Here is a 335458-nt window from a genome sequence, read left to right on the forward strand (position 1 = left end):
GATGCTGCACCAGCAGGTGCGTCGACGGTGAGCGGTCCTCGAGTACGCGCCCATGCAGCGCTTCCGCATCGGGCAAATAGCTGGCCAGCACCTCCCGCTCCACAAACAGGCTGATCACGCGGCCGCCCAGGCGGCGATGGCGGAATGGTTGATTGAGATCGATTGCAAGGATGCTGGCGCGCCCGCCGCCGCCGGCGCCGCGGGTGCGCAGCGCCAGCACTTCCCCCGGATCACTCTCCGGGAACAGCTGGAAGGTGAACGCGCGCAGGCTGTCAGTCGAGATGCGGGGCAGGTTGCGCTCCAGGTCGATGCGGCCGGTGCGGCAATCCGTCACCACAAAGCCGGCCACCACGGTCCGGCGAATCTCACCGGAGAAATCCTGCAGCGCGGCATCGCGTTCCAGCACCACGTCCACCACATGCCCCACCCGTTCGCGCCAGGCGAGCAGGGGCTGGGCCAAGCCCGCGACATCAAAGCGCTCCTGGCCAAGCAGTACGGCTGGCAATAGGGAATGGGGAGTGATCTGCATAAAAATTGGGCGAGAAGCTGGATTATGGCCGCAGAGGCACTTCGGCGCTGAGGTTTTTGTGCTTCAGGTAACAATAATTTCCACTTTGTTCACAAATTGAGACAGGCGGTCAAGTCAGCTTGCGACAGGACAAGACAATTTGGGGATTGAGGCAGCGCAGTCTGTCCCGTTTCCTAACATTCCTGATGGAGCACTTCATGAGTACCACTAGCACTTCGGCCAGCGCCACTTTCGTTGAACAACTTTACGCCCGCTTCCTGCACCGTTCGGCCGACGCCGCGGGCGTCCAATACTGGGCCGGCGAAATCGACAGCGGCGCGCGCAACGCCGCCGAAGTCGCCGCCGAATTCTTCCACAGCACCGAATTCCAGCACGTAGTGGACCCGGTGGTCCGCCTGTATTTCACGGCATTCGGCCGCATTCCGGACGCCGACGGCGTCGAATACTGGGCCAAGGCGGTACAACAGGGCATGAGCATCAGCCAGGTAGTCCAGCATTTCGGCAATGACGCCGAGTTCAAGTCCCTGTACGGCACGGTGAGCGACGCCGCCTTCCTGGACAACCTGTACCAGAACGCCTTCGGCCGCGCCGCCGATGCCACCGGCAAGCAGTTCTTCCTGGACCAGCTGGCGCACGGCGGCAGCCGCGCTGATGTGGTGCTGCAGTTCTCCAGCTCCGCCGAGATGTACCACGTGCGCGGCGGCGCCGTGAAAGCAGTGGAACAATTCATTGCCGTGAACGATGCGGCACCGACCGCTGCCCAGCTGCAAAGCGCACTGGCGACGGTAGATCCGGTTGCACTGCTGACCAAGCTGTATGGCGCGGCCGGCTACCACGGGGCCGAAGTGCCGGGCCTGAGCACCTCGGGCGTGGCAGTCGATGGCTACATCAAGGGCGCTACGGTCACCATGACCATCCACGAAACGGTCAACGGCGTGGAAACCACCCGCACCGTGACCCGCATTACCGACGACAAGGGCAATTTCGACTTCGGCGATGAAGCCGGCTTCGGCAACCTCACCATGACCGGCGGCACCGACATCGCCACCGGCGCGCCGGTCAACGGCACCTATACCGCCATGGCAGGCGCCACCGTCATCAATCCGCTGACCACGCTGGTGCAGGCCCTGGTGAACCAGGGCCAGGCTGCCGCGGCAGCCGAAACGCTGGTGAAGACCAAGCTGGGCCTGAATGCAGCGCTCGACCTGAACAACTTCGACGCGATTGCCGCCGCCACCGCAAGCGGCGCCAGCACTGACGCGCAAGCGGCCGCGCTGAAAGCGCAGGCCGTTCTGGCTCAGGTCAATACCCTGATGGGACAGGTTGGCGCGGCCTTGTCCGGCGTGGGCGTGGAAGGCGGCGCCAACGGCGGCGCGAATGCCGCCGTGGATGCGCTGGCCACCCTGCTGACCAAGGATGGCAATGTCGACCTGGGCGCAGCCGCGACCGCCACCGAACTGCTGAAAGACGCAGCAACGCAGGCGCAGGCCACTATGGCCCAAAGCGCCGCAATCGGCCTGATCGCCGACAACGCGGGCGCCGCGATCGCCAACCTGAACAAGGCCATTACAGATGCGGCCAACGCCAGCGGCACTGCGCTGGAAAACCTGATCAAGATCGTCACCGTGCAGGTGGCGGCCGAGAACATCGAGCAGCAGATGAGCAGCGGCGCGCAGGCGGGCAATGTCACCGGCGCGCTGAACAACACCACGGGCAGCGGCCTCAACAACTCACTCGACAATGCCGGCACCCAGATCGGTGACGTGGACGGCAACGGCGCAGGCGACTACACGCCGCCCGCCCCCGATCCGGAACCGCCAACTCCGCCAGCACCTGCATTCCGTGCCACCCTGAGCAACGGCGTGCTCAGCTTCAGCGGCACGGCCACCGGCGACATCACGATGCGCGCCCTGACGGACGGCAAAGTGGTGTTCGCACGCGGCGGCGTGGAAGACACCACCCATCCTGTGGCGCTGTATGGCAACCCGCTGAAACTGAACCTGGCCACCGGCCAGCAGCTGAAGCTGACCCACGAGCAGACCTATTCCCTGGACATGGCCCAGGTTGAGGCCACCGGCGCCGGCAAGATCGTGCTGGCGCTCGACTACTTCGGCGGCTCCTCCACTGCGCCTGTGCTCAGCCGCCTGCAGCCAAGCTCGATCCTGCTCGATGGCAGCGGTGAAGGCGGATCCCTCTATGGCGATTCGGGCATCCCGCTCAGCACGTCGATTGTGATGCAAAATGATGCATACCTGTACGGCAATGTGGAAGGCTTGTCCGGCCGGCGCATCAGCGGCGACGGCACCGTCGAACTGTCAGCGGAAGGGACTTTGCTGGGCGATTTCAGCGGCATCAGCACCAGCCTGGCCTTCACCGGCTACTACAGCGACGTGTCGCTGGCCGCCGGTTTCCATGCCGATAGCTACCAGTTCTATGCCCATAACACGCTGACGGCCGCCCAGGCGCATGGCAGCACCATGACGGCTGTGGAAGGCAGCTTCGAACTCAATATCCTGGGTTCGAGCGGCGCCCAGACCATCGATGCGAGCCACGCTGAGGCCAGCTATATCGAAGGCGGCGCGGGCGCTGACAAGATCAAGCTCGGCGCCGGCGACGACCGGATTGGGGTGGCTTTTGCCGGCACCGGCGAAGCCCTGACGCAGGAAATCACCTTCTCGGGAACTTACTCCGCAGGCGACGAGATCTATATCTCGGCCGGCGATCTCGAAATGACTTATACGGTCAAGGCAGCGGACCTGGCCGGCCCGGGCGCCCTGGCGACCAGTGTCAGCGCGGCGATCAACAGCAGTGTGGTCGGCCTCGCCGTGACCGCTAGCCGTGACGGCAGCGGGATCAAGCTTGTTGGCAACGAAACCAGCAAGGACATGTCGGCTTACGTGGATGTCAGCCCCGCCAACGACAAGCAGACCGATACCATCAAGCTGGGTGGACGGTATGAAGAAGGCGACAAGATCCACGTGGTGGACACCGCACTGGGCCTCGACTTCGTGTTCACGGTAGAAAGCTATGATGTGGGCTCATACGGATCGCTGTACGGTACCCAGGACGCCCTCAACCATATCTCGGAAAGCCTGGTCTACGCAATCAATGATGAACTGAACCAGAATGTCCGGAGGTCCGCAGATACCGCCACGTATGTCGACGGCAAGATCGTGATCGGGTATGACGGCGGCCCGCATACACTCACCCTCACTGCCGAGAATGGCACGACGGCAGCCGCCGTTGCGGGCGTATGGACCACGCAGCAGAGCGAAGTACACCTGGGTGATGCACTCCGGTTCGCTTATCAGCCGCAAAACGGACCTCAGCGCAGCATGGACTATGTGGTGACGGCCGAGGACATGACCGGTAATGCTGTCGGCAATGTGGCCGCCAAGATAGCCCAGCTGCTGGCCGGCGCAAGCAGCGACCTGGGCGCACCGTTGTTCAGCGCCAGCGCCGATGTGGACGGCCTGATCACGATCACGGCCTTGCATGGCGGCGCGACCAATAGCTTCTACTTCTCGCTCGAGAATTCCACCACCAGTACCTACAGTGGCGTCAACTATGTTGCCCACCCGGAAAACGCGACGGGCCAGGACAACACGCAAGCCATTGCAAGCCATACCGTAAGCAACGTTGTGGAGTCCAGCGGCACGCCGGGCATCGAGGTGGAGATCATCCAGCGGGCTACAGCGGGCGTGGAATCGAGCCTGGCGGCACGCGACATCATTGATGGCCTCGACTTCGCGCACGACGAGCTGGCCATTTACACTGCGGACTACCAGCTGCGATCGGTGAGCAGTTTCACGCGCGTTGCCGATATCGCCTCCAGCGATACGCTCGAAACCTCACTGCAGACGGCGTTCGCCGGTATTGCTGCACGTAGCGCCGGCGTGCTTGTCATCAGCACCGGCGATGCCGCCGGTACCTACCTGTACGTGAACGATGGAACGGCGGCCTTCAGCGCCACCGATGACATCTTCATTGAGCTCACCGGCGCGACGGGACTGGGCGCAGTGGGCGACCTCGGCACCGGCTTCTTCTACACGCTTCAGTAAGCTCCGGCCCGCCCCTCCGCAGGCTCCCCATTCTGCTGTTTTCACAGTAGAATGCGGGAGCCTGCGCCCGTTTGAGGCTGCTTCTGCCTGCCAAATCCATGTCCAATAGCCTGTTCAAGAAACCTGTAGAAATCAAGATTTCCACTGTGGTCGCCGTGTCGGCGATCCTGCGTACCGCCGACGGCGATGCCGTTGAAGCGGCCCTGAAGCAGATGACCGGCGGCGTCGAAGACTTTTTCGAGGGCGACCTGGCGGTGATCGACGTAGGCGACATGAACCGCGGCTGCGGCCAGATCGACTGGCTGGCCACCATCGCCCTGCTCAAGAAATTCAATCTCAACCCGGTGGCGGTGCGCAATGCCACGCCGGACATGATCGGCGAGATCCAGAAACACGGCCTGTCGCTGGACAGCGGCAAGCGGGATGATGCGCCTGCGGCAGCCGCCGCGGCGCCAGTCCCGGCACCCGCTCCGGCCCCGGCTCCCGCCGCCGCCCCTTCCGCACCGGCCTTCGCAGGCACCATGATCATCGACACCCCGGTGCGCGCCGGCCAGCGCATCTACGCGCGCGGCGCCGACCTGGTGGTGATGGCCATGGTAAACAACGGCGCCGAAATCATTGCCGACGGCAGCATCCACGTGTACGGCGCGCTGAACGGCCGCGCGCTGGCCGGCGCCTCCGGCGACGCGCGCTCGCGCATTTTTGCGCAGTCCATGTCGCCCGAACTGGTGTCGATTGCGGGGGTGTACCGCACCTTCGAAGACGGCTTCCCCGCTGAGCAAGCACGACAGCCCGCACAAATCAGGCTGCTTGGCGACCGCTTGGAGATACAATCTATCAATTCAGCAACCCGCGCCTGATCCCAGGACGCACAGCTCACACTGAAAAGGATCCTTCGTGGCAAGAATTATTGTTGTAACTTCCGGTAAGGGCGGAGTCGGCAAAACGACCTCCAGCGCCAGCTTCTCCAGCGGCCTTGCACTGCGCGGCCACAAGACCGTGGTGATCGACTTTGACGTCGGCCTGCGTAACCTGGACCTGATCATGGGTTGCGAACGCCGCGTGGTGTACGACCTGATCAATGTGATCAACAAGGAAGCCACGTTGAACCAGGCGCTGATCAAGGACAAGCACACGGACAACCTCTACATCCTGCCGGCGTCGCAGACGCGCGACAAGGATGCGCTGAGCGAAGATGGCGTGGAAGAAGTGCTGGCCGAGCTGATCAAGATGGGCTTCGACTTCATCGTCTGCGACTCGCCGGCCGGCATCGAACATGGCGCGCTGATGGCGCTGACCTTCGCCGACGAAGCGCTGATCGTGACCAATCCGGAAGTATCGTCGGTGCGCGATTCGGACCGCATCCTGGGCATCATCCAGGCCAAGTCGCGCCGTGCGCAGTCGGGCGGCGAACCGGTGAAGGAACACCTGCTGATCACCCGTTACTCGCCGAAGCGCGTGGAAGCGGGCGAGATGCTGTCGTATACGGACGTGCAGGAAATCCTGCGCATTCCGCTGATTGGCGTGATTCCGGAATCGGAACAGGTGCTGCATGCCTCGAACCAGGGCAATCCGGCGATTCACTTCAAGGGCACCGATGTGGCAGAAGCCTATGAGGACGTGATTGCGCGCTTCCTGGGTGATGCAGAGCGTCCGCTGCGCTTCATCGACTACGAGAAGCCCGGCCTGCTGAAGCGCATTTTTGGAGCAAAATAAATGGCACTGCTCGACTTTCTGTTCCAGAACAAGCCCAAGACGGCCACGGCCGCCAAGGAACGCCTGCAGGTGATCATCGCGCGCGAGCGCAATGGCCGCGCGGGCCCGGACTTCCTGCCGGCGCTGCACAAGGAGCTGATCGAAGTGATCTCCAAATACACGAAAGTGAATGCGGACGACATCAAGATCTCGCTCGACCGCCAGGGCAACCTCGAAGTCCTCGACGTCAACGTCGTCCTCCCCGACGCCTGATCGTCGTCCCCGCGAAGGCGGGGACCCAGGGCGCTGCGTTAGCTCCCCTGGGCTCCCGCCTTCGCGGGAGCGACGGCGGCAAGGAGTTCGCCGGCGACGCGGGCGCAGGCGTCTACGTGCTGGTAGCCGATCTGGCGGAAGGCGAAGAAGCCGATTGCCGCCGAGGCCGCCTGGCCCGCCAGCGGCACCACCTTCGTCGCCTGCTTCGCCAGCAGTTTCATGCCGCTGCGCTGCAGCAGCCGCAGCACCAGTTCCTTTGTCACCAGTTTGCCGACCAGCATGCCGCCGACGCCGATCGCCGCTTCATACGCGATCAGCCGGTATTTGGGGTGCAGGCGGTCGATCTGTTCCGGCGTCAGGCCGAATTCGCGGTTGACGTCATCGATCAGCTGGGTGAACAACCGTAGGTCCGATACCACATCCATGCCGGGAATCGGAATCGCCGCCATGCCCGCCGATACAGTCGCGCGCCGCCGCACCAGGCGCCGGCAGCGCTCTCTTGCCGCAGCTATTTCCTGCTGGCTGGCAGGCATCACCGTCCAGTCATCGGCCACGATTCGATCCCCTGTAAGAGTTGCCAAATGTAAATCCCCATTGAAAAGGGGGGTTAACCAGTGTACCGTGTAATCGCAAGACAGCTTCGCACTGCTACGAAGTGTAGTGCTTGACAGAAATAATTGGTTTATTTAGAAACTTTTCTTGTAAATCTCTGTTATATTCCTGTGACCATGCCTTAACTTCGCGTTACAGACCTTTTTATCTCATGAGAATCGTAGTCCTTGATCACGACCGTACCCAGACCGATCTGATCAGCCAGGTGCTGACGTCGGCCGGGCACGTCTGCCACGGTTTCCAGACCGCCAAGGATCTGCTCGCGCAACTGCGCAAGGACAACTACGACATGCTCATCATGGATTGGCAGGTCGACGGCATGTCGGCTGCCGAACTGATGCGCAAAGCGCGCGAACGCCTGACCGAAAAAGCCCCGGTGATGTTCATGACAACCAGCTCGGGCGAGGACGATATCGTGGCCGGCCTGGATGCCGGCGCCGACGACTACATGATCAAGCCGCTGCGCCGCAGCGAGATGGTGGCGCGCGTGCAGGCCCTGCTGCGCCGGGCCTTCCCCAGCCAGAACGGCGCCGAACAGCTGCAATTTGGCCAATACGTCTTCGAAACCCGCCCCGGCCGCCTGCTCATGGATGGCAATGTCCTGGACGTGACGCACAAGGAGTTCTACCTGGCGCTGCTGTTTTTCCGCAACATCGGCCGCCCCCTGTCGCGCGCTTATATCCATGAGGCCGTGTGGATACGCGAAACCGACGTGCCCTCGCGCACCATGGACACCCACGTGTCCCGCGTACGCAACAAACTCCAGCTCAAGCCGGAGAACGGCTTCCGCCTGGTGCCGGTCTACAGCTACGGCTACCGCCTGGAAAAGCTGGGCGCCTGAGACATTCTGTCCCAGGGGCCGCAAAGTCCGGCCCGCCGTAGCACGTTATAATGGGCGGCAACGACTTTATCGAACCCGGAAATGCAGCTTCTTGCCGTCGGCCTCAACCACACCACAGCTCCCGTCGCCCTGCGCGAACGGCTGGCGTTCGCGCCTGAGCAGCTGGGATTGGCCGTTGCCGAAGCGCGCAACTGGTTCCAGCGCCTGGATGGGCGCGGCGGCGACGAAGCGGCCATCCTCTCCACCTGCAACCGCACCGAGCTCTATGCGGCCAGCCATGCCGAGAATCCGCTGGACGCGGGCGCCCATTTCCTGGCCGATTTCCACAAGCTGAATTATGCCGAGCTGCGTCCGCACCTGTACATGCTGCCGCAGCACGACGCCGTGCGCCACACCTTCCGCGTGGCCTCCGGCCTGGACTCGATGGTGCTGGGCGAAACCCAGATCCTGGGCCAGATCAAGGACGCCATCCGCACCGCCGACGAAGCGGGCGGCCTGGGCACCTACCTGCACCAGCTGTTCCAGCGCAGTTTCTCGGTGGCCAAGGAAGTGCGCAGCACCACCGAAATCGGCGCGCACAGCGTATCGATGGCTGCAGCTGCCGTGCGCCTGTCGCAGCGCATCTTCGACAAGCTGGCCGACCAGAACGTGCTCTTTATCGGCGCGGGCGAGATGATCGAGCTGTGCGCCACGCACTTCGCGGCGCAGAACCCGAAATCGATCACCATCGCCAACCGCACCATGGAGCGCGGCGAAGTGCTGGCGCACCGCTTCAACGGCAAGGCCATCCGCCTGGCCGAACTGCAGAACCAGCTGCACCAGTACGACATCGTGATTTCCTGCACCGCCTCCTCGCTGCCGCTGATCGGCCTGGGCATGGTGGAGCGCGCAGTGAAAGCACGGCGCCACAAGCCTATGTTCATGGTGGACCTGGCCGTGCCGCGCGATATCGAGGCCGAAGTGGGCCGCCTGAACGACGTCTTCCTGTACACGGTGGACGACCTGGGCAAGGTGGTGCAGGCCGGTATGGAAAACCGCCAGGCCGCCGTGGCGCAGGCCGAAGCCATTATCGAAACCCGCGTGCAGTCCTTCATGCACTGGATCGACGACCGCGCCGTGGTGCCTGTGATCCAGCACCTGCAGGAGAACGGCGAAGCGATCCGCCTGCTGGAACTGGAGCGCGCGCGCAAGCTGCTGGCGAAGGGCGAGGATATCGAGACGGTGCTGGAAGCGCTGTCCAAAGGCCTCACGGCCAAATTCATGCACGGTCCGCAGCAGGCGCTGCACCGTGCGCAGGGCGACGAGCGCGCCCAGCTGGCCGAACTGCTGCCACAGCTTTACCGCGGCCGCCGTTAGCGGCGCCCTTTCCCGCTGCCGTCCTTTCGTGGCGGCCTTCCCGCATTTCCCGCGCCGCCCCGGCGCAACATCATCGAACCGAAGCCTATGAAACCATCAATGCTGGCCAAGCTGGACCAACTCGCCAACCGCCTCGTGGAGCTGGACGAACTGCTCATGTCCGAAGGCGCGACCTCGAATATGGACAGCTACCGCAAGATGACGCGCGAGCACGCCGAGCTGCAGCCTCTGGTCGCGCTGTACAAGGACTACCAGCAGGCGCTGGCCGATATCGCGGAAGCGCAGCAGATGCTGTCGGACCCGGACATGAAGGAATTCGCGCAGGAAGAAATCGACAGCGGCAAGGCGCGCCTGGAAGGCCTGGAACTCGACCTGCAGAAGATGCTGCTGCCGAAGGATGCTAACGACGAGCGCAACATCTTCCTCGAAATCCGCGCCGGCACGGGTGGCGACGAATCGGCGCTGTTCGCGGGCGACCTGCTGCGCATGTACACACGCTTTGCGGAGCGCAGCCGCTGGCAGGTGGAGATCGTGAGCGCCTCGGAGAGCGACCTGGGAGGCTACCGCGAGGTGATCGCCCGCATCATCGGCAACGGCGCGTATTCGAAACTGAAGTTCGAATCCGGCGGCCACCGCGTGCAGCGCGTGCCGGCCACCGAGACGCAGGGCCGCATCCATACCTCGGCCTGCACCGTGGCCGTGATGCCGGAAGCGGACGAAGTGGAAGACGTGCACATCAACCCGGCGGACCTGCGCATCGACACCTACCGCGCATCGGGCGCGGGCGGTCAGCACATCAACAAGACCGACTCCGCGGTGCGCATCACCCACCTGCCGACCGGCATCGTGGTGGAATGTCAGGATGACCGCTCGCAGCACAAGAACAAGGCCTCGGCGATGAAGGTGCTGGCGGCGCGCATCAAGGACGTGCAGCTGCGCGAGCAGCAGAGCAAGGAAGCGGCGACGCGCAAGAGCCTGATCGGCAGCGGCGACCGCAGCGAGCGCATCCGCACCTACAACTTCCCGCAAGGGCGCATGACCGACCACCGCATCAATCTCACGCTCTACAAGCTGGACATGATCATGGACGGCGACCTCACCGAGCTCACGAACGCCCTCGCCGCCGAACACCAGGCCGAACAGCTCGCCGCCCTCGGCGACTGACAGCCGAGTCCGCGACACCATGGGGCCAGCCCCTTCATGTCGCGGACTCAGCAGTCCACGGCTCACGGCTCATGGCTGAGTCCGCGACAGGAGGGGCCTGGCCCCATGGTGTCGCGAGCTGAACTGTTGGGTTTGTGCGAGAATGGCGCGGCCCCTTGTTAAGGTGATATTGATGATGAATTCCCGTTCTGTTTTGCTGGCCACCGCGGCCGTGAGTTTCGGCCTGATCGGCGTTGCGCTGTACCTGCAGCATGCGATGAATATGCTGCCTTGTCCGCTGTGCGTGATCCAGCGCTATCTGTTTATCGCGATCGGCATCGGCTGCCTGATCGGCGCGTTTTCCAGCAAGCTCAAGCTGGGGGCGGGCATCGCCCTGCTGGCAGCCCTCGGCGGCCTCGGCGTCGTCGGCAAGCACCTGTATGTGCTGGCGCATCCCGGCCTGTCCTGCGGTATCGATCCGATGGAGACCTTCCTGAACAAGATTCCGACCGCGACCGCCCTGCCCTTCCTGTTCCAGGCCGACGGCCTGTGCGAAAGCGCGACCGATACGCTGTTCGGCCTGTCCATTCCCCAATGGTCGGCCGTGTGGTTCGTCATCCTGACGTTCACGCTGTTCTGGGTGCTGCTGCGCCGCCGCGCATGACCGGGCTGGTCGCACCCGGCACCACCCTCGGCGCCCTGCAGCGCCAGCCCCTGCTCGATCCGGTAGACCAGCGCCTGCTGGTCTGCCATGCGCTCGGCCTGAGCCGCACTGCGCTGATAACGCAGTCCGAGCGCGTGCTTAACGAGGAAGAGTCGTTCCGTGTCTCCGAGCTGCTGCAGCGCCGCCTGGACGGCGAGCCGGTTGCCTATATTCTCGGCCAGCGCGAGTTCTATGGCCTGCCTTTCGAGGTGGGGCCTGCCGTGCTGATTCCGCGTCCCGAAACCGAGCTGCTGGTGGAACTGGCGCTGGAACGCCTGCCGCCCAAAGGCCGCGTGCTCGATATGGGCACGGGCAGCGGCGCCATCGCCGTGGCGCTGGCGCACACGCGGCCCGATGCCCAGGTCAGCGCCCTCGATGTCAGCAAGGACGCCCTTGCCACCGCCGCACGCAACGCGGCCAGCAATGGCGCCACCGTGCGCTTCCTCGAAAGCAGCTGGTATGCGGCCGTGGGCAGCGAGCAGTTCGACCTCATCGTCTCGAATCCTCCCTATATCGCCGCGGGTGACCGCCACCTGTCCGAAGGCGACCTGCGTTTCGAACCCGCCGGCGCGCTGACCGACCACGCCGACGGCCTTTCCGCCTTGCGCGCCATTATCGCCGGCGCAGCCCGGCACCTGCCGCCGCAGGGGTGGCTGCTGATGGAGCATGGCTACGACCAGCCGCAAGCCGTACGCGAACTGCTGGCACAGGCAGGCTTCAGCGAGGTGCAGAGCTGGGCCGACCTGGCCGGCATCGAACGCGTCAGCGGCGGCCGCGCACCTGCGTCCTGAGTGCGGCAGCGCCCAGACAGCGGTGCAACTACCTTTGTTAAAATGCTATTTTCTGGCCGGGTCACACGCGTGTTGCCAATATCGGTTAATCTCGCACCAGCATTTTGTTAGCTGCACAAGAAAGGAAGAGCAAATTGTCCAATCTATTGACCCGCCGCCTGGCCTTGCTGGCCGACGAACGGCACCGTGAGGTGCTGCGGGGCGGCTTACGCGGCATCGAACGCGAGACCCTGCGCGTTCAGCCGGACGGCCACCTGGCGCATACGCCGCATCCCAAAGGCCTCGGCTCCGCGCTGACCCACGAACAGATCACCACCGATTACGCCGAGACGCTGCTGGAGTTCATCACGCCGGCCGAAAGCGACATCGCCATCACCCTGGACAAGCTCAATTCCATCCACCGCTTCGCTTACACCAAACTAGGCGACGAGCTGCTGTGGAGCCAGTCGATGCCCAGCCAGCTGCCGGCTGAAGAGGACATCGAAATCGCGTGGTACGGCAAGTCCAACCTGGGCATGCTGAAGCACGTGTACCGCCGCGGCCTGGCGCTGCGCTATGGCAAAGCGATGCAATGCATTGCGGGCATCCACTACAACTATTCGCTGGACGAGCGCCTGTGGCGCCTGCTGGACGAGCACGAGACCACCGGCCGCCGCCTGTCGCCGATGGCCTACCAGTCGGAAGCCTACCTGGCCACCATCCGCAACTTCCGCCGCTACAGCTGGCTGCTGATGTACCTGTTCGGCGCATCGCCGGCCCTGAACAGCAGCTTCCTGCGCGGCCGCCCGCACAAGCTGGACACGCTGTCGGACGACACGCTCTACCTGCCTTACGCCACCAGCCTGCGCATGAGCGACCTCGGTTATCAGAACGATGCGCAATCGGGCCTGCGTCCGCACGAGAACAGCCTCGATAGCTATGTGGCCACGCTCACCCGCGCCGTGAACCAGCCCTACGAGCCTTACCAGAAGTTCGGCATCAAGGACGCCAACGGCGAATGGCAGCAGCTCTCGACCAATGTGATCCAGATCGAGAACGAGTACTACTCCACCATCCGCCCGAAACGTGTGATCCGCACCGGCGAGCGCCCGATCCAGGCGCTGTGCAACCGCGGCGTGCAGTACATCGAAGTGCGCTGCATGGACGTGGATCCATTCGAGCCGGTCGGCATCAATGTGCAGGCAGGCCGCTTCCTGGATACCTTCCTGCTGTTCTGCGCACTGGAAGAAAGCCCGTCCATCACTTCGCTGCAGGGCGAGCATTATGCGAACAACTTTGCGCGCACCGTCAAGGAAGGCCGCCGTCCGGGCTTGATGCTGGAAAAGGATGGCAAGCCTGTGCCGCTGAAGGACTGGGGCATGGAGCTGCTGGAGCGCATCCGCCCGGCCGCCGAACTGCTGGACTCCCTGCGCGGCGACAGCGCGCACGCCGATGCCATCAAGGCGCAGCTGGCCAAGCTGCAGGACCCGGACGCCACGCCGTCTGCCGCCGTGCTGCGTGCGCTGGAAGCCAATGGCCGTTCCTTCGCAAAGTTCGGCCTGGAGCAGAGCGAGAAGCACGCAGCGTACTTCCGCTCGCATCCGCCAAGCGCGCTGGAAGAATCGTATTTCGCGAAACTGGCCGAGGAATCGCTGGCCCAGCAGGCCGAGATGGAACGCGTGCAGACCGGCAGCTTCGACGATTACGTGAAGGCCTACCGCGCCAGCAACCTGTGCCCCAACCGCAGCTGAACGCCGCCGGGGCCTATCGTGCTCACCTTCTTCAACGAACAGCATAGCCAGCAACTCAGTGCCACCGATGGCATCGAACGCATCGATGCCGTGCTGGCCGAGCTGGGGCGGCGCGGCCTTGGCCGCATCGTCACGCCGCAGGGCGTGCCGCTGATGTCGCTGGAGCGGGTGCACAGCCCGCGCTACCTGCATTTCCTGCGCACGGCGTGGAATGAGTGGCTTTCGTTGTCGCCTGCGAATGCCAACGCCATGCCTGTGGCATCGGGCTTCGCGATCCGCGGCATGCGCGCGGATGCAGAGCCGCAGGACTTCAGCGCCCGCCTCGGCCTCTATTCGGCCGACGCCACCACCATGCTCGGCGCCGGCACCTGGATCGCTGCTAAAACCGGCGCCGACTGCGCAGTGAATGCCGCCCATGCGCTGCGCCTCGGCGAGCGCAGCACCTTCGTGCTCACCCGTCCGGCCGGCCATTTCGCCGGCGCCGATTATTTCACCGGCGGCTGCTTCCTGAATAACGCGGCACTGGCTGCACAGCACCTGCTGGACGACGGCCTGCAGCGCGTGGCGGTGCTGGACCTGGACTACCACCACGGCAGCGGCACCCAGTCCATCTTCTACGACCGCGCCGACGTGCTGTGCATCTCGCTGCACGCGGACCCGCGCGGCAGCTATCCTTTCTTCAGCGGCTATGCCGACGAAACCGGGGCAGGCCCGGGCCACGGCTACAACGCCAACCTCACGCTGGCGCCGCGCGCAGCAAGCGCCGACTGGTTTGCGGCGCTGGAAACAGCCTGCGTGCGGCTGTCGATGTACCGCCCGGATGCACTGGTGGTAGCATTGGGCGCGAACACCTTCTACGGTGAAGCGCATCACGGCTTCGGCCTGCAGACCGCCGACTACCTGCGCATCGGTGAACGCCTGGCCTGGCTCGGACTGCCCACCTGCTTCGTCTTTGAAGGCGGAAGCGCGCTGCGCGAGCTGGGCGTCAATACCGTGAACGTACTGGAAGGCTTCGAAACCGCACTGTAAAGGAGAACTGCTTGAACCGTCGCCAATGCATCGGCCTTGCCGGAGCGCTTGCGCTCAGCCCCTTTGTCCGCGCTGCCTCGCAAGACCGCTATGCGGCTGCGCTGGCCGGGTTCCCGGACTTCCATGGTGTAGTGGTGGCCGGCCTTGGCAGCAAAATCCTTTACGCGCAGGCCATAGGCCAGGCCGATCCGCAGGCCGGCACACCGCTTGCCACGTCCACGCGCTTCGAAAGCGGTTCGGTATCCAAATGGATCGCTTCCATCGTGGTGATGAAGATGGTGGACCTCGGCCTGGTGAAGCTCGATGAGCCGATCACACGCTACCTGCCCGCCTACCGCGCTGATACGGGCGCGCAGCTCACCCTGCGCCACCTCCTGAGCCATTCCAGCGGCGTGCCAAACGACGTGGTAGCGGCGCGCAAGGCCGACCGGCAGGTTGCCTATACGGAGCTGGAGCAGATGGAGGCCGTGAAGCGCTACGCCAGCGGCGACCTGGCCTTCAAGCCCGGCACGGACTGGGATTATTCGCATTCCAACTGGCTGATCGTGAAAGCGGTGGTCGAGCAGGCCAGCGGCAAGTCCTATGCGGACTGCCTGCAGCAATGGGTGCTTGCACCGCTCGGGCTCACGGAGAGTGGCCTGTTCAGCGGCGAGTCGAGCGCGGTGCCGGGAATGGCAGTCGCCTATTCCGCTCCGAATCCGCCTTTCGAGCGCAAGGTGAGTGCCATACCAGGCTATATGGCGATGGCCGGCGGCTTCTACGCCAGTGCGCCCGATATGCTGCGCCTGATGGATGGCGTGCTCGGTGGCCAGATCCTGTCGCCGGCGGCGCGGCAGGTGCTGATGCGCGTGCAGATGCCGAAGCAGCGTTATGCCCTCGGCGGGCGCACGCAGGTGGAACTCATCGCCGGCCAGATGCGCGAAGCGGCATGGGAAGACGGTTCCAACGGCGGCTTCCGCCTTGTGGCACGCCGGGTGCTGGCCGACGGCCAGTCGGTCATCGTGATGAACCACACCAGCTACCCGCACCAGAAAGTGGGCCACGTCGCAAGCGCGCTGATGGACGTGAGCTACGGTTTCGAATCCAGCACGTCCAGCAAGGCCTGATACACGCGCACCGGTTCTTCCGCGATGCGGTTCAGCACATAAAGGAAGTGCTCCGCGCCGAACACCGTGTATTCCCGCGTTGCGAACCCTTGGGCGTGCAGCTCATCGATCTGCTGCGTGCCCAGGCCGTCAAGCGATTCGAATTCATAGCGGCCCGGCGCAATGCCTTCGCTGCGGATCAGGGCCGTGAGGTCGCGCTGGATGCTGCGGTCATGCGTCGCAATCGAGCACAAATGGCCGGAACGCAGCAGCGTGGCTGCATGTTCGCGGTAGGCGCTCGCCAGCCCGGGGCTGGTGCGCGGCCAGGACACCGTTTCGTCCTCATGGAAAGCCCCTTTCACGAGGCGGATACGGCCCGGCAGCTGCAGCAGCATGGCCAGGTCCTGCACGCTGCGGTGGCGCCGCGCGGGAATCGTGATGCCCACGTTGTGCAGCCCTGCTTCCTCGTGCAGACGGCGGTACAGGCCGTAGATCAGGTCCGTGCGCTCGTGGTTCTCCATCGATATCATGATCTCGCGGCCTGCTTGCGCGGCTGCCGTGGCGATACGCCGCGCATTGCGGTAGCCCAGCTCCGGATCAACCACCGCGCCGATGTGCGAAAGATCGAAAGAAACCGAGCAGTCATGGCCGCCGGCAGCCAGCCCCTGCACCAGCTGCAGGAACACTTCCGTCTCGGCATTGGCAAAGGCTTCGTCATGGCAGCTCTCGCCCATGTATTCGGCCGAGGCCTTATGCCCCCGCGCCGTCATTTCCGCCACGCGGCGCAGCGCATCATCGACGGTGTGGCCGGCGACATAGCGGCGGGACACGCGATGCATGAAGGGCTGCAGCAGCGGGTCTTTGCAGAAGCGCTCCTTGGCGTCTTCGTTCAGGGCCAGGGCGCGCAGGGCGTCTGCGGCCTGCTGGATAAGCGGATTCTCGGTCACGTGGCTTCCTTTCACTGGGATGCCGCCATGATGCCAGCCCGCGGGCCGCGGCGCTTGTCAGAAATTGCGCAGTGCATTGTGCTACAGTAAATCGATGGAACGCGATACCCCTCCCCAGCCGGCACGGCCGGAAACAGTGTTCGGCGGCCTCTCGGCCACCGGCCTGGCGCCGCTGCGCCATCTGCAGCTGGGCGAAGGCATGGCGCTCACGCTGTGGCAGCGCACCACGCCGGGGCTGGAGATCGCCTACGCACAGCCCGGCCACCACACGCTGGCCTGCTACTTCGACAGCGGCGACGGCACGCAGCGTCTCAATGCGCGCGACGGCGTGCTGGCGGATGGCGACCTTTGCAGCCTGCCGGAAGACCATGCCTCGCGCTGGCTGGTGCGCGGCGAGCTGCGTTTCCTGCATCTCTATTTCACGCCGGAGAATATCGCGCGCCGTGCGGTGCTGGAGCTGGACTGCGACGCGCGCCTGGTGCAGCTGGACGACCGCCACTACCGCAGGCCGCCGGCGCTATCCGCCCTGTGCGGACAGCTCGCCGCCATCTCCTGGGATGGTGCCGACGGCTTATTGCGCGCGAATACACTGGCGCATGAAGCGCTCAGCGGCCTGCTGCGGCTGCAGGGCAGCAGCCCACGGCAGCAGGCGCTGCGCGGCGGCCTGCCGCTGCATACACGGCGCCGCGTCAGCGAATACATCGAAGCGCATTTGGCTGCACCACTCACGCTCGGCATGCTGGCGGAGATAGCCTGCCTCTCGGAGTACCACTTCCTGCGCATGTTCCGCACCTCGTTCGGCATGCCGCCGCATGCCTGGATCGCTGCACGCCGCATCGACCGTGCACGCCAGCTGCTGCGCCATTCGGCACAGCCCCTGCAGCGCATTGCGGATGATTGCGGCTATGCAGACCTCAGCCACTTCAGCCACCGCTTCCGCGCCGCAGCGGGCTGCTCGCCCAGCGCCTTCCGCCGGGCGATGCAGTCCTGAACCTCAGACCAGGTTCAGCTCCACGTCGATATTCCCGTGGGTCATCTTGGAGTAGGGGCAGGTCTGGTGCGCCAGTTCCACCAGCTTGCCTGCCGTTTCGCGCTCGATGCGCGGCAGGCTGATGTTCAGGCGCGCCTGCAGGAAGTAGCCGCCTTCGCCGGTGCCCAGGTCCACCTCGGCATCCACCGCCACATCCGCCGGCAGCGCCACCTTCAGCACCTGAGCGGCCTTGCCCAGGGCGCCGATGAAACAGGCCGACCAGCCGGCCGCGAACAGCTGCTCGGGGTTCGTGCCCTCGCCGGAGCTGCCGGGAGGGGACAGCTTGATGGCCAGGCGGCCATCGTCGCTGCGAGCGCTGCCATCACGGCCGCCGGTGGTGTGGGTTTTGCCGGTGTAAAGCACCTTGTCGATCTTGCTCATGTTGAATTTCCTTTAATTTATCCGTATGCGATTGCATCGGATGCGTCACATATTACGTCAAATTTTGCCGATGTCAAGCTTTTGCGATAAAATCGCGTCCGATATATAACCCTCGACCCGGAGCGACCATGTCCTCACCGCGCAAACTCGCCGATTTCCTGTGCTTTGCCGTGTATTCGGCCAACCTTGCTTTCGGCAAGGCCTACAAGCCTTTTCTCGACGAACTGGGCCTGACCTACACCCAATACATCACGGTCATCGCGCTGTGGGAAGAGGACAACCAGACCGTGAGCAGCCTTGGCGAAAAACTCTTCCTCGAATCGAATACGCTGACGCCGATCCTCAAGAAGCTGGAATCGAGCGGCTACCTGCGCCGCCAGCGCGATCCGGAGGACGAGCGCCAGGTGCGCGTGAGCCTGACCGACGCCGGCCGCGCGCTGCGCGAGAAGGCGTTCAACATCACGCTGTACGACGCCTGCGGCATGACGGATGGCGAATTCGCCACCACGCAGAAATCCGTGTCCAAACTGCGCGATAACCTGGTCAAGTCTACGAAGAACCGCGGCTGATCAGCGGGGCGCCTTCAGCAGCAGGCGCGCCTCCAGTCCGCCGCCATCCCTGGGATGCAAGGTGAGCGTGGCATCCATGGCCTGCGCCAGCTGGCGCGCGATGGCCAGGCCAAGACCTGTACCGCCGGTCTGGCGGTTGCGTGATTCTTCCAGGCGGCGGAACGGCTCGAATACGGCTTCCAGCATGTCCTCCGGAATACCGGGACCGCGGTCCATCACGCGGATCTCCAGCACACCGGCCTGCAGCCGGTCCACTTCGATCTCGGCATTGCCGCCGTATTTCAGCGCGTTGTCCACCAGGTTGCCGAGGATGCGGCGCAGGGCCTGCGGGCGCGTCATCAGCGCTGCACCCGCCTTGCCCCGCAGCTTTACGTCGCGGCCTTCGTCCAGGTAGTCGAACACCAGCGTATCGATCAGCGCATCAGGGTCGATCAGGCGCGGTTCCTCCGACGTGGCGTGCATGCTGCGGGCATAGGCAACGCCCTCCTTGACCAGATTTTCCATCTCCTGCAAATCCTGCTGCAGCTTGGGCTGCTGCGCCTCATCGTCCATCATGTCCACACGCAGGCGCATACGCGTAATCGGCGTTTGCAGGTCGTGCGAGATGGCGGCGAGAATCTGCACACGTTCGGCGATGTAGCCGGCAATGCGGTCCTGCATGGCATTGAAGGCACGCGCGGCGCGCGCCACTTCGGATGGCCCGTCTTCCGGCATGCGCACCGGCTGCAGATCCGGTCCCAATGCGTCTGCCGCTTCGGCCAGCTGGTGCAGGGGCCGCGCCGCAATGCGCACCGCGAACCAGAAGCACAGCGCCAGCACCAGCAATTGCACGCCAAGCAGCACCGGCAGCCAGTCCGACAGCGGCGCGCCGTGCATGGGGCGGATATCGATGGTCAACGGCGAACCGTCGCTGAGCTGGAGATGCACCTGCAGGCGCTCGCGCGAGCCCGGCACCGCGTTCGCCGTGAGCGGATAGCTCTTGCCGATGCCGTCCGCGATATAGCGGGCGATCATGCTGGAAAGCTGCTTGTCCGGCGGCGCGCCGGTGATGCCGGGACCGAGAATGAAGTCATAGCTGCGGCGGGCAAGGCGCGGCAGCCATTCCGCACGCTTTTCCGGAGGCAGGTTGTCCAGCAAGGCCACCGAGCTGACGACCTCGCGCTCGATGTAGCCCATCATGATGTCCGTCGTGGCCTTGTCGCGCTCCATGCGCGTGAGCCAGAAGGCCAGCGTTTGCGAGCAGGCCAGCGCCACCACCAGGATCAGCACCACCCGCGCAACAAGGCTCTGCGGCCAGCCTTTCACGCTGCACCGCCGCTCAGGATGACCGACGACGAGAACACATAGCCTTCGCTGCGCAGCGTCTTGATATAGCGCGGCTCGCGCGGTTCGTCGCGCAGGCGCTGGCGCAGGCGGCTCACCAGCAGGTCGATGGAGCGGTCGAACTGGTCGGCCTGCTTGCCCTGTGTAAGGTTGAGCAGCTGGTCGCGCGTGAGCACGCGCTGGGGATGGTCGAGGAATACGCGCAGAAGCCGGTATTCGGCGCCGCTCAGCGCCACTTCCACGCCATCGGCATCCAGCAGGTGGCGCCCCACGGTATCCAGCTTCCAGTCACCGAAGGAGATGATTTCCGACGGCTCGCTGACCTGCATATTCGGCGGCAGCATGCGCGCACGGCGCAGCACGGAACGGATGCGGGCCAGCAGCTCGCGCACGGCGAAGGGCTTGGTGAGGTAGTCGTCGGCGCCCATTTCCAGGCCCACGATACGGTCGGTTTCCTCGCTGCGCGCAGTGAGCATCAACACAGGAATATTACGGTGCTTGCCGGCGCGTAGCTCGCGGCACAGGGTGAGGCCATCTTCGCCCGGCAGCATCAGGTCCAGCACGATGAGGTCGGGCACAGCCTGTTCCATTTCGGCGCGCATCTGGCGGCCGTTGGCGGCCAGCGAAGTGCGCAGGCCGTTCTTCTCCAGATAAGCCGAAAGCAGTTCGCGGATGCCGCGGTCGTCATCGACAATCAGAATGTGGTCGGTAGTGTCCATATTATTTTTCAGGGCGTTTCAGTTTTCCGGCACTGGCCGGAATGGTCGTGCATTGCAGGGGATTGCGCATTTCGGTGGCGATGCCGCCTGCCAGAAACGCCAGTATCGCAAAAAATTTCCTCATTTCCGTCCTCCTTCTGGCTACTTTATAGCGGATGCCGGACGGGGTTTTGTATCCCAGTGTATCTACGGCGGGACTGTACACACAACATTGCAAAAAGGGGCCAACCCGGACACAAGCTGGATACGTGCAAGGAATCTAATGGACACATCGACAAAACGACGGAGTCCAACATGCACAACATCCTCGAAATACCACTGAGTTTCCTGGCGGGCCTGTTCACCATTGCCTCGCCATGCGTGCTGCCGGTGCTGCCGATCCTGCTGGGCAGCTCGATCCAGCAGCGCTCCTCGCGCCGTCCGCTCTACATCGTGGCGGGATTCATCCTCACCTTCGCTTCCTTCGCCATGCTGCTGGGCGCCGTGTCGAGCACTATCCACGTGGCACAGGAAGCATTGCGCAACACCGCCATCGCGCTGCTCGCCATCTCCGGCCTGCTGCGCATCTGGCCGCAGCCCTACGACTGGCTGACGCAGCGCCTGCAGGGCCTGGGCTTCAGCATGCCGCAGGTAGCGGCGAACGACAGCAATGGCGGCGGCTTTGTGCTCGGCATGTCGCTGGGCGCCGTATGGACGCCCTGTGCCGGTCCCGTATTGGCTTCCATCCTCGCGCTGGTGGTGAAGGCGCAGGATCCGGCCTGGTCGGCCTCCCTGATCACGCTGTATGCGCTGGGCGCCGCCATTCCGATGCTGGCCATCGTTTACGGCGGCCAGTTCGCCACCCAGCGTGTGCGCCTGCTGGCCCGCCATGCGGAAGGCCTGCAAAAAACTTTCGGCGTGCTGGTGCTTGCCACCGCGCTCGCCATCTACCTGCAGTACGACGTGCTGGCCTACGCCTGGGCCGCCAATCTCTTCCCTGACCTGAAAGGACTGTAATCATGTACTCGCCACTGAAAACCATCGCCACCGTCGCCATGCTCGCCACTACCGCCATCGCCTCCGCCGGCCAGCTGCGCACCAGCACCACCGCGCCCGAATTCACGGGCATCGACAAGTGGCTGAACAGCGAACCGCTGACCATGGCGCAGCTGCGCGGCAAAGTCGTGCTGGTCGATTTCTGGACCTATTCCTGCATCAACTGCGTCAATACGCTGGGCTACGTCAGCAGCTGGCACAAGAAGTACAAGGACCAGGGCCTGGTGGTCATCGGCGTGCACACGCCCGAATATGCCTTCGAGCGCAGCACGGACAATGTGAAGACCGCCATCAAGCGCTTCAACATCAGCTATCCGGTGGCGCAGGACAACCGCTACGCCACCTGGAATGCCTACAGCAACCAGTACTGGCCCGCCTTCTACCTGATCGACAAGAGCGGCAAGGTTGTCTATACCCACTTCGGCGAGGGCAAGTACGCGGAAACCGAAGCCACCATCCAGCGCCTGCTGGCACAAAACACGGGAGCGCAATAATGAGCACACCAAACCTGCAACGCCGCCGCCTGCTTGGCGCAGCCGCCCTCACCGCGGGCGCCATGGCCCTCGGCGGCTCCGCCTTCGCCGCCGGCAGCGCGCAGCCGCTGGCCCCGATCAAACAGGTACGCGCGGGTGTGCTGGACGTGGGCTATTACGAAACCGGCCCAGCCAACGGCCCCGCCGTGATCCTGCTGCACGGCTTCCCCTACGATATTCATTCCTTCGTGGATGTGGCGCCGATTCTGGCGGCAAAAGGCATGCGGGTGATCGTACCGCACCTGCGCGGCCACGGCACCACGCGCTTCCTCGACAGCGCGGCGCGCCGCACCAGCCAGCAAAGCGCAGTGGCGCAGGATATTCTCGACCTGATGGATGCGCTGGGTATCCAGCGTGCCGTGATAGCGGGCTACGATTGGGGCGCCCGCACGGCCAGCGTGATGGCCGTGCTGTGGCCGGAGCGCTGCGTGGGCATTGTCTCCGTCAACGGCTACCTGGTGCAGGACATTCCGAATGCCCACCTGCCTGCGCCGGCCAGCATCGAGGCCGGCCTGTGGTACCAGTACTACTTCTCCACCGAGCGTGGCCGCGCCGGGCTGGCTGCCAACCGCCGCGCCATCGCGCGCCATATCTGGTCCTACAACTCGCCGAAGTGGAAGTACGACGACGCGACTTTCGAGCGCAGCATGGTCTCGCTGGACAATCCGGATTATGTGGACATCATCGTCAACAACTACCGCTTCCGCCTTGGCCTGCTGGCCGAAGACCCGGTGTACGCGGCCCTGGAGCGCAGACTGGCAGCCCTGCCGCCTATTACCGTGCCCGCCGTAACGCTGGACGGCGGCTCGGACGGCGTGGTCCCGGCGAATGACGGCAAGGCGCAGGCCGCGAAGTTCAGGGGTCCGCGTACGCACCGCATTATCGCGGACGCAGGCCATAACCTGCCTCAGGAAGCGCCGCAAGCGTTCGTCGATGCGGTACTTAGCCTGATCTGAGCCTGTGGTTCTGGTATTCTGGCCTGATGGAGATATCTCAGCATCGCCTGGCCGATTTATTGCTGGACCTTGTCTTTCTGGTGGAGAAGGACGGCCGGATTGCATTCGTCAACAAGGCTAGTATCCAGACACTGGGATACGAGCCCGAGGAAATGATCGGGCGCAATATCCGTGACTTCGTCCACCCGGATGACCTGGCGAAGACAGGCGCCGAAATGTCTCATGTCGTGAGCAGCCGAGCCCGTTTCGGATTTGAAAACCGCTATCTGCGCAAGGATGGCAGGAGCGTTCACCTGCAATGGAGCGCGCATTGGTCGTCGGAAGAACAGTTGCGTATCGGCGTGGCGCGCGACATCAGCGAACGCAAACGCATTGAGCAGAGGCAGGCCACGCTGCTGGCCTTGTCGACCCTCGCGCAGAACGCGCATTCGCTGGACGAGCTTTTTGCTGCCTTCGATGCAGCACTGCGGCAGCTGATACCGTTCCAGGGGTTCGCGGTGCTGCTCGAACCCGGCCCGCAACTGGTCTACCACTCCGGGACGGACAGCGCGCCGGCCACGGACGACTGGTACGCAGTGCCGATGTCATCCGCCACGGCAGTGACCGGCCAGTTGCGGCTGCAGTTGACGGGCGCCGGTTCGCTGCTGATGGCCGAACGCGATGTGCTGCAGTTTGCCGCCGGCCAGGCTGCGGCGGTGATCCAGCGCTTCGCATTGCAGTCCGAACTGCTGCACTCGGCGCGCCACGACGAACTGACCGGGCTGCCCAACCGGCGCCTGTTCCAGGACCGCATGCAAACCGCCATCGCGCGCTGCAACCGCAACGCGGTGGGCGGCGCCATACTTTTCATCGACCTGGACCGCTTCAAGGACATTAACGATCATTTTGGCCATGGCACCGGCGACAAGGTGCTGCAGGCGGTTGCGGCGCGCATCGCCGGCAATGTGCGGGGAATGGACACGGTCGCGCGGCTGGGCGGGGACGAGTTTGTCGTGCTGCTGGAGGGCGTAGCGGCCAGGGATCAGGCGCAGGCGACCGCCGACAAGATCACCCATGCCATCGAAGCTCCCCTGGCGCTGGACGGCGTAAGCCTGGATATCTCCGCCAGTATCGGCATTGCCCTGTATCCGAATGACGGCGCTTCGATCGACCAGCTGATGCGCTGCGCCGACCAGGCCATGTATCTCAGCAAGGCCCAACGCAGGGCGCAGCTTCCTTAAAGATCGAGCTCCCAGGTTTCGTTGACCATGTCCTTGCCGAAGGCATGCACCGGTTCTTCCGCCACCAGCACATAGCCCTTGCTGCGGTAGATGTGGCGGGCTTCCCGCTGCTGGTCGGTGGTCCAGAGGCGCATCTTGCGGTAGCCGGCCGCGCGGGCGAAGCGGTGGCATTCCTCCACCAGGCGCGATCCGAGGCCATAGCCGCGCGCCTCTTCCTCCACCAGCAGCAGGCGCAGTTTCGCAACCCCTTGCTCACCGCTGCGCGCCACGGCGATCGAGCCTACCGGCTTCCCGCCCATCTCGGCGATCCAGCAGCGCTCCAGCGCGGGGTCGAAGTGACGTTCGAAATCGGTGCAGATCTCGCCCACCAGCGTTTCGAAGCTGCTGTCCCAGCCCTGCAGCTTCGTATACAGCTCGCCGTGACGGCGCGTGATCCATTCCATATCGCCAGCGCGGTGCGTGCGGAGCACGAAAGGCTGGGCGTATTTCAGCCCCGCTTCCTGGTCGAGCAGCTCGCGAATGGTCTGCATCGCATCCAGCAGGCGCTGCTGGCTGGCGTCGTCGAAACGCGACAGCATGTCGCCTACCTCTTCGCGCGAGGCGCGGTCAAAGGGCTCGTACACCGCCCGTCCCTGCTCGGTCATATGAAGCAGCTTGGCGCGGCCATCGGTGGCGGAAGGCACTTTGCTCACCAGCCCCGCGTTCTCGAATTTGGCGATGATGCGGCTCAGGTAGCCGCGGTCCAGCCCCAGATCGCGGCAAAGTGCGGTCTGCGGCTGGTCGCCGTGGTGCGCCAGTTCATACAGCACGCGCATCTCGGTCAGCGTGAACTGGCTATGCAACAGGCCTTCGCGCAGCACGCCGATATGGCGCGTAAAAAAGCGGTTGAAGGAACGTACCGCCGCAATGCGGTCACTGAAAGCTGGAACAGGCATGGTAACTCCACCATCGTGATGCCGCGATTGTGGAGCAGAATGTTGACTGAGTCAACATTTATACAAGGCTGTCAATAACGCCGCCGCCGATCAGATAGGGCAATGACATGTGCGGATTCAGAACACGGCCCAACGCCCGGAGGGGTCGCGGTTCAAGCGCTGACGGTAAGCGGTTTCGTGGACCACGAAGCTACAGACGTACAGCCTGCTGCCAGGACGACAATCCAAGGCTTCGATATCGTGGTGCCGCACCGATTTCAATAGCAATGGATCTGGATTCGATGCCGCTGGCGCTGCCAGGAGGGCGGCGTGGATATCGGCTGGCTGGGGCTCCTCCGGCGCATCGCAAGCTAGGGCAAGTACGGCAATGGGGACAAGCAGGCGTGCTGGTAAGGGCATAGGCTTCTTCATTTTCTACAAAGCGGTTCCAAGTGAGCACCGAAATCAATCACCACGGAACTCGCTTGATTGAACAAGGCATAGCGATAGACTTTCTACGGTGCTACCAAATGCGCAGCCGGTTCTCCGGATCAAGATAAAGCCGGTCTCCCGGCCTCACATCAAAGGCCTCGTACCACGCGTCGAGATTGCGCACGGCGGCGACGCGGTAGCGTTCTGGTGCATGATTGTCTTTGGTAAGCTGCGTGCGCAATGCCTCCTCCGTAGACTTGATGCGCCAGCTTCGGGCGTAGCCGATGAAGAACTGGCGGTCTTGCTGCCGTACATAGTCCACCTCGCGGCCCATGTCTTTCAGGCTGGCGCGATAGGCGTCGAAGGCGGCGGCGAGGCCGCCCAGGTCGGCGACGTTCTCGACCGTCGTTTTTTTGCCATCGACCGCTACCTCCGGGTATGGACGATAACTGGAGAACTGTCGTTCCAGTGCCTCGCTGGCCGTCGCATAGCCCGACATATCTTCCGGCGTCCACCAGCGGCGCAAGCGGCCGTCGGAGTCATACTCGGCGCCAAGGGTATCGACAAAGTGGCTCACTTCATGGCCAACAATGGCGCCGATCGCACCGTATGTCATAGCGTCGGACATTTGCGCGTCAAATTTCGGCGCCTGCAGCAGGGCCGCAGTGAAGTTGTAGGCGTTCTGCTGGAACATCAACAGCCCGCCTGCCTGCTGGGGCGCCGCAACCCATTGCTTGCTGTCGATCGGCTTGCCGAGCCGGTCCAGTGTCTGCCTGTAGTGGCGGTCGGCGAGATGCTGAAGGTTAGCGACCGGGTTCGTCGGGCTGATCACAAGTGCTTCGTGATCCTGCCATTTCTCCGGGTATGCCATGCCAAAATAAAGAACTTTTAACTTCGCCAGCGCAACCGTCTTACTGGCGGGTGAAAGCCACGGGGCGGCTTCAACCCGCCGGCCGAACGCGGCGACAACGTTGTCAACAATGGTATTCAGGCGTGCCTTTTGGGCCGCTGGGAAATAGCGCTCAACGTAAAGGCGGCCGATATACTCGCGCATCACGGATTGGGTTACTGCATTGGCGCGTTGCACCGCTTGCACAGGCATCTCGCCAGCCGCTGCGCCGCGCAGTGCGGGCGCAAGCGCCGCAAAGGACGCCGGCAGCACCTCGGCGTATGCGCAGATGGCACGCACACGCAGGTAGTCTTGCCAAACCTGGACCGGCTGCGTATCAACCAGCACGGCCAGGCCGGTCAGCGCGCTGGGCTGCCATGCGACGAAGCTGGCTTGCCTTGCTAAACCGGCGGCCTTGAAGAAACCCGGCCAGTCCATACCGGGTGCCTGACGGGCGAAATCGGCACGCGTCCACAAGTTATTGGCGTTGCGCTCGTTATCCGAGACCTCATCTGCCGCATGGCTTTGTGCCAGCGCCGTCTCCAGCGCTATGACCGCATCGGCACGCGCCGCGGCCGATGCCGCATGCGCCGGATCCAGCTGCGCCAGCACTGCGCTGACGGCTTTCCGATAGCGGGCCCGCAATGCCTGCATGCCGGCATCAGCGCTGAGATAATGTTCGCGTCCCGGCAGGCTGAGCCCCCCCTGCACCAGGATGGCTGTGTAGTTTTTCTCGCCGCGGATGCTCGATTCGGCCGCCAGTCCAAGTACGTGGGCCGAGTTGTATTGGCCACGATTGACCGGATCGGCATCGGCACGGAGTGTCTGGCCCAGCAAAGCTGTCAGCGCCGCCTTATCGCGTACCCGCGCTATGTGATTGAGCAGGGGCTTGAGCGGGCGCAGGCCCTGAGCCGCAATGGCACGGTCGTTGAGATAGGCGGCGCGGAAATCGGCAACCTTGCGCGCGACTGTGCCTTGCGGATTTGTCCAAACCTCATCGAGCAAGGCCTGCATTTGTTGGCTCACACGCTCATTGATCTCGTCGCGGGCGCTCCAGCTCTTTTTCCCTGGTGGGACAGGCGTCGCCTGCAACCAGCTACCATTGGCGTACCCGAAAAAGTCATCTCCAGGACGAACCTGCGCGTCCACGCCAGCTTCCAGCCCGGTTGAGCTTTGCCCCATGTCTTCGGCGGCTGCCGTGCCAAGGATCCCGCCGAGCGCCAAGGCCAGCAGTGATGGGCCAATGAATGCGCGTGAAGTGTATTCCAGCATGGTGAGGGTCTCGATAAAACTGATGTAGCGATGGTATTGATTGCATGCCCGGCTGTCGTCGCGCAAGGCGACAGGTTTGGATCATATTCGGACATGGGCGCTCAATCCGTTTGCAAGCCATTGCTGCATTGGTGTATGGTCATGCATCAACGCAGTGTCCGGAAATGATTGATCCCAAGCCCGCCATCGACGTCTTGTTCGTGATTTCCTCGCACTCGCTATTGCTCGACATTGCGGGGCCGGCAGAGGCGTTTCGCCTGGCGAATTTGCATCGGTTGGAAATTGGGCAGGAGCCACGCTTTACGCTGCGATTTGCCGGACCCGAACCCACCGTCCAGTCTTCGGTCGGCTTGGCTTTGGCGGCACTGGAGCCGCTGCCGGATGTCCTGACGCGACCGACCTGGGTAGTGCCAGTTGGCCAGCCGAGCGCGCGCATCGAGCACATTACACCGGCCATCACCGCGACCACGCGATGGCTCAACCGGACCCTGTACGCCACGCTCAACGCAGCCGACACGCCCCACCGGCTGCTGACCATCTGCTCAGGCGCCTTGCTGGCGGCGCGTGCCGGATTGCTCACTAACCGTCGCTGCACGACCCACCACGATATGCAGGATGCCCTATGTGAGCTGGTCCCTCGGGCTCAGGTATTGCGGAACCGCGTATTCGTTATCGACGGGCCGGTCGCTACAAGTGCCGGCATTACTGCGGGCATCGACCTGGCGCTGCACGTGATTGCCCTCGAATGCGGTGAGGCGCTGGCTTCCAGCGTTGCAGACGACATGGTGGTTTACTTGCGGCGTTCAATGCGCGATCCAGGGCAGTCGCCGTTCCGCGTGCATCGCAACCACCTGCATGCGGCCGTGCATCGTGTGCAGGACGCGATCCATAGCGAGCCCGGACGCGAGTGGACGATGGCTTCACTGGCACTGGTTGCTCATGTCACAGAACGGCACTTGTTGCGTCTTTTCCTCGATCATGCCGGGGTCTCCCCCCTGCGCTACCTGCAGTCGATCCGGCTCGAGCGGGCGCGCCAGTCGATTGAGCACGGCGCCAGCGTTACATCTGCAGCGGAGGCGGCGGGCTTTAGCTCTGCCCTACAACTGCGCCGCGCCTGGACGCGGCAATGGGGCGGTTCGCCGCGCGACGCCGCCCGTGCAGCAGCGCGCGAAAACTCAGAAACGCTATAGCTCCATCGGCCTCACTCAAGAAGAACCTCGACACCCTGGGCGTCGCCCACTCACTGAACGCATCTCGGCATAGGATGGCTCGGTAGTTTCCGGCCTTTGATATAGAGATAGATCGTCGGAGATGATTCAGTCAAAAATATTTTTAAAAATAGCTTGCAATTAAATCGCGCGCTATGTATATTGTGCACATGGACGCGGCAAACAGCGATCCAGGCAGTAAAAACATAGCACACTACTTAATAGCTAACTACTCACACAAAAGGAAACCATCATGTCGATCAAACAAGTTCTGTACCGCGCCAATGCAACTTCCACCGGTGGCCGTGAAGGCCGTTCCGTCAGCAGCGACGGCGTGCTGGACGTGAAGCTGACCACCCCGAAAGAACTGGGCGGCAATGGCGCCGTGGGCACCAACCCCGAGCAGCTGTTCGCTGCGGGCTACTCGGCCTGCTTCATCGGCGCCCTGAAATTCGTTGGCGGCCGCGACAAGATCGCCGTGCCGGCTGATACCTCGATCAACGCCACCGTCGGCATCGGCGCCATCGAAACCGGCTTCGGCATCGAAGTGGAACTGAAAATCTCGCTGCCAGGCCTGGACCGTGAAACCGCCGAGAAGCTGGTGGCCGCCGCCCACATCGTCTGCCCTTACTCGAATGCGACCCGCGGCAATATCGACGTAACCCTGACCATCGTTTAAGCAATACCGAATGCCGGTGCGGCGGATTGGCCGCCGCCCGGACTCGCTTCCCAATCAATGAAGGAGAACATCATGCAAGCATCCAAACTGTTCATCGCCGCCGCTGCCCTCGCCCTGTCCGCCAGCGCATTCGCCCAGGCCGCGCCGAATTCCGGCGAAGGCTACCAGGCCGACCTGAGCTTCCAGTCCAGCCGCAGCCGCGATGATGTGAAGGCAGAGCTGGCAGCCGCGCGCCGCAACGGCCAAGTCTTCAGCGGCGACAACTACCCCGCTGCGCCAATCGCTTCCGGCCCGGCCAAAACCCGCGCCCAGGTGCAGGCTGAATTCGTGCAGGCCAAGGCGCTGGGCCAGCTGCGCCACGAGGACTGAGCTGCCTTACAATGAGCGCTTCGACCATACACGGGGCACTTATGATTGACTGGCAGTTCCTGGATTTTGAAAGCATTCCACGCGCGGACCTGTATGAAGTGCTGCGGCAGCGGCAGCAGGTCTTCGTGCTGGAACAGAAATGCCTGTACCCCGATATCGATGGCTATGACCTCGCTGCGCACCACCTGATGGGATGGCGCACGGTTGATGGCCAGCGCCGGCTGATCGCCTACCTGCGGGTGATTGCGCCTGGCGTGAAATACACCGAAATGTCGCTGGGCCGCGTGCTCAGCACGGCCGCCGCGCGCGGCACCGGCGCGGGCCGCCAGCTGATTGCCGAAGGCATCCGCCGCGCTGAAGCGCTGCATCCCGGCCACGGTTTCCGCATCGGCGCGCAGCAATATCTCGAGCAGTTCTACGCCGGCTTCGGCTTCCGCACCGTTACCGCTCCCTACGACGAAGACGGCATCATGCACGTCGACATGGTGCGCTGAGCGGCCAATAAAAAAGGCGGCCCAGGGCCGCCTTCTTGTGAGCGCTACGCGCTTAGCGCTTCAGGGAAATCAGTTCCACTTCGAACAGCAGTGGCGAGTTGGCGGGGATCTTGTCCCTTGCCGTGGCACCGTAGGCCAGATTCGCCGGAATGATCAGCGTACGCTTGCCGCCTGCCTTCATGCCCAGAAGGCCCTGGTCCCAGCCGGCGATCACACTACCGCGGCCGATGGTGAAGGAGAAGGCCGCCTTGCCGACGCTGCTGTCGAACTCAGTGCCCTTGTTGCCGGTCTTGGTGCTGTCATAGAGCCAGCCGGTGTAGTGCACGGTGAGCAGGTCGCCGTTGGTGGCTTCCAGGCCGGTGCCGACCACCGTGTCGGTCTTGGTGAATGCAGGTTGCGCAGGGCCGGTATCCACTGGCTTGTCGTCGCCGCCGCCGCCGCAGGCGGTCAGGGTCAGGGCGCAGGCCAGGGCGGCGATAATTTGGAACATCGATTTCATGTGATCTCTTGCCTCAATTGATTGAATGGTCCCGGCGCCTGGCGCCGAACAGACAGGGAGTTTATCAGACTGCCACTCCCTGCTGCCAGCAAACATACTTCGTTACAAAGTTTTTCAGATTTCCACTTGCGTTCCGAGCTCGATCACCCGGTTGGTGGGGATCTGGTAGTAGTCGGCCGCGCCGCGCGCATTGCGCGACATGGCCACGAACAGGTGCTCGCGCCATGGCGCCATGCCGGAACCCGGCGCCGACACCACTGTCTGGCGCGCGATGAAGAAGGACGTTTCCATCATCTCGAACTGCAGGCCGCAATCGGCGCACAGTTCCAGCACACGCGGAATATCCGGTTCGTCCTTGAAGCCGTAGTGCACGTTCAGCTGGTAGCAGTTGTGGCCCAGCTCCGTTATGCGCACCTGTTCTTCCGGCGCAACATAGGGTTCTTCCACGATATGCACGGTGAAGAACACCACCCGCTCGTGCAGGATCTTGTTATGCGAGAGGTTGTGCAGCAGCGCATGCGGCACGCCGTCGCTTTCGCCGCGCAGGAAGATGGCGGTTCCCGGCACCCGCACCGGCGGCGCCATGAACAGGGAGTCCAGGAAGTCTTCCAGCGGAATGGCGTGTTTTTCCAGGTTCTGGAACACCAGCTCGCGGCCGGTGCGCCAGGTCAGCATAACGGTAAACAGCGCGGTGCCCAGCGCCAGCGGCATCCAGCCGCCATGGAACAGCTTCAGCGTGCTGGCCGAGAACAGCATGATGTCGATGGCGATGAAGAAGCCGGTCGCGGCGAAGCAGACCACCAGCGGCAGGTGCCAGCGGTAGCGGATCACGAAGAAGGTGAGGATGGTGGTGGCCAGCATGGTGGCCGTCACGGCGATGCCATAGGCCCCCGCCAGCGAATCGGAGGAGCCGAAGCCCACGACGGCAATCAGCACCACGATCAGCTGCAGCCAGTTCACGGCCGGAATATAGATCTGGCCGATCTGGCTTTCCGAGGTGTGCAGCACGCGCATGCGCGGCAGCAGGCCCAGCGCAATGGCCTGCTTGGTCATGGAGAAGGTGCCGGAAATGGTGGCCTGCGAGGCAATCACCGCCGCCATGGTGGACAGCACCACCAGCGGATACACGCTCCAGCTGCCCAGCTGGTGGAAGAAGGGGTTCTCGATCACTTCGGGACGCATGATCAGCAGCGCCCCCTGGCCGAAATAGTTCAGCGCCAGCGCGGGGAAGCAGATCATGAACCAGGCGAAGCGAATGGGCTTCTTGCCGAAGTGCCCCATGTCCGCATACAGCGCCTCCGCGCCGGTGAAGGCCAGCACCACGGCGCCCAGCGCCACGAAGGCCACAAAACCGTTGTCCAGCATGAAAGTGAAGGCGTGGATCGGGTTCAGCGCCGCCAGGATGGCCGGTTCCTTGACGATGTTGATCACGCCCATGACGGCCAGCGCAGCAAACCAGGTGAGCATGATGGGGCCGAAGAAGCGGCCGATGCCCGCCGTGCCATGGCGCTGCACGGCATACAGCGTTACCAGCACCACAATCGTGAGCGGCACCACATAGGCTTCCAGCTGCGGCGCGGCTACTTCCAGGCCTTCGATGGCGCCCAGCACGGAGATCGCCGGCGTGACCACGCTGTCGCCATAGAACATGGTGGCGCCGAACACGCCGAGCAGCAGCAGGGGGAAGTGCCAGCCGGAGCGGCGGCTGACCGAATTCAGGGCGAGCGCCATCAAGGCCATGATGCCGCCCTCGCCGCGGTTGTCCGCGCGCAGCACCAGGCTCACATATTTGAGCGAGACGATCATCGTCAAGCCCCAGAAGATCAGGGACACCACGCCAAGCAGGTTGGCCTGGTTCAGCGGCAGGCCGTGGTCGGCGTCGAAGATGGTTTTGAGGGTATAGAGGGGGCTGGTGCCGATATCGCCATAGACGATGCCAACGGCCGCCAGCGTCAGGGCGGCGATACTGCTTTTCTTATGTTCCGACGTCAAGATGACACCCAAAGTGGTTTTGGTGCGTTGCACAATAGTTCAAGTATTTGCAAATTGCAAGCGGATTGTACTCCTGCAGACTGTGGTATTTTTCGTCTTTAGCCCGAAAGAAACACCATGCAAATCAGTCAAGCAACGCCCGCCGATGTGCCCCGCCTGTTCGAGGTGTGGGAAGCATCGGTGCGCGCCACCCACCACTTTCTCGGCGAGGCCGGCATCCAGCAGTTGATTCCCCTCGTGCGCCAGATTCTGGGCGAATTCACCCCACTGTACTGCCTGCGGGATGAACAAGGCGCTGTCTACGCCTTCATGGGCGTGGCCCAGGGCAATATCGAAATGCTGTTCGTCGATCCGGCGCGGCGCGGCGGCGGTGCAGGCCGCACGCTGGTGGAGTTCGCGCTGGGCGAACTGGGCGCATACAAAGTGGACGTGAATGAGCAGAACGGCCAGGCCGTCGGCTTCTACGCGCGCATGGGCTTTGTACAGGTGGGCCGCTCGGAGCGCGATCCCTTCGGCAATCCCTACCCCCTGCTGCATCTCGAACTGGGAACGCAATGAATACCGGCGTGCTGTTCGCAGCCCTCTCCTTCTTCTGCTGGGGCCTGTTCCCGCTGTACTTCCACGCCATCGGCGAAGTGCCGCCGATGGAGATCCTGGCGCACCGCATGCTGTGGTCCCTGCTGTTCCTCGCCATCGTGCTGGCGGTGCGGCGGCAGTGGAAATGGCTGCCGGAAGTGCTGGCCAGGCCGAAAGTGGTTGGCGCCTTCATTGCCAGCGCCCTGCTCCTCAGCACCAACTGGCTGATTTATATCTGGTCTGTCAACAACGGCCACGTGCTCGATGCGAGCCTGGGCTATTTCATCAACCCGCTCGTAAACGTGCTGCTTGGCCTGCTGGTCCTGAAGGAAAAGCTGCGCCGCGGCCAGTGGCTGGCGGTGGGCATTGCCGCGGCCGGCGTGGCCTGGCTTACCTGGCAAGCCGGCCAGCTGCCGTGGATCGCGCTGCTGCTGGCGGCCAGCTTCGGCGCCTACGGACTGCTGCGCAAGACGGCAGCCCTCGCGGCACTGGAAGGCCTGTCCTTCGAAACCATGCTGCTGTTCCCGATCGCTGCGGGCTATGTGGGCTGGCTCACCATGAACGGCGCCAATACCTTCATCAACACGCCGAGCGACAGCACGCGCCTGCTGCTGATGGCGGCGGGGCCGATCACGGCAATTCCGCTGCTGCTGTTCGCGGCGGGCGCGCGGCGCATTCCGCTGTCGGTGCTGGGCATGCTGCAGTATCTGTCGCCAACCATGCAGATGCTGTTGGGACTGTGGGTCTTCCATGAAGCGTTTTCGGCAGCCCGCCTGATCGGCTTCATCGTGATCTGGAGCGCGCTGGCCATCTATGTGATCGAAGGCCTGTGGATATCGCGCGCTAGCGGCGCGGCAGCGTCTTCCAGTAAGTAAGCAGCGCGCGCAGCGCCTCCGGCTTGTTCAGCGGCGGCAGGCGCTGGGCCTGGTCGCGCGTGTTCACGCCATGGCAGGATGCGCAGGTGCGCATTTCGCCCGGCTGGAAAGTGACCCAGTTGCGCTCGCGCACCACGGCATTGCCTTGCGCGTCCGTGGTCTGCCAGGTCAGCGCGCGGCCGGCGGGCACGAAGGCCGCCGTGGAGCCATCCTTCGCAATGCGCACGCTGCCTGCCGGGCCTTGATTGTTGGCCGGATTGGGCTGCGGCGCCATGGGCTGCGCGATCACGCGGCGGCCCGGGCGGTCCGGATAGGCGCGCAGCTGCTCGCCCTGGAAAATCTGGAAGTGGCTGATCTCGTACACCTTCGCATCCGGCGCCGCCCGTGCGCGCGTTTCCACACCGCCCGGCACACGCAGGTTGAAGGGCTGCTGCAGTTCCGCGCGGTCACGGCTGGTCTGGTCGCGCGTGACTATCAGCGCCAGCTCGCGCTGTACCAGCCAGCGCCGCAGTTCCGCTTCGCTTACGCCCTCTTCCGCCAGCACGGCGCGCTCCGGCGCTTCCAGCATGGCGCCGGCCATGGCCGGCCGCGCGCGCGGGCGCAATTCCACCGCCTCGATCTCCCACAGTTCTTCGCCGGACGCGCTGCGCAGGCCGGGCGTGAGCGCGGGCCCGGCGCGATACAGGCCGCTGGACTGGTCCGGTTCCAGCCAGCGCAGGCGCAGGCCGTCGAGCGTGCCGCCAGGTTCCGGTGCCCGCACGCTCTTCGTGTGGCTGGCAACCAGCCGTCCATCGGACAGAGGCAAGGGATTGCGGTAGCGCCCTCCGCGCAGCGCATCGCCGGGATGCGATTCGGTCAGCTGCGCCACCGTCATGCGTTCCGGATTCATGCCGGCCGGGCCGGTCAGGCGCACGACCTGGTTGGTGGTGAAGGAATTCTGCTCGCGCGCCGCGATGGCAAGATAGCTGCCCGGCGCGTGCGGATCCTCGCGCAGGTGAAACAGGCCGCCTTCGCGCCGCACCAGCACGCGGTTGGCATGCAGCGTATCCAGCGTTTGCGCGGACAGTGCAGGATCGTCGCGGAAGCTCGGAATCATGGCGCCGAAGGACAGCTCATGCTGGCCCACGTGGTTCAGCGTTTCCTCGTTGCTGCCATCCTGGTTCATGGCCCAGGCGGTGAAGAAGTTGGTGGTGAAGGCGCTCACCTCGCCGTATTTGCCACGGCTGCCTGAACGCGACTCCGGAAACAGCTCCTGCCGCGTGGCGAGTTTGCGCGCGTCCGCTGCTTCGCTGCCGTAGTTGAAGGAATTGAAGGGCAGCGCTACACCATTGCGTTCCGCATCGCGGTCGCGTTCCGCCAGCTGGTCCTGCTGCAGGTGGTCCCAGCGCGTGAAGATGATGCGGCCATAGCTGTCCAGCGTGGGATTGAAGGCGCCGCTGACGGCGTGGTTCAGCAGGCGCAGCGCGCCGCTCGCGGGATCGAGCCGCCAGATGCCGGTATTGGTCGGCGTGGCTTCATATTCGTCCAGCTGTGGATAAAGATGCGCTTCGCCCGTGCGCGGACGGTCCGAAGTAAACAGGATGCGCTCGTCGCTCGCGTACAGGGGAGACAGGTTGTTGAAGTTTTCCGGCTGCCTTGCCACCCTGGCGACGCGCGCGGTTTCGCCCTTGCCCAGCCCCGTCACTTCATACAGCTGCCAGAAGCCGCCATCGGGGCCGGCCAGCATGCTGAAAATGGCTTTGCGGCCGTCCCAGTGCACTGCCGGTTCGCGCACCGCCACCGGCTCCGTGATGCCCGCCTCCAGCGTGAGGTTGCGCAGGCTGCCATCAGGATAGCGCAGCATCAGGGCGCCGCCGCGCGGCGCCTTGGCGGCGCCGGTCAGGTGATTCGCAAAGGTGGACAGGCGCGCCGCAAAATCGGTGTGCAACGGCGCCTGCGTGACGAACAGGATCGGGTACGGCGTGGCAACGGAGGACGCGATGCGCACCGGCGGCGCCTGGCCGGGCACCAGCGGACCGGTGCGTTCGCAGGCGGCCAGCAGGGCGATCAGGCCAAAACTGGCGATGCGCACGGACAGGTTCATCAAAAATGGACGATTCACTGGAAGATTCGGAGCCAAGTGTAGCGCAGTACAATCGGTTACTTGAAATTTTCTGCGGTTCAAGGCACGCTTCCCGAATCAGAAAACGACAGGAGACATCTTCATGCAGGATTCAGATTTCAGCGCCGGACGGCGTGCCGCGCTGGCCGGCATTTCCGCCGTGGGCCTGGGCGCCGTGATGGTGGCCTGCGGAGGCGGCAGCGGTGGCAGCGTGCCGACGCCGCCACCGCCACCGCCGCCGCCGCCCCCTCCTCCTCCGCCGTCACCGCCTCCCACGGGGCCTGGTCCTGTGGTGAATGGTCCGGCATGGCGCTCATTCGGGCGCGATGCGCAGCACTCCGCCGTCTCCGCTATCGCCACCCAGCCCCTGAGCAAAATCGTATGGCAAACGCCCGTGGACATGGCGCCGCAGTATTCCCCGCAAGGCTACCTGCTGGTGCACTATGGCTCGCCCGTCATCACCGGCAAGAATACGGTGGTGGTGCCGGTCAAGCGCTCCGCCAATGCCGCCTACAAAATCGAGGGCCGCAGCGGCAACAACGGCTTCCTGCTCTGGAGCATCGACAGCGACTACGTGATGCCGGCCCATAACTGGATGCCGAGCTATAACGTCACGCTCACCGCCGCCAACCGCATGGTAGCGCCCGGCGCAGGCGGCAAGATCATGTACCGCGACGACGCTGATGCCACTGACGCGGCCACCCAGACCGCCGTCTTCTACAGCGCCGCCACCTACGCCGCCAACAAGGCCGCGCTGGACGCGCAGATCATCATCAACACGCCGATCACCGCCGACGGCGCAGGCACGCTGTATTTCGGCTTCGAAGCAGCCGCCGGCAATCCCGCAGGCCTCAGCAGCGGCATCGCGCGCATGACGGCGACCAATGCGGGCAGCTGGAAGAGCATCGCGCAGCTGAGCAACGACCTTTCCCTGCAGAAGCTGGCAACCAACAGCGCCCCGGCGCTGTCCGCCGATGAAAAAACGCTGTACATCGTCGTCAAAGGCACCGGCAACTCCACCGCCGGCGCCATCCTGGCGCTGGACGCGGCCACGCTGAACCTGAAGAGCAAGGCCGCCCTGACCGATCCGCAGACCGGCGCTCCGGCCCGCGTTACCGACGACAGCACCGCCTCTCCCGCCATCGGGCCGGACGGCGACGTATACATCGGCGTACTGGAAACTGTCGCCGGCGCGCATAACCAGCGCGGCTGGCTGCTGCATTTCGACGCCACGCTTGCCACCATCAAAACGCCCGGCTCCTTCGGCTGGGACGATACGGCCTCCTTCGTGGCGAAAGACCTGGTGCCGAGCTACAAGGGCACTTCGGCCTACCTGGTCATGACGAAGTACAACAACTACGCGCGCGCAGGCAGCGGCGATTCCAAGAACCGCGTTGCGGTGCTGGACCCGAACGACACGCAGACCGACCCAATTTCCGGCAAGACCGTGATGCGTGAAGTGCTCACCATTCTCGGCACCACGCCGGACCCAAACTTCCCCGGCGGTGTGGTGGAGTGGTGCATCAACACTGCGGCGGTGGATCCTTTCACCAAGTCCGTGCTGGTAAACAGCGAGGACGGCTATCTGTACCGCTGGGACCTCAGCAACAACACCCTGAGCGAGAAAATCCGCCTGACCAGCGGCCTCGGCGAGTCCTATACGCCGACCGCCATCGGCGCGGACGGCAAGGTGTACGCCATCAACAACGCCATCATGTTTGCTTTAGGCCGCTAGGCAGGGGATACGCGCGCCGCCCCTGGCCTGCTTTTGCTGTAATTGGCGCTCTTTAACCTTTGCAGAGATCAATCATGCGCACAATTCTTGTTTTGATGGCAGGCCTGGCCGCTGCGCCGGCCTTTGCCGCCGACCTCAAAGTCCCGCTGACGATGGTGGATGCGTCCGGCACCGGCGCCGCCGTCGGCGACGTGAGCATCAGCGAGACGCCCTACGGCCTGCTGTTCACGCCCAACCTGAGCGGCCTGCCGGCCGGCGTGCACGGTTTCCATGTGCATGTGAATCCGTCCTGCGCGCCCGGCCAGCAGGACGGCAAGGCGGTGCCGGCCCTCGCTGCGGGAGGTCACTGGGATCCGGACAACAGCAAGCAGCACGCCGGTCCATACGGCAACGGCCACAAAGGCGACCTGCCGGCGCTGTTCGTCGGTGCAGACGGCAAGGCCAGCTATCCGGTGCTGGCGCCGCGCCTGAAAACGCTGGCCGAGGTACGCGGCCACGCGCTGATGTTCCACGCGGGCGGCGACAACCATGCCGACCACCCGGCCCCGCTGGGCGGCGGCGGCGCACGCATGGCTTGCGGGGTCATCGGGAGCTAGGCGCGCATTTACACATGGCCTGCGCGGCCGGTTTGGCGTAGACTTGTTGACCTTTGTTCTATTTCTGAGAATTTTCGATGGCAAATTACGTCTATACCATGAACCGCGTGGGCAAAATCGTGCCGCCCAAGCGCCAGATCCTCAAGGATATTTCGCTGTCCTTCTTCCCCGGCGCCAAGATCGGCGTGCTGGGCCTGAACGGCTCCGGCAAATCCACGCTGCTGAAGATCATGGCTGGTATCGATACGGACATCCAGGGCGAAGCGCGCCCGATGCCGGGCCTGAACATCGGCTACCTTCCGCAGGAACCGCAGCTGGACCCGGAAAAGACCGTGCGCCAGGAAGTGGAATCCGGCCTGGGTGAAGCCTTCGAAGCGCAAGCCAAGCTGGAAGCCGTGTATGCCGCCTATGCCGACGAAAACGCGGACTTCGACGCGCTGGCCAAGGAACAGGAGCGCCTGGAAGCCATCATCTCCGCCGCCGACGGCGGCAACCTGAACCTGCAGCTGGAGATGGCGGCCGACGCGCTGCGCCTGCCGCCGTGGGACCAGAAAATCAGCGTGCTGTCCGGCGGTGAAAAGCGCCGCGTGGCGCTGTGCAAGCTGCTGCTGTCCAAGCCGGACATGCTGCTGCTGGACGAGCCGACCAACCACCTGGATGCGGAATCGGTGGAATGGCTGGAGCAGTTCCTGGTGCGCTTCCCCGGCACCGTGGTGGGCATTACCCACGACCGCTACTTCCTCGACAACGCCGCCGAATGGATCCTGGAACTGGACCGCGGCCACGGCATCCCATGGAAGGGCAACTACAGCTCCTGGCTGGAACAGAAGGAAGCCCGCCTGAAGCAGGAAGAAGCCACCGAATCGGCACGCCAGAAAGCGCTGGCCAAGGAACTGGAATGGGCACGGCAGAATCCGAAGGCGCGCCAGGCCAAATCCAAGGCCCGCCTGGCCCGCTTCAATGAGCTGAGCGAATACGAATACCAGAAGCGTAATGAAACGCAGGAGATCTTCATTCCCGTGGCGGAACGTCTGGGCAATGAAGTCATCGAGTTCAAGAACGTGTCGAAGGCTTTCGGCGACCGCCTGCTGATCGACAATGTGAGCTTCACCATTCCGCCGGGCGCCATCGTCGGCATCATCGGCCCGAACGGCGCCGGTAAATCGACGCTGTTCAAGATGATTGCCGGTATCGAGCAGCCGGACAGCGGCGAAGTCGTCATCGGCAAGACGGCCAAGGTGTCGCTGGTGGACCAGAGCCGCGATGCGCTGGCCGACAGCAAGACCGTGTTCGAGGACGTTTCCGGCGGCGCCGACCTGCTGAGCGTGGGCCGCTTCGAAATGCCGTCGCGGGCCTACCTGGGCCGCTTCAACTTCAAGGGCGCGGACCAGCAGAAGATCGTGGGCAACCTGTCCGGCGGTGAGCGCGGCCGCCTGCATCTGGCGAAAACCCTGCTCAAGGGCGGCAACGTGCTGCTGCTGGACGAACCGTCCAACGACCTGGACGTGGAAACCCTGCGTGCGCTGGAAGATGCGCTGCTGGAATTCGCCGGCTCCGTGATGGTGATCTCCCACGACCGCTGGTTCCTGGACCGTATCGCCACCCACATCCTGGCCTTCGAAGGCAATTCGCAAGTGACCTTCTTCGACGGTAACTACCAGGAATACGAAGCGGACAAGAAGAAGCGCCTGGGTGAAGAAGGCGCCAAGCCGAAGCGTATCCGCTACAAGCCGCTTACCGCCTGAGCATCATGCGCCTGCTCGCCGCCTCCCTGCTGTTTGCCGCATCTGCCCAGGCAGGCGCGGCGTCCATCGAGCAACTGGGCTGGCTGGCCGGCTGCTGGGCGTCCGAGGGCGGCGAAGCCGGCTCGGGCGAGCAGTGGATGGCGCCGGCCGGCGGCAGCATGCTCGGCACCGCCCGCACCATCAAGGGCGGCAAAACGGTGGCGTGGGAGTTCGTGCGCATCGCTGCGCTGGAGGATGGGCGGCTGGCCTATATCGCGAAACCGCATAACCAGGCGGAGGCGGCGTTTCCGCTGTTAACGCTGAAGGATGGGGAAGCGGTGTTCGAAGCGCCTGAGCACGATTTTCCGCAAAGGATCATCTACCGCCGCGACGGCGACAGGCTGCAGGCCCGCATCGAAGGCATGTCGAAAGGGAAGCCGAAGGGCTTCGATTTCCCCTTGCGCCGCACCGACTGCGCAAGGGGAGGCTGAAACAGGGAGGCGGGTACAAGGACATTGGCATTCCCGCAGGGACTGCCGCAGTCGCACCCGGCCTCGAACGGCAGCGGGCCCGCAGGCCCGCCATGATCTTAGAACTTGTAGTTCGCGCCCAGGGTCACGGCACCCTTGCGGCGGCCTACGTCGATATCGTTCTTGCCGTAGTGCTCGTATTCGAGCGTTGCCGACACTTTTTCATTGAACGCATATTCCGCACCGATCGAGGCGTACAGGCTGTTGCGGCTGCTGTCGCCGTTATAGCCGGCGGCCAGGCCGGTGGCGGTCACGTCGTTCTTGTTGTGCGCGACGCCCAGCTTGCCGAACACGGAGAACTGCTGGTTGACGGGATAGCTGGCTTTACCGGCCAGATAGAAGGATTTGGCGTCACTTTCCACGCGGCCGGTGGCGGAGCCGACGGTGTAGCCGTAGTTGGACTTGCCGAAGTCGGTGTAGCCCGCTTCAACGGCCCAGTTCGGATTGATCTGGACGCCGCCGTAGATCTTGCCGCCCCACTCGGTGTTCTTGCGGTCGCCGCTGCTGGTGTCGTTCGACAGGTTGTAGCGGTGTTCGCTGGCGACGGCGCCAACGCCGATGTAAGGCTTGTAGTCATCGGCTGCGTGGGCAACGCCGGCAGCGCCAAGAGCGGTAACGGAAGTCAGCAGGGCAAGGATAGTGTTTTTCATCTTCTTGATCTTTCAGCAAAAGTTAAACGGACTTGCTTTTCAGATCGCTGTTCATTTATGAAGGAACGGCGATTGAGACCAAGATAGCATCGGGATAGCCTTACAAAAGGGCTGCTTTCGTAATAATTGTGAGAAGATGTAATCACTATTGAAGAACTTGCGGATGCGCCCAATATCGCGGCGCACCGCCGCTTTTTACTCGTCAGCAAGCTCCAGCTCGCTGATTTTGCCGTCTGGGCTGTAAGCCACGGTCCAGCGCACGCTCTGCGTCTCGCCATGGACGGCACGGTAAACCCGCTTCCCTTCCGTTTCTGACAGCAGCACCAGACGGCCGAGCGGCGGCATGGCGCCCAGCTGGTAGGGATACCATTCGTTCAACTCCTTCGCCATGGCCGGATTGCTGAATTGCGCGCTGTCCGCCTTGCCGCTTGCCAGCGCCAGCAGCAGGGTCTTGAGCGCCGCGGTGCGCGCTGGCTGGCTGTCAGCGATGCCGCTGTCTTTCAGGAAAGCGGGTGCGGGCAGGTAGAAATTGGCCACGCCATGGGCCAGCACCGGCGACATGCGGCGCTGGTTGGTGAGCACCGCGATGCCCAGTTTTTTGGCGGGATACCAGACCACATCGGCCAGCGCCGGGCCGCCGCTATGGCCCACCTGGCGCTCCCCACGGTAAGTACTCACTGTCCAGCCAAGCGCGAAGCTGGCTGGCTTGCCACTGTTCAGCTGGTAAGGCGCCCACATCTTTTCCTGCAGCGGCTGAGGCAGCAGGGTGTTGCTGGAAATGCCCAGCAGGAAGGCGCCCATATCCTGCGCGCTGGAGAACATGCCGCCGGCCGAGATGGTGTACCAGGGGTAAAGGAAGCGGTAGGACTGCTGCTCGCCCTGGACCAGCTGATAGGTCTGGACCCGGCCCGGCACGATACCGCTGCTCACCACTATGCGGTCCTTGCCGATCGATACCTTGTCGAAACGGGTGGCGGTCATGCCCAGCGGCCGGGTGATGCGCTCGGCGATCAGCTCGGGCAGGGTCTTTCCGGTGACTTTCTCCATGATATAGGTGAGGACCGAAAAGTCGTCGGAGCCGTAAGCCGCCACTTCGCCGGGTGCCTTGGCGAGAGGCTTGGCGAGCGCCGCCTTCACGGCTGCGGCGGCATCGGGCAGGTCCGCATCCGGAGGACCGGGCGGCATGCCGGACGCGTGCGCGGCCAGCTGCCGCACGGTGATGGCGCGCCAGCTCTCCGGTGCTTCGGGCACGTAGCGCGACACCGGCGCATCGAGGTCGACCTTGCCCTCCCCCGCCAGCTGCATCAGCAGGGTGGAAGAAAACAGCTTGGTGGACGAGGCGATCTGGAAGGCCGACTGCACGCTCACCGGCACATTGTTTTCCAGGTCGGCCATGCCGTAGGCGGCAAGTTTCACCAGCTTGCCGTCCTTCACCACGGCTACGGCTGCGCCGGGAATATGGTTGCGCGCCATTTCGCGCTGCAGGAAGTCGTCGATTTCATCGGCCCGGGCGGCGCTTGCCAACAGGAGGCAGGCCAGAATTGCAGCGCGCATGGAGTATCTCCAAAGTAAAGTAGAAAATTTATTCTACTTTGAAATTGGCGCGGAGTAAATGTGCCGGAACGTGAGGTTGACGCGCAGGCCGCGCGGCTTCGTTTCCTTGTTGATGCCGTGACGCCAGTTCGCCTGCAGGGCGCCGGCCATCAGCAGCAGGCTGCCGTCGGTAAGGTCCAGCTTCACGGTGCGCGGCAGGCGCTTGTGCTTGAGGATAAAGGTGCGCGCCTCGCCGAAAGTTACCGAAGCAATAGCGGGTTCCGGCCCCAGCTCCGGTTCGTCGTCGCTGTGGAAGCCCATGCTGTCGCGCTCGTTGCGGTAGCAGTTCAGCAGCACGCTGTTGAAGCGGTGGCCGGTAGCGCGCTCCGCCGCCTCCTTGATCTGCAGCTGCAGCGCTGTGAACGGCAAGGGCGCGAAGGTCTTGCCGGAATAGGTATAGCTGGCCTCGCCATACCAGGCGCTGAGGCGGGGCTGCAGGTGCTGCTTGCCCCAGACCGTGATCATCTCTTCGCGCCAGGCCGTTTCATCGAGCAGGCGCTGCAGCACTTCGGCGGTCGGCAGGGCGAGCGGAAGCTGGGGCATGAAGGCCAGTTCGCCATCCTCGACGGGTATTGGCGTGAGTTCGCCGGCGGAAGAAAAGAGGTCCATAGACCGGTATGATAGCGAACCATGGACAAACGACACTTCCTCGGTGCGCTCGCTGCGGCGGGCGCCCTGCCCGCGCTGCACGCGGCCCCTTCCGCCAGGCGCGGCCCTGCCCTGCTCACTGTTACTGGCGCCATTGCGAAAGCAAACCGCGGCCCCTTCAATCCGGTGGCGGACCAGATGATGCACAAGCAGAAGCTGGGTTTCGATAAAGCCTGGGTGTTCGACTTCGCGGCGATTTCGGCCCTGCCCGCCGTGACGATCCGGCCGACGCTGGAATACGACGGCAAGGTGCATACGCTGAGCGGCCCGCTGCTGGCGGACGTGCTGAAGGCGGCCGGCGCGCAAACGGGCGCCGCCAGCAAGATCGTGCTGCGCGCGGTGGACGGCTACGCCGCCGTAGTGCCGCTGGCGCAGGCGCGCGCGCAGCGCTTCATCGTCGCCACGCATCTGGATGGCGAGGCGATGGCGCTGGGGGGACTGGGACCGCTATGGGCGGTCTACGACGCAGACCGCATTCCGGAGATGGCGGCAAAGCCCGTGGCGGAGCGTTTCGGCTCCTGTCCCTGGGCCCTGTACCACATCGAAGTTCAGGCTTAGGCGTAAGCCTCGGCCAGCGACATCACGCGCGGCGTGACGGCGATGCCGACCTTGCTGAAGATCTCGTTGATCTGGGCCATATTGACCTCGGCTTCTTCCGGCTTCCAGCCCTTGAACAGGTCGGTGCCATCTTTCTGGAAGTGGATATCGAGGACTTTGCCGCGGTCCTTGTGGGTATAGCCGGAGCTATGCGTCTTGACGAAACCGGCATTGGCGAGAGCTTCGAGGACAGAGGCTGGTGGATTGTCCGGATCGGTGGCCATATACACACCGTAAGTCTTGCCAGGCGGCTTGGCGGCAATATCAACTTCGTAAATGCCCGGCGCCTTGGTGACGGATGTGGACTTCAGAAATAACATAACAATCCCCTGATCGGCGTTCTCCATCACGCCGAGATGAACAAATTTCGTGATACGAAAGCGAGAGACCTAGCTTATTGCTTCCAGCCAAATTTGTCGATCAATACCCACCCGTTTTTGCTGGCTCACAACGCTAGCTGTTTAAAATATTTATTTAGGAGTCCTTGACATTACCCGGAATGCCCCTATACTTCGCGGCATGGACATCAAACCTGAAACTCCCTGGGATAAGACGCCGGACGTATCGGCCAGGATTATCACCGCCATCGGCCGCATCGCCAGCGTGATGCGCTCGGGGATGTGGGAGTTTGCGACCAGCGAGCACCTGAATCCGGCGCAGGCGGAAATCCTGCAGCTGCTGCAGAACCGGACGCGCGGCGTGCGCCTGTCCTGGCTGGCGAAGCAGCTGTCGATTTCGGCCGCCAGCGCCAGCGACTCGGTGGCATCACTGGTGTCCAAAGGCCTGCTGCGCAAGGCGCGTGCAGAGGACGACGGCCGCGCCACCGCACTGCTGCTGACGGATGAAGGGCGCGCCATGGCGGCACGCATCGGCGGCGCCTTGAGTTTTGCGGACGAAGCTGCATCGGCCCTGCCGCTGGCCAGCCAGGTGCAAATGCTGACCGGGCTGCTCAAGCTGATTGCGGAACTGCAGAAGTCCGAACGGTTCCCGGAGCTGCGCGCCTGCCTGTCGTGCAAGCACTTCGAGCCGAACAAGTATCCGGGTGCGGAAGCGCCCCACCACTGCGGGCTGGTGAATGCGCCGCTGCCGATCTCCTTCCTGCGCATCGACTGTGCGGAACACGACCCGGCGGACGAAATGGCGCAGGCCCGCAACTGGAAAGTTTTTGCTTGACCTTTGTTTTGTGTTTTTTTTTTGCTGCATTATTTAGGACTCCTACTTTAACGTTGAAAGGAAATACCATGTCCCGCGTACCTCTCCTCACTGCCGACACCACCACCGGCGAGCGCCAGCAACTGCTGGGCCAGATCAACCAGGCCTTCGGCGTTACGCCGAACATGTTCAAGGCCGTCGCCAATTCGGGCGCCGCGCTGAAATCCATGTGGGGCTCCTTCGGCGCCCTGGGCGGCGGCGTGATTCCGGCCAAGCTGGGTGAACAGATTGCCGTGGCGATTGCCGACCGCAATGACTGCGAATACTGCCTGGCCGCGCACACTGCGCTGGGCCGCAAGGCCGGCGCCACTGCGGAAGAAATGAGTGCGGCCCAGGGCGGCCAGTCGGCCGACCCGAAAACTGCGGCAGCGCTGAAGTTCGCCGTGGCCGTGGTCAACAACCGCGCCCGGATTGCCGATAGCGATGTGGACGCGCTGCGCGCCGCAGGCTTCAGCGACGAAGAGGTGGTGGAAATCCTGGCGCACATAGCCCTGAACCTGTTCACCAACTACGTGAACGTGGCCTTCAAGGTGCCGGTCGACTTCCCTGGCGTGAAACTGCGCGCAAAATGAACGCCGCCATGCAGGCGCCGGAACTCCAGGTTTCGGCATGGCTCAGCACCATTGAGCCCCTGAGCCTTGCCGCCTTGCGCGGCAAGGTCGTAGCGGTCTACGCCTTCCAGATGCTGTGTCCCGGCTGTGTATCGCACGGGATACCGCAGGCGAAGCAGATCCGCGAGACTTTCAGCGCAGACGACGTGGCGGTGCTCGGCCTGCACACGGTATTCGAGCACCACGACGTGATGAACAAGGCGGCGCTGGAAGCCTTCCTGCACGAATACCGCGTGCAGTTCCCGGTGGCGATAGACCAGCCATCGAGAACGGGCCCTATCCCGCTGACGATGCAGGCCTACCAGCTACGCGGCACGCCCAGCCTGCTGCTGATCGACCGCGAAGGGCGGCTGCGCCAGAGCCACTTCGGCCGCGCCGGTGACATGGCCGTGGGCGCCGAAATCGGCCACCTCATCGCCGAGCCCGCCCCCAGCAGCGCCGCCTGCACCGACGACGCCTGCGCCATCCGCTAAACCCTGACACCATGGGGTCAGGCCCCCTGTGTCATGTGACAGCTTGGTGCCTGACCCCATGGTGTCAGGGTTTAGCTGTGGGGTTTGCGGGCGGCGAGGGATTGGGTGGGGGGGATGAGGGCGGCGTAGAGGGCGCCGGTGGCGCTGTCCCAGGCGCTGACGGCGGCTTGCTGGCGCTCGACGGTGGCAAGGTCGCCACGCGCGATGGGGCCGCTCAGGGCTGGCGCCGCACCAAGGCGGAAGACGTTGCGCATCGATTCTTCGGCCAGCGGCAGCGCCAGTTCGCGCGCAATTTCCTCGGGAATCCCGGCCGCCTGGTAGGCGCGCAAGGCGGCGTCCAGTATTGTTACCAGGTAGTTGCTCGCGAAGACGGCCGCGGCGTGATAGATCGTTTTCGCGGCGGCGTCGATCTTTACCGTGCGCGCGCCGATCGCGGCGAAGGCCGGTTCGAGCACCGCCAGCGCATGCTCGTCGCCTTCCGCGCCGCACCAGGTGCCGGTGAAGCCGGCAACGACGGCGTCCACGTCTGCAAAACTGCGGATCGGATGGATGCTCGCCACCGCAGCACCTGCCGCGCGGGCAGCCCGCAGGCGCTCTGAAGCCAGCGCGCCGCTGCAATGGAAAACAACGGCGCCAGCCAGCGCTACCGACGCCGCGAGCGATGCGCAGGCTTCCTCGATTTGATCGTCCGACACGGCAAGCAGGAATACGTCGGCCGGCTGCAACTGCGGGTAGCCGCTGGCGCGGCCCGCGCCGATCCAGGCCACGCCTGCGGCGGCCGATGACCCGGAGCGCGCCACGATATCGCGCAACTCGAAAACCTGCGCCTCGTGGAACAGCCGGCCCAGCACACGCCCCACATGGCCCGCACCGATAATTGAAATGGATGGCATCAGAAGCGCGAGCCGGGCTGCTTGAGGAATTCGGTTTCCTCAGGCGTCGACTGGCGGCCCAGTATCTCATTGCGATGCGGGAAGCGGCCGAAGCGGCGTATCACTTCGTAGTGCTTCTTCGCATAGTCCAGCATCGAGTCGAAGCCGGTGGCCGAGGCGTTCAGCATGTCGAACAGGTCCACCGCGCGCTGCTGCCAGGACAGGCTCTCCGCATGCTCGAACGGCATGTAGGAAAACGCCCGCTGCACCGGCGGCAAGGTCTGGTTGGCGCCGGAATCGTCCAGCATTCTGGCGGCTTCCAGCGCCAGCACGTCGCCGGCGAACGCTTTCGGCGTGTCGCGGTAGACGTTGCGCGTGAACTGGTCGAGCACGATGATGCGCGCCAGCGTGCCTTGCGTGCCTTCGTCGTCCCAGCGGCGCAGGCCGTTGCTCAGCGCTTCCTCGATCACGCCGGAAAACTGGCGGAAGATTTCGCGGTCGAACGCATCGTCCTTGCGGAACCATTCCGCGCGCTGCGCATTGTGGCCCTTCGCGCCAATCGGCAGGAACCAGAAATCCAGCACGTCCTGTGATGTAACGAGCACTTTGCCTCCTTAGTTGCGTGCGTGGCTCAGCTGGAAGCCTTCGATGCCTTCGAAACGGCGCAGCTCACCGGCAAGCTGCGACATCGGCGAACCGCTGTGCTTGCTCAGCGCCAGCGCCACGAAGCGCCATTCCAGCTTGCCCTTGTCCTGCGCAATCATCAGCGAGCCGCCGGCGATTTCGTAGCCCCGCTCCAGCGCCATGCGGCGCAAGGCATCCTCCTGCGGCTCGTAGCCTTCCCTGAAGCGCATGGTGATGGCAATCGCATGGCGCGAAGGCAGCCAGGCTTCGATGCGCGACAGGTAGATCATGACACCGGCCGACAGCAGCGCGAGCACGATTGCGGCCAGGTAGAAGCCCACCCCAACCAGCACGCCAATCGCCGACGAGGCCCAGATCGATGCCGCCGTCGTCAGCCCGCTGATGTTGAAACCTTCGCGCATGATGACGCCCGCGCCAAGGAAGCCGATGCCGGTAACAATGCCCTGGATAACGCGGGTGGGGTCGGCCGCAATCAGCATATGCGCGTGCCCGCCGAACCAGAAATTCGGATAGCCGCCAATCACCGTGAGCGCGGCCGATGCCATGCACACCAGGCCGTAGGTCCGCATGCCCGCCGCCCGCCCGTGATAGGAGCGTTCATAACCGACCAGCATGCCGAGCAGCAGCGCGCCCACCAGGTTCATCAGGATGACCGCATTCGTCACCACCTCAGCGGACGACCAGTACGCCCGCAGGATATCGCTCAATGGCATGTCTGCCCTTTCTTATGTCTTCTTCTTGGTGAGCTGCTTTTCAAACTCGACATCGAGCTTGCTGACGCGTTTTGGTTTCTGCGGTCCCTGCGCATTGATGAAGGCAACGAATTCGTCCAGCTCCATCGGCGGGCAAAGCGGCGGCTGGCCGGGGCCTTCGGTCAGGAAGAAGTGGCCGCTGCCGGTGCGCACCATCGAGTAGCCCTGGTTGCCGCTGCGTTCCTTCAGCCGCTCCAGCGCGTTCGATGCCCTTGTTGAACGGGAGCTCATAGCGGCTGCGTCCTTTCTTCCAGCCAGGCCAGCGCATCGCCGCTGACGTGCGGGCGCAGGCGCTCGCGCACCGTGGCGTGGTAATCGTTCAGCCACTTCACTTCATGCGGATAGAGCAGCGAAGGCTCGATGCAGCGCGTGTCGATGGGGCACAGGGTCAGCGTTTCAAAGCGCAGATATTCGCCGAATTCCGTGGTCTTCGCCGGCACGTTCAGCACCAGGTTCTCGATGCGGATACCCCATTTGCCCGGCCGGTAGATGCCCGGCTCGATCGACGTGATCATGCCCGGCTCCATGGCCGTATGCGGCTCCGGCATCATGGATGGCGAAATGACCTGCGGACCTTCGTGCACGTTCATGAAGTAGCCCACGCCGTGGCCGGTGCCGTGGCCGTAGTCGATACCGTCGGCCCAGATCGGCGCGCGCGCAATCGCGTCCAGCATCGGGGAGCGGGTGCCGCGCGGGAAGGTGGCCATGCTCAGGGCCATCATGCCTTTCAGGACCAGCGTGAAGTCGCGGCGGTGTTCCGGACCGATCTTGCCGACCGCCGTCACCCGCGTGATATCGGTGGTGCCGCCCACATACTGGCCGCCGGAGTCGATCAGCAGCAGGCCGTCGCCCTCGATCGTGGCGCAGGCTTCTTCCGTGGCGCGGTAGTGCATGATGGCGCCATTGGAACGGAAGCCCGCAATGGTGCCGAAGCTCGGGCTGATGAATCCGGGCCGGCGCGCACGCGCCGCCGTGATGTGATGGTCGATATCGACTTCCGTCAGCGGCGCGCGCTTCGCATCGGCCAGCGTTTTCTCCAGCCATGCAAAGAACTCGCACAGGGCGGCGCCGTCCTGCTCCATCGTGGCGCGCACATGCGCCGCTTCGTCATCATTCTTTTTCGATTTGGCGAAGGTGGTGGGGTTGATCGCTTCCACCACTTTCACGCCCGCAGGCACGGCCTGGCGCGTGCCGAAGGTGATACGGCGCGGGTCCAGCAGCAGCACGGCATCGGCCGGCAGCGCGGACAGGGCTGCATGCGCATCGGCATACGCCGCAAGGCGCACGCCGTCCTTCGCCAGCGCGGCTGCAACCTCCGCAGGCACCTTGCCTTCCAGGACGAACAGCGTGGCCGACTGCGCTTCCACCAGCGCATGCGCGAGGAAGATGGGGTTGTAGTTCACGTCCGCGCCGCGCAGGTTGAACAGGTAGGCCACATCGTCCAGCGTGGAGATCACATGGTGGGTAGCCCCCTGCTGCGCCATCACGGCGCGCAATTCAGCCAGTTTGGAGGCGCGGCTGCGCGTTGCGTGCGGCGGCTGGTGCTCGAACACCGGTGCATCCGGCAGGGATGGGCGGTCCGGCCACACCGCGTTAAGCAGGTCGCCCGAGGTGCGCAGCTTGACCTGCTTCGCATCCAGCGCGGACTGCAGCTGGCGCGCGATGGCAAGGCCCAGCACCGCGCCGTCCACCGCCACGGTCTGGCCGGGCTTCATGTTCTCCGCCAGCCAGTCGATGTACAGCAGGCTCGCGCCGGAAGGAATCTTCATCAGGTGCACCGAGGTGCCTGCCAGTTCCGTTTCAGCCTGCGTGAAATAGCGGCCATCGGTCCATACGCCGGCAAAGTCCTGAGTGGCGATGAAAGTGCCCACCGAGCCGGTAAAGCCGGACAGCCATTCGCGGCCCTTCCAGTGCGAGGGCAGGTACTCGGACAGATGCGGGTCTGCCGATGGCACAACGAGGGCATCGATGCCTTCGCGGCGCATGGCGGCGCGCAGGGTATCGATGCGGTTCAGGATCAGGGCGGTATGGGTGTCGGACATGGATAATTTCAGCGGTATCACTATTGGCGTAATGATACCGCGATTGCCCCCTTCCCCGCCCGCCTCAGTGCAGGGTGCGCGGCGGTTCCGGCTGCGCGGCGTGCGGGAAATCGAGGCCCGGCCGCCGCTCCACGATCTTGCGCACGGCGCCCACAATCTCGTCCTGCGCCGCATAGTGCACCATATGGCCCGCATCCGGCACCGTATGCAGCTCGCTCTGCAGCAGTTCGCGGTGCAGGCGCGCCGCATTGTGCATGGGATGGATAATCTTGTCGCCATCGCCGGTGAAGATGGCAACCGGCATGGTCAGCTCGGGATAGCGCCGGTGCAGCCCTGCCGCGGAAGGAATCATCAGCGCCGTTTCCGCCGCCTCGGCGCGCACCTGCACCGGCCGCAGCGACATCCACTTGGGCCAGCGCCGGAAGGCCGCGTCCACCGGCCGCGGACTGAATACCCGCTTCACGAAGCCTGGCCACAGCAGGCGGCCCAGCAGCGGCGATACCGTATGGCTCATGACATCGCCGAGCAGGGGAATCGCAGGCCCCGTCAGCAGGGCCGCGTCCATGCGCACGCTCGGATAGTAGTAGCCGGACAGCAGCACCAGCCCGCGCGCCAGGCCCGGATGGTCCAGCCCCATGGCGAGCGCCACCATGGCGCCCCAGGAATGGCCCAGCACCACGGCCTGCGGCACGCCGAGCTGGCGCAAGGCCTCGGCCAGCAGGCCCGCCTGCGCCTCCGGTGTCCAGATGGTGCTGCGCGGACGCTCGCTATAGCCGAAGCCCGGCCGGTCGAAGGCGATGACCCGGTGTTCATAGGCCAGCGCATCGATCAGCCCGCTCAGCCGGAAATCTTCCGAGGTCGCGCCGTTGCCGTGGAGTAGCACCACCACCGGTCCGCTGCCTTTCTCCAGGTAGTGCAGCCGCACGCCGTTCGCCGTCACGAAGCGCCCGGCCGGCGGATGGTCGCGCTCGGCCTGCCGGGTCTTGCTCCGCACCACGAAATACGCCGCCGCCAGCGCGCCTGCCGCCAGCAGCAGCTTCCTGTTTCTTCCGCTCAGCCTTTGCATTTGCTGCTCCTGAAGTCAGTCGAGTGCCAGACAGCATAAGGAGCTTGCGCGCCCGCCTCCGTTAAGGGACGAACACAGGAAGAAGTTTCTCAGGCCTCGAAGTGGCGCAGGCCTTCGAGGTCGAGGATGCGGATGCCGCCGTAGTCCACGCGCAGCAGGCCTTCTTTCTCGAGCAGCTGCAGCGCCTGGTTCGCACGCTGGCGCGAGGCGCCGGACAGCAGGCCTACTTCCTCCTGCGAAATCTGCACCAGCTTTTCGATGCCGGGATAGAGCTGGGAGTTGAACAGCGAGGCCAGGCAGCGCGCCACGCGGGTATCCGGGTCCAGCAGGCGGTCGTTTTCCACCAGGCCGATGAACTGGCCAAGCCGCTCATTGAGCTGCATCAGAAGAAAGCGCGTAAACGGCAGGCTGGTTTCCAGCAGCCAACGGAACGTCGAGATCGGCATATGCGCGATGCGCGAGTCGCGCAAGGCCATGCAGTCGTACTTGCGCAGTTCGTCTTTCAATAAAGTGCCTTCGCCGAACCAGCTGCCGGCCGGCACGCCGGTGAAGGTAACGCTCTTGCCGGTGGGCGAAAAATTATTGATCTTGACGATGCCGGAGATAACGCCAAGCCAGCTTTCAGCCGGCTCGCCCTTGCGTGAAACGAATCCGCCGCGCGGCACAAACTGCTCGTAGCACTCGGCCTCCACACGCGCCATTTGAACCGGCGTAAGCGTGTTGGCCCAGAGCGACGAGTGCAAGGATTCTGTAAGGGTTGGGAGCTTATCTTCCATTGTTGCGACGCACCATCGAAAGTCGGGCAATTGTCTTTGAAAAGACAACAATGCATGAACACACAGGCTACTATCATCCCACAAACGCAGCCTGAATCAGAAATCAATATAAGGCCCCACGAAGGGCAAAAGGAGACACTGGTGCAGACGAACGGACTCACTTTCCCGCGCCAGCTTTTGAAGCACGGCGAGGAAAGGCCGCACAAGCCCGCCTTCCGCGAGAAGTACCTGGGCATCTGGCAAAGCTGGACCTGGAGCCAGGTCAACGAAGAGGTGCGCGCGCTGGCCTGCGGCCTCGCATCGCTGGGCTTCCAGCGCGGCATGAACCTGGCCATTGTCGGCGACAACCGCCCCCGTCTTTACTGGTCGATGCTGGCCGCGCAGGCCCTGGGCGGCGTGCCGGTGCCGCTGTACCAGGACGCGCCAGCAGCGGACATGAGCTATGTGCTGGAGAACGCCGAGATCCACTTTGCCGTGGTGGAAGACCAGGAACAGGTGGACAAGATGCTGGAGCTGAAGGAGAGCTATCCCGGCATCGCGCACATTGCCTACGACGATGAGCGCGGCATGCGCCACTACACGCAGCCGGAACTGATTTCCTTTGCCCGCCTGCAGGAACTGGGCCGCGCTTACGACAAGGCGCATCCCGGCTTCTACGAAGATGCCGTCGCCGCCGGCCAGCCTTCGGACCACGCGATCATCCTGTATACCTCGGGCACCACCGGCAAACCGAAAGGCGTGTGCCAGACCCACGCGGCGCTGCTGTCCGCAGGCTTCGGCGGCACCGGCTTCGAGAAGCTGACGGACGCGGAAAACGTGCTGTCCTACCTGCCGATGGCATGGGTGGGCGATTGCCTGTTCTCGTTTGCACAGGCCATGTCCGCCGGCTTTACGGTGAACTGCCCCGAATCCGCCGATACGGTGATGACGGACCTGCGCGAGATCGGCCCCAGCTACTACTTTGCGCCGCCGCGCATCTTCGAGAACATGCTGACGCAGGTGATGATACGCATGGAGGACGCAGGCGCCGTTAAACGGCGCATGTTCCATCACTTCATGGACGTGGCGCGGCGCTGCGGCGCCGAAATCCTCGACGGCAAGCCGGTTGCGCTGGGCGACCGCATCGCTTATGCCATCGGCAAGGTGCTGGTGTACGGCCCCCTGAAGAATGTGCTCGGCCTGTCCCGCGTGCGGGTGGCCTATACCGCGGGCGCCGCCATCGGTCCGGACCTGTTCCGCTTCTACCGCTCCATCGGCGTCAACCTCAAGCAGTTCTACGGGTCCACCGAAACCTGCGCCTACATCTGCCTGCAGCCGGACGGCCAGATCAAGTTCGACAGCGTGGGCCTGCCCGCGCCGGGTGTGGACGTGCAGCTGGCGCCGAATGGCGAGGTGCTGGTGAAATCGCCGACGCTGATGCACTGCTACTACAAGCGTCCGGATGCCACCGCCGAGGCGATCGACGAGCAGGGTTTCTTCCACACCGGCGATGCCGGCGTGTTCGACCAGGATGGCCACCTGCGCATCATCGACCGCGCGGCGGATGTGGGCAAGCTGGCGGGCGGCGCCATGTTCGCGCCGAACTATATCGAGAACAAGCTGAAGTTCTTCCCCCATATCAAGGAGGCAGTGGCCTTTGGCCATGAGCGCGACAAGGTCTGCGCCTTCATCAATATCGATATGGAGGCTGTTGGCAACTGGGCGGAGCGGCGCGGCATCGCCTATTCCGGCTATACCGACCTGGCAGGACTGCCGCAGACGCGGGAACTGATCCGCGAATGCGTGGAGAAGGTCAATGCCGACCTGGCCAGCGAAGCGCTGATGGGTGAAACCCAGATCCATCGCTTCCTCGTGCTGCACAAGGAGCTGGACCCGGACGACGACGAGCTGACCCGCACGCGCAAGGTGCGCCGCAAGTTCATCGCGGAGAAATACGGCGTGCTGATCGACGCGCTTTACAGCGGCAAGTCATCGCAGTTCATTGAAACGCTGGTCAAGTTCGAGGACGGACGCACCGGCATGGTGTCTGCCGACCTGCAGATTGTGGATGCGAAGACCTTCCCTGTCGTGGCGCAGCGGGCCGCATGAGCGAGGACAACACCATGCAAATGAATGAACCGGGTGCGCATTTCGGCACGGGGCGCCAGATCGGGCCCGTGATACTGGACCTGCGCAATATCTCGCTGGCTTTCGGCGGCGTGAAGGCGCTGACGAATATTTCCTTCGATGTGAGGCAGCACGAGATCCGCGCCATTATTGGCCCGAACGGCGCGGGCAAGAGCTCGATGCTGAACGTGATCAATGGCGTGTACCGCCCGCAGCAGGGCGAGATCATCTACCGCGGGCAGCACCGCAAGGGCATGGACTGCTATGCGGCGGCCAAGTCGGGCATCGCACGCACCTTCCAGAACATTGCGCTGTTCAAGGGCATGACGGTGCTGGACAACATCATGACGGGCCGGAACCTGAAGATGAAGTCCAGCTTCCTGATGCAGGCGCTGTACTGGGGCCCGGCGCGGCGCGAAGAGATCGAGCACCGCAAGAAGGCCGAGGAAATTATCGACTTCCTTGAAATCCAGCATATCCGCAAAACGCCGGTGGGACGGCTGCCTTACGGGCTGCAGAAGCGCGTGGAGCTGGGCCGCGCGCTGGCCGCCGAGCCGGAGATTCTGCTGCTGGATGAACCGATGGCCGGCATGAACGTGGAAGAGAAGCAGGACATGTGCCGCTTCATCCTCGACGTGAACGACCAGTTCGGCACCACCATCGTGCTGATCGAGCACGATATGGGCGTGGTGATGGATATCTCGGACCGCGTGGTGGTGCTCGATTACGGCAAGAAGATCGGCGACGGCACGCCGGACGAAGTGCGCAGCAATCAGGATGTGATCAATGCCTATCTCGGAGTGGCGCATTAAATGGACATCAATTTCTTTTTCGAGGTGCTGATCGGCGGCCTGCTGTCCGGCGTGATGTATGCGCTGGTGGCGATCGGCTTCGTGCTGATCTACAAGGCATCCGGCGTATTCAACTTTGCGCAGGGCGCCATGGTGTTCTTCGCCGCGCTGACCTGCGTCGGACTGATGGATAAATTCGGCATGTCGCTCTGGCTCGCAATTCCGGCCACCATGCTGGCGATGGTCATCCTCGGTTTCGCCATCGAGCGCGTGGTGCTGCGGCCGCTGGTCAACCAGCCGGAAATCACACTGTTCATGGCCACCATCGGCCTCGCCTTCTTCCTGGAAGGCCTGGCGCAGCTGATGTGGGGCTCTCAGGTGCACAAGCTTGACCTGCCGATTGAAGATGTCCCCCTGCAGTACCTGATGGACAAGTTCAACATCATCGTGTCGCAGTTCGACGTGATGGCGGCAGCGATCTGCGGCGTGATGGTGATCGCCCTCGCGCTGATGTTCGCCTACACCAAGGTAGGCCGCGCCCTGCGCGCGGTGGCGGACGACCACCAGGCCGCGCTGGCCGTCGGCATTCCGCTGCAGCGCGTGTGGGCCGTGCTGTGGGCCGTCGCCGGCCTGGTAGCGATGGTGGCCGGCATGCTGTGGGGCGCGCGTAACGGCGTGCAGTTCGCGCTGACCTTCATTGCGCTGAAAGCCCTGCCGGTGCTGATCCTCGGCGGCTTCACCTCCGTGCCGGGCGCGATCGTGGGCGGCCTGATCATCGGCGCATCCGAAAAACTGGCCGAAGTCTATATCGGCCCCTTCGTCGGCGGCGGCATCGAGGGCTGGTTCCCTTATGTGCTTGCGCTGCTGTTCCTGCTGGTGCGCCCTGAAGGGCTGTTCGGCGAAAAAATCATCCGGAGGATCTGAAGATGTTTTACCGTGAAGCCGGACAATTCAAGACCAGCTACGAAGCCGATGGCCAGATCCTGCCCATCCGGCAGGACCGCATCGCGCTGATCGCCACCATTTCGCTGGCCCTGCTGGTGCTGCCGATGTTTGCCTCGCCCTACATGCTGTCGGCAATCCTGATTCCCTTCCTGATCTTCTCGCTGGCGGCGCTGGGCCTGAACATCCTCACCGGCTATGCCGGCCAGCTCTCGCTGGGCACTGCCGCTTTCATGGCGGTCGGCGCCTTCTCGGCATGGAATTTCGTGGCCCGCATTCCCGGCATTCCGATGCTGCTGGCCTTCGTGCTGGGCGGCCTGTGCGCGGCCATGGTCGGCATTGCATTCGGCCTGCCGTCGCTGCGCATCCGCGGCTTCTACCTTGCCGCCTCCACGCTGGCCACGCAGTTCTTCGTGGTGTGGTGCCTGACCAAGATCTCCTGGCTCACCGGCGGCAGCGCCTCCGGCGTGATCACGGCGCAGAAGATCGAGATTCTCGGCTACGCCTTCGATACGCCGGCGCGCAAATACGTGCTGGTGCTGGTGGTGGTCGCGCTGATGGCGCTGCTGGCCAAGAATATGGTGCGCTCCAACGTGGGCCGTTCCTGGATGGCCGTGCGCGACATGGACGTGGCGGCGGAGGTGATCGGCTTCCGCCTGATGCGCACCAAGCTGCTGGCTTTCGCCGTCAGTTCCTTCTACTGCGGCGTGGCAGGCGCGCTGTATGCCTTCGCCTACCTGGGCACGGTGGAACCGGAAGCCTATAACCTCGATCTATCCTTCCGCATCCTGTTCATGATCATCATCGGCGGCGTAGGTTCGATTCTCGGCTCCTTCCTCGGCGCGGCCTTCATTGTGGTGCTGCCGATCTTCCTCAATGTCGTGGCGCACGGCCTGGCGCTGCCGACCAGCGTTGCATCCAACCTCGAACTGATGGTGTTCGGGGCCCTGATTATTTTCTTCCTGATCGTGGAACCGCACGGTCTGGCGCGTTTGTGGCAAATCGGTAAAGAGAAGCTTCGCCTGTGGCCCTTCCCCCACTAAGGCATATAACAAATCACAAAAGGAGATAGCAATGAAGGCTCTTAAATCACTGGTCGTTGGCGCAGCACTGCTGGGTTCCGTAGCGGGAGCCTGGGCGCAGGCGCAGGAGCAGTTCGTGGCGCTGCCGTCCTACCGCATCGGCTCCTACGCGGCAGGCGGCTCCGGCTTCTATGGCGGCATCATCGACTACTTCAATCTCGTGAATGCCGCGGGCGGCGTGAACGGCGTGAAGATCGCGTGGGAAGAATGCGAAACCGAATACAACCCTTCGCGCGGCGTGGAATGCTATGAGCGCCTGAAGACCAGCCACGGTGGCGCCACGCTGGTGGAGCCGCTGTCCACCGGCATCGCCTACGGCATTCTCGACCGCATCCCGCAGGACAAGATTCCGATGACGATGCTGGGCTATGGCCGTTCCGACGCAGCCAACGGCAAGGTATTCCCCTATGTGTTCCCGCTGATCTCCAGCTACTGGAGCCAGGCGGCAGGCATGATCAAGTACCTCGGCGACAAGAGCGGCGGCATGGCCAAGCTGAAAGGCAAGAAGATCGTGCACCTGTACCACGATTCCGCCTTCGGCAAGGAACCGCTGCCGGTGCTGGAGGCGCTGGCTGCGCAGCACGGCTTTGAACTGATCAAGATTCCGGTGGCGCCGCCGGGCAGCGAGCAGCAGGCGCAATGGCTGCAGATCCGCCAGGCGCGGCCCGACCATGTGATCCTGTGGGGCTGGGGCGTGATGAACTCCGTCGCCATCAAGACCGCGCAGCGCAACGGCTTCCCGCGCGACAAGATCCTCGGCGTGTGGTGGGCCGGTTCGGAGGAGGACACCGTGCCTTCCGGCGATGCGGCAAAAGGCTATACCGCCATGTCCTTCAACACGCCTGGCAACTATCCGGTGCTGGATAGCATCCGCAAAACCGTGTACGGCGGCGGCAAGGGCAACCTGCAGGATCCGAAACGCATCGGCACCGTGTATCACATGCGCGGTGTTACCGCGGGCATCCTGTTCGTGGAAGCGATGCGCACCGCACAAGCCAAGTTCGGCAAGGGCAAAGCCGTCACCGGCGAGCAACTGCGCTGGGGCCTGGAGAACCTGAATATCGACGCCGCCCGCCAGAAGGAAATCGGCGCCGTCAATATGTTCCCGACCGTGAAAACCTCCTGCGAGGATCACGAAGGTTCCGGCGCCGTGAAGGTGCAGCAGTGGGATGGCAGCAAGTGGGTGCCGATCACGCCGAACTGGATCGTGGGCGACAAGGCGCTGGTGCGCAAGCTGGTTGAGGATTCTTCCAACAAGTATGCGGAAGAGAAGAAGATCACCCCGGCCTGCATGAAGTAAGCAATGACACCGGCGCGGCTGCGGCCGCGCCGGTGCAAGGACATCAAGATGACCACAATGCCTTATCTGTCGGTGAACAATATCGAGGTGATTTACGATCACGTCATCCTCGTGCTCAAGGGCGTGTCGCTGCAGGTCCCGCAAGGGAAGATCGTGGCGCTGCTGGGTGCGAACGGCGCCGGCAAATCGACCACGCTGAAAACCATTTCCACGCTGCTGCGTGGAGAGCGCGGCGACGTAACCAAGGGCGAAGTGCAGTTCAAGGGCGAGCGCATCGACCAGCTCACGCCCAATGAACTGGTGAAGCGCGGCTTGTCGCAGGTGATGGAAGGCCGCCACTGCTTCGGCCACCTCACCATCGAGGAGAACCTTCTGACGGGCGCCTACACTCGCAGCGCCTCCCGCGCCGAACTTCGCGAGTCGCTGGACAAGGTCTACCACTACTTCCCGCGCCTGAAGGAACGGCGAAGCAGCCAGGCGGGCTACACCTCCGGCGGCGAACAGCAGATGTGCGCCATCGGGCGTGCGCTGATGGCGAAACCTTCGATGATCCTGCTGGATGAGCCTTCGATGGGCATCGCGCCGCAGATCGTGGACGAAATCTTCGGCATCGTCAAAGACCTGAACACGAAGGAGAACGTGTCCTTCCTGCTGGCCGAGCAGAACACCAATGTGGCGCTGCGCTATGCGGACTTTGGCTACATCCTGGAAAACGGCCGCGTGGTGATGGAAGGCGAGGCCACGGAACTGGCCAATAACGAAGACGTGAAGGAGTTCTACCTCGGCGTGTCCGGTGCGGGCCGCAAGAGCTTCCGCGACATGAAATTCTACCGCCGCCGCAAACGCTGGCTGGCCTGATTGCACGATGAACCTGAACAAAGCAAAGCAAGCCTGCCGCAAGCTGCCCGGCGCCACGGAAGACATCAAATGGGGCGCGACGCTTGTGTTCTCGGTGGGCGGCAAGATGTTCGCCGCCATGGGCGCCGAGGACGGTGCGAGCCGCATCAGCCTCAAGGTCGATGATGACCGCTTCCTGGAGCTGACCGACAGGCCGGGCATCATCCCTGCGCCCTACCTGGCGCGCGCGAAGTGGGTGATGATCGAAGACCTGAAGGCTGTCAGCGATGCGGAAGCCGCGCAAATGCTGAAACGCGCGCATGAACTGGTGTTCGCCAAACTGACCAAGAAACTGCAACGTGAAATAGAAGGAGCGGCATGATGGCCGACACGCTCGACAGCCTCGAAACGCGCGATCCCGCGCAGCGTGAACGCGAGCTGATGCAGCGGCTGCCCGGACTGGTGGCGCTGGCCAAGCGCGCGCCCGGCTGGGCGCACATTCTGGACGGCATCGATCCCGCCAGCATCAACAGCCGCGAGGCGCTGGCACGCCTGCCTGTCACGCGCAAATCGGAACTGAAGGAGCTGCAGCAACGCGATAAGCCGTTCGGCGGGCTGACCAGCACCGCGCCGCGCTCGCTCTCGCGCATCTATATGTCGCCCGGGCCGATCTTCGATGCCGAAGGCCGCGCGCCGGACTGGTGGCGCTTTTCCCGCCCCATGTTCGCGGCCGGCGTGCGCGCCGGCGGCCTGCTGCAGAATTGCTTCTCCTACCACTTCACGCCGGCCGCCTTCATGGTGGAAGCCGGCGCCGCGCATCTGGGGTGCACGGTGATCCCGGCCGGCAGCGGCCAGACCGAGATGCAGGTGCAGGCAATGGCCGACCTCAAGCCGGACACCTATGTCGGCACGCCCTCCTTCCTGAAGATCATTATCGAGAAGGCGCGCGAGATGGGCGCCGATATCAGCAGCGTGCGGCGCGCCATGGTGAGCGCGGAGGCGCTGCCCGAATCGCTGCGGCGCTGGTTCGCCGAGCACGGCGTGCCGGATGTGGTGCAAGTCTACGCCTCTGCGGACCTGGGCAATATCGCCTACGAAACGCGCACCAGCGGCGTGCTCAATCCGGGCATGGTGCTGGACGAGGAAGTGATACTCGAAATCGTGCGTCCCGGCTCCGGCGAGCCTTTGCCGCCGGGCGAAGTAGGCGAAGTGGTGGTGACGGTGTTTAACCCTGACTACCCGCTGATCCGTTTCGCCACCGGCGACCTCTCCGCCATCATGACGGACATGCCGCCCTCCCCCTGCGGCCGCACCAATACGCGCATCCGGGGCTGGATGGGCCGTGCCGACCAGACCACCAAGGTACGCGCCATGTTCGTGCATCCCTCGCAGGTGAACGAGATCGTGCGGCGCCACCCGCTGATCGGCAAGGCGCGCCTCGTCATCTCCGGCAAGATCGCCGATGAGACCATGACGCTGCATTGCGAGGTGGACGATCCGTCCCGCGCCGACGATGCCGCCATCGTGTCCTGCATCCGCGACGTGACCAAGCTGCGTGGCGATGTGCAGTTCGTGGCACGGGGAAGCCTGCCAAATGACGGCAAGATCATCGACGATGCGCGTGATTACAGCTAGTTAGCCAAGCCAATTCGAATATCGGATAATTGAGGCATTGTTCACTTGCCGTTCAATCATCATGCAAGACTTTCACCATAACCGCGCCCGCGCGCTGCTGCAAAACGCCGAAGAGATTTTCAGCAAGGAGGCCGTGCAGGACGCGGTGCGCTCCGTCGCCGACACCCTGAACTCGCGCTTTGCAAACGAAGAAGAATTCCCGCTGGTGCTGGGCGTCATGGGCGGCGCCGTCGTGTTCACCGGCAGCCTGCTGCCGCAGCTGGCCTTCCCGCTCGAATTCGACTACATCCACGTAACGCGCTACGGCGATGAAGACCGCGGCGGCGAAGTGGTGTGGAAGGTGATCCCGCGCCAGAACGTTGCGGGCCGCACCATCATCGTGGTGGACGATATTCTCGACGAAGGCGAAACGCTGGCGCATGTGAAGCAGCGCCTGCTGGATATGGGCGCAAAGGACGTGATCATCACCGTCTTCGCGGACAAGGACATCGGCAAGCGCAAGCCGGTGAAGGCCGATATCGTCGGCCTCACCATTCCGAACAAGTTCGTGGTCGGTTTCGGCATGGATGTTTACGGCTACTGGCGCAACCTGCCGGGCCTGTGGGCGATCCGCACCGAGGATCTGAGCCCACAGTCGTAAGGGCCTAGCCCAGCGCCAGGCGGCTGCGTGCTGCCTGGTACTCCGCCTTCAGGCGCTCTACCATTTCGGCGACGCCCGGCACATCGTCCATCAGGCCGACGCCCTGGCCAGCGCCCCAGATATCGCGCCAGGCCTTGGCGCTGCCGGAGCCGAAGCTCATCTTGCTCTTGTCCGATTCCGGCAGCGCTGCCGGATCGAGGCCTGCCGCAACGATGGATTTCTTCAGGTAGTTGCCGTGCACGCCGGTGAACAGGTTGGTGTACACGATATCCGCCGCAGCCGATTCCACGATGGCGTCACGGTAGGCGTCGCTCACATTGGATTCCTTCGTGGCCAGCCAGCGCGAGCCGATATAGGCAAAGTCGGCGCCCATGGCCTGCGCCGCCAGGATCGCGTCACCGGTCGCGATGGAGCCGGACAGCGCGACCGGTCCCTTGAAGAACTTGCGCACCTCGCCGACCAGCGCGAATGGCGACAGCGTGCCCGCATGGCCGCCGGCGCCGGCCGCAACGAGGATCAGGCCATCGACGCCTGCTTCCAGCGCCTTCTCCGCATGGCGGATCGAGATCACGTCATGCATCACGATGCCGCCGTAGCTGTGGATAGCATCCATCATCTCTTTCGGCGGCGCGCGCAGCGAAGAAATAATGATCGGCACCTGGTGCTTCACGCAGACTTCCACATCATGCGCGAGGCGGTCGTTCGACTGGTGGACGATCTGGTTGACGGCGATCGGGCCTACCTTCTTGTCCGGATGCGCTGCCTGGTAATCGGCGAGTTCCTTCTGCAGGTCGGTCAGCCAGGTATCCAGCAGCTCGGCCGGGCGCGCGTTCAGCGCCGGGAAAGACCCCACAATCCCCGCCTTGCACTGCGCCGCCACCAGGGCCGGCCCGCTGGCAATGAACATCGGCGATGCGATGACGGGAAGAGACAGGTTTTGCAGCACCGTAGGCAGGGCCATGACAGACTCGCACAAAAGTTATCAATCCGCCGATTATAGACCGATAAAAGTACGATCGTGCGAATTCTAGACGCATCGCTCTAGCCCGCCTGTGACACCATGGGGTCAGACCCCATCTGTCACATGACACCGAGGGGTCTGACCCCAAGGTGTCAGCCGTCGTTGAGGAGGGTGTCGCCGTCGATGCGGGCGGCGCAGGCGCGGGTGAGCTGCTTGATGGCCCAGGCGCCGATTTCTTCGGGCGTCTTGTGCAGGTGGCGGCGGTTGGCTTCGGCCAGCACGGGCATGTTGCCGAGCAGGGAGGCTACGTCCGCCAGCTTGATCTGCTGGCGTTCGAGCAGCAGGAATTTCAGCATCACCTTTACCGCGTATTCGGCGTTGCGCACGGGGTCCGCCGACAGGAAGTCGAGGCGGCGGCGCGCGCGGTCGAGGGCCGGGCCGATGTCTTCGAACATGGCGCCATGGCCGGGCACCACGAGCTTGACGTCCAGCATGCCGATCAGGTCCAGCGTGGCGCGCGCTTCGGCGAAACCGCCGTCGCCTTCGAGCTCGGGGAAGATCACGCCGAAGCCGTTCTGCCACAAGGCGTCCGCCGACAGCAGCAGCTTGTGCTCCGGCGCGTAGTAGATCACCGAATGCGCATGGTGGCCGGGCGCGCCCAGCACCTGCCATTCCACGTCGCCCAGCTTCAGCACATCGCCCGGATTGACTACGCCATCCACCGTGAAGCGCGCGCATTGCTGGCCCGTCGCTTTGAAGGTGAGCTTGTCTTCATCCCAGTGCCGCACTTTTTCTTCTTCCGCAGCAGGGATGAAGGTGTCGCAGCCGAAATGGGCTTGCAGCGTGGCGTTGCCGCCGCAGTGGTCCGAGTGCAGGTGGGTGTTGTACAGGCGGTCCAGGCGGCGGCCGGCGAGCGCGTGACGCACCAGTTCCAGCGTCTGCGGCGCATGCGTGAGGTAGCCGCTGTCGAACAGCACGGTATCGTGGCGGCCAACTACCAGCACATTATTGGACGAGAGCCATCCACGCTCGAATACGTGGATGGAGGAAGGCAAAGTGCTCATCGTTTTTTCATCTGGAAGGCCAGCGATATCTTCGCGAACTCCACCAGCACTTCCTGCGAGCCGCCGTTGAAGGTGGCGAAGGCCGATCCGGTGCGCACCACAAGGCGCGGCGGGAACAGCCAGGATAGATAGGGGATGCCGATCATTTTCGCGCCGCGCACATCGCTCCAGTCCACGTGCTTGTCGTACAGCCAGGTCTGCCGGATGCCGCCTGCATCGATGGTGATGGTCGCGCGCAGGAACCAGTAATAGCTTACGCACAGCATCAGGCCTGCGCCGAGCAGCAGAAGTTTCACGCCGATGCCGAACTGCGGCAGCGGAAAGCGCCAGGCGATGCTCGCTGCATAAACGACGAGCGCCGTCGTCACCAGCGTGGCAAGGGCCTTGAAGCCCATACCGTAGGCCGGACCGGTCACAACACGTTCGGGACGGTAGAAACTCATGGTTTCACTCAAAATCGATCAGCTGTTCGCGGCGACGGATTTCCGCCCACACGCCACGCTTGAATTCATCGTCCGACTTCGACCAGGCAATGATCTCGTCAATCGTGCGCAGGCAGCCCTCGCAATATCCGGTATCGCGGTTCATCTTGCACAGGCTGATGCAGGGGGATGGCACCGGCGTCGCCAGTTCAGGCGCGCCAGGGGGCAGTGGAGTGCTCATTGTTGCTGGAAGTTGAAGTTCAAGCGGTATTTTATCGCGAATGCAAGCACAACGATGCAGCGCCGCAACGTTAGCGCAGCCGGGGCCGAATTTGGCTATACTGGGTTCAAACATGAGCGCAGAGGAGACGAATGAATTCCATCAGCCTCCAGAGGTGATTCCATGAGAATCCGTCATCCATTCATGTCGCAGCTGCGCCGTACGACGCAGGATATCTTCAACCGCACCATGCGGCTTTCCGACGCCGCCCTGCGTTTCGTGGGCGAACCTGCACAGCTCCCGGCATCGATGCCCCCCGGGGCGCGCTTTGTGGACGGGCGCTTCGGCAACCGCGCCGGCAGCAGGCGCTACAAGCTCTACATTCCCTCCACCTGGCGCGGCCAGCCCATGCCGCTGCTGGTGATGCTGCACGGCTGCACCCAGGATCCCGACGATTTCGCCGCCGGCACACAGATGAACACCGTCGCCGAAGAGCGCCAATGTTTTGTGGTGTATCCGGCACAGTCGCGCAATGCCAACAATTCGCGCTGCTGGAACTGGTTCAACGCGCTGGACCAGGAACGCGGGCAGGGCGAGCCGTCCATCATCGCCGGCATCACGCGCCAGGTGATGCGCCGTTTCCCGGTCCAGGCGGGGCAAGTGTTCATCGCCGGCCTTTCCGCCGGCGGCGCCATGGCCGTGGTGGTCGGCACGCTGTATCCGGATCTGTTTGCGGCCGTGGGCGTGCATTCCGGCCTGCCCTTCGCCTCAGCACGCGACCTGCCGTCCGCCCTGAGCGCGATGAAGCGCGGCGCGGCCAGCCAGGCCAACAGCGCCGGCCTGCCCGTCATCGTGTTCCACGGCGACCAGGATACGACGGTGCATCCGGCGAATGGCGAGGAGGTGATTGCGCAGGGGCTGCGCAGCCATCCGCTAGGCGGCAGCGTGCAGCCCTCCACCGTCGCTGGCCGGGTGCCGGACGGCTACGAGTACACGCGCGTGAAGCACTGGCTGGAGGACGGCTCGCCGCTGGGAGAACACTGGATCATCCACGGCGCAGGCCATGCCTGGTCCGGCGGCAGCGCAGCCGGCAGTTATACAGATGGCAAGGGGCCGGACGCGAGCCGCGAGATGATGCGCTTCTTCAGCACTGTTGGCGCTTAGCGATGTGGTCTTTCAGGCATGCAGGGCACCAGCAGGTGACGTCCTGGCCGGCGTCGGGCACCGGCACCGCGGGCGGCATCGCCGTGCACCAGCAGGGCTGGGTGTCGGCCTTGCCGTCCGGGCCGGGATCGCTCATCGCGCAATGGAATTCAAGGCCGCAGCGTTTGCAGATAGTCATACGGCCCAGCGTAGACACTCCGGCCGGAAATTACAAGCGCTTGGCCCTATAATGCGCTCTTGAAGCCCGCTGTTGGCTGTAAAATTGCAGAAATATCTTTACCGGAACCGCCATGACCCAACTGAGCAACGCTAGCCTCTCCGACAACGCCGACGACCTGAGCGCAGTCTCCCCTGCGATCAAGGCGCAGATCCTGGCGGAAGCTCTGCCGTACATCCGTAACTTCCACGGCAAGACCATCGTCATCAAATACGGCGGCAATGCCATGACCGAGGACCGCCTGAAGCACGGCTTCGCGCGCGATGTGATCCTGCTGAAACTGGTGGGCATGAATCCGGTGGTGGTGCACGGCGGCGGTCCGCAAATCGACAACGCGCTGAAGAAAATCGGCAAGCAGGGCACCTTCGTGCAGGGCATGCGCATCACCGACGAAGAAACCATGGAAGTGGTGGAATGGGTGCTGGGCGGCGAAGTGCAGCAGGATATCGTCATGCTGATTAACCACTACGGCGGCCAGGCCGTGGGCCTGACCGGCAAGGACGGTGGCCTGATCCGCGCCCGCAAGATGTCCATGCCGGACAAGGACAATCCGGGCCAGTTCCTGGACATCGGCTTCGTGGGCGAAATCGACGCCATCAATCCGGCGGTGGTGAAGGCGCTGCAGGACGACGCCTTCATTCCTATCATCTCGCCTATCGGTTTCGGCCAGGATGGCCAGGCTTACAACATCAATGCCGACGTGGTGGCGGGCAAGATCGCCGAGATCCTGAAGGCCGAAAAGCTGATCATGATGACCAATATCGCCGGCGTGCAGGACAAGAACGGCAACCTGGTGACGGACCTTTCCGCGCGCGAAATCGACGAGATGTTCGCCGACGGCACCATCTCCGGCGGCATGCTGCCTAAAATTTCATCGGCACTGGACGCCGCCAAGAGCGGCGTGAACACGGTGCACATCATCGACGGGCGGATTGAACACAGTTTGTTGCTGGAAGTATTGACCGAACAGGCTTTTGGCACTATGATCCGGTCTCACTAAAAATTTTGCGGCGCAACGAACACCACCGCGCCGCGAAACGTGAATGCCCTTGTAGCTCAGTGGTAGAGCACTCCCTTGGTAAGGGAGAGGCCACGTGTTCAATCCACGTCAAGGGCACCACTTCCCTTCAGTACACCCGCTCCACCGCAATACCCTTCTTCCGCAGCAGTTCCGGAACACTCCCGGTACCGACCAGATGCAGGACGCCGATCGCGGCGATGCTGCGCTTTTCGCGCGCCAGCAATTTGCCGATGCCATCCGCCAGCGCGGGGTTGCGCCCGTCCAGCAGCACCTGCTTCACGAACTGGCCCGAAAAGGTCTGGTCCGTTTCCGTTTTCAGGGCAATCGCGTCGAAGGCTGCGATATCGGCCTTGCGCCATGCCTCAGCGATGGCGCGCGCATCGTCGGCCTGCTCCTTGCTGTCGATGGCATCGATGCTCTCCTGCAGGAAGCGCAGCTGGTCGGCTATCGGCATGCGGCCGAACAGCGCCATCTGGCCTGCCGCCGATTCCAGCTCCACGACCTTTACCTTGCGGGCACGGGCTTCGCGCGACAGCCATGCATCCACCGCCAGTTCCGGCTTGTAGCCTTGCGCCGCGAACTCACTCACTGCGAGCAGGCTGGCAATCATCCACGGCTTCATCGGCATGACTGCGGCGCGTGCGATGTCGAAACGCTGCAGCTGGCGCTCAAGGCGCGGCTGGTAGGCCAGCGGCAGGTCGCTGATGGCCGGGCCGCGGCCGTTCTGGTACATGCCATGTTCGCGTATGGCCAGCATCAGCTGGTTCTGGTCGCCCAGAGGATCGACCTCCAGCGCCAGCACGCTCGCTTCGTCCAGCGCCTTCATCATGCGCGGCTCCAGCGGATAGAAGTCCGGCGAGCCCACATGAATGGTGCCGAACAGCCAGACCACATGGCCGCCCTGCTCCGCCTTGAACAGCGCGCCGCGGGTCTGCGCCCATGCCGGATTGCCCGTTAGCCAGAGCAGTCCGCAAAAGATCACTATAATCAGGCGTTGCATATCTTCCTTTGTGTCATTTGGACGTGAATATTAAACCTTCCGCGCCGGTCTGGCTGTTCGACCTCGATAACACCCTGCACAACGCTTCGCACGCGATCTTCCCGGCGATCATGGCGAATATGAATGCCTACATCGCGCGCGTGCTGGGAGATGGCGACACGCCCGCCGGCATCGAGCAGGTGAATGCGGCGCGCACCCTGTACTGGAAGCGCTACGGCGCCACGCTGCTGGGACTGATCAAGCACCACAACGTGAAGGCGGAGCACTTCCTGCGCGAGACACACCACATGGAAGACCTGCTGTCCATGATCCGGCATGAGAAAGGCCTGGGCCGCATGCTCAAACGCCTGCCCGGCAAGAAGATCGTGCTGACCAATGCGCCGCACCGCTATTCCACGGCGGTACTGCGCCACATGGGCATCCAGCGCCATTTCGAGAACCACATCTCCATCGAGTCGATGCGCGTACACCGCCAGCTGCGCCCCAAGCCCTCCAAGCTCCTGCTGCGCAAGGTGATGCGTCGCCATGGCGCCACAGCGTCGCGCTGCATCCTGGTGGAGGACACGCTGGCCAACCTGCGCACGGCGCACGCCCTGGGCCTGGGCACGGTATGGGTCACGCAATACCTGAAAGTGGGTGATCCGATCGGCACCGCGCACCCGCCGCAGCGGCTTCACCGCCCCGCATGGGTCGATGTCAAAGTAAAATCTGTCAAACGCCTGCCGGCACGCCTGGCACGTCTTCGCTGAATTATCTTTTCGATATTGAGAATCATGGCAACCACACCGCCCGGCCAACGCAAGCTGCAAATTCTCCAGGCACTGGCAGCAATGCTGGAGCACCCGAAGGGGGAGAAGATCACCACCGCAGCACTGGCGCGCAAGCTGGATGTGTCGGAGGCCGCGCTCTATCGCCACTTCGCCAGCAAGGCGCAGATGTTCGAGGGGCTGATTGAATTCATTGAGTCCAGCGTGTTCGGCCTGATCAACCAGATCGCCGAGCGCCAGCCGGACGGCCTGGCGCAGGCGCATGACATTCTCTCCATGCTGCTGCAATTCGCTTCCAATAATCCGGGCATGACGCGCGTGATGACGGGCGACGCCCTGGTCAACGAAGACGAGCGCCTGCAGCTGCGCATGAACCAGTTCTACGACCGTGTGGAGCTGGCCCTGAAACAGGCGCTGCGCCTCGCTTCGGCGGTGCGTGAGGAAGATGTGGCGGCGCGCGCCAACCTGCTCCTCAGCTTCGTGCTGGGCCGCTGGCACCGTTACGCCAAGAGCGGATTCAAAGCCAACCCTTCGCAGGACGCCGCACTGCAGATCGCGATCCTGCTCGGATGAAGTCCTTCTCTCCTGTGGCATTCGGCGCCCTGCTGGTGGGCGGCATGGCGATCGGCTTTGCCGGCATCCTGATGCGCCTTTCGGACGTGAACCCCATCGCCTCCGCCTTCTGGCGCATGGCGCTGGCCTCGCCCCTGCTCTGGGCCTGGGCTTTCGCCACCGCGCGCAGCGATGCGGCAGCGGGCCTGAGCACGGACCTGAGCCGCATCCTCGTGCTGTCCGGCGTGTTCTTTGCCGGCGACCTGGCGATCTGGCACCTGGCGCTGCACTACACCACGGTGGCGAACGCCACCCTGCTGTCGAACATGACGCCGCTGTTCATCGCGATCTGGCTGTTCTTCGTCTACAAAACACGCTTCTCCAACGGTTTCCTGATCGGCATGGCGGTAGCGCTGGGCGGCGCCGTGCTGCTGATCGGCCCCAGCGCCAGCACCAGCTCCACCCAGCTGATGGGCGATGGCCTGGGCTTCTTCTCCGCCGTGTTCTATGCGGGCTACCAGCTGGTGATCAAGGACTGCCGCGAGAGCTATTCCACCGCGCGCCTGATGGCCTGGAGCACCACCATCAGCGCAGTGATCCTGCTGCCGCTCGCGCTGCTGATGCCGGGCCCCTTCCTGCCCCCGAACGCGGAGGGCTGGATTCCGCTGCTGGCGCTGGCGCTGGTGGCGCAGATCGGCGGCCAGACCGTGATAGCCTATGCATTCGCACACCTGCCTGCGTCGCTGGCATCGGTGAGCCTGCTGATCCAGCCGCTGACGGCGGCCCTTGCGGCGCTGGCGATTTTCGGCGAACGCATCGGCCCATGGCAGATCGCTGGCGGCGCCCTGCTCCTGTGCGGCATCTATCTGTCGAAACGTAACTCAACATGAGCGTCGAATGCTTTGCATTGCTGGATGACGCCGGCAGCGGCCGCGTCTCCCGCCTGTTCACGGGCCATGCCGGCACCCTGGTATGCCGCGATATCGCGCAATGGCCGCAGCTGCTCGATGCGATGCAGGCGGCGCTGGCGCGCGGCCAGTTCGCGGTGGCGGTATGCAGTTATGAACTCGGCGGTGCGCTGGCCGGCGTGGTGCAGCAAGCTTCCCCGCTACCTTATGCGCAGTTCCTGCTGTTCGAACAATGCGAGCTGCTGACGCAGGAGCAGGTCGCCCAGTGGCTGGCCGTGCATGCGGCGGCGGACACGGGTCCGGCCGGCGTGGCGGGACTGCGCGCCAGCGTCACGCAGGCGGAATTCACCGATGCCATCCACCGCATCCGCGAATACATCGCCGCGGGCGATACCTACCAGGTCAACTACACCTACCGCCTGCGCTTCGACGCATTTGGCTCGCTGTTCGGGCTCTACCAGCGCCTGCGCGTGCGCCAGCCGGTGCCGTACGGCGCCCTGATCCAGCTGGAAGATGGCAGCGCCGTGGTCTCGCTGTCGCCAGAGCTGTTCGTGCGCCATGAGCAGGGCAAGCTCACCACGCGGCCGATGAAAGGCACGGCGCCCGCCGCGTCTCCCGCCGATTTCGAAGGCGAGGCGCTGGCCGCCGAGAACACGCGCCGCGCCGCCGCGCTGGCTGCGGACATGAAGAACCGCGCCGAGAACCTGATGATCGTGGACCTGCTGCGCAACGATGTGGGCCGCGTGGCAAAGACGGGCTCCGTCCGGGTGCCGTCGCTGTTCGAGGTCACGCGTTTCAGCAGCGTGCTGCAGATGACGTCCACCGTTGAGGCGCAGCTGCGCGACGGGGTCACGCTGGCGGAACTCTTCAGCGCCCTGTATCCCTGCGGTTCCATCACCGGCGCGCCCAAGCGGCGCACCATGGAGATCATCGCCGAACTGGAAAGCGCACCGCGCGGGATCTACACCGGCGCCATCGGCTGGTTCGAACCGGCGCAGCATGGCTTCGGCAATTTCTGCCTCAGCGTACCGATCCGCACCCTCTCGCTCCAGGCGCCGGAGGACGGCGTGCGCGCCGGCGAGATGGGCGTCGGCGCAGGCATCGTGCACGACAGCGTGCCGGAAGAGGAATTTGCCGAGTGCCAGCTGAAGGCCCGCTTCCTCACTGGCCTCTCCAACGATTTCGAGCTGTTCGAAACCATGTACGCCACGCGCGAACAGGGCCCGCGCCACATGGAGCGCCACCTGCAGCGCCTCGCTGCTTCCGCCCGCTACTTCGGTTTCCGCTGGGACGAAGCGGCGGCCCGTGCCTACATCACCATCGCCTGCAACGGGCTGCCGGCGAGTACGCCGCACCGCCTGCGCCTGGCGATGAATTCGGCCGGCGCCTTCGCCGTGCAGACCGGCGTGCTCAAGGAACTGCAGCAGCCGGTGCGCGTGTTCCTGGCCGAACAGCGCACCAGCGCCAGCGAGCTTTTCCTGCGCCACAAGACCACGCTGCGCGTACAGTATGACGCGGCGTGGAAGGAAGCAGAGGCCGAAGGCGGCTTCGACAAGCTGTTCTTCAACGAGCGCGATGAACTCACGGAGGGCGGCCGCAGCAGCGTCTTCGTCAAGGTGAACGGCAAATGGCTTACGCCGCCGCTGTCCGGCGGCCTGCTGCCAGGCGTCATGCGCGCCGTGGTTCTGGACGCCTGGGGCGCCAGTGAAGCCGTCATCACCCGCGCAATGCTGCTGCAGGCCGAAGAGATTGTGGTCTGCAACGCCCTGCGCGGCACCCTGCGCGCAAGCCTGGCCTGAGCTACAGGTCGACCGCCACTTCGAAGCCGCCGAAGAACATGCGCTTGCCGTCAAAAGGCAGCTGCGCGGGATCCATCATGTGCGCCAGGCGCGGGTCCGCCATTACCTTTGCATTGCAGGCATCGCGCACCTCGCGCGAGGGATAGGTAATGTAAGAGAAGAACACCACTTCGCCTTCCTGCAGCTGCACCGCCTGTGGAAAAGAAGTCACTTTACCCACAGGCACATCGTCACCCATGCATTCGCGGAACTCCAGCGCGCCATGTTCGCGCCACACCTCGCCCGCCTGTGCGGACAGGGCCTTGTATTCTTCGAGCTTGCTGCGTTGAACCGGGGTGACAAATCCGTCGACATAAGCCATGATGCCCTCCTCCTGTTGAATACCCCTGCGCACGCGGCAGGTATCCCGCCAGCTTAGTCCTGCGCCGTTGCGGTGACAAGGAAAGCGCGCCGGTAGGCGCCGGGTGTAGTGGAGGCAATGCGGCGGAAATGATGCCGCAGGGATTCTTCAGAACCGAAGCCGGCACGTTCGGCCACCTGCGCCAGCGGCAGCTCGGGAGATTCGAGCAAATCCTTGGCGATGGCCACGCGCTCGCGCGTCAGCCACTCGATGGGGCCCATGCCGGTTGCCTCCTGGAACTGGCGCTGCAGGGTGCGCGCGCTCATGGCCGCCCGCCCGGCCATCGATTTGATGCTGTGTTCGCCATGCGGATGGCTGCGCAGGTAATCCATCAGGCGCGACAGCCTGCCCTGTTCATCATGCGCCATGGGGCGCGGCAGGAACTGGGCCTGGCCGCCTTCGCGGTGCGGCGCCACCACCAGCCGCTGCGCGACCATATTGCCGACACGCGCGCCATAATCGCGCCGCACCAGGTGCAGCAGCATGTCCAGCCCGGCAGCGGAGCCGGCGGAGGTGATCAGCCGGCCCTCGTCCACATAGAGGTCGTCTTCCAGTACCTGCACTTTCGGGTAGCGCCGCGCCAACCGCTCGGCATAGCGCCAGTGCGTGGTGGCGCGCTTGCCGTCGAGCAGGCCCGCCGCCGCCAGCAGGAAAACGCCGGAACAGATGGAGCACAGGCGCGCGCCGCGCGCGTAGGCAGCGCGCAGCTGCACCAGCAGGGCCTCCGGCGGCGCCTCGTCCGCATCGCGCCAGCCGGGGATGATGATGGTATCGGCCTGCTCCAGCAGTTCCGGCGCATAAGGCGCCTGCACCGTGATGCCGCCTGCCGCACGGATCGGCCCGGGTTCGACGGCGCAGACGGCAAAGTCATACCACGCCACTTCCAGCTCCGGACGTTCGAGCGCAAACAGCTCGACGGTGCAGCCGAATTCGAAGGTGCAGAGCCTGTCATAGGCCAGTGCGACGACAAGGTGGCGTTGGTTCATGGCGCAATCTTAACGCATATTGGCATATGCGCCACTGCCCGGCCGGGGCCTGCGCACCGATAATGGCTTCACTTTCATCACCAAGGAGCAAAAGATGTCGATCGTTACCGCCGTCCCTGCCGCGCCCAGCGAAGCGGCGCTCGCGCATTTCGAAAGCGAGTTTGCCTTTGAGACCGATTGCTGGGACGTCCACAGCGTGATGGGCACGCCGGAGCAGGATTTTGTGCTGCTGGATGTGCGCGGCACGGATAAGTTTCGCGAAGGCCATGTGCCCGGCGCCGTGGACCTCGCGCATGGCAAGATCATCGGTTCGAAGCTGGCGAAATACCCGGCTGATACGCTGTTCGTTACCTATTGCGCCGGTCCGCACTGCAATGGCGCGGCGCGCGGCGCGATCCGGCTGGCGAAACTGGGCCGCCGCGTCAAGATCATGACGGGCGGCATCACGGGCTGGCTGGATGAGGGCTTTGCCCTTGCCAGGGGCGATTAACTTGCCAGCGCTTTCTCGATGGCGCTCACCAGCTGCTTGTCGGAAGGCGTGACCTTGGACGGGAAGTTCTCAATGACCTTCCCGTTGCGGTCGATCAGGTATTTATGGAAGTTCCAGGCCGGCGCCTTGCCGGTGGTTTTGATCAGGTTCACATACAGCGGGTTCGGCGTTGGGCCGGACACCACCGACTTGGCGAACATCGGGAACTTCACGCCATAGGTGTTGAAGCAGAAGTCCGCAATTTCCTTGCCGGTACCCGGCTCCTGCTTGCCGAAGTCATTCGACGGGAAGCCCAGCACCACCAGGCCCTTCGGCCCATATTTCGCGTACAGCGCCTCCAGGCCCTCATACTGGTTGGTATAGCCGCAGTAGCTGGCCGTGTTCACTACCAGCACCACCTTGCCCGCGTACTGGCACAGGTCTTGCGGCGCTTCGTCCTGCAGGCGGTTGAAAGTCTGCTTGAGGATGGCCGGGCAGCTGGCTGGGCGGGCCGCTGCCAGTGGCGCACCGGGGGCGGCAGGCGCCGGCGACTGGGCGAAAGCGCTCGCAGCCGACAGGCTCAGGACAGCGAGAACGAAAGGTTTGGCGATAGTCATGGTGGGGGCCTCGAAGGAATCGGGATCACCGCATTGTATGCCAAAGCAACGCACTCGGCTGGACACCGCATTTTAGTTCCGCTCAAACTTTTGATCGTTGTTAAGCGCCCGCTTTTGCGTTCGCTCAAAGTTGCGGTTTCCATTCCCGCCCACAGGAGCTGCCATGAAAGCCCTCACCCTTCACCTGTTGCGGCTGCTCGCCGTCATCGCCATTCTCGCCAGCGCAGCATCCGCGCCAATCAAGGCCCGGACCGGCAACCTGCCGCCGATGCGCGCCTCGCAGCTCTCGGTCTCCGGACTGTCATCAGGCGGCTATATGGCCGTGCAGTTCGAGGTGGCCTATTCCAGCAGCGTGGTCGGCGCCGGCATCATTGCGGGCGGCCCCTATTTCTGCGCGCGCGGCAACGTGGGCACGGCGACCTCGATCTGCAGCTGTACCAACGGCACGCCATGGTGCGGCGTAGCGCCGGGCGGCACCAGTGTGAGCCAGCTGGCCGACATCACGAAACGGAACGCGGCAAACGAACTGATCGACGCCACGGCGAACCTGGCAAACCACAGGGTGTGGCTGTTCTCCGGCCACGGCGATACCGTGGTTCCAACGCCGGTCATGAATGACCTGCGCGACTACTACCGCAACTTCGTTCCTGTGGATAACATCAGCTACCGCACGCACCCCAGCGCCCAGCATGCGGTTCCCACCGACTTCTTCGGCAACCACTGCAGCACACTGGGCGCGCCGTGGATCAACCATTGCGCCCTCGACGGGGCGGGCGAACTGCTGGGCTGGATCTACGGCACCCTGAACCCGCGGCAAGGCAGCACGCCGCAAGGCCGCTTCGTCGAGTTCAGCCAGGAAGAGTTCATCAGCGATGCGCGCAGCCACGGCATGGCGGCCACCGGCTATCTCTACGTGCCGCCGGGCTGTGAAGGCGAGGCGCAGGATTGCAGGCTGCATGTGGCTTTCCATGGCTGCAAGCAGACGGTGGCGCTGGTGGGCGATGCGCACATCCGCAACGCGGGCTACAACAACTGGGCGGACAGCAACCGCATACTCGTGCTCTATCCCCAGGCCGCGGCCACGTGGATGAACCCGAACGCGTGCTGGGATTGGTGGGGCTATGACGACCGGAGCTACGCCGAGCGTTCCGGCCGCCAGATGCGGGCGGTCAAGCGCATGACCGAGCGCCTGACCGGTTTGCCGTGATCAGAGGCCGAGGCAGATGTACTTGATGACGAGGTAATCGTCCATGCCGTACTTCGAGCCTTCGCGGCCCAGGCCGGACTGCTTCACGCCGCCGAAGGGAGCCACCTCGTTCGAGATCAGGCCGGTATTCACGCCCACCATGCCCGACTCCAGGCCTTCCGCCACGCGCCAGATACGGCCCACATCGCGCGAGTAGAAGTAGCTGGCCAGGCCGAATTCGGTGCTGTTGGCCAGCGCCACGGCTTCCTCATCGGTCTTGAAGCGGAACAGCGGCGCCAGCGGGCCGAAAGTCTCTTCGCTCGCCACCTTCATCTGGCTGCTGACATCGGCGATCACGGTCGGCTGGAAGAAGCTGTGGCCCAGCGCATGGCGCTGGCCGCCGGTCAGCAGGCGGCCGCCCTTGGACAGTGCATCGGCCACATGCTCTTCCACTTTCTTCACGGCCGCTTCGTTGATCAGCGGACCTTGCGTGACGCCCTGCTCCACGCCGTTGCCGACCTTGAGCTTTTCCACGGCAGCGGTAAACTTCTGCGCGAAGGCGTCATACACGCCATCCTGCACGTAGATGCGGTTGGCGCACACGCAGGTCTGGCCCGCGTTGCGGTATTTGGAGGCGATGGCGCCTTCCACGGCGGCATCCAGGTCCGCATCGTCGAACACGATGAAGGGAGCATTGCCGCCCAGCTCCAGCGACAGCTTCTTGATGGTCGGCGCGCACTGCTGCATCAGGATGCGGCCCACGCCGGTGGAACCCGTGAAGCTCAGCTTGCGCACGATAGGGTTCGAGCACATCTCGGCGCCAATCTCTTTCGGCGAACCGGTAACAACGCTGAACACGCCGGCCGGAATGCCGGCGCGCTCGGCCAGCACGGCCAGCGCCAGCGCCGAGAACGGCGTTGCCTCGGCGGGCTTGAGCACCATCGGGCAGCCTGCGGCGAGCGCCGGGCCCGCCTTGCGGGTGATCATTGCCAGTGGGAAGTTCCAGGGCGTAATCGCAGCGCAGACGCCGATCGGCTCCTTGGTGACGATCATGCGGCGGTCAGGCCAGGGGCTGGCCAGCGTATCGCCCGCCACGCGCTTGGCTTCTTCCGCGAACCATTCGATGAAGGAGGCGCCGAAGGCTACCTCGCCCTTGGCTTCGGCCAGCGGCTTGCCCTGCTCGGTGGTCATCAGCAGCGCCAGGTCATCGGCATTCTCGGTGATCAGGTCGAACCATTTGCGCAGGACGGCGGCACGGTCCTTGGCGGTCTTCTTGCGCCACGCGGTCCAGGCTGCATTTGCTGCCTCGATGGCGCGGCGCGTCTCGGCGGCGCCCATATTCGGCACCGTGCCCAGGTGTTCGCCGGTGGCCGGATTGGTGACGGCAAAGTTTTCGCCATTGTCCGCATCGGTCCAGGCGCCGTTCACATAGGCTTGCTGGCGGAACAGGCTGGGGTCTTTCAATTGCATGGTGGTCTCCGCATTGGTGGGAAAGTAAGACGCTTACTATGCCACAGAGCGCCATGCCGTGCAGGCCGCCTATTTGATGCGCACCCTCGCCAGTTCCGGGTTTGGCGCAGGCCATTTCAGCTTCATGCCCTGCAGCGTTTCGAGCAGGATGCTGGCGACGGCGATATTGCGGTGGGGCTTGGAATCCGCGGGCACGATGTACCAGGGCGCATGATCGGCATCGGTTTCGGTGATGGCCCGTTCGTAAGCGCGCTGGTAGTCGTCCCATTTCTCGCGCTGCTCCAGGTCGGCGGGGTCGAACTTCCACTGCTTTTCCGGATCGTCCAGCCGCTCCTGCAGGCGCTCCTTCTGCTCGGTCTTCGAAATGTGCAGGAAGATTTTGACGATCGTGGTGCCAGTCTGCGCCAACATTCGCTCAAAATCGCGGATCTGCGCGTAACGCCGCTTGCATTCGGCCGTGCCGATCCAGCCCTGCACGCGCGTGATCAGCACGTCTTCGTAGTGGCTGCGGTTGAAGACGGCAATCTCGCCTGCCTGCGGCACTTCCTTGTGCACGCGCCACAGGTAGTCATGGGATTTTTCGATCTCGGTCGGCGCCTTGAATGCCACCGGACGCAGCCCCATCGGGTTCACATAGTCGAACAGGGCCTTGACGGCGCCGTCCTTGCCGGACGTATCCGTGCCCTGCAGGATCAGCAGCAGCCTGCGCCGGCGTTCGGCGAACAGCATTGGCTGCAGCATGGCAATGCGCTGGCCGAGGTCGCGGGCGGCATCCTTGTCCAATTCCTTGATATCCGCCGCCGCCAGGTGCTTGTTGCCCGGACGTGCGGAAGCGCTCAGCGGCGTACGGCCCGCATCGGCGTCGCGCAGTTTCAGTTTGGGGCCGGCACGGAACAGTTCGCAGGCTTGCATGGCTTGCAGGGGAGTTATCGATGCTGTCAGCGTAGCAAAACTGCGCTGCGGCCGTCGCACAGCCTACCCCAGAGCCCGCAGTGCGGCCTGATAGCCCCACCACGACGCTTCCTCGAACACCGAATAGCTGCTCAGGTCGGCGTGCGCGAACAGGATCGGTCCACGCTGAGCGCGTAGCGCTGCCAGGCCTGGATTGCCGAGGAAGCCGGGCGCAGGCGCGGCCATCGCATGGGCGCGCAAGGTAATGTCCACACGCTCCACGGCGTAGCGGAAATTGCCGCCATAAGCCACCGCCAGATCCCTGCTTGCCAGTTCCAGCAATTCATCGCCGCCGGCCTGGTCCATCCAGCGGCGGGCCGCCGCGGCATCCTGCCCGGCCAGCGCCACGTAGGAGGTGAAAACGGTTTTCGCGGGCGGCATCTGGCGCAGGTCCTGGTGGGTGGAGACCACGTAGCCCAGGCCTTCCCCGCCATAGACCACGTTATCCCAGGACAGCGGCGCCTCGGCTTTCTCCTGCGGGAAGCGGTTGAGGAGGAAATTGCTGACCAGCCAGGGCCGGTATGGCGGCAGATGCTGCGCAGGATCGAAGCCCATGCTGCCGATGCCCTTCACCACGCGCGCCGCAACGAACAGCGGCATGGCGCAGATGGCCTCGCGTGTCTTGACCAGATACGTTTGCGGCTGGCCGTCGACGATGCGGAAGCACAGTGCTTCCACGCCTGCGCCCTTCGCTTCCAGCGATACGGCGGTGCCGCTTTCGCGGCGGATGCCCGACTTGGCGGCCAGCCCTTCCGCCAGCGGCGCCAGCCCGCCCGGCCAGGTCAGCCATGCACCCGCTTCGCTGTTCGATGCCAGCCCGCCCCGGCCGCAAAAATACTGCAGTCCGGCCCAGGCCGAAACCTCGCTTGCCAGCGCACCGTAATCGTCGCGGCAGCAATAATCGGCATACCAGCGCAGCGTGGGCGCGCGGTAGCCCTGCTGGTCCAGCCACTGCGCGAAGCTGATGCGGTCCAGCGCCAGCCATGCCGGATCGCGCGAGGCCAGCGCTGCCGGAAATACGAACACGCGCCGCCCGTCGGCGCCGCGCCGGGTGCGCAGCTGGTCCATCTGCGCGAGGAAACGCTGGTGTTCGGCCAGCTCGGCGTCCGCCACGCCTTCGTGCGGCAGCAGGCCTTCCTGCCAGCGCCCTTCATACAGCAGGCGCTCGGCAGGCGCATGCAGCAGGAAGCGCTCATCGTATTGCGGCTTCTCGGCAAGGTGGTCGCCCTGCAGCACGCCCAGGTCGGCGAGTATTTCGCGCACATGCACGCATTCCGTGGATGGAATAGGCAGGTAATGCGCGCCGGTTGGATAGGCCAGATCGCCATAAGCGCCGCCGGCTGCGTTGCCGTTGGCCTCCGGGCCATCGATCATGATGGCGTCACGAGCGCCTTCGCGCGCCAGCTTCCACGCCGCCGTCAGGCCTGCGATGCCGGAGCCGAAGATGGCGATGTCGGCCTCAATCACGCGCGACGGCGCAGGCAAGGCCTTGCGGTCGCGCAGGAAGTGGCCCTCAAGCCGTCCGGGCGCGTGCACGGCGGGATCGATCTCATGCCAGTGCCGGTAGGCGGCGATGCTGCCCCCGCCGACCAGCGCGCTGGCGCCGCCCCACAACAGGAAGGAACGCCGCTGCATCAGCGTATGGTCCTGCGCCAGTCCTGCTCGAACTCGTGGACCAGCGACTGCGTGTTGAGCCGGTTGGGCGGCATGTCCAGGCGCTTCATATCGGGCGGGAACTCGAACATCTGCTGCGTGGTCTGCGCATTCAGGTAGCGCATCGGCAGCCGGTATTGCTGCGGCGGCGTGTAGCCGGGCGCCGACGACGCCAGGATAAAGCCCCAGTCGCCGAAGGAAGGCACATAGGTGTGGTAAGGCGAAGTGTGGAAACCGACCTCGCGCAGCGTGGCGTCCACGGTCCAGTAGGCATGCGGGGCAAAGTACGGCGAGGTTGCCTGCACTACTGCCATGCCGCGCTCGGCCAGATGCTTGCGCAGCACCGAATAGAAGGGCACGGAATACAGCTTGCCCAGCGCGAAGCTGGACGGATCGGGGAAATCGACAATCACGGCATCGAACATCTCCTGCGTCTGCTGCAGCCACACCGCGGCATCTGCATTGATGACGCGCGCGCGCTTGTCGTTCAAGGCGCCCTTGTTCAGCTTCACCAGCTCCTCGCGGCTGGCAAAGGCTTTGGTCATCGCCGGATCGAGGTCCACCAGCGTGGCCTGTTCAATATTCGGGTAGCGCAGCACTTCGCGCAGCGCCAGGCCGTCGCCGCCGCCGAGGATCAGCACGCGGCGTGCCCACGGCAGGCGTTCCATCAGCGGATGCACGAGCGCCTCGTGATAACGGTGTTCGTCGCGCGACGAAAACTGCAGGTTGCCGTTGATGTAGAGACGCAAATCGTCCTTCCAGTGCGTGACCACCAGCCGCTGGTATGGCGTGCTGGTGGCATACACGATCTGGTCGCCGAACAGGCCCTGCTCGCCCCAGTGCGTAAGCCGGTCGGAACCTGCGAAGCCCAGCGCCAGCACCGCCAGCACGCCGAAGGCGCGCAGCAGGCGGCCCGTATGTGCCTGCAGTTCGGCGCGGAACACGCGAATGGTCCAGATCGCCACGCCCACGTTCAGCATGCCGAACAGGAAGCTGGAACGCACCAGTCCCAGGTGCGGCGCCAGCACCAGCGGGAACAGCAGCGACACCGCGAGCGCGCCCAAGTAGTCGAAGGTCAGCACCCGGCTGACCAGTTCGCTGAACTGGGTCTGCCGCGCATTCAGCGCGCGCATCACCAGCGGCACTTCCATGCCGACGAACATGCCGATCAGGAACACGATGGTGTACAGCATCACCCGGAAGGGCGCAGCCAGCCAGGAATAGGACAGGAACAGCAGGGCCGCCGACACGCCGCCCACCAGCCCCACGGCCAGCTCGATATCGACAAAGCGCGCCAGCACATCCTCGTCGCGCACATACTTCGAGAAATGGGCGCCAACGCCCATGGCGAACAGGTAGCAGCCGATCACCGTGGAAAACTGCAGCACGGAATCGCCCAGCAGGTAGCTCGACAGTGCTCCGGCTATCAATTCGTAAGCCAGTCCGCAGGACGCGACAACGAAAACGGACAGGATCAGAATTTTTTTGTTCATCAGGCGCTTTTGTTCTAATATGTTTTTGCTTATCAACTTACTACTATAGACCAAAGCCTTCGGGGAGTGATGTGACCGCCATCGTCAACTACGTAATTCACCTGTTCCTGGCAGCAGTTTTGCTGATCGTGTTCTTCAAGGCTTACACCTGGCTCACGCCTTTCGACGAGATGACGCTGATACGCCAGGGCAACCACGCCGCGGCGCTGACGCTCGGCGGCGCCATGCTGGGCTTCTCGCTGACGATCGCGTCCAGCCTGCTGCACACCTCGAATTACCAGGAGTTCTTCGCCTGGGCCGCCGGCGCCATGCTGGTGCAGTTTGCCGTCTATATCGTTGTCACCTACATGCTGCGCATGGCCAAGGACCAGATCGAGGGCGGCAACAGCGCCTTCGGTGCACTGCTGGGCGCCATTTCATTGTCCGTCGGCGGTATCAACGCCGCCTGCATCTCCTGAATCGAAGGAAACATCATGGGTATCGGAAGTTTTATCAAGAAGCAGTTTATCGACGTACTGCAATGGAACGAAGAGACCGAAGGCGTGCTGGCCTGGCGCTATCCGATGCAGGACTTCGAGATCCAGAACGGCGCGGTGCTGGTGGTGCGCGAATCGCAGGTGGCCGTCTTCGTTAACGAGGGCCAGATCGCCGACGTGTTCGGCCCCGGCACGCACAAGCTCACCACCCAGACCCTGCCGGTGCTCACCAACCTGAAGAACTGGGACAAGCTGTTCGATTCGCCGTTCAAATCCGATGTGTACTTCTTCAGCACCCGCGTGCAGACCGGCCGTAAATGGGGCACGCCGCAGCCGATCACCATCCGCGACAAGGATTTCGACATGATCCGCGTGCGCGCCTTCGGCATGTATTCCTACCGCCTGGCCGACGCCCGCAAGTTCTTTACCGAACTGAGCGGCACGCGCGAAGTCTACACGCGCGACCACGTGGAAGAGCAGCTGCGAGGCATCCTGCTGTCCACCATGGCCACCTCGCTGGGCAGCGCCGCCGTGCCTTTCCTCGACATGGCAGCCAACCAGGGCCTGATGGCGAACGAGGTCAAGGGCGACCTGGCCGACGCCTTCGCGCGTTACGGCATCGGCCTGGACGAGTTCAATGTGGCCAGCGTCAGCCTGCCGGAAGAACTGCAGGCCGCGCTGGATGCGCGCATTGCGGCCGGCATGAAGGGCAGCCTCGGCGCGGACAAGATGGCGGGCTATACGCGCTTCCAGGTGGCCGAGTCGGTGCCGCTGGCGGCGGGCAACGAAGGCGGACTGGCGGGCATGGGCGCAGGCCTCGGCGCGGGCGTGGCCGTGGGCCAGGCGATCGGCCAGGCTTTCGGCACCTCGATGCCCGGCGCCGCGCCTGCAGCAGCGCCTGCCGCCGAAGAACCGGTCGAGGCCCGCCTGGAAAAGCTCAAGTCCCTGCTCGACAAAGGCCTGATCTCTCCCGCCGACTACGACAGCGCCAAGGCCGAGCTGCTCAAGAAGCTGATCGGCTGACGGCGGCGCATGCAGATCGTTTCCTGCCCCGGCTGCGGCGCCGAGGTCCGTTTCCGCTCGCACGCGGCCGTCATGGCTGTGTGCGAGTACTGCAACACCCGCGTGCTGAAGGACGCCGATAGCGTTCGCGATCTCGGCAAGATTTCCGCAGTACTGGAAGACTATTCGCCGATCCAGATCGGCAGCAGCGGGCGCCTGGATGAACGCGGCTTCACGGTCGTCGGCCGCATCCAGCTGCGCTATACGGACGGCTTGTGGAACGAGTGGTACCTGCTGTTCGATGACGGCGCGGCCGGCTGGCTGGGCGATGCCTCCGGCCAGTATATGGTGACGCAACAAGCAGACGATACCGGCCCGCTGCCGCCCTTCAAGGCGCTGACGCCCAACGGACAGCAGCTGATCGGCGGCGTGTCCTATACCGTCAGCGATGTGCGCGAGGCGCAATGCGTGGCAGCCCAGGGCGAGCTGCCGTTCCCCGTGGAGACCGGCTGGACCACGCATGTAGCGGACCTGCGCCATACGGACAAATTCCTCACGCTGGACTACGGCGATGACGGCACACCCCAGCTGTACGCCGGCCGCGCCGGCAAGCTGGCGGATTTCCACTTCCAGCTGCTGCGCGACGAGGACGCAATATTGCGCAGCGCCGGCCGCTACCGCGGCAAGCTGGCTGCGCTCAACTGCCCCTCCTGCGGCACCGCCATCAGCTACCTGCCGGGCATGACGGCGACGCTGGTCTGCCAGAGCTGCCGCAGCCAGATTGACGCCGCGTCGCCGGAAGCCAAAGTGTTGGCCGCCGGCGTGCAGTGGGAAAGCGTAGGCCAAACCGTGCCGCTTGGCGCGGAAGGCCATCTGTCCGGTGACGCCTTGCGCATTATCGGTGTGATGCGGCGCAGTGACGGCGAAGACAATTGGACCGAATACCTGATGTACTCCGCGCGTGACGGCTTTAGCTGGCTGGTGGAAACCGGCGACGGCTGGTTCCGCGCGGCTGTGCTGGATAAATGGCCGGAGCAGGACGCCTCGGACCACAAAGTGATGCGCTTCGGGAACCTCAGCTTCAAGCACCAGTACACCTATTCCGCAGCCGTTATCTTTGCCGCTGGCGCCTTTAACTGGCGCGTGAAGGCGGGCGAGAGCACCACCGTCAGCGAATACAAGCATGGCAACGCTTCGCTGGCGATGGAGCGTACCGCGGAAGAGGTCACATGGTCGCTGTCCGTGCCGCTGTCGGACGACCAAGTGCGCATGGCCTTCAAGCTGCCCGGCGGCAAGCAGCGCAAGACCGGCACGCTGAACGTTTCCAATGGCTACCGCGATGCTGCTAAGAAGTGCCTGTGGATGCTGCTTGGCCTGAATGCCGTGCCCTTGATGTTCGCTTTTTCCAGCACCCTGGTGTACACCGCGCTGGCGGCGCTCGCCATCTACCTGCCGGCGATCTTCCTCGATTCGAACGACCCATCATGAAGAAGTACATCGTCTACATTCTCTGCGTGATGACGCTGAGCACCTGCAGCAGCTGGGCCTCCATGTTCTCGGATGGCGGCGGGCGCTCCTGGTACCGCGGCAGCGGCAGCAGCTGGTCCTCGAACAGCGGCGGCGGCAGCTGGGGCGGCGGCGGGGGCCACAAATGAGCCAGGTCTTTGCGGCAGCGGGCACCCATGTGCTGGCGGACCTGTCCGGCGTGGCCGGCGAGCTGCTGACGAACCCGGCCGCCTTCGACGCCCTGCTGCGCGAGGCGGCGCTGGCGGCGGGCGCCACCATCCTGCACAGCCACTTCCACTCCTTCGGCAGCGGCCAGGGCGTGACGGGCGTGGTGCTGCTGGCGGAATCGCATATTTCGATCCACACCTGGCCGGAAGCAGGCTTTGCGGCTGCGGACATCTTCATGTGCGGCGACTGCGACCCGCTGGCCGCGCTGGCCGTGCTGCGGGAGCGGCTGCGGCCCGGCGCCTGCGCGGTACGCACCGTGCAGCGGCGCGAGCAAAACAATTGACGCTTGCCTGTAACTGCGGCAACATAAGCATCCATTCAACTTTTTTCAGGAGACAAACTATGCAAGCCGTGGACATTGCCCTCCTGTCGGCAGCCTGATCGCTGCGCCTCAGCTTTCCTTCATACTTCCTGTTTGAGCTGGTGTTGAGCCGCGCCTGATCCGCGCGCCGACCTCCCCCTGTCTTTTCGCGTTGCCGCATTGCTGCGGCGGCTTGTGCCCGCACGTCGCGGGCAAAACCGAATTCGGGAATACCAACTCAAATGATCGAGATCGATTTTGAATCACTACGTAGTATCGGACTGAACAACTCCATCGCCTCGCAGCTGGCGACACTCCATGAGGGCACGCTGCTGATGCGCGTCACCGAGGTGCAGCGCGACTGGCTTACCGTGCACGACGGCGCGGGCGAATGGCCGGCGCGCGCCCTGCCCCGGCTGCTGGTGGAACTGACGGCGCAGGACGTCAGCCTGGCGGTCGGCGACTGGGTGGGCGTGGACTTGCGCGAGCAGGGCGAGCTGTGGATAACTCAGCAGCTGGAGCCTTTCAACCACCTCGCGCGCCGTGCCAATGACGGCCGGCGGCAATCGCTGGCGAGCAATATCGACACCGCACTGCTGGTGATGGGACTGGACCACGACTTCAATATCCGGCGCCTGGAACGCTATATCGCGCTGGTGCAGGCGGCCGGCGTGGCGCCGGTAGCCGTGCTGACCAAGGCGGATATCGGCCAGGATGTGGAAGCGCGCCAGGTCGAATTGCAGCAGCGCCTGCCCTCTTCCATTCCGCTTATTGCCGTGAATGGATTAAGCGCGGACGCGCTGGTGCAATTAAGTCCCTGGCTGGGAAATGGGCAGACGGTTTGTTTATTGGGCGCATCGGGCACCGGTAAATCGACATTAACCAATACCTTATCCCAGGCAAACCAGGAAACCGGCGGCACCAGAAAAGGAGACGGACGCGGCCGCCATACCACCACGGCGCGTTCTCTTCATTTATGTGCAAATGGCGGCTGCATTATCGATACGCCGGGATTAAGAACCTGGCGTCCGGATGCGGATGAAGAAACGCTGGCGGCGACATTTGACGATATCGAATCGCTGGCGGCCGAATGCCAGTTCCGCGACTGCCAGCACGAGCTGGAACCAGGCTGCGCGGTGCGGGATGCCATCGACCCGGACCGGCTCAGGAACTACCACAAGCTGCTGCGCGAAGTGCGGCGCAGCCAGCAGACGCCGCTGGAACGCATCGCCGAACGGTCGAAGTGGAAAGTCCTCGGCAAAGCAGCGGCGGAGCGTGGCCGGCAGAAGCGCAGCTAGGCTGTTTGCGCCAGCTTCTGGCGCGATTGCGCTGGAAGCTGGCATTGTCTGCGCTCAGTCGTCCCGTGCCGTAGCCTCGATATTGTTGCCGTCGAGGTCGATGATGAAGGCGCTGTAGTAACTGCCGTGTCCGGTGCGCGGACCGGGCGGACCGTTATCCTGCGCGCCGTGCTCGAGGGCGCCGGCGTAGAAACGGTCCACCTCCTCGCGATTGGAAGCGGAGAGCGCAAGATGCATGGGCGCCTGGCCGGCCTGATAAGTGGCCTTCCAGTAGCTCGGTATTTCCGAGCCGATCCAGATAAAAGGCATTCCGCTATCAGGCGCCCAAATAGCCCAATCCATATCGGTTTCTATTCGCCGGATTCCGAGCGGATTCAGGCAGGCGTCATATAAAGGCATGCTCCGCACAAAATCGGAGACCACAAAACCCAGGTGATGAATCATGGAAACCTCAATTCAGTTGGCGGGAACTATTGGTTAATGAGCCTACCACTTAGCGTATTCCGGCGACGCCCGATAAGGTAAACTATGGCCTCTGGAATCAATGTGAAATCCCCCATGCGCCGCTATATCCTGCTCGCTCTGCCATTCGTACTTTCCGCCTGCGGCGAAAGCTATACACCGGAGCCGCTGTATATGGCGGCGACACCCGAATGCAAGACGTGGCAGGAAGGCAACCAGTTCCTGCTACCGCGCGGCATCAAGATCTCGGCGACGGCGCCGGTTACCCAGGCGGACGGCAGCCTGGACCTGGGGATAACTTATATGCTGCCGCGCACGACGCAGCTGCAATTCACCACCCGCGCCTACAACGTGACGGAGCCGAACGGCCCGGTGATTCAGAAGGCAAAGGTCGTGAATTTCTACCAGCGCGCGACGAACACGCGCGCCGAGATGGTGGAGGTAGTGGATGGCGTGCCCGGCCTGCTGATCGCCGTGGCCAGCGCCGACGAAACCCAGTGGCGCGTCACCCTGCGGCTGAACGGCAAGCTGCCCCAGCGCTTCGACCTGGTTCCCCCATATGCCGTCATCGCCGGCACCAAGTACCCCGTGCGCACCTTCACCTACCGCTGGTTCGAAGAGCGCAAAGCCTACGGCCTCTGCAGCTAAAAGTTGCCTGTAAATTGGGGACAGACCCGGATTTCCAAAATCCGGGTCCGTCCCCAATTTCTTCGCTCATAGGAGAATTGATACGTGCCGCCCGGCCCGGCCAGCAGCCTCTGCGGCATGCGCCCTATAGGTAAAGGCATGGGGACGGACCCTGATTTCAAAAAATAGGGTCTGTCCCAATTTTTAAGCAATAAAAAAGGCAGCCGGGGCTGCCTTTTTGCTTGCTGCTGCGCGCTGATCAGTGCTTGGTCTGGCGCAGTTTGGCGATCGCTGCCAGCTGGCCGATGGCCGCTGCCAGTTCGGCTTGCGCTTTCGCGTAGTCGATGCCGGTCTTGTTGTTCAGCAGGTTCTCTTCCGCCAGTTTCTTGGCGGCCTGCGCTTTCGCTTCGTCCAGGTCGTGACCACGGATCGCGGTGTCGGCCAGCACCGTCACGGCGTTCGGCTGCACTTCCAGCAGGCCGCCGGCGACGAAGACGAACTCTTCTTCAGCCTGGCCTGGCACCTGGATGCGCACCGCGCCCGGACGGATGCGGGTGATCAGCGGCGTGTGCTTCGGGTAGATACCCAGCTCGCCCTGTTCGCCCGGCAACGCGACGAAGGTGGCTTCGCCGGAGAAGATCTGCTCTTCCGCGGAGACCACATCAACGTGAATCGTATTTGCCATTGTTTGTCCTATCGGGGTAACACGGCCCGGTCAGCAAGACCGGGCCGCCGCGCAACGATTAGTTGAGCTTCTTGGCTTTTTCGATGGCTTCTTCGATCGTGCCAACCATGTAGAACGCTTGTTCCGGCAGGTGATCGAGTTCGCCCGATGCGATCATCTTGAAGCCCTTGATCGTATCTTTCAGCGACACGTATTTACCTGGGGAACCGGTAAACACTTCAGCAACGTGGAACGGCTGCGACAGGAAACGCTGCATCTTACGTGCACGCGCCACCAGCAGCTTGTCTTCCGGCGCCAGTTCGTCCATGCCCAGAATCGCGATGATGTCGCGCAGTTCCTTGTAGCGCTGCAGGGTGCCCTGCACGGCGCGCGCGGTATCGTAGTGCTCCTGGCCCACGACCAGCGGGTCCAGCTGGCGCGAGGTCGAGTCCAGCGGGTCCACTGCAGGGTAGATACCCAGTGCAGCGATGTCACGCGACAGAACGACGGTCGAATCCAGGTGGCCGAAGGTGGTCGCAGGCGACGGGTCGGTCAAGTCATCCGCTGGCACGTACACGGCCTGGATCGAGGTGATCGAGCCGGTCTTGGTCGAGGTAATACGTTCCTGCAGGCGGCCCATTTCTTCGGCCAGGGTCGGCTGGTAGCCCACTGCGGAAGGCATACGGCCCAGCAGTGCGGACACTTCGGTACCGGCCAGCGTGAAGCGGTAGATGTTGTCCACGAAGAACAGCACGTCACGGCCTTCGTCACGGAAGGACTCGGCGATGGTCAGGCCGGTCAGCGCCACGCGCAGACGGTTGCCTGGCGGTTCGTTCATCTGGCCGTACACCATGGCCACTTTCGAGTTGGCCGGGTTTTCCAGGTCCACCACTTTGGCGTCGGCCATTTCGTGGTAGAAGTCGTTACCTTCACGGGTACGCTCACCAACACCGGCGAACACGGACAGGCCCGAGTGCGCTTTAGCGATGTTGTTGATCAGTTCCATCATGTTCACGGTCTTGCCCACACCTGCACCGCCGAACAGACCGACCTTGCCGCCCTTAGCGAACGGGCAGACCAGGTCAATAACCTTAATGCCGGTTTCCAGCAGGTCTTGCGACGGCGACAGTTCGTCGTACGCAGGGGCCACGCGGTGGATCGAGGCGATCTGGTCGTGCGCAACTGGACCGCACTCGTCGATCGGGTTGCCCAGCACGTCCATAATACGGCCCAGGGTTGCCTTACCAACCGGCACCATGATTGGTTTGCCGGTGTTCTGGATGCTCATGCCGCGACGCAGACCGTCGGAGGAGCCCAGTGCAATGGTACGGACCACGCCGTCACCCAACTGCTGTTGCACTTCCAGGGTCAGCTCGGAGCCTTCCATTTTCAGCGCGTCAAAAACCTTAGGCATCGCGTTGCGTGGGAACTCCACGTCCACCACAGCGCCGATACACTGAACGATTTTGCCATCAGCCATGTTCGTTCCTTCAAATATAGTTAAATTCGTTTAAACCGCTGCCGCACCGGCGACGATTTCGGACAGTTCTTTGGTAATTGCAGCCTGGCGGGTCTTGTTGTAGACCAGCTTCAGTTCACCGATCACGTTACCGGCGTTGTCGGATGCGGCTTTCATCGCAACCATACGCGCCGATTGCTCGGATGCCAGGTTCTCCGCTACCGCCTGGTACACCAGCGCTTCAACATAGCGCTCCAGCAGTTCATCGATCACGGTTGCAGCGTCCGGCTCGTAGATGTAATCCCACTGGTGGGCACCTTTGTCGGCCTGCTTTGCGTCCGCCGTCAGCGGCAGCAGCTGCTGAACCATCGGTTCCTGCTTCATCGTGTTGATGAACTTGGTGTAGCACAGGTAAACTGCGTCGAGTTTGCCTTCCTGGAATTTCTCCAGCATGACCTTCACCGGGCCGATCAGCTTGTCCAGGTGCGGCGTATCGCCGATCTGGGTTGCTTGCGCGATCACGGGAACGCCCACGCGGTTCAGGAAGCCCAAACCTTTATTACCAATTGCGACTGCTTCAATCTTGTTGCCAGCTGCTTCCAGCTCGCGGGTCTTCGACGTCACCATACGCAGAACGTTGGTGTTCAGGCCACCGCACAGACCCTTGTCGGTCGTAACGATGATGAAGCCCACTGCCTTGGCTTCCGTACCCTGGGCATCGGCCAGGAACGGGTGCGTGTATTCCGGATTGGCGGCCGCCAGATTAGAGGCGATATTACGAATCTTGTCACTGTAGGGACGGGCGGCGCGCATGCGATCCTGCGCCTTGCGCATTTTCGATGCGGCGACCATTTCCATCGCCTTGGTGATCTTCTTCGTATTCTCTACGCTCTTGATCTTGCCACGTATCTCTTTGCCTACTGCCATGAGTCCTTACTCCTTCTGCGCGTGAAGGCGGTCTCCGGGGAGACCGCCAGACCGCTTAAAATGCGCCGGATTTCTTGAAATCAGCGATGGCGGCCGACAGCGCAGCTTCGCCGTCTTTGTCCAGTTGCTTGGTTTCTTCGATCTTGGCCAGCAGGGCAGCTTGCTTGGTCTTCAGGTACGAGTGCAGGCCGGCTTCGAAGGACAGCACTTGCTTGACCGGCACGTCGTCCAGGAAGCCCTTGTTCACTGCGAACAGGGAAGCGCCCATCAGGGAGATCGACAGCGGCGAGTACTGAGCCTGCTTCAGCAGTTCGGTAACACGTGCGCCGCGGTCCAGCTGCTTGCGGGTCGATTCGTCCAGGTCGGAAGCGAACTGCGCGAACGCAGCCAGCTCACGGTACTGCGCCAGGTCGGTACGGATACCGCCGGACAGGCCCTTGATCACCTTGGTCTGCGCTGCACCACCCACGCGGGACACCGAGATACCTGCGTTAATCGCAGGACGGATACCGGAGTTGAACAGCGAGGTTTCCAGGAAGATCTGGCCGTCGGTAATCGAGATCACGTTGGTCGGCACGAAGGCGGACACGTCGCCTGCTTGCGTTTCGATGATCGGCAGTGCGGTCAGCGAACCGGTCTTGCCGGTCACGGCGCCGTTGGTGAAGGCGGACACGTAGTCGGCGTTCACGCGCGCTGCGCGCTCCAGCAGGCGGCTGTGCAGGTAGAACACGTCGCCAGGGTAAGCTTCACGGCCTGGTGGACGGCGCAGCAGCAGCGAGATCTGGCGGTAAGCCACAGCTTGCTTGGACAGGTCATCGTACACAATCAGGGCGTCTTCACCACGGTCGCGGAAGTATTCGCCCATGGTGCAGCCGGAGTAGGCCGAGATGTACTGCATTGCTGCCGATTCGGAAGCGGATGCGGCCACCACGATGGTGTATTCCAGCGCGCCGTGCTGTTCCAGGGAACGCACGATGTTCTTGATGGTCGACGCCTTCTGGCCGATGGCGACGTAGATACACGTCATGCCCTGGCCCTTCTGGTTGATGATGGCGTCCACTGCCACGGCCGATTTACCGGTCTGGCGGTCGCCGATGATCAGCTCACGCTGGCCACGGCCGATAGGCACCATCGCGTCGATCGACTTCAGGCCGGTCTGCATAGGCTGCGACACGGACTCACGGGCGATCACGCCCGGAGCGATCTTTTCGATCGGCGAGGTCAGCTTGGTGTCGATCGGGCCTTTGCCGTCGATCGGCTGGCCCAGCGCGTTGACCACGCGGCCACGCAGTTCTGGACCGACCGGCACTTCCAGGATGCGGCCCGTGCACTTCACGGTGTCGCCTTCGGAAATGTGCTCGTAAGCGCCCAGAATCACGGCGCCGACGGAATCACGTTCCAGGTTCATGGCCAGGCCAAAGGTATTGCCTGGGAATTCCAGCATCTCGCCTTGCATCACATCGGACAGACCGTGAATGCGGCAGATACCGTCGGCAACGGAAATCACCGTGCCCTGATTGCGCACTTCAGCGCCGCCATCAATGCCTTGGATCCGGCTCTTGATCAGCTCGCTGATTTCGGATGGGTTGAGTTGCATACTAACTCCTAAATGTTTTCTCTCAGCTTGCGCGAGGTCTCTATTGGGTCTGCCGCTGTTGGCTTACGCTACCAGTGCAACACGCATCTGCTGCAGCTTGGCGCGTACCGAAGTGTCCAGCACTTCGTCACCCACCACGACACGCACGCCACCGATCAGCGAGGAATCCACCGTCACGCTCGGATTGAGCTTGCGGCTGAATTTCTTTTCCAGCGTCTTGACCAGTTCGGCCGTTTGGGCCGCGTCCATGTCGAATGCGCTCGTGATCTCGGCATCCGCCGCACCTTCCTGGCCGTTTTTCAGGGCATGGAATTGGGCGCCGATTTCCGGCAGCAGTTCGATGCGGCCGTTGGCGATCAGCATCGAGAGGAAATTGTTCGCTTCCGCGTTCAGCGGCGATTTCAGCAGAGCCTGGATGGCGGCAGCAACGTCGCTGTCCGACACCTTGGGATTGCGGGCGTAATCCAGCACCTCGGCGTGGCTGCCGATCTGGGCCAGTTCATCGACCAGATCGGACCACTGCGCGAGATTGCCAGCCTGGGCTACGCGGAAGAGGGCTTCCGCGTAAGGACGAGCGATGGTTGCGAGTTCAGCCATGATTACAGCTCGGTCGCGAGGCGATTCAGCAGCTCGGCGTGGGCCGAGGCGTTGACTTCGCGCTTCAGGATTTGCTCGGCGCCCTTCACGGCCAGGTCAGCCACTTGCGCACGCAGTTGTTCGCGGGCCTGGGTGATTTGCTGGTCGGCTTCGGCCTTGGCTTGCGCAATGATGCGGTCGGCTTCGGCTTTGGCGTTGGCTTTGATTTCTTCAGCGATCAGCTGAGCGCGCTTTTCAGCATCGGCAACGCGCTGAGCAGCTTCGTCGCGCGCGGAGGTCAGGGCTTCGGCTGCGCGCTTTTCAGCTGCCGCCATCGAAGCCTGGCCCTGGTCGGCCGCAGCCAGACCGTCCGCAATACGCTTGGCACGCTCATCCAGCGCGCTATTCAGCGCCGGGAATACGAACTTCATCGAGAACCAGACGAGCACCGCGAAGGTGATCATCTGACCGATGAGAGACATATTGATGTTCATACCTTGCTCCTAAAAAGTTTCCCCAGTTGGAGCGTGAATTACTGTGCTACTGCGGTGGTCAGCGCGGTCAGGAATGGGTTGTTGAAGGTGAACAGCAGAGCAACACCAACGCCGATCATCGAGATCGCGTCCAGCAGACCAGCGATAACGAACAGCTTGGTTTGCAGTTGTGGCATCAGTTCAGGCTGGCGTGCGGAAGCTTCCAGGAACTTGCCGCCCAGGATAGCGAAGCCGAGTGCAGTACCGATGGCGCCCAGGCCGATGATGATTGCCACTGCCAGAACGGTCATGCTTTGTACTTGTGCGATCAGAGCTTGCATTTGAGATTTCTCCTAAGATTTAAAAAGAACTACAGATACCAAATTTAAAAAACGAGTATTACGAAAATCAGTGCTTCTCAACCGCGAGGCTAAGGTACACAACCGTCAGGGCCATGAATACGAAGGCCTGCAGCGTCACAATCAGGATGTGGAAGATTGCCCATGGACCACCCAGCAGCCACTGTGCCCACCATGGCAGCAGCGCGATCAGGATGAAAATCAGTTCGCCGGCGTACATATTGCCGAACAGTCGCAGCGACAGCGAAATTGGTTTTGCCAGCAGTTCCAGCATCTGGAAGATGAAGTTCACCGGGGCCAGCAGGATGATGGCAACCGGGCCGTGTGCGTGGAACGGCGCCGTGAACAGCTCCTTGCCCCAGCCGCCGATGCCCTTGGCCTTGATCGAGAAGCCGATAATGCACAGCAGGACGCCGATCGACATGCCGAAGGTGTGGTTCACGTCGGCGGTCGGCACCACGCGCAGGTTGTACACGCCGAAGAACTCCAGCACGCGCGGCAGCAGGTCCACCGGCAGGAAGTCCATCGCGTTCATCAGCCACACCCACACGAAGATGGTGATGGCCAGCGGCGCGATCACGGCGCTCTTGGCGTGGAAGGCGGAATTGACGGTGTCGTTCACCAGTTCCATGATCCACTCGACGAAGTTCTGCAGCTTGCCCGGCACGCCAGGGGTGGCGCGCTTGGCGGCCATGTAGAACATGCCGAGGAAAACAAAGCCCAGCACCAGCGAGATCCAGAAGGTGTCCAGGTTGAACGTGTGGTTCGCATCCTGCAGGTGCGTCAGGTGGTGCTGAATGTACTCCGTGGCGTTCGCCGGGGCTGCGTGGCCCGTTCCGTGTTCAGTGGTCATAGTGATGATTTAAGATTTGTTGCCCTGGCCCGCCAGCTGCAGCGGGTTCGAACCGGTGATTTTTAAACTGCGAGCAATGCCGACCAGTACGCCAGGGTCGTCACCGCGAATCCTACGATCAGCCACAACAATGCGGCCGACTGAAACAGCAGCAGCGCGAGAATGAACAGCACTACTGTGATAAATACTTTAACCATCTCGGCCCTGGCGTGCGACCTGAATGCCTGTTTGGCATCCGCACTGCCCTTTGCCACGATCATGGCGTACACCAGGCTGCCGGCCACCGCAATACCGCCGCCCAAAGCGGCAGACCAGCCTTTATCAACCCCGGCGAAAAGCGCGACGAGGGCCGAAAAGAGTACTGCGATGGTGAATTGCAGGGCGACGACTCGGTAAACTGGCCGGGCGATACTTTGCGTAGAATCACTCACTTGCCAACTTCCCAGAGATAGCCTATAGACCCAAAGACACGGGATTATAGGGTTGTTTTGGGAGCTCCGTCAAACATGGTGCACTGCAACAGAGCAATATCAGCAACATTGCCACACATTCCGTAACATTACGACAGCCCCCGCACCAAACTGGTGCGGGTATAACGTTTAACGCGGTTTTAACGTCAGCCGCGTAATTTCGCCAGCACGCCGTCCAGAATATCGAGGTCGGCAAAATCGATAATCATCTGGCCGCGGCCTTTGGCGCCCATCTTGAACACGACCGGGGTCGCCAGGGAATCCGACAGTTCTTCTTCCAGGCGCAGGATGTCGCCGGATTTCTCGCGGGGCGCTTTTTCGGTCTTGCCGCTGTTTTCTTCGAGTTGCTTGGCAACAAGCTTTTCCGTTTCGCGCACCGAGAGGCGTTTGGCGACGACCTGGTTGGCCAATGTGATCTGGGTGGCGGCGTCCACCGCCAGCAAGGCACGGGCGTGGCCCATGTCGATATCGCCCGCCATCAGCATGGTCTGCACCGGGCTTGCCAGGTTCATCAGGCGCAGCAGGTTGGACACGGCGCTGCGCGAACGGCCCACCGCGTTGGCGGCCTGCTCGTGCGTGAAGCTGAAGTCCGTGATCAGCCGGTGAATGCCTTGCGCCTCTTCCAGCGGATTCAAATCCTCGCGCTGGATGTTTTCGATCAGGGCCATGGCGGCGGCGGCGGTGTCGTCGACATCGCGCACCAGCACCGGCACCTGTTCCAGGCCGGCGATCTGCGCAGCGCGGAAGCGGCGTTCGCCGGCGATGATTTCGTACTTCGTGCTGCCGCTGGACTTGTCCACACCCACCGGACGCACGAGGATGGGCTGCATGATGCCCTGCGACTTGATGGATGCGGCCAGTTCGCTCAGGCTCACTTCATCCATATGCGTACGCGGCTGGTATTTACCGGCCTGCAGCAGGTTCACCGGCAGTTCGTTCGGAGCGCCCGGCACCGAAGTGGTTTCGTTCTTGTCGCCATCGCCGCCCAGCAGCGCTTCCAGCCCGCGACCCAGGCCTTTCATTTTTTTCGTAGCCATTGCTCTTACATTTTCTTGATGCGCTTGACCATCTCCGCGCCGAATTCGATATATGCCTGCGCGCCCTTGGAGCTCGGATCGAAGGTCACGCCCGGCATGCCATAGGAAGGAGCTTCCGCCAGCCGCACATTGCGCGGGATGATGGTCTTGAATACCTTGTCGCCAAAGTGCTCCTCCAGTTGCGCCGACACCTGCTGCGACAGCGTCATGCGCGGATCGAACATCACGCGCAGCAGGCCGATGATCTTCAGGTCCGGGTTCAGGTTCGCATGCACCTTCTTGATCGTGTTCACCAGGTCGGACAAGCCTTCCAGCGCATAGTACTCGCACTGCATCGGAATGATCACGCCATGCGCGGCGCACAGGCCGTTCAGCGTGAGCATGGACAGCGCAGGCGGGCAGTCGATCAGGATGAAGTCGTATTCGCTGTCGACTAGCGCCAGCGCATCCTTGAGGCGGCGCTCGCGGTTATCCAGCTCCACCATCTCCACCTCGGCGCCCGCCAGCTCACGGTTCGAAGGCAGCACATCGAAGCGCCCTGCTTCCGAACGCTGGCGCGCAGCCGCTACATCGGCCGTGCCGAGCAGCACTTCATAGGTGGAAGCTTTCAGGCCCGCCTTGTTGATGCCGGCGCCCATGGTGGCATTGCCCTGCGGGTCCAGGTCCACCAGCAGCACGCGCTGGTTCAGTTTGGCCAGGCCCGCGGAGAGATTCACGGTGGTGGTGGTCTTGCCTACCCCACCCTTCTGGTTTGCGACGCAAAAAATTTTCGCCATGTATTTTCTAGTTATGAACTATACCGTTTATACGGTATAAATAATTTATTCTGTTTATATGATATAAACGATTTATACCGTTTATACGATATATACGATTTATACTTTTCGGATGAAAACGAGGTGCCGCTCTGCATCCAGTCCTGGCACCTGAAGGGGCTGTAGATCGCTCACTTTCCAGGGCGCTGGCAACCGCTCTCTCTCGTCTGCCGGTGCTGTACCTTTGAGGGCAATGAATTGTCCGCCCTCGGCCAGCAGGTGTCCTGACCAGTTCACAAAATCGCTGAGGTCGGCGAATGCCCGGGATGTGATGACATCGAAAGGCTGCTTCGCTTCCAGCTCCTGCACCTTCTTCGTGTAGATCGTTGCGTTACTGAGGCCCAGCTCCGCTTTCACTTGCGTGAGGAAAGCGGTCTTCTTGTGGACGGTGTCGATCATCGACACTTGCATGTCCGGCCGTGCGATTGCGAGCACGATACCGGGCAAGCCGCCCCCTGCTCCTACATCCAGCACATTCTGTGCACCCGCGAACGCCGGCACGGCGGCCAGCGAATCGAGCAGGTGCAGCGTCATCATCTGCATCGGATCGCGCACGGAGGTCAGGTTGTAGACCTTGTTCCACTTGTTCAGCAGCGCCAGGTAATCCAGGAGCTGTTCGTGCTGCTTTTCCGATACCGCCAGTGTCAGATCATTCAGGCCGTTCGTCAATACCTGAGACAGCTTAGTGCGATCAAACAACTGCATCAGGCCGCCTCATCTTTCAGCGTGACGAAGCCGCCGTAGCCTGCTTTTTTCAAATGCACCAGCAGCAGCGAGATCGCCGCCGGCGTAATGCCGGAGATGCGCGAGGCCTGGCCCAGGGTTTCCGGGCGGTGCTTGGCCAGCTTCTGGCGCACCTCGACCGACAGGGCCGTGATGTCCAGGTAGTTGAAGCCTTCCGGCAGCTTCAGGTTTTCGTAGTGCTCGTGGCGCTCCACTTCCTTCAGCTGGCGGTCGATATAGCCCGAATATTTGAGCTGGATCTCGATCTGTTCGCGCACCGCTTCATCGGTCACACCGGGACCGGCCAGCGGCTGGCCTTCATTGCCGGTCAGCGTCATCAGCTTTTCGTATTCCACTCCCGGACGGCGCAGCAGGTCGGCCAGCGAATATTCGCGTTCGATCGCCTGGCCGATCACGCGCTCGGACTCCGCGGCGGCGAGCACGCGGGGATTCACCCACACCGATTTCAGGCGTTCCAGTTCCTGCGCCACAGCTTCGCGTTTGCGGTCGAAGGCTTCCCATTGCGCGTCGCCGACCACGCCCAGCTTGCGGCCGATTTCGGTCAGGCGCATATCGGCGTTGTCTTCGCGCAGCGACAGGCGGTACTCGGCGCGGCTGGTGAACATGCGGTAAGGCTCCTGCACACCCTGCGTCACGAGGTCATCCACCAGCACACCGAGGTAGGCTTCCGAACGCGCCGGCGTCCAGGCTTCCTTGCCTTGGGTCTGCAGCGCGGCGTTGATACCGGCCAGCATGCCCTGCGCCGCCGCTTCCTCGTAGCCGGTGGTCCCGTTGATCTGGCCGGCAAAGTACAGGCCGGAAATCGCCTTGGTTTCCAGCGAGGCCTTCAGGCCGCGGGGGTCGAAGTAATCGTATTCGATGGCGTAGCCGGGGCGCAGGATATGGGCGTTTTCCAGACCCTTCATCGAGCGCACCAGTGCGATCTGCACATCGAATGGCAGGCTGGTGGAGATGCCGTTCGGGTAGAACTCGTGCGTGGTCAGGCCTTCCGGCTCCAGGAAAATCTGGTGCGATTCCTTGGCCGAGAAGCGGTGGATCTTGTCTTCGATCGACGGGCAGTAGCGCGGGCCGACGCCTTCGATCACGCCGGTGTACATCGGGCTGCGGTCCAGGCCGCCACGGATGATGTCGTGGGTCTGCTGGTTCGTATGCGTGATCCAGCACGGCAACTGCTTCGGATGCATGGCGGTATTGCCCATGACGGAGAACACCGGTACCGGCTCCAGGTCGCCCGGCTGTTCCGTCATCTGCGAAAAGTCGATGCTGCGGCCATCGATACGCGGCGGCGTGCCGGTCTTCAGGCGGCCCTGCGGCAGCTTCAATTCCTTCAGGCGGGCCGACAGCGACAGCGCGGGCGGATCCCCTGCCCGGCCCGCCGAATAGTTCTGCAGGCCGACGTGGATTTTCCCGTCGAGGAAAGTACCGGCCGTCAGCACCACGGCGCGCGACAGGAACTTGAGGCCGATCTGGGTAACGGCGCCGACCACACGGTCGCCCTCCACCATCAGGTCGTCCACTGCCTGCTGGAACAGCCACAGGTTCGGCTGGTTTTCCAGGCGCGAACGGATAGCCTGCTTGTACAGGATGCGGTCGGCCTGCGCACGGGTAGCGCGCACGGCCGGGCCTTTGGACGAGTTCAGGATACGGAACTGGATGCCGGATTCGTCGGTGGCAATCGCCATCGCACCGCCCATCGCATCCACTTCCTTCACCAGATGGCCCTTCCCGATCCCGCCGATGGACGGGTTGCACGACATCTGGCCGAGGGTTTCGATGTTGTGCGTCAGCAGGAGCGTCTTCTGGCCCATACGGGCGGAAGCAAGGGCCGCTTCGGTGCCGGCATGACCGCCGCCGACAACGATGACGTCGAATTCAGTAGGAAATAGCATGATGGGAAAGCGTAAATCGAGGTATGGAACAGAATTATAGATTCTTTTTGGGGCTGCGACTTTTTTGAGCAGAAATATTCCTGTTTGTATTGTTTCACGTGGAACAAAAACGCCGGCTCAAGGCCGGCGTCAGGACACTGTTTCACGTGAAACATTCACCAGCGTAGCCAGGCGTCATAGCCCGACTTGATAATCAGAACCGACACCACGGCGAGGAATACCCGCCGCACGAAGCCACTGCCATGCTTCATCGCCAGCCTGGTGCCGATGAGGGAACCGGCCACCTGGCACGCCGCCATCATCAGGCCGAGCTGCCAGAGCAAGTGACCGCTGTAGCCGAACCACAGCAGGGCCGACAAATTGCAGGCCACATTCACCACCTTGGCTACGGCCGAGGCGCCGAGGAAATCGAAGCCAAAACAGCGCACGAAGAGGAAGACCAGGAAGCTGCCCGTGCCCGGACCGAAGAAGCCGTCATAGAAACCGATACAGGCGCCGACCAGCACGGCAATCAGGCGCTCGCGCATACCCGAGTGCAGCGGCTTGTGCACGCTGCCCAGATCCTTGCGCCAGAAAGTGTAGATGGCGACAGCCAGCAGCACGAAAGGCAAGAGCGTGCGCATGAAGTCGGCGGGCACATGGGTCAGGGTGAAAGCCCCGAAGAAGGCGAAGGTGAATGCGGCGATGGCGGCGGGCGCCGCCGTAGTCCAGGCAATCGACACCCGGCGGGCGTAGTTCACTGCCGCTGCCGCCGTACCGAAGATGCCTGCCAGTTTGCTGGTGCCGAGCAAGGTGGACGGGGCCGTCTGCCCAAAGACTGAGAACAGCACGGGAATCTGGATCAGCCCTCCCCCACCGACAACAGCATCCACCAGACCGGCCGCAAAAGCGGCAACACCCAACACAGCATAATCAAGCATCGACAGACCTCTTCCAGACAAGCTCATCATTGTACGGCGGAAAGACACCGCCGTCCGAGCTGGTGTAAGCTAGCAGCGAGACAACCCTCCCGAAAAAGCCATGAGCTCCTTCCCCGCCTTCAGCTTCAGCACCGTCGCCAATATCGTGTCGGAAACTGGCGCGGCGCATAGATTGGGCGAGCACATCAAAACGCGCTTTCCCGAGGCCCACCGCCCCCTGATCGTCACCGACCCCGGCTTCCTGCGCACCGGTCTGGTGGATGCTCCGGCAGCCAGCCTCGAACGGGCCGGCCTGCGCTGCGCAGTACATTCGGAAGTAGTGGCGGATCCGCCGGAGCAGATCGTGATGGACGGCGTGGCCGCCGCACGCGCCCAAAATGCAGACCTCATCATCGGCCTGGGCGGAGGCAGTTCCATGGACGTGGCGAAGCTGATCGCCGTACTGGCCAACAGCGACCAGCCGCTGAACCAGATCTACGGCATCGGCAATGTCAAGGGCAGCCGTTTGCCGCTGGTGCAGATTCCGACCACTGCGGGCACGGGCTCGGAAGTCACCAACATCGCCATCGTCACCACCGGGGAAACGACCAAGATGGGCGTGGTGGCGCCCCAGCTGTATGCCGACCTCGCCATCCTGGATGCCGAACTCACCCTCGGACTGCCGCCTGCGGTGACGGCTGCGACCGGCATCGACGCCATGGTCCACGCCATCGAAGCCTACACCAGCAAGCACAAGAAGAACCCCTTGTCGGACTCCCTGGCGCGGCAAGCGCTCAGTCTGCTATCCGGCAACCTGATCGCCGCCTGCGAGAATGGCAGCAACCTCGCCGCTCGCCAGGCCATGCTGCTGGGCGCCATGCTGGCGGGACAGGCGTTCTCGAACGCGCCGGTGGCAGCCGTACACGCCCTTGCCTATCCGATCGGCGGCATCTTCCATGTGCCGCATGGCCTGTCGAATTCCCTGGTGCTGCCGCATGTCCTGCGCTTCAACCTGCCGGAAGCTGCACCGCTTTACGCAGAACTCGCCCGCATCGTCGTGCCGCACGCGGAAGGCACGGAAGAAGCCCGCTCCGAAGCCCTTATTGTTGCGATGCAACAAATCGCCATCATTACCGGTATCGAACGCACGCTGCAGCAGGTTGGCATCCAGGAATCCGACCTCGACCGCCTGGCCGACGACGCCATGCTCCAGACCCGCCTCCTCGGCAACAACCCGCGCGAAGTCACCCGCGCCGACGCTTACGCCATCTACGCCGCAGCGCTGTAAGCCGCCCTGGGCGGCTTTCTGCACGGCACGGCCCCTCACCCCCGCACCGAGGCTGCCGCCCGTCCTGGCGGGCCCCTGCACGGCGCCAGAAGCCCAAACAAAAACGCCGGACAGTGTCCGGCGTGATGTTCTGTTCTAAGCTGGCCGCTTCCTGTCGAAGAAGGCCACAATTTCTCCCACGATTCCTCGTCTGAAAGCAAGAACGCAGGCAACGAAGATCAGGCCAGTCACCATGCTCACTGCCTCACCCAGGGTATTGAACCATTCGATGCCGGTGTGGCTGGCGATGAAGGTGCCGAAGTCGCCCAGCTTGTTCTCCAGCGCGATAATCAGCACCGCGCCCAGGATAGGCCCTGCCAGCGTGCCCATGCCGCCCACCAGCGTCATCAGGATCACCAGGCCGGACATGGTCCAGTGCACGTCGGTCAGCGTCTCAAAGCCCAGCACAACGGTTTTGGTGGCTCCTGCGAGGCCTGCCAGCGCAGCGGAGAGCACGAAGGCCATCAGCTTGTACTTGTCCACGTCGTAGCCCAGCGAAATCGCGCGCGGCTCGTTCTCCTTGATGGCTTTCAGCACCTGGCCGAACGGCGAATGCACGGTGCGCACAATCAGCATGAAGCCCAGTACGGCAATCGCCAGCACCACGAAGTACAGCGTGAGGTCATTGGACAGGTCGATGGCGCCGAACAGCTTGCCGCGCGGCACACCCTGCAGCCCGTCCTCGCCGCCCGTGAAATTGGTGAAGCGCAGGCCGCCGAAATAGACCATCTGCGCCAGCGCCAGTGTAATCATCGAGAAGTAGATGCCCTGGCGGCGGATCGCCAGCGCTCCCATCACCAGCCCGATCAGCGCGGCGCCCGCCACACCGGCCAGCAGCGCCAGCTCGAACGGCAGGCCCCAGTCGCGCAGTGCATTGCCGGCCACATAGCCCGCGCCGCCGAAGAAGGCCGCGTGGCCGAAGGACAGCAGGCCTGTGTAGCCGATCAGCAGGTTGAAGGCGCAGGCAAACAGCGCGAAGCACAGCAGCTTCATAAGGAAGACGGGATAGCCCACGAACGGCGCTGCCAGCGCAACGACCAGGGCAATAGCGTAGCCAATATTCTTGTTCATTCAGGTGCCTCTTATTTCTCTTTGCCAAACAGGCCGGCAGGACGCAGCAGCAGCACGATGACCATCACCAGGAACACCACGGTGGACGAGAATTCCGGATAGAACACGCGGGTCAGGCCTTCGATCACGCCAAGGCCGAGCCCGGTGAGAATCGAACCCATGATCGAGCCCATGCCGCCGATCACCACCACGGCGAACACGACGATAATCAGGTTCGACCCCATCAGCGGCGACACCTGGATGATCGGCGCCGCCAGCACACCGGCAAAGCCTGCCAGCGCAACGCCGAAGCCATACGTCAGCGTCACCATCAGCGGTACGTTGATGCCGAAGGCCTCCACCAGTTTCGGGTTCTCGGTGCCGGCGCGCAGATAGGCGCCCAGCTTGGTTTTCTCGATCACGAACCAGGTTGCGAAGCAGACGATCAGCGACGCCACCACCACCCAGGCGCGGTAGTTCGGCAGGATCATGAAGCCCAGGTCTGTCGCTCCCTGCAGCAGCTCCGGCGTATCGAAAGGCTGGCCGGACACGCCGTAGAAGGAGCGGAACAGGCCTTCCACCAGCAGCGTGATGCCGAAGGTCAGCAGCAGGCCGTAGAGGTGGTCCAGCTTGTACAGCCAGCGCAGCATGGTCTTCTCGATGATGATGCCTACCGCCCCCACCACAATCGGCGCCAGCACCAGCATGGTCCAATAGCTCAGGCCCAGGTAGCTCATGCCCATCCAGGCCAGGAAGGCGCCCATCATGTACATGGCGCCGTGCGAGAAGTTAATTACGTTCAGCAGGCCGAAGATGACCGCCAGGCCAAGCGACAGCATGGCATAGAAGGAGCCATTGACGAGGCCGAGCAGCAGCTGGCTCATCATTGCTGGCAGAGGAACGCCGAAAATTTCCATAGCTGCACAAATTCAAAAAGGTGAAAAAAGAAGGCGCAGCGGCATGCGCTGCGCCCTTGGCCGAGCTAGCGGCGCAGCATTACTTCCACAGCGCGCACTTGGTTTCAGCCTTGGTGGCGTAGGCCTGGTCGCCCGGGATGGTGGCTACCAGCTTGTAGTAGTCCCATGGGTACTTGGACTCGGATGGCTTCTTCACTTCCATCAGGTACATATCGTGCACCATGCGGCCGTCCGGACGGATCACGCCGTTCTTCGCGAACATGTCGTTGATCGGCGTTTTCTTCAGGTGGGCCATGACCTTGTCCGAATCGTCGCTGCCCACGGCCTTCACGGCCTTGAGGTAGTTGCTGGCAGCCGAGTAGTCGGCAGCGTGCAGCATCGAAGGCTCTTTCTTCATCTTGGCGAAGAAGCGCTTCGACCATGCGCGGGTTTCAGGATTCATATCCCAGTACCAGCCGTCGGTCAGGTACATGCCCTGGGTCACGTTCAGGCCCAGCGAGTGCACGTCGTTGATGAAGATCAGCAGGCCGGCCATCTTCATTTTCTTGGTGATGCCGAATTCGTTGGCCGCCTTGATCGAGTTGATCGCATCGCCGCCCGCATTCGCCAGGCCCAGGATCTGGGCATTGGACGATTGCGCCTGCAGCAGGAAGGACGAGAAGTCGGACGCCGACAGCGGATGCTTCACGCTGCCCAGCACCTTGCCGCCGCCCGCTTTCACCACGGCCGCGGTGTCGTTCTCCAGCGACTGGCCGAAGGCATAGTCGGCGGTCAGGAAGTACCAGTTCTTGCCGCCCTGCTTCAGGATGGCATTGCCGGTGCCGCGTGCCAGCGCGATGGTGTCGTAGGCGTAGTGCACGGTGTAAGGCGTGCATTCCTCATTGGTCAGGCGGGCCGAACCCGCGCCGATCGAAATGAAGACTTTCTTCTTTTCGGCAGCAACCTTGGCCATCGCCAGGTTCGCGCCGGAGTTGGTGCCGCCGATCAGCATGTCCACGCCCTGCTGGTCGAACCATTCGCGCGCCTTGGACGCCGCGATATCGGCCTTGTTCTGGTGGTCGGCCGAGATGAACTCGACCTTCTTGCCTGCGATAACCACGCCCGCATCGGCAATGGCCATCTTCACCGCCTCGGCGCCGCCGGCGCCGTCGATATCGGTGTACAGGCCGGACATGTCGGTGATCATGCCGATCTTGATGGTGTCGCCCGATACCTGGGCAAATGCAGAGGAGGAGAGGCCCAGTGCGCAGATGGCAGCGGCTGCAGTGGCGATAGCTTTGCGTTTCATTATGTCTCCGATCAAGGTTCCGGGTTGGTAGTTTTTTGTCCTTGCCCCACTCAAACGCCAAGCAGTTCGGTCAGAACAGGCATCTTGGCGTTCAATTCGGACGAAGCGAAGGTCTCAACGATCTGACCGTGCTCCATCACATAAAACCGATCCGCCAGTGGTGCGGCGAAGCGGAAATTCTGTTCCACCATCACGATGGTGTAGCCCTTGGATTTCAAGGTCGTGATCATGCGGGCGAGGCCCTGGACGATAACCGGCGCCAGGCCTTCGGAGATTTCATCCAGCAGCAGCAGGCGCGCGCCGGTACGCAGGATGCGCGCCACGGCCAGCATCTGCTGCTCGCCGCCGGAAAGGCGGGTGCCCTGGCTGTTGCGGCGTTCCTTCAGGTTCGGGAACATCTCGTAGATCTCTTCAACCGACATGCCCTTGCCATCAGTCTTCAGCGACGGCGGCAGCATCAGGTTTTCTTCGGTAGACAGCGACGAGAAAATGCCGCGTTCTTCCGGGCAGTAGCCAACGCCGAGGTGGGCCACTTTGTAAGTGGGCAGGCCGATCGCTTCCTGGCCGTTGATTTTGATCGATCCCTTGCGGGCTCCGGTCAGGCCCATGATGGCGCGCAGCGTCGTGGTGCGGCCCGCGCCGTTACGGCCCAGCAGCGTCACCACTTCGCCCTGCTTCACCGAGATATTCACGTCATGCAGGATGTGCGATTCACCATACCAGGCCTGCAGATTGCTGATTTCCAGGGCAGTCGTCATCAGTGCGCTCCCACCAGTTCGGTGGCTTCGGTGCCCATATAAGCTTCCATCACCTGCGGATTTTTCGAAACTTCGGCATAGCTGCCTTCGGCCAGCATGGCGCCGCGCTGCAACACCGAGATTTTGTCGCAAATGCCGGAGACAACGTTCATATTGTGTTCGACCATGAGGATGGTTCGTCCGTTCGAGACCTTCTTGATCAATTCCGTCACGCGGTGCACGTCCTCGTGGCCCATGCCCTGGGTGGGTTCATCCAGCAGCATCAGCTCCGGCTCCATCGCCAGCGTGGTGGCGATTTCCAGCGCGCGCTTGCGGCCATAGGGCATATCGGCGGTGATGGTGTCGGCAAAGCTGGTGAGGTCCACTTCGGCCAGCAGCTGCATCGCGCGGCCGTTCAGCTGGTCCAGCGAACGCTCGCTTTTCCAGAACTGGAAGGTCGTGCCCAACTGGCGCTGCAGGCCGATGCGCACGTTCTGCAGCACGGTGAGGTGAGGAAAGACAGCAGAAATCTGGAAGGAGCGGATCACGCCCATGCGCGCAATCTGCGCAGGCTTGGCGGAAGTGATGTCCTTACCGTTGAACAGGATCTGTCCGGAGGTGGGAACGAGGAATTTGGTGAGCAAGTTGAAGCAGGTGGTCTTGCCCGCGCCGTTAGGTCCGATCAGGGCATGGATATGGCCACGCTGAACTTTCAGGTTCACGTCATTGACGGCCGTGAACCCCTTGAACTCCTTGGTCAAATTCCTTGTTTCCAAGATGAAGTTCGACATCGTGTCTCCCGATTATTCTTTACATACTGCTAAATTTTTTTTGATCATACACAGGATGATTGAGGGTCACAATACAGTATAACTACCATAAATAATTTGGCGGTTCCCACCAAAGTAAGACCAAAAATTGGGCAGCATTAGCAGGAAATTGCGTCTATTTCCCGTTTTCGCGGATTAATTGCGCAGCTTTCTCGGCAATCATGATAGTTGGCGAGTTGGTATTACCGGACGTAATGGTCGGCATGACCGATGCATCCACCACGCGCAAACGTGACACATTTGCCACGCGAAGTTGGCTATCAACAACAGTTCCCGCCTCTCCGATCTTCCCCATGCGGCAAGTCCCTACCGGATGAAAGATGGTTGTGCCGATAGCGCCGGCAGCTTCGGCCAGGTCGTCTTCCGTCTTGTAGTGCACGCCCGGCTTGAATTCTTCCGGTGCATATTTTTTGAGCGCCGGTGCAGCAGCAATGGCGCGCGTCAGCCCAAGCGCCGCAGCCGCCACCTTGCGGTCTTCGGGCGTGCTCAGATACATCGGCGTGATCTTCGGCGGCGCATAGGAATCGGCGGAAGCAATGCGCACATGGCCGCGCGATGTAGGGCGCAGGTTGCACACGCTGGCCGTGAACGCCGGGAAGGTGTGCAGCGGTTCGCCGAACCTTTCCAGCGACAGGGGCTGAACGTGATACTGCAGGTTCGGCCTTGCCAGGTCCGGATGCGATTTCGCAAAAGCTCCCAGCTGCGAAGGCGCCATGGACATCGGGCCGCTCTGGAACAACGCATATTCCAGCCCGATGCGCATCTTGCCGAACCAGTTGCTGGCCATGGTATTCAGCGTTTTCGCGCCAGTGACCTTGAACACCATGCGCAGCTGCAGGTGGTCCTGCAGGTTCGCGCCAACGCCGGGCAAATCGGCCAGCGGCTTCACGCCCGCCTGCTGCAGCTGCTGCGCAGCGCCGATGCCGGACAGCTGCAGTATCTGCGGCGAACCGACAGCGCCCGCAGCCAGCAGCGTCTCGCGCACCGCCTCCGCACGCCACTGCGTGCCGCCGCCCGTGAAGATGACGCCTTTGCAGACCGCTCCGTTGTCGCCCTGCTCTATCATCAGCTTCTCCACATGGCAGCCCGTCATGATGGTGAGGTTCGGCCGGCGCGAAGCAGGGCGCAGAAAGGCCTTCGCCGTATTCCACCGGATGCCGCGTTTCTGGTTCACCTCGAAATACGATGAACCGAGATTGTCGCCGCGGTTGAAGTCTTCGACCTTGGGAATGCCGACTTGTTCCGCAGCGTCGCGAAAAGCGTCGAGGATCTGCCAGGACAGGCGCTGTTTTTCAACCCGCCATTCGCCGCCGGAGCCGTGAAAATCGCCGGCGCCCCGGTAATGGTCTTCGCTCTTTTTGAACAGGGGCAGCACTTCATCCCAGCGCCAGCCAGGGTCTCCGCACATCTCGGCCCACTGGTCGTAATCGCCGGCCTGGCCGCGCATGTAGATCATGCCGTTGATGGAGGAGGAGCCACCCAGCACTTTGCCGCGCGGGTAAATCAGGCTGCGGCCGCCCAGGCCCGCATCGGGTTCGGTGCGGTACAGCCAGTCGGTGCGCGGATTGTCGATGCAATGCAGGTAGCCCACCGGGATGTGGATCCAAACGTAATCGTCCCTGCCGCCGGCTTCCACCAGCAATACTTCAACGTCCTTGTCCTGAGTGAGACGGTTGGCCAGAACACAGCCGGCAGTGCCGGCGCCGATAATGATGTAGTCGAACTGTCCAGCCGATTCCAAATGCCGTCTCCTTGTTATGCCTGATGTAACTCCGCGATCAGTGTTTCCATCAGTTGTTTGCAGCTCATGCCGCGCGCCCGCGCCACGCCGGTGCCGCACCAGAGCGACATCAGGCTCGTGTCGCCGGTCTTTGCCGCTTCCGCACGGATAATCCCGGTCAAGGCATTCTGCACAGGATACGCCGGAAGTTGCGATTCGACAGCAGATAAACGTTGCATAAATGCATTTTCGAGACCGCGGGCATAGCGGCCGGAAAAAGCGCGCGTGAGCCGGGTCGGCGTTTCGCCACAATGCAGCAGCTTCTGCTTGTAGGAGGGATGGATACCGGATTCGTCCGTCACGAGGAAGGCTGTTCCCATCTGCACGGCGGATGCACCGCGCGCCAGCCGGTCGCGGATATCGGCGCCCGTCATGATATTGCCCGCCGAGATAACGGGAATGTTGACGGCCTTCACAACGCCATCGAGGAGATCGAGCGCACCCAGCGTGGCGGCGGTCTGGTCGACGAGGAAAGTGCCGCGATGGCCGCCTGCTTCCACGCCGGAGGCAATCACGGCATCGGCGCCGATGGCCTCCCAGGCCTGCGCCTCCTCCACCGTGGTAACAGTGCCGATGACGGCGATGCCGGCCGCATGCAGTTTTTCCACCTGGCCGCGCTGGAGAATATTGAAAGTGAAACTGGCAACGGCCGGTTTCAGCTCGATCAGTGTCTCGAACTGGGCCGCAAAGTCCTCGCACCACTTGGCCGGCAGCGGCAATTCCTTCCAGCCCAGCGGTTCCCAGACGGGCCGCATCAATTCCACGGCCTGCTGCACTTCCGCCTTGCTCGGCGAAGGAATGTCCTGCACGAAGAAATTCACCATGAATGGCTTGCCGGTGAGCTTGCGGATCTCCTCAACCTGCGCGCGCAGCGTATCCGGCGACAGCAGCGAACCCGCGAGAGAGCCCAAACCGCCTGCATTCGACACTGCGGCAACCAGCGCCGGTGTATTGGAACCGCCTGCCATCGGCCCCTGGATAATCGGCTGCGGGAAAAGGTTCAGCAAGTCCATATCGCCCCCTCAAGCACCTGTTGATAACTCATTGGATATCCACAGGTGTCATTTGTGTGTAAACCACTTTCTGTTGTGGAGCCCAATATTTGTCCCAAAACAGTTCTTCGTAGATACAGGGTTTACGCGCCCGGTTATGCAAACCGTAAACGATTGATTCTAATTCAGATAGGGTACTTATCCACAGAAAAGCCGAGTTGTTAACAACTACTACTATTTTGTATACATACCTTATCAATGTAAACCTACTGCCCTACCCACCAGCCGCAAAGCCCTCTCAAGCGCTTCAAAACCAATCGAGCCAAGCGCTACGCGCAAGGCCTGGGGCGATTGCCGACCAAGCGAAAACGGTTCTGCCGTCGTCACAATCACGCCTTCGCGCTGCAAATCCGCTGCCACCACGTCTGCCCGCAGATAGTCCGGAAGCTCCAGCCACAAAAAATACGATATTGGATGGCTTCGCAGCTTCGCTCCTGCCAGCACTTTTCGCGCAAGCTGCTGACGCGCAGCTGCATCTGCCCGCTTTCTGTCTTCCAGTTCATCGACGGCGCCGGATTCAATCCACTGGCAAGCCAGTGCCACCGTCAGCGACGGCGTATTCCAGCTTGAGATCCTGATTGCATGCTCGAGTTCCGGAATCAGCTTCTCGGGCGCCACCACAAAACCGAGGCGCAAGCCGGAAGCGACGCTTTTTGAAAGCCCGGATACATAAACGGTGCGCTCAGGAGCGTAAGTGAACACTGGCTTCGGCGCCGGTTCCGCAAGAAATGCATACGCGCCATCTTCGATAATCAAAAAACCGAAACGGTCCGACAGCGCTGCAAGCCGCATTCTGCCTCGCTCCGGCATCACCCAGCCCAGTGGATTGTGCATGGTCGGCATTGCGTAAACCGCACGAACCGGCCGTTCGCCGCAGATAGCTTCAAGCGCATCCAGGTTCATTCCCTCACCCGCTGCAGGCAATGAAAGCAGGTCCAGGCGGCTTGCCAGCGCCAGCGCTTTCATTCCGGGATAGGTCAGTGCATCGGCAACCAGCACGTCGCCGGGCTTGAGCAAAGCGCCGACTGTGATCGCCAATCCCTGCTGCGCCCCGTTCACGATCAATACCTGGCTTCCGGGAACCTGGATCGAACGGTTCCTCAGGTGACGGGCCACGGTTTCCCTCTCGTGCGGCCGGCCGCCCTGTGGAGCGGAATGCAACAGCGCATCGAGATCGCCGGAACTGGCCAGCGTACGCAAGCCATCGCGCAGCATCTCCGCCTGGCCGGGAAGTGCCGGATAGTTGAAACTCAAATCGGCCAGCCGTCCCAGCGGATGCTGTTCGAGACCGGAACCCCTGGGCAGTGAAGTATCCCGAACAAAAGTCCCCCGCCCGCCTTCGCCGACAACAAGGCCTGAACGTTCGAGCTCCGAATACACGCGAACGGCTGTGGCGAGGGCGATCCCCCGTTCCTTCATCAGCTTCCGCAAAGCGGGGAGCTGATCGCCAGGCCGCAGCTCACCGCGCTCAATCGCACCGCTGAAGTGATCGACAATATGCTTGTAGCGAGTTTTCGGCATAAGAAGCGTATCCAGAACAATTAATTCACTGTATCAGATACGCCCTGTAAGCTCGCCAGCATGGAAAATCTCATCATGTTCTGCGGCGCGGTATCCCTGCTGCTGCTTTCGCCGGGACCAAATATGGCTTTTGTTCTCGCCCATTCGTCTGCCTTCGGCCGAAGCGCCGGCATTGCAGCCGCATTTGGCATAGGCATGGCCGACATCATCCTTACCTTGCTGACCGTAAGCGGACTGACCGCGCTCGTCGCAGCCTGGCCGGCCGCCATGCATGCCATCCGCTACGCAGGCGCGCTTTACCTGCTCTACATGGCCTGGAAAGCGCTGCACGTGAGTGAAACGGCCCACGGCGCCGCTGGCGAACCGGGTCATTTGGCCATCTTCTGCCGCGCGGTCGTCAATAACCTTTTGAATCCAAAGGCCTTGCTGTTCTTCCTGGTCTTCATTCCGCAGTTCGTGGATCCGGAACAAGGTTCGGCGGCAAGCCAGTTGCTGTTACTGGGACTTCTGCTGACGGCTATCAGCACAATCTTCCATGCGGGCCTGGCTTTTGCGGGTGGAGTGTTCAGATTTGGGCGCCAACGCTACGTTCTGGCAGCTGTTCTGGCCTTTCTGGCCATCCGTCTGTTGATAAGTCGATGAATATCCACAGGAACGAATGTGCGTAAGCATCCGATTTACGCACATGACCATTTTTTGTACAGAATTGGTCCTTCATCCATACAACGCTTGTTCAAGCAGTTCTGAAAGATGTAAACACCTGATTTTGTGGATGTTAACAGCTTTATCCACAGACGCACCTTCGTTTACTATCTACTACCAGTATATATATCTATTCTTATATCTATAAACCAGCGGAGCGAAGATGCGGCTTGGCGTGATTTCAGCATTGGCAGAAGAACAGCACGGATTGATCGAAGCCATGAGAAGCCCTCAGAGGCATTTGCATGGCATGCGTGAGTACACAGCCGGAAAACTCTGGGAAATCGATTCTGTGTGTGTTTTATCGCGAATTGGGAAGGTTGCTGCGGCCATGACTGCCACCACGCTTGTGGAAAAATTCGGAGTTACCCACATCATCTTCACCGGCGTGGCCGGAAGTACCGATCCGGGGGTTCATGTTGGCGACATCGTGGTCGCTGAATCGCTGGTTCAGCATGATATGGACGCCCGTCCCCTGTTTCCGCAGTTCGAAGTGCCGCTCACAGGTCTTTCCAGGCTGCCGACAGACCGCCAGGTGAGTCAGAAGCTGGCCGGCGCCGCACGGCGCTTCCTGGAAACAGAGGAAAAAGGAAAGCTGCACCGCGGCCTGATCGGCAGCGGCGACCAGTTCATGAGCGATCCGGCACGTTTGAAGGCGCTGAAAGCTTTACTGCCTGACTTGCTTGCGGTGGAAATGGAAGGAGCGGCGGTCGCCCAGGTTTGCTTCGAGCTGGGCGTGCCGTTTGGCGTTATCCGAACCATTTCGGACAACGCCAACGAGGATGCTGCGGTGGACTTTATGCATTTCGTGAAGCACGTAGCCTCACGCTATGCATTCAATGTCATCAAAAACTACTGCCAGGCTTAGGCGCCCAGCGTCATCAGGCTTGCATTGCCGCCGGCTGCCGTCGTATTGACGCACAGCGCGCGTTCAGCGATCAGGCGCCACAGCGGAATTTCGCCGTCTTCGGTGGTGTCGATGACCGAAACAATGGCATCTTCACGTGCCGCCAGCGGTTCACGCACCTTGGCCGTCAATGCCGATTCCACCAGCGCGATCTGGAAATCGCCCTGAATGCCATCCAGGCTGCCCACTACGGTGATGCGGTCTTTCACGGCCGCCGGCAAATCCGCCGGCACGCAGGCATTGGAACCGGTGACAACCAGCGCCTGGTTGCCCGTTGCGAGCACCGCTGCCAGTTGATTCAGCAGCACCTGCTGGCTGTCGGCGATACAGACGACGGTCCCGCGCGGCATGAAGCTCAGGGTATTGCGCTCGCCGGTAGGACCGGGCAGCACAGTCATCTGGCCCAGCGGCGTGGTGCGGGCGTAGTGTTCGGCCAGTGCAGCCATGCGCTCCTTGCCATGCGTTTTGGCCCAGCCCATCAGCGCATCCATGCTCGGCACGGCCATGCGTGCATGCGGTTCGCCGCTGAACATGCCGCGCTGCAGGCGCTTCAGGTACAGCGGACCGCCCGCCTTCGGACCGGTGCCGGATTTGCCTTCGCCACCGAAGGGCTGCACGCCAACCACGGCGCCAACGATATTGCGGTTCACGTAGATATTGCCGACGTGGGCGCGCGAGGTGATGTAGTCGATGGTTTCATCGATGCGCGAATGCACGCCCAGCGTCAGGCCGAAACCGCTGCCGTTGATTTCATCGATCACTTTCGGCAGGTCCGCGCGCTTATAGCGGATAACGTGCATCACAGGGCCGAAAACTTCTTTCGTCAGTTCGCTCAGCGAACGGATCTCCAGCACGGTCGGCGGCACGAAAGTACCTTCCGATTCGGCAGGAACGCCCAGCGAGAAGTGCGCCACGGCCGACATCTTGGTGCGGTCGATATGCGAGAGCAGATTCTGCTGCGCTTCCGCGTCGATCACGGGGCCGATATCGGTGACAAGGCGGTCCGGGCTACCGATACGCAGCTCGCCCATCGCGCCTTTCAGCATCTTGATCGTCTTGTCTGCGATATCTTCCTGCAGGAAGAGCACGCGCAGCGCGGAGCAGCGCTGGCCGGCGCTGTCGAAAGCGGACGACATTGCATCCTGCACCACCTGCTCCGGCAGCGAAGAAGAATCGACGATCATTGCATTCTGGCCGCCCGTTTCCGCGATCAGCGGAATGTCGGTGCTTTCAGCGGCAGCGCGTTTTGCCAGCGTGCGGTTGATCAGCTGAGCTACTTCGGTGGAGCCGGTGAAGATCACGCCTTTCACGCGCACGTCATTGCACAGGCCCGCACCGACCACTTCGCCGCGGCCCGGCAGGAACTGCAGCGCAGCGCGCGGAATGCCCGCTTCATGCAGCAGTTCCACGGCACGTGCGGCGATCAGCGGGGTCTGTTCCGCAGGTTTCGCCAGCACCACGTTGCCCGCAGCGAGTGCTGCCGCAACCTGGCCGGTGAAAATCGCCAGCGGGAAGTTCCATGGGCTGATGCAGGTCACAGGGCCCAGCGCCAGGATATTGGTCGAGTGGCGGACCTGCTCCGCGTAGTAGCGCAGGAAGTCCACCGCCTCGCGCACTTCGGCAATCGCGTTCGGCAGCGATTTCCCTGCCTCGCGGATGGCGAGCGCCATCAGTTCCAGTTTGTGGGTTTCGAACAGGTCTGCTGCACGTACCAGCGCCGTTGCGCGGATCGAAGGTTCCGTGGTTTGCCAGTCCATCGCGAACTGCGTGGCGCTGGCCAGTGCATTATTCACATCCTGCGCATTGGCCTCGCTCACCGAGCCAACGATATCGGAATGGCGCGCGGGATTGCGCACAGGCTGCGCTTCACCTGCGCTGGTGCCGACTGCCAGTATAGGGGCGGCCTTCCAGCTGCGGCTTTCGGCCAGCGCAGCAGCCACTTCGCGCAACGTATCTTCGTTCGAGAGGTCGATACCCATCGAGTTCTTGCGCTCATTACCGAACATTGCCATCGGCAGCGGAATGCCCGGATGCGGCAGGCCGCCTTCAGCGCGCGCAACATCCAGCGGATTGCGGATCAGCGCATCCACCGGAACGCTTTCGTCCACGATCTGGTTCACGAAGGAGGAGTTGGCGCCGTTCTCCAGCAGGCGGCGCACCAGGTAGGCCAGCAGCGTTTCGTGCGAACCCACCGGTGCGTAGATGCGGCAAGGCTTATTCAGCTTGTCTTCGCCTACCACCTGGTCGTACAGGGTTTCGCCCATGCCATGCAGGCACTGGAACTCGTAGTTCTCGATGCCGTCGCGCTTCGCCCAGGTATAAATCGTGGACAGCGTCTGAGCGTTGTGGGTAGCGAACTGCGGATAAATCACATCCGATGCAGCCAGCAGGCGCTGCGCACAAACGAGGTAGGACACATCGGTGTACACCTTGCGCGTATAGACCGGATAACCCGGCATGCCTTCCACCTGCGCGCGCTTGATCTCCGCGTCCCAATAGGCGCCCTTCACCAGGCGCACCATGAACTTGCGGCCACTGCGGCGCGCCAGGTCCACCAGGTAGTCGATCGCGAACGGGCAGCGCTTCTGGTAAGCCTGCACCACGAAGCCGATGCCGTCGAAACCTTCCAGCTCAGGATCGAAAGCCATCGCCTCCATCAGGTCGAGCGAGAGCTCCAGGCGGTCCGCTTCTTCCGCATCGATATTCAGGCCAATGTTATAGCCCTTGGCCAGCAGCACCAGCTGGCGCAGTCGCGGCAGCAGCTCATTCATCACGCGGTCGCGCTGCGCGCGGCTGTAGCGTGGATGCAGTGCCGACAGCTTGACCGAAATGCCTGGACCATTGCGGATGCCGCGGCCGTTCGATGCCTTGCCGATGGCATGGATCGCGGTTTCATAGGCGGCGTAGTAGTTGGCGGCGTCGGCTTCCGTCAGCGCCGCTTCACCCAGCATATCGTAGGAGTAGCGGTAGCCGCGCGCTTCGTTGTCGCGGCCATTGCGGATGGCTTCATCGATGGTCTGGCCGGTCACGAACTGGTTGCCCAGCATGCGCATCGCCAGGTCGACGCCCTTGCGGATCAGCGGTTCGCCGCCTTTTGCAATCAGGCGCGTGATGGCCGAGCCCAGGCCTTCTTCGCTGGACGAACTTACCAGCTTGCCCGTCACCAGCAGGCCCCAGGTGGCGGCGTTCACGAACATCGATGGCGATTCGCCCAGGTGCTTGCGCCAGTCGCCCTTGCTGATCTTGTCGGCGATGAGGCGGTCGGCCGTTGCACTGTCTGGAATACGCAACAGGGCTTCGGCGAGGCACATCAGCGCCACGCCTTCTTCCGAGGACAGCGAGAACTCGTGCATCAGCGCATCCACGCCGGACGCACGCGTGCGTTTTTCGCGCACGGAAGTGACCAGGCGCTTGGCCAGGTTCTGTGCATGCTGGGTGGTTTCCGGACCGCCTTCGCGGATCTCGGAGAGCAGCCATTGCACGGCTGCTTGCTCATCGTTTCTATAGGCGGCGGTAATGGCAGCGCGCAGCGGCGATGGGTCGCGCAGGATCTCGGACTGCAGGGCGGCGAAGGGCGTATCAAGTGGCATGAAAGTTTCTTTTATCGAAATAGTAAGGATGTGTGCAGCGCGTAATAAAACACGCTCCGGGAAACTGGTTCGCGGAGCGTGCTGGCCGGCACTGCCGATGATTCGGATTGTATGCGGGATTCTTCTGGATTAATTCTGGTATTGCCGGGGGCTAGCAATACATTGTTTTTAATGGCAGAATTTAACCAAATAAAATTAATTAGGGGATTTCCATGCTGGACAAGATCAGTAAAAAGATCCTGATGGAACTGCAGAGCGACGGCCGTATCAGCAACGTCGAACTCGCCGGGCGCGTGAACCTGTCTCCGGCCGCTTGCCTTGAGCGGGTCCGGAAGTTGCACGAATCGGGATACATCATGGGCTACACCGCCCAGCTTAACCCGCAATTGCTTGATGTGTCACTCCTTGTTTTCATCGAGGTAGTGCTGGACCGAACCACGCCCGAAGTCTTCGATGCCTTCAAGCATAGCGTGCAAGTGATTCCGGAAGTGCTCGAATGCCATATGGTGGCGGGCGGCTTCGACTACCTGGTCAAGGCGCGCGTGAAGGATATGGCCGCCTACCGCGAGTTCCTGGGGAAAACATTGTTGCAAAAAGGTGTCCGCGAGACACATACTTACGCTGTAATGGAAGAAGTAAAAAACACCAGCAAACTTCCTATCAAATAAAGCAGCGGCGACAGAGCCGCGCACCTGACGGAGACGGTCATGAAGCTGCAAGGCAAGCCAGTGCGCACAGTTCTCACCATTTTCGCTTCAGCGGCGGTAGGGCTTTTGATCGCATGGCTAGCCTGGCTCATGATCGGCGCGGGATCGCCGCTCTGGTATGCGGCGCTGGCTGCCTTGCTCAGCGCCGTGGCGGTGCACTTCATTCCGGCCCAGGGCGGACAGGACGGCGCGCAGAACTTTGCGCAGCTGGTGGGCACCGAGATTGATGCCATCATGATCGGCGCCGCCGAAACGTCCTACTTCGTCGATTCCGTGAAAAAGAAGATCGAAACGGACGTCGCCACCGCGAGCGGCATCGTCTCCAGCTCCGCCCAGAACGCCAGCACCACCGAACAGATTGCAGCCAATGCCGAACGCGCTTCCCAGGTTGCGCACCGCGTGCGTGAAGAAACCGTCGCGGGACGCGCTGAAGTGGACGAAGGCCTGCAGCGCATCTCCACCGCCCGCAAGGATGCCCAGTTCGCCGCCGAAACCATGGCGAGCCTGCAGGAAAAGGCGAAACGCATCTACGGCTTCACCAACGCCATCAGCGAAATCTCCGCCCGCACCAACCTGCTGGCGCTGAATGCGGCCATTGAAGCGGCGCGCGCCGGTGAACAGGGCCGCGGCTTTGCCGTAGTGGCGGGCGAAGTGCGCCAGCTGGCGCAGCGCACCAAGGAAGCGACCGATGAAATCAGCCACATGGTCCGCGAGATCAATGAACAGGCCGAGAAAGCCAGCAAGGGCATGAGCTCACTGGCCACCGGCGTGAGCGAAGCGGCGCTCAACGTGGAAGCGGTGCACGGGCTGCTCGAAACGATTGCGGAATCGTCGGCCGTGTCGGAAAAAGAGATCGACGAAATCGCACGCGCCTCACGCGAGCATGTGGAAACCACGCAGGTGATTGCCGATGCGATCACGCAGATCCGAGACAGCATGCTTTCCACCGACAAGGAGCTGCCGCGTGTAACCGGTTCCGCCATGGCGCTGGCGGAGCGCGCCGAGATCATTGCCGGCGCGCTGGGCGAATCCGGCGTGGAGACGGAACACGACGAGATCCGCGATGCCGCGCAGCGTGCGGCGCGTGAAGTAGGCCGCATTTTTGAATCCGCCATCGCCAGCGGCAAGATCACCCGCGACGCCCTGTTCGACCGCCGCTACCGCGAGATCCCGAACACGAACCCGCCCAAGTTCAACACCATGTTCGACTCCTTCACCGACCGCGTGCTGCCGGATTTACAGGAAGCCCTGTTGCGCGACATGCCGAACCTGGCCTATGCGGGCGCTGTGGATAACAACGGCTATTTCCCTACCCATAACAAGAAGTTCTCCCAGCCGCTGACGGGCGATTACGACGTGGATATCGTCAACAACCGCACCAAGCGCATCTTCAGCGACCGCACCGGCAAGCGCTGCGGCTCGAACACCCGCCCCTTCCTGCTCCAGACCTACAAGCGCGATACGGGCGAAGTGATGCACGACCTCTCCGCGCCGATCTATGTGGACGGCAAACACTGGGGCGGTTTCCGCATCGGCTACCGCTCCAGCGCGCACTGATCAGGCGGTATCCGGCTTCGGGCTGGTGTTCGGCGCCGTACGCGCCGCGACGGTTTGCATGCCTTCAAGGTGGGCACGCAGCCACTTGTGGGCCGGGCTGCGCGCATCGCGCTCGTGCCACAGCATGTCGAGGTGGACGGCCGGCAGCTGGAAGGGCAAGTCCTTGAAGATCAGCGCTTCCGACATGCCGGTAGAGGCGATCAGGTGCTTGGGCAGCACCGTCACCAAGTCCGAGTTGGCCACCACGCGGCCGGCGGTAAAGAACTGGTTCACCGTCAGCAGGATGCGGCGTTCGCGTTGCAGCTGCGCCAGCGCTTCGTCCACCAGGCCGTGGGCGCGGCCGGAGAAGCTCACCAGCAGGTGGTTCGCGGCGCAGTAGTTATCCAGCGTGAGTTCCTGCTTCGCCAGCGGATGGCCGCGGCGCATCACCGCCACATAGGTGCCCGAATACAGGCGCTCGTGGCGGATGGGGGAAGCGATTTCGTACGAGAGCTGCGCCGCCACGCCGGGGAAAAAGCCGACCGCGAGGTCGATATCGCCGCGCAGCAGCATGGGGCGCGGCTCGCGCGTGGTCAGCGGCATCATGCGCACGTTCACGCCCGGCGCATCCTTTTCGATGGAGCGCATCAGCGAAGGCAGCCAGAAGGCCGCCGTGGCGTCGGCCATGGCGAGGCGGAAGGTGGCGTGGGCCTTGGACACGTCGAAAGTGCCGGGCGTAACGGCCGCTTCCAGCGAGGCCAGGGCGCTGCGCACTGACGGCCACAGGGCCTCGGCGCGCGGGGTCGGCTTTACGCCGTAGGCGGTGCGGATCAGCAGTTCGTCCCCCAGGCTTTCGCGCAGGCGCTTGATAGCGTTCGACACGGCCGGCTGCGTCATGGCGAGGTGGCCGGCCGCCCGCGTCAGGTTCTGCTCCGTCATCACGGCATCGAATACGCGCAGCAGGTTCAGGTCGAGAGTCAGGAAGCTCATGTTGTCGAAAGGATCAGTAATTCACGCTGATTATAATCGGTATCGAGAATTGGAATTGGATTTATATGTTGCGCCGCACTAACATATAGTCTGATTCTAATAGCTCACGAAATATCATGTCCAGCTACATTTCCGTCGCACAATATATCGCCCAGGATATGTCGGTCGCAGAGTCCCTGCTGATCCTGCTTGGCTGTGCCATGTCGGTGGGCATCGTCTTCCTGTTCAAGCCACTGCTGCGCGGCCTGGCGCTGGCAGCCCTGCTGATGGTAAGGCCCAAACTGAGCAAGGAAGAGCGCCTGCAGCGCCGCCAGATGCGTGACGCCATGCTGCTCAAGCGCCTGATGAACTCCGCCGAAGGCTCGCCGAGCGATGCCGCCGAGCTGCGCGCCCTCGCCGCCCGCGCCTGATTCACTGCGCGGCAGGTCCTCTGCCGCACCGCAACATCAGCTGGCCCCAAGCAGCTTGGGCTTCAGCGAACTGTCCGCCGGATTGTCCCCGATCCAGATGCGCAGGATGGCGTTGTAAAACGCCAGGTCAGGCACTGTCTCCCCGATTTTCTTCCCGTTCAGCTGGCATTGCGTGCCCACGCCCGGAACCCAGTCCACGATCAGCACATCGCCTTTCTTAAGGCCCGGAATCGCGCCGAACATTTCGCCGAAGGCCTTGGTCTGCGGCAGCAGGCGGGTGCGCTCGGCCTGGTCGGTGTTGGCATTCAGGCCCTTCATGAAGGCGTCGCCGAAATCCTCCGAGCTCAGGTCGCGCAGGCTCACAATCTGCACCCGGCGCGGCCCCTGGCTGGCCAGCACTTCGGCGGTGCCGGTTTTCTTCTCCGGCAGGTAGAGGCCAAGGGCGTACACCTTGAAGATCACCTTGGTGCGGATGCCGGCGCCGTTCAGTTTCAGGGTCTGGCCGGCAACGCTGGCGCTATCCTCGAACTTCACGCCGGCCACGTCGGTCGCGGCAAAGGCGTGCCGGCCGCCCGACGACGCCAGCAGGACGGCCGCGGCGGTCGCCTGCATCATTTTTCTGCGATTGGTCATCGTGTCTCCAGAGAGTGGAAAGTGCCGTTGCAATATACCACCGCCTCAGCAATCCCGGTCCTGATTCTCGATGGCGCCCAGCACTGCCTGCGGGTCTGCCGGCTTGTCGAGTTCTTCGGCCTCGGCGTCCGGCCGGTCCCTTACCTGCGGCATATCGCGGCGCAGATCCTCCAGCAGTTCGATGATCTTGCTGGTCTTCTTCTCCGTCAGCAGGCTGACCTGCAGGTCCAGGTGGGTGTGCTGGTCGGCCAGGTGCGCCATCCGGTTCTGGCGGATCAGCACGGTGGTGGTGGTAAGGAAGGCGTTCAGCGTGATGAGGCCTTGCAGCCAGAAGAAAGGCGGCTCATCGAACACATCCCAGCCGAAAAAGTCCGCGAACAGGTTCGCGCTTATCCACAGCACTGAAACAATGACGATGCCCAGCAGATAGGCGGGGCGCCCGAAGAAGCGGCTGAGTTTTTCGATCGCCGTTTGCGCCGGAGAAACCTCCTGCTTGTGGCGGGCGTAGAAGTCGCTGATGGTATCGAGGTTTTCGGCGACGGCGTCCGGCAACTTGCAATCGGACGCCGGCAAAGGCTGGTCTGTCTTCATGGCCTGAGGATAACAGGCCACTTATCAACAGGGCGCGCCGTATCAGGCGGCTTTGGCGTTCTGCAGGCGTTCGTATTTGACGAGCAGCTCTTCCCTGGACTCGCGCCAGGCGGGATTGAAGGGAATGCAGCTCACCGGGCAGACCTGCTGGCATTGCGGCTCATCGAAGTGGCCTACGCATTCCGTGCACTTGTTGGGGTCGATCTCGTAGATCTCGGGACCCATGTAGATGGCGTCGTTCGGGCACTCGGGCTCGCACACGTCGCAGTTGATGCAGTCGTCGGTAATCATTAAAGCCATGGCAATTCCTTACTCCACTTGGCCATCGGCAATTTTCTTGCGCAGCCAGCGTTCCACCGAGGGGAACACGAACTTCGACACATCGCCGCCCAGCTGGGCGATCTCGCGCACGATGGTGCCGGAAATGAACTGGTACTGGTCGGACGGCGTGAGGAACAGGGTTTCCACGTCCGGCAGCAGGTAGCGGTTCATACCTGCCATCTGGAATTCGTATTCAAAGTCGGACACGGCGCGCAGGCCGCGCACAATCACGCGGGCATCATGGGCGCGCACGAAATCCTTCAGCAGGCCGGAGAAGCCCTCAACCTTGACATTCGGATAATGACCGAGCACTTCGTTCGCAATCTCCAGGCGCTCTTCGAGCGAGAAGAAAGGACGCTTGTTCTTGCTGTCGGCAACGCCGACCACCAGCGTATCGAACAAACCGGAGGCGCGACGCACCAGATCCTCGTGACCACGGGTCAGCGGATCGAAAGTTCCCGGATAAACAGCTACAACCATTGCGGCTCCCTGCGCTTTGCGCCAAGTCAGAAGGCGAATTATGCCTTATTTTGGGGCGCCAGACCGAATGCGCCCATCGTCCGGCAGGCGGCTTTCGTCGGCGGGAAGCGGTATTCCGTCGCTTTTCCCTGCACGCATTCCCGCCGTGCCGTAGTCTCCACCGTGCCCCTCGCGGGCTTTGTTTATCTGGAGATAACATGAAAAATACCGGACGCATCGTTCTGTACCTGCTCATCCTCGTGGTCGTAGCGAGCTCGCTGCACAAATACGTTTTCACCCTGCAGGGGCTGCCTCCCAACTTCGAAGGCCGGCCGATCGGCCTTTACACCCACATCTTCGCGGCCATCGTTGCCCTGCTGCTGGGACCATTGCAGTTTTCCACAAAACTGCGCCAGCGCAAGCGCCAGCTGCACCGGTGGCTGGGCCGGGCCTATCTGGGCATCGGCATCCTGGCCGGCGGCCTGTCCGGCCTGTATATGGCGCTGACTTCCCACGGCGGGCCGCTGGTGAAGACCGGCTTCGCCTGCCTGGCGCTGCTCTGGCTGTACACCGGTTTCAAGGCCTACAGCGCCATCCGCGCCGGCGATATCGCGCAGCACCGGGCCTATATGGTGCGGAACTTCTCGCTGACGCTGGCCGCCGTCACATTGAGGATTTACCTGCCGCTGCTGATGATGTCCGGCGTGGACTTCGACACGACCTACACGCTGGTGGCGTGGGTCAGCTGGGTGCCCAACCTGATTCTGGCGGAAATTGTATGGAACCGGGCGCGGGCCCTGCCTGTCAGGGCGCCAATGGCTTGAGCAGGTGGAAGTAGACCATGCCCGCCTTGTCGGCGCGAACCACCTCCCATGCGGCCATCCACTCGGGCGCCTCTTCGCCGTCCAGCGGCGCCTCGGCCTCCGCGTAAACCAGGCCGTCTTCGCCCAGGAGCTTTGCGCACAGGGGCAGGGATTTGGCGATCAGATCCTGCTGGTAAGGCGGGTCCAGGAAAATGAGGTCGAATTTCTGGCCGCGCATGGCCATGGACTGGGCGGTGGCCAGGGCATCGCCGCGCTGGGCGGTGATATTGGTGGCCTTCAGCTTTTCGCGGATCAGGTCCAGCTGGCGCACGACGGCGGTATTGCTGTCCACCATGACCACGCGTTCGGCGCCCCGGCTGGCGGCTTCGAAGCCCAAGGCGCCGCTGCCCGCGAACAGGTCCAGCACCTGTGCGCCGGACCAGTTTGCGTCACGCAGGTGGTTGATCCAGTTGAACACCGTTTCGCGCACGCGGTCCGGCGTCGGCCGCAGGCCCAGCGCTTCCAGTACCGGCAGCGGCGTGCGCTTCCACTGGCCGCCGATAATGCGGACTTGCTTGCTGTGCTGAGGACCGTGAACAGGGACTTTGGCGGGCTTCTTCTTTTGCATGGGCGGCACTATAGCATGCAGGCTAGCCCGTCATTGCCGCGCAGGCGGCAATCCAGGAGTGCAGCGATACGCCCCCGGGTTGCCGGCTGCGCGGCAACGACGGCGGCTATTTTGCCTCGGCCGCCAAGGTGCTGAAGTCCTCGATCCAGCCCTGCATGCGCTTGTGCGCATGGGCTTTCTGCTGCGGCGTGGCGATGCGGATGACCGTGTGCACCAGGTTGATGGTGCTGGCAGTATAGGCATCATAGAAAGGCTTGCGTTCCGAACTGTCCATGCGCGCAAAGTTCTCGCGGATGGCGCTCTGGATCTGGGCAATGGCCTGCTCGCGGCTCGGCTTCTCCGTCATGATCTTGCGCGCCAGCGCCAGGATGGCGTTCTGGCGGCGCATGCGTTCGTCCAGCCAGATCTGGTTATCCAGCGGACGCGCATCGGAAGCCTTGCGGATGATGTCTTCCTGCTCGTTGCTGAAACTGCCGAACCACAGCTTGAACTGTTCCATCGATTTCTTGTAGCGGAATTTGTTCTGTTCTTCCCGGTCGCCGCGCATATTCTCCTTGCGGAACTTGGCGTTGTTCTTGGCGAACTTCTTCTCCATCTGATCCAGCTGGTCCGGCTTCAGCGTCAGCGCCAGATCAGCGATATCGGGCGCTGCCTTGATCAGCAGCGCCTGCGTGCGGGTGCGGATATCGTCATAGTCGGCCTTGAGCTGGGCCTGGGTTACTTCGCCCTTGAGCTGCGTCTGGGCGCGCTGCAGCAGCTGAATATAGTCTTGCAACTGGGTTTTGCGGTGCCAGCGGAACAGGTCATTGATATCCTGCTTGACCTCAGCGCGCTGTTCGCCGTCGAAATCCACATAGGCATCGAGCCACCAGTAGAGCAGCGTGTCGCCATTGTTATAGGCCAGCTTGAGGGAGCTGCAGGCCGCAATCAGCACCATGCAGGCAAGCACGATCCATTTGGCAACGCTGTTTGAGCAGGGGGGCTGCGTGCTAAACTTTTGCATATATTTAACTCACACAATTCGGGCTTATGAACGTTGTTATCCTCGCCGCAGGTATGGGCAAACGCATGCAGTCCGCGCTGCCGAAAGTACTGCATCCTCTGGCTGGCAAGCCTTTGTTGTCGCACGTTATCGATACCGCGCGCAGTCTTTCTCCGTCCAAATTATGCGTGATTTACGGTCATGGGGGCGCAGCGGTGCTGGAGCACCTGGAAAGCCAGAAGGCGAAAGGCGGCATGGAAATCTCGGCCGCCCTGCAGGAACCGCAGCTGGGAACCGGTCACGCCGTGATGCAGGGCCTGCCCGAGCTGGACGACAACGCGCCCACGCTGATCCTGTATGGCGACGTGCCGCTGACCACCGCAGCCTCGCTGCAGCGTCTGATCGACGCAGCGGGCCACGACAAGCTCGGCATCCTGACGGTCGTGCTGGATGATCCCTTCGGCCTCGGCCGGATCGTGCGCCACGGCGGCGCCATCGTGCGCATCGTGGAAGAAAAGGATGCGTCGCCGAACGAGCGCAAAATTCAGGAGATCAACTCCGGCATCATGGTGGCGCCGACCGCCAAACTGCGCCAATGGCTGGCCGCACTGGGCAACGACAATGCGCAAGGCGAGTACTACCTCACCGATATTGTGGCGCAGGCAGTGGATGAAGGCGTGGACGTGGTGTCTGCCCATCCCGGCGCACCGTGGGAAGTGCTGGGCGTAAACAGCAAGACCCAGCTCGCCCAGCTGGAGCGCATTCACCAGAACAATATCGCGCAAACGCTGCTGGAAAAAGGCGTGACGCTGGCCGACCCCGCGCGTATCGACGTGCGCGGCGAGCTGCTCTGCGGCCGCGATGTGACGATCGACGTCGGCTGCGTATTCGAAGGCAAGGTTGAGCTGGCCGATGGCGTGACGGTAGGCCCGAACTGCGTGCTGGTGAACGCACGCATCGAGGCGGGCGCCAATATCAAGCCCTTCTGCCATATCGAGGACGCCGTGGTAGGCCCGGCTTCGCAGATCGGCCCCTACGCGCGCCTGCGTCCCGGCACCGTGCTGGGCGAGGATGTGCATGTGGGTAACTTCGTCGAGATCAAGAACAGCCAGGTGGCGGCGCACAGCAAGGCCAACCACCTGGCCTATGTGGGCGATGCCACCGTGGGTTCGCGCGTGAACATCGGCGCCGGCACCATCACCTGCAATTACGACGGCGCCAACAAGTTCCGCACCGTGATCGAGGACGATGCCTTCATCGGCAGCGACAGCCAGCTGGTGGCGCCGGTAACGGTGGGCGCCGGCGCCACGCTGGGCGCCGGCACCACGCTGACCAAGGACGCGCCGGCCGGCAAGCTGACCATCTCGCGCCCCAAGCAGCTGACCATCGAGGGCTGGAAACGTCCCGTCAAAGTGAAGAAGTAAGCCGCTTCTCTTCCGAGTAGCGGATCAGGTCGGGGAAGAATTCCCCGAAGCCCTGCGCGAAGGCCTCGTAATGCTGGTGCATGTCGGCGATGCTTTCGCGCAGCAGATGGCCATTGCGGCTCAGGCGGCGCGATACGCCGTGCAGGGCCTGCTCCACCCCCTCCAGCTCAGCATAAGCACCCAGCCAGTCCTGCTGCACGATGCGCGGCGCAATGAGCCGCAGGCGCTCCGGCAGCTGGGCCTCATGCGCCATCAGCGCGCGGTAGAAGCGCTGGATGAGCTCCTGGCGCGGCACGTCCGCATAGCGCTCCCAGTGCTGGCTCAATACATGGTCGTAAAACACATCGAGCACGATGCCCGCATAGCGCCGCCGTCCTTCGCTGAACAGCTCTTTGGAGGACTGCACCACCGGGTGCTGGTCGGTATAGCTGTCGATGCTCCGGTGCAGCCGGATTTCCGTCGCGATTTCCGGGGCATAGCGTTCCGTATCGTTCGCCTTCACAAAATCGCCAAGCATGGCCCCGACCATCGCGGCATCGCTATGCCGCGCGAGATAGATGTGGGCGAGATAGTTCATCGACGCATTCTAGCCCTGTGGACAAATATGTGTGTAAGCACGCGGAAAAGCGCTGGACAGGCTTGGGATAAGGGCAAAGTGGTATGGCTGCCTTGTCCACAAAGCGTGGCCGCAGGCCGGTCTTGTGGAAAACCATGGGGACAAGGACTGGATAGTGATGGATAAGCTGAAAATGTGGAAAACCCTGTGTAAAACCGCCTGAATATCCTTTGGACGACGTGAGGATAGCGTGTGGATTCCTTTCCCACCCCTTGCTTCAGTTGTGGATAAAGCTGTGCATAGTATTGAATAAGCAGGGGATAAATGGCTCAGATATCGATTCTGGTCTCAAACTTGCTGCGGAAAGTCGAGAAGTAGGCTTTCACATTCCGCACATTGGCCTGGGCGGCAAACAGCCTGTGGGCAAGCGCGTGATAGGCCGGCATGTCCGCCACCTGAACCATCAGCACGAAATCCGGCCCGGGCGACACGCGATAGCACTGCAGCACGGCCGCCTCTTTCGCCACCAGTGCCTCGAACTCGCTCATGCGCTCCGCCGCCTGCACGTCCAGCGTGATTTCCACCACAGCCGTCAGGCGCGCCCCGACCTTCTCCGGCGACACAATGGCCACCTGGCGTTCAATCACCCCGCTTTCGATGAGATGTTTGACCCGCCGCAAGCAGGTAGGCGCCGACACATGGACGAGCTGGGCCAGCTCGTTATTATTCAAAGAGGCATCCGATTGCAGCGCGTTAAGGATGCGGCGATCAATTTCGTCAAATTCAGCTGGCATGTGAAATAAAATTTCGTTGTATGGTATGTGTGAAATATTGTTTCACATACTAGCAAAGTTCGACAGCATATTTCATTCCAGCTAGCCTAGGATTCAACGCATCATTAATTTCCAGCAAGCGAGGTCCTTATGTGCGGCATTGTCGGCGCGGTAGCGCAGCGAAACATCACCCCGGTTCTGGTCGAGGGCCTCAAGCGTCTGGAATACCGCGGCTACGACTCCTGTGGCGTGGCGCTGCATGTGGATGGCAAGCTGCAGCGTTCCCGCAGCACCTCGCGCGTGGCCGACCTCGAGCACCAGATCGGCGATTCCGGCCTGCAGGGCTTCACCGGCATCGCCCACACGCGTTGGGCCACCCACGGCGCCCCGGCCTCGCACAACGCGCACCCGCATTTCTCCCCGAATTCGGACGCGGCCCGCATCGCACTGGTCCACAACGGCATCATCGAGAACCACGACGAGCTGCGCGCCGAACTGACCGCGCTGGGCTATGTGTTCCAGAGCCAGACCGATACGGAAGTGATCGCCCACCTGGTCGACCACATGTACCAGGGCGATCTGTTCGAAACCGTGCAGCAGGCCGTCAAGCGTCTGCACGGCGCCTACGCGATTGCCGTGTTCTGCCGCGAAGAACCGCACCGCGTGGTGGCCGCACGCCAGGGCTCGCCGCTGATCGTCGGCCTCGGCCAGGGCGAAAACTTCGTGGCATCGGATGCGATGGCCCTGGCCGGCACCACCGACCAGATCATCTATCTGGAAGAAGGCGACGTGGTCGACCTGCAGCTGGGCAAAGTGTGGATAGTGGACGCCGAGGGCAAGCAGGTGCAGCGCGAAGTGAAAACCGTGCACGCCCACACCGGCGCCGCGGAACTCGGCCCCTACCGCCACTACATGCAGAAGGAAATCTTCGAACAGCCGCGTGTGGTGGGCGATACGCTGGAAGGCGTAACGGGCATCATGCCGGAACTGTTCGGCGACGGCGCTTATGGCGTCTTCAAACAGATCGACCGCGTTCTGGTACTGGCCTGCGGCACCAGCTACTACGCCGGCCTCACCGCCAAGTACTGGATCGAATCCATCGCCAAGCTGCCGGTGAACGTGGAGATCGCCAGCGAATACCGCTACCGCGATTCCGTGCCGCACCCGAACACGCTGGTCGTCACCATCTCCCAGTCCGGCGAAACGGCCGACACCATTGCCGCGCTGAAGCACGCGCGCTCACTGGGCATGGAGCACACGCTCACCATCTGCAATGTCTCCACCAGCGCCATGGTGCGCGAGTGCAAGCTGGCCTACATCACGCGCGCCGGGGTGGAAGTTGGCGTTGCATCGACCAAGGCCTTCACCACCCAGCTCGCGGCGCTCTTCCTGCTCACGCTGAGCCTCGCCCAGGTGAATGATCGCCTCAGCGACGAAGACGAGGCGGCGCACCTGAAAGCCATGCGCCACCTGCCATCCGCCATCGCCTCCGTGCTGGCGCTGGAACCCCAGATCATCGCCTGGGCCGAAGAATTCGCGCGCAAGGAAAACGCCCTCTTCCTCGGCCGTGGCATGCACTACCCGATTGCGCTGGAAGGCGCGCTCAAGCTCAAAGAAATTTCCTATATCCACGCCGAAGCCTATCCGGCTGGCGAGCTGAAGCACGGCCCGCTGGCGCTGGTAACTGAAGAAATGCCCGTCGTCACCATCGCACCGAACGATGCGCTGATCGAAAAGCTCAAATCGAATATGCAGGAAGTGCGCGCACGAGGTGGCCAGCTCTACGTCTTCGCCGACGTCGACTCGCGCATCACCTCGGGCGACGGCGTCCACGTCATCCGCCTGCCGGAGCACTACGGCTACCTGTCGCCGATCCTGCACGTGGTCTCGCTGCAGCTGCTGGCCTACCATGCCGCGCTCGCCCGAGGCACGGATGTGGACAAGCCGCGCAACCTGGCGAAGTCGGTGACTGTCGAGTAATCCTTCTGCGAAAAACGATCCGCCGGAGTTGTTGCAGGGAGGGGCTTTATTGCCATGGACAGGGTTTAGGTAAGGTAAGAATGTGATAACTTACGTGCCTAAAAGAAAATAATTTTCCATGTCCTTGACTTCCCTTTTTCGCGCCTTGCTGGCGTTTGCCCGCCCTATGCGCGGCGCACTGTGCGTTGTTGGCGTCATCCTCCTGGCGGAAATCGCCTTCAACGCCGCCCTCCCGTACTCGTTCAAGTTCATCGTCGATGACGGCATCCTCAGGCGCAACGGGCAGCTGCTGGTCAGCATTATTGCGGGGCTGGCGATCGCGGCGTTGCTGGTCTCGGCGCTGGGGCTATGGCGCGATTACCTCTATTCGCGGTTGACGAACAATATGGTGGCGGCGATCCGCTACCGCATGTTCAGCCACCTGCAATATCAATCGCTGGGCTTCTATTCGCGTTCGCAGGCGGGCGACCTGCTGGGCCGCTTCGCCGGCGATGTGAATGCGGTGGCGCACGCACTGGAATCGGCGCCGGCCTGGGCTGTGATCCCGCTGTTGGACGTGGTCACGCACACGGTGCTGCTGTTCGTGATCGACTGGCGACTGGCGCTGGTGGCACTCGCAGTCTGCCCCATCATCCTGCTGGGACCGAAATTCTTTTCGCCACGTGCTGCTGTAGCCAGCGCCGACTCGCGCAATCAGGAAGGCGGCGTGCTCTCTATCGTGCAGGAAAGCCTCGCGGCGCAGCCCACCGTCAAGGCACTCACTTTCCAGAAGCCGCTAATCGGCAAGTTTGACAGCCAGAACCAGGTGCTGGCGCTCAGCAAACGCCGCGTCGGCTTCCTGAGCGCGCTCGTGGAACGTTCGGCGGGAAGCGGCATCCTCCTGATGCAGGTGGTGATTACTGGTACCGGCGCGCTGATGGTGTATCACGACCAGATGTCGACCGGGGAATTCGTTGCCTTCCAGTCCTTGTTCGTCACGCTGTCGTACTCGCTGATGTACATCGCCCAGTATGTGCCGACCCTGATCGAGGCCACGGGTGGAATGGCGCGCGTGATGGAGATTCTTGATGAGCCGGCCGATATCCAGGATGCACCGGACGCTGCTGCGCTGCCGCCGTTCCAGCACGAGATCCGCCTTGAGGACCTCAGTTTCGGCTACAGCCCGGAGGTGCGTAACCTGAACCAGGTGAGCCTGCAGATCCGCAAGGGCGAGAACGTGGCCTTCGTTGGCCCCAGCGGCTCGGGCAAAAGCACGGTGGTCAGCCTGCTGATGCGATTCTTTGATCCGCAGTCGGGCGCGGTGCGCTATGACGGCCACGATATCCGCCAGGTAACGCAGCAGAGCCTGCGGGACAATATTGCCATCGTGTTTCAGGAAAACTTCCTGTTCAACATCTCGCTGCGTGAGAACATCCGTATGGGCAGGCTTGCTGCGAGCGACGCGGAAGTGGAGGACGCCGCGCGCGGCGCAGAGATTCACGACTTCATCCTGACCCTGCCGCAAGGGTATGACACACCGGCCGGCGAGCGTGGCAGCCGTCTGTCGGGCGGCCAGCGCCAGCGCATCGGCATTGCGCGCGCACTGCTGCGCAATCCCGCCATCCTGATTCTGGACGAAGCCACCTCCGCGCTCGATCCGGTCACCGAAACCGCCATCAACCAGACCCTGGCGCGCGTGGCGCACATGCGCACTGTCATCAGCGTGACGCACCGCCTTGGCAGCGTGGTGGATTGCGACCGCATTTTTGTGATGGAGCGCGGGGTGCTCAAGGAATCCGGCACGCACGCAGAACTGCTGGCGGCGCAGGGCCTGTATGCCAGCCTGGCCAGCAAGCAGCATGGCATATCGATCAGCGAAGACGGCGAGGAAGCCAGCGTCACCCCGGAGAAGTTGCGTTCGGTGCCCGTGCTGCAGGAGGTGCCGGAGGAGCTGCTGGTGGATCTGGCCTCGCAATTTGGCATGGCGGAATTCCCGGCTGGCCGCGTGGTGTTCGAGGAAGGGGATGCAGGCGACCGCTTCTACCTGATTGCGCACGGCTCAGTGGAAATCCTGAAGGCCCAGGGCGAAGGCGAAGCGCCGCACCGCGTGGCCGTGCTGCGCGATGGCGACTATTTCGGCGAGCTTGCGCTGCTGACCCACGCGCCGCGCAATGCCTCGGTGTCCACGCTGACCCATTGCTTGATGCTGACACTGCCGCGCGCGGCCTTCCGCAACCTGCTCAAGCGCGCCCCGGAACTCCAGGAGCGCCTCTTGCGCCGCTACCAGCCGGAGGCGCAGCCATGAAGCGCCCGGCCCTGCGTAGCTGGCTCTGCGCCGTGCTGGCATTCCCCGCCGCTGCCGCGTCTGCGCAGGAGGAAGCGCAGCCTGCCCTCAGTGCGACGGTAACGCTGGCGAGTGAATACACCTGGCGCAGCATCTCCTTTTCGCGCCGCGATCCCTCGCTGCAGACCAGCGTTGACTACATACGCCCTGCCGGCAAGGGACTGAACCTGGAAGCGGGCGCCTGGCTGTATTCCTCGAAGTACGAAGAGCGCCCGCAGATCAGCTTCGATACCGGCGGCTACGTCGGCCTGAACGGACCGCTGGCGGACGGCTGGCAGTGGGCGTTGCGCACCATGCAAAGCCGCTATCCGCAGGCGAAGGACTGGACATATGTAGAGCACAGCGTGCACCTGTCGCGTGAGGCGGACGAAGCGCGCGGCTCCCTTGGCGTTGAGCTTGCCTATGCCTACAGCCCGCACGCCTTTGGCAGCGGGAGCCGGGGGCGCTACCTGGAGGCGGGGCTCAGCATGCAGCTGCCGGCCGGGCTGACGCTGAGCCTGCACGCCGGGCGCAGCCTCTTCAGCCGTCCCGAGCAGACCTATCGCAACTTTAATGACTGGAAGCTGGCGCTGGCCGGCCAATGGCAGGGCTTCGATATCGAAGCGGGCTGGATCGTCGCCAGCCATGCCGCACAGTTTGGCAGGATGGGGCGGCCGCGCGCCGTGCTGGCGGTTGGCCGCACATTTTGAGAAAGCAGATTACAGGGTGAGGTTGAAGTGCATGTCGTCGGGCGTATCGCCGAATTTGGCATAATCCGACGTGATTTCTTCGCCCGGCTGGATATCGACGGCGGCAAAGGTGGCCTGTTCCGAGGGCGATTCCCAGGTGTTCGGGGTTTCGGAATGGTTGAAGAAGCGGCCGTTGTCCACACACAGGTAGTAGTCGCCGCGCTGCATGTAGCAATACATCGAGAGGAAGTCTTTTTCGAGCTGGGTGAAGGTGGCGAATTGCTCCGGTGTGATCAGGCGGTCGATCTGCGGATTGAACTCCCACAGCTTTGCGCCTTTGGGAATGAATTCGGCGGCGAAGCAACCCATGCCTGCGTTGGGGATGGCGCTTTCCTTGATATAGGTTTTAAACAAGAGCATGGGTGGACTGGTCCTATCTGTGTGCTGAAAAATATGAATACCAAATCGAACAATAGCATTCCCGGCCGTCCATGAAACAGCCCCCACAAGAAAATTTCAGCGGCCGCATCCTGATGCTGGGCTGCGGCCTGATCGGCCAGGCCATCCTGCCGCTGCTGCTGCGTCATCTCGCGGTCTCGGCTGCCCGCATCCAGGTGCTCACGGGCGATGAACGCGGCCGGGAAGTCGCGCGCAAATACGAAGTGGGCTTTACCGTCGCGCCGCTCACGCCCGCCAATTTCGGCGACATACTGACGCCCCTGCTCGAACCCGGCGATTTCCTCTTGAACCTGTCTTCCGACGTCGCCAGCTGCGAGCTGCTGGAGCTGTGCGGCGCCCTGGGCGTGCTTTACCTCGATACCTGCATCGACTCGTGGAAGAGCGAAGTCTATGACAGCCGGTTGTCCGTGTCCGAGCGCTCGCTGTACGCATTGCGCGACCGGGCTCTGGCCTACCGTGCCCGCTGCGCGCCCGGGCATCCCACCGCGGTGCTGGCTCACGGCGCAAACCCGGGCCTGGTATCGCACTTCGTCAAGCAGGCGCTGTGGAACCTGGCTCGGCTCGATGCTCCGGCCACGCCAAAACCGCAAACGCGCGAACAGTGGGCGGCGCTATCGCGTGCGCTGGGCATCAAGGCTATCCACATTGCGGAGCGCGATACCCAGATCTCGTCCGCGCGCAAAATGCCGGGTGAGTTCGTGAACACCTGGTCGATCGACGGCCTGGTGGGAGAAGCCATGCAGCCGGCCGAAATGGGCTGGGGCAGCCACGAGCGCCACTTCCCTGCCGACGGTGCGTGCCATGCATTCGGCGACCAGTCGGGCATCTATCTCAACCTGCCGGGGGCGGCCGTGAAGGTGCGCACCTGGCTGCCGCTGGCGGGGCCGCAAATCGGCTTCCTGATCACCCATAACGAATCGCTGTCGATTGCGAGCTACCTCACACTTGGCGAAGGTGCGCAGCCGGAATACCGTCCCACCGTACACTACGCCTACCACCCCTCGGATGATGCGCTCCTGTCGCTGTATGAATTCCAGGAACGGAACTGGGTGCTGCAGGAGAGGCTGCGGCCGGTCAACGACTGTCTCGTATCCGGCATCGATGAACTGGGCGTGCTCCTGATCGGCAATGCGCGCGGCGTCTACTGGTATGGCTCACGCCTGTCGGTCGAGCAGGCGCGCGAACTGGCGCCGCATAACAGCGCAACCTCGCTGCAGGTCGCGGCCGGCACGCTGGCCGGCATGGTCTGGGCCATGCGCCATCCCCGTGCCGGCATCGTTGAAGCGGAGCAGATGGACTTTGAAGAGGTGCTCGCGATCGCACTTCCCTACCTCGGAGAGATGGCGGGAGAATTCGGCAACTGGAATCCGCTGGCGGGCCGCAACGAACTCTTCCCCGAGGATATCGATACAAGCGACCCGTGGCAGTTCAAGAACCTGCGGGTATAAAGCTTGGAAGCGAAGAACCGACCCCGGCCAGGGGGATTTAGCGCTTCAGGTATCGCGCCACATCCTCGATTTGCCCGGCGGTGAGCCCTTCCGCATGCGGCCGCATCACTCCGGTGGTGAGCGCGTCAATGATGCGCTGCCGGCTGCGGGTGGCGAGCAGGCTGCGCGGCGGGATATTGCCAACCGCGTTGTCGTGGCAGACGGCGCAGCGCTGCTGGTAGATGGCGGCCCCGTCGAGGCCGGGCGCCGCGGCTTGCGCCGGTGCTGGCGGCGCAGCAGGCACGGGCGCTTCAGCACGGCCTTCGAACTTGCGGCCGCCGGGGCCGAAGGCCTGGATGCGGTCGGTGCCGACGAAGACCTGGCCGCCGCCGAATGCTGGCTCATTGTATTTGCCGCTGGTGAACAGCTCGCCCGGCGCACTGCGCCACAGGATATCCAGCGTGGCGGCGTCGAGCGCGTACAGCACGGGCTGGGGAGCGCCCGGGCCGCTCAGCATGGCCGAGCGGCTGGCGTTCTCGTCCAGAATCCATACCAGTGCATCGCGCGCGCCGTTGCTGGTGACAATCGGTGAGCCGGGGTTCCCCAGGATGAGACTTGTGTTGACCTTATCGATCTGCAGATACGGGCTGCCCTTGGCTGGCCGCACCACTTCAAGCCGCGCCACCGATGGCGGCACGCTGACGGCGGAGCCTTGTGCTTTCTTGCTGTTGCCGGTGACGAAGAGGAAGTCATTGCCGCGTGCATCACGGAAAGCGGCCGGCACCGAACGTGCGCGCGCCAGGTCGAGCGCGGCGTCTTCGTCGGAATAGGGGCCGAATACGTTCAGCGGGCCGCGCGTGCCGAACTGGGGTTGTGGCTGGGGCGCCAGCAGGGAGCCGTCCTGCGTGGCATCGTCACCGCAGGCTGGACGCTGGTCGAGGCCGCCCGGCAGGCGGTCGCGGTCCAGCAGGTACACATTGCCCTGCTTGCCGCCGACGGCCATCAGCCGTGGCGAGGTCTTGCCCGCATCCGGCAGCAGCATCGCGCCGCCTGCGCCGAGGTCGATGTCCATCTTCGCCGTGCGGCAGTAGTTAAAGGGCGTGTAGGTGCCTTCGAGTTTAAAGCCGCGTGCACCGGGCTGGGAAAGTTTGAGCAGCGACTGGGTCCAGTCATGCGGCGAGTTCTGGTAGCCGCCGAAGCCGCTGCCGGTAACGACGTACACATTGCCTTGCGCATCCACGGCCGGGCCGCCGGCGCCCCAGATGCCGCCGCTGCCCCGGTTCGGCATCGCCACGGCAGCGAAGGCGCTGCTTACCTTGGGCGAATTGGTGTCCACGGAGACCAGCCAGCCGGTTTCCGATTCGCCGAACACCACATAGAGCTGGGAGCCGTCCGGGCTCAGGTTCAGCGCGCCGCGCTGCACGCGGAAATCGAAGCGGCGCTTGGGCGGCACACGTTCCGGACCGGCGTTGGTGTTCAGTGTGTTGAAGGTTTCCTCGTCCAGCCGCACGGGCCAGCCGGGCAGCAGCTCGCCGCTGGCGATATCCAGCGCATAGGCTTGCCAGCGCTTGTCGGGATCGCAATGGGTAACGTAGAGGCGGCCGCGCTGCACGTCGATCACCGGCGTGCTGAGGATGCCGGTCGGCACGCCGTCCAGCGGCGCGGGCTGCAGCTTGCACGGTGCACCCAGGCGCGTGCGCCACAGGATGCGTCCCGGCGCCACATCGCCATTTCGCGCAGCGTTGATGGCGTACACATAGCCGTTGCTGCTGGCGGCGAACACCGTTGCGAATGCCACGCCGCGATGCTGGCCCTTTGACATCGCGACGCGCTCCACATACAGCGGCGATGCGTACAGGCGCGGCGGGTAGCCATCGACCGTGTCCAGCTGCGGCGATTCCCAGAGCGCGCCGAAATCGGCGCTGCGCACCTTCTCGGGTGTCAGCACCGTTTCATCCGCACGCCAGCCGCTGCGGCCCGCGTCGGCGTGGAATGTAACGCGCTTGCTTGCGGGCTTGCCCGCTGCGGCAGGCGGTGGGCTGGCGGGCAGCAGCGCAGATGCAGCGCCGGGCACGCCGGACCGCACGCCGCCTTCCGGCACCTCAAGGCCGGCCGTCCAGAAGATGGCGCCGAGCAGCATGCGCCGCGCCTCGGGCTGGTCCAGGGTCTGCAGGTAGTGCACGCCGCTGTAGCCGAAAGAGCGGCCGCCGTCATTGCGCTCGAAGGCCCAGGCGACATTGACGGTTTCGGCCACGTCTTCGATCACGGCCTTGCCGTCGCGGTATTGTGGATGCAGCACCGATTTCAGGATGGGCGTGAGCTTGCCTCCCTCCTGGGCATAACGGAAGGTCGGGTAGAACTCATCGCGATAGGCGAAGGACTGCAGGCCGCGGCTAGCCGGGTGCGCCGGGGTGGCCGGGCTGAGCTCGGCCCATTGTGTTGTGCGGTCGAACATGCCGGGCCGTACGGCGCCGAGCCAGCGCGGCAGGCCGAGGTCGTCACCTGCCGGTACCGTGGAAGCCTGGTGCAGCGCCACGAGACCGGCGCCACGCTGCATTGCCGCTTCGAAGGCTGCACGGCGTGCGGGGACGCGCAGGGGGTGTTTCGTCTGGCCATCGAAATACCACACCACGGCGGCAGCGCCGTCCAGCGCCCTGGCGTCGGCCGGCCAGCCGTCGGGGTAGGCCGCCACCTGCAGCTTCCCTTTCGCATCGGGCGATGATTCGAGGATGCGTTTCAGCGTGCGTACTCCGTTCGGATAATCATGCAGGCCCGTACCCTTCTCGCTTTTCACGCCGCCTATCAGCACCACTTTGCGCAATGGGTCTGCCTGCGATCCGGCGGCTGCGGCGAGCCCGCAAACGATTGCGGCAGTAGTTCCGAGCAACTTTTTCATGATGTCTCCCGAATTGTGAGGGCTTAGGCGGGCAAGCCTGCTTTACGCAGGCCGTCCACGAAGGTGGCGAGATGTTCCGGCCGCCGGATCGGCAGCCAGTCTGCAATGCCGGACAGGCGCAGGGCAGGATCGAGCAGGCGCATATGGCGCATTGCGCGCTGCGCTTCTTCCATGCGTCCGGCGTGGGCGTGGCTGGCCGCGATAATGGCGACCGCCAGCAGGAAGTCCGGGAAATCCCGGAAGGCTTTTTCTGCCCAGGAAGCGGCAATGTCGAAGCGGCCTTCGAACAGATGGCCGACCGACATCCCTGCCTGCATCCGGTACAGCTCGGGATCAAGCGGACTCAGGCGCATGGCGCGCGTGAAGTGTTCAATGGCGGTCCCCGTTTCGCCCTGCCACAGCCGCAGGAAGCCGCCCAGCAGCCGCGCGCCCGCCAGGTTCGGGTTGAGCATGAGCGCCTTGTCCAGCAAATCGATGCCGCCCTGGATATCGCCGGCGAGGTAGCCGATCGCATGGCCGGCGCGGGTGAGGGCGACCGCATCGGCCTTGTCCAGTTCCATCGCGCGGCGGGCCAGGCGCACGCCCTCGGCCATTTCCTGCGCGGTATCCGCCATCCAGCCGTTCGCCTTGCGCCAGGAGTGGCACCAGGCCGCCATCGCGTAGGCGGAGGCAAATTCCGGGTCGATGGCAATCGCCTTGTGCAGGAATTGCAGGGCCCGCTCGCTGGTTTCCTTGCTGGCCTGGTGCAGTTCGGCCACGCCGCGCAGATAGTAGTCGTAGGCATCCAGGCTGTCGGTCGGCTTGTGCCGCGCACGCTCGATTTCGGCGCGCTCCAGTTCCGGGGCAACGGCGCCGATCACGCTTTCGGTAATCTGGTCCTGCAGCTCGAAGATATCGTCCAGCACGCCTTCGAAACGGCCGGCCCAGTGGTGCGCGCCGGTGGTGGCGTCGATCAGCTGGCCGGTGATGCGCACCCTGTCCTTGGCGGTGCGCCAGCTGCCTTCCAGCACATAGCGCACGCCCAGTTCCTGGCCCACCTGCTTGATGTCCACCACCCGGCCCTTGTAGGTAAAGCTGGAATTGCGGGCCACGACGAACAGCCAGCGGTGCTGGGACAGGGCGGCGATGATGTCTTCCACGACGCCGTCGGCCAGATAGCTCTGGGCCTCGTCGCCGCTCAGGTTCACGAAGGGCAGCACGGCAATGGAAGGACGCGAAGGCAGGGCCGGCGCCGCATGGACCGGAGGCGCAGCGGCGGGTGCGGGCGCCGCCGCGCCATCGGCGGCGGCCAGGGCCCTGGCTTCGGCCGCGAAGCGGAAACCCTTGCGGGCGACCGTGCGGATCACGCGCTGTTCCTGCCCGCTGTCGCCCACCGCCTTGCGCACGGCGTTGATGTGGCTGGCCAGTGTGGATTCCGACACGATGCGCCCGGTCCAGATGGCCTCGATCAGTTCATCCTTGTTAACCACACGCTCGCGGTGCTGCGCCAGGTAGGCCAGCAGGTCGAACACCTGGGGCGCCGTGGGCACCACCTGCTCGGCGCGGAGCAGCTCGCGCCGGTCCAGGTCCAGCACGCAGTCGTCGAAGGCTAGCAGCATGGCCCGCATCCTTCTGGATGAATATCCAAGCCAAATGCAAGGGAAACCCAAGCCTTTGGCAAAGCCTTTTGTCCGGCCCGGAACCATACTGTGTCCATGGATCGCGGCGGCAAAGGCGATTGAAACTGGATAAAGGAGCGGATCATGAAAATTGTAGTTATCGGCGGCAGCGGCCTTATCGGTGCAAACATTGTAAACCGGCTGCGTGCCAATGGACATGAGGTTGTGGCCGCATCGCCTTCGGCCGGTGTGAACACGATCACCGGCGAAGGCCTGGCCGAAGCGCTGCAGGGAGCGCAGGTGGTGGTGGATGTGGCGAACTCGCCATCCTGGGAAGACCAGGCGGTCCTGGATTTCTTCGAGACCTCCGGCCGCAACCTGCTGGCAGCGGAAGCAGCGGCAGGCGTGGAGCACCATCTGGCGCTGTCCATCGTGGGCACCGACCGGCTGCCCGAGAACGGCTACTTCCGCGCCAAGGTTGCTCAGGAAAAGCTGATCAAGGCATCGAAGATCCCCTACACCATCCTGCGTGCCACGCAGTTCAATGAATTCGTCGAGGGCATTGTGAACTCGGGTGATGAAGGCGGCACGATCCGCCTGTCCCCGGCCCTGATCCAGCCTATCGCCGCGGACGACGTTTCCGCCGTGCTGGCCGACCTGGCCGTCGGCACCCCAGTGAACGGCACCGTCGAAGTCGGCGGCCCGGACCGCTTCCCGATCGATGAACTGGCGCGCAAATTCCTTGCCACCCGGGGCGACACACGCGAGGTCATCGCCGACGTGCATGCACGCTACTTCGGCAGCGAGCTGGATGACCGTTCCCTGGTCACGGGCGAAGGCGCGATCATTGCCCCGACCCGTTTCCAGAACTGGCTCAACCGCCCTTCGGCGCGATGAGCTCCCTGGCACGACGCGGCATGGGCCTGCTGTGCGCAGCCGCGCTGGCAGGCTGCGCGCTGGGCCCGGACTTCGCGAAACCCGATAGCGGCCTGCACGACGTGGTGCCGGCCTCCCGCCCGGACTATGCAGCCGCCGCCCCGGTATCGGGCGCCGCCGTGCCCGACAGCTGGTGGCTGCTGTTCAAGGATCCCCTGCTGGCCGAGCTGCAACAGCGCGCGCAGGCGGACAATCCCGACCTGCAGATGGCGGCTGAACGGATCGAGCAGAGCCGGGCCCAGCTGAATATCGCCCACGCCCAGCTGCTGCCCAGCGTCGGCGCGGGCGCCGGCTACACGCGGGAGCGGCTTAGCGAGCATGGCAAGTTCGCCGCGCTGGGCGCTCCCGCCGGTCCCAGCGATTTCTGGCAGCTCGGTTTCGATGCCAGCTGGGAGATCGACCTCTTGGGCCGGGCCCGGCGCGAACGCGAAGGCGCGGCAGCGCTGCTGAAGGCAACCGTGTACGAGCGTGAAGCGGTGCAGCTGTCGCTGTCCGCCGAGGTGGCGCGCGCCTACCTGCAGTTGCGCGGCACGCAGGCCCAGCTCGATATCGCCCTGCAGAACAAAGCGGTAGCGGAGCGCACCCTGGCCCTGGCTGAAAACCGCGTCCGCAACGGCGTGGCCACGCGCTTCGAGACTGCGTCGGCACGGGCGCAGCTGGCCACGGTCAAGGCCCTGGTGCCGGAGCTGACCCAGCGCCGCAACACCCTGCTGAATGCGCTGGCCCTGCTGCTGGGCGCCAAACCGCATGCACTGGATGCGCAGCTGCGCGGCGCCCTGCCCCTGCCTTCCTTGCCGGACAGCGTACCGGTCGGCCTCTCGTCCGAACTCGCACGGCGGCGGCCGGATATCCTGCGGGCGGAAGCGCAATTGCATGCGGCCACGGCGGCCATCGGCGTTGCCAGGGCCGACTTCTACCCCCGCGTCGGCCTGCGTGGGCGGCTCGGGGTGGAAGCCTTCGACAGCGGCGATCTGGCCAGCTGGGATTCACGCTTCTTCTCGGTTGGCCCCACGGTCTACCTGCCCATCTTCGATGGCGGCCGCCTCACGCAGCGCCTGGCGCTGACCGAATCGCGGCAGAAGACGGCGGCGATCGCCTACCGGCAAACGGTACTGCGCGCCCTGCACGAGGTGGACAACGCCCTCGATGCCTGGGCCGCCCAGCAGGACCAGCACGCCGAGCTGACCTTGTCCTACGAGCAGAACCGGCAGGCCCTGCATGCGGCCGAGCGCGGCTACCAGGAAGGCGCGGCGGACTATCTGAGCGTACTGACGGCGCAGCGCAATGTGCTGGCCAGCCAGACCAGCCTGAATGCCAGCGCCACCAGCGCCACGCTTACCCTGGTCAACCTGTACAAGGCCCTCGGTGGCGGCGCCCTGCAAACCGGGGTTGCGCGATGAGCGCGGACGCCCTGCCCCACGCAGCGGCGGCCCTGCCGGCGGCGGCGCCTGCGGCAAAGCCCTCGCGCCGTCCGATGGCGGGGCTGCTCGGCATCTTCATCGCCGCCATGATGGCGGGCCTGAACAACCGCGTGGGCGCGCTGGCGCTGGCCGACCTGCGCGGCGTGCTGGGCCTCGGCCTGGACGACGCCTCCTGGCTGACGACGGTGTATGGCGCGGGCGAACTGATCGCCATGCCCTTTGCCGCCTGGTTCGCCATCACGCTCTCGGTGCGCCGTTTCGAGCTGTGGATGATCGGCGCCTGCACGCTGCTGGCGCTGGCGCTGCCATTCGTGCACGACCTCACCCTGCTGCTGGTGCTGCGCTTCATCCAGGGCGTGGCCAGCGGCACCCTGATTCCCCTGCTGATGATGGCGGCGCTGAAGTTCCTGCCGCCGCACATCAAGCTGTATGGGCTCGCCCTGTATGCGATGACGGCCACCTTTGCGCCCAATCTGTCCATCTGGCTGGCGGGCCATTGGGCCGATGAGCTGGTGGACTGGCGCTGGATCTACTGGCAGATCGTCCCGCTTGCCATGCTGGCGGCCGGCCTGGTGGCATGGGGGCTGCCGCGCGAACCCATCCAGGCCGCACGCTTCAGCCAGGCCAACTGGACAGGCATGCTGTGCGGCGTTCCGGCGCTCGGCCTGGTTGCCGTGGTGCTGGACCAGGGCGTGCGGCTGAACTGGCTCAACTCGCCGCTGATCGTTGCCTCGCTGCTGGCCGGGATCGCCCTGCTGGCGGTCTACCTGCTGACCGAGTGGTACCACCCCGCACCCTTCATCAAACTGCAGATCCTGGGACGGCGCAACCTGGGGCTGGGCTTCTCGCTGCTCGTGCTGCTGCTGGTGGTGCTGATGTCCAGCTCCCTGCTGCCCGCCAGCTATCTGGCACGGGTGCAGGACTACCGGCCGCTGCAGATGGCGCCGATCGGGCTGCTGGTCGCCCTGCCGCAACTGGTGCTCGGGCCGCTGGTGGCGCTGCTGCTGTACCGCAAATGGGTCGATGCGCGCCTGGTGTTTTCGGCAGGCCTGCTGCTGGTGGCGCTCGCCTGTTTTGCGGGCGCCGGCCTGACTTCGGACTGGAACGGCGAGCAGTTCATCGCCGCGCAAACCCTGCAGGCCTTCGGCCAGCCGATGGCCGTGGTGTCCATGCTGTTCCTGGCCACCAGCGTGGTGCAGCCGCAGGAAGGGCCGTTTGTCTCCGGCACCGTGAATATGCTGCGCGCCTTCGGGTCGCTGGCGGGCGCCGCCGTGGTCGGCCAGCTCGTAACCGTGCGCGGCCGCTATCACGCCGACGTGCTGCTGGACCACGCGGGCCTGGTGGCGAATTCGCTTCCGGCAGCGCCCGAACCGTCCGAGCTGATGGCCATCGTCGGCCAGCAGGCGCTGGTGCTGTCGGTAGCCGACGCCTACCGCGTGCTGGGCGTACTCGCCGTCCTGCTGGTGCCGCTGGTGCTGCGACTGCACTACATCGCACCCCCTTTAACCCATTCACCATCTTCAAACGGATAAACATCATGGCACTACCCAAAAAAGCCAAGATCACCAGTGCGGTCCTGCTGCTTGCAGCGGGGGCCGGCCTGGCGTTCTACCTCAACCGCCCGGAGTCCGGCGCCCTCGTCCAGTCCACGGACTATGCCTATGTGCAGGCCGACTTCACCACCGTTTCGCCGCAGGTGTCGGGCACCATCGCCCGCGTGCTGGTGGAAGACAATCAAGTAGTCAAACAAGGCCAGCTGCTGGCCAGCATCGACGACCGCGACTTCGTCATCGCCGTGAGCGCCGCGCAGGCCCAGGTGGCGGGAGCCCGCGCCAGCGTCGCCAGCCTGGAGGCGCAACTGCTGCAGCAGCAAACCGCGATCCGCCAGGCGCAGGCCGCCCTGGCCGCGGACGACGCCGGGCTCAAGCTGGCCAGGGAGAATCAGGCGCGCTACCGCAACCTGGCCAGCGACGGCTCGGGTTCGGTGCAGGCGCTGCAGCAGGCGGAAGCGCAACTGAGCATCCAGTCCGCCAGCCGCGAGAAAAGCCAGGCCGGCCTGCAGGCGGCCCGGCTGCGGGTGGACATCCTGAAAGCCGACCTGGAAAAAGCACGGGCCGCGCTGGGCCAGTCGGAAGCGGCGCAGTCCGCGGCGGAACTGAAGCTCTCCTATACCCGCATTACCGCGCCGGTCAGCGGCACGGTGGGGCAGAAATCGCTGCGTGTGGGCGCCTACGTGAATGCCGGCAAGCCGCTGCTGGCCATCGTTCCGCTGGATGCGGTCTACATCACGGCCAATTTCCGCGAAACGCAGCTGGCCCGCGTCAAGGCAGGCCAGGCGGTCGATATCAGGGTGGATGCGCTGCCGGATGCGGCGCTGCGCGGCACGGTGGAAAGCCTGGGCCCGGCGAGCGGCGCCAGCTATGCGGCGGTAGCGCCGAGCAACGCCACCGGAAACTTCACGAAGATCGTGCAGCGCCTGCCGGTGCGTATCCGCATCAATCCGGGCCAGGACGCCGCAGCAAGCTTGCGCGTGGGGATGTCGGTAACGCCGGCCATCCGCACCGGCCAGTAATTCAGTGGAAGATGCCGACCGCCAGTTCCGCCCACACCAGCAGCAAGCCAAGGACGACGGCGCTGCCTGCCGCCAGGCGGAAGCGGCGGGTGCTGAGCTTGCTCATAGCGGCCTGGAACAGCAGCCCCGAGCCGATCAGGAGCACCGCCGCAACGAGGAAGTCGCCCGGCCCCCAGTTCACTTCGCGGGTGAACTGCATGGCGATGGCGGGAATCATCAGCAGCACGGCGGTACCGAGGAATACTCGGCTGGCCGGTTTCTTGGCGATGATGTTCATGGCGCGCTCCTGAGGGTTCGTGGTGACAGGCGTAAGCTTGCCACAATTTGAGGCAATTTAAGGACAAATATCCTGTTGTGACGCATATCTCCCCTACGTAGTATTGCACCACTGCAACTAATAAATGGGGATGTGAATGATTCATAAGAAAACTCTGCTGGCAGCCTGTCTCATGGCAACCCTCGGCGCGGCTGTGTCGGCCCAGGAACTCGGCAAGGGCGCCGGCCCGGTGCAGGGCGCGGCGAAAACCGAAGGCGGCGGCGGCAACACCAAACAGCTGGAACGCTGCGACCAGAAGCTGGGCACCATCGCAGTGGTGGAACCGCAGGACTTCATCATGAAGTCGCTTACCCAGTATTCTCTGCCAAGCCCGACCCAGATGATCCGCGTCGTGATCCAGCAGTCCGGCTGCTTCGCCGTGGTGGAGCGCGGCATCGGCATGCAGAACCTGATGCAGGAACGCAGCCTGGCAGACGGCGGACAGCTGCGCGGGAACCAGAACGTGGGCAAGGGCCAGATGGTGACGGCGGACTACGTGATGACGCCTGACGTGGTGTTCCAGAACAACAACGCCGGCGGCATCGGCGGCGCCATCGGCGGCCTGTTCGGCCCCATTGGTGCGGCCATCGGGGGCGCGCTGAAATTCAAGAATGCGCAAGTGACCCTGACCGTGGCGGACACGCGCAGCGGCCTGCAGGTGGGGGCGGCCACGGGCGCCTCGGAATCCACCGACTTCGGCCTGGGCGGCGTGCTGGGCGCGGCGGGCGGGCTGGGCCTGGGCGCCTATGAGAACACCGCGGAAGGCAAGGTGGTGGCCGGCGCGTTTGTGGACGCCTACAACCAGATGGTGCGCAGCGTGCGCAACAACCCGGACCTGGTGCGCGACAACGCCTCCCTGTCGGTCGGTAAGGCCGGCGCCAGCGTGAAGGCGAATGCGGCCGCTGCGGGCGACATCGCCACCGCCAAGATCGCCAATATTCCGGTGTACGCCAAGCAGGACAAGAAGAAGGTCGCCTTCAAGCTGGGCAAGGATGAACAGGTCGTCATCCTCGGCGAGGCCAACGGCATGCTGGAAGTGCAGGGCGGCGGCGGATCAGGCTGGGCCGACGGCCGCCTGTTCAACCGCTAAGCCTCCTCGTCCAGGCCGTAGCGTTTCAGGATACGCTGCGCGCTGCCATCGGCCTGCATCCTGGCCATGGCGCGCTGGTAGCGCGCAGCGTCCTTGTCTGAAAAATCGAGCGAGCCGGCCAGCCAAGCGGTCGTCGTGCGCACCGGCGCGCTCTGTCCGAAATCTTTCTCCTGACCGCGGCTCCGTAGAGAGGCGCGGATTATATTGCGTTCGCCGAATGCCGCATCCGCCATGCCGCCGAGCAGGAAGCGGTGCACTTCGTCGATGGACGCCGATTCCACCAGCTTGGTATAGCCCATTTCGCGCATGATGCTGGCCTGCCCTGCGCCGCGCAGCAGGGCGATGCGCTGGCCCAGCATTTCCTTCGGCCGTTTCAGGTCGAAGCTGCTGCCGTGGCGGGCCAGGAACACGTAGTGCTCTTCGTAGAGCGGCGCCAGCCAGCGGAACTGGTTCTCCCGTTGCGGATTGCGTGTCAGCGGGAAGATGGCCGTCGCAGGCATTTTGCTCGCGAGGAAAATCGCGCGCGGCCATGGCACGAAGTCGATATCCGGCATCAGGCGCAGGCGCTCGCACAGCAGCTGCACCAGCTCCATGAGCGCCCCCGGTTGCGCGCTGTTTTCGAGCACCAGCGGCGGCAGGTGGCTGGTAACGATTTTCAGTTCACGCGGCATTTGCGCTTGCGCGAGGGGGGCAATGCCGAGGGCCGCCGCCAGCCCGAGTACTTGTCGCCTGTTCGTCATGGCTGTCTTTTTAGCATAAAGCGTGCGGCGCTTCAGTACAGTTCATCCAGTTGCCACGAGGGCTTGCTCAGCGTCTGGATGAAGAAGCTGGAGAGCGCATCCACCTTGGCCGGCTTGCTGCGCGCCGAAGGCGTGACGAAGTAAAGCCCGCCCAGCGGAATCTGCCAGTCCTTCAGGATGCGCACCAGCTGGCCGCTGCGCAGGTAGTCGGCGGCAATGAATTCCGGCAGCTCGCAGATGGCCAGCCCTTCCAGCACAGTGGGAATCAGCGCGTCCGCATTGGTTACGCGCAGCGGCCCCTGCGGGTGAGCGCTCGCCTCCTCGCCGCTCGCATTGCGAAAGCGCCATACATCGCTGCGCGCCCGGTAGGCATAGCCCAGGCAGGCATGGGAAGCAAGTTCCGACGGGTGTTTCGGTTCCCCGTGCTTCTCCAGGTAAGCAGGCGAGGCTACGATCATGCGCGACACCGGGCATAGCTTGCGCGCCACCAGCGAAGAATCTTCCAGCACGCCGATGCGCAGCGCCGCGTCGAAGCCGTCCGCCACCAGGTCCACGGTGGCGTCGGACAGGTGCAGGTCCACCGATACTTCGGGATAGCGCCGGAAAAATTCCGGCAGCAGCGGCGCCACCCAGCGCAGGCCGAAGGACATGGGCACCGCCAGCCGCACCAGCCCGCGCGGCCGGGCGGACAGCTCGCGCGCCGCCCCTTCCGCCTCCTCCGCCGCGCGGTAAATGCGCGAGGCGCTCTCGGCGATGGTCTGGCCGAAGCCGGTCAGGGCCAGCTGGCGGGAGCTGCGGTTCAGCAGGCGGGCGCCGAGGCGCTCCTCCAGCCGGCTGACCCCACGCGATACGGTAGCCACGGACACGCCCAGGGCCCGCGCGGCGCCCGCAAAGGAGCGCTCTTCGGCCACCTTGGCGAACATGGCCAGTCCTTCGAAATCGGGGAGTTTTGACATCGACAATTTTACAACGATAGTTTGCGATTGATTCTATTTTAAAACATCCGGCGCGCGCCTACTATGTGTTCACCGGGCCACGCGGCCCATCACATACGAAAGGAAGCATCATGAAACTGCTGAACAAAATTGCACTCGTTACCGGCGGCACCAGCGGCATCGGCCTCGCCACGGCAAAACGCTTCGCCGCCGAAGGCGCGAAAGTCATCATCACCGGCCGCCGCGAGGCCGAGCTGAATGCGGCGGTGGACGCCATCGGCCATGGCGCGAAAGGCCTGCGCATCGACTCCAGCAAGCTGGGCGAACTGGATGCCCTGTTCGCCGAAATCCAGGCCAAATACGGCCAGCTCGACGTGGTGTTCGCCAATGCCGGCGGCGGCAGCATGGTGCCCATGGGCCAGATCACCGAAGAACACTTCGACGATACCTTCAACCGCAATGTGAAGGGTGTGCTGTTCACCGTGCAGAAATCGCTGCCGCTGCTGGCGAAAGGCGCTTCCGTCATCCTCACCGGCTCCACCGCCGCCAGCACGGGTACCGCCGCCTTCAGCGTCTATGCCGCCACCAAGGCCGCCGTGCGCTCCTTCGCCCGCAACTGGATCCTGGACCTGAAAGACCGCCAGATCCGCATCAACACGCTCACTCCCGGTCCGATCCGCACGCCGGGCCTGGTGGAACTGGCGGGGGATGACAGCGCGCAGCAGCAAGGCCTGCTCGATTACCTGGCATCGCAAGTGCCGATGGGCCGCGTCGGCGAGCCGGATGAAGTGGCCAAGGTGGCGGTCTTCCTCGCCTCCGACGATGCCAGCTTCGTCAACGGCGCCGAAGTCTTTGCCGACGGCGGCCTGGCGCAGGTATAAGGAGACCGCCATGCGCAACGCACCCCAGCTCTTGCAGGCGTATCTGGATGGTATCCAGGACCCGGCCTCGGTAGCCCGGCTGTTCGCCGATGACGGCGTGCTCGAACTGCCTTACCTGAAGTCGCTGGGCATCGATGCCCGCGCCCAGGGTCCGGCAGCGATCGAGAGCTTTATCGGCTCGCTGCTGAAGAATGTGCCCGATTTCCGCTTCAGGAATATCCGCATGCTGATCGAAACGCCGGAACAGGCGTTTGCGGAATACGAAGTGGAAGCGAAAGTGCTGTCCACCGGCCGCATCTACCAGCAAATGTACGCAGGCAGGCTGGTGGCCAGGGACGGGAAGATTGCACTGCTGCGCGAGTCGCTCGATACCATCGCAGCGGCCAACGCTTTCCGCCCCTGAGAAAACCCCGCTTGACAGGCGGATGGGCGCGAACTATATTACCAACAGGTTAAATAACCAATTGGTTTAATAATGGAAAACGACCATCTCAGCCTGACCTTTGCCGCCCTCGCCGACCCAACCCGCCGTGCCATCCTGGCCCGGCTGGCGGAGGGCGAGGCCTCGGTAAGCGAACTGTCGGAACCCTTCGACATCAGCCAGCCCGCCATCACCAAGCACCTCAAGGTGCTGGAGAAGGCGGGCCTGATCTCGCGCGGGCGGCAGGCGCAGTGGCGGCCCTGCCGCCTGGAAGCGGAGCCGCTGAAGCAGGCGACGGGATGGATGGAACAGTACCGGCAGTTCTGGGAAGAGCGGCTGGATCGTCTGGAAACCTATCTCATCGAACTACAGGCAAAGGAGAACAAGCATGGCAAACGCTAACGATGTGGCGCTGGAGATCCGCCGCGAATTCAAGGCCCCGCGCGAGCTGGTGTTCCGCACCATGATGGAGCCGCAGCACCTGAAACACTGGTGGGGCCCCAAGGAGTGCACGATTACGGTGGCGCGCCATGAGCCGCGTCCCGGCGGCGTTTTCCACTACTGCATGCATCCGCGCGAAGCTGCCGTCCCCGGCGCCGAGATGTGGGGCCGCTTCGACTATCACGAGATCGAGAAGCCGGGCCGCATCGTCTTCGTCAACGGCTTTGCCGATGCCGAGGGCAAGCGGATCCGCCTGCCAATGCTGCCGGTATGGCCGCTGGAGGTGCTGAACACGATCACGCTGGAAGAGAACGGCGGCGTCACCGAGATGGTGCTGCGCGCCGTGCCCGTGAATGCCAGCGAAGCCGAATGCGCGGCCTTCCTCGCCATGCATGCTTCCATGCAGCAGGGCTATGGCGGCATGTTCGACCTGTACGAAGGCTACCTGCGCGAGGCGGATACGTCGGACCGTGAAATCGTCCAGCAGCGCAAGCTGCGCGCGCCGCGCGAACTGGTGTTCGAAGCCTTCACCGATCCGAAGCATACCGACCAGTGGTGGGGCCCGAACGGCTGGACCACCACCACCCGCGACAAGGACGTGCGCGTCGGCGGCAAGTGGCGCTTCGACATGAATGGCCATGGCATGCACTTCCTGAACCTCATCGAGTACCTGGAAGTGGAGCCGCCCGAACGCCTGGTATACCGTCATGGCGACGAGAACAATGCATCGCATTTCTTCCACGTGACCGTCACGTTCGAAGACGCTGGCGAAGGCCACACGCTGCTGACCATGCGCTCAGTCTTCAAGGATGCGGCCGCGCTGGAAGAGGTCAAGAAGTATAACGCCGTCGAAGGCGGCCGCCAGACGCTGGATCGGCTGGAAGCCTGGCTGGCAGCGCGCTAGCAGAAGGCAAACAGCTGCGCGATCGCGGCCACGTTCTCGCCGCGCAGCATGGCCATGAAGGCCCACGCGGAGGCTGTGCATAACAGCGCAGTTATGCACAGCACCGCCAGGGCATGGCCGCGCTTCATGCCGGCTGCAGCCGGCTGACGGCGCGGTCGTCGATGGGCCAGTGCAGCGCTGCCGCGGCGAGGCCGAGCAATACCGACACTGTCCACACCATATCGTAGGAGTGCGTGGCGTCGAACACCAGGCCGCCCATCCACACGCCGAGGAAGCCGCCCAGCTGGTGGCCCACGAACACGAAGCCGAACAGGGTGGAGATGTACTTCACCCCGAACACCTGCGATACCAGGCCGTTCGTCAGCGGAACGGTGCCCAGCCAGGTCAGGCCCATCACGAAGGCGAAGACGTAGACGGTGGCTGCGCTGAGTGGCGCGACCACGAACAGCAGCATCGCCGCCGACCGTACTACATACAGCCAGGCCAGCACGTGCTTGCGGCGGAACTGCCCGCCGAGCTGCCCGCAGAGGTAGGTACCCGCCACGTTCGCCAGCGCCACAATGGCCAGCGCCGCAACGCCGGTGCCGGCGGAAAGGCCCTTGTCCAGCAAATAGGCCGGCAGATGGCCCGCGATGAAAGCCAGCTGGAAACCGCAGGCGAAGAAGCCCGCATTCAGCAGCCAGAAACCCTTGTGCGACAAGGCTTCGCCGATGGCCGCGCGCATCGACTGTTCGGCTGGCGCTGGCCGGCCCGCCGTCTTGCCGTCATCCAGGGTCCAGGCCAGCGGCGCCGCGAATGCGAGCAGGCAGGCCACTACCAGCAGCGCCGCCATCCATCCCATATTCCCGATCAGGCCCTGGGCAAACGGCACCATGGCGAACTGGCCCACGCCGCCGACGGCGCCAGCCATGCCGAGCGCCCAGCTGCGCCGCTCCGGCGTCACCACGCGGCTCAAGGCGCCATACACGGTGCCGAATGCAGTACCCGACAAGGCCATGCCTATCATCACGCCGCCCGTCAGTGCGAGCTGCATGCTGCCCGCCGCGTGCGCCATGAGGTACAGGCCCAGCGCATACAGCGCGCAGCCGCCGAACAGCACGCGGCGCGAACCGAAACGGTCGGCGATCATGCCGGTCAGCGGCTGCGCCAGCCCCCAGACCAGGTTTTGCAGCGCAATCGCGAGCGCGAATTCTTCGCGCGTCCAGCCGCGTGCGCTGGTCATCGGCAGCATGAACAGGCCCTGCACATGGCGCATGCCGAGCGCCAGGCCCATGATGATGCCGCCGCACAGCACGGCGGCGAGCGGCGTTTTCAGTGATCGCATGGCGCTCTCCTACAGGCCGCCCGCGACCGGTATCGTGGCAGCGGTAATGTAGCCCGCAGCGGGCGAAAGGAGCCAGAGCACCGGCTCCGCGATGTCTTCCGGGGTAGCGGGACGCTGCATGGGAATGCGCGCCGCAACACGGTGCGGCCGGTCCGGATCGCCCATGGCGGCATGGATATCGGTGAGCGTGGTGCCCGGCGCCACGCCGCACACGCGGATATTCTCCGCAGCGAGCTCGCGCCCCAGGCCCACGGTAAATGCTTCAACCGCCGCCTTGCTGGCCGCGTAATGCACATACTCGCCGGGGCTGCCGGTTTTCGCCGCAATCGAAGAGATATTGACGATGACCCCGCCCTGCCGGTGCCTGCGGAAAGCCGCCACGGCAGCCCGGCTGCAGTGCATGACGCCATGCACATTGATGCGGAAAATCTCTTCGATGGCAAAGGCATCGGCATTCAGGAAGGGACCGAGGCGGCCCGTAATGCCCGCATTGTTCACCAGCGCAGTCACCGGACCCAGCTCCTCCTCGGTGCGGGCAAACAGCTTGACGGCATCGGCCTCCTGGCCCACATCGCCGCGCACGGCAATCGCTTCGCCGCCCGCCGCCTGGATTTCTTCAAGCAGGCGCTGGGCGGAGCCGCCGTCGCTGCGGTAATTGATGGCCACCGCGTAGCCGTCGCGCGCCGCCGCGCGGGCGACTGCTGCGCCGATACCGCGACCTGCACCCGTTACGATCAAGACTTTTTTCATGCGTCCTCCGAATACGAATCCACAGCATAAATGGCATCGCGCTCCGGCGCGAACGGTTATTTGACATGCGATCCATGCGTGAAACGCATGAATAAGATGAGGAGATAGCGTTTGAGGCGCGGCGCCCCGAGGCAGACAATGCAGGCAGGAAGGAGCCTGCCATGCTGACCATGAACCTCACGCTGGCGCCGAGCGAATCGGCGACCTTTGCACCTGTCTGCGATATGCGCCTGCGCTGCACCGGCGGCATGCTGTGGCTCGTCGGCGATACGCTGCGTGAAGACCTGGTACTGGAAGCGGGCGACTGCGCCCAACTGCGGGCGTCGGAGAAACTTGTGTTGTCCAGCGTGGCGCGCAAGGAAGCAGTGTCGTTCGAACTCTCCATGCCGCTGGCGCCCCGCTCAGCGCACGCTTTCGGCCTGCGCCAGTTCCTGTGAGGTGCGCTCCACCTGCGTGCGCACCCAGTCGCGGAAGATGGCCACTTCGCGGCGCGGATGTTCGGAGGCCTGGATCAGCCAGTAGCCATAGTCCCCCGCGCGGCGGCGCTGCTGCATGTTCGCCGCCAGGCGCCCATCCCTGAGCATCGGCAGCACCAGCGCCAGGCGTCCCAGCGCGACCCCGTGGCCTTCGATGGCAGCCTGTATCACCTGGTCGTACTGGTTGAAGTGCAGGTAGCCCTTCGGCTTGCAGCGTGGACCGATCTCGCGCAGCCATTGCGACCAGTGCAGCCATGGCCGGCCGCGTTCATCCAGGTCGAGCAGCACATGGCGCAGAAGCGCCTCGCCGGATGCAAACGCGCTGGCGGCAATCGCCTTGCTGGCCACCGGCACAACCTCTTCATCGAACAGGTGCAGCGCCCCTTCGGGCGCCAGCGGCGCCGGACAGTAGCGTATGGCGAGGTCGACGCCGTCGCGTTTCAGGTCCGTGATGCGGTTGTTGGCGGCCACACGGATATCGATATGCGGATGCTCGGCCTGGAATGCGCCCAGGCGCGGCAATATCCACAGCGACGCAACGCCGATGCTGGCCGTGATGGTGACGGGCCGCAGCCTGGTGTCGTGTTTCAGGTTGTCGGAAAGCTCTGCGAGCCGATCCATCCACGGCGAAGCCAGCTCGAACAGCTGCTCGCCCGCATCGGTCAGCACGATGCTGCGGCGGGTACGCACGAACAGCGGCGTGCCGAGGCGTTCTTCCAGCAGCTGGATCTGGCGGCTGACGGCCGATTGCGTCAGGCACAGGTCCTCCGCGGCCGAGGTAATGCTCATGCGGCGTGCCGCAGCCACGAAGCCGCGCAGCGCATCAAGCGGCGGCAATGTGAGCAGCGGGTTTTGCATGCGGCCTCCTGTGGTGGAATGCCGATCATATCGCTAGAATGGCGCAGTGATCAATCCGGAGACAACGATGCCTGCCCAGCCTGCCCTGCCCGAGATGCTGTTCCCCGATGCCGCGGCATGGACGAAATGGCTGGAACGCGAGCACGGGAAATCGGCCGGCGTGTGGATGCGCATTGCCAAGAAGGGCGCGGCGGAAAGCTCGGTGCAGTATCCGGAAGCGCTGAACGTGGCGCTGTGCTTCGGCTGGATCGACGGCCAGAAAAAAGGCATCGACGAACACTACTGGGTGCAGAAATTCACGCCGCGCGCGGCGCGCAGCATCTGGTCGAAAATCAACCGTGAAAAAGTGGAAGCGCTGACCGCCGCCGGCCAGATGCGCGAAGCGGGCCAGCGCGAGATCGACCGCGCCAAAGCCGACGGCCGCTGGGACGCCGCCTACGATTCAGCCAGCAAGGCGGAGATTCCGCCCGACCTGCAGGCGGCGCTGGACGCCAGCCCCGCCGCCAGGGCTTTCTACGCAACGCTGAACGCCACCAACCGCTACGCCATCCTGTTCCGTACCCAGACCGCGAAAAAGGCCGAAACGCGGGCGAAGCGCATCGCGCAATTCGTGCAGATGCTGGAGCGCGGCGAAAAGATCCATCCCTAGGCCGGTTTCGCCACCATCAGGTAGAAGATGGCGAGGAAGGCGAAGAAGGCCGGAATCCCCAGCACCACCCAGGCCTTGAAGTAGCGCCAGAACAGCGGCGGCAACGCCGTATCCTGGTCGGCAGCCTGTGCCGACAGGTCGCGCAACTTCATCTGCAGCCACACCACGGGTAGCCAGCACAGGCCCGCAATCACGTAGAGCGCGATGGACCATACGATCCAGCGGCTGTTCATCGGGAAGCCCGCCAGGTGGATCAGGTAAAAGCCGGTCAGCGGCTGGGCGATCATCGTGGTGGCGGTAAAGGTCCAGTCGGCGATCACCACGATGCGGCTCACCACGGCGATGGCCCGCACATTGTTGCTGATCACGGCGAACAGCAGGTACCACGCCGAGCCGATGCCGGTGCCGAACAGGAAGGTCGATGAAATGATGTGCAGCCATTTGACGATCAGGTATTCCATTACTTTCTCTCCAGTTCGTACAGCATCCAGATGGCAGCGAGCATGGGCAGGTTCTTGCTGAGCGGCCCGTAGGGATGCCAGATGAACTCCGGCAGTTTGAGTGCGATGACCACGGTGTAGAAGCCGATCAGCGCAATCTGCGCCAGCCATAGCCAGCGCCGGTGGCGGCGCGGCAGTGCAAGTGAACCGATGCCCATGGCGAGGTCGAAGGCGCTGGCGCCATACAGCATGAGCGGCGCCAGTACCAGCGGAACGCCGGTGCGCGCCAGCAGTTCGTAACTGTCCTGCACCGGATAGACAAAGGCGGAAACCCAGGCCGTCCACAGCCACACCATCGCGATGCTGAGGCGCAGCAGCGGCAGCAGCCAGCCCAGTTGCGCCAGTTGCCGTTCGGCGTGCGGCCGCTCGATGAAGCTGGCCACATCGCGAGGCAGGCGGCCCAGCAGGCGCGTGGTTGCCGCCGCATCGGCGGTATTGCCCCGCGTGAGCATGTCCAGCGTGTCAGGCGTGAGCGGACTTCCCGGAAGCATTCCGGCGATGTGCGCGGCAACGCGCGCAAGCGCCGCCGGCAACACCAGCGCCGGCTGGCGGCCCAGTCCCATTTGCCGCCGCAAATCGGCGAGGTAGTCCGCGAAAGGGAGCACGCGCGGCCCCACCAGCGCAATGCGCTCGCTGCGTACGGGCTGGTCTTCGCGCAGCAGTGCAGCGATGGCCGCGCACACATCGTCGATATGGATGGGCTGCACCGGCTGCGGCGCGCTGCCGAAGCGCACCGTGAACGGCATGGTGGCCAGCGTGCGGAACATGCGTGCGCTGGCGCCATCCGGTCCATAGATCAGCGACGGCTGCACGATGCGCGAAGCAAGTGGCAGCGCAGCGAGGTAGTCGTCGGCGGCGCGCTTGCTCAGGTGGTATGGCGACACGGCTTGCTCATCCGCACCCAGCGCCGACACCTGGATCACCAGCTTCACGCCCGCATGCGCACAGGCCGCAAACAGCACCTTCGGCGTTGCCGTATGCAAGGCGGCAAAGCGTTGTTCTCCGTTTTCGCGGATGATGCCGACCGCGTTGATCACCACATCCACATTCCTCAGGCGCGCCATCCAGACCGATTCTTCGCTATCGTGGGCGAAGTCCGCTTCAATGAAAGCGATGCGCTCATCGGCAGGCGGATGCCGTCCCGCGCTGAGCACGCGGTGGCCTTGCGCCAGCAGCAGCGGGGCGAGGTGGGATCCGATAAAACCGGTGGCGCCGGTCAGCAAAATCTGCATGGTTGGCTCTCAGGAATGTGAGAGCACGATATACGAAAACAGGAAGGGGAATATGGACAATTGGAAGACCATGATCGGCCGCGGCATGTTGCCTGGCGCAGCCGCCAGCCTCACCTCGACAGTCGCCCTGGCCCTGTGCGGCAAGAGCGATAGCGGCAGCCATTACGGCGCCACCAATGCCGTCAGTCACTGGATCTACGGCGACAAGGCGTTCCGGCACAGCGAACCGTCGATGAAATACACGCTGGTAGGCTATGCCATCCACCATGCGAGCGCCTTGTTCTGGGCCACTATTTTTGAACAGCTGGCCGGAAAGGTGCTGGACAAAAAGGATGTGAAAAGCACCGCCGTTGCGGCAGCGGCGGCCAGTGCGATGGCCTGCTTTGTCGATTACAAGATGACGCCGAAGCGGCTGCAGCCAGGCTACGAACGCCGCCTCACTACCGGGTCGATGGCGCTGGTGTACGCGGCGTTTGGCGTCGGCCTTGCGGCCGGCGCCCTGCTGAACCGTCGCCGCTGATCACTGCAGCTTGTAGCGCGCCGCCGGCTTGGTGCGCGACAGGTTCGGGCCCAGCGCCAGGCGGGCAGCGTTGAAGCGCTCCCAGTCGGCGATATCCGGCAGCGATGGAATGGTGATGACTTCGCCGATATCCAGTCCTGCCAGCGCGGCGTCCACCAGGTCTTCCGCCTTCATTACCCATTCCTGCGGCAGGTGCTGCACCGGCGTGCCCGCCACATCCCAGAACGGGGTGGCGGTGGCGCCCGGCAGCACGGCCTGCACGCGCACGCCCTTGCTGCCCAGTTCATGCTGCAGCGCCTGGGTGAAGGCCAGCACATAGGCTTTCGAACCGCCGTAAGCGGCATTCAGCAGTTCCGGCGCCACCGCCACGATGGAGGCGATATTGATGATCGTGCCTGCGCCTTTGGCCGCCAGGCGCGGTGCGATGGCGTGGGTGAGGTGGGTCAGCGCGGTCACGTTCACGTCCACCATGCTGTCCAGCTGTTCCAGCGCGGACTCCACCAGCGAAGCCGTCGCGCCCAGGCCGGCGTTGTTCACCAGCGTGTCGATGCTGTCGTCAGCCGCCAGGCGCTCCGCCACCTTGCGCAGCTGCGCCCTGTCTGCCAGGTCGGCCTGGATGGTTTCGAACTTAACGCCGGTGCCGGCCAGGCGGTCAGCCAGCGCGTTCAGGCGGTCCAGCTGGCGTGCCACCAGCACGAGGTTGTAGCCGCGGCGGGCCAGGCGCTCCGCGTAAATCGCGCCGATGCCGGTGGATGCGCCAGTGATGAGTGCTGTTTTCATGATGCTGCCTTTCATAATTTGATTTGACAGGCACAGTGTAGAAGCCTAAAGTTTGGCCCGGAGGACGTATAAACCTCAATTTGGGCCATCATGAGCAAACATATCGCAATCGCCGTTTTTCCGGGCTTCCAGGTGCTGGATCTTGTTGTCGTCACCGTTTTTGAGGTGGCCAATGCCAGCGCGGGCGAGGAACGGTATAAGGTTTCGCTGGTGTCCGAGCATGGCGGCCCGGTGCGCAGCTCAAGCGGTGTGCCGGTAACGACGGAACCGTTCGGCGACCCCGCCGCTTACGACACGGTGCTGGTTGGCGGCGCCATGGAAATGCTGGAATACTCGCCCGGCCTGCTCGGCTTCCTGCGCCAGGCATCCGTTTCCGCGCGCCGCACCGGCAGCATCTGCAGCGGCGCCTTCGTGCTCGGCCGGGCCGGGCTGCTGGACGGGAAACGGGCGACCACGCACTGGGCGCATGCGCGCGAGCTGCAAAAACTGCATCCCAAAGCGCGGGTGGAAGAAGACTGCATCTTTATCGAGGACGGCAATCTGTGGACCTCGGCGGGCATGACGGCCTGCATCGACCTCGCGCTGGCGCTGGTGGAAAAGGACTTCGGCGTGGAACTGGCGCGCCAGGTCGCGCGCAAGATGGTGGTCTACCACCGCCGCAGCGGCGGCCAGTCGCAGTTCTCCGCCCTGCTGGAACTGGAACCGAAATCGGACCGTATCCAGCGCGCGCTGAACTACGCCAAGAGCAACCTGAAGAAAGAGCTGTCCGTGGATGAACTGGCCGATGCGGCTCACCTGAGCCGCCGCCAGTTCAGCCGCAGCTTCCGCCTTGAAACGGGTCAGTCGCCCGCGCGGGCAGTGGAAACGCTGAGGGTGGAAGCGGCGCGCGACATGATCGAATCCGGCCGGCTGCCGATTGACTTGGTGGCGCGCGAAAGCGGCTTTGCCGATCCCGAGCGCATGCGGCGCGCTTTCGTGCGTGCCTACGGCCAGCCGCCGCAGGCCATCCGGCGCGCGGCGCGGCAAAGCGCCTAGATCGACTGGGGGTCTTCCCGGTCCAGCCACTCGCGGCCGGCCGCCAGGACCATCTGCAGCTCCTGCCGAACCAGCGCAAACAGGCGCGGCGCATCGTCCATCGGACCTTCGGTGAGCGCCGTCTCCGCGTCCAGCGTCGCATTGATCAGGCGTTTGGCGCCGAGGGCGCCCACCGCGCCGCGCAGGCTGTGCAGCACGCGCGCCGCATCGTGGTAGCGGCTTTCCCGCAGCGCCTGGTCGGCTTCATCCATCGGCTGCAGGCCGTTGTCGATGGCGCCGCGCACCATCCTGAACATCACGGCACGTCCTTTCGGGTCGGCGCCCATCACCTTCATCAGGCTGTCCATGCTGAACACCTGGCCGGCAATGGCGGCTGGCGCCGCAGCGCCTCCCGTGCCTTCGCCCTGCGCGGCGCGCAGCTGCTGCGGCAGGTGACGTTGTATAACGCTCATCATTTCCTCCACTATCACCGGCTTGGCGATGAAATCGCTGATTCCCGCCTCCACGCAGCGGTCCCGTTCCGATGCCAGCACGCCGGCCGTCATCGCAATGATGGGCAGCGTCAGCTGCAGCTCGCGCCGCAGCATGGCGGTGGCGGTAAAACCGTCCATCACCGGCATCTGCATGTCCATCAGGACGATATCGTAACGCGCCGGCTGCGCGCGCAGCAAATCCACGGCCTGCTGGCCGTCGCCGACGATATCGAGGGTGGCGCCGGCCTGCTCCAGGATGCCGCGCGCCACGGCCTGGTTCAGCAGATTGTCCTCCACCAGCAGGAAATGCGCGCCACGCAGGCGGCCGCGGATGCCCTCGCCTGCCATCATGCGCTCATTGCGGCCTGGCTTGCGTGCGACCAGCGCCTGGTGCAGCGCCTCGAACAGGCTGGAACTGGTGATCGGCTTCACCAGCACCACGTCCGCTTCCGGCCGCGTGGCGATTTCCTCCAATTGGTCGCGCGCGAAAGCGTTCACCATCACGACGATAGGCTGCGTATGCCCGTCCGATGCGCGCCGGATGGCCTGCGCGATGGCGGTGCCGTCCTTACCCTGCATATGCCAGTCTGCCAGCACCACGTCATAGGCCTGATCCTTCGCCATGCGCTGTTCGAACAAGGCCAGTGCACCGGCGCCGGTATCGGCCAGGTCGGCATCCCAGCCCCAGGCCTGGATGACGCGGCCGATCATGTCGCGGCTGGTACGGTTGTCTTCCGCGACCAGGATGCACAGGGGGCCGATGCCCGGCTGCCGCTTCGCCTGGCCGCGCTCCGGCAGCACGTCGAAGGACAGCTCGAACCAGAAGCAGCTGCCCTTGCCTTCTTCGCTGCGCACCTGGATCTTCCCGCCCATCATCTCGATCAGCCGGTGCGTGATGGCCAGCCCCAGCCCCGTTCCGCCGAAGCGGCGTGTGATGCTCTCATCGGCCTGCGAGAAAGCGCGGAACAATTGCGCCTGCTGCGCGGGGTTCATGCCGATGCCGGTATCCTCAACCTCGAAGCGCAGCCGCACGCGGTCCGTGCCCATCTCGCGCGCGCTCACGCGCACCACCACTTCACCCTGCTCCGTGAACTTGATGGCATTCCCCGCCAGGTTGACGAGAATCTGCTGCAGCCGCAGCGCATCGCCGCGCAGCAGCTTCGGAACGTCGGGGTCAACCACGATCGCGAGCTCCAGCTCCTTCTCGCTGGCGTTCATCGTCATGGTGGTGGCGAGCGAGCTCATGGTCTCATCGAGGTCGAATTCCACAGGCGACAGCTGCATGCGGTGCGCTTCGATCTTCGAGAAGTCCAGCACGTCGTTGATGATGGCCATCAGCGTATCGCCCGCGCTGCGTATCATGTTCAGGTATTTGCGCTGCTGCGCCGTCAGCGAGGTATTGGACAGCAGGTAGATCATGCCCAGCACGCCATTCATCGGCGTCCGGATCTCGTGGCTCATATTGGCCACGAAGTCGCTCTTGGCGCGGTTGGCGGCATCGGCCTTGTCGCGTTCGCGCTCCAGTTCACCGGCGCGCTGCTCCAGCTCCGCCATCAGCGCATGCGCATGGTCGTCGGCCGTCTGCCGCGCGTGCATCAGCTCATTGAAGGCGATGGTCAGCTCCCCGATCTCGTCGCGCTTTTGCACCGGGATCGGCACGAAGCCGCCTTCGCGTTCGCGCAGCTGGCGGATCGCATCGCGCAGCTTCATCAGCGGCGACATCAGGCGCACCGTCAGCCAGCCGATGAAGGCCGCCGTCAGCAGGGAGGCAACGCCGCTCCAGAGCGCCATGCGCAGCTGCAGGCCCTTGAAGGGTTCGAACGCTTCGTCCACCGGCAGCGAAGCGGCCAGCACCCAGTCCACGGATTTCAGCGCGCGGTAGCTGTTCAGGGCACGGTGCCCGTGTTCATCGGTGCCGATCACCGTTCCTTGCCGCGGCATCTCCCTGGCGGCGGAAGAAGGCGCGGGCTTGAGCAGCAGCGCTGCATCGGGATGGAGCACAAATACCGGCTGCTGCTCGCGCGTAAGGGCGAAATAGTGGCCGGTGCGGCCCACCTTGGCCGTGCGCAGGTTGCCCAGCACATTGTCCTTGTAGAGCCGCATCACGCCGAGCAGCACACACAGCACTTCGCCCCGGTCGTCCAGCACGGGCGCCGCCATCTGCACAATCGGCTGCTTATGCGCACGCCCAAGAACAGGCTCGGTGATCAGGGGCTTTTTCGTCTGCATCACACGCATGAAGTAGGCGCGGTCCGATGCATTCACCCCCTGGCGGCCCGGCGTCTCCGGCAGGTCGGCAATCACCACGCCTTTTGCATTGAGCACCAGCACATCGTCGAACAGGGCGAGCACGGCACGGTCGCGGTAATAGGCGCGCAGCGCGGCGGGATCATCGGCGATCTCGCGCGGCTGCTGCCTGGCGGAGAATGAAATGATGCCAAGCAACATGGACAGCTTGTCGTCCAGTTCCTCGGCCGTGCGCTTGACCAGGGCGCCCTGCTGCGCAAACAGAACCTTGGTGAAATCCTCCTGCATGCGCTGCGCCAGCAGTGCAGTGACAAGCGCGATCATCACTATCGATGTCAGGCTGGTCGCAAGGGCGACTTTCACTTTGATCCCAGGCGGCTTCATGGTTTCCTTTGATGGGAGTGCCGGGAAATTCTCCTATCAATGGCCGGGATTGGCAATTGAATACCGCATGGAAAAACGGCAGGGCCATAGCCCCGCCGTTCCGTATCAGCGCTGTGCCGCGGCGATGATCACATCAGCCACCTGGCGCGGCTGGGAGAGCATAGGCACATGGCTCGCTTGCAGCGTGGTGGTGGTGGCTTTCAGCTTTGCTGCGAAATCGCGCTGCAGGCCGGGGTCGATCATGCGGTCCTTGGCGGCCACGATGTAATAGTTCGGTTTCGACTTCCACGATGCAATGGACACCGGCTCGCCGAAGGCTTTCGAATGGATCGGGCCCTGGGTGGCATAGATCAGGCGGGCCTGGGCCGGGCTGACGTCCTGTGCGAAGTTTTCCGCGACCGATTTCTCAGGCAGGGTCAGGAAACCGGCGGCGTCGGCCTGCAGGGTCGGTACGCCGGGTGGCGTCGGGTAGTTCTTGCCGAGATCGGCGGCAGTCTGGCCTTCGGACGGCGCAAAAGCGGCCACATAGACCAGGGCCTTGACCTTGTCGCTGGTGCCGGCCTGCGTAATCACGCTGCCGCCCCAGGAGTGGCCCACCAGCACTACCTTGCCGGTCTGCGCATCGATCACGCGCTGGGCGGCGGCCACGTCGTCGGCCAGGGAAGTGAGGGGATTCTGTACGGCGACGACTTTCAGGCCCTTGGCATGCAGCAGGGGAATCACTTTCTCCCAGCTGGAACCGTCGGCAAAGGCGCCGTGGACGAGGACAACGGTGGTGTCGTTGGCGGCAGCCTGAGCAGGCAGGGCGGCGCCGGCGAACAGGGTCGAGGCGATGAGGGCGGAAGAGGCGAATTTCAGCATGATGAACTCCTTGTGTAGTGTGGGTCGTGGTGTCGTTTGAATTAGTTAGCGCGCTAAGTGTTATAAATATAGCGCGCAAATAATTAGTGCGCAAGTTAATTTTGAAAAAATTTTTGCGAAGGGTTGTCAGCGCGCGTCGAGATTCGCGCTGAGCTTGCCGAGGCCGGCCATCATGCCGTCCACGTCGGCATTGGTAATGCTGCAACTTTCGGCGATGGCGGCGGCGATCTTCACGCCTTCCGCGCGCAGCTCCTGGCCTGCTTTGGTGAGGGTCAGCACGCGGTTGCGTTCGTCGCGCGGGTCACGGTTGCGCACCAGGTAGCCTTCCGCCTCCAGGCGTTTCACCAGGGGCGTGATGGAACCCGAATCCTGCTGCAGGCGTTCGGCAATGTCCTTGATGCCCAGCCCTTCCTGTTCCCACAGCACCACCATCACCAGGTATTGCGGATAGGTGAGGTTCAGCGCGCTGAGCAGCGGCTTGTACAGCTGCGTCATCTTCAGCGATGTGGAATACAGTTTGAAGCAGAGATGCTGGTCGAGCGAAGGCGGTTGTGGTTTCGGCATGGCGATAGCCTAACAAATTTCGCGACAGGCAGCCAAATCGGCTTGCTTAGCCGTAGGCGGCGTCGGGAATCGTCGACAGGGCGCGGAAAGCCGGTTTGCCGAACAGGTAGCCCTGCATCAGGCTGATGCCTGCGGCGCGCAGGAAATCGCGCTCGGCAGCAGTTTCGATGCCTTCCGCCAGCACGCGGATGCCCAGCTCGCGGCTGATGGCCATCACGCCGTGCACGATGGCCTGCTTCGGCTTATTGCTGTCGATATCGCGCACCAGGGCCATGTCCAGCTTCAGCACATCGGGCTGGTATTCGGCCAGCAGGTTGAGCCCCGCGTAGCCTGCGCCGAAATCATCGATCGCGGTGCGGAAGCCGAAGCGGTGGTATTCGCGGAAAATATTCACGAGGTGGGCGCGGTCGGCCACCTCCTCGCCTTCCGTCACCTCGAAAATGATGTTCTCCAGCGGGAATCCGAACTCGCGCGCGGCCTCGAACGTGCCCTGGATGCAGGCGGCCGGCTGGTAGACCGCGTTCGGCAGGAAATTGATCGACAGGCTTTCCCGCATCCCCAGTTCGGCCGCGCCCTTGATCGCTTCGCGCCGGCAAGCCTGGTCGAACTGATAGCGGTTGCGGTCATCCACCTGCGACAGCACCGACCATGCCGATTCGCCATCGCGGCCGCGCACCAGCGCTTCATAGGCGTAGATGGAACGCGTGTCGCAATCCACGATAGGCTGATAGGCAAATGCAAACTTGAACGGCAGCGGTTCAGCCGTGCGGCATTTGCCGCAGCTGCGATGCTCGGCGGGCACCTCGGGCTGAATCGGGATCATTTTGTGTCTTTTTGGAAAATGAAGTCACAGTGTAACGTTTTGCAATGTTGCGCGCGCGGTTTGTTCAATCGTGCGCTTTGCCGGTACACTGGAGCCATGAACGAGCTCCCATCCCTTACCCTGCCCGGCGCCACCATCGAGATTCTGAAGGCGCGCTGCTCCACCTGCAGCATGCACCAGCTTTGTCTGCCGATGGGGCTGGACATGGGCGATATCGATAAGCTGGACCGCATCATCGGCCGCCGCCGCAAGATCGAAAAAGGCAGCTCCTTGTTCCGTGTGGGAGATCCTTTCGGCAGCCTGTACGCGATCCGTCTCGGCCATTTCAAGACCTACCAGATCAATGCCAACGGCGAGGAACAGGTGACCGGCTTCCAGATGGGAGGCGAGCTGCTGGGCATGGACGCGATCAGCACCGACCGCCACTATTGCAGTGCCGAGGCGCTGGAAGACAGCGAAGTGTGCGAGATTCCCTTCTCCAGCCTGGAGCAGCTGCTGGTCGATATGCCCACCCTGCTGCGCCACTTCCACCGCATGATGAGCCAGGAGATCACGCGCGAGCAGAGCGTAATGCTGCTGCTGGGGAATATGCAGGCCACGCAGCGTTTCGCGGCCTTCCTGGTCAACCTCGCCTCGCGCTATGAAGCGCGCGGCTATTCCAGCACGGCCTTCCAGCTGCGCATGTCGCGCGAGGACATCGGCAATTACCTCGGCCTGACCATCGAGAGCATCAGCCGGCTGCTGAACAAGTTCAAGAAGCTGGGCCTGATCGCGGTGAACAACCGCGAACTTCAGGTGCTGGACCTGCCGCGCCTCAAGGCCATTACCGCCGGCACCGAAGTCTGCGCTTAACGCGCGTCCGCTGCCAGCACCAGCTCGCGCTGCGCGGGCCAGTGCCAGTTGCCCTCCAGCCGCCAGCTGCGCTGGCCGCCTTCCGCCAGCACCACCCAGCGGCTGCGTTCCAGCAGCGGCAGCGGTGCGATGAAGTTTCCTTCCGCATCCGGCCGCACGGTGAGCCGCACGTCGCGCGCGGGCTGGGTGGCGTGCGCCAGGTGCAGTTCCACGTCCCCGGGCGGCAGCGCCGTACGGGTTCTGATACGGCCCGCCAGCGCGCCTTGCGCCGCGTTATAGCGCAGTTCCAGCGACAGGCCGAGGGCCGAAGCCACGCGGTCGCGGCGCAAGTCCTGGTTGATGGCCTTGCCGCGCTTGTAATAGTCGCCGACCACCAGCGCATCCTGCTGCGCGAAAGCGATATAGCTGGTGTAGGCGCAGGCCGCGAGCACGATGGCCGGCCCGGCCATCAGCAGCCAGGGCCAGCGATGGGTATACCAGGGGGCGGACGGCTTGTTCATCTCTTCTCCTTAGCGCGGCACAATGAAGACCGCCTCTTCGCGTACGGAAATCGACGGGTCGTCGAGCGCCTGCAGCGACACTTCAATCTTGTTCGAGCCTTTCTTCGCCGCGCCGTAGGCGGTGCGCAGGCGCACGGGCACGGCGCGCGTCTCGGTCGGGCCAACCGTCACTTCCAGGTCCGACACCACCACCAGCGTCGGCAGCCCGCTTACGCTGATGCGGTAGCTGTGCTGCCGTTCAGTGGTGTTCATGATCTGCAGCCGGTAAACATTCTCGATATCGCCATCCTCCACTTCACGGCCCATGGAGCCGCGGTCGCGGATCACGTCCATCTTGAGTGGCGTGCGCAGCCACAGCGAGGCCAGGAAGGCCAGCGCCACGGCGCACAGCAGGCCGCTATATGCCAGCACGCGCGGACGCATGGCGCGGCGCCGGATCTGCTCAACGCTCAGGCCCTCGGCCATGGCGCGGTCGGTGCTGTAGCGGATCAGGCCGCGCGGCTGCGCAATCTTGTCCATCACGCTGTTGCAGGCATCCACGCAGGCGGCGCAGCCTATGCATTCATACTGCAGTCCCTTGCGGATATCGATGCCGGTCGGGCAGACCTGCACGCACATCGAGCAGTCGATGCAGCCGCCTGCCGAACGCGGGCTGCGCGGCTCGCCGCGTTTCGCATCGTAGGTGATGATCAGCGAATCGCGGTCGAACATCGAACTCTGGAAGCGCGCATACGGGCACATGTACTTGCACACCTGTTCGCGCAGCCAGCCCGCGTTGCCGTAGGTGGCGAAGCTGTAGAACAGCACCCAGAACCATTCCCAGGGGCCGAAGGTCAGCGTGCGCACCTCGTTCGCCAGCACATCGATGGGCGTGAAGTAGCCGACGAAGGTGAAGCCGGTCCACAGCGCCACGGCGCCCCACGCCAGGTGCTTGCCGCCCTTGCGTGCGAACTTCTTCAACGATGGCGGCTGCCTGTCCAGCGCGATGCGTGCACTGCGGCGGCCTTCGAACTGGCGTTCTATCCACAGGAAGATTTCGGTGTACACGGTCTGCGGACAGGTAAAGCCGCACCACACCCTTCCCGCGATTGCCGTGACGAGGAACAGCAGCCAGGCGCACATCACCAGCAGCACCGCGAGATAGATGAAGTCCTGCGGCCACAGCACCAGGCCGAAGATATAGAACTTGCGCGCCGCAAGGTCGAACAGCAAGGCCTGCCGTCCGTTCCAGTTCAGCCAGGGCAGGCCGTAGAAGGCCAGCTGCGTGAGCCAGACGAACACCCAGCGCAGGCTGGCATAGCGCCCCTTGATCTCGCGCGGATAGATCTCCTCGCGTGCTGCATACATCTTGATGACTTGCGGCGAATTCATGATGCTTATTTCTTTGCTACTTCCACAGGATTGGACAGGCCCCACACATAGGCGGCCAGCACGTGCACCTTGTCTTCACCGAGGAAGTCGGCGAAGGCGGGCATGGTGCCGTTGCGGCCCTTGCGGATGGTCTCCATCACCGTTTCGGCGCTGCCGCCGTACAGCCAGATCTTGTCCGCCAGGTTCGGTGCGCCCAGCGCCTGGTTGCCGGTGCCGGCAGCGGTATGGCAGGCCATGCAGGCGGAGAACTTGGCCTTGCCGAACACGGTCTTGATCGGGTCCGAGGTGCTGCCGGACAGGCTCAGGACGTAGTGCGCCACGTTCTCGATGTCCTTGTCCGAACCTAGCGCCGCGCCCATCGGCGGCATCACGCCGCTGCGGCCGTGCATGATGGTGGTCTTGATCACGTCCGGTGCGCCGCCGTACAGCCAGTCCTTGTCGGTCAGGTTGGGGAAGCCCTTGTTGCCGCGTGCGTCCGAGCCATGGCATTGCGCGCAATAGGTGAGGAACAGGCGTTCGCCGATGGCATGGGCCTGCGGATCGGCGGCCACCGCCTTCAGATCCTGCGAGCGGTATTTCGCGAACAGGGGGCCGTAGTCGGTATCGGCTTTCGCCAGTTCTTCCTTGTACTGGCCGGTGGAAGCCCAGCCCAGCTTGCCGGCATAGGTGCCGAGGCCGGGGTAGAGCACCAGGTAGGCCAGGCCGAACACGATGGTGATGTAGAACAGCCACATCCACCAGCGCGGCATGGGTGTATTCAGCTCGGTCAGGTCTTCGTCCCAGATATGGCCGGTGGTGCCGACCGGCCCTTTGTGGTCGGCCGACACCTTGTGCACGGACTGGGTATACAGCAGCACGCCGCAGCCGATCACGCCCAGCAGCGTGAGCACGATGATGAAGCCGTTCCAGAATTCATTGGTGAAGTCAGACATGGCGTTCCTCCTCGTCGGCGAACGGCAGGTTCGCGGCCTGCGCAAAGCCCTCCTGGTTCGGTTTCGCCCATGCCCATGCCCAGATGCCAACGAAGGTGATGAACGAGATCACCGTCATTACGCTGCTGGCGCTGTCAAACACATTCTCGATTGCCATGTCAGTTCCTCGTTTTGATCAAAGTGCCCAGGCCTTGCAGGTAGGCCACGAGCGCGTCTTCTTCCGTCTTGTCCGCCAGCTCCCTGGGCGCGTTGGCGACTTCTTCTTCGCTGTACGGCGTGCCGAGGCGCTGCAGTGCGCGCATCTTCGGCACGATCTCGGCGGGCGCCAGCTTGGTTTTCGCCAGCCATGGATAGTTCGGCATATTCGATTCCGGCACCACGTCGCGCGGGTTCTGCAGGTGTACGCGGTGCCACTCGTCGCTGTAGCGGCCGCCTACGCGCGCCAGGTCGGGACCGGTGCGCTTGGAGCCCCACTGGAAGGGCCGGTCGTACACGAATTCACCCGCCACCGAGTAGTGGCCGTAACGCTCGGTCTCGGCGCGGAAGGGGCGGATCATCTGCGAGTGGCAGTTGTAGCAGCCCTCGCGCACATAGATATCGCGCCCTGCGAGGCGCAGCGGGGTGTAGGGCTTGAGGCCCGCCACCGGTTCCGTGGTGGACTTCTGGAAGAACAGCGGAATGATCTCCACCGCACCGCCCACCGACACCACCAGCGTTACCAGCGCAATCAGCAGCCAGGGGTTCTTCTCGATCCATTCATGTGAAAATTTCATTTGCCTTGCTCCTTCATGCCGCTTTCAGTTCAGGGATGCGGGCGGTCACGGTTTCGCGGCCGCGCAGCGTCATCCAGGTGTTGTAGCCCATCACGCACATGCCGGCGAGGTAGAGCGCGCCGCCCGCGAGGCGGACCACGTAGTAGGGATAGGTGGCCTTCACGCTTTCAACGAAGGTGTAGGTGAGCGTGCCGTCCGGGTTCACTGCGCGCCACATCAGGCCCTGCATCACGCCGGCGATCCACATCGCGGCGATATACAGCACCACGCCGATGGTCGCTACCCAGAAGTGCAGATCCACCAGCTTCGTGCTGTACATCTGGGTGCGGCCTGCGAGGCGCGGCAGCAGGTAGTAGATGGAACCCATGGTGATGAAGCCCACCCAGCCCAGTGCGCCGCCGTGAACGTGGGCGATGCCCCAGTCGGTGTAGTGCGACAGCGCGTTGACGGTCTTGATCGACATCATCGGGCCTTCGAAGGTGGCCATGCCGTAGAAGGACAGGGACACGATCATGAACTTCAGGATAGGATCGGTGCGCAGCTTGTGCCATGCGCCGGACAGGGTCATGATGCCGTTGATCATGCCGCCCCACGACGGCGCCAGCAGGATCAGGGAGAACACCATGCCCAGCGACTGCGTCCAGTCAGGCAGCGCCGTGTAGTGCAGGTGGTGCGGGCCGGCCCACATATAGGTGAAGATCAGCGCCCAGAAGTGGACGATGGACAGGCGGTAGGAATACACCGGGCGTTCGGCCTGTTTCGGGATGAAGTAGTACACCATGCCCAGGTAGCCCGCGGTGAGGATGAAGCCCACGGCGTTATGACCGTACCACCACTGGATCATGGCGTCCTGCACGCCGCTGTACATCGAATAGGACTTGGTCAGCGAAGCCGGCATGCTCATGCCGTTCACCACGTGCAGCAGCGTCACGGCGAGGATATAGCCGCCGAAGAACCAGTTGGCCACGTAGATATGCTTGACCTTGCGCTTGATGATGGTGCCGAAGAAGACGATGGCGTAAGCAATCCACACCACGGCGATCAGGATCGTGATCGGCCATTCCAGCTCCGCGTATTCCTTGCCGCGCGTGAGGCCCATGGGCAGCGTGATCACGGCGGACAGGATCACCGCCTGCCAGCCCCAGAAGGTGAAGGCGGCCAGCTTGTCCGAGAACAGCCGCACCTGGCAGGTGCGCTGCACCACATAGTAGGAAGTGGCGAAAAGGCCGCTGATGCCGAAGGCGAAGATCACCGCATTGGTATGCAGCGGGCGCAGGCGGCCGTAGGTAAGCCACGGTATGTCCAGGTTGAGCGAAGGCCAGGTAAGCTGCGCGGCGATGATCACGCCCACCAGCATGCCGATAATGCCCCACACTACCGTAGCGATCGCAAACTGCTTCACGATCTTGTAGTTGTAGTTCGATTCCACTTGAAGTTCTCCCGAGAACACTTTGATGATGTATGTCAAAGGTTACCGAGGCCCACTTCAAAAAACTTTGACCTGGATCAAAATTCCCCGGATCGGTCGTCGTCCTGCAGCACGCGTAGCGCGGGACCAACGAGATCGTCGAACTGGCCGCCGTCGGAAGCGTTGAAAAATATCCATATCGCGCCGAATACCAGCAGCACGCTGAGGGGTATCAATAAATACAAGGCTTCCATGATGCTACTTTCTGCGCAGGCGCAGCGCGTTGAGAACGACGAAGGCGGAACTGGCTGCCATGCCAACGCCCGATAGCCAGGGATTGAGCCAGCCCATTGCCGCCGCCGGAATGGCAAGCGCGTTATAGGCCATGGCCCAGCCCAGGTTCTGGCGGATGATGCGCATGGTGCGTGCGGCGGCGCGCGATGTTTCGGCGACGGCGCCGAGTTGTCCATTCAGCAGCACGGTGTCGGCGCTGACCTGGGCGAGCGCGGAGCCGCTGCCCATGGCAAAGGAGACATCGGCGGCGCTCAGCACCGCGGCATCGTTGATGCCATCGCCGACCATGGCCACCACCGCGCCCTGCTTCTGCAGCTCCTGCACCAGTTCCAGCTTTTCCGACGGCAGGCAGCCGCCTTCGGCCCGCCCGATCTTCAGCTCACGCGCCACGCGCTGCACCAGCTCCTGCCTGTCGCCGCTGAGGAGGATGGTGTGCTTGCCCAGGCTTGCAAAATAATCCAGCGTGGCGGCGGCATCCTCGCGCACCGTGTCGCTCAGCATGAAGCAGGCCAGCCAGCGCCCCTGCGTGCCGAGATAGACGGTGGACATGCCGGCGTCCGGCGCGCTGCGACAGGGCGGCATGCAGCCCGCGATGCCGGCCACGTGGGATGCGTTGCCAATGCGGTAGCGCCAGCCTTCAATTTCCGCCTCCAGCCCCTGGCCGGGTGTTTCGCGCAATTCGCGCACGGCAGCCGAGGGGCCGCTGATGCGCGCCGCATAGCTGCCGATGGCTTGCGCGATCGGATGCGCACTACCCGATTCCAGCGCGGCAGCTACGCGCAGGCATTGCTCACGCCGCGCATCGCCGAAGAACTCCACCTGCTGCACGGACAGCTGGCCGGTAGTCAGCGTGCCGGTCTTGTCGAAAACGATATGGGTGGCGCGGTGCAGCGTTTCCAGCACATGCGGCTTGACGATCAATACACCTTTGCCGAGCAGGCGGTCGGTGGTGGCGGCGAGCGCGGAGGGCGTAGCCAGCGACAGCGCGCAGGGGCAGGACACCACCAGCACCGCAATGGCCACCGGCCACGCGCGCGCCGGGTCGTGCCAGCTCCAGCAGGCGAAACTGGCCAGCGCGAAGAGCAGCAATGCGGCCACGAACCATGAGGCCGTGCGGTCCGCCCACTGCGCAATGGCAGGTTTGCTGCCGCCCGCGCGCTCCACCAGCCTTAACAGCCCCGAAAGCGTGCTTTCGCTGGCGTTCTTCGTTACGCGCACGCGCAGCACACTGCTTGCGTTGACCGCGCCGCCGGGCACCGCATCGCCGATCGACTTCGCCTGCGGCAGGCTCTCGCCGGTGAGCAGGGAAAGGTCCAGCGAGGAATGGCCTTCCACAATGATGCCATCCGCCGCCAGCGTTTCGCCGGGTTTCACCATGATGATGTCACCCACTTTCAGCGCCGCTGCAGGAACGGTTTGCGGTTCGCCCGCTTCGGGCCAGCCGGTGAGCAGGGTAGCCGATGCGGGCAATGCGTGCTGCAGGCGGTCCAGCGCGGTCGCCGCCTTGCGCCGTGCCACCAGTTCGAGATAACGGCTGGCCAGCAGCAGGAAGATGAACATGGTGACGGAGTCGAACCAGACTTCGCCGCTGCCGCGCCAGGTCGCCACGGCACTGCCCAGGAACGCTGCCAGTATGCCGATGGCGACCGGAACATCCATGCCCAGCGCGCGGGCGCGCAGGCTGTTCCAGGCGCCGCGCAGGAAGGGCTGCGCCGAATACAGGATGGCAGGCAGCGTAAGCAACAGGCTGGCCCAGCGCATCAGGGCGGTCATGCCCGCATCCAGCGTGCCGTCTTCGGCCAGGTACTCGGGGGCGACATACATCATCACCTGCATCATCGACAGGCCCGCCACGAAAAGCTGCCGGCCCAGCGTGCGGCTGGCCTTGCGCAGCTGTTCCGTGTGGCGTGCCGCGTCGTAGGGATAAGCCGCATAGCCGATCTGGCGCAGCGCGTGCAGGATGGCGGATAGCTGCAGCTGGTCCTTGTGCCAGCGTACCAGCAGCCGTTCGGTGGCCACGTTCATTGAAGCGCTGGCAACGCCGCCGAGTTTCAGCAGGCGGCGTTCGATGAGCCAGACGCAGGCCGCGCAGCGTATGCCTTCGATCAGGAGCGTCGCTTCGGCGGTCGCGCTGCCGCTGCCGGCGTAGCGCGGATCGCTGTCATAGAGCAGCAGCTCCGCCGGGACCAGGCCGCGTGCCGTGTCGTCCCCGCGCAGCGCAAACTCGCTGCGGTCCGTGTAGTAGGCTTCCTGCCCGAGACTGACAATGGTCTGCGCCACCGCTTCGCAGCCGGGGCAGCACATCGCGCGCGTGGCGCCGCCGATGCTGACCTGCCAGTTCGACCCGGCGGGCACCGGCTCGCCGCAATGGAAGCAGCCTGCCGAAGCGGCAGGCGCCAGCTGTTCCGCGCTGCTGAAGGCGTTCATGTCTGCACCGCCAGGCAAAGTGCATCGAGCCAGCCGTGCTGGATGCCTCCGGCCGCGCGCGCGAGGCCGAGCAGGCCGAAGCCCAGCACCAGCGCGCCCGCCGCGATACGCACACCGCGCCGCTGCATCGCCGCGCGCACGCGGGCGCCGGCCACGCCGAGCGCCAGCAGCATGGGCAGCGTGCCCAGTCCGAAAGCCATCATCACCAGCGCGCCATTGATGGCGGAGCCGCTCAGCATGGCCGTGAGCAGCACGCTGTAAACCATCCCGCAGGGAATCCATCCCCACAGCGCGCCAAGCACGAAGGCCTTGGGCAAGGTATCCATGGGCATGAAGCCGCGGAGCAGCGGCTGCACCTGGCGCCACACCAGCGCGCCGCCGGCTTCCACGCGTGCCAGCCCGCGCCACGCATCCATCAGGTAGAGGCCGAGCAGCAGCAGCATGCCGTTGGCGAGCCAATAGGCAGCCGTCTGCACGGCGCTCACGCGTACCAGCAGCGCCGCGCCTTGCGCCAATCCGCCCGCCATGGCGCCGGCCAGCATATAGCTTCCGATGCGGCCGCCGTTATAGGCCAGAATTCGCAATGGCGCGATGGCTTGGGCGCCGCGGCTGATCTGGATACGCCCACCCCCGGCCGTACTCAAAGCACCCACGACGCCCCCGCACATGCCCACGCAATGCACACTGCCCGCCAGCCCGGCGACAAACAGCGGCAAAAGATTCAGGCCGTTCATGCTGTCCTCAGATTGTTTTCGAGTAGCGCAGCGGCTGCGCTGCACCGCTGGCTGCCGCCGCTTCGCGCGTGCGGTTCAGGTGGCGGTCGAACACCATGCAGATATTGCGGATCAGCAGGCGGCCCTTGGGCCAGACCGTGATCCATTCATCATCGATAGTCAGCAGGCCGTCCTCCTCCAGCGCGCGCAGGCGCTCCAGTTCGGCCGCAAAGTAGCTGGCGAAGCGGATCGGATAAGCCATCTCGATGGAGGCGATCGACAGTTCGAAATTACACATCAGCATCTGGATGATGATCCGGCGCAGCAGGTCGTCCGTATCCAGCTTGTAGCCGCGCGAAATCGGCAGCTTGCCCTGGTCCAGCAGTTCGTAGTATTCGTCCAGCGTTTTCACGTTCTGGCTGTAGGTGGCATTCACCGCGCTGATGGCGGACACGCCCACGGCCACCAGGTCCATTTCCGCGTGCGTCGAATAGCCCTGGAAGTTGCGGTGCAGGCGGCCCTGGCGCTGCGCTACGGCGAGGTCGTCCTCCGGCTTCGCGAAATGGTCCATGCCGATATAAACATAGCCGGCAGCGGTGAGGCGGCTGATGCACAGCGCCAGCATTTCCAGCTTCAGCGCCGGCGGCGGCAGGTCTTCATCCAGGATGCGGCGCTGCGGCTTGAACAGGTGCGGCATATGCGCGTAGTTGTACAGCGCGATGCGGTCCGGGTTCGACATGATGACCTTGGACAGCGTCTGCTCCATCGTCTGCAGGTTCTGCTTCGGCAGGCCGTAAATCAGGTCGATGCTGATGGAGCGGAAGCCGGCCTTGCGCGCCTCGTTCATGATGGCGATGGTTTCCTCCGCCGGCTGGATGCGGTTCACGGCCTTCTGCACATCCGGGTCGAAATCCTGCACGCCCAGGCTCAGGCGGTTGAAGCCCTGGGCGCGCAGCGATTGCACCCGCTGCGCGTCCACCGTGCGCGGGTCGATCTCGATCGAGTACTCGCCTTCCGCATCCGGAACGAAGTCGAAATTGCGGCGCAGGTGCTCCATCAGTTCACCCATCTGCGCATCGCTGAAATAGGTTGGCGTGCCGCCGCCGAAATGCAGCTGCTCCACGCGGTTCATGCCGGAGAACAGCTTGCCCTGCATGGCGATTTCCTGCTTCAGGTAGCTCAGGTAGGTCGCCGCCTTGCTGCGGTCCTTGGTCACGATCTTGTTGCAGGCGCAGTAGTAGCACACCGTGTCGCAGAAGGGCACGTGCACATACAGCGACAGCGGGCGGCGCTTGCCGCGCAGCTTGAGCCCCGCCAGCGCTTCCAGGAAGTTCCCGTAGCCGAAATCCGGCGTAAACCGGTCGGCGGTCGGGTAAGAGGTATAGCGCGGTCCGGACATGCTCAGTTTGTTGATCAGGTCCGCGTCGAACTGCACTGACGGCGCTACGGGGCTGGCGAGGGCATTCATGATTCTTTGCTTTCAGATGTTTCAGGCAGCGAGGCGCTTCTGGCCCGCATTGGCACTGCGCACGGGAGCAGGACGGCGTCCGGCGGGCTGCCTGCCGAACTTGAACAGGCTGACGGCCTGCCGCACGCCGGCCGCTTCTTCGGCCAGGCTGTTGGCCGCTGCCGCCGCTTCTTCCACCAGCGCCGCGTTCTGTTGCGTCACTTCGTCCATGTGGGAGATGGCCTTGTTCACTTCATCCACACCCTGGCTCTGTTCACGCGAGGCCACCGAGATTTCCTGCATGATGCTCGTGACCTGCTTCACGGAGTGCACCACCTGCTCCATGGTGGAGCCGGCGCGCTGGGCGCGTTCCATGCCCACGCTCACCTTGTTCACCGACACGTCGATCAGGTGCTTGATGTCCTTGGCAGCGACCGAGGAGCGCTGCGCCAGGTTGCGCACTTCGCCTGCCACTACCGCGAAGCCGCGGCCCTGTTCACCGGCGCGTGCCGCTTCCACCGCGGCGTTCAGCGCCAGGATATTGGTCTGGAAGGCGATGCCTTCGATCAGGCCGATGATGTCCACGATCTTCTTCGACGAGCTGTTGATTTCATCCATCGTCGCAATCACTTCCGAAACAATCGCGCCACCCTGTTCCGCCACGTCCGACGCCGCCACCGCGAGGTCATTGGCCTGGATCGAGTTCTCGGCATTGGCCTTCACGGTGGACGAAAATTCATCGATGCTGGAAGCGGTGCGCTCCAGGCTCGCGGCCTGGGATTCGGTGCGGCCTGCCAGGTCGGTATTGCCGGCGGCGATCTGGCGCGTGGCAACGGCCATCGTTTCCACGTTCACGCGCACATCACGGATGGTTGCGATCAGGTTGTGGTTCATCTGCTGCAGGGCGCGCAGCAGCTGGCCCACTTCGTCGGTGCTGTGCGTGTCGAAGGAGCCGGACAGGTCGCCCGCCGCAATCTGGCGCGCGCCTTGCAGCGCGCGGCCGAGCGGCTGCAGCACGCCGCTGCGCAGGGTGTACCAGAGGAAGACGTTGATCAGCAGGCCGATCAGTGTGGCGCCGAAGATGCTGTAGCGTACGGCGTCGCTGCCATGGTTGCCGAACAGGCTGGCGATGCACACGCCCAGCAGCAGGGTATTCACCACGCTGGTGGCCAGCCAGATGCGCATGGACAGCGACACATGGCTCAGCCGCGCCAGCAGGTTGCGCCAGCCGCGGTGGATGATCTGGCCATTACGGATTTCCAGCTGTTTCGCGCCGCCTTCACGCAGGCTGCGGTAAGCCTCCATCGCCTGCGCCACCTGGGCGCGGTCGGCGCGGGTGCGCACGGACATATAGCCGACGGTGCGGCCGGCATCGCGGATCGGCGTGATATTCGCCTTCACCCAGTAATAGCTGCCATCCTTGCAGCGGTTTTTCACGATGCCGGTCCATGGAATGCCGTTCCGGATGGTTGTCCACAGGTCGGCGAACGCTTCCACCGGCATGTCCGGATGGCGCACGATGTTCTGCGGCGCACCGATCAGCTCCTGTTCAGAAAAACCGCTGATCTGTACGAAATAGGGGTTTACATAGGTGATGTTGCCATCCAGATCAGTTTTCGACACAATAGCCTGATCCTCATCGATCTCGACTTCGTGGTTTGTTACCGGCAAATTCTTGCGCATGCGTTGCTCCTTCAGCCTTGAAACGTTTTTTATTGCCTTGTAGTAATAATTGGCAGTTTCAAGTTTACGGAGGGGGGCATGCAAAATCATTGATGTAGATCAAAATTCCCGAAATCAGAAGATATAGGCGACCGATGGCATCCCAGCAGAGCACAATGGATTTCATTCTTGACCAGATGCGCGGCGCAGGCGGGGTGAGTGCCCGCAAGATGTTCGGCGAATACGGGGTTTACCTGGATGGCAAGATGTTTGCCGTGGTGTGCGACGACCAGCTGTTTATGAAGCCGACCGCGGCGGGCAAGGCCTATATAGGCGAGCCGGAGATGGTGCAGCCCTTCCCGCAGGCCAAACCCTACTTCCTGATTACGGGGGACCGCTGCGAGGACAGCGAATGGCTCGGGGAGCTGTGCCGCATCACGGCCAACGAGCTCCCCGTGCCCAAACCGAAGAAGAAAAAATAATCAGCCGGCGGCCGGTTCGGCAGCCAGGCTATCCCGGACATTCTTCTGCACCGCCACGGCCGCAAACAGGCTCAGCAGGAAAGACATGGCATAAAAGCCCTTCTCGCTCGGCGCCAGCGTGGCATTCCACAGCCCCACCGTCAGCAGCAGGATGGCGCCCAGCGTCGAGACCCAGCACAGGCCGAAATAGATGCCGCTGACGCGCAGCCCTTCCATGCGGTCGCGCACGGACTTCTGCAGCGAGATGGCGGCGAACAGGCCATACAGCAGCACCGTGAGGTAATACCCTTTTTCGTTCAGCTGCATGCCGGCGTTCCACAGGCCGATCAGGTAGGCCAGCGCGCCGGTGAACAGGGCGAACCAGGAGGCGCCGCTGAAGGCGGGGGACGGGCGATTGGAGGTAGGAGTCATGAGGGTTCCTTGGAGGCACGGGCAAGCCGCCCGTGCCGCTCATGACACCAGAAAAATCAGGGCTGCTTCTTGAAGCTGCGCAGGATACGGCCGGCAACTGTCACCACGGCCAGCACGATGGCGCCCGCGATCACGCCCGCAATCGCGTCGAGCAAGGTAGGCGTAACAGCGGCCAGCACGCCGCCGACGGCGGGAACGCCGTGCACGGCCTCCGCCGCGTGATGGATGATGTCATGCGCGCCGGGGATGCCGTGCGTGAGGATGCCGCCGCCCACCATGAACATGGCCAGCGTGCCTGCCACCGACAGGAACTTCATCAGCTTGGGCGCGGCGGACAGCAGGAAACGGCCGAAGGCGCGCAGCCCGGCCTTGCCCTCGCCCGCGCGCTGGCTCAGCCACAGGCCGGCGTCGTCCATCTTCACAATGCCCGCCACAATGCCGTACACGCCCACCGTCATCAGCAGGGCAATTGCGACCAGCACGGCAACCTGCTGGCTGAACGGCGCCTGCGCCACGGTACCGAGTGCAATCACGATAATCTCGGCAGACAAAATGAAGTCGGTGCGCACGGCGCCCTTGATCTTGTCCTTCTCCATCGCCACCAGGTCTACTTCCGGATTGGCCACGGCCGCCGCCAGTTCGGCGTGGTGCGCGTCGTCCTCTTCCTTGCTGTGCAGGTATTTGTGCGCCAGCTTCTCGAACCCCTCGAAGCACAGGAAGGCGCCGCCTATCATCAGCAGCGGCGTAATGGCCCATGGCGCAAAGGCGCTGATGGCCAGCGCGGCGGGCACCAGGATGGCCTTGTTCTTCATCGAACCCTTGGCCACCGCCCACACCACGGGCAGTTCGCGGTCCGCGTTCACGCCCGCCACCTGCTGTGCGTTCAGCGCCAGGTCGTCGCCCAGCACGCCTGCCGTCTTCTTCGCGGCCACTTTGCTCATGGCAGCCACATCGTCCAGGATGGACGCAATATCGTCGATCAGTGCAAGCAGGCTGGTACCGGCCATCGGCAAACTCCGAGGTAAAAGTAATAGATAGACAATCTTACCTTACCCGTCCTGCGGCAGGCGCAATCGGCGGCTACAATGATTTCTTTTTAGCTGGACATCCGATGAGCTTCGCCACCTGGTTCGCCTTTCTCGTGTCTTCCATCATCATTGCGCTGTCGCCGGGATCGGGCGCGGTGCTGTCGATGTCGCATGGCCTGTCCTATGGCTTGCGCAAGGCGAGCGTCATCATCATGGGCTTGCAGGCGGGCCTGCTGCTGATCCTGTTCATTGCGGGCGCGGGCGTGGGCTCCCTGCTGCTGGCATCGGAACTGGCCTTTACCGTCGTAAAGTCGGTGGGCGCGCTGTACCTGATCTACCTTGGCCTGAGCCAATGGCGCGCCAAAGTGCAGGACGGCCTCGGCATTGCCGCCCAGGGCGGCCTGCCGTCGGTGCGCAAGCGTTTCTTCACCGGTTTCCTGACCAATGCCACCAATCCGAAAGGCATCATCTTCATGGTTGCCGTGCTGCCGCAGTTTATTACCCAGGGCCAGCCGCTGCTGCCGCAACTGGCCATCCTGGCGGCGACCATGCTGGTGGTGGATATTACCGTCATGCACGGCTATGCCTTCCTGGCCTCCACCATGCAGGGCTATTTCAGGGACGCGGGCGCCGTCCGCAAGCAGAACCGGGTGTTCGGCGGCCTGCTGATGGCGGTGGGCGCGGCCCTGTTTTTCGTGAAGCGGGGCGCGCACGCATAAGTTTTCGCATTCTACGATGTGAAAAAGTTTGTAACGGGCGTCGGCCCGGTGCGATCATCGGGCGTTAAATGGCTACTTAGCTGATGGAGCCTCCCGATGTCCCGTAAAGCCCTGCATTTCGTCCTGCTCGTGGTCCTGGTGGCCGCCTCTTCTGTCGCCCTGGCCGACCCGCCGGCCCGCGTCGGCCGGGTTTCCTCGGTCGAGGGCCAGGTCACGCTGCGCACGGATGGGGATGAAGATACCGGCCCCCTCCTCAACTGGCCCGTCACCACCAGTAATCACCTGACAACTTCCCGTGGCGGACGCGCCGAATTCCGCGTCGGCTCGGCCGCCGTGCGCCTCGATGGCGATTCCGACCTGGAAGTGGTGGAGCTGGACGACGACAGCCTGCGCTTGCGCCTGAACTACGGCAGCGCCAGCATCCGCGTGCGCGCGCCGGAAATGGTGGGCGACTTCGAACTGACCACGCCCCAGGCCCGCGTCGTGCTGACCGAGCCAGGCGTGCTGCGCGTGGATGCCGAGCGTGCGCCGGATACCACCACGGTGTCGGTGTTCGCCGGTGTGGCGCGGGTGGATGGCGCCGGCACCCTGCTGACGGTGCGGTCCGGCAAACGCGCCGAGGTGCGCGGCGACGACGTGTCGACCGGCCTGGCCCGGGCCGACCAGTTCGACGAATGGACCCAGTCGCGCGACAGGCGCGATGACGCGGCCGTGGCCACACGCTATATCCCGAGTGAAGTAACCGGCTACGAGGAGCTGGACCAGTACGGTTCCTGGACCGAAAACGCCGAGTATGGCCCGCTGTGGACGCCGCGCGTACTGGCTGCCGATTGGGCGCCCTATCGCGATGGCCGCTGGACCTGGATCGAGCCTTGGGGCTGGACCTGGGTGGACAATGCGCCCTGGGGCTATGCGCCTTCGCACTACGGCCGCTGGGTGGTCGTCAACCGCCGCTGGTACTGGGCGCCGGGGCGTTTTGCCGGCCGTCCGGTGTGGGCGCCGGCGCTGGTGGGCTGGGTGGGCGGCGCCAACTGGTCCATTACGTTCGGCAGCCGCCACAGCGGGCCGGGCATCGGCTGGTATCCGCTGACGCCGCGCGACCGCTTCGTACCGTCCTACCGCATCTCGCATGACCATGAACGCCGCCTCGGCTGGACCTACCGCGGCAACGAGCGCTGGAAGGACCGCGATCATGACGGCCGCCGCGACGGCGTTACCGTCCTGCCGCGCGACCGTTTCGACCGCCGCGACACGGTGCGGGTGGACCGCAACCAGCGCGTCGCCATTGCGCCGAATGCCGTGCGCAACGTGCCGCTGTCGACGGCGCCGGTACCGTCCGGCCAGCCGCAGCGCCCAAACAGCCTCGACCGCAATCGCGACGGCATCCCGGACCGCGCCCAGCGCGACCGTAACGGTGATGGCGTGCCCGACCGCCAGTTTACGCCCCGCGACCGCAATGGCGACGGCCAGCCCGACCGCCGTCCCATCACCACCGCCGACCGCAACGGCGATGGCGTGCCGGACCGCCAGTTCACGCCCCGCGACCGGAATGGCGATGGCCAGCCCGACCGCCGTCCCCTCACCACCGCCGACCGCAACGGCGATGGCGTGCCGGACCGCCAGTTCACCCCCCGCGACCGCAATGGCGACGGCCAGCCGGACCGTCCGCTGGCCACGCCGGCCCCGCTGCCGGGCGGCCAGCCGGGCCGGGTGATGGCCGTGCCCCCGTCGCGCGACCTGAACAACGACGGCATGCCCGACCGCCGCCCCCGCCCGAATCCGCGCGACATCAACGGCGATGGCATCCCCGACCGTTCCGCCTTCGACCGCAACGGCGACGGTATCCGCGACGGCAACGAACGCCACCAACGGCCGCCGCTGCAAAACGGCCAGCTATCCACCCTGCCAGCCCCGCAGCCGGCCTCCCAGGCGCAGCAGCAATTCCAGGCGCAGCAGCAACTCCAGGCGCAGCAGCAACTCCAGGCGCAGCAGCAACTCCAGGCCCAGCAAGCCCGCCAGGCCGATGAGCGACGCCAGCAGATGATCGAGGAGCGGCGCCAGCGCATGGAGGAACGTAACCGGGGCGCGGAAAACCGCGCCACCGAGCGCCCGCCCCAAGCTTTCCAGCCGCCGCCGCAAGCGGTCCAACGGTCCCAGCCGCAGCCTGCGCCCCAGCAAGCCGCGCCGGCAGCTCCGCCGCAGCGTCCGCAGGTGCAGAACGCCGGCGAGCGGCGCAGCCGCAAGCTGGACGATCAGAATTAACCGTCCAGGTGCGATTTTTGGTCGTTCAGGCCGCAAAACACGCACTTTGTCACAAAGCGGTAGCTGGCGCTGTCTACACTGTCTACAGTGTAACCATGCAAAAACGGGAACTCGGGAAAGACAGGACGAGCACATTGTCCGCAGCCCAGGGAGTTTTCGAGACACTACCGTTGTCCCGACTATTTTCGTCTGAACATGTGAAAATAGTTTTTTATGGCCAGCCCCGACCGGGCTGGCCTTTTTTTTAATGAAAAGGAGAGCATCGGATGAAGAAATTGCTTGTTCTGCTAGGTTTCCTGGGGCTGGCGCTGGGCGGCCAGGCGCATGCACAGACGCCTGACGCCGAGGTGCGCGCCCCGATCGTGCAATACTTCAAGGGCCACGCCACCGGCGACCCGGTGGAAATGCGCAAGGCCTTCCTGCCCACTGCCCATATCGAAGGCAACCGCAACGGCGCTTTCTCGACCTGGACCGTAGACGAATACGTCGCCGGATTCAAGGGGCCGGCGGCAGACGAGAGCAGCCGCAAGCGCACCATCGATGCCGTTGACGTGACCGGCACGGCGGCCATGGCCAAGGCTACCCTGGTGCATGGCAACATCACCTTCACCGATTACTTTGTGCTGCTGAAAGTGAACGGCGAATGGAAAATCGCCAACAAGGTCTACAACGTCCTCCGGGCCGAGGGCAAGTAAGCCGGTCGGGGGTACAATATCGGCCTGCGGGCGTACTGCCCGCAGTCTCTTTTGTTACCGATTGGAAAAAACATGCAAGCGATCCCTCCGTCCGAGTCCCTCATCGAATACCCGAGCGACTTCCCGATCAAGGTGATGGGCCCGACGCATGAGGCTTTCGCCGCCACCATCCTGGAAGTGGTCGTCAAGCACGACCCCACCTTCCATGAAGGCAAAATGGAAGCCCGCCCGTCCGCCAAGGGCAATTACACCGGCCTCACCGTCATCGTGCGCGCCATCAGCCGCGAACAGCTGGATGCGCTGTACACCGAGCTGTCCGGCCACCCCATGGTGAAGATCGTTATGTAAGGCCCTGCGCGCCGAAGGCCGCGAGCTCGGCGTTGAGCCAGTCGCGGAAGGCGCGCACCTGCGGTTTGGACGCCGCCCCGGGCGGGGTAACGAAGTAATAGTTATCCACGCTCGGCACCGCAATATCGAACAGCCGCACCAGGTGGCCAGCTGCAATTTCCTGCCGCACCACCACATCCCGCACCAGCGCCACCCCGTCGCCGTCAATGGCGGAGCGGATCAGCATCGACAGATCCTCGAACATCAGGCCGCCGGCCGGCTCGGGCAGGTCCAGTTTCGCCGCCTTCAGCCACGGCGTCCAGGGCTCGTTCGAACGCAGCAACGCCGCGTTGTGCAAATCTTCAGGTGCCTGGGGCAGGGCGCCATGGCGATAGCGAGGACTCACTACCGGGTAGTAGACATCGCCCATCAGGCGCTCCGCATTCAGGCCGGGATAGCGCCCGCGTCCCCAGCGGATGCCGACATCGATGCCCTCGCGTGCGAGATCCTGCACCTGGCTGCTGGCCTGCAGGATGACCTCGATTTCCGGATGCTGTTCAATGAAGCGGCCCAGCCGGGGCGCCAGCCAGCGCGCGGCAAACGACGGTATCGCCGACACCGTCAGCCGCAGGTTCTGCCCCTGCTGCCGCAGCGCGTCGGCTGCGCTGGCGATCTCGCCCAGCGCCCGGCCCAGCGTAGCGGCAAAACGCGCGCCGTCCTCGGTGATGCGCACCTGCCGTCCCTTGCGTTCGAACAGCGCCAGTCCCAGCTCCTGTTCCAGCCCCCGCACCTGGTGGCTGATGGCGCCATGCGTGAGGTGCAGTTCCTCGGCCGCGCGGGAGAAGTTCTGGTGCCGCGCCGCGGCCTCGAAAGCGCGCAGGGCGGACAGGTTCGGCATGCGCCGCAGGTCAGCCATCTTGTGAGAAAAATTAGCAAGGATGGCCAAAATATATCGCTTTGGAGGCCACCGGGCAAGGCTTACCATTGTGAGCCAGTTTCCCGTTCCGGAGTCATCATGCACCTCACGCTTTACGCGGACAGCCAGTTCACCAGCCCTTATGTCCTCGCCTCCTACGTCGCCTTGCTGGAGAAGGAATTGCGCTTCGAACTGCGCACCGTGAACCTTGAAGAGCGCGAGCAGCTGCGTGCGCCCTACCGCGAGCTTGCGCTGACGGCGCGCGTGCCCTGCCTCAAGCACGCCGACTTCTACCTCACCGAATCGAGCGCCATCATCGAATATATCGAAGAGATGTTCCCGGCGCCGCAATACCGTGGCCTGTTCCCGGCCGACGTGCAGCAGCGCGGCCGTGCGCGCCAGGTCCAGGCCTGGCTGCGCAGCGATCTTGGCGTGCTGCGCGAAGAACGCAGCACGCATACGGTGTTTTATGAGCCAACCGACAAGCCGCTTTCTCCCGCCGCGCAAGCAGCAGCGGACAAGCTGATTGCCGCCGCCGAACGCCTGGTCCATGGCGACCACCTGTTCGGCAGCTGGTGCATTGCCGATACCGAGCTGGCCGTAATGCTCTCCCGCCTCGTGAAGAATGGCGATCCGGTGCCCGAAAAGCTGAAAGACTACGTGGAGTTCCAGTGGCAGCGGCCTTCGCTGCAAGCTTGGCTAAAGAACATCAAATAGGTCCCGCCGGGCAAGGAGCATCCCGCCTGACTTATAATGGCGGGGCATTGAACAACGCTTCCTGCCCATGTCCACCCCCGCGCTGATCCGCCATCTCGGCCAAGCAGACTACGAACCGACCTTCGCCGCGATGCGCGCTTTCACCGATGCGCGCACGCCCGATACGCCCGACGAACTGTGGATCGTCGAGCACCCGCCCGTGTTCACGCTGGGCCTGGGCGCGGACCGTGGGCACCTGCTGGCCGGCGCCAATGCGATTCCCGTGGTGCAGACCGACCGCGGCGGCGAAGTAACCTTCCATGGTCCCGGTCAGGTGGTGATCTACCTGCTGATGGACCTGCGCCGCAACAAGCCGGGCGGCAAACTGTATGCACGCCACTTCGTGCACAAGATCGAACAGGCGATCATCAATGTGCTGCAGGCGTATAATCTCGCGGGCGAACGCATTGAAGGCGCCCCGGGCATCTACATTGCCAATGGACCGAAGAAGGGCGCCAAGATCGCCGCGCTGGGCTTGAAGGTGCGCGGCAATGGCTGCACCTACCATGGCGTGTCGCTGAATGTGGCGATGGACCTGTCGCCTTTTACCTGGATTAATCCCTGCGGCTACGCCGGCCTGGAAACCATCGACATGCGCAGCATGGGCGCCGATGTTCCGCTGGCCGAAGTGCAGGACGCATTGGCCGAAGAGCTGGTGCGCCTGCTGGACGTAGCCCAACCCGAATTCACTTGAACAGCCTGTGAGGGCAAGCAGCTTATGACTACCTACGACCCGACCGAAAAGCAGAAAGGCGCCAGCAAAACCTCGCGCATCCCGATCAAGATCGTGCCGATCGAGCAGGTGGAGCGCCTGAAGAAGCCGGAATGGATCCGCGTCAAAGCCGCCTCCGCATCGAGCCGCTTCTACGAGATCAAGGACATCCTGCGCGAGAACAAGCTGGTGACTGTGTGCGAGGAAGCGAGCTGCCCGAACATCGGCGAGTGCTTCGGCAAGGGCACGGCGACCTTCATGATCATGGGCGACAAATGCACCCGCCGCTGCCCGTTCTGCGACGTGGGCCACGGCCGTCCGGACCCGCTGGACGTGAACGAGCCGTCCAACCTGGCGAACACCATCGCCAAGCTGCGCCTGAGCTATGTGGTGATTACCTCGGTTGACCGCGACGACCTGCGTGACGGCGGCGCCGGCCACTTCGTCGAGTGCATCCAGAAGACCAAGGAACTGTCGCCGAAAACCCAGATCGAAGTGCTGGTGCCGGACTTCCGCGGCCGCCTTGAAAAGGCGCTGAACATCTTCGCCGACGGCCTGCCGGACGTGATGAACCACAACCTGGAAACCGTGCCGCGCCTGTACAAGGAAGCGCGTCCCGGCGCCGACTACATGCACTCCCTGAAGCTGCTCAAAGACTTCAAGGCCATGTATCCGAACGTGAAAACCAAGTCGGGCCTCATGGTCGGCCTGGGCGAGACCGACGAAGAGATCCTGCAGGTGATGCGCGACATGCGCGAGCATGATATCGACATGCTGACCATCGGCCAGTATCTGGCGCCATCGAACAGCCACCTGCCGGTGCGCCGCTATGTGCATCCGGACGTGTTCAAGATGTTCGAGGAAGAAGCTTACAAGATGGGCTTCGGCCACGCCGCCGTGGGCGCCATGGTGCGCAGCTCCTATCACGCCGACGTGCAGGCCCATAACCTGCTCGAATCGGCGTAATGGGCGCCGACAGCGTCCGTATCGAGCCCGCCTGGAAGGCGCGGCTCGAAGCTGAATTCAACAAACCCTATTGGGACGAGCTGTCCGCCTTCGTCAAAGGCGAATACGCAGCGGGCGAATGCTTCCCGCCCGGGAAGCACATCTTCCGCGCCTTCGACCTCACGCCTTTCGACAAGGTAAAGGTCGTCATCCTCGGCCAGGACCCCTACCACACGCCCGGCGCCGCGATGGGCTTCTGCTTCTCCGTCCCGGAGGGCAACCGTCCGCAACCGAGCCTGCAGAACATCTTCAAGGAGATCGAGAGCGACACCGGCGTGCGCCGCACCCGCACCGATCTTTCCGACTGGGCCGAGCAGGGCGTGTTCCTGCTGAACGCCGTGCTGACGGTGCGCGCACGCGAAGCCGGCTCGCACGCTGGCCGCGGCTGGGAGAGCTTTACCGACAGCGCAATCCGCACCCTGTCGGAAGAACGCGAGCACCTTGTCTTCATCCTGTGGGGCAGCTACGCGATCGCCAAGAAAGCGCTGATCGACACCAGCAAGCACCTCGTCATCACCTCGCCCCATCCCTCACCCTTCTCAGCCTACAAGGGCTTCTTCGGCAGCAAGCCCTTTACGCGCGCTAACGAGTACCTGGCAAAACACGGTCAGGAGCAGATTCGCTGGGCTTAGATGATAATGCTCATGGAAAAAAGGAGACATCATCCATGGACAAGACAAAATTCACGCTCGACTATTTCAACGGCTTCGCCAGGGGCAGACTACCAGACCACCTCGGCATACGCATCACCGCTGTCGGCGATGGTGAACTGAGCGCGGAGATTGAAATCGCGCACCACCACCTCGCGCCGAACGGCTACCTGCACGCCGGCACAATCGTCACGCTGGCCGATACGGCCTGTGGTTACGGGTGTTTTGCGCACCTGCCGGAAGGCGCCGAGAACTTCACCACCGTCGAACTCAAATCGAACCACCTCGGCACCGCGCGCGAAGGCGTAATTGCCGTGACGGCGAAAGCGGTCCACCTTGGCAAGACCACTCAGGTCTGGGACGCCACCGTCAGCAACAAGGCGAACGGCAAAACCCTCGCGCTCTTCCGCTGCACCCAGATGGTTCTCTATCCCAAACAGTGATAGAGTCGGTTCGCGGAGAGTGAACCATGAAAAAACTGAGTAAATTGATCGGCGCCGGCCTGCTGCTGGCGTCTTCGCTGGCGCTGGCCCAAACCCCCTACAAGGACGATACCGTCTACCGCGGACTGGGCGGCAAGGACGGCATCAAGCGCATCGTCGATACCTTCCTGCCCATCGTGCTGGCGGACCCGCGCATCAAGGACAGCTTTGCCGACTTCGACATCCCGCAGGTCAATGCGCGCCTGCAGGAACAGTTCTGCGAATTCGCGGGAGGCCCTTGCCAGTACACGGGCCGTCATCGCGACAAGACGATGGATGGCGTTGGCACCGTGCGCGACATGAAGACCGTGCACCAGGACCTGCAGATCACGGACGCGCAATTCAATGCGCTGACCGAAGACCTGCAGATCGCGATGGAGCGCAACGATGTGCCCAATCATATTGCGAACAAGCTGGTCGCCAAACTGGCGCCCATGCGCCGCGATATCGTCACCAAATGAGCGCCATGAACAGGAAACTCTGGAAGGTATTTGCCGCGTGCGCGCTCGCGATGAGCGGCAGCGCCATGGCGCAGGATTCCGCCAAGCTGCTGGCAACGGGCGGCGTCAGCCAGCTGGAAGGCGCGGGCGGCGGCGGCATCACGCCATGGGCGCTGATTACCGGCTACGGCACGCGCGACAGCTGGGGCGCCAACGCGCACTACACGCATGTGAAAACGCAGGACTACTCGCTGGGCACCTACGGCGTGGCCGTCGGTATCGCCGACCGCGTGGAATTCTCGCTGGCGCGGCAGGACTTCAAGGGCGACCTCGCGCCGCTGGACCAGCTGCAGATCAAGCAGGACATCCTTGGCGTAAAGCTGCGTGTGGCCGGCGACGCGGTCTATGAGCAGGACAGTCTGCTGCCGCAAATCGCTGTCGGCGTGCTGTACAAGAAAAACAAGGGCATCGGCGGCCTTGGTGCGCTGGGCGTCACGAACGTTACCCAGCTGGGCGCAAAAGACGACAGCGGCTACGATGTCTATGTATCCGCCACGAAGATCGTTCTGGAATACAGCCTGCTGCTGAACGGCACACTGCGCTCCACGCGCGCGAACCAGATGGGTATCCTCGGCTTCGGCGGCGACCAGCACAGCGGCCGCAAGCTGATGCCTGAGGTGTCGCTTGCTTACCTGCTGAACCGCAAGCTGGCGCTGGGCACGGAATACCGCCGCAAGCCGCACAACCTCGGCGTCGACCACGAAAAGGCCTATTCCGACGTGTTCATCGCCTGGTTCCCTACCAAGAACTTCTCGCTGACGGCCGCCTATGCGCAGCTCGGCGACATCACCATCTTCAACCCGAAGAAGCAGAAGGGCCTGTACCTCTCTGCACAAGCCGGGTTCTGAGCCACAGCATGGCCTTATGAGCCAGGTTTGCGCGATAGCGCTTCGGGCGGAGCGCGGCGCGCCATGGCAGCGGCAGCGCATGGCGCAGGCCGTGGCTGGCGTGGGCTTGGCCGGCGATCTGCATGCCGACCCGCTGTCGCCGCGGCAGGTGCTGCTGGCTGGCGCGGGCGCCTATTCCCGGCACGCCCTGCAGCCCGGCGCCCTCGGCGAAAACCTGCTCATCGATCTCGATACCTCGGCAATCGCCTCAGGTACGCTGCTGGCGATAGGGCCGCAGGCAGTGCTGTCCGTCAGCTTCCAGTGCGAGGCCTGCGGCTACCTCGACGCGCAGTCGCCCGGACTGGCGAAGCGCATCGGCACGCAGCGCGGCGTGCTGGCGCGTGTGCTGCGGGGCGGGACCATCACGGAAAGGGATGCTGTGCGCCTGCTGCCCGGCTCCGGCCAGCAATGGCACGAGGATTGGCGCGAGCGCGTGCGGGTGGTGCTGCGGCGCATGCCGCCAGACATGGTGCTCGAATATGCCCAGCTGGCGCGGCTGGCTGGCGTGCAGGCGAGCTACTGCCGCGTGATGCCGCGCATCGTGCGCGAAGCGGGGCTGGAAGGCAAGGCGATAGCGAAAGGCGCACAGCCGGAAGCGCTGCGCTGGGACGGCGGCGGATTGTTTGAAGATCAGCCCTGAAGGGCTTTTTCGAGCAGCTTGTGCAGCGCTGCGAACTCGGGTTTGCCGACGTAGCGCTTGATGATCTTGCCATCCTTGTCGATGACGAAGGTGGTCGGCGTCATTGCCACGTCGCCGTAGGCCTTGGCCGCTTCGCCCGTCACGTCCAGCGCGACCTTGAAGGGCAGCTGGCGCGTTTCGGCGAAATTCACCACATAGTTCGGCGCATCGTACTTCATCGCCACGGCCACGAACTCCAGGCCCTGCGATTTGTATTTGTTATAGGTGTTCACCATTTCCGGCATCTCGGCCACGCAGGTGGTGCACGAGGTGGCCCAGAAATTCACCATCACCACCTTGCCCTTCAGGTCTGCGGGCGCGATGCGCTCGCCCTTGATGCCGACAAAGGTGACTTCCGGTGCGCTGCTATGGTTATTCAACGAGAAATAGGCGGCCACGCCAACACCCGCCAGTGCAATCGCTGCGATGGCGGGCTTGATCCAGGCTTTGGAGGATGGCGTAGTCATGGGCCTATTATAGTGCGATGCCGATTACTGCGCAGGCTTCGGCTGATACTGCTTCCATTCGTCTTCCGAAATGTATTCGAAGACCTTGACCACCTTGTTCACGCCATTCACGCCGCGTGCGATTTCGGCGGCCTGGGTGGCTTCACGCTGGGTAACGCGGCCCATCAGGTAGACGGTGCCGCGCTCGGTCACCACCTTGAAGGAATTGGCCGAGATATCCTTGGCGTCAACCAGGCTGGCTTTCACCTTGGTGGTGATCAGCGCGTCGTTGGAACGTGAGGTGTAGCTCGACGGGCCGGCGATTTCCAGCTCGTTCACCACCATCACCACGCCTTCGATGGCCTTCACTTCGCGCTCAACGGCAGCCTTCATGGCGGCGTCGCGCACTTCGCCCGTGATCAGCACGCGGCGGTTGAAGCTGTTCACGTTCACATGGCCTGCATCGCCGACGATATTCGGCATCTTCAGGTCGGCCTTGACCGAAATCGCCTTGTCTTCGGTCTGGGCGCCGAAGGTGCGGCGGTCAGACGCTGCCACGGTGCCGGCGACTGCACCCCCCACCACCAGCGGAACGCAGGCAGACAGGGTGGATGCCACGGTGCCCGCGATCAGGGCCATTGCGAGAACACGTTTACTCATTCATCACCTCCGAACAGGGCGACGTCGATGCCGTCGCAAATGCAGTGGATACAGGTCAGGTGTACTTCCTGGATGCGGGCGGTGCGGTCGGCCGGCACGCAGATATGCACGTCGGCGTCGGTCAGCATCTTGCCGATGGCGCCGCCGCCTTTGCCGGTGAGCGCCACCACGCGCATCTCGCGCTCCAGTGCCGCTTCAATCGCCGCCATCACGTTGGCCGAATTGCCGGACGTGGAAATCGCCAGCAGCACGTCGCCGGCCTGGCCGAAAGCCTGCACCTGCTTCGAGAAGATCTCGCGGTAGCTGTAGTCATTCGCAACTGCCGTGAGGATGGAGGTATCGGTGGTCAGGGCAATGCCGGGCAGCGGGAAGCGTTCACGCTCGAAACGGCCTACCAGCTCGGCGGCAAAATGCTGCGCGTCGGCGGCCGAACCGCCATTGCCGCAAGCGAGGATCTTGTTGCCGTTCGAGAGTGCGGAGAACATCAGTTCGATTGCCTGCGCAACAGGCTGCGCGAGGACGGTGGCGGACTGGATTTTGGTTTCGGCACTTTCGTGGAAGTGCGCAAGAATGCGGTCAGTAGTCATAGTGCGTAATTATAGTGCAGTCGCCACCAGGGCCGGACAAGCGCTGTTAAGAATGCTTACATTTCCAGCACATTGCGCAGCCAGGTCAGCTGGTCGCCGTCAATGGCAACCACGTCGAAGCGGCAGGGAGGAAGCTGGCGAAAGCGTAGCAGATAAAACTGGGCGGCGCGCAAAAGCCGCTTTTGCTTGGCCGGCGTGATGCTGGCCGCGGCGCCGCCGAACTCCCTGCTGCGGCGCTGGCGCACTTCCACGAAGACCAGGTGGGCGCCGTCGCGCATGATGAGATCCAGCTCGCCCACCTTGCAGCGGAAATTGCGCTCGACCAGCTGCAGCCCGTGCAGGCGCAGATGGTCGAGCGCAGCATCCTCGCTGCGCTGGCCTTCGGCCTGCTGGCTGGTCCGGGGCATGGCGCCCCCGCTTACTGCCCTGCCGGAAGCGGCACGCCGTTCTTGTAGACGGCAGGCGTTTCGATGCGCTGGAAGCGCGAAGGGCCGTTGCCGAAATCGACCGAGAGCTGGCCCGTTACGCCGTCCAGCTTGAAGGGCTGGCCGGGCTTCAGCGTGATCTCGCGCGCGATGCGGAAGGCATCGATGCCGAGCGCGTACAGGCGCTCCATGTCCGCGCTCAGGCGGGCCTCGTCGCGCGGCTCCGGCTGCGGATACACCATCACGGCCGGGTGGTCGCGCTGCACCTGCCAGGGCAGGTCGAGCAGGCGCACGCCGTCGAGCTCAGGGCCGGGCACCAGCAGCGCGCGGCCGGGATTCAGCGACGAGGTGCCGTAGACCGGAACCAGGTCCAGCGGCGGCGCATTCAGCGCCACGCGCAGCTGGCGGGTCTGGTCCACGTCCAGTGCCGCAAACAGCAGCTCGACCGGCTCGCTGGCGAGGCGGCTGCGCAGCGCCACCAGTTCCGGATCGCTGAGATAGCCGTTCAGGGTGCTCAGCTCCAGGGTTTTTGCCTTCAGGCCGCGCTGCTGCCACTGGGCAGCGAAGGCGCCCGCCAGGCGCTTTTGCCAGGCATTGCCGCCGCTGACGATAATCGCCTCGCCACCAGGGAAGTCGCGGGCCGCCATATCGGCCACCTGGCGCGCCTCGTCCTCGATGGAGAGCCCGATGGCCAGCATTTTCTGCGGCAGCGGCGTGGCGTCGCGGTCTTCCGGATGATTCAGCGCGATGGTCGGCTTGCTCACGGCCTGGCTGGCTGCCAGCGAGGTAACGGCGGAGCGGGCCAGCGGGCCGACCACGATATCGTTCGTTTTCAAGGCCTCGTTATAGATGGACAGCACGTCCTGCGGCGCATCGCCGGTTTCAATCACATTGACCTCGAAGCCTGCGCGGTCGCGTTCCCAGGCGGCGAGGAAGCCGGCGCGCACGGCATCGGCTGCGCGGCCCAGCGCTTCGGAACGCAGCGGCAGCATCAGGCCGATGCGCGTGACGGCTGCTGGAGCCGTGCCGCCCGGCTGTTCGGGCGCGGTGCCTGGCATGGGGACGGCAAAGGTCTCGGGTTCCTCGGCGGGTGGCGGCGGTGGCGGTTCGGGCGCGCGCACCGGCGCCGCGGCAGGCGCCGGGCTTGTCACCGATGAAATTGGCGCGCACAATGCCCCCGGCGAGCCGCAGGGCGTGCTGCAGGCGCTGGCCAGCGTGGCAATGGCGAGGCACAGCAATGTATTTCTTATCTTTTTAGCCAGCATCCTACCCCCAATGACAGTTCAAGAATCCAGCCCGCTCGCGGCCCTGCCCGTACTCGGCGAGACCGCGCTGCAGACCTATCCTACGGCAACATTGTATGTAGTGGCTACACCGATAGGCAATGTTACCGACATTAGCCTGCGCGCGTTGCACGTTCTGAGCCTGGTCGATGCCGTGGCCTGCGAGGACACCCGCAATACGGCGCAGCTGATGCAGCGCTTCGGCCTGAGCAAGCCGCTGGTGGCCGCCCACATGCACAACGAGCGCGAAGCGGCGGAAATGCTGGTTGCACGGCTGCAGGCGGGCGAGCGCATTGCGCTGGTGTCCGATGCCGGCACGCCTGCGGTTTCCGACCCCGGCGCGCGCATCGTGGACGCAGTGCGCAAGGCAGGCCTGCGCGTGGTGCCGCTGCCCGGCGCCTCGGCCGGCATTGCCGCCCTCTCGGCCAGTGGACTGGTGAACGACCAGTTCCACTTTGTTGGCTTCCTGCCATCGAAAGCGAAGCAGCGCGAAACGGTGCTGCAGTCGCTGCTTGCCGTCACGGCATCCATGGTGTTCTACGAAGCGCCGCACCGCATTATCGAATGCGCGGAAGCGCTGGCTGCCGTATTCGGCCCCGGACGGCAGGTGGTGTTCGCGCGCGAGCTGACCAAGCTGTTCGAGGAAATCCACCGCTGCCCGCTGGGCGAGGCCGTAGCGTGGCTGAAGGCGGACGCGCACCGTGAAAAAGGCGAATACGTAGTGCTGCTGGAAGGCGCGCCGCAGGCCGATGAAGCGGGTGATGCGGAAGCGGAGCGGGTGCTGAAAATCCTGCTGGCCGAACTCCCGCTTAAACAGGCAGCCAGCCTGGCGGCGCAAATCACGGGCCGCAAAAAAAATGCGCTATACGACCGCGCGCTTGAACTGAAAGGCTGAAACACCCACTCTTTTGGAGAAGAGGGGCTTGACGAAGAGGCTGGTGGGGAGTATTATCTTGCTTCTTCGGAGTGTAGCGCAGCCCGGTAGCGCATCTGGTTTGGGACCAGAGGGTCCAAGGTTCGAATCCTTGTACTCCGACCAAAATTTAAAAAAACGCCTCAGGAACTCGTGTTCTGGGGCGTTTTTCGTTTTACCTGATGCGCATCAGAATATCAATTCCATAGGACAAGAATAATTTCCTCTCGTACACTACTTGGGAGGCGATATGCGCATCACTTTTTCCTTATTGGTACTGGCGCTAGCCGGTCCGGCGCAGGCTGCGGACAATCTTGTGGTGAATCCAGGCTTCATGGCCGGCTCTTATGGCTGGCAGACCAGCCGTTCGGGCCTGTTGGTCAGCGGCTTGCCGGGGCACGAGGATGCCGGCCTGGCCTACATCGGCTGCGTGGAGCTTTGTCCGCTGTCGCCAGGGCAAGGCACTTTTATCGGGCAGACGGTCGCGACCACGCCAGGCCGCTCTTACGATTTGCGCTTCTGGAGCGATGCCAGCGCCAGTCGGCTGGCAGTGTTCTGGCAGGGGCAGCTTGTGACACCGGAACTCGTGCAGAGCAATGGCGCCGGCTGGAATGAGTTCCGCTTTACCGGTCTCCTGGCAAGGGCGCCAGCGACCAGCTTCGAGGTGCATGCGTTTCGCATCGGCGGACCTCTGCGCAAGCTGGATAACTTCTCGATCACTAGTGCTATTCCTGAGCCGAATGGGGCGGCCATGCTGGCCATCGGCCTCGGGCTGCTGGTTCTGGTTAGGCGGTGCGTTTCGCCAGGATGGCGTTACCAGCGCGGCTGGCGCCCTTTCGGCCGAGGAACTGAGAAATGAAATGGCCGGCATCGACCACCACATCCAGGTCGATGCCGGTTTCGATGCCCAGGCCATTCATCATGTACAGCACATCCTCCGTGGCCACATTGCCCGTGGCGCCTTTCGCATAAGGGCAGCCGCCAAGGCCGGATACCGAAGAGTGGAAGATGGCGATGCCCACTTCCATGCTGGCGTAAATGTTCGCCAATGCCTGGCCGTAGGTGTCGTGGAAGTGGCCGGACAGGCCATCGATGCGGAATTCGCGGATGGCGCGCTCCATCACCGCCTGCGTCTTGCGCGGAGTGGAGACGCCGATGGTGTCGGCGATATCGATCTCGTCGCAGCCCAGGTCGCGCATGCGCGCAACCACGTCGCCCACTGCATCCAGCGGCACTTCGCCCTGGTACGGACAGCCAAAGGCCGTGCTCACGCTGGCGCGCAGGCGCACGCCGCGCTGCTTCGCCGCCTCCGCCACCGGGCGGAAACGTTCGATGGATTCGGCGATCGAGCAGTTGATATTCCGCTGAGAAAAGGCTTCCGAAGCGGCGCCGAAAATCACCACCTCATCGGCGCCCGCCTCCATCGCCGCCTCGAAGCCCTGCATATTCGGCGTCAGCGCGGAATAGATCACGCCCGGCTTGCGTGTGATGCCCGCCATGACTTCCTTGCTGGTCGCCATCTGCGGCACCCACTTCGGCGACACGAAGGAGGCCGATTCGATGTTCGAAAAACCGGCTGCGGTGAGGCGGTTCACCAGCTCGATCTTCACCTGTGCAGGAACATCTTCCTTCTCGTTCTGCAGGCCGTCGCGCGGGCCGACTTCGACAATTTTTACTTTATGCGGCAGCTTCATCTCAGTACCCCAGTTCGCGGTTGATAACATCGGCGATAGCCTCGCCCTTTTCCAGCTGGCGGATCTTGTTCGCGATCTGCTGCACGCTCTCGGTGCGCTGCGTGAGCGCGGAGATGTGCGGCGTGATCGTAATGCGCGGCTCCTGCCAGAACGGATGCTGCACCGGAAGCGGTTCGTTACGGAACACGTCCAGCGTGGCGCCTGCGATATGGCCGGCCTTGACCATGGCCAGCAGGTCCGGTTCCGAAACCTGCGCGCCGCGCGCCACATTGACCAGGTATGCGCCCTGCGGCAGCTTTGCAAGGTTGGTGCGGTTCAGCAGGTTGGCCGTCTCCGCCGTCAGCGGCAGCATGCAGACCACGACGCGGCTGGCGCGCAGGATGGTGTCCAGTCCTGCTTCGCCGGCGTGCGCCTGCACACCCTCGATCTTCTTTACGCTGCGGCTCCATGCATGCAGCGGAAAACCGAAAGGCTTCAGCGCTTCCAGCACATGCATGCCCAGCACACCTGCGCCCAGCACGCCGACCGAAAACTCTTCGCGGCGGTATTGCGGCAGCGGCTTCCATTCGCCGGCCCGCGCCAGCGCCTCATACTCGTCGAAGCGGCGGTAGTAGCGCAGCACGGCATGCAGCACATACTCGGCCATCTGGATGCCCATGCCGGCGTCGCCAAGGCGCACGATGGGAACATGGCGTGGAATCGCGTCTTCGTGCTTCAGGATGGCGTCGGCGCCCGCGCCGCCAAGAAAGATCGCTTTCACCTCGGCCAGCTCGCGCAGCGCCGGCTCGGGCGCGCCCCAGGTGACGGCGTAGTCGCAGGGAGCGCGCGACGCGCCCTCCTGCCAGGCTACCGTTTCAGCTTCCGGCAGGTGGCGCGCGAACTCTTCGGCCCACGGCGCCGTATCGCCGTCGCCCCGGTACAGCAGGATACGCATGGCGGCCTCTTATGCCGCAGCCTGGAAGGCCAGCAGCGGCGCACCGTCGCTCACTTGGTCGCCCACGGCGTACAGGATGTCTTCCACCACGCCGTCATGCGGCGCAGCGATGGTGTGCTCCATCTTCATCGCCTCCATGATCACCAGCGGCGCGCCCTTCTTCACCTCCTGCCCTCTGGACGCCAGCACGGCCACCACCTTGCCCGGCATCGGCGCCGTCAGGCGGCCGCCTTCCGCTTCGGACTCGCCGGCATGCGCCATCGGATCCTTGTAATGCAGCGGATAGTGCCGCCCGCCCGTGAACACATGCAGCAGCTCGCCGTCGCGGCGTACGGCGCCATGTACCGATGTTTCCCCCAGCTTGATGCTCAGTTCAGCGCCGTTCTGCGACAGCAGCGACACATCGGTATCCATGCCGTTCACATCGATCTGCCAGCCGTGCGGCAGGTAGGTGATGCGCGGTGCGTAATCCTTGCCGTGTTCGTCGCTGAAGGCCAGTGCGCGGGCAAAGCGCGTATTCATGCGCCAGCCGAGGGCGTTGCCCCATGGATCCGACGCATTCGCCGACTGCGCTGCCGACGAGGCCTTTTCGCCTTCGATCAGCGACACGGCGGCCAGGGCCAGCGCTGCAACGGGCACCGCACGCGGGGGCGGGAACAGCGCTTCCTGGTTGCGTTCGATCAGGCCCGTATCCAGGTCTGCATTGGCGAAGGCATCGCCTTCCACCAGGCGCTTGAGGAAAGCGATGTTCGACGCCAGGCCAACGATCTGGTACTGGGACAGGGCCTGCGCCATGCGCGCCAGCGCCTGTTTGCGGTCCGCACCCCACACGATCAGCTTCGCGATCATCGGGTCGTAATACGGCGAAATGGCGTCGCCTTCGCGCACGCCGGAATCCACCCGCACACCGGCTGGATGGCCCGGCACGCCGCCGAGTTCGAAGCTCACGGCTTCGGGCGTCGCCAGATGGCGCAGCGTGCCGATCGACGGCAGGAAGCCCTTCTCGGGGTTTTCGGCATACACGCGCGCTTCGATGGCATGGCCGTGGATGCGCAGCTCGTCCTGGCGTTGCGGCAGCGTCTCGCCGGCAGCAATGCGCAGCTGCCACTCAACGAGGTCGGTGCCGGTGATCATTTCGGTAACGGGGTGCTCCACCTGCAGGCGGGTATTCATCTCCATGAAGTAGAAGCTGCCGTCCTGGTTGGCGATGAATTCCACCGTACCCGCCCCAACGTAGCCCACGGCGCGTGCTGCCGCAACGGCCGCGTCGCCCATCGCCGCGCGGCGCTCGCCGCTCATGCCCGGCGCCGGCGCTTCTTCCAGCACTTTCTGGTGGCGGCGCTGCACCGAGCAGTCGCGTTCAAACAGATAGATGCAGTTGCCGTGCGTGTCGGCGAATACCTGGATCTCGATATGGCGCGGGCGCTGCAGGTACTTCTCGGCCAGCACCTTGTCGTCGCCGAAGGAGCTGATCGCCTCGCGCTTGCAGGAGGCCAGCGCATCCTTGAAGGCTGCGCTGTTCTCCACCACGCGCATGCCCTTGCCGCCGCCGCCGGCCGAGGCCTTGAGCAGTACGGGATAGCCGATGCGGTCCGCTTCTTTCTGCAGGAAATCGGCATCCTGCTGGTCTCCGTGGTAGCCCGGCACCAGCGGCACATTGGCCTTCTCCATCAGCGACTTGGCCGCCGACTTGGAGCCCATGGCGCGCATGGCCGATGCCGGCGGGCCGATAAAGACCAGTCCAGCCGCCTCGCACGCGTCCGCGAACTCCGCGTTCTCGGACAGGAAGCCATAGCCCGGATGGATCGCTTCGGCGCCGGTGGCGAGGGCGATCGCAATGATCTTGTCGCCGCACAGATAGCTTTCCTTCGCTGGCGCTGGTCCGAGCAGCACGGCCTCGTCGCACACGGCAACGTGCTTCGCATTGGCATCGGCCTCCGAATACACGGCAACGGTCTTGATGCCCATGCGGCGCGCAGTAGCGGCAACGCGGCAGGCGATTTCACCACGGTTGGCGATCAGGATTTTCTTGAACATGGTCTCTCTCTATTCAGCTCAGCGGCTGTTTTTTATAGATGGCGGCTTAGCAGCCGCAGGCTTCCTTCTGCACGGATTCCAGCACGGTGCCGCGGGTCTTCAGGCCCAGCTTTTCCAGCAGCGCGCGGTCATCGTTGGCTTCCGGGTTATCGGTGGTCAGCAGCTTGTCGCCGTAGAAGATCGAGTTGGCGCCGGCCATGAAGCACATCGCCTGTACCGCTTCGCCCAGCTCGCGGCGCCCTGCGGACAGGCGCACGCGCGCCTTCGGCATCGTGATGCGGGCAACGGCGATGGTGCGCACGAACTCCAGCGGATCGAGGCGGTCCATGCCATACAGCGGCGTGCCTTCCACCTGCACCAGGTGGTTGATCGGCACCGATTCCGGGTACGGGTTCAGGTTCGCCAGCTGGGCGATCAGGCCGGCGCGCTGGTCGCGCGATTCGCCCATGCCCACGATGCCGCCGCAGCAGACTTTCAGGCCCGCGTTGCGCACGTGGCCCAGCGTGTCGAGGCGGTCCTGGTATTCGCGGGTGGAGATCACGTTGTCGTAGAACTCGGGCGCGGTGTCCAGGTTGTGGTTGTAGTAGTCCAGGCCAGCGGCTTTCAGGCGTTCCGCCTGCTGTTCTTCCAGCATGCCGAGCGTGGCGCAGGTTTCGAGGCCGAGAGCCTTCACTTCGCGCACCATCTCCTCAACCTTGTCCATGTCGCGGTCTTTCGGGCTGCGCCATGCGGCGCCCATGCAGAAGCGGGTGGCGCCGTTGTCCTTGGCCTGGCGCGCTGCTTCCAGCACGGTGTCGAGGCCGAGGATCTTCTTCGCTTCCACGCCGGTGTCGTAGCGCGCGGCCTGAGGGCAGTAGCCGCAGTCCTCTTCGCAGCCGCCGGTCTTGATCGACAGCAGGGTTGCCAGCTCCACGTCGCCGTCAGGGAAATTGGCGCGGTGGGTTTGCTGGGCGCGGAACATCAGTTCATTGAACGGCAACTCGAACAGCGCCAGCACTTCCTCGCGCGGCCAGGTGGCTGCCTCGGGCAGCTTGATCGGTGCGCCGGGGCGGTGCAGGGCAACGGTTTTTGGTTCTTGCAGGGCTTGCGGCATAATTTTCCTTACTCGTTCAAAGTGTGTTGCGGCGCGCCGGCCAGTTCGGCAGGTGCGTAAAGTCCAGGTGCTCGGCAGCGGCTGCCGGCGTGGCGTGCGCCAGGCGCGGCACGCGGCCGAGCAGCGGTGCGGGAATGCGCGCGGCCAGCGCCGCGATATTCTCGTCCGCGAAATTCATTTCCAGTTCCAGCGCATTGGCCACCCAGCCAACCAGCTTGAGCCCGCGCGACTGGATCGCTTCCACCGTCAGCAGCGCATGGTTGATGCAGCCGAGGCGCAGGCCCACCACCAGCACTACCGGCAGGTCCAGCTGCTGCGCGAGGTCGGCCGTGTCGTACTGGTCGTTCAGCGGCACGCGGAAACCGCCCACGCCTTCCACCACCGTCGCGTCGGAAGCGGCGGCGATCTCAAGGTAGGCAGCCAGGATAGGCACCGGGTCAATGGTGATGCCTTCCATTGCCGCGGCGATGTGGGGCGCGGCAGGCTCCTTCAGCATGAAGGGCGTGGTCAGCGAAGGCAGCATGGTTACGTTGCCTGCTTCCGCCAGCTGGTCGGCATCGTCGTTATGCAGGCGGCCGTCGCGTATGACGGCGCCGGCGGCCACGGGCTTCATGCCGCAGGCGCGCACGCCCTGGCAGGTCAGCGCGTGCAGCATGGCCGACGAAATCATGGTTTTGCCGATTTCGGTGTCGGTGCCGGTAACGAAACAGGCGAAGTGCGGCGGCATGCCTGCCGCCACAGCCTGTGTTTGCGTTTCAAGCACGGGAGTAACCGGATCTTCAAGCGCCATGGCAGCTCCTTTCCAGTTCGTTCAATGCGTTGATCAGTTGCGCCACGTCCTGCGCCGTATGGCTGGCGGACAGCGTGGCGCGCAGCCGCGCGGTGCCGGCAGGGACGGTTGGCGGGCGGATGCCGCCCACCCAGATGCCCTGTTCGTACAGCGCCGCTGCCATTTTCATTGTTTCCTCGTTCTCGCCGATCACCACCGGCTGGATCGCAGTGGACGAAGGCAGGCGCTGCCAGCGTTTCAGGCGCAGGCCATCCTGCCATTGTGCCACCAAAGCGTTGAGATGCGCCCGGCGCTCATGGCCTTCATCGCCGCTGATGATATCGAGGCTGGTCAGCAGGGCGTGCGCCAGTGCGGGCGGGGCTGCGGTGGTGAAGATGTAAGGGCGTGCGCGCTGGATCAGCGTTTCAATGACGGTACTGTGCGCCGCAACGAAGGCGCCGCCCACGCCCGCCGCCTTGCCCAGCGTGCCAACGTAGACGAGGTAAGGCGATTTCAGCGCAAAGTGCTCCAGTGCGCCGCGGCCGTTCCGGCCCAGCGTGCCGAAACCATGCGCGTCATCGACCACCAGCCAGGCGCCGTGGCGCTCGCACAGCGCCAGCAGGGCAGGCAGCGGCGCGAGGTCGCCGTCCATGCTGAAAACGCTGTCGGTGACGACGATCTTGTTGGTGGCGGTGCTGGCCTCCAGCATGGCGTCCAGCGCGGCGGCATCGGCATGCGGATAAACCTTGAGCGTGGTACGCGCCAGGCGGCCGCCGTCGATCAGGGAGGCGTGGTTCAGGGCCTCGCTGAAGATTTCGGTGTTCTTGTCCGCTACCGCTAGGCCGGTGAGCACGGCGAGGTTCGCCATATAGCCGGTGCAGAAGTACAGTGCGCGCGGATCGATGAGATTCGGGCCGACGAATTCGGCAAGCCGTTCTTCGAGCTGCGCGTGGGCGCGGCTATGGCCGCTGATCAGGTGCGATGCGCCGCTGCCGGTGCCGTACAGCTCCACGCCTTCGTGCATGGCGGCGGCGATGCGCGGATGGGCCGCCAGGCCGAGATAGTCATTGCTGCAGAAGGCCAGCAGCTCGCGGCCGTTCACTTTCACGCGTGGCGCGCACGGCGTTTCCACGTTGCGGCGGCGGCGGATCAGGCTTTTCTCGCGCAGGCCGTCCAGCTGTTGTTCCAGTCGGTTCAGCAGCTCCATCATGCCCCCTTGATTGTCTGCTCGAACACGGCGAGGGTACGGGCCGCGAGGCCTGCAATCTCTTCGTCGTCGAGGATATAGGGCGGCATCAGGTACAGTGTGTTGCCGATGGGGCGCAGCAGCAGTTCGTTCTGCGTGGCGTTCGCGAAGAAGCGGCGCGAGAAGGTGCTGTCCACATCCACTGCGTCGAAAGCCCAGATCATGCCGCGCTGGCGGGCGTTCGTGATGCGTGCGTGTTCCGCCAGCGGCTGCAGCGCGGCCGTCAGCTTCGCGGCGCGTTCGCGGTTCGCTGCAAGCACATTGTCCTGCGCGAAAATATCGAGCGTGGCCAGCGCTGCGCGGCAGGCCAGCGGGTTGCCGGTGTACGAATGCGAATGCAGGAAGCCGCGCCGCACGTCCGTGCTATAGAAAGCCTGGTAGATCTCCTCGCGCGTCAGCACCAGCGACAGAGGCAGATAGCCGCCGCTGATGCCCTTGGAGAGGCAGACGAAGTCGGGCCAGATGCCGGCCTGCTCACTGGCGAAGAAAGTGCCGGTGCGCCCGCAGCCGACCGCAATCTCGTCCAGGATCATATGTACAGAGTGTCGGTCGCACAGCTCGCGTACCAGCTTCAGGTAGAGCGGGTCGTGCATCGCCATGCCGGTGGCACACTGTACCAGCGGCTCGATAATGATGGCGGCAATCTGGCCGGCGCGGTCCTCGAACAGGCGCTGCACATCGGCCGCCGCACGGCGCGCCACGTCTTCCGCACTTTCGCCCGGGGCGGCCTGGCGCGCATCCGGCGACATCACGATGCGCGAGGTGCGCAGCAGCGGGCCGTAGGCGTCCTTGAACAGCGCCACATCGGTCACGGCCAGCGCGCCGATTGTCTCGCCGTGGTAGCTGCCCTGCAGGCAGACGAATTCCTGCTTCTCGCTGCGGCCACTGTTGCGCCATGCATGGAAGCTCATCTTGAGCGCGATTTCAACGGCAGAAGCGCCGTCCGAAGCATAGAAGGCGTGGCCCAGCTGGTGCTGCGTCAGCGCCGACAGGCGTTCGGACAACTCGATCACCGGCGTATGCGTAAAGCCCGCCAGCATCGCGTGTTCCAGTGTATCCAGCTGGTCCTTCAGGGCAGCGTTGATGCGCGGATTCGCATGGCCGAACAGGTTCACCCACCACGAGCTGATGGCGTCGAGATAGCGCTTGCCATCGTGGTCGTACAGCCAGGCGCCGCGGCCATGGCTGACAGGGATCAGCGGCACCGTTTCGTGGTGCTGCATCTGGGTGCACGGGTGCCACACGCTGCGCAGGCTGCGTGCGACCCAGTCGGTATTGTGATTCGAATCCTGCAAAACTACTCCGTCAGTTCAGCCAGTTCGGCTTGCGCTTCTCAAGGAAGGACTGTACGCCTTCGCGTCCTTGCTCCGAAGCGCGGATATTGGCAATGCGCTGTGCCGTATCGGCCAGCAGTTCATCGATGACCGGGCGGTCCACCACATCGCGCACCAGCGCCTTCGCTTCTTTCACCGCATTGGGGCTGTTCCCCAGCAGTGATTTCACGATCTCGGCGACTTTCGCATCGAGGGCATCGGCAGCCGCCACTTCATGCACGAAGCCGACGCGGTGCGCTTCGGCTGCGCTGAATCGTTCGGCAGTGAGGAAATAGCGACGCGCCGCATTCTCGCCCATGGCCTTGATCACATACGGCGAAATGGTGGCCGGGATCAGGCCCAGCTTCACCTCGCTCAGGCAAAAATTCGCTTCCTGCACCGCCACCGCGATATCGCAGGCCGCCACCAGGCCCATGCCGCCTGCGTAGCAGTCGCCCTGCACCTTCGCCACCACGGGTTTCGGGCACAGGTAAATGGTGCGCAGCATCTGCGCCAGCTGCATGGCGTCGGCCTGGTTCTCGCTGTACGAGTAGCCCGCCATTTTTTTCATCCAGTTCAGGTCCGCGCCCGCGCAGAACGCGGGGCCGTTCGCGGCCAGCACAATCGCGCGCACCAGCTCATTGCGGCCCAGTTCATCGAAAGCGCTGGCGATTTCGTTGATGGTCTGCTCATTGAAGGAATTGCGCACATCGGGGCGGTTCAGCGTGACGGTAGCCAGCTTGTCCGCGATGGAAATGGTCAGGGTCTGGTAATCCATGGCCGCTCCTTACATGCGGAAGACGCCGAACTTCGTGTCCGGAATCTCTGCGTTGAAGGCGGCGGAAAGGCCCAGGCCCAGCACCATGCGCGTATCTGCCGGATCGATGATGCCGTCGTCCCACAAACGCGCACTCGCGTAATACGGGTGGCCCTGTTCTTCGTACTGCTCCTTGATCGGCTGCTTGAACGCGGCTTCTTCCTCCGCGCTCCACTGGCCGCCCTTGCCTTCAATGCCGTCGCGCTTCACGGTCGCCAGCACGGACGCGGCCTGTTCGCCACCCATCACGGAGATGCGCGCGTTTGGCCACATCCACAGGAAGCGCGGCGAATAGGCGCGGCCGCACATGCCGTAGTTGCCGGCGCCGAAGGAACCGCCGATGATGACGGTGAACTTGGGCACGGAAGCGGTAGCAACCGCCGTTACCATCTTCGCGCCATTGCGCGCAATGCCTTCGTTTTCGTACTTGCGGCCCACCATGAAGCCGGTAATGTTCTGCAGGAAGACCAGCGGGATCTTGCGCTGGCAGCACAACTCAATGAAGTGGGTGCCCTTCAGCGCGGACTCCGAGAACAGGATGCCGTTGTTGGCGATGATGCCCACTTTCATGCCGTAGATATGGGCGAAGCCGCACACCAGCGTGGTGCCGTAGCGTGCCTTGAATTCATCGAACTCGCTGCCGTCCACGATGCGCGCAATGACTTCGCGGATATCGAAAGGCTTGCGGGTATCGACCGGAATCACGCCATACAGCTCTTCCGGCGCGTATTTCGGCTCCACCGCTTCGCGCACAGGCGCCTGCTGGGGCTTGCGGCGGTTCAGGTTGGACACGATGGTGCGCGCCATCGACAGCGCATGCGTATCGTTCTGCGCCAGGTGGTCCGCCACGCCGGACAGGCGCGTATGCACATCGCCGCCGCCCAGGTCTTCGGCCGACACCACCTCGCCGGTGGCCGCCTTCACCAGCGGCGGGCCGCCGAGGAAGATCGTGCCCTGCTCCTTCACGATGATGGATTCATCGCTCATGGCCGGCACATAAGCGCCGCCGGCCGTGCAGGAGCCCATCACGACGGCGATCTGCGGAATGCCGCGCGCCGACATATTGGCCTGGTTATAGAAGATGCGGCCGAAGTGGTCCCGGTCCGGGAACACGTCGTCCTGGTTCGGCAGGTTGGCGCCGCCCGAGTCCACGAGATAAATGCAGGGGAGATTGTTCTGCTCGGCGATTTCCTGCGCGCGCAGGTGCTTCTTCACCGTCATCGGATAATAAGTGCCGCCCTTCACGGTGGCGTCGTTACAGACGATCACGCATTCCTGGCCGGCCACGCGGCCAATGCCGGTGATAACGCCGGCAGATGGCGCAGCGTCGTTGCCGTTCGCTTCCTTGTACATGCCGTAAGCGGCCAGCTGGGACAGTTCGAGGAAAGGCGTGCCCGGATCAAGCAGCATCTGCACCCGGTCGCGCGGCAGCAGCTTGCCGCGTGCCACATGCTTGGCGCTGGCCGCTTCGCCGCCGCCCTCGGCCACCTTGGCGACCTTGGCGCGCAGGTCATCGACGATGGCTTGCATGGCGGCCGCATTGGCCTTGAAATCATCACTGCGGGGATTGAGCTTGCTATCGATCTGCGGCATGGGCGTGTCTCTCTGGTTTTATTCTGGGAACTGTCCGTCCACGTAGAACCAGCGCTGGACGCCGAGATCATCGGCCTCGCGCAGGAAACGGCTTACCTCGTGCAGGCGCTGCCCCTTGCCGCCAATGCGGAAGCGGGCCACGAACTCCACGAAATCCTCGCCTTCGGTTACTTTACGTTGACGTAAACGTAAAGCAGATTTTACCTCAAGTCCAAGCCACTGCAAGGCCTCATTGCGGTCCACGATTTTGTCCGTGGGACGGGTGCTGCGGTGCCAGGTGGCGAGCAGGTAGGGCTCATTGCCCTGCACATAGGCGGTGTAGCGTGAGCGCATCAGCTGTTCGGCCGTCTCGGGCACCCTTTCGCCGCTGATAAATGGACCGCAGCAGGTCTCGAGCGCCGGGCCGCCGCAAGGGCAGCCCTGCTGATTTTTTGACTTGGACATGGCAAGGCGACATCAGGAAAGCCGCCATTATCCGTCATTCCGAGAATTAAGTTGGGGACGGACGGGGACGCCGAGTCCCTAATTATACGAATCGTATAATCCGGGACTCGGCGTCCCCGTCCGTCCCCAATTTAATGGCGGTAGGCCAGGCAGTCGAGGGCGAAGGGGGCGCCTTTGCCGGTCATGAGGTCGGCCAGGATGCTTGCCGTGCCGCAGGCGAAGGTGAAGCCGAGCGGGCCGTGGCCGACGTTCAGCCACAGGTTGGGATACTGGGTGGCGCCGATGATCGGCGCGCTGTTCGGCGTCGCGGGACGCAAACCGGCCCACGGTTCGGCCTGGCCGTAGTCGGCCGCCGTCGGCATGGTTTCCTGTGCCAGGCGGGTCAGGCCGGCAATGCGGCGCGGGTCGATCGAGGTGTCCTCCCCCACCATGTCCACCATGGCCGCCACGCGCAGTTTGTCGCCGATGCGGGCATACAGGGTCTTGCGTTCGAAGTCGGTCACGCTGATTTCCGGCGCCGTGTGTTCGGCGCGGATCGGCGCGGTCAGGCTGTAGCCTTTCAGCGGATACAGCGGCAGCGTGATGTCGCAGGTTTCGGCCAGGGTGCGGCTCTGGATGCCCGCCGCCAGCACGAACTGGTCGCCGCCCACCCAGCCGGTGTCGGTGTGTACGGCGGTGATGCGGCCTTTCTCGGCGAAGATCACCTGGGCATCGGCATGCACGAAGCCCTGGAAGCGGGGATGGGCGCGCAGGCGCTGCTCCAGCGCCAGGCAGAAAGCGTGGCAGTCGGCCACCGCTTCACCGCTGTTGAAGATGCCGCCGGCGAGAGAAGGCGCCAGCGCGGCCAGCGCCGGTTCCATGGCCGCCGTTTCGGCGCCGTTCAGCACCTGGCGCTTGCTGGAGGATTCGGGACGGGCCACGGCCGCGTCGAACAGCTTCTTCGTGCGGTAGACCACCAGCTTGCCGGCGTCGCGCCAGGCGAATTCTTCCAGCGGCAGCTTGATTTCCAGCTGGGCCATGGACTTGCGGCTCAGCTCGCCGAGTTCCAGCAGCTTGGCCGTGGTGCGGCGGTTGTCTTCCGCATTGCAGTTGGCGAGGAATTGCATCAGCCAGCGCCACTGGCGCGGGTCGGCTTCCGGTTTGAAGCGCAGCGGGCCGTCTTCCTGGAACATCCATTGCAGCGCCTTGAGCGGCACGCCGCTGTCGGCCAGCGGCGCCACATAGCGGTAGCTGAGCTGGCCGCCATTGCGGAAACTGGCGGCGCTGCCGACCGTTTTCGCACGCTCCAGCACGGTAACGCGATAGCCGGCTTCCAGCAGCCACCAGGCCGAAGTCAGTCCCACTACGCCGCCACCAATCACTACTACTTGCTGTGCTTCTTGCTGCATTACGCCTCGCTTGGGTCCCACCGGAACCGGTTTCACTCGATAGAACAGCTTAAGAGAGAGCTTGTCATGGACGCCAATGAATCGTCGTCTACGGCATATAACCTTTGGTCATGTCTCTAATCGGTCTTGCCGAGAATGGCTCTCTTATAGAGGGCGCTCAGAATGAGCTCCTCGGCCCGGGTGTGGGCGGAATACTGGCCGGGATTGCTGTCCGGATCGGTGCCGAAGCCGCCGATCAGGCTCACCATGCCGTTGCGCCGGTCGAGATCGACCACGAAGGTGGAAATCAGGCCATAGGCTTCGCCCAGGTGGCCCACCGCGCTGAAGCCGCCGCCCGGCACCAGCCGGTTGCCCACGCCCGGCGCGTCCGGGAAGCGCTGGGTACCCAGGCCCCAGCTGTGGTACAGGCCGTTCAGGGTGTTGCCATTTTTGCCATCGTAGCGCCAGTATTCGCGGAACATGGCGTTCAGCGTGGCCGGCTTCAGGATCTGGCGGCCTTCGTGCTGGCCGCCATTGATCAGCATTAGCATGATCTTGCCCATGTCCGGCGCCGAGATGCGCAGGCCGCCCGTGGGGCTGAACAGGGTGGCGTTGCTGCCGATCACATAATTGGCCAGTCCCGCAGGCGGTACCGGCGCTTTGGCGCCGAAATCATCCACCTGCGGGATCCATGGGCCTTTGGTATCCCAGATTTCCGTGTCCTGGGTGCGGCGGCGGTACAGCGTGGCGGTATCCGCCACCTCGTCCGCACTGAAGCCGGAGGTGTTGTAGCCGCCGCGCAGGCCCAGCGGGGCCAGCAGCAGGCGCTTCATCAGCAGGTCGAAGCGTTCGCCGCTGACTTTCTCCATCACCGTGCCGATCACGCCCCAGGCCAGGTTGCAATAGGTGAAGTAGTCGCCCGCGCCGGCGTTCGACGCCCACATCTCGCCCTTGCCGTAACGCTTGCCGCCCGGCACCAGCACATCCTGCAGCGTGGTGTCGGCGCCCCAGGAGTAGCCGCCATCGTCGCGCAGCGAAGAGGTATGGGTCAGCAGGTGGCGCAGCGTGATCACGCGCTCCGGGAAGTGGGGATTGCGTACCGGGAAGCCCAGGTACTGGCCGATGTCGGCGTCCAGGTCCGCCTTGCCTTCTTCCACCAGGCGCATCAGGCCGAAGGTGGTCATCATTTTGGAGATCGAGGCGATGCGGAACATGGTGGCGGCCGTCACCGGCTCCGGTTTCGCCATTCGGCGCAGCCCGAACTGCTGCTGGTAGCTCACCTTGCCGTCCCGGATCGCCAGCACCGACAGTCCGCTCAGCGGGTGCTGCGGATCGTTCACCACCGCCGCCAGTTCGCGGTCCAGCAGGGCATCGGCCGGGCCGCCCCCCATGGCCATCACGTGGCTCGCGCCGCCCAGCAGCACGGCGCTTACCAGCGCCCGCAGTCGCATTCCCATGCTCTCTCCTGTTTTTATCTTGTGAACCAAGGATAAGGGGGCGTCCTGTCCCCTATCCAATGAAAACTGATTATTCAGGCATAACTTATACCTATGCAATGGTGACAATTCCCAGACATATTGCAGACCAATTGCCTCAAAACAAGACAAATGCTTTTCCTATAATTTCACTCATCCAATCACTTCCATAAAGAGACCGCCATGAACGCAGCCCAGCAACAGCAACAGGAAAACGCCGTCCTCGCCACCTTCCAGCCACGCGAAGGCTGGGAAATGATCGACGCCGTCCAGCATCCTTCCGGTGATACCACCGTGGTGCTGTGCGATGGCTGCGTGATGCGCCTGCTGCGCCTGGACAGCAGCGGCGCCGTTCTCAAGAAATCCGATTTCCGCGATCCGCGCGATACCACGGCCATCTCCTCCCGCGTGCTGCGCGGCGCCGTGCGCCTGCGCGCCATCGGTGAAGCCGTCACCATGGTGCTGCGTGCCAACAGCACCGCCGTCATGGTCTACCGCCTGACCTTCTGCCTCGCCAAGGGCTACAAGAAACTGTGGGGCAGCGTGGTCAAGCCAGGCATGTACCGCGACGCGCTGCGCGCCTGACCGCAAGCACGCTGCAGCAGAACGGGCTGGACCGGGCGGTTCCAGCCCGTTCTGTTTTCTGAACTATTGGTCACTACAATTTCCCTACAAGTGCTTACCAAATGCCGACGGAAGCCTGAAAGATATTTCTTAGAATCAACTCATAGATGATTCATAACGGAGTTGCCATGCACGCCACCAAGCCTTCCCTGTTTTCCCGCCTCAGCGCCGCGCCGTCCGCGCCGCCGTTTACCCCACCGGAAGGCTGGTCCCTGATCGATACCGCCGTCCACCCATCGGGCGAAACGACGGTAGTGCTGGGCAATGGCGAAGTGGTGCGCCTGTTGCGCCTGAACAGCAAGGGCAAGGTGCTGCGCCAGGCCGAGTTCAGCCAGGAAACCGGCCATACCGACCTCACCGGTGAAATCGACGCCGCCGATGCGGTCGATCCAAAACCGCGCCGTTTCCGCGATGCCGTGCGCCTGCGCGCCATCGGCGAGGCCGTCACCATGGTGCTGCGCACCGGCCGCAACGGCGTGCTGGTCTACCGCCTGACGTATTGCGTGGTGCACGGCTACAAGCAGCTGTGGCGCACCCTCGTCAATATGAGCCGCCGCACGGGTTCCTCGCGGTAATCGCATAGCCCTACGTTATGCCTTCCTAGCAACTTTTCATGCAGGCCGGGCGCAGCGCACATTCCGCATCCCTATTACACTAGGCAGCATGGGAGAACAGGAATGAGCCAGAACAGCGTGGAGCCCGGCAGCGAAATTAGCGACAATTCGCCGCTGTACATGCAGATTGCAAGGAAATTGATCGATGACGTCCGCACCGGGCGCTATCAGGTCGATCAGGCCCTGCCGTCCGAACGCACCCTGTCCGAACAGCTCAATGTGTCCCGTGTCACGGCGCGCAAGGCCATCGACCAGCTGGTCGAGCAAGGCCTGGTGGTGCGCCGTCGCGGTTCCGGCAACTATATTGCGCCGCGCATCGAGCAGCCCCTGTCCAACCTGTCCAGTTTCTCGGAACAGCTGCAGCAGCGCGGCTACCAGCCCAGCTCGCGCTGGCTGACGCGCGCGATTGTCACCGCCGGTACCGAAGAACAGCTGAGCCTGGGCCTGTCGCCGAACAGCAAGGTAGCCCGCCTGGAGCGCCTGCGCCTGGCGGACGATATCGTCATGGCCTATGAAGTCAGCGTGCTGCCCTACAACGTGGTGCCGGACCCGGATGCGGTGGGCGATTCCCTTTACCGCTTCCTGGAAGCGAACGGCAAGGCGCCGGCCCGAGCCCTGCAGCATATCCGCGCCATGAACGCCTCCGCCGAGCTGGCCCGCCAGCTGGACGTGGCCGAAGGCCAGGCGGTGCTCTTCATTACCCGTATCGCTTACCTGGACAGCGGCGAAGCGGTCGAACTCACCCATTCCTACTGCCGCAGCGACCATTACGATTTCGTGGCCGAAATGCGCCGCGGCGCCTGAGCGGCATAACTTTACGGAATGCCTGCGGGCTTACCTTTCATGGGCGGCCTGTGAAATTTGGTATTACACTGGTTTGGTCGTGTCCAGATTATCAAGATTGGCGATGCTAAAAACCGAAACCCCCAGCACGCAGCATGCCCTGCTGGACCAATACCCCGTCACCGAGCTCGTTACCGCCTTCGTTGACGACCAGTTCAATGCCGTGCAGGCCGTGCGTGACGCCACGCCGCGCATTGCCGCCGCTATTACCGCAGCAGTACCGCGCATCGAGGCGGGCGGGCGCCTGATCTATGTGGGCGCCGGCACCTCCGGCCGCCTCGGCGTGCTGGACAGCGTGGAGCTCTATCCCACCTTCTCCTGGCCGCATGAGCGCGCGCTGGCCCTGCTGGCCGGCGGCGAAAAAGCCATGTTCGTGGCCGTGGAAGGCGCCGAGGACGACCGCGAGCAGGGCGCCAGAGACCTGCTCAGCCTGAACCCCACCGCAAACGATGTCGTGCTGCTGCTGGCTGCTTCCGGCGGCACCCCCTATGTGCTGGGGGCGCTGCACGCGGCACGCGAACTGGGCGCCCTCACCATCGGCATCGCCAACAATACGGACGCCCCGGTGGCCAACGAGGCTGAAGTGGGCATCACCCTCGATACCGGCAGCGAAGTGATTTCCGGCAGCACCCGCCTGAAAGCGGGCACCTCGCAGAAGATCGTGCTGAACACCATCTCCAGCGCCATCATGGTGCGGCTGAACAAGGTGTACGGCAACCTGATGGTGGACCTGAAGCCGACCAACGCCAAGCTGTTCGCGCGCACCGTGCGCTTGACCATGCACGCCACCGGCGCTGACGAGGCCGCTGCGCGCAGCACGCTGGAGCAGTGCGGTTATCATGTGAAGGTGGCAGTCGTCGCACTGCTGAGAAAGACCACGGTGCAGCAGGCGGAGACCCTGCTGGCCAGCGCCAGGGGCAGTGTGCGCGGCGCGCTGACGGCCTGAGCGCCCGCGCCGTGCGCATCCTGGCCTCAACCACAACAAAAAGGATGTGATGGAACGAGCGCCGCAACGCAATCCCTGGGTCTGGATTCCGACCCTGTATTTTGGCCAGGGTATTCCCTACTTCGCCGTCATGGCGCTGTCGGTGGTGATGTACAAGAACATCGGCATCTCCAACGCGGAGATGGCCTTCTATACCTCCTGGCTCTACCTGCCCTGGGTCATCAAGCCGCTGTGGTCGCCGGTAGTTGAAATGTTCGGCACCAAGCGCGGCTGGACGGTGGCCCTGCAGTTCGTGGTCGGCGTGGCGCTGGCGCTGGTGGCCTTCACCACCCATCTTCCCTCCTTCTTCCAGATGAGCCTGGCCGTGCTGTGGCTGATGGCCTTCGCCTCGGCCACCCACGATATCGCGGCCGACGGCTACTATATGCTGGGCCTGAGCCAGAAGGAGCAGGCCGCCTTCGTCGGCGTGCGCAGCACCTTCTACCGTCTCGCCAATATCGCCGGACAGGGCGGCGCGGTGGCGCTGGCCGGCATCCTGATCGCCCGCACCGGCGACCCGCACCTGGCCTGGGCCGTGGTGTTCGGCGTGCTGGGCGCGGTCTTCGTGCTGCTGTGCGCCTGGCACTTCTTCGTGCTGCCGCGTCCCGCCGAGGACGTGAAAGCGCATGTCGAAGGCAATCCGCTGAAAGAATTCTTCGGCACCTTTGCCTCCTTCTTCAAGCGCGACGGCATCCTCGTCATCATGGGCTTCCTGCTGCTGTTCCGCCTCGGCGAATCGCAGCTGCTGAAAATGGCGGTACCCTTCCTGCTCGATCCGGCCGAAAAAGGCGGCCTGGGTCTCGACAATACCGAGCTGGGCGTGGTCTACGGCACGGTCGGCGTCATCGCGCTGACCCTGGGCGGCCTGCTGGGCGGCGTGCTGATCGCGCGCTTCGGCCTGAAGCGCTGCCTGTGGCCGCTGGCTTTTGCCTGCCACGTGCCGGGCCTCGTATTCGTCTACCTGTCCACCGTGCTGCCGCAGAATATCGTGCTGATCTCGGCCATGGTGGCGGTGGAACAGTTCGGCTACGGCCTGGGCTTCACCTCCTACCTGATGTTCATGATCATGGTGGCGGACGGGCCGCACAAAACCGCGCACTACGCGATCTGCACCGGCTTCATGGCGCTGGGCATGATGGTGCCGCAGATGGCCAGCGGCCAGATCCAGCAGTGGCTCGGCTACCAGCACTTCTTCATCTGGGCCTGCCTGGCTACGATCCCTGCCTTTGCCATGACGGCACTGGTGAAGATCGATCCGGCATTCGGGCGCAAGTAAGCGGACACAGCGATTACAATGCGGCGCTTCTAACGACAACGGGGACAAATTGGCTTTCAACGCGAAAAAACGGCTCACTCTGAGCGCTGGCGCAGCCGCCGTCATGGCTGCATTGCTGAGTTCCTGCTCCACCACGCCTACCGCCCCGGCGGTGGCGCCGGCCCCGGAGCAGCCGCATTACACCGGTGAGCAGCCGCCTGCCGCGCCGCGTGAATTCCGCGCCGCCTGGGTCTCCACTGTCGCCAATATCGACTGGCCGACCAAGCCCGGCCTGAGCACGGCCAAACAGCAGGCCGAAGCGATTGCCATCCTGGACCGCGCGAAGGCGATGAACCTGAACGCCATCATCCTGCAGGTGCGTCCCAGCGCCGATGCCATCTATCCCTCGACGCTGGAACCGTGGACCGAATACCTGACCGGCCAGCAGGGCAAGGCGCCCTCGCCGGACTGGGATCCGCTGCAGTTCTGGGTGTCGCAGGCCCATGCGCGCGGCCTGGAGCTGCACGCCTGGTTCAATCCTTACCGCGCACGCCATGCGACGGCCAAGTCCGCTTCTTCGCGCGACCATATCTCGGTGGCCAAGCCGCACTTGGTGCGCCAGTACGGCGCTTTCCAGTGGATGGACCCGGCCGAGGAAGAAGCCTCGCAGCAGACCCTGAACGTGATCCTCGACGTGGTGCGCCGCTATGACGTGGACGGCGTGCATATCGACGACTACTTCTATCCCTATCCGATCGAAGCGCCGACCGCCAAGGCAGGCGGCGAAGGCGCGGCCCTGGATGGTGGCGGCGCAAAAGCCGAGCTGGATTTCCCGGACCAGCCCGCCTGGCAGCGTTACCAGCAGGCCGGCGGCAAGCTGGACCGCGCTTCCTGGCGCCGCGAGAATGTGGACAAGCTGATCGAGGCGATCTACACCAATGTGCACCGCGAGAAATCCTGGGTGCGTTTCGGCATCAGCCCCTTCGGCATCGGCCGTCCGGACCGCCGCCCGCCCGGCGTGACCGGCTTCAGCCAGTACGACAAGCTGTATGCGGACGCCGAACTGTGGCTGGAAAAAGGCTGGCTCGACTATTTCGTGCCCCAGCTGTACTGGCCCATCGCCATGAAGACCCAGTCCTTCCCGGTGCTGATGGATTACTGGCTCACGCAGAACCCGAAAGGCCGCCATATCTGGCCGGGCCTCTTCACCAGCCGCACCAACGACGGCTCGCCGAAAGCCTTCGGCCCGGACGAGGTGATGCAGCAGGTCGACCTGATGCGCCAGCGTCCCGCCGTCACCGGCCATGTGCACTTCAGCATGATCTCGCTGATGCAGGACCGTAACGGCTTCGGCAAGCGCCTGGCCGCCACCCGCTATCCGAGCGCTGCCCTGGTCCCGGCCACGCCGTGGCTGGGCAGCGAAGCGCCGGCGGCGCCCGCGGTGACGCTGAAGCGCGGCGGCAGCGGCCTGGCGGTTACGCTCGCGCCCGTGAAAAACGCGGTACAGTATGCCGTGTGGGCGCGCTACGGCGATGAGTGGCATTTCACCGTGGCTTCCGGCGCCAGCAAGGAAATCATCCTGGCGGACGTGGACGGCAAGCCGGCCCACGCCGTCGTGATCTCGGCGGTGGACCGTCTCGGCAACGAAAGCGCGCGCACCGCCGCCAAACTGTAATCGCATCATGCCGCACACCGACACCGACACCGCCAACCACCTGGGCCTCGGCATCGACGCCGGCGGCACGCAGACCCGCTGGGCCCTGGCCCGGCCAGACGGCTCGGTGCTGGCGGAAGGCAGCGTGGCCGGCTCCTCGGCGCTGCAGCTGGCGAATCCGGCCGGGCGCGAACGCCTGCGCGCCACTTTCGCGGAGCTGGCGCAGGCTGTGCTGGCCCATGGCCAGCCGCAGCGCATCTGCGCCGGGCTCACCGGTTTCGGCGGCGACAGCCAGCTGCTGGTGGGCTGGCTGTCCGAATTGCTGGCGGTTCCGCCCCAAGCCATCTCGATCTGCAACGATATCGAAATCGCCTATCTGGACAGCTTCGAGCCGGGCGAAGGCTACCTGGTGTATGCCGGCACCGGCTCGATTGCGGCCTACATCGACGGCAATGGTGAATTCCACCGTGCCGGCGGGCGCGGCGTGGTGCTGGACGATGCCGGCGGCGGCTTCTGGATCGCGCGCGAAGCGCTGCGCCGCATCTGGCGCCGCGAGGACGAGGCGCCCGGCGCCTGGCGCGATTCGCCGATGGCGCATGCGGTATTCGAGCATGTGGGCGGCGACGACTGGTCTTTCTCGCGCGCTTTCATCTACACGCGCGAACGCGGTGAAATCGGCCAGCTGGCGCTGGCGGTTGCGCGCACGGCGGAAGCGGATGCGGCGGCGCGCACCATCCTGCAGCAGGCGGGCCGCGAACTGGCGCGGCTGGCCATGGCGCTGGTGTCGCGCTTCGGCCCGCGCCCGGTAGTGCTGGCGGGCCGCGCGGCCGAGCTGCACCCCATGATTGCCGCGACCATGCGCGCCGAGCTCGCTGAAGGCATTACGATGCAGCAGAAGACTGCACGGCCCCATGCCGCCGCTGCCCGCATGGCGGCGCGGCTGACGAACTGATTCCAACACTGATTGAGACGTCCATGAAAAAGATCCTGCTCGCTTCCCTCGCCGCCATCCTGACCGGCTGCGCCACCGTGCCCAGCGGCCCGGTGATCGACCATTCGCTGGTATCCAAGGGCCAGAACAGCCGTGTGCGCTTTATCGTGATCCACTACACGGTGTCCGACCTGCCGCGCTCCATCATGCTGCTGACGGAGAAGGAAGTCAGCGCCCACTACCTGCTGACGGACGAGCAGAAGCCGAAGATGTACGGCCTGGTGGATGAGAAAAACTCGGCCTGGCATGCGGGCGTGAGCAGCTGGAAGTCGTACAGCAACCTGAACAACAGCTCCATCGGCATCGAGATCGTCAATCCGGGCTTCACCGAAACGCCGGACGGCAAGCGCACTTACTTCCCCTTCCCGCAGGCGCAGATGGACCAGCTGATCCCGCTGCTGAAGGACCTGGTGGCGCGCCACAAGGTGGCGCCGGAAAATATTCTCGGCCACTCCGACATCGCGCCGCAGCGCAAGCAGGATCCGGGGCCGCTGTTCCCCTGGAAGCAGCTGGCGGATGCCGGCCTGATCCAGTGGCCTGCGGCCGATGCCGTGGCTGCCGCCCGCGCGCAGTTCGAGAACAATGTGCCGGATGCCGCCTGGTTCCAGAAAAAGCTGGCCCAGCATGGCTATGCCGTGCCGCAGACCGGCGTGATGGACAAGGCCACCTACAACGTGCTGGTGGCCTTCCAGACCAAGTACCGCCAGTCGAACTACGACGGTGTGCCGGATGCGGAATCGGCCGCCATCCTGGAGGTGCTGACCGCGCCGCAGCCTAAACCGGTAGCGGCAGTGGCGGGAACGGTTCCACCGAAATCCTGAGCCGGGGAAGCGGGCCGCGCCATTGCATCGCGCCCCGCTTTCCCCTATTCTGGCTGGTGCCGCAGGCTCGCTGCGGCGTTCTGGATGAGGAATTGAAGCCATGCGGCTGCGTCATATCGAAGTCTTTCACGCCATCATGCAGGTCGGCACCATCAGCGGCGCCGCCCAGGTCTTGCACATCTCGCAACCGGCTGTGACCAAGGTGCTGCAGCACTGCGAGCTGCAGCTTGGCATGCCGCTGTTCGAGCGGGTGCGCGGCAAGCTGTATCCGAAGCCGGAGGCGCACCGCCTGTTTGCCGAAACCGAGAAGCTGAACCGCGACCTGCAGGGCATCCGCCGCCTCGCGGCCAGCCTGAAAGGGCGCGCCGTCGAAACCATACGCCTCGTATCCACGCCGACCATTGCCATCAGCGTGCTGCCGCAGGCCATGACGCAATGGCGCAAGGAATTTCCCACCACGCGCTGCGAGCTGGCCACCCACCACACCAGCGAAATCGTCAACACGCTGCGCCTGGGCGAAGCGGATCTGGCCCTGTCGCTGCAGGATCCGCGCCATCCCGGCATCGTGGCCGAGCCGCTGGCGCAGGGCGTGATGACAGTGCTGGCGCCGACCGGCACCTGGCGCGCCGATGAAGAAGGCAAGCCGCTGTCGGCCGAGGGCCTGACGGGCGAACTGATCGGCCACACGGACAACGATCCGCTGGGCGAGCTGGTGGTGGCGGCCTGCGAGGCGCAAGGCCTGCATCCCGTGTTCCGCACGGTGGTGCAGACCTACCAGATCGCCCGTTCGCTGGTGGAGGCGGGCGGCGGCATGGCGGTGGTGGATCCCTTCACCGCCGCATCCGCGCTGTCCAGCCGCGTGCAGCGCCGGCCGCTGGAACCGGCGATCCCGATCCAGCTCTACCTGCTGACGGCCGGCCACTCGCCGCTGTCGCATGGCGCGCGCCAGCTGGCCGACAGCATCGCTTCGGCCGCGCGCGCCTGTCTCGAAAAAGGAATTGCATGACCCGTACCATCAGCAGCGAACAGGTTCCATCGAGCCCGGAGTATCGCCACCTGAGCACCATCTCCGGCATCGGCGTGGACCTGCGCTATGCCACGCCGGATAATTTTGTCGGCCGCGACCTGTATTCGCCGCTGGACTGCGCCTGGCTGCATGTGGACGCGGCGGCGGCGCTGGAGCGCGCCGTGGCCTGGCTGGCGCAGCGCAAGCCGGGCTATTCCTTCCTCGTGCTGGATGCGCTGCGTCCGCACCGCGTGCAGGAGCAGCTGTGGGATGCGCTGGAAGGCACCGAGCTGCGCATGTACCTTGCCGATCCAGCCAAAGGGTCGATCCATTCCTTCGGCATGGCGCTCGACATCACCATCCTCGACCCTTCCGGCGCCGAGCTGGATATGGGCACCGGCTTCGACGACCTCACCGAACGCTCGCATCCCGCGCTGGAGCGCGAGCTGCTGGCGCGCGGCGAGCTCACCGAAGCGCAGGTCGCCAACCGCCAGCTGCTGCGCGACGCCATGGCCGGCGCAGGCTTCGTCGGCATCAACAGCGAATGGTGGCACTTCGACTGCGGCGACCGCGTCCAGGTGCGCGCCACCTACACCCGCGTGCTCTGACCCGGCGCAGCGCCGGGCCTGGATAAAGCTACTGGATGGTGGCGCTGGAGTGCGCCACCCAGTCGATCAGGGCGTCCACGATGCCGCGGCCGATGCCGTTGCCGGCACGGTCGTGATTGACCATGGCCACCACGATGCACTGGTTGCCGTCGGCGTCCGGCACATAGCCCGCCACTGCCACCACGTCGCGCAGCGTGCCGGTCTTGATGCGGGCGCGCGAGGCGGCCACACTGTCTTTCAGGCGGCGGCGCATGGTGCCGTCCACACCGACAATCGGCAGGCTGGACTGGAACTCCGGCGCCCACAGCGATTTCTGCGCGGCCTTCAGCACGCCCGCCATCTGCACCGGGCTGATGCGCTCGATGCGCGCCAGGCCGGAGCCGTTTTCCAGCACGAGGCCGGTATCGTCAATGCCATGGCGGCGCATCCAGTTACGCACCACTTGCTCAGCGCGCGCCGCCGTGGACGCGGGCACAGGCTGCAACGCGGCGGGCGCCACGGCCCCGCCGGCTACCGTCGCCTCGGTTGCTGCCGGCTGGAACGGTCCCGCAGCCGCGTTCGCGTCGGCGCCGGAGGCCGGCCCGGCGGCCATGGCTCCGGCGGCCCCGGCCGCAGCCGGCAACGCGCCACCAGATCCGTGTGCGGCGGCAGACAGCAACGCCAGCTGCGTACTGGCCGGCAGCGGACGGCTGCCCAGCACCGGGTCAGGCTGCAGGCTGCCCAAGCTCAGGAAGATGGTGCGGGCCAGCGCATTGTCCGAAGGCTTGTTCGTGTCGCGCACAATCTCGGGCAGCGCGCGCGATACATGCTCGGCCAGCAGGCGCGTGCCGTCCGGCGCCAGGCCCGCTCCCACTGTTACTGCAGGCAGCGGCGCCGATGGGTCGGCGTCCGCAGTCGCCTTCGGCGCAGCGCCGGCGGCGTGCGAGGCGGCCGCGCGTTCGATCCATGCCGTGTGTTCGGCCAGACCCACATCGCGCACCTTGCCGCCGAAGCTGCCGCCCAACCGGGTCCAGATGCTGCGGAACAGGCGGGCCGCGTATTCCTGGCGGTCCAGCACATTGATGCTCGTGACCTTCTTGCAGTTGCGCGGGAAGGTGCCGTGCAGTTCAACGATGATGCGGTCGCCCTTGCGCGAGTAGTTCGGAATCTTCCACCCGTCTTCCCACTTCGCGCAGTCGGCATCGACCAGCGTCATGTCCGACTGCACGGAAACCCGCTCCAGCGCGGGCAGGTGGTTGAAACGCAGCGCCTTGTCATCGGAGCTGAGTTCGATGCGCAGCATATTCATGTTCAGCAGCAGTGCATCGGGAATCACATTGTAGTAGGCCTCGGGCGCTTCATCGAAAGGCGCCACGCCCAGGTCCAGGCGGGAAGGCTGCCATAGCTGGCGGTCCAGCACCAGGTCGCCCGCGATGCGCTTGATGCCCTGCATGCGCAGCTTCTCCAGCATGTGCACGAAAGCATCCTCATTGAAGTCCGGGTCGGCGCCGCCGCGCAGGATCAGGTCGCCTTTCAGCACGCCGTTCACAATGTCGCCGCTGCTGCGCAACTCAGTGCGCCCACGAAACACCGGCCCCAGTTCTTCCAGGCCGACCATGGTGGTGACGAGCTTCATGGTGGACGCCGGCGTGCGCGGCTGTTCCGGCAGGTTCGCTACCAGCACATTGTCGCCGCGCAGGACCAGCACGCCGATCGCGTCTTCCGGGATGCCGCCGGCCGCCGCCAGCCTTGCCACCGGCTCCGGCAGCGAGGCCTGGGCCAGGCCGCAGGCAGCAAACAGGGTAGCGAGAACAAGACGGCGCAACTTCATACCAGCTCCTTAACCGAAGAACACGTAAGCGACACCGATCGCCGTCAGCACGCCGGCGAGGTCCGCGATCAGGCCACAGGATATCGCATAGCGCGTTTTGCGGATGCCGACCGAGCCAAAATACAGGGCCACGATGTAGAAAGTGGTGTCGGCCGAACCATTAAAGATACACGCCAGGCGGCCCACGAAGGAATCCGGGCCGTAGGTGGCCATGGTGTCGATCATCATGGCCTTGGCGCCGCTGCCGCTCAATGGCTTCATCAGCGCGGTCGGCAGGGCCGACACAAAATCGGTATTCAGGCCCAGGCCGCGGAAAATCCAGGTAAACCCGTCGATCACGAAACCGAATACGCCAGCATTGCGGATCACGCTGATCGCCACCAGCATGCCCACCAGGTAGGGAATCACGGTGAGCGAGGTCTGGATGCCTCCTTTCGCGCCTTCGATGAAGGCGTCGTACACGTTCACCCGCTTGCGCAGGGCGCCGATGATGAAGGTGGCAATCACGCCGATCAGGATGGCATTGCTGACCACCTTGGACACCACTTCGATTTCGGCGCGGCTCAGCACCTGTGTGAAATACCAGATCACGCCGCCGATGGCCGCCGTCATGCCGCCGATCCAGCCCAGCAGCACGCGGTCGAACAGGTTGATGCGCTGGCGGATCGACACGGCGATGATGCCGGTAATGGTAGCCGCATAGGTTGCAATCATGCAGGGAATGAAGATATCCGAGGGATCGGCCGCGCCCATGATGGAGCGCTGCGCCATGATGGCCAGCGGAATCAGCGTCAGGCCGGAAGTGTGCAGCACCAGGAACATGATCTGGGCGTCGGTCGGCTCATCCTTGTTCGGATTCAGCGTCTGCAGGCTTTCCATGGCCTTCAGGCCGAAGGGCGTGGCCGCATTGTCCAGGCCCAGCAGGTTGGCCGAGAAATTCATCACCATATGGCCGGTGGCCGGGTGGTCTTTCGGCACGCCGGGGAAAATGCGCGAGAAGAAGGGCGCGATCACCTTGGCCAGCCAGCCGATGGCGCCCGCCTTCTCGCCGATATTCATAATGCCCAGCCACAGCGTCATCACGCCGGCCAGGGGCAGCGCGATGTCCATCACGCCCATGCGCGCGGTCTCGAAGGTGCCGTCGATGATCTTCTTGAAGATCTCGGTATCGCCCAGGAACAGCCATTGCGCAATCGCGGCCGCGAAGCCCACCAGGAAGAAACCTGACCAGATATATGAAAGAGACATGCGCGAATTCCCGGAAACGAGTGTGGAAGAGCAATTTTGCAGCGAAAGTATACGTCGCTGAATGAAAGAATGCGGGTAGGGCATGTGAAAAAGTTATAAGCTGGCCGCCGGAATTCATCGGCGGGCTCTGGCGCGGCCCGCGGCCCTGCTTTATGCTCGTCGCCATGAAGAGCTTCTGGAAACTTGCCGCCGCCGCGGCCGCCCTGGCTTCCGCCCTGGCCCTCCCGTCCCTGTCCGCTGCCCGGGCGCCCGAGCCGAAGATGCTGCAGGCCCTGCTGTCCACCGGCGAAACCGGCCTCGATCCCGCCGTGGCCTCGGACCTCGCCAGCCTGAGCCTGCTGGAAAATATTTTCGATCCCCTGTTGCGCTACGACTACCTGGCGCGACCGGTCAAGCTGCAGGCCAATGCCGTGCGCGCCATGCCGACGGTGGACGCCGCAGGCACCACCTGGACCTTCCAGCTCAAGCCCGGCATGCTGTTCGCGCCGGACCCGGCCTTCAAGGACGCCAAACGCGAGGTAACGGCGGCCGACTACGTCTACAGCCTGAAGCGCCTGTACGACCCCGCCCTGAAATCGCCCTGGCTGTTCATGTTCGAAGGCAAACTGCTGGGTGATGAGGTCTACAAGAAGAGTTTCAGCTATGCGACCGAGATTCCCGGCCTGCAGGCGGTGGACAGGTACACGCTGCGCATCCGCCTGAACAAGCCCGACCCCAGCCTGCTCTTCTATATGGCCCTGCCGGCGACCGGCGCCGTAGCGCGCGAAGTGGCCGAGGCCTACGGCAGCCAGGTCGGCAACCATCCCGTCGGCAGCGGCCCGTTCCGGGTAGCCGAATGGAAGCGCAGCGACAGGATCACGCTCGCTGCCAACCGCGACTACCACTTCGTATTCCATGCGGGGGCCGATGTGGCGCCGGCCAACAAGGCGCTGGCGGCCGCCCTCGAAGGCAAACGCCTGCCGCTGGTGGACGGCGTGCAGGTGAAGATCATGGAGGAATACCAGTCGCGCGTGCTGGGCTTCCTGAACGGCGAGTTCGACTACATCGAGCAGGTGCCGGAATCGATGCGCGAAATGGTGCTCGACCCGGCCTCCAGCCAGCCTGTGCTGCGCCGCGAGCTGGCCCGGCGCGGCATGGTGCTGTCGCCTTTCCCCGTGCTGCAGACCTATTACATGTGGATGAACATGGAAGATCCGCTGGTCGGCGGTTACGGCAAGGAGAAGGTCGCGCTGCGCCGGGCTATAGCTTTAGGCTATAACAGCCCGGAAGATGTGGCCCTGCTGAAGAAGGGCCTGGCGCTCCCGGCCCAGAGCCCGCTGCCGCCCAATGTCCTGGGTTACGACCCTGCCTACCGCAGCCCGATTGCCTATAACCCGGCCCTGGCGCGCGCCCTGCTGGACCGCTTCGGCTACCGCCTGGGCAAGGACGGCTTCCGCACCCGGCCGGACGGCAGCCCGCTGCTGCTGGTGATGCACAGCGAGAGTTCGACCGTCGGCCGCCTGCGCGACGAGCTGTGGCGCAAGAACCTGAACGCCATCGGCCTGAATGTGATTTTCCGTAGCGATAAAAAGACCGAGATCATCAAGGCTTCCCGGCTCGGCAAGGTGATGATGTTCGAGAGTAACTGGGTCGCCGACTTCCCGGATGGCGACAATTTTTACCAACTGTTGTACGGCGGCAACGCCGGACGCGCAAATTATTCGCGTTTCAACCTGCCGGAATTTAACCAGCGCTACGAAAAAGCACAGCAGCTGAGCGATGGTCCCGAGCGCCAGAAGCTCTACCACGAAATGGCACAATTGCTGCATGCCTATAACCCCTGGGTGCCGCTGACCCACCCAATCTCGGCAGATATCCGCCAACCGTGGCTAAAAAACTACATGCGCCACCCCGTAGAGTTCACCAATTGGCGCTATCTCGATCTGGACCTTGAGGCGCGCCAAGGGGCCGCTAAAATAGCGCGCTGACGAAAATAGCCGCTGCATTCCTAAAAGTTATGGGCCGCGCTGCTATTTTCATTGGATAGCGAGAATTGCATCGCGCTAACCTGAAACGGACAAATAAAGCAATGCCATGACATTGTGGCTGGTAGAGAAGTCCGGATATCAATTTAAGGGAGAGCCCCGTGAAGGTTAAGAAACTGGCGCAACTGATTGCGCTCATCGGCGTCGTTGGTCCTGCTGTGGCCCAGGAAGCCGCCATCCAGCGCGTTGAAATTACCGGTTCGAGCATCAAGCGTGTGGCCAAGGAAGGCGCCCTGCCGGTCCAGGTCCTGACGTTCGACACCATTGAAAAGTCCGGCGTGACCGACACCGAATCGCTGCTGCGGCTGATCGCGGCGAACGGCACCGGCGCCGACAACATGACCTCCGGCAATAACGTGTTCGGCGCCGACGCCGACCGCGTCTCCGGCGGCGCCTCCTTCGCCTCGCTGCGCGGCCTGGGCCCGAACGCTACCCTGGTGCTGCTGAACGGCCGCCGCCTGGGCAACCACGGCGCCTCCGGCAAGGCAGTCGACCTGAACTCGATTCCGCTGGGCGCCATCCAGCGCGTGGAAATCCTGAAGGACGGCGCTTCCGCGATCTACGGTACCGACGCGATCGGCGGCGTGGTCAACTTCATCCTGAAGACCGACTACAAGGGCCTGGAAGCGCAGACCATCCTGAACGGCACCGAAGCGGGCGGCGGCATGCAGCGCCGGGTTTCCCTGCTGGGCGGCCTGGGCAATGTGGAGACCGACGGCTGGAACATCATGGGCTCCATCACCCATGACAACAACGACAAGCTGTCGTCCTCGCAGCGCGACTTCGCCAACGGCTACCAGCCGCTGCGCGGCCTGTCGCCGGACACCACCGGCACCCCGTACGCGAATATCCTGACCGGCGCCAATACCGCGCTGGGCACCGGCTTCAAAATGCCGGGCGACAACACCACCTACCTGCAGGCCGGCCTGCTGAGCCTGCAAGGCAAGTGCGACAGCATTCCCGGCATGTCCCAATACGCCACCGACCTGTGGAAAGACGTTACGGCGCCGGCGCGTACCAAGTATTCCTGCGCCTACGATTACGGTGCGGACTACGTGATGAGCTATCCGGTCGAGCGCACCAATGCCGTGGCGCGCGGTACCCTGAAGATCAACGACAACCACCGTGCCACCGTCGAACTGCTGGGTTCCCGTACCGACGCTACCGCTTCGCTGACGCCGGTGCAGATCTCCACCTCCCTGTCCAACGGCAGCGCCTACCCGGTCAATGGCCCTTACTACCAGGACCTGTCGGCGTACATCCCGAGCTACGACAAGACCAAGCCCATCATCTACAAATGGCGTACCACGCCATGGGGCGACCGTACCCAGGGCAATGTGACCGAAAGCTGGCGCGGGCTGATTGCCTTCGACGGCACCGTGTTCGACAAGTATGACTACAAACTGGGCCTGTCCAAATCGACCAGCACCACCCAGACGCAGCTGCTGGACGGCTATGGCTGGAGCAGCAAGATCTACCAGGTGCTGGGCAGTGGCATCGTGAATCCATGGCTGGCGCCGGGCCAGAGCCAGACCCAGGCCGCGATGGACGCGATCGAAAGCACCAAGTACCGCGGTGATTTCCAGCACGGCCGTACCACCATGACCCAGCTCGATGGCTCGATCTCCGGTGAAGTCTTCAGGCTGCCGGCCGGCGCCGTGTCGATGGCAGCGGGCTTCGACCTGCGCAAGGAAACCTATTCCTTCGGCCAGGACGTGGATGCCACCCAGATCCTGCTGTCGCCGGGCAATGCTCCCTTCCCTGAGCAGTCGCGCTATGTGCGCGCCGTGTACGCCGAAGCGCTGGTGCCTATCCTCAAGGACCTGGAAGTGCAGCTGGCCATCCGCCGCGACAACTACAGCCTGATCGGCGCCACCACCAATCCGAAAGTAGCCTTCCGCTGGCAGCCGAACGACAAGCTGCTGTTCCGCGGCTCCGCCAACGAAGGCTTCCTGGCGCCAAGCTTCTACCAGGCTTATGCCGGCCGCCTGTCGCAGGAACTGCCGAACGGCGTTACCGACTTCCAGCTGCAGCAGCAGCAGCCGAACCGTCCTGACCTGTGGTCGATTCCGCGCCTGAACTACCGCACCGGCGGCAATCCGGGCCTGCGTCCGGAAACGTCGAAGCAGGGCACCCTGGGCGTGGTGTTCGAGCCGCTGCCAGGCTTCTCGGCCTCGCTGGACTGGTGGGCGATCAACATCAAGGACCGTATCCTGAACCGTACGCCGCAGAACGTGCTGAACAACTGGCAGTTCCTGAACCAGTACATCATCCGCAAGGCTGACGGCACCATCGACTACGTGGAAGCGGGCTGGATCAATGCGGCCGGCCTGAAAACCCGCGGCGTGGACGTGGGCCTGCGCTACGACACCAAGTTCAGCGGCTACAAGTTCTCCGCCGTGCTGGACGGCACCTATATGGACAGCTTCAAGTTCGCCGAATTCGAAGGCCAGCCATACAAGGAGCAGGTGGGCATCTTCAACACCCGCGACGTCTACCTGCGCTGGAAGCATAACCTGACGCTGACCACCTCCAAGGGCAACTGGAGCGGCCTGCTGACCCAGCGTTATGCCTCGGGCTACAACGACCAGGTGCCGAACAACGGCAAGGGTACGCCGCCGGCCGGTTTCGATCCGCATGTGAAGCACTACATGAAGTACGACACCTCGGTGACCTACACCGGCTTCAAGAACACCACGATCACCGTGGGCATCCAGAACCTGCTGGACACCGATCCGCCATTCACCGCGCACAACGTGGATGAAGTAGTGGGCGCCGGCTGGGATCCACGCGTCGCCGATCCGCGCGGCCGTTCCCTGTCCTTCAATCTGAAGTACAAGTTCTTCTGATCAGCCGACGCAGTTTTGGCCGCCTGATGGCGGCCTCCCTGGCCGCTGCCGCCCTTCCGGCGGCAGCGGCGCCTCAACGCAAGAAATCCATGCACGCTTCCCCGGCACTGATCAAACCGCCCCGCCTCCAGGCAGGCGATACAGTGGGCCTGATCGCGCCCGCAGGCCATACCGACGCCCCCTCCATCGAGAAGGCGGTGCGCAATATCGAAGCCCAGGGCTTCAAGGTCAAGCTGGGCGCCAACCTGGGCGCCGTGTTCGGCAACTATGCCGGCTTATGGCAGCAGCGCCTGGAAGATTTTCACGGCATGTTTGCCGATCCCGAAGTGAAGGCCATCTGGGCCATCCGCGGCGGCTCCGGCGCGATGCAGCTGCTGCCGCACCTGGATTACAAGCTGATCCGCAACAACCCGAAGATCCTGGTCGGCTACTCCGACATCACGGCCCTGCACCTGGCGATCAACCGCTTTGCCGGGCTGGTCACTTTCCACGGCCCGGTGGCCGTGTCCTCGCAGTCCGAGTACTCGATGACGCACCTGATGAACGTGCTGATGCGGCCGGAAGAGAATTACGTGATTCCAATGGCGCTGGAGAACAGCCGCAAGGCCGAGGAAGAACCGGAGTACGCGCTGCGCACCGTGGTGCCCGGCACCGCAACCGGCCGCCTCACGGGCGGCAATCTCTGCCTGGTGGCGGCGCTGGCCGGCACCAAGTACGCAGCCGATTACAAGGACGCCATCCTGTTCCTCGAAGAGGTGAACGAGGCGCCCTACCGCGTGGACCGCATGATGATGCAGCTGGACATGAACCAGCCCTTCAGCCAGGCGGCCGGCGTGATGCTGGGCATCTTCGAACACTGCGAAGCGGAACCGGACGAGATTTCGCTGACCTTGAACGAAACCACCGACCAGCACCTCGCGCCGCTGAAGATTCCCGCCGTCACCGGCTATTCTTTCGGCCACATCCGCAACCAGTTCACCTTGCCGATGGGCATCCGCGCCACGCTGGACACGGAACGCCAGACCCTGACCCTGCTGGAAACGGCCGTCAGCTGACGATCCTGCCGGGCGTCATGCCCGGCGCGCCATCGCTAGAATGGCGCCATGCCCATACTCAACCGCAAGGCGGTCAGCCTGGTGCTGAGCCATCCGCTGGATTTCACGCTGCGCTGCCTGAAGGGTTTCCGCGCCAACCAGGGCCTGCTGCTGGCCGGGGCCGTCGCCTATTATTCGCTGCTGTCCATCGTGCCGCTGCTGATGCTGGTGGTGGTGGCGCTGTCGCACATTATCGATCCTGCCGAGCTGCTGGACACCATCGGCCACTACCTGGAATGGCTGGTGCCCGGCCAGTCGAAGGCGATCGTCAACGAAGTCGCGCATTTCCTGGAGCACCGCGACCTGGTGGGCTGGCTGCTGGTGCTGACCATGCTGTTCTTCAGTTCGCTCGCCTTCAGCGTGCTGGAAAGCGCCATGTGCGTGATCTTCATTCACCGCATCGAGGTACGGCGGCGGCACTACCTGATTTCGGCCATCTTGCCATACTGCTACATCCTGTCGCTGGGCATCGGCGCCCTGGTGGTCACGCTGGTGGCGGGCAGCCTGCAGGTGATCGGGGCGGAGAGCGTGCGCCTGTTCGGCATTGCGTGGTCGCTGCAGGGGCTGTCGGGCGCCTTGCTGTACATGCTGGGGATTGCGGGCGAGATCCTGTTGCTAAGCTCGATCTACATGGTGATGCCGGTGGGGCGCCTGTCCTGGCAGCACGCGCTGATCGGCGGCGTAACGGCCACGCTGCTGTGGGAGATCGCGCGCCACGTGCTGGTCTGGTACTTCTCCACGCTGTCGCAGGTGAACGTGGTGTACGGCTCGATGACGACGGCCATCGTCGTCATGTTCAGCCTGGAAATCGGCGCCACCCTGCTGCTGTTCGGCGCCCAGGTGATTTCGGAATACGAGCGCATCGTCCACGAAGGCCCGGCGGCGGAGGCTGCGGCGCAGGGCCATTGAGGCCCCGCGCCGCCGGCTCTACTGCGGCAAGCCGTTGTAGTCCTGCGCCAGCTTGCGCAGCGTCTGGAACACCCGCTCGGCCGGCAGGGCCACGCCCGGCTTCCAGTCCACCCGGTTGTCCTCGAACACCGGCGTCAGCATCAGCCCGCCCTCGCCGCGCCGCCCGATGAACCAGGCCTGCAGGGCCGGCACGTGCACGATCATGTCCGTTTCATCGCTGCGGTAGCGCGTCACCGCGCGCGCCACCGCCGGGTTGCCCATATCGGTGGCGCGCCAGCCATCGGCCGCCTGCCCGACGAACACGGCACAGGCCACCCGCTCGCCCACCTGCACCGGGTACAGGCTGCGCCGCGCTTCATTGAGCAGGGCATCGGGCTTGCCGTCGACCGCCATCTCGCGCAGCGAATCGAGCCGGACATGATAGATGGCGAGCGGCGCCCCCAGCGTGGCCTGGCGCACCTCGTCGCGCGAGTTGAAGCCCAGCCGCGCGTAGTTGCTGTCATTGACCAGCTGGCCCAGCGTGCTGAGCCCGGCCTGGGCTGCTTCGGCCTGGGTAGTGGACGGCCGTGGCTGGCTGCTGCCGCTGTCCGGGCTGGGGTCGAAAGGCATGCTGTGGCAGCCGCTCAGCAGGCAGGCCGCCGCAAGCATGCAGGCGAAAGGTAGCGTGCGCATATCAGCGTCCTCCATAAGTGATGTTGTAGTAGTCGTTCCAGTGCGTATGCCCGGTATCGCTCACATAGCGCGCATAGGTCATGATGGTTTCGGTGCCGCCGGACAGCGTTTGCAGATTGGTGTGCGGCAGCGGGTCGTTCACATCCACGTACTGCACGTTATTGAGCGTGATATAGCCCTTCAGCACCATCATGTGGCCGCCGCCGCCGTTCCAGTGCCAGCTGAAGGCCACCGGCTTCTTCCAGCAATGGATCTGCGAGCGCACTTGGGCCCAGGTCAGCGCCGTGTCGGCGGTCTGGGTGGCGGTGAAGCCGTATTTTTCGTACTCCGGCCAGCCGCCGTTATTGCAGCTGCCGCCGTTGTTGTTGCAGCAGCCGCTGAGGCCGAAGCGGTTATTGGCCTGGGTACATTGCGCGATGTTCTGGCCGAAATAGCGCATGGTCATCTGGCCGCTGGCAGCCCAGCACCAGTTGGAGGCTTGCTGAGGCAGGGCCGGCACATCGACGGTCGCCACCAGCGGCGGATTGCAGCAGGCGGACAGCAGCCCCAGCAAAGGCAGTCCGCACAGGACATGGATGATTTTCATACCGATCCTCCTCAGGTGTGTGAATGAAAGCGCCTGGGAAGAGTGTGTGCCGCGCGCTGCGCTATCGCCAGCGCAAGCAAGCGCACGCTTGAGTTCGCTCAAGCGGGGCGATGACGGTAAGCAATTAGCTCAGGCGGCGGGCAGTGTAATCAGGAAACGCGCACCGCCGAGGGGTGACGTTTCGATCTTGAGCGTGCCGCCATGCAGCGAGACGGCTTTGCTCGCAATCGATAAACCGAGGCCGAAGCCGCCGGTATTGCGGTCGCGGCTGCGGTCCAGCCGGTAGAAGGGTTCGAACACCTTTTCGCGTTCGCTTTCCGGGATGCCGGGACCGTCGTCATCGACGATGATGGTCACGCCGCCCAGCTTGCGCCAGGCCGACAGCGCCACGCGGGCATTGGCGTATTTCTGCGCGTTGCGCAGCAGGTTGCCGGTGGCGCGCTGCAGCAGGCGCGCGTCGCCGTAATAGCTGCCCATGCCGTCGGGCACCGCCACATCCAGCGAGACGGCGGAGGGCGGCAAGGTGTTGGCGCAGGCGCGCAGCGTTTCCGTCACATCGAAGGTTTCGTAGCGCAGCGGCTGGTCGCTGTCCATGCGCGCCATGCCCAGCAGTTCGTTGACCAGGCTCTTCAGCTCGGTGAGGTCGCCCTGCATGCTGCCGATGCGCTTCTCCAGCACATTGTCCTGCACCGTGTCGTGCAGCAGCTCGAAAGCGAATTCGAGGCGGGCAATGGGGGTGCGGATTTCGTGCGACACCGAGTGCAGCAGGCTGCGCTGCGATTCCAGCAGGGTCTCGATGCGGTCCGCCATATGGTTGATGCGTTCCGCCAGCGGATAAATGCTGTCGCCCGGCTGCATCTGGGCGCGCGCCTTGAGCTGGCCGGCGCCGAACTTGTCGGCCACCCGCATCAATACCTGCAGGCCTTTCCAGTGCGAACGCGACCAGAAACCGATGGGGATCAGCAGGGCCAGCGCCACGATCAGGTAGCGCACCGCCTCCACCTTCAGCGCCACGCCGATATCGATCGGCAAATCCTGGGCGTGGATCGCTTCCTCGTTGCTGCCGATGTACTTGTCGCCGGTCAGGTCCACGCGGCGGAACATGGCCTTGTTGGGGATGTCGATCACCACCTCGCCGCGTTCAAACGCTTCGCGTTCCTGCTCGGGCAGGCTCTTGCGGGCAATCGCGATCGGCACCAGGTCGATGCGCGATTCGGACACCTCGCGCACCTTGTTCAGGCGGTCCAGCCACTCGTCGGCCGGGGCCTGGTCGACATATTGTTCCAGAAGAAAGATCTGGGCCGCGGCCTGGCGCCGCGCAATCGATTCCAGGGGGTCGCCGAAGAGGCGGTTAATGGTGAAATAAACAATGAACGCAGCCACGCTGATCGACAGCATCACGAGGATGAAGAATCGGAAAAACAGGCGGTTCATGTTGCCATTGTATAAGAAGCAGGCAGGCCAAAACCTGCCTAGACAAATTTATGACAAAAAGGGTACATCTCGCGGTGGATTGGTGCGGGGGCGCTGACTAAGATGAATAGTCTCATCACAGGAGTGTTCTATGAGCAAGATTGAACCGGTTATTAACGCTTTGCCATTGCTCGGCGCGCTGCTCCTGGCGGCCTGCGGTGGCGGAGGCGCCGCCCCTACGCCTCCGCTGGCGTCCGGTGGACCAGGCATTGCAGTGGGCGAGCCGCACCCCGGTGCGCCGGCCCGCGATGAATTCATCAGTCTGGCACGCGAGGCGCAGTGCGCCGACCAGCGTAACCGGCTGTATGTGATCGACGGCAAACAGGTCCTGTGGGACCGCGCCGGCAGCTGTGCCGACAATGGCCGGGGGCTCTCCCTGTTCGGCCTTCTTCCAGGCAACCTGCTGTGCGCCAGTAGCGATACGATCGCCGGGCCGCGTACCAGCTGCACCGACGAAAGTTACCGAAGCATGTTCGACACGATTTCCAAACACCTCGACGATGCCGACCTCGGCCTCGGCGCTGCCCACAAGGTTGAAGTGCTGAGCTTCGCACCGAAGCCCGGCCCGGTCGCTTTCGAACCCATCCTGCAGGACGACTACTCGGGCGTGACGATCAAGCAGAACGTGGTGATCCGCGATGCGGCCAGCTTCGAGCGCCTGTGGACGGCCCATTTCCTCGGCCGCAGCCCGGCCCAGCCGCTGCCGAAGATCGATTTCGCCCGCAAGATGGTAGTCGGCGTCTTCACCGGCGCCCAGCCGGTCGGCTGCCGCTCGGTGTCCATCGCCAAGGTGGTGCAGGAAGGCCGCCAGATGACCATCGAATACGAGATCAGCACCCTGATGACGGTGGCCATCTGCACCCAGGCCAATGTGGCGCCGATGAGCATGGCCGTGGTGGACCGGGTGGACGGCGCGGTGGACTTCGTCAGCATCACGCCCGAGCACCTCGCGTTCAGCAGCCTGGACCTGGACAACAATTCCGGCGTGACGGCGCCGCAGACCGTGGTGGTGAAGGACGCGGCCAGCTGGTCCGCGCTGTGGGCCCAGCACAAGCGCAATGTGATGCCCGCGCTGCCGGAGCCGGTGGTGGACTTCAACAAGTTCATGGTGGTGGCCGTGTTCGCGGGCAGCAAGCCGAACGGCTGCTACTCGACCACGCTGAGCAACCTGTACCGCAGTGGCCGCGTGATCAATGTCACCCGCATCGACCGCCTGCCGGCACCCGGGACAGTCTGCCCACAAGCGCTGAGCTCGCCTGCCCACCTCATCATGATCGAGCGCAGCGACGATCCGGTGGAAGTGGCGGTGCGCACGGTTTCGTGAGCGCAACTGACGCGCCGGCCGTAAGCCGGATAGAATGGCAGACATTCGATATTTCAAGATGTCAATATGTCAAGAGTGTGTGTGCTGGCGCTGGCCGGACTGAGCAAGCTGGCGCTGGCCCAGACACCGGCCGCCAATCCGATGCCTGACGGAAGCCGGGACATGTATCTGGGACTTGGCGTCCAGTCCGCTCCCCGCTACGAGGGCGCGGACAGCCGCCGCACGACTGCCCTGCCGGTGCTCCAGTTCCAATGGAGCAACGGCATTTTTGTGTCCGGGCTCAGCGCTGGCATGCACCTGTCGTCCCGCCCGGGCATCGAATACGGGCCCCTGCTGGCGCTGGCGCCCGGCCGCGACGAGTCCGGTACCCGCCTGCTGCGGCTGGGCACGGTGAATGATGGATCGGGCGGCAGCAGCGGCCCCGGCGCTACCTTGCCGGTACCGGACTGGATGCCGCCTCCCGCGCGCCTGGCGGAGGATGGCTATGAGGCGGAGCCGGAACCGGCCGGCAACCGGCTGGCCGGCATGGAGCCGCTGCGCCGCCGCGTGCTGGCCGGCGGCTTCCTGAACCTGTACCTGAACCCGCAGTGGCGGCTCACGGGCAACCTGCTGTATGGCTCGGGCAACGCGCGCAATGGCCTGCGCGCGCACCTGGCCGTGCAGCGCCTGGCGCTGCAGCTGGCGCCGCAGCACACGCTGTCGCTGTCGGCGGGCGTCAGCGTGGTGAACCGCGCCCATAGCCAGGCCTACTTCGGGGTGAGCGAAGACGAAGCGAACCGCAGCATCAACCTGATGTACGCATCGGGCGGCGGTTTGCAGGACGTGCGCGCAGGCGCACGCTGGAACTGGACATTCACGCCGGCCTGGATGCTGACAAGCGGCATCCAGGCCACGCGTTTGCTGGGAGATGCGAAACACAGCCCGCTCGCAGAGCGGCCGACCAATCTGACTGTATCCACTGCGCTGGCTTACCGCTTCTGACATGCCGACGATCCGACAACTCTCCGTGCTGCTGGGCTTTGGCCTGTCCGTGCACGCCTGCGCCGTCCAGGCCCAGGAAGCGGGTTGGGTCAGCTATCGCGATGCCTACCGCAGCATGGTGCTGTTCGCCAAGTACGGCAAGGCCAAGAACTTCCTGCAGAACCACTACCAGGTCACGCCGCGCGACGGCGGCGCCTCGCTGGACGGCTTGCGCCTGACGCTGAGCGGCAAGACCACGCAGCTCAGCCTTCCGCTCGACGCCACCGGCCGCACCACCTTCCCGCTGCTGAAAGCGGCCTACGACGAAAACGCCATGCTGGTGCTGAACCGCAAGATCAGCCAGTTCAGTTTCCAGCCGCGCCTGTCCATCATTCCGCGCCTGGACGGCGTCTATGAAGCGGCCGACCTGCGCGCCGCCTGCGACCAGGCGCTGCAGTACATGCGCTACACGGATGCCGGCTACAACCTCAAGCGCTGCGCCGGCATCCGCTTCGCGTTCAGCAAGCGCAGCGATGCGGTGGTGCGCGTGCGCGATCCGGACCGCGAATCGAGCCTGGCGCCGAACGAAGGCGCGGCCTTCGATGGCGAAACGAACAAGGACTTCCGGGTAATGGTGTACCGCTTTGCGGACTGGCCTGAGAAGGTTCAGGTCATCAGCCAGCAATCGCCGGTCGCGATTGCGCCGGTGATCGAATAAGGGCTCAGCCCCAGGCCGACGGCGAGAACAGGTAGCCCTCGCCCCACACCGTCTTGATTTTCTCCGACTCGGCGTCGTCGAACTTGCGGCGCAGCTTGGAAATGCTGTTATCGATCGAACGGTCCAGGCCGTCGAATTCGATGCCGCGCATCTTCTTCAGCAAGGCGTCGCGCGACAGCACGGTGCCGGCCGACTCCGCCAGCACCAGCAGCAGCTTGTATTCCGTATTGCTCAGCACGCAGGGCTCGCCGCGCCAGGTCACGGTGCGGTCGCTGGTGGCGATGGCCAGGTTGCCGAACACCAGCATATCGCTGGGCTGCTTGTTCTGCGCACGGCGCAGCAGCGCGCGCAGGCGGGCCAGCAGCACGCGCGGCTGCACCGGCTTGTTGATGAAATCGTCCGCGCCCTGTTCCAGCAGCGAGACTTCGTCATACGAATCCTCGCGCGCCGTCATGATGAGGATAGGCACTTCGCTGATATCGCGCAGCTGGCGGCACACCACCATGCCGTCGAGGCCCGGCAGCATCAGGTCCAGCACCACGATATCAGGCGGCGTCGCCTTGAAGCGGGCGACGGCCTCGTCACCGCGGCTGACGACCTCCACCTTGAACTCATATCCTGCGAGATACTCCGTGACCAGGTCGGCCAGGCGGGCATCATCTTCCACCAGCATCACTTGATACATTGCGCGTTCTCCTTCGGTGTCTATTGTATAAGAGCAAGGACGAAAAAAGCACAAAGCCCGCATAATGCGGACAAATAGATACAACTTCGGGACAAATTGCAGGACAACATTAAAGCGCCCTCGCGATCAGCAGCTTCTGGATATCGCTGGTGCCTTCGTAGATCTGGCAAACCCGGACATCGCGGTAGATGCGCTCCACCGGGAAGTCCGACACATAGCCGTAGCCGCCGTGCACCTGGATCGCATCCGAGCACACCCGTTCCGCCATTTCGGAAGCGAACAGCTTCGCCATTGCCGCCTCCTTCAGGCAAGGCAGGCCTGCATCCTTCATCGCCGCCGCGTGCCAGATCAGCTGGCGCGCCGCCTCGATCTGCGTCGCCATCTCCGACAGGCGGAACTGCACGGCCTGGTGATTGAAGATAGGCTGGCCGAAGCTCTCGCGCTCCTGCGCATACTTCAGCGCCGCCTCGAAGGCCGCGCGCGCCATGCCCACCGCCTGCGAAGCGATGCCGATGCGGCCGCCTTCCAGTCCGGACAGCGCGATCTTGTAGCCCATGCCCTCTTCGCCGATCAGGTTCGCGGCCGGAATGCGGCAGTTCTCGAACAGGATCTGCGCGGTATCGGAGGAATGCTGGCCCATCTTCTGCTCCAGGCCCGCCACGATATAGCCCGGCGTGGAAGTCGGCACCCAGAAGGCGCTGATGCCCTTCTTGCCGGCGGCCTTGTCAGTCACCGCCATCACGATGGCGACGTCGGCATATTTGCCGGAGGTGATGAACTGCTTCACGCCGTTGATCACATAGTGGTCGCCATCGCGGGTCGCGGTGGTGCGCAGCGCGGCGGCATCGCTGCCGGTATGCGGCTCGGTCAGGCAGAAAGCGCCCAGCATCTCACCCTGCGCGAGCGGGCGCAGCCACTGCTCCTTCTGCTGTGCATTCGCATACATCATGGCGATGCTGCACACCGGGCAGTTATTGACGGAGATGATGGTCGAAGTGCCGCCATCGCCGGCCGCGATCTCCTCCAGCACGAGTGCCAGCGACACATAATCGAGGCCCGCGCCGCCGAACTCCTCCGGCACCGCGACGCCGAAAGCGCCGAGGGCCGCGAGTTCCTTCAGCTCCGCCTGTGGAAAATAGTGCTCCTTATCCCAGCGCGCCGCGTTCGGCGCAATCCGCTCCTGCGCATAGCTGCGCAGCGCGTCGCGGATCATCTGATGTTCTTCACTTAAAATCATTGTCTCTCTCTATTCTCAAACCCTGACACCCTGGGGTCAGGCACCGTGTGTCAGGTTGCAGACTCATCTGTTGCTATACCTCAGTTCCTGACAAAGGGGGCCTGACCCCATGGTGTCAGGTGCTGTTTGTTACCAGGCGATGGGGGTGCCGTCGTAGTTGCGGAACTGGGCTTTTTCGGTGGCGGGCAGCTCGGCCAGCGTCTTGCGGATGCCGGCGGCGCTTTCTTCCACCGACAGGTCGGCGCCCGCGCCGCCCATCGCCGTGCGCACCCAGCCCGGATGCAGGGCCACGCAGGTCGCGCCCTTGCTGCCGAAGGTCAGCGCCGCATCGATCAGCACAGAGTTCAGCGCGGCCTTGCTGGCGCGGTACAGCGAACCGCTTGGATTGCCGCGCTCGCTCAGCGAGCCCATGCGCGAAGACAGCACCGCCAGCTTGCCGCGTGCCGCGCAGACCAGCGGGCCCAGCATCGGCAGCAGGCGCATCGCCGCCAGCACATTGGTGTGCATGACCTGGTCGAAGTCCGTCTGCATCGGGAAGCCGTCCTGGCGCGGGCCGTACACGCCCGCGTTCAGGATGGCCACATCCAGCCGCTCGCCATCCAGCTTCCAGCCCAGCGCGGCCACCGCTTCCACATTGGTCACGTCCAGCGTGTGCGCTTCCGCGCCGATGTCGAGCAGGGCGTCGCAGTCCGCCACCTTGCGGGCGGTGGCGATCACGCGCCAGCCCGACTGCAGGTACTGCTGCACCAGCTCATGCCCTATGCCGCGCGAAGCGCCGATGACGAGTGCGGTCGGCATGCTTACACCAGCTCGATGCCGACTGCGGTGGCTTCGCCGCCGCCGATGCACAGGGCCGCCACGCCGCGCTTGGCGCCGCGTTTTTTCAGCGCGCCGATCAGGGTCACGATGATGCGCGCGCCGGAGGCGCCGATCGGGTGGCCCAGCGCGCAGGCGCCGCCGTGCACATTGACCTTGCTGTGCGGGATATCCAGCTCATGCATCGCCGCCATCGGCACGGCAGCGAAGGCTTCGTTGATTTCGAACAGGTCCACGTCGGCCGCCTTCCAGCCGTTCTTCGCGAACAACTTCTGGATGGCGCCCACCGGCGCGGTGGTGAACTGCGCCGGCGCCAGCGCATTGGTGGCGTGGCCGACCACGCGTGCAATCACGGGAGCGCCCAGCTTCTTCGCAGTCGATTCGCGCATCATCACCAGCGCCGCTGCGCCGTCGTTGATGGAGGAAGAGGAGGCGGCGGTAATCGTGCCGTCCTTCTTGAAGGCCGGCTTCAGCGAAGGGATCTTTTCCAGCTTGGCCTTGCCCGGGCCTTCGTCCTTGCCGATCACCACATCGCCGGCGCGGCCGGAAACGGTAACGGGCGCGATTTCCCAGTCAAAGCTGCCATCGGCCGCGGCGGCCTGCGCGCGCTTCACGGATTCGATGGCGAAGGCATCCTGCGCCTCGCGCGTGAACTTGAACTGGCTTGCGCATTCCTCCGCGAAGGTGCCCATGGAACGGCCGCCGCCGGTTTTCTCGTCGCGCGAGTAGGCATCTTCCAGGCCGTCCAGCATCATGTGGTCGAACATCATGGCGTGGCCGATGCGGTAGCCGCCGCGCGCTTTCGGAATCAGGTAAGGCGCGTTGGTCATGGACTCCATGCCGCCCGCCACCACCACCTCGGCGCTGCCCGCAGCCAGCGCATCGTGCGCAAAGATGGCCGCCTGCATCGCCGAACCGCACATCTTCGACAAGGTCACGGCGCCGGTGGAAGTCGGCAGGCCGGCCTTCAGCAGCGCCTGGCGTGCCGGAGCCTGGCCCTGGCCGGCCATCAGGCAGTTGCCGAAGTAGACGTGTTCCACGGCATCCGCCGCGATGCCCGCGCGTTCAACCGCGGCCTTGATCGCCACGGCGCCAAGGTCGTTGGCGCTGAGGCTGGAAAAATCGCCCTGGAAGGCGCCCATCGGGGTGCGTGCTGCGCCGACGATAACGATAGGATCGTTCATTTGATAGTCTCCGGTAAGGATGGCGCCATAGGCGCCGGGGATGCTGCATATTGGCAGGAAAACCGTATCCGCTGGGGATACGGGAAAACGTCTTCGATCACGCCGCGCTGGATGCTTTCCTTGCGCGCCTGCCACCATTGCTGCGTCAGCAGCTCGGCGTGATGTTTCATGAAATACTTCCTGATCTTGTCGTTCCCCAGCAGGAATCTGCCGAACTGCTCGGGGAAGACATCGTGCTTGCCGATCGGGTACCACGGTTCGGCGGACATCTCGTCCTCCTCATTGCGCGGCGCCGGGATCGCGCGGAACTGGCAGTCGCTGAGATATTCGATCTCATCGTAATCGTAAAAAACGACACGGCCGTGACGCGTCACGCCGAAGTTCTTGTACAGCATATCGCCAGGGAAGATATTGGCGGCCACCAGCTCCCTGATCGCATTGCCGTATTCAAAGATGCCGGTTTCAATACCTGCATCGTCGGCCTGCGACAGCCAGATATTCAGCGGCGTCATGCGCCGTTCGATATACAGGTGGCGGATCACGAGCTGGTCGCCGTCCTCTTCCAGCATGGAGGGGGCGAACTGCTTCAGCTCCGCCACCAGCTCCTCGGAGAAACGCGCACGGGGGAAGGCCACGTTCGAATATTCCAGCGTATCGGCCATGCGGCCCACGCGGTCGTGGTGCTTCACCAGCAGGTACTTCTCCTTGATCTGCGCGCGCGTGGTTTCCTTCGGCGGCGGATACCAGTCCTTGATCACCTTGAACACATAAGGGAAGGACGGCAGCGCAAACACCAGCATCACCATGCCGCGGATGCCGGGCGCAATCTCGAACAGGTCCGAGGAATGCTTCAGGTGCTGCAGGTAATCGCGGTAGAACAGCGTCTTGCCCTGTTTCTGCAGGCCCAGGATCGTATAGATCTCGCTGCGCGGCTTGCGCGGCAGCAGGGTGCGCAGGAACTGCACATAGGCCGAGGGCACTTCCATATCGACGAGGAAGTAGGCGCGCGTGAAGGAGAACAGGATCTCGACCTGCCGCGTTTCCAGCAGCACCGTATCGAGCACCAGTTCGTGATGCCGGTTATGCAGGATGGGAATCACGAAAGGCAGTTCCTGGTCGCCGGACACCGCCTTCCCCACGATATACGCGCCCTTGTTGCGGAAGAAGAGGCTGGACAGCACCTGGAACTGCGCATTCGGCGCCAGCTCCTCGCCGAAGAAGGCGTTGACGCGCTGCTCCACCTGTTCGATATCGCGCGTGAGGTTGGCGAAGCGCGCATTCAGCTGGAAATTGGTGACGATGCGCTTCAGCGTGAAGTGCATGCCATCGGCTGCGGGATAGTAGACGCGGTAAGTCGGCGCCAGTTCCTCGGTTTCGATGTACTCGGTGGACACCACTGGCCGCACAAAAATGAATTCGTTGTGAAAGTAGCTGCGGTGCAGGATATTGCAACATACCGAATTGAAGAAAGTCTCGGCCAGCTCCGGCTGCTTATGGCCGGACAGCATGCCGATATAGTGCAGCTTGCACTCGCGCCAGACCTCGTCGCTCAGCTCTGAGGGCTCGTACTCATCCTCCAGCAGCTGCACGCATTCCTGCACGCGGCGGTCATAGAAATCGATGCGTTCGCGCGCCTGCTGCTGCGCCATGACCCAGTCGCCGAGCTCGAACAGCTGCTTCGCCTGCTGGCTGACCAGCCGGAACAGGCGGTAGTGCTTGTCGAAACCCTCGCGCACCGTCCGCGCGATATCGAACGCGATCTGTGACGACAGCAGTTTCGGAAACGCAGCCTGGATCATGGCACCCTACTTATTTGTCATTCCCGCGAAGGCGGCGGTCCGCCGATGCGGAACCCAGGAGTGTGCCGCACGCCCCTGGGCTCCCGCCTGCGCGGGAGCGACGCTTATTTAGTTTCGGCGAACAGTTCGCGGCCGATCAGCATGCGGCGGATCTCGCTGGTGCCCGCGCCAATCTCGTACAGCTTGGCGTCGCGCCACAGGCGGCCCACCGGGTATTCGTTGATATAGCCATTGCCGCCCAGCGTCTGGATCGCTTCGCCCGCCATCCACGTCGCCTTCTCCGCACTATACAGAATAGCGCCGGCCGCATCCTTGCGCAGCGCCCGCACCTGTTCCGGCGTCGTGGCGCGGTCGCAGGCCTGGCCCACGGCGTAGACATAAGCCTTGCAGGCCATCATGGTGGAATACATATCCGCGATCTTGCCTTGCATCAGCTGGAACTCGCCGATCGGCTGGCCGAACTGCTTGCGGTCGTGGATATACGGCACCACCACGTCCATGCAAGCCTGCATGATGCCCAGCGGACCGCCCGACAGCACGGTGCGCTCGAAGTCCAGGCCGGACATCAGCACGTTCACGCCCTTGCCTTCGCCGCCCAGCACATTCTCCACCGGCACTTCGCAGTTTTCGAACACCAGCTCGCCCGTATGGGAGCCGCGCATGCCCAGCTTGTCCAGCTTCTGCGCAATGGAGAAGCCCTTGAAGCCCTTCTCGATCAGGAAGGCCGTCATGCCGCGCGGACCGGCTTCCAGGTCGGTCTTCGCATAGACCACCAGGGTATCGGCATCCGGACCGTTGGTGATCCACATCTTGGTGCCGTTCAGCACGAAGCGGTCGCCCTTGAAGTCGGCGCGCAGCTTCATGCTCACCACGTCGGAACCGGCGTTCGGCTCGGACATGGCCAGCGCGCCCACGTGTTCGCCGGAAATCAGCTTTGGCAGGTATTTGCGCTTCTGCTCTTCGGAGCCGTTGCGCTTGATCTGGTTCACGCACAGGTTGGAGTGCGCGCCGTAGGACAGGCCCACCGAAGCGGAAGCACGCGAAATCTCTTCCATCGCCACGATATGCGCCAGGTAGCCCATATTCGCGCCGCCATACTCCTCGCCCACGGTAATGCCGAGCACGCCCAGCTCGCCCATCTTGCGCCACAGGTCCATCGGGAACTGGTCGCTGCGGTCGATCTCGGCAGCGCGCGGCGCAATTTCCGCGGCGGCGAACTGCTGCACGGCTTCGCGCAGCGCGGCGATGTCTTCGCCGTGGTCAAAAGTCAGGCCTGGGAGATGGAGCATGTCGTCCTCATTCTTCTGGTTGGGGTAGTGAAGCGGTTATGATACGCCGATGTGACGTTAACGTAAACGTAAAGCAGGGGCCGCTGCGGCGCACGCCCGCAGCCAGCCTTATTTCGCCGCCGCAGCCTCGCCGGTGGCCGCCAGCAGGCGCCGGCATTCCTCCTCGTGCGAGGCGATTTCCGACAATGACATTTCGATATCTTCCCGCTGCTGTTCCAGCGTTTCGCGGTGCTGGGCCAGCACGCCCAGGAAGCGGTGCATCTGGGCCGCCGTGTCCTTCGGCGACTCGTACATGTCCACCAGGCTCTTGATTTCCGAGAGCGACAGGCCCAGGCGCTTGCCGCGCAGGGTCAGTTTCAGGCGCGTGCGGTCGCGCGGCGTGTAGACGCGGTTGCGTCCGCCGGCACCTTCGCGCGAAGGGCTGAGGATGCCCTGGTCCTCATAAAAACGGATGGCGCGGGCGGTAATGTCGAACTCGCGCGCCAGTTCGGTGATGGTATAGGTCGGCATGGCTTACAATGTGTTTTCCGTTTACGTAACGTTAACTGCATTGTAGCCATGAACGCCCTCGAATCACAGCTCCAGTACCCATTCGGCGACACCGTGCCCGCCAGCGGCGAGCGCCTGGACCTGCTGCCGGGCATTTTCTGGCTGCGCATGCCGCTGCCCTTCGCCCTCGACCATATCAACCTGTGGTTGTTGCGCGATGGCAACGGATGGACTGTCGTCGATACCGGCGCCTCCACGTCTGATACGCAGGCGGCCTGGGAGCAGGTTGCCGCCACCCGCCTGGACGGCCTGCCGCTGCGCCGCGTGCTGGCCACCCACTGCCATCCGGACCATATCGGCATGGCCGACGCCCTGTGCAAGCGCTGGGACGCGTCCTTCCAGATCACGGCCGGCGAATACGGCTTCGCGCGCATGATGTCGGCCGCGCTGCCCGGCGTGGATGGCACGTCGGCCCTGCCGCATTTCCAGCGCCATGGCCTGAACGACCCGGACATGCTGGAAAAAATGCAGAGCCGTAAAAGCTACTACCCCAGCCTTGTACCGGCGGTACCAGCGTCCTACCTGCGCATGCAGGACGGGCAGCTGGTGGCGGTCGGCGAGCACCGCTGGCAAGTGATCGCAGGCTACGGCCACTCGCCGGAGCACGCTTCCCTGTATTGCGCGGCGCTGAATGTGCTGATTTCGGGCGACATGGTGCTGCCGCGCATTTCCACCAATGTCTCCGTGTTCGCCGTCGAACCGGAAGGCGATCCATTGGGCCAGTACCTGGCTTCGCTGGAGCGCTTTGCCCATCTGCCGGCCGATGTGCTGGTGCTACCCTCCCACGGCAGGCCCTTCCGCGGCTTGCACACCCGCATCGCGCAGCTGCGCGACCATCACGATGCCCGCCTGGCCGAAGTGGTGGCCGCCTGCAGCGAGCCGCGCACGGCAGCCGATATCGTGCCGCTGATGTTCCGCCGTCCGCTGGACGCCCACCAGCTCAGCTTCGCTCTCGGCGAAGCGCTGGCCCACCTGCACCGGCTGTGGTATGCCGGTATCGTGCGCCGTAACATACATACAAACGGCATCATTCAGTTCCAGGCGGTTTAACAGACAGGCAGTATCCATTCCTTTGCGCAACGGCGACCTTGTCACCGGGCGATTCCTGCTGCCTTTAAAATTGCATAAATATCAATTGTTGTGTTTCTGAATACAACAAAAATGCTCGCTATCTATGCCTTTGGCGTTTAACATAATTGACCGCTGGATAATACGTAATAGCCGCGCTCGCCTTGAGCGTGCCGACACGGTAGAATGTTAATTTGAAACTGTCGATTGTCACAATTGGTCTGAGCATGGCAGAGACTGACATTCATGTTGTGACGTGAAATTATGCAATTATGAATTCTTCAAATGAACGTGAAAGCTTTAGCCAGCGGCTACAGCAAGCCTTGAAAAACGCCCATTATTCGCCTGACAGCCCGACCCGGCTGGCCAGGGAATTTAACATCCGCTTCGAGGGCCGCCCGATTACCGTGCACGCCGCACGAAAATGGCTGGTAGGCGAGGCGATTCCTACGCAAGAGAAACTGCGCATGATCGCGCAATGGCTGGGTGTGCCTGCCGAATGGTTACGTTTCGGTGGCCCGGAAACGGTTGCGTCGGGCGGCGAGCAGGGCGGCAGCCTGTCCCGCTTCGAATCCGCCGATGTGAAATTAATTGCCGACCTGCAACGTTTGGACGAGCATCATCGCCAGATTGCCCGCGAATTTATTCGCATGCTGGTCCGCGTGAATTACCAGAAGTAACAGAAATGGTCCCATAGCGGGGCCGGAAAAGCGACCGCCGGGTGCTGCTTCAGGCGCCCAGACCCGCCCACCGCGCCGCATCCAGCGGCGGCAAGCCCAGCAAATCGAGCACGCGGTCGACCGTGTGGCCTACCATCTCGTCGATGGTGGCCGGTTTGCTGTAAAAACCGGGGAGTGGCGGGAAAATAATACCGCCCATTTCCGTCACGGCCGTCATATTGCGCAGGTGCGCCAGGTTGAACGGCGTCTCCCGCACCATCAGGATCAGCTTGCGGCGCTCCTTGAGCACCACGTCCGCCGCCCGGGCAATCAGGTTGTCCGACAGGCCATGCGCCACCGATGCCAGGGTTTTCATGGAGCAGGGCGCAATCACCATTCCATCCGTCTGGAAAGAGCCGCTGGCGATGCTGGCGCCGATATTGTTCGCCTTGTGGACCACGTCGGCCAGCGCTTCCACATCGCGCCGGGCCAGCCCGGTTTCCTCGTGCAGGGTGAGGACCGCGGCATCGGACACCACCAGGTGGCGCTCGAGGCCGGGAAATTGTTGCAGGCGCTGCAGCAGACGCACGCCATACACGGCGCCGGTAGCGCCGGTGATGGCAATGACAATCCGCTGCGGGCGGTCAGCCATTGCTCAGCAGGGTTTTCAGCTCACCGGATTCGTACATTTCGCTCATGATGTCCGAGCCGCCGATGAATTCGCCGCGCACGTACAGCTGGGGAATGGTCGGCCAGTTCGAGTATTCCTTGATGCCCTGGCGGACTTCAGGATCGTCCAGCACATTGACGGTGGCGATGTTCTCAACGCCGCAGGCTTTCAGGATCTGGATGGCGCGGCCGGAGAAGCCGCATTGCGGAAACTGCGCGGTGCCTTTCATGAACAGCACGACAGGGGTGCTGTTCACGGTTTCTTTGATCCAGGTTTGTACGTCGCTCATAGCTGCCTCAAATGGGGGAAAGTGTCAGATCCCGCCATTTTATAAGAAATCGACGGCACTCGTACCGTCGCCCCGCGAAGGCGGGGCGGTCCGCCTCCGCGGGAATGACGGAACTCAGCCGCGCAGTTTGGCGAAGGCGGCGGCCATGCTGCCGGCCATCACGGGTTCGCGCGACTGCTGTTTCTGCTGCTGGCCCATGGCGCGGCGGTCGTTCCGGTCGCCGCGCTGTTCGGGGCGCGAACCGGCGGCCGGCGCGCTGTCGTTCAGGCGCATCGTCAGCGCAATGCGCTTGCGCTTCGGATCCACCTCCAGCACCTTCACCTTCACCACCTGCCCGGCTTTCACCACCGTATGCGGGTCCTTGACGAAGGTATTCGACAGCGCCGAGATATGCACCAGCCCATCCTGGTGCACGCCGATATCGACGAAGGCGCCGAAGGCCGCCACGTTGGTAACGACGCCTTCCAGGATCATGTCCGGGCGCAGGTCGCTGATTTCCTCCACGCCTTCCTTGAAGGTGGCCGTGGTGAATTCAGGACGCGGGTCGCGCCCCGGCTTCTCCAGCTCCTTGATGATGTCGGTAACAGTCGGCACGCCGAAACGCTCGTCCGCATACTTCGACGGATTCAGCGTCTTCAGCACCGAGGTCGCGCCGATCACGGCCTTGATGTCCTTCTGGATATCGCCCAGGATCTTCTCCACCAGCGGATAGGATTCCGGGTGCACCGCCGACGCATCCAGCGGGTTCTCGCCGTTCATCACGCGCAGGAAGCCGGCCGCCTGTTCGAAGGTCTTGTCGCCCAGGCGCGGCACCGATTTCAGCGCCGCACGCGAAGTAAAGGCGCCCTTCATGTCGCGGTAGCTCACGATGCTCTGCGCCACGCTGGCCGACAGGCCGGACACGCGCGCCAGCAGCGGCGCCGATGCGGTGTTCACATCCACGCCGACGGCGTTCACGCAATCCTCCACCACCGCGTCCAGGGTACGCGCCAGCTGGGTCTGCGACACATCGTGCTGGTACTGGCCCACGCCGATGGATTTCGGGTCGATCTTCACCAGCTCCGCCAGCGGATCCTGCAGGCGGCGCGCAATCGACACGGCGCCGCGCAGCGACACATCCAGCTCCGGCAGTTCGCGCGATGCAAACTCGGACGCGGAATACACCGAAGCGCCGGCCTCGGACACCACGATCTTGGTCAGCTTCAGCTCAGGATGGCGCTTGATCAGGTCCTGCGCCAGTTTGTCCGTTTCGCGCGAAGCGGTGCCGTTGCCGATCGAGACCAGCGACACATTATGTTTCGCGGCCAGCTGGCCCAGCGTATGTAGCGTGCCTTCCCAGTCGTTGCGCGGCTGGTGCGGATACACGGTGGCGGTATCGACCACCTTGCCGGTGGCATCCACCACGGCCACTTTCACCCCGGTGCGCAGGCCCGGGTCGAGGCCCATGGTCGCGCGCGGACCGGCCGGCGCCGCCAGCAGCAGCGCCTTCAGGTTGGTGGCGAACACATTGATGGCATCCAGTTCCGCCTTCTCGCGCAGGGCGCCCATCAGCTCCGTTTCCAGGTGCATGAAGCTTTTCACGCGCCAGGTCCAGCGCACGGTATCGGTGAGCCACTTGTCGGCCGGACGGCCTGCGGACTTGATGCCGAAGCGCGCCGCGATGCGGCTCTCGCAAGGATTATGCGGCGCATCCCATTTCGGTTTCTCTTCTTCGGAATCGAGGCGCAGCGTCACGTCCAGCATGCCTTCACGGCGGCCGCGCATCAGCGCCAGTGCGCGGTGCGAAGGAATGTCGGCCAGCGGCTCGGAGTAATCGAAGTAGTCGGCGAACTTCTCGCCTTCTTCCTGCTTGCCTTCCACCACCTTGGAATCGACCACGCCATGGTCCTGCACATATTCACGCAGCGACTGGAGCAGCGTCGCGTCCTCGGCGAAGCGCTCCATCAGGATCTGGCGCGCGCCGTCCAGCGCCGCCTTGGCATCGGCCACGCCCGGGTTATTGCCGTCCGGCGTGGTGAAGGCTTCGCGCAGGTATTTGGCGGCTTCTTCTTCCGGATTCAGCGACGGATCGGCCAGCAGGCCCTCGGCCAGTGGCGCCAGTCCGGCTTCGATGGCGATCTGCGCCTTGGTGCGGCGCTTCTGTTTGTATGGAAGATACAGGTCTTCAAGCCTGGTTTTGTCCTCGGCATGCATGACCGCGTCCAGCAATTCGGGGGTCATCTTGCCCTGCTCGGTGATCGAGGCGACGATGGCGGCGCGGCGGTCTTCCAGTTCGCGCAGGTAGCGCAGGCGTTCTTCCAGCAGGCGCAGCTGGATATCGTCCAGGCCGCCGGTCGCCTCTTTACGGTAGCGGGCGATGAACGGGACGGTGGCGCCTTCGTCCAGCAGGGCGATGGCGGCAGCCACCTGGACCGGTTTTGCCGCCAGTTCGACGGCCAGACGTTGTTCGATTGGAGGCAGCATAGCTTTTTTTCCACATATAGAAGCCCGGAATCATACTAAATCCTGTGGTTTTATCCAGTCTTTGTGCAAAATTTCCACGCGCTAAGTTAGAACTTTCACAAACACAGGAAGCCGGTTGACGGATAATATTGCGTGTTGCCGTTTGTGAATCGTTCAGGACATTAATGCGCCCAATGGATTTGACCCGCGACGAAACCCGCGAAGCTCCTGCTGCCCCTGCTCCCGCACCGGCTACCCAGCCGCCGGGCCAGCTCCCCTACGCCGTGGCCACCTGGCTGCAGCGGGTGGACGCCGCCGCGCATCCGAAAGCCAAGCTGACCCCCGTCGATCCCGACCCCAAGCAAACCAATTACCGGCTGATCTATGTGCTGGCCCCTACCAGCGGCGGCCGGCATGTGGCGCTGTGCCTGTACAAGGCAAGGCTGCGGCCGAACGGCGACGTGGCGGCGGCCAGCCCGGTCAACGAAGTGTTCTCCCTGCTGTCCACGCCGCCCGCCTTCCTGGAACCGGGCGACGAAGACCTGGTGCGCTTCTTCGTGGCCATGCGCACGGGCCCGAACTCGCAGACCGGCAGCGCCACCGAACCGCGCGGCAAGATCGGCGCCGCCCTGCTGCAGATGCTGTCGCAGCAGGACAAGCTGCTGTGGGCGAACTCCTGGGCCGACGTGGGCAACGGCCTGGTCTATCCGATGAAGTCCGGCCAGGAGCGCACGGCCAGCCTGGCCTGGCGCGAAGAAGGCAAGGGCCTGCGCCTGGGCTGGAAGGTCGACGCGCCCGAAGGCGCCAAGCACCACGGCGCCGACCAGATCGACTACATGCTGCCGACCGACCCGCCGTGGTACATCGACAACCTGTCGTGCGGCGTGCTGAACCTGAACCAGGGCGGCGCCGATATTCCGCTGGCCGACCTGCAGGCGCTGGTGGCGCAGGCGCCGCTGCTGATGCCCAACGATAAGCTGCGTGTGTCGCAGCTGCTGCTGGCGCACGGCCTGCAGGCCCTGATGCCGCTGCCGCAGGCGCTGCCGCAGCGCGTGCGCACCGACGTCAAGCCGCGCCCCATCCTCGTGCTCGATTCCGCCCAGCTGGCGGACGGCACCATGCAGCGCTGGAACGACTACGCCGTGCTGTCCTACGACTACGATGGCGAGCGCGTGTCCTTCGATCCCTCGCAGCGCGTGGTGCGCCAGCGCGGCGACGTCACCGAAATCATCCAGCGCGACGAAGCGGCCGAAGCCGCTGCGCTGGAACTGCTGACGAACCTCGGCTTCCGCAAGCCGACGGCGCTGCCCCTGTCCAGCGTGCGCGGCGGCCTGCTGCTGGCCGGGCAGGCGGACTGGATCCGCTTCGCCAACACCGGCATCGAGCAGTTGCGCGAGGCCGGCTGGCAGGTCGAGAAAACCTCGAAATACCGCTACGACATGGTGGCGCTGGAAGACTGGTACGCCGAGATCGAGGAAGAAGGTCCGGAAACCGGCAATGCCTGGTTCGAGCTGGAGCTGGGCATCACCGTGGCTGGCGAGCGCGTGCCGCTGCTGCCGGTGCTGGTACAGATGATCCGCAATATGCCGAACGATTTCGGCCCGAAAGCGCTGGCTGCCCACGCCGAAGAAGACCAGATGCTGGCCACGCTGCCGGACGGCACCCGTGTTGCCCTGCCCTGGAACCGCGTGAAGCCCATCCTTGCCACGCTGGGCGAGTTGTATTTCAACGACAAGATCCGCCATGCGGTGCGCATGGCCACGCTGGACGCCGCCCGCCTGAACGAGCTGGAAAAATCCGGCGAGTTCATCTGGAGCGGCGGTGAGGAACTGCGCGAGATGGGCCGGCGCCTGAACCAGTTCTCGTCCGTGAAGCGAGTGCCCACTCCGGCTGGACTGCGCGCCACGCTGCGCGACTACCAGACGGAAGGCCTGTCCTGGATGCAGTTCCTGCGCGAGTACAACCTGGCCGGCATCCTGGCCGACGACATGGGCCTGGGCAAGACGGTGCAGACCCTGGCCCACATCCTGGTGGAAAAAGAGTCCGGCCGCATGACGCACCCGACCCTCGTCATCGCGCCGACCAGCCTGATGGGCAACTGGAGCGAGGAAGCCGCGCGCTTCGCGCCGGACCTCAAGGTGCTGCTGCTGCAGGGCAAGGACCGCGCCGAGCTGTTCGACAAGATTCCGGAAGCGGACCTGGTGCTGACCACCTATGCCCTGCTGCCGCGCGACGAGGAAAAGCTGCGCGAGCACGACTTCCACCTGGTGATCCTGGACGAATCGCACTACATCAAGAACACCCGCTCCAAGGCGGCGCAAAGCGCGGGCCTGCTGCGCGCCAAGCACCGCCTCTGCCTGTCCGGCACGCCGCTGGAAAACCACCTCGGCGAGCTGTGGTCGCAGTTCCACTTCCTGCTGCCCGGCCTGCTGGGCGACGAGAAGACCTTCAATTCCCAGTTCCGCCACCCGATCGAACGGCAGGACGACCCGACGCGCCGCTCGCTGCTGAACCGCCGCATCAAGCCCTTCCTGCTGCGCCGGACCAAGGACAACGTGGCGAAAGAGCTGCCGCTCAAGACGGAAATGGTGCGCAAGGTCGAACTCACCGGCCCGCAGCGCGACCTGTACGAAACCGTGCGCCTCGCCATGGACCAGAAAGTGCGCGAGGAAATCGACCGCAAGGGCGTGGCGCGCAGCCAGATCGTGATCCTGGAAGCGCTGCTCAAGCTGCGCCAGGTGTGCTGCGATCCGCGCCTGGTCAAATCGCTGTCCACCCGCAAGCAGCAGGCGGCAGGCTCGGCCAAGCTGGCCGACCTGATGCAGATGCTGGAAGACCTGCTGGAAGAAAACCGCAAGATCCTCGTGTTCTCGCAGTTCACCTCCATGCTGGAACTGATCGAGGAAGAGCTGGAAGAACGCAATATTCCTTACGCCATCCTCACCGGCGAAACCCGCGACCGGGGCGCGCAGGTGGCGGCGTTCCAGCAGGGCGCCGTGCCCGTATTCCTGATCAGCCTGAAGGCCGGCGGCGTCGGCCTGAACCTGACGGCGGCCGATACGGTGATCCACTACGACCCATGGTGGAACCCGGCGGCCGAGAACCAGGCCACCGACCGTGCGTGGCGTATCGGCCAGGACAAGCCGGTTTTTGTCTACAAGCTCATCGCAAAAGGTACACTGGAGGAAAAGATTCAGTTACTGCAACAGAAAAAGTCCGACCTGGCGCAATCCGTGCTGGCCGAGGGCGAGTCGCAGAAACTGGCTCTCACCCAGGAAGATCTGCAGCAGATCTTTGCGCCGCTTGTGGACTGAACCATGTTTCCGACGCCGACCAACGAAGACTTTCGCCTCATACTCGACTACAGCAGCGACCTCCACTGGATGATCGACTGCGCCAGCGCGCGGGTGCTGTACACCAGCCCCGCGGCCGGCCGCAAGTTCGGCTACGGTCCGGAAAAATCGCAGGCGGTGGCCGACATGCTGATGCACGACTTGCCGGCGCGCATCGCCCGCTTTGAAGCCGGCGATGAAACACGGCGCACCCTGCGCCGCGAAACGGAGCTGGAAGGCCGCAGTGGCGGCACCATTCCGGTCGAAATCGAATCCACGCTGGTGTATGCCGACGACGGCAGCCTGCGCCTGGTGGGCGTCGTACGCGACATCAGCGAACGCCGCGAGCAGGAAGCGCAGCAGAAGCGTTTCGTCTCGATGATTTCCCATGAATTCCGCACGCCGCTGTCCACGATCGACGGCGCCATCCAGCGCCTGGAGATGACGGGCGACGAAGCCGACGAGCCGACCCAGAAGCGCTACCGCAAGATCGCCACCGCCGTGGAACGGCTGCTGGGCATGATCGAGGAATACCTGACGCCGGAGCGCCTGGCCGCCATCGGCCGCAAGCGCCAGCCGAACGAAATCTCGCCGGAAGCCCTGCTGGAGACCGTTGCCGAGCAGGCGCGGTTGCGCCGCGGCGCCGTCATGCTGCAAATCGATAACCTGCCGCAATGGCTGCGCTGCGACCCGCAGGGCCTGCGCCTCTGCCTGGACATCCTTGTCGACAACGCTATCAAGTACTCGCCGGACGGCACGCCGATCACCCTCTGCGGCCGCCGCGCGGCCGATGGCGGCGTGGAGCTCAGCGTGACCGACTTCGGTCCGCAGATTCCGGCGGACGAGCTACCAAAGGTTTTCGACAAAGGTTTCCGCGGCGCGGCTGTGGCAAACGTCCCGGGATCGGGCCTGGGCCTGTACATGGCGCGCTCGGTAGTGGAGGTACACGGCGGGACGATAAGTGTGGAAAATATTCCGGAAAGCGGCAAGAAGTTTCGGATTTGGCTGCCGTTACCGGTATAAGCCTTGCGTATGGTTGAATGACACCTGATAATTGTTAGTCACAAGCTATGGCTGCCTAACAAAACTGTAAGAATGGCGCATCGATGACGCAAATACTGATCGTGGAAGACAACCTGGAGTACGCCGAGGAGATGGCGGACTTCCTGTCTGAGCTGGGACACGAAACCCATACCACCAACAATGCTGGTGAAATGTGGTCGGCCCTGAGCCAGGGCAAGGTTGGCGTTGTCGTGCTCGACCTGGGCCTGCCGGATGAAGACGGCATCAACGTCATTCCGCGCATGCGCCAGCTGTATCCACAGATCGGCCTGTTGGTGCTGACCGGCCGCGTCAACTTCGACAGCCGCATCATGGGCCTGCGCCTGGGCGCCGACCACTATCTGACCAAGCCGATCAAATTCCCCGAGCTGGCTGCCCACATCGAAGCGCTGGACCGCCGCGTCGGTCCGCAGGAACCGCAGCCGCTGCCGAACAAGTGGACGCTGCGCCTGTCGGCCCGCCAGCTGGAGCTGGAAGGCCAGGCCATCACACTGACGGAAAAAGAGTGCAACTTCCTGCACCTGCTCACCATCAACACTCGTCCCGTCCCCCGGCAAGTGATCGTCGCCGGCATCGGCGGCGACGACCCTGACGCCGGCCGCCGGGTCGACATGCTGGTCTACCGCCTGCGCAAGAAAGCCCGCAGCGGCCTCGGCCAGGACCTCCCCCTGCGCAGCGCCTACGGCGAAGGCTACAGCCTCTCCGCCAGCTTCAACCTCTCCTGACACCTTGGGGTCAGGCCCCCTGTGTCAGTGACAGCGAGTGCCTGACCCCATGGTGTCACAGGCAAGCTCAGCCGTAAAAGGGGACAGAGTCGATGGCGGTTTGGCCATCGGGAAAATAATTAGGGACGGAGTCGACGAAAGGCGCTAGTATCGCGGTATTCGAACTACTGTCTGCACTTCTTATGGCCCGCCTGCCCCGCCTCGTCGTCCCTTTCCAGCCCCATTACGTGATCCAGCGCGGCCTGAACGGCCTGGCCCTTTTCCAGGACAGCGCTGACTACGAGGCCTTCCTCGGATGGCTACGCTCCTCCGCGAAGCAATACAAGGTGGCGGTGCATGCCTATGCGCTGCTGCCGGGCGAGCTGCACCTGCTGGTGACGCCCGCCGATGAGGACGGCCTTGCCACCATGATGCAGCTCCTGGGCCGCTATTACGTTCCCTACTACAACCAGAAATACGGCCGCGCGGGCACGCTCTGGCATGGGCGCTACAAGACCTCCGTCATCGATGCCTCCAATTACCTGCTGCTGTGCAGCCGCTATATCGAGCTGGCGCCGGTACGCGCCGGGCTGGCCGGACGGCCGGACGACTACGCATGGTCCAGCTTTGCCCACCATGTGGGGCAGAAGTCCGATGGCGCGGTGACGGACCACGCCCTGTATTGGGCGCTGGGTAATACACCTTTCCAGCGCGAGGCAGCCTATACAGAGCTTTCGTCCTATGGCCTGGGCAGTTCCGACATCAAAACCATCGAGGCGGCTGTGCTCAAAGGCTGGCCGCTAGGCAGCGACAAGTTCAAAAGCGACCTCGAGCACAAGGCGAAGCGTCAGGTATTGCCCGCCAAACGCGGCCGGCCCTTCAAAAAGGCGGTCGAGGCTTGACTGTGTCCCTAATTAATTTTTAGCGCGACAAAGAGGAAAATAATGCGACTCCGACCCTAATTATTTCTGTTGAGTTTTCTTGTGCGTTGCACTACTCTGGATTTTCGTCACTGAAAAGCACCGGAGAATTTGCATGAACGCGCAAGGTTTGTACGACCCAGCCAACGAACACGACGCCTGCGGCGTGGGTTTCGTCGCCCACATCAAGGGCAATAAAAGCCATTCCATCATCGAGCAGGGCCTGCTGATCCTGAAGAACCTGGATCACCGGGGCGCCGTGGGCGCGGACAAGCTGATGGGCGACGGCGCCGGCATCCTGATCCAGATTCCGGACCAGTTCTACCGCGACGAAATGGCCAAGCAGGGCGTGGAGCTGCCTCCGCCCGGCGAATACGGCGTGGGCATGGTCTTCCTGCCGAAGGAAAACGCCTCGCGCATCGCCTGCGAACAGGAAATCGAGCGCGCCGTGCGCATCGAAGGCCAGGTGGTGCTGGGCTGGCGCAATGTGCCGGTCGATACCGAAATGCCAATGTCGCCCCTGGTGCGCGACAAGGAACCGGTGATCCGCCAGATCTTCATCGGCCGCGGCCCGGACATCATGGTGACGGATGCGCTGGAACGCAAACTCTACGTGATCCGCAAATCCTCCGGCCACGCCATCCAGGCGCTGAAACTCCTGCACGGCAAGGAATTCTTCGTGCCCTCCATGTCGGCCCGTACCGTGGTGTACAAGGGCCTGCTGCTGGCCGACCAGGTGGGCGTGTACTACCGCGACCTGCAGGACCCGCGCTGCGTCTCCGCGCTGGCGCTGGTGCACCAGCGTTTCTCGACCAACACCTTCCCTGAATGGCCGCTGGCCCACCCATACCGCCTGATCGCGCACAACGGCGAGATCAACACCGTGAAGGGCAACTTCAACTGGATGCGCGCCCGCGAAGGCGTGATGAAGTCCGCCGTGCTGGGCGAAGACCTGCAGAAGCTGTTCCCGCTGATCTACGAAGGCCAGTCGGACACCGCCTGCTTCGACAACGCGCTGGAACTGCTGCTGATGGCAGGCTACCCGCTGGCCCAGGCCATGATGATGATGATCCCCGAGGCGTGGGAAAACCACACCCTGATGGACGAGAACCGCAAGGCCTTTTACGAATACCACGCCGCGATGATGGAGCCATGGGACGGCCCCGCCGCCATGGCCTTCACCGACGGCCGCTACATCGGCGGCACGCTGGACCGCAATGGCCTGCGTCCGGCCCGCTACATCGTCACCGACGACGACCTGGTGGTGATGGCGTCGGAATCCGGCGTGCTGCCGATTCCCGAATCGAAGATCATCCAGAAATGGCGCCTGCAGCCGGGCAAGATGTTCCTGATCGACCTGGAAGCCGGCCGCATCATCGACGACAAGGAACTGAAGGACACCTACGCCAACGCCAAGCCCTACAAAGCCTGGATCAACGCCGTGCGCATCAAGCTGGGCGGCCTCAAGCTGTCCGAATCGCAGAAGGCGCACAACGTCGTGAAATACGGCCCGGCCACCGGCGAGAAACAGCAGGCCTCCCTGCTGGACCGCCAGCAGGCCTTCGGCTACACCCAGGAAGACCTGCGCTTCCTGCTGGCGCCAATGGCCACGGCGGGCGAAGAAGCCACCGGCTCCATGGGCAATGACTCGCCGCTGGCCGTCATGTCCAACAAGCTCAAGCCGCTGTACCACTACTTCAAGCAGCTGTTCGCCCAGGTCACGAACCCGCCGATCGACCCGATCCGCGAAGCGATGGTGATGTCGCTGGTGTCCTTCATCGGCCCGAAGCCGAACCTGCTGGACACCAATAACGTCAACCCGCCGATGCGCCTCGAAGTGTCGCAGCCCGTGCTGTCCTTCGAAGACATGGAGCGCCTGCGCAATATCGGCCTGCACACCGGCGGCAAGTTCAAGTCCTATGAGCTGAACATCTGCTATCCGCTGGCCTGGGGCAAGGAAGGCGTGGAAGCCTCGCTGGCCTCGCTGTGCGCGGAAGCCGTGGACGCGATCAAGTCCGGCCACAACATCCTCATCGTGTCCGACCGCCAGATCGGCCCGGACCGCGTGGCGATTCCTGCGCTGCTGGCAACTTCCGCCATCCACCAGCACCTGGTGAGCAAGGGCCTGCGCGCCTCCACCGGCCTGGTCGTGGAAACCGGCTCGGCCCGCGAAACCCACCACTTCGCCCTGCTGGCAGGCTATGGCGCGGAAGCCGTGCACCCCTACCTGGCCATGGAAACGCTGATGGACCTGGCGCACTCCATGCCGGGCAACCTCACCGGCGAAGAAGCCATCTACAACTTCACCAAGGGCGTGGGCAAGGGCCTGATGAAGGTGATGTCCAAGATGGGCATCTCCACCTACATGTCCTACTGCGGCGCGCAGATCTTCGAGGCCGTAGGCCTGAACAAGTCGCTGGTGGACAAGTATTTCAAGGGCACTGCCTCGAACGTGGAAGGCATCGGCCTGTTCGAAGTGGCCGAGGAAGGCCTGCGCCTGCATAACCTCGCCTTCGGCAACGATCCCGTGCTGGCCGACCAGCTGGATGCCGGCGGCGAATACGCCTACCGCGTGCGCGGCGAAGACCACCTGTGGACGCCGGATGCGATTGCCAAGCTGCAGCACTCCACCCGCTCCAACAACTACTCGACCTATAAAGAGTACGCGCAGATCATCAATGACCAGAGCAAGCGCCACCTGACTTTCCGCGGCCTGTTCGAGTTCAAGATCGATCCGGCGAAAGCCATTCCGCTGGACGAAGTGGAACCGGCGAAAGAAATCGTCAAGCGCTTCGCCACCGGCGCCATGTCGCTCGGCTCGATCTCGACCGAAGCGCACGCCACGCTGGCCATTGCCATGAACCGTATCGGTGGCAAGTCGAACACCGGCGAAGGCGGCGAGGACCCATCGCGCTATGTGAACGAGCTGAAAGGCATCCCTATCCGCAAGGGCGAGACCATGGGCTCCATCCTCGGCAAGGAGCAGGTGGTTGTCGATATTCCGCTGGAAGACGGCGACTCGCTGCGTTCGCGAATCAAGCAGGTGGCATCCGGCCGCTTTGGCGTGACCGCGGCCTACCTGAGCTCCGCCGACCAGATCCAGATCAAGATGGCGCAGGGCGCCAAGCCTGGCGAAGGCGGCCAACTGCCGGGCCACAAGGTGTCCGAGTACATCGCCACGCTGCGCTTCTCGGTGCCGGGCGTGGGCCTGATTTCGCCGCCGCCGCACCACGACATCTACTCGATCGAAGACCTGGCGCAGCTGATCCACGACCTGAAAAATGTGAATCCGCGCGCATCGATCTCGGTCAAGCTGGTGTCCGAAGTGGGTATCGGCACCGTGGCTGCGGGCGTATCGAAAGCGAAAGCCGACCACGTGGTGGTGGCAGGCCACGACGGCGGCACCGGTGCTTCGCCGCTGTCCTCCGTCAAGCACGCCGGCACGCCGTGGGAACTGGGCCTGGCCGAAACCCAGCAGACGCTGGTGCTGAACGGCCTGCGCAACCGTATCCGCGTGCAGGCCGACGGCCAGATGCGTACCGGCCGCGACGTGGTCATCGCCGCCATGCTGGGCGCCGACGAAATCGGCTTCGCCACCGCGCCGCTGGTGGTGGAAGGCTGCATCATGATGCGCAAATGCCACCTGAACACCTGCCCGGTGGGCGTCGCCACCCAGGACCCTGTGCTGCGCGCCAAGTTCCAGGGCAAGCCGGAGCATGTGGTGAACTACTTCTTCTTCGTTGCCGAAGAAGCGCGCCAGATCATGGCCCAGCTGGGCATCCGCACGTACGACGAACTGATCGGCCGTTCCGACCTGCTGGACAAGTCGAAAGCCATCACGCACTGGAAGGCGCAGGGCCTGGACTTCAGCCGCATCTTCTACCAGGCCGTCACCGACAAGCCGCTGGCCATCTACCACAACGAAGAGCAGGAACACGGCCTGGAGCGCGCGCTGGACCACAAGCTGATCACGCAAGCCAAGGCTGCGCTGGAAAAAGGCGAGCGCGTGTCCTTCATCTCGCCGGTGCGCAACCTGAACCGCACGGTCGGCGCCATGCTGTCCGGCGAAGTGGCGCTGCGTTACGGTAACGAAGGCTTGCCGGATGACACCATCCATATCCAGCTGCAGGGCACGGCGGGCCAGTCCGCCGGCGCCTTCCTGGCGCACGGCATCACCATCGACCTGGTGGGCGAAGGCAATGACTATGTGGGCAAGGGCCTGTCCGGCGGCCGCATCATCGTGCGCCCGAACACCGAGTTCCGCGGCTGGGCCGTGAACAACATCATCGTCGGCAATACCGTCATGTATGGCGCCACCGCAGGTGAAGCCTTCATCAACGGCGTGGCGGGCGAACGCTTCGCCGTGCGTAACTCCGGCGCCACCGCCATCGTCGAAGGCCTGGGCGACCACGGCTGCGAATACATGACCGGCGGCACCGTGGTGGTGCTGGGCGCCACCGGCCGCAACTTCGCGGCCGGCATGAGCGGCGGCATCGCCTACGTCTACGACCCGGACGGCGAGTTCGCGAAAAAATGCAATATGGCCATGGTCAGCCTGGAAAGCGTGCTGCCGGCGTCGGAACAGCATGTGAACAAGGCAAGCTGGCACGCCCAGCACCGCAACGGCACGCCGGAAGCGGACGAAACCATCCTGAAGCGCCTGATCGAACGCCACTTCAAGCACACGGGCAGCACCCGCGCCCGCCTGTTGCTGGACAACTGGGCCGAAGCGCGCGCCAAGTTCGTGAAAGTGTTCCCGAACGAATACAAGCGCGCCCTGATCGAAATGGCCGACAACGCCGCCATCGAAGCGGAAACCCAGGCAATCGCCGCCTGATCGCCTGGACTGAAAGGATATTAAAGTGGGAAAAATCACCGGTTTCATGGAATTCCAGCGCCAGGAAGAGGGCTACCTCGCTCCTGAAGCGCGCCTGAAGAACTACAAGGAATTCGTCATCCACCTGACGGACGAGCAGGCCAAGGTGCAGGGCGCACGCTGCATGGATTGCGGCATCCCCTTCTGCAACACGGGCTGCCCGGTCAACAACATCATCCCGGACTGGAACGACCTGGTCTACCGCAACCACTACCGCGCCGCGCTGGATGTGCTGCACTCGACCAATAACTTCCCGGAATTCACCGGCCGCATCTGCCCGGCGCCTTGCGAAAGCGCCTGTACGCTCGGCATCGGCAGCGACCCGGTGGGCATCAAGTCCATCGAACACAAGATCATCGACACCGGCTGGGAAAACGGCTGGGTGGTGCCGCAGCCTGCGGCCAGCAAGACCGGCAAGAAGGTCGCCATCGTCGGCTCCGGTCCTGCCGGCCTGGCGGCGGCCCAGCAGCTGGCGCGCGCCGGCCACGACGTGACCGTGTTCGAGAAGTCGGACCGCGCCGGCGGCCTGCTGCGCTACGGCATCCCCGACTTCAAGATGGAAAAGTCGCATATCGACCGCCGTATCGAGCAGATGGAAGCGGAAGGCGTGAAATTCCGCCTGTCCACCCTGATCGGCAAGGACTTCCCGGCCAATGTGAACAACTGGGCCAAGGAAACCATCTTCCCTGAAGACCTGGAAAAGGATTTCGACGCCGTGGTGATCGCGGGCGGCGCCGAGCAGCCGCGCGACCTGCCGGTGCCCGGCCGCGAGCTGAAGGGCGTGCATTTTGCCATGGACTTCCTGCCGCAGCAGAACAAGGTGAATGCAGGCGACAAGGTCAAGGACCAGATCAAGGCCACCGGCAAGCACGTGATCGTGATCGGCGGCGGCGACACCGGCTCCGACTGCGTGGGCACCTCGAACCGCCACGGCGCCGCCAGCGTCACCCAGTTCGAACTGATGCCCATGCCGCCCGAGCAGGAAAACAAGCCCCTGGTCTGGCCTTACTGGCCCACCAAGCTGCGCACCTCGTCCTCGCACGAGGAAGGCTGCGAGCGCGACTGGGCGGTGGCCACCAAACGCATCGAGGGCAAGGGCGGCAAGGTCGAAAAACTGATCGCCTGCCGCGTGGAATGGAAGGACGGCAAGATGACCGAAGTGCCGAACTCCGAATTCGAGATGAAGGCCGACCTGGTGCTGCTGGCCATGGGCTTCGTGTCGCCGGTGCAGCAGGTGCTGGACGCCTTCGGCGTGGACAAGGACGCCCGCGGCAACGCGCGCGCCACCACCGATGGCGACGGCTGCTACAAGACGAACAAACCCGGCGTCTTCGCCGCAGGCGATATGCGCCGCGGCCAGTCGCTGGTGGTGTGGGCCATCCGTGAAGGCCGCCAGTGCGCCCGCGCGGTCGATGAGTACCTGATGGGCAGCTCCGTGCTCCCGCGTTAAAAGCTTTGTCCCAGCAGTATCTTTGTCCCACTGGGGTGATCCCTCACGTGGGGCATTTTTTTTGCTGTCATGCAGCAAATTAATAAGTATTTCTAGATGTAAATTGCTGACTTGAAGGTTAGTAATGTTGTATGATTGACCTCTTGATCTCCGTTTGGGCTCCCCCTTGCGAGGGGCGGTCAGCAGAGGGAGACGTTTCTGTTTTACAATATGACATTAAAAACCAAGAGCGTAGCCCGTGCCGAACCTCGTCGAAATTCGTGACTTGCACTTTTCCTATGGAAAGCGCCCCATCCTGGCGGGCCTCCATATGGATTTCCCGAAAGGGAAGGTCATTGCCGTCATGGGCGGCTCCGGCTCCGGCAAAACCACCGTCCTGCGCCTGATCGGCGGCCAGGTCCGTCCGAAAAGCGGGCATGTGACGGTCGATGGCCAGGTCGTGGACCAGCTGAAGACGTCCGACCTGTATCTGCTGCGCCGCAAAATGGGCATGCTGTTCCAGCACGGCGCCCTGTTCACCGACCTGACCGTGTTCGAAAACGTGGCCTTCCCGCTGCGTGAGCATACCGACCTGCCGGAAGAGCTGATCCGCGACCTGGTGCTGATGAAGCTGCACGCCGTGGGCCTGCGCAATGCCGCCAAGCTGAAGCCGGGCGAAATCTCGGGCGGCATGGCGCGCCGCGTGGCGCTGGCGCGCTCCATCGCCCTCGACCCGCAGCTGATCATGTACGACGAGCCCTTTGCGGGCCTCGACCCGATTTCGATGGGCGTGACCGCCAACCTGATCCGCAACCTGAACGATGCGCTCGGTTCCACCTCCATCCTGGTGTCGCACGACGTGAAAGAGTCTTTCCAGATCGCCGACTACGTGTATTTCCTGTCGCAGGGAAAAATCGTGGCCCACGGCACCCCGGCCGACATGCTGGTGTCCACCGACCCGTACGTAAAGCAGTTCGTGCATGCCGAGGCCGACGGTCCGGTGCCCTTCCACTATCCCGGCAAATCGCTGGCCGATGACCTGGGACTGGGAGGCCGCGCATGATGCTGATCCGTCCTATCGAACGCCTGGGCCTGGCTGCCCGCACCACGGTGCGCGAATACATCGAGAGCGTGGGCCTGTCGACGCGCATGTTCTTCGCCATGCTGGGCCTGTCGCCCGGCCTGCTGCGCCGTCCGCGCCTGCTGATCGAGCAGCTGCACTTCATCGGCAACTACTCGCTGCTGATCATTACCCTGTCCGGCCTGTTCGTCGGCATGGTGCTGGGCCTGCAGGGCTATTACACGCTGAACAAATACGGCGCCGAGGAATCCGTCGGCCTGCTGGTGGCGCTGGGCCTGACCCGCGAACTGGGGCCGGTCATTACAGCCCTGCTGTTCGCCGGCCGCGCCGGTACGTCGCTGACTGCTGAAATCGGCCTGATGAAGGCCGGCGAGCAGCTGTCCGCCATGGAAATGATGGCCGTGAACCCGATCCAGCGCGTGCTGGCGCCCCGTTTCTGGGCCGGCGTGATCTCGGTGCCCCTGCTGGCATCGATCTTCAGCGCGGTTGGCGTGTTCGGCGGCTACCTGGTCGGCGTCAAGCTGATCGGTGTGGACGAAGGCGCCTTCTGGTCGCAGATGCAGAACGGCGTCGACGTGTGGAAAGACGTATTCAACGGTTTCGCCAAGAGCGTGGTGTTCGGCATTGCTATTACCTTCATCGCCCTCTATCAGGGCTATGAGGCCCAGCCGACGCCGGAAGATGTGGCCGGCGCCACCACCCGTACCGTGGTTGTGTCTTCGCTGATGATCTGGTGGCTGGACTTCATGCTCACCGCCCTGATGTTCAGTAAGTAATAGAAGTAGCTGAGAAAAATACCTGAGCCCAAGCGCCCTGCGCGCTTTGGCAAAAACCTATAGGATTAGTTTTATGCAACGCAAATCGGTGGATTTCTGGGTTGGCCTCTTCGTCGTGGCGGGTGTCGCCGCGCTGATGTTCCTCGCCCTGCGGGCGGGCAACATGAGCACGCTGAGCTTCTCGAAGACGTACGAAATCACGGCGCAGTTCGACAATATCGGCAGCCTCAAACCCCAGGCGGCGGTAAAAGCCTCCGGCGTGGTGGTGGGCCGCGTGTCGCGCATCGTGTTCGACGACAAGAGCTACAAGGCGGCCGTGACCATGGACATGGAAGAAGGCTACAAGTTCCCGAAAGACAGCTCGGCCAAGATCCTGACCTCGGGCCTGCTGGGCGAGCAGTACATCGGCATTGAAGCGGGCGGCGATGAAGCCAACCTGAAGGGCGGCGACAAGATCGCGCGCACCCAGTCCGCCGCCGTGCTGGAAGACCTGATTAACCAATTTATCTATAGCAAGGCTGCTGACGGAAAGGACGCCAATTGATGAACCAGTCGACGCTGCGCCGTACCCTGCTGGCGCTGGCCGCCACGGCCGCCCTGAGCGGATGCGCCACGAGCAATAACCCGGCCGACCCGCTGGAAGGCTACAACCGGGCCATGTTCAAGTTCAACGACGCCGTGGACAATGCTGTGCTCAAGCCCGTTGCCACCGGCTACAAGAAAGTCACTCCGGACTTCGTGCAGACCGGCGTCGGCAACTTCTTCGGCAACCTGTCCGACGTCTGGACCGCCGCCAATAACCTGATGCAGGGCAAAGGCCAGGAAGGCATGTCGGACGTGATGCGCGTGGCCATCAACTCGACTTTCGGCCTGCTGGGCCTGCTGGATATCGCTTCCGAAGCGGGTTTCCAGAAGCATAACGAAGACCTGGGCCAGACCCTGGGCTCCTACGGCGTCACGCCCGGCCCTTACATCGTGCTGCCGATCCTCGGTCCTTCGACCCTGCGCGACACCGTGGGCCTGCCGGTCGATATGGCCGCGGATCCATGGACCTACAAGGATCCTGCCAATGTGCGCAATATCGGCACGGCGATCCGCGTTGTGGACAAGCGCGCCCAGCTGCTGGACGCGACCTCGCTGCTGGAAGATGCGGCGCTGGACCGCTACCAGTTCGTGCGCGACGGCTGGCTGCAGCGCCGCCGCAGCCAGGTGTATGACGGCGACCCGCCGCCGGAGCCGCAGAAGCCCGAGGCCGTCGAGGCAAACTGAGCAGGGCGCTGCCCAATTTCGGGGGCACGATATAATGCCCCCGACGGCTGCGCATGGGCGCCAGCCGCGACTTTATAGGTTAGACAAGATGAAATTGATCAAGCAACTTCTCGCTTTCGCTACTGTATCCTTCGTGCTGGCCGCGCCGGTGCAGGCGCAGAATGCCAATGAAGCGCCGGACGCGCTGGTGAAGCGCATCAGCACCGAAGTGCTGGAAACGGCGAAAAACGACAAGCAGATCCAGGCTGGCGACTCCAAGCGCGTGATGGATCTGGTGGAAACCAAGATCCTGCCCTATGTGGACTTCGAACGCATGACCCAGCTGGCCGCCGGCCGCTATTGGCGTGAAGCCACGCCGGAACAGAAGCGCGCCCTGTCCGCCGAGTTCCGCACCCTGCTGATCTTCACCTACTCGGGCGCCCTGTCCCAGGTGAAGAACCAGACCGTGGAGTTCAAGCCGCTGCGCGCTGCCGCCGGCGACACTGAAGTGGAAGTGCGTTCCGTGGTGAACCAGCCGCGCGGCGAGCCTGTGCCGCTGAACTACCGCGTCGCCAAAACGGGTTCCGGCTGGAAAATCTACGATATCAACGTGCTGGGTGCCTGGCTGGTGGAAACCTACAAGAGCACCTTCAGCAGCGAAATCAGCAAGGGCGGCATCGACGGCCTGATCAAGACCCTGGCCGCCCGCAACAAGCAGCTGGCCAGCAAGCCGCTGAACACCCAGCCTGTAAAATAAAGCCATGAGCGACAACACCATGCAATCCCTGAGCGCACTCACCGTGGATAACGCCACGGCAGCGCTGGAACACGGCCTGGCCGCCATCCGCGCCGGCCAAACCGTGTTCGACCTGGGCAACGTGGTGTCGGTCGACTCGGCCGCCGTCTCCGTGATGCTGGCCTGGCAGCGCGCTGCCGCCGAGGCCGGCATCCGCCTTGAGCTGAAGAACCTGCCGCCCGCCCTCCGCAGCCTCACCAAGCTGTACGGTGTTTGCTCGCTGGTATCGCCCGCCCTGGCCGATTCCCCAGCAGACCTGCACCATCATTGACCCCCGCCCCACCCCGCCGCCCCCGCAGTACCGTTTTTCCCCGGTCCGGCATAGCCGAACCAAAATTCCAATATAATTGACCGTTGCCGCTGCCTGTAGAGCCGCGGCGCTCGCATCCCCGGCCGCAAGGCCGCCAGCGCAACGGTCAGCGTTGCTCAGAAAACTAACAGCCAAGCATGACAGCAATCGAAATCAGCAATGTCGAGAAGCGCTACAAGTCGCTCCAGGCACTGGGCGGCGTGTCGCTCAAGATCGAAGAAGGCGAGTTTTTCGGCCTGCTCGGTCCCAACGGCGCCGGTAAAACCACTCTCATCTCCATCATTGCGGGCCTGATCCGCGCCGATGCGGGCAGCGTGAAGATCCACGGCCACGATGTGGTCAGCGATTTCCGCGAGGCGCGCAAGAAGCTCGGCGTGGTGCCGCAGGAACTGGTGTTCGATCCCTTCTTCACGGTGCGCGAAACGCTGCGCCTGCAATCGGGTTATTTCGGCCTGAGCAACAACGACAAGTGGATCGACGAGGTCATGGAAAACCTCGACCTCACCAAAAAGGCCGATACCAATATGCGCGCCCTGTCCGGCGGCATGAAGCGCCGCGTGCTGGTGGCGCAGGCGCTGGTGCACAAGCCGCCCGTGATCGTGCTCGACGAGCCGACCGCCGGCGTGGACGTGGAGCTGCGCCAGACGCTGTGGAAGTTCATCTCGCGCCTGAACCGCGAAGGGCACACCGTGGTGCTCACCACCCACTACCTGGAAGAAGCGCAGGCCATGTGCAAGCGCGTGGCCATGCTCAAGCTGGGCAAGGTGGAAGCGCTGGACACCATGTCCAACCTGATCCGCCGCATCAGCGGTTCGCAGCTGATCGTGCACATGAAGCAGGGCACGCTGCCGGATGATTTGCGTCCTCTTATCACGCATCCGGAAGACGCCGCTAGCGGCCACAAATACAGCCTGCGCATCAACGAATACTCGGAAGTGGAAAAGATCCTCGCCCGCCTGCGCGAAAGCGGCACCGTCATCGACGAGATGCAGCTGCAGCAGGCCGACCTGGAAGACATCTTCCTGCAAATTATGGAAGGGAACACCGTCGCATGATTTCCACCGGTTTCCGCACCCTCGTCTATAAAGAAACGCTGCGCTTCTACAAAGTCGCGACGCAAACCATCGCCGCGCCCATCCTGACGGCCATGCTCTACCTGCTCATCTTCGGCCACGTGCTGGAAGGCCGCGTGCAGGTGTATGAGGGCGTGACATACACCGCCTTCCTGATTCCGGGCCTGGTGATGATGAGCGTGCTGCAGAATGCCTTCGCCAACTCCTCGTCCTCGCTGATCCAGTCCAAGATCACGGGCAACCTCGTGTTCGTGCTGCTAACGCCGCTGTCGCACTGGGAACTGTTCTCGGCCTATGTGATTGCCGCCATGGTGCGCGGCATCGCCGTCGGCCTGGGCGTGTTCCTCGTTACCGCATGGTTCGCGCACATGAGCTTCGCGTGGCCGCTGTGGATTCTGGTGTTCGCGCTGCTGGGCGCCGCCATCCTCGGCACCATGGGCCTGATCGCGGGCATCTGGGCCGAGAAGTTCGACCAGCTGGCCGCTTTCCAGAACTTCCTGATCATGCCGCTGACCTTCCTGTCCGGCGTGTTCTACTCGATTCATTCGCTGCCGCCGTTCTGGCTCACCGTATCGCACCTGAACCCGTTCTTCTACATGATCGACGGCTTCCGCTACGGCTTCTTCGGCCAGTCGGACATCAATCCATGGACCAGCCTCGGCATCGTCGCCGCCTTCCTGGTGGTGTTGTCGCTGGCAGCCATTCGTCTTCTGCGCAGCGGCTACCGCCTGCGCCACTAAAAGGAAATACCGTGACCACCACCCCTGAAGCCATCCACGGCTACATCGCCGCCGGACTCGAATGCACCCACCTGGAAGTGGACGGCGACGGCCAGCACTTCCAGGCCGTGATCGTGTCGCCTGCCTTTGCCGGCAAGCGCCTGATCCAGCGCCACCAGCTGGTGTATGCAGCGCTGGGCGACCGCATGCGTGAAGAGATCCACGCGCTGTCGATGAAAACCCTGACCCCTGAAGAATTCCAAGGATAAGCAGACATGGACAAACTCCTCATCACCGGCGGCAAGCGCCTCATGGGCGACATCCAGATTTCCGGCGCCAAAAATGCGGCGCTGCCTATCCTCTGCGCTGGCCTGCTCACGGCCGGCGACCTGGAACTGTCCAACGTGCCGAACCTGCACGACGTGGCCACCATGCTCAAGCTGCTGCGCCAGACCGGCCTGCAGATCGAGCAGAACGGCGACAAGGTCACGATGAACGGGTCGAAGATCGACAAGTACGAAGCGCCGTATGAGCTGGTGAAGACCATGCGCGCCTCCATCCTCGTGCTTGGCCCGCTGCTGGCGCGTTTCGGCCAGGCCAAGGTTTCGCTGCCGGGCGGCTGCGCCATCGGCTCGCGTCCGGTGGACCAGCACATCAAGGGCCTGCAGGCGCTGGGCGCCGAGATCTCGATCGACGCCGGCTACATCTACGCGAAAGCGAAGAAGCTGAAGGGCACGCGCGTCGTCACCGACATGATCACCGTGACCGGTACCGAGAATCTGCTGATGGCGGCAACCCTGGCCGAAGGCGAAACCGTGCTGGAAAACGCGGCGCGTGAACCGGAAGTGACCGACCTCGCCAACCTGCTGGTGGCAATGGGCGCGAAGATCGACGGCATCGGCACCGACCGCCTGGTGATCCAGGGCGTGCCTGCGCTGAACGGCGCGAAGCATGCCGTGATCTCGGACCGCATCGAAGCGGCGACCTTCCTGTGCGCGGTGGCGGCGGCAGGCGGCGACATCACTATCCGCAACACCCGCACCGACATCATGGACGCCGCGCTGGACAAGCTGCGCGACATCGGCGTGAAGCTGACCGTGGGCGACAACTGGATCCGTGCCCAGATGGATGGCCGCCCGAAGCCGGTTAACTTCCGCACCACCGAATACCCGGGCTTCCCGACCGATATGCAGGCCCAGTTCATGGCCGTGAACATCATCGCCGATGGCCAGAGCCGCGTGCAGGAAACCATCTTTGAAAACCGCTTCATGCACGTGCAGGAAATGAACCGTCTCGGCGCAAAGATCGAGACCGACGGCAATACCGCCCATATCACCGGCGTATCGCAGCTGATCGGGGCGCCCGTGATGGCGACCGACCTGCGCGCATCCGCATCGCTGGTGATTGCGGGCCTTGCCGCCAAAGGCGAAACGCTGGTGGACCGCATCTACCATCTGGACCGCGGCTACGACCGCATGGAACTGAAACTGTCCGCCGTAGGCGCCAATATCACCCGTATCAAGTAAATCATGTCCTCACAGCTTATCCTTGCCCTGTCGAAGGGCCGCATTTTCGAAGACACCCTGCCGCTGCTGGCGGCAGCAGGCATTACGGTGACTGAAAATCCGGAGACTTCGCGCAAGCTGATCCTGCCGACCAACGATCCGGATGTGCGCGTGCTGATCGTGCGCGCCACCGACGTGCCGACCTATGTGCAGCATGGGGCGGCGGACTTCGGCGTGGCGGGCAAGGATGTGCTGCTGGAGCATGGCGGCGAAGGCCTGTACCAGCCGGTGGACCTGGACATCGCGCAGTGCCGCATGTCGGTGGCCGTGAAAGCGGGCTTCGACTACGAAAGCGCGGTGCGCCAGGGCGCACGCCTGCGCGTGGCCACCAAATTCACGCAGACCGCGCGCGGACACTTCGCGTCGAAGGGCGTGCACGTTGACCTGATCAAGCTGTATGGCTCGATGGAGCTTGCGCCGCTGGTCGGCCTGTCAGACGCCATCGTCGACCTGGTCAGCACCGGCAGCACGCTGCGCGCCAACAACCTGGTGGAAGTCGAAGAGATCATGCAGATCTCCTCGCGCCTGGTCGTCAACCAGGCCGCGCTGAAACTGAAGCGCGCCCGCCTGCAACCGATTATCGAAGCGTTCGAACGCGCTTCCAAAGCCAAAGCGAAATAATCATGATCCGCAAGCTCGACTCCACTCAGATCGATTTCCAGGAAAAGCTCGACGCGCTGCTGGCCTTCGAAGCCGAAACAGACTACGCCATCGAAACGGCGGTAGCGGACATCATCAAGCAAGTGCGCGCACGTGGCGATGAGGCGGTGGTGGAGTACACCAACAAGTTCGACCGCATTCCGAACGGCGGCGCGGCCGACATCCACGCCTTTGACATCGGCCAGCAGGAGCTGGACGCGGCACTGGCCGCACTGCCGGAAAAGCAGCGCCTGGCGCTGCAGACGGCGGCCGAACGCATCCGCCTGTTCCACGAGCGCCAGAAGCAGGAACTGCAAGGCTTCAGCTACACCGAGGCTGACGGCACCGTGCTGGGCCAGCGCATCACGCCGCTGGACCGCGTGGGCATCTACGTCCCGGGCGGCAAAGCCGCCTACCCAAGCTCGGTACTGATGAATGCCGTGCCCGCGAAAGTCGCAGGCGTGGGCGAAATCATCATGGTGGTGCCCACGCCGGATGGCGTGAAGAACCAGATGGTGCTGGCCGCCGCCGCGATTGCGGGCGTAACCCGCGTCATCGGCATCGGCGGCGCACAGGCGGTGGCAGCACTGGCCTACGGTACCGAATCCATCAAGGCCGTGGACAAGATCGTCGGCCCCGGCAACGCCTACGTGGCAGCGGCAAAGCGCCGCGTATTCGGCGCAGTCGGCATCGACATGATTGCAGGCCCATCGGAAATCCTCGTGATCTGCGACGGCAGCACCGATCCCGACTGGGTCGCCATGGACCTGTTCTCGCAAGCCGAGCACGACGAACTGGCGCAAGCCATCCTGCTGTGCCCTGACGCCGGTTACATCGCCAAAGTGGAAGCCAGCATCGCCAAACTGCTGCCCGACATGCCGCGCGCGGAAGTGATCCGCACCTCGCTGAAGGACCGCGGCGCGCTGATCAAAGTGAAGGATATGGCGGAGGCCTGCGCCATTGCCAACAGCATCGCTGCCGAGCACCTGGAAATCTCCGCCGAAAACCCGCAGCAATGGGCCGACCAGATCCGCCACGCAGGCGCCATGTTCCTCGGCCGCTTCTCGTCCGAATCGCTGGGCGACTACTGCTGCGGCCCGAACCACGTGCTGCCGACTTCGCGCACGGCGCGTTTCTCCTCGCCGCTGGGCGTCTACGACTTCCAGAAACGTTCTTCGGTCATCCACGTGAGCGAAGCCGGGGCGCAGACGCTGGGCAAGGTAGCGGCCGAACTGGCCTACGGAGAAGGACTGCAGGCGCACGCCCGCAGCGCAGAACTGCGCCTGAAGACCGGCGCATGAAGAAGTGGCTGAACCAGGTCTTCTGCGAAGATGCGCTGGAAGGGGTGAAGCGTATTCCCGATGGCTCGGTTGACCTGATCCTGACGGACCCGCCGTATAACCTGGGCAAGGACTACGGCAATACCTCGGACCAGCAGACGGTGGACGACTACCTGCGCTGGACCGAGCAATGGGTGGATGCCGCGCTGCCGAAGCTGAAAGCGAACGGCAGCCTGTACATCTTCCTCACCTGGCGCTTTTCGCCAGAGATCTTCGTGATGCTGAAAAAGCGCATGACGATGATGAACGAGATTATCTGGGACCGCCGCGTGCCCTCGATGGGCGGCAGCACCCGCAGTTTCACCTCGGTGCACGATACGGTAGGCTTCTTCGTGCGCCGCAAGGATTATTACTTCGACCTCGACGCCGTACGCATTCCCTACGACGCCGAGACGAAGAAAGCCCGTTCGCGTTCGATTTTCGTCGGCGCGAAATGGCTGGAAGTGGGCTATAACCCGAAAGATTTGTGGAGCGTATCCAGGCTTCACCGCGAGCATTCCGAGCGGGTCGATCACCCGACGCAGAAGCCGCTGGAGATTATCGAGCGCATGGTCAAGGCTTCCTGCCCGCCGGATGGCGTGGTGCTGGACCTGTTCATGGGCAGCGGCACGACGGCTGTTGCAGCGAAGCGCTGCGGCCGGAACTTTGTCGGCTTCGAACTGAATGCCGAGTACTGCAAGATCATCGCCGAACGGCTGGCGCTGGAAGACAATCCGGCGCCGCAGAAGAAAACATCGACCCGGAGTAAAACGAAATGTCCCTCGATCGCCTGATCGCCAACACCATCCGTTCCGACGTGCGCGCCATCGGCGTGTATCACGTGCCGGACGCGAGCGGCTACATCAAGCTCGACGCGATGGAAAACCCCTACGAGCTGCCGCAGGCGCTCCAGCAGGAACTGGGCACGCGCCTGGCCGGCGTGGCGATGAACCGCTACCCGGTGGCTTCCTACAGCACCATCAAGCAGCGCATCGTCGCCAAATTGGGCGTCCCTGCCGGCTACGACGTCATGCTGGGCAACGGTTCCGATGAGCTGATCGCCATCATGGCCGCCGCCTGCGCGCACCAGGATCGCCGCGCCGTGATGCTGGCGCCGGTGCCCGCCTTCGTCATGTTCCAGCGCTCGGCCCAGATGGCCGGCATGGACTTCGTCGGCGTGCCGCTGAAAGCAGATTTCTCGCTCGACCTGCCGGCCATGCTGGCCGCCATTGCCGAGCATAAACCCGCGCTGGTCTTCCTCGCCTACCCGAACAACCCTACCGGCAACCTGTTCGACGAAAACGCCATGCTGGAGATCATCCGCGCGCAAGGCGACGAAGGCCTGGTGGTGGTGGACGAAGCCTACGAGCCCTTCGCCCAGCAGAGCTTCATGCGCCGCCTGCCGGAGTTCGACAACCTGATCGTGATGCGCACGCTGTCCAAACTGGGCCTGGCGGGCATCCGCCTCGGCTATATGTCCGCCGCCCCGGCGCTGCTGGAGCAGTTCGACAAGGTGCGGCCGCCGTACAACGTCAACGTGATGACCCAGGCGGCCGCCGAATTCGCCCTCGACCACCTCGATGTGCTGAACGAACAGGCGGCAATCCTGCGCGAACAGCGCGGAAAACTGAGCGCCGCCATGGCTGCGCTGCCGGGTGTGACCGTGTTCCCCTCGGCCGCCAATTTCATCCTGATCCGGGTGCCGGATGCGGACGCGGTGCAGGCGCAACTGCTGTCCCGCAAAGTCCTCATCAAAAATATGAGTAAAATGCACAGTGTGCTGGCAAATTGCCTCCGTGTTACGGTCAGCACGCCGGAAGAGAATGCCGCCCTCCTCGATGCACTTACTGCCTCGCTGGCGGCCTGATTCCCAACTAGAGCTTCCCATGAACCGTACCGCTGAAATTACGCGCAATACCAACGAGACGCAGATCCGTGTCGCCCTCAACCTGGACGGCACCGGCGTCCAGAAGCTGAACACGGGCGTTCCCTTCCTCGACCATATGCTGGACCAGATCGCGCGCCACGGCCTGATCGACCTGGACGTGCAGGCCACGGGCGACACCCATATCGACAACCACCACACGGTGGAAGACGTGGGCATCACGCTCGGCATGGCCATCGCCAAGGCCATCGGCGACAAGAAGGGCATCCGCCGCTACGGCCACGCCTACGTGCCGCTGGACGAGGCGCTGTCGCGCGTCGTCATCGACTTCTCCGGCCGTCCCGGCATCGAATACCACATTCCGTTCACCCGTGCGATGATCGGCGGCTTCGACGTGGACCTGACGCTGGAATTCTTCCGCGGCTTCGTCAATCACGCGCAAGTGACGCTGCATATCGATAACCTGCGCGGCACCAACGCCCACCACCAGTGCGAGACGGTATTCAAGGCTTTCGGCCGCGCCCTGCGCATGGCGGTGGAGCTGGACGAACGCGCCGCCGGCACCATCCCATCCACCAAAGGAAGCCTGTAAGCCCTTACTTCAGGCTCTGGACATGAAAAAGATCGTTGTAGTTGACTACGGCATGGGGAATCTGCGCTCCGTCGCGCAGGCCCTGCGTGCCGTCGCGCCGGAAGCGGACGTCCGCATTTCCGGCGAAGTGGCCGATATCGAAAGCGCCGAGCGCATCGTGCTGCCCGGCCAGGGCGCCATGCCGGACTGTATGCGCAGCCTGCGCGAATCCGGCGTGCAGGAAGCGCTGCTGCGCGCAGCCGAAAGCAAGCCGCTGCTGGGCGTGTGCATCGGCGAACAGATGCTGTTCGACGGCAGCGAGGAAGGCAATGCCTCCGGCCTTGGCCTGATGCCGGGCAAAGTGGTGCGTTTCCGTCTCGACGGCCGCCTGCAGGACGACGGCTCGCGCTTCAAGGTACCGCAGATGGGCTGGAACAAGGTAAAGCAGACCCGCCCTCACGCGCTTTGGGAAGGCATTCCGGACGACGCCTACTTCTACTTCGTGCACAGCTATTTCGCCCAGCCGCAGAACAGCGCGCACATCGCGGGCGAAACCGTGTACGGTGACGCTTTCTGCTGCGCCGTCGCGCGCGACAATATCTTTGCTACGCAATTCCACCCTGAGAAAAGCGCAGGCACCGGCCTGCAGTTGTATAAAAACTTCGTTCACTGGAACCCTTAAACCATGCTGCTCATTCCTGCCATCGACCTCAAGGACGGTCACTGCGTTCGCCTCAAGCAAGGCGATATGGAACTTGCCACCGTCTTCTCCGAAGACCCTGCCGAAATGGCACGCCATTGGCTGAAGCAGGGCGCACGCCGCCTGCACCTGGTTGACCTGAACGGCGCCTTTGCCGGCAAGCCGAAAAACGAAGGCGCGGTGAAATCGATCCTGGCCGCGGTGCGCGACTTCGCGGACGAAAACGGCATCGAGGAAATCCCAGTGCAGCTGGGCGGCGGCATCCGCGACCTCGATACCATCGAGCGCTACCTGGATGACGGCATCAGCTACATCATCATCGGCACCGCCGCCGTGAAGAATCCCGGCTTCCTGCATGACGCCTGCGGCGCCTTCCCCGGCAATATCATCGTGGGCCTGGACGCCAAGGACGGCAAGGTGGCTACCGACGGCTGGAGCAAGATGTCCGGCCACGAAGTGATCGACCTGGCGAAGAAATTCGAAGGCTACGGCGTGGAATCCATCGTCTACACCGACATCGGCCGCGACGGCATGATGGGCGGCGTGAACATTGAAGCCACCGTGAAGCTGGCGCAGGCCGTGCGCATTCCGATCATCGCATCGGGCGGCGTGCACACCATCGCCGACGTGGAAGCCCTGTGCGCCGTGCAGGACGAAGGCATCGAAGGCGTGATCTGCGGCCGTTCGATTTACGAAGGCACGCTGGATCTCAGCTCGGCGCAGGAACGCGCCGACGAACTGTCGGGCGACACCGAATAAGAAACCTATCATGCTTGCGAAACGCATCATCCCCTGCCTGGACGTGACCAATGGCCGCGTCGTCAAAGGCGTCAACTTCACCGAGCTGCGCGACGCGGGCGATCCGGTGGAAATCGCGCGCCGCTACGACGAGCAGGGCGCGGACGAACTGACCTTCCTCGACATCACCGCATCGAGCGATAACCGGGGCCTGATCCTGGACATCATCGAGGCCGTGGCGTCCCAGGTCTTCATCCCGCTCACCGTGGGCGGCGGCGTGCGCCAGGTGGAAGATGTGCGCCGCCTGCTGAACGCGGGCGCGGACAAGGTGAGCCTCAACACCTCCGCGGTCAGCAATCCGCAGCTGGTGTTCGATGCATCGCAGAAGCACGGTTCGCAGTGCATCGTGGTCGCCATCGACGCCAAGCAGGTTGCGCCGGGCAAGTGGGAAGTGTTCACCCACGGCGGCCGCAATGCCACCGGCCTCGATGCCGTGGAGTGGGCGAAGAAAATGGAATCGCTGGGCGCCGGCGAGCTGCTGCTGACCAGCATGGACCGCGACGGCACCAAGTCCGGCTTCGACCTGGGCCTGACGCGTGCGGTATCGGACGCGGTGAGCGTGCCGGTGATCGCCAGCGGCGGCGTAGGCGGCCTGCAGGACCTGGCCGACGGCATCAAGGAAGGCCGTGCCGACGCTGTGCTGGCGGCCAGCATTTTCCACTACGGCCAGCATACCGTGCAGGAAGCCAAGCGCTTCATGGCCGGTCAAGGCATCCCGATGCGCCTGGTGTAACCATGACGACGCCACCTGTAGCAAACGCCAAATGGCTGAACCGCGTGAAATGGGACGAGCATGGCCTCGTGCCCGTGATCGCGCAGGAAGCGGGCAGCGGGGACGTGCTGATGTTCGCTTGGATGAACCGCGACGCGCTGTACAAGACCGTGGAGCTGGGCGAAGCCGTGTACTGGAGCCGCTCGCGCAAGAAGCTCTGGCACAAGGGCGAAGAATCGGGCCATGTGCAGAAGGTGCTGGAGATCCGCCTCGACTGCGACCAGGACGTGGTGCTGCTGAAGGTGGAGCAGGCCGGCGGCATCGCCTGCCACACCGGCCGCCATGCCTGCTTCTTCAACAAGTTCGAGGGCGACCCGAAGGACGGCGACTGGCAGGAAGTTGAGCCGGTGCTGAAGGACCCGGAAACGATTTATACGGAATCCAAAAAATGAGCACGGTACTGGACCGCCTCGCGCTGCTGATCGAAGGCCGCAAGCCTGCCAACGGCGGCGACCCTGCCACCTCCTATGTGGCCAAGCTGTTTGCCAAGGGTGACGACGCCATCCTCAAGAAGGTCGGCGAGGAAGCCACCGAGACCGTGATGGCCGCCAAGGATGCGCGCGTCTCCGGCGACAGCAGCAAGGTGTTGTATGAGTGCGCCGACCTGTGGTTCCATTCCATCGTGATGCTGGCCCAGTTCGGATTGACGCCGCAGCAGGTGCTGGACGAGCTGGCGCGCCGCGAAGGCATGTCCGGCATCGAAGAAAAAGCATCGCGCCAACCAGATTAAGGAAGACAACGTGGAAAACTGCCTGTTCTGCAAAATCGCCGCCAAGAAGATTCCTTCGTCCATCGTGTACGAGGACGACGAGCTGCTGGCCTTCAAGGACATCAACCCTGCCGCGCCGGTGCATCTGCTGGTGATTCCGAAAGAGCACGTGGCCACGCTGTCCGACACCAATGCCAGCCACGCACCCCTGCTGGGCAAGATGCTGGCGCTGGCGCCGAAACTGGCGGAAGAACACGGCATTTCTGTTACCTACGACGCGGACGGCACCCCGAGCCGCGGCTACAAGACGCTGATCAACAGCGGTCCGGACGGCGGCCAGGAGGTCTACCACCTGCACCTGCATATGTACGGCGGCCCGCGCCCCTGGAAAGGCCAGCGCTGAACGAGTTTCTTCTCGTCAAAATGACAGACACATGACAGGGTCCGCATCGCGTATACTGTTTGTTCCAACCGAATTCGGGCGTTGCTGCCCTGCAAGGAGAAAATGATGGGTTCTATGAGCATCTGGCACTGGCTGATCGTCCTGGTGGTGGTCATGCTGGTGTTTGGCACCAAGAAGCTGGGCAATATCGGTTCCGACCTGGGCAAGGCCGTCAAAGGCTTCAAGGATGGCGTAAAGAACGGCGATGAGGAGAACCAGGCCAATGCGCAGCCGGCCCCGCCGCCTTCGCAAGTGACCGACAAGGGCACCATCGAAGTGGAAGCCAAGGAAAAGCACAAGGTTTAAGCAGGTGATCGATCTCGGTCTTTCCAAACTGGCCATTATCGGGGTCGTCGCGCTGGTCGTGATCGGTCCCGAGCGGCTGCCCAAGGTGGCGCGCATGGCCGGCACCCTGTACGGGCGCGCCCAGCGCTACCTGCACGACGTGAAAAACGAAGTGAGCCGGGAGATCGAGCTGGAGGAGCTGCGCAACCTGCAGAAGAATGTGCAGGAGACCGCGCAGTCCTTCAAGGAAGACGTCGAGGGTTCCCTCGCCAAGAATATGTCGGAGGTGGAGGACGCCTTCCGCATCGACAATCCGCTGCACGACGAGCATCACCACGACAGCTACGCATCGATCACCAACGACGATCTGGTGCGCAAGGCCAAGGAATTCCGCCGCAAGCGCCTGGTGCGCACCTCGGCCGTGCCGCTGTGGTACAAGCAGCGCAACGGCGGCCGCATGCATGTGGTCTCCGGCGCGGCGCGCGTGGCGCGTTTCCGTCCGCGCAGCGGCAAACCTCCTGCATCGTTCTATTAAATGAGCACTGAAAACCCGGCCGAAGAAACCTTCATCAGCCATCTCGTCGAGCTGCGCGACCGCCTTGTGAAGGCATCGATCGGCATTGTGCTCGTGACCGTGGCGCTGATGATCTGGCCCGGCCCTTCCCATATCTACGACATCATCGCGCAGCCGATGATTGCCGCGCTGCCTGCGGGCTCCAAGATGATCGCAACGGGCGTGATCGCGCCCTTCCTGGTACCGATGAAGGTCACGCTGGCGCTGGGCTTCATCCTGGCGCTGCCATGGGTGCTGTACCAGCTGTGGGCCTTCATTGCGCCCGGCCTGTATGCGCACGAGAAGCGCCTGGTGGCGCCGCTGGTGATTTCCTCGTCGCTGCTGTTTGTGGCGGGCGTGGCCTTCTGCTACTTCTTCGTGTTCGGCCGCGTGTTCCACTTCATCGCGGAATTCTCGCCGACCTCGATTGCCGTCACGCCCGATATCGAGAACTATCTCGATTTCGTGATGTCGATGTGCCTCGCCTTCGGCGCAACCTTCGAAGTGCCGGTGGTGGTGGTGATCCTGGTGCGGATGGGATTGGTGTCGCTGGCCAAGCTGAAGGAATGGCGGCCTTATGTGATCGTGGGCGCTTTCGTCATCGCCGCTATTGTTACCCCGCCGGATGTGGTCAGCCAGTTCTCGCTGGCGATTCCGATGTGGCTGCTGTTCGAGCTGGGCCTGCTGGTCTCCCCGATCTTCGTCAAGGTCACCCAGGCGCCGGAAGAAAAAGCCTAAAGCAGCTTTATCATGAGCACGGTGGTGATGCCGAGATGTAGTATCTCGACCGTAGCCAGGACAATAATTGCCGCCTGCATAATGTCCAGGCGCCGATTGATCCTATCCAGTTGTGCCTGGATGCGCTGTTCCAGTGCATCCAGCATTTCCTGAACGCGAGCCAGCATATCAGCCTTCAGCAGCGCTAAATCGGCATCGAGAGCGACCGGAGTTTCGTTGAGTACTTCCGCAAGGGCCGAAGCGTGCGCTTCGGCTTGCTCTTGGGGAACGCCAGCGGCGCTCAGCCTGCTGGTATAACGGGTAGTGTCGAAAGGAATCGGCATGGACATGATCGCTCCCTGAATTCAGATTAGCACACGGCGCATCAACGCGCCGTGTTTTCATGCCAGCCTACCTGCTTACTGCATCAGTTCCTTGATGACGCGCACAGGTGCGCTGCCGTAGCTGAGGAAGTCCTCGTGGAAGTCCTTGAGCGAGAACTTGCCGCCCAAAACCTGCTTGCGCTGCTCGCGCAATTCCATGATCTCGCTGTAGCCACTGAAGTAGCTGGTGAGCTGCACCGAGCTAAGTTGCACACGGCGCCATTTCTCTTCGGCTTCGCGCTGCGTCTGGAAAGCCTGGCGCACCAGCAGGTCGATGGCCTGCTCGCGCTGCATGCCCAGCACGTGCACGCTGTAATCGAGGATGGTGTTGGTCACGCTGCGCAGGTTCCACTTCGACCACATCAGCCACATCTCCGGCGCGTTGTCGCCGTAGCCGGATTCCAGCATCATGCGCTCGCCATACACCGCCCAGCCTTCCACCATCGCGCCGTTGCCGAAGATGGCCTTCACCAGCGACGGCGACTTGTTCGCATACACCAGCTGCGCATAGTGGCCCGGAATCGCCTCGTGGATGTTCAGGATCTGCAGCATCCAGTGGTTGTACTCGCGGAGCGTGCTTTCGGCCTGCTCCGGCGCGGCGTCATCCAGCGGGGTCACGTTGTAATAGGTCCGGTCGCCTGGACGGTAAGGGCCCGGCGCTTCGATACTGGCGCCGGCCACGCCGCGCTGATATACCGGTGTTTCGCGCACCACCAGCGGCTTGTCCTCATCCAGCGTGAGCAGGTTACGCTGCACCACGTACTGCTTCAGCAGCGGAATCTGGCGCTGGATCTCTGGGAAGAACTGCTCGCGCGGCACATGGTTCTCGGACAGCTTGGAAATCATCTTGCCGATCTTCTCTGTGCGGTCCGCGGGCTTCGGTGTGTTGGGCAGATATTTCGGCCACAGCTCCTCGGTATAGCGGTCCATGTCCGCCAGCAGCTGTTCGCGCGCCGCGAGGGCCTTCTGGTAAGTCTGCTCCGCAGTGCTGGCCGACTGGATATCGAACGCGAACTTCTGTTCATAGAGGTCGCGGCCGATGCGGAAAGAGCGCGCACTGGTGGTGGCCATCGTCTTGTCCAGCTCACCAAGCCAGGCTGCGTATGCCTCCACGGCGGTTTTCGCGGCGGCGATGCGCTGCGCAAACAGGCCCTTCTCGTTGGCGGCCAGCGGCGAGGCTTCCGCCTCCTTCGCCAGTTCATCGAGCAGGCTGATGACGCCAGGCGCCTGCTGCACGGCCAGCTGCGTGTGCTCCCGCGTAGGATTCACAATGTTCTTGCGTGCGGCCTCGTAATAGGCCGGCACGTTGGCGATGCGGCGCAGCAGGGTGCGCAGGCGCTGCGGCTTCGAGGCGTACTCGGTGTGCAGGATATAGTCGATCGGGCTGGCGATGTTGTACAGCGCCGGATTCCATTCATATTCGCGGAAGGTATTCAGGTACCACAGGTCGGACTGCAGCTTGTTCACCAGCAGCGCATGATCGGTGCGCTGCCGCGGCGACAGCTCGCGCGCATTGATCTTGCCGAGGCGTTCCATCCATTCTTCGATGAAGGCCTGCTGCCGCTGGCGGGTGGCGGGATCGAGCACGGTCAGCGTCGCTGCGGTATCGTACTTGCCCATCACGATGGCCGTTTCGGGATCGATACGCCACAGCGCGGTCAGGAACTGGCCGCTGGCGGTGTCGAAAGTGCGGTCCTGGCGGCGCTCGGCCGGCAGCGGCGGCAGGGATGCCGCCTTCTTCGTGTTCTTGCTGGCCTTGCTGCCCTTGGCGGATGACTTGGCGCCCGCCTTTTTGCTGCCCTTGCCGGATTTACCGGATTTGCCCGAGCTGCTTTTCTTGCTGCTGCTTTTCTTCGAAACGCTGGATGTTTTGGCCTTGCCGGATTTGGCCGGCTGTTTGGCTGCTTCGGCCGGCGCAAACGCCAGGCTCATCAGCATTGCGGCCAGCGCAATCTTGGTCTTGATCATTCGATAACCTCGTTAAGTCGTGCGTGGGAGATTACCACTTCTGGCGTCCGATTTGACGAGGCTGTTACATGACGCTACAAGCTCAGGCCAGCTGCCCGTCGCGGATCAGGGCCTGGTGGCGGGCATTGACCAGCGCCACGGCATCCTTGCCGCGCGCCATATGGCTCAGCACGATCTCGCTGTCCTTGGTGAAGCGGTGGCCGACACGGATGGTATAGCTGCGCAGCAGCCAGCTCCAGAAGGACTGCACGAAGGTCGCTTCGTCCATATCGCGCCACTTCACGCCCTGCACGCCCTTGGCCCACGGCAGCACGCCGGAATACAGCCACACGCCCACGTCATCGTAATAAAGCTGCACGCTACGGATAACCATCACGCGATAAATGATGATCAGCGCCGAAACAATGAGCACGGCTGCTGCAGCCAATTCTGAATACACGAACGCCAGCCTCAGCATGAAGATCATCACCACGGCGAACAGGGTGATGCCCACGTAAGCAGTCCACGCCTTGCGGCACAGCAGCGTTCCATGCGCCGCAATATCAGTAGCGTTATCCTCTTCCATCCACTAATAATTGCACAACAGCCGAGCCCGTGTCCACCCTGGGGTCTGACCCCAGGGTGGACACGGGTTCAGCCTTGGCGGCTGTCGGTGCGCTCGGGATGGTCCTGCAGGGCGAAGTGGTCGAGGATGGCGGCGATCTGGGCGCCCTGGGCGTCGCTGGCGAGGTCCACGTGCATCAGGCAGGTGTTGCGCTGCACGGGCGTGCGCAGTTCGGATTGTGCGGATTGGCGGTTGGGACTGCCGCGCGCGGGCGTGCGCGCGTTTTCGATATCGACCACGAAGTTGCCTTGCACCGGGCCGCCATCGTCTTCCAGCGTGCGCAAATGGATCGCGGAGGCGTCGATGCCCGCCGCCAGCAGGGCGTCGCGGGCCTGGTGGGCAATGCTGAAACTGTCGAATACGCGCAGCAGGGAATCGGCCATGATGTGCTCCTCGTGTGAGAACACATCATAGCGCCGCCCCTTGCGGCGCAGCGCGCGCTTAGCGCCGCAGGCCTTCCTGCAGCATGGCCAGCATGTCGTCCGCGCTCATGCGTGCGGAGAGGTCGCTGCCGTCAAGCAGGCTGTCTGCCAGCTCCCGCTTGTGGCTGTGCAGGTCGACAATGCCTTCCTCGATCGTGTGCCGCGCTACCAGGCGGTAGATCGTCACCGGGCGCTGCTGGCCCATGCGGTGCGCACGGTCCGAGGCCTGGTCTTCCACGGCTGGATTCCACCATGGATCCATATGAATCACATAGTCGGCTGCCGTCAGGTTGATGCCCACGCCGCCCGCTTTCAGGCTGATGAGGAAGACGTCGCCTTCGCCGGCCTGGAACGCATCGACGCGGCGCTTGCGTTCGGCCATCGGCGTGGCGCCGTCCAGGTACTGGTAGCTCACGCCATGCGCGTCCAGGTGCACGCGGATCAGCGACAGGTGATCCACGAACTGGCTGAACACCAGTACCTTGTGCTTGTTCTCCAGCAGGCCGCCCAGCAGCTCCGAGAACGCATCCAGCTTGCTGCTGCGCAGCCGCAGCGCGGGCGCTACCAGGTTCGGGTTGCAGCAGGCGCGGCGCAGCTTCATGATCTCGGCCAGGATCTGCATGGACTTGCGGTCCGCCGGGCCTTCGATGGCGGCCAGCTTCTCCATCGCATCACGGCGCAGCGATTCGTACAGCGCCGCTTCGTCGGCGGAGAGGTCCACTTCCAGCGTAATTTCTGTGCGTGCCGGCAGCTCGGTCAGCACCTGCGCTTTCGTGCGGCGCAGGATGAATGGGCTGATCAGGCGGCGCAGGCGGTTGCGCGCGCCGACTTCGGCCTTCGCGTCCTGCTGGCGTTCGATCGGTCCCGCAAAGCGCAGGTTGAACTGCTCCAGCGATCCAAGCAGTCCCGGATTGATGAAGCGGAACAGGTTCCACAATTCGCCGAGGTGGTTTTCCAGCGGCGTGCCGGTGACGGCCATGCGGAAACCGCCGCGCAGCGCCATCACGGCCTGCGAGCGCTTGGTGGCTGCGTTCTTGATGGCCTGCGCTTCGTCCAGCACGATGGTGTGCCACTGCTGCTTCACGAAGCGTTCCGATTCCAGCTGCAGCAGGCCGTAGCTGACGATCACCAGGTCGAACGGCCCGGCGCTCTCCAGCATTTCGGCACGGTCGCCGGCGCCGAACATTTTCACGTTCAGCGTCGGCGCAAAGCGCGCCGCTTCCGATGCCCAGTTCAGGCACACGGAGGTCGGCGCCACCACCAGGGCCGGCCCCTGCGGCACGCGCGTCAGCAGCAGTGCAAGCGTCTGCAGCGTTTTGCCCAGGCCCATATCGTCGGCGAGGCAGGCGCCCACCCCCCAATGGGCAAGGCGGGCCAGCCATTCGAAGCCTGCCTGCTGGTAGTCGCGCAGCTCGGCCTGCAGCGTGGATGGCAGCACGGGGCGGTACTCGGCCAGCGCGTCGATGCGCGCCAGGTGTTCGCGCCACATAGTGTCCGCTTCCACGCCGCTGACTTCGGAGGCCAGTTCTTCCAGCACGAAGGCCGCGAGCCGGTGCACCTTCATGCCCGCATCGTCTTCGCTGCCTAAGTCCTGCAGGTCGGTGAGGCGGCGGTGCAGTTCTTCGGACAGGGCCAGGAACTGCTTGTCGCCCAGCTGCACGAAGCGGCTCTTGCTTTGCTCGATCAGCTCCAGCAGGGTGCGCAGGTCCATCACCTTGCCTTCGTCCAGCTCCAGCTGGCCGTCGACGGCGAACCAGTCCTTCTTGCTCTTTATGTTCAGCTTGAGCTGCTTGGTGTACACCGGTTTCGTGAGGCGGAACGCTTCGCCGTCCGGCCACGCGAGCACGATATCGTCCATCGCCTGCAGCTCGGCCAGCAGTTCCAGCGCGAGGGCGGGCTGGCCGAGCAGCCATTCGCCGTGATCTTCGGTGGCTTGCTCCAGCACCGGGCATTTCAGCACCAGCTTGCGCAGGCTGTCGCGCTCCGCCACCAGGTCGCGCCGCGCCTGCACGGGTTTGCCGCCGATATCGGCAATCACGCTTTCGGTGCCGTCGCCCGGCGCGTAATATGGGCCGGCATCGGGCAACGGCCGCACCTGCACCTGCATGCGCAGGCCTTGCTGGTAAGGCAGCAGGTGCACGTGCATGCGGGTGTCGGCGTCCACCTGCTCGGCATTCGCGGCGCCGCCGCCGATGTCCGACTGCACGGTGACGACCGAGGACACGGCGCCAATCGCTTCCAGCACCTGGTCTTTCGCATAGTCCGGCACCAGCAGGCCGTCGCCGACGATGGCGGCGATGCGGCGGTGTTCTTCCTGCACGCTCACCACGCGCAGGCGCGTCGGCGTTTCCTTCACCACCACCACGCTGCTGTTCGGGTCGAGGATGGCGGGTTGCAGCGAGAGCCGCAACTGGCTGCCTTCGCTGCGGATCACCAGCTCGGGCTGGCCTGCCTGCAGCTCCACGCGCGTTTCCGGCGCATCCATCCAGAACACATAGGGGTGGCCCACCAGCGACAGCGCGGCCTGTTCGGTGTCGATGTCATAACGCAGGCCGGAGGAATAAGCCTGGCGCGACGGCGCGATGGTGCTGCTGATGCGGATATCCTGCGGCGTCAGGTAGTCCAGCTGCGCCGCTTCTTCGCGCAGGCGCTTGAGCGCTACCGGGCGGCCCTTGCCCCACTGGCCGCGCGCATCGCGCTTCTGCTCGCGCGGTTCGATCTCCACGATGCCGTGCGCCGGTGAATAGCTGACCACCCACATCAGGCGCGCTTCGCCGCCGCCATCCGCTGCGGGCGACTGCAGGTTGATCAGGGCGGAGAGCTGGCGCTGCCAGGCTTCTTGCCGCTCGAACCAGGTGCTCATGTCGCTGAAGCCGAGCTGCTCGCGCAGCGCCGCAGCGTGTGTCGCAGCGCTGGCCTCGCCCAGATGGCCCAGCAGAGCAGAGGCCTGGCCCGCAATCAACTGGAAGCCTGCCGCTTCCGCGTGCTGCACCAGGTCCTGCAGCTCGGCCTTGCGCTGCTTCAGCTGCGGCAGCGAGAGCCAGTAGTAGAGCAGGGCCTGGAACATCTGCGGCTGCATCGCGCTCTCCCAGGCACGCGACAGCACCACATCGGTTTGCATGGTGCCGGCCTTGATCTGGCGCAGCATGCTGAGCATGCCGTGCACCGGCAGGTCCGGATTGGCCTGCGCATGGACGGCCAGCTCCAGGTAGCTTTCGGCCGTCTTCAGGTGCTTCGCCTCGCCATTGCGCAGCAGCGACAGAACGTAGAGATGCCCGCCCAGGCCCTGGAACAGGTGCTTGCGCTTGCCGGACTCGCGCCGTATCGATTTCAGCGCCCCCTCGAAGCCCGCAATGGCTGCGTTGGTATCCCCGCGCAGCGCCTTAACCGTGCTGGAGAAATACTGCGCCAGTGCGCCCTCCATGCCTTCAAGGTAGCGCGCGGCCTCCTTCAGCCGGCCACACAGGATGGCGTGCTCCGCGAGCGCCAGGCGCAGGGCTTCGCTGACGGCTTCTCCGGCGGCTTCGCGCCGCTGGTAGTGGCGTTCGGCGAAGCCGCGGATCTGCGGCGCCATTCCCGGTTCGCGCTGCGTGTGCAGGAGCAGCAGCATCAGCACATCGTCCAGCAGCAGCGGATGCACCAGCATCAGCATGCCCGGTTCGAATGGCCGCGTGAAGATATCCACAATCGGATGCAGTTGCGCCGCTTCGTAGCACACCATGCAGGCTTGCAGCAGCGGCGCCACCTGCTGCGGATTCTGGCTGCGCAGCAGCGCCATGCGCAGGCGCGCCACGCCGTGGCGGTAGCTGCGCGGTTCGTAAGCGCCATTCCAGCTCTGGCGCATCGGCGTCAGGGTTTCATACGCCTTGCAAAGATCGTTCAGGATATGGCCGCCAATGGCGGCGCGGATCGCCGGCCAGCGCAGGCGGCCATTGCACATATAGCCGCGCCCGGCCACGCTGCTGATGAAGGCCACGCGCTCCAGCTTCAATACGGCGTCGTCCAGTGTCAGTACCGTGAAGGACTTTCCGTTTGCGTCGGTGACACCGGCCTTCACCATGTGGTCGAGTACGGCCGTGCGGCCCATCGGTTCGCCGACCAGGGCGAGCAGGGCAAGTACGGCTTTCTCCGAGGCGTGCAGCGCCTCGAATTCGGTAAGAAGCTGGTCGCTCATTTACGCCGGAAGATTGTGGATCTCCACTTGCACGGCATCGCCGGTGGGCAGGCCGAACATGCGCTGGTAGAAGTACAGCTCCGCCTCCAGCGTGCGCACAATGTTCTCTGCCTTGCGGAAGCCATGGCCTTCGCCTTCCAGCGGCACATAGGCGACGGGCACGCCGCGCGCCTTCAGCGCTTCCACCATTTTCTCGGACTGCTGCGGCGGCACCACCTTGTCATCCAGGCCCTGGAAGAAGATCATGGGGCGCGACAGCTTGTCCGTGTGGTTGATGGGCGAGCGCTGCTGGTAGAGTGCAGCGGCTGCCGGTTGCGGCGCAATCAGGTATTCGTTGTAGTGCGATTCGAACTTGTGCGAATCGTCGTCGAGCCCCTTGAGGTCGGATACGCCGTAGTAGCTGGCCCCGAGCTTGAACGTGTCGTGGAAGGTCAGCGCGCATAGCGTCGTAAGTCCGCCGGCGCTGCCGCCGCGGATGATCAGGCGCTCCGGATCGGCCATGCCGCGCTCCGCGAGATAGCGCGCGCCCGCAATGCAGTCCTCCACATCCACAACGCCCCACTGGCCTTTCAGCGCGTCGCGGTAGGCGCGGCCGAAGCCCGTGCTGCCGCCGTAGTTCACATCCAGCACGCCGAAGCCGCGGCTGGTCCAGAACTGAGTCGCCAGTTTCAGCGTGCTGGCCGCCATGCCGGTCGGGCCGCCGTGGCTGATGACGATGACCGGCGGCTTCGTGCCTTCCGGCGCGCGCACATCCTGGTTGGCGGGCGGGTAGTAGAAGGCGTAGGCAGTGCGGCCGTTCACGCTCGGATAGCTGATGCTTTCCGGGACCGACAGGTAGCCGGTATGCGGCAGGTCCGGAATCGACTGCGCCAGCACTTCGAATTCGATATTGGCCAGGTCAACGCGCACGATCTCGGCCGGAATGGTGGGCCCGCCGCCCAGCAGCGCCACGAAGCCCGGCGCCACGCGCAGCTCGCGGATCTCCTGGTAGGGATTGCCGATCGGCTCCAGCTTGCCGCTGCCGATGCGCAGGTGCGCCAGCTTGCTCACGCCCTGCTCGATATAGGTGCAGATAATGTCGTTCGCGCTCAGGAAGCCATACATGCTGTTGCCGAAGGTCCAGTGCGGGCCCGCGAATTCGGCTTCGATGGGGCACAGGGCTTCCACCTTCCCCGAGTGCAGGCGGTACAGGTTCCACCAGCCGCTGCGGTCGGAAACGAAGTGCAGCTGGCCGTCCGGCGACCACTCCGGCTGGCAGATGGATTCTTCGGCGCCGCCCGCCACGCAGACGGCCTTGCCCAGCGAGCCGTCATGCAGCACCTCGGCCAGCCACAGTTCCGTGCCCTGCCAGGGCATGCGCGGATGGTCCCAGGTCAGCCAGGCCAGCGACTGCCCGTCCGGCGACAGGCGCGGCGAGGAATAGAAGTCATGGCCCTGCGCCAGCACCGTTTCGCTGCCGTCATAGCCTACCGCGCACAGGGTGTTCACCGGCTGCGCGTGCGATGCCGGGTCTTCTGCATGCTCCTCGCGCACCGCGATCAGGCGCTGGCGGCGGCTGTCCGGCACGAAGTCGGCAAAGCGCTGGCGCCCGGCATTGGTGAAAGGATGGGCATCGCCGTCGCCGCGCTGCATATACAGGCGGTTGTCGGCGAAATTGGAGAAGAAGATGGTGTCGCCGGATACCGTATAGGCGCCGCCGCCGTATTCATGCACCCGGGTGCGCACATTGAAGGGCGCCGGCGTCAGCTCGTCGATCTGCTCGCCGTGCAGGCGCTGCAGGGCATTGCGGCCCGCCTCGGCGGCGCGGCCTTCCAGCCAGTACAGGTCCATGCCGTCATCCCCGCCCAGCATCAGCGAAGACAGGGGCACCGAACCCGCCGCCACGGTTGCCGCTTCGATAGGCGATGGCCAGGTACCGAAAGGGGCAGTCAGCGGGGCGGGCGAGAATGTCATGGGGACTCCGAATCACGAAAAAGTAGCAGCAGGAATGCGATAATAACTCTTTCGTCCCGCTTTTGATTGCCTCTCATGCCACAATTTGCCCCTCTCAAGAACGATACTTTCCTGCGCGCCCTGCTGCGCCAGCCAACCGAGTACACCCCGGTGTGGCTGATGCGCCAGGCGGGCCGCTACCTGCCGGAATACCGCGCCACGCGCGAGAAGGCGGGTTCGTTCATGGGGCTGGCCACCAACCCGGACCTGGCCACCGAAGTCACGCTGCAGCCGATCGACCGCTATCCGCTGGACGCCGCCATCCTGTTCTCCGACATCCTGACGGTGCCGGACGCCATGGGCCTGGGCCTGTATTTCGTGGAAGGCGAAGGTCCGAAATTCGAGCGTCCGCTGAAAACGGAAGCCGATGTGCAGGCGCTGCGCCTGCCGGAACCGGGCTCGCTGGACTATGTGTTCAAGGCCGTGACCCAGATCCGCACCGAGCTGAATGGCCGCGTGCCGCTGATCGGCTTCTCCGGCAGCCCATGGACATTGGCCTGCTATATGGTGGAAGGCCAGGGCTCGCGCGAGTTCCACACCATCAAGAAGATGCTGTATGGCCGCCCGGACCTGATGCACCACATCCTGAACCTGAATGCCCGCGCGGTGGCGGAATACCTGAACGCCCAGATCGATGCCGGCGCCCAGGCGGTGATGATCTTCGATTCCTGGGGCGGCGCGCTGGCCGACGGCGCCTACCAGCAGTTCTCGCTGCAGTACATGCAGAAGGTTGTCTCATTGCTGCAACGCGAGAAAGACGGCGTCAAAATCCCAGCCATCGTGTTCACCAAGGGCGGCGGCCACTGGGCCGGGGAGATCGCCGGTATTGGCGCCGATGCCATGGGCCTGGACTGGACGGCCAACCTGGGCAAGGTGCGCGAACAGGTGGGCCACAAGGTCGCGCTGCAGGGCAATCTCGATCCGGCCATCCTGTTTGCCAATCCGGACCAGATCCGGGCGGAGGTCGTGCGCGTGCTGGAGTCTTATGGCAGGCACAATACCGGCCACGTCTTTAACCTGGGTCATGGCATCAGCCAGTTCACACCGCCAGAATCGGTGGCTGTGATGGTGGAAACGGTTCACGCGCATAGCAAGGCGATGCGCGGCTGAGCTGCACCCCCCAGTTATACACATTTTTTTCTGCTGGGGAAGGAAAAGCGGCGATTTCTTCCTCAGAGGGAAGCCTCTTGCTAAGTCACTGTATTTGTTGAGGTTTTCCTTTGGTGATTTGAGCAATATTTTGCTATAAGTAAACCTTATTCGTAGAGGCAGCAGATGTTGCAGTGGTATTCTCCACAAAGTTATCCACAAAAACTGTGGAGAAATTTGAAAACTGCTTAGTAAACCGGCACTTAGTAAAAATATTAAAGTTGCACATCAGGTTTCTGTTGCATCGCCGCATACGCGGTGCGGCCCCAAGTACAAAAAAAGACTTGATTTTGGGCGCGTTCTGGGGTTGGCGGTCCCGACTTATGCACAGAAGGCATGAAGAAATGACGGTTTTGGCTCCTCTGGGAAGGCATTTGCAAGTGGCTGATTTTAAAGAAGAAAAAAACTGTGTTTTCAGGCCAATAGCGTGTAATCCTACAAATCCCATGTTACTTTCTTCCCTTCGCTCTGCCCTTGTTCACAAAGTTATCCCCAGAATCTGTGGATAGTTCCTGCATTCTCCGCATTGCCCTCGACACGCCGCTGAACGCGGTGTTCGATTACCGCTGGGCTGGCGATGTGCCGCAGCCGGGCCAGCTTGCCGTGGTGCCCTTCGGGCGGCGCGAGGTGGTGGGCCTGATTGTCGAGATCCTGCAGGAAACGGATGTGCCTGCGGAGAAGCTGAAAGATGCGATGGCCGTGCGCAGCCAGCTGGCGCCGCTGTCGCCGCAATGGCTGGCGCTGGCGGGCTTTGCCGCCGAGTACTATCAACGCCCGCTGGGCGAGGTCGCCTTGCCGGGCTTGCCGAAGAACCTGCGTGTGCTCACCACGGTGGCGCTGGACCGCGCCATCAAGAAGCTTGCAAAGCAGGAGGCCGTGCATGACGCGCAGCCGGTCGGCATGCCCGCGCTGAATGCCGCCCAGCAGGCGGCGGCGGATGCCATCGGCGGCGCCCAGGGCTTTCAGCCCGCGCTGCTGTACGGCGTGACGGGCAGCGGCAAAACCGAAGTCTATCTGCAGGCCTGCGCCCAGGTGCTGGCGCGCGAGCCGGATGGGCAGATCCTGATCCTGGTCCCCGAAATCAATCTAACGCCGCAGCTGGAAGCCAATATCCGCGCGCGCTTCCCCGGCGTCATGCTGTCCACGCTGCACAGCAGCCTGTCCGAAGGCGAGCGCATGTTGCACTGGCTGGCCGCGCATGAGGGGCGCGCGCGCATCGTGCTGGGCACGCGGCTGGCGGTGCTGGCATCGATGCCGCATCTCAAGCTGATCGTCATCGACGAGGAGCACGACCCTTCATACAAGCAGCAGGAAGGCCTGCGCTATTCGGCGCGCGACCTCGCCGTGTGGCGCGCATGGCAGCTGCAGATTCCCATCGTGCTCGGTTCCGCCACGCCCTCGCTGGAAACCTGGCATCACGCCCTGTCGAAGCGCTACCGCAAGCTGGAGCTGCGCGAGCGCGCCGTCAAACAGGCTGTGCTGCCGGCAGTGCGCCTGCTCGATATGGAGCGCGACAAGCCGAAGGACGGACTGACTTCGCAACTGGTGTCGGCGCTGCGCCTGCGCATGGAGCGCGGCGAACAGTCGCTGCTGTTCCTGAACCGGCGCGGCTATTCGCCGGTGATCTGCTGCGAGTCCTGCGGCTGGATCAGCGACTGCAAGCGCTGCACAGCCTTCATGGTGCTGCACAAGCCGGAGCACCGCCTGCGCTGCCACCACTGCAGCCTGGAGATGCGCATTCCGCGCCACTGCCCGACTTGCGGCAATGTGGACCTGCAGCCGATCGGGCGCGGCACGCAGCGCGTGGAGGAAGGTTTGCAGGCGCTGTTTCCGGAAGCGCGCATCCTGCGCATCGACGCCGACTCCACCCGCCGCAAGGGCAGCGCGCAGGAGGCTTTCGATACCGTGCACCGCGGCGATGTCGATATCCTGATCGGCACGCAGATGGTCGCGAAGGGACATGACTTCAAGAAGCTCACGCTGGTCGGCATCCTGAATCCCGATACGGCGCTGTTCTCGCAGGACTACCGCGCCAGCGAGCGCCTGTTCGCGCAGCTGATGCAGGTGGCGGGCCGCGCGGGCCGCGCCGCGCAGAAGGAAGGCGGCAGCGCCAGCGAAGTGCTGATCCAGACCCGCTACACCCAGCACCCGCTGTATGCGGCCGTCGTCAACCACGACTACGACCATTTCGCGACCGCGCTGCTGGATGAACGCAAGCAGGCGGGCCTGCCGCCCTACCTGTTCCAGGCCATGCTGCGGGCGGAGGCGCCGGAGCTGGCCACGGCCATCGACTTCCTGCAGGCGGCGCGCGACGGCGTCGAGCATCAGGGCATCACCATCAACGATCCCATCCCCATGAGCATGACGCGCGTGCACAATGTGGACCGCGCCCAGCTGCTGGTGGAGTCGGCATCACGGCCCGCTCTGCAGGCTTTCCTCAAAGTGTGGATGACGGAACTGCGCGCCATGAAAACGCGCGTGAAGTGGTCGCTGGAAGTGGACCCGCTGGATATCTAAGGCTGCACCAGGTAGCGCCTTGCCGTGGTGAGCACCTGTTCGGTGAGCGCGCGCGTGAAGGGGGTGTCCAGTTCCCATGCATGCCAGTACAGGGGCACGTCGATGTAGTTGCCCGGCGAGAGGTCAACCAAGGTGCCCTGCGACAGCGCATGCGCCGCCTGCAGGTAAGGCAGCAGGCCGTAGGCCAGGCTGTTGAACAGCGTGTCGTTGAGCGCCGTGGACAGCGGCAGCGTATGGTGCGGGAACTGGCCCTCGAACGCCAGGTGCTCCTTCAGGAAGCGCGACATCAGCTCGCGGTCGTGTACGACGGCCGGCGCCAGCGGCACCGCCTCGCGCATGAAGCCGTCGCCGAACCAGTGGCCTGCGAAAGCAGGCGTGGCCACGCACACATAGCGCATGGCGCCCAGCGGCGTGGCCGATGGGCCTTTCAGTTCCGCCGCCGCACCTTCCGCCACGCAGCCGAACACGCCACCTTCGCGCAGCAGGTGCATGGCCGCGCCATGTTCGAGTGCGCGCACATCGAGCTGGCAGCGGGGCGGCGACAGCAGCGGCGGCAGCACCAGCGGGAACCAGGTGGCCAGGCTGGCCGCGTCCACCGCCACCGAAATCTCCGGCATGCTGACGCGGTGGCCCAGGTCGATGTCCAGCGCGGCCTCCATCAGCTTCACGCTGCGGTAATGGGAAATCAGGCGCTGGCCCAGGCCGGTGGCTTCGGCCGGCGAGCCGCGCACGATCAGCAGGCGGCCGGCGGCGTCTTCCAGCGCCTTGATGCGCTGGGAGACGGCGGGCTGGCTGATGCCGAGCGCTGCCGCCGCCTTGTCGAAGCTGCCGTGGCTGGCGACCGCATCGAGCACGGCAAGGGCGCGGTAATCGAGATTTTCCATAAGTGAAGCTTATAGAAAGCAAAAAAGATAAGCAAGGCTAATACAACTGTGCGAGGCCGCCCCGGCGCAGATCAATACTTGCGTGTAGTATCGCCACATGAACGAACTACACACTGATGTCGCCATCATCGGCGCCGGCACTGCCGGACTGACGGCCTACCGCGCTGCCCGCGCCGCAGGCAAACGTGCGGTGCTGATCGAGGGCGGGCCCTACGGCACCACCTGCGCCCGCGTGGGCTGCATGCCCAGCAAGCTGCTGATCGCGGCGGCCGAAGCGGCCCACACGGCCGAAAAAGCGGAGGCTTTCGGCGTCCATGCCGGCCCGGTGCGCATCGATGGCGAAGCGGTGATGGCGCGCGTGCGCAGCGAGCGCGACCGCTTTGTCGGCTTCGTGCTGGAAGGCGTGGACGAGATTCCGGCCGAGGACAAGCTGCGTGGCTACGCGCGCTTTACGGCGCCGGACCGGCTGCTGGTCGGCGACCACACCGCAGTGCAGGCCGAACGCATTGTGATTGCCACCGGCTCCTCGCCCATCGTGCCGGAAGAATGGCGCAAGGCCGGCCCCGGCGTCATCAGCAGCGACGCCGTGTTCGAATGGACTACCCTGCCGGAATCGGTGGCCGTCATCGGCACCGGCGTGATCGGCCTGGAGCTGGGCCAGGCCCTGCACCGGCTCGGCGTACGGGTCGCCATCGTTGCGCGCGGCAGCAGCGTGGCCCAGCTGGGCGATCCGGAAGTACTGAAAACGGCCGGCGCCGTGCTGGCCGAGGAACTCGACCTGCGCTTCCAGACCCAGGTGGTGAGCGTGGAGGCCGATGGTGGCCAGCTGGCCTTGACCACGCGGGGCGCGGATGGCGAAGAGCGGCGCGAGCGCTTCCAGTTTGTGCTGGCCGCCATCGGCCGCGAGCCGAACGTGCACGCCCTGGGCCTGGAATACGCGGGCATCGAGCGCGACCGGCGCGGCATTCCGCTGTACGACCGCCACACCATGCAATGCGGCGCCAGCCCCATCTTCATCGCGGGCGACGCCAACGACGAACTGCCCCTGCTGGGGGAGGCCGCCGACCAGGGCCGCATCGCGGGCCACAACGCCGCGCTTTACCCGCAGGTGGAGCCCGGCCTGCGCCGCACGCCGCTCACCATCGCCTTCACCGAACCGAATATCGTCACCCTCGGCGCGGACTACCGCGACCTGTGCGCCAGCCATCATGGCCGCTTCGCTGTGGGACATGTGTCCTTCGCCAACCAGGGGCGCAGCCGCGTGATGCTGCAAAACCGGGGACTGCTGCGCGTCTACGGCGAATACGGCAGCGGCCGTTTCCTGGGCGCCGAAATGATCGGCCCGCGCACCGAGCATATCGGCCACCTGCTGGCCTGGTCGGTGCAGGCGGGCCTGACGGTGAAAGCCATGCTGGACATGCCCTTCTACCATCCGGTAGTCGAGGAAGGCCTGCGCACCGCCCTGCGCGACCTGGCCCAGCAGCTGGCCCGGCCGCCCGGCAGCGAGCCGGATTGTCCCGACTGCACCCCCGGCCCGTGAGGCAAAAACAACAGCTGCATCGCGCGCTATTGAAATTTAGCCATAAAGCTTGAAAATTTGCTATAGACTCTTGATTCTTGGCAATATTCGTCCGCAGAAGACGAGCTACACTATAAGAATCAAGAGGGGCGGCATGGGCATCCGGCGACTGACATATGGCGATATCCGCGAGGGGGAAACCGTCGCGTGGGACGTCTATGGCGAAAATGGTTCGCTGCTGGTGCGCAAGGGCCACCGCATTGCCAACGAAGCCCAGGTCGAAAGCCTGGTGGCGCGCGGCTTCATCGAAGACCTCAGCATGCCTTCCGAACTTGCGCCCAAGGCCGCCGAACCGGTGTCGGCGCTGCGCCTGCTGACCCAGGCAACCGGCCATCTGGCCCCCGTATTGCAGGGCATCGTCAGCGGCGCCAGCAATGTGCGTCCCCTGCTGGAAGATATTGCCAGCCTTATCATCAAAGCCGTCGAAGTCAGCGACGAAGTGGCCGCCGCCAGCGTGCTGCATAACCAGCGCAGCGGACCCTACCGCGTGCGCCATTGCGTCGACACGGCCGTGGTGGCGCTGATTGCGGCGCGCGCCATCAAGCGCAGCGAAGAGGAAACCCGCAGCATGGTGCTGGCCGCGCTCACCATGAACGTGGGCATGCACAATGTGCCCGAACAGGGCGAGCTGTCGGAAGCCGACCAGGCCGTGGTGCGCGCGCATCCGAACACCGGTTCGGCGCTGCTGCGCCAGGCCGGCATCGACGATGAACTATGGCTGCTGTGCGTACAGGCCCATCATGAGAATGAAGACGGCAGCGGCTATCCGGCCGGGCTCAAGGGTGAGGAGATTCCCGCGCCCGCCAAGCTGCTGGCGCTGGCCGACCGCTACTGCGCCCGCGTGGCCGACCGCGCCAGGCGGCGCGCCATGCTGCCCAACCTGGCGCTGCGCGACATCCTGCTGGAAGCGCGCCAGGGCCTGGACGCGCAGCTGAGCGCAGTGCTGATCCGTGAGCTGGGGGTGTACCCGATCGGCACCTTCGTGCGCCTGCAGAACGGGGAAATCGGTGTGGTATGGCGGCGCGGCAGCAATTCCACCACGCCGCGCGTACTGTCCATGATAGGCCCGCGCGGCGCGCCGCTGGAGCCCTTCCTGCAGCGCGATACCCGCGTGGAGATGAACAGCATCCGCGATGTGCTCAGCGCGGAACAGGCGCAGATAGAGCTGCGCATGGAAACGGCCTGGGGCCGCGCCGCCGCGCCCTAATTCAGCAGGGCATCCAGCCGGCCTTCTTCGGCGAGGGCGCGCAGCACGCGGATGGTGTCGATATCCGATTCCTGGTAGGCCGAGCGGCGGAACTCGTCATACATGGCGTTGGCTTCGTCGGTCGCGGCATCATGGTTGTCGTCGTACTCGAAGCGTACATACAGGCGGTCCGGCTGCGGTTCCTCGATGGTCATGGTCAGGCTGGACTTGCTGATCTCGCCCTGCGCCGCCACTTCCACCCGCACCCGGTGCGGGTATTCCAGCAGCACGCGGTCATTGATGACCAGGTCGCCGTAGCGCTGCACCCGGCTGAAACTGGTTTCGCTGCGGTCGGCAATCGTGCATTCGTCCAGGTGCGGCACGAACAGTTTCGGCGACTCCGCGCGCAGCACCAGGCCGCGCCACAGCTGCTCGTGGCTGATGGTATCGATCAGCGGGTTCAGCGGATCGTTGATTTCAATGAGGTGCTCAAATTTCATAGTGCTGGCTCTTAAAAGAGGAGGCTTGATGCCACTATATTCTGCCGCAGGCCCAAATATCAATGCTTGTCGCGTTACAATGACCGGCTGAGTTGTTCCTTCCTGCCTGAAATCATGTCCAATGCACCACAATTTGGCCTTAACGGGCCGCAAAGCGAAGCCGTGCTGTATCTCGACGGTCCCGCCCTTGTGCTGGCGGGCGCGGGGTCCGGCAAGACGCGCGTCATCACGCAGAAGATCACGCACCTGATCGAAGACCGCGGCTACGATCCGCGCACCATCGCCGCGCTGACCTTCACCAACAAGGCCGCGCTGGAAATGCAGGAGCGTGTGGGCAAGATGCTCAAGCAGCCGCGCCAGGCCAAGCTGCTGACCGTGTCCACCTTCCACTCGCTGGGCGTGAAGATACTGCGGCAGGAAGCCAACCACCTGGGCCTGAAGGACCGCTTCTCCATCATGGACAGCGACGACTGCTATTCGCTGGTGCAGGATCTTGCCATCACCACGGACAAGCAGCTGATCCGCCGCATCCAGAACGATATCTCGCTGTGGAAGAACGGCCTGGTCACGCCAGAGCTGGCGCTGCGCAACGCGCAGACCGAAGACGAAGCGCAGTCGGCGCGCATCTACGCCAGCTACGTCGCCACCCTGTCGGCCTACCAGGCGGTGGACTTCGATGACCTGATCCGCCTGCCGGTGGAACTGTTCCGCAACGTGGACACGGTGCGCGACAAATGGCAGCGTCGCCTGCGCTACCTGCTGGTGGACGAATACCAGGACACCAACACCTGCCAGTACGAACTGGTGAAGCTGATGGTCACGGGCCTCGGCAAGAAGCCCATGTTCACGGCGGTGGGCGACGACGACCAGGCCATTTACGCGTGGCGCGGCGCCACCATTGAAAACCTGAGTAACCTCAAGGTCGACTTCCCCGACCTCAAGTTGATCAAGCTGGAACAGAACTACCGCTCCACCACGCGCATCCTGCAGGCGGCGAACGCCGTCATCTCGAACAATCCCAAGCTGTTCGAGAAGGCGCTGTGGTCCGAGCACGGCCTCGGCGAACCGATCAAGGTGCACGCGATGGCGAACGACGAGCAGGAGGCCGAGCAGGTTGCCATCATGATCTCGGCCGACCATTTCGAGCGCAAGAACAAGTGGTCCGACTACGCGATCCTCTATCGCGGCAATCACCAGGCGCGCGTGATCGAGCAGGCGCTGCGCAACCAGCGCATTCCCTACACCATCTCCGGCGGCCAGAGCTTCTTCGACAAGGCGGAAATCAAGGACATCATCGCCTACCTGCGCCTGCTGGCCAACCAGGACGATGACCCGGCCTTCATCCGCGCCGTGACCACGCCGCGCCGCGGCATCGGCCAGTCCACGCTGGAAGTGCTGGGCGCCTTCTCGGGCCAGTGGCAATGCTCGCTGTTCGAAGCCGTGTTCAAGGGCGGCATCGAAGCGAAGCTGAACGACCGCCAGTTGAAGCCCTTGCGCGATTTCTGCAACTTCATCAACAACCTGGAATCGCGCGCCAGCCGTCCCGGTCCTTCCGGCAGCGGCGACAATGCGGCGCAGGTGCTGGACGACCTGATGGAAGCCATCAATTACGAGCACTACCTGTACGACTCCTTCGAAGAGCGCGCGGCGCAGAGCAAGTTCCAGAACGTGCTCGATTTCGTGAACTGGCTGAAGGACCGCGGCCGCGGCGGCAAGGACCGCGAGGGCGAAGAACGCAATGTGCTGGAGCTCACGCAGATGGTGGCGCTGATGTCCATGCTGGAGGGGAAGGACGAAGACCCCGATGCGATCCGCATGTCCACCCTGCACGCCTCGAAAGGGCTGGAGTACCCGCACGTGTTCCTGGTCGGTGTGGAGGAAGGCATCCTGCCGCATAAGGGCGATCCGGATGCGCCGGTGGAAACGCTGGCCCAGCGCATCGAGGAAGAACGGCGCCTGATGTATGTGGGTATCACGCGCGCGCAGCGCACCCTCCAGCTCACGTGGTGCAAAAAACGCAAGCGTGCCGGTGAACAGGTGCATTGCGACGTCTCGCGCTTCATCGCGGAGATGCAGCTGGATGTTGGCGATGCGCCGCCGAAGGAATCTGAGGTGTTAACGCCACGCGAACGGCTCGCGCGCATGAAAGAGTTACTTTCTGCTCCCAGAAGTTAATGTTCCGGTGCTAGGATGGGTTACGCCATCCGGCGCTACATAACTATATGGGAGACTTGAAATGATTGACTTTTCTGCACGTAAGCTGCTGCTCGCCGGCGTGATCGCCGCCGTTTCCGTCACCGCCGGCGCGGCGGAGATGGCCACCAAACCGGAAGCCGAAGCCATGGTGCGCAAGGCCGTGGCCTACCTGAAAGCGAACGGCCGCGACAAGACCTTCGCCGAGGCAAGCAAAAAAGACGGCCAGTTCGTGGACCGCGACCTGTACATCACCATCTACACCACCGACGGCACGGTGCAGGCGCACGGCGCCAACGCCCGCATGATCGGCAAGAACACACTGGAAATGAAGGACGTCGACGGCAAGGCCTTCATCAAGGAGCGTATGGCCATCGCCGCGAAGAAGGCGCCGTTCTGGCAGGAATACAAGTTCACCAATCCGGTCAGCGGCAAGATCGAACCGAAAGCCATGTACTGCATTCCCGAAGCAGACCTCGTGCTGTGCGGCGGTGTCTATCTGAAGTAATCTGAAGTAAGATGCGGGGCCGCGCCGATACGGCGCGGCCCAATCGCGGAGAACAAGCAGTGAGCAGTGAAGACCGTTTCATCGATATCGAAATCAAGCTGGCGCACCAGGAAGACCTGGTGGAGTCCCTGAACCAGCGCGTCTACGAGCAGCAAAAACAGATCGACAAGCTGGAAGCCATGCTGCAGGCCCTGGCCGAGCATATGCGCAACCGCGACGCGAACCAGCAGCCGCTGAACGAGCGTCCGCCGCATTACTGATCGTTCGTCGGCGCCGGATGCAGTTCATCCACGCGGTACGGACATTCGTCGGAAAAGCACTGGCGCCAGCGCCTGCAGCGGCTATGCTGCGCGCATGAAAACATTCATCCTCCTTCTTTCCCTTGCATCGGCCAGCGCTGTCGCCGCGCCATGCAGCGAACGCCTGATCCCCTACACCACGCCCATCGAAAAGCCGGAATACCAGCTGTCGCTGGCCTCCGGGGCAGGACAGCTGTCCTACTTCGGCGCCCGGCATTCCTCCGATCCTGCGGACAAGCAGTTCGCGGAAATCGAGCGCCAGTGGAATGCCCAGCGTCCGCAAGTCGCCTTCTACGAAGGGCCGAACCGTCCGCTGCCCGCCGGCCGTGAAGATGCCATCCGCCAGGCCGGCGAATCGGGTTTCCTGCGCTGGCTGGCGGCACGCGACGGCGCGGAACTGCGCCGTCTTGAACCGGATCCGAAGGACGAAACCGCCCACCTGCTCAAGCACTTCAGCGCCGACCAGGTGGGCCTGTTCTTCACCCTGCGCGAGGCTGCACGCCTGCGCGAGCGGCGCAATATGGGCGAGGCGGAGATCACGAAGGCCATAGACCAGCTGCTGGAACGCGCCGCGGGCCTGGGCCTGAATGCCATTCCTTTCCGTACTTCCGCCGATGTGGCCCAGGCTTACCGCCGCTATTGGCAGGAGCCTGCGCAATGGTGGCAGGCTCCGTCGCGCTGGTTCGATCCGGCGGCGAAATCGGCCGATACTGGCGGCGTGTTCACCAACGAGGTCAATGCGCAGTCCAGCGCCTTCCGCAATATCACGATGGTGGAACGCCTCGCTGCTGCCGTCCGTGAAGGAAAGAAGGTGTTTGCCGTGGTGGGGCGCGACCACGTGTCGCACCAGGCGGATGCGCTGCGCTGCACAATCGCCACGCCGTAATCTCCCTGCTATGATCGTGAGTTCACACGCCGCCGGAACTGGCGGCGTCCGATTGGCGTTCTACGGACCACGATATGACCAGACCAGCAATGATCGTTCTCGCCGCCAGCATGGGGCTCGCATTCGCAAACATCGCCTGCGCCGCCCCGGCCGCCGCCGCTGCAAACCCCTTCTTCAAGGCCAGCACCCTGCCGCTGCAGTATCCTGCCTTCGACAAGATCCGCAACGAGCACTTCGCGCCCGCCTTCAAGGCCGGCATGGAGCAGGAGCTGAAGGAAGTGGCGGCCATCGCCAATAATCCGAAACCGGCCACCTTCGAGAACACCGTTGTGGCGCTGGAGCGCGGAGGCCAGTTGCTGCGCCGCGTGCGCACCGCATTCAGCAACCTGCAGGGCGCGAATACCAATGACGCGCTGGACGCGATCGACCAGGAAATGTCGCCCAAGCTGGCTGCACACGCCGACGCCATCTACCTGAACGCCAAACTGTTCCAGCGCATCCAGTCGCTGTACGACAAGCGCGACAAGCTGAGCCTCGATGCCGAATCGGCCTACCTGCTCGAACGCTACCACCTGGACTTCGTGCGCGCCGGCGCCAAGCTGAATGCGGCCGACAAGGAAAAGCTGAAAGCCCTGAACGGCCAGATCGCCACGCTGCAAACCACCTTCACCCAGAACGTGCTGAAGGAAACCAATGCCTCCGCCCTGGTGGTCGACACGCGCGAAGAACTGGCCGGCATGTCCGAAGCCGCCATCAACGCCGCCGCCGCTGCAGCCAAGGAGCGCGGCCTGGCGGGCAAATATGTGATCGCGCTGATGAACACCACCGGCCAGCCGCCGCTGGCGGAGCTGACCAACGAAAGCGTGCGCGCCCGCCTGATGGCGGCGTCGCAGGCGCGCGGCAGCCATGGCGGAGAATTCGACAACCGCGAAGTGGTGCGCAAGCTGGCCACGCTGCGCGCCGATCAGGCGGTCCTGCTGGGCTACGAAAACTTCGCAGCGTACTCGCTGGAAGACCAGACCGCGAAAACCCCGGCCAATGTGAACAAGCTGCTGGCCGAACTGGCCAAACCTGCGGTGAACAATGCCCGCCGCGAAGGCGCCGACCTGGAAGCCCTTGCAGGCAAGCCGGTGACGGCCGCCGACTGGGCCTTCTACACCGACAAGGTGCGCGCCCAGCGCTACGCCTTCGACGAGAAGCAGCTCAAGCCCTACTTCGAACTGGACAGCGTGCTGCAGAACGGCGTGTTCTTCGCCGCCACCCGCCTGTACGGCATCACTTTCAAGGAGCGCAAGGATCTGCCGGTCTATAACCCGGATGTGCGCGTGTTCGACGTCTACGATGCCGACGGCAAGCAGCTCGCCATCTTCATCGCCGACATGTACGCCCGCAGCAACAAGCAGGGCGGCGCATGGATGAACGAATACGTGTCGCAATCGAAGCTGATGGGCACCAGGCCTGTCGTCGCAAACCACCTGAACATCCCCAAGCCGCCTGCGGGCGAACCTACGCTGCTGACCTTCGATGAAGTGCGCACCGCTTTCCACGAATTCGGCCACGCGCTGCATGGCATGTTCTCGGACGTGAAATACCCGCGCTTCGCCGGCCCGAGCGTGCCGCGCGATTTCGTCGAGTACCCGTCGCAGGTCAACGAGATGTGGGCCGTATGGCCGGAAGTGCTGGCCAACTACGCCAAGCATTACAAGACCGGCGAAGCGATGCCGAAGGAATTGCTGGACAAGGTCATGGCCTCGCGCAAGTTCAACCAGGGCTTCACCACCACCGAATACCTGGCCGCGTCGCTGCTGGACCAGCGCTGGCACCAGCTCAAGCCTGCGCAAGTGCCTTCCGACGTGCTGGCCTTTGAAGCTGCGGCGCTGAAGGATGCCGGCGTGGACTACGCGCTGGTGCCGCCGCGCTACCGCACCACCTACTTCTCTCACGCCTTCTCCGGCGGCTACTCGGCGGGCTACTACGCCTACCTGTGGTCGGAAAAGCTGGATGCGGACAGCGTGGAATGGTTCAAGGAAAACGGCGGCCTGCTGCGCAAGAACGGCGACTGGTTCCGCAAAACCCTGCTGTCGCGCGGCGGCACCGCCGACGCCATGGAACTGTTCCATAACTTCCGCGGCCGCGATGCCGTGATCGAACCGCTGCTGGAACGCCGCGGCCTGAACGCCAAATAAGAAGGATCTGCTGAATGTATCGTCCAAAAATGCTGTTGATCGCCGCCAGTCTTGCCGTGGCAGGCGTGGTGCATGCCGCACCGGCCGCGCCGGCGCTGGCCGCCTCCAATCCCTTCGCCAAGGCGAGCACGCTGCCGCTGCAGTATCCGCCCTTCGATAAAATCCATGACGAAGACTACGGACCTGCTTTCGATGCCGGCATCGCCCAGCAGACGGCCGAAGTGGAGGCCATCGCCAACAACAAGGCCGCGCCGACCTTCGAGAACACCATCGTTGCCATGGAGCGCAGCGGCGCCACGCTGACCCGCGTGTCGAACGTGTTCTTCAACCTGTCCGGCGCCAATACCAACGAAAACATGCAGAAGCTCGACCGCGTGCTGGCGCCCAAGCTGGCCGCGCACAGCGATGCGATCCGCCTGAACGGCAAGCTGTATGCCCGCGTGAAGGCGCTGTACGACAAGCGCGACAGCCTGAAGCTCGATCCGGAATCGAAGTACCTGCTGGAGCGCTACCACACCGACTTCGTGCGCGCCGGCGCCAAACTGTCCGACGCCGACAAGCAGAAGCTGAAGGCCTACAACGCGGAGCTGGCCGGCCTGTCCACGGCTTTCGCGCAGAACGTGCTGAAGGAAACCAATGCATCGGCCCTGGTGGTCGATACGCGCGAAGAACTGGCAGGCATGACGGACAAGGCCATTGAAGCCGCAGCCGCCAACGCCAAAGCACGCGGGCTGGAAGGCAAGTTCGCCATTCCGCTGGTGAACACCACCGGCCAGGCTTCGCTGGAAGTGCTGACCGACCGCACAACGCGCCAGCGCCTGCTGGAAGCGTCGATGGCGCGCGGCAGCCGTGGCGGCGAGTTCGATAACCGTGAGCTCGTGCTGAAGCTGGCGAAGCTGCGCGCCGAACGCGCTGCGCTGCTCGGCTATCCAAACCATGCGGCCTACACGCTGGAAGACCAGACCGCGCGCACCACCGGCGCCGTGAACCAGCTGCTGTCCGAGTTCGCGCGCCCCGCGGTGGCCAATGCGCGCCGCGAAGGCGCCGATATCCAGAAGGTCATCGATGCCGAAAAGGGCGGCTTCCAGCTGCAGGCTTCGGACTGGGCCTTCTACACCGAGAAGGTGCGCAAGGAGCGCTACGCTTTCGACGCCAACGAGATCAAGCCCTACTTCGAGCTGAACCGCGTGCTGGTCGACGGCGTGTTCTTCGCCGCGAACAAGGTGTACGGCCTGACCTTCAAGGAGCGCAAGGATCTGCCGGTGTATAACCCGGACGTGCGCGTGTTCGACGTGTTCGACGCCGACGGCAAGCAGCTCGCCATCTTCCTGGCCGATATGTACGCCCGCAGCAACAAGCGTGGCGGCGCCTGGATGAATGCCTATGTGTCGCAGTCCGGGCTGACCGGCGCCAAACCGGTGGTGGCGAACCACCTGAACATTCCGAAACCGGCTGACGGCGAACCGACCCTGCTGACCTACGACGAAGTGCGCACCGCCTTCCACGAATTCGGCCACGCGCTGCACGGCATGTTCTCGAACGTGAAGTATCCGCGCTTCTCCGGCACGCGCGTGCCGCGCGACTACGTGGAATTCCCTTCGCAGGTCAACGAGATGTGGGCTGTGTGGCCCGAAGTGCTGAACAACTACGCGAAGCACTACCAGACCGGCGCGCCGATGCCGAAAGAGCTGCTGGACAAGGTGCTCGCTTCCGGCAAGTTCAACGAAGGCCACCGCACCACCGAGTACCTGGCCGCCTCGATCATCGACCAGCGCTGGCACCAGCTGGCGCCGGACCAGATCCCGGCCGACGTAGTGGCCTTCGAAGCGGCCGCGCTGAAGGATGCGGGCGTGGACTACGCCGCCGTGCCGCCGCGCTACCGCAGCACCTACTTCTCGCACGTGTTCGCCGGCGGCTATTCGGCCGGCTACTACGGCTACCTGTGGGCCGAGAAGCTGGATGCCGATGCGGTGGAATGGTTCAAGGAAAACGGCGGCATGTCGCGCAAGAACGGCGACCATTTCCGCAAAATGCTGCTGTCGCGCGGCGGCACTGTGGATGCGATGCAGATGTACCGCGATTTCCGCGGCCGCGATGCGGTCATCCAGCCCCTGCTGGAGCGCCGCGGCCTGACTGGCCAATAAAGGGGGGCAAATGATTGCTTGACCTGTCTATCGTAGACAGGTTTATGCTGGGCGCATGGACGATGATGACTTCCTGCGCAGCCTCGAAGACTGCACGCTGCCCCCGCAGCACTTCAACCATGCCGGCCATATCAGGCTGGCATGGCTCCAGCTCCGCCGCCTGCCTTTCGAGCAGGCGGTGGAGCGTACCTGCACCCTGATCCGGGCGTACGCCGCGCATCTGGGCGCCGCAGGAAAATTCCACTACACCATTACCGCCGCGCTGATGCACCTGATGCGCGAGGCGGGCGCCTGCGAGGCGCAACTTGGCCATGAGGCCTTCCTGGTCCGCGCCGCGCCTCTGCTGGCCGATGCGCGCGGCGGGCTGGCGCTGCACTACTCGGACGAACTGCTGGCCGGCAGCGCCGCACGTGAAGCGTTTGCCGCGCCTGACCGGATGCCGCTGCCATGAGCGCCGTCCTCAGCGTCGGCCAGCTGGCCCGCCTGTGCGGCGTATCGCGCGCGGCCTTGCTCTACTACGAAAGCCTGGGCCTGCTGTCGCCGCAGCGCAGCGCCTCCGGCTACCGGCGCTATGGCGAGCAGGACGTGCGGCGCGCGCAGCAGATCCGCGACTACCGGGCTACCGGCCTCGGCATGGAAGCCATCGGCGCGCTGCTGGACGAAGCGCCGGGCCCGGCCCTGCTGCAGGACCGCCTGCGCGAGATCCACGCCGAAATCCGCCGCCTGCGCGAACAGCAGGCCCTGCTGGAGCAGCTGCTGGGGCAGGCGGGCGACGGCCCGATGACGGTGGCGCGCTGGACCGCGCTGCAGCATGCGGCCGGCGTCGATGACGCGGCCATGCAACGCTGGCATGCGCTGTTCGAGCAACAGTCGCCGCAGGCACACGAAGATTTCCTGCGCTCACTGGGTGTGGATGAGGCGGGAATTGCGCGCATTCGTGGCTGGTCGCGCGGAATCAGTGTATAAGTTCGTCTGTAGCCACTTTAATAAGGGGACAGCGCGATGGACAACAATCTGAAAGAGTCGCTCCGCAACCTGCACGGCAGCCTGGCCAATGCCGGCCCGGTCGATGAAGAGCTGCAGGACCTGCTGCGCCAGCTGGACGTGGATATCCGCCTGCTGCTGGAACAGCGCGCGGCGGAAGGCGAGGACGTCACCACCACCTACGGCCTGGCCGAACGCACGCAGGAAATCTCGGCGAAATTCGCTGCGAAGCATCCGGCCCTGGAGCCCACGCTGCGCGAGCTGGGCCGTATCCTCGGCAATATGGGGATCTGAGGCCTCAGGGGAAGGCCAGCATCGGCGGTTCTTCCCCGGCAAAGCTGAAGTCGGGATGCCGCGCGGCGATCATGTCCTCGATCTCGCGCACCCGGCGCAGCGGCACATCCACCATCATCAGCACCTCGCCGGCCGCGATGCGCTCGGCGTATTTCTCCAGCTTCTTGTTCGGCACGGCGGCCGCATTCATGCCCGAAGCCCAGGCCCCGAACAGGGCGCCGCCCAGCGCCATCAGCAGGATGGCGGCGGTGCGCATGGTCAGCCCGTCCGGCGGCATCAGCACCAGCAGCACCCCCGCCACAAAGCCCGCGATACCGCCGATGATGATGCCCAGCTGGGCGCCGTGAATCAGGTCGGTTTTCACCATGAAGCCGCATTCGGGCATGTCCTTCGGCAAGGCGCCTTCGCGCGCCATGAAGCGGATGTGGCGTTCCTCGATGCGCGCCAGCAAGAGCTCGTCGAGCATGGCGCGGGCCGCCGGAACGGAGGGTAGAACGTAATAGAGTCTGCGTCGCATGATGGTCTCCCCAAAAGCTATTCTTCGTTATAGCAAATGTGGCCGGCATTACAATGTGCTAACACCCAAGTTATTGAATAATAAAAGCTTTTATGCGACGCGGCGGCAGGCAAATGCAGCGGCGGCACGCCAATTCCGGTACAATACCGGGATGAATTCCCCAGCAAACCTTTTTGCGGCCGTCCCCAAGCGGTCTGCCCGCGCTGCCGCTGCGCCTTTCCTCCCTATGTCCCGCGAAGAGATGGACACCCTGGGCTGGGAGGAGTGCGACGTCATCCTTGTCACCGGCGACGCCTATATCGACCATCCGAGTTTCGGCATGGCTCTGGTCGGCCGCCTGCTGGAAGCACAAGGCTACCGAGTGGGCATTATTTCGCAGCCGGACTGGCAGTCGGCGGACGATTTCCGCAAGCTGGGCAAGCCGCGCCTGTATTACGGCGTTACGGCCGGCAATATGGATTCCATGGTCAACCGCTACACGGCCGACCGCAAGCCGCGTTCCGACGACGCCTACACGCCGAACGGCGAGCCGAACAAGCGTCCGGACCGCGCCGTGTCGGTGTATGCCCAGCGCTGCCGCGAAGCCTTCCCGGGCACGCCGGTGGTGATCGGCTCGATTGAAGCCTCGCTGCGCCGCATCGCCCACTACGATTACTGGTCGGACAAGGTGCGCCGTTCCGTGCTGTTCGAGTCCAAGGCCGACATGCTCATCTTCGGCAACGCCGAGCGCGCGCTGGTGGACCTCACGCGCCGCATGGCCGATGGCGAAAACATCAAGACCATCCGCGACCTGCGCGGCACCGCCTTCCTGGTGCCCAGCGGCTGGATGCCGGGCGAGGACTGGGGCGTGCACAACAGCACCCGCGTCGATATTCCCGGCAAGATCGATGCCCATCCCGATCCTTACCTGATGGTGCAGCCGAACACGCCGGGCTGCGCGACCGATAACAAACCGGCCGAAGAAAGCAATCCCGCCATGGTCGAGCCCAAGGCCGAGGTGGTGAAGCCGATCCGCATCATGAGCCGCGAAGAGCGCCTCGCGATGCAGAAGGAAAAACACAACAAGACCGTGGTGCGCCTGCCGTCCTTCGAAACGGTGAGCACCGATCCGGTGATGTATGCGCACGCCTCGCGCGTGTTCCACCTGGAATCGAATCCCGGCAATGCGCGCGCGCTGGTGCAGGCGCACGGCGACCGCGATGTGTGGATGAACCCGCCGCCGCTGCCGCTGCAGATGGACGAGATGGACAATGTCTACGACCTGGAATACGCGCGCGGTCCGCACCCGAGCTATGGCAATGCCAATATCCCGGCCTGGGAAATGATACGCTTCTCGGTCAACATCATGCGCGGCTGCTTCGGCGGCTGCACCTTCTGCTCGATCACCGAGCACGAAGGCCGCATCATCCAGAGCCGTTCCGAGCCATCGATCCTGCGCGAGATCGAGCATATCCGCGACAAGACCAAGGGCTTCACCGGCATCATCTCCGACCTTGGCGGGCCCACCGCGAACATGTACCGCCTGTCCTGCAAGGACAAGGAGATCGAATCGACCTGCCGCCGCCTGTCCTGCGTGTATCCGTCGATCTGCGTCAACCTGGGCACCAACCACAATCCGCTGATCAAGCTGTACCGCAAGGCGCGCGCCATCCCCGGCGTGAAGAAGGTGCTGATCCAGTCCGGCCTGCGCTACGACCTGGCCGTGCGTTCGCCCGAGTATGTGAAGGAACTGGTGACGCACCACGTGGGCGGCCTGCTGAAGATCGCGCCCGAGCACACCGAATCGAACGTGCTGAGCAAGATGATGAAGCCCGGCATCGGCGCCTATGACGAGTTCAAGGCCCTGTTCGAGAAGTATTCGATCGAAGCCGGCAAGAAGCAGTACCTGATCCCTTACTTCATCGCCGCCCACCCGGGCGCGACGGACGAGGACATGCTGAACCTGGCGCTGTGGCTGAAGAAGAACAACTTCCGCCTCGACCAGGTGCAGACCTTCATGCCCACGCCGATGGCCATGGCCAGTGCCATGTACCACTCGCGCAAGAACCCGCTGCACAAGGTCACGGACGATTCGGAAACCGTGGAGACCCCGCGCACGCTGAAGCAGCGCCAGGCGCACAAGGCCTTCCTGCGCTATTACGACCCGAAGAACTGGCCCATCCTGCGCGATACGCTGCGCCGCATGGGGCGTGGCGACCTGATCGGCACCGGCGAGCGCCACCTGATTCCGCCGTATGTGGTGGGCGAGGAAAACTTCAAGCCGTCGGCGGGCAAGCGCGCCATGCCGATGCTGGCGCCGGGCGCGGAGAAGCGCGGCAAGCTGCCGCCTGCGGCGGGCGGCGGGCGCGGCAAGGCCAACGCCCTGACCGGCTCCCTGACGGCGCGCGCCGCCGTCGAGACCAAGGCCCGTCCTTCCATCCTCGACACTATCAAAGTGAAAGCCAAAGCGCCGCCGAAACCGGCGCGCGGCAGCCGCAAATAAGCGAGATCGCCGGCCTCATCCGCCGGCGATGTTGTTTTTGGGAATCTGTTTCATTTCGGGGCATAATGGTGATTGATGTTTCACCTTGCTCATGAAATGGAAATGAAGATGAACCTGAAGGCCTTGCTGCTCACGCCCCTGCTGGCGCTGCTGGTCGCCTGCGGCGGTGGCGACGATGACAAAACCGACACGCCGACCACGCCAACCCCGGCCACGCCGACCCTGGTGTCGATCGCGCTGACGCCGGCCAACCCCACCATCGCCGTCGGCGGCACCCAGCAGCTGACCGCCACCGGCACCTATTCGGACGGCAAGAGCGCAGCCATCAAGGACACCATCACCTGGGCTGCCAAGGGCAATATGGTGTCGGTCTTCACCAGCGGTTTGGTGACCGGTAAAGCGGTCGGCACCGATACCGTCACCGCGACCGTAGGCTCGGTGGTCGGCAGCACCACCATTACCGTGACTGGCCCTTGGGCGGACGCGGCAGCGGGTGGCCACCAGACGGTGGCCCTGCGCAAGGACGGCACGCTATACGCATGGGGCTGGAACCGCTGGGGCCAGCTGGGCGATGGCAGCACCGCTGACCAGAAGAAACCGGTAGCGGTGAGCGGCAGCGTGAATACCTGGAAGCAGGTAGCCACCGGCGAATTCCATACGCTGGCCGTGCGTGCCGACGGCACGCTGTGGGCCTGGGGCTTCAACCAGAACGGCCAACTCGGCCTGGGTAACAATCTGGATAAAGCCGTGCCAACCCAGGTTGGTACGGCCAAGACCTGGGTCGCGGTCGCTGCGGGCAAGTCGCATTCGCTGGCGATCGACAAGGCCGGGGTGCTGTGGACCTGGGGCCGCAACTTCAACGGCCAGCTCGGCGACGATACGACGGTGGACAAACTGGTGCCCACCAAGCTTGCCAGCCCGGTCGCTGGCGGTCTCTGGAAATTGGTGACCGCGGGTGCGGCGCATTCCATGGGCGTGCTGGCTGATGGCTCGCTGTATGCCTGGGGCGCGAACGAGAGCGGCCAGGCAGGCACTGGCGGCCTGGCCGGCGTGACCAAGCCCACCCGCGTTGGCACCGGCACTTGGGTGCTGGCGGCAGCGGGCGGCAACCATTCGCTGGCGGTGCGCGCCGACGGCGCCCTGTTCGCCTGGGGCGCCAACGATGCCGGCCAGCTGGGCAACGATTCCTTTGCCAACGTCACCACGCCGGTGCGCATCGGCACGGACAGCAACTGGGCCTACCTCGCGGCCGGCACCAGCCATTCGCTGGGCGTGAAAGCCGACGGTACCCTGTGGTCATGGGGCTCGAACAGTGATGGCCAACTGGGCAGCGGCACGCTGAGCGACCGCCGCGTTCCAGTACAGGTTGGCACCGGCACCATCTGGAAGTCGGTGTCGGCCGGTTTGCAGCACTCGCTAGGCGTGCAGACTGACGGCAGCATCTGGAGCTGGGGCCGCAATGCCGAAGGCCAGCAGGGCAATGGCGGCACTGCCGCCGTCACCACCCCGGCCACCCTGCCATAACGTTCTCCGTCCCGGCGGGCCGCCCGGCCCGCCCCAGGGGTGCGGCATGAAAGCCACACTTCTGTCTTGGACGCCCGGGAAACCGATACAATCTGTTAACTGGTCTTGGTGCCCCGTTAACCTGTTTCGGAACCATAGTGCGTCCATTCTCATCGTTCCTTCTCCTGTTATCGCTCTTCCTTGCGTCGGCGCATGCACAGGACAAGGTCGTACTGCAGCTCAAGCACAGCCACCAGTTCCAGTTCGCCGGCTATTACGCCGCCATCGAAAAGGGCTACTACCGTGAAGCCGGGCTCGACGTACAACTGGTGGAAAGCACCGACGGCAATGAGCCGGAGCGTGCCGTATTGTCCGGCCGCGCCCAGTACGGCGTAGGCAGCAGCAGCCTGCTGCTGGCCCGCCTGTCGGGCAAGCCGCTGGTGGTGCTGGGCGTGATCTTCCAGCACTCGCCCTATGTGCTGGCGATGCGCCAGCAGGGCCCCACTCCCGATATCCGCAACATCATCGGCAAGCACGCGATGATCGGCTCGCTGAATGACGAGCTGAGCCAGGCGGACGAGCTGCTGGCCTACCTGAAAAAGGAAGGCATCACGCCGGACCGCATCATCCGCCGCGAACACAGCTACAACCCGGAAGACCTGGTCTCCGGCAAGGTGGACGCGATGGCCATCTACATGACCAATGAGCCGGACTACCTGGACCGTGTCGGCTTCCCCTACGACATCTACAATCCGCGTTCCTCGGGCATCGATTTCTATGGCGACAACCTGTTCACCAGCGAACAGGAGCTTGCCGCCCATCCGGAGCGCGTGAAAGCCTTCCGGGCCGCCAGCCTCCGGGGCTGGCAGTATGCGATGAGCCACCAGGAAGAGATTGTGGACCTCATCCTGAACAAATATTCGCGCCGCAACGACCGCCTGCACCTGCTGTATGAGGCGCGCCAGATGGTGGCCCTGGTGCAGCCTGTGCTGGTGGAAATCGGCTATATGAATCCGGACCGCTGGCAGCACATCGCCGATATCTATACCGACCTCGGCCTGCTGCCGAAAGGTGTGTCCTTCTCCGGCTTCCTGTACAACGCGGACAACGGGCCGGAACTGGCCTGGCTGTACCGCGTGCTGGGGGTGGCGGGCGCACTGCTGCTGCTGGGCGCGGCGGTGCACTTCAGCCTGCTGGCGCGCGAGCGCAGCCGCTCGCAGGAGGCGATCCGCATCGGCGAGCAGCGCTTCCGCACCATGTTCGAGGCGGCGCCGATGGGCATTGCGCTGGTGGACTCGGTCACGGGGCGCTTCGGCGACGTCAACCCGCGCTATGCCGAGATCGCCGGTCGCAGCGTGGAGCAGATGAAGCAGGGCACCTGGATGGACGTGGTCGATCCGGAAGACGTGGCCGTCATCATTCCGCAGATGGAGGAATTCACCAAGCGCGACCTGGCCGAACTGAAAACCACGGCGCGCATGGTGCGGCCGGACGGCACGCGGATCTGGGTGGAAGCCTCGATCACGCCGGTGCTGGCCAGCGCGGCCGGTCCCGCCATGCATCTGTGCATGATCGAAGACGTGACGGACCAGAAGCAGACCGAGGCGCTGATCTGGCAGCAGGCCAATTTCGATACGCTGACCCAGCTGCCGAACCGCCGCATGTTCCTCGACCGCCTGCAGCACGACATCCTGAAAAGCCGGCGCGACGGCACCCGCATTGCCATCCTGTTCATCGACCTCGACCACTTCAAGGAAGTGAACGACACGCTGGGCCACCACCAGGGCGACGTGCTGCTGATCGACGCGGCGCGCCGCATCAGCGCCTGCGTGCGCGAATCCGATACCGTGGCGCGCCTCGGCGGCGACGAATTCACCGTCATCCTGCCCTCGCTGGAAGAGGTGGACCGCGTGGAAACCATCGCCCAGAACATCATCGACAGCCTGCTGATGCCGTTTGCGCTGGGCCAGGAACAGGCCTTCGTGTCGGCCTCGATCGGCATCACGCTGTATCCGGACGATGCGGGCAGCATGGAAGACCTGCTGAAGCACGCCGACCAGGCCATGTATGCGGCCAAGGGCGCGGGCCGCAACCGCTTCAGCTACTTCACGCCGGCGCTGCAGGTGGCGGCGCTGAACCGCATGCGCCTGACCAACGATCTGCGCGGCGCGCTGAAAGGCGGCCAGCTGCGCCTGTACTTCCAGCCCATCGTGCACCTGAAAACCGGCCGCATCCACAAGGCGGAAGCGCTGCTGCGCTGGGAGCATCCGCAGCGCGGCATGGTCAGTCCGCTGGAATTCATTCCGCTGGCCGAAGCGAGCGGCCTGATCGTCGATATCGGGCAGTGGGTATTCCACGAAGCCGTGCGCTGGGTGCAGCGCTGGCGGGCCGAAGTGCATCCGGCCTTCCAGGTCAGCGTCAACCAGTCGCCGCTGGAATTCCAGCGCGAAGGCGGGGGCTATGACGGCTGGCTGCGCCACCTGCAGCAGCAGTCGCTGCCGGGGCAGGCGCTGGTGGTGGAGATTACCGAAGGCCTGCTGCTGGACGCCAGCAATGCCGTCACCGACAAGCTGCTGCAGCTGCGCGACGCCGGCATCCAGGTGGCGCTGGACGACTTCGGCACCGGCTATTCCTCGCTGTCCTACCTGAAGAAATTCGACATCGACTACCTGAAGATCGACCGCAGCTTCACTCGCAACCTGGCGCCGGAATCGAGCGATATGGCGCTGTCGGAAGCCATCATCGTCATGGCCCACAAGCTGGAGCTGGAAGTGATTGCGGAAGGGGTGGAAACGCCGGAGCAGCGCGAGCTGCTGGCCGCCGCCGGCTGCGACTACGGCCAGGGCTACCTGTTCGCCCGCCCCATGCCGGCCGCCGATTTCGACCTGATGCTCAAGGCCCAGCTGGCGGCTTGAGCCCCTATAAGGCAATCCTGCCGCTTTGACCACAAAAGCGGATAATATCGCTCTCGCTCGCCCGTTTCGATAGCTAAAGCCAATTGAAACTATTGGAACAATCAATTTTCCAAATAGACGAGAAACCCTTAAACTGGCATCTCATTGATTCACAACCCTCACGAGGAAAACACAAATGTCTCTGATCAACACCCAAGTAAAACCGTTCAAGGCAACCGCTTACCACAACGGCAAGTTCATCGACCTGAGCGAAGAGTCCCTGAAGGGCAAGTGGTCGGTCTTCGTGTTCTACCCGGCTGACTTCACGTTCGTGTGCCCGACCGAACTGGAAGACCTGGCAGACAACTACGCTGAATTCCAGAAACTGGGCGTGGAAGTGTACGGCATCTCGACCGACACCCACTTCGCGCACAAAGCATGGCACGACACCTCGGACGCGATCAAGAAAGTGCAATACCCGCTGGTCGGCGACCCAACCGGCCTGCTGTCCCGCAACTTCCAGGTCATGATCGAAGAAGAAGGCCTGGCGCTGCGCGGCACCTTCGTGATCAATCCGGACGGCTTCATCAAAGTGCTGGAAGTGCACGACAACGGCATCGGCCGCGACGCAGGCGAGCTGCTGCGTAAAGTGAAAGCCGCTCAGTACGTGGCTTCCCATCCAGGCGAAGTGTGCCCGGCCAAGTGGACCGAAGGCGCAGCAACCCTGACCCCATCGCTGGATCTGGTAGGCAAGATCTAAGCTTAGCAGTACCCCCGATACCTGGCTGGCGGGGGAATTCCCCCGGCCAGGTAGTTCAAGCAAAGGAAAAAAGTCATGTTGGATGCCAATCTCAAAACCCAGTTGAAAGCCTATTTGGAAAAGGTGGTGCAGCCGATTGAGATCGTCGCATCGCTGGATGACTCCGCCAAAGCGCGGGAAATGCAGGACCTGCTCCGCGACATCGCCGCGTTGAGCGACAAGATTACCGTGGTCGAGGACAATGCCGCCGACGTGCGCAAGCCATCGTTCTCGATCAACCGTGCGGGCAGCGATATCGGCGTGCGTTTCGCCGGCATCCCGATGGGCCACGAGTTCACCTCGCTGGTGCTGGCCCTGCTGCAGGTGGGCGGCCACACCATCAAGTTCGATGAGGCCGTGATCGAACAGATCCGCAACCTGGACGGCGACTACCACTTCGAGACCTTCATCTCGCTGAGCTGCCATAACTGCCCGGAAGTGGTGCAGGCGCTGAATGCGATGTCGGTGATCAACCCGCGCATCAAGGTGACCACCATCGACGGCGGCGTATTCCAGAAGGAAGTGGAAGAACGCCAGATCATGGCGGTGCCGATGATGTTCATGAACGGCCAGCACTTCGGCCAGGGCCGCACCAATGTCGAGGAAATCCTCGCCAAGCTGGATTCGAACGCCAGCGTGCGCGCCGCGGCGGAGCTGAGCAAGAAAGACGTGTTCGACGTGCTGATCGTCGGCGGCGGTCCTGCCGGTGCGGCATCCGCGATCTACGCGGCCCGCAAGGGCATCAAGACCGGCGTGCTGGCGGAACGCTTCGGCGGACAGGTGCTGGACACGCTGGCGATCGAGAACTTCGTCTCCGTCACCGAAACCGACGGCCCGAAATTCGCGGTGGCGCTGGAGCAGCACGTGAAGACCTATGAAGTGGACATCATGAACACCCAGCGCGCCGTGAAACTGGTGCCGGGCAAAGTGACGGAAGTGCACACCGAGAGCGGTGCGGTACTGAAGGGCAAGACCGTGATCCTGTCGACGGGTGCCCGCTGGCGCGAAATCAATGTGCCGGGCGAGAAGGAATACCGTAACCACGGCGTGGCCTACTGCCCGCACTGCGACGGCCCGCTGTTCAAGGGCAAGCGCGTGTCGGTGATCGGCGGCGGCAACTCCGGCGTGGAAGCGGCGATCGACCTGGCGGGCATTGTGGAACACGTGACCCTGATCGAGTTCGGCGCCGAGCTGCGTGCGGATGCGGTGCTGCAGCGCAAGCTGCGTTCGCTGAAAAACGTCAACGTGATCGTCTCGGCGCAGACCACCGAGATCCATGGCGACGGCAAGAAAGTGAATGGCATCAGCTACACCGACCGCAACACGGGCGAATCGCACCGCATCGAGCTGGAAGGCGTATTCGTGCAGATCGGCCTGGTGCCCAACACCGAATGGCTGAAAGGCACGGTAGCCCTGTCGCGCCACGGCGAAATCGAAGTGGACGCACGCGGCCAGACCTCGGTGCCGGGCGTGTTCGCTGCCGGCGACGTGACGACGGTGCCGTACAAGCAGATCGTGATCGCCGTCGGCGAAGGCGCGAAAGCCGCCCTCTCCGCCTTCGACCACCTGATCCGCTCGGGCGACGACGAAACCGCGGCCCCGGCCGCCAAGGAAGCCGTCGCAGCGTAACAGTCGTCAGCGCAAGCAAAAAGGGCAGAGTTTTCCTCTGCCCTTTTTTTCTTCTTAATTGGGGACAGACCCTATTTTCAGAAATTAGGGTCCGTCCCCAATTAGAAAGTCCGGGGCGGCGTACAGAATGCCGGATTTTGCCAATGCCGATTTCGCATGGATAAGCGACCGCTCAAGGGGCGTCGCTGAAATTGGGGACGGACCCTGATTTCTAAAAATAGGGTCTGTCCCCGATTTAGGGGAGGAGGTCGGCGCTGGCCTGGCGCTGGCGCAGGGCTTTGGCGTGGCGGTGGCGGGCGCGCAGGCGCGGGTTCGTGATCAGCCGGCCCAGGGTTTCGCCGATCACCATCACGACACCCAGCAGCGGCAGCACCAGCATCAAGCCTGCCACCCCGGCCACCGAGCCGCCGATGAAGATCATCAGCACCGTGACCAGCGGATGGATGCGCAGGCTGCGGCCCAGGGTCAGCGGCATGAAGACGAAGTCGTCCAGCAGCCGCGCGGCGATGAAGACCCCGATCGCGCTGTAGGCGATCATCGTGTCGCCCGGCGCATCGGCCGCCGCCACCAGCACTACCATGATGCAGCCGAGGATCGAGCCGACGAAGGGAATCCATGCCAGCACCGCGGCAATGAAGCCCAGCAGCAGCGGCGGCGATACGCCGATCAGCCACAGGCCGAACGCCAATACCATCGTGTCCAGCACCGTCAGCTTCAGCATGCCCTGGAAGTAGCGCCGCGCCGTCTGGTCCACTTCGTGCAGCAGGAACAGCGTCTTCTCGAAGAAGGCGTTCGGCACCGCGCGCGCCAGGAAGCGCTTGAAACGGCCGCCGTCGCGCAGGAAGAAGAAGGTGAGGAAGGGCGCCAGCAGCAGCGAGGGAATCCAGGCGGCGGCCCCGACCAGCAGGCCGGGCAGGTGGTCGGTGAAGAAGTCGTGCGTGTAGGCGCTGAAGCGGGCGTTGATGTTGTCGCTCATGCCGGCCTGGTGCAGCACGGGGAATTTGTCCTCCAGCGACAGCAGGGTGTTGCGCACGAAAGCCGTGCCGCCTTCGATATAGCGTTCCGGCAGCCCTTGCCACGAGGAGCTGGGGCTGGACGAAAGCCAGGCCATCAGCAGCAGGCCCGCCACGATCACGCAGGCAAAGAAGCCGCTGCCCACCAGCAGCGCGGCCGTGTTGTGGCTGAAGCCCATGCGCAGCAGCCTGTGCATCGGCGGCAGCAGCACGTAATACAGGATGATGCCGAGCAGGAAGGGCACCGTCAGCCACAGCATGTGCTGCAGCACATAGAGCAGCAGGCAGGTGGCGAGCACGATGGCGCACCACACGACGGGTCCGGGACGGCGGCCTGACATTTACAGGGTCTCGATCTGGGGGCTGCCGCACATCCATTCGCGCAGGCGGGCGCCGATATGCCGCGCCAGGGCGAGCGATATCTTGTAGCCGATCACGGCGTCGGTTTCCATCAGCCCCATGAAGTCGGCGCGGAAGAAGACGGCCAGCTGGCAGTTGTCCAGCGCACGCGCCTGGGCGCTGCGCGGCGAGTTGTCCAGCAGGGCCAGGTCGCCGAAGAAGGAGCCGGCCGGCAGCTCGGCCACCACTTCCTTGCCGCCCGCTACCGCGCGGTTGATCTGCACCTTGCCCGAAATGACGAGGTAGAGCGCCTGCCCTTCTTCGCCTTCGTCGAAGATGATTTCGTCGGTGAGGAAGCGGCGCTCATGCATCAGGCCGTCCACGATCTTCAGTTCCAGCGGCGTCAGCGATGAGAACAGCGCCGACTCGCGCAGCCGGGTCAGGCGTGGCGACAGCGCGGGCGATTTCAGGAAACCAAAGATCACGTGCAACTCCGTTGGACAGGGCTGTTGTTACAACACTATTGTCGCCGGTTTTTCAGGCAGGCCGCGGTTTACCGGCAAGACTGTTGCAAGAGGGATACAAAATGAAAAGAGCCCGATCGAAATCGGGCTCTCTGGGATTCTGGCGGAGTGGACGGGGCTCGAACCCGCGACCCCCGGCGTGACAGGCCGGTATTCTAACCAACTGAACTACCACTCCTAATTCTTCGCAGTCCTGGTGGGCGCTGAGAGGGTCGAACTCCCGACCTAATCCTTGTAAGGGATCCGCTCTACCAACTGAGCTAAGCGCCCGTCCAATTGCTCCGGAACTGCTGAACGTTTGTCACAACGTTCAGAAGAGGCCGTATTCTACAGCGGCGTTTCCGCGTTCCGCAAGGGGTTTTCGCAGTTTTTCTGAAAATCTTGCGGAAATTGCCAGCAGCAATGTTACGCTGCGATTCCCAGCCACCCCAAGGAGCCCCGCCCATGCGCCCTGCCAGCGACGATGCGCTGTATGCCCGCGTCACGCGCCGCCTCGTGCCCTTCCTGTTCCTGTGCTATGTGGCGGCCTACCTGGACCGGGTCAATGTGGGCTTCGCCAAGCTGCAGATGCAGGCCGACCTTGCGCTGTCCGATACGGTGTACGGCATCGGCGCCGGCATTTTCTTCCTTGGCTATTTCCTGTTCGAAGTGCCTTCCAACCTGCTGATGGCGCGCGTGGGCGCGCGGCGCTGGATTGCGCGCATCATGATCAGCTGGGGCCTGGTGTCGGCCGCCACCATGTTCGCCAGCAGTCCGGCCACCTTTTACCTGCTGCGCTTCCTGCTGGGCGTGGCGGAAGCCGGCTTCTTCCCCGGCGTGGTGCTGTACCTGACCTACTGGTATCCGGCCCGCCGCCGCGCGCGCATCGTGGCGCTGTTCATGAGCGGGGTGGCGGTGGCCGGCGTGCTGGGCGGACCTTTGTCCGGCTGGATCATGCGCGCTTTTGCCGGTCTGGGCGGCCTGCATGGCTGGCAGTGGCTGTTCCTGCTGGAAGGCCTGCCGTCGGTTGCGCTCGGTATCTGGACCCTGTTCTATCTGGACGACGGCATCCGCAGCGCGCGCTGGCTGGACGGGGACGAAAAGGCGCGGCTGGAAGCGGCGCTGGCGGAAGACGGCGCGGCGCAGGGACACTGGCCGCTGCGCCATGTGTTCGGCAGCGGGCGCGTGTGGCTGCTGGCCGCCATCTACTTCCTGTTCGTGATGGGCTTGTACGGCGTGAGCTTCTGGCTGCCGCAGCTGATCCGCAACAGCGGCGTGCAGGACGTGTTCCATATCGGCCTGCTCACCGCCATTCCCTACGGTATCGCAGCCGTGGTGATGGTGCTGGCCGCGCGCCATTCGGACCGCAGCGGCGAGCGGCGCTGGCACACGGCGCTCGCCGGGTTGGCGGGCGCGGCCGGCCTGATGCTGTCCATCGCCTTTGCGGACAATACCGTCGCGGCGATGGCGGCACTGAGCCTGGCCACGGCGGGCATCCTGAGCACCTTCCCCATTTTCTGGAGTCTGCCTACCGCCATGCTGGGCGGTATGGCGGCAGCGGCGGGTATTGCGCTGATTAACTCGGTCGGCAACCTGGCGGGCTTTGCCAGCCCTTACCTGGTGGGCGCCATCCGCGATGCCACCGCCAGTACGGCGCAGGGCATGAGCGTGCTGGCCGCCAGCCTGCTGATGGGCGCTTTGCTGACGCTGTTCTGCGTCAGGCGCGGCGGCGAAGTGCTGTAGTCAGAACTCTTCCCAGTCGTCGCCGTGCGCGGCGGCTTGCTTCGCGCGCATGGCGGGCTTCGCTTTCGGCAAGGCTGGCGCCGGCTTGCGCTGCGGCGCCAGCGGAGCCGGCGCCGCCTTCGGCGCACGGCGCGGCGCTTCCTGCACCTGAGCCAGGCGGAACACCGCCACGGTTTCCGCCAGCTGCGCAGCCTGCCGCTGCATGCTGGTGGCGGCGGCCGAGGCTTCTTCCACCAGCGCCGCGTTCTGCTGCGTCACGGTATCCATTTCCACCACCGCCAGGTTGATCTGGTCGATACCGGCGCTCTGCTCCTGGCTGGCGGAGGTGATCTCGTTCATGATGTCGGCCACCTGCTGCACCGAAGCGACGATCTTGTCCATCGTTGCGCCGGCCTGGTCCACCAGCCTGCCGCCCGCGTCCACTTTCGACACCGAGTCGTCGATCAGCGCCTTGATCTCCTTGGCCGCCGCCGCGGAGCGCTGGGCCAGCGTGCGGACTTCGCCCGCCACCACGGCAAAGCCGCGGCCCTGCTCGCCGGCGCGCGCCGCTTCAACGGCCGCGTTCAGCGCCAGGATATTGGTCTGGAAGGCGATGCCATCGATGGTGCCGATGATGTCCACGATCTTGCCCGAGCTGCCTTTGATGGCGTCCATGGTTTCCACCACCTGGCTTACCACCTGGCCGCCCTGGCTGGCATAGTCGGCCGCCGACACCACCAGCTGGTTGGCCTGGCGCGCATTGTCGGCATTCTGGCGCACGGTCGAGGTCAGTTCTTCCATCGAGGAGGCCGTCTCTTCCAGGCTGGCGGCCTGCTGCTCCGTGCGGCGCGACAGGTCCAGGTTGCCGGCGGCGATTTCGGCCGAGGAGGTGGCAATCGCGTCCGTACCCTGGCGTACCGTGCCCACGGTGCGGGTCAGCGCCTGCACCATGTTCTGCAGGGCCGTGAGCAAGCGGCCCGTCTCGTCCCGCCGTGCAGTGCTGATGCTGACCGTCAGGTCGCCCTGGGCCACGGTTTCGGCCAGCGCCACCGCTTCGCCGATGGGCGCGGTCACCGAACGGGTAATCAGCCAGCCGGTCAGCACCGACAGGCCGGTCGCCAGCACCAGCAGCGAAACCATGAGCACTGTGGCCGATTGGGAGGCTTGGGCTGCGGCGTCGCCATCGCTGCGTGTCAGCTTGTTCTGCGTTGCCAGCATGGCATCCAGCGTGCCGAAGTAGGCGGTTTGGGCGGGAACGGCGTCGCGGAACAGGGCTTGCACGGCGCCTTCCTTGTCACCCCCCTGCAGCAGGCGCACAAGCTGGTCCCGCTTCGACTGGTAAGCCGCCAGGGCCGCCTGCTGCTGATCGAACTGGCGGATGGTGTCAGGCCTGTTGAGGATGGCTCTCAGCTTTGCTGCGGATTCGGCGCCGAGCCGGTCGGCATCACCCTGCTGGCGGAGGAAGTCGGCCATCATGGCCGCGTCGGGCGCCAGCGCCGCATTGCGCAATGCCTGCGCGGCGCGGTTGGAGTAGCTGCGCATTTCATTGGTCAACTGCACTTTCACCGCGCGGTCGTGCACAAGCTGGTCGGTGAGGCCGGCAGTGAACTGGATGCGGCTGATGCCGAGCAGCGTCATCGCCAGCATGACGGCGATAGTCAGTGCAAAGCCGAGGCCAAGCCTGGCGCCAATTTTCAGGTTCGAGAGTTTCAAGGTATTCCTCAATTAATCAATACAGGTGGCGGATGCCCAGTCCCAGGCTGTTGGCCCGCGCCTTGCCGCTGAGGCGGTCCGCCATGGCCACGGTATAAAGATCGGTGCGCTTCGACATGCGGTAGTCGTAGCCCAGCGAGACTGTGCGGCGTTGAAGGATGCCGCCGACCAGGCTGCCGCTCCGGCGGCTGTCGGCGGCGCCCAGCATGATGCTGCCGAGGCCGGCGCGCAGGTTGACGCCCACGCTGGCGGTGCGGCCCCGCATGCGCAGCGTGCCCGCGGTGTCCTCTTCGGTGCGGTGGAAGGTGCCGTAGAACCTGGCCGCCCCCAGTTCATAACTGAGGCCGGCAAAGCCGGCGCGCTGCGCCGTCACCGCCGAGAAGTCCAGCGGCGCGCGGGTCGGGTCCATGATGGGCAGGCCCTGATTCGGATTGCTCACCCGCACGTGCTGGGCCACGGCGGTCAGCGCCAGCGGGCCGCGCGTATAGAGTGCCGTAAGCGCCGCGTTGTTGGCGCCCGCCTTGCCGCCCTGCTCGCCGGGCTGGAAATGCACGCTGGTGCGCAGGCCTTTCCAGGTCGGGGAGACGTACACGATCTGGTTGCTCCAGCCGCTGTCGCCCGCAATCCCGGCCGCCCAGTTGCGCGCGCCAAGCGGTCCCGATGGGATGAAGGAGTGCGACAGCAGCGGCGAGAAGACGAAGGAATTGCCGAAGGGATTGAACTGGATCATGGCGAGGAAGGCGGGTGAGGCCGCACGGCCCAGCTGCAGGCGGCCGTAGGGACCGTTCACCGCCACATTGGCATCGCGCGAGAACAGGTTGTCGCCGGCGAAGCGGCCGGACATGCCGCTATCCACCTGCAGCAGGCCGATCACGCGGAACTCCACGCGCGTGCCGCCGCCCAGGTCCTCTTCACCGCGGATGCCGAAGAAGGAGGTCGTCATGCCGCCGCTGCCCACGATATTGCGCCGTGCGGGCTCGCCGCTGGCTTTCATCGTGCCCAGGTAGGTATCCAGGCCCCCGGTGACGGTGACGTTCGATTGGGCGAAAGCGGCGCCGGAGCAGGCCAGCAGAACAGGGCAGAGGAGGTATTTGAGCATGGGCGGCGGGAATCGGAAAAGTGAAATTTTACGCGCGTTTCCCCACGGCACAATTCACAATCGTGCCGCTGTTGCGTAAATACGATAGACGAAATGGACAGCAAGTATCTGATATTTAAGACGTTTTTCTTTGCATATCAAAATCGGGACACATCGCTTACCGGAACGGTATTACTGGATATAATTACAGTATCCCAACTGTTTTATCCCGCATGAGCCAGCGCCGCATAGCCCATCTCGATATGGACGCCTTCTACGCATCGGTGGAGCTGCTGCGGTATCCGGAGCTGCGCGGAGTGCCGGTGGTGGTGGGCGGCGGTTCGCGCCACCAGCCCCGGCTGAAAGAGGATGGCACACACGAGTTCTCCCGTCTGCGGGATTATGTGGGCCGTGGCGTTCTCACCACAGCCAATTATGCGGCGCGCGCGCTCGGCGTCGGCTCCGCCATGGGCACCATGAAGGCGGCCAAACTGGCGCCGGACGCTATCCTTTTGCCAGTCAATTTCGACAGCTACCGCCATTACTCGCGCCTGTTCAAGGCGGCCGTGGCCGGCATCGCGCCAGCCATCGAGGACCGCGGCATCGACGAAATCTACATCGACCTGACCGACGTGCCGGGCGAAACGCGCGAGCTGGCGCTGCGCATCAAGCAGGCCGTGTTCGATGCCACCGGCCTCACCTGTTCGATCGGCATTACGCCGAACAAGCTGCTGTCCAAGATCTGTTCCGACCTGGAAAAGCCGAACGGCCTCACCATCCTTGGCTACGAGGATGTGCCCGCGCGCATCTGGCCCCTGCCGGCGCGCAAGATCAACGGCATCGGCCCCAAGGCGGCGCAACGGCTGGCCGAGCTGGGCATCGAGACGGTGGGGCAGGTGGCGCAGGCCGATCCCCGGCTGCTGCAGGAACACTTCGGGCTCAACTTCGCGGAGTGGCTGCGGCGGGTGGCGCACGGCCGCGACGAGCGGGAAGTGTCCACGCGCTCCGATCCGAAGGGCATGAGCCGCGAAACCACCTTCGACCGCGACCTGCATCCGAAGCAGGACCGCAGCGAGCTGTCGGCCATCTTCACCCGCCTGTGCGAGAAAGTGGCGGCGGACATGGAGCGCAAGCGCTATGTCGGCTGCACGGTCGGCATCAAGCTGCGCTATGCCGACTTCCGCACCGTGACGCGCGACGTGACCCTGCCGCAGCCCACGGCGGACGCCGCCGCCATCCGGCGCGCGGCCGGCGAATGCCTGCGCCGGGTGCCGCTGGACCAGCGCCTGCGCCTGCTGGGCGTGCGCGTCAGCGCGCTGACGCCGGTCGACGACCTGCCGCCCGGCGCGCTGGCGCGGCAGGGCGAGTTGTTCGCAGATCAATAAGCCGCCATAATGGTCTGGCGCTGCACGGATTGCAGCCCACCCAGGGAGTCTCACATCGACGAAGCACGTTTGCGTCCGCGCCATGCGTGGCTGGCGGCATTGCTGTTTTTGCACCTGCTGGTTTTGCTGGCGTGGCGTCCCGTGCTGCGCCAGGCGCCCCTTGCCGTACCGCGCGGCGAGCTGGCCTTCATCCTGCCGCCGAAACCGGCGCCTGCCACGCCGCTCCCGCCGCGCAGTCCGGCTGCGGCGCGCGCCACGCAGGAACCGCAGCGCCGCAGTGCGCCTGCCGCGATCACCGTGCCTCCCTTACCCGCCGCGTCACCCGCGCCGGCTGCCGTTCCCGATGCGTTCGCCACACCCGAAAAATCCCTCGGCGAGGTGGCGCGCGCTTCCGTGGGCGATGCGATGCAGGCCCTGCGCAAGGAGACGCCGCACGCTTTCCTGCGCAGCCAGCACTCCGGCTCCGCCATCGCGCGTGCGCTGGCCAGGGCCGGCGGCAGCGCCGGCGCGGCCGGGCTGGAAGAAATGGTTCTGCCGGATGGGCGGCGCATGACGCGCGTGCGCACAGGCGGCTCCAGCTATTGCGTGGTGATGGATGCGCCGGGCGGCTCCGGCGGGCGTGATGTTTTTCGCGACGGTGCGAAAGCCCGGACGGTGACTTGCCCCAACTGAGGCGTGTAAAATACCGTTCCCCTTTACAAGCTGAAACAAGGCAAGTACACCATATGTGGTTCAAGAATCTACAGATTTACCGTCTGCCCGCCCCTTGGGCGTTTACCCCGGAACAACTTGAAGAAGCCCTGCGCCCGCATTCGTTTACGCCTGCCAGCAGCAATGAAATGATGCGCCAGGGATGGGATTCGCCGCGCGGCAACGGCTCGCTGGTGCACGTCGTCAACAAGCAGATGCTGATCCTGCTCGGCACCGAGAAGAAACTGCTGCCCAACACCGTGGTCAACCAGGTTGCCAAGGCCCGCGCGGCCGAGCTGGAAGAACAGCAAGGTTTCGCGCCCGGCAAGAAGGCGATGAAGGAACTGAAGGAGCGCGTGCACGACGAACTGCTGCCGCGCGCCTTCACCATCCGCAGCAATGTGTGGACCTGGATCGACCCGGTCAACGGCTGGCTGGTGGTGGATGCCGCCAGCCCGGCCAAGGCCGACGAAGTGATCAAGCTGCTGCTGAAGGCGGTGGACCGCCTGCCGCTGGAAAGCCTGCGCGTGCAGCGCTCGCCGGTCGGCGTGATGACCGCCTGGCTGCAGGACGACGAGGCGCCGGCCGGCTTCACCGTCGACATGGACACGGAACTGCGCGCCACCGGCGAAAGCAAGGCGGCGGTGCGCTATGTGCGCCACACGCTGGAGCCGGAAGAAGTGCGCCGCCACATCGCGGCCGGCAAGCAGTGCACCCGCCTGGCCATGACCTGGGACAGCAAGATCTCCTTCGTGCTGACCGAGGCGCTTGCCATCAAGAGCGTGAAGCCGCTGGACGTGATGAAGGAAAACGAAGCCACCACCCGCAACGACGAAGAGCGTTTCGATGGCGACTTCATGCTGATGACCGGCGAACTGAGCAAGCTGCTCAAGGATGTGGTCGAAGCACTGGGCGGCGAAGCTACCGCCTGATGAAAAAGCGGCGTATGCCGCTTTTTTTTTATAGCGGCTGGAACACGCCGGCTGCCTTGTTCTTCTGAACGTTGTCCCACGCGAAAATCTGGCCGTTCATGGCGACAAAGACGCCGGGCGGCAAGGTTTGCGCCGCGGCACAGGCGAAGCCGAGGTTGAACAGGGCGTCGGAGTTCGCGATTTCATAGGGGATCATCGCGCCGGTCAGCACCACGGTCTTGCCCAGCGCGACGGGGCCGAGCACGGCGGCCGTTTCCTTCATCGTATCGGTGCCGTGCACGATCACGATGGCCTTCTCGGCGGAGGCCTGGCAGCTGGCCAGCACGCGGGCGCGGTCGGCGTCCACCATATCGAGGGAATCGAGCAGCGGAAGTTGCTCCAGCGCTACGCCTGCCGTGATGCGGGCGCGCGCGATCGCTTCCGGAAGGTGGCTGTCGGCAAAGCCCAGCGTGCCGTTCAGTTCGTTGTAATGCTTGTCGAAAGTGCCGCCGGTGGCGATGATGCGCAAAGTCATGGTCAGGTCATCAAGGAATTGCAGAATGGCGCATGATAGCGTGAAGCTGCCCGCTTGAAAAATCTTTGTGCGCGCTCATCTGGCAAGCATGCCGAACCTTGAGTACACTGGTTTCTTTGCCCGTCCGATATGAAAGCCCTCGCCCCCGGAACCGTTATTTTTCATCGCCACCGCGGCTATGGCGTGATTACGGCCGTCAATTTGCTGACGGGCTGGATTGCGGCGCGCTTCGGTTCCGAGCAGCGCACGCTGGACCTGAATCTGTCCACGGACGAAGTGCAGTTTGCGGACGGCGAGGCCATCCTGTTCCGCCGTGCGCCGCCGGACCGCATGCCGCACGCGCGGCTGATGGCGATGGTGCGCGCGCTGCACCAGGCCGGCTACCAGAAACTGTACCTGTACTCCTGGCCCAAGCCCTCGGGCCTGCACTGGCGCTGGCACCTGTTCACCGGGCCGCGCGACTGGATGCAGCGTGCGTGGCGCGAAGGCTGGTACGGCTCCGGCGCCGACTATAACGTGAACCCGGTGATGGGCTGGGGCGACAATCCCGGCGCCACCACCGACGAGCTGATCCACGCGCTGGCGAAATTCGACCCGCAAGGCTTGGCGCAGGCGCTGGGCAAGGACGAGGACCACACGGCCTGGTTCGCGGCCGCCTGCGAGGCCCTGCTGCCCGGTTATATGTACAGCCTGGACATGCCGCGCACGCCGGGCGCCCCGCTGGCGGCGATGCCGCCGGTGCCCGTCATCCCGGTACGCGCCACCCTTCCCGCCTACGACGGCCCGGACCTCCCCTGGCCCCCCGGCTGGGCCGGCCTCTGGACGCAATCCCACGTCCTCCCGCTGCCGCGCCCCAACCTGACCGGCATCCCCGAAACCTGACACAGCCCAGTCCGCAACATGACACCGTGGGGTCAGGCACCCTTGTCAAATGACAGGCGGTGCCTGACCCCACGGTGTCATGTTGCGGGCTCAGCGGGTGTGCTGGACGTAGGCGGGGTTGAGGATGGTGGTGCAGGCGCCGTTGCTGAAGTCGACCAGGTTCTGCAGGGCGTACTGGAAGTAGAGCTCGTAGCTGTCTTTTTCCACGTAGCCGAGGTGGGGCGTGGCCAGTACCTGGGGCATGCGCAGCAGGGGGGAGTTTTCTGCCAGCGGTTCGCTGGGGAAGACGTCCAGCGCTGCGGCGCCCGGCCGGCCGGCTGCCAGCGCCGCTTCCAGCGCGCCCTCGGCCACCAGCTCGGCGCGGCTGGTGTTGACGAACAGCGCGCCCGGCTTCATGCGCGCCAGGTCGTCCGCCGTCACGATGCCGCGCGTGCTGTCGGCCAGGCGCAGGTGCAGGGTCAGCACGTCGGCCTCCTCAAACAGGGCGGCGCGCGAGGCCGCGGCCGTGTGGCCGTCGGCCACCGCGGCGGCGCGGCTGTTCTCGCTGCCCCAGACCAGTACCTTCATGCCGAAGGCTGTCGCATAGCCCGCAATCAGCTTGCCGATCTTGCCGTAGCCCCAGATCGCCAGCGTGCGTCCGCTGAGCACCGTGCCCAGGGTGTTGAACTGCGCTTCGGTCGATACCGTCTGCCACAGGCCGCGCTTCAGGTTGCCGGCGTACGGCACCAGCTTGCGCTGCGCCGCCATGATCAGGGCCCAAGTCAGCTCCGCCGGCGCCGTCGGCGAACCGATCCCTTCGGCGATTGCAATACCGAGCTCGGTTGCCGCCGCCACGTCGATATGCCCGCTGACCTTGCCCGTCTGCGAGATCAGCTTCAGGTTCGGCAGTTTCGACAGCAGGGCGCGGTTGAAGGCGGTGCGCTCCCGGATCAGCACCAGGGCATCGAAAGGCTGCAGCCGGGCCGCCAGCTGCCCCATGCCGCGAATGGTGTTCGTGAATACTTTGACCTCATGGCCGTCCAATCGTGCGAAGCAGTCGAGCTGGCGCACCGCGTCCTGGTAGTCGTCGAGAATGGCAATTTTCATGGGAGTTAGCAGAAGTTTTGATCGGATTGGTAGGGAAATAACAGGATCGGAAATATCTCGAATAGCCTACTACATTGCTCAACCATTTTTCCTACATTTTTGTCTGAATCGGGGGTGTCGGGGTGTACAATCGGCCACATTCAGGGGCGTAAAACCGTTGAGTTTGCGGCCCGCAGACGTTCCATCTCCCGCCTATGGTGCCGCAGGGAGCGCGCCGTCGAGTAATCCGGCGCATCGACAGAACCGCCGTATCCGCCGAAGCATTTTGAATGCCTTTCCGAGCGCAAGCCAAAAGCTGACGACGATCCTGCCGTGCCGGGACAAGACAAGAATTCTTTATTGGCATTGGAGGTACTATGAATCAGCCCGTTATGGGAGGCGTTGCAACAATGAACGCGCCAGCTTACATCAAACAGCAAAAGCTGATCAATTGGGTGGCCGAGGTGGCCGCCCTCACCAAACCGGACCGCATCTACTGGTGCGACGGCTCGCAGGAAGAATACGACCGCCTGTGCGCTGAAATGGTTGCCGCCGGCACCATGAAAAAACTGAACGAGGAGAAGCGCCCGAATTCCTACCTGGCCTGCTCCGATCCTTCCGACGTGGCCCGTGTCGAAGACCGCACCTTCATCTGCTCGGCCACCAAGGAGCAGGCCGGCCCCACCAACAACTGGACCGACCCCGCCGAAATGCGCGGCACCCTGAACGGCCTGTTCGATGGCTGCATGGTGGGCCGCACCATGTATGTGGTGCCGTTCTCGATGGGCCCGCTGGGTTCGCCGATCGCCCATATCGGGGTGGAACTGTCGGACTCGCCGTATGTGGCCGTCAATATGCGCATCATGACCCGCATGGGCAAGGCCGTGTACGAGGTGCTGGGCACGGACGGCGACTTCGTCCCTTGCGTGCATTCCGTCGGCGCGCCGCTGAAGGCGGGCCAGAAGGACGTGGCCTGGCCATGCAACCCCACCAAGTACATCGTGCATTTCCCGGAAACGCGCGAGATCTGGTCCTACGGTTCCGGCTACGGCGGCAATGCGCTGCTGGGCAAGAAATGCTTCGCGCTGCGCATCGCCTCGAATATGGGCCACCAGGATGCAAAGGACGGCAATCCGGGCTGGCTGGCCGAGCACATGCTGATCCTCGGCGTGGAATCGCCGGAAGGCCAGAAGCACTATGTGGCGGCCGCCTTCCCTTCGGCCTGCGGCAAGACCAACTTCGCCATGCTGATTCCGCCAGCCTCCTTCAAGGGCTGGAAAATCACCACCATCGGCGACGATATCGCCTGGATCAAGCCGGGCAAGGACGGCCGCCTGTACGCCATCAATCCGGAAGCTGGCTACTTCGGCGTGGCGCCGGGCACCAACGACAAGACCAATTCCAACTGCATGGCCTCGCTGCGCGCGAACACCATCTTCACCAACGTGGCCCTGACCGACGACGGCGATGTGTGGTGGGAAGGCATGAGCAAGGAAGCGCCGGCGCACCTGATCGACTGGCAGGGCAAGGACTGGACGCCGGCCTCCGGCACCAAGGCGGCGCACCCGAACGCCCGTTTCACCGTGGCCGCCACCCAGAACCCGGTGATCGACCCGGCCTGGGACGATCCGGCCGGCGTTCCGATCTCGGCCTTTATCTTCGGCGGCCGCCGTTCCACCACCGTGCCGCTGGTGACTGAAGCGCGCGACTGGATCGAAGGCGTGTACATGGCGGCAACCATGGGTTCGGAAACCACCGCCGCCGCCGCCGGCCAGATGGGCGTGGTGCGCCGCGATCCGTTCGCGATGCTGCCTTTCATCGGCTACAACATGAGCGACTACTTCCAGCACTGGCTCAACCTGGGCAAGTCGCTGGGTGCGCAGGCGCCGAAGATCTTCTGCGTCAACTGGTTCCGCACCGACGAGCACGGCCACTTCGTGTGGCCCGGCTTCGGCGACAATATGCGCGTGCTGAAGTGGATGCTGGAACGTATCGAAGGACAGGCCGGCGGCATCGAAACCATGTTCGGCACCACGCCCCGCTATGGCGACCTGCACTGGGACGGCATTCCGTTCTCGCCGGAGGAGTTTGAAACCATCACCTCCATCGACAAGGATGCCTGGCGCGAGGAACTGAAGCTGCACGCCGAGCTCTTCGACAAGCTGGCCTATCACCTGCCGAAAGAACTAGTCGATAACAAGGCGAAGCTGGAAAAACGCCTGTCGGCCTGACCTTCGCCCGCGCCCCCAAAAGCCCAGCTGTGCTGGGCTTTTTTTACGCCTGGCCTCCCGGCAAGGGAAGCGTGTCGGCCAAAAATTCCTTAGAATCGATTCTAAAAATTGGATTAATTAATTAAATCGTGAAAATCGCGTAAATTTGTGATTATTTGAGATATCATTTCCACCAGGAACTAAGTAATGAATAACCACATCGGGGGAAGGTATATGTTTAGCCAGTTCAAGGTCGGCACGCGGCTGATCGCGGCATTTCTTATCGTGTCCTTGCTGGGCGCCATGGTCGGCGTCATCGGCATCCGCAATATGGGCATCATCAACGACAAGGCCACCATTCTGTACAAACGCGAGCTGATGGCATTTCCTACATCAAGCAAGCCAACATCAACCTGGTGTATATCGGCCGCGCCATGAGCTACCTGCTGCTGGCGTCCGCGCCGGAAGAGCGCGCCCGCTTCAATGAACGGGTGACGAAGGCGATGCAAGAGATGCACCGCAACGCGGACCTGGCCCGCCCCCTCTTCATCTCCGAGCAGGGCAAGGCCCTGTTTGCCAAATTCGACGCCGAGCTGAAGGCCTATGACGCTCTGGTGCCTGACATGCTCAAGCGCATTGAAGCCGAGGCCCTGCAGGATGAGAGCGCGACGGTGAAATACTTCTTCACTACCTTCCGCCAGCAAGCCAATAGCGTGGACAACATGATCACCGAGCTGAGCCGTTTGAAGGAACAGAACGCCAAGGCGGCGGACGATGAAACCAACGAGCTCTATGCGCGCAGCCGCAACTTCATGGTCCTGCTGGTGCTGGGCGCGCTGGGCCTCGGCGTCGGCCTGGGCCTGGCGGCGGCGCGCTCGATCACGCGTCCGCTGGAACAGGCGGTGGCGCTGGCCAGCAAGGTGGCGGAAGGGGACCTCAGCAGCGACATCAGCGTGCAGTCGAAAGACGAGATCGGCCAGCTGCTGCAGGCCCTGGCGCACATGAATACCAGCCTGTCGCGCATCGTGAGCGATGTGCGTGCGGGAACCCAAACCATTGCCACCGCATCCAGCCAGATCGCCTCGGGCAGCCAGGACCTGTCATCGCGCACCGAAGAGCAGGCGAGCTCGCTGGAAGAGACCGCGTCGTCGATGGAAGAACTGACGTCGACCGTCAAGCAGAACGCCGACAATGCGCGCCAGGCCCGCCAGTTGGCGGAGTCCGCATCGGAAGTGGCGCAGAAGGGCGGCAGCGTGGTGGCCGAGGTGGTCAGTACGATGGAAGCCATCAGCGGCTCTTCGGCCAAGATCGTGGACATCATCGGCGTCATCGACGGCATTGCCTTCCAGACCAATATTCTTGCGCTGAACGCCGCGGTGGAAGCGGCCCGTGCCGGTGAACAGGGCCGCGGCTTTGCCGTCGTGGCCAGCGAAGTGCGCAACCTGGCGCAGCGTTCGGCAGCGGCGGCCAAGGAAATCAAGGTGCTGATCGACGGTTCTGTCCACGAAGTGGAAACGGGCAGCCGCCTGGTGGGCACGGCCGGCACCACCATGGGTGAAATCGTGGCGAGCATCCAGCGCGTCACCGATATCATGGCCGAGATCAGTTCCGCCAGCCAGGAGCAGACCGTGGGCATCGAGCAGATCAATGAAGCGGTGGTGCAGATGGACCAGGTAACCCAGCAGAATGCCGCCCTGGTGGAACCGGCCTCGGCCGCCTCGGAGTCGATGCAGGAAGAAGCGGCCAAGCTGGAAGGCCTGGTGGCCGCCTTCCGCCTGGCGGCGGATCCGCAGTCCGCGGCCGGCAGCCGCGGGACGGGCCGCCTGCAGCACGCCGCGCCGCGGCGTATGCGCCTGGCCTGACGCAGCCAGCCGCCGGCGTGTCGGCGGTTTTTTCTGGCATTTTTCGCACACCTGTGCTAAAGTGTCCTGCATGGATACTCTGACCGCTAAAAGCGAAGCCACCTTTGCCGCCATCCTCAGCGCCGCCAGCGATATGGCGGCGGAAGAGGGCATCGGCAAGCTGTCGCTGGGCGAGCTGGCCAAGCGCACCGGCATCAGCAAGAGCGGCGTGTTCTCGCGCGTGGGCTCGCTGGAACAGCTGCAAGGGGCCGTGCTGGACGAATACGACCGGCGTTTTGCCGAAGAGATCTTCCTGCCCACGCTGAACCTGCCCAAAGGCCTGCCCAGGCTGCAAGCCCAGGTCAGCAACTGGATCCGGCGCGTCAGCGACGAGGCGCCGCGCGGCGCCTGCCTGTATACGGCGGGCGCCTTCGAGTTCGACGACCTGCAGCAAGGGCCGCTGCGCGACCGCCTGCAGCAGGGCGTACTGGCCTGGCGCGCTTCCCTGCGGCGCACCGTGCTGCAGGCCATGGAAGCAGGCCACCTGCGGCCCGATACCGATCCCGAACAGCTGGTGTTCGAGGTCTACAGCCTGGTGGTGGGCGTCATGCACGACACCCGCTTCCTGCGCGACGGCGATGCGCCGCGCCGCATGCAGCGTGCCTTCAACCGCCTGATTTCCACCTACAAGAGCTTCAACGTCGAGTGAGGCCCTTTTTTTAAATCAAATTCGCACACATGTGCGAAATGGAGGAAGAAATGAGCAATCTCCTGTGGCTGATACCTGTGGGTTTTGTCGCGGTGCACTGGACCGGGCTGTTCGACGTGCTGCGTTCCATTCCTGACAAGAACGAGGACTTCGGCGAAGACTATTGAGTCTCTGATGCAACGCCAGGCTCTTGCGGCCGTCCGCTGAATTGCCCCATGGTGCTTTAGTTGTTATGATGGGCTGATCGTTTTATAGGGAAACACCATGCAGACCATCAGCGGACTCAGCGCTTACGCCAATCTCTTCAATGGCGTCCGTAACCGGACTTTCCGCATGCCTGCCAAGGGTGAAAACGGCTACCAGGACGGGGTGCTGCTGCCCAAGCTGTGGCCGCGCTTCAAGCTGGCGCCGGGCGAGAAGATCTTCACCATCGGCTCCTGCTTCGCGCGCGAAATCGAAAAGCGCCTGGTGTCGCGTGGTTTCGACCTGCCGGTGTGCCGCTATCCCGTGCCGGATATGCTGAATGAATACAATGCGGGCACCATCCTGCAGCGCATCGAAAGCGTGTTCGGCGGCTTTTCCTACGAAGGCGAAATGGGCATCGAGCAGACCGACAAGGGGTATCTCGATCTCTTCCTGCATATCCACCAGACGCCGGTCGAGCTGCCCATGCTGCACTACCGCCGCCAGGTGATTGCCGAGATTTACAACGAGCTGAAGACCGCCGACACCGTCGTCATCACGCTGGGCCTGACCGAGACCTGGTTCGACACCATCCACCAGTGCTATGTGAACAAGGCGCCGAGCCGCGCAGCCGTGGCGCGTGAACCCGACCGTTTCCAGTTCCACCGCATGGACGTGGCCGACGTCATCGACCGCGTATCGAATTCCATCGCACTGATCAATGCCCACGGGCAGAAGAAAATCCTGCTGACGGTGAGTCCGATCCCTATCGAGGCCACCTTCTCCGGCACCACGGCGATTGTGGCCAATTCCTATTCGAAGGCCGTGCTGCGCGTGGTGGTCGAACAGATGACACGCCAATACGAAAATGTCGACTACTTCCCGAGCTTCGAAATCGCCACCTCCGGCGGCATGGCGCATTACATCGACGACAATGTGCACATCACGGAGGAACTGGTGGAAGTCATCATCAGCCACATGATGGCCAACTACCTGGAGGGCGCCGAAGTGGCGGCGAAGGAGGAAGTCATCAAGCCGAACTATATCGATGCGGAAGCGTACAACCGTTTCACCGCCGGCTGACAGCATGCAAGAAAAGAAAGTAGCGGTCCTGTTCACGGGACTCATCCGCGATGCCGCGCTGTTCGAGCGCAGCGTTGCGGAGTTTGCGGCCCAGCCCTGCGTTACCCAGATCATCTTCTCCACCTGGCACAAGGATGCGCTGGACAACGGCGAGTTCCTGCAGGGCCTGATGCAGCGCTATCCGCTGACGGTGGTGACAGCCACCGACCCGAAACTGGTGTACGACCAGTACAACGGCTTCCGCCAGTCAGTGACCTTGCGCCGCGGCCTGGAAGCGGTGGGCGAGGCCAGCCATGTGCTGCGCACCCGTACCGATACCCATATCGACCCCGCCGTGGTGCAGCACCTGGCAGCCAAGGACAGCCGCATCACCGATCCGATGGCCCCGGCGCTGCGCCTGTTCCGCGAAAAGATCTCGACCACCTGCTGCTCGATGCTGGCGCCTTTCTACATCGACGACATCCTGTTCTTCGGGCACAAGGAAGACCTGCTGAAGCTGTGCAGCATGGACTACAGCGAGTTCCGTCATCCGAGCTCGGCCAAGTACGCGCACTACATCCGCTACTACCCGCCGTTCCGCCAGCACTTCCCGCAGTTCATGCATTTCGTGCACAACGAGATTTTCGCCACCGTCGTCAGCGCCGAGCTGCGCCAGCTGGTGCTGCCGAAGCTGATGGAAAGCCGTGAATACGCGCTGATGCTGGTGATCTACTACCGCCTGGTGAGCGCCTTCTTCTGCCTGGACTGGGGCGGCTACCGTTCCACCTTCAAGGGCGTGGCCGCCGAATATACCGATGGCGGCGCCGATTTCCGCATGGATGCGGACCAGATGAATGACAGCAATGCCTTCTTTGCGCGCGGCAGCGTCGGCGATTTCGACCATCCCGAACTGCGCCGCCTGCTGGGGCCGGCGGCCGAGTCGCTGCGCACGGTCAGCGACCTGCGCGATGCCGCCAGCGGCATCGACTATGCAGCCTTCTTCAGCGAAGTGCGCAACTATGCGAAGCAGGCCTTCCGCTTCGATCAGCGGCTGGCGGAAGCCAAGGCCATGATGCGCGCCGGGGAGACGGTAAGCCAGGCCTTCCAGACCCTGTGCTGGCTGCAGCCGGCCGACCCTGCAAACACCGAGCTGATGTATCTGCTGGCGCTGTGCTACAACTCGGTGGGCGATATCGCCCGCGCGCAGCCCCTGCTGGAGCGCTGCCTGGAGACGGGCGCCCCCTTCTACTCGCCGGCCGGCCAGCTGCTGGCGGAGATCATGCAGCAGAAGTCCGCCTGAGCGGCGGACGCTGCAGGCCTCACTTCTTCTTCAGCAGCGGCAGCAGGTACTTGCCGGTCACGCTGTCCGGATTGGCCGCCACCTCTTCCGGCGAGCCGGCCGCGATGATGCGGCCGCCGCCGGCGCCGCCTTCGGGACCCAGGTCCACGATCCAGTCCGCCGTCTTGATGACGTCCAGGTTGTGCTCGATGATCACGAGCGTATTGCCCTGGTCGCGCAGGCGGTGGATCACCTTCAGCAGCAGGTCGATATCGTGGAAGTGCAGGCCGGTGGTCGGCTCGTCCAGGATATACAGGGTGCGGCCCGTATCGCGCTTGGACAGTTCCAGCGACAGCTTCACGCGCTGCGCCTCGCCGCCTGACAGTGTGGTGGCGCTCTGGCCCAGCTTGATATAGCCCAGGCCCACGTCGAGCAGGGTCTGCAGCTTGCGCGCGATGACCGGCACCGCCTTGAAGAAGGCGTGCGCGTCTTCCACCGTCATTTCCAGCACCTCGGTGATGCTCTTGCCCTTGTAGTGCACTTCCAGGGTTTCGCGGTTGTAGCGCTTGCCGTGGCAGACGTCGCAAGGCACATACACGTCCGGCAGGAAGTGCATTTCCACCTTCAGCACGCCATCGCCCTGGCAGGCCTCGCAGCGGCCGCCCTTCACATTGAAGGAGAAGCGGCCCGCGCTGTAGCCGCGCTCCTTGGCGCTCGGCACCTCGGAGAACAGTTCGCGGATCGGCGTGAACACGCCGGTATAGGTGGCCGGATTGGAGCGCGGCGTGCGGCCGATCGGCGCCTGGTCCACGGCAATCACCTTGTCGAAATGCTCCAGGCCGCTGATCGTGTCGTGCGGCGCCGGTTCGGTCTGCGAGCCGTAGAGGTGGCGCGACAGGGCCGGATACAGGGTGTCGTTGACCAGCGTCGATTTGCCGGAGCCGGACACGCCCGTCACGCAGGTCAGCAGGCCGACCGGAATGTTCAGGTTCACCTTCTTCAGGTTGTTGCCGGTGGCGCCGGTGATTGCCAGCTGCCTGTTGGGGTCGGACTGGTGGCGCTTCTTCGGCACCTCGATCTTCAGCGTGCCGTTCAGGTACTTGGCCGTCAGCGACTCCTTGTTCTTCAGGATGTCCTTCAGCGGGCCGGCCGCGATCACGTCGCCGCCGTGCACGCCGGCGCCCTTGCCCATGTCCACGATATAGTCGGCGGTGCGGATCGCGTCTTCATCGTGCTCCACCACCAGCACGCTGTTGCCGATATCGCGCAGGTGCTTCAGCGTATCGATCAGGCGATCGTTGTCGCGCTGGTGCAGGCCGATGGAAGGCTCGTCCAGCACATACATCACGCCCGTCAGGCCGGAACCGATCTGGGACGCGAGGCGGATGCGCTGCGCCTCGCCGCCGGACAGGGTGTCGGCCGAGCGGTCCAGCGACAGGTAGTCCAGGCCCACATTGTTCAGGAAGGTCAGGCGCGAGGTGATTTCCTTGATCACGCGGTCGGCGATGTCCTTCTTGGCGCCCTTCAGCTTGAGCTGCTCGAAGAAGCTCAGCGAATCGCGCAGCGGCTTTTCCGAAATCTCGTAAATGGCTTTTTCCTGCTTGCCGCTGCCGATTTTCACATGGCGCGCTTCCACGCGCAGGCGGGCGCCCTCGCAGGTCGGGCACTTCTTCTCGTTGATGAATTTGGCCAGCTCTTCCTTCACCGCCATCGAATCCGTTTCGCGGTAGCGGCGCGCGAGGTTGTTCACCACGCCCTCGAAAGTGTGCTCTTTGACCACGGTGCGGCCGCGCTCGTTCACATAGGCGAAAGGAATCGACGTCTTGCCGGAGCCGTGCAGCACCACCTGCTGCGCATTGGCCGGCAGCTGTTCGAAAGGCACGTCCAGCTCGAAGCCATAGTGGGCGGCCAGGCTGCTCAGCATCGAGTAATAGAACTGGTTGCGGCGGTCCCAGCCTTTCACGGCGCCGGAGGCCAGCGACAGGTTGGGGAAGGCCACGATGCGCTTCGGATCGAAGAACTCGATATGACCGAGTCCGTCGCATTCGGGGCAGGCGCCCATCGGGTTATTGAAGGAGAACAGGCGCGGTTCCAGCTCCTGCAGCGAATAGCCGCAGGTGGTGCAGGCGAACTTGTTGGAATACACATGCTCGACGCCGGTGTCCATCTCGTAGGCCACGGCGCGGCCGTCGGCCAGGCGCAGCGCGGTCTCGAAGCTTTCGGCCAGGCGCTGCTTGATTTCCGCATTCACCTTCACGCGGTCGATCACCACGTCGATGGTGTGCTTTTCCGTTTTCTTCAGCTTGGGCAGGTCGTCCACTTCATAGATCTTCGCGTCGTGGGTGCCGCTCTGCACGCGGAAGCGCACGAAGCCCTGGGCCTGCATCTGCTCGAACAGGTCCACGTGCTCGCCCTTGCGGTTGGCCACCACCGGCGCCATGATCATCAGCTTGGTGCCCTCCGGCATGGCCAGCACCGCATCCACCATCTGCGACACCGACTGCGCCGACAGCGCGTGGTCCGGGTGGTTGATGCAGTAGGGCGTGCCCACGCGCGCGTACAGCAGGCGCAGGTAGTCGTGGATCTCGGTCACGGTGCCCACGGTCGAGCGCGGATTGTGCGAGGTGGCCTTCTGCTCGATCGAGATGGCCGGCGACAGGCCTTCGATCATGTCCACATCCGGCTTCTCCATCAGCTGCAGGAACTGACGCGCATAGGCCGACAGCGATTCCACATAGCGGCGCTGGCCTTCGGCATACAGGGTGTCGAAAGCCAGCGAAGACTTGCCGGAACCGGACAGGCCGGTAATCACGATCAGCTTGTCGCGCGGCAGGTCGAGGTTGATGTTCTTGAGGTTGTGCGTACGGGCGCCGCGGATGCGGATATATTCCATTGAGCTTTAGCCTTGGGGGGAGGTGGGACAGCTTGACGCGGCTCAGACTACTGAGCTATATACTGTATATAATACCAGTATTCAAGATTTGCCGCAAAACCGCTGAAAATTCCTTCCAGCGCTGTTGCTGCCCCCATATAATCACTGTTTAGTCCAAATTCAAGCAGGAGTACTACATGGCATCTGTGAACAAAGTCATCATCGTCGGCAACCTGGGCCGTGATCCGGAAATCCGCTACATGCCGAGCGGCGATGCCATCGCCAATATTGCCGTGGCAACCTCCTTCCGCAGCAAGGACAAGAACACCGGCGAGCAGAAAGAGATCACCGAGTGGCACCGCATCTCCTTCTTCGGCCGCTTGGCCGAAATCGTGGGCCAGTACCTGAAGAAAGGTTCCTCGGTCTATGTCGAGGGCCGCCTGCAGACCCGCAAGTACACCGACAAGGACGGCGTGGAGAAATACGCGACCGACATCATTGCCCAGGAAATGCAGATGCTGGGCGGCCGCCAGGGCATGGGCGGCGGCGATGCCATGGGCGGCGGCGACGACATGGGCGGCTACGATGCGCCGCCGGCCCGCCCGGCCCCGCGTCCGCAGGCTGCGGCACCGGCGCCGCGCCCGGCACCACGCCCGGCGCCGAACTTCTCGGACATGGATGACGACATTCCGTTCTGAGCGGAAGTTCAGGCATAAAAAAGGGAGCCCAGGTGGCTCCCTTTCTTTTTATCACTTGTGTTGTGTAAACCCATCGCGGGCCGTATTTAAAACTTTCAATAAGAATCAGTAAACCCGTCAATTCTTGCGGCCAAGCAAGCCCCCAGCTCCTCCAAATTGTCATCAAATTGTCATAAGCCGCTGTTCCATAACAGATTTTTACTCGGCTGTGTAAACCTTATTTGAATGCCACGAGGAACTTTTACGACAAAAAATTGTGCTGCGAGGAAACGTTCTCCGCTATACTCGTGGTAACGCCTGAAAAGGCTGGAGTTTTTGCGTCCCCGCAAGGTGAACTTAATAAAAGTTGTTCTGGGGTCGCCTTAGATCTCTACGGGAAAGCATTCAGCAGCACCGAATTCGTTGTTTTGATGTAAGCAAAATTAAGCTTTTGGCAATAAAAAATTTGCGTTGGCGCGGCCCGGGAACGTTAAGTTTCAGGGTTTTTTGACGCTAACTGCTAGCAGGTGCAGTCTGGGCGGTGCGGTTTTGTTGCGGAATTAAAAAATCGACAGCCAAAAACTAGGGTAGCAAAAAAGATAGCCGGCACAGGGCACGGCAACCACAAACGTTCCGCAGCACAAGTTGTTCTTAGGAGAATATAATGGGTTTCATCTCGACGTATAACACTTCCGAACTGATTCGGTCGTTGCCATCCGGCACTATCGCGACTTTAGGCACCGACGCTATCGCGGAGCTGACCTCGGCCCAGTTCTCCTGGTTCTCAACTGCCCAGCTAGGTCACTTTACGACCACAGACCTTGCAAGTCTGACCACCACCACCCAATTTGCCGGCCTGACTACAGCTCAGGCCGCTGTGCTGTCTGGCTCCCAGCTCGCATCGCTGGCTAGTATCATCATCCAGGCCTTCGAAACGGCTGACCTGCGTGCGCTGACGACGACGTCCCTGAATGCCCTGTCCACGGACCGCTTCGCTACCCTGAGCTCGAGCCAGTTCGGTGCCCTGACCACCGGCCAGCTGTCGGCGCTGTCGACCTCGCTGCTCACCTCCGGCATCAATTCGACCCAGATCGCCGGCCTGACCTCGGCCCAGGCGAGCCGCCTGGGTTCGGCCCAGCTGAATGCCCTGAGCAGCACCGTGCTGGCGGAAATCGAGAGCGGCATCATTGCTTCGCTGTCCAGCACCGCCCTGTCGGCCATGACCTCGGCCAAGCTGGATGCCCTGACCTCCACGCAGTTCGTGGCCCTGACCTCGGCTCAGGCGGGTTCCCTCACCACGGCTCAGGTTGGCGCACTGTCGAGCGATATCCTGGCGGCCATGGAAAGCGCCGATATCCGCGCGCTGAAGACCGGCGTGATCAGCGCCCTGAGCACCAGCCAGCTGAGCGGCCTGTCGAGCACGGCATTCTCCGGCCTGACCTCGGGCCAGGTTGCAGCGATCGCTTCCGGCGCCTTCGCCGGCGCCCTGCAGACCGACCGCATCGTTGCCCTGACCAGCTCGCAAGCTGCGGCCCTGACCAACGCCCAGCTGTCGGCCATCGCGTCCGACACCCTGCGCGCAATTGAAAGCGCTGACCTGCGCGCCATCACCACGGCAGCCATCGCCGGCCTGACCTCGGTCCAGTTTGCCCAGCTGACTTCGGTCCAGGTGAACGCGCTGACCAGCGCCCAGATCGGCGCCCTGGGCACCGATTTCGCCCTGACGTCCGACCAGATCGCAGGCCTGACCACCGCGCAAGCGGCGGGCCTGACCTCCGTACAGCTGAACGCCATTGCCTCGGCAGCGCTGTCGTCGATGAATACCGCTGCGGTTGCAGCGCTGCGTACCGCCGCCGTCGCCGGCCTGACCTCGACCCAGGTGGATGCGCTGATCTCGTCGCAGATGATCGCGCTGACCACCGCGCAAGCCGCGGCACTGAACACCAACCAAGTGGCAGCACTGACCAGCGACATCATCAGCACGATGGATACGGCTGATATCCGTGCCCTGGGTACCTCGCTGGTCAGCGCGCTGAATACCAGCCAGCTGAGCGGCCTGACGTCCGCAGCTTTCGCCGGCCTGACCACCAGCCAGATCGCTGCCATCACCTCGTCGGCCTTCGCCAACGGCCTGCAGAGCGACCGCATCATCGCCCTGAGCAGCGCGCAAGCGGCTGCCCTCGGCACCGCCCAGCTGTCGGCCATGTCCTCGGTTTCCCTGCGCGCCCTGGAAAGCGCCGACCTGCGTGCGATCCGCACCGCATCAATCGCTGCCCTGACCAGCGTGCAGTTCGCTTACCTGACTTCGGACCAGGTGAACTCGCTGACCAGCGCGCAGATCGCTGCCCTGGGCACCGACTACTCGCTGACCTCCGACCAGATCGCAGGCCTGACC

Annotated in this window: 322 protein-coding genes, 4 tRNA genes and 3 pseudogenes (1 of these 329 only partly in view); 179 read left to right on the forward strand and 150 right to left on the reverse strand. The window is 63.7% G+C overall.

Annotated elements, in window-relative coordinates:
- Window positions 1–460: the beginning of a helix-turn-helix domain-containing protein gene (locus tag ACJRPG_RS11320; protein WP_408000185.1), read on the reverse strand. Its footprint begins 470 nt before the window's first position; only the first 460 of its 930 coding nucleotides appear in the window; the start codon lies at window positions 458–460; its stop codon lies off the left edge, out of view.
- Between the two features lie 266 nt (window positions 461–726).
- Between ACJRPG_RS11320 and ACJRPG_RS11325 the strand changes: the two genes are divergently transcribed.
- The 4 genes from ACJRPG_RS11325 (at window position 727) to minE (ending at window position 6558) form a co-directional block, all read left to right on the forward strand.
- On the forward strand, window positions 727–4590 hold the full coding sequence (locus ACJRPG_RS11325) for a DUF4214 domain-containing protein (protein ID WP_408000186.1): 3864 nt from the start codon (window positions 727–729) through the stop codon (window positions 4588–4590).
- Between the two features lie 98 nt (window positions 4591–4688).
- Complete coding sequence (gene minC, locus ACJRPG_RS11330) at window positions 4689–5450, forward strand: septum site-determining protein MinC (protein ID WP_408000187.1); 762 nt, start codon at window positions 4689–4691, stop codon at window positions 5448–5450.
- Window positions 5451–5487: 37 nt separating this feature from the next.
- On the forward strand, window positions 5488–6306 hold the full coding sequence (gene minD, locus ACJRPG_RS11335) for a septum site-determining protein MinD (RefSeq protein WP_408000188.1): 819 nt from the start codon (window positions 5488–5490) through the stop codon (window positions 6304–6306).
- Window positions 6307–6558 (forward strand): cell division topological specificity factor MinE, encoded by a 252-nt coding sequence (minE, locus tag ACJRPG_RS11340; protein WP_408000189.1) that lies wholly within the window; start codon window positions 6307–6309, stop codon window positions 6556–6558.
- 38 nt (window positions 6559–6596) lie between these two features.
- On the opposite strand, the gene ACJRPG_RS11345 is transcribed toward minE, so the two are convergent.
- Entirely contained in the window at window positions 6597–7091 is a 495-nt protein-coding gene (locus ACJRPG_RS11345) for a hypothetical protein (protein ID WP_408000499.1), read from the reverse strand.
- A gap of 230 nt (window positions 7092–7321) precedes the next feature.
- Between ACJRPG_RS11345 and ACJRPG_RS11350 the strand changes: the two genes are divergently transcribed.
- From ACJRPG_RS11350 to ACJRPG_RS11385, 8 genes are all read left to right on the forward strand, one after another.
- Window positions 7322–8011: a response regulator transcription factor gene (locus tag ACJRPG_RS11350; RefSeq protein ID WP_408000190.1), complete on the forward strand. Its 690-nt coding sequence runs from the start codon at window positions 7322–7324 to the stop codon at window positions 8009–8011.
- 81 nt (window positions 8012–8092) lie between these two features.
- Entirely contained in the window at window positions 8093–9367 is a 1275-nt protein-coding gene (hemA, locus tag ACJRPG_RS11355; RefSeq protein WP_408000191.1) for a glutamyl-tRNA reductase, read from the forward strand.
- An 87-nt stretch (window positions 9368–9454) separates the two neighbouring features.
- On the forward strand, window positions 9455–10531 hold the full coding sequence (gene prfA, locus ACJRPG_RS11360) for a peptide chain release factor 1 (RefSeq protein WP_408000192.1): 1077 nt from the start codon (window positions 9455–9457) through the stop codon (window positions 10529–10531).
- 172 nt (window positions 10532–10703) lie between these two features.
- Window positions 10704–11174: a disulfide bond formation protein B gene (locus tag ACJRPG_RS11365; RefSeq protein ID WP_408000193.1), complete on the forward strand. Its 471-nt coding sequence runs from the start codon at window positions 10704–10706 to the stop codon at window positions 11172–11174.
- The gene (prmC, locus tag ACJRPG_RS11370; RefSeq protein WP_408000194.1) at window positions 11171–12004 is read left to right on the forward strand and encodes a peptide chain release factor N(5)-glutamine methyltransferase; all 834 of its coding nucleotides are present in this window, start codon (window positions 11171–11173) and stop codon (window positions 12002–12004) included. Before ACJRPG_RS11365 ends, prmC begins: the two co-directional genes overlap by 4 nt.
- Before the next feature lie 134 nt (window positions 12005–12138).
- Window positions 12139–13734, forward strand: a complete 1596-nt coding sequence (gshA, locus tag ACJRPG_RS11375) for a glutamate--cysteine ligase (RefSeq protein ID WP_408000195.1) — start codon at window positions 12139–12141, stop codon at window positions 13732–13734.
- Between the two features lie 18 nt (window positions 13735–13752).
- The gene (locus tag ACJRPG_RS11380) at window positions 13753–14763 is read left to right on the forward strand and encodes a histone deacetylase family protein (protein ID WP_408000196.1); all 1011 of its coding nucleotides are present in this window, start codon (window positions 13753–13755) and stop codon (window positions 14761–14763) included.
- 11 nt (window positions 14764–14774) lie between these two features.
- Window positions 14775–15869 carry a serine hydrolase domain-containing protein gene (locus tag ACJRPG_RS11385; protein ID WP_408000197.1) on the forward strand — a complete coding sequence of 365 codons (1095 nt, stop codon included), beginning with the start codon at window positions 14775–14777 and terminating at the stop codon, window positions 15867–15869.
- On the opposite strand, the gene ACJRPG_RS11390 is transcribed toward ACJRPG_RS11385, so the two are convergent.
- A complete protein-coding gene (locus ACJRPG_RS11390) occupies window positions 15833–16795 on the reverse strand; it encodes a proline dehydrogenase family protein (protein WP_408000198.1) in 963 nt (320 codons plus the stop codon). The two genes, ACJRPG_RS11385 and ACJRPG_RS11390, sit on opposite strands and share 37 nt — an antisense overlap.
- A gap of 94 nt (window positions 16796–16889) precedes the next feature.
- Between ACJRPG_RS11390 and ACJRPG_RS11395 the strand changes: the two genes are divergently transcribed.
- Window positions 16890–17786, forward strand: a complete 897-nt coding sequence (locus ACJRPG_RS11395) for a helix-turn-helix domain-containing protein (protein WP_408000199.1) — start codon at window positions 16890–16892, stop codon at window positions 17784–17786.
- 3 nt (window positions 17787–17789) lie between these two features.
- On the opposite strand, the gene ACJRPG_RS11400 is transcribed toward ACJRPG_RS11395, so the two are convergent.
- Window positions 17790–18206: an organic hydroperoxide resistance protein gene (locus tag ACJRPG_RS11400; RefSeq protein WP_408000200.1), complete on the reverse strand. Its 417-nt coding sequence runs from the start codon at window positions 18204–18206 to the stop codon at window positions 17790–17792.
- A 128-nt stretch (window positions 18207–18334) separates the two neighbouring features.
- Between ACJRPG_RS11400 and ACJRPG_RS11405 the strand changes: the two genes are divergently transcribed.
- Window positions 18335–18775 carry a MarR family winged helix-turn-helix transcriptional regulator gene (locus ACJRPG_RS11405; RefSeq protein ID WP_408000201.1) on the forward strand — a complete coding sequence of 147 codons (441 nt, stop codon included), beginning with the start codon at window positions 18335–18337 and terminating at the stop codon, window positions 18773–18775.
- Here the strand turns inward: ACJRPG_RS11405 and ACJRPG_RS11410 are convergent, their stop codons facing one another.
- From ACJRPG_RS11410 to ACJRPG_RS11420, 3 genes are read right to left on the reverse strand one after another with little or no spacing between them, the layout of a single operon-like run.
- A complete protein-coding gene (locus ACJRPG_RS11410; protein ID WP_408000202.1) occupies window positions 18776–20080 on the reverse strand; it encodes an ATP-binding protein in 1305 nt (434 codons plus the stop codon).
- Entirely contained in the window at window positions 20077–20817 is a 741-nt protein-coding gene (locus ACJRPG_RS11415; RefSeq protein WP_408000203.1) for a response regulator, read from the reverse strand. Before ACJRPG_RS11415 ends, ACJRPG_RS11410 begins: the two co-directional genes overlap by 4 nt.
- Window position 20818: 1 nt before the next feature.
- Window positions 20819–20941 carry a hypothetical protein gene (locus tag ACJRPG_RS11420; RefSeq protein WP_408000204.1) on the reverse strand — a complete coding sequence of 41 codons (123 nt, stop codon included), beginning with the start codon at window positions 20939–20941 and terminating at the stop codon, window positions 20819–20821.
- 170 nt (window positions 20942–21111) lie between these two features.
- Between ACJRPG_RS11420 and ACJRPG_RS11425 the strand changes: the two genes are divergently transcribed.
- The 4 genes from ACJRPG_RS11425 to ACJRPG_RS11440 are packed head-to-tail and all read left to right on the forward strand — an operon-like array spanning window position 21112 to window position 24561.
- Window positions 21112–21813 (forward strand): cytochrome c biogenesis CcdA family protein, encoded by a 702-nt coding sequence (locus ACJRPG_RS11425; protein WP_408000205.1) that lies wholly within the window; start codon window positions 21112–21114, stop codon window positions 21811–21813.
- Between the two features lie 38 nt (window positions 21814–21851).
- Window positions 21852–22346, forward strand: a complete 495-nt coding sequence (locus ACJRPG_RS11430) for a thioredoxin family protein (RefSeq protein WP_408000500.1) — start codon at window positions 21852–21854, stop codon at window positions 22344–22346.
- Window positions 22346–23341 carry an alpha/beta fold hydrolase gene (locus tag ACJRPG_RS11435; protein ID WP_408000206.1) on the forward strand — a complete coding sequence of 332 codons (996 nt, stop codon included), beginning with the start codon at window positions 22346–22348 and terminating at the stop codon, window positions 23339–23341. Before ACJRPG_RS11430 ends, ACJRPG_RS11435 begins: the two co-directional genes overlap by 1 nt.
- A gap of 26 nt (window positions 23342–23367) precedes the next feature.
- On the forward strand, window positions 23368–24561 hold the full coding sequence (locus ACJRPG_RS11440) for a diguanylate cyclase domain-containing protein (RefSeq protein WP_408000207.1): 1194 nt from the start codon (window positions 23368–23370) through the stop codon (window positions 24559–24561).
- On the opposite strand, the gene ACJRPG_RS11445 is transcribed toward ACJRPG_RS11440, so the two are convergent.
- Both ACJRPG_RS11445 and ACJRPG_RS11450 read right to left on the reverse strand, forming a co-directional pair.
- Window positions 24558–25496: a bifunctional helix-turn-helix transcriptional regulator/GNAT family N-acetyltransferase gene (locus tag ACJRPG_RS11445; protein WP_408000208.1), complete on the reverse strand. Its 939-nt coding sequence runs from the start codon at window positions 25494–25496 to the stop codon at window positions 24558–24560. The genes ACJRPG_RS11440 and ACJRPG_RS11445 overlap by 4 nt on opposite strands.
- Before the next feature lie 502 nt (window positions 25497–25998).
- Entirely contained in the window at window positions 25999–28134 is a 2136-nt protein-coding gene (locus ACJRPG_RS11450) for a M13-type metalloendopeptidase (RefSeq protein ID WP_408000209.1), read from the reverse strand.
- A gap of 98 nt (window positions 28135–28232) precedes the next feature.
- Here ACJRPG_RS11450 and ACJRPG_RS11455 point away from each other — a divergent pair, with 98 nt between their 5' ends.
- The 4 genes from ACJRPG_RS11455 to ACJRPG_RS11470 all read left to right on the forward strand — a co-directional run bounded on the left by ACJRPG_RS11455 (window position 28233) and on the right by ACJRPG_RS11470 (window position 30818).
- Complete coding sequence (locus ACJRPG_RS11455) at window positions 28233–29258, forward strand: GlxA family transcriptional regulator (protein ID WP_408000210.1); 1026 nt, start codon at window positions 28233–28235, stop codon at window positions 29256–29258.
- 271 nt (window positions 29259–29529) lie between these two features.
- Complete coding sequence (locus ACJRPG_RS11460; RefSeq protein ID WP_408000211.1) at window positions 29530–29955, forward strand: organic hydroperoxide resistance protein; 426 nt, start codon at window positions 29530–29532, stop codon at window positions 29953–29955.
- 72 nt (window positions 29956–30027) lie between these two features.
- Window positions 30028–30324, forward strand: coding sequence for a DUF4148 domain-containing protein (locus ACJRPG_RS11465; RefSeq protein ID WP_408000212.1), 297 nt, complete (start codon window positions 30028–30030; stop codon window positions 30322–30324).
- Window positions 30325–30365: 41 nt separating this feature from the next.
- Window positions 30366–30818: a GNAT family N-acetyltransferase gene (locus ACJRPG_RS11470; RefSeq protein WP_408000213.1), complete on the forward strand. Its 453-nt coding sequence runs from the start codon at window positions 30366–30368 to the stop codon at window positions 30816–30818.
- A 52-nt stretch (window positions 30819–30870) separates the two neighbouring features.
- Here ACJRPG_RS11470 and ACJRPG_RS11475 read toward each other — a convergent pair whose 3' ends face one another.
- Together ACJRPG_RS11475 and ACJRPG_RS11480 are read right to left on the reverse strand one after the other, a co-directional pair.
- The gene (locus ACJRPG_RS11475) at window positions 30871–31317 is read right to left on the reverse strand and encodes an FKBP-type peptidyl-prolyl cis-trans isomerase (protein WP_408000214.1); all 447 of its coding nucleotides are present in this window, start codon (window positions 31315–31317) and stop codon (window positions 30871–30873) included.
- A gap of 114 nt (window positions 31318–31431) precedes the next feature.
- On the reverse strand, window positions 31432–33309 hold the full coding sequence (locus ACJRPG_RS11480) for a potassium transporter Kup (protein ID WP_408000215.1): 1878 nt from the start codon (window positions 33307–33309) through the stop codon (window positions 31432–31434).
- Window positions 33310–33426: 117 nt separating this feature from the next.
- Here ACJRPG_RS11480 and ACJRPG_RS11485 point away from each other — a divergent pair, with 117 nt between their 5' ends.
- Window positions 33427–33867 carry a GNAT family N-acetyltransferase gene (locus ACJRPG_RS11485; RefSeq protein ID WP_408000216.1) on the forward strand — a complete coding sequence of 147 codons (441 nt, stop codon included), beginning with the start codon at window positions 33427–33429 and terminating at the stop codon, window positions 33865–33867.
- Complete coding sequence (gene rarD, locus ACJRPG_RS11490; RefSeq protein ID WP_408000217.1) at window positions 33864–34760, forward strand: EamA family transporter RarD; 897 nt, start codon at window positions 33864–33866, stop codon at window positions 34758–34760. Before ACJRPG_RS11485 ends, rarD begins: the two co-directional genes overlap by 4 nt.
- On the opposite strand, the gene ACJRPG_RS11495 is transcribed toward rarD, so the two are convergent.
- Window positions 34729–36861, reverse strand: coding sequence for an HzsA-related protein (locus ACJRPG_RS11495; protein WP_408000218.1), 2133 nt, complete (start codon window positions 36859–36861; stop codon window positions 34729–34731). The genes rarD and ACJRPG_RS11495 overlap by 32 nt on opposite strands.
- Before the next feature lie 103 nt (window positions 36862–36964).
- Between ACJRPG_RS11495 and ACJRPG_RS11500 the strand changes: the two genes are divergently transcribed.
- The 4 genes from ACJRPG_RS11500 (at window position 36965) to ACJRPG_RS11515 (ending at window position 41407) form a co-directional block, all read left to right on the forward strand.
- Window positions 36965–38596 (forward strand): hypothetical protein, encoded by a 1632-nt coding sequence (locus ACJRPG_RS11500; RefSeq protein WP_408000219.1) that lies wholly within the window; start codon window positions 36965–36967, stop codon window positions 38594–38596.
- A 74-nt stretch (window positions 38597–38670) separates the two neighbouring features.
- Window positions 38671–39192, forward strand: a complete 522-nt coding sequence (gene sodC / locus ACJRPG_RS11505) for a superoxide dismutase [Cu-Zn] SodC (protein ID WP_408000220.1) — start codon at window positions 38671–38673, stop codon at window positions 39190–39192.
- Window positions 39193–39269: 77 nt separating this feature from the next.
- Window positions 39270–40937 (forward strand): energy-dependent translational throttle protein EttA, encoded by a 1668-nt coding sequence (gene ettA / locus ACJRPG_RS11510; protein WP_408000221.1) that lies wholly within the window; start codon window positions 39270–39272, stop codon window positions 40935–40937.
- A 5-nt stretch (window positions 40938–40942) separates the two neighbouring features.
- Window positions 40943–41407: a DUF6265 family protein gene (locus ACJRPG_RS11515; protein WP_408000222.1), complete on the forward strand. Its 465-nt coding sequence runs from the start codon at window positions 40943–40945 to the stop codon at window positions 41405–41407.
- A 98-nt stretch (window positions 41408–41505) separates the two neighbouring features.
- On the opposite strand, the gene ACJRPG_RS11520 is transcribed toward ACJRPG_RS11515, so the two are convergent.
- The 3 genes from ACJRPG_RS11520 to ACJRPG_RS11530 all read right to left on the reverse strand — a co-directional run bounded on the left by ACJRPG_RS11520 (window position 41506) and on the right by ACJRPG_RS11530 (window position 44298).
- A complete protein-coding gene (locus ACJRPG_RS11520; RefSeq protein WP_408000223.1) occupies window positions 41506–42096 on the reverse strand; it encodes an outer membrane beta-barrel protein in 591 nt (196 codons plus the stop codon).
- Between the two features lie 195 nt (window positions 42097–42291).
- Window positions 42292–43650: a serine hydrolase domain-containing protein gene (locus ACJRPG_RS11525; RefSeq protein WP_408000224.1), complete on the reverse strand. Its 1359-nt coding sequence runs from the start codon at window positions 43648–43650 to the stop codon at window positions 42292–42294.
- A 33-nt stretch (window positions 43651–43683) separates the two neighbouring features.
- Window positions 43684–44298, reverse strand: a complete 615-nt coding sequence (locus tag ACJRPG_RS11530; RefSeq protein ID WP_408000225.1) for an alpha-ketoglutarate-dependent dioxygenase AlkB family protein — start codon at window positions 44296–44298, stop codon at window positions 43684–43686.
- Between the two features lie 21 nt (window positions 44299–44319).
- Here ACJRPG_RS11530 and ACJRPG_RS11535 point away from each other — a divergent pair, with 21 nt between their 5' ends.
- A complete protein-coding gene (locus ACJRPG_RS11535; RefSeq protein ID WP_408000226.1) occupies window positions 44320–44895 on the forward strand; it encodes a putative pterin-binding protein in 576 nt (191 codons plus the stop codon).
- On the opposite strand, the gene ACJRPG_RS11540 is transcribed toward ACJRPG_RS11535, so the two are convergent.
- On the reverse strand, window positions 44892–45254 hold the full coding sequence (locus ACJRPG_RS11540) for a hypothetical protein (protein WP_408000227.1): 363 nt from the start codon (window positions 45252–45254) through the stop codon (window positions 44892–44894). The genes ACJRPG_RS11535 and ACJRPG_RS11540 overlap by 4 nt on opposite strands.
- Before the next feature lie 199 nt (window positions 45255–45453).
- On the opposite strand from ACJRPG_RS11540, the gene ACJRPG_RS11545 reads away from it, so the two are divergent.
- From ACJRPG_RS11545 to ACJRPG_RS11555, 3 genes are all read left to right on the forward strand, one after another.
- On the forward strand, window positions 45454–46107 hold the full coding sequence (locus ACJRPG_RS11545; protein ID WP_408000228.1) for a MarR family winged helix-turn-helix transcriptional regulator: 654 nt from the start codon (window positions 45454–45456) through the stop codon (window positions 46105–46107).
- 68 nt (window positions 46108–46175) lie between these two features.
- Entirely contained in the window at window positions 46176–46718 is a 543-nt protein-coding gene (locus ACJRPG_RS11550) for a carboxymuconolactone decarboxylase family protein (protein ID WP_408000229.1), read from the forward strand.
- Window positions 46715–47230, forward strand: a complete 516-nt coding sequence (locus tag ACJRPG_RS11555) for a redoxin domain-containing protein (protein ID WP_408000230.1) — start codon at window positions 46715–46717, stop codon at window positions 47228–47230. The genes ACJRPG_RS11550 and ACJRPG_RS11555 overlap by 4 nt, the downstream gene beginning before the upstream one ends.
- 71 nt (window positions 47231–47301) lie before the next feature.
- Here the strand turns inward: ACJRPG_RS11555 and ACJRPG_RS11560 are convergent, their stop codons facing one another.
- From ACJRPG_RS11560 to ACJRPG_RS11590, 7 genes are all read right to left on the reverse strand, one after another.
- Window positions 47302–48123, reverse strand: coding sequence for a Rossmann-like and DUF2520 domain-containing protein (locus tag ACJRPG_RS11560; protein ID WP_408000231.1), 822 nt, complete (start codon window positions 48121–48123; stop codon window positions 47302–47304).
- Window positions 48123–48707 (reverse strand): DUF924 family protein, encoded by a 585-nt coding sequence (locus ACJRPG_RS11565; RefSeq protein ID WP_408000232.1) that lies wholly within the window; start codon window positions 48705–48707, stop codon window positions 48123–48125. The genes ACJRPG_RS11560 and ACJRPG_RS11565 overlap by 1 nt, the downstream gene beginning before the upstream one ends.
- A gap of 9 nt (window positions 48708–48716) precedes the next feature.
- The gene (locus ACJRPG_RS11570; protein WP_408000233.1) at window positions 48717–49460 is read right to left on the reverse strand and encodes an MgtC/SapB family protein; all 744 of its coding nucleotides are present in this window, start codon (window positions 49458–49460) and stop codon (window positions 48717–48719) included.
- A 12-nt stretch (window positions 49461–49472) separates the two neighbouring features.
- Entirely contained in the window at window positions 49473–49730 is a 258-nt protein-coding gene (locus ACJRPG_RS11575) for a hypothetical protein (protein WP_408000234.1), read from the reverse strand.
- Window positions 49727–51541, reverse strand: a complete 1815-nt coding sequence (locus ACJRPG_RS11580; RefSeq protein ID WP_408000235.1) for an aminopeptidase P family protein — start codon at window positions 51539–51541, stop codon at window positions 49727–49729. The genes ACJRPG_RS11575 and ACJRPG_RS11580 overlap by 4 nt, the downstream gene beginning before the upstream one ends.
- A gap of 64 nt (window positions 51542–51605) precedes the next feature.
- Window positions 51606–52607 (reverse strand): alpha/beta fold hydrolase, encoded by a 1002-nt coding sequence (locus ACJRPG_RS11585; protein WP_408000236.1) that lies wholly within the window; start codon window positions 52605–52607, stop codon window positions 51606–51608.
- An 89-nt stretch (window positions 52608–52696) separates the two neighbouring features.
- Window positions 52697–53308 (reverse strand): Crp/Fnr family transcriptional regulator, encoded by a 612-nt coding sequence (locus tag ACJRPG_RS11590; RefSeq protein WP_408000237.1) that lies wholly within the window; start codon window positions 53306–53308, stop codon window positions 52697–52699.
- Window positions 53309–53521: 213 nt separating this feature from the next.
- On the opposite strand from ACJRPG_RS11590, the gene ACJRPG_RS11595 reads away from it, so the two are divergent.
- From ACJRPG_RS11595 to ACJRPG_RS11635, 9 genes are all read left to right on the forward strand, one after another.
- On the forward strand, window positions 53522–55471 hold the full coding sequence (locus ACJRPG_RS11595) for an AMP-binding protein (protein WP_408000501.1): 1950 nt from the start codon (window positions 53522–53524) through the stop codon (window positions 55469–55471).
- A gap of 14 nt (window positions 55472–55485) precedes the next feature.
- A complete protein-coding gene (locus tag ACJRPG_RS11600) occupies window positions 55486–56301 on the forward strand; it encodes an ABC transporter ATP-binding protein (protein ID WP_408000238.1) in 816 nt (271 codons plus the stop codon).
- A gap of 6 nt (window positions 56302–56307) precedes the next feature.
- Complete coding sequence (locus ACJRPG_RS11605) at window positions 56308–57204, forward strand: branched-chain amino acid ABC transporter permease (RefSeq protein ID WP_408000502.1); 897 nt, start codon at window positions 56308–56310, stop codon at window positions 57202–57204.
- A gap of 2 nt (window positions 57205–57206) precedes the next feature.
- Window positions 57207–58265 (forward strand): branched-chain amino acid ABC transporter permease, encoded by a 1059-nt coding sequence (locus tag ACJRPG_RS11610; protein ID WP_408000239.1) that lies wholly within the window; start codon window positions 57207–57209, stop codon window positions 58263–58265.
- Window positions 58266–58296: 31 nt separating this feature from the next.
- Entirely contained in the window at window positions 58297–59604 is a 1308-nt protein-coding gene (locus ACJRPG_RS11615; RefSeq protein WP_408000240.1) for an ABC transporter substrate-binding protein, read from the forward strand.
- 48 nt (window positions 59605–59652) lie between these two features.
- The gene (locus tag ACJRPG_RS11620; RefSeq protein ID WP_408000241.1) at window positions 59653–60462 is read left to right on the forward strand and encodes an ABC transporter ATP-binding protein; all 810 of its coding nucleotides are present in this window, start codon (window positions 59653–59655) and stop codon (window positions 60460–60462) included.
- Between the two features lie 7 nt (window positions 60463–60469).
- Window positions 60470–60823, forward strand: coding sequence for an MmcQ/YjbR family DNA-binding protein (locus ACJRPG_RS11625; protein ID WP_408000242.1), 354 nt, complete (start codon window positions 60470–60472; stop codon window positions 60821–60823).
- Window positions 60823–62076, forward strand: coding sequence for a phenylacetate--CoA ligase family protein (locus ACJRPG_RS11630; RefSeq protein ID WP_408000503.1), 1254 nt, complete (start codon window positions 60823–60825; stop codon window positions 62074–62076). The genes ACJRPG_RS11625 and ACJRPG_RS11630 overlap by 1 nt, the downstream gene beginning before the upstream one ends.
- A gap of 61 nt (window positions 62077–62137) precedes the next feature.
- Window positions 62138–62716 (forward strand): hypoxanthine-guanine phosphoribosyltransferase, encoded by a 579-nt coding sequence (locus ACJRPG_RS11635; protein WP_408000243.1) that lies wholly within the window; start codon window positions 62138–62140, stop codon window positions 62714–62716.
- 4 nt (window positions 62717–62720) lie between these two features.
- Here ACJRPG_RS11635 and ACJRPG_RS11640 read toward each other — a convergent pair whose 3' ends face one another.
- The 4 genes from ACJRPG_RS11640 to ACJRPG_RS11655 form a co-directional block, all read right to left on the reverse strand.
- Window positions 62721–63677: an NAD(P)H-dependent flavin oxidoreductase gene (locus ACJRPG_RS11640; protein WP_408000244.1), complete on the reverse strand. Its 957-nt coding sequence runs from the start codon at window positions 63675–63677 to the stop codon at window positions 62721–62723.
- Between the two features lie 152 nt (window positions 63678–63829).
- On the reverse strand, window positions 63830–64741 hold the full coding sequence (locus ACJRPG_RS11645) for an MBL fold metallo-hydrolase (protein WP_408000245.1): 912 nt from the start codon (window positions 64739–64741) through the stop codon (window positions 63830–63832).
- Complete coding sequence (locus ACJRPG_RS11650; RefSeq protein WP_408000246.1) at window positions 64738–65184, reverse strand: hypothetical protein; 447 nt, start codon at window positions 65182–65184, stop codon at window positions 64738–64740. The genes ACJRPG_RS11645 and ACJRPG_RS11650 overlap by 4 nt, the downstream gene beginning before the upstream one ends.
- 4 nt (window positions 65185–65188) lie before the next feature.
- Entirely contained in the window at window positions 65189–65404 is a 216-nt protein-coding gene (locus ACJRPG_RS11655) for a DUF1289 domain-containing protein (RefSeq protein WP_408000247.1), read from the reverse strand.
- Window positions 65405–65566: 162 nt separating this feature from the next.
- On the opposite strand from ACJRPG_RS11655, the gene ACJRPG_RS11660 reads away from it, so the two are divergent.
- Window positions 65567–66547: an extracellular catalytic domain type 1 short-chain-length polyhydroxyalkanoate depolymerase gene (locus tag ACJRPG_RS11660; RefSeq protein ID WP_408000248.1), complete on the forward strand. Its 981-nt coding sequence runs from the start codon at window positions 65567–65569 to the stop codon at window positions 66545–66547.
- Here ACJRPG_RS11660 and ACJRPG_RS11665 read toward each other — a convergent pair.
- The gene (locus tag ACJRPG_RS11665) at window positions 66528–66725 is read right to left on the reverse strand and encodes a cysteine-rich CWC family protein (RefSeq protein WP_408000249.1); all 198 of its coding nucleotides are present in this window, start codon (window positions 66723–66725) and stop codon (window positions 66528–66530) included. The two genes, ACJRPG_RS11660 and ACJRPG_RS11665, sit on opposite strands and share 20 nt — an antisense overlap.
- A gap of 112 nt (window positions 66726–66837) precedes the next feature.
- Between ACJRPG_RS11665 and argB the strand changes: the two genes are divergently transcribed.
- Both argB and ACJRPG_RS11675 read left to right on the forward strand, forming a co-directional pair.
- A complete protein-coding gene (gene argB / locus ACJRPG_RS11670) occupies window positions 66838–67764 on the forward strand; it encodes an acetylglutamate kinase (RefSeq protein WP_408000250.1) in 927 nt (308 codons plus the stop codon).
- A 45-nt stretch (window positions 67765–67809) separates the two neighbouring features.
- Window positions 67810–67884: transfer RNA gene (locus tag ACJRPG_RS11675), tRNA-Thr, on the forward strand.
- Between the two features lie 7 nt (window positions 67885–67891).
- Here ACJRPG_RS11675 and ACJRPG_RS11680 read toward each other — a convergent pair.
- Complete coding sequence (locus ACJRPG_RS11680; RefSeq protein ID WP_408000251.1) at window positions 67892–68785, reverse strand: TraB/GumN family protein; 894 nt, start codon at window positions 68783–68785, stop codon at window positions 67892–67894.
- Between the two features lie 29 nt (window positions 68786–68814).
- Here ACJRPG_RS11680 and ACJRPG_RS11685 point away from each other — a divergent pair, with 29 nt between their 5' ends.
- The 4 genes from ACJRPG_RS11685 to pabB are packed head-to-tail and all read left to right on the forward strand — an operon-like array spanning window position 68815 to window position 72811.
- On the forward strand, window positions 68815–69534 hold the full coding sequence (locus tag ACJRPG_RS11685; protein WP_408000504.1) for a pyrimidine 5'-nucleotidase: 720 nt from the start codon (window positions 68815–68817) through the stop codon (window positions 69532–69534).
- A 24-nt stretch (window positions 69535–69558) separates the two neighbouring features.
- On the forward strand, window positions 69559–70125 hold the full coding sequence (gene slmA / locus ACJRPG_RS11690; protein WP_408000252.1) for a nucleoid occlusion factor SlmA: 567 nt from the start codon (window positions 69559–69561) through the stop codon (window positions 70123–70125).
- Window positions 70122–70994 (forward strand): DMT family transporter, encoded by an 873-nt coding sequence (locus ACJRPG_RS11695; protein ID WP_408000253.1) that lies wholly within the window; start codon window positions 70122–70124, stop codon window positions 70992–70994. Before slmA ends, ACJRPG_RS11695 begins: the two co-directional genes overlap by 4 nt.
- Window positions 70991–72811 (forward strand): aminodeoxychorismate synthase component I, encoded by a 1821-nt coding sequence (gene pabB / locus ACJRPG_RS11700; RefSeq protein WP_408000254.1) that lies wholly within the window; start codon window positions 70991–70993, stop codon window positions 72809–72811. The genes ACJRPG_RS11695 and pabB overlap by 4 nt, the downstream gene beginning before the upstream one ends.
- A 1-nt stretch (window position 72812) precedes the next feature.
- Here the strand turns inward: pabB and ACJRPG_RS11705 are convergent, their stop codons facing one another.
- Together ACJRPG_RS11705 and ftrA are read right to left on the reverse strand one after the other, a co-directional pair.
- A complete protein-coding gene (locus ACJRPG_RS11705; RefSeq protein WP_408000255.1) occupies window positions 72813–73172 on the reverse strand; it encodes a DUF1428 domain-containing protein in 360 nt (119 codons plus the stop codon).
- A 53-nt stretch (window positions 73173–73225) separates the two neighbouring features.
- Window positions 73226–74197 (reverse strand): transcriptional regulator FtrA, encoded by a 972-nt coding sequence (gene ftrA, locus ACJRPG_RS11710; RefSeq protein WP_408000256.1) that lies wholly within the window; start codon window positions 74195–74197, stop codon window positions 73226–73228.
- Between the two features lie 94 nt (window positions 74198–74291).
- On the opposite strand from ftrA, the gene ACJRPG_RS11715 reads away from it, so the two are divergent.
- Window positions 74292–74687, forward strand: a complete 396-nt coding sequence (locus ACJRPG_RS11715; protein ID WP_408000257.1) for a rhodanese-like domain-containing protein — start codon at window positions 74292–74294, stop codon at window positions 74685–74687.
- Here the strand turns inward: ACJRPG_RS11715 and ACJRPG_RS11720 are convergent.
- Window positions 74684–75283 carry a glutathione peroxidase gene (locus ACJRPG_RS11720; RefSeq protein WP_408000258.1) on the reverse strand — a complete coding sequence of 200 codons (600 nt, stop codon included), beginning with the start codon at window positions 75281–75283 and terminating at the stop codon, window positions 74684–74686. The two genes, ACJRPG_RS11715 and ACJRPG_RS11720, sit on opposite strands and share 4 nt — an antisense overlap.
- 163 nt (window positions 75284–75446) lie before the next feature.
- Between ACJRPG_RS11720 and ACJRPG_RS11725 the strand changes: the two genes are divergently transcribed.
- Window positions 75447–76490: an extracellular catalytic domain type 2 short-chain-length polyhydroxyalkanoate depolymerase gene (locus ACJRPG_RS11725; RefSeq protein ID WP_408000259.1), complete on the forward strand. Its 1044-nt coding sequence runs from the start codon at window positions 75447–75449 to the stop codon at window positions 76488–76490.
- Here the strand turns inward: ACJRPG_RS11725 and gabD are convergent, their stop codons facing one another.
- The 4 genes from gabD to ACJRPG_RS11745 all read right to left on the reverse strand — a co-directional run bounded on the left by gabD (window position 76491) and on the right by ACJRPG_RS11745 (window position 82039).
- Complete coding sequence (gene gabD / locus ACJRPG_RS11730) at window positions 76491–77939, reverse strand: NADP-dependent succinate-semialdehyde dehydrogenase (RefSeq protein ID WP_408000260.1); 1449 nt, start codon at window positions 77937–77939, stop codon at window positions 76491–76493.
- Between the two features lie 69 nt (window positions 77940–78008).
- On the reverse strand, window positions 78009–78851 hold the full coding sequence (locus ACJRPG_RS11735; RefSeq protein ID WP_408000261.1) for a PPK2 family polyphosphate kinase: 843 nt from the start codon (window positions 78849–78851) through the stop codon (window positions 78009–78011).
- Window positions 78852–78914: 63 nt separating this feature from the next.
- Window positions 78915–80525, reverse strand: a complete 1611-nt coding sequence (locus tag ACJRPG_RS11740) for an NAD(P)-binding protein (protein WP_408000262.1) — start codon at window positions 80523–80525, stop codon at window positions 78915–78917.
- On the reverse strand, window positions 80525–82039 hold the full coding sequence (locus tag ACJRPG_RS11745; RefSeq protein ID WP_408000505.1) for a polyamine aminopropyltransferase: 1515 nt from the start codon (window positions 82037–82039) through the stop codon (window positions 80525–80527). Before ACJRPG_RS11745 ends, ACJRPG_RS11740 begins: the two co-directional genes overlap by 1 nt.
- A gap of 68 nt (window positions 82040–82107) precedes the next feature.
- Between ACJRPG_RS11745 and ACJRPG_RS11750 the strand changes: the two genes are divergently transcribed.
- The 6 genes from ACJRPG_RS11750 (at window position 82108) to rsgA (ending at window position 86847) form a co-directional block, all read left to right on the forward strand.
- Window positions 82108–82494: a DUF350 domain-containing protein gene (locus tag ACJRPG_RS11750; RefSeq protein WP_408000263.1), complete on the forward strand. Its 387-nt coding sequence runs from the start codon at window positions 82108–82110 to the stop codon at window positions 82492–82494.
- A 15-nt stretch (window positions 82495–82509) separates the two neighbouring features.
- Entirely contained in the window at window positions 82510–83535 is a 1026-nt protein-coding gene (locus ACJRPG_RS11755; RefSeq protein ID WP_408000264.1) for an SPFH domain-containing protein, read from the forward strand.
- Window positions 83536–83544: 9 nt separating this feature from the next.
- Window positions 83545–85002 (forward strand): DUF4178 domain-containing protein, encoded by a 1458-nt coding sequence (locus tag ACJRPG_RS11760; protein WP_408000265.1) that lies wholly within the window; start codon window positions 83545–83547, stop codon window positions 85000–85002.
- Window positions 84999–85169: a hypothetical protein gene (locus tag ACJRPG_RS11765; protein ID WP_408000266.1), complete on the forward strand. Its 171-nt coding sequence runs from the start codon at window positions 84999–85001 to the stop codon at window positions 85167–85169. Before ACJRPG_RS11760 ends, ACJRPG_RS11765 begins: the two co-directional genes overlap by 4 nt.
- Window positions 85166–85531 (forward strand): adenosylmethionine decarboxylase, encoded by a 366-nt coding sequence (gene speD, locus ACJRPG_RS11770; RefSeq protein WP_408000267.1) that lies wholly within the window; start codon window positions 85166–85168, stop codon window positions 85529–85531. Before ACJRPG_RS11765 ends, speD begins: the two co-directional genes overlap by 4 nt.
- 260 nt (window positions 85532–85791) lie before the next feature.
- On the forward strand, window positions 85792–86847 hold the full coding sequence (rsgA, locus tag ACJRPG_RS11775) for a ribosome small subunit-dependent GTPase A (RefSeq protein WP_408000268.1): 1056 nt from the start codon (window positions 85792–85794) through the stop codon (window positions 86845–86847).
- 54 nt (window positions 86848–86901) lie between these two features.
- Here the strand turns inward: rsgA and ACJRPG_RS11780 are convergent, their stop codons facing one another.
- Complete coding sequence (locus ACJRPG_RS11780) at window positions 86902–87291, reverse strand: VOC family protein (protein WP_408000269.1); 390 nt, start codon at window positions 87289–87291, stop codon at window positions 86902–86904.
- A gap of 102 nt (window positions 87292–87393) precedes the next feature.
- On the opposite strand from ACJRPG_RS11780, the gene ACJRPG_RS11785 reads away from it, so the two are divergent.
- Entirely contained in the window at window positions 87394–87957 is a 564-nt protein-coding gene (locus ACJRPG_RS11785) for a hypothetical protein (protein ID WP_408000270.1), read from the forward strand.
- A gap of 238 nt (window positions 87958–88195) precedes the next feature.
- On the opposite strand, the gene ACJRPG_RS11790 is transcribed toward ACJRPG_RS11785, so the two are convergent.
- From ACJRPG_RS11790 to ACJRPG_RS11855, 14 genes are all read right to left on the reverse strand, one after another.
- Entirely contained in the window at window positions 88196–88621 is a 426-nt protein-coding gene (locus ACJRPG_RS11790; protein ID WP_408000271.1) for a F0F1 ATP synthase subunit epsilon, read from the reverse strand.
- A 58-nt stretch (window positions 88622–88679) separates the two neighbouring features.
- Complete coding sequence (gene atpD, locus ACJRPG_RS11795) at window positions 88680–90080, reverse strand: F0F1 ATP synthase subunit beta (protein ID WP_408000272.1); 1401 nt, start codon at window positions 90078–90080, stop codon at window positions 88680–88682.
- Window positions 90081–90110: 30 nt separating this feature from the next.
- Complete coding sequence (gene atpG, locus ACJRPG_RS11800) at window positions 90111–90986, reverse strand: F0F1 ATP synthase subunit gamma (RefSeq protein ID WP_408000273.1); 876 nt, start codon at window positions 90984–90986, stop codon at window positions 90111–90113.
- A gap of 55 nt (window positions 90987–91041) precedes the next feature.
- Window positions 91042–92583 carry a F0F1 ATP synthase subunit alpha gene (gene atpA, locus ACJRPG_RS11805; protein ID WP_408000274.1) on the reverse strand — a complete coding sequence of 514 codons (1542 nt, stop codon included), beginning with the start codon at window positions 92581–92583 and terminating at the stop codon, window positions 91042–91044.
- 63 nt (window positions 92584–92646) lie between these two features.
- The gene (locus tag ACJRPG_RS11810; RefSeq protein ID WP_408000275.1) at window positions 92647–93180 is read right to left on the reverse strand and encodes a F0F1 ATP synthase subunit delta; all 534 of its coding nucleotides are present in this window, start codon (window positions 93178–93180) and stop codon (window positions 92647–92649) included.
- A gap of 2 nt (window positions 93181–93182) precedes the next feature.
- Entirely contained in the window at window positions 93183–93653 is a 471-nt protein-coding gene (locus tag ACJRPG_RS11815) for a F0F1 ATP synthase subunit B (protein WP_408000276.1), read from the reverse strand.
- 38 nt (window positions 93654–93691) lie between these two features.
- Window positions 93692–93973, reverse strand: coding sequence for a F0F1 ATP synthase subunit C (atpE, locus tag ACJRPG_RS11820; RefSeq protein WP_155468685.1), 282 nt, complete (start codon window positions 93971–93973; stop codon window positions 93692–93694).
- A 67-nt stretch (window positions 93974–94040) separates the two neighbouring features.
- Window positions 94041–94844, reverse strand: coding sequence for a F0F1 ATP synthase subunit A (gene atpB, locus ACJRPG_RS11825; RefSeq protein WP_408000277.1), 804 nt, complete (start codon window positions 94842–94844; stop codon window positions 94041–94043).
- 62 nt (window positions 94845–94906) lie between these two features.
- Entirely contained in the window at window positions 94907–95275 is a 369-nt protein-coding gene (locus ACJRPG_RS11830; RefSeq protein ID WP_408000278.1) for an ATP synthase subunit I, read from the reverse strand.
- A 185-nt stretch (window positions 95276–95460) separates the two neighbouring features.
- Complete coding sequence (locus ACJRPG_RS11835) at window positions 95461–96351, reverse strand: ParB/RepB/Spo0J family partition protein (RefSeq protein ID WP_408000279.1); 891 nt, start codon at window positions 96349–96351, stop codon at window positions 95461–95463.
- 5 nt (window positions 96352–96356) lie between these two features.
- Window positions 96357–97127: a ParA family protein gene (locus tag ACJRPG_RS11840; RefSeq protein ID WP_408000280.1), complete on the reverse strand. Its 771-nt coding sequence runs from the start codon at window positions 97125–97127 to the stop codon at window positions 96357–96359.
- Window positions 97128–97226: 99 nt separating this feature from the next.
- A complete protein-coding gene (gene rsmG, locus ACJRPG_RS11845) occupies window positions 97227–97871 on the reverse strand; it encodes a 16S rRNA (guanine(527)-N(7))-methyltransferase RsmG (RefSeq protein ID WP_408000281.1) in 645 nt (214 codons plus the stop codon).
- Window positions 97871–99799 carry a tRNA uridine-5-carboxymethylaminomethyl(34) synthesis enzyme MnmG gene (gene mnmG, locus ACJRPG_RS11850; RefSeq protein ID WP_408000282.1) on the reverse strand — a complete coding sequence of 643 codons (1929 nt, stop codon included), beginning with the start codon at window positions 99797–99799 and terminating at the stop codon, window positions 97871–97873. The genes rsmG and mnmG overlap by 1 nt, the downstream gene beginning before the upstream one ends.
- Before the next feature lie 155 nt (window positions 99800–99954).
- Window positions 99955–100719, reverse strand: a complete 765-nt coding sequence (locus ACJRPG_RS11855) for a sulfite exporter TauE/SafE family protein (RefSeq protein ID WP_408000283.1) — start codon at window positions 100717–100719, stop codon at window positions 99955–99957.
- Between the two features lie 100 nt (window positions 100720–100819).
- Between ACJRPG_RS11855 and ACJRPG_RS11860 the strand changes: the two genes are divergently transcribed.
- Window positions 100820–101986 carry an iron-containing alcohol dehydrogenase gene (locus ACJRPG_RS11860; RefSeq protein WP_408000284.1) on the forward strand — a complete coding sequence of 389 codons (1167 nt, stop codon included), beginning with the start codon at window positions 100820–100822 and terminating at the stop codon, window positions 101984–101986.
- Between the two features lie 135 nt (window positions 101987–102121).
- Here the strand turns inward: ACJRPG_RS11860 and ACJRPG_RS11865 are convergent, their stop codons facing one another.
- The 8 genes from ACJRPG_RS11865 to ACJRPG_RS11900 form a co-directional block, all read right to left on the reverse strand.
- Complete coding sequence (locus tag ACJRPG_RS11865; RefSeq protein ID WP_408000285.1) at window positions 102122–103096, reverse strand: branched-chain amino acid ABC transporter permease; 975 nt, start codon at window positions 103094–103096, stop codon at window positions 102122–102124.
- Window positions 103097–103107: 11 nt separating this feature from the next.
- On the reverse strand, window positions 103108–103992 hold the full coding sequence (locus ACJRPG_RS11870; RefSeq protein WP_408000286.1) for a branched-chain amino acid ABC transporter permease: 885 nt from the start codon (window positions 103990–103992) through the stop codon (window positions 103108–103110).
- Window positions 103993–104071: 79 nt separating this feature from the next.
- The gene (locus ACJRPG_RS11875; RefSeq protein ID WP_408000287.1) at window positions 104072–105280 is read right to left on the reverse strand and encodes an ABC transporter substrate-binding protein; all 1209 of its coding nucleotides are present in this window, start codon (window positions 105278–105280) and stop codon (window positions 104072–104074) included.
- A 50-nt stretch (window positions 105281–105330) separates the two neighbouring features.
- Window positions 105331–106038, reverse strand: coding sequence for an ABC transporter ATP-binding protein (locus tag ACJRPG_RS11880; protein ID WP_408000288.1), 708 nt, complete (start codon window positions 106036–106038; stop codon window positions 105331–105333).
- Entirely contained in the window at window positions 106038–106808 is a 771-nt protein-coding gene (locus tag ACJRPG_RS11885) for an ABC transporter ATP-binding protein (RefSeq protein ID WP_408000289.1), read from the reverse strand. The genes ACJRPG_RS11880 and ACJRPG_RS11885 overlap by 1 nt, the downstream gene beginning before the upstream one ends.
- 154 nt (window positions 106809–106962) lie before the next feature.
- Window positions 106963–108588: a GMC family oxidoreductase gene (locus ACJRPG_RS11890; RefSeq protein WP_408000290.1), complete on the reverse strand. Its 1626-nt coding sequence runs from the start codon at window positions 108586–108588 to the stop codon at window positions 106963–106965.
- Window positions 108589–108602: 14 nt separating this feature from the next.
- The gene (locus ACJRPG_RS11895) at window positions 108603–109640 is read right to left on the reverse strand and encodes an NAD(P)H-dependent flavin oxidoreductase (RefSeq protein ID WP_408000291.1); all 1038 of its coding nucleotides are present in this window, start codon (window positions 109638–109640) and stop codon (window positions 108603–108605) included.
- 234 nt (window positions 109641–109874) lie between these two features.
- A complete protein-coding gene (locus ACJRPG_RS11900; RefSeq protein WP_408000292.1) occupies window positions 109875–111200 on the reverse strand; it encodes an aminotransferase-like domain-containing protein in 1326 nt (441 codons plus the stop codon).
- A 60-nt stretch (window positions 111201–111260) separates the two neighbouring features.
- Here ACJRPG_RS11900 and ACJRPG_RS11905 point away from each other — a divergent pair, with 60 nt between their 5' ends.
- Window positions 111261–111842 carry a LysE family translocator gene (locus ACJRPG_RS11905; RefSeq protein WP_408000293.1) on the forward strand — a complete coding sequence of 194 codons (582 nt, stop codon included), beginning with the start codon at window positions 111261–111263 and terminating at the stop codon, window positions 111840–111842.
- Window positions 111843–112065: 223 nt separating this feature from the next.
- Complete coding sequence (locus ACJRPG_RS11910; RefSeq protein WP_408000294.1) at window positions 112066–112770, forward strand: 5'-methylthioadenosine/adenosylhomocysteine nucleosidase; 705 nt, start codon at window positions 112066–112068, stop codon at window positions 112768–112770.
- Here the strand turns inward: ACJRPG_RS11910 and putA are convergent.
- Entirely contained in the window at window positions 112767–116399 is a 3633-nt protein-coding gene (gene putA / locus ACJRPG_RS11915) for a trifunctional transcriptional regulator/proline dehydrogenase/L-glutamate gamma-semialdehyde dehydrogenase (RefSeq protein ID WP_408000295.1), read from the reverse strand. The two genes, ACJRPG_RS11910 and putA, sit on opposite strands and share 4 nt — an antisense overlap.
- A 212-nt stretch (window positions 116400–116611) precedes the next feature.
- Here putA and ACJRPG_RS11920 point away from each other — a divergent pair, with 212 nt between their 5' ends.
- Together ACJRPG_RS11920 and ACJRPG_RS11925 are read left to right on the forward strand one after the other, a co-directional pair.
- Window positions 116612–117067 (forward strand): Lrp/AsnC ligand binding domain-containing protein, encoded by a 456-nt coding sequence (locus ACJRPG_RS11920; RefSeq protein ID WP_408000296.1) that lies wholly within the window; start codon window positions 116612–116614, stop codon window positions 117065–117067.
- A 39-nt stretch (window positions 117068–117106) separates the two neighbouring features.
- A complete protein-coding gene (locus tag ACJRPG_RS11925) occupies window positions 117107–118663 on the forward strand; it encodes a methyl-accepting chemotaxis protein (RefSeq protein WP_408000297.1) in 1557 nt (518 codons plus the stop codon).
- Here ACJRPG_RS11925 and ACJRPG_RS11930 read toward each other — a convergent pair whose 3' ends face one another.
- A complete protein-coding gene (locus ACJRPG_RS11930) occupies window positions 118664–119632 on the reverse strand; it encodes a LysR family transcriptional regulator (protein ID WP_408000298.1) in 969 nt (322 codons plus the stop codon).
- Window positions 119633–119748: 116 nt separating this feature from the next.
- Here ACJRPG_RS11930 and ACJRPG_RS11935 point away from each other — a divergent pair, with 116 nt between their 5' ends.
- Window positions 119749–120042, forward strand: coding sequence for a hypothetical protein (locus ACJRPG_RS11935; RefSeq protein WP_408000299.1), 294 nt, complete (start codon window positions 119749–119751; stop codon window positions 120040–120042).
- 36 nt (window positions 120043–120078) lie between these two features.
- Here the strand turns inward: ACJRPG_RS11935 and ACJRPG_RS11940 are convergent, their stop codons facing one another.
- The 4 genes from ACJRPG_RS11940 to coaD are packed head-to-tail and all read right to left on the reverse strand — an operon-like array spanning window position 120079 to window position 122067.
- Entirely contained in the window at window positions 120079–120675 is a 597-nt protein-coding gene (locus ACJRPG_RS11940) for a chalcone isomerase family protein (protein ID WP_408000300.1), read from the reverse strand.
- Between the two features lie 45 nt (window positions 120676–120720).
- Complete coding sequence (locus ACJRPG_RS11945) at window positions 120721–121266, reverse strand: DUF1003 domain-containing protein (protein ID WP_408000301.1); 546 nt, start codon at window positions 121264–121266, stop codon at window positions 120721–120723.
- A gap of 42 nt (window positions 121267–121308) precedes the next feature.
- Window positions 121309–121566, reverse strand: a complete 258-nt coding sequence (locus tag ACJRPG_RS11950; protein WP_408000302.1) for a YfhL family 4Fe-4S dicluster ferredoxin — start codon at window positions 121564–121566, stop codon at window positions 121309–121311.
- 9 nt (window positions 121567–121575) lie between these two features.
- Window positions 121576–122067 carry a pantetheine-phosphate adenylyltransferase gene (gene coaD / locus ACJRPG_RS11955; RefSeq protein ID WP_408000303.1) on the reverse strand — a complete coding sequence of 164 codons (492 nt, stop codon included), beginning with the start codon at window positions 122065–122067 and terminating at the stop codon, window positions 121576–121578.
- A 197-nt stretch (window positions 122068–122264) separates the two neighbouring features.
- Between coaD and ACJRPG_RS11960 the strand changes: the two genes are divergently transcribed.
- Window positions 122265–122870 (forward strand): DUF2306 domain-containing protein, encoded by a 606-nt coding sequence (locus ACJRPG_RS11960; RefSeq protein ID WP_408000304.1) that lies wholly within the window; start codon window positions 122265–122267, stop codon window positions 122868–122870.
- On the opposite strand, the gene rsmD is transcribed toward ACJRPG_RS11960, so the two are convergent.
- Window positions 122851–123477 carry a 16S rRNA (guanine(966)-N(2))-methyltransferase RsmD gene (gene rsmD / locus ACJRPG_RS11965; RefSeq protein WP_408000305.1) on the reverse strand — a complete coding sequence of 209 codons (627 nt, stop codon included), beginning with the start codon at window positions 123475–123477 and terminating at the stop codon, window positions 122851–122853. The genes ACJRPG_RS11960 and rsmD overlap by 20 nt on opposite strands.
- 106 nt (window positions 123478–123583) lie before the next feature.
- Window positions 123584–124480, reverse strand: a complete 897-nt coding sequence (locus ACJRPG_RS11970; RefSeq protein ID WP_408000306.1) for a DUF6279 family lipoprotein — start codon at window positions 124478–124480, stop codon at window positions 123584–123586.
- Between the two features lie 26 nt (window positions 124481–124506).
- On the opposite strand from ACJRPG_RS11970, the gene glmU reads away from it, so the two are divergent.
- Entirely contained in the window at window positions 124507–125883 is a 1377-nt protein-coding gene (gene glmU / locus ACJRPG_RS11975) for a bifunctional UDP-N-acetylglucosamine diphosphorylase/glucosamine-1-phosphate N-acetyltransferase GlmU (protein ID WP_408000307.1), read from the forward strand.
- Here glmU and ACJRPG_RS11980 read toward each other — a convergent pair.
- Entirely contained in the window at window positions 125867–126460 is a 594-nt protein-coding gene (locus ACJRPG_RS11980) for an acyl carrier protein phosphodiesterase (protein WP_408000308.1), read from the reverse strand. The genes glmU and ACJRPG_RS11980 overlap by 17 nt on opposite strands.
- Before the next feature lie 308 nt (window positions 126461–126768).
- Complete coding sequence (locus tag ACJRPG_RS11985; protein ID WP_408000309.1) at window positions 126769–127233, reverse strand: Lrp/AsnC family transcriptional regulator; 465 nt, start codon at window positions 127231–127233, stop codon at window positions 126769–126771.
- 129 nt (window positions 127234–127362) lie between these two features.
- Between ACJRPG_RS11985 and glmS the strand changes: the two genes are divergently transcribed.
- The 3 genes from glmS (at window position 127363) to ACJRPG_RS12000 (ending at window position 132204) form a co-directional block, all read left to right on the forward strand.
- Entirely contained in the window at window positions 127363–129192 is a 1830-nt protein-coding gene (gene glmS, locus ACJRPG_RS11990) for a glutamine--fructose-6-phosphate transaminase (isomerizing) (protein ID WP_408000310.1), read from the forward strand.
- Window positions 129193–129310: 118 nt separating this feature from the next.
- Entirely contained in the window at window positions 129311–131476 is a 2166-nt protein-coding gene (locus tag ACJRPG_RS11995) for an ABC transporter transmembrane domain-containing protein (RefSeq protein WP_408000311.1), read from the forward strand.
- The gene (locus tag ACJRPG_RS12000) at window positions 131473–132204 is read left to right on the forward strand and encodes a TorF family putative porin (protein WP_408000312.1); all 732 of its coding nucleotides are present in this window, start codon (window positions 131473–131475) and stop codon (window positions 132202–132204) included. Before ACJRPG_RS11995 ends, ACJRPG_RS12000 begins: the two co-directional genes overlap by 4 nt.
- A gap of 9 nt (window positions 132205–132213) precedes the next feature.
- Here ACJRPG_RS12000 and ACJRPG_RS12005 read toward each other — a convergent pair whose 3' ends face one another.
- Window positions 132214–132603: an SET domain-containing protein gene (locus ACJRPG_RS12005; RefSeq protein ID WP_408000313.1), complete on the reverse strand. Its 390-nt coding sequence runs from the start codon at window positions 132601–132603 to the stop codon at window positions 132214–132216.
- A 71-nt stretch (window positions 132604–132674) separates the two neighbouring features.
- On the opposite strand from ACJRPG_RS12005, the gene ACJRPG_RS12010 reads away from it, so the two are divergent.
- Window positions 132675–134090 carry a homospermidine synthase gene (locus ACJRPG_RS12010; RefSeq protein ID WP_408000314.1) on the forward strand — a complete coding sequence of 472 codons (1416 nt, stop codon included), beginning with the start codon at window positions 132675–132677 and terminating at the stop codon, window positions 134088–134090.
- A gap of 37 nt (window positions 134091–134127) precedes the next feature.
- On the opposite strand, the gene ACJRPG_RS12015 is transcribed toward ACJRPG_RS12010, so the two are convergent.
- Window positions 134128–136965 carry a ThuA domain-containing protein gene (locus tag ACJRPG_RS12015; protein WP_408000315.1) on the reverse strand — a complete coding sequence of 946 codons (2838 nt, stop codon included), beginning with the start codon at window positions 136963–136965 and terminating at the stop codon, window positions 134128–134130.
- Window positions 136966–136988: 23 nt separating this feature from the next.
- On the reverse strand, window positions 136989–138563 hold the full coding sequence (locus ACJRPG_RS12020; RefSeq protein ID WP_408000316.1) for a winged helix-turn-helix domain-containing tetratricopeptide repeat protein: 1575 nt from the start codon (window positions 138561–138563) through the stop codon (window positions 136989–136991).
- Window positions 138564–138707: 144 nt separating this feature from the next.
- On the opposite strand from ACJRPG_RS12020, the gene ACJRPG_RS12025 reads away from it, so the two are divergent.
- The 4 genes from ACJRPG_RS12025 to ACJRPG_RS12040 are packed head-to-tail and all read left to right on the forward strand — an operon-like array spanning window position 138708 to window position 143492.
- Entirely contained in the window at window positions 138708–139460 is a 753-nt protein-coding gene (locus ACJRPG_RS12025; RefSeq protein ID WP_408000317.1) for an SDR family oxidoreductase, read from the forward strand.
- Window positions 139457–140899 carry an efflux transporter outer membrane subunit gene (locus ACJRPG_RS12030; protein ID WP_408000318.1) on the forward strand — a complete coding sequence of 481 codons (1443 nt, stop codon included), beginning with the start codon at window positions 139457–139459 and terminating at the stop codon, window positions 140897–140899. Before ACJRPG_RS12025 ends, ACJRPG_RS12030 begins: the two co-directional genes overlap by 4 nt.
- Window positions 140896–142452 carry an MFS transporter gene (locus tag ACJRPG_RS12035; protein ID WP_408000319.1) on the forward strand — a complete coding sequence of 519 codons (1557 nt, stop codon included), beginning with the start codon at window positions 140896–140898 and terminating at the stop codon, window positions 142450–142452. The genes ACJRPG_RS12030 and ACJRPG_RS12035 overlap by 4 nt, the downstream gene beginning before the upstream one ends.
- A gap of 5 nt (window positions 142453–142457) precedes the next feature.
- A complete protein-coding gene (locus ACJRPG_RS12040) occupies window positions 142458–143492 on the forward strand; it encodes an HlyD family secretion protein (protein WP_408000320.1) in 1035 nt (344 codons plus the stop codon).
- A 1-nt stretch (window position 143493) separates the two neighbouring features.
- Here the strand turns inward: ACJRPG_RS12040 and ACJRPG_RS12045 are convergent, their stop codons facing one another.
- Window positions 143494–143769, reverse strand: coding sequence for a hypothetical protein (locus ACJRPG_RS12045; RefSeq protein ID WP_408000321.1), 276 nt, complete (start codon window positions 143767–143769; stop codon window positions 143494–143496).
- A 136-nt stretch (window positions 143770–143905) separates the two neighbouring features.
- Between ACJRPG_RS12045 and ACJRPG_RS12050 the strand changes: the two genes are divergently transcribed.
- Complete coding sequence (locus ACJRPG_RS12050) at window positions 143906–144898, forward strand: CsgG/HfaB family protein (protein ID WP_408000322.1); 993 nt, start codon at window positions 143906–143908, stop codon at window positions 144896–144898.
- On the opposite strand, the gene ACJRPG_RS12055 is transcribed toward ACJRPG_RS12050, so the two are convergent.
- Window positions 144895–145638 carry a substrate-binding periplasmic protein gene (locus ACJRPG_RS12055; RefSeq protein WP_408000323.1) on the reverse strand — a complete coding sequence of 248 codons (744 nt, stop codon included), beginning with the start codon at window positions 145636–145638 and terminating at the stop codon, window positions 144895–144897. The genes ACJRPG_RS12050 and ACJRPG_RS12055 overlap by 4 nt on opposite strands.
- Before the next feature lie 32 nt (window positions 145639–145670).
- Window positions 145671–146594, reverse strand: a complete 924-nt coding sequence (locus tag ACJRPG_RS12060) for a LysR family transcriptional regulator (RefSeq protein WP_408000324.1) — start codon at window positions 146592–146594, stop codon at window positions 145671–145673.
- A 110-nt stretch (window positions 146595–146704) separates the two neighbouring features.
- Between ACJRPG_RS12060 and ACJRPG_RS12065 the strand changes: the two genes are divergently transcribed.
- From ACJRPG_RS12065 to ACJRPG_RS12080, 4 genes are all read left to right on the forward strand, one after another.
- Window positions 146705–147454, forward strand: a complete 750-nt coding sequence (locus ACJRPG_RS12065; RefSeq protein ID WP_408000325.1) for an SDR family oxidoreductase — start codon at window positions 146705–146707, stop codon at window positions 147452–147454.
- A 10-nt stretch (window positions 147455–147464) separates the two neighbouring features.
- Window positions 147465–147857 carry a nuclear transport factor 2 family protein gene (locus ACJRPG_RS12070; RefSeq protein WP_408000326.1) on the forward strand — a complete coding sequence of 131 codons (393 nt, stop codon included), beginning with the start codon at window positions 147465–147467 and terminating at the stop codon, window positions 147855–147857.
- Window positions 147858–147929: 72 nt separating this feature from the next.
- The gene (locus ACJRPG_RS12075; RefSeq protein ID WP_408000327.1) at window positions 147930–148277 is read left to right on the forward strand and encodes an ArsR/SmtB family transcription factor; all 348 of its coding nucleotides are present in this window, start codon (window positions 147930–147932) and stop codon (window positions 148275–148277) included.
- Window positions 148264–149220, forward strand: a complete 957-nt coding sequence (locus ACJRPG_RS12080) for an SRPBCC domain-containing protein (RefSeq protein WP_408000328.1) — start codon at window positions 148264–148266, stop codon at window positions 149218–149220. The genes ACJRPG_RS12075 and ACJRPG_RS12080 overlap by 14 nt, the downstream gene beginning before the upstream one ends.
- Here the strand turns inward: ACJRPG_RS12080 and ACJRPG_RS12085 are convergent.
- The 3 genes from ACJRPG_RS12085 to ACJRPG_RS12095 are packed head-to-tail and all read right to left on the reverse strand — an operon-like array spanning window position 149217 to window position 151294.
- Entirely contained in the window at window positions 149217–149348 is a 132-nt protein-coding gene (locus ACJRPG_RS12085; protein WP_408000329.1) for a hypothetical protein, read from the reverse strand. The two genes, ACJRPG_RS12080 and ACJRPG_RS12085, sit on opposite strands and share 4 nt — an antisense overlap.
- Window positions 149345–150544: an MFS transporter gene (locus ACJRPG_RS12090; protein ID WP_408000330.1), complete on the reverse strand. Its 1200-nt coding sequence runs from the start codon at window positions 150542–150544 to the stop codon at window positions 149345–149347. The genes ACJRPG_RS12085 and ACJRPG_RS12090 overlap by 4 nt, the downstream gene beginning before the upstream one ends.
- A gap of 9 nt (window positions 150545–150553) precedes the next feature.
- Window positions 150554–151294, reverse strand: a complete 741-nt coding sequence (locus tag ACJRPG_RS12095) for an SDR family oxidoreductase (protein ID WP_408000331.1) — start codon at window positions 151292–151294, stop codon at window positions 150554–150556.
- Window positions 151295–151455: 161 nt separating this feature from the next.
- Between ACJRPG_RS12095 and ACJRPG_RS12100 the strand changes: the two genes are divergently transcribed.
- On the forward strand, window positions 151456–151731 hold the full coding sequence (locus tag ACJRPG_RS12100; RefSeq protein ID WP_408000332.1) for a DUF2917 domain-containing protein: 276 nt from the start codon (window positions 151456–151458) through the stop codon (window positions 151729–151731).
- Here the strand turns inward: ACJRPG_RS12100 and ACJRPG_RS12105 are convergent.
- Window positions 151696–152628: a LysR substrate-binding domain-containing protein gene (locus ACJRPG_RS12105; protein ID WP_408000333.1), complete on the reverse strand. Its 933-nt coding sequence runs from the start codon at window positions 152626–152628 to the stop codon at window positions 151696–151698. The two genes, ACJRPG_RS12100 and ACJRPG_RS12105, sit on opposite strands and share 36 nt — an antisense overlap.
- Before the next feature lie 67 nt (window positions 152629–152695).
- Between ACJRPG_RS12105 and ACJRPG_RS12110 the strand changes: the two genes are divergently transcribed.
- Complete coding sequence (locus tag ACJRPG_RS12110; RefSeq protein WP_408000334.1) at window positions 152696–153277, forward strand: YdeI/OmpD-associated family protein; 582 nt, start codon at window positions 152696–152698, stop codon at window positions 153275–153277.
- Here the strand turns inward: ACJRPG_RS12110 and ACJRPG_RS12115 are convergent.
- Both ACJRPG_RS12115 and ACJRPG_RS12120 read right to left on the reverse strand, forming a co-directional pair.
- Window positions 153274–153738 (reverse strand): DUF2269 family protein, encoded by a 465-nt coding sequence (locus tag ACJRPG_RS12115; RefSeq protein WP_408000335.1) that lies wholly within the window; start codon window positions 153736–153738, stop codon window positions 153274–153276. The two genes, ACJRPG_RS12110 and ACJRPG_RS12115, sit on opposite strands and share 4 nt — an antisense overlap.
- Complete coding sequence (locus ACJRPG_RS12120) at window positions 153738–155009, reverse strand: SDR family oxidoreductase (RefSeq protein ID WP_408000336.1); 1272 nt, start codon at window positions 155007–155009, stop codon at window positions 153738–153740. The genes ACJRPG_RS12115 and ACJRPG_RS12120 overlap by 1 nt, the downstream gene beginning before the upstream one ends.
- 52 nt (window positions 155010–155061) lie before the next feature.
- Between ACJRPG_RS12120 and ACJRPG_RS12125 the strand changes: the two genes are divergently transcribed.
- Window positions 155062–155529, forward strand: coding sequence for a hypothetical protein (locus ACJRPG_RS12125; protein ID WP_408000337.1), 468 nt, complete (start codon window positions 155062–155064; stop codon window positions 155527–155529).
- On the opposite strand, the gene ACJRPG_RS12130 is transcribed toward ACJRPG_RS12125, so the two are convergent.
- Entirely contained in the window at window positions 155530–156309 is a 780-nt protein-coding gene (locus ACJRPG_RS12130; RefSeq protein ID WP_408000338.1) for an SDR family NAD(P)-dependent oxidoreductase, read from the reverse strand.
- Between the two features lie 90 nt (window positions 156310–156399).
- Here ACJRPG_RS12130 and ACJRPG_RS12135 point away from each other — a divergent pair, with 90 nt between their 5' ends.
- On the forward strand, window positions 156400–157344 hold the full coding sequence (locus tag ACJRPG_RS12135) for a GlxA family transcriptional regulator (RefSeq protein WP_408000339.1): 945 nt from the start codon (window positions 156400–156402) through the stop codon (window positions 157342–157344).
- On the opposite strand, the gene ACJRPG_RS12140 is transcribed toward ACJRPG_RS12135, so the two are convergent.
- The 4 genes from ACJRPG_RS12140 to ACJRPG_RS12155 all read right to left on the reverse strand — a co-directional run bounded on the left by ACJRPG_RS12140 (window position 157341) and on the right by ACJRPG_RS12155 (window position 162696).
- Complete coding sequence (locus ACJRPG_RS12140) at window positions 157341–160448, reverse strand: response regulator (RefSeq protein ID WP_408000340.1); 3108 nt, start codon at window positions 160446–160448, stop codon at window positions 157341–157343. The genes ACJRPG_RS12135 and ACJRPG_RS12140 overlap by 4 nt on opposite strands.
- Window positions 160449–160553: 105 nt before the next feature.
- A complete protein-coding gene (locus tag ACJRPG_RS12145) occupies window positions 160554–161309 on the reverse strand; it encodes an alpha/beta fold hydrolase (protein WP_408000341.1) in 756 nt (251 codons plus the stop codon).
- A gap of 126 nt (window positions 161310–161435) precedes the next feature.
- Window positions 161436–161873: a MarR family winged helix-turn-helix transcriptional regulator gene (locus tag ACJRPG_RS12150; RefSeq protein WP_408000342.1), complete on the reverse strand. Its 438-nt coding sequence runs from the start codon at window positions 161871–161873 to the stop codon at window positions 161436–161438.
- A 46-nt stretch (window positions 161874–161919) separates the two neighbouring features.
- A complete protein-coding gene (locus ACJRPG_RS12155) occupies window positions 161920–162696 on the reverse strand; it encodes an EAL domain-containing protein (RefSeq protein ID WP_408000343.1) in 777 nt (258 codons plus the stop codon).
- A gap of 96 nt (window positions 162697–162792) precedes the next feature.
- Here ACJRPG_RS12155 and fnr point away from each other — a divergent pair, with 96 nt between their 5' ends.
- Window positions 162793–163548 (forward strand): fumarate/nitrate reduction transcriptional regulator Fnr, encoded by a 756-nt coding sequence (fnr, locus tag ACJRPG_RS12160; protein ID WP_408000344.1) that lies wholly within the window; start codon window positions 162793–162795, stop codon window positions 163546–163548.
- Here the strand turns inward: fnr and ACJRPG_RS12165 are convergent.
- The 11 genes from ACJRPG_RS12165 to ACJRPG_RS12215 all read right to left on the reverse strand — a co-directional run bounded on the left by ACJRPG_RS12165 (window position 163545) and on the right by ACJRPG_RS12215 (window position 175096).
- Window positions 163545–164048 (reverse strand): FixH family protein, encoded by a 504-nt coding sequence (locus ACJRPG_RS12165; protein WP_408000345.1) that lies wholly within the window; start codon window positions 164046–164048, stop codon window positions 163545–163547. The two genes, fnr and ACJRPG_RS12165, sit on opposite strands and share 4 nt — an antisense overlap.
- A gap of 9 nt (window positions 164049–164057) precedes the next feature.
- A complete protein-coding gene (gene ccoG, locus ACJRPG_RS12170; RefSeq protein WP_408000346.1) occupies window positions 164058–165419 on the reverse strand; it encodes a cytochrome c oxidase accessory protein CcoG in 1362 nt (453 codons plus the stop codon).
- Window positions 165420–165424: 5 nt separating this feature from the next.
- The gene (gene ccoP / locus ACJRPG_RS12175) at window positions 165425–166351 is read right to left on the reverse strand and encodes a cytochrome-c oxidase, cbb3-type subunit III (protein ID WP_408000347.1); all 927 of its coding nucleotides are present in this window, start codon (window positions 166349–166351) and stop codon (window positions 165425–165427) included.
- Window positions 166344–166508 (reverse strand): cbb3-type cytochrome oxidase subunit 3, encoded by a 165-nt coding sequence (locus ACJRPG_RS12180; protein WP_408000348.1) that lies wholly within the window; start codon window positions 166506–166508, stop codon window positions 166344–166346. The genes ccoP and ACJRPG_RS12180 overlap by 8 nt, the downstream gene beginning before the upstream one ends.
- Window position 166509: 1 nt before the next feature.
- The gene (ccoO, locus tag ACJRPG_RS12185; protein WP_408000349.1) at window positions 166510–167124 is read right to left on the reverse strand and encodes a cytochrome-c oxidase, cbb3-type subunit II; all 615 of its coding nucleotides are present in this window, start codon (window positions 167122–167124) and stop codon (window positions 166510–166512) included.
- A gap of 13 nt (window positions 167125–167137) precedes the next feature.
- Window positions 167138–168553, reverse strand: a complete 1416-nt coding sequence (ccoN, locus tag ACJRPG_RS12190) for a cytochrome-c oxidase, cbb3-type subunit I (protein WP_408000350.1) — start codon at window positions 168551–168553, stop codon at window positions 167138–167140.
- Between the two features lie 77 nt (window positions 168554–168630).
- Window positions 168631–168786, reverse strand: coding sequence for a cbb3-type cytochrome oxidase assembly protein CcoS (gene ccoS, locus ACJRPG_RS12195; protein WP_408000351.1), 156 nt, complete (start codon window positions 168784–168786; stop codon window positions 168631–168633).
- Between the two features lie 4 nt (window positions 168787–168790).
- The gene (locus ACJRPG_RS12200) at window positions 168791–171253 is read right to left on the reverse strand and encodes a heavy metal translocating P-type ATPase (protein ID WP_408000352.1); all 2463 of its coding nucleotides are present in this window, start codon (window positions 171251–171253) and stop codon (window positions 168791–168793) included.
- Window positions 171250–171987, reverse strand: a complete 738-nt coding sequence (locus ACJRPG_RS12205; RefSeq protein ID WP_408000353.1) for a sulfite exporter TauE/SafE family protein — start codon at window positions 171985–171987, stop codon at window positions 171250–171252. Before ACJRPG_RS12205 ends, ACJRPG_RS12200 begins: the two co-directional genes overlap by 4 nt.
- 7 nt (window positions 171988–171994) lie before the next feature.
- Window positions 171995–173434 carry an oxygen-independent coproporphyrinogen III oxidase gene (gene hemN, locus ACJRPG_RS12210; RefSeq protein ID WP_408000354.1) on the reverse strand — a complete coding sequence of 480 codons (1440 nt, stop codon included), beginning with the start codon at window positions 173432–173434 and terminating at the stop codon, window positions 171995–171997.
- Between the two features lie 21 nt (window positions 173435–173455).
- On the reverse strand, window positions 173456–175096 hold the full coding sequence (locus ACJRPG_RS12215; RefSeq protein ID WP_408000355.1) for a methyl-accepting chemotaxis protein: 1641 nt from the start codon (window positions 175094–175096) through the stop codon (window positions 173456–173458).
- Between the two features lie 155 nt (window positions 175097–175251).
- Here ACJRPG_RS12215 and ACJRPG_RS12220 point away from each other — a divergent pair, with 155 nt between their 5' ends.
- Window positions 175252–175557 (forward strand): TfoX/Sxy family protein, encoded by a 306-nt coding sequence (locus ACJRPG_RS12220; protein ID WP_408000356.1) that lies wholly within the window; start codon window positions 175252–175254, stop codon window positions 175555–175557.
- On the opposite strand, the gene yiaA is transcribed toward ACJRPG_RS12220, so the two are convergent.
- Complete coding sequence (yiaA, locus tag ACJRPG_RS12225) at window positions 175558–175968, reverse strand: inner membrane protein YiaA (RefSeq protein WP_408000357.1); 411 nt, start codon at window positions 175966–175968, stop codon at window positions 175558–175560.
- 56 nt (window positions 175969–176024) lie between these two features.
- Window positions 176025–176975 (reverse strand): DUF808 domain-containing protein, encoded by a 951-nt coding sequence (locus ACJRPG_RS12230; protein WP_408000358.1) that lies wholly within the window; start codon window positions 176973–176975, stop codon window positions 176025–176027.
- A 104-nt stretch (window positions 176976–177079) separates the two neighbouring features.
- Between ACJRPG_RS12230 and ACJRPG_RS12235 the strand changes: the two genes are divergently transcribed.
- From ACJRPG_RS12235 to ACJRPG_RS12250, 4 genes are all read left to right on the forward strand, one after another.
- Complete coding sequence (locus ACJRPG_RS12235) at window positions 177080–177715, forward strand: LysE family transporter (RefSeq protein ID WP_408000359.1); 636 nt, start codon at window positions 177080–177082, stop codon at window positions 177713–177715.
- 96 nt (window positions 177716–177811) lie between these two features.
- Window positions 177812–179977 carry a DUF6600 domain-containing protein gene (locus tag ACJRPG_RS12240; protein ID WP_408000360.1) on the forward strand — a complete coding sequence of 722 codons (2166 nt, stop codon included), beginning with the start codon at window positions 177812–177814 and terminating at the stop codon, window positions 179975–179977.
- 266 nt (window positions 179978–180243) lie between these two features.
- Window positions 180244–180672: a nuclear transport factor 2 family protein gene (locus ACJRPG_RS12245; protein ID WP_408000361.1), complete on the forward strand. Its 429-nt coding sequence runs from the start codon at window positions 180244–180246 to the stop codon at window positions 180670–180672.
- 72 nt (window positions 180673–180744) lie between these two features.
- Window positions 180745–181020, forward strand: coding sequence for a DUF493 family protein (locus ACJRPG_RS12250; protein ID WP_408000362.1), 276 nt, complete (start codon window positions 180745–180747; stop codon window positions 181018–181020).
- On the opposite strand, the gene gcvA is transcribed toward ACJRPG_RS12250, so the two are convergent.
- Window positions 181013–181915 (reverse strand): transcriptional regulator GcvA, encoded by a 903-nt coding sequence (gcvA, locus tag ACJRPG_RS12255; protein ID WP_408000363.1) that lies wholly within the window; start codon window positions 181913–181915, stop codon window positions 181013–181015. The two genes, ACJRPG_RS12250 and gcvA, sit on opposite strands and share 8 nt — an antisense overlap.
- A gap of 99 nt (window positions 181916–182014) precedes the next feature.
- On the opposite strand from gcvA, the gene yfcF reads away from it, so the two are divergent.
- The 8 genes from yfcF (at window position 182015) to ACJRPG_RS12295 (ending at window position 187547) form a co-directional block, all read left to right on the forward strand.
- Window positions 182015–182632 carry a glutathione transferase gene (yfcF, locus tag ACJRPG_RS12260; protein ID WP_408000364.1) on the forward strand — a complete coding sequence of 206 codons (618 nt, stop codon included), beginning with the start codon at window positions 182015–182017 and terminating at the stop codon, window positions 182630–182632.
- A 67-nt stretch (window positions 182633–182699) separates the two neighbouring features.
- Window positions 182700–183365, forward strand: coding sequence for a lipoyl(octanoyl) transferase LipB (lipB, locus tag ACJRPG_RS12265; RefSeq protein ID WP_408000365.1), 666 nt, complete (start codon window positions 182700–182702; stop codon window positions 183363–183365).
- Window positions 183366–183389: 24 nt separating this feature from the next.
- Window positions 183390–184349, forward strand: a complete 960-nt coding sequence (gene lipA, locus ACJRPG_RS12270; protein ID WP_408000366.1) for a lipoyl synthase — start codon at window positions 183390–183392, stop codon at window positions 184347–184349.
- Window positions 184349–185020 carry a uracil-DNA glycosylase gene (locus ACJRPG_RS12275; RefSeq protein ID WP_408000367.1) on the forward strand — a complete coding sequence of 224 codons (672 nt, stop codon included), beginning with the start codon at window positions 184349–184351 and terminating at the stop codon, window positions 185018–185020. Before lipA ends, ACJRPG_RS12275 begins: the two co-directional genes overlap by 1 nt.
- Before the next feature lie 35 nt (window positions 185021–185055).
- On the forward strand, window positions 185056–185481 hold the full coding sequence (locus tag ACJRPG_RS12280) for a PaaI family thioesterase (RefSeq protein ID WP_408000368.1): 426 nt from the start codon (window positions 185056–185058) through the stop codon (window positions 185479–185481).
- Between the two features lie 26 nt (window positions 185482–185507).
- Complete coding sequence (locus ACJRPG_RS12285; protein ID WP_408000369.1) at window positions 185508–185981, forward strand: group I truncated hemoglobin; 474 nt, start codon at window positions 185508–185510, stop codon at window positions 185979–185981.
- A 5-nt stretch (window positions 185982–185986) separates the two neighbouring features.
- Complete coding sequence (locus ACJRPG_RS12290; protein ID WP_408000370.1) at window positions 185987–186868, forward strand: DUF3034 family protein; 882 nt, start codon at window positions 185987–185989, stop codon at window positions 186866–186868.
- 16 nt (window positions 186869–186884) lie between these two features.
- Window positions 186885–187547 (forward strand): MOSC domain-containing protein, encoded by a 663-nt coding sequence (locus tag ACJRPG_RS12295; RefSeq protein ID WP_408000371.1) that lies wholly within the window; start codon window positions 186885–186887, stop codon window positions 187545–187547.
- On the opposite strand, the gene ACJRPG_RS12300 is transcribed toward ACJRPG_RS12295, so the two are convergent.
- Genes ACJRPG_RS12300 through ACJRPG_RS12320 form a run of 5 tightly spaced genes read right to left on the reverse strand, consistent with a single transcriptional unit; the run spans window position 187538 to window position 190969 of the window.
- Entirely contained in the window at window positions 187538–188053 is a 516-nt protein-coding gene (locus ACJRPG_RS12300) for a peroxiredoxin family protein (protein WP_408000372.1), read from the reverse strand. The two genes, ACJRPG_RS12295 and ACJRPG_RS12300, sit on opposite strands and share 10 nt — an antisense overlap.
- 24 nt (window positions 188054–188077) lie before the next feature.
- Window positions 188078–188692, reverse strand: a complete 615-nt coding sequence (locus ACJRPG_RS12305) for a BON domain-containing protein (protein WP_408000373.1) — start codon at window positions 188690–188692, stop codon at window positions 188078–188080.
- On the reverse strand, window positions 188689–189279 hold the full coding sequence (locus tag ACJRPG_RS12310; protein WP_408000374.1) for a phosphoheptose isomerase: 591 nt from the start codon (window positions 189277–189279) through the stop codon (window positions 188689–188691). The genes ACJRPG_RS12305 and ACJRPG_RS12310 overlap by 4 nt, the downstream gene beginning before the upstream one ends.
- A gap of 56 nt (window positions 189280–189335) precedes the next feature.
- A complete protein-coding gene (locus ACJRPG_RS12315; protein ID WP_408000375.1) occupies window positions 189336–189686 on the reverse strand; it encodes a YraN family protein in 351 nt (116 codons plus the stop codon).
- 11 nt (window positions 189687–189697) lie between these two features.
- Window positions 189698–190969, reverse strand: a complete 1272-nt coding sequence (locus tag ACJRPG_RS12320) for a penicillin-binding protein activator (protein WP_408000376.1) — start codon at window positions 190967–190969, stop codon at window positions 189698–189700.
- A gap of 10 nt (window positions 190970–190979) precedes the next feature.
- On the opposite strand from ACJRPG_RS12320, the gene rsmI reads away from it, so the two are divergent.
- The 3 genes from rsmI to ACJRPG_RS12335 all read left to right on the forward strand — a co-directional run bounded on the left by rsmI (window position 190980) and on the right by ACJRPG_RS12335 (window position 192759).
- Window positions 190980–191882: a 16S rRNA (cytidine(1402)-2'-O)-methyltransferase gene (gene rsmI / locus ACJRPG_RS12325; RefSeq protein ID WP_408000377.1), complete on the forward strand. Its 903-nt coding sequence runs from the start codon at window positions 190980–190982 to the stop codon at window positions 191880–191882.
- A gap of 67 nt (window positions 191883–191949) precedes the next feature.
- Window positions 191950–192026, forward strand: a tRNA-Pro gene (locus ACJRPG_RS12330).
- A 124-nt stretch (window positions 192027–192150) separates the two neighbouring features.
- A complete protein-coding gene (locus ACJRPG_RS12335; protein ID WP_408000378.1) occupies window positions 192151–192759 on the forward strand; it encodes a PEP-CTERM sorting domain-containing protein in 609 nt (202 codons plus the stop codon).
- Here ACJRPG_RS12335 and ACJRPG_RS12340 read toward each other — a convergent pair.
- The 12 genes from ACJRPG_RS12340 to ACJRPG_RS12395 all read right to left on the reverse strand — a co-directional run bounded on the left by ACJRPG_RS12340 (window position 192686) and on the right by ACJRPG_RS12395 (window position 206664).
- On the reverse strand, window positions 192686–193594 hold the full coding sequence (locus ACJRPG_RS12340; protein WP_408000379.1) for a hydroxymethylglutaryl-CoA lyase: 909 nt from the start codon (window positions 193592–193594) through the stop codon (window positions 192686–192688). The two genes, ACJRPG_RS12335 and ACJRPG_RS12340, sit on opposite strands and share 74 nt — an antisense overlap.
- Before the next feature lies 1 nt (window position 193595).
- The gene (locus ACJRPG_RS12345) at window positions 193596–194528 is read right to left on the reverse strand and encodes a 2-hydroxyacid dehydrogenase (RefSeq protein ID WP_408000380.1); all 933 of its coding nucleotides are present in this window, start codon (window positions 194526–194528) and stop codon (window positions 193596–193598) included.
- Between the two features lie 9 nt (window positions 194529–194537).
- Window positions 194538–196565: an acetyl/propionyl/methylcrotonyl-CoA carboxylase subunit alpha gene (locus tag ACJRPG_RS12350; RefSeq protein WP_408000381.1), complete on the reverse strand. Its 2028-nt coding sequence runs from the start codon at window positions 196563–196565 to the stop codon at window positions 194538–194540.
- Window positions 196566–196611: 46 nt separating this feature from the next.
- The gene (gene bioB / locus ACJRPG_RS12355) at window positions 196612–197658 is read right to left on the reverse strand and encodes a biotin synthase BioB (protein WP_408000382.1); all 1047 of its coding nucleotides are present in this window, start codon (window positions 197656–197658) and stop codon (window positions 196612–196614) included.
- Window positions 197659–197674: 16 nt separating this feature from the next.
- Window positions 197675–198448, reverse strand: a complete 774-nt coding sequence (gene bioD / locus ACJRPG_RS12360; protein WP_408000383.1) for a dethiobiotin synthase — start codon at window positions 198446–198448, stop codon at window positions 197675–197677.
- Window positions 198438–199634: an 8-amino-7-oxononanoate synthase gene (gene bioF, locus ACJRPG_RS12365; protein WP_408000506.1), complete on the reverse strand. Its 1197-nt coding sequence runs from the start codon at window positions 199632–199634 to the stop codon at window positions 198438–198440. Before bioF ends, bioD begins: the two co-directional genes overlap by 11 nt.
- Window positions 199634–200968, reverse strand: coding sequence for an adenosylmethionine--8-amino-7-oxononanoate transaminase (gene bioA, locus ACJRPG_RS12370; protein ID WP_408000384.1), 1335 nt, complete (start codon window positions 200966–200968; stop codon window positions 199634–199636). The genes bioF and bioA overlap by 1 nt, the downstream gene beginning before the upstream one ends.
- A 10-nt stretch (window positions 200969–200978) precedes the next feature.
- On the reverse strand, window positions 200979–201764 hold the full coding sequence (locus tag ACJRPG_RS12375; protein ID WP_408000385.1) for an enoyl-CoA hydratase/isomerase family protein: 786 nt from the start codon (window positions 201762–201764) through the stop codon (window positions 200979–200981).
- 9 nt (window positions 201765–201773) lie between these two features.
- Entirely contained in the window at window positions 201774–203396 is a 1623-nt protein-coding gene (locus tag ACJRPG_RS12380) for a carboxyl transferase domain-containing protein (protein WP_408000386.1), read from the reverse strand.
- A gap of 18 nt (window positions 203397–203414) precedes the next feature.
- Window positions 203415–203840, reverse strand: a complete 426-nt coding sequence (locus tag ACJRPG_RS12385; RefSeq protein WP_408000387.1) for a YchJ family protein — start codon at window positions 203838–203840, stop codon at window positions 203415–203417.
- Between the two features lie 131 nt (window positions 203841–203971).
- Window positions 203972–205228 carry a D-amino acid dehydrogenase gene (locus ACJRPG_RS12390; RefSeq protein WP_408000388.1) on the reverse strand — a complete coding sequence of 419 codons (1257 nt, stop codon included), beginning with the start codon at window positions 205226–205228 and terminating at the stop codon, window positions 203972–203974.
- A gap of 116 nt (window positions 205229–205344) precedes the next feature.
- Window positions 205345–206664: a serine hydrolase domain-containing protein gene (locus ACJRPG_RS12395; protein WP_408000389.1), complete on the reverse strand. Its 1320-nt coding sequence runs from the start codon at window positions 206662–206664 to the stop codon at window positions 205345–205347.
- A gap of 201 nt (window positions 206665–206865) precedes the next feature.
- Between ACJRPG_RS12395 and ACJRPG_RS12400 the strand changes: the two genes are divergently transcribed.
- From ACJRPG_RS12400 to ACJRPG_RS12445, 10 genes are all read left to right on the forward strand, one after another.
- Complete coding sequence (locus ACJRPG_RS12400; RefSeq protein WP_408000390.1) at window positions 206866–207267, forward strand: hypothetical protein; 402 nt, start codon at window positions 206866–206868, stop codon at window positions 207265–207267.
- A gap of 167 nt (window positions 207268–207434) precedes the next feature.
- Window positions 207435–207881, forward strand: coding sequence for a hypothetical protein (locus ACJRPG_RS12405; protein WP_408000391.1), 447 nt, complete (start codon window positions 207435–207437; stop codon window positions 207879–207881).
- A 102-nt stretch (window positions 207882–207983) separates the two neighbouring features.
- Complete coding sequence (locus ACJRPG_RS12410; RefSeq protein ID WP_408000392.1) at window positions 207984–208724, forward strand: GntR family transcriptional regulator; 741 nt, start codon at window positions 207984–207986, stop codon at window positions 208722–208724.
- Between the two features lie 97 nt (window positions 208725–208821).
- Window positions 208822–209709, forward strand: a complete 888-nt coding sequence (murQ, locus tag ACJRPG_RS12415; protein WP_408000393.1) for an N-acetylmuramic acid 6-phosphate etherase — start codon at window positions 208822–208824, stop codon at window positions 209707–209709.
- A gap of 49 nt (window positions 209710–209758) precedes the next feature.
- Complete coding sequence (locus ACJRPG_RS12420; RefSeq protein WP_408000394.1) at window positions 209759–211024, forward strand: MFS transporter; 1266 nt, start codon at window positions 209759–209761, stop codon at window positions 211022–211024.
- 103 nt (window positions 211025–211127) lie between these two features.
- A complete protein-coding gene (locus ACJRPG_RS12425; protein ID WP_408000395.1) occupies window positions 211128–212678 on the forward strand; it encodes a glycoside hydrolase family 10-like protein in 1551 nt (516 codons plus the stop codon).
- A gap of 7 nt (window positions 212679–212685) precedes the next feature.
- Window positions 212686–213609, forward strand: a complete 924-nt coding sequence (locus ACJRPG_RS12430) for an N-acetylglucosamine kinase (protein WP_408000396.1) — start codon at window positions 212686–212688, stop codon at window positions 213607–213609.
- 23 nt (window positions 213610–213632) lie between these two features.
- Window positions 213633–214469, forward strand: a complete 837-nt coding sequence (locus ACJRPG_RS12435; RefSeq protein WP_408000397.1) for an N-acetylmuramoyl-L-alanine amidase — start codon at window positions 213633–213635, stop codon at window positions 214467–214469.
- A 100-nt stretch (window positions 214470–214569) separates the two neighbouring features.
- The gene (locus ACJRPG_RS12440; protein ID WP_408000398.1) at window positions 214570–215475 is read left to right on the forward strand and encodes a LysR family transcriptional regulator; all 906 of its coding nucleotides are present in this window, start codon (window positions 214570–214572) and stop codon (window positions 215473–215475) included.
- Window positions 215472–216083 (forward strand): M15 family metallopeptidase, encoded by a 612-nt coding sequence (locus ACJRPG_RS12445; protein WP_408000399.1) that lies wholly within the window; start codon window positions 215472–215474, stop codon window positions 216081–216083. The genes ACJRPG_RS12440 and ACJRPG_RS12445 overlap by 4 nt, the downstream gene beginning before the upstream one ends.
- A gap of 28 nt (window positions 216084–216111) precedes the next feature.
- Here the strand turns inward: ACJRPG_RS12445 and ACJRPG_RS12450 are convergent, their stop codons facing one another.
- Entirely contained in the window at window positions 216112–217893 is a 1782-nt protein-coding gene (locus ACJRPG_RS12450) for a D-alanyl-D-alanine carboxypeptidase/D-alanyl-D-alanine-endopeptidase (RefSeq protein WP_408000400.1), read from the reverse strand.
- A gap of 9 nt (window positions 217894–217902) precedes the next feature.
- Window positions 217903–219141, reverse strand: a complete 1239-nt coding sequence (locus ACJRPG_RS12455) for a spore maturation protein (protein WP_408000401.1) — start codon at window positions 219139–219141, stop codon at window positions 217903–217905.
- A 164-nt stretch (window positions 219142–219305) separates the two neighbouring features.
- Between ACJRPG_RS12455 and ACJRPG_RS12460 the strand changes: the two genes are divergently transcribed.
- The 4 genes from ACJRPG_RS12460 (at window position 219306) to ACJRPG_RS12475 (ending at window position 226017) form a co-directional block, all read left to right on the forward strand.
- Entirely contained in the window at window positions 219306–221108 is a 1803-nt protein-coding gene (locus ACJRPG_RS12460; protein ID WP_408000402.1) for an ABC transporter substrate-binding protein, read from the forward strand.
- 158 nt (window positions 221109–221266) lie between these two features.
- On the forward strand, window positions 221267–224014 hold the full coding sequence (locus ACJRPG_RS12465; RefSeq protein WP_408000403.1) for a TonB-dependent receptor domain-containing protein: 2748 nt from the start codon (window positions 221267–221269) through the stop codon (window positions 224012–224014).
- Window positions 224015–224040: 26 nt separating this feature from the next.
- Entirely contained in the window at window positions 224041–225069 is a 1029-nt protein-coding gene (locus ACJRPG_RS12470) for a S66 peptidase family protein (protein WP_408000404.1), read from the forward strand.
- Window positions 225070–225117: 48 nt separating this feature from the next.
- Window positions 225118–226017: a YihY/virulence factor BrkB family protein gene (locus ACJRPG_RS12475; protein WP_408000405.1), complete on the forward strand. Its 900-nt coding sequence runs from the start codon at window positions 225118–225120 to the stop codon at window positions 226015–226017.
- An 18-nt stretch (window positions 226018–226035) separates the two neighbouring features.
- On the opposite strand, the gene ACJRPG_RS12480 is transcribed toward ACJRPG_RS12475, so the two are convergent.
- The 3 genes from ACJRPG_RS12480 to ACJRPG_RS12490 all read right to left on the reverse strand — a co-directional run bounded on the left by ACJRPG_RS12480 (window position 226036) and on the right by ACJRPG_RS12490 (window position 228709).
- A complete protein-coding gene (locus ACJRPG_RS12480; RefSeq protein ID WP_408000406.1) occupies window positions 226036–226689 on the reverse strand; it encodes a hypothetical protein in 654 nt (217 codons plus the stop codon).
- A gap of 1 nt (window position 226690) precedes the next feature.
- Complete coding sequence (locus ACJRPG_RS12485; protein ID WP_408000407.1) at window positions 226691–227275, reverse strand: C39 family peptidase; 585 nt, start codon at window positions 227273–227275, stop codon at window positions 226691–226693.
- Between the two features lie 129 nt (window positions 227276–227404).
- Window positions 227405–228709: an ATP-binding protein gene (locus ACJRPG_RS12490; protein WP_408000408.1), complete on the reverse strand. Its 1305-nt coding sequence runs from the start codon at window positions 228707–228709 to the stop codon at window positions 227405–227407.
- Between the two features lie 130 nt (window positions 228710–228839).
- Here ACJRPG_RS12490 and ACJRPG_RS12495 point away from each other — a divergent pair, with 130 nt between their 5' ends.
- The 3 genes from ACJRPG_RS12495 (at window position 228840) to ACJRPG_RS12505 (ending at window position 231750) form a co-directional block, all read left to right on the forward strand.
- Window positions 228840–230072, forward strand: coding sequence for a protease complex subunit PrcB family protein (locus ACJRPG_RS12495; RefSeq protein ID WP_408000409.1), 1233 nt, complete (start codon window positions 228840–228842; stop codon window positions 230070–230072).
- A gap of 66 nt (window positions 230073–230138) precedes the next feature.
- Window positions 230139–231053 (forward strand): MipA/OmpV family protein, encoded by a 915-nt coding sequence (locus ACJRPG_RS12500; protein WP_408000410.1) that lies wholly within the window; start codon window positions 230139–230141, stop codon window positions 231051–231053.
- A 1-nt stretch (window position 231054) separates the two neighbouring features.
- On the forward strand, window positions 231055–231750 hold the full coding sequence (locus ACJRPG_RS12505) for a hypothetical protein (protein WP_408000411.1): 696 nt from the start codon (window positions 231055–231057) through the stop codon (window positions 231748–231750).
- A 4-nt stretch (window positions 231751–231754) separates the two neighbouring features.
- On the opposite strand, the gene ACJRPG_RS12510 is transcribed toward ACJRPG_RS12505, so the two are convergent.
- The 7 genes from ACJRPG_RS12510 to ACJRPG_RS12540 all read right to left on the reverse strand — a co-directional run bounded on the left by ACJRPG_RS12510 (window position 231755) and on the right by ACJRPG_RS12540 (window position 239270).
- On the reverse strand, window positions 231755–232435 hold the full coding sequence (locus ACJRPG_RS12510; protein ID WP_408000412.1) for a response regulator: 681 nt from the start codon (window positions 232433–232435) through the stop codon (window positions 231755–231757).
- A 109-nt stretch (window positions 232436–232544) separates the two neighbouring features.
- Window positions 232545–233672: an acyl-CoA dehydrogenase family protein gene (locus ACJRPG_RS12515; protein ID WP_408000413.1), complete on the reverse strand. Its 1128-nt coding sequence runs from the start codon at window positions 233670–233672 to the stop codon at window positions 232545–232547.
- A 129-nt stretch (window positions 233673–233801) separates the two neighbouring features.
- The gene (locus ACJRPG_RS12520) at window positions 233802–234470 is read right to left on the reverse strand and encodes an SDR family oxidoreductase (RefSeq protein WP_408000414.1); all 669 of its coding nucleotides are present in this window, start codon (window positions 234468–234470) and stop codon (window positions 233802–233804) included.
- 2 nt (window positions 234471–234472) lie between these two features.
- The gene (locus ACJRPG_RS12525; protein WP_408000415.1) at window positions 234473–235672 is read right to left on the reverse strand and encodes an acetyl-CoA C-acyltransferase; all 1200 of its coding nucleotides are present in this window, start codon (window positions 235670–235672) and stop codon (window positions 234473–234475) included.
- Window positions 235669–237471, reverse strand: coding sequence for a bifunctional isocitrate dehydrogenase kinase/phosphatase (aceK, locus tag ACJRPG_RS12530; RefSeq protein WP_408000416.1), 1803 nt, complete (start codon window positions 237469–237471; stop codon window positions 235669–235671). The genes ACJRPG_RS12525 and aceK overlap by 4 nt, the downstream gene beginning before the upstream one ends.
- Window positions 237472–237575: 104 nt before the next feature.
- Entirely contained in the window at window positions 237576–238760 is a 1185-nt protein-coding gene (locus ACJRPG_RS12535; RefSeq protein ID WP_408000417.1) for an isovaleryl-CoA dehydrogenase, read from the reverse strand.
- 108 nt (window positions 238761–238868) lie between these two features.
- A complete protein-coding gene (locus ACJRPG_RS12540; RefSeq protein WP_408000418.1) occupies window positions 238869–239270 on the reverse strand; it encodes a MerR family transcriptional regulator in 402 nt (133 codons plus the stop codon).
- 48 nt (window positions 239271–239318) lie between these two features.
- Between ACJRPG_RS12540 and ACJRPG_RS12545 the strand changes: the two genes are divergently transcribed.
- Together ACJRPG_RS12545 and ACJRPG_RS12550 are read left to right on the forward strand one after the other, a co-directional pair.
- Window positions 239319–240359: an MBL fold metallo-hydrolase gene (locus ACJRPG_RS12545; protein ID WP_408000419.1), complete on the forward strand. Its 1041-nt coding sequence runs from the start codon at window positions 239319–239321 to the stop codon at window positions 240357–240359.
- 290 nt (window positions 240360–240649) lie between these two features.
- Window positions 240650–241057 (forward strand): hypothetical protein, encoded by a 408-nt coding sequence (locus ACJRPG_RS12550; RefSeq protein WP_408000420.1) that lies wholly within the window; start codon window positions 240650–240652, stop codon window positions 241055–241057.
- 49 nt (window positions 241058–241106) lie between these two features.
- Here the strand turns inward: ACJRPG_RS12550 and ACJRPG_RS12555 are convergent, their stop codons facing one another.
- From ACJRPG_RS12555 to ACJRPG_RS12565, 3 genes are all read right to left on the reverse strand, one after another.
- On the reverse strand, window positions 241107–241688 hold the full coding sequence (locus tag ACJRPG_RS12555; protein ID WP_408000421.1) for a UbiX family flavin prenyltransferase: 582 nt from the start codon (window positions 241686–241688) through the stop codon (window positions 241107–241109).
- Window positions 241681–241995 (reverse strand): Grx4 family monothiol glutaredoxin, encoded by a 315-nt coding sequence (gene grxD, locus ACJRPG_RS12560; RefSeq protein WP_408000422.1) that lies wholly within the window; start codon window positions 241993–241995, stop codon window positions 241681–241683. Before grxD ends, ACJRPG_RS12555 begins: the two co-directional genes overlap by 8 nt.
- Before the next feature lie 114 nt (window positions 241996–242109).
- On the reverse strand, window positions 242110–244458 hold the full coding sequence (locus ACJRPG_RS12565) for a Tex family protein (protein WP_408000423.1): 2349 nt from the start codon (window positions 244456–244458) through the stop codon (window positions 242110–242112).
- Window positions 244459–244631: 173 nt separating this feature from the next.
- On the opposite strand from ACJRPG_RS12565, the gene ACJRPG_RS12570 reads away from it, so the two are divergent.
- The 30 genes from ACJRPG_RS12570 (at window position 244632) to tatC (ending at window position 273739) form a co-directional block, all read left to right on the forward strand.
- Entirely contained in the window at window positions 244632–247751 is a 3120-nt protein-coding gene (locus tag ACJRPG_RS12570) for a DEAD/DEAH box helicase (RefSeq protein WP_408000424.1), read from the forward strand.
- Window positions 247752–247754: 3 nt separating this feature from the next.
- Window positions 247755–248792, forward strand: a complete 1038-nt coding sequence (locus ACJRPG_RS12575; RefSeq protein ID WP_408000425.1) for a PAS domain-containing sensor histidine kinase — start codon at window positions 247755–247757, stop codon at window positions 248790–248792.
- A gap of 83 nt (window positions 248793–248875) precedes the next feature.
- Window positions 248876–249556 (forward strand): response regulator transcription factor, encoded by a 681-nt coding sequence (locus ACJRPG_RS12580; RefSeq protein ID WP_408000426.1) that lies wholly within the window; start codon window positions 248876–248878, stop codon window positions 249554–249556.
- Window positions 249557–249738: 182 nt separating this feature from the next.
- A complete protein-coding gene (locus ACJRPG_RS12585; RefSeq protein ID WP_408000427.1) occupies window positions 249739–250437 on the forward strand; it encodes a transposase in 699 nt (232 codons plus the stop codon).
- Window positions 250438–250570: 133 nt separating this feature from the next.
- The gene (locus ACJRPG_RS12590; RefSeq protein WP_408000428.1) at window positions 250571–255292 is read left to right on the forward strand and encodes a glutamate synthase-related protein; all 4722 of its coding nucleotides are present in this window, start codon (window positions 250571–250573) and stop codon (window positions 255290–255292) included.
- Between the two features lie 25 nt (window positions 255293–255317).
- Window positions 255318–256781, forward strand: a complete 1464-nt coding sequence (locus ACJRPG_RS12595; RefSeq protein WP_408000429.1) for a glutamate synthase subunit beta — start codon at window positions 255318–255320, stop codon at window positions 256779–256781.
- A 238-nt stretch (window positions 256782–257019) separates the two neighbouring features.
- Complete coding sequence (locus ACJRPG_RS12600) at window positions 257020–257823, forward strand: ABC transporter ATP-binding protein (RefSeq protein ID WP_408000430.1); 804 nt, start codon at window positions 257020–257022, stop codon at window positions 257821–257823.
- Window positions 257823–258617: a lipid asymmetry maintenance ABC transporter permease subunit MlaE gene (gene mlaE / locus ACJRPG_RS12605; protein WP_408000507.1), complete on the forward strand. Its 795-nt coding sequence runs from the start codon at window positions 257823–257825 to the stop codon at window positions 258615–258617. Before ACJRPG_RS12600 ends, mlaE begins: the two co-directional genes overlap by 1 nt.
- 73 nt (window positions 258618–258690) lie before the next feature.
- Window positions 258691–259161, forward strand: a complete 471-nt coding sequence (gene mlaD / locus ACJRPG_RS12610; protein ID WP_408000431.1) for an outer membrane lipid asymmetry maintenance protein MlaD — start codon at window positions 258691–258693, stop codon at window positions 259159–259161.
- Window positions 259161–259886, forward strand: a complete 726-nt coding sequence (locus ACJRPG_RS12615; protein WP_408000432.1) for an MlaA family lipoprotein — start codon at window positions 259161–259163, stop codon at window positions 259884–259886. Before mlaD ends, ACJRPG_RS12615 begins: the two co-directional genes overlap by 1 nt.
- A gap of 88 nt (window positions 259887–259974) precedes the next feature.
- Entirely contained in the window at window positions 259975–260622 is a 648-nt protein-coding gene (locus ACJRPG_RS12620) for an MlaC/ttg2D family ABC transporter substrate-binding protein (protein ID WP_408000433.1), read from the forward strand.
- 4 nt (window positions 260623–260626) lie between these two features.
- Window positions 260627–260932, forward strand: coding sequence for an STAS domain-containing protein (locus ACJRPG_RS12625; RefSeq protein WP_408000434.1), 306 nt, complete (start codon window positions 260627–260629; stop codon window positions 260930–260932).
- Window positions 260933–261108: 176 nt separating this feature from the next.
- Window positions 261109–262026 (forward strand): ABC transporter ATP-binding protein, encoded by a 918-nt coding sequence (locus ACJRPG_RS12630; RefSeq protein WP_408000435.1) that lies wholly within the window; start codon window positions 261109–261111, stop codon window positions 262024–262026.
- Window positions 262023–262784, forward strand: a complete 762-nt coding sequence (locus tag ACJRPG_RS12635) for an ABC transporter permease (protein ID WP_408000436.1) — start codon at window positions 262023–262025, stop codon at window positions 262782–262784. The genes ACJRPG_RS12630 and ACJRPG_RS12635 overlap by 4 nt, the downstream gene beginning before the upstream one ends.
- Window positions 262785–262795: 11 nt before the next feature.
- Entirely contained in the window at window positions 262796–263032 is a 237-nt protein-coding gene (locus ACJRPG_RS12640) for a BolA family protein (protein WP_408000437.1), read from the forward strand.
- Window positions 263033–263038: 6 nt separating this feature from the next.
- Window positions 263039–264289 (forward strand): UDP-N-acetylglucosamine 1-carboxyvinyltransferase, encoded by a 1251-nt coding sequence (gene murA, locus ACJRPG_RS12645; RefSeq protein ID WP_408000438.1) that lies wholly within the window; start codon window positions 263039–263041, stop codon window positions 264287–264289.
- Window positions 264290–264292: 3 nt separating this feature from the next.
- Window positions 264293–264949, forward strand: a complete 657-nt coding sequence (gene hisG, locus ACJRPG_RS12650) for an ATP phosphoribosyltransferase (RefSeq protein ID WP_408000439.1) — start codon at window positions 264293–264295, stop codon at window positions 264947–264949.
- 2 nt (window positions 264950–264951) lie between these two features.
- Window positions 264952–266268, forward strand: a complete 1317-nt coding sequence (gene hisD, locus ACJRPG_RS12655) for a histidinol dehydrogenase (RefSeq protein ID WP_408000440.1) — start codon at window positions 264952–264954, stop codon at window positions 266266–266268.
- Window positions 266265–267080 carry a DNA-methyltransferase gene (locus ACJRPG_RS12660; protein ID WP_408000441.1) on the forward strand — a complete coding sequence of 272 codons (816 nt, stop codon included), beginning with the start codon at window positions 266265–266267 and terminating at the stop codon, window positions 267078–267080. The genes hisD and ACJRPG_RS12660 overlap by 4 nt, the downstream gene beginning before the upstream one ends.
- On the forward strand, window positions 267062–268153 hold the full coding sequence (gene hisC, locus ACJRPG_RS12665) for a histidinol-phosphate transaminase (RefSeq protein WP_408000442.1): 1092 nt from the start codon (window positions 267062–267064) through the stop codon (window positions 268151–268153). The genes ACJRPG_RS12660 and hisC overlap by 19 nt, the downstream gene beginning before the upstream one ends.
- A gap of 19 nt (window positions 268154–268172) precedes the next feature.
- A complete protein-coding gene (gene hisB, locus ACJRPG_RS12670; protein ID WP_408000443.1) occupies window positions 268173–268763 on the forward strand; it encodes an imidazoleglycerol-phosphate dehydratase HisB in 591 nt (196 codons plus the stop codon).
- A 22-nt stretch (window positions 268764–268785) separates the two neighbouring features.
- Window positions 268786–269424: an imidazole glycerol phosphate synthase subunit HisH gene (gene hisH, locus ACJRPG_RS12675; protein ID WP_408000444.1), complete on the forward strand. Its 639-nt coding sequence runs from the start codon at window positions 268786–268788 to the stop codon at window positions 269422–269424.
- 3 nt (window positions 269425–269427) lie between these two features.
- Window positions 269428–270201, forward strand: a complete 774-nt coding sequence (gene hisA / locus ACJRPG_RS12680) for a 1-(5-phosphoribosyl)-5-[(5-phosphoribosylamino)methylideneamino]imidazole-4-carboxamide isomerase (protein ID WP_408000445.1) — start codon at window positions 269428–269430, stop codon at window positions 270199–270201.
- Between the two features lie 10 nt (window positions 270202–270211).
- Window positions 270212–270973, forward strand: coding sequence for an imidazole glycerol phosphate synthase subunit HisF (gene hisF / locus ACJRPG_RS12685; RefSeq protein ID WP_408000446.1), 762 nt, complete (start codon window positions 270212–270214; stop codon window positions 270971–270973).
- 2 nt (window positions 270974–270975) lie between these two features.
- A complete protein-coding gene (gene hisI / locus ACJRPG_RS12690; protein ID WP_408000447.1) occupies window positions 270976–271404 on the forward strand; it encodes a phosphoribosyl-AMP cyclohydrolase in 429 nt (142 codons plus the stop codon).
- On the forward strand, window positions 271401–271742 hold the full coding sequence (locus tag ACJRPG_RS12695) for a phosphoribosyl-ATP diphosphatase (protein WP_408000448.1): 342 nt from the start codon (window positions 271401–271403) through the stop codon (window positions 271740–271742). Before hisI ends, ACJRPG_RS12695 begins: the two co-directional genes overlap by 4 nt.
- 10 nt (window positions 271743–271752) lie before the next feature.
- Entirely contained in the window at window positions 271753–272124 is a 372-nt protein-coding gene (locus ACJRPG_RS12700; protein ID WP_408000449.1) for a histidine triad nucleotide-binding protein, read from the forward strand.
- A gap of 105 nt (window positions 272125–272229) precedes the next feature.
- Entirely contained in the window at window positions 272230–272469 is a 240-nt protein-coding gene (tatA, locus tag ACJRPG_RS12705; protein WP_408000508.1) for a Sec-independent protein translocase subunit TatA, read from the forward strand.
- Window positions 272470–272473: 4 nt separating this feature from the next.
- Window positions 272474–272983: a Sec-independent protein translocase protein TatB gene (tatB, locus tag ACJRPG_RS12710; protein ID WP_408000450.1), complete on the forward strand. Its 510-nt coding sequence runs from the start codon at window positions 272474–272476 to the stop codon at window positions 272981–272983.
- A complete protein-coding gene (gene tatC, locus ACJRPG_RS12715; RefSeq protein WP_408000451.1) occupies window positions 272984–273739 on the forward strand; it encodes a twin-arginine translocase subunit TatC in 756 nt (251 codons plus the stop codon).
- Here the strand turns inward: tatC and ACJRPG_RS12720 are convergent.
- The 6 genes from ACJRPG_RS12720 to ACJRPG_RS12745 all read right to left on the reverse strand — a co-directional run bounded on the left by ACJRPG_RS12720 (window position 273736) and on the right by ACJRPG_RS12745 (window position 283222).
- Window positions 273736–274068, reverse strand: coding sequence for a hypothetical protein (locus ACJRPG_RS12720; RefSeq protein ID WP_408000452.1), 333 nt, complete (start codon window positions 274066–274068; stop codon window positions 273736–273738). The two genes, tatC and ACJRPG_RS12720, sit on opposite strands and share 4 nt — an antisense overlap.
- A 69-nt stretch (window positions 274069–274137) precedes the next feature.
- The gene (locus ACJRPG_RS12725; protein ID WP_408000453.1) at window positions 274138–276069 is read right to left on the reverse strand and encodes a DUF885 domain-containing protein; all 1932 of its coding nucleotides are present in this window, start codon (window positions 276067–276069) and stop codon (window positions 274138–274140) included.
- Between the two features lie 82 nt (window positions 276070–276151).
- The gene (locus ACJRPG_RS12730) at window positions 276152–276634 is read right to left on the reverse strand and encodes a hypothetical protein (RefSeq protein ID WP_408000454.1); all 483 of its coding nucleotides are present in this window, start codon (window positions 276632–276634) and stop codon (window positions 276152–276154) included.
- A 68-nt stretch (window positions 276635–276702) separates the two neighbouring features.
- Window positions 276703–277056 (reverse strand): hypothetical protein, encoded by a 354-nt coding sequence (locus ACJRPG_RS12735; protein WP_408000455.1) that lies wholly within the window; start codon window positions 277054–277056, stop codon window positions 276703–276705.
- A gap of 58 nt (window positions 277057–277114) precedes the next feature.
- A complete protein-coding gene (locus ACJRPG_RS12740) occupies window positions 277115–281269 on the reverse strand; it encodes an SNF2-related protein (RefSeq protein WP_408000456.1) in 4155 nt (1384 codons plus the stop codon).
- On the reverse strand, window positions 281270–283222 hold the full coding sequence (locus tag ACJRPG_RS12745) for a S9 family peptidase (protein WP_408000457.1): 1953 nt from the start codon (window positions 283220–283222) through the stop codon (window positions 281270–281272).
- 75 nt (window positions 283223–283297) lie between these two features.
- Here ACJRPG_RS12745 and hemE point away from each other — a divergent pair, with 75 nt between their 5' ends.
- Together hemE and ACJRPG_RS12755 are read left to right on the forward strand one after the other, a co-directional pair.
- Window positions 283298–284371, forward strand: a complete 1074-nt coding sequence (gene hemE / locus ACJRPG_RS12750; protein WP_408000458.1) for a uroporphyrinogen decarboxylase — start codon at window positions 283298–283300, stop codon at window positions 284369–284371.
- A gap of 540 nt (window positions 284372–284911) precedes the next feature.
- Window positions 284912–286927, forward strand: a complete 2016-nt coding sequence (locus tag ACJRPG_RS12755; protein WP_408000459.1) for a primosomal protein N' — start codon at window positions 284912–284914, stop codon at window positions 286925–286927.
- Here the strand turns inward: ACJRPG_RS12755 and ACJRPG_RS12760 are convergent.
- Window positions 286924–287811: an ArgP/LysG family DNA-binding transcriptional regulator gene (locus ACJRPG_RS12760; protein WP_408000460.1), complete on the reverse strand. Its 888-nt coding sequence runs from the start codon at window positions 287809–287811 to the stop codon at window positions 286924–286926. The two genes, ACJRPG_RS12755 and ACJRPG_RS12760, sit on opposite strands and share 4 nt — an antisense overlap.
- A gap of 97 nt (window positions 287812–287908) precedes the next feature.
- Here ACJRPG_RS12760 and ACJRPG_RS12765 point away from each other — a divergent pair, with 97 nt between their 5' ends.
- Window positions 287909–289351, forward strand: a complete 1443-nt coding sequence (locus ACJRPG_RS12765) for a dihydrolipoyl dehydrogenase (protein ID WP_408000461.1) — start codon at window positions 287909–287911, stop codon at window positions 289349–289351.
- 133 nt (window positions 289352–289484) lie between these two features.
- Window positions 289485–290597 (forward strand): HD-GYP domain-containing protein, encoded by a 1113-nt coding sequence (locus ACJRPG_RS12770; RefSeq protein WP_408000462.1) that lies wholly within the window; start codon window positions 289485–289487, stop codon window positions 290595–290597.
- Here ACJRPG_RS12770 and ACJRPG_RS12775 read toward each other — a convergent pair.
- Window positions 290594–291076 carry an SRPBCC family protein gene (locus ACJRPG_RS12775; protein WP_408000463.1) on the reverse strand — a complete coding sequence of 161 codons (483 nt, stop codon included), beginning with the start codon at window positions 291074–291076 and terminating at the stop codon, window positions 290594–290596. The two genes, ACJRPG_RS12770 and ACJRPG_RS12775, sit on opposite strands and share 4 nt — an antisense overlap.
- A gap of 114 nt (window positions 291077–291190) precedes the next feature.
- Here ACJRPG_RS12775 and ACJRPG_RS12780 point away from each other — a divergent pair, with 114 nt between their 5' ends.
- The 9 genes from ACJRPG_RS12780 to ACJRPG_RS12820 all read left to right on the forward strand — a co-directional run bounded on the left by ACJRPG_RS12780 (window position 291191) and on the right by ACJRPG_RS12820 (window position 300570).
- Window positions 291191–293251 (forward strand): UvrD-helicase domain-containing protein, encoded by a 2061-nt coding sequence (locus ACJRPG_RS12780; protein WP_408000464.1) that lies wholly within the window; start codon window positions 291191–291193, stop codon window positions 293249–293251.
- Window positions 293252–293312: 61 nt separating this feature from the next.
- Complete coding sequence (locus ACJRPG_RS12785; protein ID WP_408000465.1) at window positions 293313–293777, forward strand: cache domain-containing protein; 465 nt, start codon at window positions 293313–293315, stop codon at window positions 293775–293777.
- A gap of 59 nt (window positions 293778–293836) precedes the next feature.
- Window positions 293837–294037: a SlyX family protein gene (locus ACJRPG_RS12790; protein WP_408000466.1), complete on the forward strand. Its 201-nt coding sequence runs from the start codon at window positions 293837–293839 to the stop codon at window positions 294035–294037.
- 94 nt (window positions 294038–294131) lie between these two features.
- On the forward strand, window positions 294132–294962 hold the full coding sequence (locus tag ACJRPG_RS12795) for a hypothetical protein (protein ID WP_408000467.1): 831 nt from the start codon (window positions 294132–294134) through the stop codon (window positions 294960–294962).
- Between the two features lie 74 nt (window positions 294963–295036).
- Entirely contained in the window at window positions 295037–297148 is a 2112-nt protein-coding gene (locus tag ACJRPG_RS12800) for a M3 family metallopeptidase (RefSeq protein ID WP_408000468.1), read from the forward strand.
- A gap of 14 nt (window positions 297149–297162) precedes the next feature.
- Window positions 297163–299292, forward strand: a complete 2130-nt coding sequence (locus ACJRPG_RS12805) for a M3 family metallopeptidase (protein ID WP_408000469.1) — start codon at window positions 297163–297165, stop codon at window positions 299290–299292.
- Window positions 299293–299347: 55 nt separating this feature from the next.
- Window positions 299348–299743 (forward strand): hypothetical protein, encoded by a 396-nt coding sequence (locus tag ACJRPG_RS12810; protein WP_408000470.1) that lies wholly within the window; start codon window positions 299348–299350, stop codon window positions 299741–299743.
- Complete coding sequence (locus tag ACJRPG_RS12815; RefSeq protein WP_408000471.1) at window positions 299740–300258, forward strand: MerR family transcriptional regulator; 519 nt, start codon at window positions 299740–299742, stop codon at window positions 300256–300258. The genes ACJRPG_RS12810 and ACJRPG_RS12815 overlap by 4 nt, the downstream gene beginning before the upstream one ends.
- A gap of 36 nt (window positions 300259–300294) precedes the next feature.
- Complete coding sequence (locus ACJRPG_RS12820; protein ID WP_408000472.1) at window positions 300295–300570, forward strand: DUF4404 family protein; 276 nt, start codon at window positions 300295–300297, stop codon at window positions 300568–300570.
- Window positions 300571–300574: 4 nt separating this feature from the next.
- On the opposite strand, the gene ACJRPG_RS12825 is transcribed toward ACJRPG_RS12820, so the two are convergent.
- On the reverse strand, window positions 300575–301087 hold the full coding sequence (locus ACJRPG_RS12825; RefSeq protein WP_408000473.1) for a DUF1269 domain-containing protein: 513 nt from the start codon (window positions 301085–301087) through the stop codon (window positions 300575–300577).
- A 151-nt stretch (window positions 301088–301238) separates the two neighbouring features.
- Here ACJRPG_RS12825 and ACJRPG_RS12830 point away from each other — a divergent pair, with 151 nt between their 5' ends.
- The 5 genes from ACJRPG_RS12830 to ahpF all read left to right on the forward strand — a co-directional run bounded on the left by ACJRPG_RS12830 (window position 301239) and on the right by ahpF (window position 310394).
- Window positions 301239–303569 carry a YgiQ family radical SAM protein gene (locus tag ACJRPG_RS12830; RefSeq protein ID WP_510183105.1) on the forward strand — a complete coding sequence of 777 codons (2331 nt, stop codon included), beginning with the start codon at window positions 301239–301241 and terminating at the stop codon, window positions 303567–303569.
- A gap of 102 nt (window positions 303570–303671) precedes the next feature.
- Complete coding sequence (locus ACJRPG_RS12835) at window positions 303672–305093, forward strand: RCC1 domain-containing protein (RefSeq protein ID WP_408000475.1); 1422 nt, start codon at window positions 303672–303674, stop codon at window positions 305091–305093.
- 137 nt (window positions 305094–305230) lie between these two features.
- Window positions 305231–307987 (forward strand): EAL domain-containing protein, encoded by a 2757-nt coding sequence (locus tag ACJRPG_RS12840; RefSeq protein WP_408000476.1) that lies wholly within the window; start codon window positions 305231–305233, stop codon window positions 307985–307987.
- Between the two features lie 175 nt (window positions 307988–308162).
- Window positions 308163–308726 (forward strand): alkyl hydroperoxide reductase subunit C, encoded by a 564-nt coding sequence (gene ahpC, locus ACJRPG_RS12845; protein ID WP_408000477.1) that lies wholly within the window; start codon window positions 308163–308165, stop codon window positions 308724–308726.
- Between the two features lie 75 nt (window positions 308727–308801).
- Window positions 308802–310394 carry an alkyl hydroperoxide reductase subunit F gene (gene ahpF, locus ACJRPG_RS12850; protein WP_408000478.1) on the forward strand — a complete coding sequence of 531 codons (1593 nt, stop codon included), beginning with the start codon at window positions 308802–308804 and terminating at the stop codon, window positions 310392–310394.
- Window positions 310395–310629: 235 nt separating this feature from the next.
- Here ahpF and ACJRPG_RS12855 read toward each other — a convergent pair whose 3' ends face one another.
- From ACJRPG_RS12855 to ACJRPG_RS12870, 4 genes are all read right to left on the reverse strand, one after another.
- Window positions 310630–311748 carry an AI-2E family transporter gene (locus tag ACJRPG_RS12855; protein WP_408000479.1) on the reverse strand — a complete coding sequence of 373 codons (1119 nt, stop codon included), beginning with the start codon at window positions 311746–311748 and terminating at the stop codon, window positions 310630–310632.
- Window positions 311749–312231, reverse strand: a complete 483-nt coding sequence (locus tag ACJRPG_RS12860; protein ID WP_408000480.1) for a cyclic nucleotide-binding domain-containing protein — start codon at window positions 312229–312231, stop codon at window positions 311749–311751.
- A gap of 140 nt (window positions 312232–312371) precedes the next feature.
- Window positions 312372–312448: transfer RNA gene (locus ACJRPG_RS12865), tRNA-Asp, on the reverse strand.
- 16 nt (window positions 312449–312464) lie between these two features.
- Window positions 312465–312540: transfer RNA gene (locus ACJRPG_RS12870), tRNA-Val, on the reverse strand.
- A 174-nt stretch (window positions 312541–312714) separates the two neighbouring features.
- Here ACJRPG_RS12870 and ACJRPG_RS12875 point away from each other — a divergent pair.
- On the forward strand, window positions 312715–313992 hold the full coding sequence (locus ACJRPG_RS12875) for an MFS transporter (RefSeq protein ID WP_408000481.1): 1278 nt from the start codon (window positions 312715–312717) through the stop codon (window positions 313990–313992).
- Here the strand turns inward: ACJRPG_RS12875 and ACJRPG_RS12880 are convergent, their stop codons facing one another.
- Window positions 313993–315684 carry a methyl-accepting chemotaxis protein gene (locus tag ACJRPG_RS12880; protein WP_408000482.1) on the reverse strand — a complete coding sequence of 564 codons (1692 nt, stop codon included), beginning with the start codon at window positions 315682–315684 and terminating at the stop codon, window positions 313993–313995.
- 16 nt (window positions 315685–315700) lie between these two features.
- The gene (locus ACJRPG_RS12885; protein WP_408000483.1) at window positions 315701–316783 is read right to left on the reverse strand and encodes a porin; all 1083 of its coding nucleotides are present in this window, start codon (window positions 316781–316783) and stop codon (window positions 315701–315703) included.
- A gap of 212 nt (window positions 316784–316995) precedes the next feature.
- Here ACJRPG_RS12885 and dinB point away from each other — a divergent pair, with 212 nt between their 5' ends.
- From dinB to ACJRPG_RS12900, 3 genes are all read left to right on the forward strand, one after another.
- Window positions 316996–318147, forward strand: a complete 1152-nt coding sequence (gene dinB, locus ACJRPG_RS12890; RefSeq protein ID WP_408000484.1) for a DNA polymerase IV — start codon at window positions 316996–316998, stop codon at window positions 318145–318147.
- A 69-nt stretch (window positions 318148–318216) separates the two neighbouring features.
- The gene (locus ACJRPG_RS12895) at window positions 318217–318819 is read left to right on the forward strand and encodes a hypothetical protein (protein WP_408000485.1); all 603 of its coding nucleotides are present in this window, start codon (window positions 318217–318219) and stop codon (window positions 318817–318819) included.
- Between the two features lie 53 nt (window positions 318820–318872).
- Window positions 318873–319769, forward strand: coding sequence for a recombination-associated protein RdgC (locus ACJRPG_RS12900; RefSeq protein WP_408000486.1), 897 nt, complete (start codon window positions 318873–318875; stop codon window positions 319767–319769).
- A 28-nt stretch (window positions 319770–319797) separates the two neighbouring features.
- Here ACJRPG_RS12900 and ACJRPG_RS12905 read toward each other — a convergent pair whose 3' ends face one another.
- Window positions 319798–320283 (reverse strand): asparaginase domain-containing protein, encoded by a 486-nt coding sequence (locus ACJRPG_RS12905; RefSeq protein WP_408000487.1) that lies wholly within the window; start codon window positions 320281–320283, stop codon window positions 319798–319800.
- Window positions 320284–320412: 129 nt separating this feature from the next.
- Here ACJRPG_RS12905 and ACJRPG_RS12910 point away from each other — a divergent pair, with 129 nt between their 5' ends.
- Window positions 320413–321165, forward strand: a complete 753-nt coding sequence (locus ACJRPG_RS12910) for an L-asparaginase (protein WP_408000488.1) — start codon at window positions 320413–320415, stop codon at window positions 321163–321165.
- Window positions 321166–321255: 90 nt separating this feature from the next.
- Here the strand turns inward: ACJRPG_RS12910 and ACJRPG_RS12915 are convergent, their stop codons facing one another.
- Entirely contained in the window at window positions 321256–322251 is a 996-nt protein-coding gene (locus ACJRPG_RS12915) for a D-2-hydroxyacid dehydrogenase family protein (RefSeq protein ID WP_408000489.1), read from the reverse strand.
- A gap of 356 nt (window positions 322252–322607) precedes the next feature.
- Between ACJRPG_RS12915 and ACJRPG_RS12920 the strand changes: the two genes are divergently transcribed.
- From ACJRPG_RS12920 to ACJRPG_RS12945, 6 genes and pseudogenes are all read left to right on the forward strand, one after another.
- The gene (locus ACJRPG_RS12920; protein WP_408000490.1) at window positions 322608–324461 is read left to right on the forward strand and encodes a phosphoenolpyruvate carboxykinase (GTP); all 1854 of its coding nucleotides are present in this window, start codon (window positions 322608–322610) and stop codon (window positions 324459–324461) included.
- A gap of 282 nt (window positions 324462–324743) precedes the next feature.
- Window positions 324744–325174, forward strand: a pseudogene (locus tag ACJRPG_RS12925) (MCP four helix bundle domain-containing protein); the annotation flags it as partial.
- Between the two features lie 132 nt (window positions 325175–325306).
- Window positions 325307–326302: pseudogene (locus tag ACJRPG_RS12930) on the forward strand (methyl-accepting chemotaxis protein); the annotation flags it as partial.
- A gap of 70 nt (window positions 326303–326372) precedes the next feature.
- A complete protein-coding gene (locus tag ACJRPG_RS12935; protein ID WP_408000491.1) occupies window positions 326373–326990 on the forward strand; it encodes a TetR/AcrR family transcriptional regulator in 618 nt (205 codons plus the stop codon).
- 264 nt (window positions 326991–327254) lie between these two features.
- Complete coding sequence (locus tag ACJRPG_RS12940) at window positions 327255–328256, forward strand: GSCFA domain-containing protein (protein ID WP_408000492.1); 1002 nt, start codon at window positions 327255–327257, stop codon at window positions 328254–328256.
- Between the two features lie 4 nt (window positions 328257–328260).
- A complete protein-coding gene (locus ACJRPG_RS12945; RefSeq protein WP_408000493.1) occupies window positions 328261–329535 on the forward strand; it encodes a tetratricopeptide repeat protein in 1275 nt (424 codons plus the stop codon).
- 19 nt (window positions 329536–329554) lie between these two features.
- Here the strand turns inward: ACJRPG_RS12945 and uvrA are convergent, their stop codons facing one another.
- Window positions 329555–332407, reverse strand: a complete 2853-nt coding sequence (uvrA, locus tag ACJRPG_RS12950; protein WP_408000494.1) for an excinuclease ABC subunit UvrA — start codon at window positions 332405–332407, stop codon at window positions 329555–329557.
- Between the two features lie 176 nt (window positions 332408–332583).
- Between uvrA and ssb the strand changes: the two genes are divergently transcribed.
- Together ssb and ACJRPG_RS12960 are read left to right on the forward strand one after the other, a co-directional pair.
- Complete coding sequence (gene ssb / locus ACJRPG_RS12955) at window positions 332584–333084, forward strand: single-stranded DNA-binding protein (protein WP_408000495.1); 501 nt, start codon at window positions 332584–332586, stop codon at window positions 333082–333084.
- A gap of 643 nt (window positions 333085–333727) precedes the next feature.
- Window positions 333728–335458 (forward strand): annotated as a pseudogene (locus tag ACJRPG_RS12960) (heme utilization protein); the annotation flags it as partial.

It is taken from the genome of Pseudoduganella rhizocola, assembly GCF_045984285.3.
Lineage (GTDB): Bacteria > Pseudomonadota > Gammaproteobacteria > Burkholderiales > Burkholderiaceae_D > Rugamonas.

Coding starts and splice junctions, on each gene's coding strand:
- ACJRPG_RS11325 (WP_408000186.1), top strand. CDS start 727: ATGAGTACCACTAGCACTTCGGCCAGCGCCACTTTCGTTGAACAACTT.
- minC (WP_408000187.1), top strand. CDS start 4,689: ATGTCCAATAGCCTGTTCAAGAAACCTGTAGAAATCAAGATTTCCACT.
- minE (WP_408000189.1), top strand. CDS start 6,307: ATGGCACTGCTCGACTTTCTGTTCCAGAACAAGCCCAAGACGGCCACG.
- ACJRPG_RS11345 (WP_408000499.1), bottom strand. CDS start 7,091: ATGCCTGCCAGCCAGCAGGAAATAGCTGCGGCAAGAGAGCGCTGCCGG.
- ACJRPG_RS11350 (WP_408000190.1), top strand. CDS start 7,322: ATGAGAATCGTAGTCCTTGATCACGACCGTACCCAGACCGATCTGATC.
- hemA (WP_408000191.1), top strand. CDS start 8,093: ATGCAGCTTCTTGCCGTCGGCCTCAACCACACCACAGCTCCCGTCGCC.
- prfA (WP_408000192.1), top strand. CDS start 9,455: ATGAAACCATCAATGCTGGCCAAGCTGGACCAACTCGCCAACCGCCTC.
- ACJRPG_RS11365 (WP_408000193.1), top strand. CDS start 10,704: ATGATGAATTCCCGTTCTGTTTTGCTGGCCACCGCGGCCGTGAGTTTC.
- prmC (WP_408000194.1), top strand. CDS start 11,171: ATGACCGGGCTGGTCGCACCCGGCACCACCCTCGGCGCCCTGCAGCGC.
- ACJRPG_RS11395 (WP_408000199.1), top strand. CDS start 16,890: ATGGAACGCGATACCCCTCCCCAGCCGGCACGGCCGGAAACAGTGTTC.
- ACJRPG_RS11400 (WP_408000200.1), bottom strand. CDS start 18,206: ATGAGCAAGATCGACAAGGTGCTTTACACCGGCAAAACCCACACCACC.
- ACJRPG_RS11405 (WP_408000201.1), top strand. CDS start 18,335: ATGTCCTCACCGCGCAAACTCGCCGATTTCCTGTGCTTTGCCGTGTAT.
- ACJRPG_RS11415 (WP_408000203.1), bottom strand. CDS start 20,817: ATGGACACTACCGACCACATTCTGATTGTCGATGACGACCGCGGCATC.
- ACJRPG_RS11420 (WP_408000204.1), bottom strand. CDS start 20,941: ATGAGGAAATTTTTTGCGATACTGGCGTTTCTGGCAGGCGGCATCGCC.
- ACJRPG_RS11425 (WP_408000205.1), top strand. CDS start 21,112: ATGCACAACATCCTCGAAATACCACTGAGTTTCCTGGCGGGCCTGTTC.
- ACJRPG_RS11430 (WP_408000500.1), top strand. CDS start 21,852: ATGCTCGCCACTACCGCCATCGCCTCCGCCGGCCAGCTGCGCACCAGC.
- ACJRPG_RS11435 (WP_408000206.1), top strand. CDS start 22,346: ATGAGCACACCAAACCTGCAACGCCGCCGCCTGCTTGGCGCAGCCGCC.
- ACJRPG_RS11440 (WP_408000207.1), top strand. CDS start 23,368: ATGGAGATATCTCAGCATCGCCTGGCCGATTTATTGCTGGACCTTGTC.
- ACJRPG_RS11445 (WP_408000208.1), bottom strand. CDS start 25,496: ATGCCTGTTCCAGCTTTCAGTGACCGCATTGCGGCGGTACGTTCCTTC.
- ACJRPG_RS11455 (WP_408000210.1), top strand. CDS start 28,233: ATGATTGATCCCAAGCCCGCCATCGACGTCTTGTTCGTGATTTCCTCG.
- ACJRPG_RS11460 (WP_408000211.1), top strand. CDS start 29,530: ATGTCGATCAAACAAGTTCTGTACCGCGCCAATGCAACTTCCACCGGT.
- ACJRPG_RS11465 (WP_408000212.1), top strand. CDS start 30,028: ATGCAAGCATCCAAACTGTTCATCGCCGCCGCTGCCCTCGCCCTGTCC.
- ACJRPG_RS11470 (WP_408000213.1), top strand. CDS start 30,366: ATGATTGACTGGCAGTTCCTGGATTTTGAAAGCATTCCACGCGCGGAC.
- ACJRPG_RS11475 (WP_408000214.1), bottom strand. CDS start 31,317: ATGAAATCGATGTTCCAAATTATCGCCGCCCTGGCCTGCGCCCTGACC.
- ACJRPG_RS11485 (WP_408000216.1), top strand. CDS start 33,427: ATGCAAATCAGTCAAGCAACGCCCGCCGATGTGCCCCGCCTGTTCGAG.
- rarD (WP_408000217.1), top strand. CDS start 33,864: ATGAATACCGGCGTGCTGTTCGCAGCCCTCTCCTTCTTCTGCTGGGGC.
- ACJRPG_RS11500 (WP_408000219.1), top strand. CDS start 36,965: ATGCAGGATTCAGATTTCAGCGCCGGACGGCGTGCCGCGCTGGCCGGC.
- sodC (WP_408000220.1), top strand. CDS start 38,671: ATGCGCACAATTCTTGTTTTGATGGCAGGCCTGGCCGCTGCGCCGGCC.
- ettA (WP_408000221.1), top strand. CDS start 39,270: ATGGCAAATTACGTCTATACCATGAACCGCGTGGGCAAAATCGTGCCG.
- ACJRPG_RS11515 (WP_408000222.1), top strand. CDS start 40,943: ATGCGCCTGCTCGCCGCCTCCCTGCTGTTTGCCGCATCTGCCCAGGCA.
- ACJRPG_RS11520 (WP_408000223.1), bottom strand. CDS start 42,096: ATGAAAAACACTATCCTTGCCCTGCTGACTTCCGTTACCGCTCTTGGC.
- ACJRPG_RS11525 (WP_408000224.1), bottom strand. CDS start 43,650: ATGCGCGCTGCAATTCTGGCCTGCCTCCTGTTGGCAAGCGCCGCCCGG.
- ACJRPG_RS11530 (WP_408000225.1), bottom strand. CDS start 44,298: ATGGACCTCTTTTCTTCCGCCGGCGAACTCACGCCAATACCCGTCGAG.
- ACJRPG_RS11535 (WP_408000226.1), top strand. CDS start 44,320: ATGGACAAACGACACTTCCTCGGTGCGCTCGCTGCGGCGGGCGCCCTG.
- ACJRPG_RS11540 (WP_408000227.1), bottom strand. CDS start 45,254: ATGTTATTTCTGAAGTCCACATCCGTCACCAAGGCGCCGGGCATTTAC.
- ACJRPG_RS11545 (WP_408000228.1), top strand. CDS start 45,454: ATGGACATCAAACCTGAAACTCCCTGGGATAAGACGCCGGACGTATCG.
- ACJRPG_RS11550 (WP_408000229.1), top strand. CDS start 46,176: ATGTCCCGCGTACCTCTCCTCACTGCCGACACCACCACCGGCGAGCGC.
- ACJRPG_RS11555 (WP_408000230.1), top strand. CDS start 46,715: ATGAACGCCGCCATGCAGGCGCCGGAACTCCAGGTTTCGGCATGGCTC.
- ACJRPG_RS11560 (WP_408000231.1), bottom strand. CDS start 48,123: ATGCCATCCATTTCAATTATCGGTGCGGGCCATGTGGGGCGTGTGCTG.
- ACJRPG_RS11570 (WP_408000233.1), bottom strand. CDS start 49,460: ATGCCATTGAGCGATATCCTGCGGGCGTACTGGTCGTCCGCTGAGGTG.
- ACJRPG_RS11575 (WP_408000234.1), bottom strand. CDS start 49,730: ATGAGCTCCCGTTCAACAAGGGCATCGAACGCGCTGGAGCGGCTGAAG.
- ACJRPG_RS11580 (WP_408000235.1), bottom strand. CDS start 51,541: ATGTCCGACACCCATACCGCCCTGATCCTGAACCGCATCGATACCCTG.
- ACJRPG_RS11585 (WP_408000236.1), bottom strand. CDS start 52,607: ATGCAAAGGCTGAGCGGAAGAAACAGGAAGCTGCTGCTGGCGGCAGGC.
- ACJRPG_RS11590 (WP_408000237.1), bottom strand. CDS start 53,308: ATGGCGCGTGTGGAGGCCGAGTGCTACGAGCAGTTTGTGCCGCGCGGC.
- ACJRPG_RS11600 (WP_408000238.1), top strand. CDS start 55,486: ATGCAAATGAATGAACCGGGTGCGCATTTCGGCACGGGGCGCCAGATC.
- ACJRPG_RS11610 (WP_408000239.1), top strand. CDS start 57,207: ATGTTTTACCGTGAAGCCGGACAATTCAAGACCAGCTACGAAGCCGAT.
- ACJRPG_RS11615 (WP_408000240.1), top strand. CDS start 58,297: ATGAAGGCTCTTAAATCACTGGTCGTTGGCGCAGCACTGCTGGGTTCC.
- ACJRPG_RS11620 (WP_408000241.1), top strand. CDS start 59,653: ATGACCACAATGCCTTATCTGTCGGTGAACAATATCGAGGTGATTTAC.
- ACJRPG_RS11625 (WP_408000242.1), top strand. CDS start 60,470: ATGAACCTGAACAAAGCAAAGCAAGCCTGCCGCAAGCTGCCCGGCGCC.
- ACJRPG_RS11630 (WP_408000503.1), top strand. CDS start 60,823: ATGGCCGACACGCTCGACAGCCTCGAAACGCGCGATCCCGCGCAGCGT.
- ACJRPG_RS11635 (WP_408000243.1), top strand. CDS start 62,138: ATGCAAGACTTTCACCATAACCGCGCCCGCGCGCTGCTGCAAAACGCC.
- ACJRPG_RS11640 (WP_408000244.1), bottom strand. CDS start 63,677: ATGGCCCTGCCTACGGTGCTGCAAAACCTGTCTCTTCCCGTCATCGCA.
- ACJRPG_RS11645 (WP_408000245.1), bottom strand. CDS start 64,741: ATGAGCACTTTGCCTTCCTCCATCCACGTATTCGAGCGTGGATGGCTC.
- ACJRPG_RS11650 (WP_408000246.1), bottom strand. CDS start 65,184: ATGAGTTTCTACCGTCCCGAACGTGTTGTGACCGGTCCGGCCTACGGT.
- ACJRPG_RS11655 (WP_408000247.1), bottom strand. CDS start 65,404: ATGAGCACTCCACTGCCCCCTGGCGCGCCTGAACTGGCGACGCCGGTG.
- ACJRPG_RS11660 (WP_408000248.1), top strand. CDS start 65,567: ATGAGAATCCGTCATCCATTCATGTCGCAGCTGCGCCGTACGACGCAG.
- ACJRPG_RS11665 (WP_408000249.1), bottom strand. CDS start 66,725: ATGACTATCTGCAAACGCTGCGGCCTTGAATTCCATTGCGCGATGAGC.
- argB (WP_408000250.1), top strand. CDS start 66,838: ATGACCCAACTGAGCAACGCTAGCCTCTCCGACAACGCCGACGACCTG.
- ACJRPG_RS11680 (WP_408000251.1), bottom strand. CDS start 68,785: ATGCAACGCCTGATTATAGTGATCTTTTGCGGACTGCTCTGGCTAACG.
- slmA (WP_408000252.1), top strand. CDS start 69,559: ATGGCAACCACACCGCCCGGCCAACGCAAGCTGCAAATTCTCCAGGCA.
- ACJRPG_RS11695 (WP_408000253.1), top strand. CDS start 70,122: ATGAAGTCCTTCTCTCCTGTGGCATTCGGCGCCCTGCTGGTGGGCGGC.
- pabB (WP_408000254.1), top strand. CDS start 70,991: ATGAGCGTCGAATGCTTTGCATTGCTGGATGACGCCGGCAGCGGCCGC.
- ACJRPG_RS11705 (WP_408000255.1), bottom strand. CDS start 73,172: ATGGCTTATGTCGACGGATTTGTCACCCCGGTTCAACGCAGCAAGCTC.
- ftrA (WP_408000256.1), bottom strand. CDS start 74,197: ATGAACCAACGCCACCTTGTCGTCGCACTGGCCTATGACAGGCTCTGC.
- ACJRPG_RS11715 (WP_408000257.1), top strand. CDS start 74,292: ATGTCGATCGTTACCGCCGTCCCTGCCGCGCCCAGCGAAGCGGCGCTC.
- ACJRPG_RS11720 (WP_408000258.1), bottom strand. CDS start 75,283: ATGACTATCGCCAAACCTTTCGTTCTCGCTGTCCTGAGCCTGTCGGCT.
- ACJRPG_RS11725 (WP_408000259.1), top strand. CDS start 75,447: ATGAAAGCCCTCACCCTTCACCTGTTGCGGCTGCTCGCCGTCATCGCC.
- gabD (WP_408000260.1), bottom strand. CDS start 77,939: ATGCAATTGAAAGACCCCAGCCTGTTCCGCCAGCAAGCCTATGTGAAC.
- ACJRPG_RS11735 (WP_408000261.1), bottom strand. CDS start 78,851: ATGCAAGCCTGCGAACTGTTCCGTGCCGGCCCCAAACTGAAACTGCGC.
- ACJRPG_RS11740 (WP_408000262.1), bottom strand. CDS start 80,525: ATGCAGCGGCGTTCCTTCCTGTTGTGGGGCGGCGCCAGCGCGCTGGTC.
- ACJRPG_RS11755 (WP_408000264.1), top strand. CDS start 82,510: ATGGGTATCGGAAGTTTTATCAAGAAGCAGTTTATCGACGTACTGCAA.
- ACJRPG_RS11760 (WP_408000265.1), top strand. CDS start 83,545: ATGCAGATCGTTTCCTGCCCCGGCTGCGGCGCCGAGGTCCGTTTCCGC.
- ACJRPG_RS11765 (WP_408000266.1), top strand. CDS start 84,999: ATGAAGAAGTACATCGTCTACATTCTCTGCGTGATGACGCTGAGCACC.
- speD (WP_408000267.1), top strand. CDS start 85,166: ATGAGCCAGGTCTTTGCGGCAGCGGGCACCCATGTGCTGGCGGACCTG.
- rsgA (WP_408000268.1), top strand. CDS start 85,792: ATGATCGAGATCGATTTTGAATCACTACGTAGTATCGGACTGAACAAC.
- ACJRPG_RS11780 (WP_408000269.1), bottom strand. CDS start 87,291: ATGATTCATCACCTGGGTTTTGTGGTCTCCGATTTTGTGCGGAGCATG.
- ACJRPG_RS11790 (WP_408000271.1), bottom strand. CDS start 88,621: ATGGCAAATACGATTCACGTTGATGTGGTCTCCGCGGAAGAGCAGATC.
- atpD (WP_408000272.1), bottom strand. CDS start 90,080: ATGGCTGATGGCAAAATCGTTCAGTGTATCGGCGCTGTGGTGGACGTG.
- atpG (WP_408000273.1), bottom strand. CDS start 90,986: ATGGCAGTAGGCAAAGAGATACGTGGCAAGATCAAGAGCGTAGAGAAT.
- atpA (WP_408000274.1), bottom strand. CDS start 92,583: ATGCAACTCAACCCATCCGAAATCAGCGAGCTGATCAAGAGCCGGATC.
- ACJRPG_RS11810 (WP_408000275.1), bottom strand. CDS start 93,180: ATGGCTGAACTCGCAACCATCGCTCGTCCTTACGCGGAAGCCCTCTTC.
- ACJRPG_RS11815 (WP_408000276.1), bottom strand. CDS start 93,653: ATGAACATCAATATGTCTCTCATCGGTCAGATGATCACCTTCGCGGTG.
- atpE (WP_155468685.1), bottom strand. CDS start 93,973: ATGCAAGCTCTGATCGCACAAGTACAAAGCATGACCGTTCTGGCAGTG.
- atpB (WP_408000277.1), bottom strand. CDS start 94,844: ATGACCACTGAACACGGAACGGGCCACGCAGCCCCGGCGAACGCCACG.
- ACJRPG_RS11835 (WP_408000279.1), bottom strand. CDS start 96,351: ATGGCTACGAAAAAAATGAAAGGCCTGGGTCGCGGGCTGGAAGCGCTG.
- ACJRPG_RS11840 (WP_408000280.1), bottom strand. CDS start 97,127: ATGGCGAAAATTTTTTGCGTCGCAAACCAGAAGGGTGGGGTAGGCAAG.
- rsmG (WP_408000281.1), bottom strand. CDS start 97,871: ATGCAGTTGTTTGATCGCACTAAGCTGTCTCAGGTATTGACGAACGGC.
- mnmG (WP_408000282.1), bottom strand. CDS start 99,799: ATGCTATTTCCTACTGAATTCGACGTCATCGTTGTCGGCGGCGGTCAT.
- ACJRPG_RS11855 (WP_408000283.1), bottom strand. CDS start 100,719: ATGCTTGATTATGCTGTGTTGGGTGTTGCCGCTTTTGCGGCCGGTCTG.
- ACJRPG_RS11860 (WP_408000284.1), top strand. CDS start 100,820: ATGAGCTCCTTCCCCGCCTTCAGCTTCAGCACCGTCGCCAATATCGTG.
- ACJRPG_RS11865 (WP_408000285.1), bottom strand. CDS start 103,096: ATGAACAAGAATATTGGCTACGCTATTGCCCTGGTCGTTGCGCTGGCA.
- ACJRPG_RS11870 (WP_408000286.1), bottom strand. CDS start 103,992: ATGGAAATTTTCGGCGTTCCTCTGCCAGCAATGATGAGCCAGCTGCTG.
- ACJRPG_RS11875 (WP_408000287.1), bottom strand. CDS start 105,280: ATGAAACGCAAAGCTATCGCCACTGCAGCCGCTGCCATCTGCGCACTG.
- ACJRPG_RS11880 (WP_408000288.1), bottom strand. CDS start 106,038: ATGACGACTGCCCTGGAAATCAGCAATCTGCAGGCCTGGTATGGTGAA.
- ACJRPG_RS11885 (WP_408000289.1), bottom strand. CDS start 106,808: ATGTCGAACTTCATCTTGGAAACAAGGAATTTGACCAAGGAGTTCAAG.
- ACJRPG_RS11895 (WP_408000291.1), bottom strand. CDS start 109,640: ATGGACTTGCTGAACCTTTTCCCGCAGCCGATTATCCAGGGGCCGATG.
- ACJRPG_RS11900 (WP_408000292.1), bottom strand. CDS start 111,200: ATGCCGAAAACTCGCTACAAGCATATTGTCGATCACTTCAGCGGTGCG.
- ACJRPG_RS11905 (WP_408000293.1), top strand. CDS start 111,261: ATGGAAAATCTCATCATGTTCTGCGGCGCGGTATCCCTGCTGCTGCTT.
- ACJRPG_RS11910 (WP_408000294.1), top strand. CDS start 112,066: ATGCGGCTTGGCGTGATTTCAGCATTGGCAGAAGAACAGCACGGATTG.
- putA (WP_408000295.1), bottom strand. CDS start 116,399: ATGCCACTTGATACGCCCTTCGCCGCCCTGCAGTCCGAGATCCTGCGC.
- ACJRPG_RS11920 (WP_408000296.1), top strand. CDS start 116,612: ATGCTGGACAAGATCAGTAAAAAGATCCTGATGGAACTGCAGAGCGAC.
- ACJRPG_RS11925 (WP_408000297.1), top strand. CDS start 117,107: ATGAAGCTGCAAGGCAAGCCAGTGCGCACAGTTCTCACCATTTTCGCT.
- ACJRPG_RS11930 (WP_408000298.1), bottom strand. CDS start 119,632: ATGAGCTTCCTGACTCTCGACCTGAACCTGCTGCGCGTATTCGATGCC.
- ACJRPG_RS11935 (WP_408000299.1), top strand. CDS start 119,749: ATGTCCAGCTACATTTCCGTCGCACAATATATCGCCCAGGATATGTCG.
- ACJRPG_RS11940 (WP_408000300.1), bottom strand. CDS start 120,675: ATGACCAATCGCAGAAAAATGATGCAGGCGACCGCCGCGGCCGTCCTG.
- ACJRPG_RS11945 (WP_408000301.1), bottom strand. CDS start 121,266: ATGAAGACAGACCAGCCTTTGCCGGCGTCCGATTGCAAGTTGCCGGAC.
- ACJRPG_RS11950 (WP_408000302.1), bottom strand. CDS start 121,566: ATGGCTTTAATGATTACCGACGACTGCATCAACTGCGACGTGTGCGAG.
- coaD (WP_408000303.1), bottom strand. CDS start 122,067: ATGGTTGTAGCTGTTTATCCGGGAACTTTCGATCCGCTGACCCGTGGT.
- ACJRPG_RS11960 (WP_408000304.1), top strand. CDS start 122,265: ATGAAAAATACCGGACGCATCGTTCTGTACCTGCTCATCCTCGTGGTC.
- rsmD (WP_408000305.1), bottom strand. CDS start 123,477: ATGCAAAAGAAGAAGCCCGCCAAAGTCCCTGTTCACGGTCCTCAGCAC.
- ACJRPG_RS11970 (WP_408000306.1), bottom strand. CDS start 124,480: ATGCAAAAGTTTAGCACGCAGCCCCCCTGCTCAAACAGCGTTGCCAAA.
- glmU (WP_408000307.1), top strand. CDS start 124,507: ATGAACGTTGTTATCCTCGCCGCAGGTATGGGCAAACGCATGCAGTCC.
- ACJRPG_RS11980 (WP_408000308.1), bottom strand. CDS start 126,460: ATGAACTATCTCGCCCACATCTATCTCGCGCGGCATAGCGATGCCGCG.
- ACJRPG_RS11985 (WP_408000309.1), bottom strand. CDS start 127,233: ATGCCAGCTGAATTTGACGAAATTGATCGCCGCATCCTTAACGCGCTG.
- glmS (WP_408000310.1), top strand. CDS start 127,363: ATGTGCGGCATTGTCGGCGCGGTAGCGCAGCGAAACATCACCCCGGTT.
- ACJRPG_RS11995 (WP_408000311.1), top strand. CDS start 129,311: ATGTCCTTGACTTCCCTTTTTCGCGCCTTGCTGGCGTTTGCCCGCCCT.
- ACJRPG_RS12000 (WP_408000312.1), top strand. CDS start 131,473: ATGAAGCGCCCGGCCCTGCGTAGCTGGCTCTGCGCCGTGCTGGCATTC.
- ACJRPG_RS12005 (WP_408000313.1), bottom strand. CDS start 132,603: ATGCTCTTGTTTAAAACCTATATCAAGGAAAGCGCCATCCCCAACGCA.
- ACJRPG_RS12010 (WP_408000314.1), top strand. CDS start 132,675: ATGAAACAGCCCCCACAAGAAAATTTCAGCGGCCGCATCCTGATGCTG.
- ACJRPG_RS12015 (WP_408000315.1), bottom strand. CDS start 136,965: ATGAAAAAGTTGCTCGGAACTACTGCCGCAATCGTTTGCGGGCTCGCC.
- ACJRPG_RS12020 (WP_408000316.1), bottom strand. CDS start 138,563: ATGCTGCTAGCCTTCGACGACTGCGTGCTGGACCTGGACCGGCGCGAG.
- ACJRPG_RS12025 (WP_408000317.1), top strand. CDS start 138,708: ATGAAAATTGTAGTTATCGGCGGCAGCGGCCTTATCGGTGCAAACATT.
- ACJRPG_RS12030 (WP_408000318.1), top strand. CDS start 139,457: ATGAGCTCCCTGGCACGACGCGGCATGGGCCTGCTGTGCGCAGCCGCG.
- ACJRPG_RS12035 (WP_408000319.1), top strand. CDS start 140,896: ATGAGCGCGGACGCCCTGCCCCACGCAGCGGCGGCCCTGCCGGCGGCG.
- ACJRPG_RS12040 (WP_408000320.1), top strand. CDS start 142,458: ATGGCACTACCCAAAAAAGCCAAGATCACCAGTGCGGTCCTGCTGCTT.
- ACJRPG_RS12045 (WP_408000321.1), bottom strand. CDS start 143,769: ATGAACATCATCGCCAAGAAACCGGCCAGCCGAGTATTCCTCGGTACC.
- ACJRPG_RS12050 (WP_408000322.1), top strand. CDS start 143,906: ATGATTCATAAGAAAACTCTGCTGGCAGCCTGTCTCATGGCAACCCTC.
- ACJRPG_RS12055 (WP_408000323.1), bottom strand. CDS start 145,638: ATGACGAACAGGCGACAAGTACTCGGGCTGGCGGCGGCCCTCGGCATT.
- ACJRPG_RS12060 (WP_408000324.1), bottom strand. CDS start 146,594: ATGTCAAAACTCCCCGATTTCGAAGGACTGGCCATGTTCGCCAAGGTG.
- ACJRPG_RS12065 (WP_408000325.1), top strand. CDS start 146,705: ATGAAACTGCTGAACAAAATTGCACTCGTTACCGGCGGCACCAGCGGC.
- ACJRPG_RS12070 (WP_408000326.1), top strand. CDS start 147,465: ATGCGCAACGCACCCCAGCTCTTGCAGGCGTATCTGGATGGTATCCAG.
- ACJRPG_RS12075 (WP_408000327.1), top strand. CDS start 147,930: ATGGAAAACGACCATCTCAGCCTGACCTTTGCCGCCCTCGCCGACCCA.
- ACJRPG_RS12080 (WP_408000328.1), top strand. CDS start 148,264: ATGGCAAACGCTAACGATGTGGCGCTGGAGATCCGCCGCGAATTCAAG.
- ACJRPG_RS12085 (WP_408000329.1), bottom strand. CDS start 149,348: ATGAAGCGCGGCCATGCCCTGGCGGTGCTGTGCATAACTGCGCTGTTA.
- ACJRPG_RS12090 (WP_408000330.1), bottom strand. CDS start 150,544: ATGCGATCACTGAAAACGCCGCTCGCCGCCGTGCTGTGCGGCGGCATC.
- ACJRPG_RS12095 (WP_408000331.1), bottom strand. CDS start 151,294: ATGAAAAAAGTCTTGATCGTAACGGGTGCAGGTCGCGGTATCGGCGCA.
- ACJRPG_RS12100 (WP_408000332.1), top strand. CDS start 151,456: ATGCTGACCATGAACCTCACGCTGGCGCCGAGCGAATCGGCGACCTTT.
- ACJRPG_RS12105 (WP_408000333.1), bottom strand. CDS start 152,628: ATGCAAAACCCGCTGCTCACATTGCCGCCGCTTGATGCGCTGCGCGGC.
- ACJRPG_RS12110 (WP_408000334.1), top strand. CDS start 152,696: ATGCCTGCCCAGCCTGCCCTGCCCGAGATGCTGTTCCCCGATGCCGCG.
- ACJRPG_RS12115 (WP_408000335.1), bottom strand. CDS start 153,738: ATGGAATACCTGATCGTCAAATGGCTGCACATCATTTCATCGACCTTC.
- ACJRPG_RS12120 (WP_408000336.1), bottom strand. CDS start 155,009: ATGCAGATTTTGCTGACCGGCGCCACCGGTTTTATCGGATCCCACCTC.
- ACJRPG_RS12125 (WP_408000337.1), top strand. CDS start 155,062: ATGGACAATTGGAAGACCATGATCGGCCGCGGCATGTTGCCTGGCGCA.
- ACJRPG_RS12130 (WP_408000338.1), bottom strand. CDS start 156,309: ATGAAAACAGCACTCATCACTGGCGCATCCACCGGCATCGGCGCGATT.
- ACJRPG_RS12135 (WP_408000339.1), top strand. CDS start 156,400: ATGAGCAAACATATCGCAATCGCCGTTTTTCCGGGCTTCCAGGTGCTG.
- ACJRPG_RS12140 (WP_408000340.1), bottom strand. CDS start 160,448: ATGAAGCCGCCTGGGATCAAAGTGAAAGTCGCCCTTGCGACCAGCCTG.
- ACJRPG_RS12145 (WP_408000341.1), bottom strand. CDS start 161,309: ATGCTGAAATTCGCCTCTTCCGCCCTCATCGCCTCGACCCTGTTCGCC.
- ACJRPG_RS12150 (WP_408000342.1), bottom strand. CDS start 161,873: ATGCCGAAACCACAACCGCCTTCGCTCGACCAGCATCTCTGCTTCAAA.
- ACJRPG_RS12155 (WP_408000343.1), bottom strand. CDS start 162,696: ATGATCCCGATTCAGCCCGAGGTGCCCGCCGAGCATCGCAGCTGCGGC.
- fnr (WP_408000344.1), top strand. CDS start 162,793: ATGAACGAGCTCCCATCCCTTACCCTGCCCGGCGCCACCATCGAGATT.
- ACJRPG_RS12165 (WP_408000345.1), bottom strand. CDS start 164,048: ATGAACAAGCCGTCCGCCCCCTGGTATACCCATCGCTGGCCCTGGCTG.
- ccoG (WP_408000346.1), bottom strand. CDS start 165,419: ATGAATTCGCCGCAAGTCATCAAGATGTATGCAGCACGCGAGGAGATC.
- ccoP (WP_408000347.1), bottom strand. CDS start 166,351: ATGTCTGACTTCACCAATGAATTCTGGAACGGCTTCATCATCGTGCTC.
- ACJRPG_RS12180 (WP_408000348.1), bottom strand. CDS start 166,508: ATGGCAATCGAGAATGTGTTTGACAGCGCCAGCAGCGTAATGACGGTG.
- ccoO (WP_408000349.1), bottom strand. CDS start 167,124: ATGAAATTTTCACATGAATGGATCGAGAAGAACCCCTGGCTGCTGATT.
- ccoS (WP_408000351.1), bottom strand. CDS start 168,786: ATGGAAGCCTTGTATTTATTGATACCCCTCAGCGTGCTGCTGGTATTC.
- ACJRPG_RS12200 (WP_408000352.1), bottom strand. CDS start 171,253: ATGAACGCCTTCAGCAGCGCGGAACAGCTGGCGCCTGCCGCTTCGGCA.
- ACJRPG_RS12205 (WP_408000353.1), bottom strand. CDS start 171,987: ATGAACGGCCTGAATCTTTTGCCGCTGTTTGTCGCCGGGCTGGCGGGC.
- hemN (WP_408000354.1), bottom strand. CDS start 173,434: ATGAATGCCCTCGCCAGCCCCGTAGCGCCGTCAGTGCAGTTCGACGCG.
- ACJRPG_RS12215 (WP_408000355.1), bottom strand. CDS start 175,096: ATGCGCAAGAATTTGCCGGTAACAAACCACGAAGTCGAGATCGATGAG.
- ACJRPG_RS12220 (WP_408000356.1), top strand. CDS start 175,252: ATGGATTTCATTCTTGACCAGATGCGCGGCGCAGGCGGGGTGAGTGCC.
- yiaA (WP_408000357.1), bottom strand. CDS start 175,968: ATGACTCCTACCTCCAATCGCCCGTCCCCCGCCTTCAGCGGCGCCTCC.
- ACJRPG_RS12230 (WP_408000358.1), bottom strand. CDS start 176,975: ATGGCCGGTACCAGCCTGCTTGCACTGATCGACGATATTGCGTCCATC.
- ACJRPG_RS12235 (WP_408000359.1), top strand. CDS start 177,080: ATGAGCTTCGCCACCTGGTTCGCCTTTCTCGTGTCTTCCATCATCATT.
- ACJRPG_RS12240 (WP_408000360.1), top strand. CDS start 177,812: ATGTCCCGTAAAGCCCTGCATTTCGTCCTGCTCGTGGTCCTGGTGGCC.
- ACJRPG_RS12245 (WP_408000361.1), top strand. CDS start 180,244: ATGAAGAAATTGCTTGTTCTGCTAGGTTTCCTGGGGCTGGCGCTGGGC.
- ACJRPG_RS12250 (WP_408000362.1), top strand. CDS start 180,745: ATGCAAGCGATCCCTCCGTCCGAGTCCCTCATCGAATACCCGAGCGAC.
- gcvA (WP_408000363.1), bottom strand. CDS start 181,915: ATGGCTGACCTGCGGCGCATGCCGAACCTGTCCGCCCTGCGCGCTTTC.
- yfcF (WP_408000364.1), top strand. CDS start 182,015: ATGCACCTCACGCTTTACGCGGACAGCCAGTTCACCAGCCCTTATGTC.
- lipB (WP_408000365.1), top strand. CDS start 182,700: ATGTCCACCCCCGCGCTGATCCGCCATCTCGGCCAAGCAGACTACGAA.
- lipA (WP_408000366.1), top strand. CDS start 183,390: ATGACTACCTACGACCCGACCGAAAAGCAGAAAGGCGCCAGCAAAACC.
- ACJRPG_RS12275 (WP_408000367.1), top strand. CDS start 184,349: ATGGGCGCCGACAGCGTCCGTATCGAGCCCGCCTGGAAGGCGCGGCTC.
- ACJRPG_RS12280 (WP_408000368.1), top strand. CDS start 185,056: ATGGACAAGACAAAATTCACGCTCGACTATTTCAACGGCTTCGCCAGG.
- ACJRPG_RS12285 (WP_408000369.1), top strand. CDS start 185,508: ATGAAAAAACTGAGTAAATTGATCGGCGCCGGCCTGCTGCTGGCGTCT.
- ACJRPG_RS12290 (WP_408000370.1), top strand. CDS start 185,987: ATGAACAGGAAACTCTGGAAGGTATTTGCCGCGTGCGCGCTCGCGATG.
- ACJRPG_RS12295 (WP_408000371.1), top strand. CDS start 186,885: ATGAGCCAGGTTTGCGCGATAGCGCTTCGGGCGGAGCGCGGCGCGCCA.
- ACJRPG_RS12300 (WP_408000372.1), bottom strand. CDS start 188,053: ATGACTACGCCATCCTCCAAAGCCTGGATCAAGCCCGCCATCGCAGCG.
- ACJRPG_RS12305 (WP_408000373.1), bottom strand. CDS start 188,692: ATGAGTAAACGTGTTCTCGCAATGGCCCTGATCGCGGGCACCGTGGCA.
- ACJRPG_RS12310 (WP_408000374.1), bottom strand. CDS start 189,279: ATGACTACTGACCGCATTCTTGCGCACTTCCACGAAAGTGCCGAAACC.
- ACJRPG_RS12315 (WP_408000375.1), bottom strand. CDS start 189,686: ATGCCCCGGACCAGCCAGCAGGCCGAAGGCCAGCGCAGCGAGGATGCT.
- ACJRPG_RS12320 (WP_408000376.1), bottom strand. CDS start 190,969: ATGCTGGCTAAAAAGATAAGAAATACATTGCTGTGCCTCGCCATTGCC.
- rsmI (WP_408000377.1), top strand. CDS start 190,980: ATGACAGTTCAAGAATCCAGCCCGCTCGCGGCCCTGCCCGTACTCGGC.
- ACJRPG_RS12335 (WP_408000378.1), top strand. CDS start 192,151: ATGCGCATCACTTTTTCCTTATTGGTACTGGCGCTAGCCGGTCCGGCG.
- ACJRPG_RS12340 (WP_408000379.1), bottom strand. CDS start 193,594: ATGAAGCTGCCGCATAAAGTAAAAATTGTCGAAGTCGGCCCGCGCGAC.
- ACJRPG_RS12345 (WP_408000380.1), bottom strand. CDS start 194,528: ATGCGTATCCTGCTGTACCGGGGCGACGGCGATACGGCGCCGTGGGCC.
- ACJRPG_RS12350 (WP_408000381.1), bottom strand. CDS start 196,565: ATGTTCAAGAAAATCCTGATCGCCAACCGTGGTGAAATCGCCTGCCGC.
- bioB (WP_408000382.1), bottom strand. CDS start 197,658: ATGCCGCAAGCCCTGCAAGAACCAAAAACCGTTGCCCTGCACCGCCCC.
- bioD (WP_408000383.1), bottom strand. CDS start 198,448: ATGGCGCTTGAAGATCCGGTTACTCCCGTGCTTGAAACGCAAACACAG.
- bioF (WP_408000506.1), bottom strand. CDS start 199,634: ATGGAGCTGCTGAACCGACTGGAACAACAGCTGGACGGCCTGCGCGAG.
- ACJRPG_RS12375 (WP_408000385.1), bottom strand. CDS start 201,764: ATGGATTACCAGACCCTGACCATTTCCATCGCGGACAAGCTGGCTACC.
- ACJRPG_RS12380 (WP_408000386.1), bottom strand. CDS start 203,396: ATGCCGCAGATCGATAGCAAGCTCAATCCCCGCAGTGATGATTTCAAG.
- ACJRPG_RS12385 (WP_408000387.1), bottom strand. CDS start 203,840: ATGTCCAAGTCAAAAAATCAGCAGGGCTGCCCTTGCGGCGGCCCGGCG.
- ACJRPG_RS12390 (WP_408000388.1), bottom strand. CDS start 205,228: ATGCAGCAAGAAGCACAGCAAGTAGTAGTGATTGGTGGCGGCGTAGTG.
- ACJRPG_RS12395 (WP_408000389.1), bottom strand. CDS start 206,664: ATGGGAATGCGACTGCGGGCGCTGGTAAGCGCCGTGCTGCTGGGCGGC.
- ACJRPG_RS12400 (WP_408000390.1), top strand. CDS start 206,866: ATGAACGCAGCCCAGCAACAGCAACAGGAAAACGCCGTCCTCGCCACC.
- ACJRPG_RS12405 (WP_408000391.1), top strand. CDS start 207,435: ATGCACGCCACCAAGCCTTCCCTGTTTTCCCGCCTCAGCGCCGCGCCG.
- ACJRPG_RS12410 (WP_408000392.1), top strand. CDS start 207,984: ATGAGCCAGAACAGCGTGGAGCCCGGCAGCGAAATTAGCGACAATTCG.
- ACJRPG_RS12420 (WP_408000394.1), top strand. CDS start 209,759: ATGGAACGAGCGCCGCAACGCAATCCCTGGGTCTGGATTCCGACCCTG.
- ACJRPG_RS12425 (WP_408000395.1), top strand. CDS start 211,128: ATGGCTGCATTGCTGAGTTCCTGCTCCACCACGCCTACCGCCCCGGCG.
- ACJRPG_RS12430 (WP_408000396.1), top strand. CDS start 212,686: ATGCCGCACACCGACACCGACACCGCCAACCACCTGGGCCTCGGCATC.
- ACJRPG_RS12435 (WP_408000397.1), top strand. CDS start 213,633: ATGAAAAAGATCCTGCTCGCTTCCCTCGCCGCCATCCTGACCGGCTGC.
- ACJRPG_RS12440 (WP_408000398.1), top strand. CDS start 214,570: ATGCGGCTGCGTCATATCGAAGTCTTTCACGCCATCATGCAGGTCGGC.
- ACJRPG_RS12445 (WP_408000399.1), top strand. CDS start 215,472: ATGACCCGTACCATCAGCAGCGAACAGGTTCCATCGAGCCCGGAGTAT.
- ACJRPG_RS12450 (WP_408000400.1), bottom strand. CDS start 217,893: ATGAAGTTGCGCCGTCTTGTTCTCGCTACCCTGTTTGCTGCCTGCGGC.
- ACJRPG_RS12455 (WP_408000401.1), bottom strand. CDS start 219,141: ATGTCTCTTTCATATATCTGGTCAGGTTTCTTCCTGGTGGGCTTCGCG.
- ACJRPG_RS12460 (WP_408000402.1), top strand. CDS start 219,306: ATGAAGAGCTTCTGGAAACTTGCCGCCGCCGCGGCCGCCCTGGCTTCC.
- ACJRPG_RS12470 (WP_408000404.1), top strand. CDS start 224,041: ATGGCGGCCTCCCTGGCCGCTGCCGCCCTTCCGGCGGCAGCGGCGCCT.
- ACJRPG_RS12475 (WP_408000405.1), top strand. CDS start 225,118: ATGCCCATACTCAACCGCAAGGCGGTCAGCCTGGTGCTGAGCCATCCG.
- ACJRPG_RS12480 (WP_408000406.1), bottom strand. CDS start 226,689: ATGCGCACGCTACCTTTCGCCTGCATGCTTGCGGCGGCCTGCCTGCTG.
- ACJRPG_RS12485 (WP_408000407.1), bottom strand. CDS start 227,275: ATGAAAATCATCCATGTCCTGTGCGGACTGCCTTTGCTGGGGCTGCTG.
- ACJRPG_RS12490 (WP_408000408.1), bottom strand. CDS start 228,709: ATGAACCGCCTGTTTTTCCGATTCTTCATCCTCGTGATGCTGTCGATC.
- ACJRPG_RS12495 (WP_408000409.1), top strand. CDS start 228,840: ATGAGCAAGATTGAACCGGTTATTAACGCTTTGCCATTGCTCGGCGCG.
- ACJRPG_RS12500 (WP_408000410.1), top strand. CDS start 230,139: ATGTCAAGAGTGTGTGTGCTGGCGCTGGCCGGACTGAGCAAGCTGGCG.
- ACJRPG_RS12505 (WP_408000411.1), top strand. CDS start 231,055: ATGCCGACGATCCGACAACTCTCCGTGCTGCTGGGCTTTGGCCTGTCC.
- ACJRPG_RS12510 (WP_408000412.1), bottom strand. CDS start 232,435: ATGTATCAAGTGATGCTGGTGGAAGATGATGCCCGCCTGGCCGACCTG.
- ACJRPG_RS12515 (WP_408000413.1), bottom strand. CDS start 233,672: ATGATTTTAAGTGAAGAACATCAGATGATCCGCGACGCGCTGCGCAGC.
- ACJRPG_RS12520 (WP_408000414.1), bottom strand. CDS start 234,470: ATGCCGACCGCACTCGTCATCGGCGCTTCGCGCGGCATAGGGCATGAG.
- ACJRPG_RS12525 (WP_408000415.1), bottom strand. CDS start 235,672: ATGAACGATCCTATCGTTATCGTCGGCGCAGCACGCACCCCGATGGGC.
- aceK (WP_408000416.1), bottom strand. CDS start 237,471: ATGATCCAGGCTGCGTTTCCGAAACTGCTGTCGTCACAGATCGCGTTC.
- ACJRPG_RS12535 (WP_408000417.1), bottom strand. CDS start 238,760: ATGCTCCATCTCCCAGGCCTGACTTTTGACCACGGCGAAGACATCGCC.
- ACJRPG_RS12540 (WP_408000418.1), bottom strand. CDS start 239,270: ATGCCGACCTATACCATCACCGAACTGGCGCGCGAGTTCGACATTACC.
- ACJRPG_RS12545 (WP_408000419.1), top strand. CDS start 239,319: ATGAACGCCCTCGAATCACAGCTCCAGTACCCATTCGGCGACACCGTG.
- ACJRPG_RS12550 (WP_408000420.1), top strand. CDS start 240,650: ATGAATTCTTCAAATGAACGTGAAAGCTTTAGCCAGCGGCTACAGCAA.
- ACJRPG_RS12555 (WP_408000421.1), bottom strand. CDS start 241,688: ATGGCTGACCGCCCGCAGCGGATTGTCATTGCCATCACCGGCGCTACC.
- grxD (WP_408000422.1), bottom strand. CDS start 241,995: ATGAGCGACGTACAAACCTGGATCAAAGAAACCGTGAACAGCACCCCT.
- ACJRPG_RS12565 (WP_408000423.1), bottom strand. CDS start 244,458: ATGCTGCCTCCAATCGAACAACGTCTGGCCGTCGAACTGGCGGCAAAA.
- ACJRPG_RS12570 (WP_408000424.1), top strand. CDS start 244,632: ATGGATTTGACCCGCGACGAAACCCGCGAAGCTCCTGCTGCCCCTGCT.
- ACJRPG_RS12575 (WP_408000425.1), top strand. CDS start 247,755: ATGTTTCCGACGCCGACCAACGAAGACTTTCGCCTCATACTCGACTAC.
- ACJRPG_RS12580 (WP_408000426.1), top strand. CDS start 248,876: ATGACGCAAATACTGATCGTGGAAGACAACCTGGAGTACGCCGAGGAG.
- ACJRPG_RS12585 (WP_408000427.1), top strand. CDS start 249,739: ATGGCCCGCCTGCCCCGCCTCGTCGTCCCTTTCCAGCCCCATTACGTG.
- ACJRPG_RS12590 (WP_408000428.1), top strand. CDS start 250,571: ATGAACGCGCAAGGTTTGTACGACCCAGCCAACGAACACGACGCCTGC.
- mlaE (WP_408000507.1), top strand. CDS start 257,823: ATGCTGATCCGTCCTATCGAACGCCTGGGCCTGGCTGCCCGCACCACG.
- mlaD (WP_408000431.1), top strand. CDS start 258,691: ATGCAACGCAAATCGGTGGATTTCTGGGTTGGCCTCTTCGTCGTGGCG.
- ACJRPG_RS12615 (WP_408000432.1), top strand. CDS start 259,161: ATGAACCAGTCGACGCTGCGCCGTACCCTGCTGGCGCTGGCCGCCACG.
- ACJRPG_RS12620 (WP_408000433.1), top strand. CDS start 259,975: ATGAAATTGATCAAGCAACTTCTCGCTTTCGCTACTGTATCCTTCGTG.
- ACJRPG_RS12625 (WP_408000434.1), top strand. CDS start 260,627: ATGAGCGACAACACCATGCAATCCCTGAGCGCACTCACCGTGGATAAC.
- ACJRPG_RS12630 (WP_408000435.1), top strand. CDS start 261,109: ATGACAGCAATCGAAATCAGCAATGTCGAGAAGCGCTACAAGTCGCTC.
- ACJRPG_RS12635 (WP_408000436.1), top strand. CDS start 262,023: ATGATTTCCACCGGTTTCCGCACCCTCGTCTATAAAGAAACGCTGCGC.
- murA (WP_408000438.1), top strand. CDS start 263,039: ATGGACAAACTCCTCATCACCGGCGGCAAGCGCCTCATGGGCGACATC.
- hisG (WP_408000439.1), top strand. CDS start 264,293: ATGTCCTCACAGCTTATCCTTGCCCTGTCGAAGGGCCGCATTTTCGAA.
- hisD (WP_408000440.1), top strand. CDS start 264,952: ATGATCCGCAAGCTCGACTCCACTCAGATCGATTTCCAGGAAAAGCTC.
- ACJRPG_RS12660 (WP_408000441.1), top strand. CDS start 266,265: ATGAAGAAGTGGCTGAACCAGGTCTTCTGCGAAGATGCGCTGGAAGGG.
- hisC (WP_408000442.1), top strand. CDS start 267,062: ATGTCCCTCGATCGCCTGATCGCCAACACCATCCGTTCCGACGTGCGC.
- hisB (WP_408000443.1), top strand. CDS start 268,173: ATGAACCGTACCGCTGAAATTACGCGCAATACCAACGAGACGCAGATC.
- hisH (WP_408000444.1), top strand. CDS start 268,786: ATGAAAAAGATCGTTGTAGTTGACTACGGCATGGGGAATCTGCGCTCC.
- hisA (WP_408000445.1), top strand. CDS start 269,428: ATGCTGCTCATTCCTGCCATCGACCTCAAGGACGGTCACTGCGTTCGC.
- hisF (WP_408000446.1), top strand. CDS start 270,212: ATGCTTGCGAAACGCATCATCCCCTGCCTGGACGTGACCAATGGCCGC.
- hisI (WP_408000447.1), top strand. CDS start 270,976: ATGACGACGCCACCTGTAGCAAACGCCAAATGGCTGAACCGCGTGAAA.
- ACJRPG_RS12695 (WP_408000448.1), top strand. CDS start 271,401: ATGAGCACGGTACTGGACCGCCTCGCGCTGCTGATCGAAGGCCGCAAG.
- tatA (WP_408000508.1), top strand. CDS start 272,230: ATGGGTTCTATGAGCATCTGGCACTGGCTGATCGTCCTGGTGGTGGTC.
- tatC (WP_408000451.1), top strand. CDS start 272,984: ATGAGCACTGAAAACCCGGCCGAAGAAACCTTCATCAGCCATCTCGTC.
- ACJRPG_RS12720 (WP_408000452.1), bottom strand. CDS start 274,068: ATGTCCATGCCGATTCCTTTCGACACTACCCGTTATACCAGCAGGCTG.
- ACJRPG_RS12725 (WP_408000453.1), bottom strand. CDS start 276,069: ATGATCAAGACCAAGATTGCGCTGGCCGCAATGCTGATGAGCCTGGCG.
- ACJRPG_RS12730 (WP_408000454.1), bottom strand. CDS start 276,634: ATGGAAGAGGATAACGCTACTGATATTGCGGCGCATGGAACGCTGCTG.
- ACJRPG_RS12735 (WP_408000455.1), bottom strand. CDS start 277,056: ATGGCCGATTCCCTGCTGCGCGTATTCGACAGTTTCAGCATTGCCCAC.
- ACJRPG_RS12740 (WP_408000456.1), bottom strand. CDS start 281,269: ATGAGCGACCAGCTTCTTACCGAATTCGAGGCGCTGCACGCCTCGGAG.
- ACJRPG_RS12745 (WP_408000457.1), bottom strand. CDS start 283,222: ATGACATTCTCGCCCGCCCCGCTGACTGCCCCTTTCGGTACCTGGCCA.
- hemE (WP_408000458.1), top strand. CDS start 283,298: ATGCCACAATTTGCCCCTCTCAAGAACGATACTTTCCTGCGCGCCCTG.
- ACJRPG_RS12760 (WP_408000460.1), bottom strand. CDS start 287,811: ATGGAAAATCTCGATTACCGCGCCCTTGCCGTGCTCGATGCGGTCGCC.
- ACJRPG_RS12765 (WP_408000461.1), top strand. CDS start 287,909: ATGAACGAACTACACACTGATGTCGCCATCATCGGCGCCGGCACTGCC.
- ACJRPG_RS12770 (WP_408000462.1), top strand. CDS start 289,485: ATGGGCATCCGGCGACTGACATATGGCGATATCCGCGAGGGGGAAACC.
- ACJRPG_RS12775 (WP_408000463.1), bottom strand. CDS start 291,076: ATGAAATTTGAGCACCTCATTGAAATCAACGATCCGCTGAACCCGCTG.
- ACJRPG_RS12780 (WP_408000464.1), top strand. CDS start 291,191: ATGTCCAATGCACCACAATTTGGCCTTAACGGGCCGCAAAGCGAAGCC.
- ACJRPG_RS12785 (WP_408000465.1), top strand. CDS start 293,313: ATGATTGACTTTTCTGCACGTAAGCTGCTGCTCGCCGGCGTGATCGCC.
- ACJRPG_RS12795 (WP_408000467.1), top strand. CDS start 294,132: ATGAAAACATTCATCCTCCTTCTTTCCCTTGCATCGGCCAGCGCTGTC.
- ACJRPG_RS12800 (WP_408000468.1), top strand. CDS start 295,037: ATGACCAGACCAGCAATGATCGTTCTCGCCGCCAGCATGGGGCTCGCA.
- ACJRPG_RS12805 (WP_408000469.1), top strand. CDS start 297,163: ATGTATCGTCCAAAAATGCTGTTGATCGCCGCCAGTCTTGCCGTGGCA.
- ACJRPG_RS12810 (WP_408000470.1), top strand. CDS start 299,348: ATGGACGATGATGACTTCCTGCGCAGCCTCGAAGACTGCACGCTGCCC.
- ACJRPG_RS12815 (WP_408000471.1), top strand. CDS start 299,740: ATGAGCGCCGTCCTCAGCGTCGGCCAGCTGGCCCGCCTGTGCGGCGTA.
- ACJRPG_RS12820 (WP_408000472.1), top strand. CDS start 300,295: ATGGACAACAATCTGAAAGAGTCGCTCCGCAACCTGCACGGCAGCCTG.
- ACJRPG_RS12825 (WP_408000473.1), bottom strand. CDS start 301,087: ATGCGACGCAGACTCTATTACGTTCTACCCTCCGTTCCGGCGGCCCGC.
- ACJRPG_RS12830 (WP_510183105.1), top strand. CDS start 301,239: ATGAATTCCCCAGCAAACCTTTTTGCGGCCGTCCCCAAGCGGTCTGCC.
- ACJRPG_RS12835 (WP_408000475.1), top strand. CDS start 303,672: ATGAAGATGAACCTGAAGGCCTTGCTGCTCACGCCCCTGCTGGCGCTG.
- ahpC (WP_408000477.1), top strand. CDS start 308,163: ATGTCTCTGATCAACACCCAAGTAAAACCGTTCAAGGCAACCGCTTAC.
- ahpF (WP_408000478.1), top strand. CDS start 308,802: ATGTTGGATGCCAATCTCAAAACCCAGTTGAAAGCCTATTTGGAAAAG.
- ACJRPG_RS12855 (WP_408000479.1), bottom strand. CDS start 311,748: ATGTCAGGCCGCCGTCCCGGACCCGTCGTGTGGTGCGCCATCGTGCTC.
- ACJRPG_RS12875 (WP_408000481.1), top strand. CDS start 312,715: ATGCGCCCTGCCAGCGACGATGCGCTGTATGCCCGCGTCACGCGCCGC.
- ACJRPG_RS12885 (WP_408000483.1), bottom strand. CDS start 316,783: ATGCTCAAATACCTCCTCTGCCCTGTTCTGCTGGCCTGCTCCGGCGCC.
- dinB (WP_408000484.1), top strand. CDS start 316,996: ATGAGCCAGCGCCGCATAGCCCATCTCGATATGGACGCCTTCTACGCA.
- ACJRPG_RS12900 (WP_408000486.1), top strand. CDS start 318,873: ATGTGGTTCAAGAATCTACAGATTTACCGTCTGCCCGCCCCTTGGGCG.
- ACJRPG_RS12905 (WP_408000487.1), bottom strand. CDS start 320,283: ATGACTTTGCGCATCATCGCCACCGGCGGCACTTTCGACAAGCATTAC.
- ACJRPG_RS12910 (WP_408000488.1), top strand. CDS start 320,413: ATGAAAGCCCTCGCCCCCGGAACCGTTATTTTTCATCGCCACCGCGGC.
- ACJRPG_RS12915 (WP_408000489.1), bottom strand. CDS start 322,251: ATGAAAATTGCCATTCTCGACGACTACCAGGACGCGGTGCGCCAGCTC.
- ACJRPG_RS12920 (WP_408000490.1), top strand. CDS start 322,608: ATGAATCAGCCCGTTATGGGAGGCGTTGCAACAATGAACGCGCCAGCT.
- ACJRPG_RS12935 (WP_408000491.1), top strand. CDS start 326,373: ATGGATACTCTGACCGCTAAAAGCGAAGCCACCTTTGCCGCCATCCTC.
- ACJRPG_RS12940 (WP_408000492.1), top strand. CDS start 327,255: ATGCAGACCATCAGCGGACTCAGCGCTTACGCCAATCTCTTCAATGGC.
- ACJRPG_RS12945 (WP_408000493.1), top strand. CDS start 328,261: ATGCAAGAAAAGAAAGTAGCGGTCCTGTTCACGGGACTCATCCGCGAT.
- uvrA (WP_408000494.1), bottom strand. CDS start 332,407: ATGGAATATATCCGCATCCGCGGCGCCCGTACGCACAACCTCAAGAAC.
- ssb (WP_408000495.1), top strand. CDS start 332,584: ATGGCATCTGTGAACAAAGTCATCATCGTCGGCAACCTGGGCCGTGAT.